The following is a 461373-nucleotide window of genomic DNA, read 5'->3' on the forward strand; positions in this document are numbered from 1 at the left end:
ATGAATTTCCCCAGTAATCTAAATATTATTCAAATATCAAATATCTTAAGTTACATTTATCAACAATGGGATACGGAGAAGTTCTTTCATTATATTGAAGACTTCTCTTTACCCAAGAATGATAAGGTTGGAAATTTTTCACGTGGGATGTCGATGAAATTATCCATCGCAGTAGCACTCTCACATAATACAAAATTACTGATGTTAGATGAGGCTACATCTGGTTTAGATCCCAAGGCTCGAAATGAAATATTAGGTGTATTTTTAGAATTTGTAAAGGATAAGAACCGGTCAATTTTACTATCTTCCCATATTACAAGTGATATTGAAAAAATTGCTGATTATCTTATTTTTATTAAAAAAGGAAAGATTATTTTGCAGACAAGTAAAAAAGAACTATTGGATAATTATGCCGTTATCCAGTGTGCATCAACAGAAGTAGGGCAAATAGACTCCCGTGTTATAGTTTCACATAGATATAAAGCAGGTTTACTGGAAATGCTTGTTTCAGATAAAAATACAATACCCGCTACATTTAAAATAGAAGATAACTCGCTAGATGAGATCACGTTACTATTAATGGAAGGGGATTGTTATGAAGGGTCTCATGCTTAATAATCTATATTCAGTGGAAAAAAGTGTAAGATCTTCCTCTTTGTTAACTGTTATTGCAGTAGTTTTTCTATTTCTAACTAATCATTCGGCAGCATTGAAGTTAGCTGCATTTTTACCATTTGTACTTATACCTGTTCATGCGTTTGAAGTATTAAAGTATGACGCTATGTCAGGGTGGAATAAATATGAACTCGTACTTCCCATATCAAGAAAAAGGGTTGTTGGGAGTAAATATTTGACTTTCTTGTTGCTGGTTATTTTTAGTTTTTTATTAGTTTTTAGTATTTCTTTTGTCGTTCATACTCTTATGTTCCCTACCATTTATTCCGTATTTTTGAATTATTCACTGCGAGGTATGGGACTAATCATATGTATAGCTGCTATAATTTATCCATTCACTTACAAGCTTGGAACAGATAAGTCAGATTCAATTATGATGGGAAGTGTTGGCTTTTCCTTAGGTATGTTTTTCGCAATAGCTTTTATAATTGATTTGATAGGTGTAGAAGGATTTGATGAAAAGTTCTCCACTTTTTTCTTCATGTTATCAATTATTTTTCTAACCATTTCTTATATAATTTCAGTAAATATATATATAAACAAAGAGTATTAAATTCATAATGATCGGAAGGAGCTAAAAGTAAATGACATTTGGTGAAAAGCTTTTTAAGTTGAGGAAAGAAAAAGGGCTTTCCCAGGAGGCTTTAGCTGAGAAATTACACACATCGAGACAGGCCATAAGTAAATGGGAGAATGGTCAAGGATATCCTGAAACAGAAAAGCTTCTGATGATTGGAAATATTTTTGGGGTCTCCATGGACTATTTATTAAAGGATTCTGCAGATCCAAGAGGAGACAAAGAGACAGGATATTATGTTAGTAAAGAAATGGCAGAGGGGTATTTAGTGTCTACACATAAAGTTTCTAAATATATGGCATTGGGAATTTTCTTAATTGCATTGTCCACAATCCCATATTTTATCTTTAAACAAGACCCATCGGTATACATTATCCCAACCATCATTTTAGCTACATTTGGTATAGGGATGTTCGTTTCTGTATCATTTATAGAAGACAGTCAATATAAAGTACTTAAGAAAGAGTCCTTGTTTTTTGATGAAAAATACCATAGCGAGTTGACAGCAAGGTACGCACTTTTGAAAAAAAAATACGGTGTTATTAATTTCATAGGTATGTGTTTATTTGTTGCAGGACTCTTAGCCTTTGGAATAGACAGAAAATATATTACCTCCGAATTTTTAGTACCATATTATCCAGTCTGTATAGGAATGATTTCGATTGGCTTGTACATTATTACACGAACTTCAATCTTTCTTGATGCATATAAACTATTGGCAAAAAATGAGGAGTATATTAATAGTTTTAGTTTTAAAATTCGCAGGAAGGTAAGAGAAAGGGTTGACAAATTATAATACCTGGATTTATGTGTTTTTTGATTTTAAATGTTTACCAGAAAGGTTGTATGATTTAATATTACTATATTCATTATATTCATCTTCAAGGTACTCGTTAGGTAGGAGAGTGTGGGTGAATATGTTCGTAGCAGTTAGCATCCTCGCCCTCTCTCACTGTTCAATAAGGTATTAATAGAACTAATACATCACCACACACGTTCCTTTTCTTTTTCGAGTTTCCCAAACCGGAATTTTGTCGGTCAAAATAAAATACATACATGGAAGCCTTTACTTTTTATTTTATGCCATTATATTGATTTTGGCAAAAGAGTTCAACTTTATTACATTCTTGTTAGGTCAATTGTTGTTTAGAAAATTCTCGGTATAAAGAGTGGGTCTTTGCCAATTCTTGGTGATTGCCACGCCCCGTTATCCGGCCTTGTTCTATGAATAGTATTTGATCTGCATGAACAATTGTTGATAATCGGTGGGCTATTACAAAGGTGGTTCTTCCTTCCATTAAACGTGTTAGTGCTTGTTGGACAATACTTTCCGATTGGCTATCAAGGCTAGCTGTTGCCTCGTCCATCATTAAAATTTTCGGATCTCGTAAAAAAGCTCTCGCTATCGCTATACGTTGCCTTTGTCCTCCAGAAAGCAGTACTCCTCTTTCCCCAACCTCTGTATCAAGACCTTCAGAAAACTCTTCAATAAATTCTTTGGCATACGCCATCTCTGCCACCTTCCAAAGATGCTCGTCTGGGATTTCCTCCCAATTACCTAATCCGTAGGATAGGTTTTCCCGAATGGTTCCTGCCATCATGGGACTATCTTGAGAAACATAGCCTATTTGCCGACGCCATGAATGAATGGAAATATCTTTAATAGGTGTTTGACCTATGTAAATCTCACCCGATTCTGGTTCATAATATCTTTCAATTAGTCCAAATATCGTTGATTTCCCTCCGCCACTTGGTCCAGCTAATGCGATTAATTGACCGGGTTCTGCGTGAAAGGACACATTTTGTAGGATTGGCTCGTTCTCAACATATGAAAAAGAAATGTTTGAAACTGTAATGGATCGATTACTAATATCAACTTCTATTCCCTCTTGTCCCTCTTCCAATGAGAGGTTCAAGATTTCAATGATCCGCTCTGTCGCTCCTTTAGCTTTTTGTAATTGTGTAAAGAACATCGCGAAGGTTGTAAACGGCATAATGATTTGGAACAGATACAATAAAAATGCAACTAGTGCGCCAGTAGACATTGTTCCACCGGCAACCCTCATTCCTCCATAGCTAATAATAATGACAATGACAATCATAATGGTAAATTGCATTAAGGGGGAAATTAAGGCGAAGATTCGTCCTTCCTTTATTCCATATTCAAGCAATTTTTGTATTCCTAATAACCCCTTTTTCTCTTCATTTTTCTCAGCAGTAGAAGCTTTCATTAATCGGATTTCACCTAATGTTTGCTGGATGTTCCCAGTGAATTGAGCTGTTTCATCTTGTAAGTTACGAGATATTTTCATCATTTGGCGGCCTACAGGCATAATGATAGCTAATGTAATAGGAACAGCAAATAGCATCATTAACGTCATTTTCCAGTCCATCAAAAGCAGCAGTACGACAGCACCAATTATGGATATAATTCCTGTGATAAATTGAGGAAAGTGGTTGGAAATTAATTCTTTGACAATACTTGTATCATTTACGACACGGCTAACTGTTTCACCACTTGATGTTCTATCAAAATAACTAACAGGTAAACGAATAAGTTTATGCCACATTTTTCCCCGTAGACTAGCGACGATCTTTTGACCTACAACTGTTAATAAATATATAGATAATCCACTTATAATAGCCTGAATGATAAAAGCAGTCCCTATTAGGATAATCAGTTTGGGGTTTATTGAATGGATGGAAAACCCATCCACTAGAGCTTTTGTGAGTAGTGGGATAACTAGTCCAGTAAGCGTTGTTATAACACTTGTTATTATTCCTAATATAAGTGCAGATTTAGGCATTTTAATTGAGAGAACGAGATTCAAAAAGGGTTTTAAACTATTTTGATTTTGAACCACCTGTCTTAACTCCTTTCAAAATATAGAATAGTCTATAAAATATTACTATTAGAATAATAACACCTTTTTGTTTATTTTGATAATATAATGACAAGAAAGATCATTAAACTAGTTAATCTTTAGTGTTAATATAATTTATTTAAAATTTTTGTAATAATTAGTAAATATATGGTATTGTTTACTTTGGGGGGGATAAATTTGGAGAAACAATTAATATATATGGCAAAATCATTTGTCGATAAAGGGTTTATGGAAGATAGTATCAAAAATAATACAAAAGATTATATCGAATATAAATTTAATCAGTCTATTGAATTTGCCAAAATTACTGCTATTCATTTTGATATCTTTAGAGATCAGAAGATTAATATACATAAAGTGAAAGCGATGACAATTATAGAATTAATTATACTTATATCAGATATAATGGACGATATGCAAGATGAAGATACGCGTCAAGATGCACCATGGAGTAAAGTGGATAATGCATTTAATTTTAATATCATTGTTGGAATATTACTTATATGCTTAAAAGAAATGAATGGAATTGGAAATTTTACAGACAAAAGTCTGATAACACAAAGGGCGAACAAGTTATTGTTACAATCCATTTCTGGTCAACAGATAGATTTAAAAAATGAATTATCGACTGAAATGGATTATTTCTATATGTGCTATCTAAAGTCAGGGTCTTTAATTGCATTAGCATGTTTATTAGGAGCAGGAAGTGTTAATAAGCAATTAAGTAAAAAGATTATTGAATATGCCAACTATCTTGGGGTAATTTTTCAATTGAGAAATGACGTTAATGATATGAAAAACGGTTTTGAGAAAAATGATCTATTATATAGGAAAAGGACATTGCCAATATTATTCTATTTAAACACAGAGGATGAGGCGTATACAAGAATCCAAAACTATTATTCAAGCAAAAATTCATCAAACCTCGATGTTTCAACGATTCATCAAGATTTGATGATTGAAGATGCACTCATATATTGCTGGATTACTGAAAAGATTTTTATTCGCAAATACGAGAGAGTAATCAGTCAATTAAACATAACAAAAAAACAAAAAACTTCATTACTAAGTATTATCTCCAGTTAGTAGGGACCGGAAGCGAGTAAGCAGTATTTCTAATATTATTTTTGATTGCTTCATTAATAAAAGATGCTTCTTCTGGTGAAAGTTGAAGATTTATGTTTAGGCGACTATCCTGGTGGTAAAACTTTGATGGGACGTTCATTGGAGTTTTGTTTAATCCTCGCTGAACAAGCTGCATTATCATTATTCACCCCTCCTTTCTAGATAAGGATAAAAAAGGAGTAGAAGATAAATGCTAAAAGTAAACAAATACAAACTAGTAAAAACAACTTTTTATCTACTGCATATTTTTTTATTAATTAATTTAATCCAGAAATATAGTAATGCTTGGAATATGCTATTTTTACCGGTTGCATTTTCAGCAATTACTTCTATCTTAACTTATATTATATACATACATAGTGATAAAAAAACCAGTAAATTCCTAATTTATTTTTTACTAGCAGGTTCTTTATCTTACTTTACCTCAATTGTACAGTCCATAGAAAACTATTTAGCTATTATTGTATTCAGTATTTCTTTCCCTTTAACGAGTTATTTTTTTAATAAATTTACTACGGAAATATTATATAATAGACGAATTATTAGAAGAGAAAAAAATAAACTTAAAAAAATAAATTTGTACTTTTTAGTAGTTGTCATAGGCCTTGATTGCTTTGCTAATATCTTTGAAGAAATGCTAGATATAAGTAAGGTTGCACTTATTCTATACTTCTTTACTAATATTTCATTACCGTTATTAAAAATTATTTATTTTTTGTTGGTTAGTAAAGGAGCAAGAGAAAGAACTTTTCTAATCTGGTTGTTAGTTATTCCCTTGGTTGCATTTGCCCCTTTTATATTTTTGCACGCTTTTCCTCAAATATTTTTCAAGGAGGGGGTTAATGCTTACGTCACTGCGTGGTCATTCTTTGTGATTCCAATTGGATACACTTATCTCATTCTAAACAAGAAGCTCTTAGATCCTCAATTTATTTTTAATCGCACCATTTATTATAGTTTTTTATCGTTGATACCTTCAATTTTTATTATTTTTTTTCTGTATTTACTATATCCTATGTTTAATATCTTCGACTTGATACAATTGTTTGTTATTGTAATTTTATTTAATACAATGTTTTTATTTGCAAAGGAACAAATTGATTATTTATTACGTAATTCACTTTTCCAAGATAAGAATAATATTGTTCAATTTGTTGAAAGATTAATAGTAGAAATAGAAAATTGTTTAACACTACAGGATTTAAAACAACTTGCAATAAAAGAGATTAAAAAAAGGTTTCATAATGTAGATGCAACTATTGTGAAATTTAATACCCGTACCAAACAATTAGAGAATGAGTATTTAATAGGGCGAAATAATTTTGAAAACATTCCATTAAATAAGATTATTAATATTAAAGGTCAAATAATCATAGACTATAAAAGCAATTTTGGAGTTTGTTTATCAAAAAGTTCGGATCGTATAGAATATCTATGTATTGGTGACCATAAAGAACGTTCACATTTTAGTATCTATGATAAATCTTGGTGCATGGTTTTTATTTCATATCTTAGACTTACCTATGAAATTATAAGAATAAGTGAAGACTCTGTAACTCAACTAATAAAGGGAGAAAAAGTTACATCCAATGCAATATCGCGTTTCCTCTTTCATTTTGCTGAAGCAGAAAGAAGGAGACTAGCTGAAGATATTCATGATACGATCTTACAAGATCAAATATATATTTATAGAGTATTAGACATACTTGCAATTGAAAACAACCAACCTGAATTAAGAAAGTTGAGAGACCATCTAAAAGAAATTATAGATAAAACCAGAAGAATATCTACACAAATGATGCCTAAAGCTTTATCGATTAAGGGCCTAGTCTATTCTTTAAATGAACTACTTGACCAATTCAAACAAAAATCCCAATTTCAGTTGAATTATGAAGTGGAGCTAACCACAGATCACTTTGACCATTATGAAAAGCCGCTATTGATTTATCGAGTAATCGAGGAGTTAATAAATAATGCTATAAAGCATTCTGATGCTGAACAAGTGTCAATAATTATTTGGGAGACGGAGGATCAAATAAATATTGATTATTTAGATGACGGTAAAGGTTTTAATTATAAAGAAACGCTTCACCAAGGTCGAATTGGACTGAATAGTTTAGTAAGACGAATTAATAATATTTATGGAACTATTGAGTTTGCTACAGATAATCCAAAGAAAGTACATATATATGTAACGATACCGAGGTGATTAGATAAATTGTTAAGAATCTTAATTGTAGATGATCACTATATTGTAGGAGAAGGAACGAAAACTATATTAACAAAAGGCGGTGATATATCAGCACATTATGTATCTTCCGGAGCTGAAGCTTTAGCGTTAAGTGAGGAATTTGATATTTATATTATAGATATTCACATGCCTGTAATGACTGGAATTGATCTATCAAGAGAACTATTAAGTATCAATGCTAGAAGAAAAATTATTTTGTATACTGGATTTACAGAACAAGAAAATCTATATATATTCACTGAAATAGGAGTAAGCGGTATTATAAGTAAAACAGCAACAAAATCAGAATTGATTGATTTGATTCAAGCAGTTGTATCAGGGTATACGATTGTACCCTTAAGCTTATTTAAGAATAAAAATAAGTTAAATTCGGAAAGTAAACAGCATGGATTAACAGAAAGAGAACTGATTATTTTGAAGGAGATATCTAAGGGGTTAAGTAATAGAGAAATTGCTGATAAATTATTCTTGTCTGATCGCACAGTAGAATATCGTTTGACCAAAATTTATAGAAAGTTAGGTGTAAAATCTAGAATCGAAGCATTAAATATTGCTTTAGATAATAAATTCTTTGAATAATTTCTCAATAATTTAATTTGATAATGTAGAAGGATCATATTCTACTGTTAACAATGTAAGATTCTTGCCATGTATTTATAATTCAAATAATTATATCCCTGCCATTTAATCTGAATAATATTAAAAATAACCACTCTGTTATGGGGAAAAAGCTACTGAATAAAAACCTTTTATAATAACTCTCTCATAGCAGGTGTAAACAAATTTGTACCCTATCTAGTTTGCGTATGAGAAAAGTATTGTGGGAAACCCTAAAATCAAATAAAAAAATTGTGGTATTCCGCATAAGAAAAAATAGGGGATTTTAACGGAATATACAGTTATTTTTTATGCTAGTATGAAGCTAGATTAATAATCAAACTATTAATCTAGTAATTTAATAAGGGGTGAAAATGAAATGGAACAGGTTCTAAATTTACAAAAGCTTCCTCAAAATGAAGCAGGAGACGTAGCTGTTGCTTGGACTCCAATTACTTTGACAACTCTATGGTCAACAAAAAGTGAGAATTGCTAATTCCCATCAAAGGTAAGACATAAGATACATCACTGGAAGACCTAGTTGGATTTATTTCTTAACTAGGTCTTCATTTACATAATACCATTAAAAAATAGCATTAAAGTTAAAAAAATCTTTCTTATTTCTTAGCTTATAATATATCAAAAAAATACTTGGGAGTGAATCTGTGATGAGCAATCTTCTTTTTGAGCACTTAAAAAAGCCTGAAGTTTTTGAGCCAAGTCCTGATGATATTTGGACAGATCCTTTAATGTCAAGCTTAGTAATGGATGAACACCTAGACCTAAATACTCCAGGAGGAAGTGCAAATGATAAATTTATAGAGAAGTGTGTAAACTTTATTGCTGAAATTGCCCCTCCGAACAGGTACGAGAAAGTTATTGATTTGGGTTGTGGACCAGGTTTATATTGTAAAAAGCTTGCAAGAAAAGGGTATGAGGTAACCGGTATAGACTTTTCAGAGAGTTCTATACGTTATGCTGAAGAACAAGCGGAAGAAGAAAATATACACATTAAATATAGAGTTGAGAATATCTTGAATTGGGAAGAGACGAATAAATATGACCTAGCACTATTAATTTATTATACTTACAGCTCATTAAATAAACAAGAAAGAGAAAAGGTATTAAAAAATATATATAATAGTTTGAATAAAGGTGGAATACTAATTATTGATGGGTTTTCTGCAAATGTTTACGAAGATTTTAAGGAAGAACAAATTTGGAGCTTTAACAAGAAACAAAGTAAGTTATCTACAGAGCCCCATCTTGGATTTATTCAAAATCTAAAATATCCAAATTTAGTTACACTAACAAAAACAACAGTTTTATTAAATAATATCCCCCCAAAAACATATAGTTATTGGTATCAATATTACTCTAAAAGTTCATTTGAGAATGAAACTAGTATTGCAGGTTTTAAAACAAAAGGAATTTATATGGATGTTTCAGGTGAAAAATACAGCAAAGATGGAAACAGTATAGCGCTTGTAGTAGAAAAATAATATAAGTTTTATACTTGCTCAAAAAGATCTATGAGAGGAAAGGGATATATTTAATGGATAGAAATTTTGCTTATTATGATTATTTAAATGAAGATTCAAATTATTTCGTTCCCATTAAACCATCATACTCTGGTGAAGAATATTCGGTAGTAAATTTACCAGACGGTTGTATTATAAGTGATGATGAAAGATCAGTATGGAAAGTCTATAACTTTAAGGAAAGTGTTTTAATAGAGCAAGGTTGGAAAATCCATATTAGTGCGACTATAAATAAAGCAAAGGAAGTATTAAGTATAGTCAGCGATCTATTAATAGATCGCAAAATAGCTTTTAAACATCTTAAATCTGAGTATGAATTTATAAACACAAATTCAAAGACTGCAAATAGAGCTAGTTCAGGAAAATTTATTACTATCTATCCACCAAGTAATGAAGAGTTTTTAAACTTATTAAATTTATTATACGATAAACTAAAATTATATGAAAAGGGGCCTTATATCTTTAGTGATAAGCGTTGGAGAGATAGTAATATTTATTATAGATATGGTGGGTTTATTGCAATCTATAACGAAGATGGTGAAATGTGTATTAAGGACGAAGAAGGGAATTTGATTGAAGATGAAAGAGTTCCTTATTATCAAGTACCAGAAATGGCAAAAGAATTTGATCAGTTTTTAGATACTCTAAACAGTAAATATACAGTAGAAAATAACAATAATAGTAAAAAATTTGCTGAATATGAATTCAAAAGTGCTATTCGTTTTACTAACGGTGGTGGAATATATGAGGCAATGAGAAAAAAAGATGAAAGAAAGGTTATTATAAAAGAGGCAAGGCCAAAAGCAGGATTAGATGGCCAAAAATATGATGCTTTAGAAAGACAAAAAATCGAATATGATGCCTTAACAAAATTATCTAAAGTAGACGGTGTAGTTAATGTATTAGACTATTTTACCTATTGGGAGCATAGTTATCTTGTAGAGGAATATGTTGAAGGTATAAGTTTAGAGCATTGGACCGCTGCTAACTACCCTTATACAGCAAACAGTGATGTTATTACTTATAAAGGGGATATAATAAATATTATTTCAAATCTGGTAGATATCGTTGATAATATGCATAAAGAGGGCATCGGTATGGGAGATTTACAACCAGCAAACATAATAGTATCTCAAGATTTAAAGGTAACCCTCATCGATTTTGAAACAGCCCGACCAAAAGATTATGAAGGTAAATCACCAATGCGAACTTATGCATATTCCCACCCAGAAAATAAAAATAACGGAGAGAGAGATTGGTATGCCATAAAGAAAATACTACGATATTGCTTTATGCCAATTGGAAATATCGAAGACATAGATCCTGGGATGTACGAATATCAATATCAATGGATAGTAAGAACTTTCGGAGAAGATTCACAGAATTTTTTACAAGGTATAATAGATAAATGTAACAAAAATTTGTCAATAAAAGAGAAACCTAACTATGCTGATAATCATATGAAAAGAGCAAATAATATACCTTCTATCATTGAAGGGATTAGAAATGGTATTCTTAAAAATTTAGTATATGGTGATAAGTTAGTACAAGGTGATATAAGACAATATATAGATAATGAAGGGAAATTAAACGTACAAAATGGTGCTGCGGGAGCAATATTAGCATTTTCGAGATCGGGTATTCTAACTGACGATGTCAATCATTGGGTAAAACAAAAGTTTATTCAAAACTTGGGTACTGTATCACAAAATGGTCTTTTTACAGGTAAGGCAGGAATCGGAGCACTCCTTTATGAAATCGGCTATAGAACAGAAGCGCTGAATATTTTTGAAGAAATTGATACAAATCTTGATCCTTTTGACATTACGCTTAGATCTGGGCTTGCAGGTATTGGTCTTATGTTAATTAGCTTATATTTAGAAGTAAAAGATGAACAATACCTTTCAGAGATAGAATCGATATCAAAATCAATAGACAATTTTATCTCGGAGAATAACGAATTAACATCTAAAGATTGGTCGGGTATTCCAATAGGTATAATCGATGGATGGTCTGGTGTATCACTTTTTTATTCGGCCTTATATTCGATCACAAAAGATGAAAGTCACTACTTTAGAGCACTTGATTTAATTAATAAGGATTTAGAAAAGACACAAGAATCAAAAATGACACTACAAACTTTAGATGATGCCAATCGATTATTACCATACCTTTCAGGCGGTTCAATAGGAATAGGGATAGCAATAGTATACTTGAATCATGTAAGCGGGAAAAGGCATTTTCAAAAAGAGCTAAGTTTAATTACTAATTTGAGTAGTGTTAAATGTACAATAAACGCAGGTTTATATGATGGGGCTGGAAGTTTCTTATTAATTCCCCCTATGCTTGGTCAGAACAACTCAAATTACATATATTCAAGGGAATATGTAATGAATTTAATTAGTTTATTCTTTATTTGTAAGAGAGACCATATCTTAATTCCAGGTTATCTTTGTTATCGTTTATCGGATGATTTTCAGACAGGAGGTTCTGGAATTATACTAGCACTTCAAGGGATTTTAAAGGATAATCCCCTGTATACGTTACCCTTAATAAATATCGATAGTTTTTATAATCGTACGAGTTTCCTAAAGGATGAATCTAAAATACATGAAGTGTATAAATAAAATAATTACAAAATGAAATAATTGCATGAGATTAAGGTTTAAAAAACAACTTCATGCGATTATTCGTTTTATAAAACATTAAGCAAATTCATGTTTTTTGATATAACGTTTCAATTATTGTGTTGCCCCTGACCGTCACTATATATAAGTAATAAGTAGTTTGCTAGTTACAAGAAAACAAGCATTGCGAATCACATCCCAATGCTTGTTTTTCGCCTCTAACTACTTAAGGCTTCCGAGCCTTTCATTCTTAAAGCCCGCTTCTCCTCCGATCTATCAATAAGAACTGCTGCGGTGGCATCACCAGTAATGTTCATGGTCGTATAAGCCATATCAAGTAATCGATAGATGGCTGCGATAGGGCCCATTAATTCAACCGGTAGATTAAGAAGGGTAAGGAATGATGCCCCGAGTACAATTCCCCCGCCTGGAATGCCGGGTGCTGCCATATTTAAAATCGTTGCGATAATAACGAGATAAATAATTTGGCCAACACCGAGTGGAATATTGTAAAAGTCGGATACAAAGACAGCAAGTAGACTAAACGATACTGCTCCGCCGGCCATATTAATGGTCGTCCCCAATGGTATAACAAAGTTAGTAATGGATTCGGAAACTTTAAAATCATTTCTGGTTACTCGCATTGTTGTTGGCATCGTTACAGCAGAACTTGTTGTGGATAGAGATACAAGCCACACTTTATAAATGCCTTTAATAAAATCAATCGGATTGAGTTTACGATATAACCAGGCAGGAATTAACATAACTAGGATAAATACGATAATACATGCGAAATATGCTGTGAAAATATATAAACCAAGTGCAGAGAAAATACTAGCACCATATTCAGCAGTGGCGAATGCCATCAGAGAAATAATTCCGATAGGGGTTAGTTCCATGATGAAATCAAGAATTTTAAAAATGACTTTGGACAAACTGTTGATAAACGTTTTGACTGGGTCCGCCTCTTTCCCAATCACCACAATGGCTACGGAGAAGATAAGCGTAAATAAAATGGTTGCCAGAATATCCCCTTCAGAAATCGCCTGGAATAGATTACTTGGTACGATATTCATAAAGAAATCGGCAAAGCTTGGTTCGGTGATTTCACCATCATATCCGACCGCATCAATATTAATTTTCTGACCAGGACGAATCAAGTAGGAAATGACTAAACTAATTGCTGCTGTGGTGATAAACATGACAACAAAGACAACAATACTCTTAAAGCCAATTCGGCCGAGATCACTGGAACTGCCAATATTAATAATACCAGTGGAGACGGCTACGAAAATAATAGGAATAATCATCATCTTAATTAAATTTAAGTAAATATCGCCGACGAATTTTGCTTGAATAGCGAGTTCGGGTAAAAGTATACCAAACAGGATTCCGAGTCCGAACCCAATCGCAATGCGGGTGAATAAGTGTTTTTTAGCTGTTAATAGTTGTTTCATTTTGTAGAGCTCCTTTGTAGGTTGGGATTTTACCTTTACGGTAACTGCCTAAAATATTGATATATGTGCAACTATCTTTTAACTCTTCTAAAGCCATCTTGAGTGATTCGTTACCAAGACCGCTATCAATATCGATAAAGAATCCATATACGAACGGTTTCGTTTGAATTGGTCGGGAAATTAAGTTGAGTAAATTAGTATCATGCTGTTTAAAAATGTTTAAAATATCGCTTAGTGAGCCAGTGCTGTGTGTTGTTTCAACGTAAATAGATGTTTTATCTTGTACTTGATTCACTAGAGCCCTTTTCTTTTTAAAGAATAAGAAACGTGTCGTATTGAATGGATTGTCGCTAATATTTTCTTGAATCACTGTCATGCCATACAATTCTGCAGCGTGGCTACCTGCTATGCTGGCGATGGTGTTATCCTTTGAATTTTTAACAAGTTTAACTGCACCGGCTGTATCCGTATATTCGAGAACCTCGATATGAGGATACCGGCTTAAATATGTATAGCATTGCTCCAGTGCTTCTGGATGTGAGTATACTTTTGTGATCTCCGACAGCTCGATTGGATGCTTTGTAATGAGTGCGTGATCAATTTTTACATAGATTTCATCTGTAGCGGCTACATCTAAATACTTCAATAAATCGATCGTTCTTGTAATAGGCCCGGTTGTTGAGTTTTCTACTGGTAGAGCAATATAATCGACTTCATCATGTAGCAATGCATCCACTAATAATCGAAAGGTACGAAACCCTCTCATCTGATAATTATTTTCTCCGCTAAACTTTTGACATGCGATCGAACTGTAACTACCTTCCACACCTTGATAACCAATTAACAATATACTCACTCCTCTAATGATGATAAGAAACCTTGGCAAGCCAATCCTGAAAGGCGCGGATTGCCTGGTTTTGCTTATACTTTATTCCTTTAAACTTTTATACTTTCTTAAAGTGTAAAAAAAAGACCATTTATGCTTCAGCCTCTGAAAAAGGAGAGAAACGTAAATGGTCTAGAAAATATAAAAAACCAGCCACTTCGATTTCTCCTGTGACTGGTTAAACATTTTTACATGCTAATCAGCCATCTTAGATATAGGTCGTCTATATCCGTGATGGCATATAGACGTTATCTAAAATAGCTAAAAAAGAACTGATTTAATTGTTGGGATGTATGCTCTAACATAATAATCACTCGAATCCTCTAATTGTTAAATAAATTCTAACGACTTGTGTGTGTGTTGTCAATAAGAATTTTTAAAATTACGCTTATAAAATAGCTGTGAATACTATCGGGAGGAATTAATATATTTATTGGACTAAAAAACTTCGCTACAATCTGTTTTTATAGCATAGGGATTTCCCTGACGATGAGTAGGAAATCTAATGAGTGAATAAAGTCATTTGTTGTAAAAAGATTCAGCTGAGATAACCGCATGCGCACTTCTCTACGTTAATTTATTTAAAAAAGCGATGGTTTTACTATTGTATGATTTGACCAGTAGAACCTTCCCCATTACTTATGATATAATAGGTAACAGAATACAACCCTTCACTAAAAGGAGATTGTTTTTATGAGTGTGCATGTTCTTAATTAATCCATAATTGGATAGCTTGAAAAGGTTCAAAAAACTAGCGATTTAGCTAGTCTATTTGTGTTGTCCTTTTCAAGGTGAATTAAGAACAGGCTACTAAGCGGATAAGTTAAGATACGGACTTAAAGCTATGGCTGTTTTTGCCATAGCTTTTTTTAATCGCGGTGAAACCGACAGTTTCCCCCTTCTAAACAGGAAGATAAGGGACGCTAACACCGTGATTGGTCCACTTACCATCAGGGGAGTTCCCGTTGATGGAAGGTTCTCTTATGTAGATGTTTCGTTAAAGGGACATCTATCTAAATCACACTAGTGAAGGGATTCTTGCAACCGTCTTAAGCATAGGCTTGAGACGGTTTTTTTATTTTCATTGAAAGCGAGGAAAAGACAATGAATCAAAATACGATCGAAAAGCTTGAATATAAGCGGATTTTAGAAGAAGTTTCACAATTTGCGTTAACAACAAAAGGGAAGCAAAAAATAATAGAAAGCCATCCGATTCAAAATAAAAAGCAATTGGAAAGAATGCAGGAGGAAATAAAGGAAGCAATCGGAGTCTTGAAGATAAGTGCCAGTGTGCCAATTCATTCACTTGATGATGTGGATATTTATTTGGAGCAAGGGCATAAGGGGCTTGCTTTAAGGGCGGAGCAGTTAGTAAACATTCAAACCTTTTTGGATCATTGTAGAAAATTAAAGCGATTCATGCGGGATAAGGAACATATTGCGCCAACGATATCAACTTATGTATGGTCGATTGAAGATCTTCAAGGAATCGAGGATGAATTAGCCCGTTGTTTGAAATATGGCCAGATTGACGACTACGCAACCCCTGAGCTTGCGAAGGTTAGAAGACTGATTAGCCAACGGGAAAGAGAAGCGAAAGAAAAAGCGGAGGCAGCTGCGAAATCCAAACGTATAGCAGACTACTTGCAGGAAAAGCATTTTGTTGAAAAGAACGGTAGTTACGTACTTCAAGTAAAAGCAGCCTATAAAAATAAAATAGACGGTCACGTCGTCGATGTATCATCATCTGGGGCAACGGTGTTTATTGCGCCAAAAGTAGTTGCTGAAATACAAGGAGAGGTAGAACTACTACGGATGACGGAGGAAAATGAGGTACAACAAATTTTATACACCCTTACAGGGATGATTCTAGAAAAGGAACAAGAAATCAAAATCGCAATGGATACGATGCTTCATTATGATGTCCTGTTTGCTAAAGCGAAGCACGGCCTATCCATTGATGGTGTCCTGCCCATCTTAAATGAAACATACGATATCCATTTAAAAAATGCTCGCCACCCCATGTTAAAGGGAAATGTGGTTCCACTGTCTGTTCATCTAGATCGATTAGCTCGTGCCCTTGTCATTACTGGTCCGAATACGGGAGGGAAGACCGTTACGCTAAAAACCGTGGGTCTATTATGTATGATGGCTCAGACTGGCTAATGATTCCAGCAGAGGAAGGGAGTTCGATTCATTTATTCGGGAAAATCTTTGTAGATATGGGGGACGGCCAAAGTATCGATGAAAACTTGAGTACCTTTAGTTCCAGATTAAAGAATATTATCAATGTCTTGGAGGAAACAAACGATTACACGCTCGTTCTATTGGACGAACTCGGCTCAGGTACGGATCCGAATGAAGGGATGGCACTAGCGCAAGTCATCATGGAGCAGCTTGTAGATAAAGGTGCAACTTTACTTTCTACTACCCATTACAGTGAATTGAAAAGCTTAGCGCAGAATAAGGAAGGCTTTATCAATGGTTCGATGGAGTTCGATTTGCATACACTTCAGCCAACATACAGACTAATTGTAGGTGAAGCTGGGAATAGCCAAGCATTCCCAATTGCGATGAAACTAGGAATGCATCCAAAATTGGTGGAGCGGGCTTTTCATCTTACCTATAAAGATAAGCAAAAGTCCTTCATTTATGAAGAAAATGAAGAATTTAAGCAAAGCTATCAAAAGCAAATCGTAGTCAACCGCTATGTAAGAGCGTTGAAGAAAGAAAAGATTCAAACGGAGATAGCTCAGTTTGACCAAGGGGATAACGTAAGGATTTCGCCAAACGGGGAGACTGGGATTGTTTATAAAGGACCTGATAGTATGGGGAATTACGTAGTTCAAATCAAAGGAGAGAAAAAAACAATCAATCATAAATTGCTGAAGCTTCATATAAAAGCTAGTGCGCTTTATCCAGAGGGATACGATTTTGATCAAATCTTTAAGTCTAAAGAGTATCGAAAGAAAAGTCGGTTAATGAATCGGAAATATGTAGAGGGATTAATGATTGAAGTGGAGAGGGAGGATGAGTAAAGAGGGGACATATGGGGGGGGGCTGCAGTAGATTTGCTAAAAGTGGCACATACGTAGTTGTGTCGCTTTTTTATAGGTTTTTGAAAATCCATTGTTTAGATAGCGAGGAAGAGGATGCGACTTGATGGTGGAACAACTGCCAATAAGAATAACGAAGAATAGTAGACAGCCTTACAGAGATGTAGGGCTGTCTTTTTTTACAATAACGGAGAGTGATACATTCTCGAGTTACTTCATATTTATAAAGATATTATCTTGTTACGCCTAAACGATGATAACAACTCATGCCGGCCTTTTTCAGGTTTGTCTAGATCTATAAAGTAGTCTTTATAGTTATTGACGAACAGTGATGTGAAGTTCTTATTCGGTAGAGTTCAATATTCAGGGAAGTAATGTACGTATTCCTTCCTAATAGACGGTTTTTTACATAGCACCTCCAAAATTCATTCCATTTTGAAAGATTTATTGAATATTATGTTAGTATGGAAAAAAAGCAACATTTTACGGAGAATAAGTGGGAGGCATATCATGACAAAACAACTCTATATTAAGCAAAAGGTATTCAGTCTAGGTGAGAAATTTAAGGTGAAGGATCAGGATGAGAACGATGTTTATTTCGTGGAGGGCAGCTTCATGAAAGTCCCTAAGACCTTCTCGATTATGAATACAGCAAGAGATGTAGTTGCTACGGTTACGAAGAAGGTATTTAGCTTTTTGCCGAAGTTTTTTGTTGAGGTGAATGGACAAGAGGTGTTAACGATTAAGAAGGAAATTTCCTTCTTCAAGGCTCGCTATACGATTGATGCAGTAGGTATTGAAATTCGAGGTAATTGGTGGGATATGAATTTCCAAGTAGAGCGTCATGGTGAGGTCGTGGGAAAAGTGAATAAGGTATGGTTCTCATGGGGGGACAGCTACAAGGTCGAGATATTGGATGAAGCGATGGAGACGATTATGATTGCCATTGTAGTTGCGATTGATTGTGTGAAAGATGACAATTCTAAGACAGCTAACTCCTCGATTACGACGAATTAATTAAGGCGGAGCCTAATCTACCATTAATTATGAAGGGGAAACAGGTGGGCATGAGGAGTTGGTCAACCAAGTTAAAGATATTGCTATGGCAAATGTAAAACAAGAAAAAATAGAAAAAAGCTTTCTTCTAAAGGCACTAACTCAACGTTTCAAGTGAAGGAAAAGTAAATGGGGTGAAATACGTTTTAGGAATTAAAAAGGACATATTCGTCAACTTTATCCTGTATATTAATATTTAGAAAAGGATAGGTAGAAAATGTATTCAGATTTGCAAATAGAAACATATATTTTAAAGAAACCAGTTTATGATATAGCTGATTTGGAAAAGGATCCGTATAGTTATCTAATTCTCCTACAACATGAAAAGGTGGAAGCAATAGAATTATTACGGGGAAAAGTAGAGAACCCATTTAATAGAGCAATAGATATAGAAGGATCTATATATATTTGTTATAAGGGAAGAGAAGTAAGTCCACTAATTTACTGGGATGAAGTAGATAGCCTCTGGGCATATTATATAAACCTGATAGAAGAATACTTAGAGAATGGAAATGCTACATGTTATTTTCCAGGACAACCAATTCCGATTATCTTGAAAAAAGGAAGTAATAATATGATGCTTTTTTCAGTAAATAATGTTGAAATTCTAGTAGCAGAAAGATATTTTTTATTAATATTATTAAATAAAGCAAAAGAATTTTTTGAGTTTTTATCGAGTATCTCTCTTAATAATTATTATGAAAATGAAAATTCTCAAATTAAATCTATACTAGCTAAAATAGGTAAAGCCTAATTCTAATACAGCTACCTCCTCGATTACGATGCCTTAATTATAGTAGTTTAGAAGGCTATGGTAGTCTAATCTAGGGAATAAGATAATCCAAATGACATGAGGATTTGGTGGGTGGAGTTCTCAATGTAATCCAATGATATAATATTGCTCCAAGACAGAAGGCACAACGGTAATCCCCGATGTCCCTTCTGTCTTTATCTATAAGCAGAAACAAGGCCCCTTTCTTATCTCGTTTTCCCCTTCTACCAAATTGTAAAAATATTTCTGCTATGCTAGAGTTGATGTAATAGTTTATAGGAAGAGGCTTTGAGAGCATGAACTATGAATATGAGCAAATTAATTATAAAAAGGATCTGCCGATTAATGTATTTACCCATACAGTGGAACACTTCCCGTATCACTGGCACGAGGATATGGAGATTTTATTTGTATTAGAAGGTGCTCTTGAAATACGGGTTGGGCAGGATAGCTACGATTTAGAAGTGGGAGATATTTTCCTTGTGAATGGTAGTGAACTGCACTTTATTAATTCTAAAACAGATTATGGAAAGACCCATGTACTCGTTTTGCAAATAAATAGTGACTATTTAAGAGAACAGCATCTGGATATCAAGCATAAAAGATTCTTTATCTATTCGAAGGGTCTAGGGAATGTCTCAAAAGACGTGATGGATGACTTAAAGTTTATCCTCGCTAATATGATGGACTTAACCATCAATCGAAAAAACTTATATGAACTGAAAGTGAAAAAGTGGTTATTAGAGCTTATCATTATTCTAATGGAGCATTTCGAAGTCCCACAGGAAGAGGATTATGACGAGCTAGCGAAGGACGAACGTCTGCTAGAAATCTTAAAGTATATGAATATGCATTCTGCTAGATCCAATTTAAGCTTGCAAGATATTGCGGAAGCGTTTTCGCTTAATCCGCAATATTTGTCTCGGTATTTTAAGGCCAAAGTCGGCGTCACGATAAAGAAAAAATTAGATGGTATGCGCCTGAACAAGTCTTTAATGGAATTGCAGACGACGGACTTAACGGTGACAGAGATAGCGCTGAAGTATGGATTTCCAGATAGTAAAGCATATTATCGGGTGTTTAAAGAAATATTAGGGATTACCCCTAGCGAGTTTCGTGAGCACTACCATTTTGAACTGGAACAACATGTATCGAAGGATTACCTAAGTATTAATAATCGTGAATCGCTAACGAACTTATTTAAATATTTACATCGAAAGAAGAGTAATCATCCAGTAGTAAAGACGGAAGCAAGAAATCTATCAGTAGACCTGACGAACACAAAGAGAAGGATAGAGCATACCTTTACTAATTTACTAACATTTGGATATGCTCCTCTTGCTTTGAGAACCGATTTTAAGGCCCAGCTTCATCAAATACAAGAGGAAATTGGCTTTCGTTATGTTCGATTCCATGATGTTTTGACAGATCGATTGCTTGTTTACAATGAAAAGTCTGATGGGTCCTATTACTTTAATTTTCATAATATCGATGTGGTTCTCGATAATTTACTAGAAGCGAACGTGAAGCCGTTTTTAAAGATTGGATTTATGCCGAAGCAGTTAGCCACGACTACGGAGACTATTTTCTTATGGGATGCCCATGTTTCCCCACCAAAGGATATGCTTCGTTGGAAGGAGCTAATCGATGCTTTTATTAGACATGTCATCAATCGTTACGGACTTGATGAAGTAAGGACATGGTATTTCGAATTTTGGAATGAGCCAGAGGTTGAATATTTCTGGAGGGGAACAAGAGAGGAATTCTTCACGTTATATGCGGAGACATATAAAACAATCAAAGCGATCGATCCGGAACTAAGGGTAGGCGGTTTTAGTAGTGTTAATTTTAGCCGTTACGAGGAATGGTTGAAAGCGTTTAACCAACTGGCGGAGAAAGAAGGAATCGGGTTAGACTTCTTTTCTGCTCATGTATACAATTTTACTAGAAAACCGGCTGAAGAAATAAAGCATACTGACAAGAAAGCCGTTATTTCCGTTGAAAGTGTGACTCAATTTTCTAGCATTATGCTGGGGGATGAACATAATCTGACTAAAAGTATCGATAGTGTTATTGAAAAGGGCAAGGAATTATCAACTACTGATGAGATATGGTTAACGGAATGGAATAGTAATAGTGATAGTAAAGATTTACTCCATGATACCTGTTATATGGCGCCCCTTATCGTGAAGACTTCGATTGAAAACTTTGAGAAGGTAAAAGGGATGGGCTACTGGACGTTTACCGATTTATTTGAAGAGTTTAGCCGGGAGATGTCACTTTTTCATGGTGGGTTTGGCTTGATGACATTTAACGGAATTAAAAAGGCAGGTTACCATGGATTTTCCTTCTTAAGTAAGCTGGGAGAGGAACTAATTGTAAAGCGAGAGGATATGATTGTTACCAAACGAGGCGAGGATTACCAAATTCTTATTTTTCACTACTTACACCCTAATCGTTTGTATCGTACCTTTGATTATTCCCAGTTGTCGGAGCATAATCGGTATACCGTTTTTGAAGAGGAAAGAGATCGGCAGTATACCATTTTGCTAAAAGGAATTCAGGGCAAATATACGGTGAAAAAGCAGTATGTGAATCGCGAAAAAGGCTCTGCATATGATGCATGGGTTGAAATGGGAGCACCAAGTACCCTGGATCGTGAAGCGCTTAGCTACCTAAAGGGACGAGCAGAGCCTGGAATTTATGTGGAGGATGTAGAGGTTAGGGGGGATTATACACTGACAACGAGTTTACAGCCTCACGAAATTCAGTTGATTGAATTGAAGAAACGGTACTAATTATATCTTTTTAAGATGGAGCCATCTGCAACTATGCGGGTGGCTCTTTTCATTGTGATGTCAAAAATCGTAATAACAATACGATGAAAATGGGAATTGGATGGTGTGTTGTTTTGGTTAAGAGTCAATAATTGGAATGCGATTTCTCTTTTATTGGAATGATGTTTATCCTTCTGCCATGTATAGTAAACGTATTGTGACATTTTATGTTATCGCTTTCATGCATTTGATTAAAACAGACATATAGGTAATAGGGGGAAAAAGAGAAATGGCTAAATCGGAATACCGACAATTAAAGAAGGGTTACAAAGAAGAAGCCAAGGAAAGATCGAAGCAAGTAACATCGGAAAAGAAAGAAATGAGGAAGCTTCCGAAAGAGGAAAAAGCCCTTAAAAAGCAAGAAATAAAGCAAAAAATCGAGTCCTGGAAAGAGGATATTAACGCGACGGAAGACAAGAAGGAAAAAAAGGCGAAGAAAAAGGGATACAAGAAATATAAGAAGATTAGAAGACGGCCTTATGTATTGGCTACATGGGCAGCAATTATTCTTTTATTAGTTGGATCGTATACGAATTTTTATATGAAGAGAACTGCTCCAATGACGGCGGAACAGGCAGAAGCGGCGGAATTTTCTAAAGCGGTTGCAGAGCAGGTGATGGCAGAAAGTATCGTTTTATTGAAAAATGAAAGCGATTTTTTACCACTTCAAGATACGAAAATAAATGTGTTTGGAGCAGGAGCAGCGAAGCCGGTATTTGGTGGAGGTGGAGCAGGAGCGATTGATAGTTCCGAGGTTGATGACCTATATTTGGCGTTCGATCAACAAAATATTGAATACAATACAACGCTATATCATCTTTACAGTAATTTCATCTATGACGGAAATGCAAGTACAGAGCCATTTGAAAAGCCTGGAAAATCATTAATGCAGAAGCTATTTCCAAATGTAATTGGGTTTATCCCACAATTTACAAAGGAAATGCCAGCAAATGAGCTTTCTGAGGATGTTATAAAAGAAGCGGTAGATTATTCCGATACGGCATTGTATGTTATTTCGCGAACTGGTTCGGAGGCAATTGATCTGAAAGTAGAGGATGTGCGCTTGAAGCAGGAGGAAAGAGATACATTAGATATTTTGGATGCAAACTTTGACCATATTATTTTGTTAGTGAATACGGTTAATGCTTTTGAATTAGGCTTTATTGAGGAATATGAAAATATTGATAGTGTTATGTGGGTTGGTGCACCTGGGAAGTACGGAACACATGCGATTGCGAAGGCGTTAATTGGTGACGTAACGCCATCTGGTAAGCTCGTAGATACGTATGCATATGACGTAGAAAGCAATCCAGCTGTCATCAATACAGGGAATTTCGAATATGTTGATGAAAACGGTGAAGGTACAGGACGTTATTTCACTAATAATCTAGAAGGTATTTATGTTGGATATCGTTATTATGAGACATTTTTAGATGATACAGAATACAGGGAAACCGTTCAATTCCCATTTGGTTATGGTCTATCTTATACCGATTTTGATTGGGAAGTGGTGGGGACAGCGTTTAACGATGAAGAAATTTCAGTAGATGTGGAAGTAACGAATACGGGAGATGTTGCAGCGAAGGACGTTGTACAAGTGTACTTCTCGGCACCATTTACAGAAGGTGGTATAGAAAAGGCTAGCATTGAGCTTGGTAGTTATGCGAAAACAAGTGAGCTAGAACCGGGTGAATCGGAGGTCGTAACGGTAACTTTTGCAACGAATGATATGGCTTCTTATGATCAGGAAATGGAAGAGGCATGGGTGTTAGAAGCGGGCGATTATCAAATTAAAGTAGCTCGTCATATCCGTGATACAGTCGAGCAGTTCACGTATAATGTGGGTGAGACGGTTGTTATGAAAGAGGATCAGGTGACCGGTACGGAAATTCATAATTTATTTGAGGATGCAGCGGGAGATTTAGTTTACTTATCTAGATCGAACCCAGAGGATACCTTCCCGAAAGCACCTACAGAAGAGGAGTACCTCATTCCGGAAGTGGTGGTAGAAACTGCTGAGTACACAGTGGAGCCATCTACGGAAGAAGCACCTACAACTGGTGCGGACAATGGGGTGAACCTTGCTGATCTAAAGGGCTTGGATTATCATGATCCACTTTGGGAGGAGTTTTTAGATCAGTTTACAGCAAAGGAAATGGTAAAACTAGTTGGTGATGGTGGGTACTGGACAGAGCCAGTAAAACGATTGGGAGTACCGGCTACAACTATGTATGATGGGCCAGCAAGTATTCGCTCATTCTTTGAAAGCTGGTCATCTGTTGCCTTCCCTGTTGGGGTCAATATGGCAAGTACATGGAATGATGAGCTGATTGAACAGATGGGTGTTGCGATGGGGCAAGAAGCAGTCGCGTATGATGTAGATGCCGTGTATGCGCCATCGATGAATATGCACCGTTCCCCATTAGGTGGAAGAAACTTTGAATATTATTCAGAGGATCCGTATATTTCTGGGAAGCTTTCTGCTGCTTATACGAGAGGGCTACAAAGCACTGGTACTGTTGCGGTATTTAAGCATTTTGCTGGAAACGATCAAGAAACGAACCGAGCCGCGAATGGTTTGTACGTTTGGGCAACAGAGCAAGCATTACGGGAAATATACTTTAAGCCATTTGAAATTGCAGTGAAGGAAGGAAATCCATATGGTGCTATGTCGGCATTTAACCGAATTGGCACGACATGGGCTGGTGGAAATCGTGCATTACTAACCGACTTACTACGAGAGGAATGGGGATTTGAAGGCTTTGTGATTACTGATGCAGGTATAGGACCACAAGGAAATCACTTCGATCCACACCAAGCCATTCGTGCGGGTAATGACTTAATGCTAGCATTCCCAATCAACTTTAGTTGGGATAATAAATTTGAAAAAGAACTGAAGCAGTATTTAGAAGAGGACGAAGCAGGTACACTACTTGGACTGAGAAACGCTGTCCACAATATTAGTTACTTTATCTTACAAACAAATAAGGTGGATTAAATGACGAATTATAAAGAGTTAATAGCAAACATGACACTAGAGGAAAAGGCATCCTTAATGTCCGGGGAAAATTTTTGGAATACGAAGCAGATTGACCGGCTTCGTATTCCATCTATCATGCTGACGGATGGGCCCCATGGATTACGCAAGCAAGGTGGAAAGGCGGATCATTTAGGCCTTAACAAAAGTATTCCGGCCACCTGTTTTCCAACGGCAGCAACACTAGCCAACAGCTGGGACTTAGATTTAATTCAGGAAGTGGGTTCGTATTTAGGGAAAGAAGCAGCTAGTGAGCAAGTGAGTGTATTACTTGGTCCTGGGTTAAATATTAAACGAAATCCGCTTTGTGGCCGGAACTTTGAATATTTCTCGGAAGATCCCTATTTAACTGGGAAGCTTGCAGCAAATATGGTAAAAGGAATTCAGTCGCACGGAATCGCTGCTTGTCCGAAGCACTATGCAGTTAATAGCCAAGAGCATATGAGGATGACGATTGATGAGGTAGTGGATGAGCGGGCATTGCGTGAGATTTACTTGGAAGGATTTCGTTATGCGGTAGAGGAAGGCAAGCCCAAAACAATCATGACCTCCTACAATAAAGTAAATGGCGAGTACGCGAATGAAAACCATCACCTTATGCAAGATATTTTGTACGGAGAGTGGGATTTTCAAGGAGTTGCGGTGACCGATTGGGGTGGAAATAATGATCGCGTCGAAGGTCTAAAAGCGGGAAATCAGCTCGAAATGCCATCTACTGGGGGAATTACGGATAAAGAGATCGTAGAAGCAGTTCAAACCGGAGAACTCCAAGTAGAAGTGTTAGATGAAGCGGTGGAGCGAATGCTTCAGCTCATCTTTGAAACGACTAATGCATTGCAGAATACGGAAAAGGTAGATTACGAGGTGCATCATCAAAAAGCAATCGAGGCGGCGAGAAAATCGATTGTCCTGTTAAAAAATGATAAGGCTACGCTGCCACTTAAAAAGGAGCAAAAAGTTGCGATCATTGGTGATTTCGCTGAAAATCCTCGATATCAAGGTGCGGGAAGCTCCTTGATTAACCCGACTAAGTTAGATAATGCATTGGATGCTTTACAAGCAACAGACTTAGCGATTATCGGGTATGAACAAGGGTTTAAACGTTTCGGTGGAAAAAGCGAGTCCCTGAAAAAACGAGCCTTAAAATTAGCCCAAGAAGCAGAGGTCGTGTTGTTATTCCTTGGTCTAGATGAAGGTAGTGAAGCAGAAGGTATTGATCGCGTTGATATGAGGCTAAGGGATAACCAGCTAGAACTGGTGAAGGAATTAGCAAACGTACATGATCATATAGTCGTTGTGTTATCCGGTGGTTCAGCAATTGAGATGCCTTTTGCAGAGGATGTGCAGGCAATTGTCCATGGGTATCTAGGTGGTCAAGGTGGCGCTACTGCTATTCGCGATGTCTTACTTGGGGATTATAATCCAAGTGGGAAGCTGGCAGAGACATATGCCCTAAAGTATGAGGATATACCGTCAGCACCATATTATCCCGGCTTAGAGGCTACTAGTGAGCATAGAGAGAGTATCTATATCGGGTATCGCTATTTTGATACGAAAAAGGTACCTGTCCTGTTCCCGTTTGGGCATGGTTTATCGTATACCGAGTTTGCTTATAGCGATTTAAGGGTTAGTGAACAATCTGCTACCTTTACGATTCGTAATATTGGCGAAGTAGCGGGTGAAGAGGTTGCACAGCTCTACATCAAGCCGACTAACGCAAGCGTGTTCCGGGCTAATAAAGAGCTAAAAGGTTTTATCAAGGTTCATTTAGAGCCAGGCGAATCAAAGGAAGTGAAAATCGAATTAGATGACCATGCATTTTCGTATTATAATTCCTTTCATCATTGCTGGTCGATAGAAACAGGCTCATATGAAATACAGGTTGGTAGTTCGATCGATGATATACGATTATCTGCTGTTGTAGAGGTGCAAGGTGATGACACGGAGCATCATTATAATAAAGAAGCGCTTAAACCGTATTATCAAGCAGATGTTCACCATATCGGTGATGAAGCATTTCATCAATTACTTGGGTGGACACCTCCAAACCCATTATGGGATCGGAAGGCTAAGCTTGGCTATAATGATACGATTGCCCAAGGAAAATACAAAAAAGGGTTTGGAAAGCTTCTTTATATCGTGGTGTTACTCGCTAAAAAGTTCCTATTTTTCATCCGCAAGCCTTTACTAGCGAATAATGTCATGTTCGTCATGAACATGCCCTTCCGCCAGATTCCTCGGTTTAGCCAAGGAAAGATTAGTGAGAAGATGGTTGATCGGGTATTAAAACTGATTAATTTCTGGTAGAAGATATACATTTACAGTTCGTGGAGATGGGTAGAATTCTAGGTAAAGTAGAATAGTATTAATAATAAAGTGCTAAGTGGAAATTAGCACTTTATTTTTGTGTTATAGCAATTATTTTTTTGTAGGAAAAGAGTGGCAGCATTGATCTTAAGAGACGATAAGTTTTATACTAATTCTTTATTCTTTTTATAGGAATTCTTTAAGGAAATATAATCCACGAAAAATAAGATTAAGCCACCTATAATCGATACGGCTATCATTTCATACCATTCACTGATACTGTTAGGAAACATAAAAACTAGGTATAAAAGGTGAAATATAATGACAAATCCACATGACTTAGTAAGAATTACTTTTAATTGCTTTTTATAAGCCTTTTCCGTAGAAATGTCTGTATACTCCATACCTGAAGTAATATATCTTAAGAAAACGTAGCCTAAAAAGATCCAGATAGCTATAAATAGCGCAAACTCTAAATCTATCTGAAAATAGGGTACATACCTGTTAATAATGAATATACCGATTAAAAATAGTAAGAGGATTACAGATCCTTCAAATAAAAAATATAAAGCTCTTTTCTCCCGATACTCATCATCTGGTAATAAAAACGATAACCAAGATTTCATTAGTTTTCTACCTCCCAGAATAAATCATCTAACGTTTTATTTAGTTCTTTTGCTATGGCAACGCAGAGTTGAAGACTAGGATTATATTCTCCTTTCTCTATAAGTCCAATCGTCTGTCTAGTTACACCAACTTTTCTTGCTAATTGCTCTTGGGTCATTGAAGTTTTCATTCGAGTTATTTTCACATTATTTCTCATTATCCTACCCTACTCAATTCAATGTAATATATATCTTGCATATGCAATTTATATATTACATTGAATGGGCCAGGAAGTCAAAACTTTTTTAATTAAGGAGTCGAGAAAAAATTTTGCTGAGAAAATATATAGAGGTTATTTACAGGTTTTTCACACTATAATTCTACAGTCATTTATATTTAAACTTATTTAATTGTCAGGTGCTAAGAATTTATGTTCAACAAAGGTTCCGAAATAGAGTCCAATGGTTTCAAAAGGTATATAAAACATACTAGATTAGTAACTTATCTCTAGTAAGAATGTTAGATGTAGTTGAAACGCCAACCCTCTATTCAACCATAAGTTGATACAAAGCATAAAGAATGTCAACTTTTACGTTATACATTATTGCAATTGAATTTATTATAATAGGGGCAACAAAAGGAATGGGGTGATCCGGTGAACGAGAATAAAATGAGTTCTGAGCTAAGTCATAATATTAGTTGGTTAAGAAAGAAATGTGGGTTAACTCAGGAGCAACTTGCAAAGCGGTTAGGTGTTAGTAATCAAGCAGTAAGCAAATGGGAGAATGGACAGTCTTTTCCAGACATGTTACTTTTACCACAGCTTTCCGATATTTTTGGAGTCTCGATTGATACGTTCTTCGGTCGAGCGGAGAGATATATTGATTTACGGAAAGACCTTGTATTGGAGTATTTGTTCGAAGGAGATGTTCAAGATAGTAGCGGGAATAATAGGCATGGACGATTAGAAGGGGCATTATTTTGTAAGGACAGATTTGGTTTAGAAGGAAGAGCACTATATTTTGATGGGGAAGATGATTATGTGGTTATCAATGCTCCCCCCGCTCTATCTGAAAAAGAATTTTCTATATCATTATGGTGTTATTACGATGCCCAAACTTCATTTGATGGATGGCACAGTGCGATCATTTCGCAAGATGGCCAAAAACAGAATAGAATTTTCCAACTGAGTACGAAGGATGAATACATGACGTTCCATCGTTTTTTACTTGATCCAGATCTGTCGATGAATAAAAAAATAATAAAAGAATATTGGTACCATGTTGTAATTACTTATAAGGATCAGCGGTTCTATAAATATGTAAATGGGGAATTGGTGGCCGAGAAAGAAGGTCAATTCACACCTCATCACCATGAACCAATTTATATAGGAAGAAAATCAACAGACGAACCGTATTTCTTTTTCCATGGCAGGATAGACGACATACGAATATATAACCGAACAATTAATAATGCTGAAGTGAATGCTCTTTTTTTAGAACAAGGATGGAAGCCTGGTCCTTTACAACAATTAGAGATGGCAGAGGAAAGAATCCCTGTCCTCGAATGTGTTGATGCTGTTCGAATGATATTGCCTAGGACAGAATTACAAAAGGCAGTAAAATGGTATAAGAGTTTACTAAACTTTAAGTCACTTGTAGAAGAGGATTATTTTGTAATACTATCTCTATATAAAGGACCTGTATTGGTAATAGATGGAGCAGATGGGGATTTGGTTGAACAAAATAGGTATGCGCCTTTTGTTTTCAAGACAAAACATGAGATGGAAGAGCTACATGCACAATTAGCTTCTGCCGGCGCGACAAATTTGCTAGTGAGAGACGAAGGATTTGCGATTTTCTTAGATTTTAAAGATCCCTTTGGACAACATTGGATGATTATGAGTGAAAATAGATAACAATTTAAGGGCATTGGATATAACTCCAGTGTCTTCTTTTTTACCTGTTAAAACACGTTGGTCTAGATCCTTTACCAATAGTGGTTACAAATAGTTTTATCGATATATTACTCATCAACCACATAGTTTCTGAGAACCGATGTGAAAGATACTAGTCATATCATAAGCCATTTAACTTACCCTAAGTCTGGATGGATGTTAATAGCGCGGGAGGAGGAATCAATTTATAGGTATGATTTACCTGCTAATTATTATGCCAGAACTGACGAACAAGAGAAGAAAAACGTCCCTTTTTTAATTTGTCTAATGGAACGACTTTTCCATCGATGGAAACTGCAGGCAGTGTTGCTATGTTATACGCTGCTACTTTTGAATCCATCGTTCTTGTGGTTTCCGGGTTACTTGCATCATAGACGAGAATGGAACAACGCGAGCAAGCATAGTTTTTCACTTGGTTTTCAAGGTCATTCGAAAAACGACTACTATCTGTAAAAATTTCGATGGTTTTGCCCATCATTATCACCCTTTTCTGATTTTATTTAAGACAGGACAATCTCGTTTACTTCTAGGAAATGGTTGGGATGCTTGTGAGGCTGCAAGTTCCAACAATGATCTGAATTGTTCTAACCTGGAAATCGTATCATTAATGTCTTTAATCTTATCCATAGCAAATGTATACATGGCATCGGTTGGGAAATAATCGTCCTGTTTGATTAGTGCTAATAAGTGTTTGATCTCGTTTAGGGTAAACCCAATTTCTTGTGCTTTTTTGATTAGTAATATATCGTCTATTACGGATTTTGAAAAAAGTCTGTAACCTGCACGGTTTCTCTCTGGTTTGGAAAGAAGCCCTCTTTTTACATAGTATTTTACGGTTTCTACATTTACATTGGCAGCTTTAGCCACCTGACTAATTTTTAACTTATCCAAATTCATCATCTCCTCCCAATCATATCGTAAACCCGGTACCATAATACCGGGTCAAGTAAAAAAGAAAAAGTAAGTACTTTAGTTTGATTTTCAAGGGTAGCAAAGCAAGTGGCTATTCTAGAAAATGTACCTTTCTAACTATAAGAAAGCCCGTTAGCTTAATGATAATTCTATCTCAGCACTAACATAATACTCAATGTTGATATTGTCATTTGGACCAATAGAAAAAGAGCAAACATCCTTTATTTAATTGTTGATCCTTTAACACAAAAAGACTAATCATGAAAAAACAGTCTTCGGTGATACTACCATTGAGGTGATACATGTGGCTTGTAAACTATTGCTTTCGTTAATTCCTATGTTTTTCTCATTTAATCTATGTATAGTAAATGCACAAAGCATGACGAATATAGAACTGTTTGATATTGAAAAGAACGAGATAATAAAAACAACTAAACCAAACCGTAAGATACAATTAGAAGTTGAGAAGATTATTAAAGAAATTGATGATATTGTAAGAAAACTGAAACCTATTCCAGACAAAGGTTATATGATCAGAATCCCATTAAAGCCGTCTATTCAATTAGAAAATCAATGGGTGTATGCTCTGATTGATGAAGTGATCATTATTATTCCAGAAGATGAAGAGCCATATTTACTCCTATTTGATGATGAAAATAAGACTCATTTTTTCACCTTTGAAGCAAAAATTGATACGTTACTAAATACTCTAAGTTTTTCCCTTTAAAAGCCTACGTGTTGGGCTTTTTATTATGTACTTCTTCCATTCTACTTCCTCAATTAATTTAAAAAAGTGGTTTACTATTCAGTTGAACTGTATTATAATGTTATAAAGTCGAACTATATAGTTGAACTGAATAGAAGGTGAAAAGTATGAAACATAGTTTATTGCCGTTGTCTGAAACCATGCATTATATTTTATTAGCTCTTCGTGAGCCGCTCCACGGCTATGCCGTAATGCAAAAGATAGAGAAGATAAGTAATGGTACGGTTATTTTAGCGGCTGGTACGTTATACGGTGCGATTGAAAACCTGCATAAACATGGTTGGATTGAAGCGGTTGGAAATTCGGGTCGGAGAAAAATTTATCAAATAACTCCAGAAGGGATCTCCATTTTGGAAATGGAACGAGAAAGGCTACTCCATATTTTATCTTTGTATGAAGGAAGTGAATCAAATGAAGAGGTTTAAAGTATTCTTTAATATTGAAAAAGAAGAGAAGTGGCTGAACGAACAATTAGAAAAAGGCTATCGCTGTACCAATATCAGTAGATCGGGAATATACACGTTCAAAAAAACCGACAAAAGATATGTGATGCGACTTGATGTTCAAGATTATTTGCCAAAGAAGAAGCTCGAGGAATACAAGGCGATATATGAAGACTTTGGTTGGAACTATATAACAGGTTCCTGGCTTGGTGGCATACGGTATTGGCAAAAAGAAGATGATGGTCAAAATGAAATCTTCTCGGACCGCCAATCAAAGGGCAGTTATTATAAACGATTAATGAATTATTCCTTAATATTGGGGATGCTGTGTTTGTTTTTCTCTTTTTCGCTATACAATGACTCGAATTTATATCACGAAGGTCTTTGGAGTATGAATGGTGCATTATTTTGGAAGGCACTGGTAATTGAAACGCCATTCGTCCTTTTGAAGCTGCTTCCTGCCTTTATGGCTGTTGCTCTTGGTATCAGCTACTATAAAAATTATCGGAAGTATTCCTTGTTAAAAGGGAAATAACGTAAGAGGGTTCATTATCAAGATCTATATTTCCACAAGATCTTAAGATTATTTTAATACTGCGGATAGGGAATCGCTATAGGGCAAGTAATTTCACTGGTGGCAGTAAAGTTGCTGGACCTAATGGAAACTACTAAATTCTAATCGTATTGCATCTACAGATACTAAAGCAAGATAATATTATTTCTTAGAAAAAAATTAGGTGAATAGATAAGACATCTTTTCACCTAATATTTATAATCTATGATGGATCTAAAACGTTGTATTTTTTAACTCTTCCTAAAGTAAATATCATTTCCTCGCCAAAGGAAAACTGATAGCAACTTTAAACATATCCCCATCTATATCTACTTTAAATATACCGCCACTCACATGTGTAAAGCTTTCTGCAATGGATAACCCTAGACCACTTCCATCTTCCGTTCTTGCTTTATCTCCTCTGTTAAATCTCTGAAGTATCTCGTCTGCTGTAAAATCTATTTCATACGAAGAAGTGTTTTTTATTGTCGCTATTCCCATACCGTTCTTTTCTTCAATTTCTATAAATATTCTCGTTCCTTTTAATGAATATTTAAATGCATTATCAAGCACGTTTTGAATTACTCTATAGAGTTTATTCCCGTCGGACACTATTTCTATAGGAGTATCTGGAGACTTCATCTTTATTTGACCCAAATCTTCAATACTATCCTCCATATCTAGTAACGTTTGTTCAATTAACATTCTCATATCAATCGTTTCTAAATTTAAATTAATATCACCACTATTACTCTTTGCTAAATCAAATAAATCAGAAACAATATTCTTCAATCTATCTGATTTTTTCGCAAGGATTTTAACGTAATCTTTTGCAGTATCTGAAAGATCTGTTTCCTTGGACAATAAATCTACATAGCTTATGATCGAGGTTAAAGGAGTCTTCAAATCATGGGATACATTGGTTATTAATTCTATCTTCATCCTTTCTGATTTCATCTGTTCCTCTAAACTCTCATTAATGCCTTTGTTGATCTCATCATATGTCTTATTATTATATTTCACATACCAATATATCAGTACAAGCTCAAGCAATGGTGGAAATATTACTAAGGGAGTATGAATGAACATGATGGTTAATAATATTAAAATTCCGCTACCTATGATGAAGGCTAATTGCCTTTTATGCAGATTCTTAGTTAGTGGATACTTTGCATATCTTCTGCCATCAAATAAACTCTTAACAAAATCCTTTGTATTCCAACAAATGACATATAATATAAAACCCTTTATAAAATTCCGCTTTTTAATCTTTCTCACTAATGCTAATAATCCTACTCCAGATAATAAAGCACATATTGTGGTTACTATTCCAACAAGATACAAGCCAGACCCCTGAATCGAAGGTGTCCGAAGTATATGAGTATAATAGTAATAGTTATCTAGAACATAAATAAACATAGCTATAATTGGCAGAATAAATAATGCTAATAAAATTTCACTATATAACTGATCTATCCAGGTTGTTTGTAATTCTTCTTTTTTTGGCTTCTTTCCTGTAACATTGATTAAAAAGATAATAAGAATTATTGCGATTACCATATAAATGGAAAACTCTATCGCTTGATCACGTAGTATATGGTTTGCATCATTCCAATCTTCCTGCTTTTCTTTCATATAACCATCGTTAAAGGCAATGTACATGGTTGTGTCCTGGCCAAACCATAATGTGAATCTTTTATTAATACTACTACTGTCAGATTCAAAATTTCCCTGATTATATTCATAGAAATAATTACTATAATGTATAAAATCCTCTCTATTAAACTCCTCTCGATTAGTTATTGTTTTCTTACCATCGTTTATATAATAGATTAGATTTTCATTCTCTATTAACGTCTCTTCATTATTATTAAAGTTCGAATATATCCTACGAAAAGTTCGTTCTAGCTCATTCGCAAATGTGTTGCTTTCTTCGTATGTCTCCACCAATAGTGGTTCTATATTATATCCTTCCCAATCTACTTGCATTAATTGAATAACAGCCATGGAAATCATAATAGCTACTATCAAAAATGCTATAAATTTTGTAAATGTATTTCTACTAAAATTTTTCAATTTTGTACCCAATACCCCACACCACCTTTAAATATTTAGGTTCTTTTGGATTTATTTCTATTTTTTCACGAATACGCCTTATGTGGACCATTACAGTATTTTCAACCCCATAAGCAGGCTCTCCCCACACTTTTTCATAGATATGTTCAGCTGAAAAAACAATCCCCGCATTGGTTAGTAAGAAATCTAATATCTTATACTCAGTAGGAGTTAATCGAGTAGGAACACCATCTACTAACAATTGTTTGGATTCTTTATTCAGTTTCAACCCTCCGACTGTAATCTGAGCATTATTTGTAATATTGCCAACATCCCCTAGCGTGATATACCTTCTCAAAAGACTTTTCACCCTAGCAATTAATTCATCTGGATTAAATGGTTTCGTTACATAATCATCTGCTCCCATAGATAATCCTAATATTTTATCACTGTCTTCAGACTTTGCAGATAAAATGATAATTGGTATATTCTTTTGCTCTCTGATCTTTAAGGTGGTTGAAAGGCCGTCTAGTTTCGGCATCATAACGTCTAAAAGAATTAATTGAATATCATTCTGTACCAAAGCATCTAATGCTTCTAAACCATTAAATGCTTGAACAACCTCATATCCTTCCAGCGTTAACAACTTATCTAGCGCATTTGCTATCTCCCTGTCATCATCTACTACCAATATTTTAGTGTCCACAATATGACGTACCTCCTGTAACCTATACATTTAGATTAACCATTAAATCTTTCAATCATCTGTATATAAACCTTACAAATTTCTTAATATTTCCATTCGAAAACAATACCATACATCAGGAGCGTGTGCGGTTCTATGATGTATCCAAGTGATTCTATAATTTTGCTAATTTAATTAACCTACCCCTATTGTATATGTTCAACAAGAAAAGTGCTTCTCCTTTATGTATTGCCTTTCATGGCGTATGAAATAATAGGAAATGGACCATTATAACCTGCTATACGGCAGCAAATCTTTCAACTATATGCTAGGGAGTTAGATGTTCAGATAAAGAATAGAGTCATTGAAATGAAGAGTCACTAGTGGAGGGTAGACTATTGATAATTGGGACGGGAGCTCCAATTGATAGAGTATTTTTAGAAGTGGGACCATTGACGATGTACTGGTATAACATCATTATTGCTGTTGGAACCTTATTAGCGGCTTATTTAGCTACAAGAGAAGCAAAAAGGGTTGGACTAGACAAGGATATCATTATAGATTTTCTTGTTTATGCTGTTCCAATAGCCACCATTTTTGCTCGAATATATTATGTGCTTTTTGAATTTGATCGGTATGCTAGTGGTCCGTTTTGGAAGGTATTTGCCATTTGGGAGGGTGGTATTGCCATTCATGGGGCAATTATTGGAGGAATTATTACTGCAATCTTCTTTACAAGGAAAAGAAAAATATCTTTCTGGAAATTTGCTGATGTATAGCATCTAGCCTAGTATTCAGATAGCTTATGTATCATTGGTGATTTACGTACTGCACAATTAGTATCTATTTTAGCGCTTGTCATTGGAGTTATTGTTATGGTCTATCGAACCAAAACAACAACTGCTCACTATATAGATACGCCAGCGATAAAAAAACGATAAAACCATACATAGAAGAAATGGTTTTCTAAATAGTACTCTGAGAGGAGTAACGAAAGTCAAGCTCTTCCACTATAGTTTTATCCTCATATAGAAGTGGGCAATCAATTGCCCACTTTATTTTTATACATTGGAATTCTTATATGATTAATTCAACGGGGAATTCGCATACCCTTCCGTATAGTCGTAGATTTTACCATTACTTGAATTAACGCCGTAGTAATAGGGTGGAAGGTCATCATCATAATCTCCTACATAAAAATAATGATAATCAACTCCATCCTTAGCTTCTGTTCCTACATATTCAATTTCAGTGTATGGTCCTAGCTGCTCCCATTCCTCCCACAATCTTTCAATTTCTTCTACTGCTTCATCTATTGTTAAATCAATGTTCATATCCTCATTCATTGTTTCTGAATGATTAGTGACAGCATCTGCTGTTGTGGTAGCTTGTGCTGCAGATAATATTTCTTCCGCTTTTTTGATTAGTGCTTCTGATCCTTCAGTCTCTTTGATGACATCCTGTGCTTTTCCCTCAGCAAGCTCAATGTCGTCCAACTCATGAGCGGTTAAAGCCTCTAGGTAATTACTTGTTTGGCTTAATAACGCCGTAGCTTTTGCATCTTGCTTTTTCTCTTCTAGTGCTAGTTCAAAAGCGCCCTCCGCTTTTTGATATTCTTCAATTGCTATGTAATCCAAGCCTTTTTGAATCGCATTATGATAACCCTCATCACTACATCCTGTTAAGATAACGATGATAAATAAACTAGTAATCAATAATTTCTTCATTCTATTTAATTCCTTTCACCTTACAACTTCACTTTCAATAGTAATATTACCTTAAGAAGCTTTATCGATTCTTAAATTATTTCACCTTGATATACGGCCTTTGCAGATCACCTTGATCGTAATTATAAACACTTCCATCAGTTGGATCTATTAAGTATAAGTCGGTCCTCCCTGGGGCTGTAGGGCTTTCCACATAAATGCCATAATAAGGTTTACCATCGAAAGCCAGAACATCTGGCTCTAACTCAAATATAGTAGATGGAGGCCAGTCTCTATCATTTTTAATCGCCTGGAATGCATCTTCAGGCGTTAAATTGACCAGTCCTTTATTGGCGCTTCTTGTCGCTGTCTCTTCTAGCTTCTCGGTCTCAACCTTTTCTTTCTCTTCTTCTTTTCCTTCAACCAGTTCTTTATTGGTTGGTTCTATCTCTACTTGTTCATCTTCTACTGCTATTTCCGCTTCTAACTCAACCTCAATTTTTTCCTTCTCGAGTAAAGCTATTTCGATATTATGTTGTAACATATCAGCATCGTTTTTTAAAGGGTGGAAGAGCAAATGATCTAAATCTGAATTCAATACTGTATCAATTGTTTCTTGCGCCTCAGGATATTTCCCCTCTTCAAAATACTGCATTGCCAAATCATAATTCTCCGTTAGGGCAGACTGTTTTGTTAGTAGATCTTCTATCGATAGCAAAAGCTCTTCTGCCTTATGGATTAATGCACTTGAACCATCTGTTAGTCTACTAACTTCTTCTGCCTTTTCTGTTGCTAGTTCGAGGTCAGCTAGTTCTAAGGCGTCTAAAGCTTCCAGGTAATTTCTTAATTGTGTTAATAGTGCTGTTGCTCCAGAGGCATCCTTTTCTCCCTCTAAAGCTAGCTCAAATGCAGCTTCTGCCTTTTTATAATCTTCACTGGCGATATAATCCAACCCCTTTTGAATCGCATTTTGATAAGCATTGTTATTACAACCAGATAAAATATATAAAAATACAAAACTACTAAACATTATCTTCCTCATGCTATTTCTCCCCCACTTCTACCCGTTACAAACAAGTTAAATTAATATTGAATTATAGCACATCGTTCCAGGTTGTCCTACGAAAGAACTGTTTTGTGACCGCCTACTAGAATAATATGCCTTACTAAGTATAGTGTTTTTTGCTAAGCACGCTATAGTTCGGGACTAATGTATCACATATTGAGCTGTTCATGGTATAGTAGTCCTAGCATAAAAGGAATTCAGAAGGAGAAGAGTAAGCGTGAAGAAAGTTCTATTTAGTAGTTTGTTTTTAGTAGTTATGTTAATGGGGTGTAATGAGGAAGCTTACAATAATGCAATTCAAAAAGGCCTCGATCACATTGGAAGCGCAGAGTATCAGAAGGCTGAAAGTGCATTTGAACTAGCGCTAGAAGAAAAGAAGGAAGATGTAAAAGCAACTGCTTTATTAGCACAAACAAGATATTATCAGGAAGCCCTCGAAGCTTATGAAGAAGCGGAACTAGAAGCTGCTGCAGAAAAAGCTGAGAAGGTTACGAAAGAAACAGAAGGGTCAGATGCATTAATTAAAAAGGCAGAGGAATTAGTCTCCTCTATAGAAGATTTACAGACAACACTAGCTGAAATAATGGAAGAGTATGAATCAGCGATGTACCAATTTGAAGAAGAGGAATATGAAGGTGCCAATAAACTAATAGAAGATATATTAAACAAGGATTTAAGTCATCCACTCTTTCAACCTGTGAAAAAGGAAATGGAAGAATTGCAGCATGATATTGAAGCGGCTGTTCTTGCTAAGGAGAAGGCAGAAAAGGAAAAAGCGGAGCAGGCTGCTGCTAAAAAAGCACAGGAACAAAAAGAACAGTCTACCAAAGTAAATCTAACGGGTGACGAAGCATTAACCATTATTAAAAATCTTAATGACTGGCCGTCAACAACCACATTTGATTTAGACCCTAATTTAATAGAATGGGGAGAAGAAAGTTATTATGGGATTTACATTGATACACATGTAGATGAAAGCAATTCTTCAACAAGTTTATTACGTGTAGATGCTAAGGATGGTTCTGTTTATGACTTCAGTCGTGGAGAGATGGTACCGGTAAATTGAGATGCAAAAACTTAAAATAGCTAAGCATTAGATACTTTACGATGAACCCATATCCTAACTAGTTAGAATCAAATGAAACCTTAAAGCGCTACTAAATCAACGCTTTTGAGGTTTCTTTTTTATACTTCAGAAATCTTTCCCTAATTTAATAATAGTGTCTGCAACTTGTTCCTTTGTGATTGTCATGGAAGCATACTCTTGTACATGATGATCACCAACACATACACTGTATTTAGCGTTTTCAAACAGGCATTGATCATTGCTGTCGTTCCCAAAGGCGATGAAGTCTGTAACATGTAATCTATTAAGTCCATGAACTTTATTAACACCCAGGGGGCTTATATCAATAGCGTTTTCTTTTTTATAAGCAGTAACACTAACAGGTAATTGGGCTATCTCTTCCAGTACCGTTTTGGTAGGGTTAAATAAAACGAGTTTACAAATCTTCTCTAAATCTGTGAATAATCGATTCCTTGCAGATGATTGGTTAATATTATGATAGATAGGGTGGTCCTGACTACCAGTATAGGAATAATCCCATTCTCCATCTGCTAAATACGTTAATTGATAGGTTTGAATAAGGTTATGTAATGGCTCTATTACATCTGGATGAAAGTAATTGGTTGTAATCTTTCCATTCTCTGAGATATAACAACCATTCCCACCAACTAATTTTCCCTTTTGAAGTTGGGTTGGGAGAACAGGTACTAAATCACGGATAGGTCTAGCAGAAGCAAAAATAATATCGTGTCCACACTTCGTTAGTTCATCCAAAGCTTCTATAATAGATGAGTCTATTGTCTTTCCATCAAAGCAAATTGTTCCGTCAATATCGAATACAAATTCCATTTTTAAATCGCCTCCATAAACGAGTATAATTAGTAGTAGTATATTGCCGAAAGGACAGGTGTCCTCAACTGTGGATGTAAAAAAATTCAAACAACTCTACGCTTATGAATTTCCGAACGAATTATTAACTCAAATCCAAAATCGTACCTATCAAACGAATGATTATATTTTAAGAACAGGTGATGAAATTGATGGGTTGTACTTTTTAATCGAAGGGAAATACTATGTATCTAGTCTTGAGATAACAGGTAAAGAATTGTTATTACGATATAGTAAAAGGTCTGGCATATTAGGGGATATCGAAATCTTGGAGCAATGTGCCATTCAATCGAATTGTATTGCTGCTGAGAGATGTGAATTTATCTATGTACCTCTAGCCGTCTATGAGAAATATTTAAAGCATGATATGGCATTTACACAAATACTGTTAAAAGAGTTGGCATATAAATTGAAGACTTGTACGACTTCCTCAAGAGTAAATGCGTTATCACCTGTGTCAGTTAGATTAGCAGCATATTATTGTACGATTGCGTCTCCCGAATCCAATAGTGACTATATAACGTCAAGTAAACTAGATGAGGTAGCTTCATTAATTGGTACTACGAAGAGACATCTTAATCGAATCTTAAAACAATGGAGTGAGGAGGGAAGTATTCATAGAGATGGTGATCATATTCAAATCCTAAATTGGGAGAGGATTAAGCAGCATTCCAATAATGTGCGTTTTGAATAAATTAGATGTAGTCAGGCGCTTTATACCTAAACTACATATAAATGAAGGTTGTCCTAGCCTATTGTAACAGCTATTGTTCAAATTTGCTCAAAGCTATTTCTTTGGCTCGGGATGGGGAACTTTAATCGGGCTGATTATATTATATTAAAAGGTATGAATTGCTTTATAATAGACTAGAAGATAAAAAAAATTCAATAATTTAAAGAAAACTATTACATGAAAGAAAGGAGTGACAACTATTGTATGACAATAAGGCACAAGACTTTATCAAGGAATTGGAAAAGCATCGGAATGAGCAGGATGTTGAGAAAATGAAACGTTTCTTTAAAAGCTCTGACCCAGATACGTTATGTCTGGGACTTCAGATGCGTACCGTTTTTCAGATTGCGAAACAGTTCATGGATATGTCCTTATCTGAGATTGAGAAGGTACTAGAAAGCCCTTATTATGAAGTAAGGATGGGGGCGGTTAGTATCATGGATTATCAAGCGAAGAAAAGGAAAATTTCTGAGGAGGAAAGAAAGTCCCTGTTTGACCTGTATCTACGCAGGCATGACCGCATTAACAATTGGGATTTTGTAGACCGATCGGCACCTTCTGTAATTGGTACGTTTTTATTGGATAAACCAAAGGACATTCTCTATACGCTAGCCCGTTCAAGCAATATGTGGGAGCGCAGAACTGCAATTGTTAGTACACATGCATTTATTAAAAAGGGAGAAATTAATCATACCTTTCGTATCGCAGAAATACTGATCCATGACCCTGAAGAGCTTATCCAAAAGGCTGTAGGCAGTTGGATTCGAGAAGCTGGTAAGCAGGATGAAACAATGCTAAAACGTTTACTGAACGAATACGCACCTACTATGCCTAGAGTTACATTGAGATATGCCGTAGAAAAGCTGAACAAGGAGACAAGGGATTTTTATTTGTCGATGGGGAAGTGAATAGAGGGTGTACTAGGCTGTGGCAGAGGGAGTATCATACCCCACTATCACAGCCTTTTTCTTATCTTCTAAACCCTACTTCGTATTCGTAAACCCGCGATTAATATGAATCCCTTTACCATTACGGTTCCTGCCCTGAAAGTAATATTTATCCTCTACTACTCTCCTCTCCTAGTAATCTAGCCTAAGTAAAAAAAGGTTCCAAAATTTGAAAAAAATGGTTACGATATGAAGGTGTATGTGGACACACAAAATACATATCAATAGCTTACATTATTATTAAACTGACGTATGAAATAGAGGAGTATAACATGAGAAAACGCGGTATCACCGTTAAATTATTCGCTGTAACAGCTTTATTCTTTTTGATATTTTACGCCATGATTTTGATATTTCAGCTATTATTCTTTGATCGTTTCTATCAGCACCATAAAACAAAAGAAGCAAGGGAACACATACATCAATTAGCAGCAGCGTATGAGAAAAATTCTTGGAGCGAGGAGGAACTGACAAAACATACGCTGTCTTATATGAAGGAGACCAAAAGTCCATTGACGATTGTGGATGCGGAAGGTTACCAGTTGGTACAGGATCCGTTTAACATCATGCTGGAAACGAGAGATGGCTACGTTGTAGAGGTATCGCTTTCCTTACTCGTCACCAATTACGGGAAACAGATTCGAGAATTACGTATTACAGAGGGAGATACATTGATGGTGCACGGGGAAGCAGATGCGGAGGTTCCGTTAGTTATTTATCCAACTGTTATTACGAAGAATGGGGCAAGTGTGGGGGAAAGTCCGTTCGAGAACGATGTGATAGTCGAAGGAAAAGTAAAAAGCATTTCGCTGCCTAAGGCTGGGATGATTGAAAGAGGATTAGGGATTCTCTATGATGCGCTACTCGAATGGTTCCCACTAAAGGACGAGCAGTTAAAGAAGCTTTCCAAAGGGGAAAGTCTGCAGCTAGATTGGGTAGAGCCATGGAGTGGAAAACATAATTTAGTACTAATTGAGCCCTTTAAGAAGGATGGCGAAATGCAATTCATGTTCTCTGTCACATCGCTTCAAGAAATCAAAGAAACCAATGAAGCACTTCAGCTATTTTATGTCTATATCGGGATAGCCGGCTTCATTCTGATCCTTTTGCTGTCGTTATTCTTCTCCCGTCTTGTTAGTCGACCGCTAATTAAGCTGAATGAAATGGCAGAAAAAATGGTGCATCTAGACTTCTCGAAGGTGAACCCGATTAAGCAGAAGGATGAGCTAGGAAGCCTTTCAAACAATATGCTTGTGATGGCGAAAAATCTGGATGTGGCACTAAATGATTTGAAACAAGCCAATGACAAGCTGAAGCAGGATATGAAAAAACGTGTGCAGATGGAAAAGGAACAGCGTGAGTTTTTTGAGCATGCATCACATGAACTGAAGACCCCGCTTAGCATTGTCAAAAGCTTTGCTGAAGGACTACAGGATGATGTTAGTCCGGATAAGCAGGACCACTATGTAGAAGTGATTATAGAAGAGTCCGCAAAGATGGAAGTGTTGATTCAGGATATGCTGGATTTAGCTAAGTTGGAAAATGGTGTAATTAAGCTAAGAAAAACATCTTTTCTACTCAGTGAAATGATTGAGGATTTAGCCGATAAACTATTCTGTATTGCGAAAGAGAAAAAGGTCGCGATTGAAATCATGCCGAAGAATGAACAGCATATTTTGGCGGATTATGAGTGGCTGGAGCGAGTCATGCAAAATCTTCTCATGAATGCGGTTCGGCACAGTGAGCCTGATTCTGTCATTGTCATTCGAATCGAATTGGATGCGGAAAATGGTGACACGGTGTTCAAAATTGAAAACAAAGGCACGCAAATCCCAGAAGAACAGCTGGATAAAATCTGGAGACGCTTCTATCGGACCGAATCCTCTCGTAGCCGGATGACGGGTGGTACAGGATTAGGGCTGGCCATTGTTCGGCAAATTCTAGATTTGCATGAATTTCAATATGGGGTGGAAAACATGCCTGACGGTGTGCGTTTCTATGTTCGTTTTCATTAATAGGACTAATTACTTATGAGGACACATAAAAGACATATCGCCTTGTTACTATATTGCTAGATTGGAAGGAAGATTCACGATGGGGAAGAAAGTGTTGCTTGTCGAGGATGAAGTGAGAATCCGAGAAGTGGTAGCTGATTATTTCAAAATGGATGGTTGGGAAGTGTATGAGACGGATAATGGCAGTAGTGCTATTGACTGGTTTAATGCCATTTATCCGGATTTAGTCATTCTTGATATTATGATGCCACAAATGGATGGATTTGCTGTTACCAAGCAGGTTCGTATGAATTCGGGTGTACCAATTATTCTGTTAACAGCAAAATCCAGTGATGATGATAAAGTTCGTGGCTTTGAACTCGGAGCCGATGAGTATGTTACAAAGCCCTTTAGTCCAAGAGTGTTAGTAGCGCGTGCTAATTCTTTAATGAAACGGGTTACCGAGCATTACCTGCCGACAGGACATATGATGAGCTTCGGTGAGGCAATGGTTAACACGAAGGCCCATCAGCTTCAGATTGCGGGCCAACAAGTCGAATTGACACCAAAGGAATATGAATTGTTGGTGTTCCTGCTTCAGCATAAGAATCAAGTCCTTTCACGCGAAACCATTTTGAATCACGTATGGGGCTTGGACTTCGATGGTGATATTCGAGTGGTGGATACACATATTAAAAAACTAAGAGCTAAATTAGGCGGCGAATCTCATCATATCCGAACGGTTATAGGGACCGGCTATAAATTTGAATAAAGGAAGAGAGAAAATGAATAGGCTCAAACAATTATATACGCGCCATGGCGTTCGTTTTGTTTTACATACTTGTTTTTATCTTGGAATCCTTATTACCTTGTTCTTGATGTACGGCTTCCATACAGCCAATACAGGTAACTATATTTACAATGATTTCTAAATGGAGAAGATAATATAATGAAACTTTTAACTAGTATTGCACAGCATGCGGAAAGAAACCCAGAACAGATAGCATTTCGAACAGGAGACCAGGTATTGACCTATGAATTGCTTTGGGACAGATCGAGGCGACTAGCAAGCTTCATACACGCTAAGCAGCTCAAAAGACAGACACCAATTGTTGTCTATGGTCATATGGACATTGATATGCCGGTATCGTTCCTTGGATGTGTACAGGCTGGACACCCTTACATACCGGTAGATACATCTATTCCAATCGAACGAGTGCGTCTAATCGTAGAAAAATCTGGTGCGGGACTGGTTCTGAATACAACTGGTAGTATGCTAGATTTTGAGGATGTCACAGTTTTAGATGTACAGACACTACAGCTGGAGCAAGAAGAGCTGATTGGTGATGACTACTGGGTGAAGCCTGATGAGGTCTTTTATATCATTTATACATCCGGCAGTACGGGAAATCCAAAAGGTGTTCAAATAACCTCATCCAACCTGCAATCTTTTACCGATTGGATGGTCGGTGACTTTCCGTTAGGTCAAGGAAAGGTGTTCTTGAATCAGGCGCCTTTTTCATTCGATTTGTCTGTGATGGACCTTTATCCGGCGCTTCAGAGTGGGGGTGCAATTCATGCCTTGGAGAAAGAAGTCATGAATAAGCCAAAGCTAATGTTTGAGAACTTGAGTCGTTCGGGATTGCAAATATGGACGTCGACACCATCCTTCGTGCAGATGTGTTTTCCAAATCCGGACTTTCATCAAACGATGCTGCCGGAGCTTGAGGTATTCCTTTTCTGTGGGGAAGTGCTACCGCTAGCGGTGGCTAAAGAGCTGAAGGAACGTTTTCCTGGGGCGAGGATTTTTAATACGTATGGGCCAACAGAAGCAACCGTTGCGGTGACATCTATTGAAATTACGGAAGCGTTGCTTGCGCAAGAGAAGGCTCTGCCGGTAGGCTATCCAAAATCGGATATGCGTATCCTCGTTGTGGATGAATCGGGTAATCCGCTACCTGAAGGTGAAAAAGGGGAGCTTATCCTTATCGGGCCAAGTGTTTCAAAAGGCTATCTCGATGAACCTTTACTAACAGAAAAGGCATTCGGCGTGATAAACGGAATGAACGCCTATCGTACTGGAGATGCCGGCTATATACAGGACGGGCTGGTGTATTGCCAAGGCAGACTGGATTATCAAATCAAGCTGCATGGTTACCGGATGGAGCTAGAGGAGATTGAGTTCCACCTTAATCAGTCTGAATATATTAAGGCAGCCATTATTATCCCGTATGTACCAAACGAAGAAATTGAATACTTGATTGCGGCAGTGGTACCAGCGGAGCATAGCTTTGAGAAGGAATACCAGCTGACAGCTGCTATTCGAAAGGATCTTGCTTTACGCTTACCGGCCTATATGATCCCGCGTAAGTTCACGTATCATACTGCTATTCCAATGACGATAAATGGGAAAGTAGACCGTAAGAAAATGAAGAAGAGGTATTCGCATGATTCCATATAGCTCTTTCCTTTTCTTTATCATTCTAGGTATCTTGCTACTGCCAACGATGATTCTCGGCATAATGGGCAAGCGCCTTCGTTATTACAATGTGTTCGTCACCATTGTTGTATTGGCGATTATATTTTCCGGAGGGGATGAAGGCTTCTTCTCGTTAGTAGTCTTCACTATCCTTCAGGTTGTTCTGGTCAAGGGCTATATTTCATATCGGCAGACAAAGAATAGCAGTCTCGTATTCTATATCATTAGCTTTTTGTCGATTCTACCTTTGATTTTATCCAAGCTGTTGCCGATATTGGCAGTGGACAACTGGGCAAGCTTTCTCGGTATCTCTTATCTGACATTCCGAGCGGTCCAAATCATTATTGAAACAAGGGATGGATTGATTAAGGAGCAGCTCTCGGTTTTTCAGCTTGTTAATTTTATGCTGTTTTATCCAACGATTTCATCAGGTCCGATTGATCGCTTCCGGCGCTTCCAAAAGGATGAAGAAAAGCGCTGGACACCGGAAGAGTACAAGGAGCTGCTTTATAAAGGGATCAATAAAATCTTCCTTGGCTTTTTGTATAAATTTATCATTGGCTATAGCATCAATACGTACTTCATTATGAATCTAGATAGTATAGCGACTAGCCAGTTTACGAATCATTTATTGTACATGTACAGCTATAGCTTGTACCTATTCTTCGACTTTGCCGGCTATACGGCGTTTGCGGTCGGAGTTAGTTATATCATGGGAATCCGGTCACCGGAGAACTTTAATATGCCATTCATCAGCCGCAACATTAAGGATTTCTGGAACAGGTGGCATATGTCACTATCGTTCTGGTTCCGTGATTATGTATTCATGCGCTTCGTCCTCTTGATGAAGAAGAAAAAATGGATACAGAATAAAATGCTCGTATCGAATTTAGGTTATATCCTGCTGTTCCTGTTGATGGGGGTATGGCATGGATTAGCGATTCAGTACATTATGTATGGAGCATATCATGCCTTGATGATGGCCGGATTTAATTTCTTCGAGTCCTGGAACAAAAAACATAAACGCTGGCCAACAGGAAGGGCCATGACAGTGGTGTCTATCGTCATCACTTTCCATGTCGTGTGTTTCGGTTTCTATCTGTTTTCCGGCAGACCATTTCAATAAAAGGGGAATATAAATATGGATTTTAAAGAGAAAGTATTAGAAGTTATTGCAGAAGTTTGTGAAGATGATGTGGTGAAAGAAGAGCATGATTTGGATATATTTGAAGCAGGATTGATTGATTCATTCGCGACCGTGGAATTACTTGTTCAATTTGAGGAGCAGCTTGCTATTAATGTACCAATTACAGAGTTCGACCGAGAGACATGGAATACACCAAATGCTATCGTTGATCGTCTGAATGAGCTGAGATAATGAAGAAGAAGTATCTGTTTGGACCGATCATTCTGGCATTGGTCCTGTTTGCCGGGGTCGTCTTCGTACCTGTATCATGGCTGGCTAAGTTAGTTCCAGCAGACCGTTTGGCGGAATCGGCTATCAGCTTGGAGCCGAATATGTTCCAGGGAACCTATTTGCAAAGTGAAATGCTCCGTAATTCAGAGTATGTTCCAATCTATGGTTCCTCTGAATTGTCGCGCTGGGATCCATTCCATCCATCGAATTATTTTGAGACGAATGATGCTGCCTTTACACCTTATTTAATAGGAAAAGGCGGAATGACCTCGATTATTCATGATTTAAACTTTGCAACACATGCCGATCAATTGAAGAACAAGAAGATGGTCATTATTGTATCGCCACAATGGTTTGTAAAGCATGGTACAGATGAGCAGCATTTTGCACCAAACTACTCCTCACTGCAAGCGTACCAGCTTCCATACAATGAGGAAGTGGACGAAGAGGTGAAGCGAAAACTGATGCAACGCCTGATGACGTATGAGGCAGTTAAGAACGACACCATACTTTATCAGCTTTATGGTGCGTATTTGAATGACAATAAGGTTATGTTTAATATCTTGTCCGTTCCTGCAGAGGCATATATATCCATACTGAAGAAAAAGGATCTATATTTCACCATTATGAAGGATAAACCAACGAATCGACATCAGTCAGATGAAGTGAAGGGGAAGACATGGGAGGAGCTGCGGGCACAAGCGGATGCTTATGGCGAGAAGCGGACACAGCATTCCCAATTTTACATTGAAGACAGCGTGTATAAGCGTAAGAAGGAGTATATCAAGGGAATGGAAGGAAAGAATAAAACCCATTCCTATGCCGAATCACTGGAGTACGATGATTTCCAACTGATGTTGGATATTCTGAAGGAAGCAGGTGCTGAACCGCTATTTGTCATTATCCCTGTAAACGGAGCATATTATGACTACACAGGATTCCCGGAAAAGGGACGGCAAGACTATTACAAGCGGATAAAGAAACAGATTCGTGATAGCGGCTTTTCTTATGCCGATTATTCCGACCATGAATATGATCCGTATTTCATGCGTGACACGATTCATATTGGTTGGAAAGGCTGGGTTTATTTAAATGAGGATATCCAGAAGTTCGTAGAAAAACACTAGTAGATGGGAGCGCTTGTGTGATGGGCAGTCACACGTTCTCAAGCATTGGGGTATTAGATAGAAAAGGGCTGTGGCAGAGGGGCATTAAAGCCCAGTGCCACAGCCCTTTTGAGTTAATCATGTAAGGCTTATTTCGTATTCGTAAATCCACCATCGATACGGATTACTTCACCATTAATATATTCTGCTTTAGAAGTAAGTAAAAAGGTAACAAGCTCAGCCACTTCTTCTGGCGTTCCTAGACGTTTCTGTGGAATTCCACCTGTAGCATTTTCCTTCATTTTCGGATTTGCTTCGTAGAACTCTTTTACCATTGGTGTTTCAGTAGGTCCTGGAGCAATAGCATTTACACGCAAGCCATCTTTTGCATATTCTGCTACCATACTCTTCGTTAGCCCAACAATTCCGTGTTTTGTAGCGGAATAGGTAACAACAGAGTCTTGTCCAATAACACCTGCACTAGAAGCGGTGTTCACAATGGAGCCTCCCCCATTTTCTAACATTGCCTTCGCTACATAATGTACACCGTATAAGGCACCCATTAAGTTAATGCCAACGATTTTATCAATTTCTTCGATAGAGGTATCTAAGAAATATTTTCCGCTACCTGATATTCCGGCATTGTTAAAGAAATAATCAATTTTACCGAAGTGTTCTAGTGTTTGATCGACATAATGTTTTACGTCTTCTTTTTTGGATACATCCGCTTTTATGAAAATAGCATCTACGTTATGTTTTTTCACTAATTCTACTGTTTCATTTCCACCTTGTTCATTAACATCTACTACCGCAATACTAATTCCTTCCTGTGCCAATCGTACAGCTGTTGATTGACCTAATCCACTACCTGCACCAGTAATAATTGCAACGTTACTCATCTATGAAAACCTCCTATATAATCAATTGGAAAACCAATTTTTCATCGGGTTCATTTCCACCGTATTACCTGTTAGCATTACCATTGTATAACCAACTATGCGTCTAGCAAGCGTATATAGTCGAAAAATGGATCCGTACTTCAAGGGTAGAACTAATATTTCTCCAGGTCAACTATAGTAAACTGTGACTTCTTTTCTGAGAATTTCTAAAAAAATCGATTTGAAGAATGGAACGGCTCAATAGATAACATTCACCAGAAGTTCGTTTCTTTAGAATATCAGCGAATTAGAGAAGGCATGTTTCCGAAAATGGTACGTATACACACTTCTCTCTCCAAACAGATAATTTGTATTCTTTAAAAGCGAGTATTATAATTTCCAACACAATGGAGTGCACTCCATTATCCAAAACTTGTTATGGAGGGAAAAATGACATGACAAGAAATACTCGATTCATGATATTGCCGGATAGGATTGAAGAATGGGAAAACGCTAGTGCGAGCACTTTCCTAAATTTGTACGCCTTTGGACGTTGTGAAGGTTTTTGCGATTCGATTGGCTAGGTGTAAGTTTTATGTGTTTTATCGGGTAATTTATCAATACTAAAGAGGAAAAGCTTGCCCGGATAAGCGGCGCAAAAAGCCAATGTATATGCTTAAGCGCTCGTTTAGGTTTTTAACGCAAGGTCAGTTTAACTAAACATAGAAGGAGAGATTCTTTTCATGAAGGATTTATTTACCCCCTATCAAATAAAGAACTTAGAATTAAAAAACCGTGTCGTCATGCCACCTATGTGTCAATATTCCGTTACGAAAAAGGATGGAATTGCGAATGATTGGCATTATATTCACTATGTTAGCCGTGCTATCGGAGGAGCAGGGGTAATCATTATTGAAATGACTGATGTGGAGCCGGATGGCCGTATTACAGATTATGATCTCGGATTATGGTCAGATGAACAAATCCCAGCCATCAAACGAATTGTTGATGCCTGTCACCAACATGGTGCTAAAGTTGCTATTCAAATTGCCCATGCGGGACGTAAAGCAGAGGATGCAGCGGTTCCTGTTGCGCCATCACCAATTCCGTTTGATGAAAATTCCAAAACTCCGAGGGAACTGACAACAGAAGAAATTAAAGAAATGGTTGAGAAATTCCGATTAGCAACAGAACGCGCGGTAAAAGCTGGTGTCGATGCGATCGAAATTCATGGGGCACATGGTTACCTAATCCACCAGTTCCAGTCCCCATTTACCAATAAACGTACTGATGAATATGGGCAAGATCTAACCAAGTTTGGTAAGGAAGTTATTCAGGCCGCGAAAAGTGTCATGCCTAGTGAGATGCCATTAATTATGCGTGTCTCTGCGGTTGAATATGTGGATAACGGCTACGGATTGAAGGAAAGTGTCGCATTCTCGAAGGTCTATCAGGAAGCTGGCGTTGATATGTTTCATGTTAGTGCTGGTGGAGAAGGACAAATTGCTGCTCATGGAAGACCAGGAACGCATGCTGCCTACCAAGTACCTTTCGCAAGAGAAATAAAAGAAAAACTAAATGTCCCGGTTATTGCGGTTGGAAGACTGGATGAACCAGCACTCGCCAACGCAGTGATTGGAAATGAGGAAGCAGATCTTGTAGCGGTAGGTAGAGGAATGTTACGTAATCCATACTGGACACTAGAAGCAGCAGCTACATTAAAGAAGAAAAACACCGTTCCTACCCAATACTCACCAGCCTTTCCATCAAGATCATAAAGGAAACGGATAGTTTTAACGAAAGAGTATATATTAATTTTGAATTATAAGGAGGAATAAAGCATGGCAAAAAAAGTATTGATGGTTGTGACAAATCATACAACTATTACAGATGATCACAAAACAGGTCTATGGCTAGAGGAATTCGCTGTACCTTACCTCGTTTTCAAAGAAAAAGGCTACGAGGTACAAGTGACCAGCATCAGTGGTGGTGAAGTTGCACTAGACCCGAACAGTATTGAAGAGAAGCCAGAGTGGAAAGATGCTGAAGCGGAACTAAAAAATACGGAAAAACTAACGAAAGACTATGCACACGGATATGACGCTATATTCCTACCAGGTGGACATGGTACGATGTTTGATTTTCCAGATAGCGAAACACTTCTTTATGTATTGCAGGAGTTTGCGGAAGAAGATAAAATCATCTCCGCTGTTTGCCACGGACCTGCGGGATTGGTCAATGCAACATACAAAGACGGTACACCAATCGTGAAAGGCAAGAAGGTTACCGCCTTTACTGATGAAGAAGAGGTTGAAATGGAGCTAGATGTTCACATGCCTTTCCTTTTAGAGACTAAATTACGAGAGAACGGTGCCGATTTCGTTGCTTCTGAAAAATGGACTGATCACTCGATCCGAGATGGCAAACTAGTGACAGGACAAAATCCGCAGTCTAGCAGAAGTACAGCGGAGAAAGTGGTAGAGGCGTTAGAGGAATAAGGTAGTGGATTAGTAAGGGGTACTTCCGAGCTTATGGCTTGGGGGTATTCTTTTTCTTTTTGTTGGTTTAAAATTGGTTTATACATAACTTTCTGCACAAACAACCCTGGGTTGTAATCTGGCATAGGTGCTTCTTTCATACTAGTTGTCTAGAAAGTCTCCCCATATTAGGAATAATAATACATGTTATAAAAAATATGATTAAATTTAAAGGAGCTACTAAGTGATGGAGAGGATATCTATAGAAATTCACTTTAAGTTAGAACCTAAAGATATTTGGTCGTATAAAAAGAACGCAAGAATTTATTCTCGTAAAGTTATCACTTCTATTCGATTGGCAAATATTATTTTTGCGGTTTTTTCATTTATTATCTTTTATGGTCCTAACTTGTTTCAGACACTAGTTAACACATTCTTTGCCTCTTTTGTAATTTTTCCTCTTGCAGAGAGATATACTTTATATGCTAGGCATAATTTGTTTTTAAAAAGAGATGCTGCTAAACTCGGGGAAAAACATTTAAAAATTAACCATGACGGCATTACATTATCTTCTACAACAAAAACTTTTTCCCAAAAGTGGAGTAGTTTTATTCGAGTAGTAAAGAATGATTCTTATTACTTTATATATGATCAAGACGAACGTTCCTATATAATACCAATAAGGGAACTATCATCTGAAAACGAACAAAAATTCCAAAACCTGCTTGTGGAACATAATAAACCCTTAATACAACAAGAAACTTCATCAAACCTAGAAAAACTTACGAAACTCCGGGTGATTTTACTTATTTTCTTTGTATCCTTAGCCATCATCAATCAAATAGAAAACGCACAGGATTCATTATCTCCTGTAAAAGAAGAAGTATATGGTTTATTTCAAAATATTGATACAGAAACTGAGATGGAAGATTTACTAAAACAGAAACTCAATATAAAAGAATCCGTAACACAAAAAGATATATAGACAAATTGTATAATAAGTTGAGTATGATTGATTCTGAGGATGCTAGTTACGATGACAAGTTTCAATTAGCCTCTTTAATAAAAAAGGCTGAGCAATTGATATATAATGGTTTACCAAATACGACTCAAGTCTATCACGGTGAAAGTACGCATTGGAAAGTAGTTGATTATAAAATACAAGCCAATCCTGTTTTGTTTCGTACCTACGCTGGAAGAATGTATATGAAGGAACAGGACGTTTTTGAAGCAGACTATTTCAACGTAGAAGTATATGTTATTTTTGATGATAATGAGGAAATACGCCTTCATAAAGAGGTATTTTTAGCTGATTATCAAGATAGAGCTAAATCAGTAGAATTGGATATATCGGAACAATCAACAGGTGAATTTGCTGCTAACCAAGAATCGTATCGAAACAAAAGTGGAAATCCTGTTAGTATTGAAGACATAAATGAGGTTTTTATTTTGGTTCAATGGAAAGGAAAGAATGAAAACGAACTAGAGGAAGAAAAAATTATATTGTCCCCAGCGAACATATAGATAAACACCACCCATATAACGCGGGGGGGGGGTTTTGCGGCTGGAAGCTTTTGACTGCCTCAACCCTAAAGGGCGGCTGATTGATTTGTCCATTTATTACGATCACTGGCCAGAACTCAAAAGTCTCCCGCTCAGCTATTTCGTCTTCTTTTTCCTTCGTTACCTGTAATTACCTAAACGTATTTCAGCTTAATTGCTCTAGCAATTCTACCAGCTCATCTATTAATCCTTCTTGTTTTGTTATATCGGGTTCAGCGGTTATCTCAAGACCTACATCATTAATTTCTTCTAGTAATCCAGTAATTCTGCTGTCACTAGTCTGGTCTAAATAATATCTAGCATATATACTCGCGCTAGAACCCATATGGGGATAATGATTTTCCTTAGTAGTGTCCTCAGGAATCTCTTTTAATGACTCTTTCGTATTCTTTACCCAATCAGACATGGAGGCATATTCAGATATTTCAATAGTTGATGTCTCAAGCGTTTGTTCGGACACTACTTCCTCTTTTTCTATTGCTTCATTCTTAGAAAACGCTTCGTCAGGTTGTGTCGCATTTCCCTTCTGATCATCATTGACGAAACTGATTATAATCATAGCGATTAAACTGATAGTGACTATCAATGCACCAAATGACAATAGATACTTTTTCAAAGTAAACTCCCCTTTAATGTTTTATGAATAAATTTATTCGTGAGTATACCTTCTGGCTCTTATTCGGTGGATTATCCCACGTTAACACATCATCCACCCTGTCCATGCTACATCTACCAGTCCCATACCGAATTGTATTATTATTACCATTATATCAACCTAGAAAATAGTTAACAAACTGTATTCATACTATTTTATAAAGTCGATAAATTATTTCTTTATAGGAATTTTGCTTATTAATTTGTTGTCGTTCGCTCTTCCTCTTTTGCTTTTCTCCATTATTTTAGACGACAGTTTTAGATAAAAGGATTCCTATTAGTAGAAACAAATCTTTATGTAAAAGAGAAAATCCATCCCCCATCACTATCAAACTCTCAATAAACACGTCATATCAATTACACCATAACAACCACCTAAGCTATAATACAAGAGTAATCCATACATACAAATATGAAAACTTCCCATGTAGGTAGGCTTAATTATGAAAAAATAGGGTATTAACAAAAGGGACCTATCACTCTATTAAATTATTTTCGTACCGTTTTCTACTATGGAGCAATCAAACTAATAAGAAAAGGAGTTTAATCATACATATGTTCATTCTAATCTTAATCAGCACACTCGTAGTATATGGAGGACTCGTTTACTACATTGGCTGGAGGGGCTATCGCTTTCTTAAACCAGAATCATCAAGCAAACGATTTAAAATCATTTATAGCCTAGTCGTAATAGTAGTAGCGAGTTCGTTTTTCTTTGGGATGATGTCTGGAATCACCTTTTTACAAATAGTTGGCGCATATTGGATGGCATGCTTCTACTTGCTGTTACTATTAGTGCCGCTTGCTCATATTACTGTTATTCTCTTGCGTCGTACGCGACTACCAAGGCATAAAACACAGAGATGGGCAGGGGTTGTGATACTCGTATTAATGGTATCCTTCTTGGGATATGGCATATTTAACGCTTATAGTCCGGTCGTAGAAAGCTATGAGATTAAGATTGATAAAGGCGATTCCTCTCTTGATAGTCTTTCGATCGCCATGGCAGCAGATACCCATTTTGGACTATTGTCAGGTAAAGGCCATGCAGAGCGCTTTGTAAAGGAAATGAACAACCTAAATGCAGACATCATCCTCTTGCCGGGCGATATCATTGATGATGACCTTCAAATCTTCCTGGATCATAACATAGATCAAATACTGTCCGAGCTCCATGCACCATATGGCGTCTATGCATCACTTGGGAATCATGACAAGCATGAGGGGACTATGCAGGAAATCATTGATGCATTAGAGAACAGTGGAATCCAAGTCCTGTATGATGAGACAGAGGGAATTCAAGGGCAATTTACGTTAATTGGACGAAAGGACAAAATCGACCCAAACAGGCTACCTTTAGAGCAATTAATGGATGGAGTAGACCCTAACTTACCAGCTATTCTAATTGATCACCAACCATATGATTTGGATATCGCACAGCAGGAAGGGATTGACCTCATGATCTCTGGCCATACACACCGAGGGCAAGTATTCCCAGGCAGCCTTATTACGGATGCCATTTATGAAAATGATTATGGCTACTTGCAGAAGGAGCAACTGCATTCTATTGTGACATCAGGCTTTGGTTTTTGGGGACCGCCAATACGTATTGGTACACGCTCAGAACTCGTGAAGATCGATATTACGTTCGAGTAGATACATATCGATATAGGATTAATTTTGATATAATATTTAGACAAATAAAAAAACAATGCCATTAGAGTGAACTGGCATATTAATGGGGGAATATACATGTTTCAATTTCCAAAGCCTAGTATCGAGAGCTTTTTCAGAACGATAAATATCGTCGATTTTGATGTGAATGCGACAGAGGATGAAATTCTTTTCTCCTCTAATTTAAATGGTTATTACAATGTATGGGCCATGAGACTTGATGAGCGGTACCCTTACCAGTTAACAACTGCCAATCAAATGAATTCCTTTGTAAAATATACACCCGGGGGTAACTACTTCTTAACTGGTTACGATACAGACGGAGATGAAAATTATCATATCTATGCAGTCAAAAGCAGTGGAGGAGAACCGGTCGCAGTGCTAAAAGCTGAGGGAGAAAAGTTTTACTATGGTGATTTGGCGGAAGATGGCCAACATCTCTATTACATAACGAGTGTAGACAATCCCAACTTTTTAAATATAGGCCGAGTAAATCTGGAGACAGGTGACAAGGAGATTTTGATAAAGGGTGAAAAAGGACCAAGTTATCTGTATTCTGTGAGTCCGGATGAATCGAGCTTTGCGTTCTCAAAAGAGCTAGGAAATACAAGCTCATTTGGCTATCTCGCTAAGGGTCAGGAGATTATCCCACTTACCCCTTCACAGAAAAAGCCGCATCGAGTTCGTCAAGTGAAATATCTAACGGATGATCAGGTGTTACTTTTAACCAATTATGAAAGTGAGTTTTACTATTTAGCTAGCTTTGAGATTAGCACGAGGACATTTACGAAGCTAGTAGCGTTCGATGGCTACGAATTATCGAATTTAACCGTTGACCGGGAGCGAAATCGTGTCTACTTTGTCGCAGAGCGTGGTGTAGAGGACCGTTTATATAGATTCGACTTAGCTACAAATGAAGCAACTTTACTAGATAAGCCATTTGATATGGTCAATAAAATAAGGATTGGAAAAAGTGGCGCCATCTATGCATTAGGTAGGTCAACAATCTTCCCAGCAAACTTATTCGAGTATACCGATACAGGCGGCTGGGAGCAGATAACCCAGCACCGTATCATAGGGGTGGATAATGAGGCATTAACAGAGCCTGAGGTGCTTACCTATAATAGCTTTGATGGATTAAAAATCGAAGCACTACACTTTTCACCAAATCCGGAGCTGGATAATGGGCATACCATCCTATGGCCCCATGGTGGACCACAGCATGCGGTAAGAAAAACCTTTACACCGCTCTTCCAATATTTATGCTCCCAAGGGTTCAGCGTGTTTGCGCCGAACTTCCGTGGTAGCACTGGCTATGGAGAGAGCTTTATGAGATTAGTAAATAAAGACTGGGGAGGCGGCCCACGCCTGGATATCATCGCCGGTATGGACTGGCTAGACCAACAAGGGAAATCTAGTTCGGATAAGTGGTTCTGTATTGGTGGAAGCTATGGAGGATATATGACCTTACTTCTTCACGGTCGCCATGCAGATCGGTTTAAGGCATTTGTTGATATCTTTGGCCCAAGTAATTTATTTACAACCATTGAGACAGCCCCAGAACATTGGAAGGAATCGGATAGAGAGTTAATTGGTGATGTCAACGAGGACCGGGAGAAATTAATAGAAGACTCGCCAATGACTTATATTGACCAGATGACCAAGCCAATGCTAGTCATTCAAGGTGCCAATGACCCACGCGTTGTGAAGGTAGAATCCGATGTAATCGTCGATGCTATGAAAAAAAGAGGCCAAGACGTCGAATATCTCGTACTCGAAGACGAGGGCCATGGCTTCTCTAAAACAGAAAATGCCTTAAAGGTTTATTCGTTGATGGTTAGCTTTTTGCGGAAGTATGTGTAGGGTTGGGGAGTGGTATTTACCACTCTAATGGCGGATGCCAACTAATTGGCAACTTCACACAGGATCAATATTTAGTGATGAATCATCTTAATTACATTAGAAGGCCTCCTTTTTAACTCTTTAACTAAGGTACAATATATTTCCTCTAGTCTAGGAAACATATTGTACCCAAATATTGTTGAAAGCGTTTTATGATAGAAAGATACTAGAGGAGGTGCTACGATGAATACTCGACAACAACATATCTTAAAAGTGCTATTAGAAGGTAAACCCATTACAGGCAATCAATTAGCACTTAAAATTCATGTAACATCTCGAACGATTCGAAATGATATTAAAGATATTAATCAACAGTTAAGTAATGCAGGTGCGCGTATTGATGAAGAGAAGTTTAAACAGTTTATTTATAACGTTTTAGATTTAGATAGGAGCTTCCCAGTTGAACCGGAAGATAGAATTCATTTCTTAGCTAAAAAGTTTCTTCTAAACCCAGATTATATAAAGGTAGAAGAATTGGCGGATGAGCTATATGTTAGTAAATCGACTCTAAAGAACCATATAAAGGATGTTAAGGTTGTCTTACAGCAGTATGATTTGCAGTTAACGCAAAGACCTAAGTATGGGTTAAAACTTATTGGTACAGAAAGTAATATAAGGTTTGCCATTTCCGAGCTATTGTTTCAACATTCTCCCCAAATGAAAGATGAATTTAGTCATCAACCATGGCTGTTATCAGCAGAAAAAATGGAATTAATACGTGAATCGGTTTTAAGAGAATTAAAGTCGTTTAAATTCAACTTATCGGATATTTCGTTACATAATTTAGTTGTACATATTGCCATAGCCTATAAACGAATAAAAAGCGGGAAATATGTGGAAAGCTTAAAAGACATTGAAGATGATATACAAAGCAAAAAAGAATATGAGGTAGCCCAAAGTATTATTAAATGTATAGAGCAAAAGTTGCATACCACTTTTCCAAAGGTAGAAATTTTGTATGTGGCGATGCATTTATTAGGTACAAGGCTTCTTTTAAATCATAAGCAGTCGGAATTAATTAGTAACTTTGATCAACGTATCTTAAAAACGGTAGAACGTTTAATAGATCAAGTTGATGAACAGTTGAATCTAGGTATTAAGCATGACAAAGAATTGTTTGCGGCAATTGCGCTTCACTTAAAACCTGCAATCCATCGCTTTAAACACAATATGAATATACGGAATCCAATGTTAGAAGCGATAATAGTAAATTACCCCATTGCATTTGATGCAGCAATTATAGCAGGGAAAGTTATTGAAAAAGATTTTGATATCGAAATAAATGAAAATGAGATAGGATACATTGCACTACATATTGGTGCAGCACTTGAGAGATCGAAGCTGAATAAAAAACCAAAGCGGTGTCTGATTGTTTGTACTACCGGTCTTGGAAGTTCACAATTATTGCTGTATAAAATGAGGGCCAAATTCGGTAATAAATTGACCATTATAGGTGCAACCGAGTTACATAACCTCCCAAATTATGAGGAAGATGCTATAGATTTTATCGTTAGTACGGTTCCCCTACCGGAGGATTTAACGATCCCTCATGTAGTAGTAAGCACGATGTTAGATGATGGTGAACTCAGCAAGCTTGAATTTGTAATTGGCGATTTTAAAGAGTCTGTTATTGATTCTTACGTAAAAGAAGAGTTAATCTATCCTAACTTAGCTTGTGAACCTTCTGAAGAAGTGATTAATTATTTAGGTAATGAGCTTATTCAAAAAGGAATGGCTGAAAAGGGAATCGTGAGCTCTGTCCTCCAACGAGAGGATGCCGCGTCAACTAGTTATGGTAATCTCGTTGCAGTACCACACCCACTAGTGGCCCAATCCCCCTATACGTTTTGGACAATAGCTACTTTAGAAAAGCCAATTGATTGGGGTAAAAACAAAGTACAATTTGTATGCCTGCTTCATGTTGCTGATGAAAATAAAGAAGAGTTAAAACCGATGTACGAGGCACTTCTTCAACTGATTGATAATCATGAGATTGTTCAAAAACTTGTTTCGGCTAAGGATTCTTCTACAATAATGAACATAATCAAGAGAATGTAGTTTAATAGCTACATTCTTTTTTAATGGTTAGAGCTCAGAAATAACAAAGGCTTAGATTTGGCAATGGTGTTCTAGGATTGCAGTATTTGGAATCGCGCTTACGGTGGTTGAGCATTAGCTTTTCACGTATATTTCCAGATGTTGATGATATTTTGTGAGCAAATTCTTTCCGTTTATTGTGGAAAAAGGTTGACTTTTAATGGAAGCGTTTCAGTTATATAGTTTAGACAAGGTATAAATTTAGCACAAGAGGGTGACGATTTGGAAAATCAAGAGGTAATCATGGGGATAATTATTCACGGTGGAAATGCTAGAAGCTCTGCTATGAGAGCAATAGCTGAGGCGAAAAATGCAAATTTTGGAGAAGCTGAGAAATTAATAGAAGAATCCAATGAGGAATTAAACAAAGCCCACCGCATACAAACAGACTTGATTCAAGCGGAATCGAGAGGCGAAAAGACAGAGATCTCTTTACTCATGGTTCATGCACAAGATCACCTCATGAATGCAATGACTGTAAGAGATTTAGCAATAGAAATTATCGATTTAACAAAGAAAACAATTAATATCTAGGAGGAATTGAAAATGAAAAATATCTTATTAGTTTGTGCAGCGGGAATGTCTACAAGCATGCTGGTGAATAAGATGGAACAAGCCGCAGTTGAAAATAATGTAGAGGTTAGTATTAGAGCGACTTCCGGTGGGGATATAAAAAAATATATTGATGAGGCTGATGTACTATTACTTGGCCCACAAGTCTCCTATTTGAAAAATGACTACAAAAAGCAATTTGAACCGCAAGGAATTCCAGTAGAAGTAATTAATAGTATTGATTATGGAACAATGAATGGTGAAAAGGTTTTAAATTGGGCGTTGGATTTAATCAATTCTAAATAAAAGTAGAATATGTAGGTTAAATCCTTTAAATTACTTTTGAAGGAATGGAGTGTCATATATGAGTACGCGTACAGATGCTATACAAGGGAATTTACAGCGTATAGCAGGAAAAATAGGAGAAAATAGATATTTAAAATCAGTATCAGAGGGATTACTTTTAGCATTACCAGTTATTATTATAGGTGCGCTTTCTATTTTAATTTCAAATATAAATTTGGAAGCATACCAAAATTTCATTACAGAAACAGGGCTGAAAACAGTATTGTCTCTACCTTCTTCTGTAACGATTTCCTTGATTGCTCTTTATGCCGTTTTTTGTATAGCATATAGACTTGCAACTCTATTTAATCAAGATGGAGTTGTTGCTGGTATTATTGCATTAATTTGTTTCCTAGTTTTAACGCCCTTTGCGACATTGGATGATGCAAGTGTGATACCTGTACAATTTCTCGGAGCTCAAGGTCTTTTTGTCGCAATTATAGTAGGATTATTATCTGCTAGAATTTATGTATTTATCGTGGAAAAGGGCTGGACTATAAAAATGCCATCTGGTGTACCACCAACCGTTGAAAAAACTTTTGGGGGATTATTACCAGGAATTATGATTGTAACGCTCTTTACAATCATTAGTGGACTGTTTACATTAACAAAGTTTGAAAGTGCCCATGAGTTTGTTTATTCATTTATTCAAACTCCATTACAAAATCTGGGTGGAGGATTCTGGTCAATGGTTATCCTTGTTATCATTATCCATACGCTTTGGCTTTTTGGGATTCACGGGACGCTAGCAATTTTACCTATCCTTTACGGAGTCTGGATACCATTAGGACTAGAAAACCTAGATGCTATTGCTGCAGGTAATCCACCTGAAAACATTGTAAACACTGGTTTTCTAGCTGTGTTAATCATTATAGGAGGAGCTGGCGCAACGCTAGCACTTACCCTACTTTTAGCGTTCTTTGCTAAAAGTAAACGATATAAAACACTAGGTAGATTAGCCTTACCTCCAGCGTTCTTTAATATTAATGAACCAGTCATATTTGGACTACCTATCGTACTAAATCCATATCTGGCTATACCATTTGTTGTAGCACCTTTAACGAATGCCATTATTTCCTATTCATTGATGAAGTTCGGCGTATTTCCACTGGTCAACGGTCTCCATATGCCGCTTGGAACACCAGTATTTGTGAACTCTATTTTAGCAGGCGCTGTGTCCTTGATCTTGCTTCAGGTAATCCTGATCATCATTGATATACTCATATATTTACCTTTCTTTAAAATACTAGACAAAAAGGCGCTAGAAGAAGAACAATCTAATGCAGCCTAGATTAATAGGTTAGCAAAGAGTCTTCTATCATAAACGACATTGGAGTGTTTACCATGACTAATAGTAGAAAATTTCCAAATGAGTTCCTCTGGGGCGGAGCCATTGCTGCCAATCAAGCTGAAGGTGGATGGGACGAAGATGGTAAAGGGGTTTCTATCGCAGATGTGGTTAGAGGTGGAATAATCTCTGGAAAAGCAGATAAAGTAATTGACCCTAATAAATATTATGCAAGCCATGAAGCGATAGATTTTTATCATCGTTATAAGGAAGATATCGCCTTGTTTAAAGAAATGGGCTTTTCGTTGTTCCGGACTTCGATTAACTGGACAAGGATTTTCCCAAATGGAGACGAAGAAGAGCCTAATGAGGCTGGCTTACAATTCTATGACAACTTATTTGATGAGCTAATTAAGAATGGTATGGAGCCTATGGTAACAATATCGCATTATGAAACACCATTACATCTTGTTGATCAATATGGTGGATGGGAGAACCGAAAATTAATAGATTTCTTTAGTAGATATTGTGAGGTTATCTTTAACCGGTATAAAGATAAGGTGAAATACTGGATGACCTTTAATGAAGTGAACAACATGCATAAAATTCCTTTCGCAGCTGGGGCATGCCGTATTGAAGAAGGACCAGACAAGCTACAAAGAGTCTATCAAGCAAGTCATCACCTGCTTGTAGCAAATGCCATGGCGGTTAAGCTAGGAAAAGAAATAATGCCTGAAAATGAAGTGGGCTGTATGTTGTCATTAAGTGCCTTCTATCCTCATACATGTCATCCAGATGATGTGTTTGGAGCATATGAATTTAGAAGAAGATCACTATTTTTCTCTGATGTCATGTTGAGAGGGAAATATCCGTCCTATACCAACAGAATATTCAAGGAATATAATATTCATATTGTTAAAGAAAAGTACGATGATGAACTTTTGAAAGATAATACTTGCTCATTTTTAGCGTTTAGTTACTATTTAACGTCGACCTATAAATCTGGCACACCTATATTTGAATCAACTGGTGGTAGTATGGGATATGAAAATCCTTACTTAGAAGTTTCTGATTTCGGATGGCCAATTGATCCAAAGGGATTAAGATATGTATGTAATGAATTATATGATAGATATGAAAAGCCATTGTTTGTAGTTGAAAATGGTTTAGGAGCGAAGGACGTTATAGCCGAAGACGGCAAGATACACGACAATTACAGAATTGAGTATATAAAGAAGCATCTAATTCAGCTTCATGAAGCCATTGAAGATGGTTGTGAAGTTCTAGGATATACGTACTGGGGTCCAATTGACATTGTTAGTGCGGGAACCGGGCAAATGCAAAAAAGATATGGTTTCATTTACGTGGACAAAGATGATGAAGGTAATGGAACATTGGACAGAATGAGAAAAGATAGCTTTTACTGGTATAAGAAAATAATAGAATCGAACGGTGAATTATTGTATCAAGATTAACCCAATAAACCCCTGTAGGTTATGCGACCTATAGGGGCTATTTTTATATACCTAGTTTGCTCTTTTTTACTTAATCTATCTTCCAAAATGGCGATGGATTTTATCAAATCCTGAAACACCCCCTCCAAATCCTGAAGAATATGTCAACTAGGCTGCCACGCTGCGGGTTCAAAAACAAAATGTTCGCACACCCCCCAAGCGTTCCTCCACCACCAATTAACGAAATCGGTTTCCTTAAAAATGAGGAGACTCCAACTATTAATTATCTAAACTTTACTACTTTTATTAAAAATTCCTAAAAAAACATATTGATTTTTAAAAAAGTAAGCACTATAATTCTTTGTAAGCGGTTACTTATTTATTTTTTTGAATTCTATAGAAACCGGTTTCCTTAGTCGTGTATAGGAGGTGTCCATTTCTAGAGTGAATCAAGAGGGTTTTACAAACTATTAAACTAATTATAGGGGGTTATATCGTTGAAAAGTTTTAAACATATTGCTGTGTTTGGATTATTAGCTTTGCTTGTGGTTTCTTTAGTGGCTTGTAGTGGTGATGGTGATAAAGAGGCAAGTGGTGATAAGAATAGTAATTCGAACGAGGAAATTACGCTAGACTTCTGGACGTTTGGTGCAACTGGTTATGAGGATTTAGCAAAAGAATACGAGGATCAAAACCCAAATATTAAAATTAAAGTGAAATCATCCGAAACTGCAGACCATCATGATGCACTCTTCACCTCATTATCTGCTGGAAGTGGTGCACCGGATATTGCGATGCTAGAAATTGATCAATTCGATCGTTTTAAGGTTGCCCAGGATCGTTTTGAGAACTTGTATGACCTTGGTGCGAATGATGTAAAGGATCAGTACTTAGATTGGAAATGGGAAAGTGGAGAGAATGTGGATAGAGATTTCTTGTTTGGCCTTCCAACAGATATCGGTCCGAAAGCATTATACTATCGAACCGATTTATTTGAGCAAGCAGGACTACCAACAGATCCAGAAGAGGTGGAAGCTTTAATTAACTCACCTAAGGCGTTTGAAGAGGCTGGGTTAAAGGTTAAAGAAGCAACGGGAATGCCATTTGTGGATAGTATTGAAATGGCCTTTAGAGCGTATTTAGATGCAGCAGAAACAGCTTATTTAACTCCAGATAATGAATTGAATCTTGGAGCAGATAGTGAAGTCAAAAAGGCATATGACTATGCGGTTCATCTGAATGACCTGGGAATAGTTGGTAAATATGAAATGTGGAGCCCAGAGTGGGCGAATGCGGTGAACAAGGGTGAATTTGCTGCGGAACTAGGTGCAGGCTGGTTGAAAGGCTGGATGGAAGGAAATGCACCGGAAGCTGTTGGTAAATGGAAGGTAGCGACATTACCTACTGAGTTCGCTGCAAATTGGGGTGGATCATATATCGCAATCCCAAGTGAAACTAAGCATGCACAAGAGGCATATGATTTTATTGAATGGCTTGTATCACCAGAAAATCAATTAAAATCATTCCAAAGCCATGGATTATTCCCTTCCGCTCATTCAGTCTATGAGATGGAAGAATTCACATCGAATGAAGATGAATTCTTTGGCTCTCAGGCAACAGCTCCAGTATTTGCTAAGGCTGCCCAAGACATTACGGGGATCGGATACAAAGGGGAAAAATACTTCCCTGTTCATAACGAAATCTTAAATGCACTGAAAAATGTGCAAAACAATAATGCAGATCCAGAGAAAGAGTGGGAAGCAGCTGTAAAACGTGCCGAGGATTTAATGAAACGTTAATCTATTAAACTCTGAAGACTAAAGGTATGATAGCGAACGAAACAAATAGTAATGGTCGGTTTACCGAGACAAGCCTTTTGCAAAACAGGGATGGAAGGAGTAAGCCGGCCACCTTTTTACAAGACCCAGAAAAAACTACGTTAGGAACGCCTAAAGGCACGGTACTATTTTGAAATGGAAAAGAGGCGTGAACATGAATTCTGCCAGTAAGAAAGAAGCTATAGGGAAAAAGAAGAAAAATAGGTCTGAAGAAAAGAAGGACATGATTTCGGGTTATTTGTATATAGCGCCTTTCTTTATTATTTTTGCACTTATTGGTCTATATCCTGCGCTTTTTAGCTTTTACTTAGCTTTTCAGAAGTGGAATGGCTTAAGTCCAATGACCTTTAATGGGTTAGCTAATTTTGAGCTCGTACTGACTGATCCGCTGTTTTGGAAATCGGTTTACAACACGATTATCATGGGGATTATGGGAACGGCTCCACAATTAGTTGTCGGACTTATTCTAGCCTATTTATTAAATTTGGCATTTCTTAAGTTTAAGAGCTTCTTCCGAGTAACGATATTTATGCCATATTTAACCTCAATGGTTGCCGTGGCACTTATATTTAGTGTGCTATTCAGTAATCATGATTCATCTTTTGCTAATTATGTGTTAACGAATCTTTTTGGACTCGACCCGGTCTCTTGGGCTGCCTCTGAATGGGGAACCAAGATTGCCATATCGCTTATGGTGTTTTGGAGATGGGTTGGATATAACACAATCATTTATTTAGCCGGGATTCAAAGTATACCGAATGACTTATATGAAGCGGCAACTGTGGATGGTGCTAATAAGTTTCAGCAGCTTTGGTATATTACGATTCCGATGATGAAGCCTTTTATTATCTTGACTGTATTTACATCAACCGTTGGCGCGATGCAGTTATTCTCTGAACCAACTGTATTCTTAGGGGCTGATGCTTTCACAAGGGATGAAGCGATGACAATTGTTATGTACTTATATCGTGATGCCTTTAGATTGCAGTCCTTTGGAACGGCATCTGCAACAGCGATTATTCTGTTAGTTATCATTACGATATTTGCTGTAATTAATCTAAGATTGACGCAAGGATTTGGAAGGAAAAAGCGAGGTGTTCATAAATGAGTAATCGCATAAACAAAAATCGCAAAAAGCTATCGTTCAGTAAACTATCCATTTACTCATTTTTATTCATTGCTTCCATCCTTTCTCTTTTTCCTTTTTATTGGATGTTTGTTATGGCGACACGACCAAGTGCTGCCTATAATTCTATTCCACCAACCCTTACACCAGGAGATATGCTAGTTGAGAACTTTAAAAAGGTATTAAATCAAATTGATTTCTTTGGTGGAATGTGGAATTCATTTGTATTGTGTGCGGTTGTTACGATTGTGGTTCTATTCATTAGCTCCCTAGCTGGCTTTGCTTTTGCCAAGTTTAAGTTCCCGGGGAAGAATTTTCTGTTTGTCGCGATCTTAGTAACGATGATTATTCCTCCACAGCTAGGGTTAATTCCGCAATACTTTCTAATTTCGAATGCAGGACTCCTTGATACCTTACCAGGGGTCATGATTTTGTTCTTTTTAAATCCGTTAGGGATATTCTTGATGCGCCAATATATTTCAGGAGCAGTTCCGGATGAACTAATCGAGGCTGCGAAATTAGATGGATGCTCGAATTTCCGCATTTACTGGAGAATTGTCCTACCGATTATCCTACCAGCATTTGCAACGCTTGGAATCATTGTCTTTACGGCGGTTTGGGGAGAATTTTTATGGCAGTTTACGATTTTAAGAGACCCAGACATGTATACGATTCAAGTGGCATTAGCACAATTAAGCAATACGAATAATGTGGACTTCGGGATGATTATGTCTGGCGTATTCTGGGCGACTGTTCCGTTACTAGTCATTTTCTTACTATTTAACCGATTATTTATTTCTAGTATTACTGAAGGATCCGTAAAATAATTTATTTTTCCTGCCTGGCTATTGTATCACTCTATGACTCTTAGTAATCTAGCAGTAGGAAATATATATCAAGGAATTAGAGGAGATTATACGATGGGGTTAACAATAAAAGACATTGCACAAATGGCAGGGGTTTCACAGGCAACTGTTTCAAAAGTAATCAATAATTATAAGGGAATAAGTGAGGAAACGAAGAATAAGGTCATGACCGTAATTAATGAAATGGGCTATGCACCTAATTTTTCAGCAAGGTCACTAGCAACGAAAAAATCAAACCTCATCGGTCTCATCTATGCCGGTAGGATTAATGTGGATATGACACACCCATATTTCAATGAAGTAATTTCAACCTTTAAGAAAAATATTGGCTTATTAGGGTATGACATCTTGATGTTTTCTAATGAGCATTTTCTACAGGATGAGGGAAGTTATTTAGCAAGGTGCAAGCATTTTAACGTAGACGGCTGTTTGATTATTGCTGGTGAGAAGGTCGAGGATGCTACGTTTGAGCTTGCGGAAAGTGGATTCCCTTGTATCGGTATAGATATCGAATTAAAAGGGCCTAATGCGAGCTATGTCATGACGGATAATGTGAGCTTATCAAGGAAAGTGGTGGAACACTTTTATTTGAATTCCCATCGGAAAATTGGTTTTATCGGTGGAATGCGTGAATCGGTCATTTCAAATTTAAGGTTAAAAGGGTTCAAGAATGCGATGCAGCAGTTCGACCTTGAGCTACGAGATGAATGGATTCAATACGGAGATTTCCAGGAAGAGAGTGGCTATCTCTCTATGAAGCGAATGCTTGAATTAGATGATGTCCCCGAAGCCGTTTTCGCTGCTTCAGACTTAATGGCATTAGGTGCATTACGGGCGGTTAAAGAGGCCGGATTACAAGTTCCAAATGACATCCGAGTTGTTGGGTGTGATGATATTCCAGCATGCCGTTATAGTAACCCGAAACTGACCACGGTAAAACAGGATAAGGAAAAGATCGGTAAATTATCAGCTTATATGTTAAATGATTTAATTGAGGGGCAATCGAAAATAAAGCCAGTGTTTACAGACTCTGAACTTATTGTCAGGGAGTCATGTGGAGCGGATAAAACCTTCTGGTAATATTACATCGATTTATTCTCGGAAAGTGTATAAAAACAATAGCAACTAGAATCTTGTATGGGGTGTTAGGAGGTTTTTTGGTGAACTATTATGCAGTTTTTGATGTGGGTGGTTCCGCAATTAAGTATTCCCTTATGGATGAGGCTGGGTCTTTTATAGAAAAATCCTCTATTCCAACACCGAAGGACGGTATAGACGCTTTTGTAAATGTTATGGATTCCGTGGTGAAGGAATTTCAGAAGAAACAGGTTCTAAGTGGTATCGCCTTAAGTATGCCAGGAGCGGTAGACGTAGAAACTGGATTCATTAAAGGGATTACGGCTCTTCCTTATATTCATGGTCCTAATATCAAACAACTCATCCAAGAACGAACAGGGCTTGTGGTTGAGCTGGAAAATGATGCGAATTGTGCCGGTTTGGCTGAAGGCTGGATTGGTGCTGCTAAAGGGATTAATGACTACATTTGTATCGTGATCGGTACGGGAATTGGTGGGGCACTTGTTTTAGATAAGAAGATTCGCCATGGTAGCAATCTTTTCGGTGGTGAATTCGGCTATATGATCCTTGAGGATTATTTGGACCAGCCGATTGGGGAAACGTGGAGCTCACTTGCTGCAACTGGGGGCTTAGTGATGCAGGTTGCAAAACGCAAAGACATCGACCCTAACACGCTTGATGGGATAGCGGTGTTTAAAATGGCGGATGAGGGTGACCTAGAAGTACAGGATGAGATCGAAAAATTCATCAAGCGCTTAGCAGTAGGAATTTATAATTTACAGTACATGATTGACCCGGAGAAAATATTAATTGGTGGAGCAATCAGTAAACGGGATGGGCTAATTGATAACATCAATGAAAAGCTTAAGGTAATGAAACCGAATGAAGAATGTTTAGATATTAGGGTGCATCCATGCCAATTTGGCAATGATTCTAATTTAATTGGGGCGCTCTATCACTTCTTACAAAGGGCTACAAAACAGTCCATTTATAGATAGTAGGGGCTGGGTATACGTTTACTTAGTCTCCATGTATAGCAAATTAGATTGAAGGAGGGAATGTGATGATACATAAGAATTTAGAAGCCTTTCCTAGTCAGTTCCTATGGGGATCGGCTTCTTCTGCTTATCAGATTGAAGGAGCATGGGATGAAGATGGGAAGGGGCCTTCCAACTGGGATCAATTTGTCCGAATTCCAGGGAAAACCTTTAAGGGTACAACTGGTGATATGGCAGTCGATCATTACCATCGTTATAAAGAGGATATTCGCTTAATGGCCGAGATGGGCTTGAAGGCATATCGCTTTTCAGTTTCATGGGCTCGAATATTTCCTAATGGGAAAGGGGAAGTCAATGAAAAGGGCATCCAATTTTATAGTAATCTAATCGATGAGTTAATTAAGCATCGTATAGAGCCGATTTTAACCATCTATCATTGGGATTTACCACAGGCACTGCAAGATGAATATGGTGGCTGGGAATCTCGAGAGATTATTCGGGACTTTACCAATTATGCGGTTACATTGTATAAGCATTTTGGTGACCGGGTGAAATATTGGGTGAGCTTGAATGAACAAAATATCTTCACCAATTTTGGATACAGAACGGCTCTACATCCCCCAGGAGTAAAGGATGAGAAGCTTTTCCATCAAGTCAATCATCATGCGAATTTGGCAAATGCCAGTGCGATTAAGGAATTCCGTAACTATGTATCAGATGGAAAGATTGGCCCTAGCTTTGCCTACTCCCCTTCGTATCCAGCATCTGCTAAGCCAGAGGACATCATTGCTGCGGAAAATGCAGAAGAGTTAAATGCACATTGGTGGATGGATGTTTATGCATGGGGAACATACCCTCAGGTGGCATGGCGTTACTTAGAAGGAAAGGGCTTGGCACCAACTATCGAAGACGGTGACCTTGAATTACTAAAAGAAGGTAAGCCGGATTTTATGGGCTTAAACTATTACCAAACGACTACCTTTGAAAGGAATCCATTAGATGGTGTATCAGAAGGGAAAATGAATACATCTGGAAAGAAAGGCTCAACCGAGGATAGTGGAGTACCAGGTCTTTATAAAACCGTGAAAAATGAACACCTGGAGCGGACAAATTGGGATTGGAACATCGACCCAACCGGACTTCGCATCGCCCTCCGCCGCATCACGAACCGATACGAATTACCAATTCTAATCAGCGAAAATGGCTTAGGGGAATACGATAAGCTTGAGGAAGGCGATATCGTAAATGATGACTATCGTATTGATTATCTACGAGTACATTTGAAGGCGACCCAAGAAGCGATTAGTGATGGTGTAGATGTTATTGGTTATTGTACATGGTCCTTTACAGATCTACTAAGCTGGCTAAACGGCTTCCAAAAGCGCTACGGATTTGTCTATGTGAATCAACATGAAGAAGGGGAGCATGACCTTCGCCGGATTAAAAAGAAAAGCTATCATTGGTATAAAGAAGTCATTGAGACAAATGGAAAAAATCTATAAGTAAGGCTTATAACAAGAGGAGTGTTGGTTATCAGACAGCCAAAAATCGGAATGGTTGGTCTAGGATCCATTGCACAAAAGGCGTATTTACCTATTTTAACAAAGGAAACCAATTGGCAATTTGTTGGTGCTTTTTCACCGAATGCAGAGAAAAGACAGCGGGTTTGCAGGCAATATCGAATCCAAGACTTTCCTAGCTTATCGGCATTAATAGAGGAAAGTGATGCAGTGTTTGTCCACAGCTCAACAGAATCCCATTTTGAAGTCGTATCCGAGCTTCTACGAAATGGAAAGGACGTTTATGTGGATAAGCCACTCGCTGCGACAGTGGCACAAGGGGAGAGGCTAGTAGCGTTGAGTGCGAAGCATAATCGAAAGCTAATGGTTGGGTTTAACCGCCGCTTTGCACCGATGTATGTCGCTGCAAAAGAGCAAGCACAGGATCCTACTGCATTTTCCTTGGAGAAACATCGTGCACTTGACATTGGTCCACACGATTACCGTTTTACCATGCTAGATGATTACATTCATCTCATTGACTTGATGAGATGGCTTCAGGCTGGAGAAAGTAAGTTGGCATACCATAAGATGGATATCAACGCTGATAAGCAGATTACGTTTGCCCAGCATGTGTGGGAAGGGGAGCATGGTAATCCATTTACACTTTCCATGCATCGACATGCGGGAACCAACTTAGAAGAATTGAAGGTGTTAACGGCCGGTGCGCTCATTCGAGTGAAGAATATGAATGTAATGGAAACAGAGCAAGACGGGAAAGTAACGATACAAACCTCCCCATCCTGGGAGACAATTTTAAAACAAAAAGGATTTGTTGACGCGGTCAAGCATTTTGTAGATTGTATCATAAACGACAGCCAACCATTCGTAGATGGAGAAGAAGGGTTGAGATCACAGCTATTAGTGGAACAGTTGTTGAGAGAGCAAGGGTGAAGCGTGGAGCCATGCTTCACCCTTTGCATTTGTATTTATGGAAACACTCTTACATCATAAGAACTTTTCACCGTAGATTACGCCTCGATGATTTATCAAGTTAAATTTCTTACCACTTCTCATAATGAATTTTCCCTCAATTCCAAAAAAAGCAACCTAGAAGAATTTACGCACTGCTTAACGTGCTAGAATAGGATAAACTTGCTGTTTCCAACTACAGCAGGAAGCCTGCTTGTAAAAAGTGGAGGGATAAAAGAATGGGAAAAACAAATCTAAAGAATCTTGTGCAAGATTATTTTAATGCGTATGAAACAAAGGAAAGGGGAATTTTAGAGGAATTGTTAAGCCATGACTTCACGTTTAATAGTCCGGTCGATGACAAAATTAACCGGGAGGCATATTTTGAAAAGTGTTGGCCAAGTTGTAAAGACATAGAAGAATATCACATCCAAAATCTTTTTACAGACGGAGATGAAGCGGTCATTCGATACGAATGCGTATTAAAGTCTGGTGCTACTTTTCAAAATATGGAACATTTTTTATTTGAGAATGGGAAAATTAACGAAATAACCGTCTATTTTGGCTTCGATTTGAAGCACGATTCTGTAAATATTGCGAAAGTACAAAGGTTAAATGAGGCATTCGTGACAGGTGATATAGATTATATCGTCGATAACATTGCTGAGGATATTGAATGGAACTTTATTGGAGACTCCGTAATGGAAGGAAAAGAAGCTGCCAGAAATAACCTTGAGCCAATGCGTGGGGTTGTAGCAAAAGAACATACGGTTGAAAAAATCATCGTACAGGGGAATAATGCGCTCGTCGAGGGTACGATGAAATTGCCAAGTAAGCATAGTGAAGGAACCACGTATGCTTTTTGCGATGTATATAAATTTGACAAAGAGAACAATAACAAAGTTAAAACATTATCATCGTATCTGATTGAATTGTCGAGTGAGGACTATGATAGGTTAACAAAGGGTAATAAAACGAGTATTGAATAAAGCATCCCGACTTATGGCAAAAACATAAAATTGTTGGAGAGGTTGTGGAAGGAGCTAGGGTAAAGGGTAGGGTGGTTCTCGTGCTTTTCCCTTTGCCACTCCTTTCCTCATTGGAATATAAAACATCCCACCGGAAGTCTGTATCCTCCAGTAAGTTATAAATATATTTATGTACCAGGCAAATAATATGGGTTGAAGGGAGGATACTAACATGGAGTTTAAAGGTGCTGGAAACAAAATTGAACAAACTGCAGAAACGCTTATAAGAAAGGGTATCCCAGAAAGAGCAGCTGCTTTTGCTGCTTCAATGGGGTATTTGCGAGAGTTAAAAAAGAAAAAGTAAGCGGATGAAGCTTGGGAGGGCGGTGTTCTAGGGTTAGGGTACCATTTCAAAAGGGGCATTACCTGGCTGATTTTATGAAATCCTGAAAAAGGTGCCTGAAATCCTGAAAGATAGCGCTCAAATCCTGAACCCCCCCCTCCAAATCCTGATGAATATGTCAACTAGACGGTTTTGCTGCGAAATAAGCGCTACTCCTAGGTATAGTTCTCTTTACTGACCAAAAAATAGTAGCTAATCCATAAATAATGAGGATTATTCTCCATACAGTTGTCCCGATAACGATATTGTGCCTCTACTAACCCCTAAATCCTGATAAAGCTCATGCCACTTTGGAGAATAACCTTGGCATTCGGTTAGGGGATTGACAATGGATAGAATTATTGTATAATTCAAAATAGGAGAAACACGGAAGGTGGAATTCGGTTTGCCAGCTTACTTGTAATGGTTAAGCAATTAAATAGTACATTTCTTTTTTGAACTGTGTGTTCATTCTACGGGAGAAGTGTGCCTATTTTTAGCCATTACGGGGAACGCGGGATAATCTGTTGTTTTAAATTCCAAGCGGGATACCTATAAGGTGTCCTGTTTTTTTATGTGGGAAATTTTCTCCCTTCAGCTATTATTAGCGTTCCTCTGGAAAATAGAGGAGCGGGTTATGAGTTTAAATTATGTAGTGAAATATGAGGTTATTGCACAGGAAAAGCCGAACGTCATACGACATTGTAGGAATTGTAAGAGAAGCACGGAATACGTTTGTAGTGATAAATTTAGGGTGAATGCAAATCAGAAAGTCGTTGATATTTGGCTTATTTATAAGTGCATGCATTGTGAAAGTACTTGGAACTACCCTATTTTATCCAGAGTACATGTAAATCGAATAGATCCAATACTACATCAAAAGTTCATGAATAATGATCAAGAGACAATTTGGTACTATGCGTTTCAAATCAACAAATTACGGAAATTATGTGATGATGTGAGTAAAAATATACGCTACGAGATTAGAAAGAAAAAGTCCGAATCAGTTCCTAATGAAATGACCATTAGGATTTGCTGTAAATATGATGTTGGTCTAAGAATAGATAAGCTCCTAGCAGAAATCTTGGGTATTTCCAGATCAAAAGTAAATACCATGGCAAAGGCTGAAAGGTTTTTGCTATACCCAAATGTTACGATGAAGGACAAAGTGATAGATAATTTACACATAACAGTCAAAGGTAATTGGATGCTTTAACTTCAAAATCTTCTATGAAGCAAGATTGTGGGGCTTTTCTTATAGGGTTTTAAGAGGGCGCTATCTGGGTGATTTTATGAAATACTGAAGAAGGTGCCTGAAATCCTGAAAGAGGTGCCCCAAATCCTGAAACACCCCCTCCAAATCCTGAAGAATATGTCAACTAGGCGGATTTGTTATAACCATATGTCATAGGACAGTTACAGATAAGAGCAATTTAAGAGAAAATACGGTTCCCCATTAAGGGAACCGTCATTTTACAATCGGTATCAAATAATCAAAGCTATCTTCGTCTATACTTGAATATCTTTCTAGCTTATAATCCGCTGGTTCGAACCCGTAACGGATGACGATTTGAATATAAGAAAAACATAGAAACGCATCATCTGCCCGACAGCCTTCCAAAACGGCAAATAACGTAGGGGGAACTCGTTCCAGACGAATGTTATCGTCTTCTTCTAAAGAAAAGTTACTGTTTACCTCAAATCCAATATCCCCAATAATACTATTCGAAGTGATTGCCTCTGTTTTTACATACACATGCTCGGAAGCTACTTGTCCATTTAACCGATCTTTAGCTTGACCAAAGTATTGCTTAAATGGATGTGGGCTACGGTCTGCTTCAACTCGTTGCCAGACAAGGATTTTCTCCTTCTCCCACTTGGATAGTAATAAGGTGTGAGTGCTGTCTGCTCTTATTCCGCCCACATATTTACGGGCTGCCAAGATGGCTTCCATTCGTTTATCTAAATCTTTTTTCCATTGTTCAAGCAACGCCTTCTTTTCTTGTTCCGTTGCATCACAATATCGCCTGATATCATTCATCGCTATATCTGCTTGCCTCAATGAATCGATCATTTTCGCAAGATGAACTTGATCTGGGGTATACGCTCGATACCCATTTTCTAGCCGGGTAGATGGCTCTAATAAACCCTTCTTATCATAATACCGAAGCTTACTGGGAGGTAAACCGGTCTTATTCGAAAATTCCTGTATAGTAAAATGCATACTTGTCTCTCCTGACGCTAGTTAGCGATATATGACCAGACGTTAATACGATTATTGTCTGGATCATAAATATGGAAACCACCCCAACCATTAATTGGGTCCCCAGCAATTTCCGATGGTTTAACCCCATTCTTAATTAATTTATTATACTCCTGAAAGAATACTTCTGGACGAATATCATAATAGGTTCTGGCTTTATTATCATTCGGTTTTTCAACTACTTTGTTCGTTTGTAGTAGCCAAATATTATCCCAGAAGCATTGGTCTAATGCATTTCTATCATAGGCGTCCTCTGTTCGAAGATGTGCATAACCATTTTCGTTATCAACTTCTACGATATCAAATCCAAGATGTTTTTCATACCAGTCAGCGGACTGCTTTGGATCAGATACATGAATAATTGTATTCACGGTTCCAAATCCAACAATTCCAGATGGCGGATATTCCGCTTCATCCTCACCTCTTGGCTCTTCAGCAATAGCTAGTTTCGTATTATCAAAGGCGAATATATCACAATATCGCTGCCCATTTGGTAATGTTTTTATTTCAGTAAACTTCACATCTTTATCCGCTAAGTAACGTAACGTTCCATCAAGGTTGTATGTAGCAAAACCAAGCCTTACATTCCCCTCTGTTTTTGGAGATTGAAAATGTTCATACTCTCCTTCAAACGATTTAATGGTCACAACCCCAGAGCGTGGCATTTTCATAAAAGCCTTTCGACCAACCCATGAAGTTATTTTGTCTAAACACTTCCAGCCTAATAGCTCTTCATACCACTCAACTGCCTTGTCAAAATGCTCCGGGTCAACCATAATAAATCCCCCATCCCAACGATACATTATAAACACTCCTTAAAAATTTATTTACAACCTAAGCATAAAGGTTAAACCTAGTCTAATGTCAATAGTACTTCGAAAATTCTATATAATAAATATTAATGACGGATAGACTTGTTAAAATTAGGACTGGGGCAAACCTATGTACCAAGATGGGAAGCGCCACTACTTGGTATAACTCTCTTTACTTGGCCATAAAATAGTAACTATTGTAACTAATCCATGAATAATCAGGATTATTCCCCATATAACGGTTGTTCCATTAACGATATCACTGTCATAAAATTGGACTAGATTGCTTAGTGGAAACGTTTCTGTGACAAACCGCTCCCCAGAAGGATTCAAGCTAAAGATATGCCAGCCCTTATAACCATCAAAAATATAGAATGCCAACTGTCCAATTCCGAAAATGATAAGGTGGAAAACCCATAAAAGTCCCTTTCTCCACGAAGGACGGGTATGATTATTTGCTTTCAATTTTTCTCCCCCTATACTTAATTTTTCTTAAAAATGACTTCAAACTCCTTCTTAACTTAAGCATAAAGGTTAAACCTAGTTTAATACCAACAATTTGTTAAATTTTGGAACACCATCTTAGAAGTTTGGAATAGATAAGTACATCATATATGCAATCTGATAAACTCTTATTAGGATTAACTCGTCTTTTGTGAAATATATTTGATTAACTTGTAAGAAATGCCATAAAACACTCGTTACTTGATTTAGAAAGAAAAAAGGAGGTGGAGGAATTGCTTTATGGAGTTGGAATTTTTGTCCCTGTTACGGATTTAACTCGCTCCAAAAAATGGTATATGGATATGCTTGGATTTGAACTTGTCCATGAAGATGAACCAGATGCCTATACGATGAAATTAGGTGATCGAAGGGTAATGATATGTTTAGTTAAATGCGAGCAGATAGAACAGCCGAGGTTCCCTAAAAATAATTATGCGGTTGATGTTTACTATAATTTTCACACGGATAATGTGGATGCAGCGTATGAGGACCTGTTAAAAAAAGGGGCAAATATAGGTGAGATTCAGAATTATGATGGCATTCGTGGCTTTGATGTAAGGGATCCAGACGGAAATCGTTTTGGCGTTGTAACATGAAAAATGATGTGGGGTATAGCACTAAAAACTAATTAAGCTAGAAGGGAGATTTAAGGATGTTTCATAAGAATAACCAACAATTCAATGTGTTAGGGAAAAAGTACACAGGAAAATTTGAAGAATATCCTATCATAATACCAAAAGCAATTGAAGACTTTAGAGAGTCTTATCGGGGAGACGATTCATTTACCAGAGTGATAGTCTATGAACCGAAAAAAAGTCCTGAACATACAGTTGGGTATTTTTATTTAGGAGCACTTGTGGAAGGAGAACCAGCGGGAGAAGTACCGGAGAAGATGAATCTCTTTCAGTATGAGGGTGAATTTGCAAGCATATCGGTTCCTTTGGATTTAACGAAAATGGGCGAATACTATGACGAGTTAATCAACTGGATTGTTAAAGAAGGGGATCAAGCTGACCCTAATTATCATTTAATCGAAGTATATCGTCCTACCAATACAGGACAAGAACAGTTGGAGATCTATATGCGCATTAACACGGTTAAAGAGTAAGTATAAGTAACATAAGGAGGTGTTCCTATGTATCCCTATTCTAAAACAATTACAACTTTGCCGTTGCGACCATTGTTGTCCTGAAGGAGAACAATCCATCTTGTGTTAGTTCCATGATTTATAATGGTGATTTCATTGGTGAAAAAAGTTAAGGGGATGGGTGTCACCTCCGCTTTATTAAAGAGAAATGGAATAAGTGTAATTTCAGAAGAGGATTTTGCTGAAACCTTTCTATAGCTTAAAATAGTAACTGTTTGTCCACAAATAACCCATGTAAAATGATCTAGAAAACTATAGTCGGTTTTCAAAGGCAAGTTTGGGAAATATTCTTCAATACGGTTACAAGGATGAAATAATCAAATTGAGAGATCTTTATTTTTTGAATAAATATTTGATATATGAATCAAAAAGTAGCGTTAAAGATTTTCCTAACGGAGTATTATAGTGGAAAAACCTTCCTGTGGGAAGATTGTTATGATATGATAGGAACAAACGTTCTTGTTGGGGGTGGTAATCATGCAAATCTCAAAAGATAACACAATAAACATCAGACTTGCAATACCTACAGATACTAGTGAGGTACTAACATTCTTTGAAGAGAACATAGAAATCTCTCATGATCATATTTATAACCGGGAATTTGTTTGTCCGGATGGGGTTAAAGCTGCTATTAGAAGAAAACAAATGTTAATTGCCAAAAAAGAGTATGGTATAGTCGGCGCTCTTAGATTTTACAAGAAAAAAACAGACGGTAGTATATCACTTTATCAATTTGCTATATGTAAAAATCATAGAAAGCAAGGTTTACTAAAGCAGATGCTTTCTAATATAAATACAGGCCCGGTTCGTGTTAAATGCCCGAAGCATTCATCAATGAACCATTATTTTGATAAAACAGGTTGGATCTTGCATGATGCAATAGGTGAACTCAATTGCTGGCAATTATAAAATGAAAAAAGGGGAATGTTGATGACTACAAAAAAAGGAAATATAAAATTAATACAAGCCGTATCTCTTTTTACCCCCAACTTGGATCAGTCAGTTGATTTTTACAAAAGTACATTTGGAGCAACGGAAATGTTCCGCTCTAATCAAACAGATGGTTCTAATATGGTGGGGTTACAATTCGCTAATGGGGAAACAGAGTTTGTTTTACATGATAGTGAAAATTTGAAGGAACCTGACATTGAAGTGTTAGTTGATGATGTGAAAGACTTCTATCATACCCATAAAAGCAACGAGAATATTCATTGGATACAACCCCCGATTGAAAAACCATTTGGCGGGCACCTTGCTGTTATGCGCACGATAGCAGATGATATTGTGTTAATAGTTGTAGGGCCATAATAAAGATATTTTTGCGAACTGCTTGTATAACACTCACGGTCTTCTGGAATAAAAGTCCCCCCTTGGTATTGAATAACCAAGAGGGAAAACGCTAGAATATATGGTTAGCCTACCAATATTCAGTCATTGCAATGGTTTTAATTTCTGAAACCTTCGCTGGCAGCCAGCCTACTAAACATCAATATTTCTCTACCGCAATAAACATATCAATCTCATTATCCGGCTGCTCCCGCTTATATCGTTCGTCCCATAGCTCGAGATCATACCCAACAGGCATATAATTATTTGCCTTTAACCATCTACCATATAAATAATCATACGATTGTTGTAGGTCACTTTCTGGTCCTTTGTGTGTGTAGGCTACATAGGTGTTCTTAGCTATAGTATGGAGGATAGCGCCATCTGGAACATCTTCATCAGCCACTTCATAGCCAATAATATTGGTAAACGTATCCTCATTCACATCGAATTGGTCCTTCATTGGATAAACTTGTATTAAATAAAAGTGATTCCCTAGCTTGTGCTGGAATAGGTCTGCATTTTCCTTCAGCTTTGACAATGTTTTGCCAACCAAATCCTGTTCCTTAACCTGTTGTAAATTTGCTTCAAATTGATATCCTGCGACTCGAAACGTGTCTTTCTCTATAACTTTCGGTTCCATTTTCAAAATCTCCCCTTTATCTGTTCTTTTCCAAGACAAGGTCCCTCTCCAGACTAAGCTTCGGCCACCCTCCCCAAATATCAATAAGATTACCATCGGGATCTTCTAATTTGAATTGAAGTGTAACTTGCCCTGAGAAGAGAAAACAAAGAAGGTGGATTGCAAGAATGAGATGACTCTGATAAAGAGTGAATTGCTTCTTTAAATAGTAACGCTACACCAACTAACTTCTCATTAAATGAATGTATCTATTAACATAAGATTGATTGAGCATTAATATAGCTTTAGTTCCATAATAATCGTAATGAGATTAGTTTTATAATATTCATTATAATGAAAAATTAGCCAAATAACTAGAGTTAAAAGGTCTAAGCTGTCATTTATTTGTTTCGTCACCATGTAGACTACTTGGAGAAAAGGCATGAGCAGCAATTATGGCTCTTACCCAATGCCCTAATCTTTTTCCAATATAACTTTTTATTATACCTTTTGATTGAATATTTGTATTTTAATTATCCGTAAATGTATATTAAACTAACATTAATACAGAAAAAGAGTTTTTATAAAGGGGGAAATTGAATATGATAACGTTAAATCCAATTGGGCTTGCTTACAATGAAAGATACGAAATGGAAGATGATTATTGGGGTGGCGTAATTAGTAAGATTATATTAGATCAAACTCTTCCAGAAGAAGCATTATACGAAATTGAATCATTTTCTCACTTAGAGATTATTTTTCACTTTCATATGGTTGATAAAAATAAAATTATTAAAGGCGCAAGGCACCCTAGAAATGACATAAATCTTCCGAAAGTTGGCATCTTTGCTCAGCGTGGGAAAAATAGACCTAATCAGTTAGGTCTTACAACTGTAAGGGTAATTAAAAGAGAAGGAAGAGAATTATTTGTATCTGGGCTGGATTGCATTAACGAAACACCGATTTTGGATATAAAGCCCGTTATGAAAGAGTTTCTACCTAAAGAGTCGATAATCCAGCCTAAATGGTCTCACGATATTATGAAAAACTACTGGAGTTAAATAGTTACCCTCTTGTATTCTCTAATAATGCAAGGATTGTGATAAAATATGCCTAAACTAACTTAGCAGGCCATTTTAACAAGAAGAAGATTAAATTGCAAACGGTATCATTAATGTAAATAATCGTAAAGAATAACCTGGGGGAGTATTTTATGACTGCTGAAATAATTTTTGCATCAAATAAATTAGGATACATAAAGGATGAACAGTTAGAATTAATGCTTACTAAATTTAATTTGGGTAAACTTATTTCATCTAAAAAAACTGACAATGGTGCAATGGGTCAAACCATGTTCGTCACATCAACGGAAGGGAATTTTGTTTTGAAGGGAAACCCACTTTATAAAGGGCAGTTGATTGAGGAACGGTTCTTTATAGAAAATCTTGAAGAAAGAACCAGTGTACCAGTCCCTACACCATATATAATTGACAATTCTGAGGATATCTTTGGCTGGAACTATTCTATTATGCCACTACTTAAGGGCGACCATATAAATTCAAATCATCTGAAGACAGTTCTTAAATTTGAAGATAAGATAAAGATAGCTGAATCGATTGCTAGAACCTTGTCATCTTTTCATAAATGGAAAGTGAATGATTTTGGTGAGCTTAACACGGAAACCTTAGAGATAACTCCTTTTAATAATTCTTATACTCAATGGCTTTTTAGGAGAATAATGTTTTGGGTAGAAGATGCAAAGAAGTACTCAGTAATAAATGATAGTGATATCGATTGGGTTAAGTCTTTATTAGATGAATCCGAAAAGGAATTTAATAACTTTTCTTCTCCCACATTTGTAATGGGAGATTTTAAGCCTGGGAACTTTTTGGTACATCTAGGAGAGAATGGCTGGGAAATAAGTGGTGTATTTGACTTTACAAATTCTTATTTTGCTGATCCGATTTCTGATGTAATAAAGATGGTTACGTATTATATAGATAACAACGAAAGAGAAATTGCAAAGCACTTAATGAATATGTACTGTAGTCAATTGGAAGAAAGAAATGCTATAAAAAAGCGTTTAAAGGTGCATATGCTTCATCAAAGAGTGTTAGATTGGGGGAGTGCAAAAGCAACTAAAATGGTTACTTGGGATGATGAACTTTCATTTTCTAAATGGACAGAAGCATACACTGATGTAATTGAAAGTCTTATAGAGTAATACAGCAAATATTAAATAGTTGAACCATTTAATCAGTAGTTATCGTGAATATGACATATTTCAAATCATCTTATAATATCTTTTAGTGTCGATAAATTTTAATGCTGGAGAGAGGGAGTGGGAAATATGGCAATCAGACCCCCTTTGTTACAAAGAGGAGATACAATTGGATTAGTTACACTTGGCAGCCCTCTTGATGCGAATATTATTAATACTAGAGTACAAGTCTTGAGAAATATGGGCTTTAATATCGTTTTTGGTAGGCATGTTTATTCTTATGATGGCATTGTAGCGGCATCAGCTCAAGAAAGAGCAGATGATTTAATGAATATGTTCAGGGATCCGAGTGTCAACATGATACTTGCCACCCGCGGAGGGACTGGAGTTCAGACCATCCTTCCTTATTTGGATTTTGATGTTATAAGACAGAATCCTAAAGTTATATCAGGTTATAGTGACATAACAGTATTATTAAATAGTTTGTATCAATTTAGTAATTTAATCACGTTCCATAGTTTAATGCTTATTGACTTTAGACCAGAAACACCTGCGTATAACTTCAATCAATTTTTTGAAGCAACGTCTACGTTAACTTCCCCTAGGATAATTCAAAATCCCCCCAATTATGCCCTAAGGAGCTTAGTACCAGGAAATGTAACTGGACCTATAGTAGGTGGAAATATGACTTCGTTAGTAAATGCACTCGGTACACCATATGAAATTAACACACAAGGAAAAATACTATTTTTAGAAGAAACTCATTCTCCAACTACAATGGTCTTTAGGTATTTAACACAACTATTAATGGCAGGTAAATTTCGAGATTGTCTTGGTATTATTATGGGAGAGTGTACTAATTGTCCGGTATCGTATCGTACAACGTATGAAGATTTAATTAATGCTCTACTAGTTCCCTTAGGAAAACCACTGATTACCAACCTTAGTTCAGGGCATGGCTTATATAAAGCTGCCATTCCAATCGGTGCCAATGTAAATATAAATTCAACAGAAAGTACCTTGACTGTGATGGAACCAACCGTTTCTTAGTGGGTGGGAGTTTTTGTTTTTTGATTTTGCCAACAAAAAACTGATAAAAATCAAATGGAGAACTTTAACGCTATACCTTGAACTGAATTATTCATCAATAATCTCTCCTTTAATTAGTTAATGTTATACAAAAGTAAACCAATAGCGGTAATACTGTTAATAAAATAAATAGTGGTATCTTATTTTTGTTGAAAATTACTAATGAAGTATTAAATAGATTGATTCCCATTAGTATTAAAACAAGTGGAGTGTATGATTGATTAATACTAGCAGGAATGAAAGTAACCCTGTATAAAAAATACAGGGTAGCTGATAATCTTGTTGGAAAAAATCATTCTGACCACGGAGAATGTAAAATACAATGACAAAAGTTCTTATTTTTATATTCCGGTTGAAAATGTTGAATAACATCTTCTTTCATATTGCCGAAAGTAGTTTCAGGCTTATGTTTAAACCCATCATAGAATGCTGGTATAATATCCTTTTTGAAATTGTTACGAGGAAACGCTTTAATTATTTCTTCACGCAATTCTTCAGGGAATAGTTCAAAGCCATCTCCCATAACATCTAAACCAACACCATGAAAGAGTAATGCTACTTCTGATTGTTTATGTTCTGCAACACCCGGAGTCGTATGTAATGCAATTGCATCCCATACAAGTTGAATAGTTTCATCTGGAATTTGATACTGTTGAAGAAAACTTCTTGCTGCATTTGCACCGTCTACCTCGAATCGTAAGTCGGCACTACTGTATTTTTTAGTTAAGCCTAAATCATGGAATAAAGCACTGACATATAATAATTCCAAGTCATAATTCTTCTTCGCCTTTTTTCCATTTACCGCGCCGAATAGAAACACTCGATTGGAGTGATTCCACAATAGATCATTCCCCTGCTCGCGTAAAATATCAGCAGCATCTTTCGCCAACCTAGAATCCGGAATACGGATACCCGCTATTGTTTGTACCATGATTAAAAACCCCTTTACAATAAATTTACTCATCGGTTATGAGTTATTTTCATTGTAAAGAGGATTCTATTATTTATCTATTCTATAATTTCTATGATAATAATAGATAAAATCTATAACAAAGAATTTTGTAAAGAAGTGATCGCACTTTTTTCCGTGTGAAATTGAAGCTTTTCGATCTCACTTACTAATAATTTTATAAATTTTCGTGCTGCGTAATTAATAAAACAATTCTTTTTCATCATGAAATAAACTGCTTTTGTCAAAGACGGCTCTTCAATATGCTGGAAGAATAAACCCTCTGTATCATAAAATTCATATAACGTTCTTGATACTACACTACTCCCAACACCACTTCGAACGAGATTTAATATAGATTCAATACTAGACGTTTCAACAATAGGCTCTATTTGCCTATCCATTTCATAGCTTGTTTTATCAAGTATTTTTCTACATTGGTGTATACTTGGGAATAGAATAAGAGGCTGAACCAGAACAGAGGATAATGAAATCTTCTGATTCCCATTACGTTGATTACTAATAAAGTAAAACTCTTCATCATACAGTTTTGTTACTTGCAACATATCATATTGATTAAGATGAAAACCAATACCAAAATCAGCTTGATTTTCTAGAACAGCCTTTTCCACCTGATCAGTGGTTACAATAAACACTTTAATGTTGGGATATAACTGGCTAAATTGAATACATAAATTAGAAACCAAATCTGTTATTTCTCCCGGTAACACAGCAATTTTTAATTCTCCAAGTTCTACTTTCGTCAATGCTTTGACTTGAGAAGTTATATTTTGAATAGAACTTCGAATATTCATAGCTTCTTGCTGTACAATTTCCCCAACCTTGGTAAGTTCAATTTTTTTGCCAATACGGTTAAAGAGTGGGTAGCCCACCTCTTGTTCAAGCATCTTAATTTGATGACTTAGTGTGGGTTGTGAAATTCCTAATCTTTCAGCTGCTTTAGTAAAATGTAATTCTTTACTAACCATTAAAAAATATTCTAAATGTCGTAATTCGATTTTTTTTACTCCTTTCTAATATAAGAGCTATCTTTAATAAGAACTTATATATCAAGCTGGACTAGCTGAAGAAATTATACCACTGATTGTACTCTTTTTCTTAATTAACTTCACGTGTTATCGCCACAATAATACTTGTATTGATGTATGGCGTCACATTACTCTTTCCCCGACTTACCCAAATGTTATTATAATTTTACACCTACATTACCCCCAACTATTACAATCCATTATTACTAGAACAATCTCTATTACATTAACACCGTTACCCTATTATATCGCAAATACTAAGTATAATTTAAAAATTATTCTGTATTTTCGGCTTGCAACATATCATCCCTCTTTACACAACTAGCCTCAGTTCAAATGTAACATATATTCATATGCTGTTAATCCGTATACTTTTTTAAAGTGCTTATTTAAATGAGTTAAATCAACAAAATCACATTCCGAAACGGCTTGGTAAATATCTTTATGTTTATCGATCAATTGCTTAGCCCGTTCAATCTTACAGTTGAGAAAGTATTGATATGGTGTGATACCAGTATGAGACTTGAACAATCGAATAAACTGAAATTTGGATAGATGAAGCTCCGTACTAATCTCTTCCAGTTTAAGTACATTCCCTAAATCAGAACGAAGCATATCTTTCGCTTTGTTAATTAGAGCATTGTCCTTCGTAATAGCCGTTGAGAGATTGGTTTGAGTAAGTGTATCGGTGAGAGATATGAATAGTTCACTACATAACGCCTCATCTTGTTCCTTTAATATCGCATTTGCTAGACTTAATACTCGTTGTTCAAGTGTATAATCATACACTACTGGGGTCTCGAAACTTATCCTATCTTTTTTCCCCGAAGCTTCTAAAAGTAATTGTGGATCAATATATAGGATGACATAATCAAGACCTGTCTCATCATGTGCCATTCCGTCATGTGCCTGTTCTGGATTAAAAAGCATTACGCCATTAGGATAGGATAATGTTAAATTGCCATCTAAGTTATAATGTTGAATACCACGTAGGGTTACACCAATTGCATACTCCATATGGCAATGCTTTTTATACTTGAAATCAGTGATACTTGCTGACAACGCGGTAATACCGGCAGCTTTTTTATAAATAAATTGATCCATTTTATTCACCTCGTTAAACATTACCTATACCCATATCATAATGGTCGCATAAACTAAGCCTAGTGCCATAATTATATTTACAATCCTTGTATACTTATGTAAAAACCTTTTGAGAATGGTACCAAAAAGAACCCATGAAAGTAATGCGATAAATCCAATGATAGTTATAGCGATCACACTTAACGTAACAGTAGGTGTATCGGTATTGTAGGATAAAACAAAGCTAGGAATAACGGTCATGGTGAATACGATTACTTTCGGATTTAAAAACTGCATAAAGAAGCCTGTAGTAAACGTGCCAGTTTTATTGTTAGTTGATTGTGATGTATCCATTTTATAGATTTGGTAAGAGAGATATAACATATAAATCGTACCGATAATCTGCATACCTATTATAATTTTAGGAACAACGGTTATCAGCACTGTATTCAACATTGCAGATATAGCTAGTAATAAACCAAAAGCAATTATCGATCCAAATGTATAATTCATGGCTTTTTTGGGCCCATAATTATGTACGGTAGATAAAATGACGATATTCGTTGGCCCTGGAGTTATAGTCACAATAAAGCAGTATAGTATAAAAGATGTCATATCCATGATGAAAACCCCTTTCAGTGTTTTCACCTAAATATACATCGAAAAAATTAATTGGATATAGTATATTATTGCAGGATTATAAGTCCCCATCCAGCCTTATTTTATTGCTAAGGCCCTTCATAACAAAAATCATCCTTTATTACTAGCTAAGTTTCCTTCAGTACCAACCTGTTAGTGAAAAAATAGGGTACTTCTCTTCTAAAAGGAAAGCCCCCATTTGTTAACCCCGATATTTTATTTTTACCTTATTTCCTAACGACAGGAATCCACATTTCACCAAACACCAAACCGTTTTGCTGTCCCATCTCTACAGTGGCATTTGGCCCACCAACATAGGCGACATCCTTTAATTCAGGTAGAACCTGACCAAATGCAAGGCCAGTAAGTGTTTGACTTAGTTCATCAGCAGTTTTCGCTTCTGCTTTAACAACTACATATTCTCCCTTTGGAAACTCAATCACTCTAGTTGCTTCAGGTAGGGTTGCATCCGTCATAACACCAGCATAATGCATCATCTTGTTATTCACCGCCTCGTTTACGGCGAAAATGTAGTCGTTTGTTGCGACAGATTTTAATGTATCCAGTATGCCATTCTCTTTGACCTCGTGCCAGAAGTCAGACTTCTCCTTTGTTATCCCAGCATAGTCTGTGTAATCACTCTTTAGCTCCGTGCCAAAACCTAGAACTGTGAAGCCTTCCTTTTCCTCTAACGTATAATTTGCCATAATCAAATCTTCCTCTCTTAATGAATTGATCAAATGATTTTTATTTTCACTTGATGGGTTTATAATAACTTTAAATCATGTCAAAAAGTGATACTGTTTTTGGAGGTTTCTATGAAAAAAGTTGAACGGATTAATACAATTATGCGGTATATTAACAACCGTGCCCACTTTACTATTTCCGAAATCATGCAGGAATTTAATATTTCTCGTTCGACAGCGATTAGAGATATTAGGGAAATTGAAGCCATGGGAATGCCTCTTATTGCTGAAGTTGGCAGAGATGGTGGGTATTTTGTTATGCAAAATTCGGTACTTCCGGATGTTCGCTTTACCGATAATGAGGTGAAAGCCCTTTTCATCGCGTTTATGGCCACAAGAAATCTACAGCTTCCGTATTTAAAGAGTCGCCTGTCCTTAGCTGAAAAGTTACTGGGCCTACTATCGGAAGACCAGCAGGATGACCTTGTTCTGTTAAATCAAATCTTGCTTTTTGAGGGCACTAACCCTAATAATCCCGACCTACTAGACCTGTCAGACCTCCCCCATCCCATGTTAGAAAAGCTTATCCAATTCCTTCTGATGGATCGCTATTTCGTGATTACTATCAATGAAGAGGAAGGTAGCAATACCTATCCAATTTACCTTATGCATCTTTACCGCGAAAAAAGTCGCTGGATGATGGAGTGCTTCGATATAAAGGAACGAAAGAAGCTTATGGTTCCTGTCGACCATCTTGGCAATATTGAACCATACTCAGCGAAGAAAAGATTAAGTAAAAAGAGTATAGAGAAACTATCTAAGCAACAAGAAGTTGAGAATCTTATACTTGAATTAGGTCCAAAAGCGATAGCCCAGTTTAAAAAGTATCATCCTATAAAAGCTTCTCTATCCTATACGAATCCCTTCCAAACGACAGCTGTTCTAAAGACTTATATTCAAGTTAGTGACGAAGAGGAATTAATGGACATGATAAATTGGCTGCTTTTTCTAGGTGAAGATATAAAAATAAGAGAAATACCGAAAGAAGTCTTAGCTGGATTACGAGGGAGATTATCCTTATATTACCCTTAAGTGATGCCGCTATTAACTAGTGCATCTTGGAAAGTTAGTGTCTATTATTTTGTAGGAGCATGGAATAGAAGCACTAAAACACAACGGAAACAAAAATAGCAGTAATATAATAGGATTTTCACCAAGCACAACCTTTATAACCAAAGCAGAGCCGATAATAGTTCAAGTATGTAAATGAATGTTCCCCCTCCTTTAGTTTCCTTAAAATAACCAACCTGCTAATGAATGAACGTTAACAAATAGGGCCTTCTCTTCTAAAAGATAAGCCCCCATTTGTTGAAAATCCGATCCCGTTATTTTAATAGCTTGTAATTAGAATGATATTTGGAATAAAACCTATATAAGAATGGAGTTATCGTAAAGGCAATAGTACTTAATACTAGAGAAACTATAAAAGATATTAAAATAGATAAAGTACTGGAAGTGTCAAAATACGTTAGTACCAAATAACCGCCAAAAAATGCAATAAAAAATACAAACCCTATGCTGATGATTTTGGATTCCATGCTTGTCATATGCTCTGTACCACATTTTCTACAATTCATCGTATTATTTTTGTTAAACGACGACTTCCATACAAATTTATATATTTCTATCCATTTGAATTTCGTATGACACTTCTCACACTTTTGCAAATGATTCTCCTCCTTTATATTCCTCTCCTGTTGGCAAATTGTGTGGTTAATCGTAATCCAACAAATTATTTCTCCTTTACCGAAACATAATAAATTATCCCCAAAACAATTGGTATCAAAAATACAAATGGTTTTAGGTTGTCAGGTAGGTATAATAATAAAAATAGCCCGACTATAAATATAGGAATCATTAAAATAATATTTCTTTTTACTCATTTTATCCCCTCCGTTAAACATAACTACCTAGTTAGTTCAACGAGAAACCTTCCTTAAAAATTTGCAAATAATCTTTTTTATTTAACTTGGAGAAACTGCAATTTCTTTTTAGCTTCTTATATTTTGTGAAACCTCATAAAAAGGGCCCCGTTAATGTTATTAACTTTCTGTATGATTTTGGATATTGACCTTGAAAAGATAAAAAGGGGGATTTCCCCTTACCATCTTTAAATACATTTTAACATAACATTCTAATAATTTACATAAAGATATACCCATTTATTACGTTGGAAAATTACTCTGTCAAAACAGATGCTGGAATGCTACATTGTTGTATTTCAACGGCATCTCGTATAAACCCATCCTAACTCCCTCTTCCCTCTTCACAAATGAATCAAGTATAAATTTAAAATTCTTCAGTTCCCAATTCTAAAAAGAACTCCCTAACATCCTCCGGTAACGCTTCTACCGCAAGAATCTTTAACCGTTCCGTCCCAGGAGAAGTCATAATCACATAGGACGTTTCACCGAACTCCATAAGTGTGAACTGTCCTACTCTATTTGCTGTATTGGCTTGAATATAGGTGAAGTCCTCTTCTGTAAAGTTATTCTCATAGCCATCTAATATAAGGCTTTGTACATCTTCAAAGCTATCAGCAAAATGTAATTCTTGATACATTTCAAGTGAGTTCTTTGGTGTGAAAAATAATACATGGAATACAGAACCCCCAACGATGATGAAGCAAAAAACGAAGAACCATATCCAATCAGCTGGTGTTTTCCTTTTGATTAACATGAAAATATCCCCCATTATTTTTTAGTAGAAATCGTGATAAATGGCTCTTGTTCACTCAGTACATCAATCATAAACTCAGATGTTATATACAAATGATGTTCAACAGAGGGATGGATATCAAATAAAACAGGATTAATCCCTTTATACCAGGATAAATAAGACGAATTCTTTACTTTATAAAAAGTTGGCTCGTAAGTTAGTTTACTTAATCCTTGTGTTTCTCTATCTTTGCCTACTCTTGAAATAAGCTTTTCAATATCTGTTCTGGCTATTTCATCAAGTATGCGAAACGTAATGACTGAATTAAGATTAGATTTATTTTTCCCGTAAGTGAAGGTATACTCCTTCGAACCATTGAATTCCTCAAATACTAGTATAAAATTCCCTTCATAATGCATGTTTACTAAGTTCATTGGATTATCAAATCTACTAAAGGGATTATTCGTAAGAGGCTCCCAAACTATAAGTTGCCCTTTTTCCAACATACAACCTCTCTCCTTTGTTTTTTGGATCCTATTTAGATATTCGACTATTACTTCTAAATTCCTTTAATCTCATCACGGGAATCAGGAAATCAATAAAAACACATCAATTATTAATAAAATTTTATTGTAAAACGATAAACAAGATGGTAAAGTAACATTGATAATAGATAAGTGAGGTGCTTTTATGGAACGAGGGAAAACGATCTTTTTAAGGATAGCTGTTTATCTTATTGGGATTATAGTACTTGCTTTGGCAATATTTTATTTGCCAAGGTTGGCAAACGATACGGCAGAAATGTATCCTGAGTTTGCTTATCTGAAGTTTCCTGTATTATTTGGTTTGTACATAACCGTGATACCATTTATATTTGCGATTTATCAGGCATTGAAGCTTTTAACTTATATTGATCATAACCATGCCTTTTCGCAAATGTCTGTAACGTCCTTAAAATATATACAATACTGTGCCATTATGATCAGCATCATATATGTAATAGGGATGATCTATTTCTTGTCCCAACATGCTTTACACCCAGGAATTGCAATTATCGGATTTACCATTATGTTTAGTTCTCTTGTTATTGCAGTCTTCGCGATGGTTCTTCAAAAATTGTTGAGAAATGCGTTAGATATAAAAGCAGAAAATGATTTAACGGTCTGAGGTGAAAACAGTGGCAATTATAATCAATCTAGATGTGATGCTAGCTAAAAGAAAAATGAGTGTAACAGAGTTATCCGAAAAAGTAGGAATTACAATGGCTAACATATCTATTTTAAAAAATGGTAAGGCCAAGGCGATTCGGTTATCAACCCTAGAATCGATTTGCAAGGTATTGGATTGTCAGCCTGGGGATATTCTGGAGTATCGACCTGACTAGACAATGAAGGTCAGAATGAAATGGGAGAATTGTTTAAAATGAAAGGAAGTGGACGTCATGGGGATTTCTCTCATATTTTTTATGGTTATAAGTATCATTTTCATTTCAACCATTACTATTCCAATAATTATCGCTGCGAGAAAGAATGAGAACAGAAGACCACCTCGAAAGATTTCTTATGTCATAGTAGGGCTGTTGCTACTTCATTGGGTATTTTTCTTAACTAGTGGTTATGCTTTACTACCAACGAATATTGCAGATGCTATATTCTTGCCTGTGTGGTTAGTTTTGTGCGGGGCAGGTGCCATTACAGCTATTTATGAATTTAAAGGTAATAAAGTTTTTGCTATTCCGGTAGCAGGCTTAACAACCATTAGTTTATTATTTAGTTTTTTCATTTACGGACTCTCCAAAATGTAAAACACTGGGGATAAAGATGAAGATGATTCATTAAGAAGAGTGATCAAATAAATACATGACTCCACCAATTTAAAAAACCCTAATCCACTCACTAGACTTTAGTAAATGGATTAGGGTTGCTTCAAAAGCCTATATTCTCCTGATCACATCAGCTGCGTGATGAACATCGTCGCAATCCCGAAGTAAATCAGTAAGGATAAAATATCATTGATCGTTGTAATTAGCGGTCCTGATGCGACGGCAGGATCGACCTTAAATTTATATAGAATTAATGGGATAATCGTTCCTGCTAATGTTCCAATAATTAACGTGATTAATAACGAACTCCCCACTACCAAGCCTAGTGTTAGACTACCTTGCCACAAATAGGCAATAATCGTAATCATGATGGCACAGATAATCCCAATCATGATACCTACCCACAACTCACGGGCGATTAGCTTGATGACTTGTTTAAAATTCAAGTCTTTTGATGCAAGTCCCCTTACGACTACTGCAAGTGATTGGGTTCCTGTATTACCGGTCATCCCTGCAATCATTGGCATAAAGAATGCGAGTGCAACTGACTTTTCTAGCGTTGCAGAAAAGCCATCAATGATACTACCTGAAATAAGCCCAATAAAGAGTAGTAAAATTAACCAAGGTAATCGCCGAGAAGCAGCTACGAGAGGCTTCGTATTGAAGTCAATCGCTTTACCAGAGGCAGATAATTTTTCAATATCTTCGTTCGCTTCTTGAATGACGACATCGATAATATCATCGACCGTAATAACCCCTACTAATTTATTCTCCTCTTCCACAACTGGAATGGAGACAAAATCGTACCGCGAAATTATCTTAGCAACTTCCTCCTGGTCTGTTAGTGCATCGACCTTCACGACTCTACTATACATAATGTCCTCAATCTTATCTTGCAAATCTGCCAGCAATAAATCTTTATACGACACAACACCGATAAGATGCTTATTCTCATCAATGACATAGAGATAGTTAAGGTATTCAGCCAGCTCTGCAAAATGCTTTAGCTTATCGACTGCCTCACGAACAGTATAGTTCCTTGGTATCCATACATAGCGGTTATTCATAATCCTACCGGCAGTCTCGGGAGGATAATTCATTAAGTTTTGGACGATTTGGTATTCTTCCTGCTTCATTTCTGATAACAGTTCTTCCATTTTTTCCGGCTCTACATTTGCTAGTAGATCCGCCAAATCATCATTTTCCATTAAATCCAGAACTTTAGTTGATTTTTCAATTCCTACTTTATGTAGCACATCTAACTGCTCTTCATTCTCTAACTCCTGGATAAAGTCTGTTAGTTGTTCAATGGACAAGTAGAGAATAAACTTATTTCGATATTTAGGAGCTAATTGAAGATATTGCTGCGCTAAATCATACGGCTGCAATTCATCAATAATTTCTTGGAATGTCTCTTTCTTTCCATCTTTTAAGGCTTGGATAATAGCCAATGTGATTTCGTTCTCTATATTTAGCGTCATCCATGTCCCCTCCTTTACGTAGGATGGCAATTGAATTAATTGTCCTTATTGAATTATTCCCATAAACTAGTCCTGTGAAAAGTAGTATAAAAAAATGTGACCAATTCCTTGGAATAAGCAATGCTATAATGATGAAACCTAATAAAAATAAGTCCTTATGTACGCATTAATTAGGATATAGACTAAATAGGGAAAAAGCAAACCCCTGCTAAATGCTTTGAGAGTAACAAAGGAAAAAAATACTAATTAAGTAGACAGCGTGAAAACCCTTATCGATAAAGGGATTAAAGTGTTCTGTTGATCTGTTATTTATGGAGTTTCTACCAATCAACTTTATTTTCTTTATCTAATCTTTACATGAAATTGATATAATTTTAATGTTTAAGTAGAATTTAGTGTTTGGGGTTTATTAAGGTTAAACAAGGATGGGTTCTATGAAAGAAACAATATTAATTGTGGAAGATGAAGATATACTAAGAGAGATTAATAAGGACTATTTTGTCGATGCGGGTTATAAGGTGTTAGAGGCAAAAAATGGGAAGGAAGCATTAACTTTATTTGGAAGTTTAGCAGTTGATCTAGTCATTCTTGATGTGATGATGCCGGAATTGGATGGATGGTCCGTATGTAAGAAAATACGTGAAAAGTCCACCGTGCCCATCATTATGCTAACAGCAAGATCAGATGAAGAGGATACTCTATTAGGATTCGAACTAGGAGCAGACGATTATGTAACAAAGCCATTTAGTCCACGAGTTCTGCTAGCAAGGGCAAAGCGCTTACTCACCTCGCAAGGTGGACATAGCGTACCCGAAAATAATGAAGTCCTGACGAGTAAGCATCTCGAAGTAGACCTCCGTTCCCATTCTGTTAAGGTTGAGGATGAGTACATTACGTTAACCCATACTGAATTTGAAATATTAACCTATCTAATGAAAAATAAAAACATCGTCGTATCCAGAGAGCAATTAATTATTAAAATTTGGGGATACGATTTTGCTGGGGATGATCGAACGATTAATACGCATATCCGTAACTTACGACACAAATTAGGGAAATGCGCCAATCAAATCAAAACCATTGTACGTGCAGGATATAAATTTGAGGAGCTAGAATGAGAAATCGCATTGTAGTGAAATTATTCTTGCTCACGTCAGGACTGTGTATATTAATATTGGCGAGTATTTTTATTGGTCAAACGATCCTATTTGAAGATTATTATGCGAACAATAAACTGAATCAGCTATCACAAGCCGTTGATTCATTCATCGTAGATTATCAAAAGCTTGATGAAGATGAAATAAGACGGCAAGAGCTAGAGCAACAATTCTATCAAGAAAACAATGCATGGATTGCTGTACTGGACAAACATGGTTATATTAACGGGACAAAAGACTATTCTGTGCAATTAGATCAAGGGTTTGTATTAGAAGACGAATTGGTTACCTATACAGATCAACAGTTTGTCATCCCTATTTCCTACCTAGAGGATACGTATAATGAAAATGACCAGCTCGATTTTTTTGATGGAAAAGAAAATCGCCTAATTGAAATTCATGGGATAGAAAAGGATGATGAGATTTATCCGTATGAACTCATTGTTAGTACAGAAGAAGTTGTGTATGAACCACAAAATCCTTTTTATCTGCTAAATGGCGGAATTGATAATGTGAGTTTTTGGAAAAATACTGCACTTGCTGCAGAAGCAGAAAAACATAAGGATTCCAAGAAAATCGTAAACCAAATAATATATGGAAGTATTGATGACATACACATACCAAGTAATAATAGTCTTTTATATGCTTCAACACTATCCAATCGACTATTTTTGGAACGAATTAAGCAATTTCAAATTGATTTGATTTTTAACCGTACTCAGGTTCCTTTATCTGATGAGCTAGAATATGAGGAAAATGGAATAAATTATCGAGTATTAATCAACGAGCAAAAAGATAGCAATGGTGAGACCATCTATTTCTTTACGATGGCATCCCTACAGCCGATTGATGAAGCTGTAGAGATGATGAAGGATTACTACATCTATATTATTCTTGGCGTCCTCGTATTAATTTTGTTAGTGGCATTTTATTATTCGAAAAAAATAGCTAGCCCATTATTAAAAATCAATAATACAGCAAAGCGGATAGCTAATTTAGATTTTAAAGAACGAGTACCAGTGAAGTCTAAGGATGAAATCGGTGAACTGGCTAAGAATATCAATTCCCTTTCGGATACGTTACATTCCTATATACGAGCATTACAGCAGGATATCGAGAAGGAAAGGCAATTAGAACTAACACGTAAAAGCTTTATCGCTGGCGTGTCGCACGAGTTAAAAACACCTTTAAGTATTATGAAAAGCTGTATCGACATCCTACAAGATGGTGTAGCGAAGGATAAAAGGGAATATTATTTCGCAGCGATGAGTCAGGAAGTTAACCGCATGGATCGCTTAATTGTTGATATGCTGGAGCTGGCTAAGTTTGAATCAGGAACATATAAAATGAAAATGGAAGTCTTTCGTATAGACGAACTGATTCATAATGTTTACCAGCAATTGCTAATTAAGGCGCATGACAAGGAGTTACATGTGCACGTGAACGTAGAGCCTATTGAGGTAGTTGCGAATGAACATTGGATCGAACAGGTAGTAACGAATTTCGTAACCAATGCGATTCGTCATACCCCTGAATCAGGGAATATAACCATCAATACAAATGAAGAGGATAGTAAAGTAAAAATAACTATAGAAAATGAAGGTAGCTCTATTGACCCAGATCAATTGGAAAAGGTATGGGATCGCTTCTACCAGGGGGATAAGAATCAACGCTCGAAGGAAGGGACAGGACTAGGACTTGCTATTTCCAAAAACATCTTACTATTACATGATGTCGAGTATGGGGTTTATAATACCGACACAGGGGTATGTTTCTACTTTTATTTAAATAAAACATAATGTTTTAGACAGTCGTCTAACCGCCCTTTCTGGTTAGGGTTAGACGACATGTTACTTGGAATCGTATTCTAGTAATCTTTAAGTTAACTTCACGCTATCTTTTTTTTATCTTTATTTCACTATACTACTCTAGCATTATGCACCAACAGTAAAGGGTAAAGTGAAAGGAAGATCATCAATATGTTAAAAAGTTACCGACCACTAATAATTTGTGTTGTACTAATTATCGTAGCTTTCGCGATTGTAACGAAATTTAGCTCGACCGCTGTTAGCTCAGAAAACAGTGAGAATAATAGCGAGCAATCGTTATCCATAGATTCAGAGGATGAAAAGGTACAAGATAAAGAGGAAGATACCGTAGAGCCGTCAGAAGATACAGTATCACCGGAAGTAGAAACGAATGAGAACGAAGAAGTAACGGAAGAACCAGTAAAATCAATAGCAGATGAGACGGGGAAAGTCGTATACTTAACATTTGACGATGGCCCAAGCTCTGTTTCAGATGAAATTTTAGATACGCTTGATCAATTCAATGCGAAAGCAACATTCTTTATGCTGGAGCCTGCGATGAAGCAATATCCAGAGGCAGTAAGACGTACGGTTAAGGACGGACATGCTGTCGGATTACATGGGGTGACCCATAATAAAGATATATTTTATAAATCCGAGCAGTCTGCTTTAGGGGAAATGAAAACAGCACAGGATACATTAGAGAGTATTTCAGGTGTCCATTCCTCCTTAATTCGTACACCGTATGGAAGCATCCCATATTTAACCGATTCATTTAGGGAAGTGTTTGATCAGAATGGATTTAAATTGTGGGATTGGAATGTAGATAGCAGTGATTGGAGTTTATCAAAGGATGAATACGTAAAGAATGTTATATCACAGGTAGAAAAATTAGAAAATGATGGGATAACCCCAGTTATATTAATGCACGATCGTGGCGAGACCGCCCATCATTTATCTACTCTGCTACAGTACTTACAAGAGCAAGGTTTCCAGACGAAGGTAATTGATGAGCATATACAAGCATATCATTTCAACTGTTATAATCGCTGTTATCGTCTTCCCTAGTAATAGGATAGGTATGGACTAGTTCTACGTTACTAGCGTATTCATGCAAGATAATACGAAAGTGAGGGAGATTACATTGGAGAACCGAAAGCAAATTAGAAAGAAAAAACGGAGAAAATTAACTTGGAAGTTTTTATTATTAATTGTCGCCGCAGTCGTAGCATATAGTATTTATTTCTTTGTAAATGTTTATGCGGCTACAAAAGAGGCTCATGAGGAGATTGACCGTCCAGATAACAAGTCGGCACTTAGAGAGGAAGAGGTTGACTTTGGTGGCGACCCGATATCGATATTATTAATGGGAGTGGATGATGGGGCAAGTGGCCAAAATGGTCGTGCTGACTCGCTAATTGTTGCTACATTAAATCCGAATACCAAGCAAGTATCCCTAACAACCGTTCCACGTGATACAAAAATGGATTTTACGGCAGATGAAGTAGACCCTGCTTATGTTGGTTACCATAAAATTAACGCAGCATACTCCTATGGTTCTATGTTTGGCTATGGTGCCAATAAACTAACTGTCGAAAAGGTAGAACAATTGTTAGATATTCCAATCGACGAATATGTTGCGGTTAATTTTGAAGGATTTAGTGAGGTAGTAGATGCACTCGGTGGCGTTACGATTGATGTCAAAGAACCGTTCTCACAAAAAAGTCACATTAAAGGTGGCGAGACCTTCTACTTTGAAAAAGGTGAGCAAAAGATGAATGGTGAGGAAGCTCTTGCCTTTGTTCGTATGAGAAAACAGGCAACGAATAACATCTATTCTCGTGAAGAAAGACAACGCCAATTTATCAAGTCAACCTTAAAGGAAGCAATTTCTACGGACACCTTGTTTAAAATAGGAGAACTGGCAAATATTATCGGATCAAATGTGAAGACTAGCCTAAGTCCTAGTGAATTATTCCAATTACAGAAGCTATATTCATCTATTGATGCTTCAGAAATCAAAACGTATGAAATAGAAGGTCAGGATGAAAAAATAGAAGGCATCTATTATTTCATCCCGTCAGAAGAAGGATTAGCTACTATTTCTAATCAATTAAAACAGGAATTGGAATTATAATTTGTAAAGTAGTCTATACTGAAATATTGGTATAGGCTACTTTTTTTATCTTTATCTCACCTTTACATCAAGGTGTTACACTGTAGATGAATAGGTGAAATAGACTTAATACTGGATAAACAATAATTGTAATAAACATACAGCTACTAGATGTGAAACAAGGAGAATTTGCGTATGAAGAAATGGATTAGATTAGTGGTTTTTAGTCTGTTAGTCGTTCTACTAATATTTACTTGGAAGGAAAATGTGGAGTTAAGTAAAGCACTAAGCCAGGCCAAAAAGGAAGAGCAATTGAGTAACCAAGATGTGGTCGTATCAAATGAACAGGAAGATAGCTCTTCAAGCCCGGTTTATAAGGTCGTAATTGATCCAGGGCATGGTGGCGATGACCCGGGGGCAATCGGTGCTAGTGGTTCTTTTGAAAAGGACTTCACATTAAGCTTGTCAAAGAAACTAGCAGCACTACTGGAACAAGAAGCAGCATTGGAAGTATATATGACTAGAGAAGAAGATGTCTTTATTTCAACGGAGACAAGAGAGAGACCGAACTTTGCGAATGACCTATCCGCAGATCTGTATGTTTCGATACATGCCAATACGTTTGATAACCCGTCTGTATCGGGTACGGAAACGTATTATTACCATGACGATGCAGAAGTATTAGCCAATACGATACATAAGCATTTGTTAAGTGCAACTGGCTACACCGATAGAGGGGTTAGAAAGGAAAATTACTTTGTCCTAACCGATACGACGATGCCTGCGGTCTTATTAGAAATAGGTTATTTGACCAATCCGGAGCAGGAGCGAGAGATGATATCGGAGGAATTTCAACAAACCGCGGCAGAGGCTATTCGTGATGGCATAAAAGAATACTTGGATCTGTAAATGGCCTTGCAATATGTAATCTCTTATCAGTATGTAACTTGAAAAGCCAGTTATTTTGTCATGAAGGAAGGGAAAAGCACGGTTACACTAGCGCCATACATCATCTACTAAAAAAACGGAATTCTCCCTTTATGGTACACCTTATAAGATTTATACTATATTATAATAAGCTAAGGTTATGGGGGAGTACATGATGCAACGTCTCAATCAAGTCATATGCGAGAGAAGAACGTATTCGAAGGAATTCCATTCACATCAACATGATTTTGGCCAATTTCTTTTCCCTTTACAGGGTACCTTAGACATACAAACAAAATGGCAAGCGGTAAACCTTACATCCGATTATTGCTTTTACCTTCCTCCAAATTGTAATCATCATTACCGATCGGTCGATAGGAATGAATTTCTAATATTAGATATCCCAATTCACTATTTGCCGGGAGATACGGACAGCATGTACATACCGTTAGATAAACAATGGAGTTCTATTCGTTATTTGCTATTGGAAGAGGCAAGGAATGAGGATAACTTATCTTCCTTAGTGGATTTGACTAGATATGTAACGAATAAGCTGCAAATCTCCCATTCACCATCCATTGATTATATTCATAAACATTATAAGGAGCCTATTAAGCTAGAAGCATTAGCATCGATTGAACACTATCATCCGGTATATTATTCAGCTTGGTTTAAGAAAAAGACTGGGAAGAGTCCGAAAGCATATATTTCCGAGCTTCGCTTGAAGGAGGCAAAGCATCTCCTGCTTGCAACCGATTGGTCTATGTCGAGGATTAGTGAGGAATTAGGCTATGAGAATTCGTCCTCATTTACGAGATGGTTTGTAGGCTGTGAGGGAATCGCTCCACAACAATATAGAAAGCTTCAAATTGGATAAAAAGGATAGTAAACTTGGTAAAGAAAATTCTTAAGAATTTTTCTATGATAAGTTTACTATTCTTTTTTTAATTGAGGTGAGCAAAATGACAGGGAAGTTACCTCCTTTTTTGATATTATTGGCTGCGATTCTGTGGGGGACAACAGGAACATCACAAGCGCTTGCCCCAGATTCCGCCCATCCGATTGCGATTGGGGCTACTCGTTTAGCGGTAGGAGGGGTATTTTTATTACTAATAGTTCTCCTAACTGGTAAATGGAATGTCAGGAACTGGCCAATTAAGCCGACACTAATAGCGGCTTTATGTATGGCCTTGTATCAACCTTTATTTTTCTCAGCTGTTACATTAACTGGGGTGGCTATAGGGACTGTAGTAGCGATTGGGAGTGCCCCTATTTTATCTGGATTTTTAGAATGGGTTTATCGTAGAAAACGTCCACCTATGATTTGGTTGTGTTCTACATTGCTCTCTATCTTCGGCTGTCTTTTGTTATTTATGAATAAAGACGCTGTTCAAGTGGACCCGGTGGGATTATTCTTGGCATTGGGTGCGGGGTTATCATTTGCAGGATATACGCTAGTAAGTAGGGAGCTAGTAGCAAAATACTCTTCTATATCTGTAGTGGCAATTGTATTTACCCTTAGTGGGATTTTGTTATCGCCATTTTTGTTTGTGTTTGATATGTCCTGGCTAGCAAGTTCTCGCGGTGTTGTAGTCAGTCTTCATCTGGGCATCGTGGCAACAGGAATAGCCTATTTATTATTTGCCAAAGGGCTTACCCATGTATCCTCCTCTACCGCTGTTACCCTATCGTTGGCCGAGCCGCTAACAGCTGCATTATTAGGCGTCTTTATCGTAGGGGAGACGTTAAGCCTTATCTCGTGGGTAGGGATGATCCTTTTACTTATTGGAATCGGGATATTAATAAGGTCGGAGAAATCGAATGGAGAAATGGAACTTAATGAGCAGAAAAGTATGAGTGGTTGAAGCATAGCTAGACATGAAGTCCCTTTACAAAATAGCGTAAGGGGGCTAATTTTTGTATTCCATAACTAATCAACCTATTACAGCAAGATTTGGTTAATCAACCAGTCTGCCAAAAAGGAGCAACATGAAAAATGAACTCTCCTAACCAATGGGTAACTTTAATAGGCGTATAAATATCAAGTTTGCGAACATCCTGAAAGCGGGACTACTCAGGGAATAATGGTGAATGACCAAGACATTATTTATAATAAGTGTAGAGGTCTATTTTTTAATAAAAATGTTTCTGTGATAAAGGTAAGTCTATTCTTACAGCCGATTTACAGGGGGTGAATTATGTATACCATTGGTCAAGTTGCTAAATTTTTGGGAGTTTCTAGGGATACATTAAAGTATTATGAGGAAAAAGGTTTGGTTAAACCGGAGCATGATGCTCATAATGGGTATAGAAAATATAATGAATATGATATTCAGGACGTTATTACAACCAATTTTTATAGAGAAATTGATATCGAGATTAAGAAAATCCAAGAGATACGGCAGAATATGAGTGTAGTCGATTTAGAAAGTATATTAGAGGAGAAGGAAGAACAAATAGTTGAGGAACTTGAATATAAGAGTCTTCTTTTAAAAAAGATTAGATCGGTGAAAGAAGCTTGTAATAAAATTAACAATCATTTAGGAAAGTATACGATTAAAGAGATGGGACCATTAGAAGTAGTGGGCAACATAACGGATTATAAAGCTTACAATGAATATGAAATGTTAAAAATTAATACAGAGGAGAAAGCTGTTACGTTAAAGAGTGCAAGACGTGTTATCTATTTTGATCAAAAGGGAATTAAAGAAGATCACTTTGTTATTGTTAGAGAGATGGGAGATCCAGAACATAATGATAACGGTGGTATCCTTTATCATCCGCAATGTATGTATATGGTAATCGAAAACGGCAGAGCGGTGGATGGTGGGGAAAGTATGGACCAAGAAGTAGGAGAAAGGCTTTTAAAGATAGCACGTGAAAATGGGTATGAATTAGCTGGTGTAACGTATATCAATATATTATTGACTACATATGTAGATGGTCTAGAGCGTGTGTTTTTAGAAGTGTACACCCCTTTAAAATAAATCGTAAATGGTCTTGAGCTGGGGGTAACCCACAGGTTTAAAATGATGATTAGTAATGGATGACTCCATTATTAACGACTTGTTTTAAAGGAGTGGCTTTATGAAAAAGAAAAAACCAGTCAAGAGACCATTGATAAGTTTTATTATCCTAAGCTATGTTATATTTTTGGTGTTTTTTATCGCTATTGGCATAAGTATGCTATTGGGGGTTCCTGATAGTATAACCAACCTTCTACAAGTTATCGCTGCATGGTCTTCAACCTTTGCTTTTATTATATTGTTTAAGAGAATTCAACAAGAAGTAAGTTTAGTAGAGTTTATAAAAAAACAATTTGCTGAAAGAATAAGGCCTTCTGTATTGATTAATGTAGTAAGTATACAAGTTTTAATCCTCTTTGTAGCTATTATAGTACTATCCAATATACAGGGTACGCTAGCGTTTTCCTTTACGAGCTTCGGACTATTGCTCATTGCTTTTATAGATAGTTTAGTAAGGGGACCTTTAGGGGAAGAGTTAGGTTGGAGAGGATATGCTATAAGTGAATTACAAAAAAAGTACTCTCCATTATTATCTGGCATCATAGTAGGAATTTTGTGGGGATTTTGGCACACCCCACTATGGTTTGCCTCGGGATATGCTGGGATCAGTTTAATCAAGTACATGGTGCTTTTTATGATTGGGATTTTATCTATTTCCATTATGATGACGTTATTCTACAATCTGAATAAGAACCTTGTGATACCAATTGTCATTCATCAATTGTTTAATTTTTCTCTAGTGGTAATTCCGGGGGATGTATTAGACGTTTTACTATATGTAATGCCTTGTTATGTTATAGTCGCATTACTATTAATTGTTATAAATCCTAGAAAGATCTTATATGGTAGGGATCTATAGGTTATTCATTAGGTTCAATTAAATATTCCTTGCTCTGTGAAGGTCGTTCTAAAGTAATGTGACTTGAGACTTAGTATTGTAGTATTCTTCCATATAAATTAATCCTTTCTCCTCATATTACTAAAAAGCCTAATATGTTACACTGTTACCAGTTTGAAATCTTGGAGGTTGGAAAATATTGGGTAGAATATCGATGGTTCTTGTCACTATGATGCTAGCATTATTTATTTTAAGTGGATGTGGAAGTGGTGAGAAAGAGACAGCTAATGATAATGAAGATGTTTCAAAGGAAGATAATGAAGAGGTTGACGACGAAGAAGTTCAAGAAGATGAACCAGAGGAAGAAGCGGAATCAGAAGAAACGAATCGAGCGGCTACTGGTGATTTTGCAGAATTAATTACTTATATGGAGGATAAAACAGAAGGAACGGCGAATGTACTTTATGAAAATAAGGAATCACAAGTACATGAATTGGACGGTGTTACGGTTTCATTGGATGCCTATACACTGGTTGAATTAAATGATTTCCACACTAATTTCGATATTCCTTTCAATGATGAGACCGATGGTGGTGTCATTATTGCACAATATACCGTGACGAATGAGCTCGATCAAGATGTATATTATATGCCTACTTTTTATCTGTCATTTACTGGTGCGGATAAGGCTTATAACAATTATAAAGAGCTGCTTCCAGAAGAAGAACAGCTACCAGAAAAATTATCACCGTCAAATGATTACACCTTAAAAGCTGGTGAATCTGTAACTGGTTATTACGCTTATCCATTCGGTAAGTCCCATTTACAACAAGCATTAGATGTAGGGACTGTGGCTATAGAAGTTCCATCTGCTGAAGCAGAAAAAGGGGACTTCGGTAATCCGATTGGAAAGGATGGCAAATTTACACTAAGCTTAAATGAAGCAGGTGCTGAGAAGGTAGCTGCCAATGAAGCTTTTTATAAGGATAAGGTAACTACTGACGATATGGGTGAGAAGAAGATGCTGAAGGAAGAGTCTGATATTGGAGAAAGTGAACAGTTAGGAGATGTAACGGTTACACTAGAAGGATATCAGATCACAGAATTCACACCAAATGAAATAGAAGCACCACGCTTTACTGATTTTAATAATGGAATCGTATTGCTGACAGCTAAGTTCGAGCTTGATAATAAAGGTTCAGAGCCTATTAATCTATCATCAATGAGTTCAAAGCTAATTGTAAACGATGGAAGTCAGTACATTCTCGACCAAGGGATGCTACTTAATTATCGGTATGGTGATTTGATTGAAGCTGGAGAGTCTGGTGAATATCTGCAAATATATACATTAGACAAAGAGCAGTATGATAAAATTTGGAAGGATAAACCTATTGAATTAGAATTTGGCCCTATTCGGGGTGAGGAAGCAAAAGATTTATCCAAAGGAAAAACAGCTACTTTTGAGTTATAATTGTTTTACTTTTTAACACGTTCATGTAAGAGTAATGGATTTATTTTAAATCTGTTACTCTTTTTTTGTCTCCTTAAAGAAAGGAATAAAGCAATTGGTAACCTAATAAAATAGAGATTGACATGTGCACAAGGAGTTGTATAATAAAGAAATCAATTGCATACCCGAACGGGAGAGGTTCCTAGCTTAAACCCTCTATAAAAAACTATGGATTGCTATGTCCATAAGGGCATAGTTTTTTCTTTTTTTAATAGATAAATGCTATGGCCTCTCTTGTGAAGTGGTAACAAACTTTACGAGGAGGTTTTTTTATGTCACCAAGAACCAATAAGGAAGGATTAGACGACTTACATTTACTAGGGAATCAAAACACGAAATATCCCTCTGATTATGCACCGGAGGTATTAGAGTCTGTAGACAATCTGCATGCTAACCGAGATTATTTCGTAAAGTTCAATTGTCCGGAATTTACTAGTCTATGCCCAATTACCGGCCAACCAGATTTCGCGACTATGTATATTTCCTATATACCAGATAAGAAGATTGTAGAGAGTAAGTCATTGAAATTATATTTGTTTAGTTTCCGAAATCATGGCGACTTCCACGAGGATTGCGTGAATATCATTATGAACGACCTAATCCAATTGCTAGATCCGCGCTATATCGAAGTGTGGGGCAAATTCACACCTCGTGGCGGTATATCCATTGATCCATGGTGTAATTATGGCAAGCCAGGTACCAAATATGAGGAAATGGCGAATTATCGTTTAATGAATCACGATCTCAATCCAGAAAAAATTGATAACCGGTAATCTTAAGAAGGGGAATAAGACATGAGAATATTTTTATATTTATTATCCATTGTCGTTGCTAATGTGATAACGGCAAAATTTGCGCCACTAGTATTTGGCGTGTTTATTATTCCAATGGGAACGTTGTTTATTGGTGCAACCTTCATTCTACGTGACCTTGTGCAAATGCGACACGGTAGAAAGAAGACGTACTTGATCATATTTACCGCATTAATTATTTCTGGAATTGCCTCCTATCTGTTAGGCGATACATTAATGATTGTAGCAGCATCTGCACTTTCATTTATCGTGGCAGAAACAGCCGATACCGAAATATATACGAGGCTGAAGCTACCAATCCCATGGCGTGTGTTCTATAGCGGGCTAGTAGGTGGATTCCTCGATTCGGTTGTATTTATCGTGATTGGATTAAGCCCAATTGGTGCGAATATTTTACCATGGGCAGCGATACCAGGTGCTATCGCTGGACAAATTATGGCAAAGACGTTGGTTCAAATGATTGGAGCGCTTCTTTTGAATCAGGTTTATCATATAAGAGGGAAAAGGCTTGTTTTAAATAAAATTAATTCATGAGGCATTATGGATAATGTCTTGTACTTCAGGCCGAGCAGGGTGGTTAAAAGTATCAATACAAGGTAAATAACATGTCGGCAAAAATCGTCTATCCTAATGGATAGGCGATTTTTTACTTTAGCTATAAAATGATAATTTTTTTATGCAAATATACTTTATTGATGTCATTAATTGTAAAAATTGTATTTTTTATCATCTATACAATTCCTATACTAATTCCTCAGAACCATACAAATTTTATGTGATATACTAACTAATTCATATATGACAATATAACCAATTTTCAGATAAATTATGTCGGTTCTTGGAACATTATGCTAATATGTGGTTAATATTTCCACTGATTGCCTCGTTCCTCCATTTTATATCGAAAGGAGATGATTTTGGTTCAAATATGATGAAAGGGATATGGGGGAAACTGCTAGTTTAATATACGGAAACTTTTTAAAAATATTGATATAAGTTAGGAGGAAGAAAAGTGAGACCTAAACGATTCCTAAATAGGAAAATGAAATCTGGATTACAGAAATCATTTATTATCTTCATGTCCATGTTAGTCATTTTAAGTGGTGCTATACCATATACGACCCCACTTGCAATGGCAGAGGGATCTGGTAGTCAGCTACCAGTTGTGTCAAAAGATGTCGATGGGGAAGAAAGTAAAGAGATAATCAAAGGTGAAGCGTACCAATATAATATAAATGTTATGTTGCCTGAGAATCTATCAAATTATGAATCTATAACGATCTCTGATGAGCTAGATCCACGATTAGATATTAAAGGAACTTCAGTGCTTATCGACAAGGAAGTTAATGATACGTATAAAGTAGATATCGATGGCCTAAAAGTTTCCTTGACATCGACTACAGAGCAACTTAGTGATCTTTCTGGAAAGGAGGTAAAACTCCAAATTACAGCTACGATAAAAGAGAATGCTACGACTGGAGAAAAAATTGACAATATCGCTCAAGTCGTGATAAATGACAGTACAGTTTTAGAAACGAACACTGCCGTTGTTATACCAGTTAATTCGGAGGAAAAGGATGTAATAAAGCAAAATGAATTAAAAGAGGAAGACGGTGAGACTGGAAACGACGAAGGCGGTTATTCAGATAAGGATAGCCGTGACCAACTCGTTAATAAAAATGATAGTTCTGTTTCTAGTGAAAACTTAGATGCATCAATAAATCAAGTTGACATATCCGCGGAGTCGATTTCCCTTAATGAAATTGATTCATATGGTAGTGCTTCTAATGGAAAAATATATCAAATAGACGGGAACGATCCAACCGTTGTAAAAGGAACCGTTACAATTACAGGTATACCGGACACGTCTCTTAATGGATTAGCTATATCGGAGAATGAAGATTTTTTGTATGCAGCTAGGGCTACAAGCCTTTATAGAATTAGTCCTGATGGCTCGGCTCAATTTGTGGATATGCTAGCTGGGGGCGCTACTAATGCGGTAATTTACAAAGATAAATATTTTCATTCGTATTTAAACAACGATGACGGGAAGTACTACCTAGGCACTTATGATTTAACCACAGGGGAAAAATCATCTAAGGAAATTAATGGTTATGATCCTGGTAGTGGTGTTGGAGGGGACCTGGTAGTTGATAGTGATGGTTATTTATGGTTTGCTGCAAATCAAGCTAATGCTCAAGATACCTATATTGCACAGATGAATCCTGAAACTGCTGAAGTTATTCGTGTTATTCCTATAACACAGGCAGATGGTACACCACTAGAGGGTGGGGTCAGAGGAATTAGCTTCTTACCTAGTGGTGAGATGCTACTTAATTCTGGTCCTACTAATACCTATTTTACATTATTCATACTTGATCCTGTAACTCTTAGTACAACTTACTTGACGTCTGTGAATGATGGAGGTCTATCTGTCGACTTAGCTTCACAAGTTACACCACAATTCGATCCATTTCCACCCGCACTAGAATCAGAGAAACAAGTGGAAATTTTCGAAAAAGCGTTAGGTAATACGGATGTGAATAATCCTGAAGAAGGAGATATCCTGACTTATACGATTCAAACGAGAAACACTCTAGAAGAATACAGCATTTTAAAGAATCTAGTTATCTCTGACACTATACCAGAAGGGTTGGAATATGTGACAGGAACACTATTGGTAGATGGAGAAGCTGTCACTGATGAAGAAGATGAAGATAAAGGACAAGTTGTTGATAATGAAATTGTTGGAGAATTAGGAGACATAATTGATAACGACTGGCATACGCTTGAGTTTCAAGTAACTGTTCAGCAAGGTCAAGCTGGTAAAACAATCGATAACATTGCAACGGTAGATGCAGCCAATACGGAACCAGATAATCCAGAGGCAGCAGTCGATATTTATCCACGCCAACCTGTTCCGGATGCTTGTGCTGTTCCAGTAGCATTGATCAATGGAGAATTTGAAGAGCCGGAGGGACCTGGTACCTATGATAACTCGGTAGCAGGAGGTGGCTATTATTATGCAGACACTGTTCCAGGATGGGAAACAACTGATGTCGGCCGTACACCAAGAGGGATCATTCAAATCATGGACCCTGACCGGCCGAGTACGATACCTCCGAATACTCCGAATCAGGAAAATCTTACGAGCAGATTTGCAGAGTTGAATGCTGATACACATAGTATGTTGTATCAAGAATTGCCAACTGTTCCAGGGCAGACAATTTATTGGCGGTTAGATCACAGATCATACACTGGTGTGGATACGATGAGTGTTAATATTGGACCGGTTACGGACGATCCATTCAACACCACGCCAGAAATAGAAAGAATTTCAACTGGGACTATATGGGAAACTTATACAGGGAGTTATACAGTTCCAGCAGGCCAAACAGTGACGCGTTTTGGATTTAAAGCCATTAGTTCATCTTCTGGATCTGTGGCTTTCGGTAATTACATTGATAATGTTTTCCTAGGAACAGAACCATGCGTAATTGCCGAAAAAACTGTCTCTCCAGAGGGAGAGGTATTCGCAGGACAGGAATTAACCTATGAAGTAACAATTAAGAATAACGGTGGCGACATCGCTGCTGATGTCGTATTCGAAGACGTTATTCCTGAAGGTACAGAGTATGTTCCAGGCTCATTGAAAATTATTGATGGACCAGGAGCAGGTGATTTAACGGATGAAGAAGGCGATGATGCCGGTCATTTTGACGGGGAAAAAGTCATCATAGAGTTAGGTGACCTGCCGAACACCAATAATTTACCTGATGGAATTACGGTTCAGTTTAAAGTAAAGGCACTGGTAGATGATACCGTAAGTGAAGTTATCAATAAAGCACAAATTAACTATGAGAATCTATTAACCAATGAAAGTAAAACAACAGAATCAAATGAGACTATAACAGATCTTACGTACCAGGATCCTGTGTTAGAGTCTCAAAAAACAGCAGAAGTCTTAGAAAAAGCGGAAGGTAATACCGACTTAGAACATCCGGAAGTAGGCGATACGCTTTTTTATACGATTCAAACTCGAAATACAGTGGAGAACAGTCTGGTTAAGAATCTCGTAATCAGCGATTTGATCCCTGATGGGTTGGAATATGTAACAGGAACACTAACAGTAGATGGTGAAGATGTTACGGATGAGGAAGACGATGATGCTGGTCATAGTGTAGACGGAGAAATCTTCGGAGCATTTGGGGATGTCACCGATACCGAATGGCATTCTGTAACCTTCCAAGTAGTAGTTGGGGAAGGACAAGCTGGAAAAGATATTGAGAACATCGCAATAGTAGATGGAGACAATATTGATGAGCCAGACGAGCCAAGCGAAGAAGTTCTAGTATATCCACGCGAACCGAAACTAGACTCCGATAAATTCTCTAGCATCGAAGAAAAAGGTGAGGGTAACACTGATACCGAGAAGTACCAAGTCGGTGACACGATTAAATACACGATCCAAGCCCGTAATACGGTCAGAGAAAGTGTAGTGGAAAACTTTGTAATTTCTGACGTGTTACCAGAAGGGCTTACTTATGTAGAAGGTAGTTTGGAAGTAAGCCATGACGGAACAGGAACGATGGAAGATGGAACCCTAACAGCGAACTTCGGCAATGTCACGGATGTCGAATGGCGAATCGTAACGTTCCTAGCGACCATTGATTCCGGTCAATCCGGTCAAACCATCCAAAACACGGCAACCGTCGATGGAGATAATATCGATGACCCAGATAGCCCAGAAAATGAATTTAAAGTCGATCCGCGTGAGCCGAAATTAGAATCAGAAAAAACCTCTAGTATTGCAGAAAAATTAGAAGGTAATACAGATACCGAACACCCAGAAGTAGGGGACGTCTTAACGTACACGATTCAAACACGTAACACGGTAGAAGATAGTCTAATAGAAAAACTTACTATACGTGACGTACTTCCGGAAGGACTGGAGTACGTGGAAGGAACACTCACTGTAGATGGTGTATCCGTCACAGATGAGGAAGATGATGATGCCGGTCATAGTGTAGACGGAGAAATCTTTGGAGCTTTTGGTGACATTATCGATACGGAATGGCACAAGGTAACCTTCCAAGTAGTAGTAGGGGAAGGCCAAGCAGGAAAAGATATTGAGAACATCGCAATAGTAGATGGAGACAATATTGATGAACCGGATGAACCTAGTGAGGAAGTTCTAGTTTATCCACGAATTCCAGTACTAGACTCGGATAAGTTCTCTAGCATCGAAGAAAAGGGCGAGGGAAATACCGACACGGAAAAATACCAAGTTGGAGATACAATTAAATACACAATTCAAGCCCGTAATACGGTCAGAGAAAGTGTCGTGGAAAACTTTGTAATTTCCGACGTGTTACCAGAAGGGCTTACTTATGTAGAAGGTAGTTTGGAAGTAAGCCATGACGGAACAGGAACCATGGAAGATGGAACCATAACGGCAAGCTTTGGCGATATCACGGATATTGAATGGCGAATCGTAACGTTCCTAGCGACGATTGATTCCGGTCAATCCGGTCAAACCATCAATAATACCGCAACGGTAGATGGAGATAATATCGATGACCCGGATAGCCCAGAAAATGAATTTAAAGTCGATCCTCGTGAGCCGAAAATAGAATCAGAAAAAACCTCTAGTATTGCAGAAAAACTAGAAGGTAATACCGATGCAGATAACCCAGAAGTAGGGGACATCTTAACGTATACGATTCAAACACGTAACACGGTAGAAGATAGTTTGGTAGAAAACCTTACCATCCGCGATATCCTTCCAGAAGGACTGGAATATGTAGGAGAATCACTAACTGTAGATGGCGTATCTGTCACTGATGAAGAAGATGGTGATGCCGGTCACAGTGTAAATGGTGAAATCTTCGGGTCATTTGGCGACATCACTGATACCGAATGGCATACAGTAACCTTCCAAGTAGTGGTAGGGGAAGGACAAGCTGGAAAAGATATTGAGAACATCGCAACAGTAGATGGAGACAATATAGATGAACCAGACGAGCCGAGCGAAGAAGTTCTTGTATACCCACGTGAACCGAAATTAGACTCGGATAAGATTTCTAGCATCGAAGAAAAAGGTGAGGGTAACACTGATACCGAGAAATACCAAGTCGGTGACACGATTAAATACACAATCCAAGCCCGTAATACGGTCAGAGAAAGTGTCATGGAAAACTTCATGATTTCCGACGTGTTACCAGAAGGCCTTACTTATGTAGAAGGTAGTTTAGAAGTAAGTCATGATGGAACAGGAACGATGGAAGATGGAACCCTAACCACGAACTTTGGTGATGTCACGGATGTTGAATGGCGAATCGTAACGTTCCTAGCGACAATTGATTCCGGTCAATCCGGTCAAACCATCAATAATACCGCAACGGTAGATGGAGATAATATCGATGACCCGGATAGCCCAGAAAATGAATTTAAAGTCGATCCTCGTAAGCCGAAATTAGAATCAGAAAAAACCTCTAGTATTGCAGAAAAACTAGAAGGTAATACCGATGCAGATAACCCAGAAGTAGGGGACATCTTAACGTATACGATTCAAACACGTAACACGGTAGAAGATAGTCTCGTAGAAAACCTGACTATCCGCGACGTACTTCCGGAAGGACTGGAGTACGTGGAAGGAACACTCACTGTAGATGGCGTATCTGTCACAGATGAGGAAGACGATGATGCTGGTCATAGTGTAGACGGAGAAATCTTCGGATCATTTGGCGATGTTACCGATACCGAATGGCATTCTGTAACCTTCCAAGTAGTAGTAGGGGAAGGACAAGCAGGAAAAGATATTGAGAACATCGCAACAGTAGATGGAGACAATGTCGATGATCCAGATAAACCAAGTGAGGAAGTTCTCGTATATCCACGTGATCCGAATTTGGAATCTGATAAGTTCTCTAGCATTGTAGAAAAAGGTGAAGGAAATACCGACACGGATAAATACCAAGTCGGTGATACGATTGAATATACGATCCAAGCCCGTAATATGGTGAAAGAAAGTCTTATCGAAAACTTCGTGATTTCTGACGTGCTACCAGAAGGGCTAACCTATGTAGAAGGTAGCTTAGAGGTAAGCCATGAAGGAGTCGGTACTTACAAAGACGGTATTATTATGGCAGTCTTTGGTGACGTAACCGATACCGAATGGCGTACGGTAACCTTCAAAGCAATCATTGATGCTGGTCAAACTAATCAGACCATCAAAAACACCGCAACGGTAGATGGGGACAATATCGATGAGCCAGATCAACCAAGTGAAGAAATTCTAGTAAATCCACGTGATCCAAAATTGGAATCCGAGAAAACAGCTAAGAATGTAGAAGAAGGCAAAGAAGTTTATGAAGTAGGCGATACGGTAGTTTACACAATTCGAGCACGCAATAAAGTAAAAGATAGTTTAGTAGAAAACCTAGTGATTTCGGATGTGTTGCCAGAAGGACTTACGTATGTAGAAGGCACACTGAAAGTAAGCCATAAAGGAATCGGCACGTACAAAGACGGTATCATTACGGCAAGCTTTGGTGATGTAACCGATAGCGAATGGCGTACCGTAACCTTCCATGTGACAGTCGATGCTGATCAATTTGGTAATACGATTAAAAACGTTGCGACTGTAGGAGCTGATAATATGGAAAATCCAGAAACGCCTACAGAAGAAATTGTCATTGGGAAGGAAAAAGCTTCTCCACCAGTGAAAGTTGAGGATAACCAACCTAAACAACCAGAGGCTACAAAACCAGTTCAATCAGTAAATGAAGGCAAAGAATTACCAAAGACAGCAACGAATCATTATAATCTCATGTTAATTGGATTCTTACTATTGTTGATTGGAACTATTATTTGGTACTGGAGAAGAAGAGAGAATGCCTGATATTAAGCCTATTAGAATGATTTTCTAATAGTAAACTAGAAACACCTCCTAAGTCGCAGTTAAAAATTCAACTCGACATTGGAGGTGTTTTTTCTTATGAATCTGGGGGTATCGTGAACGATAGATGTTGCACCACTTTTCGTAGGAGAACACTGGAAAGCTTTATAAGTCTTAAACTGAAAGGACATGAAAAAAACAGTCTAACCAAATACAAAAGAGTAGACTGTTTTTTTGTCCCAGTATGTTTACAACTTATGAAATATTTAGTTTAGCATTTTGTTCATTTAATAATTTTTTGTCAGAAGGAACAAAGGATAACACAATTGCTCCGATAATAAATAATACGATTAGGCTCAAGACACCTGCATTCGATTTTCCGGTCAACTGGGTTGTAACCCCCATTAAAACAGGACCTGTAACAGAAGCAAACTTACCAAAGATGTTATAGAAACCGAAGAATTCATTGGATTTATGCTTCGGAATTAGCTTGGCAAAGTACGATCTACTTAATGCTTGTAAGCCACCTTGTGATGTAGCAACAAGCATGGCCAGGATCCAGAAATCAAGTGCTGTTTCAAGGAAATAGCCGTATATACATACAATGATATAGATGAAAACACCAATATTTAACATAAGCTTTGCAGAAAATCGGTCAGCTAATCTACCATATAGAATGGCAAAAGGAGCTGCCACGATTTGGGTGACAAAAAGGACAACTAATAGTACCGTTGCACTCAATCCTACATCAGTTCCGTATGCTGTCGACATGGAAATAATCGTTCCGACACCATCTATGTAGAAAAAGTAAGCAATTAGAAATATCGTTAAGTGTTTATATTGTCTGATGGAAGTAACCGTTTCCTTCAGACGGCGGAAGCTTGTACGAATCGGGTTTGGTTCCCGCTTAATTCCATGTATTTGTTTAACGTTTTTAATCATTGGAATAGAAAATATCGCCCACCAGATTACGGCGATAAGAAATGCAATTTTACTAGCAGTTGTACTGGATATTGGGATAATCCCTTCTTGGGCTAACAAGATAATTGCAATACTAATTAAAAATGGAATAGCTCCACCAATATAGCCATATCCAAAGCCCCTTGCTGATACCTTATTCATCCGTTTATTTTCGGTCACATCAATTATGAAGGCATCATAAAAAAGATTTGCTCCTGTTAATCCAAGTGAAGCCAATGTGAAGAGGATAAGTAATAGTAACCATTCTCCCTCTGGTACGAAGATTAACGAAAAGGTAGAGATAAGTCCTAACAATAAAAAGCTAACAAAAAACCTCTTTTTATAACCTTCATAATCTGCTATAGTTCCTAATACTGGGCCAATCATGGCTAAAATAAACGTGAAAATGGCAATGGTATAACCCAAGTATGCTGTTGAATCTGCCGCCTCTACCCCCGCCGCTGTTGCTTGTGCTTTATAAAAAATGGGGAAAATCGCGGTAGTAATAATCATGGAAAAAGCATTACTTGCCCAATCATAATACATCCAACTCGTTTCTTGCTTCGTAAATTTTCTTTTCATCATTTCACCATCCCTTAATTCTATTTTATATAATATATTCCATAGAGTAATAGGAAAAGTATAAAAATTTACAAAAATTTTGCAATAAAGTATAGCCATGAAAAATAATATCTGGTTATGCTATAAAAAGTAAGGCATAACTGGAGACTTGAATGTGAGGTGTCGACTCTAGTACCATCAAACTATTGTTTATGTATTTGTTCAACCTTCGATGTTGGATGGAGGGTATAGGAATCGGCGTAGCTCATGTGTCTAATGTGACAATTGGGTCCTATTTGAATTGTCCTTCCTTTAATTGAATTGGCGATTGTTGAATGAAGCTTTACATCCTCGCCTACAATCGCGGAACAAATTAATTGCTTTTTATGAAATGACCATCCCCTCTTTTCTAAGCCTACTTCTATATACTTCCCTTGAAGCGTTTCAATTTTGCTTTTACTGGTTAAAGCTATGGAGACGTAGTTGGATCTTACAATAGCTGCTCTAACAACGCCTTTAGCCATAAAGTGATCTGTTGTAATCGCCTGTTTGACTGATAGCACCCCACTACTCTGGATCGTCATAGCTGTTCCTTCGTTTAACGTGAGTGAACCGATATTGGTAATCTCGTCAGCGTGTAATGAATGAAAGGTAGAGACCCCTTTTGAGTTTAGTTTGCCGACGGTTGTATGAGATAGAAATGTTGCACTACCTAAAATAAATAAACTCTCAGACTCTAGTTCCTGCTGAAATGTAACTGCCCCATTAATCCGTATCAAGGCGTAATCCAGTAAACTTTCTCTAACGACACCACTTGTTTTGGTCAATTTTTTGAAGCTGTTAGAAGCTTTGTAATCCAATAAAATCCTCCCTTTCTAATTTGGTTTAACAAGTATATATTTTAATGATTAAAATATATACTTGTTAAACATAGATGTCAATAAAAAATGCCCTTAAGATATACTTAAGAGCATGTTTAGGTAATGGTAGACATTAGTTTATTTACTTGTACTAGTGTTGTTGCTATTTTTTCTATTTCTGTTTCAGGGAATTTATTAAATAATTCTCTTATCTTCTGTTCGCCTTGGGGAGTAAGGACCATCTTTACTATACGGCGATCTTTTGGGTCCTTGGTTCGTTCAATGTATGATTGCTTCTCTAGCTTATCGCACATTGCTGTTACTGCCCCTGGTGTAACATGAAAAAATTCTGCAATATCAGTAGCCTTCATTCCATCCTGTTTCTTCAGCTGGAACAATAACACTAACTGGGATTGGGTAAGCTGTTCACCCAACGTGATTCGATTGACAAATTGTTGGGACTGCTTCTGGATATCGATTATTTCTTCTATAATATTGTGAATAAGGTCGCTGTTTTGGAGATTATCGTTTATCATGCTATCCCACCTAAATTATTTCATTTAGTAAAATATATAGGTGATATAATAAGTTGTCAATTCTTATCTTTTTATCAGCGCATGATCAGATGAGCTGTTATATCCATTATAAAAAGATCCTCTTCCTAATAAAAATTTCTGCCAAAAGTAAATTAAGAATCCAACATGACCACACTGCTATGGTATAGGAAAGGCTATACGGGATATTCATAATCGTATGCAAAATGAGTACGACTATATAAATAGTCATATTGGCAAATGTAAGAAAGAAGCTCCGAGTCATCCATGTACTGTGTAAGCTAACTTTTTTCCTTTTAATATTCCAATAGGCTAACACGGTTGTATAAAGCCATAGAGAATTCAAAATAAGAAAGCCAACCGTGCTAATCCATCCCCCAGTAGCAAAGAAAGAGACATAGATTCCTGGTATGAAGTTTAATAGAATCGATATGACATATATACGCCCATTCCACCGGTGAACCTGAATGGATGTGCGACGTATTTTCTTTAACACGCCAATAGGTCCAGTAAGAAGGGAGATAATTGCTAGGAAAATATGCATACGAATCATGAGCAGCCACAGTGATTCATTGGAAAGAATGTCATCCTTCCTAGTAAGGAACTTCTCGAACGTAGGGTCAACCATGAAATTCTTTGAAAACGTATGGAAGACCCACATGATTGGAATGATGAAAACAATAGTAAGAATGAATTTCCTCATAAATAACTCCTCCGAAATTTAAAAAATGTATGGCGATTAGTCATGATGAATATGATCTCCGGGATCATTTGGGTAACAGAGACATCCTCTCTGTTACCTTTTTTCCGTTATCCGTGATCATTTAGGTAACAGAGAAGCTCTGTCAGTGCCCTTTTTCCGTTATCCGTGATCAATTAGGTAACAGAGAAGCTCTATCAGTGCCCTTATTCCGTTATCCGTGATCAATTAGGTAACAGAGAAGCTCTATCTGTGCCCTTATTCCGTTAATCGTGATCATTTAGGTAACAGAGGGATCCTCTCTGTGCCCTTTTTCCGTTAATCGTGATCAATAGGGTAACAGAGAAGCTCTGTCAGTGCCCTTTTTCCGTTAATCGTGATCATTTAGGTAACAGAGAAGCTTTGTCAGTGCCCTTTTCCCGTCATCCGTAATCATTTGGTAACAAAGCCCTCCCCGTTCCCTTGTCTGAGACTGCACATTAGTTAGTACATAAGGAAGAGCGAAGAAAGTCCCTAAGAATAATGGTTAAGGTCCTGGATAAAATACGAGAATGGAATACATCATGTTCACCCTTCTAGGAAACAAGCTTTCCAACTAATTTAGATGATGGAAGCATTCCGGCCTTGACGATGCCACGCATTTTATTTCCCTTTACGGTAACGATAAATGTGAAGGTAAGCCGTATTGGCTTAGTCACTTTCATTGTCCATGTTAGGGAATCCCCGTCTAATGCGGGGTTATCAAGTGTTACGATTTCTTCACCTTGTTTGGCTGTACCAACTATACGGTTATTCTCCTTCTTTAAATCTAATAGGACGTTAATTTTTACCAACAGGTGTGGATATCGTTGTATCCCATAGCCCTTGAAAATCTATTCCATCTCCTGATTGTGTAGAAGATGTTTCTTTGGGTAATTCCGATTGATCTCCTTGTTGCTGTACTATTGGAGTATCTCCCTCGGCCTTCCAAACAGTTCCTCTACGTTCATACTCAAATAACTGCTCTACGGCGTGTGCTATACGTGGACCTAACTCGCCTTCTACTAAATAAAGAGCAAGATCCAATCCCGAAGTAACCCCGCCAGCTGTAATAAGGTTTTGATCGGCCACGACACGTGCTTGTATTGGAATCGCACCTGTCGCTCCTAAAAGCTTCATACCTAAATGATGGGAAACCGCGTGACGCCCTTCTAGTAAACCAGCCATTGCTAGGATAAGAGAACCGCCACAAACGGTCGCTAACACAACATTAGGGTTCTCCATCGCCCCCTCTAAAAGTCTAGGTAAATCAGTCTCAGTTGCTTGTTGTAATTTTGCCGGTATCGAATCCGTACCGGTAGTATCAAGTGTTCCAGAAGCACCGGGTACGACAATAATTCCTTTTTGATTAATATCAAGCTTAGCGCTTGCTTGAAGTACTACTTGGTTATCTCCGCTTGGGATGGTACGCTTCCCCTCAGCGGAAACAAAGGCTACCGAAATGGGCTTGTCTGTGTACAAGGCAGCAGAAGTAAAGACTTCATACGGGGCTATTGCGTCTAATAAATCAAATCCATCGAATAAAACAATTTGAACATGCATGTGTATTCCTCCTAATTTAAAGTTGTCTTTCCAAGGAGAATGATAAACTTAAAGCTTCTCAAATAATGCTACATAAGTATCACAAAACCATCACAAAACGAGGAACTAGCTTGTCGCTAATGAGAAACGTGATACACTGAATTTAGACTAGCTGTAGGGCTTTTTTAGAAAAGGCGGGATTTTAGTGAAAGAGACCTATACGGTATTAGTGGTAGATGATGATCATCATATTGTGGAGCTGTTGCGGGATTTCTTAGAGGTGGACGGATTTAATGTGAAAACGGCAAATAATGGAACACAAGCATTGGCAGTTCTAAAACAGGGAACGGTTGATTGTCTCATTCTAGATGTTATGATGCCCGGGCTAAATGGGTTTGAATTATGCAGACAAATTCGCGAAGAAAGTGATGTTCCGATTCTATTTTTGAGTGCTCGTGGTGATGACGTAGATAAAATTCGCGGCTTGTCCCTAGGTGGCGACGACTATATTGTGAAGACTGCCTCTCCAGGTGAAATTGTTGCCAGAGTAAAGGCTGTGCTGCGTAGATCTAGTCAAGGGGAAAAGAATATGAAGGTATTGGATTATGGTCGACTTACCATTCATTTATCAACAAGAGAAGTCATGATTGAAGGGAAAAAAATCTCGTTAACGCCGAAGGAATATGACCTGCTACGACTATTTGCAGAGCATCCAAAATTTGTATTTTCCTATGAGCAATTATTAGAGAAGTTTTGGGAAGGAATTGGCGATAAGCACACCGTACGGGTCCATATTAGTCGACTTCGGGAAAAAATTGAAGCCGATCCTAATCAGCCAGAATTTATCACGAATGAATGGGGCATCGGCTATCGCTTTAAAGGAGAATAACATGAAAACGATACGGATTCGGACGTTTACTATACTTTGTTGTACGTTCTTAACATTAGTGCCATGGGTGTTTTTTGTTACAGTACATGTAATGGAAACAAAATCATTTCGTTTCGACATAAAGGAAGAACAAAGGAATCAATTGGAGCAAACGATTCAGCTAGTAGAAGAAAATAAAGCGAATTGGACGAGTCCTGTATGGCAGGATCAGTTCAATCAACATTTAAAAGAAAATAAGATCGATGTATCTATCCAATCAGCATCAGACGATGTTATTTTTGAATCAAGCTCCTACCAGGACCGCTCCTCCAGGAAGTCTGAACAAGTTACGGTTATGGAGGATGGTCAGATTGTTGGAAAGTTTTACGTCTCCTATGCGAATACGCGAATGAATCAAACTATTGCCGCGGTATTGGGCTTTGTCATAGCGTTACTGCTAAGCGCGCTCGCCTTACGTAAATTTATTTTGAAACCGCTAGAAGGGATGGGCTCAGGTGCAAGACAAATTGCAGAGGGAGACTTAGATGTTGAATTGCCAAAGTCTATCGTGACAGAGATAGCAGATGTGCGCGATGGATTTAATGTTATGGTGGAAGGTTTGAAAAAATCATTTCGTAAGCAGGCAGAATTAGATGAGAATCGTCGTTTTGTCATTGCTGCAGTAGCCCATGACTTACGAACACCATTATTTGCCCTACGTGGTTATTTAGATGGACTTGAACATGGGATAGCAGATTCTCCAGAAAAAAGAGCAAAGTATCTCGCCGTATGTAAAGAAAAGTCCGCACAGCTAGACCGTTTAGTAGAGGATTTATTCACTTATACGAAGACAGAAATCAGTGAAATGGAACTTAAGAAAGACAAGGTTAACCTAGCGCAAGTAGTCGAACATGCCATTGATACGCTTACTCCAAGTGCAAAGGATAAGAATATCACCATGATGAGGACAGGGGTAGGGGGAGGTGTCGTAGTTACAGGTGATGCGCATTTGTTAGAACGAGCAATAACCAATATATTGGATAATGCAGTTCGGCACACACCTCCTCATGGCAAAATCACCATCCATCTGGAACAAGCAAATCAACAAGTAATCTTTTCTGTACGTGATACTGGAGTTGGATTTACTGAAGAGGAATTGAAGCATGCATTTGACCCGCTATTTCGTGGGGAAAAATCAAGGAATGCTTTGACTGGAGGGGCTGGACTAGGACTAACCATCTCACAGAGGATTATTAGGCTCCACGGTGGAGAACTAACCATAACCAATCATGCGACTGGCGGGGCGATTGTGAAAGGATCATTACCGTGGTATTGTGAACCCACTCTATGAGGCGTATAATAGGAAGAGTTTACAACAAGAATTAGAAGGTGCTAATAAATGAGACAGAAACTAGTTTATTTCGTATTACCGATTATGTTAATCCTAGGTATTGTGTTATTCTTCGTCTTTTCCAGTAATGACTCTGATTCAGACACATCAGAAAAACAAGGAGCGAAGGAAACTGAAACGGAACAATCCGCCTATCCTGGCGTTAATATCATAACAGAAGTGTTAGACGAGGAAGCATATCACCTTGCCATCCATTATCTCGAATTTGAAGACGAGCAGTTAAATAAGATAATGAATGATTATGTATCCAAATCAAAGCAAGAATTTCTCCAAGAAGTAGAGGATACAGAGGAGCTTTCTCAAGGTCATAGTGCCTCCTTCTATTTATCCTTTGACATTTACCCAGTGGTGGAAAACATGTATTCCATTGTATTTACAAAGGAAAGTTTTTTTGGTGGGGCAAACAGTATGCAGACATCTAAAATATTTATACCGGATATAGAGAACAACCAATTTATCGACCAAAGCAATATCATAAAGGATACGGGAGAAAGTAGAGAAGAAATTTACCAGAAGTTACTGCATGCATTTAAAATTAATGAAGCATACAGTCCGTTCTTTTTTGAAGAAGAACTACAAAAATGGATTGATGATGAAAATAATACGTTCTCTAATGTATACCTGACGGATGAGTCCATTGTCTTTAAGTTTGATAAGTATGAGGTTACGGCAGGTGCTGCGGGCACTCCGGAAATTGCTATACCATTAGTAGAAATGCAAGATTTACTGACCGATGAGTGGAAAGAACGGTTAGATGTTCCAAATCAGACAGCAGAAGATTCTGAACCAGCAAAACCAAACGAAGAGCAAGGATTAGAACAGGAAGTACCGGCTGGAAAAAAGCGAGTTGCTCTTACATTTGACGATGGACCACATCCAAGTAATACACAGGAGATTTTGAAGTTGTTAGATGAACATCAGGCAAAGGCTACCTTTTTCATGCTTGGAAATAGAGCGGTTTTCTATCCTGACATCGTCAAGGAAGTGGCTGCGAAAGGACATGAGATTGGAAATCACACATGGAGCCATAAGGATTTAACAACATTAAGCAATGAGGAGATTAGGGAGGAGTTCCAGCAGACCAATGACGCAATTCTAAGTGTACTAGGCGTTTCACCAACTGCATTTCGACCACCATATGGGGCGATTACTGACCAAGTGACTGATGTAATCGGAATTCCATCTACGTTATGGACCATTGATACATTAGATTGGAAATCACATGATCCCGATCAGGTTCTAAGCATTGTGAAGGAAAATGTACAGGATGGATCGATCATTTTAATGCATGATATTCATGCAACCACAGTAGAAGCGGTGGAACTCGTGTTAGATTTCTTAGAGGCAGAGGGCTATGCGTTTGTTACGGTTTCTGATATCAATTAACTATCTTTCTAATAAAAAATAATTCAGTAGGGTAAGTGATTTTCATCATAAGAATTCCAATTCACAAATAAGCTAAACCAAGCAGTCGTAATGGATTCTTTATTGCAGATAGTATAAAAAACTTTCCAGCCGGCATCAGAATACTGAACATATTCGCAAATCGCCTTGTGAATAAGGCTTATTAGGAGAGGGAAACGAAATGAAGAATAAAGCAATATGGGGAATTGCGGTGTTAGTCTTTGTTTTAGCTGTATTGGTAATTTGGTGGATTCAATCATCCCAGAAAGAAGTAGAGGATAACGCAGAATATGAAGAGCAAGAGCGTATTCGGAGCTTTTTCACGGAGCTTAGACAGCATAATGGCTTTCTTTATACAGGAGAAGAGGAGTCGTTTTTCCTTCAATTTGACGAGGCACTCCTAGAAGGGGAGCTGACTGGCAGTTTATTAATAATCGAGCATACAGACGATAACGCTAGTCAGGATATAGAAACGAACTATCAAATAAACGGCATAACCGATGGACATATTTTGGAGCTTTATACGACCGTGGATGGGGAGTCTGTCAAGCTAACTGGTCAATTCCATGATGGTGCAGATCGCTTTGAGTTATTCTTCTGGATGAGGGAGGATCCATTACTGTTTCGTGCAGTGACGGAAGAGGAATTCAATCAGTTTTATGAGGAATTGAACGAATGACTTTGGATTAGCATACCAATTAACATACGTATTGGTATGCTTTTTTGTTTAGGAAACAGAGTCCAAATTATTTAAGACTATGTTAAATAATGTAAACGATACAACCAATTTGTGATAAGATGGAGTTAAATATTTTGAATATTTTGTACGTTGGATAGAGTAAAGTCGTTCATAGGAAGTTAGGTAGCATAGATTACTAGCAAGGAGAATGAAGGTTGGATACATTAATTCAAAAAATCACACGATGGATTCGTCAGGCAGATGGGAAGCGGATTATAGGAATTTCTGGTCATGGAGCTGCTGGGAAGACGACTTTTGCCCATGCATTAATGGAAAAGCTAGATTGCCAGGTTACTTATCTAAACACCGATCCATACATCGTAAGCTCAGTAATAAGAAAACATGCATTAATTGATTATACACATAAAGGTACAGCCCATCGATTTAAGATGACTGCTTGTCATCCTGCTGCACATCATATCCCTTCCTTGGAAAGGGATATATGGATGCTAAAGGAAGGAATGGATTTACGTACGATAGATACCTTCTATGCAAAAAGTGAGGTACTATCCTCACATAACAAGATAACCATTGTAGAAGGCATGAGTGTAGCGTTTGCCAATCCGGAGCTATTTGATTTACTCATTTATTTTTATACCGATGGGGATACAGAATTAAAAAGGCGATCCATACGCGATATAGAAAAAAGAGGAGCAAACATGGATTATTTACTGCAATCCCATCAGCAAAGACGTATACAATACGAGGAGTTCATGCATTCGTACAGTAAAAACTTCGATATTGTCATAAAAAGCGTGGTTGATAAATTCCATATTAAGAAAAATACCGTTGATTTTTAAGACTTCTTCATGGTGATGGAAAGAGGTTGGGGGATATGAATCAGGACAAAAAACATCTATATCTTAATATGGTTGTTGGTACAATCGGAATGCTTTTAATGGGTATCTGATTATTACAATATATATCGATAAATCCACAAGGCTTTGGCCTAATGATAATAGGCTATGCATTAGCAAATAGTTATATTTTTTATCTAGAGGCAAAGGCTGGGATAAGCAATAAATTAATCTGGATTCAGTCCATCCTTGGGGTAACGGTTTTATTAGTCACAGCGTATTTTATGTACGTTTAAAGCGTCTAAGATTTTCTTATAAAGGAGGAGAGAACCATTAATAAAAATCAGACATTAACGATTGTCTTTATTCTGTTAGCTTCTTCGTTTGTAGGTCTAGGTTATGCACTACACCCATTGATCAACTATTCACCAATAATTGGGTGGTGCTTGGGAATAACGTGTCAATTACTTGCTTTAGTATTTGCTTTTAAATGGGAACGTAGGAGAACGCTGCGTAAACAAAAGGGGTGCTAGTGATGAGGAAAAGGATGTTAGTCTATGGCAGTAGCATATTAGTGGCGCGATAACGTATGTAAAACTAAATTCTTCTTTAAACATTCTTGGAGTGAGTGCCAATGCTGAATGGCAGGACCCTATTAACAGCCATTGAGCAGATATCGAGGGAATAAAATAGTACGGTCTATATGAAGTGGAAAAAAGTATAACAAATGGGGAATATAGATGATAATTTCTACTGTGATTATGGGATGGATAGGCATTTAAATTTTTTTAATTATCATATTTACTTATCAGAAATTGGCAAAAGGGAACGAGTATGCTTTTATACATTTATTAATGGCATTGATGTATGCAATGTGGCTACCTTTACCATTCGCACTAAATACATTACTACAATCAGATTCTCTACAAGTGGGCAGTATATTTGGGTTTGTCTATCTCATGATGATTGTGATCACGATGACCCTTCAAACCGGCCATATTTCGTATATAGTAAAACATAACGAGGATAAATCGATTACAGAGAAGCAGGGCCAATATATGATGGCTACATTATCCAACCCATTTGAATTATTAGCCAATATCTTCAGATGTGTTTGGTCACTATTTTTAGGCATCGCTTTTTGGAGTAGCGGACAAGTGTTAATGGCAAGTCTTTTGTTGTTATTTAGTTTATTCGTTTTTTATTTTTTCGCTATAATGCTGGATACAGCCTTAGTCAAACGCGTTACCTTTTTCTCCAAGGTAAAACCGAACCCTATTTTAGTTAATCTAGAAACATTACTGTTCTTTATTGTATTGGTTAGTTATGTAACTTTTCACTCTTAAAGGAGTGTAAAGAATTGTAATTGGTTCAAATTGCGTTTGATTACGTGCAATGGAGAAAGATTGAAAAGCAAGTATATTAATAGAATAGAACGACTGGTTTCTATCTGAATGTAAACGAGATGACAGAGGTGACCTAGTATGAAGTATTATGCGGTAGCAGAATTACCTAAAAGTAGAATAATAGACTTTTTTCAGCAACATTGGGGAAGTCCGGAGATGGTTATTTCCAGCGGTGTTTATGATTGCAGCACATTAGATGGTGTTGCTGCTTTAAATGAAGCAGATACGATGATTGGTTTAATTACGTACATTATAAAAGATCACGAATGTGAAATTATTTCATTAGATAGCACCGAGGAAGGAAGAGGAATAGGGACAGCTTTAGTTCAAGAGGTAGAAAAGCTTGCACTGGAGAAAAACTGTAAGCAGATAAAGCTCATCACAACAAATGATAATTTACTAGCGTTAAGGTTTTATCAGAAGCGAGGCTTTACCCTATCAAAAATTTTGCCGAATGCAGTGGAGCAAGCAAGAAAGCTTAAACCAGAGATCCCTTTAATAGGGAACGAAGGCATCCCTATTAAAGACGAAATTGAATTAATCAAGATATTAAACTAAAAGCTTGGGCTCCTAAGCTATTTTGAGCTTATATAGAGGGACATATTTGGCGATAACATAAAATTAAAACGAGAATATAGGCTTCGATATAGTGACCAAAGTGGGTCGCTTTTTTCTTAATAAAGGAAAGCGGGAAAGTAAGCCTCTATCCTAGGTGAGCGAGGAAAGTAGGGAAAGGAAACAGAGTTAAACCAAAATGAGAGAAGAAAGCAGGAAAAGGAAACAGAGCTAAAGTATAATAAAAACAATCAGAGTAGGAAGACTCCATCGCACATAGAGTTAGAAAAAGGGAGGAGTAAATGGTGAGCTTAAGAACTGGCTATGGTCTAGATGCTAGTGGATTTATTATAAGCGATGTTCATATCGATAAAATAGATAATGACTATATGGCTTGTATTCAGGAATCTGTTGAGCGTCTTAGGAAAAGGTTTGGTCAATGCTTACATAGTGTTTATGTCTATGGTAGTGTGGCTAGAGGTGAAGCGACTCGGGTTAAATCAGATTTAGACCTCCTTGCACTTTTTAATCGTAAATTGAATCCTGATGAATTAAACGATTTAAAGAAACTTAGTGGAGAAATGTCTCAAACGTATCGTGCTCTCGTTCGGGATGTCGGTATTGCAGTTACTGATTATGATTATACTGTAGACCCAGCTAATTATTACGAAAATGCATTTCTTAGGGAGATTTGTGTTTGTGTGTATGGAAAGGATGTAGGGGAACAATTTGGTCCATATAAACTAACCTCGGAGATAGCGATTCAATTCAATGGAGATATTTGCGAGGCGCTTAACCGGGCATTAAGTAGACTAGAAACAGCCTCCAATGAGGAAGTTAAGACATTTACACAAGGCTTCGCTCGTAAGCTTATTCGAACATACTATTCCATGGTGATGGCACGTTCTCAGATTTGGACGACAAGACTCCATGAGCAAGCAGAAGTCGTTATCCAACACTTTCCAAATAAAGAATCTGTCATTCATACCCTGCTAAATTGGATAGAGGAACCGCCGTCTGACAGGAAGCGTGTAAGTGAGTTATATAAGCGCGAAGGAGAATGGGCATGTGCAAATTTTATACGGGAAGCGAAGATGACCTCTTGAATTCCTCTCCTTTTATTACGATATATATTAAAGAATTTTTCCCAATCTAATAATAAAACGTAACCAAGGCGATGTAAGAGAATCGCCTTTTCATTTTGGAGAAACATACTATTTTTGTACTATTAAACTATAAGGTTATTCTAGAATTCTAACTAACAGTTTAAGGGAGATAGGAAATGATTATCTATGATGAAATTTATGGTGAATTTGAAGTAGATGGTGTATTAGAAGAATTGATTTTAAGTAAGCCAGTACAACGGTTAAAAGGAATTCATCAAGGTGGGGCAAGCTACTTGGTGAAGGAAGAATGGGATGAAACGCGTTTTAGTCATTCCGTAGGTGTTATGTTGTTAATTAGAAAACTTGGTGGATCGATAGAGGAGCAAATCGCAGGATTATTACATGACGTCTCCCACACCGCCTTTTCGCATGTCATTGATTTTGTTTTTGAAAATAAGGAAGAAGATTATCATGAAAAAATATATAGCTCCGTTGTGGAAAACTCTGAAATTCCCAACATTTTAATGAAACATGGCTATCATTATGAAGACCTATTGCTCGATGATACAAAGTGGACATTGTTGGAACAGCCAGCACCAGAGCTTTGTGCCGATAGGGTGGATTATACGCTTCGTGATATGTATGCATATGGAAATATCACGTTGGAAGAGGTTAATCGTTTTTTAGATAATCTAGTCGTTGTGGAAGGGAAAATGTATCTACAAAACATAGAAATTGCCGAATGGTTTGTCGAAACATATTACAAAGAAGTGATCGACTTCTTTATGGATCCGTTAAATATATATGGTTATGATATATTAGCTAAGGCACTGAAGCGATCATTAGAAAAAAACATTATTAACCTTGATGATTTCCTTGGTACGGATGAGGATGTAATCAAAAAGATAAAATTATCAGAGGATCAAGATGTACTACAATTCATGCGAAGACTTCATTTTAATGTGAAAGTCAAAGAAGATCGGCAGCACTATGACATACATCGGAAAAATAAAGTCCGCATGATTGATCCGTCCATATATATGAATGGAGAATTAATACCGTCATCAGAGTTATCCGAAAGCGTAAGAAACATGGGACGTGCAGCATACGAGAAAGCAAACAGAGGGATGTATGTCAAAATAATTTCTAATTAACTCCCCACCAAAAAGGGATGAGTTAGTTTAAACGTTATTTTGGATGTACACTAAAGTTATTGGGGGAAGAAGCATGAAAACAGAGCTGATGAAAGTCATGGAAATAATCAAGCTAGGTGAAAAGCTAAAGTATGAAATGCGACATAGCTGGCTATCTAATGGCAGACAAGAAAGTGTAGCAGAGCATACGTGGAGAGTCTCTTTAATGGCTATGTTATTAGAACCTTATTTAAAACAGAAAGTAGATGCTTCAAGACTACTAAAGATGATAATAATCCATGATTTAGTAGAGGCAGATGCAGGTGATATCCCAGCATTTGATACGATGGATAATGTTAAGGTAAAAGAGCAAAAAGCCTTAAATGAAATTAAATCCATCGAAAAAATTAGAGATACACTAGGGAATTCGTTGGGAGAGGAACTCTATCATCTCTGGTTTGAATTTGAGAATAAAGAAACATATGAAGCAAAGGTTGCTAATGCCTTAGATAAACTAGAGGCACAAATACAACATAACGAAGCTGATATAGCAACATGGATTGATATCGAACATAGAATGAGCTTTATGATGGACCGGTATGTAGCGTTTGACCAGAATCTTCAACTGTTCAAGGACATTATTGAAGAAGAAGCTATGGAGAAGTTGACTGCAGCTGGAATAGATGCTGATCGGATAAAGAAAGAGGTCTTGTCTTCTTCCTAGCGATGCACCGATACTAGGTGAAGGTGTACCTAAAACAAAGAAGGATGCGCCCACTCTGTGATAAGATGAGCCCAAAGAAAAGGAACATGTGCCCACCCCGGGATCGGATGAGCCCAAACAAAAGAAAGAAGCGCCCATCCCAGGATCAGGTACACCCAACCTAAAAAACATCAGCAAATTTTACTATAAGAGGTGAATACATGAAATATACTTGTCCTTGTTGCGGATATAAGACATTAGTTGAAGAACCACCAGGTACGTTTGATATATGTGAAATCTGTTTTTGGGAAGATGATGATTATCAATATGAATTTGTAGATGATACAGGTGCGAATGATGTATCCTTCAGAGAAGCACAACAAAATTTCATAGCATTTGGAGCTGTAAATCAAAGATGCTTGGAGTTTGTGAGGCCGCCTAAAAAAACGGATATGAGGGACCCGAATTGGAAGCGTTTAGGTGAATGAAGTGCCGAATTAAGGCTACATAGTATGGAGAAAATATGTAAGGATGGATAACTAGAGATTGGGACAATCCAAGGAAGATGAAGAACGTTACTCCCAATCTCTATACCCGTACTAAATTCTATCAATTAATCGAAACATGTTCCTTTTTACGCTCTAACCCCCGGTAAACGAAAGCTAGAACCATAGCTGGAATTGTACAAACGATCATACCGATAAAGGCGAATCTCGGTTCTACTTCGTATAAATATCCCCCGAAAATAGTAAATACGGCTGTACTCCAGCTTAGAGCTAATGCCGAATACATCCCTTGTGCATTAGGTATTTGTGCGTTCGGAATATGCTTGATTAAATATTTCATAAAAGCATAATGTCCCATCGCAAAAGAAAGGGCATGTAGCAACTGCGCAATACTAAACACGATTACATTCGGGAAAGCGAACACTAATATCCAACGTATGGTCGAACCGAATGCAGCTAAAGTCAGCAGTGATCCGACAGAATATTTCTGAAAGCCTTTGTCCGCTATCGCAAAGAATAGAATTTCTGCTAAAACAGCAATGTTAATGATAACGCCAATCAGATAAACAGGTGCACCGATATCCTGTAAAAAGATGTAGCCATAATTGTAATAAGTAGCATGTGCTGCTTGTAGTAGGATAACAATAATCAAGACGATGCTAAAGTGCTTTATACGGAACAACTGGAGCATGCCACTGCGCGAACTACTCGCTTGTGGTTTTTCTGCTAAAACGGTTGGTGTTTGCATAAAGCCTAGTCCAACAAATCCAATCATACCAAGTAATAATGCCCATAAAATGATGTCATCACCAAATTTATCGGTAAAAATAGTCAATACCATGCCGACAGACACAAATCCAATCGAACCCCATTGCCGGGCTCTACCATAATGCTGTAATTCTTTATTTTGCATCAGGACACCAGCAGCGCTATCTAATGCAGGCATCAGTGTTGGATAAAAGATATGTATGCCTATTGTGACGATTAGTAGACTAGTAAAGTCGCTTGCAGGAATATAACAGAGAATCGCAATAATCGTACTAATTCCTGTTACATGCAATAACATTTTACTGCTAATTTTCCCGGAGAAATACGGAAATGCAAATAAGGTAGACAAGCCTCTAGCCACTAGACCTAAACTCATAATCAAGCTAGCCTCTGAGACACTAATACCCTTTGTATAAATCATCCACCCTGACCAATAAGGTAGAAAAATTCCCCATGTTAGAAAAAAACTAAAAAACTGCATACTCATCCAACGTTGTGTATTCATTCTCTGTCCCCCTTGTTGATTGCATGATATCATGGAAGTATCCAGTAAGAATATGAGATATCTCTTATTATGAGGTGAGAAATGGAAATTTACAAAGGCGAGAAAAAGCGGAAATTTATAGAAGAGAACGCAATCGGTCATTTATTTTCGTTTCCGATAGAGGAGTACATGGAAGTCCATGAATACAGGCGGGATGATTGGATTATTCAAGAAGGTATGCGACCCAATTATTTATTTTATGTGATAGAGGGAAAGGCAAAGATTTACATTACCCATCAGAACGGAAAGGTTTCCTTAATTAATTTTATCAATGAAAGTGAATATATTGGTGAAATGGAATTGTTACATGACGTGTATTATACAAAGGGTATTCAAGCGACAACGAAGACGATCTGCTTTGCGCTTCCTATAACACACTATCGAAAGAAATTACTGGAAGATACGAAGTTCCTTAGAGAATTGACGAAATTCTTAAGTTTGAAGGCGACCAATATGGCGGCTAAATATTCACAGAGCCTCGCCTTTCCACTAGAAAACAGACTTGCAGATTTTATTTTGCAAACGGCAGACCGAGGGGTGTATAAAGAAAAGCATGTAACAGTTTGTGATTATTTAGGCGTGTCATACCGCCATTTATTATATATACTAAACCAATTTTGTGAAAAACGATACTTGTTAAAAGTAGGCCGTAACTATGAAATTTATCAGTATGATGCATTACACTCGCTTGCCAAGGTTATAGAGAATAAATAAGGAGTATAGTAGGCAAAGCATGGATAGGATACAAATACATTACGATAAGGGGTAGATTCTCATGACAAGATTACCAATTATTATTGATACAGATCCAGGAATTGACGATGCCATGATGCTCACTTTAGCATTTGCTAATGATGATGTATTAGATATTCGGTTAGTGACCACTTGTGCTGGTAACATTCCCCAAGCGAAAACAAATTATAATGCACGGGCATTTTTAAGTTATATTGGAGCAGATGTAGAAGTTGCACGTGGTTTAGAGCAGCCGATATTCCGAGCGTTAGAAGTAGCAGAGGATATCCATGGGGAGAGTGGCTTTGGCAATGTTTCGTTCCCTGAGCCGACATTACCAATAAGCGAGCGTCCTGCTATTAGCGCAATGCTAGATACAATTATGAATAGTAAAGAGAAAATAACGATTGTAGCAACCGGTCCATTAACGAATATCGCGGCACTTCTATTAGCACATCCAGAGGTAAAATCAAATATTCAACAAATCTCCTGGATGGGTGGGGCAGCTGTTGGGGGCAATATGTCCCCGTTTGCCGAATTCAATGCTTATGTCGATCCACATGCGGTTGAGATTGTATTTCGTTCGGGAATTCCGATCGTGATGAGTGGATTAGATGTAACCCATAAGGCATATGTCACACCAGCCGAGGCAAAGCGAATTCTAGAGATTGGAACTGTATTTGCAGAGAAATCATACCAACTCGTAACCTTTTATTTAGATGCCATCAAGAAAACGCCATTCGATGAGGAGAACTATGATCAAGTATTACACTTCCACGATGTATGTGCGGTTATGTATTTATTGAAACCAGAGTTATTTCGAGGGAAGGACTATTATGTGGAAGTGTCCTTAGAAGGGATAACATCGGGAGCGACAGTTGTAGATTACCGAAATCGGATGGAGAAGGAACCGAATGTTCATGTGTTACACTCTGTTCAAAGAGAAGCTTTTGTAGAAGCATTTATGAAGGCGGTAAAGCATATATCGGATAAACTACAGAAATAGTGTGATTCTAGCAGAAGGGACTCAAGCCTCGGTGTCCCTTCTACTACCAATCTATATGTTTTGCTCCACTAATGCTCCGTTCTTCAACATATAAGTTTTCCCATACTGTGGTAGCAATTGAATCCCTCTTTTAGGTGTTAATCGTTCTGGATGAAAGCTATGAAGCGGTATTAACACATTTGGATCTAATTCCTCCACGATATATTGTAAATGTTGTGGTAGTGCATGTCCTCCTGTTCCAACAGCAACTTTAGCCAGACCAAGATAATCTAGTATGCGTTGAAGGTTATGAAAAGCTGGATCATAATCCCCCAATGGCACACCGTCAGAATGGAAATATAGTCCCTTTTCCGTGTTGAGATCAAATAGCTCTAAAGCGTGATCGTATGAATTTTGTAATAGGTATTCATGAGGACTCTTATTAATCACTTGAGCAGAAAGGGAAGGATACGTATCGAGCAAATTTATTTGCCAGTCTTGTAATTGGTTATTTTCCCTTAAAAGTCTTAGCGATTCCGATTCATAAATGTAAAATGACGTTGTATTTAACAAATTAGCTGCGAGCTGGGCCGTGCCAATTTCGAAGACCACTTTCCGATTTAGTAATTGTCCTGCTTGTAACACACCGGCAATTCGATCTATATTTCTGTGGTAAATGTTAAAGATACCGATTCCTTGTTTGTCGTGAAGTAGCTCCGTCATTACCTTTGGTACCTTTGGTTCGGTTATTAGCTCCGCTGGGATATCCTTATTGGCAACCAGCAATTCTTCAGGAAGCTCCTCTTCACTGCTTAGCGTAGTCCCTTCTATAATGACTACATCAAAACCAAGTGTTTTTGCCTTCGTAATAAACGATTCCACTCGTTCTGGGTGAGTACCATGTAAGCGAAGATCCCCGGTATAGACAACCGAGCCATCTGGTGTTTCGATATGAAATCCACAAGCACCAGGAATGTCATGATCCACCTGAAGTGGTGTTATTTTTATTTTCCCAACGAAGAAAGGTTTGTCGTATTCACAAGATTCATAGGTTCTATCCCCATTAACTCCTTCACCAATCATTTCTAATGTTTGGTATAGGTCATGTGAATCCTTACTCATAAACACTGGAATAGATGGGTCGATGAAGCCCATGCCACCGATATGATCTAAGTGTAAATGGGAGATAAGGACAGCCGTTTTCCCTTGATATTGATTGGCTGGTATTAATGAAGAGCCTATAGGTAATGAGGTTTCATGATAGATGCCATCTATCTTTGGAATAAGCCCTAATGTTAAGTAATCACGGGTCATGGCGCTTTCTCTTACTTGTATTTGACCATCTAAAATGTTGGTTTGAGGGCTGTAAACAAGTCCAAAGTCAAAAATAACGCGGTCACTTCCATATTGTAGGGAGACAATTGTCCCGCCAATCGAACGTAACCCACCATAGAATGTTAATGTTGTTTTATTCATATATGTATCTCCTTTTAATAATAAGTGAAGGAACCTGAATATCCAGGTTCCTTTACTATAAAAGTCGTTAACTTAAATTATTGGCCAAGCTCTCTATTAGCAGCTTCTTCTGCGTTAGCTAGTCCTTCGTCAACTGTAATTTCACCAAGTAGAACGCGGTCTAGCTCTTTTGCTACAGCATTTTTTAATGCATAGGCACCTTTGATACGAGGATCATAGAAGCCAGCATCAAATTGCTGTTCCCCTACGCCATACTCTGGATTTTCAGAGACATAAGCTTTCCATTCGTCACTTTCAAGTGCAGAGTAACGAACTGGTAGATAACCAGATTCCATTGCCCAGTAAGTCGTGTTTTCAGTGTTAATTAAGAACTTCATATATTCCCAAGCGGCATATTTCTCTTCTTCTGTTGCAGAAGAGAATACGGATACGTTTGTACCTGCAAATGGTGTTGCTGCTTGCTTACCAGCAGGTAGAACGGCAGCTCCCCAGTTCAATCCGTTTTCTTCAGCTGGAGCTGCTACATAAGGAATACCAGCAGATGAACCAATGTAAAGTGCTACATCTCCGCGAGCAAATGGCTCTGACATGTAACCATCCTCACCAGCAGTACGCGCGATGCCATCTTCAATCATGCCATAAACAAATTCTAATGCTTCTTTACCTTCAGCAGAGTTCATTTCAAAGGTTCCATTTGCTTCATCAAAGTAAACACCACCAGCTTGGTGTACCCATTGGTTAAATTCTAATGTTACAGAGTTTTCTAGACCTAGACCGATAACATTTCTTCCGTCTTTTTCCCCTGTTGTCGCTTCTGCAACTTTACGAAGCTCATCCCAAGTCGTTGGAACGTCAACACCTGCTTCTTCTAAGTAATCTACATTATAGAACATAATACGTGTACTTTTATTGAAAGGTAGTCCGTAGTATTTTCCATCCCAAGTGTTCATTTCACGGAAAACTTCTACGATATCGTTTAATTCTTCTTCAGAGAAGCCAATTTCTGAATCGGTAACATATGGCGTCATATCAGCTACTAAATCATTTTCCAGATATTCTGTAATCCAGTCTTCATACGATTGTGTTAGTACTGGAAGCGTATTTGCTCTTGCCGCAGCCATGTTTTTAGTGGAAAGATCATCATAACTACCTTGATTAACTAATTTCACTGTGATATTTTCTTGTGATGCATTGAAATCGTCGGTGATTTTTTCTAATGCTTGTTCATGTCCACCACTCATAGCGTGCCAGAATTCAATTTCAATCGGCTGATCTAATGATGTCACAACACTTGAATCCGTATTGGATTCGGATGGTGTAGCATTAGTTTCTGTGTTTTCCTTGTTACCTTCGTCTTTGTTACCTTCCTCTTTGTCACCGTTATTGCCGCAAGCTACTAAAGCGATGGTTAAAAGAGAAATAAGTAAAGTTAATAGAAGCTTTTTCAACATAGTTTCCTCCTAGGATTTGTTTTATATTTCATAAGGGTTGGCCCTTGTAAAACCATAAATCGATTAGCCCTTAATTCCTGCTTTTGCAACACCTTCAATGATGTATTTTTGTAAAACAAGATAAAGGATAATCATAGGTAGAATAATCATTGTGGAAGCAGCCATTAATAATTCGTATACAGTACCAGCTTCCGTACTAAAGGAAGTTAGCCCAACAGGTAATGTTCGCATTTCTTTGGATTGGGTTACAATTAATGGCCATAAGAAAGCATTCCAGCTGCCAATTGCTTTTAATAGAACAATTGTAATGATGGCCGGCTTTGCCAATGGAACCATGATGGTCCAAAGGAAACGAAAGTCGCGACAGCCATCGATTTTGGCTGCGTAGGATAGCTCTTTCGGAATCCCAAGGAAAAACTGACGTAATAAAAAGATAGAGAAAATACTAGCTAGCCATGGGACAATTAATGCTTCATATTGATTAATCCATCCTAGATTGGCTAGTGTTACATAGTTTGGAATGAGTAGCACCTCTCCCGGAACCATCATCGTACCTAAGAGAACAGCAAATACAACATCACGTCCCCAGAAGTTAATACGGGAGAACGCATAGGCTGCGAGAATGGTGGTAAGCACTTCTCCCAATGTAGACAGAACGGTAACGATGAGACTATTCATCGTATAACGGAGAAATGGTGCTATGGCCCAAGCGTCTTGATAGTTTTCCCACTTAGGGTCATCCGGAATCCAAACGGGTGGCATTGCTGTCACTTCCCCAGATGTCTTCAATGAAGTACTTAGCATCCAGATAAAAGGTAATAACATTAAGAAACTACCAAGTATTAAGATCAAATAGATAAAACCTTTAGATAGAGCAGCTTTTTTGTACAATCTTAATTCCCCTCTCCATTAGTAATTCACCCTGCGCTTACCTATGTATAGTTGGACAAGGGTAAAGATGAAGATGATGATAAATAGTATATAAGCTGCGGCTGATGCAATCCCAAATTGCCATTCATTGTAAAACTTCTCATATATGTAATAGACAATAGTTTGGGCACTATAAGCAGGGCCGGGTTTACCACCAAATAATGCAAAGATCTCATCGAACACTTTAAAGTTATTAATAATTGCTACAATCGAAACAAAAAATGTAGTCGGAGATAATAAAGGCACGGTAATGTGAAAGAACCGTTTAAGTGGCTTGGCACCATCGATTTGAGCTGCTAAGTAATATTGCTTATCAATGTTTTGTAATCCGGCTAGGAAAATAATAATGTTATAGCCTAACCCTTTCCAAATACTCATAATAATAAGTGCAGGCATGGCCCACTCTGGATCTGTTAACCACTTGATTGGATCGACTCCAAAGATGCCAAGGAAATAGTTCATCAACCCATATTCCGTATGATAAATCCAACGCCAAACGATCGAGATCGCAACAACGGAAGTAACAAATGGAATAAAGTAGATAGAACGGAATATTCCTCGTAATCGAATGTTCGAGTTTAACATGATTGCGATGACTAATGAGATAACAATGGATGCTGGTACTACCCCGAGAACAAAAATGAACGTGTTCTTAACCGATGTCCAAAATTCATGATCCTGAAAAATGTAAGAAAAATTATCCCATCCGTACTCATAAACATCATCATTGAAATAATCATAATCGGTATAAAAGCTCATGATAAAAGACTTAATAATCGGATAGATATTGAAAACACCTAATATAACGAGTGCTGGTAATAAATATAGAAGAGCTTTTAATGTACTGGATAATGTTGGTTTTAGATTCAACAAAAGCCCTCCTTATTCATTTTTTAACCCTAAATTCGCTTCTGTCTTTGCATCAAATAGGTGGAAACGATCATTCCGAATCGTTAAATCTACTGCGTCCCCTGGCTGAATCGTAAATTCGGGGTCTACTAGGGCACGAATAGAATGTCGGCCAATCGTGGCAGATAGTAATGTATCTCGACCGATTCTTTCAACTAATTCAACAAGGGCCGTTAAGCGTATTTCTGATGTGTCTTTTGCAATGGTCCAATCTTCCGCACGTACACCTAATAATGCCTCATTAGATGAGGATAATGCTTGATTTATGGTAAGTGGGTTAGGGAAGGACTGTTCGGTATCCTTAATGGTAATACTTCCTTCATTTAACATTACGGGAATCATATTGAGAGGCGGACTCCCCATGAACTTACCTACGAATGCATTTTCAGGAAAATCATACATATCCTGAGGCGGGCTATATTGTTGATATTTCCCATCCTTCATAAGTAAGATCCTATCTGAAATACTCATCGCCTCTTCTTGGTCATGGGTTACGAAAATGGTTGTAATCCCGACCTCTTGCTGAATTCGGCGAATTTCTTCGCGCATTTCTAATCGAAGTCTAGCATCTAGGTTTGATAATGGTTCATCTAGTAATAATAGATTCGGCTTTTTAACAAGGGCACGAGCAATGGCTACGCGTTGCTGTTGGCCACCAGAAAGTTGCTTTGGCTTACGGTCTAGCAAATGTTCGATTTGGACAAGCTTGGCCATTTCAATTGCTCTTTCTTCCGCTTCTTTTTTAGGTACTTTTGCCATCTTTAATGGAAACATGATGTTTTTCAGTACAGATAGATGCGGGTAGAGGGCATAATTTTGAAATACCATGCCAATCCCGCGGTCTTCGGGCTCTATATCATTGACTAACTTGTCACCGAAATAGAGTTTCCCAGAAGATGGCTTATATAATCCTGCTAGCATAAATAATGTTGTACTTTTCCCACACCCGCTTGGGCCAAGAAGGCATACTAGCTCTCCTTCATTAATCGTGACCGTTAGATTGTCTACAGCGGTAATATCATCAAACTTCATTGAGATATTGTTTAACGCTAGTTTCAAGTTGTAACCTCCTAAAATAATACCTAAGTCGACAAATTTCATTATATAGATGTTCTACTAAGCCAATGTAAAGCGGGGGTAAGAATAATGTAAATTTATTGTTGTTTACTAGAATGATAGATTTTATAGCATAATAAAAAGCGCCTCAGAAATTCTGAAGCGCTTAGAAATTAATGCTTAATCGGCGGAATCGTAATAGAATGATCATCATATAACGAGATCTGTAATTCTAAATATTTATTAATGGAAGCAAAGAATACCTTATCCACCTCATCAATTCCTTGCTGTGATAGCTGTGTTCGTATCCAATCCTCATCAACGTTTAAATCAGCTAAAACATCCGTGTATATCGTTCCTTCTATAATGACAGGAAACGTTATGTTGGAGGTAGGGTTCATCATATTCATATCTTCTAATGTAACAGTATTTTTTAACGGCTTCTTCAAAACACTAAGCGACCCATTCGCTTCGATAATCGCTGTTTCCACATCACTGATATCAAATACATCTTTCTCTCTTAGCATTTGCAGGATATTATCTATCGAGTAACGAAGCTTTTTGAGATTTTTATGGATGAACTTGCCATTATGTATCACGATGGTAGGTTCAAAGGTAAATAATCTCCCTATTTTCCGATTAGATATTTTCCATTTGGCGACAACTTTTTGGAGAATCCCGATTCCAATAATCGCCATGGCGGTTGGGAGATGGTGAATACTAGGATCAGCAATATCGGCTCCAACTACCGCACCTAAGGTAACAATGATTAGGAAGTCAAAAACAGGTAACTCACCAATGGCTCGTTTCCCCATAAGTAAGGTAACGATGAGAAGCAAGGGTAAAATGGTAATAATTCTACCAAATATCAAGCCAACTTCTTTTAAAAACTCTATCATCTGCATACCACTTTCTATAATTAATCTTTTATAGTACCTTTTCTTCCCAAATGGAGTGGAATACATACCTAGAGGATGGAGGAATGAAAAAAACTAGATGATGCGGATACATGATATAATAGTGCGAGAGAATCGTTTTCATACTGTAGTACTGAATATGCAATGATTGAAAAGATTATCCTTTGCTTTAAGAAGAGATTTGAATAGGGTGTCCATGGGGGAGTCCTACATGATCTTAAGAAACCTTAATGCGAAATAGAAAATTTAAATTGTGAGGAGCCTGTTAACTATGAATTTACCTAATTGCCCAACGTGTAACTCAGAATATACATATGAGGACGGAACCATGCTCATTTGCCCGGAGTGCGGCTATGAATGGGTGCTTAATCAAGAGCAAGACAGTGGGGAAGAGCTAGTTATAAAAGATGCCAATGGCAATATATTACACGATGGCGATACGGTAACCGTTATAAAGGACTTGAAAGTAAAAGGCAGCTCTTCTGTGTTAAAGCAAGGAACAAAGGTGAAGGGCATTCGCTTAGTAGACGGTGACCACAATATTGATTGTAAAATCGCTGGTTTTGGCGCCATGCAGTTAAAGTCGGAGTATGTTAAGAAAGTATAGCGAAGTAAACAAAGGAGGCGCATCCCATTTAAGCGGGCGCGCCTTTTTCCTTCATTATTTACCCTTTAAATCGTTCTCCTGCAACCTTCGAACATGATCTGAATGATAAGGGGAACCTTCAACTTCATTCACCACACTAAATGGATTTCCATCCGGATCGAAAAAGTCAAAGAACTTCATCCCGCCAAAGTCGTCTACTTCAGTCGTCACAACACCATGATCATGAAAATGTTGGTGGGTAGATTCAATATCCTCCACAACAAAGTTATAATAACTGTTTTTTTGATTACCTGTTGTCGTAAACTCTGTCGGCTGTTGGGAATCTACTTTTACTAAGGCAAGTTGTGTTGAACCAATTGGTAAATAAAAACCGGCCCCATCTTCCCAACTATCAATCTTTTTCACTCCGAGAAATTTCTCATACCACGCAGTTGATTTTTCGATGTCTGTTACCGGAATAAAAATACTCCCTATTTTGAACATAATGTCCCTCCTTCATACGAAATTCCTCCTTATAACGTATATAATAGTAGAAAAGTTACCTGTTTTAAAAATATTTTTCAAATAAGGTGTAAATCATGATCGTTCCGAATTTAGAAATGCAGATTCATAAGCTATATAAATATTGCTTAAAGCTAACTGGAGACCCTTGGTTAGCGGAAGACCTTGTCCAGGAAACGATGCTCAAAGTCTTTGTGTTAAAACAAAAAGAACCCCAACGGGAATTTACCCATTCCTTTTTTTGTACAGTAGCTAGAAACCTACTAATTGATGATAGAAGGAAACAAAAGGGGGAGAGTGTTGCTTACGAGGATATATACGGTAAGGAAGACAACTTATTAGAATTGGATGGTTTAATGGAAATCGTATTAACGAGGTTGCCTCTAAAGTATACGATGCTGATTACCTTAAAGGATGTATTCGGCTATAGCTCTAAGGAGATCGCTTCCATGCTGCGAGTGAGTAATGAAGTAGTAAAAACAGCACTTCATCGTTCTAGAAAAAAGCTACAGTCAACGAAAGAGATAGGGACGGAGCGGAAACCAGAATACAATGAAATGATTTCTGGACTATTACAAGCTATCAAACAGTCAGATCCAATTAAGATATTCCATTATTATCGACAATTAGAAGCAAGTAATTTTCGAGTGAGAAGAATGCCTGGGCAGTCTGTTTTTCATGTGATTGATCCAGATGGGAATGTATTGGAGTTATTATCGTCATAGAATAAAAAAGAGAAGTGTGGCTGAGACAAAGTGTTCGCTGAGTCCCAGCCTTTGGTAGGGGAATGTTATAGTTTCCCGATATAAGTTAACGCTTTAGTATTAAGAGAATCTGCTCCACCATCTAATATCTTTCGTACATCATTTAGTGTCGTAGTGAGATCTACAGATTCACCTTCTATTCCAGAGTATTCTTTCGCTACATAAAATGGCTGTGTTAGATAGGCTTCTAGACGTTCTCCTCTATGATAAATCTCCTTATCTGCTTCTGGAATTTTATCTAGTCCACGCACCGTGACGATAGAACGTAGCTCTCGATAACGGCGTAATAATTTTCTAGCTCTTTGTTGTGTAAATAGATGATGTTGGTCTAGGTGAGCTCCCTCTAGAACAGAAGAAGTAGAAAAGATTGGATTGATAGCAGGGAAGCTATGTCTTGCTGCGAGGTCGGCATCAAAGTATAGTAATGTTTCTAAAGGTCCATATGGTAGATCCTCATCTACGACAGTTCCTTTTAAATCAAGTAGGAAAGTAGTAATAGATTTTAAATCATATGCTTGAAGCTGGTCTTGTAGCTCAAATATCTCACCAGTTAAAACATGAGAACGATCTGCTGTGAATATAATTTCTTGCTCTACTCCAATGGTAATCATTTGTTCATAAGCTTTTTCAATCGAGTCTACCACATTAACTACATCAAAGTCTGTTAAATCCTTCAACTCCGGATGGTTTCCTTCTGGTTTTAATAGAATTATGGAATATCCATCATCATGAAGCCTATAAAACAACTCTCTTAACAAAACAAGCTGCCCCATTCCTGGACGGGCTACTAAGCCAACAGTCCCACCTTTAGATATAGGTGCAAACAAATCCAATGTTTTAATTTTGGTTTCGATCATTTCCACTGACTCCCCTCTTATAATTAGCTCATCTAAACTACATTTAGCGAGTGTTGCAAGTGCAACTAAGGTCTTTACTTCAGCGCGTTCAATTGGAATTTTTCCTGTACATAGATTCGAAACAGTAGCCGGTCGTAAGCCAATTGATTTGGCCGCACTGGTTAGATTCGGTACTCTTCTACGCAATAATGAAACATTTAAACGTATCGTTTCCATCTGATTTTCACCTCCTTACTTCATATAGTAATGTAGATTACGTTTAAAGGCAATAACAAATTACTCCGAAAAGTAATTTTATTTACAAAGTGGTAGTTGACTGGAATTGACACCGTTTTACAGGGTGAGGCAATAAAAAGTAATACTAGAAAATATCGATTAATAAATACCAATTAATATATAATTCGAAAAAAATCTGCTAAACTAGTAATATGTTATAATGATTTTAGAAAATAATTTTTGTAAGGCGTGAATATTTCTAAAATTGGATGCGCCTACAATTGATTTAAGCACTTCTAGAAGATAGGGATGGGGAAAATGAGCAACAATGGAATGAAAACAGATGTTATCTTAATTGGTGCCGGCATCATGAGTGCAACATTGGGGTCATTGCTTAAAGAATTGGTACCAGATTGGAAGATTACCGTATTGGAGCAACTAAGAGAGCCAGGGGTAGAAAGCTCGAACGAATGGAATAATGCTGGAACAGGGCACTCGGCATTATGTGAGTTAAACTATACTCCTGAGAGATCAGATGGATCTATTGATATTAAGAAAGCAATCAATATCAATGAACAGTTTCAGCTTTCTAGACAATTCTGGTCTTACCTGGTGGATAAGGGGTTAATTAAACATCCAGAAGACTTTGTTATGCCACTGCCGCATATGAGCTTAGTACAAGGGGAAAAAGACGTAGAATTTTTGAAAAAAAGGTTTGAAGCGCTGTCAAAAAGTCCGCTATTTAGTGGAATGGAATTCTCCCATAATCCGGATAAGCTAAAGGAATGGATTCCAGTTATTATGGAGGGTCGTCATTCTGATGAACCGATAGCAGCTACGAAGATTGATTCTGGTACGGATGTTAACTTTGGGGCATTAACACGTACATTATTTGATCATTTACGAGAAAAAGATGTAACGATTAACTATAATCATAGTGTAAAAAATATGAAACGCACCAGTGACGGTTCCTGGGAATTGAAGGTAAAAAATCTTGAAAGCGGAACCGTAGAATATCACACTGCTAAATTTGTCTTTCTTGGTGCAGGTGGAGGTAGCTTACACTTACTGCAAAAATCTGGAATCCCAGAAGGAAAAGGTATTGGTGGATTCCCTGTAAGTGGATTATTTATGGTATGTAATAATCCAGAAGTGGTGGAAAAACACCAGGCGAAAGTATATGGAAAGGCTAAGGTTGGTGCGCCACCGATGTCTGTACCACACTTAGACACGAGATATATTGATAATAAGAAATCATTATTATTTGGACCGTTTGCAGGATTTTCTCCGAAGTTCCTAAAGACGGGTTCATACTTTGATTTAATTCGCTCAGTAAAACCACATAATGTGTTCAATATGATCGGAGCGGGCGTTAAGAATTTCTCCCTAACGAAATACTTAATCCAGCAGGTCTTATTAACGAAAGAAAAACGAATGGAAGAATTACGTGAGTTTATCCCAGAAGCTAAAAGTGAAGACTGGGATATGGTCGTGGCAGGTCAACGTGTGCAAGTAATTAAGGAGACAGAAGCAGGCGGTAAAGGAACCCTTCAATTTGGTACAGAAGTAGTTAGTGCAGCAGATGGGTCAATCGCTGCATTGCTAGGTGCTTCACCAGGAGCATCTACCGCGGTGCATGTAATGCTTGAAGTCATAGCAAAATGCTTCCCAGAACGCATGCAAGAGTGGGAACCCAAAATTAAAGAAATGATCCCATCATATGGACGTTCTTTATCTGATAATCCGGCATTAGCTAAAGAAGTATTAGAACGGACGGCAAAAACACTTGGGCTAATTAATAGTTATCAAGAAGCATAGGGACGAAAGTACGGCCCCTAAAGTTAGGCTCTGTAGAATGTAACGTCTACAGAGCTTTTTTAATAGGGCGAGATACTTTTTATAGGTCCTAGGACGGAGGATAAAATATGAAACAAATCTATGCTTTTGAAAAAGTAGAAGACTACATGAAACACCAACCCGTTATGGAATTTTTCATGAGTCGCTTATCCCTTTATCAACGGGAATTGGAAGAGCATTATGCTTTAACCGAATTACCCAAAGGAATCGTCTGGACTACAGCAGAACTAGCAACCGAGACTTTCTCCACGGTACCAATCCCTGCCTATACCAATAAAGACCTAATTTACTTCACACCAGACATTGAAGCTTGGAGAAGTCTTTTCTTAAGACAACTGGAGGGACTTGAGGACCCTGAAATAGAATCTTTCTATGAAACGATTTCCGAAAAACATATTTTCTCGATATTAGGGCATGAACTAACACATCATCTAGATCTGTTCCCAGATGAGTTTGATGAAGAACGAGAAGATAGTATTTGGTTTGAGGAAGGCATGTGTGAGTTTTTACCGCGGAAAGCGATGTTAGATGAACATGAATTTAATGAATTTACCAAGGTAGAAACAGAACTAGTTGCCATATTTAAAGAAAAGTACGGCAAGCATTCATTAGATTATTTTGGTCAAGCCAGTTACAAAGGCAGTTTAACCAGTATTATGTATGACTATTGGCGAAGCTTCCTAGCCGTAAAGTATCTAGTGGAAGAATGGGCCAATGGAGATACCATGAAAGTATTTCAGGCATATCATGACTGGCATTATAAAGGAAGAAAGCAACCACTGACAGATTACTTTGGGATCAGTAGAATGTTTGATTAATCATAGCAGAGGCAATCAAGATCAAGTGACGATTTTGATTGCTTTTTTGTGCTTTAGATAGTGGGGGCTGTGACCAGGATGAGGGAGATACGATGGGGAAGGTATCGGAGAGGGTGCGTCTGTTACCTAAACGAGGAAATAGCAGAGAAAAAGGTAACAGAGAGCGCATATCAGTGACCTAAATGCGGAAGAAGCAGGCAAAAAAGGTAATAGAGAGCGTACATCAGTGACCTAAATGCGGAAGAAGCAGCCAAAAAGGGAACGGAGAGAGTGAATCAGTGACCTAAATGCGGAAGAAACAGTGAAAAAGGTAACAGAGAGAGCACCTCAGTGACCTAAATGCGGAAGAAGCAGGCAAAAAAGGTAATAGAGAGCGTACATCAGTGACCTAAATGCGGAAGAAGTAGAGAAAAAGGTAATAGAGAGCGTACATCGGTGACCTAAATACGAAAGAAACAGCCAAAAAGGTAACAGAGAGAGCACCTCTATCCTAACCGAGGAAGTGATGGAGAAAAAAGTAATAAATCAAGCCATCTACACCCCTATAATCCAATATCAATAAACCATCATAATAAAATATCAAATTATTTTGTATATATCTATTGAACATCACGTAACGTGTTGTTTTATACTTAAGAAAATTGGGAAAGGGTGGTGTCATGTACACGATTGGTACTTTATCGAAAAATACCGGGGTAACTAGAAGAACATTAGATTATTACGATGAGATTGGTCTCGTGAAGCCTTCATCGAGAACGAGTGGTGGGCATCGGCTATATAGTGAGGATGATGTCATGCGGCTAGAGCGTGTTCTGGCATTGAAGTATATGGGATTTTCGTTGGATAAGATTAATGCTATCTTGCAAAGCTCCAAATTAAATTGGCAGGAGTCAATCCAAGAACAATTAGACATGGTGAAGCGGGAACAGGAACGTCTGAAAATGCTAGAACAAGCACTTCAAGGCGTACTATACTCGATTGAGTTTGAAGAGAAGATTAGTTGGCCAATCATTTCGCTAATCATGAAGTTCTATCACCAGGAACCTGAAGAATTAATACAGCAATATAATCATTTTATGAATGAGGAAGAAATGAGAAAGATAATTGAATGCAATGAAACGATGAGTGAGGAAGATATTCGTGAATGGATGAAGGCTGTCTATGATATCAAAAAACATCAGGACATCGACCCGCATTCTGACCTGGCTTTACAGCTTGCAGAGCGTTGGCTGAAGCAAGCTGAGAAAATGTTTGATCATGATGAACAACTGCTCGGTAACTTGTGGGAATCATTAAAAGGTCTAGAAGAAGGCGTTGTGTTCTATCCAATGGATAAAGGTGTTGTAGAATTTCTGCAAAAAGTATCTAAAGCACATGGGGAGATGGGATAATGGTACTGGAGATAAACGGTGTGACAAAGGTGTTTAAAGGGAAGGGGAAGTCAAAATTAATAGCGAATGATAATATTTCGCTTACGATGAAGGAAGGAGAAATAGTCGGCTTATTAGGGCAGAATGGTGCGGGAAAAACCACTTTAGTGAACCAAATAGTAGGTTTAGTAACGCCGGACCAAGGAGAGATTCGCCTATTTGGAAAATCAGTGACGGACAATCGTGTGTATGCACGGTCTGTTTGTTCGGTTCAGCCACAGTCCCAAGTACCTTTAGGATTTCTTACCCCTAGGCAGGCAGTTTCCATTATTGGGAAAATGCGAGCTGGAAAAAACTATAACCCGAAGCGACTTGATATGCTCTTTGAGGCATTGGATATGGAGAAATGGGCTGATAAAGAGGGGGAAAAGCTTTCTGGTGGTGCCCGTAGACTTACTGCCTTTTGTATGGCGGTCATTGCCCCTGGTAAGCTAGTCATCTTAGATGAACCAACCAATGATGTCGACCCAGTTCGTAGGCGTTATTTATGGGATGTCATTCGAAATTTAACCGATAATGGTACCTCAGTTATATTAGTTACCCATAATGTGTTGGAAGCAGAAAAAGCAGTGGACCGTGTTGCGATCATTAATCAAGGGAAAATTCTTACACAAGGAACCCCTTCCGAAGTAAAACGTTCCGTAAGTAATCAAATGCGAATCGAATTGAATCTACTAGAAAAAATGGAGGAACGATATATTCCTGAATGGGCTATTTCCTATCATCAAAGCGGATCTCGACTAATTATCAAGATGAATACGGAAAATGTTACAAATGCAGTTGCGTGGGCTGGTGAGCAGGTGGAGTTAGGGAATGTAATGGATTATTCCTTAACACCGACAACCATTGAAGATGCTTATATTGAACTAACCTCTAATAAGGTGGTGGTTTCCTCATGAAAATATATAGCCATTACAAGTATGTTTTTCAAATGCAATTCTTAAGAAACGCTGGCTTTTTAATCTTTATGGCTTTAATGCAAATCCTGATATCCATTGGAATTGTGATAGGGTTTACTTACCTAATGCCTAGTCCAGACACCCATTCCATCCTCTATTTGGCAACAGGTGCTCCGACCATTATCTTAATATTTACGGGGTTAGTCATACTTCCACAACAAGTAGGTACATCCAAAACAGATGGCTTCATGGAATTTATGCGAACATGGCCAGTGAACCGTTCCGTTATACTTAGTGCGGATACGACGATATGGTTATTGATTACGATTCCTGGTATTGTTGTTGCCTCTTTTATTGCTCATTTGCTGTATCAACCAGGATATGATATTTCATGGACAATAGTTCCAGCGCTTCTCATGATTGCACTCACTTCCATTGGAGTAGGATATGGATTATCTTATCTATTATCTCCAACGACATCTTTAGCCTTATCCCAAGTAATTGTCTTTGGAGCTCTTATGTTCTCACCAGTCAACTTTCCAATGGATCGACTACCAGAATGGCTACAAACACTTCACGAAGTACTTCCGATATATTCCATGGCAGAAGTGATGCGCGCATCACTAGCTTCATCAACATTTGATGCTTCCTTGGGCAATTACATTAATTTACTTATCTGGTGTGTGCTTGGCTATGGTGGGGCAATTTATATTTTGAATAGAAAATAAGAAGTGGGCAGGGACTGTACCACCTCCACTGGGTAGTACAGTCCCGTCATTATCAATTCTTTATTTAATAACCATTACGGAACAACTTGCTTCCTCTACTACTTTTTTACTTACACTTCCTGTGACTAACTTTTTAATTCCACTAAGGCCACGATTCCCCATAATAATGAGATCAACATCCTTCTCCTCAGCAAAGGCAATTATTTCTGCTGCTGGTTTTCCTGATAAAATCTCGTAATCTACGTTTGTGAGCTTTGATAGTCTTACAGAGGCGTTATTGAGCACTTTGTCGGCAGTATTATCTTGTAGATACGTGTGATTCAATTTACTTGGCGTTCCCTCGTTTGGTGTAGGAATTGCGCCAACATGTGTATGGTATAATCCTGCATCTCTCCCCGTTATGACTCCAGGTGTTACAGTATGGTCAAGTGATGGTTCATGGACAAATACGACTGTTAATCTTGCACCACTCCATTTGGTCAGTTGTTCTGCGGTCTGTAATGCTCGGACACTATATTTAGAACCGTCAAAAGCTAACAAGATATGGTTAAAACCTTCCATACGTTCCACTCCCTATCTAAAGTTATTTATGGTAACGGGTTTAGTATTTATATACACGTTTTTCATGACCCGCAAACGTAACAACATATTAAGTAAAGGTAACAAGCATATGACAACTAGTCATAAAAAAAACCTCCTATAAATAAAACGAGCCTTAATTGGAAAGATAAAAGAAATTACTCTTGGTAAGGTGGAAATGATGATGCAGCGATCTGATGCCATTATTATTGGTTCAGGATTATCTGGGCTAACAGCAGCATTGGAATTAAGTGAGAAGGAGAAATCGGTTATCGTACTTGAAAAAGAGAAGGTCATTGGTGGACGCACATCATCCTGGGATGAGGATGGTATGCTGGTTGAGTCCGGATTTCACCGCCACATCGGCTTTTATAAAGAACTTCCCCGGATTTTAAAAAAGGCTGGTATTTCTATTAACCAAATTGTTCAATGGGAAGAGCAGGTGGATGTTCGTGTGAAAGGGAAAAAGGATACTGCTGTATTCGGTATTTCGCCTATTTTCGGGCCGTTTGAAATGGTTCGAGGATTAATCGGGAATAATCATATTGTTTCCATGAGGGATAAATTATCATTAGTCCCGTTTTTCCTAAAAGGGTTCTTGGAGTATAAGCGAAATCCAGATAGGCTTGATCAATATAGTGTAAAGGAGTTTGCTGAAAAGCATCATGTCAGTGAGAATGCACTTCATTATTTGATTATCCCATTAAGTGCAGGTGTTTTCTTTTTACCACCTGAGCGATACTCGGCAAAAGTGTTCTTTGGGTTATTTTACCCGGCATTGCCTAGATTTTATAAGATGAGAATTGGAGCATATTTAGGTGGTATGACGGAGCTATTAGCAAATCCAATCGCAACAAGGATTGAACAAAATAAAGGGAAAGTTCGAACTGGTACGAAGGTCAAGCGCTTGATAGTAGAGAGCAGTCAGGTCACAGGTGTTATTTTAGCAAATGGGGAAGAAATAAGAGCAAGTCATGTTATACTAGCAGCAGATTTAGCTGGTGCGAAAAAGATATTAAGGGAAGATTTTGCTGAACATCCAGCTTTTCAAACACTGTTTCGGCTTCCTACGATGCCTGCAGTAACGGTGCAAATGGAATTTAGTAAACCTGTATTGCCATATGATCGTACAACTTTTGGCCCCTTAACGATTTTAGGGAGCTTTGTAGAACAATCCCGTTCAACATTTACGCATGTTCCAGGTCGTCTTTCTATCATTTTAACTCCTCCAGAGAAATTCATTCCTATGAAAGAGGAAGAAATCATAAAAGAAGTGATAGCTGAGGCATATGAATTAGGATTGGATTTGGAATCTAACTTGTTGAACTATCGAATTGTTAGTCACCCGGAGGATTTTTATAGCTTAGAACCGAATAATGATTGGATGAGACCGAATCAGAGAACCGATATCCAAGGACTAGTGTTGGCCGGAGATTATACGAGACAGCCATATTTTTCTACTATGGAAGGCGCAGTTGTTTCAGGGCTGAAGGCTTCACAGGTGATAATGGGAGAAAGTTAAGAAGAGCCATAATTCCTCAAGGGATTATGGCTCTTCCTGTTAAATCATATATTTAGCTAAATGTATTTCCACCATTTTGGTTTTGAGCAGATTGTTGGTTTTGTTGTCTAACCTCTTCTGCATCTGTTCCGGAAAAACCAGGTTGTAGGGCAGATTGAGCACCTGTTGCTGAACTGCTAACTCCAGTTGAAGCCTGGAAGCTCTGTTGGGACTGGCTTAATTGTTGGTACTGTTGGATAAGCTGTTGCATTTGCTCAAGCTGTTGTGCAGCATTTTCTTCTAGGTTTGCCATTTGTTGCTGCCCCTCTGAGCCTACTTGACCTTGCTGAAGAGTTTGGGCATTCGTTGCTTCTTGTTGTTCTAACTGTTTTGCAATTTGACTTATTTGACTTAGAATTTGATTCGCATTTTGTGTCATTGAAATTCTCCTTTCATATGAGATATAGTTAATTTGCCTTCAAATTCATGCTTTATTCTAACTTTCTTAGTATTTTTAAGTTATGCTTCTATACAATGTCTTTTTTTGAATATAAAGAGTTCCATCCTTTTGGATTTGGGCATAAAGTACGTCCGAAATAGAATTAATATTATGCTGCTTTAATTCCTTTTCTAACCAAGATTGATCAAACGTTGACCCTTCTAAATTCTCCGTTAGCAATTTTCCGTCTGAGATAACCGCTGTAGGGATGGGAATAGTAGCTGGTGCAGTTGGAATATTCATATCTTTTTTAGTAAGAGGATTGGCATTCTCTTTAAGCATTACAGACAATTTCCCATTCGTTTCAAAAATAGCATAATCTACGTCTGTTAAGGAAAAGATGTGTTGCTGTCTCAGCATAGCTGTTAAGGAATCTAAATCTAATCTAGTGGAGCGTAATGCATGGGTAAGTACTTTCCCTTCTTTAATAACAATAACGGGATTGCCAGTCACTACTTTTCGTAACGTCTTTGACTTTAAATCTATTACACCCATTATTAAAGTAAAGATTGCCCAACCTACAAGAGCCATCACACCATTTAGAATGCTAAGATTTTTGTTAACTACTAGACTTGCTGCAATAGACCCGATTGCAATAGCCGATACAAAATTAAAAAAAGTCATTTGGCTAATTTCCTTTCTACCCATGATTCTAGTCAAAGTAAAAAGAACTAGAAATCCTATTAAACTGCGTATAATTAATTCAGTTAATGTCATATAAACGCTTCCTTTACTGTTTTAGTATCAGTATGGGAGTTTTATTAGTCATTTAATCCTTACAGTGCATTAAGTGGATATCGGGAAAATATGAAAAGCTCAGAGATTACTCTGAGCGTAATGTACTGATTAATATTCAACCTAAGGCTGAAGTACTACCTTAATACAATTATCTGTCTTGGTATCAAAAATCTCATATCCATGTGTTGCATTTTCTAATGGTATCCGATGGGTAATAATATCACTTAAATTAACTTTTCCAGATTCAATTAAATCATGAATATACGGCATATAATGGATTACAGGTGCTTGACCGGTTCTTATAGTGACATTACGCTGGAAAATGTCACCGAATGGGAAGGCATTATACCGTGAAGCATAAACCCCCGTTACTTGAATATTACCGCCTTTTCTTACCGCTTGACTTGCCATTACTAAGGCGCCCATTGATCCACCGTGGAGCTTAAGTCCTGTTGCGAGAAATTCTAAATCGGTCATTTTTCCGTCCATACCAACACAATCTATCACAACGTCTGCTCCACCTTTGGTTATTTCATGTAAATAGGAACCTACATTTTTATGATCTTCAAAATTAACGACTTCCACCTGGTTTGTACGTTTTGCATGTTCTAATCGATAGCCAACATAGTCTACTGCAATAACTCTTTTTGCCCCCTTTAACCAAGCAAATTTCTGGGCAAGTAGTCCAACTGGTCCACAACCAAGGATAATGACGGTATCTCCTTCTTTCATGCCGGAGTTATCGACACTCCAGTATGCCGTTGTACCAGCATCTGAAATTAGTACTAGATTATCATCATCTACCTCGCTGTCCTCAGGTATTTTAAAAGGGGTAAAATTACCATAAGGAACACGCATATACTCTGCTTGTCCACCAGGATAGCCTCCGGTTGTGCCAGAGTAACCGAAATAAGCCCCCATTTCTCCATTATCGTTAGCGTTATCACATTGACTTTCTAGTTGATGCTGGCAGAACCAACACTCACCACAGCTAACATTAAATGGAACGACTACGCGATCGCCTTTTTTAACTTTTGTTACGTCAGGCCCTATTTCCTCTACAATCCCCATCGGTTCATGACCAATAATATAATTTTCTTGGATATTCGGTATCATCCCATGAAGGAGATGTAAATCCGAACCGCAAATAGCGGTATTGGTTAACTTAATAATGATATCGTCTGATTTTTGAATACGCGGAGCATCAACATCTTTTACTATAACTTGATTTACGCCTTGAAACGTTACTGCTTTCATCTTTTAACTCCTTTTTTAGTTTGGTGGTGTTGGGAAGAGGCCTTTACGGTTATGATCCACAGGAAATAGATTTAAATTAGCGATATCTACGGCATTTTGAGCTGCAATCAAATCGATCTTCTTTTGTTCTTCTAATTCATATGGGAGAAACCATTTCTTTCTCATCATTAGGTCTACTACCTCTTTTTGGTAATCAATAGCAGCTTCCATTTGATTCTGGATTGTTGTTCTTACTTCTGGACTGGCTGTTTCTGTTATAGCGATGGAGTAATTACGTATTAACTCTTTTACGGTAATTAATAAATCTACTGCGATAGCAGAGTCGATTTTCTCCGGCATGCCAACGGAATTTATTGGATCTAAATAATCATTCATTTTACTCACCTCACTTACTCGGTTTTTCATAGGTATAAATTCGTTGTAATTCTTTCATATCCACAATCGACATCTCGACATTTTTTTGTAGTAGGGCTCTAAGCTCCTCATCAAATACTACTCCTTGTATTAGCTTTGATTTTAATAACGCAATGGTTTTTACATTTAATAGTTCATGAGTATCCATTGTCTCATGAAAGGCCAGCTGTTCTTTTTTCACTAAAGAACCCCCTTCGTTATTCATATAGGATAATTTTCCCTTGGGCATTAATGTTATGCACCTATTAAATGTAGAATAACAATCCATAAAGTGCACAATCTATTATAAAAATAGAAGGAGTGAGGATATGGAACATAAAATGGCACTCCATGAGCGATTGGAGTTACAGGAAGTTTTATCATTTAAGAATTTGTGTTTAACGAAAGCGGCTATTATGCAAGGGTTGGTTGGATGTGAAGAATTAAAAGGTATTTTGGTGATAGATGCTGAAAAGGGGAAGGCGCATGTGGAACAATTAACAAACTTATTACAAAGTAGGGAAGTGGTATCATGACAAATATGCTTCAAAAAGTGGCTGGTATGGCTGGAATGACAGATCAAGTTATTGCAACAGACTTCTTAATTACTACAAAAACCGCAGTTAGAAATTTAACGTTTGCCTTAACAGAGTCTGTCACTCCGGATGTAAGAAGTATATTACGAGAGCAACTGCGATATGCGATTGACGCTCATGAGAAGATTAGTCACTATATGATGGAAAAAGGGTATTATCACCCTAGTAATTTAGATAAGCAATTAGAGGTAGAGTTAAAAGCGTCGAAAGCAGCTAGTAAGCTTGCTAAATAAACGATACCTAATATTAACAATATATTAAATAGTGAGGATGGATGATAAATGAAACATGTCAAAGCATTACTAATCAAATTTATTGCTTCTTTTGTTCTACTTTATATTATACTAGGTGTCATGTATACCATGACATTTGGGGAGGTATTCCTGTTATCGTTAGTTTTAGGGGTAGTGGCATATCTTATCGGGGATCTATTCATCTTACCTAGAACGAACAATCTGGTTGCTACTGTAGCGGATTTCATATTAGCATGGCCAATTATTTATTGGTTTGTAGATGGTATGACAGCTGCTGATAACCCGTTTACTGCTTCACTAATTGCCGCATTAGGAGTAGGGGTATTCGAAGTATTCTTCCACCGCTACTTAGCTAACCAGGTGTTACCAGACCAAGAACCAAACGATGGAAACCGAACTAGAAACCTACGCTATCAAACCGAATACGCTGAAGAAATCAGTGAGGATAGACGGAGGGATAAATAGTATAGATATACGTTTGACAAAGTACTCTCGATGAAGTAAAAATAAGCTCCGAAAGTTAAACGTTAAATTAAACAAGGGGCTGGCTTACTGAGCTATAAAGTTTGGGGTATTTTAACCATCCCTTGCAAGAAAAGACACTGCGGTTACGAGCAGTGTCTTTTCTGTACTGGCGGAAATAGAAGTATTTTCCGGGTTAGCTTCTGTGTACTTAACATGCACTAGAGCATAAGCGTTTTGCTAATTCTTCTTATTTCCACCAATTATCTGCAATGGTAACGGCAGGGTTTCGCTTATGTCTTGTTTTCAAAAATAATTCTTCAATTCTATTTTTACTTTTTTCTGCAACTTCTTTTCCTTCAAGATAATCATCAATCTCATCATAGGTTACGCCTAATGCAACCTCATCTGGTAATGCTGGTTTATCATCCTCTAAATCAGCTGTAGGTTTTTTCGTATATAAATGATCCGGGCATCCTAGTTCTTTTAATAGCAGCTTACCTTGACGCTTATTCAATCCATACAATGGAATTAAGTCACAAGCTCCATCACCATGCTTTGTGAAAAATCCAGTAACTGCCTCACTAGCATGATCGGTACCAAGTACTAGACAGTTATGGCTACCGCCAATGCTATATTGAACCTTCATTCTTTCTCTTGCTTTTTCGTTTCCTTTTAAGAAGTCACTAATGGAAATACCAGCTTCGTTTAGTGATGCAACACTAGCATCTACTGCTTTTTGGATATTAACAGTAAGTACTTTCGAAGGTTTAACAAAATTAACGGCATCCTGGCAATCATCTTCATCAAATTGCTTGCCATACGGTAGACGAACACCAATAAACTGATAGCGGTCTTCTCCAGCTTCTTCGTTCAGCTCATTAATCGCATTTTGGGCTAATTTAGAGGCCAACGTAGAATCTTGTCCGCCCGACATCCCAAGTACATATCCGTTAGCAAAGCTATTCTTCACCAAATATTCCTTTAGAAAATCAACACGTCGTCTAATCTCTTCCTTCGGGTCGATAGTTGGTTTAACGCCTAGCTCTGTAATAATGGTTTCTTGTAGTGTACTCATTTGCTTCCCCTCTTTCGGTATAATTTATGCTCCTGAATATAATTATAACAGCTTGTCGGCAATAAATACCGTGGTTCACCACCACGCGAAAACTCTTCTCGAATATAAGTGGAGCTAATCTCCATGGATAAGCCTTTATCTAGTAATTGGAATCTACCGTCATCATAATTGCGAAGTAGCGGTGACTGGGCAATGGTTGCTAACATATCGATATTGTCTCTTGCCATGATGATAAATTGATTGGACTGGATGAGTTCTTCATCCATCATCCATTTACCAGCTGCGATATCGACCAATAGATCAGCACCCATAATAAAGAATATTTCCGCATTAGGTAGAATTTCCTTGAAATGCTCCATCGTATAGTATGTGTAGGTTTTGCCGGCAGGAGCTGTGAACTCATACGTATCTAATAGAAACTTTGGATTATCTTTAATCGCTAATTGAACCATGGTGGAACGGTGTTTGTCCTCGGTCTGTAATTGTTTATCCCTTCGCTTCCGGGACGAAGGAAGAAAGATGATGAAGTCTAACTTTTTTCGATGTGCAACGGTTGAAGCTGTCCACAAGTGTACATTGGTAATCGGATCAAAGGATGAGCCATATATTCCAACCTTAACTCCTTGTTGAAATAATCTTGCTATATCTTTCTCTGGGTTTAATCTTTGGTAGTACTCCTGGACCTCCGTTGTCACTTATGTCAACTCCCTGATTTTATTTCGCGTACTTTCAATCTTTTTCATTTTAGTTTCCCAAGTTTTCGTACTTAAGTCAACTGGATACTCTTCTGGGTTAATGGTTCGTTTATACTCTTCCCATAATAGTTCTAACTGTTTCGATGCATAGGCCTGAATCTCTGGTAAGCTAGGAGCTTCGTAGACTAATTCCCCATTTTGGAAAATATCATGATGTAGGTTAACCGCTTTAAAGTCGGTTACAAATTTACTAATATAGGTGTGTATCGGATGGAACATTTTAATCTTTTCCGCTTGATTAGGGTCTTCATCCTCTAATGTAATGTAATCTCCTTCAGAGTGATGATTGTTTGTGTTAATGATTCGATACACTTTTTTCATCCCAGGGGTTGTGACTTTTTCAGGGTTGGCCGATATTTTAATCGTATCCTCCATTTCCCCGTTCTCATTTTCAATCGCAACGAGTTTATAGACAGCTCCTAATGCCGGTTGATCGTAAGCGGTAATTAATTTAGTTCCTACTCCATAGACATCTATTTTGGCTCCTTGGGCTTGCAGGCTAGAAATGGTCGATTCATCCAAATCACTAGATGCATAAATTTTTGTATCTTTAAAGCCGGCTTCGTCTAATAGCTGTCTAGCTTTTTTGGATAAATACGCTAAGTCTCCACTATCAAGGCGAATACCGAGGAAATTGATTTTATCCCCGAACTCCTTTGCTACCCGAATAGCATTAGGAACACCAGATTTTAACGTGTCGTACGTATCCACTAGAAAGACGCAATCCTTATGTCTTTCAGCATACTTGTGAAATGCGGTATACTCATCCTGATATGCTTGAACCATGGAGTGGGCATGGGTACCTTTAATAGGAATACCGAATAGCTTACCAGCCCTTACATTGCTGGTGGCATCAAATCCACCGATATAAGCAGCACGCGTGCCCCATAATGCAGCATCGAGCTCTTGGGCTCTTCTAGTTCCAAACTCCATTAAGGTTTGGCCATTGGCTACATGCTTAATCCGGGAAGCCTTAGTAGCAATTAACGTTTGGTAATTCACAATATTTAATAGAGCTGTCTCAAGAAGCTGAGCTTCAGCAAGGCTTGCTTCTACCCGAATCAATGGTTCATTACAGAATACTACTTCTCCTTCTTGCATCGCCTTTATCGTCCCTCGAAAACGAAGGTCCTTTAAATAGGTCAAGAAATCCTCTTGATAACCAATTTCTCGTAAATAATCTAGGTCACTATCACTAAATTGAAAGTTCTGTACATAGTTGATAACCTTTTCTAATCCAGCAAAAATAGCATAACCATTACCAAATGGAAGCTTTCGAAAATATAAATCAAATACCGCACGGCGATCGTGGACATTGTCAGCCCAATAGGTTTCTGCCATGTTAATCTGGTATAAATCTGTATGAAGCATTAAACTATCATCAGTAAAATTCATCAGAATTCCCTCCTTGGGACAACCATCTGCCCCAGTCGCATTATTAGATAACCGTTGCATTTAGGCAGCCTGTAAAATGCTCGAGTGCCCACTTGTGACCTGTTTGGTTAAAGCTAGCCACTCCTTTCTCATGGATGACAATGGAATACCCTTTTCCATAGGCATCTACTGCAGTGTGGAGTACGCAAATATCGGTACAGACACCAACGATATGAACCTCTGTAATGCCTCGCTCGCGTAGTAATAAATCTAAATTCGTTCCGACAAATGCGGAGTACCTCATTTTATCCATCCAGTGTACATGTGGCTTGGTTTTATGTTCTTCAAATACTTGATGAAGCGCACCATAAAGCTCTCTTCCTTTTGTACCAGCAATATTGTGGGGCGGGTATAGGTTTGTTTCCGGGTGGTATGGATCTTGTTCATGGTGCATATCAATTGCAAAGATGACCTCATCCCCATTATCTATAAACTTCTTCGTTACCTCGGTAATATACGTTTCCAATTCCTGACCAGGCTTTCCACAAGTTAACGCGCCATCATCTGCAATAAAATCATAGGTGTAATCGACATTAATTAAAGCTTTCTTTGACATATTGAACACCTCTCCTTTGAATTAGTAATGCCAAAATTACAAATTACAAGCGTTACATCTTATTCATAAATAGATTTGATAACTTCAACATCATTAAATCGATACAGTTGTGATGGGCGATAGGAATTTCTCTCGGTCTTTTTTAAGTTTCCCTTCTCATCATAAACCTTTTCGATGAAAGGCAGTTTAGGGACCTTGGCGAAAAACACCGATTTTGTCGTTATTCTAGGATGATTAGATACGGTCATTAAGACACTTTGTAGCTCAGATAATGTAAATTCCTCCGGGAGAAAGTTCCTCGCAACCTTCGTCTCGATCAAATCCCGTTCAATAAACGCTAAGGCATCGGTGATAATATCGCGGTGATCGAAGGCTAAGTCCAATTGAAAAACTTCATCAATAGTAAACAATTGTACTGCTTGAGCGTCATCGGAAGCTTTTCGGCTGGCCAATTGTTTCTCAGGTACGATGGCATAATGTGCATTGGCGATAATCCAGCCCCGTTTATCTCTGCCAAATTGATCATAAACACCAAAGTGCTTTAAGAATATCCCTTGAATACCGGTTTCCTCGACTAGTTCCCTCTCGGCAGCTTGTAAGGCCGTCTCTTGTTTATTCCCATCGATGAATCCCCCAGGAAGCGCCCATTTCCCACCTTCAATATTTGGCTTTCCTTCTGCATTGTAGTCAGAACGTTTAATTAGCATAATCTTGAGTTGTTTGTTCACGGTTTTTTTCGTGTTCTTCGTTCCATCATCTTCGGTGGTGATGGTAAATACGGCAATATCACTAGTATAGCCATCTGGTGTCATGTATTTACTGGAATCATATTGTTCCAGTGCTTTATCTTGATTATAGCTTCCCATCTTTTCACCTCAATAACACAAACGGGTAATTTGTAATTCCTTAATTACTATTAATTATAACTTAGATGGTATGAAAGTCAAGGCCAAGTAAACAAAGCAGCATGTATTTCAGAAAGGTCGTTTTCTGGAATACATGCTACATATCTGCCTCTATATGATATTGCGCCTACAATGGGGATGGTGGAGTTCCATGAATGTGTGGAGGAGCAGGCTGTAAAAAAGGTATTTGACCCATTGCCCGTGGCTCACTAATATATTCAAATTCTGCTTGCCCATCCATGCTTTTTCCGGAAGCCCACCGACCTTGCCTGCTTTCTTCTCCTTCAGAGAAGTTCATAAAGGAATAAGACACTTCTTGTTTTTCATATTGTTGATTAAAGGTGGCTGGGACAATTGGTTTTTGTTTCTGCTCTAATTCTTCAATCGCAGCCATCCACTGATTTTGATGCATCGTATCACGTGCGATTAAAAAAGATAGCATATCTCGTACACCTTTGTCATCTGTCATTTCGTAAAGGCGAACCACTTGCAAACGCCCCTGTGATTCCGCATTTAAATTCGCTCGAAAGTCAGCAAGAAGATTCCCACTTGCGATAGTATAGCGGGAGGTCCAAGGATAACCTTCACTATCGTCCGGTCTTGCTCCAAGGCCGGAAACAATAGCGTGCTGTGGGTTCATTCCTCCCATTACAGCACCTATGATTGGATCTTTAGCCGCGTTTTCCTGATCCTCTACAGGGGCATTATCCAATAATTGGGCAATCATCGTTGCTAGCATTTCCACATGTGCTATTTCCTCAGTTCCAATGTCTAAAAGCATATCACGATATTTTTGTTCCCCCCTACAATTCCAGCCCTGGAACAAATACTGCATCATGACGGATATTTCGCCAAATTGTCCCCCTAAAACCTCCTGTAGCTTCTTGGCATAGACAGGATCTGGACGGTCCGGCTTGGCGTTATATTGCAGTTCTTTAATATGATAGAACATTTCAATCACTCCCTAGATATATGTATAGGATTAGTATGTTCTTTTTCAAAAGGGATATTCTCTAAACTTCCTGTACAAATAATGATTGGAAAATAATTTATAAAAAATATGGGAGACATACTATATTTGCCCAGTTCTTTCATAGAATGGTTAAGAATAAATAGCATTTGAGAAAGGGTTGGTTTGATGTTTTACCACATCAAAGAGATGCAATACAATGCAAAACCAAGCTGTCCAGATCCCCAATATGCCAAGAAACTTCAAGAAATACTTGGAGGACAATTCGGCGAGATTTCGGTTATGATGCAATACTTATTCCAAGGGTGGAATTGCCGTGGAGAGGAAAAATATAGAGATATGCTTTTCGATATTGGAACAGAAGAGATGGCCCATGTGGAAATGTTAGCAACAATGATTGCTAGATTACTTGATGGCGCCCCTGTTTCAGCACAAGAAGAAGCAGCTAAAGACCCAATCCTAGAAGCGGCAATGGGAGGAATGAACCCACAGCATATTATTGTGTCAGGTCTCGGGGCAACACCAACCGACAGTGTTGGTTATCCTTGGAACTCCCGTTATACCATAGCAAGTGGAAATTTACTTGCCGATTTTCGTGCCAACTTGAATGCAGAATCACAAGGGCGACTCCAAGCGGTACGTTTATACGAACTTGCAGATGATCCAGGCGTGAAAGATATGCTTTCCTTCCTCATCGCTCGCGATACGATGCACCAAAACCAATGGTTAGCTGCAATCGCAGAATTAGAAGCACAGGATGGAAAAGTAGTTCCGGTTACCTTCCCACGCAACCTGGAGAAACGAGAATTCGCCTACAAATTTATGAACTTCTCAAGAGGAGAAGCAAGCAAATTTGGGCGTTGGGCTAGCGGCCCAAGTATGGACGGCTGCAGCACCTTCCAATACGTCGCACAACCAGAACCTCACGGTGGCTTAGTAGGCCAGCAATTAGCCCCACTATCCATCCACGACACAGTCCCAGGACCAAAGCCAAATATTTGCTAGCGAAGAAATGCACTCGCAACCTTAAGTGGTGCGAGTGTATTTTTTTTGTGTGGGAGGTTTGAGAAATCGCGCGAGAATGTCGAGAGTTCGCGCGAGGGGTCCGGGAAATCGCGCGGGGAGTCCAAGAAACGCGCGGCAATCCCGAGAAACGCGCGCGAAGTCCAAGAAATCGCGCGGGAACCGCAGAGTCTCGCGAAAAAGGCAGGAGGCCGCGCGGAAAAGCCAAGAGCGCGCGAGAAGTGGGGGAAATCGCGCGGCAATCCCGAGAGTTCGCGCGAGAAGTGGGGGAAATCGCGCGAGAATCCCGAGAAACGCGCGGGAAGTCCAAGAAATCGCGCGAGAACCGCAGAGTCGCGCGAAAAAGCCAAAAGCCCGCGCGAAATTCCCGAGACTCCGCGCGAAAAACCCAAGAATCCGCGCAAATCCGAGAACCCCCGCGCGACTTTGATCCCAAGCTTCTCACATTATCTCCCCCCCTTTAAAATACTTCATCTAATAAATCAAGCTCTATAAGATGAGCATTCCACTACGTCCAATTCATACTCAAATTCTCTTCCCATTAACAATTAAATTAATAAAGACTTAACATTTATTCTGAAACAAATTTTTCCACTATTCTTGTATAATAGAATTAATTACATAAGAGAGTTGGGGAGAACAGATGAAACAAGTTGTACGTGAAAGAAAATTAGAGGGTAGCTTTAATTTCCGTGAACTAGGTGGCTATGAAACGATGGATGGACGTCACGTTAAGTCGGGGAAGCTTTATCGTTCAGGGAATTTAAGTGCTGTAACAGAAGCTGGTATAGAGGTATTAAAGGAATTAGAAATTAGCGCCATTTTGGATTTGCGTGATGAGGACGAAATTAATAAGTATCCAGATCCAGACATTGCTGGTGTAACGTGGAATCATGTCCCGTTGATTAATGATGACAAGGTAGTAAGACAGCCGGGGGATCTTTCTCAATTTGAAAATAAGTTGCTTAACAGTAAGCCTGGGGAAATGCTAGTTAATTTGAACCGCCAGTTAGTATCCAATACTACTGGACTTCGCCAAGTCATCCAACTATTACTAGATAATCGTGGAAAACCGATCCTGTTCCATTGCATGGCTGGGAAAGATAGAACAGGAGTAGTAGCCGCGACAATCTTAAGCTTACTAGGCGTTCCTCGTGAAATAATCATAGAAGACTACTTATTGACAAATAAGGCACAGAGTGAAATTGAAGCAGGATTCGAAGCGATCGGTCATACTATGCCAGACGTTATCGATAAAGAAACAGTTAAAGCTATATTTGAAGCAAGGTTGGAATATATCCAAGAATTCTTTAAAGAAATAGAAGTACAGTATGGAACGGTAGATTCCTACCTAGTAAACGGCATTGGATTAAAAGAAGAAGAAATAGCGTTATTAAGAGATTTTTATTTAGAATAAGAAATAAAAGACAAGTTCCTTCCTACTATATATGGAGAATCAATACAAGAAGAATAGTAATTTACATGGTCACTAAACTGGCGAATAGCCCTTTCTATTCTATTACCAACTGCACCTACCTTGCCACCATCTAGCAAAAACAGGTGCAGTTTTTCAATACTTCGAAGCTGTTTTTGGAATATTATGTTAGTATTAAAGTAATATAGAGGTAGGGAATGCGCTATATACATTAATTGCAATCTTCCTTTGTGCAGGGAGCTACCTTCTTCTGTTATTAGGTATTAAGTAACGACTTGGTAGTACGCATTTCGAATAAAGTTCTCAGAAAAAATAACTCATTTAGGTGTTGAAATTATGATTGGAATAATGCTTCGGGGCATGGCGGTAGGGATTACAGAAACAGTCCCTGGAATAAGCGGTAGTACGGTCGCTATGATTTTGGGAATATATGAGCGTCTAATTTATTCGTTAAGCATGTTAACAACGAATCGAAGAAAAGAGGTATTACCTTTTCTCGTTATGTTCGGCGTTGGGATGGTTATCGGATTTGCCTTTTCTATCATTCTGCTTAACTACTTATTAAAAACCCATCGTACACCGACGCTTCTATTTTTTGGTGGAGTTATTGTAGGATTTTTACCTTATCTTTGGAAAGAAACACTCCAACACCACAAGACTAAGCTTAAAGCAAAGCATTACATAATCATTCTCTTCTTTCTTGGCATGGTGGTATGCGGGCAATTATTAGGGGAGATGACCAACATCGATTTGAATCATCTGACGTTTGTTGATTACATATTCTTTGTCCTTGTAGGTTTTATTGCTAGTACTGCTCTTGTACTCCCAGGAATAAGTGGTGCGTTAATTCTCACTATATTTGGCGTATATGAAATTGCAACAGACTCCCTATTCTCGCTAAATATGCCAGTGATCTTAACAATTGGTTCAGGTATCGTGTTAGGGGTACTACTGACGAGTAAACTCATTCGCTATTTATTAACACATTACAAAGTCGAAACCTATGCAGCAATGATTGGACTAGTAAGTGGTTCGATTTACGCTATTATAATGAATCTGGATGGTGTAGTGGATCGGTCAACCATCATACTATCTGTGATAACTTTTCTTGCGGGTGTCGCCTTGTTAAATCTATTGCAGAAAACCCAGCATTAAAAGGCGTACAACCTGGTAAAATTTATGAAATACTGAAAAAGACGCCTGAAATCCTGAAAGGTAGCGCTCAAATCCTGAAACACCCCCTCCAAATCCTGAAGAATATGTCAACTAGACGTTTTTGTACAAAAATATGCCACAACATGGTCTCTCTTTACTTGGCGAGTCGCAAAATATCAACTTGGCATTAGGAAGGGTGCTTTGACCATTAATCCATAAAAATAAACTAATCCCATCACCAATTAATTGTGATGGGGTTAGTTTACTTCGCTTAGTACCAATTGAGGTAGCCGTCTCTATTTCATTAAACTATGTCGTTTTCCATAAGCAAAATAAATGATTATACCAATCAAGAACCAAATTGCTGAAGCAACTAGCGTTTGATTTGATAGCTGCATCATTAAAAAGATGCACAGCACAAAGGATAAAATCGGAATCACCGGAAATAATGGAACCTTAAAGCCGCCGGTTGGGATAGTGTTATTTCTACGTAGGAATAACACCCCTATGGATACAATAGTAAAGGCTAACAACGTACCTAAATTCGCCATCTCCGCCAGCTTAGATAATGGAATAAATCCTGCACAAAATGCTACTAAAATAGCAAAAATCCACGTGCTAAAAACCGGCGTGTTGCGGGCGTTTAGTTTACTCATGCTTCTTGGTAATAGCTGATCACGCCCAAGTGCAAATAGAAGCCTTGTCCCACCGTAGAGCAGTACAAGAATAACGGTAATCATCCCCGCTATAGCCCCTAGTGAAACAAACCCAGCTACCCAATTTTGATTCACCATTCCCATTGCAAAACTAACTGGGTCACTAACATTCAACTCGGTATAAGATACCATGCCAGTCAACACGAGTGATACCGCAATATATAATCCTGTACAAACAAGTAAGGAGCCGATAATTCCGATTGGCATGTTCTTCTGCGGATTTTTCACTTCTTCAGCAGCTGCTGATACCGCATCAAAGCCAAGGTAGGCAAAGAATACTAATGCAGCACCAGAAAAGACACCATTCCAGCCATACGGCATAAACGGCTGCCAGTTCTCCGGACGAACGTAGAAAAATCCAACTACAATAAATAGTAAAATGACGAACACTTTGACAAATACCATTATTTTATTTAAACGAGCAGATTCCTTCATGCCATAGGTTAACAAGAAAGCCAAGGCTAGCACGATGATAATGGCAGGCAAATTAACATAAGTACCCTCCTGTGGCTGGAAAGGTCCAGTCAATGCTTGAGGAATCGTAATATGGAATCCCTCTAATAAGGAAACAAAGTATGCAGACCATCCAGTTGCAACAGAAGCTCCCGCAAGACCATATTCCAGTACAAGTGCCCAGGCTACAATCCAAGCAACAATCTCACCAAATACAGTATAGCTATACGTGTAGGCACTTCCTGTAACTGGTACAGAGGAAGCGAACTCTGAATAACACATCGCCGCAAAGGAGCACACAATAGCGGCAATAATAAAGGAATAAATAATAGCAGGACCAGAATGCAACGCAGCCACCGTACCAGGCAATATAAAAATACCAGTACCTATAATAGCCCCGACACCTAGCATGATTAAATCAAATCCACCTAATGTCCGCTTTAATTGAACGTCTTTTTTCTCTAGTAGATCATGGATGTTTTTCTTTCTAAGCCTATTCATATTAAAACCTCTTTTTCCGTTAGTAATGAACAAAATAATAACTTATATTGTATTACATAAAAGAAAGAGGTACAAATCTTTTTTTAGCTGCTAGGAAAGCATCAAAATCTTTCCCAACACTATAAGAAAAAACTAACAAATTCACTAAAGTGAATATGAGCTTTTCTAAGATTAGTACCCCTTTAAAATAGATATAACAGACATCGGGGAGTATACCGTTTTTATCTTCCCCAATAGGAGTGAATCAATGACTGATTTTGTCCTCTTGCAAAGACGTCAATCCGATTTGGTCCCCAAGAAACAGCTACAGGTGCTGAATCTAGTCTACCACCAAGGTCTTCCCAGTTTTCCCAGCGAGATCCATTCCATGATCGTTTGTATAGGCGATTACCAGTTCCGCGAACGAATACATCTAATCGGTTAGCTCGTCGAGAGGAGACAGCAGGTGCACTAGTTAAGGTGCCGCCAAGGTTTTCCCAATTGCTCCATCTCGAACCGTCCCACCACTTATGGATTAAATTGTTATTCTGCCCTCTTGCAAAGACATCAATCCGGTTCGGTCCCCAGGAAACGGCTGCAGGCTCAGAGTTTAAATTGCCACCAAGATCCTCCCACTCTTCCCAACGAGACCCATTCCATGTTCGTTTATATAGTCTATTTCCAGTACCGCGAACAAATACGTCTAACTGATTAGCTCTTCTGGAGGAAGCCGCAGGTCCGCTCGTTAGTGTCCCACCAAGGCTTTCCCAATCGCTCCACCTTGAACCATCCCACCACTTGTGGTAAAGGGCATTATCCGTTCCTCTGACAAAGACATCAATCCGATTTGGTCCCCAAGAGACCGCACCAGGTGCACTAGTTAAGACACCACCAAGGCTTTCCCAATCATTCCATCTCGAACCATCCCACCATTTATGATATAGCGCATTATCTGTACCACGAACAAATACATCTAAGCGATTGGCTTGCCAGGAAGCTACAGCAGGTGCAGAGGTAAGTGTTCCACCTAAGTCCTCCCAGCTAGACCATCCTTGCCCAGGACTAGGAGCACCACCAGCTAATTGATCTAACGTAATTTGGATGACTCTTCTCATTACCTGATCGGCAACATTTTGAGGCACATTAAATTGTCTAAATATCAGGTTAAACCAAGGTACCTGCCTTTGGAATTGATTATAGATTTGATTAGCATTTTGATTGGTGTTCGCTTGGTTGACTGTGTAGTTGATCATAAAGAAAAAGACGTAATCAACTACTTGGCGATTCATCCCAGCATTTACTAGCTGGTTGTATAGCGTATTATGTTCTGCTCGAATCGTTTGTAAAATTTGTTGAACAGTAGGCTGTTGTCTCATCTCGGTATATAATGGCTGACCATAGAACTGTACTGGTACAAACTGTGGAAAATAATACTGATAATAAAACATTCGCATTCCTCCGCTTTTTAACTAGAATATGCAGCGGGTTCATAACCTGAGAGTTAAACATAAGCCCATTTCACACGATTGTAAAAACTGTAATGATGTTATCGTTTTGGACATACATTTAATTATCAATATCTTAGGACAAGTAATATAGTGGAAGGGTGAGGATCTCTCTTGGAGCTGTTAGAGCCTTTAGTGAAAATATTAATGATTAATTTAATTCTAAGTGGTGACAATGCAATTGTTATTGCTATGGCAAGTCGCAATTTAAGACAAGATTTAAAACAGAAGGCGATTGTCTGGGGAACTCTCGGGGCTGTTATCTTTCGAATCGCATTTACGGTTATTGTCATGTATCTATTAAAGCTGCCCTTTATCCATCTAATAGGAGGTATTTTACTACTATTTGTAGCGTATAAACTTCTAGTTGATAAAGAAGCAGAAGAGAACTCAGTGAAAGTGGGCAATTCCTTAAAGGAAGCTATCGTCATTATCATTTTTGCTGATGTATTAATGAGCTTAGATAATGTGTTAGGTATTGTAGCCGTGTCAGAGGGGAATATGATGCTGGTCATTGTCGGTATTATCTTGAGTATCCCAATTATGCTATTTGCTAGTCAATTTATATTACGAATGATGGAGCATTTCCCGATTGTTGTATATTTGGGGGCGGGTTTACTTGCCTGGACTGCCGGGGAAATGATGCTAGAAGAGGAATTTATCAAACAAAATGTTATCTCAGGAACTTCTATGGAACTGGCACTGCTAATTGGAATCATTATGGCAACCTTAACTATTGGTGGGTACCAAAGGAGATACCGGTAAATACACTTTGAAAGCAGGCTCTTTCACATGCTGTGGTGGGGCCTGCTATTTTTAACAAACAAAACATGTAAAAAAACAGGAATTAGCATTTTTTTACAGAATACTAGTATATATAAGTAAATTGGACTAGTGAGAGGGGGGAGATAGAATTGGCCTTTTTAACATGTGGTAATGCTCAAATTCATTATGAAAAATTAGAATCAAGGGATCCTCGTGCTACTCAGACCATTATATTCATCCACCCTACCGGATTAGACATGTATTGCTGGAACGAGATTATCCCGTTGTTCTTAGAGAACTATCATGTGGTTCGATACGATTTAAGGGGGCATGGGGACTCTACTGTAGGAGATGGTGATTTATCGATTTCCAGGCTAGCCGATGATATTCAATGCTTAGTGAATACATTGAAGCTAGATACGTATCATATTGTCGCACAAGGATTTGGTGGTGTCAGTGCTATCGAATATGCTGCAAGAGGCTTCTCCGGATTGAAAACGTTAACACTACTTGCGGTTCCAGTTCATTTTCCAAGAGAACTTGGTAAAAAAATTGTAGCGGAACGAAAGATGCAAGTAAAGGGCCATGAGACTATGCTGCATAAGGCCCAGCTGATTATCGATAAGTTTATGCTTTATCCTACACAGGAAAGGGTGGAGCGTATTCTTCATGCATTTGAAAAAGTGACTCCACATGTTTATTTTGAGATTTTTGATGTTGATTCATTAAATCGTGCCCAACAGAATATCCAAAACGTGACTATTCCAATCTTAGTCTTATCTGGTTCAGATGATGAAACGTTTCCACCAGAACTAAACTCTGCCATCTTAAATTTTAATACAAATGCAAGGTATTATACAGTGCCCTATTCATCCTTCTTAATCCAGATGGACCAGCCAAATCTCATGGTAGAGTGGATTGGGAAATTCATTATGAAGCATCAAAATAACATGATAAATCAAGAGATAGCTAGCTATGCTCAGACGCTATATGCAGAGATGTATCGTGAAATTAGAGAAAAGATGAAGGGGAAGGCAGAAGCGACATTGCCTACATTACAAGTAAACATCATGAAAGGCTTAGACGTTTTCTTAAATGGCAAACGATTAGTAGGTGGCTGGGGGCAAAGAAAGGCAAAACAAATTCTCATGTATCTGATCATCCAGCAATCGGTAACACGAGATGAGCTATGTGACTTAGTATGGCCTGATGTTGATTTAAAAACTGCTCGTAGTCGTTTACGTGTTTCGATTCACTATTTAAACAAACTATTAAACCCAATGTCAGATCATTACTTTTTACTCGTTACAGAAAGAGAGCATATTTTTCTACAAGCGAATATTGAATCGGATATTGTTTTACATGTTGCCGCAATTAAACGAGCACATCAGGAAACGGATATCGTAAAGAAAGTAGAACTGTATAAACGCATTGTGGCTGATCGAACAGAAAATCCCTTGCCTGGTTTATATGAGACTTGGTTTATCAATTATCGTAATTGGTTAGAAAAAGAATGGGTCGATATGGTCATGTTCTTAAGTGATTATTATGAAAGCATAGGGGATATCAAGCAAGCGCTCTATTATTGTCAAATAGCCTTGGAATATTATATCGATGATTTTATGATAATCAATCGCCAGGAATATTTAAAAAGTAAATTAGAGAAAATTAAAAATAGTTAAAATGTAATGTTAGTGTAACGGGTCTGATGGTACGATATAGCTCGGAGAAGTAAGGGCGAAATAATTAGAAATAATACGTCACGTAGGTTTTCGGGAAAACCCAAGTGTAGCTCGAATACCTAGGTTAGCCTATTATAGGGGGGATACTATTTGAGCAATCATTTGGATCCAGAGTGGGTAATCTTAATATTGGAAGCGAAAAAGGCAGGTATCAGTATTGAGGAAATTCAAGCTTTTCTTAACCAAGACCAGCAGTTTAATCAGAAGCTAGCAGACATTGAGCAACAAAAGATATATAAATAGGATTTTTGTCTTTTCTAGTAAGAGAAGGCATTTTTTTTTCGTTTTTCTTTAGAGGATTTGGAAAGAACAATAAGGCTAAGAAAAGTCGTCCTAATAGCAAGTTTTAGTTGAAATGTTAGTATGAATGAAATATAGTACAAATATAAATTTGTGTAGAAGGAGAAAGCCTTATGAAATTACGTGTATCAGCGGTTCAATACCACTTAGAAATAATAAATGCTTTTGAAGAATTTGCAGAACAGGTAACACACTATGTGAGAACCGCTGCAGAATATGAATCGGAATTTGTATTATTTCCGGAGTTTTTCACTACCCAATTGCTTTCCATTTCAGATGGCACGGTGAGTCTAGTGGATGAGCTACCTAATTATACAAAACAGTATATCGAGTTGTTTAAAGGTCTAGCAAAAGAGACAGGTATGCACATTATCGGTGGTACACATGTTACTCGAAAAGAAGATAAATTGTATAATACAGCACATCTTTTTTATCCAGATGGGCGTGTAGCAGAGCAAGCGAAGCTACACATGACCCCAACGGAGAAAAAGGATTGGAATATCACACCTGGTGAATCGATTCAAATTTTTGAAACGGAAAAAGGAAAAATTGCGTTGTTAACCTGCTATGATATGGAATTTCCTGAAATAGTCCGAATGGTTCGTGGCATGGGGGCAGATGTTATCTTTGCTCCATCTTGTACGGATGATTTACATGGTTTTAATCGTGTTCGCTATACCTGTCACGCCCGTACGATTGAGAATCAGGTATATGTTGTCACAACAGGTACGGTTGGAGCATTACGCAATGTTGACTTTATGCGTGCCAATTACGGGCAAGCGGCAGTTATCACACCGAATGATATTCCATTTCCTAAAAACGGCATCCTCATGGAGGGTGAATTTAATCACGATATGATTATTACTGCAGATCTCGATCTTGATCTTTTATATAAGGTACGGGAAGAAGGATCTGTAACAACATGGAACGATAGACGCTTAGACTTATATCCAGACCTTAGTAAATAAGAAGGGACTGAAGCCTTATGCGTTACCGTAAGCAGCTCTATTTAAAAAGTGACAATGGCTTTGAGGAAGCAGTAGTTAGGAATTATACGCGGGAAGACTTTGATGAGTTGATAACGATTCAGTCGGAAAGTTTCCCTCCTCCTTTTCCACCGGAGCTTTGGTGGAATAAAGCACAATTAGAAAATCACATTACTTTATTCCCTGAAGGTGCTTTATGTGTGGAAGTAAATGGGGTACTGGCAGGTTCCATGACCGGATTAATAGTGAACTTTGATCCAGAACATCCAGAACACACATGGGAAGAGATTACCGACGATGGGTATATTCGTAATCATAATCCGAATGGTAATACCTTGTATGTCGTTGATATCTGTATTCGACCAGCCTTTCGTAAATTAGCGCTAGGGAAATTGCTCATGCAAGCTATGTACGAGGTGGTCATTTATAAGGATTTAGACCGTTTGATTGGTGGGGGAAGAATGCCTGGGTATCGGAAGCATGCAGAGCGGTTATCCGCTGAAGCGTATATAGAGGAAGTAGTTTCAGGTAAACGGAAGGATCCAGTGATTACCTTTTTATTAAATGCTGGTAGAGTACCCATCGGTGTTGTAGCGAATTATTTGGAGGATGAAGAATCCTTGAATTACGCTGCACTAATGGAGTGGAAAAACCCATTTAAATAGATTGGTTGGGGAGGGAGAAACATGTTTGAACCATTTATCCACGGTGCTCTTTTAGCATTTGGCTTAATCCTTCCTTTAGGCATTCAAAATATATTCATTTTCAATCAAGGTGCCACACAAAGTCGTTTCAGTAAAGCTTTACCAGCCGTCCATAACAGCTGCCATTTGTGATACATTACTTATCTCCTTAGCTGTTGCTGGCGTTTCAGTAGTGGTTTTACGTGTCGAGGGGATGGAGCAGCTTCTATCGTTAATTGGTTTTTTCTTTCTAATGTATATGGGATGGATCATGTGGAAAAGCAATCCACAAGATGGACAAAATGAGATTGGTCCATACTCGGCTAGACGTCAAATAACATTTGCCGCTTCGGTATCCCTATTGAACCCACATGCAATATTAGATACTATTGGTGTGATTGGCACGAGCTCGGTAGTTTATGATGCACATGAAAAAGTAGTGTTTGCTTTTGCTAGTTTTTAATATCATGGCTATGGTTTTTTGGATTGGCATTAGTGGGAAGCAGGGTGAGTCAATGGATGAAGTCAGCGAGTCTAATAAAACGATTTAACCAGGGTTCGGCCTTCATTATTTGGGGCATGGCAATCTATCTTGTATACCGGGTATTTATATAGAGCCTTCCTAGGTTAATCTAGGAAGGCTCTTGTCATTTTATTCGTTTTCACCTTCACCGTCTTCTGTTTCTTGTTGCTCTGTGCCGTTATCGTCTGTCGCTGGATCTTCGTCATCATCTGCTGCGCATCCAAATAATACCCCAGTTGAAAGCATCATGATTAATAAAGTAAGTAATAATTTTTTCAGCTTCACCTAGATCACCTCGTTTAAATTAAATATTTGTTTCATCTTTCATTGTACAGACCAATTGTTAAGGATTATTTAAGCGGATGTAAAAATATTAACTGAATATTTTGTCGATTAATAATACCTTTATACTAGTTTTGCAGATCATATAGGCGGAAATTCATGGATTTGAGGGAGGACTTTTGGCTGAGTTGGGATTTCATTACTTGCAGTGCCAGTAGTTGTGGTGGAGATGAATGATAGGAGGCATCAATTTATCTCTGGGAGTTGGATATACTAAAAAACTATTTAGACTCAATAGTATACTGACCCAAAATACAATATTCAGAGACATTTGTCCGGATATTCTAGAAGTAATCTCAGTGAAACTTCAGTTTTTTTTTAGCCTAGCCGTTTTCCGCCAGTTGGAATATATTTTTGGAATTCAGAGGCTAATAATTGATCAAAATTCCTCAAAGTATTTTTAAAGTACGGTCTTTTCAGTCTTGTAATAAAAAGGTAACTATGTGGAAACCTAAAACGAGGTGATATTATGGATAAAGGAAATTTAAAGCTCACATCATCAGAAATAGGAACATTATGGATTGAATTTGTTAATGGAACTGCGATTGATACTGTTAATAGATATATGGTATCGATTATTGAAGATGAAAAAATAAAAGCATTATTTGAAGATGCAATTAACATATTTGATTCACAAAAGAATCAAATCGTTCAGTTTATTAAAGACGAGGGGTTTCCGGTTCCAGTTGGTTTTACTGAAGCAGATCTAAATAGGGGGGCTAAAAGATTATTTTCTGACATCTTTTGCTTACACTATTTAAATATTATGACATTACATGGACTACTAGGCCATTCGACATCACTCAGTTCTTCTGTTAGGCAGGACTTAAGACATTTCTATGATTCATGCAGTAATGATGGAATGAGCATGTATCACCGAACTACTGAGTTACTACTGGAAAAAGGGCACTTTCAACGAGATCCATATTTTTTTCCAGAACAACCTCCAGAATTTGTTTCAAGCCAACAATTTGTGGATGGAGATTTTTTGTATAAGCGACCTTTAGCATCAACAGAAATTATCGCTCTATCTCTCAATATCAAAAAAAAGATAATGGAAAAATCACTTTCAATTGGATTTAGTCAGGTTACCCAATCAAAAGATATTAGAAAGTTTTTAGAGGGAGCGCAAAACGCATCCAACCAACAAATTCAATCTCTCAGTAAAATATTAAAAGGAGACAATTTACCTGTTCCGATGTCTTGGGAAACAGAAGTAACAAATTCACAGGAATCTCCTTTTTCGGATAAGTTAATGTTGTATCATATTGGATTTTTATTACAAACTGCGCAATCCTATCACGGTGCTGGGCTTGCATCTGCAATGCGGGTTGATTTAGTAACAACATACGAGAAAATAATCTTAAAAAATCTCATGATTACTAAAGAGTGGTTCAATTTAATGACTAAATATAGATGGTTAGAACAGCCACCACTCGCCCCAAATAGAAAAGAAATTACAAGAGATAAGTAATAACCTAGGTAGTAAAAGATGAAAAAGAATGCATATGAAAAGGTAATGTGGAGTATTGTACTTCCTGGTTTCGGCCAGTTATTAAATGGTAGATATTTTAAAGGTACGCTACTAATCATGCTTGAAATTATGATTAGTGTACAAACTAACTTAAATGAAGTTATCCTGCTAAGTTTTCATGGAAAAATTGTTGATGCAATAAATGTTACAAATTATAACTGGATGTTGTTTTATCCTTGTATATACTGTTTTTCTATATGGGATTCTGTAAAGGATGCTGGGGGTGTTACTAAGCGATATTCATTTCTTCCATATGTGTTCACTGCATTTTTTACAACTATCGGATTAGTTTACTCTTCAGAATTAACGATTTTTGGAGTGATATTAGGTCCCATATGGCTCCCATTAGTATTCCTTTTTCCTGGAATAGCTGTTGGCTTAATTTTGAGAAAGATTATGATAAATATTTCATAAGAATATTATCCTGTATTCTGATTTGTCCCTTAAAAGGGAGATTTCACTGTAACTTTTAGTGGGGTCCATACATTTCCGCCAGCTGGGCCCTTTATGTATGGCCAGTTTTGAACAATACATTAGTGATAAAAAACCTCATCCATAGTGAATTAAAGGGATCATTTAAGCAGTTGTTTCCCATACGCTCAACGTAAGCAAAAAGGCAATCACAATAGAAAGTACAAGAAGATTCTAATGATTCTACAAGTTTTTTATAGTAAGCTGTAAAACGCTCTTGGTCATATGGTTTAAAGTATTCTGGATAAAGATGTGCAGTAGATCATCAACATACTTGCCTAACTTGGCCATTAGCTTGTAATCTTTTGAACAACCCTAATCATTAGAAAAACGAACCTTGGCTCGCTCTTTAGTGAATGTGTGTTAGTTGACAGGGAGGGTTATATTTTCCTATCTTTTAAAAAAACGCCCTAATGAGTTAGGACGTTTTTTAGTCTAGTTGTTATTCACCTAAATCGACGTTATGGTATACCTGTTGGACATCATCAAGGTCTTCTAAAACATCAATTAATTTTTCGAATTGTGCTTTTGATTCATCATCTAATGTCACTTCATTTTGCGGAAGCATCGTTAATTCAGCTACTGTAAACTCAGTAATTCCGACGTTTTTAAATGCCTCTTGTACGGCATGGTATTGATCTGGTTCTGCATAAACAATTACGATCTCGTCTTCTTCTAACACATCACGAACATCGACATCTGCTTCCATTAATAGCTCCAACACTTCATCGGCAGACTTGCCCTCGATACCAAATACAGCTGTAGAGTCAAACATATAAGCAACAGAACCACTAACACCCATGTTACCACCGTTTTTACCAAAAGCAGCACGAACTTCCGATGCCGTTCTGTTTACATTATTGGTTAAGGTATCCACAATAATCATAGAACCATTTGGACCAAATCCTTCATAGCGAAGCTCATCATAGTTCTCCTCAGAACCACCCTTAGCCTTTTCAATCGCTTTATCAATAATATGCTTTGGAACACTGTATGTCTTGGCACGCTCCAAAACAACTTTTAGTGCTTGGTTAGACTCTGGGTCAGGCTCTCCTTGCTTAGCAGCTACATAAATTTCACGACCAAATTTAGCATAAATTCGACTCGTATTTTTATCCTTCTCTGCTTTTTTATCTTTAATGTTATTCCACTTACGTCCCACAAAGAACATCTCACTTTCTATATGAATCTGATTGAATTTTAATATAGTAGCTATGTTGTTTCAACTTTTAGACGTTACTATTATACACCATATCCAAGAGATTTTCTTGGGAAAGTTTTGGTTGAATAGTAGATTAATGGGGACGTGGAACTGTTGGGGCGAGGGAATTGGGGAGGGATGTGCCCAAAAGAGAGAAGATGCGCCCTAACCCGGAGAGGATGAGCCCGTCCCCAGTAAAGATGCACCCAAACGCAAGAAAGATGCCCCGACCCCTCAAGTAACGAATCACCCCCGACTCCAAACAGCTACACCCACCCTCCCCCACCCTGTCCTAACAAAACTAGTCGGAATCACGAAGGGTACTCGTGCATAAGCTATATAAACCGCGTCCAAGATGGAGGGAAGACAAAACATGGATATTCTGAACAAGGTGAAGAGCTATCGTGAGGAAGAGAATCGTATGAAATGGGAGGGTACGTTCGCGGAGTACCTGGAAATTGTGAAGGAGCGGCCTGAGGTTGCCCAGACAGCCCATTCCCGTGTTTATAACATGATTAAATCTGCTGGTGTAAAAGAACGAGATGGTCGTAAGATGTATGAGTTTTTCGGTGAGGAGATTTTTGGCCTGGAGGAGGCAATCGAGAGACTCGTTGAGGAATACTTTCATCCAGCTGCCAAACGACTAGATGTTAGAAAACGTATATTGTTATTAATGGGCCCGGTTAGTGGCGGTAAATCTACAATTGTAACCATGCTAAAAAGAGGGCTGGAAAAATATTCTCGTACGGATGAGGGTGCTGTGTATGCGATTAAAGGCTGTCCTATGCATGAGGACCCCTTGCATCTTATTCCCCAACATTTGCGAGAGGACTTTTTCCATGAATATGGCATTCGAATAGAAGGGAATCTGTCACCGCTTAATACGATGCGACTGGAAAAGGACTATGGTGGCCGTGTGGAGGATGTCATGGTAGAGCGCATCTTTTTATCAGAGGATAAGCGTGTTGGGATTGGAACCTTTAGTCCGTCCGATCCAAAGTCCCAGGATATTGCGGATTTAACTGGTAGTATTGATTTTTCAACGATTGCCGAGTATGGATCTGAATCTGACCCGAGGGCATATCGATTTGATGGCGAATTGAATAAAGCCAACCGTGGAATGATGGAGTTTCAGGAAATGCTGAAATGTGATGAGAAATTCTTGTGGCATTTACTATCGCTTACACAGGAAGGGAACTTTAAGGCAGGGAGATTTGCACTTATTTCAGCGGATGAATTGATTGTTTCATCATCACTACTAAAATATATGAGTGAAGAAACCCAGATATGACAAGGCAAAAGAAAAACTCCCCAAAAAGTTATTGGGAAGTTAAAGAGTTCATTATAATTTTTGGATTAATGAAAGCATTTAAATCAAATTTACCTTTACCTGTCTTTTCTAAAACAATGTAGTCAAATATACCGCGCAAGATTTCATTCTTTTCCCCTCTGCTTAAATCTCCATTCATATATAGGTCATAAAGAGTTTTAAAACCTTCTTGTATTTCCTCTACATTAATTTCAGAGATCTGCTCTCTGGTGTTTTCAGTTTGTAAAAAGGAAAGTTGTCTTTCTTTTTCTACTTTCTGTTTCAATAACTCACCACGATCTTCTTCATACTCTTCGTCCGTTATTTGTCCTTTTCGTAACATTCTTCTTAAAGCAGTCAATTCTCCATCAATAGTTTCTAATTGCTTTAGTATGATTGTAACTCTATCTGTTGGACTGACTTCATTCTTTTGTTGCAATTTATCTAAATCAATTAATTCTTCAAGTCTTTCTTTTAACAATGAGGAATCCACTTGTATGAAATCCTCCTGAAGAATACGAAGAATTTCATCTTCTATGGCTCTGTATTTCATATAAACCTTACAAGCCAGGCACTGCATAAATTCCTTATGATAAACAGATTCCGTTCCATCTTTCTTTTTATAATGTTGAGTGGAATATTGCCTTTGCATTTTGTTACCACAAGATGAACAGATAATTAGACCTGCTAAAGGTTGAGGTTCAAAGTCTAACCTTACCTTCGGTGAATTTTTATTTTCTTCCATTATTTCACCTGCAAGGTCAAATGTTTCACGGCTTACCAATGGAGGATGTGCATTTGGTGTTACAATCCAATCTTCCTCGTCTAATTTTATTTTCTTTTTATTCCTTATTATGGTTGTTTTGAATTGGACTGTTCCTATATAAACAGGATTCCTTAACATTCTCCGTATCACAATGGGTCTCCAATATGTTTTACCAGTGGGAGTAGGAATTCCTTCCTTTGTTAATTGTGTAGAAATTGCATTATATCCTAATCGGTTTGTTTGGCTGGTGTACATTTGGAATATCTTCTGAACTACCCATGCTGTATCTTCGTTAGGCTCAAGTTTTTGAGTGTTAGAATTAAATTTATAACCAAAAGGGATTCCACCTCCACCAGTCATCCACCGTCCCTGTGCTGCATAGGTATATCTGGCATCACGCATTCTTTTTGTAATCTTGCTATATTCCATATTCGCAAAGAACATATTGAACTTGATATAGTCCATATCACTGTCATTGAGTGGGTCAAATATCTGTGTAGGAGTAATCACATATAAAACTTTACTTGTAATTATTTTTTCCACGATTCCCATTTGCTCATAGTTACCACGACCGAGACGGCTTATTTCTTTAACAAAAATGGCCATTGTCCTAGGTGGAGCCGCTTCAATCTCTTTCAAGATTTGAGCAAATGTAGGCCGCTCTTCAATTGCATCTGCTCCACTACCCAATTCATCGTACATATCCCAATCATAATGATTGTAATATTTGTTTAAAAGATTAGTGAGGAGGGTTCTTTGTTCTGTTAGAGTATCCTGACCCGTTTTCTTTTCCCTTTGCATATCCTGCCTTGATCTACGAATGTAGGCATAGATGTATTTAACACTGGAAGGTAACTTGTCCATATCAGCCACCCCTTTTTTAGTAGTTGTTATATACATTATACTATCGAAACCTGAACTGTAGCACATACTAAAGCAATGTTATATAAAAAATCAGATAAAAATTGAGGGTAAACTGCTTCTAGAATCCAAGTTATAGCCATGTTCATAAGGTTGTATAGTAAAAAGGTCCTTAATTTTTCTACAATATTTTGTTACTATTTAAATAGACTTAGATTCCAAAAACAGGGAGGGGAAAAGATGTTTTTTGATAGACAGACACCCGATGAGCAAGAACATTATATTAAACTTTTACAAGTGGTAGGCTCATTGTCTAATCTGTTTTCTGAAAGTAAAACACCATATTTATATTACAGAGCAGCAGAAAATATTTTCTGTAAAGCCCTGAATGCAAATAACCTTGCACGTGGTGATATCTCCTTTGATGCATTTAAAGGAGACACAGGAATTGGTTTGAAAACATTTGTGCATGGGAATGGAAAGAAATTTGAAAAGATTGCAGAGTTTAATAAGGATATAGAAAAATTTAGACATTTAAATGAAGAAGATACTATGCGGAAAATTGCAGAACTAAGGAATAATAGGATTGCTGCTACTGAACGGGCGCACGGAACTAGTAAGATGATTTACCATTTAGTTACACGAAAAGACGGTAGATTTGAGATTCATGAAGAAGAAATGCATTACATTGATATGAATACACTTAAATTAGATAAAAAGAAAACAACGGATAAAAATATCTTTTTTAAAGATAAGTATGCACATTATAAGTTTTATATTGCTAAATCAACACTATATAAGCAGTTTATATGTAGTAATCCTATTACATCGTTCGAGGTTGATATTTTAGATAATCCTTTCAGTTTTCTTCTTTCGGACGAAAACAAGAAATACTACGTGGTTCACGAAGAAGAGCAATTCGAACAGGTGTATCTTCCATTGTATTCTGCAAGGTCCGGAAAAGTGGAAGAAAAGAGTGGCTTAAACCAATGGAATGCCGGAGGACGGGATAGACACGAAGATGAAGTTTACATTCCCATTCCTAGTTGGATACACAGACAATTTGAAGGTTTCTTCCCATATAACAGGCATACAGATGAAAAAGAACCTTTTACTTTGGTATTACCTGATGGAAAAGAATTGGATGCTAAAGTTTGCCAAAGTGGTGGTAAAGGTTTTATGACTAACCCAAATCGGGAATTAGGACATTGGATTTTAAGAACAATCTTGGAAATACCAGTCGGACAACTGGTAACATACGGAGATTTGGATCGAGTAGGTATCGATTCTGTATTAATTACAAAATTAGATGATTATCGTTTTAAAATCAACTTTGCAAGTAAAGGTTCGTATATGGACTTTGAAGAAGAATTCAAAAATTAATTAGGGGACAATAGAATGGCTTATCATTTTACTTTTTTAAAATCATATACAGATAATGAGAATAAAAAAATATACAATTTTACAAATACTTATCCTTTTAAAAGTTTAGGGAAAATAAAATATGAATATGCATTATCAAGTTTTGCTTTCGCATACAATATGAGTTTCTCAGCAGAAGGACACCATAGGGTTTATAGATCTGGTGGAACTGAGAAACGAAAAAAGGTGCAGGTATTTTGTGATACATTCATTGGAAAACTAGGAGAATTTGCTGTTTATCAATATTTTAAAGACAATGGAATCCAATTACCATATCCAGACCTAACAATTATGGGAGAAGGAGAATGGGATAGTTATGACTTTACTTTTGAAAATAGAAAAATCGGTGTAAAAACAACTAAAACAAAAGGGAATCTATTGTTACTGGAAACTAAGGATTGGAATGAAAATGCACAATATTTACCTAACTTAAAAAAAGGTAGTGCAACCTACACTGACTTTTTATTTGTCCGTGTGGACACAAACATAGTATCAAATCTAAAACAAAAGTGGCTATATAAAAACGATTATATAGATAAAAAGGTATTAGAAGAGGAGTTTCAAAAATCCTCATGCAACTTTGATATTGCTTATATACCTATTGCTCTAGTTAAACAAGCAATTCAACAAAAGGCTATTATAGAAAAGGATTCCTATTTATATACAACAAGGATAGACGCCAACAACTATTACATTCAATCCGGAGACATGATTTTTATTTCCGACCTAATTAAAGAGTTAAAATCTATTCTATGATATTGGTTAATTTTTAGGGCCGCAAATTTGGACAAACTATGATACAATATAGTATATTAGTTGCGAACACAGAACTAATGTTCGGAGGTATACTATGGTAAATAATAAATTTACAGTTGGCTCCCTTTTTGCAGGTGTTGGTGGAATCGATAAAGGTTTTGAACAAGCAGGTGCAGAAATAATTTGGGCGAACGAGATTGATAAAAATGCATGTATCACTTATAGTGAGAATTTTGAACATACTCTAATAGAAGATGATATAAGAAATTTAGATGGAAATGATATGCCAGATATCGATATATTAACAGCAGGCTGGCCATGTGTTGCATTCAGTGTAGCAGGAAATCGACATGGTATGAGTTATCAATGTCATTCCTGTGGTCATAAACATATGGTGAGTTATGAGGAATATATAAATGGAGCGTTTTGTCCAGAATGTGGAGGACACACTGAAGCGATAGATCCAAGAGGAACTCTATTCTTTGATGTTATTCGCTTTATCCGTGCTAAGAAACCAAAGGCTTTCTTCCTTGAAAATGTAAAAAACCTTAAAGGACACGATAAGGGTAATACTTTTAAGGTTGTTGAGGAAATGTTACGAGAAAGTGGTTATTATTTCGATAGTAGAGTGTTTAATACTATGGAATATGGAAACATTCCGCAAAATAGGGAGAGAATATTCATTGTAGGATTTAGAGAAGAAGAGGCATTAAAAGATTTCGTATGGCCTGAAAAAATTCCACTTACTAAAACTATTGATGATATTTTAGACCGTGATAAGAAGCAAGATGATAAATATTACTATACTGCTGATAGTCAGTATTACAACATGCTAACAGAGGCGATGACAAAAAGGGATACTGTTTATCAATTAAGAAGGGTATATGTACGGGAAAATCAGTCTAATGTTTGTCCTACTTTAACAGCCAATATGGGAACTGGAGGGCACAATGTGCCACTGATAATTGACGATTGGGGAATAAGAAAACTTACTCCTAAAGAGGCTCTTCGATTTCAAGGGTTCCCGGTGGATGACGATTATAAAATTCCGGAGGGAATGGCAAACTCTCATGTGTATAAACAAGCAGGTAATGCTGTAAGTGTCCCTGTCATTAAACGTGTAGCAACGAATTTAATCAAAACATTAGAAAATGTATATAAAAAAGATGAACAAAAAGAAGTAATAACTGCGTGAGACCCGCTTTAGGGTCTCTTTTCTTTTACATAGAGCAAAATTAATTCAATTCAGGGTTTTCATCTATTAAACGCCTTAAATCAACTGATAGTGCCAAATCAGTCCTAATAACTACAACAATTTGATAATCAACTAAATGAAAGATTATCAACTCCCTCACTGCCATTTCCTTATTACTTTTTATTTTTAACAATAATTTTATAAATATTAAAACCTTTTTCAAATATATGTACCTCTTCAGGCATTTACTTTTATAAGTATCAAGGCTTTCGTTCGTTTTTACAGTTATGTCTTTCAATGCTTTAATGGTTTTTTTATACGCGGTAATATTGAAATAAGATCGATATTAATTGATTGTAATTTGTTAAGTACGAGGTGAGGAAATGGTACGGGTAATTCCTGATTTGCCTTTCTCAGGCAAAGAGTTTGAAAAGCAAAAAGAGTATGTTCTCCAGGAGATCGCTAGATTATCAGCCAATGCGGCGGAAATTGAAAAGCAGAAAAAACTATTAAAAATAAAATATTATAAATAAAGACAAGGAATTGGTCCTTCGAAGTTTAATAGTACAAGTGGTTGCACTGAATGCATACAAATATATTATTTTCGTTTTATCTTACTTACTTTTAAGGAGCAGATAACTGCTCCTTAAAAGTTAATTGATATAACAAGAAGTTTTCAAGACGGAATATAGGCAAATAATTAAGGATATTTACAAATAGAAAACAAGAACCTTAGTTCTTTTGTGGTCAAAGGAAAAATAAATAGAAGAGAAATGGAGAGTGATATATAGTATTAAGTTAAAAATTATTACACAATTAAAAAGAATATTAAGAAGTGAGGATATGACAGAATTATTGTTTGGAAAAGCGGAAACTGAGATTTAGTAACAAGTGGATATGCAGGTGAACAAGACGGGGAAATTTTTGTAAAAATTAACCGTGTTTTTAACCATAACCTTACATACAAGCAAGTTGATGATCTTGTAGAAGTTGTTAAAGCAATTCTTAATTAAGCCATTTAGGGAAGGTTTCTCCTCCCTAAAAATTAAAACAAAGTTTCAAGAACTTTTCAAGAGAAAAGGAGATTCAATAAAGTGCATGGTTCATAGACCGTAGGGAAGGAGGCTATATATGAAACATTATGGTGTTAAAGAAAATGGAAAATATATTGAAAGCAAAAAGGTTTTTGGAATGAGTGGCCTTTTAGAAGATTTAGGTCTAGTAGATTTTATTGGGGTGGGTCAATATGACGGTCAAAGATATTACTATTTAAGAAAGGTAGTTAATGGAGAGTTTGAGTTTATTAAGACCACTTCAGAAAAGAAGAAAATGGCTTATATGAAAATAGGTTGGGAATTAATTAAAAATAAAGGTACTAATGAAGTTCCGGCCCAATTCAGTCAGGTGGAGTTGATTATAAATGATTGCTAATTAGATAATCAGCACAGCATTGCAAGCATAAAAGTGTGACTAATGACTTAATGGAGAAAATATCATAACTAATTATACTAATTCTACATAGCATCATCTACAGCCTCTTTCTCTAATACTTAGAAGGAGGAGATAAAATGAAAAAATATATTGTGTATTTAGCAAATAAAGGTTTAGCAGGTATGGAGGATATTTTCGACTCTGGTTGGGGATATTGCTTACCAAATGCACCATACAGACTATACGAAGTACTTAAAAGAACACAAGGAAATCAAAATACCGAAAGTTGGAACGGATATAAAAGAATTAGAATGCAGTCAAGATTAGACGATGCTTCAATCACAGCAAGTATTCAATTTTTATTTTTATTAAGTTTTATCACGTATAGGAGTGGTGTGAAAACACAAACAACTAACCGTTATTCTGTAACTGATTTTGTTAACATCTTGGTTCTGCAAGAAATTCCTACATTAGAACATTTGCTGAGAGTTGTTAAAAGGGTAAGACAAGCATCAACTTCAGAAAAACAAGCCCCTAAATTTACAAAGCCAATCAAAACAATGGAAGAAATAATCGGTAAATTCTCCACTGGAAAAATTGAAAAAATTCCAACCCATATAAGAGAAAAAGTATTGTCAGACGGTTCCGTAAGAATAGTTAGAGGTATTGGAGGGGATGTAGATTTCTTTGACAGATATGAAAGCACTTTAAAACAGATCGCAAATTTTTTGGAGGCCCTATATTCTGTTTTAAGAAATGGCAATAATGTTCCTACTATTGAATGTACCAACAATTGCAAGAAGGATAAATGTAAATGTGTTGAAGAAATCAATAACAAAGATAGTTTATTGAACTTTTTATTAGGTAAGCCGTCTTGCGACTCGTGTGAAGGCACATGCGAGTCGCAAGAAGGATATAGCGATTCGCATGAAGATTCTTGCGAGGTGAAAGAGAATAATAAACTAAACAATAACAATCAAAATAAAATCTATAATTTAGATGATGAGGAATTCGAAAATACCTCTTCAGAAACAGAAAGATCTCTAACAGATACCAAGAAAAAAACAAAATTGATTTCTTGTTTAAAGGAAGAGTTGGTTTTCTTTTTCGGAAAGGGAAAATCTGCTTTAGACAATTTCATTAGGGAGTATGTAACTAATCTTTCTGTTTCAGAAATTGAGGAATCTATTAGAATTGTAAAGTACCTCAAGCAAGAAGGCTATCCAATAGGAAAACCCAAAAGTTATTTTAAGGAAACATTATTAAATCCCAGTTTAGAACAAGCAAAAAGTATAGTTGGTAATTGGAAGTATGGACAAGCAAAGGCCGCACAAGAAGAAGAAAAACTAAAAATAGAAAAAGAACGCCAAGCCAAAAAGGATGCCGGTATGGCTGCTTCGAGAGATTATTATAATGATTTAACTAGAAAATCCCGATTAGAAGAGATAAAAGAGAAATTAAATGCCTTTGTTATTTCTTCTGAAGAAAAAAGTAAACTACTAACTTATTTGGAGGGAAATAATGATGATTTTTATTACGAAATGATTGTTGAGGTTTTAAGAGATTGGGATAAAAACACTAGAGCATTAAATCATAATTATGATTCATTAGATTATATGTTTTCAAATCCCTCATTCTTTTATCAATTCATTGAAAAACCAATAGTTCTAGATGTAAATGAAGACGAACTACCATATTAGTTTAATTGAAAGGGGAGATTAAATGGAAAATATAAAAGATACATATGTTAAATATCAATTTATAATAAATTATATTAGTAAGGTGGGTAAGAAAAGGATACTAGCCAAATATGGTGAAAGTCACTCTGATTTAAACCTAGCAGGTGAGACTGAACTGCTTACAATACTATTGAAGGGATATCCTATTTTTACAAAGAATGTTAACGGATATGAATTACATCTTATCTTTAGGAAAAAAGCGCATGGAGTGTACTTTAGATTATTAGAAGCAAACAAAAGCAAACTTGTTGCATATCTAAATCAGTCAACCAGGGGCAAACAAAATTTCACTGTAACATGCTCAGTTTTTTTACCTTATTTAGAAAAGGATTTTTTCCAAGAGTATCACACCTTTAATAAGACTCAATCTGCAATAGATAAAGCCACAAAAAACTTTGAAAAGTTTAGACAATGGGAAAAGGAAGAACAAAGAAGAATTAAGGAGATTGGGGAACAAGCAGAAACAAAACAGAAAACCAGAAATAAAAATAATGGTATTATTGACCCATTTGGTAAGGGTTGGTTAATAACACCAATCTAAAATTGATCAAGAGTAGATTATTACATCTATTCTTTTTTTAAAACAGGTATTGTCTCCTCTATATTTAATTGTACTCATGTAAAAAAGATTTAGATAGGGGAGGACACTCATGAAAGCAGAGGAATTATTTAGTTTCGTTAAGAAAGACGAATTTGAACCAGCATTTGTGGAGTATTACAGCGCGGATCATAATATTATTTTAACCCGTTTTGAAAGAGTATTAAAGAGAGATAAAGATAAGGACAAGGGCAAATGGATGTACTTTGTTTATATTTTCAAAAAGGATTCAGCAAAAGGGAAAAAAGACAACCTTGGAATTTCGGTTTATAATAAAATTTTCCACTCATATGAGGAATTTATGGGAAATCTGTATTATATAGTCGGAGAATATTTAGTAGATAATCATGAACTGCAAAGGTGCATGAAATTAGCAAAAAAGTTAGATCCTAATTATTTTAATGAGCAGGGGAATTAATTCCCTGCTTTTTATTTATATGGGGCTCTAAATAACTTCAACATACGTTATGATAACTTTATTAAATAACTTCATGGAGGAAGTGTTACTATGATTGTAGATTTATATTTAAAACATAACATTCCAACTGTTTTTGCGGTAAGACTGGCCTTTATGCATTTATATAAGCAAATACAATTGGAAATTGCTGATCCAGAACAGGTTGAAGAAATGATGTTTAATATCTTTAATAATGAGGAGTTATATTCGGAGTTTCAAAAGGACGATTTATTATGGGGAAGGCTTAGTTCATTTGAAAAATATATTAAAAAGTTTGTAGTATATTAAAGTGTAGAGTAGCACACTGATTAGAGCCATGGAGATTGTACCACTCCCTTCATCTTTTTTACAATTGATTGCCACAGGATTTACTACTTATCGCCAACTTGATTACCAATGGGAAAATTTCAAGAAACTACATTTACAACGATTAGGATATAGAAAGACAAAAAGGCCTAATTCCTTCGTATTTTAAGCGAGATATTAGGCTTTAATTTTCCACTACACTCCCATTTGTTTAAGTGAAACTCTTCACTTAGAAGTCAAACTACAATGAAATGCATTCGGCGCTACCGAGTGTATTTCACAGGACATAAATTCAATCAAATAATCAATCTTAAAAATTCTAATTGTCTTTATTCATTGCATCCCTCAAATTTTTGATAAAAGAATATGGTGAGTTAGCATCTCTATACGAAAGAAAAGTAAATACTAACTCTCCTGCCGAATCCAATCCAATTCTTGCCGTTGAAGTTTTTTTGCCAGAAGCAGACTTAAACCAATACTCCAATGTGTCACCATCAATTACTGCTTTCACACCTCTAAATGTATTTGAGGCTATCTCATTTAACTCACTTTGCTTGAGTCCGCCAAAAGACTTTTCTTCATTAATTGTAGCATCAGAAGCAACTTGGGCTATGTCAGAAACCGCTCTAGATAATTTCACAGGAAATTTCCCCTTTTTTACAACATATCCAAGACCAAGAACTAACGTTGCTACCGGTACTAGTGGCTTAATCACTTTTGACATTTTCATATCGATATTTACCCCAATTCTAATTTAATGAAATTTCCGTGTCATAAGAACAAATACTTCAACGTGACCTGTATACAGTTTCGAATTTCCCCTAATTTATTAACAATTATATCAAAATTTCCAATTATTACCACAAATAATATAACAGTTAATATTGAATTGAATATTCACACAGCAATCTCTCCCCTTTTTTTATTATCATATATTGTCCAAATTAAAAAGGAAATGGAATATAAATGTGTAACTAGATTCGTATAACTTACCTTTCCATGATAGCAGGCAAATCCTAAGACAGTTCAAAAAAGGAGGGGAGATAATGGAGAAAATGAGTATAAAGAATTTGATTGAGGTAAATAAAATGTATAAATCTGCAGTAGATGTTAAGGTATTAATCTGTAACGATTACATTATTATCAGATTCTATGATGAATTGGGTTTTGAAGATGACGCAACTGTTCTCACTTTTGAGGAATATGAACTTGTTAAAAAGGATTACTACATTAATTTAATCTGACTCCTATACCGGGTACATATAATAATTGTTCATAAATCGCGGGGGGATAGGCAGCGTATTTAAGGAAATATTTACTAAAGGGAGCGTGATCACGTTCCCTTTGTCTGTATTTGACAATAAAAAGAGCACTGTAAACGCAGTCTGATTTAAAATGAAAAAGCCGAAGATACGCAAGAAATGAATAAAAACTTGCATGTATTTTCGGTTTATTCATTTGGTGGATAATAAACATTAGCACACATTTCTTATAGTGTATCATTTCACGAAGTTAGAAAAGTAACTGACGTTTCTTAATGGCTTGCTATTTGTGGTATCGGGTTCATAATCATCATTAGTTCAATCGCGCTCATTGCAGGCAGTTTTTCTAAAAAGATCCTGATATCCTCTTTGGTCTGCATGGAGAAGGCTTGTAATTCGTAAATCACTTCAAAGAAGCCGTCCTCATTTAACACAAGGGAATATAGCCGTAATACATGATCTTGATTGATTTGTTGTGATAAAGCAGTTACACCTATCATGGTATCATATGGTGAAATCATTACCCCTTCTATATGCATATTTTTCAATAATTCATCTGGATAATTCACTTTTACTTCTTCATTAAGTTTAAACAACCATATTCCCCCTTTATTGTACTACTTACCAAATTACACCATCATGGAAAAAAAAGAGATGATGTTCATCACATAAAAGGTTTTTTGAAAATAAATCTGTGTAACACTTCTATACTAACAGCGCCGTCAGTTAGTTCTCACAATCTCTTGACCTTCTATAAAAGGAAGTTGTTGTCAGACCATTATTTTTGCATTGTGTCTTTTGGACTAAATAATATACTGAAAAAGGAATAAAATTGGAAAAGAGCAAATTTATTTGTCGACTAATGTGATAAAATTACTAGTATAAGATAATGAACGACTTGGGTTATGAAAGTGGTGAATAGAATGACCATTAAGAATTTAAAAGTTCTTAGTAAAAGGGGCCCCTTAGATATACCTGATTGGATTAATTTTGCATTTGAATTGGGTGCTTATATAAATGACCATGGAATTAAGTATAAAAAATCTATTAACCTCATACTATCTCTTCCTAGTGAACAGTTTTTTTCATTATTTATCGCAATGGGAATTGCAGACAAGACATACTCCAAAACCAAACAAATGAGGTCTATTAGAAAAGCAGTAATGAATTTAGAAAAAGGAAGTCGAATTATTTATAAGGACGATCAATCTGCAAGAAAGGCTTCTGTTATTTCAGTAGAACCTAGTCCAGTTTTTGAAAATGAAATGATACTGAAGATTAAAGACGGAAAGATGGATAGAGGTATTCCAGAAAGGTATTGGATTGACAGAGTTATTCTTTTAGATGAAGAATTTGATGAAATTAAACGAACACGAAAGGTAAGTAAAAAGCAAAAAGTTGGTTTGGACAATAGTAGGTTATTAAGAGTCCTCTATACATCTGGCCAATTAAATAAGGTAGAGTTTTATCCCGGGGACTCTTTTTACTTAGTAGGTAATATTGGACAAATTAATGAAAATATGAGTAAAGACATTTTTATTTATGAGGGTGTTAAGGGAACAATTAAAGACTTCCTCTATTTTGATAACAGCAATAGTTACACAAACGGAAAACTTTTTTCATCACAGATGAAAAAAATTGATGTAGATGTAAATAAGGAAGTCCCAGTAATTTATTCGGACTTGTATAGTTTTATTAAACAAGATAAGCATTTTACTACAAACCCTAAAATTATTTTATCAAGCAGAACTGATCATGAAAATAGACTACATGAGGTGAAGGAAGAATTAAAAAGAGAGTTATTGCAAGATGATCATAAAGTAGTTACTGAGGAAATAATAAACTATTTGAAATCCACTGATACTCAAATACCTCTTGGGGTTGAGTTCCTTGCTTGGAGGTAATGTTTATGAATTTTAATAATTTATTGGACCTATATAGTTTGAGAGATAGGACTGTTCTGTTTAAGCATATAGAAAGTACTGATTTATTGCCATTTGCCAATAGTATAGAACAGTTAAGATTAGAAATACAAAATAGATATGAGAATGATGACCATTTGATAGAAGTTCTGAATTTGCTAAAGAAAGCGTTTTTTAAAATAGCAGGTAGTTTACTTCCTTATAATAAGGTAATTAGCAAGGATACTGATGATCAAATACTTTCAAAATTTATTCAGATTAAAAAGAGTTATCCTGAACTATTCACAAAGGTTGTAATTACAATAGCAAAAACGTATAAGCAAGTGATAGAGGGTACAAATAATAACTTGTATGAATACTTATGTAATTATATTAATAGCAAGGCGGAAGCCGGCTTAAAGGTAGCAATTGTTTCAAAAAGGGCAATGACAATTGAGGAAAGATTGTTAATTCAAAATGAGTTGAAATCATTCTTAAAGGTAAGTTATTTTACTGAAAACAGTTTTAGGAAAGATATAGAAATCTTTGACGAAGTTGTTTATATCGGTAATCCTTCGTATTTCGGTGAGTATGTTAAAAATACTTTTAAAGGTAAGATTGTGACTTTTATTTCCTATGATATTTTTACTAATTCAATAAGCCCCAACAGAATATTTGAGGATATAGATAATAAAGGTGTACACAGTACAATATTCGATAATGTTTCTTTTGGAGAGCCAATACAAAAGAAAAGTAACATTACTATAGAACAAGCAGATTTGTTAGATACTGCAGTAAGCAAGTTCCTTGAGGAACAGAAAAATACATTAGAAGTAAACTCTCAAGATGCTGTTGAAGCGTCTATAGTTTATTTGGAAAATGAACGTTTCTTATTTGCACCAAAGGATTCCAAAGTACGTGTTTATTCACCTAATGAAAAAGGAAACTTTATAAAACAACTTAATTTTAAAGACGTTGAAGAAGACGACTATATTGTAATTAGAAATGATAGAGATACCAAATTAATTGCAGAAGTTGCTGACCATGATGTTCTTAAGAAAAGTGCTGAGAAATACCGTCTTCTTCAAAGTGAATGGAAGAATAAGTTGCGTTTTAACGTAGAGAGAAAAGGAATAAGAAAAGTAAGTGAAATATTGTTAAATAAATATCATATTAGCACTGCTTCCATGGCATCATTAAGGTCATGGTGTAATGAAGATTCAATTTGTCCAACAGAACTTCCTAAGATTTTAAAGGCATTAAAGTATGATGAGGATAAGATAAGGGATACTTATGAAACTATGAAAAAAATTCAACTTGCCCATAGGAAGGCTGGGAGGATAATATCTGATAAATTAATGAGTGAACTATCCAATGACATCTTGAAAGAATTACAAGAAAAAGGGTACTACACATTTATGTCAAGGGAGTTTAATGGGGCTTCTTTTAATATTGAAAGAATTGTATCAATAGATCGTTCAAGACATTTAATTGCACCATATAACCTTATGAAGCCAATGAATATAGATTAAAAGGGGAGGGTAATTGGTATGGCTATCACATTAGATAAATCGCTAATTAATCGTCAAAAAGTAATGGATAATGTCAAAGAAGAAATAATTGGACCCGGTCAAATTAGAGATCACTATATAAAATTTAACCCTATTGGTACTACGATATTTGATTCAAAAGACGAATTGTACAAACCTTATTATTGGGAAGTTGGTGGAATTAAAGAGGAGATTCTACAAAGAGAAACACCGACTCAAAGATATGTCAGCGGCCATTTGTTTCCATTAGGTACAAATGAAAGTGAGGAAGTTGCCCTTGAAACTCCAATTGGTGAAGAACCTAGTGAAATACAAGAAGACGATAAAATCGATAAAATGTTTGAGCGTAAAGAAGGCATAGAAACGACTGAAGACGATGGTGAAGTAGAATTATTCCCTCAAAAAAATGACTTTATGCCTTCAACTATGGGGCTAACATTTTGTGTTAATAAAGATCTTCCTGAATTAAAGATTAAATTAGAAGGTGGGACATATACACCACACAATGTGAAAGTTAAGAATGAGAGTAATAGTATTCAATGGTGGCTAAGGGAGACTGTAGAAGGAATATGGGATTTACCTTTAAGTGAACTTATTACCAACAGACAAATGGAAAAGCAAATTGAAATGAAAAATAAAAAAGGAGAGAAAATCTCCCATTATCATTTTCAATTTCAGGCTCGTCTTCGTGAAGTTAAGGATAAATATATTATCACCATAAGTGTTACAAACCGTTCTTCGGTTCCAAAGTTTAATAGACAACAATTAATATTGTTTCAAGCAACAATGACTATTAGTACGCCAGACAAGTACTCATTTTCTGTTTATCCCAAACAGTATGAAATGAAAAAGTTGTTGAGTGACGAGGAGGCTTCCACTGAACTTCTTTATAGAAACGAGGGAGTATTTGCTTTTGGTCATGGATGCGCTGCAGACTGGGATCAAAATTCCAAGAACGTTCAGCAATTGGCGACCACTTTTATGCCTGAATATGAAGCATTAAGTATGACTCCAAACGTTTCTGTCAATCAAGATGGTAAAAAGGTCGAACTGGAAATTAAAATGAGTGATCTTGCTGGTCTTTCTAGTAATGAACCTCCTGAAAAAATCCTAAAGCCTTTAATTGAAGGATATAGGGAATGGATAAAATTAAAATCAACAAAGGTTGAGGAAGTCCCCGAGTTATTACAACCGGTTGCTGAAAAGCATTTAGAACTATGTAGAGAGAGTCTGGGTAGAATGGAAAAGGGTCTAAAATTGCTTAAGGACCCACAAATTTTAGAAGCATTTCGTTTAGCGAATACTGCAATACTTCTTCAGCAAGTTAATGGTAAAGATAGACGTTTTGGTCGTGTTGAGGATAAACAGATTATTTTTAATAGATCTTTTAAAGAAAGTGTTAATGATGAAATTAAACTTCAGAATGCTGATAATACTTGGAGAGCATTCCAGATTGCTTTTATATTAATGTCAATTGAGTCATTAGTTGACGAAAAGTGTGATTCAAGAGAAATTGTTGATTTAATTTGGTTTCCAACTGGCGGAGGTAAAACGGAAGCGTACTTAGGTGTTGCAGCCTTTCAAATGATTCTAAGACGCTTGAAAAATAAAATAGATGCTGGTGTAGACGTTATGATGCGATACACACTTAGACTTCTAACTGCTGACCAGTTCCAAAGATCATCTAGGCTTATTTGCGCTTTAGAATACCTAAGAATAAAAAATAATTCAAAATTAGGAGATATACCGTTTTCAATTGGAATTTGGGTGGGTTCAAATACAACTCCAAATAGTAATAAGGCAGCAAAAACTGCACTAAATAAACTTCAAAAAAATGAGAAAAATGCGCAACAGTTTATTGTTAATAGTTGCCCATGGTGTGGGGCAAATTTGGGCTATTATGATGAAAAAGGAAGCAAAAAAAAGTACTATTTCGGATACAAAACTAACAATGATAAATTAGTGATTCATTGTCCAGATAAAAATTGCCACTTTCATGAAGAATTACCAATTTATATTGTAGATGAAACTATATATGAGAAACGACCTACTTTCTTAATTGGAACAGTTGATAAGTTTGTCCAATTAGTTTGGCAACCGAAGGCTAGGGCGTTATTTGGAATAGATTCAAATGGAGATAGGTTTATTAGTCCTCCATCGTTAATAGTGCAAGATGAGTTGCATTTAATATCTGGGCCACTTGGAACGCTAACAGGTCTTTTTGAGACATTAATTGAAGAATTATGTTTGAAAAATGTCGATGGAAAAGTAGTCAAACCAAAAATAATTGCAGCGACAGCAACAATTAAACAATTTGAGGAACAAGCCCTTGCTTTATTTGGAAGGGAAAATTCAAGGTTGTTTCCTAGTCCGGGCCTTGAAAACGAAGATTCATTCTTTGCAACCCCAGCAATTAATAAGGAAACAGGCATGCCAATGCCGGGGCGGAAATATGTGGGCGTATATACTACAACTGTTCGTATTATGATGTCTCAAGTTATGGCATTTTCATCTATTCTTCAATCGACGGCTGAAATTAATGAACAGGATAGAGATCCATACTGGACCTTACTTTCATTCTATAATACTTTACGGGAATTAGGTGGAGGTCTGACATTAACTCAAACAGACATACCTCAATATTCAAATTCAATGGCAATGAGAAAGGGACTTCAAAAGGATATAAGGTATATAAATAATGTTCTTGAATTAACATCTAGAAAGCAAAGTCATGAAATCTCAAAGACTATTGATGATTTGAAACTAGAATATAGACCAAATAAAAATCAAAAAGATATGAATTCTACTATTGATTTATGTCTTGCATCTAACATTATTGAGGTTGGAGTAGATATAGATCGTTTATCGGTAATGGCAATAGTAGGACAACCAAAAATGACAGCGCAATATATTCAGGTTAGTGGTCGTGTTGGACGTCGCTGGTGGGAGAGACCGGGATTAATATTTACTTTATATTCAAATACAAAATCAAGAGATAAATCCCATTTTGAACATTTTAGGGAATACCATCAAAAATTATATGCTCAAGTAGAACCTACAAGTGTTACTCCCTTTTCTGATTCATGTTTAGATAGAGGTTTACATGCGGTTGTGATTGGATTCTTGAGACAAGCATTAAATGATGATATTGCTAGAGTACCTGATTGGAAAGAAATTCAGAAGAACCTAAATAAAAAAATTGTCCCGTTTTATAATCGTTTAATAGAAAGAGCAGAACTTGTTGATCCAGAGCAAGTTGAAGAATTAAAAAGCAGGTTTATGGAGATATTGAAACGGCTTGAAAAGGGAAATTATACAGCATGGAGAGTAGACCCAAAGGTAAATGGTTATATGTATTCGGCAGGTACAACTATTCCTCATGCATTAAAAGTAAATGCAGAGTCAATGATTAATTCAATGAGGAATGTAGATTCGGAGTGTAGGGGTCTTATTGCGACAATATATAACTCTAGTAACGATGAGAATAGCGAAAGTGAAAGTGGTTGGGAGGCTTTGTTTTCATGAAAGATTTACCTTTAAGAAGAGGACAACTTGTGACAACATTTGGACCTGGTGCTCTTGTTATTAGCCCTGAAGGGGAATCAGCAATGATTGGTGCCCTTGATAAATGGTATCATGACAAAAATGAATATCGTATTGAAACTTTTGATGAATATGAAATACAAGAACCTAGATTAAGATCACTATTAAAGGTAAAACAATTACTAATGCCTCCAGACTTTAGACCAAGTTATCAATACAAGAATGCTGGTGGAGCGATAACTCAAACGAATACCGATCTGTATATCCCATTATTACGTTTTCCTACTTGGCACTATTGTCCAAAATGTAAAACATTGCATAAAACTTCAATGTCATCGAGGACTAGTTGGTTAGATTGTAAAGAATGTAAAAAACAAATGAAGATGATTCAGGTCCCATTTGTAATGGTTTGTAGCCAAGGACACATATCTGATTTCCCGTGGAGAGAGTGGGTTCACGGAGATGAAAATACTTCTTGCGATGGGCAAATGAAACTTCTTTCAACAGGTGGAGCAACTCTCGATTCCCTTAAAGTTAAGTGCTCTTGTAATAAAGAAAGATCCCTTAAAGGAATAATGTCCAGAAGAAATACCTCTGAATTGGATGAGGATAGAGTAAGTGAATTAAGTAAAATGTTAAACAAAAATGAAAAAAAGTTATACCAATGTCCCGGCCATAAACCATGGTACGGTTCTGAAAATGATAAGGAAAGTTGCTCTTCTTATCCAATTGCAGTTTTAAAAAATTCTATAAATGTGTATTATCCAAATACGATAAGTGCAATTCATTTACCGGGGGAAAATCCGGAAGTTGAAAAACTTATAGATATGTTTGAAAAAAATGGGGTTACCTCATCTTGGCTGGAAATGACCGATAATATGGATGGGAAAATTAAGACAGTGAAAAAGTTATGCCCGCCTGAAATACAAGAGTACAATGAGTCAGATATTGAACTTGCTATTTTGTATATTGAGGGAGGGATAGAAGAAGAGGAAACTCCTGAAAAGGTGAGTACTAGGAATGCTGAAAAGGAATTAAGAAAGAAGGAATTTGAAACACTAACCCAAGAAATTGATACAAAAAATCTAAAAGTAAAGAAAGAATGGACCTGTAATGAAGTAAATCATGAAGATATAAATACTTTCTTTAGCATGATAAATAGAGTAACAAAATTAAAAGAGACAATTGTTTTAACTGGATTTAATAGACTAACAACCAATGATGATGAGGTTGCAAAAAACCAAATTTCTAAAGGTAAACATTTATTATTTAAAGACCCAAACTTACCTGAAAATAACTGGTTGCCGGCTTATAAGGTATATGGAGAAGGTATTTTCTTTACTGTTAATTTTGAAAAACTGCAGTCATGGGAGCAAAGAGATGATGTCCAGCATTATTTTAATAAGTTGCTTACCCGTGCTGAGAAAAGAAGTACAAATGTTGATGAGGACATTTTAAAGCCAAGAAATGTTCTGCTTCATACACTGTCACACATTATTATTGATGAGTTGGCTTTAACATGCGGATATAATTCTGCTTCTATCCGTGAACGGCTATATCTAAATGAAGAGCAATGCGGAATATTAATCTATACGTCTTCAGGTGATATAGATGGTACGTTTGGTGGTCTAGTAAGAATGGGGAGACAAGAAAATTTCTTCCCGGTGGTCTATAAAGCAATTGATAAAGCACGCTGGTGCAGTTCTGACCCTGTTTGTTCGGAAATTGGAAAATCCTCAGGTCAAGGTGTTAACAATCTTAATGGTGCTGCATGCCATAGTTGTTCGTATCTACCTGAAACCTCATGCGAATTAGGTAATTTATTTTTAGATAGAACTTTGTTAATTGACCCAAAGTTAGGTTTTTTTAATATCGATTAGAATTTACGAAAAATGTTCGGCTACTATTATTTAGTACCGAACATTTTTGATTACTCATTAAGGTTTTATAATCGTTTTGATAAAACAGATGCTCTTTTGTTTGCACGGAAAGGAGAATTTGCTGCTATTTCTTCCCCTTTTCTAACAATGTCTGTAATGCTCACTTCATTAATATTTTCAAGGTTTAATTTTAATGAAATTGCTGTTCCGCGATGATTAATACTTCGCTTCCTTCTAACTTCGGGAGTTATACGTAAATAACTTTCTCCAGAGGCTATTAAGAATTCACCGTGATTACTACATATTTCACTTGTAACATAAAGACCATAACCTGAATTGTCGGGATATCCATAATCCGGTGCGGTTGTCCCTTTTCTTTCAAAAGCAACACCAGAAAGCCCGGGTAACATTGCATACTTAATTGCTTGTAGATCATTATTAATATGCTCTCGAAGATGAATGTTTTTAGTAATAGTATTTTTAATACCTACGCCATTATCAAGAATGACCACCTCAACGGTGTTATTTCTTTGCCAATACTGACCTGAACACCATATTTCATTGGCAGTACTATGTTCAAGTACATTTCTAAAAATTTCTCTTAGTGAATAGGTTAGAACTTCCTGTGTTTTTGCATTTGAGTTCCTATTGTGTAAAAGAAATTGTGCCATTTGAGAGGCAAAATGTGTTACAGCATCAGCCATATCAATACCATTTTCAAATTCATATTCACGAATTTCCTTTTTAGTTAAAGAGTGTATTCTAATGTATGTTCTACCATCATACTCTAAGTCAGATGATCTTGATATTGAGCCTTCTAAAGTGTCAAAGAACCCCATAAAGTCAGCATAATCACATGCATTTGTCATTATACTTCTTTCATACTCAAAAGTAATACCCGATTCTCTCAACCGATGCACAAATGCTAAAAAATATACCATAGCAAAGGGCTCGAAGAAATTAGTATTTTTGAAGTTTAACAAAAAACTAGTTTCCCCATCCTCTATGTATTCCTCTATCGTGTCACAATATCCAAACATTTTTTCTTTATTCAGTTTCCTAATATTAATTTCTTGCATTTAAGATCATGCCTCCTATCAAAATGAACACTTCTTGACTTCTTTTATAAATTTTAAAGTCGTAAACTGTGCAGGCGTTTAGCAAAAGGTGCAACGGTTTCCTCTGGGGATTTTTGTGTGTTCTTCTTTTAGGCACTATACCAGCCCCAACCTATTTATCATATCAATTTGTAATATAACAAAACAGCCTTAGATTCGATTTATTTTTGCTCTATTTACGGTACTAATAACTTTTTCGATCGTTAAGTCAAAGTTCTGCTTAATCTCATGTTCCCATATCCTAAGAATATACCAATTATTTTTAATATAAAAAGAACTAATTTCTTCGTCCCGTTCTTTATTCCTGTTAAGTTTTTTTTCCCAATACTCAATATTACTTTTAGGTAAATTTCCATGAATTGGACAACAATGCCAAAAGCAAGAATCGATAAATATTACTATTTTGTATTTCTTTATTGAAATATCTGGTTTTCCGGCCAAGGATTTATCATTTCTTCTATATCTAATTCCTCTATTCCATAGTGCCTTTGCAACCCTATCTTCTAGTTTTGACTTTGATTTTATAGCCTGCATGTTTTTTCTTCTTTGTTCCACTGTAAGGTTATCAGTCATAAAAAGTCTCCTAAAATCTTACTTGATTCCCATGATAATGGTTAAACGTTTTTGGACCTGTTTAATAATGGAATATACGTTAAACTAAATGTATTCCAATCTTATTATGAGAAAAAAGAAGGGATAAAATGAATTATATAAGCCGAATAAATAATAACTTTCCGTTCATTGGTGTTTTAATTTTTATGTTTAGTATTTTGGTCTTAATGTCATTGCTTATTTTTTTTCCCGTGTATGTTTTAGTGTTAGACATGACTTTTATAGGCTATATTAAGTTCATAACGGGAATATATTATTCCTCAGGAATTATCTTTCACATATACATTAGCATAATATTTAAAATTATTTCTAAAACTGATAAAACCCTAACTAGGAAGAGAGAAAGTTTTCTGGATTTCATTTCAATGGTTTCCTTCAATGTTACAATAAGTCCAATTGCAGGAATTATTTTTTATCAAATTACAAATGATGTTTTGCTTTCCGTTTTTACTTTTGTATTATTTTTTATTGCTGCGAAAGGGTGGCTTCATACTATAAATGAATTACGTGCTGTAATGAAAGAAAAAGATAATAAATTAAATAAGTGGGTTGACGAGGAAGGTAATACTCATTTTAAGTTCAATAACATTTATAAATAAAAATCCACTAGTAAAAGTTATATCGGGAACGCTCATAATTTATTATTCTGTTATAAATATTATGGATGGCTGTGTGTTATTAAATTGTTAGCGCAAAAGTCAGAGAAATGTATTTAATAAATTCTTTGCCGGCACTCTGAAGGTTACAAATAATGGTATAATTTAATAAATATTACTTTAAGGTGGGGAAGGGTATGAAAGTTACAATTGAATGTGAGCAATGTGGAAACAAAGCCGAATTAACTCCAGAAACAGTTGGAAATCATGCGTATGTTATTCCAAAAATTAACGGGAATAATTTAACTGTTTTTGAGACTGCTTTTGAAAAAGAAGTAAGACTAAGCGCATATTCAGAATTTATAGATCACCTAGCAAAAGCAAAAACGAAAGAAGAGGTAGAAACCTATCTTGAGGATGAAATTAATTATAATACAGAAGCAGAAGTTAAAATTTCTGAGTTAAGAATAGACTGTAAATCTTGTGGGGATTACATAGTTCTTACTAGATTTGAAGATTAAATAAAGAATTTTAGAGACCCTGATAGGTCTCTTTTCCGTTTTACCTGCTATTCTAACTATAAAGGCATTCTGCAAAAAGAGGTTCTTTATTGCTATCTATTGCAAGTTTATAAGTTGGTTAAATGTGGGAAATGTTTTATTCAATATTAATCACTAGTAATAAATATAATTATTATAATCAATATAAATAATATTAATGAATTAATTCATTATAACGATTAATAATGAATTATAATTGTTTTTACCCATTATAGATCTGATTAGTGAATAGAAATGAACACCATAAAATAGAGTTATTGCAGTTAGAACGCACATAGAAGTGAAAGATTGGTAATAAACAAAATACCAAAAAACATTGAAATTAATAGAAAAAATTCATGAAAAAAATCATTTATAAGTGAAATCGAACATATTTAGACCATGAAAAAAATACCTAAAAGAGGTAGTTTAATATACTTGTCATATGAAAAAAATGAATAAATAAGTAAACGAGAGATTTTCAACGACACTTAATTCATTTTGGTCAAAATAAAATAATACAATCGAATTTGAAGAGATATGGAGAATTCTATAAAAATTATTAAAATCCACAATTCTAGGTTTTAATGATCAAACAATTGACTGTAATTGCTATTAGGCTCTGGCAAACTAAATACTTGTAGATGATTAGATTCGCGTTATTATTATGTACAAGTAAAGAATGTGGGGGCGAATAAATATGTCTATTTTGAAATACTTGGGTATATGTACGAATTTTGGTGACTATCCTTACATAACTGATATGTTAGTTGATTGGGCAGAGTTTGATGAAAAGAAAATTGATTGTTTTTTACTTGATGATATTGGCATGCTGGATTTCTTATTAAAATTTATTGATCGTACTACGTTTAGCAGAGTGTTAGTGTATGATATTGAAGAAATAGATAGTTTGAAGAACCTTAAGAGTTTCTCAAACATTTGCAGAAAGTATAACCTCGAATGGTCAATAATTCGTCAGGATTTACATTCAGACGTTGCCGTGGAACCAGATTATTTATTGAAGGTTGTTTAAATTTATTTATCTACAAAAATACCTTAGTGTTTATTTCGTAGATAAACGGATATTAGTAGTAAAGTAACAAATGCGGTTATGGAGTGATTGAAATGTTTGAGCCTAAAGAGGTTTTTATAACAAAAAGAGTAAAAAGTAAAATAATGCCCGAAATTATAAAAGGTATGATGGACTCCATTATGGAAATGAAAAAGGGAGTTCACGTCGATTATTTACAGGTATTTAATATTTCTTTATCAAAAGGCGGAAGAACTACTTATATAGATCATTCGCAAGAAGAACCACTATATCAAAAGAAACTTATGCTCACAAATACAAATAATAAGTTTTCTGGTAAGGTTTTTATTATTGATGATGGGAAATGTATTACAGTAATGTTGGCTGAAGAATATTAGGAATGGGGTTATTAATATGATTTGTGAATGTGGTGGAATACTTGATGTAATTCGTGTTGAAGATTACCCAAAGAATACAAAGGATAAATTATCATATAACAGAATATGTGACGTACAGTGTTTATCCTGCGGAAAAATTTTGTATAGCCAACCATATGATAATGGTACAAAGTTGAATGTAGTTAAAGATTTAACAAAACGGTAAAAATGGTGCTTTACATGCAAATTATTTCGTGATATCATAACAATATATTATTTTATATACTTTTTAGATTTTTTATATCTGCTTTTTATACTTTGATTATTATACTTTTGAATACAGATCTCTTTCTATTTATGTTAAAAGATACACTTCAACCTTATAGGAGAATACTACACTTTTCTAGAGAGTGTTTTATTTGTTGATGTGTCTCTTTATAAAAACATATTTAGGAGGAGATTTTTTATGTCAACTAACAAGTATCCAAAAACAATGTATTTTCAATTTATATCAGGTGGTAAGTTTCACAATTGTTCTGGTGTTGTTAATAATATTTTTGAGGAACAAAAGGTATTAAATGAAATTAACATTTTAAGAGGTAATCGAGTTAAAATAACTAAAGAGAATACTGAAACATTTTGCAAATTATTTCCAATGATCACTAATTTTAGTATCAAGGAGGTAATTTAAAGTGGAAACAAAAAAAGAAAAAGTAATGAAAGAAATAGGAATGAAGTTTAGGAGAATGAGGGAGTATCAAGAACTCATATATGAAGTATCTGAAAAGTTAGGTGGAGATTTTAATAATTTCTATTATTATGTTTTTCAACCTGAAATTGTAACTACATTACCTAATGGAGATATTAAAGTGGATATTCCAAAAGGAATTGAAATTTTAAAACAGATTTCAAAGTAACAAAAATCAAAGGACTACTGTGCAAGAAGTCACTAATCAGAACATATCATCAGAATACTAATTATAGCAGTACATAGTCCTCCAAAATGGAGGAATGTATATGCTACAAGTTACGGAAAGATTACAGGAAAGTCCCACTCCCCAAGGACATATATTGTCTTCAAGGGGAGGGGTTGTTGTGCAGGTTGAATACAATCCTAAAGAAGAACATATTGAAGAACTGCCACCTGTAAAGATAAAAGAGATAGAAGGTAAATGTGGAACAATCACAGTAATGAAACCTTCCCGTGAAGTCAAAGAAACAGACGAAGATATCCACTCACTTATTGCTAAAGTATTATTAATGAAACAGAAAAGACTTCAAGCCACTGGAGAATAATCTAGTGGTATTTTTTATGGTTTTTATTGATAAAAGTATTGACAATTGGATAAAATGGTCTCATATATACCTATTTTTATATTTTAGTAGATATCAGGATACTATGGGTGAGCTTATTGTAGCGCATACGAATGAATCGGAATATCGTTCCTTTATTTCCAATAAGAAGAATGAAGCACTGCATTCAAGAATTATTGTGATGCCAATCCCGTATAATTTACGGGTTAGTGAAGAAGAACGAATCTATGAAAAAATGATTAATCAAAGTGATATGGCACATGTCCACATCGCTCCACATGCTTTACGAGTAGCGGCTATTTTCTCGGTTTTAACGAGATTAAAAGAATCCAAGAAACAAGGGATGGATTTACTCAAGAAAATGCGATTATATGATGGTGAGAATGTGGAAGGCTTTAATCAGCTAGATGTAGAGGAGCTTAAGAAGGAATTCCCTACGGAGGGGATGGAAGGGATTGACCCTCGTTATGTGATAAACCGAATATCTTCTGCTATCATACGAAAAGAAGTGCCTTCAATCAATGCGCTGGATGTACTACGCTCTTTAAAAGAAGGCCTCGATCAACATCCATCTATTTCAGATGAAGATAAAGAGAAATATATGAATTATATTTCGGTAGCTAGAAGAGAATATGATGAAATTGCGAAGAAGGAAGTTCAAAAGGCATTTGTGTATTCGTATGAAGAATCGGCTAAATCGTTAATGAATAATTATTTAGATAATGTGGAGGCATATTGTAATAAAAATAAACTTCGTGATCCATTAACCGGAGAAGAAATGAATCCAGATGAAAAGCTGATGCGTTCTATTGAGGAGCAAATTGGTATTTCAGAAAATGCAAAGCGCTCCTTCCGTGAAGAAATTTTAATCCGAATTTCTGCTTTTGCACGAAAAGGAAAACGATTTGATTACAATTCACACGAACGATTACGCGAAGCCATTCAAAAGAAATTGTTTGCTGATTTAAAGGATGTTGTCAAAATAACGACATCGTCCAAGACACCGGATGAATCACAGTTGAAGAAAATTAATGAAGTAATTGCTAGATTAATAGATGAATATGGCTATAATTCTGTTTCTGCTAATGAGCTTTTACGCTATGTGGGAAGCTTGTTAAACCGATAGTCATACAATGGAGAAAGGTAACAAGACTTGCAAACGGGCTAGTCTTGTTACCTTTTTGTAAACCATTTTTTAAAATAGAATGCAATAATATGCGACAAGTTGCATAGTATAGAGAAAAGTATCGTAATCTTCTAAAAGAGGAGCACGATACTTTTTACTAAACAGAATGGGAGGGGATGTTGTGCAGGAAGGTAAACATAACTTTGTCATCTCTGAGGAAAACTGGTCCCTCCATCGCAAAGGCTTTCAAGATCAACAGCGTCATATGGATAAAGTTAAGGAAGCCATTAAGAATAATTTACCCGATTTAATTAGTGAAGAAGCAATCGTAATGTCCAATGGCCGAGAAGTAATCAAAATACCGATTCGTTCATTAGACGAGTATAAAATCAGGTACAATTACAATAAGTCAAAGCATGTAGGGCAAGGGGATGGAGATAGCAAAGTAGGAGATGTAGTAGCAAAAGATCCTAATGCGAAAGGACAACAAAAGCAAGGTCCTGGCGATGGAAAGAAAGCAGGCGATCAGCCTGGAAGTGACTACTATGAAGCTGAGGTATCGTTAGAGAAGCTAGAGGAGGCCCTATTTAAAGAGTTAGAGCTACCCAATTTGCAAGAGAAGGAAAAGGCTGAGATTGTAACCGAAAAGATAGAATTTAATGATATCCGAAAGAAAGGTTTAATGGGAAATATTGATAAGAAACGAACCATTCTAACCGCATTAAAACGAAATGCTAGAGAAGGAAATCCAGGTATTACCCCAATCTATAATGACGACTTGCGATTCAAAACTTGGAATGAAGAAGTGAAAAAAGAGTCCAAAGCAGTTGTTTTAGCAATGATGGATACGAGTGCCTCGATGGGGTCCTTTGAGAAGTATATGGCCAGAAGCTTCTTTTTCTGGATGAACCGATTCCTTAAAACTAAATATGAGCAAGTTGATATCGCCTTTATTGCTCATCATACAGAGGCAAAGGAAGTTTCCGAAGAAGAATTTTTTACAAAAGGTGAAAGTGGTGGAACGATATGTTCTTCCGCCTATACGAAAGCCCTTGAATTGATTGAAGATCGCTATAATCCTTCGAGCTATAATATTTATCCTTTTCATTTTTCCGACGGTGAGAATATTACCTCTGACAATCCCAAATGTATCCGGCTTGTGAATGAAATTATGGATGTGTCCAATATGTTCGGTTATGCAGAGGTTAATATATATAATCGTCACTCCACCTTAATGCGGGCTTATAATAGCATTGAGAACCAGAAATTCCGCCATTATATTTTAAAAGAAAAACGTGATGTGTACCATGCAATGAAAAGCTTCTTCCAACAAGAGGCTGTAACCGTATAAATGATAGGATCCCTCAAGGTTTAACAATCTTGAGGGTTTTTTTGCAATGTAAAAATACAAAGTAGTAAACATAAAAGATAGTCTCAGTCAATGAATCTGGGGTTATTTTTATGGATAATTTTTACAAATGTTTGATAAGAACACAAAATTTTCAATAAATTGGTTAATTTTAACCATCTTAATCAATGCTAATTGTCCATTTTTTGTATAGGAAATTGTTGTAAAATATCTTTAAATGTCTAAATATATGCACTATTGTTGTACTTTTGTGCTTTACGTTAAAAAAGAGGGGGGTAAGTGGATGAGGATTAATAGAAAAGTAAGGGAAGGTATGCATCAAGTTTCTATTTGCTTGTTAATATTACTAGTAATGCTTTATAGTATTTTTCCATCGATAGCTCCTTTAGTTCAAGCGGAAGGTGGAGCAGCAGAAGATGTGACAGCGACTGCAACAGATAGTAAATGGTTAACATATAAATTTGATGAATTTTCCAATGACAAATTTAATCAGTTATTTACTGTAAATGGTGCGGCAGAAGTTCCTAATGGGGCAGAATTTATCCGTTTGACCCCAGCAGAAACAATACAAAGTGGAGCGGTTTTTAATAACAATAAGCTTTGTCCTGTAAACAATTACTCTTTCAGTACTGCCTTTTCATTTATGATGAGTAATCAAAGTGCAGCAGGTCCAAGTGATGGTTTGACGTTCACACTCCAGACAGGTACAACTAGTTTAGAAGTACCAGGTGGTAGCGTGGGATACTACGGACTATCACCTAGTTTTACGATTAAGTACGATACATTTAAAAATGATGTTTATCAAGATCCCTCTGATAACTACATTGGACTCGCAACAAATGGGGAGTTAGTCAATCAGCCTGGTTGGTTTACTGATTTGAACCAATATAATGCGAGTAATGGTACCAGCTTTGTTTTATCTAATGGGACTATGTATTACACGTGGATCGATTATGATAGTGTAGCTCAAACTGTTCAGGTGCTTCTAGCCACTACCCCAGACAGGGCTAGTGCAAATAAAGTATTGGATGTAGATGGCATTGACCTTAGCAATATATTTGGTGGTCAGCCATTTCACGCTGGTTTTACGGCTGCTACAGGATCCCCTAATTATGAGACTCATGATATTCATAGCTGGTATTTTGTAAATGACTATGCACCGATTACGACACTTAATCCACAAAATGATTACAAAATAGCACCAAGCAATGTGGAATTAGTTACGGAGTCGGCAAGCAGTCCGGGTGTACATAATGTTACAGTGACTTTAACAGACCCTTCAGGTAATCCGGTTGCCGGTGCAGTTCCGGATTCTTTTACGACTACTAGTGGGGAGTTAACCGGGCCGAATGGAGAGCCTTTAACTGAATTAGTGTCTGATACAGAAGGGAAAATCCATGCTTTATTGGTTAATGCTGATCATTCTACGGAAGTGACGGTTTCAGCCAATGTCAATTGTATAGAGGTTTCTGATACGATTCCAGCTACAGAACAGCCACCGGATATGGAGGAGCCACCAGTAGGGGCGTGTCCAGTACCGGTAGCATTGATTAATGGTAGTTTTGAGGAACCTACTGCTAGAATGCCAGGGGATACAGGTTCACCAGGAGCAGAGCATGCTTGGCAGTATTTCTACGAACACGAAGTTCCAGGTTGGCAAACAACTGCTTCGGATAAATTTATTCAGATTATGAAATCCGAATATCTTTTAGCAGGGATGGAAATCAATCCCCCACATGGGAATCAATATGCTGAATTAAATGCGGATCAAGTATCGGCGTTGTACCAAGATGTTGAAACGACACCAGGTCAAACCATATATTGGAGAGTAGCTCACAGGGGACTTTTAGGTGAAGATACTATGGCTGTACAAATAGGTTCAGTCGATACCCCAGCAGATGAGCTGCCAGTAATACAGGAAATAAGTACAGGAAATACTGGTTGGGAATATTATTCTGGATCCTATACAGTACCAGCTGGGCAAGCAACAACAAGATTTGCTTTTAACTCCATAGACGCAGCTGGTGGAGATCAACGTTGGGGGAATTTATTAGATGATGTTTTTCTTGGAACAAAACCATGTGTCGTTGCAGAGAAAACCGTTTCCCCAGAGGGAGAGGTTTTTGCTGGGCAAGAATTAACCTATGAAGTAACTGTTAAGAATAACGGTGGTGATATTGCAGCCGATGCAGTATTCGAAGATGCTATTCCTGAAGGTACAGAGTATGTTCCAGGTTCTTTAAAAATTATCGATGGACCAGGAGCGGGAAATCTAACGGATATAGAAGGTGATGATGCCGGTCATTTTGACGGGAAAAAAGTCATCGTAGAGTTAGGCGACTTGCCAAACACCAATAACTTACCAGATGGGATTACGGTTCAGTTTAAAGTAAAGGCGCTGGACACGGATGCTGAAAGAGAAGTTATCAACAAGGCTTTTATCAACTATAACAATCTATTAATAAATGAAAGAGAAACAACCGAAACAAATGAAACAACGAATACAATCCTACCAAGAGAGGGAATTGACGCTTGTGCGGCACCGGTAGCGTTGATTAATGGTAGTTTTGAAGAGCCGTCTTATTCTTCAGAATACCCTACCGGACCTGGATACTATGTTTTAGATGCTTCGCTAATGCCGGGATGGAAGACAACAGATTCCAGTCAGGTTTTTGAGGTGTTTAATAAGTTCCTTATGGATCAACTTGAGCCAGGTTCTATACATGATGAACAAGGTTTAATAAATGATGTCCCTGATGGGGAACAGATGGTGGAATTAAATAGTCGTGAAGCGGCTCAGTTATACCAAGATGTGGAGACAACACCAGGGCAAATAATTTATTGGAGACTTGCGCATAAAGGTAGGCTAGGTGAGGATACAATGGCGGTAAAGATAGGTTCAGCAAGTACGGAACCTCAAAGCCTCCCAACCATTCAGGAAGTAACAACAGGAAGAGATGAGTGGAAATATTATTCTGGCACATATACGGTTCCAGCTGGACAAACGGTTACACGCTTTGGTTTCGAGGCAATTTCTTCTGCCGGTGGTGATAAGGCAGTTGGAAACTTCCTAGACGACATCTTCCTAGGAACAGAGCCATGTGTGGTTGCAGAGAAAACTGTTTCTCCAGAGGGGGAAGTTTATGCAGGTGATGAATTAACCTATGAAGTAACCGTTAAGAACAACGGTGGAGATATTGCAGCAAATGCAGTATTCGAAGACGCTATTCCTGCCGGTACCAAATATGTTCCTGGTTCCTTAAAAATAATCGATGGACCAGGTACAGGGGATTTAACGGACCAAAAAGGTGACGATGCAGGTAGGTACGATGAAGAAAGTAATAACGTGATCATAGAATTAGGAGATTTACCTAATACAAACGATCTACCGAATGGCGTTACCGTACAATTTAAAGTAAAAGCACTGGTAGATGATACCGTAAGTGAAATTATCAATAAAGCAAAAGTTAACTATGACAATCTATTAACCAATGAGAGTAAAACAACAGAATCAAATGAGACGACAACGGAACTCGCGTATCAGAAGCCTGTATTAGAATCTCAAAAAGCCGCAGAAGTCTTTGAAAAAGCGGATGGTAATACAGACCTAGAACATCCAGAAGTAGGGGACATCTTAACCTACACGATTCAAACACGTAACACGGTAGAAGATAGTCTCGTCAAAAACCTTATTATCCGCGACGAACTTCCAGAAGGACTGGAATACGTGACGGGCACACTCAGTGTAGATGGCGTATCGGTCACAGATGAGGAAGATGATGACGCCGGTCATAGTCTAAACGGAGAAATCTTCGGAGCATTTGGGGACATCACCGATACGGAGTGGCATTCTATAACCTTCCAAGTGGAAGTAGGTCCAGGACAAGCTGGTCAAGATATTAAAAACATCGCAACAGTAGATGGTGACAATATCGATGAACCAGACGAGCCAAGTGAGGAAGTTCTAGTCTATCCTCGTAATCCTAATTTAGAATCCGATAAGTTCTCTAGCATCGAAGAAAAAGGCGAAGGTAACAATGATGCCGATAAATACCAAGTCGGTGACACGATTAAATACACGATCCAAGCCCGTAATACGGTCAGAGAAAGTGTAGTGGAAAACTTTGTAATTTCCGACGTATTACCAGAAGGCCTAACTTATTTAGAAGGTAGCTTAGAAGCGAGTCACGAAGGATCGACTAATTTCACTAATGGAGCTATCACTGCTAATTTCGGTGAAGTTACAGACGATGAATGGCGAATCGTAACATTCCTAGCAACCATTGACGCTGGTCAATCCGGTCAAACCATCCAAAACACGGCAACCGTGGATGGAGACAATGTTGAGGAACCAGATGAGCCAAGTGAAGAGTTTCAGGTTGATCCACGTGAACCGAGATTAGAATCGGAAAAGACCTATGATATTGCAGAAAAATTTGAAGGTAATACAGATGCAGAACACCCAGAAGTGGGAGATATCTTAACCTACACGATTCAAACACGTAACATGGTAGAAGATAGTCTCGTCAAAAACCTTACCATTCGAGACGTACTTCCGGAGGGGCTGGAATATGTAGCAGAATCATTAACTGTAGACGGAGTCGCTGTCACAGATGAAGAAGACAATGATGCAGGTCACAGTGTAAATGGCGAAATCTTCGGGTCATTTGGCGACATCACCGATACCGAATGGCACAAAGTGACCTTCCAAGTGGTAGTTGGGGAAGGACAAGCTGGTCAAGATATTAAAAATATCGCAACTGTAGATGGAGACAATATCGATGAACCGGATGAGCCGAGTGAGGAAGTTCTTGTATACCCACGTGAACCGAAAGTGGAATCGGAAAAAATGGCTGAAAATGTAGAAGAAGGTAAAGAAGTTTATGAAGTAGGCGATACGATTAAGTACACGATCCAAGCTCGAAATACGGTGAAGGAAAGTGTAGTGGAAAACTTTGCTATTTCCGATGTTCTACCAGAAGGCCTTTCCTACGTAGAAGATAGCTTAGAATTAAGCCATGATGGAAGCGGCAACTTCGAAGACGGAACTATAACGGCAGCGTTTGGAGATGTCACCGATATCGAATGGCGAATCGTAACGTTCCTAGCGACGATTGATTCCGGTCAATCCGGTCAAACCATCAATAATACCGCAACGGTAGATGGAGATAATTTCGACGAGCCGGACAAACCAGCAAAAGAAATTACAGTCGATCCAAAAGAACCGAAGTTAGATTCGGAAAAATCAGCTAGTATTGCCGAAAAATTGGAAGGTAACACAGATACAGAACATGCAGAAGTAGGGGACATCTTAACCTATACGATTCAAACACGCAACACAATAGAAGATAGTCTGGTAGAAAGCCTTACTATTCGCGACACCATTCCAGAAGGCTTGGAATATGTAGTGGGGTCGCTAACTGTGGATGGCGTTTCCGTCACAGATGAAGCAGATGATGACGCCGGTCATAGTGTAGACGGAGAAATCCTCGGAGCATTTGGTGATATCACGGATACCGAATGGCACACGTTAACCTTCCAGGTAGTAGTTGGGGCTGGTCAAGCCGGTCAAGATATTATCAACATTGCATTAGTTGATGGAGAAAATGTCGATACACCGGAGGAACCAAAGCACGAGCTGCTTGTCTATCCAAGAATTCCGGTACTTGAATCCGAGAAAAGCTCTAGTATTGTGGAAAAAGGAGAAGGCAATTCGAACAATAAGGCCTACCAAGTAGGAGATACAATTGAATATACTATTCAAGCTCGCAATACTGTAAAAGAAAGTCTAGTGACTAACTTTGAAATTACGGATGTATTGCCAGAAGGACTTACCTTTATAGAAGGAAGCCTTGAAGCAAGTCATGAAGGAGTCGCTGATTTCCGTAACGGAATAATTACAGCAAAATTTGGCGATGTGTCAGATACAGAATGGCGTACTGTCACCTTCCAAGCTACGATTGATTCTGGCCAAGTTGGAAAAACACTTCAAAATATCGCGACAGTTGACGGTGGTAATATAGAAGTTCCAGATAAACCCGAAAATGAAATTACGGTTAATCCTAGAGATCCTGAACTAGAGTCAGAAAAAACGTCAGCTATTACAGAAAAAGCGGAAGGCAATTCTAACAAGGATTATGCAGAGGTTGGGGATATTCTAACCTATACCATCCAGACCCGTAATACCGTACCAGATAGTCTGGTATCCAATCTAATAATCGCTGACACAATCCCAGATGGATTGGAATATTTAACAGGTACTTTAACTGTAGATGGAAATTCTGTAACTGATGCTGAAGATGATGATGCTGGTGAGAGTATTAATGGGGAAATATTAGCTGAATTTGGCGATATTACAGATACCGAATGGCATTCTATAATCTTCCAGGTGAAAGTTAAAGAAGGACAAGCAGGTAAGGATATCACCAATATCGCAGTGGTAGAAGGTGACAATGTTACCTCATCAGATAAACCAGAAAATGAAGTAAGAATCTATCCTCGTAATCCGGAAGTTGAATCGGAGAAGACAGCAGTTAATGCTAAAGAGGGCAAGAATATTTATGAAGTAGGCGACAGGGTCATTTACACCATAAAAGCTAGAAATACAGTGCAAGATAGTGTCATTGAAGACCTTGTAATCTCGGACGCTCTACCGAAAGGACTTTCCTTTGTAGAAGGAACTATTGAGGTAAGCCATGATGGGAATGGTAGCTACAAAGATGGGACCATTACTGCAAGCTTTGGTGATGTTGCTGATACGGAGTGGAGAACCATTACCTTCCATGCCTTAATCGATTCGAAACAAACCGGTGATACAATTGAAAATATTGCAACCGTAGATGGAGGCAACATCGATAATCCAGAAACACCAATAGAAGCGATTACGATTGAAAAAGAAGTAACGAATCCTCCGGTAAAGCCAAGCCCAGAAGATGAGGATCAAAATGGTGGACCTAATCCAACAAATAATAAGGATGGAAATAGGGAAGCTCCTGTAAGTGGCAAGGAACTGCCAAAAACAGCAACTAATCACTATAATTTCCTTCTTATAGGTGCAGCATTATTTCTATTAGGTTTAGTGGTATGGATTTCAAGGAGGAAAGTAGCAAGAGACTAAAGTATTGGTAAAAGGAGATAGTCATACCAGTTAGAACAGCTGGGAGACTATCTTTCTTTTTTCACTGTTCTATACCAAAGCGCTTTTTTGTAAATATTACTTAAAATAGGATACTTTATCTATTAACATATACCCAAGAAGCAGTTATGATAAGAGTAGTTAGAATCGCGCGAAAGTTAGGTGATGAAATAGCATGGTAAAAAAGATATTTTCCTTTGTTACTGTATTATTAATTGCAGCTGGTGTTACCTTGACTGGATATTCCATATTTAATATATGGAATTCAGCCCAACAGCAGGATAAATTATTGGTAGAAGCTAAAGGGCTAATCTCAGAATCTCCACCGCAAGAAGAGGAAGAGATAGATATCCCCGATTTTCAAATAGGGGATGCAATCGGTATATTAGAAGTGCCTAAAATCGATGAGGAGCTACCAATAGTAGAGGGCACAGATAGTGAACAGCTTCGTAAAGGTGTTGGTCACTATATAGGGACTGCTTTACCTAATCAAAATGACCAAATCGTGTTATCCGGACATCGTGACACGGTATTTAAAAAATTTGACCAAATAGGTATTGGCGATCAGTTTATTGTTAAATTACAATATGGAGAATTTACCTACGAGATTGTGGATACAAAAATTGTAGATGCTGATGATCTTACGGTTATTAAGCCTACTGCGCCCGAAGAAATATTAACTGTTACAACGTGTTATCCTTTTGGCTATATTGGAGATGCACCAGAGCGTTTTATTTTTACAGCAAAAAGAGTCGACTAAACAGCCTATTTCATTTAAATACAACCGATATTATTTTAAATAGCTAGTCATAACCGTTGATGAGATTTAATCATGATTATCAACGGTTTTTTAATTTTATAAAATACTTTTATTACGTAGCTCCATGTTTTGGTTACTTTAGTAGGACTACCTGGTATTGTCTGCCTTAAATGTATAATTATCACTTGTTATAGTAGATAAAAACTTTACGAATTACCTTTTCTTCGTATCTATATTTTGGTAGTTATCCTTTAAATTATCAAGGCCGTGTTGTATGATTATCAATGAATTCTTAAATTTATAAATCCATAGTACTGTTGAATGAAAGTGTACGTTATACTAATTTATTTACATCATTGAATTGGCGAAGGGAGAGAGTGAATCAATGAAAGTGATTCTAATCGACGATGAGCATCTAGCATTAACGAGACTTGAGCATCTGTTTGCGGAATACATCGACGAAATAGAAGTGGTTGGGGCATATCAGAATGCATCACAGGCACTAAAGGAAATAGAAGTAATCTCTCCTGATGTAGTATTTTTAGATATTGAAATGCCGGGAATGAATGGTCTCGAATTAGCAGGAAAAATTCAGGAGATAAATCATCATATAGAAATCGTTTTTGTAACTGGCTATAATGAGTATGCGATAGAGGCCTTTGAATTATTTGCGTTTGATTACATATTAAAGCCTATCTTGGGAAATCGCTTGAGAAAGTCTCTAACACAATTACAGCGCCGCATTAGTAACAGTCCCTTACCTAGTACGGAGGGGGGAATGGATAAGGCTTGGATTCAATGCTTTAATCAAATTAAAGTAAAAGGACCAGATTATAAGGAAGAAGCCTTAAAGTGGCGAACATCAAAGGCGCAGGAGCTTTTCGCGTACTTGTTCCATAACAGAGGGAAAATGATTAATAAGGAGATACTGGTCGACCTACTTTGGCCATCCACTAATAATACCCAACAGCTTTATACAACTATCTATCACATTCGAAGAACCCTTAAACAGTATGGCTTAGAATCGTTGTCTATTCAAAGTGGTAACGGTGGATATACTTTAACTGTTGATAATATCAAAATTGATACCGAGGAATGGGAACAACATTTAAACCAATTAGAACCGATATCGGATAAGAACTATATGGAATATGAGCATGTATTTTATGAATATAAAGGGGACTATCTGGGGGAATTTGGATATTTATGGGCAGAGGCAGAGAAAGAGCGGTTTAAACAGCTGTGGTTGAACCATAGTATAAATTTAATAAATTTTTATCAAGGTAAAGGAAACCATGAAGATGCTATTAAGATCTGCCAGAGGATACAGCAAATGTATCCTGATGTAGAAGAGAGTTACTTTGAACTGATGAAAATATATGCTACCATGAATAAACTAATAGCGGTGGAAGAGCAATATCGAAGGTTAACTAGTCTATTGACAAGAGAGCTAGGTGTAGAACCTAGTCGGATGATAAGGAATTGGTACAAGAATTGGAAGCGTAAAAAAGTATAACTCACATATAGGTTTTTTATAATAAAGAGCTTACACATGATAGGTGAGGAATATAAGTGGAATATCCTAACGCAATGGAATTTTATCTAAAAGGGTGGTAATCATGCCATGCGAATTCTGTCGTAAAACACGAGAGAGGCTTTTTTGTGCAAAGAAAAAAGGGCCATTAAATTGGCCCCTATCACACTTAAGCCAACTCTACCTTATAAACCCCACGCTCTGTCGTAATAAAAAATTTTTCCCCATCAAATTCATACATGGTACTGTCCTGTAGCGGTATTTCGTAAGAAGGAGAAGGAAGGGGCTGTGTACTCATCGTTGCCAATGTTTGAATCTGACCTTCCCCATTTAACTGTAGACTGTGCATGGGCACATAATCATCTATTCTACGCGTATTACGGTCGTACGATACACTTTCTAAATGAAGCACGATTTGGTCAACATCGTCCATTTCGTGCTTCGTTATTTTAACTTGTCTTCCGCTCCACTGTTGAATAAGCTCGTTAAATGCTTCAACAGATAAAAATTGATGTTCCATAACCATCCCTCCTGCTTATAAATTCTCCTAAACCGTATAGAAATATGCGAAATCTATCCTTACCAATTGACACCTTTTCATAAAATATGGTATTTATGTGGTAGTGATTAGCACTCTCGGCTGTAGAGTGCTAAAAATAATCTAATCGAAACTATTTATCATGAGGAGTGTTGAGCATGGGGAAAAGGAAATTTAAAGCAGAATCGAAGCGGTTATTAGAGTTAATGATTAACTCTATTTATTCACAGCGTGAGGTATTCTTGCGTGAGCTAATTTCAAATGCGAGTGATGCAATCGATAAGATTTACTACAAAGCATTAACCGATGAGAATTTAACCTTTAATCAAAGTGATTACTATATAAAGATTGAAGCGGATAAAGAGGCAAGAACATTAAAAATTACCGATACTGGTATTGGAATGACCCAAGAAGAGCTAGAGAAAAACTTAGGTACTATTGCTAAAAGTGGTTCCTTAAGCTTTAAAAATGAAAATGAAATTAAAGATGGTCATGACATTATCGGACAATTTGGTGTTGGATTCTATGCAGCGTTTATGGTTGCAGATGTTGTAACGGTAGTAAGTAGAGCATTAGGAAGTGAGAAAGCGTTCAAGTGGGAGTCCAAAGGTACAGATGGCTATACGCTAGAAGCTGCGTCAAAAGATTCAGTTGGAACAGAAATTACATTAAAGCTAAAAGCAAACACAGAAGATGAGAATTATGATGAATACTTAGAAGAATATCGTCTGAAAGAGATTGTGAAGAAGTATTCCGATTTCATTCGTTATCCTATTAAGATGGAAGTAACGAAAAGCAAGAAGGATGACGATAGCGATGAATATATCGACTATAAAGAGGAAGAAACCATCAACAGCATGGTTCCAATCTGGAAAAAGAATAAAAGCGAGCTATCTGATGAGGACTATGAGAACTTCTATCGTGAGAAGCGATATGGTTTTGATAAACCATTAAAACATATTCATTTAAGTGTCGACGGTACCATTCGTTATAATGCGCTTCTTTTTATTCCGGAAAACCGTCCATTTGATTACTACTCGCAGGATTATGAAAAGGGATTAGAGCTATATTCCAATGGTGTACTAATTATGGAGAAGTGTGGAGACTTGATTCCAGACCACTTTAGCTTTGTAAAGGGACTTGTCGATTCAGAGGACCTATCCCTGAACATTTCCCGAGAAATGCTACAGCATGATAGACAATTAAAGCTTATTGCAAAAAATATTAATAAGAAAATTAAACAACAGCTGATCAATCTGCAACGAGATGATCGAGAAAAATATGAGAAATTCTTCCAAGCATTTGGTCGTCAGTTGAAATTTGGTGTGTATAACGAATTTGGAGCGAATAAAGATACACTAAAAGATCTACTACTATTCTACTCCTCTAAAGAGAAGAAGCTGGTGACCTTGGCAGAGTATGTATCCAGAATGCCAGAGGATCAAAAGTATATTTACTATGCAACAGGTGATTCTATTGACCGTATAGACAAGCTTCCACAAACAGAGCTTGTAGCGGATAAAGGCTATGAAATTCTATACTTTACAGAAGAAATCGATGAATTCGCTATCCGCATGCTTTTGAGCTATGAGGAAAAAGAATTCAAATCTGTTTCTAGCCAAGACTTAGGCATTGACTCAGAAGACGATAAGACAACAGAAGAAGAAACAACGGAATACAAAGAGCTTTTCGAATACATGAAGGAAAAGCTAGCTGGAAAGGTAAAAGAAGTTCGACTATCCAAGCGTTTACGTTCTCATCCAGTATGCTTAACTGCAGATGGAGAAATCTCAATTGAGATGGAAAAGGTTATTAATGCGATGCCAGATAATAACCAGCATGTAAAAGCGGAGAAGGTACTAGAAATTAATCCAAACCATGAAGTCTTCCAAACATTAAAGGATGCATTTGAGAAGGATAAAGAAAGATTAGATCTATTCACTAACATTCTGTTCAATCAAGCACTACTAATTGAAGGCCTACCAGTAGAGGATCCAGTTGAATTTACGAATAATATATGTAAAGTCATGGTTACGGCTTAATAATCGTTAACAATAGTAGTGGGAAATTCTAAAATTTTATTGAGAAATATATAGTGCTATCTCATCCTGGGGATAGCACTATTTTTTTGTGGTTAAAAATGGAATTGGTTGTGTATTAGGTGTGTTAAAATCCTGTTATATTGTAATTGAATGTAGAGCTTAAAAATTTTAGTCAAAGAGGAACTTTTCAAGGTGTTATACGGTCTGTATATATACAGGGGGTGTTTGGGATTAGTGGGCTAAATGAAGCAGCAATATATGAAGTCTATTTCGAGAAAGTGTATAAAACTGCCTTTTATATCTTGAAAAATGAGGAGCTAGCCAAAGATGCGACACATGATACCTTTATAAAGGTATTTAAAAATTGGGGGAAAATGAAGCAGCAATCCAAACTTAATGCTTGGATTACTACTATTGCAACACGTACGGCTATTGATATTTATAATAAAAATAAGAAACAACTAGCATATGAATTAAAAGAAGAACATATTGCCATCTCAGATGAATTTAATTATAAGAAAGATGAGTTAGAAAATTATCTAGATGCTATTCCACCAGACCAAAAACAAGTATTGATTTTGAAATATATAGAAGATTTAACAGAGAAAGAAATTGCAAGCCTACTTTCGATTAAATTAGGAACCGTTAAATCAAGAATATATCGTGCAAAACAGAAATTATATGATCAGTATCAATTGGGAGGTGATAATGGTGTTGAATCATAATCTAAAAGAAGAGAACATAAAAGAACACATAACCAAGGAGACGGATTCAATTAAGGTGCCAGAGGGATTAAAAGAAGAATTGTGGGCTAAGGTTAAGCCTATTCCTAGGAAAAGAAAGATAACTTCCAAAGTTCTTCCTTATATAGCGGCTATTGCTTGTCTAGCTATTTTTGTTCCACTTGTGTTAAGCATATTACCTTTTGGCTCTACGCCTAGCGATGATTTATCTGGTCAAACCTTCAGACTTGCTCATCCATATATGCCACTAGAGGGTGGACCGATGAAATATGATTCTATTATGACAATAGAATTTAAAGGTGGAAATGGATTTACAAGTAATAGGTATGGTGACGGGAAGTATGAACTACATGATGATCTGCTTGTCCTTCAATTTGAAAATGAAAATGAGTTTTTAGAAATAAAATTAACCCTTCATGAAAGTGATGAGGATTTCAGTAAGTATTCTGCAAGCATTAGTGATGTTAATTTTGAAATGAAGGATAAGGATGAAATAAGTCACTTTAAGAATTTCTACCTTTCATTAAATCAAGATAGGCAAGTCGAATTTCTAATAGAATAGCTAGAGACGACAAAGCTTAAATATCCTATTTTTGGATAAATGTGCGGTATAGCGGGTACGTTAAATACAATAACAAGATGAAGCAAGCTTGGAATGAGGGTCAAACCCATTTCCAAGCTTTCTTGTAGTTTATTATAGTTGTTCACTACTGTTTTCAGATGTAAAGTGTTATCGTAATGCTTTATCTAATGTTTCCAAGTTTCGCTCCATTAAACTGAAGTAATCTTCTCCACTTTCGATATCCTCATCTGTCAGTGTGGATAAATTATGCAAATACAGGGCTTCCGCACCAATCTCGTCTTGAATAACTTTTGCAACTTTAGGGGTTATATTTTGTTCAAAGATAACGTATTTTAAATCCTTTTCTTTTGCAACTTGGATTAGCTTTGTTAATTCACTTTGAGACGGCTCTTGGCTAGAAGATAGACCGGCAATTGGGATGGACTTAATGCCGTAGCTTTTCTCCCAATAACCATAGGCAGCGTGTGAGACAATCATCTCCGGATTTTCCTTGGAATCTACTAATTGATGGAATTCCTCATCTAATGCTTCCAAGTCTTGTTTCAATGTTTCAAAGTTTTCCTCGAACTCTTCACGTGCATCAGGCTTTAGATCAACGAGTGTATTTTTAATATTTTCAGCGAGAACGATCGCCTGATATGGGTCAATCCATACATGAGGGTCTTGATCCCCATGGTGATGACCGTCATCATGTTCTGAATCCTGGTGGTCATCGCCGTCGTGATCATGACTAGCTTCTTCGCCATGATGCTCATGATCATGTGGAATAGCTTCAATACCTTCTGCTGCCTCCACGAATACCACATCTTCTTTCTTCAGTGTTTCCTTTACTTTTTCCGCGTACGACTCCATACCAAGTCCATTAAAGATAAAGGCATCTGCCTTGGCAATATCTAAGATATCCTTAGAGGTAGGTTCAAACGTATGGCTGTCTGCTCCTGGTGGGATAAGGGTATTTACTTGTACATGCTCTCCACCGATTTTTTTTGCAAAATCTTCTAATGGATAGATAGAAGTGAAAATCGTTAGTGTATCGTCTGTATTTTGAACACCAGCAGCTGATGATGCATTTTCATCATTCGTGTTGCATGCTGCTAATAGTAATAGTAATCCTATAAAACTAGTTAATAACCAGATATTTTTCAAATGACAACTCTCCCTTAAATCGTTCAGAAATGATTATATCGGAACGGTTACGTTTTGTAAATAGTAGTTGTTACGATTTAAGCTGATTTCGTAAGTTGTCATAATTGATGTAACAATGAGCGAATTGAAATTCAAATGCCGTCAGAATAACGAATTTGTATAGGAATCCTTTATTTATAGCCTTTCGTTGCTAAGCCTTAAGTGGAAAAACTTTCTATCTCTTCTAAATGGGGTGTCACATTATTCCTTTATGTGGTTCATCATTCCTTTACTCCCTCATAAACTATAAAAAGCATATTTTGGAGGGATCATCATTGACCGATGCAAAAGAGCTGCATAAAGCAATTGAGGAAATTACAGAAATTGCAGAAGGGTTTGGGTTAGATTTTTATCCGATGCGTTATGAAATATGTCCAGCCGATATCATTTATACGTTTGGTGCCTATGGTATGCCAACACGCTTTTCTCATTGGAGCTTTGGAAAACAATTCCACCGGATGAAGCTACAATATGATTTAGGCTTAAGTCAAATATACGAGCTAGTCATTAATTCCGATCCATGCTATGCCTTCTTATTAAATACGAATAGTCTGATTCAGAATAAATTAATCATTGCTCATGTTCTAGCTCATTGTGATTTCTTTAAAAATAATGTTCGTTTCTCCAATACGAGAAGGGATATGGTCGAAAGCATGACAGCAACCGCAGAACGTATTGCCCACTATGAGCTTCTGCATGGTAGAGATGAAGTGGAGAAATTCTTAGATGCCGTACTTGCTATTCAAGAACATATCGACCCTTCCATCGTGCGCCCTAAGCTTGCGGAGTATGCTTGGGATGAGGAGGAGTCCCCAATTAAGAAGGCCACTTCCCCATATGATGATTTATGGGGATTAGATGAAAAAGAAAAAGAGGAGAAGCCAAGTGTAAAGAAGCGGAAGAAATTCCCGCCAAAGCCGGAAAAGGATTTGCTCCTCTTTATTGAGCATTACAGCCGAGAATTAGAGGATTGGCAACGCGATATTCTGACAATGATGCGTGAGGAAATGCTTTATTTTTGGCCACAGTTGGAGACAAAAATCATGAATGAGGGCTGGGCTTCGTATTCTAATAATGTTTTATATACCTGAGCGGGATAGGTAAATAAAGAGCTTATTGAAATGATTAAATATTCATTTCAATAAGCTCTTTTAATTTATTCTCAACTTATATTTTGCTAATCACTAAACATTTAGAAAAACACTACTGTTTTTGCTATTATATATATGGAGGTGTTAAAATATGGCAGGATTCTCAGCCCAAGGACCTATGCTTGGTTATCTTTATCAAGCTAGATACGCATTGTATAAGATATTACAAAGAGAAGAGAATTACTCCGTGAAAATTGAGGGGTTAGATGATATTACTTTTGAATCTAATGGTAAACCAAAGGAACTGTTACAAACAAAGCATAGAGCAAAGGGAGCTTCGTTATCCAATACATCTGTTGACCTTTGGAAAACAATAAGAATTTGGAGTGAATATATTATAAATGGCAAAATTACAGAAGATGATAAAGTGTTGTTGGTACTAATTACCACAGCTGATATAAAGCCTAATAACACACTTGCAGAGGCATTATTGCCTAAAGAGTCTAAGAAGAGAAATGTAACAACGGCTGTAACTATAATGGATCAAGTATCTAAAAGTAATAGTAATAAAAGTAACAAGACTAGTTATGAACGCTATCGCAAATTAAATGCTAAGCAGAAAAAGTTATTAGCAAATTCAATTACTATAGTAAACTCAGAAACTAGAATCGAGGATTTAGATAATAAATTAAAACAAATCCTTTTACTTACTTCGAGACAAGAATTTGTTGATGATGTCCTTGAAAGAATAGAGGGATGGTGGTTTAATCATACAATTCTTCACCTAAATAATGGTTCAAACCTACCAATTTCTAAAGAAATGATACTTAATAAACTCCACGACATTAGAGATGAATATAATAAAGATAATTTACCAATTTATGATTATGAATTTGATTTTGATTCACATGAGATTGATAGTGATCAACGCCCATTTGTTGAGCAATTAAGGTTAATTTCACTTAATAATAGAAATATTCTTAAGGCGGTTAATGATTATATGAACGCTTATTATCATAGATCACAGTGGGTTAGAAAAGATCTAATATTTGATGATGATATTAGGAAATATGAGGATAGATTAATTGAAGAGTGGGAAAGGCTCTTTGACAATATGGTTGAAGACATTGATTTGATTGGAAAGAAGACAAATCTTACATATATAGAATCGGGTAGAACACTGTATCGAACTGTACAAAGTTTAGATATACATATAAGGAAACGTGCAGATGACCCTTTTATTATGAGAGGTAGTTATCAAATTCTAGCAAATGAACTTAGGGTTGGGTGGCATTTAGAATTTGAAGAAAGATTAAAAAGCATAATCACTAAAGCAGTAGGAGAATAAATATGTTGCAGAATCAGCCAGTTGAAGTTAGAAATTTGTTAAACTCTGCATTTTGTGGAGAAGTAATTAGAAGGTGTATTAAAAGTTATGAAAAAAACACAGGTGCTTTGTTCCCGTACAGTATAGTATATTTCATTTTACCGTTAGTGTTGCATGAGGAAACTAGAATATCTATATCTAATAATTCTAGAAAGCATCTACATGTTTGGCTAGATACTGAGGTGCAACTTAAAATAAAATCCGCCAATAGAATTAAGAGTATGGTCCCAATAACTAATGAAGCGTTAATTTTCCTGCTTTCTAATGGTTATATAAGTGTAAATAAGAATAAAATCCTTGTTAAAAATTACCGCAGAAAAAATAAGCAGTTTGAAAATACTGAGGTTCAGGAATGTTTTAATGCTGCTGAAATACTCGGAAGATGGTTTGGTAAAGCAGGAAAAGAAACTACAATCTTCTCGATGTTTGGAGTGAAACCGTAAATGCAAATCAAAAAAATTGTACTATATAATTCAAAGGGGCAAAGAAGAATTGTTCCATTAGAACTTGATAAAGTAAACATTATCACTGGAGCTTCCAAAAAAGGTAAGTCAGCAATAATTGACATTATTGACTATTGTTTGGGAAGTGATGAATGTAATGTGGCTGAAGGAATTATTAGAAAGTCTGTAGATTGGTTTGCACTTCTTTTATCTTTCAATAAGGATGAAGAAGTTTTCATAGCCAGAAGAAATCCCAAACCCCAGTTCAATTCCTCGAATGAGGTATATTTTGAAGTGGGACAAAGTGTATCTTTGCCAAATATTATCCTAGAAGGGAATACTACAATAAAGGCTATGATTTCTCTTTTATCAAATAAACTGGGTATTGAAGATAACTTACATATTCCTTCCCAAAACAGTACAAGGTTGCCAAGTGAAGCAAATTTAAGACACGCTCTAACTTTTTGTTTTCAAGGTCAAGACGAGATAGCATCTAAAAGTATACTATTTCATAGGCAAAATGACCCTTTTAAAATGTTAAGTATAAAGGATACATTACAATACTTCTTGGGAGTTGTTAATGAGAATGAGATTAAGATTAGAAATCAATTAACTACTGCAAAAAGAGAGCTAAAACGTATTAATAAAAGAATAAATGAGGAGGAATTGATCAAGGGTGATAATTCAAGTAAGGCATATTCATTAATTACTGAGGCTATTGAAGTCGGACTAATAGATAAAGATGAAGTAGAGGGTATGGAAGAGAATTTAAATGAAGTTATAAATTTATTAGCCGTAAAGGTCGACAGTTGGACTCCTAATTATGATCCTAGTATAGGAGAGAGCCAAATTGATGGTTTACAGGATAAATTGTATAACTTACAGAAGCAATACTTTGATAAGCAACAAGAATATGCTTTAACTGAAAAGTATTTGAAGGATGTTGATAACTATGAATATGAATTATTTGAACAAAAAACAAGGCTAACTTCTCTAGATTTATTTAGTAATCCGAAGCACAATATTTCAGAGTGTCCACTTTGCCAAAGTAAATTGAGCTCTACAAGGACGCCGGTTTCCGATATTAATCAAAGTTTAAACCAAATTTCACAAGAATTGGGAACAAGTAAAAATGAAATTCCGAAGGTTAGAAAATACTTGGAATCTTTGAATGATGAGATTAATGCTATTAAAAACTCCATTATATTGATAAAAGATCAGATTAATAGTATTCATAGCCTTGAACAAAGCTCCAATGGCATTCGGAATCATAGTTTTTCCCAAAGCAGAGTTGTTGGGAGAATAAGTTTATTCCTAGATAGTGTAAAACTAAGTAATGAAATTGAGGACTTAAAAGTTAAGCAACATGAGATGGAAGAGCTAATTGGGGAACTTGAATATCAATTGAGTGAAGATGAAATAAAAAACAGATTAGAGTCAGTGAATTTTAAAATTAATATGGATATGACATCAAGATCTAATTCATTACAACTGGAACATAGTAATAAACCTATAAGGCTAGACTTTAACAAATTAACTGTGGTAGTCGATGACGATGAAAAGTCTATACCACTATACAAGATAGGGAGTGGGGAGAATTGGGTTTCACTTCATGTTCTAGCTCATTTAGCACTACATAAATATTTTGTCACTAATTCAAGACCTGTGCCAAAGTTTTTAGTTATAGATCAGCCTACACAAGTTTATTTTCCAAATACAAAAAAGGAAGATCTTAAAGAAGATATTAAATCTTTAAAAGATGAGGACTTAAAGGCGGTAAATCGTTTGTTTGATTTAATGTTTAAATTTGTAGAAGAAGTTTCATCTTTTCAAATCATAGTATTAGACCATGCTGATTTAGAAAATAAGAAATTTCAATCTGCAGTTTCACAGAGGTGGAGAGGAGATAAAGCATTAATTCCATTAGAGTGGGAAAAGGTTTAATAAATGAAGGGAATTCAAGTCTTGTCATAAAGATGATAATGACAGGATAATAACATTGATGAATAATGTAAAATGTACGCAAAATGAGGCTGGGACAAAACCCCAGTAATTAAAAAACAGGTACTATCCAAAAAATGGATAGTACCTGTTTTTTTGCACACAAAAAGGACACCATTTGATAAAATTAAAGTAACCACACCATAACTTTATCGGAGGTATCCTTATGTTTAAATATTATAACATGAATCAAGTAGTTTTGCCGCTAGATTTGGAAATCAAATTAAAAGAAAAGGATATTGCGTTTGCGATCCATGATCTTGTCGAATCCATACCTGATGAAGCTTTCGATGAATTCCTACGTCAAACAGGGCGTCCTGCCTATCATCCTCGTATGATGTTGAAGATTATTTTGTGTGGCTATACCCAATCTGCATTTTCTGGTCGTAAAATAGAAGCATTACTAGGAGACTGTATTCGTATGATGTGGTTGGCTCAAGGTGATGAACCAAGCACCATCAATCGTTTTCGTTCCAATCCACTCATTGAAAATCTCTTGCGTGAATGCTTTGTGCAATTTCGGAACCAGCTCGTAGAAAAAGAATTGATTTAGGAAGAAGCAATTTTTATTGATGGAACGAAGATTGAGGCAAACGCAAATAAGTTTACCTTTGTCTGGCGCAAATCCGTTGAAAAATATAGTGACAAGTTAATAGAAAAGTCCAATCAACTTTATGATGAATTATTGGAAAAGGAAATTATCCCAGCTATGGAACTCGAGAATGAGGAAGAGCTCTCCGTTGAGGAAATGAAAGAGATAGTGGAAAAGTTAGACGAAAAGATAGGAGAATACGATGAAAAAATCGAAACTTGTGAGGTTGGGAGTGAACGTAAAAAAATCCGTTCAGAGCGCAAACTATCCAAACAGGCCCGTAAGCAGTTAATAGATTTTATCACACGTAAACAAAAATACCAAAGCGACATGGAGCTATTTGGGGAACGGAATAGTTATTCGAAAACCGATCCAGATGCGACATTTATGCGAATGAAAGATGATTATATGAAGAACGGGCAACTGAAAGCTGGTTACAATGTACAATTAGCTACAGAGGGTCAGTATGCACTCGCTTACGATGTCTTTCCAAATCCAACCGATACACGAACCTTGATTCCATTTCTTAATACAATAGAAGAATCCTTTTTTAAACTGCCAGATTACATTGTGGCGGATGCAGGATATGGCAGTGAACAGAATTATGAAGATATCATCCAAAAACGAAATCGAACTCCACTCATTACATACAATCAATATCGAAAAGAGAAGAAAAAGAAGCACAAAAACAACGCCTTTCATGTGGACAATTGGGAGTACAACGAGGAAGAGGACTTCTATCAATGTCCGAATGGCCGCAACGTATCGTTTCGTTATTATTCCAAACGAAAAGACAGATATGGGTTTACAAGAGAATTTAAAGTGTATGAATGCGAAGACTGTTTAGGTTGCCCACTCCGTCATCTGTGCACCAAAGCGAAAGAAGGGAACAATCGAAAGATCTACATCAATGAAAAGTGGGAATCACAAAAAGAATATGTACGTACAAAGCTTTCAGACGAGAAGACTGGTGAGATTTATGGGAAACGTAAAATCGATGTGGAACCAGCGTTCGGTTTTCTGAAGGCTAATTTGGGTTTCACCCGTTTTTCCGTAAGGGGAAAAGAGAAAGTGAAAAATGAATTAGGATTTGCGTTCATGGCGGTAAACCTAAGAAAATATACCGCTATGAACATAATTCAAACACATGAATACAGAAATAATCCAAAGAAAAATGGTTCCAATCATCTATTTTTAGTGATTGGAACCATTTTTCACTTATTTTGGCTGGTTATGTCCCAGCCTCTTGTTAATTGTATAGGATTTAGCCCAGTGGGATGTCCAATACGATTTCAATATTCTCTTCATCAAAAACGATTAACTTCTCAACCAAGGTCTGAACCAGGGACTTAGCTTCAACGATAGGAAGAGTGTCTAACGCATCCAACACAGATGTTAGTTTACGATTAATCTCATTTTCAAGTTTTTTGATATTAACTGGATTACTATCACGAAAACTATCTAATTCAGATATTCGGTTGTCCAAACGCTTTTTTTCTTCCTGTAAATCCTCTAACTCAATTAATCCAGCAGTATATGCTTCTACTTTTCTTTGATATCGTTTTTTTACTATCTGAATTTGCTTAGATACTTCTTCTCTTTGTGTACCCAAAACCTGATGTTCTAACTCAATAGAGTAAGATGTACCAATGGATCTAGTTAGTTGTAATAATCCTTGTTTAAACCACGCTTCTACATCATTCGCTACATAATATTTACTAGTACAAGTCCCTTTGTTCTTATTAGCTGAACAGCGATATACTCGCTTTCTATTATTCTTTGAGCCATGCCAGGAAATACTCATACCGGATCCGCATTTTCCACATTTTAAGATTCCCCCTAGAAGATGAGGACTGGTTTTAGATCGAGGATGAATGTTTGGTTTTGCTAGTTTCTTTTGTACAGCTTCCCAAGTGGTCGTATCGATGATTGCTGGATGAGAATGGGGTACCGTTATCCACTTCTCCTCATCCTTCAGGGTTTTCCGTTTGTTTCCTCTATCCGTACGGTTCCAAACAAGGGTACCAATATAAGCTGGATTAGAAAGCATCAGTTTAACAGAGCGAATCGACCATTCTTTCTTTTGTTTGGAAGGAATCCCTTGCTCATTTAACTGTTTAGCAATACTGTAAAACCCAAGTCCTTTGTTCAAATACATATCAAATACTTTTTTCACAACATCGGCTTCTTGGTTATTTACCACAAGCTCCTTATCTACTAAATCATAACCATAGGGACTTTGAGTAAGCCATTTTCCTTTGCTAGCGGCATGGTGCATATTATCGATAACACGTTCCCGAATTCTCTCTCTTTCGAACTCCGCAACCGCTCCTAATACTTGTAATGTCAATCTTCCGGATGGGGTATTCGTATCAAAGGACTCACTAATCGAAATAAAGGAGACTTCATGTTCTTGAAATAAGTCGATTATTTCTAGTAGGTCCTTTAATTTTCTACTTATCCGGTCCAGTTTTGTGATCAACACTTTTGATATATGACCACTAGTAACTTCATTTATTAATTTTTTGAGTTGTGGACGTTCTAGGCTTTTAGCGGAATAACCATCATCGATAAATAAAATCGGTTCTTCATTCCATCCCATCGCCGTACAATATGCTTTCAGGCGTTCCTGTTGTTCAGCAAGGGAAACACCATCTCTAGCCTGCTCATCTGTTGAAACACGGCAATATAGAGCGATAGACTTTTCTGGTTGTAAGGGATGAAATTTCATTGAACTGCCTCCAATGCCATTTGTTCATATATATGAAGAAACAAACTAAAAAATGAGAGTATTAATACTCACAACTCCCTGCATACACATGAACAAGGGGGGAGTTTTATGGGAAAACTAAATGTTAGTTACAGAATAGGTAACCTTAGCTTTACTGCATTAGATAAGCTAGAAGATGAGCATAATCGTTTGGTTAGCCAATATCTTCGAGAATGGGGGAGAAAAATGTATAACAATGCAACAGATCATTTGCTACATCATGAATATAAGTTAGATACCGATATAGTGAAAATAAAGATTACAATAAATAAAGGAGATTCCAACATTTAGTGGTTAGAATCTCCTTTATTTTGCTGTGGTTCCGGTACAGGAGCTTGTGATTCATTGATAAAGAAGTATTTTTAAAAGCTCAGCGGATCATTGAAGAACGTAAAAAGACAAGGAAGAAGAAAAAATATCAATTTCTTCTGGCGGACTTAATAATTTGCATGAAGTGGAAACAAGAGTTAAAGCAGCAGGAAATGGAAGAACAGGAAGCAATAGAAAAAGTCAATCCAATATTAATCTAACACGAAAGAACTAAAAGTGGAGAGAAATATGCGACCTATGAATGTAAAAAACATCAAGTAATCTATAGTCAGGAAGAAATTGAAGTGCATGTATATCAAAGAACTAAAGAGTTCTTTAGTAGGTTGTTAGAAACGAACTTTAAAAGAGTTATATGAAGTTCATCTAAAAAAAGAATTAAAACAAATAGGCATTCAAGAGATAGGAACTCCCAACTCACGAAATTCTCCCCAATTTTTCATGTGTTGGGTGATCTGACGAGCGAGTCTATCAGACTTATAGACTAATAAACAATTGATTTAGAACAAGAGGGAATAACTAAGATCGGTCATTAAAATCTTTCATGATAAATAGAAGCTTGGATTCCAAGGTCCTTTAATTTGCGTTAATAGCTTAACTCTTGTTTAACTAACGCTACCCGCGGGTAAAAGAAAAGCCTCTTAAAACTCACAACATATAATTTTTTCACCATCTATTTCTAATCCATCTACCTTTTGGTTTATCCCAATTATCAATTTCAACTTGATTGTATAGCTTTTCTTTTTCACTATAAGTTTGGAGCCAACTTTTTTCGAACCTATGTAATTGTGAATTATTGCAATAAGTTAATATCTTAAATACAAAGCTTTCCTTTCCGTGCTTTTTAAAATCCTCGTTTATCTCTTGATAACTATGTTTTCCTGATTTCATAGAGGATGCATGGGATTTTAACCTGCCAAAGATATGATGTGAACTACCTACATAAAATCGATTAGTTTTAATGTTTTGAAATACGTATATACCTATTAAATCTTGCGTATCTAATCTATATTTTTCTTTTCCTAATTCCCATACATCATCGAATGATAAAGGTTGATTTAAGTGCTTTATCTCCCATTCAGTAAAATTTTTCCTTGTTGTTTTCATCCCCATTTTGCCCACTCCTTTTTCTAACTCTTAATAATGTCATAGTATATCTTACTTTAAACTGCTCATTAGTTAGGTGTATTTCTTCAGTAAACTAAATGTATTATAGTATGAAAGATAAGGCTTTTACACTTAAATTGTAATCTGTAAAGTAGTTATTAAAGACTTTTATGAGATGGAATTTAGGTATTCTTGTAAAATATTAATTACCCTAATAATGTTATTAGAATATCAATAAACTATAGTGAACCTGTCCATATATAGCTAACGGTTTGGCGTAGGGATAGGAGTAGGATAGGACTTAATTTTCATTGGGCGGCAAAGGAATTCCAGCACTATCCCTATCCCTTTGTCGTACTAAAATTCACATAGTAATGGATTGTCCCTATTACTTTCCAGGGCTTACCGACTAGTTGTCACCATTGGTTTTGTTAATGCTAACAATTCGGTACGGTGGAAGGGTAGTGAACAAATAGATTTGGTTCGGTTTAAGGATAGTTACTATAGTAACTTTATAAATGTAATTTATATCCCTTTTGAATATTTAGTTAAGTCTCTTTCTATTATTAGAAGAAAGCCCAATCAAACTTTGACAATTAATTAGATTAATATTTGGAAATTTATTGGCATATAAGCTTCAATAATTTATAATAATTACTATCTGATTTCAAATAATTAAAAATAGGGTGACAAAATGAATGGATATTTCCTTAAAATAAAAATTGATACAGGACTACAAATTTACCTTAAAAGTATAGATAAAATCAAAGAAATATTTACATCTGAGTATAATATCTTTTTGGTTGGAGCATCGACTGAAAATAAAACTAGTATCAGGGCTCAATTATTTGAAATGCTAAGAGATAAGAAGAAAATAAATGTTAGATTTCCGGAAGATATTTTTGATGAGCAAATATACCAGGACAATTATGATTTATTATCTTTAGAAAATTTATTAGCTAATAGCGTTGATGCGGTCGTTATGTGCGTTGAAAGTTCTGGTTCAATAGCAGAATTAGGAGCATTTTCAAATCACAATGGGTTAAATAATAAATTGATAATTTATATGGATAAACAGTATCAAAAATCAGAGAGTTTTATAAATTTAGGTCCAATAAAATTTTTAAGGAATAAAACAAGATCGAATGTTTTTTGGATTGATTACGATAAGGAGATAAAAAAATATGAAGAGGATTTTTATTACAATTTATTGAAATCTTTAAGGAAAATTAAGAAAGAAAATTCAAATTTAACTATCGATCTCACTAATCCATTTGTTACAATGCGCTACATATTATCGTTACTGTATACATTGGAAAGTTGTACTAGAAAGGAATTTGTCGAAATAGTAAAACATGTAGGGGTTAAAATTAATATTCATAAAGATGTCATTGAGGAGTATATTACATTAGTTGACTCTGCAATCGGTATTCTTATCTCAAATGAGGAAATTTATAAGGATTTCGATAATTATTTTATAACTTTAAAAGGTAAAGCGCGTTTAGAAGATGAATTAGGTTCTAAATATATTCATAGTTTCCTAGACAATCTTCGACTAAAAATGCTAAACTTACAATTAAGAAAATATTGGAATTAGGAAGTGGCTTAGTTAATATTATTTTTCTTTTTACATATTACAATTTAGAAGGAAAATAATAGGAGTAGTGATTCGCTATTCTTTAATTAAACTTCAGGTTTAGCTTTTAAACAAATATGCGGCTATATTTTCCAAATATCCCCTCACATTTGTTTAAAATGTCCTTAGGGTAAGCCACTTCTTTTCCTTATAAAAAGGTGAAATCATGAGCAATTTATTTGGAATACCCAATATTGAAGGTATAAATGACTTTTCTAATAAAACAAATATTAGTAGCTACACTTTATTTAAAATGTCATCTAAACCTGATTTAAATTATAAAAAAGTATTAATTCCCAAAAATCTAGGGAGAGGGACAAGGGTATTAGCGTGTCCATCGTATAAACTTAAAGCGATTCAGGCTTGGATTCTAAGAAATATACTAGATAATATCCAATCACACAGAAATGCTACAGCCTATAATGGAAAATCACTAGATGTTAATTTAAAAGGACACGTTGGAAATAAATTTCTAATTTGTATAGATATTGTTAATTTTTTCCCATCTACCAAACGGGAAAGAGTATATGACTTATTTAAGTCGTTAGGGTATAATGAACAATCTGCTATTATGTTAACGAAATTCTGTACTTTTGAAGGCGGCCTTCCGCAAGGCGGAGTTACATCTCCAGCTTTATCTAATCTTATTAATAAGGACTTAGATGATGAGATTTCGAAATATTGTAACGCGAAATCTATAGCATATACTAGATATGCGGATGATATAACTATTTCTTCCAATAACAAAAATAAACTAGATGAGGCTCTGAAATATATAGAAAAAGTTATACAGGGTCATGGTTACCAGATCAACAGGGATAAAACGCGACATTTGCATCCTGGTAAACAAAGGAAAATAACAGGACTTGTATATAGTAACGATCAGAAAGTTGGCATTGGTAGAAGGAAAAGGCGTATTTTAAGATCTAAAATATATAATTACGAAAATAAGGAAAAATTTTCAAGTGAAAGTACTATGATATATAATCAAATCATTGGTTGGTTGTCTTTTTTAAAAAGTGTAGACTCCGAATCATATAAATACTTGAAAACATACTGGAAAACATTACGAAACAACGATTTAGAAACAGAAGTTGCTGCAACTAAACAAGATAAATAAAATATGTACCATTTAAGGCATGCTAGTAATTTAGCTTGCCTTTTTTTGTGTGCCAATAGAATTTGTTTGCCATTATTAGAGGGTAATTAGGTATTATATAAATTTATAGGTAGAGTCCTGGCAATAGTAAATAAGACTCAAAAATAATTGAGTTAAGAGGTATTTGATATAGTTTTAATGCCAATAAAACAATGATAGAATATTGTTATAATTGTATTATGTTTTAAAAAGTAGTTTCAAAACTTAAACAGGGATTAAGCGGGATAGGTATATATTACCTCGTTTGACCAAGAATCACAGAGTGCTCGTAGGATTGCGGCATATGTTGTATTACTTAATTGGCGTTTGTAAAAAGTTATAGTGATTTTAAGATTTTATTAGATATAGAGAAACATAATCCCTTTTCAGATTATTTATTATATATTTTACTGACTATTTTTATGGTAGTGGATAGACTAGTTGAAAGTGTTCTCGATGATATAAATGAATATAAAAGGAAACATGCTAATTAAGCATATTCTTATTCGTTATCATGCTCCATTAGATAGAACTTATTACGATTTTTCAAAGTGTTCTTTTTTAGGAGGGTTAGTGGTTAGTATGGCTATAATTAATATTTTTTCCAAAAGGAAACAGCAGAAAATTGAATCCGTTTTTACAAACGATCAGTTTTCAAGAAATTTTAGGATTCAAGTAATTCATATTTGGAAGGACGCAATAGGGACTGCTAGTTATAATTCGTCATTTCCCGACCAATTATGGGATATGATTCATAACTCTCTATGCAGGGAGTATGGTGTGTTCACTTTAAGCACTAGAGGAAGAAATAACTTTGAAAAATGTCAGGATTTTATATTAGAGGAAAAGTCACCGGAAAAAATTCTCGATATTATTGAACTTTCTTTTCGAGTGATTGACAAAATTGTTAGGGAAAACAAATATGAGTGGCGAGATATGAATGTTAAACAAGAACCTGATAGTGCAATAGAGGAATTGAATCATCGATTTAGGGAACATGGTTTAGGATATCAATTCTTGGGAGGAAGTATAGTTAGAGTCGATGCAGATTTTATACATAGGGAGGCTGTTGAGCCAGCAGTGAATTTACTATTTCAAGAGGAATTTGAGGGTGCCTCAGAAGAATTCATGAGAGCTCATGAACATTTTCGTAAAGCTAATGATAAAGAGGCAATTTCAGAGGCGTTAAAAGCTTTCGAAAGTGTTATGAAAACCATTTGTAAAAGAAAAGGATGGAAGGTCGATGATAAAGCAACCGCAGCGGTATTAATTAAAACAATATTTGAAAATGAATTATTACCAAATAATCTACAATCTCATTTGACTTCAGTTCGAACGTCCTTGGAAGGACTTGCAACAGTTAGAAATAAAAATACAGGTCATGGACAAGGAGAAAGACGTGTCAAGGTTCCCCGTCATCTGGTTGCTTATGCACTACATTTATGCGCGACTAATATTGTGTTTTTAATTGATTCATACAAAGAAAACAATTAACACCTATACGAAACGAAGGCTGGGCTTCCTACTGGCACCAACGCATCTTACGTGAACTAGACTTAACATCCGATGAAACCGTCGAATTTGCTAAACTAAACTCTGCTGTCGTACAGCCGTCCAAACAACAAATCAACCCATACTATTTAGGTTTAAAAATATTTGAAGACATCGAAGAACGCTACAACAACCCGACAGAGGAAATGAAGGAAAGAGGAATAAAACCAGGATCAGGTCGGGAAAAGATTTTCGAAGTACGGGAAATTGAATCCGACATCTCCTTCATCCGTAACTATCTGACAAAGGAATTAGTGGAGCGAGAGGACCTGTATCTATTCGAAAAGCAAGGTGCCTACTACCGCATTTCGGATAAGGATTATGAAAATATCCGTGACCAACTAGTGTCTATGCGCGTGAATGGTGGATTTCCATACATTCGTGTTGTGGATGGGGACTATTTACGCAATGGCGAGCTCTATTTGGTGCATGGCTACGAAGGTACCGAGCTTGATCTACATTATTTAGAAAATGTCCTGCCTTATATATACCAGCTATGGGGTAGGAAGGTGTATATGGAGACATATGTGGATGATAAGCTTGCGGTTTATAGTTATGATGGGGACCGGGTGTTTAAGAGGTAGTGTTGCATGATTAGAGAAATAATACTGTAATACTAGATTGGTTTATAAATTGTTTGACGTTTAAATGTACCTATGAGATTTATTCATGGGTACATTTTATATTGGAAAAAATCCTCCTCTTTTCGTATTGAAAAACTAGAAACAAGCGCATTCTATGAAAGAAATCCATAAAATTATTTACTTTACAAAACCAACTGAAAGGAGTATAGTAAATACAAAGTTTACCTAGGGAAACATTTTTACACGAAGGACATTTTTCGATGGGAGTGCAAAATAAGTTGGTTCTTTTCGAGATTTGACTTCTTTCGTAAATAGATGATGACACAATGCAGGGGTGATACACATGTTAGCAGTAAAAGACCTTTCCATTAGCTATGATGGCAGAACCAATGTAGTGGAAAATGTTAGCTTCCAAATAGAGAAGCCGTCTATAGTTGGTATACTTGGTCCGAATGGAGCAGGGAAATCAACACTTATAAAAGGAATTCTTCGATTAATACCAAGTAGTGGGGAAACCTATTATAACGGAACCATGTTAAAAAATGTGCAAAGAAAAGTTGCTTATGTAGAGCAGAAGAGCGCTATTGATTATACATTTCCGATTACGGTTAGAGAATGTGTATCATTAGGCTTATATCCTTCAGGGAAGTTATTTAAACGAATTACAGCACAAGATTGGAAGCGTGTAGAGGATGCTTTGAAGAAGGTGCACATGCACGAGTATCAAAATAAACAAATTGGGGCTTTGTCTGGTGGGCAATTCCAACGCGTTCTAATTGCTAGGACATTAGTACAAGAAGCAGATTTGGTTTTCCTTGATGAGCCCTTTGTGGGAATTGATACGGTGAGTGAAAAGATTATCATGGATTTGCTAGTTGAATTTCGAAACCAAGGAAAGACGATTCTCATCGTTCACCATGATCTTGGGAAAGTAAAGGAATACTTTGACCAGCTCATTCTAATGAATAAGCAATTAATTGCCTATGGAGATACAAAAAAAGTATTTGTAGAGGATAATCTGATTAAAACATATGGAGATTCCATTGTAGTGAAAGGCGGTGAGGGATAATGCTAGGGAACTTTATCCATGACTTTTTTGACTATCATTTCTTACAGAATGCATTTGTTACAGCGACAGCAATTGGTATTGTTGCTGGTGCCGTTGGGTGTTTCATCATTCTTAGAGGGATGTCGCTAATGGGCGATGCTATCTCCCATGCCGTACTACCTGGGGTTGCGATTTCCTTCTTATTAGGTGTTAACTACCTAGTTGGAGCAATAGCGCTAGGATTATTAGCTTCCTTTATTATTACGTATATCTCCAATAACAGTAAAATAAAAAACGATGCCGCCATTGGAATAACGTTCAGCTCGTTCCTGGCATTAGGGGTTATATTAATTGGAGTCGCCAATAGCTCAACCGACCTTTTCCATATTCTCTTTGGGAATGTATTAGCGGTACAGGATTTTGATAAATGGCTTACGGTTTCGATCTTATTTATCGTCCTTATTATTTTAGTTATTTTCTTTAAGCCGTTACTGATTACATCCTTTGATCCTAATATGGCAAAAGCATTTGGAATGAACGTCAACCGTTATCACTACTTATTAATGATTCTTTTAACCGTGGTGTCCGTTACAGCGATGCAAAGTGTTGGTACTATTTTAATTGTGTCTATGCTGATAACACCAGCTTCTACAGCCTATTTGTTCACCAACCGATTAAGCTCGATGATGATTCTCTCCTCTATTCTTGGAGGTGCATCATCCATCATTGGTCTAGTAATTGGATATACGTTTAATATTGCTGTTGGTTCTTGTATTGTACTCACTTCCGCCATTCTATTTGCGGTTAGCTTCTTCTTATCACCAAAGCAAAACGTCTTTAGAAAGAGGGTAGTAAGAGCATGAACATAACGAAAAAGGCTACTATATTTCTAACCATTGTAGTAGGAAGTCTATTGTTATTAGTTGGATGTGGAACGGATAATAGCTCCTATGATAATGATAAATTGAATGTCGTGACAACCAACTCCATTATTTGGGATATAACGGAGAATATTGCAGGTGATAAGGTCAACTTGCATAGTATCGTTCCGGTAGGGAAAGACCCACATGAATATGAACCACTACCAGATGACATTGTAAAAGCAACTAATGCGGATATCGTATTTTATAACGGTTTAAATCTGGAGACAGGTGGAAATGCCTGGTTTACGAAACTCATGCAAAATGCTAACAAAGAAGAAAATAAGGATTACTTTGCTGTTAGTGAAGGTGTAACACCATTGTATTTGGAAGGAAAAGAAGAAGCAGGAAAAGAAGATCCACATGCTTGGTTAAACCTCGAAAATGGTATTATCTATGCACAAAATATTGAAAAGCAATTATCAGAAAAGGATCCGGAGAATAAAGCATACTATCAGGAGAACTTAGCGAATTATGTGGATAGATTAAAGGAATTAGATGAGGAAGCAAAAGGTAAATTCGACTCTATTCCGGCAAATAAGAAATGGATTGTAACGAGTGAAGGGTGCTTTAAATATTTTTCAGAAGCTTATAACATTCCTTCCGCCTATATTTGGGAAATAAACACGGAAGAAGAAGGGACTCCAAATCAAATTAAAAATCTGGTAGATAAGCTCCGGGATACCGAAGTACAATCCTTGTTTGTCGAATCAAGTGTAGATGATCGTCCTATGAAAACTATATCTCAAGAAACCGGAATTGAGATATTCTCCAAAGTCTTCACCGATTCTATAGCAGAAGAAGGCGAAGAGGGAGATAGTTACTACGCGATGATGAAATGGAATTTGGACCGAATTTATGAAGGCTTAACGAATGAATCCTAATGGAAATAGATTTATATAAACATTGTGATCCAATGAAGTATCATGATGTATTGTTTGGCTGGTTTATCGTTCTGTATTTCAAAGAACGTAAACCAGCCAAATTTACTTAGTTCACTTTTATTTGCAAATAATGAATAGCATGGCCGTTAGAGTAGACACCATCTATTTCATACGTATAATATCCGGACTTTGCCGGTGCCTGAAAGCTGGGCAGTTCAAGCTCTTTTCCCTCTCCTCGCTCATGATGATCTAGTTGATAGATAGTGAGCTTTTCAGGATAGTTATAGATGAATTCTAATGTAATAGTACCATTAGGCTCTATTAGAAGGGTCTCCATGTTTATATCATGCTCGAAACGGTCTCCCATTATCATGCGACCTTCTTCACTATCCAATTGACTACTTCCAATAGATACCTTGACAGCATTATTCTTTGTCCTAGCATTAACACATACGATAGCAGTATCTACACATGCTTCTTCCGTGTATAAGTCATGAGGTTTTTCTTTATCATATAGATTAAGGGTCAGCTTCGTAATCAATTGCTTCTCAGGCTCAGCATATTCCGTTTGGTCTTGTAAATCTAATACAATAAAGGAGCTTAGTATATATTCGCCTGTGTCAGCTGGCACAATATCTTCTGTTTCCTGGATAAATAATGCTTTATTCCACTGAAACTTCTGTTCAATCGTTTCATTTGCTCCTAATGTTACTTGGACATAATCATCGAATACGCGCCCATTAATATTTGGCAGGTCAAGATTAGTTTTTGGGTCTAAGAATTGGACTGCTGTTTCGTTTCGTTTTTCTATCATGACAGCCGCAATGCCCTCTTCTTCCTCAACTGAAGTAGGTACATAGATTACTCTTTCTTTATTCGTATGATTGGTTAGGGTGACATTAGCGATAAGGTCCTCATATAAGGAATAGTGTTTTTTATCTACTGTTATTTCTAATTCAATCCCGTCCAGTTGATTGGAGTTGGATGCGTTTCGGAATGAATCATGTTCTGGACTCATTCCACTGTATATAAACCACCCTATGATAGTTATTACGAATAAGGTAGAAGTGGTAACAAAAGCTCGGGTTACATATAGACGTCTATTTGCTTGCTTGTTTGTTTTACTAATTCTAATTCTATTCATGATTGTCTGAAATGCTTCTGTGGATTCCTCTTCTGTTAAGGAAAATTGGCTTAGACCTTTTAGCTCATTCTCTAGGTTATGCTGTTTTTCACTATTTCGATTCATGGACAAAACCCTCCTTCTCCAATAAAATGGCGAATTAGAAAAGAGACCCCATGAAATCAGTAGGACAAAAAGCGATTTCATGGGGCCTTTAACATTTTCTAGGTCTTAAATCAACATCAAATCTTTCTTACTCTAACCATCTCTACCTGATGATTTTGATTCTTCTCCATAATAATGTCAGCCCGAAACTTGGTTGGTAGAATATTTTCTTCTAAATTAACCTTGTTAATTCGATTCCAAATATCTGTTGCAAATTCCTCTGCTTCCGTGTCGGTTAAGGTTGCATAGCGGTGGAAATAAGATTCCGGTTTTGTAAAGGCCGTTTCCTTTAACAGCTTAAACCTTTCCAAATACCACTGACGTATATGATGTTCATTTGCGTCGACATAAATGGATATATCAAAGAAATCGGATACGAACTTACTCGGAATACTATCCCCTACCGGTTTAGGTGTTTGCAAAACATTAATTCCTTCTATAATCACAATATCAGGCTGACAAATATCATAGTATTCGTCCGATATGATGTCATAGTGTAAGTGAGAATAAACAGGAGCCTGAACACATGGATTTCCTGATTTAATTTCCGTTAGAAAATCAAGCAGTGCTTTTAAGTCATAACTCTCTGGAAACCCTTTTCGATCGGATAGTCCTTTTTCCTTTAGAACAGCATTAGAGTATAAAAATCCATCTGTCGTCACAAGATCTACTTTTGGTTGATCAGGTAAGTTGGAAAGTAAGGATTGAATGATACGTGATGTCGTACTTTTTCCAACTGCGACACTACCAGCAACTCCAATTATAAATGGTAGCTTCTTTGTATCCATCTTAAAAAAATCATTTCTCGCCTTATGCAAGCGATTAGTAGCCTGAATATGAACAGATAAGTATTGTATAAGTGGAAGATACACACTATAAATTTCATCTTTGGTTAAGGTTCCTACTATCCCTTGCAAGTTCTTGATTTCAATTTGGGATAGGTCAATAGGAGGGCTAGTATATAGACTAGACCATTCTTCTCTAGATAATGAAATATAGGTAGAATGTGGATTGGTTTTCATGAAATTCCTACTATCCTCAGTTATTATGCTCATTGATATATTTCCTTCCCCGTATAGTCCATAAATGTTATGTTACATCTATTCCTGTTATTAGGATTACCTATTTTAATTTTCGAATGAGATAAAGATAAAGTGAAACGATTTCATTCTTACTTTCGTTAGTTTAACATTGTTACTCGAAGTTGAACATATAAAAGAGGATAGAATTTAGGTAACTTATAAGAAAAGGGCATAGAGGAATACCCTAAAAGTCCTTAATAACAATCTTTTCGATTAGGATGCCAGTTGTTTTCGGGTCTCTACTAATTATCAAATACTTCCGTTTTCTCACCATCAATAACGAGTACCCACGTTCCTTTCTCTGGAAACGATAGACTGCCACTATAGAGGTAAATGGGATTATTAGTTGCGGAATCAATATTTGTTGCATTCTGCAAGAAATTATCTGAGTCAACTTCTATTCCGTTTTCATCTAATAAGGTCACCTCAATTTCTTCTTTGTCTTTCCAGGAACTTTCAATGGATATTTCCGTTTTTTGACCAATTTCTATTTCTAGTGGTGAATCTATTAATGTATAATGTTCTGTCTTTGGAAATGCCGGCAATACCTCTAGTGTAAAAGCTCCGTGTATTTCATCTTCTACTAAAAAGGATAGCTGCCACGTTCCTTCAGTCGGAAAAGGCGAAAAGCTAGTTAATGTATGAGCATCCTCTTGATAAAGTGGGGAATTTAGGCTGCCTTCTGATAGGGTAAGTTGTTGTCCATAGGAATTGATTGCCTCCACTCGATAATTCTTTTCAATTAATTCAGATGGATTGCCCCAATAAAAGATCATTAATTTAGCAACTCTTCTTGTGTCTTCGGCAACAAAGTGATCAAACACATTTAATAGTGCTACATTATCTTCAATCCCGATCAGTTCTTGCCCAGAACTAGGCATTATAAAGGTTTTTCCTTCCATGGCATGAAGTTCTAATGGGGAATGTGCTGTTTGAGGAAGGGAGTTATTATCATTAAATTCGTAAATAACAAGAATCATAAAGAAGGCGATGGAAATTATCATAGCTAAAATTGGTAATCGTATTACTTTTCTCGTTACGGGTCTTACCCCGGCTTTTAAATGTAATAAAATTCGTTGTTTTTGTTCCTTATTTAAGGAATGTGTTGGAAGGTTACATAGGTCTTCCTGAATAGATTGGTTATCCTTCATAACTAAAGCCCTCCTTTTCCAATATCATTTTTAATTTCTTTAACGAGCGATGGAACATTACATTTACTTTGTTTGGACTACATTGTAAGATAAAACTCGCTTCTTTTGAGGAGAGTTCCATAATGCCCCTGAGGATGACTACTTCTCGATAAGCAGGGGATAATTGCTGAATTGCCCTGTTCAACTCATTATGTTCTAGTTTTTGCATGAAATGGATCTCAGTAACGTTCTGGCTTGTATATTCAGTTGATAGAACATGTTTTAATCTTTCCCATACCATTTTTCTTCGATAACGATCTATTACTTGATTTCTAGCTATAGAAATTAGCCATGTTTTTGGGTGTGAACTGGCATTAAAGCTTGAAAATTGCCTTAAAGCAATTAGAAAAGTATCTTGTACATAATCTTCAACATCCAAGGATCCTGTAAAATAGACTAAAAAACTAGTTACATCTTTCTCATAGCTATGAAACCATTCTTCTATGGTGTGCTCCTTCATACTATTCCCCCTCCCTATTTATTTGACGAATAACCACGTCAACTATTACAGAAAATTTATAAGAAATCTCTGCAATAAAAAGCCTGTATACCTAAATTCTAAAGAGATAGGCATACAGGCTTTTAGTTATTCATCCATTACTGCTAACGGTTGCTACTATAATCTCTTTTCTCCGATAAACACTAAGGGCTAGTCCTAGAATCGCAGCATTAAACAATAACATATTTCCTCCATAACTAATAAATGGTAAGGAGAATTCGATTATTGGTACAATGCCAAACATCATCAGGAGATTCCAAAGCGTTGGGATCGTTAGTAAGGTTGCTCCACCGGTTATGAGTATTCTGCCAAAGCTTTCTTTCGTTTTTATGCCATTTTTCCAAACTCGAGCGATAAGCATGAGTAACAATACACATAGGATAACCCCGAATAGCCAGCCAAATGAATAGACTAGATATGGGAAGGCCATGTCTGTATGGTTTCCAGGTAATGATACGATGAGAGAATCATGATCCAATCCGTTACCGAACCACCCAGCTTGGGAGAAAATGTTTCCTAGGATCTGATAAATATGTCCCTCTCTAGTAGAATCCAGATCTGGATGTAAAAAAGGGAATGCTCCTGTACTATTCTGAAATGTTAATAGGGTTGTCGTAATGAGCACAACGCTGCTAAGAAATAGGAGTGAACCTACTCTGACGACAATTCTCTTTAGTCCTTGAGAAAAAGCGAGCATCACACATATGGACAAAGCATACAAGATACTTAACGTATAGTTTGGCAGCGTTAAATAGAGCAAAATAGGGACCCAGAAAAGAACCAGCAGGAGTGCCTGCTTGAACAATGTATTAAATCGATTAATCTGATTGGTAATACTGGCCCATGCTAAGAAGAATAGAAATAAAGTTAGTGGCCTTGGGTCGATGCTAAAGGTAAAGAAACGTATCCAGCTTATGGAATCATTTAGTACATAACCTGCGAAATAGGTATATATAAGGATAGCTACTCCGGCTAAGTAAAAATAGCCCCAATAATTTTGTAGCCTACGATAATCAAATACAATTAAAGCGATTATGACAAGTAGAGCAAGGCTTAACCAATAGCTTTGGAGTTTTACAAAATAAGAAACAGGTTCCCTTAATATGTCATATAATCCACCGATTAATGGGAGGAAACTAAGTGCGGCTACAATACACAATATCCCGACTAATAACCAGTCCACTTTTGGTTTATGGAGGCGATTTAGATTTTCACCAAGCGTAGAGGGGTCCCCCATTTCTTGAATAGCCTTTTCGTTCGCTTCTGTTTCAGGGAAGCCTCTCATTTGGAAGGATTGACTAAGTTCATTTAGATGATAATGAAGCTCCTTCGTTATCAATTCACGAGCCTCTTTCGATTTCACCTTAGAGGTTACCGTCGTTAAATATTCCTCAAAATGGGAGTGGCTCACTGTGATACCTCCTCAACCAATGAATGAAGAGCTAGACGGTGTTTCACGTTTCCTTGACTGAATCTAGATAACCACTTTCTCCCTTTAAGCGATAAGGAATAGTATTTTTGATCCTTTTCCCAATGGGATTCGAGGAGCTCCTTATTCTCAAGTAAGTGTAACAATGTATATAATTGACCTTCATTCTGTTGAAAGCTAAGCTCATTATGTTGTAGCAATTGATTAGAAATATCAAAGCCCTTCTTTGGTTCATGTTGAAGTAGCAGCAATATGGAATGAACCGTTTCTTCCTTCCATGATGAAAGCTCTGTTTGAGGATGCTGAGCGCGAATCGCCTCTTTTACCGCTTCTTTTTGTTCTTTAGAAAACGTTACGTCCTTAAATACCGTGTTCTTCATTGCTCTGTTTAAATTTTGAAAAGGATTGTTCATCATGACAACTCCTCCATTTTTTTCTTTAATAGTTCTTTAGCTCGCTTCAATCTTGTTTTTAACGTATTGATATTAACGCCAGTAATAGTACTAATCTCCGCTAAGGATAACTCTTTGTAGTAATGAAGAAAAACAACCTCTCTGTATTTAACCGGTATACTCATCACAGCATTTGCTAAACGATTATCCTCGCTTTTCGTAATGACGACATCTTCAACTTGCTTTGATTTAGAGGGGATGTAGTCTAAGACCTTCTCATTGAGAATCACTTTCCTATAATGCCAGCTTCTTAAGTAATCCTTGCAATGGTTACTGGCAACTCGAAAGGCCCATGTTTTGATAGAGGATTGTTGTTTGAATTGATCCAGCTTCTCATAGCATTTAATAAATATTTCTTGTGTTAAATCCTCGGCTATTGTTCGGTCTTTAACATATGTATAGACAAGGTGGAGGATGTCGTCACCATGATGATGCATTAGGTCATCAATTATTTGTTCGCGATCTTCGACAGTATCTTCTATAGAAAAAGCACGCTCGAGCCCATTCATGTATTTTCACCTCACTTACTATTATAGACGACACAGCATTCTGTTAGGTTTGGGGAAATATAAAAATAATACATGTGATTTCACTTCATACAGTAAAAAAGTTGTACCATGTGGCACAACTTTATTTAAATAATTTCAAGAAATCCATGAATTAGAGCCTAATTCTAACTAACAGGAAACCATTAACAGAAATTGACTAATCTCTCCATTGTTCACGGAATCATTCATTTCCCTCTCTGTAACACAAAAGCTACTATGTAAGCTTCTTATATCCTTTGTAAAGACCCCGACCAATCCAAATTAAGAAAATAACTAGCAATAATCCGACGGTGATTCGATTAAACAAATTCGGTTCACCAAAAATAAGCTCTAATACATCCGCAAACGAATAAGTGAACCCTAACCACTCTAAAAAGGCGGGTAAAATAAAAATTCCAATGATAAAACCAGATACAAAGTACGCAATGTAACGCTTTTTACTCATGTGAATTCCCTCCTTAAGTATTACTATATTTGCTTTCTATATAATTCCATTCCTTCACGCCCCCAGGTTTTGTAAAGATTATCCATGGTATTAATTTGCCACGGATTGAAAAGTGTTTGTCCATGCTTATTAAAGAAATATCCATCTTCCAAATGGTAACAGGCATGAATAACATGATTGTGATGATCTCTCCAAAGGAGTACATCTTGAGGTTGTAATTCTCTTTCAATAAAAGGTTGTTTACTATACTTCTTTGTTTTTAGTGCAAATAATAGCGTGCTTTCAAACACCCATTGTGAGATAATCCAATCTGTTTCAGCCCCTTGCTCGGAAATTCCGGCAAGCGTTGCTGCAAGACAATTAGCTCCATTAACAGTAGCAAACGAATTGAAGTATGGTGCAAGATGTGGATATAGCTCTCTTAACCTTGCTAATTTGTTATCATCTATGGAAACATCATCTATGAACTGTTGAGCAAAATAAGATAGAAATGCGTATTTTGTTTCCTGATCGAAATGATTCCATAGAGAGCGATGCATACTAAACCATTGTTTCGAATCTTCTTCGAAAGTATATCTATCCATTAATTGGTTTATCTCTGTATGCTGACTAGCTTCTACTAGCTGACTTACTGTACTTCTTTCAATAGCTAACCCGCTACTAAGATGTCGCTGAATCGTTAAAATCTCTGTTAGGGTCTCTTTTTCTAATCTTGGTAAGACAGTAGGATGGACCACACATACATATGAAATAAGCTCTTTCTTAATCCCCCATAATTGATAGCTATTAATAACATCAATGGTATTAATGCTACTGTCTTGAAAAAAATCCTTTGGAGTGAAAACTAATATATCCGGTCCTAATGGGGGAATAAGTGATTCGCTATCCTTAGAAAAGAAGAGTAAATCAAAGTTTGGTAAAAGCTTCTCGTCCCAAATATTTAATATATCGGTAGAAATCTGTATCGTTTTCATAGACATTTTAACCTCCAAGCGAATCTGTCTTTATTATTGTACCATAATTTGGAAAATTACAGTTATAGTCATGAGGAGGGATACCTATTCTGAATCCATAATAGTGTTAGTCAATAATAAAAGGGGAAAGTGCAATGTTGAGACCGGCACATCCTTGCTCACATTACACCCCCCTATATTATTTTACAGCAGTCTGCTTCTCAAAAGTGGTCACCAGAGGTGTTGTGATTCTTTTGTTTAAATACAAGTAACCTATAATAGCCGTTATGCAGATAATGCTACCTATAACCAAATACAAGGTACGAATACTTACATAAGGAGAAATTAAGGTTGCAAACAAGATTCCTAAAGGCACCATTGTACGCATAATCAGTAATCTGACAGAGGTAACCTTCCCCATCAGATGGTTCGGAATGGTCTGTTGGATTAATGTAATGTTATAGATATTGAAGATTGCAATTACGATTCCAGCAATTAATTCGGTTCCGACTGCCAGTGCATACCAAGGGGTAAAGCCTAGAGCAAGATAGGTACATCCGCCAATAAAGAGAGCGCTAAAAAGAATTCCGAGCCCCTTTACATTCACAAAACGGCGATTAATGATAGCTCCGATCGTATAACCAATTGGGAAACCCGCCATAAATATTCCATATGCGGAGTAAGGTTGATCAAGAATGGATGTAATATAAGGAAGCGTTGTGACTATCGTTACACCAACTCCAAACTGAACAAACCCGAAAAATACACCAAGCCAGACGATTAATTTATGTTCAAAGTAAGAGGCAAGCCCTTCTTGGAATTCCTTGATCCAAGGTTTTCGTACACTTGATTTTTGATAGTTTTCCTTCACTAACAGTAATAGTAAAGTACTTATTGCAAATGCGATAGCAATGATGAGTAATACCCATTCTACCGCGAGATAGTCTACGAATAGCCCCGCAATAAGTGGCCCTACCATGACCACCACTTGGCGGGTGCTATCTAGAGAAGCGTTAGCACTAGCTAATTGTTCCTGCTTCATGACAGTTGGAAGTATAGCCTGATTAGCAGGGATAAAAATTGGCATAATTAAGCCAACAATCACCTGAACGATAAAAATATAGGTAATAGTAAATGCATTATTTATCAGGAGAACAAGAAGTAGAGTAGCTAGTATCATTCGAATTAACTGGCAATGAATCATAATCCACTTACGACTAAAACGGTCTATATAGGGGCCAATAAATAGCTGCATAAAGAAGGAGGTAATATAGTAAATTAACCAAACCGAACCCAGTGCAGCAGTAGATCCTGTTAATTGAAAAACTATTATAGAATTACACGCCGTAAACAATGCCCCACCTAACTCAGAAGTAGCATTTCCTAACCAAATAGAACGAAAACTCGTTAATCCAAACACATCAGGACTCCCTATCTAAAAGTATATTCTATATTTTCTGGCAGATATAAAAGTAAACGTCCGAGATTCTTCTAAGTAATCAAGCGGGGTAAAAGGATTAAGAAATAAGGAACTGGTATCATACATCCAGTCCCCTTCCTTCATGTCCATACTTGATCTAACTTATCTGCATAAAAACGGATTGCCTGTTCATAATTTTTAATGTCTGTATTGGTGGTAGTATCTAATAAGCAGGTAAGTAAATACCCCATTGCCTGATCATGTTGGTTTAAGTTGTATAGTGTCATGGCAAAAAACACATCAAATGCTCGGTTGTTCGGAAAAAGTTCCTTTCCTTTTTCAAAGACTCGCTTTGATTGATAGTAGTTACCTAGTGTACGGTAAGTACTTCCTAAGCCTAGCAAAGCGCCCTCTAAATTTTTTCCAGATAAGCCTAGCTCAATAGCTTTCTCGTAATAAGGAACAGCTTTAGATTCTTCTCCTAATACATCAAAACTCCAGGCACATTGGTAATTAATTTCTGGGTCGTTTCGATTTTCTTCCCATATTTCAAGTAATAGTTGATTGGATTCACGATATTTCTCTTGTTTTCTTAATGCAATAGCATGAGTGAGTTTATTCAATTTTTTCCACTACTTTCATCTTAAACAATATTACAGTGTCATAGGTTTCGATCATCTGCTTAATCTCATGTTCGTCTTGTAAGTTGTACCCTGCTCGTAATGTATTATTTGAGGTATCACGATAAGCACCGATGATTTTCGTTTCGCCTAGTTCCATCGTTAACTTTTCTTGAAAAGCTTCATCCCATGCACTGGCCATAACATTTTTGAAGTTTTCTAACGTAATTTTCTGAGGGCCTTGTTTAATACTCCCAGTATATAGCATGATAAAGGCTTCATCGTCCGTTTCGATGATGCCAAATCCAAGTGGTTCCTTAACAACATCTTCATTTGGTTCTCGTCCGTAATTCAATTCTGCCAAATTAGGCTCTACCTTTACACCGTCTTGATAAGCTTCGGCCCACATTTTAATCCAAGTTTCTTTTGCTTGTTTCCATTCATACTCATATTCATATAAAGTCCCTAAATGTAGTTCTTTAATGGCTTCCATATTGTTAGCGTTTGAACTTTTTTTAATTGTAACCATTGCTTCATTAGAATTCTCATTACAAGCGGCTAAAAGTACCATGAAGAAGGTAATAATAATCATTCTTACTATGTATTTCATGCCTTTCCTCCTACTGTTCTATTTCGATAAACTCTCGCAGTAATTTCCATTCCTTATTCTCTCGCTCCCAGATATACATACATTGTGCACGATGGGGAGTCCCGTCTATGTAGCTCGTTTCTAGACCAACTATCACATAGTTCTCTCCGTTTCTTCTTTCCATAGTGGATATGATCTCAAATTCTTTTCTAGTTTGGTCATTGTATTGATTTAACACAGCTTTAATATCGTAGTTGTAATGATATTCTTCAGGCATTTCTATCGATGAATAGCCGAAAATACCAACAAATCGTTCAGACATATAGCTTCTTATTTTGGCGTCATCCTTTGATGAGAAACCTTCGTTCCAGCTATTGTAATAGTTGGTTAATGTATTTTCTAATGACATCATATTTGTTCTCCTATTCGTATTTTTATTTAGCTTATCATAAATATTCTGATAAATGAATATGGAGAGAACAAATGTTTTTATGAAATGATTGGGGGATATAGTTGGTGAGGGCTGTAGACAGATAAAGAGGTAAGATGTATAATAATAGCCAAATTAGCATAATATGAACCGAGGATGTTACCGATCATCCCCGGCCCGCACATGGTTAAGAAGTTTCGGGGGGAGTTCCCTCTGAACATCTAACAATTGAAAAAATGAACAAAAGAACCCTCACCCTAAAGTGATTTAGCCGTCACGGGTGGGGGTTCACTTATTGTTAATCTTGTCGTCAATCAACCGCCTTATAAACTCCAGCAACGATATCAAAAAAGACCCCGCTGCGATGAGTAACATCAATATAGATATTACGATATCCAAAGGCATCCCCCCTTTCACCGATAAAATGGATCCAGAGGGAAGTGAAGGTCCCACCCTAACGACTCACCATGCTTATATTTATTGTAGCCTAAACAATGCAATTGGTAATCATCCGATAGTCATAAGGATAGGAATAGTTATAATGACCTATTTTTCTAATTTGGATTGAAGTGCGTCTACTTTTTCTGCAAGTTGATTTAGTTGCTTCTTACGCTTTCTGGAAGAACGAAAAAAAATAATAAGTACCATCGAGGTAAGTATAATGAAAGCAATAAAGGCTAATTGAAAAATCATATCCCCTATATGGAAGCCATCCATGATTATTCCTCCTTGCATTGATTTCCTATCTTTATTGTATCATTTCTTTTTTTCAAAGATTGTATCAGGCTTGATAATGTCCTTACGAAGGAAAGTAGAATTAGTTTCGAAAAAATTTTTATTTTCTTAATTATTATAGTTTGGTATGCTTTTATCTACAAGCATTAAAAAGGGAGATGAGGGGTATGAAAACGGAAGAAATATTACAGTTAAATAAAACAGGTTGGGAGCAATCGGCTGAGCGTTTTTTTGGCCGAACTGCACTACCGGAATTAGGCCCATTTGCACCAACCGAGAATGATTTACATCTGTTTGGAGAGGTTGCCAATAAGAAAGTGCTTGATATTGGCTGTGGAAGCGGACATTCTCTGCAGTATATGGGGAATAATGGGGCTAAGGAGTTATGGGGATTAGATCTAACGAAGAAGCAAATTGAAACTGCTCAAGAATTACTCCAAGAACAGCGAGCGTTAGTAAAGTTATATGAATCCCCTATGGAAGAAAATCCCGGACTACCTCAGGATTACTTTGATATAGCGTATTCTATCTATGCTTTAGGGTGGACGGTTGAATTAGAGAAAACATTGACACATATCCATCGATATTTAAAGCCTGGTGGAATATTCATTTTTAGCTGGGAGCATCCGATGCATGACCGAATAAAACGAGTAGACGATTCATTTATACTAGATAAGTCTTACTTACAAGAGGGTCCCGAGTACAATGAAGCATGGAATAATACGGTAATCATACCACATCGAAAGTTAAGTACTTACATAAATTCACTTGTTACGGTTGGGTTTGAAATAGAGAAAGTAATCGATGATGTCGTATTACCCAATGTAGCAACGGAAGGTAATGATCACCGGTGGTATTCGGTCGACAAGGCGAAGCTAATTCCAGCGACGTTTATAATCAAGGCTAGGAAGAAATAGTTTGGGATAAACGAAATAATACAAATCAGATCAAAAAAAGGTGCCACGATACGTTCGTGACACCTTTTAACTATTTTGTTATAAACATCTGTGTCCAGTGGTTTCCATTCTGTTCATAGCCAACACCGATGTGGGTAAAGTTAGCGTTTAAAATGTTCTCGCGATGGCCTTGGCTGTTCATCCATGCTTGGACTACTTCTTCTGGTGACGTTTGACCTTTGGCTATATTTTCACCTGCAGAACGATACGTAATACCGAAGTCACGCATCATATCAAACGGGGAGCCATAAGTAGGACTAGTATGCGAGAAATAATTTTGTTGCTGCATGTCAGTCGACTTCTGACGAGCAACTTGACTTAGACTTGTATCAATCTTTAAGGCATTTAACCCAGCTTGTCTTCTTTCTCTATTCGTTAAAGCGACAACATCGCTTTCAAATTTACTTAACCCATGATTCTCCGTTGTTTGCTGCTCTGGTGCTTGTTGCCCCTCTTGTCGTTGTTCTTGACCACGCTGTGGCTGTTGATTCTGTTGCGGTGCTTGCTGGAATTCTTGCCTGTCTTGTGGTTGTTGTGGTCCCTGTGGAGCTGGAGTTCTCGCTGTTATATTGTTTGTATTCGGAACTTGGTCTCCATCTGGTAAGTTTTGATCTTGTTGTGGTGCTTCGCGAGCCTCATACTTTGCATCTTGTGTTTTGATTGGTTGTGTATGTGGATACTCACTACTAGTTTGATCGGTGCTTATACTAGAGATATTAGGATTTTCATGGTTTTCATTATTGGCGTTATCAGTATTACATGCAGCAAGCACGAACAGTATTAGGATTCCAATCAAAAGTTTAACTAAGTTTCCTTTCATAATATATCACTCCTTTTTCATGTTTCTCATAGTATTAGTCATCTATGGAAAAATATTGATACGAATTTGGCTTTTTTTGAACGTGTTGGAGATTTACGGTACCTATTACTGGTGCTAAACTAAAAATAGTAAATACTATAGGAAGTGAATACTAGATGAATACGATTCTTGTTGTGGATGACGATGCACATATTCGAAAATTAATTCGATTATATTTGGAAAATAGTAGTTATGGTGTAGTGGAAGCAGAGGATGGAGAAGAAGCCATTAACTTGTTAGGGAAGCATAAAATTGACTTAGCTATTGTCGATGTTATGATGCCTAAGGTGGATGGGTATGAACTTACAGAAGACATTCGTTCTTATTTAGACATTCCTATCCTGATGGTGACAGCAAAAGGAGAATCACAGGATAAAGTAAAAGGCTTTCGTGCAGGAACCGATGATTACTTAGTGAAGCCATTTGATCCAGTCGAATTAATCCTGCGAATAGAAGCCTTATTAAAGCGTTATAATCTAACCAATGAAAATATTGTTAAAGTAGGGAACACCCTTATTGATAAAGAGAAATTAGTCGTTCAAACGGAAGAAGAGACGGTTACTTTAAAAAGAAAAGAATGCGAATTATTAGCGGTCCTAGCTAGTTCTCCAGGAAAGATTTTCACTAGAAATCAATTAATTGAGAAAATCTGGGGCTTTGATTATGAGGGGGATGAAAGAACCGTTGATGTTCATATTAAACGGTTAAGAGAGCAACTAGAACACTTTCAAGATATCACGATAACCACCGTAAGAGGTCTTGGCTATCGTTTGGAGGCAATTCATGGTTAGGAGCTTGTATCTAAAGATCGTTGGTACATTTATATCTGTTGTGATTGTTAGTATTTGTCTGTCCTATGTGCTAACACCATATTCCTTAAATCAAGAAGTCATCTTTAAAGAAGAATTGTCCAAAATATCTATCGGTCTAGCCGAAGTTATTCAAATGACTGGGCCAGAGAGTATCCCAGAATTAATGGATAAATTTGATGACATCGAATTTGAAGTCTTAATTACCAATGGGGAGGATATCTTTTTTAAGAAGGAAGAAGGATACTCCATTCCGGTTCGTATGGAGGACGTAGAGGAAATTTTAAGGCATTCCTTTGATGACCCAGTAGTATTACTCGATAAGAACAATAAGTCTGCGAGGATTGTCGGTGTTCCGATATATGTTTCAGGAGAACCCTACGCACTAATTACCAGAATTGATTATGAAGATGAATTTGAGGATATGAAGCAGGGAATTTTTATATCGCTATTATTAGTGTTATTGGTCGGAAGTTTATTAATATTCCTAGCTTCGAGATATTTGGTTAATCCAATTCGTAAATTAACCATTGCTGCTCGACAAATTGCTAAGGGTGACTTTTCTGTACGAGTAGATAAAAAGCGGGGTAAGCATCAAGATGAGGTTGGCGAGCTAATTGATAGCTTTAATCACATGACTGGAGAGCTAGAAAAAATCGATACGATGCGAGCTGATTTTGTAAGCAATGTATCACATGAAATCCAATCTCCACTAACATCTATAAAAGGGTTCACCAAAGCAATAATGGATGATGTGGTACCACAGGAAAATCAAAAAGAATATTTAACGATTATTTACCAAGAAATCGAAAGGATGTCTCGCTTAAGTGATAATCTCTTACGAATTGCATCTTTAGATTCCGAGCACCATCCTTATAACCCTGTTTCCTATCGCTTAGATGAGCAAATACGAAACTCGGTACTAACGACAGAACCGCAATGGACGAAGAAATATATTGATATCCAATTAGATTTAGAGCCGGTGGAAATTTTTGCTGATAAAGACTTAATGGAACAAGTGTGGCTTAATTTGATTACCAATGCGATTAAATATACGGATGAAAACGGCGTAATCCAAATTGCTATACAGATTATTGGTGGCAAAATAACGGTTAGGGTAAGAGATTATGGTATTGGAATACCAAAAGAAGCCATCCCGAATCTGTTTGCTCGCTTTTACAAGGTGGACCGTTCAAGAAATCGGTCGGTAGAGGGGAATGGATTAGGCTTATCCATCGTAAAGAAAATTTTATCCATCCATAAGTTCAGTATCAGTGTGAAGAGTGAAGAAGGAAAAGGATCTACTTTTACCGTACACATCCCAATAAGTCATTAGAATAAGGCATAAGAAATGGTTCCATTCCAAACATCTGTTTAGAATGGAACCATCTTTTACAGTTATAATACTCTATAGTTTCTCTACGGAAGACGGAATGTTAGCTGCTTGGGTAATGGCAGAAATAACGGCCACTCCATCAGCGCCAGCCTCCATAACATAGGCAGCAGTGTCTATCTGGATTCCGCCAATCCCAACTATAGGAAGGTCAGGATATTGATGACGTATCGCTTTAATCCATGCAACACCAACTGCAGCTTTGGCATCTGTTTTTGTTGAAGTAGGATATATTGGCCCAGCCCCAATATAATCCACTAAATGAATAGGGCTATTATTTAGTTCATTCCAATTAGAAACCGAAAGGCCAATAAGTAAATGCGGAAATTCTTCTCGAACCTTCTCTACAGGCTGATCATCTTGACCAACATGTATTCCATCGACATCTAGAGCATTTGCCAATTCTATATCGTCATTGATAAAGAATGGGATATGAAATCTTTTGCAAACTGCTCTTAATTTTTTCCCAAGCTCTAACTTTTCCTTTCCTTTTAACGAACCGTACCCCTTTTCCCGATATTGAAAAGCCGTAATACCACTTTCTGCTGCTATTTCTAGGATTTCTACAGGGTCTCTAGTACAATCTTGACTACCCATTATAAAATATTTTCGCAAGATCTGTTTATTCATAGTAGGCATTACAGTGATTCTCCTTTAAGCGCTGTGACATCCATCGATAACGCATCAATAAAATGAGGAATGAAGGTTCCAGATGCTTTCACCTGTTCTTGCGATGCAGTGTATTCCGCTGCTAATCCATAAAAGGCTACTGCAGTTTCTGCTTGCTCGTAAGGAGAGTCATCTGTTGTTAAACAGGCAGCTATAATCGAACCTAATAAGCAGCCTGCTCCGGTTACTTTCGCTAGTAATGGGTGCCCGGTTTCATTTATGGTAATCGATTCTTCTGTACTAATGACATCGCGTTTCCCAGTTAGTACAGCCGTTGTCTGATATGTTTTGGCAACCTTTTTCGCTATTTCCTCTATGTTTCCGTCACCAAACGAATCGACACCTTTTGTCTGCCAAGAGACATTAACTAGATGAGCAAGCTCCCCAGCGTTTCCTTTAATAACAGTTGGCTGCACTTCTTCCAATAGTTGTTTTACTGCATTAGAACGATAAGGAGTTGCAGCTACTCCAACTGGATCAAGTACGACGGGAACCCCTTTTTGATTAGCTGCTTTTCCAGCAGCAATCATGGCCTGTAAATCATTTGCAGAAAGTGTCCCGATATTCAATAACACACCATCAGCAAGCGTAGCCATTGCAGCGGCTTCTTCTTCAGCCTTTGCCATGATTGGTGCCCCACCAAATGACAATAGTCCATTGGCAGTGAAATTCATTACGACTTGATTTGTTAGATGGTGAATTAAAGGTGTATTTTTTCTTACAGTATCAATTATTTGCATGTTCATGGCGGCTTTTCTCCTCTCGTATGCCCCAGTGATTAGTAGGACCAATACCAGCTCCTAGATTAGATGCGTGCTTGATAGCTAGCGTGACAAATTGTTTTGCTTTTTCAACCGCAGTAACTAAGGAATCCCCTTTGCTTAAATAGGCAGTAATGGCTGCCGAATACGTACACCCTGTGCCATGCGTGTTTTTGCTAGGTATTCGGTCTACAGCAAAGGAATAGAAACGCTCTCCATCGTGCAGAAAATCAATTGCTTCCTCTTGTAAATGCCCACCTTTTATTAATGCGGCTTTAGCACCTAACTCATGAACAATAATTGTAGCGGCTTTTTTCATGTCTTCTAGAGAAGTAATTTTCTCTCCAGTTAAATATTCTGCCTCTGGTATATTTGGTGTGACGACAGATGTTAATGGTAGTAGTTGTTCTCTTAAAAAATCTCGTGCAGTGCTTTCAATTAGAGTATCTCCACTTGTTGCAACCATAACAGGATCCATAACATAAGGAGCATCGAGGTTGCTAATTTGATTGGCAATGATTCTCATCATATCGACAGTAGCAAGCATACCAGTCTTAAAGGCGTGAATAGGCATATCAGATATCACAGATTCGAGCTGTTGTTCAATCATATCCAATGGAATATGGTGGATCGCTTGCACGCCAGTTGTGTTTTGGGCAACAACCGAGGTAATGACGGACATTCCATAGCTCTGCAGTTCTTGAAATGTTTTCAAATCAGCATGGATACCTGCACCCCCACTTGGATCGGTTCCTGCGATAGTTAGTGCACATGGGACTTGGGTCATATCCGCTTCACTACCTTTCCTGATGGCCATTCTTCGCATGTATAAGCCATTTCCCAAAACGCTAATTCAAGTTCACAGCTTTTACGAAAGGCATCACGTATGCGGTTCTTTTCAGAAGGAGACGCCTCTTTGGCAAGGTTATCTAATCGTTCACGCATTTCTGTTGTGGTACTCCTCGTACGAGCATCACTATAAAAGGTAATCCATTGATAAAAAGGATGATCTGGTGTTGGCTGATACCTCTTCATTAATTCGTCGCCAATTTCTAAATAGGTCCATGGGCAAGGTAGTAAGGCCCCTAATATTTCGCCCATAGAACCGGTATGTGCATGGTACAGCATATGTTTTATATAATGGTCGGCAGTCGGTGGTAGTGGGTGTCCTTGGAGAGACTCATAAGGAACACCAATGTACTCACAAAAATTATGATGCGGATGAATCTCATCCTTTAATATAAACTCCATTTTATTGAAGAAATATCGTATATCATCCCTGCTAGAGGATTTAGACGCAGCTAACCCATAAATTTTCATGAATGCATTAAGGTACTCGAAGTCTGCCTTAATATAATGAGCGATTGCTTCCTTTGAGATATCGCCCTCTCCAATTCCTTTAACAAAGGGATGGTCAAAAATAAGTTGAAATATATCATTGTTTTCTTCTCGTAATGATTCTGTGAATAACATGGATAAACTCCTCCTTAGAATGTGAAAGCTACTAGGAGAGTACCGTAGATATGTGAGGGATATATGCGGCCTCAACTACTTCCCTTCGCTAGCATTACCTAGATCAGGTTATTAAGGGACAAAGGATATACCTTATCTCAGCAAAAGCGCCCCTAGTAGTTTTCAGTGTTTAGTTAATTTACCTTTTCAAATGAATAGAGCCTACATTTTCTAGCTTAGTAATGTGAGATACAACGAACCAACCGAGTATAGCCCCTGGTAAACTACTTACAAGAAACGCGGGCATAAAGGCAAAAGCGCCAGTAGCATTTCCCATAAATAGGTAGGCTAAAGGGACGGAAGCCAATGCTCCGATTACCCCACTTCCGACTCCTTCCCCGATAACTGCCAAGCCTATTCTTCCTGACCTTTTATATAAGTAGCCAGCTAAAAAGGCACCAATCATACCACCTGGAAAGGCGAGTATGGTACCGAGTCCGAGAACATTACGAAGCAGGCCAATCATAAAAGCGACAATCACTGCTGGACCTGGTCCAAGAAGGACACCTGTAAGAACATTTATTGCATGCTGCATAGGGTAGGCTCGTGCTACCCCTGCTGGAAACCAAATAAGCTGAGCAGTAACGGTCCCAATAGCTATCAAGACAGCCATCGTTGTAATGAGACGAGTTTTATTCATCGTTCCTCCTTTCTGCAAGGGACACAAAAAAAGCCAGACCCATAGAAGGACCTAGCTTAATTGATTGAGATTAATAGATTGACTAATTGTCGTACTACTTCCCTCCGCTGGTACTAACCAGATCAGGTCCATAAGGGTCGGAAAAATCTATTCCTCTCAGCCCACATTAGAGCGCCCCTAGTAGTTTTACTATTCATTTGTCATGAATCACTATTATCATATCAAATGAAAAAGCATTTGTCACTGTGGTACTTGTTTTTAGGTGTAGAGAAGATGGAGTTAAACGATGGAGCATGCAAGGTATAACTACTGTAGTAGCGGGAGGTTATCGTTTTGGTGAAAGAGAGTAAAAGTCTAACAGAGGGAGGCTATCGCTGCCCTTTTTTGGTAGAAGAAGCTGGAAAAGGTGACAGAGGGAGGCTATCGGCGCCCTTTTTTAGCAGAAGGAGAAGGAAAAGGTAAACAGAGGGAAGGTGTCAGCGCCCTTTTTTGGCAGAAGAAGCTGGAAAAGGTGACAGATGGAGATTATCGCTGCCCTTTTCCAGCTGAACGAGAATAAAAAGGTAATAGAGAAAGGCTATATTACCCTTATCAGGTTAAACCATCCGAAAAAGGTAACGGAGAAAGTGTATCGAAATTATAGGATTAAATAATTTTTTTTAGTTCATATTCAGTTCATATTTGTTTTTTATACTAATGATACACCCAGAAGAAATAAATTTTTTCTTATTTGTGCAACAAAACACAAACTTATTTCGTATATATATTGAAAAACAATTCTAATAAGTATAAATCTGGGATGATATTGGCAAGTCTTATAGAAAAAAGAGACACATCTAGGGGGAATTGTCGTGTTTTTATTTCATCCAATGGATTTTCTAATACTCATTGCATTTGGGCTTGCGCTATGGGCGCAATCTAGTGTACAAGGAAATTTTAAAAAGGGTTCCAAAATAAAGGCCTCCTCTAACATGACAGGTGTAGAGGTTGCGAGAAGAATACTAGACAGTGAGGGGCTTTCTGATGTAAGAATAGAACTCTCTAAACGAGGAACACTTTCCGATCACTATGATCCAACTGCTAAAGTAATTCGATTATCGGAACCGGTTTATCGAGGGAATTCAATTGCATCCCTTTCTGTTGCCGCACATGAAGTCGGTCACGCAATTCAACATGCGAATCATTATTCGATGTTAGTACTGCGACATAAACTTGTCCCGTTTGCAAATATAGGGTCACAGCTTGCACCATTTCTTTTAATTGCTGGGTTTATATTTACCCAGGGTAGTATGTTGATAGGAATTGGGATTATCCTATTCTCAGCAGCTGTACTATTTCAGATTGTTACATTACCAGTAGAATTTGATGCCTCAAGGCGTGCTAAGAATAAACTAATAGAATTAGGTATGATTGCGAATCAAGAGGAACGAGGCGTTAGTAAAGTGTTGAACGCTGCTGCATTAACGTATGTAGCAAGTACCTTGATTGCTGTCTTAGAGCTTATAAAATACATCATGATTTTTAGAGGAAGACAAAATTAATGAAAAGGTGGGATTTTTAATGAACTTACCTGTAACAGATATGCCGAGCTTTATAAAAAAAGAAGTGGATAAATTAAACGAAACGATTTCTCCTTTCATCAAGAAAGTATCGAAATATTCATTTTGGGCATTTCCTCTCATTGTATTTTCGCTAATTAATTTATTCTTTTTGCTAGTGGTTATGCCGGAAACGAGAACAACCGTATCACTTATTTTGTATGCGGTAATGGGAGCATTCGGTTTTGCCCTATCAAAAGAAGCGAAGCATCAGAGGAAAGAAATTTTAAAAGTGAGTGAGGATTATATCATTAAGCGTATCAATAAAAGTGATGTAATAGCAAGTGCTGTTAAGGATCGCTATATTCGCAGAGTCAAGGAGCAGCCGGCCTTTGCGATGAATCATTTTATAAAGTTTTTAGAAGAAGAAAATCGTTTAATGGAGTAGTAAGTATGATATACCCTGGAGGGATTTCGTGACATTATTAGCGGAACAAGAGTATTTTAAGATTGAACGAAAGGTAGACCGTATAACACAAGTTGATGTGGAGCATAAACGCTATCTGAAGCTATATACGGACAAAATCCAGAGTAAACATCGCGAGTTTCCAATTAAGGACGTATTAGATATTTCTTACCGAGAAATAGGAGGTGAAGGAGCTGGCCTTCTTTACTTACATACAACTCGTGGTGTATTTTCATATACATTGAAATCATCTCCAAGGCATTTTATTGAAATCTTTAAACAACACATTAAAAAGTAAGACAAAGTTTTCAAAAATAGTAGAAATGGGGAATGGTAAATGACTGTCATGATTTATGGTGCAGCATGTTCATCAACCAGAAAAGCAAAAGAATGGTTTAGGAAAAATAATATTAATTATATTGAACGAAATATATTAAAGGATCCATTAACGGTTCCAGAATTACAGCAAATATTAAGCAGAACGGTAGAAGGAACGGAAGAAATTATCTCAACACGATCTAAAGTTTATAAAGAACTCGATGTGGATATTGATTCCCTTCCACTTCAAGAATTACTAACTCTGATTCATAAACATCCTAGACTGCTTAGAAGTCCTATCATGTTAGATGAAAAGAGACTTCAAGTAGGATTCCATATCGATGACATTAGACAATTCTTACCAAGAAAAACTAGAGAACGTCAATGGCTTCAATGGAGAATGAATTACCTTCCAATGACAGAAATTGTGAAATAATAAATAAATGGAACGAAGAGGTTGAGACTTTACTATATGTTTTAGTAAAAATCCGATAGAGTCACTATATTATTTAGGAATATACGTAGAAGTTAGCGGGTCACAGACAGATCTCCTTGAATAGATTACTGTCCTCCCGGTGCTGAAAGTGAAGACATCGTATTTTTCTGAAGCTAGTAAGTGGTGCGAACGAGGATGCGGATTATGTTTTGCTTGAAACGGTTGTCACAACCTCTTTTTTCTCGTTCACAATAAATTTATTTCAAATTTTTAGCAAACTAGTTTATTATTAATTTTATATAGATATATAAAGGAAGGTACTTTATGTCAGAAGATAATATATCACGTTTAGAGATAAATGGAAAAGAGATTATTCTGATTGGTACAGCACATGTATCCAAAACAAGCGCAGAACAAGTTAAACAAGTTATCGAACTAGAACAACCAGATTCCGTCTGTGTGGAACTTGACGAACAACGTTATAAGTCCATTACAGAAGGGAATAAATGGAAAGAAACAGATATTTTTCAAATTATTAAAGATAGAAAAACAACACTACTATTGATGAACCTTGCTATTTCCTCTTTTCAAAAACGGATGGCTAGCCAATTTGGTATAAATCCTGGACAAGAAATGATTCAAGGTATTGAATCGGCAAAAGAGATAAATGCTAATCTTGTATTAGCAGATCGAAATATCCAAACGACATTCTCACGGATTTGGCGTGGCATTGGGTTAAAAGGAAAGCTGATGCTTTTAACACAAGTCATTGCTAGTATCTTTACGAGAGAGACCATATCGGAAGAAGAGCTGGAGAAGATGAAGTCACAGGATATGATCGATTCGATGCTACAGGAATTTACCGAGAGCTTTCCGAGATTAAAAAAGCCTCTCATAGATGAGCGTGACCAGTATCTTGCTCAAAAGATTAAGGAAGCGCCAGGAGATAAAATTGTTGCGGTACTAGGTGCGGCACACGTACCTGGGATAAAGGAGCAAATCAAGCAGGACCATGACCTTAAAACGTTATCGCAGCTACCTCCTAAATCGAAAATTCCCAAAATAATCGGATGGACAATTCCATTACTTATCATTACGCTTATTGTTCTTACGTTTATGACAGATCAACAAGCTGGATGGGTGCAAATTGTAAGCTGGATCCTGTGGAACGGTTCCTTATCTGCACTTGGAACACTAATTGCGTTTGGGCATCCACTCGCTGTTCTCACGGCATTTATTGCAGCTCCAATTACCTCGTTAGAGCCATTTCTAGCGGCAGGCTGGTTTGCTGGATTTGTCCAAGCATATTTTAAAAGACCTAATGTGCAGGATTTCGAAAATCTATCGAATGATGTCCATAGTTTAAAGGGATTTTGGAATAATAAAGTAACACGTGTCCTTTTAGTGGTCATCTTTGCAAACATTGGAAGTTCAATCGGAACATTTATAGGAGGAGCAGATGTCATTCGATTGTTTATAGAAAATCTATAGACACTTTTCTTCTAACATTGTTCTAAATAGATTAAAGTATAAGTAACCATAATATATAGTTATTGTAAATTTTTAAGGGGGAACGATCTAGTGATCATTGCGATCATCGTATTATTGTTTGTATCCTTTTTCTTTTCAGGGAGTGAGACTGCCCTTACTGCAACAAATAAAATGAAGCTACAAACAAAAGCAAGCAATAATGATAAAAAGTCTGAGAAATTATTGAATTTAGTTTCAAAACCGAGTGAATTTATTACGACGATTTTAATTGGGAATAACATCGCTAACATTCTTTTGCCTACTTTAGTAACGATGGTGGCATTAGAATACGGAGTTAATGTGGGCTTAGCGTCGGCTATTTTGACGATTACGATCATTATATTTTCAGAAGTAATACCAAAGTCGGTAGCTGCTACATTCCCAGACCGAATCGCATATATCGTGTATCCGGTTATTCGTTTTTTCACCATCGTGTTCAAGCCATTCACGACTCTATTAAATAGCCTTACCGGATTAATTATAAAGTCATTGTCTAAGGGGAATGAAGACAACGTCTCCATTTCCAAGGAAGAGTTAAGGGCGATGGTTGATATTGCAGGAACGGAAGGTACATTTAAACAGGAAGAGTCTTATCGTATTAAAGGTGTGCTTGATTTCCAAGACTTAAATGTGAAGGACGTCATGAAAACCCCTCGTATAGATATTGTCGCTGTACCGATTGATGCGACTTATGAAGAAGTACGGGATATTGTTATCGAAAATCAGTTCACACGATACCCAGTGTATGATGGTGAAATAGATAATATTGTTGGTGTATTCCATTCGAAATATTTATTAACCTGGTCGATAGAGCCGGGGAATACGTTAGAATCCTATTGTGATATGAATCCAATGGTATTCTTTGAGTTCCATTCAATTGAAATGGTATTTCGCCAAATGACAAGAGAGAGAAAGCATCTAGCCATTGTATTGGATGAATATGGTGGAACAGAAGGTATCGTAACCCATGAAGATATTATCGAGGCGATGATAGGACTGGAAATTGAGGATGAGATGGACTTAGAAAGTGAGAAGCTAATCGAGAAGCTTACTGATAAAGAGATTATATGTGATGGTAAAATAACGCTACATCGCTTAAACTCCATTTTCAATACGGATATTCCTGAGGAAGAGGACGTATTATCCGGCTATTTACTGACAGAGTTCAATCAATTTCCTAAGCAAGGTGATATTTTAGAAAAAGATCAGCTTATTTTTAAAATATTAGAAGTAGATGGAAGGACATTAAAGCAAATCCAAATCGTAAAAAATGACTTCGTTGAGGTAGAGGAAGGGTAATTCTCGTCCCTACTAATTGTGAATAAGAAAGTAGAATAAGATGTGCCTTTATTCCATCTATTCTTGTAGTAAGATAATAAAGTTCCGAATCAACTCATGATTCGGGACTTTTCGTTGTAATAGGCGATAGGAACAAGTATCAATCTATTACGGAGAGTGCGGATAGTTAATTTATGTATTAGCAGTAAAGTGATTAGCCTATCATAAGCTATTACCAATTAGGGCATACTAAATAAAAAATAGGAAAAAGGAGAGTCGATATGGAAGACACATCCACATTTGTAGCCAAATTTAATGAACGGAAGCGAAAAGATGAATTAAACAGGAAAAGACAAGGCGGGGGTACTCGTTCCGACCGTTTACCTAGTAAACGTCATTAAAATAACTAGAAACATAAAAAAGAGCCGTGGATTGATAATTTTACTTACCGCCACGGCTCTTTTAGTTAAATTAACATTTAACGTAATGTTTTTAATGCACGGCTCCAAGCAATAACTTGGTCTAACATGCCATTAGCATTGTCTGCATGATAATCTGCTGGTTTGAATACAGAGAAGTTTTCAAAGTCAGAAAGTAGTGAGAATGTAACAGCTGTACGAACGTCAGCCACTTGAAGCTCACCTAAGATTAGACGTAGGTTTTCATGGGCACGAGTACCCCCAAGGCTACCATATCCAACAAATCCTGCAGCTTTATTGTTTACTTCAGGGTTTAAGTAATCAAGAGCGTTCTTTAATGCACCACCAACAGAATGGTTGTATTCAGGTGCAATAAATACGTAACCATCAAAAGAAGCCATTTTCTCAGACCAAGCTTTTGCAGCAGCTTGAGCTTCTTCTTTTTGTGCAGCTTTAGAGCCTAGGAAAGCTAGATCATAATCAGCTAGATCAACTAACTCATATTCTACACCTTCATCATTACGATTTTTAGCGAAGTCTAGTGTCCAGTCTGCAACTACTTGTCCGTTACGACCTTCACGAACACTACCAAGTACAATACCGATTTTTAACATAATTAGTTCCTCCTCTGAGTTGTGTTTATAGGTTGAATTAACGATAATAGAAAACTATTTATCTTTAATTCAATATATTTGAATTAAACATTAATAATCTTATCACGTCTATTTATCGATTGCAACTATAAAGAATAATAATTTGATATTTAGTTACAAAAAGTAATTATAATTACAGTTAAAGAGGTTGGGGATAAAGTGTTTATACTATATCCCAACCTCTAAATTAAATCTTAAATTTATTAATCGTCATTTGGGAGTCATCTGCAATATCGGAAAGATTAGCTATCGATTGATTGACTTGTTTCATCAGATCCACTTGCTCTTCCGTTTTTGCGGATACCTCTTGGGAATTTACTGCTGCTGCTTCTGAAATCTCCGTAATATGGTTCATGGAATCAACTATTTCTTGAGCACCAATTGTCATTTGTTGTACAGCTTGGGATACATCCTGAATTTTTGTGCTAACGTCTTGAATGTAGCTGTTCATTTGCTCGAATGAATTTCCTACATCTGTAACAACGCCTATACCAGTTTCCACTTCATTAGAAGCCATTTTCATCGTGTTAACGGCTGTACTCGTCTCTACTTGTATCGTATTAATTAATTGAGAGATCTGTAATGAAGAGTCGGCTGATTGCTCTGCTAATTTCTTCACTTCATTTGCAACAACTGCAAAACCTTGTCCATGTTCACCTGCTCTTGCTGCCTCTATGGATGCATTTAAGGATAATAGATTTGTTTGCTCGGCAATATCAGTAATAACCTCGATAATGTGGTTTATTTCCTTGGAGCGCTCTCCTAGACCTTTAATAACTTCAGACAATCCATTTACAGTATGCTTAATTTCATTCATTTGTTTAATGGCTACAGAGATAGACTCTTGCCCTCTAGTTGCATTTTCTGTAGCTTCTTGGGCAGTATTAGAAACATTATGTGCGCTTGTAGCGATTTGCTGTATACCACTAGACATTTCTTGGATGGTGCCGGATGTTTCTTCGATAGTCTGTACTTGTGTATCGACACCAGCTGATAATTCTTCCATTGTAGCTGCAATTTCTTCTGAAGCTTCATTTGTTTGTTCAACATGTCCTACCAGTGATTTAGCGGAAGTCGCAACATGTTTTGCACTAGTATTAAATTCCATAATCACTTGTCTTAGGTCGTCAGCCATTTGGTTCAATGTTTCAGCTAAAAGCCCAATCTCATCTTTATTTTTCACCCGTAGCTTTTCAACGGTTAAATCACCTGCAGCTATCTGTTTAGCATATTCGATTAGTGAAGTGATCGGCTTTGTTTTTCTACCGATAATAAAAATCGTGAAAATGCACGCAATCAACAATGGAATAAGACCAAGTAAAATACTAGATTTTACAGAGTCTAACGTACGCTCCGAAACAATACTCGCATTGAAATCAATAGCATTCAAGGCAATAATTTCTTTATTCGGGTCATGGTCTTTAAAGATTGGTGCATAGCCAGTTAATCGTTTCATTCCTCCAGCTTGATAGATTTCAGAATATGCTGGTTGCTTCGTGTCTAGTATGGTTTGTACTACTTGTTCATCTAGATAAAAGCTATCCCCAGCATGGAATCCTTGTTTCTCAAAATGTTTATCAGCGACTAAAATGGTTCCATCTAGTGAAATAATATATTGGTTTTCGAAAATATGTTTATGATCGACTGTCCAATTGATGGATTCTTGTAAATCGATTTCCTTATTACTATTTCCATTCAGAATATCCTCCACATCATTCGTGTTAATGAGACCTGTGGTGATATTCGCACACCCTATTGCTTCAATTCCCGCAGCTTCATACGTATGTTGATAGGTTACCCAATAGTTTGATATAGAAGTAATAATAAGGGAAATCAAAAATACGCCAATAATAATTACTCCAAGTTGTCTCGTTATCCCTTTTTTCATCTAATTACGCCCCCGGTTTAGTATGTCTCTGTCTCTATCTTTGTCTATGTCTATACCCTTACTTTTAATATCGACAGTGGTACTGTTAAATTTAGTAAATTGGCCAAAAAGGAACAAAAAAGCTACATATTAGACTTAGTGAAGTCTATAATATGTAGCTTGGTATTCCTATTCGTGATTTGCTAATTCGGTTGCGATGGCATCCTCAATGGCTGTTATAGTACTGGAGGAACCTAAATAGTTATTTACCATAATCGAGAATATTAATTTCTGGCCGTCTTTCGCTGTGACATAGCCAGATAAACTAGACACTCCTGTTAAGGAACCTGTCTTTGCTTTGACATTGTTCGTTGCTGGTCCATCGGTCATCCGATAACGAAGTGTACCACCAACGAATCGTTCTGAATTACCAGCAACCGGTAATGACCGTTCAAAGGATGTATACCAATCTTCCTCTTGCACTGCATAAAGTAATTGGGATAGCTCGTTTGCAGGGATTAAGTTTTTATGGGACATACCGGACCCATCACGTAAAAGGATAGTATCAGGGTTAAGGCCATATTGTATTAATACCTCTTCCATGACAGAAAGCCCTTTATCCCAACTACCTTCATTATGAACTACTTTACCCATTTCCTTCGTCAAGGTTTCACCATGGCCGTTATTACTTAGCTTCATAAAGGGAATTAGTAAGTCTTCTAAAGTCATCGACTCTTTTGATGTAAGCAATGTAGCATCCTCTGGTGTTGTTCCAGTTGTCGTTTGAGCATTCCCGACGAACGAAATCCCGTTCTCTTCTAATGCTTTCTTGAAAACATCGACTGCATAACCAGTAGGCTCCCAAACCGATACCCAGGACCTAGCCATGGATCCATCAATCGGAATGACGCCATTAATGACAATGTTATTGGTTCCGTGTTCTCGTTCGATGGAGATAGCTCTACTATGATCTGAACTTACCGTTTTCGCATTGTTGATGATGTTGACGTAGTCTGTATGGGGTGTTAGTTTTACGATGGGCTTTCCATCTACTTCTTCAGCAGGATAGACCTCTACAATTACGGTCGATGCATCATAATCTTCATTAGGAGATAATGTCAGGGCGGATATTTGTGCACCTGTATAGAAAGGTTCATCAGACCAGTTCAGATCTTGAGATAGTCTTACATCATCATACCAAGTGTCATCTCCGATTAGGTTGCCCTTAATATTCTTGATTCCTTTCGCTTTTAAATCAGCAGCAAATTGATCTAAATCGTGTTTGAGTAAGGTAGGGTCCCCTTTTCCCTTTAAGTAAAGATTCCCTTGAAGTACGGCTCCTTTAATAGATCCGTCTGTTAATACTTCTGTTGTAAATCGATAATCTGGTCCAAGGGTTTCTAGTGCGGCAATGGTGGTAAGAATTTTCATATTAGATGCAGGGTGTAAGCGGTGATCTCCGTAGTAAGAAAATAATAGCTCTCCCGAATCTGCATTTCGAATGCTTACCCCTGTTGTCGTTCCATCTAATGCTGGATTACTCAAAATCTGATTTAGTTTATCTGGTAAAGATACTTCTTCGGTAGTCTCATTATTAGCTGATGGTGTTTGATTTTGTATTACAAAGAGAGTACTTACCATGCATACTACTAAAAAACTTAGAAGTATTCGCTTACAAAGCTTTGTTTGATTCATTTCCCCACTCCTTTGTTCATTTTTAAATATATATGAAATAATGGATAGGCTTATCCTAGGTCTAAAGTATACTTATAAGTATTTCCAAAGGAGGTGGAGGTTAACTATGCATGATGAATCTAGGAAATTTTATTGATTGCTACACAAATATCAACATTGGAATCATTTTGACCTTTCCAAACTTCCATATCATATCCTAATGGAATGAATCGATTCTGCTGTAGCCAATTATTGTAGAGGAAATCATACGTTTTATAAACATCTGTTTTCGTACCTGTATGCTTACAATTAACATACATATTTTCTTCCATGGTGTAAAGCGTTGTATCATCTGGCGCCTCATCCATATGCTGAACCTCATACCCTATGATGAGGCGTTCCTTATTTAGAAAAGGATTAAACTGCTCCATCAAAGGATAAATATGAATGACGTATACATCATCACGTACTTTATTTGGTATTTTGTCGGAAATAGATTGAAGGCGTGAGACGGTATGTTGAATTGCTTTTCTTTCCTCTTCGTCGCTAAGTTGAGTTGGTAGGCAATATCCAATCAGTTGAAATGATTTTTTCTTAATTATTTTTGGCCCCAAATCGGTACACCTCCATATATTTATCCACCATTCATATTCTGACGACCCTCTAAATATGCATAAAAAGCTCGTCCTATTTGGAATGATACGCTCTTTCGTGACATAGAAATGAATAAAAGTCTATGTTAGGGGGTTATAAGATGGAAGAGGTACTAACGATTACGGAAGAGGATATGAAACGATATTATGATCTTAACCAGAAGAAAAAAGAGATTGAAAACGAGATGAATGGCTTAAAGAAAAAGTTTCATGGCGTACTTGATGCATCCTATGGAAAACAAACAAAAGGTGAGATACAGCGAGGGAATTATAAATTGCAGCGTCAAATTAGAACGGCAACCAGTTATGACGATAATGGTACGATTGAGAAGTTAGAAGAGCTGAATTTACAAGAATTTATTATAGAAACAAAGGTACCTGATACGGATAAGCTTGACTCCGCGATTAAACTAGGGCTCGTCGAGGAAGCAGACTTTAAAGAACACAAGAAAACACGAATCACCCAAACAATTGTTGTTAAAGAGACGTTTTCAAGTGAACAATAATGACTTAATAACTAGCTAGTAGAGATACTGGCTAGTTTTTATTTGCGTTCCGTTTGTTCAAAATTTGAAGCTGAACCATGTATAGCACCGGGTTAAAATTTACGGAAAATTCATTTTTAGTTAGCAATTACTTAATCTTACTACTTTACACTTGAGGTGAAGTTACTCAATTGATGGGAGTGAGACGATGAAGTTACTTATCAAGGTATTTGTTTCTCTTTCTGCAATCTTAGTTTATATTACTTATTAATTCTGAAGGTGGGTTATTGGTGGTGAAATACTTTTCCCAAATGTATGCATTAGATTGTAAATCATTTCATTATATCAATCAGTACTTCGATTATAAGCGTCTTAATACTATATTTCGTAAAATAACCCATATGGGTGGTGCAACGTTCACAATTTTAACCGTATTGTTACTGATCTTATTTACATCAGGTGTTGAACAAATGACGGCTATTGCTAGTGCTTTATCATTAACAATTAGTCACATTCCGGTTGCGCTTGTGAAAAAGCTGTGTCCACGTAAAAGGCCTTATTTAGTTCTTCAAAATAGTCGTGTGTTGGAAAATCCTTTAACAGACTGTTCATTTCCATCAGGCCATACAACAGCAATATTTTCTATTATAACTCCATTTATTCTACTGTTTCCGCTCTTTTCTATAGCTTTAATTCCAATAGCTTTTCTAGTAGCTATATCACGTGTATACCTTGGTTTACATTACCCTTCTGATGTCCTAGTAGGAAGTTTACTTGGCATAAGTTCCGGAGTGATCTGTTTTAACTTGTTGGTAACGAGTATAACTACTTTATAGAAATGGGGAGGATAAAGCATGAAAATCGCAATTTTTACGGATACTTTTGCACCAGATGTGAACGGTGTGGCAAAGACATTAAAACGGTTTACTGACTTTTTAAGTGACAAAGGGCTGGAATATAAGGTGTTTGCCCCCAAAAGTGCGAGTCAAAGTATGTATTCTAGTGATATTTATCGATTTAAAAGCCTCCCGCTTTTTCTTTATCCTGAATGTCGATTTGCGTTCCCGAATATGCTTCATGTGCGTGAAGAACTTATCCAATTCAAACCCGATATTATTCATGTTGCCACACCTTTTAATGTTGGGTTATGTGGCTTACATTACGCCAAAAAGTTAAATATCCCTCTAGTGGGATCCTATCATACTGATTTTGATAAGTACCTGGAATATTACGATTTGCAGTTTTTAACGAAGGTTTTATGGCGTTATATGCGCTGGTTTCATCGACCAATGCGTAAAATTTATGTACCATCTGTTGATACGATGGAAAACCTAAAAAAACACGGCTTTATGAATTTAGATATTTGGGCAAGAGGCATTGATTGTTCTACATTTCATCCTAATTTTGACCGGGAAGCTATGCGAAGGAAATATGGTATTAAAGAGAAGCATGTCCTTTTATATGTCGGTAGGATTGCACCAGAGAAGGATGTTATGCTTCTTCCGGAAATATATAATTCATTACCTGAACGAGTAAGAGAGGATGTGCACTGGCTAGTAGTAGGTGATGGCCCGAACCAAGAGGAATTAAGAAAAAAGTCCCCTGAGAAGATGACGTTTACCGGATTTTTATCTGGTCAGGTGCTTGCTCATGTTTATGCTGCCAGTGATTTGTTTGTTTTTCCTTCACCAACTGAAACATTTGGTAATGTTGTGCTAGAAGCGATAGCTAGTGGGACGCCAGCAATTGTGGCTAATGCGGGTGGTGTTCGGACGATTGTCAAGCATCAGAGAACAGGCATGTTATGTGAAGAAAAAGATATAGAGGGATTTGCTAAGGCTATTACAGAGCTGTTACTAGACAGGAAAAAAAGAAGAGAAATGGGTTTGAATGGCAGAGAGTATGCATTAACGCAAACGTGGGATAGTATATTTGAAGCACTATTAAAAGGTTATGAAGAAGCTATTGATGAAAAGCAATTGGCCGTTTTAGCGTAAAAGAGTATATAGTAGTCATTAATGGTCGCTTAATTTAGTAGCAATGGAATTATTATCTATCATCATTTCGGACGAGCGGATTTCTATTTTGGGAATAGCGCTCGTCTATTTATTATGTGCTGATTCTTTCATGTAAATACGTGTTAACTCTGATATAGATCAAGAGAAAGTGGCTCCAAAGCTTTATATAATTTTTCGGTATATACGGAACTGGAAAAATGTATCAAATCAACCCAATAAATCCTCGAATAGTACATGTTTTAAACGTTAAAAATAAATGACAAAGGAGCTATAGGAGGAGAGGCAGTTGGATAATGAGCGAGCAGAAAAAATTATTCAATCTGATGTATTTGTAAATGTGAATTATCATGGCATTCCCGTTTATATTCAGGAAGTGAATCATGATAAAGCGAAAGTTTTTCCACTTGATGCGCTTCATCATGAGCAAGAGGTTGATCTGGCGGGACTAAACGAATCTGGTCCTATTATACTGGAGGTGGATTAAGATGCACCGGATGAGAGCAGCTGATATTGCACAATCACCAGATATGAAGCGTGTGTGGTATAACGGCCAACAGGTGTATATTCAGCAGGTCAATGAAAATAATACAGCACGAATATTTCCACTTGATGATCCACAGAACGAGATGGATGTACAACTGACTAATTTGTATGAGTTGCCATAAGATGTAAAATAAAAAACCTCCTACATCTAGGAGGTTTTACCTTATGACATCCACTTTGGTGGAGTGTTTTTATCCCAATATATTTCACCTAATAGATGATGTGCTTCAAAATTATCATCTTTTAAGTGGTAGTGGAAGTTAAACCAGTACCCATCTTGTGGTCTGTTGTCACGTCTTACGTGGAATTTCGCGACATCTTCCTTAGTTAATTCATTGTATACATTAAAAATTCTTTCTCCATAGCCTTGTGATGGCTGTTCTGTAATGGAAAGATAGGATGCATCTTCATTTGCAAGAATAGTCTCTAATGCTTGTTCCATCTTAGGTAAAATGATCTGCGTGAATTCATCTTCTACTTTTTGGGAAATTTTAGGTCCAAATTTTACAAAACTTTGTTCTTTAGCCTTTTCCGTTAAGGAGCTAATGACATCTGTTTCTTCTTCAATTTCCGTGCGAATCTCAGTAGGAATGGCACTGCCATCATTCTCTTTTGGACGAACAACTTCATTATTGTCTTCGTCCGCAATTAAATAAGTAGGCGTATATAAACCAAATGTTACGATTGCGATTAATGCGACGGCTATTTTTCTCATCCACAGATTCATCTTTATTCCCCTCTTTTCTCCCTTACTTAAAAGTTTAGCATGATATTTTCATAGCTGTCTACTGAATAAAAGGTGCAATACTAAAAAATAGGAAAATAGACTTAAAATTTAATCTATTTCTAAGTGATAGGAATTTACAAACGATTTACATTTACAACATATCCACTTAATATTTGTCTCTTATACTTAAGTCTGTGAGAGGGGATAACCCTTAAATAAATATAAATTGCACTTTGGGGAGGACAATTTAGATGAAATTCAAAAAGTACTTGATGTTCCTATTTGTGGCTGCATTAGCAGTAATGCTAGTAGCTTGTGGGAATAACAATGATGAAGACAATTCTGACGACGACAAAGGTTCTGAAGAAACACCTGCAGAAAACGCAGATAACGGAACTGATACTGAATCAGAAGGCGATGAAGGTTCAAACGAGTTAGAAGGTAGTGTAGTAATTGACGGATCTGGTACAGTTTATCCGTTAATGTCAGAAATTGCTCTTGAATATATGACAAACGAACAACCAAATGTTTCTGTTGAAGTAAGCCGTGCGGGAACAAGTGCAGGATTTGAAAAATTCTTACAAGAGAATGGTACAGATTTTAACGATGCATCTCGCTACATTAAAGATGAAGAAAAAGCAAAAGCAGAAGAGTTAGGTATTGAAGTATTAGAAATGAAAGTTGCTCTTGATGGCTTAACAATCGTAGTTAACCCAGAAAACGACTTTGCTACTGAATTAACACCTGACCAAGTAATTTCAATCTTTACTGGTGAGTATGTAAATTGGTCTGATGTAAATCCGGACTGGCCAAATGAAAAAATTCAAACATATGGTCCGAACGAAAACCACGGAACTTATGAGTTCTTCTATGAAACAATCCTTGAAGAACAAGATTTAGCAAGTGATATTAATCTTCAACAAGAATATTCAACTCTAGTAACGCTAGTTTCTGAAGATGTAAATGCTATTGGATTCTTCGGCTTTGGTTACTACGACAGCAATAAAGATAATTTAAATGCTGTGTCAATTGATTTTGGTGATGGCCCTGTAGCTCCATCTCTAGATACAATTGCAGAAGATGGTGACTATGCAGATTACACTCGTCCAGTATTCACATATTTGAACGTTAACAATGCTAAAGAAAAGGCACAAGTTCTAGACTATGCTATCTATGTAATGGAAAACAACAATAGATTAGCTGGTAAAACTGGATTTGCACCAATTCCTGATGAGGAAGCACAAGCACTTGTTGATCAGCTGAAAGAATTACAATAATTGAATATTAACTAATCTAGATAACTTGTAAATATATACCATAAGATGAGGGCACCATATGCTCTCATCTTATTGTGACTTTTAGATTTGGAAGGAGAGCTGCAAAGAGATGGCAGCAAACAGTAAGCTTAAGCGCGATGATGCGATAGATGTAAAACGTATGATAGAGCAAAACAAGCAGTCCAAGAGCTTATCGGCAGTAACAGAAAGAGCTATTCCGATACTGTTATTCCTGTTTGCGATTATTACTGTTTTGACTACGGTTGGGATTGTATTGACACTGCTCTCTGAGACGATTGAATTTTTTAAGTTGGTTCCAATCTGGGAATTCTTTACTGGAACAGTGTTAAAACCGATTAGTCAAAATCCGGAATTTGGTGTGTTACCACTTATTAATGGGACTATTATTTCTTCCTTAATTGCCATGCTAGTGGCAGGACCTATCGGATTAATGGCTGCTATATATTTAAGTGAATATGCCTCTGATCGTGTAAGAAGAGTATTAAAGCCAATGCTAGAAATACTAGCAGGGATTCCTACCATTGTATACGGATTTTTTGCCTTCACATTTGTAACACCACTAATCCGCTCCATTTGGCCGGAAGTAGGGGCTACAAATATATTAAGCCCAGGTATTGTAATGGGAATCATGATTATTCCGATGATTGCTTCTTTGTCTGAAGATGCTATGTCATCTGTTCCTAATTCCATCCGCGAAGGTGCCTTAGGACTTGGGGCAACAAAGTTAGAAACGACATTTAAGGTCGTTATGCCAGCAGCACTGTCAGGAATTATTGCATCATTTGTACTTGGTATTTCACGTGCTATTGGCGAGACAATGATTGTTACAATCGCCAGTGGTAGTTCGAAAAACTTCACCTTTGATATTACCCAATCTATGCAGACGATGACGGCATATATAGTGGAGGTTTCTGGTGGAGAAGCCGCTGCAGGTACTACCGTTTACTACAGCCTTTATGCAGTAGCAATGACACTATTTGTCTTTACACTCATTATGAATTTACTTGCAAGATACGTCTCTCGTAAGTTTAGGGAGGAATATTAAGATGAAATATATGGATGCAGATAAAGTATCAAAGCGAATGGGTCCAAGAATCCTGAAGAATAATTTATTGAAAGGCCTTTTCCTATTAGCAACACTCTTTGGACTATTGGTATTAGCAATCTTAATATATCGCGTGGTAGTGGATAGTGTTGGTTGGATAGATTGGGACTTTTTAACGGGTAAATTATCAACAGACGCAGAACGTGCAGGAATTATGGGAGCTATTCTTGGTACTGTTTGGATGATGGCTGTGGTGGCACCAGTTACCTTGATTTTAGGAATTGGAACAGCTATTTACTTGGAGCTATATGCAAGAAAAGGGCGCTTTCAATCTATCATTCAAACAAATATTGCCAACCTTGCCGGTGTACCGTCAATCGTTTATGGAATCTTAGGATTAACTATTTTTGTACGTGCAATGGAGATGGGTAATATCGTGTTAGCTGGTGGATTAACGCTATCTTTATTAATCTTACCGATTGTCATTGTGGCAGCACAAGAAGCAATTCGTGCAGTTCCAGGCTATTTAAGTGAAGCATCATATGGAATGGGTGCAACCAAATGGCAAACTATCAAGAATGTAATCTTACCAGCGGCCTTACCTGGAATATTAACGGGTGCGATATTAGCGCTTTCCCGTGCAATTGGAGAGACCGCTCCACTTACTGTAATTGGAATACCTGCATTGATTTTACCGTTCCCAGGAGGAATCTTTGATAAGTTCACAGCACTTCCAATGCAAATTTACTATTGGACATTAGATTCATCCTTGGTAGCAGAATATGCAAACTTAGCAGCAGCAACTATAGTCGTTTTATTACTGCTATTGTTTGTATTGAATTCGGCAGCAATCTTTATCCGAAATAAGTTCCAACAACGTTTCTAAGTTAAGGAGGATATAGTCTTGAGTCTTTTAACAGTTAAGGAGAATAGTAGTATGTTAAATAATAGTGAAACCGTTGTGTTATCTCCTAGTCTTGCGAATAAAAATGTTGTGTTTGACACAAAGGAGTTAAACCTTTGGTATGGTGAGACACATGCTTTAAAAGATATTAATCTTACTATTAATGAAAAAGAGGTAACAGCCATTATTGGTCCATCTGGCTGTGGTAAATCGACCTATTTAAAAACATTAAATCGTATGGTGGAATTAGTTCCAACCGTCCGCACAACAGGTGAAATCAATTACAAAGGTAGAAGTATTCTAGATAAGTCATTCAAAGTAGAAGATTTAAGAACTCATGTTGGTATGGTATTCCAAAAACCAAATCCATTTCCAAAATCAATCTATGATAATATTGCCTATGGTCCAAGAATTCATGGAATCCGTAATAAAAAGATTCTAGATGAAATCGTGGAGAAAAGTCTTCGTGGTGCTTATATTTGGGATGAAGTGAAGGATCGATTAAAGGAAAATGCTTACGGACTTTCCGGTGGGCAGCAACAACGTTTATGTATAGCTCGTACACTAGCAATCGAACCAGATGTTATCCTAATGGATGAGCCTACCTCAGCGCTAGATCCAAAGTCTACATTAAAGATTGAGGACCTTGTTCAAGAGCTGAAAAAGGATTACTCCATTATCATCGTAACGCATAATATGCAACAAGCAGCCCGTATTTCTGATCGTACTGCCTTTTTCTTAAATGGAGAAGTAGTAGAGATGGACGAAACAGATACTATTTTTACAAAACCAAAAGATAATCGCACAGAAGATTATATTTCTGGACGTTTTGGATAAACTATATAATGAATTTCATCTTCCCCCTTTGATGAATATAGAAAAGACCGGCCAAAGTGCCGGTCTTTTTGTATGTATTCTAATATTTATAAAGTAAAAGCCTCAGGTCGTAAATCGTTTAGGATAATGTCTTTTCATAAAAATAATGCGGAATACATGATAAAACCTCTTATTATGTATTCCGCAGTTTAGTTCATCAAGATTATGATAGAGTTAACTACCCACTACTGTATAGTAAATTGCTTCGTGCTTTCTGTCAGTGATTTCGATATGTCGGTAAGCTTTAATCCGACCTCATGTGTATGTTCCATCTGCTTTATTTGACCTTCACTACTTGCAAGCATTTCTTCTGCGCTTGCCAGTGTCTCTTGTGACACCGATAGGAAGCCAAATGTTTCTTTTTCTAATGACGGTAATAGCTGCTCTAGTTCCTTTAATTCCCCTTGAACACCTTGAAGCTCTGTACTTACTTCAAATATTTCTTGCATCATTTCATCTATCGAAAACTTGGCTTCGTTAGACTTGATTAGTGTATTGGTTGTCTTGACTAACATATTTTCAAATTCATTTGTCGCGGTCTCGGTGACCTGCTCCATGTTAGAAATGGATTCGGTGATCTGTTCGGCAGCATTTGACGATTGTTCAGCGAGTTTGCCCACTTCATTTGCGACTACAGCGAAGCCTTTACCAGCATCTCCTGCGCGGGCAGCCTCAATGGACGCATTTAAAGATAGTAATTTAGTTTGTTCTGCAATGCCTTGAATCAGCCCAACTAGCTTATTAATGGACTTTGAATAGGATTGGACATGTTGGATTGTCTTAGTTAAGTGTTCGAACTCTTGCTTAAATGTATTGACCGTGTTAATTAACTCTGTCATATTCTTTTCACCATGTTGTGCGGAGTGATTCATTTGATTTGCACTGGAAAAGATTTCTCCCATGCTTTCAATCATTTGTTCAATTTTATCCTTCATAATTTTAAAGGACTCAGAACTTCCCTCTGAGCTACTTGCGGTTTGCTCTGCTCCTACTTTTACGGTCTGTATGGCATCGATTAAATCTTGACTAGATGCAAGTGTATTTTCGGACGATTGCTGTAACTCTGTACCAGTTTGTTCAAGGTTAGTGGTTGTATCTTTAATTTGATGGAGCATGGAACGCATATGATTAATCATAGCATTGTAGCTTTTATCTAAAGAGGATATTTCTGGGATGCTCGTATTTATTTCAGTGGAATCCTCTCGTAAATCACCATTTCTCACTTTCTTCATTTTTTCTCTTAAGATGGAAAGTGGCTTTGATATCTTATTGGTAAAAATAGTAATGACGAATGAGGATATTAGAATACCGATAAGAATAATACTAATCATAATGATAGCGAGTTGGTTAACTGGCTTCATATAGGTAGCGGTCGGTACGACTAATACATATTTTCCCTCAAGGTTACTAATCGCTTTAATACTTAATGTGAAGTCCTGTCCGTCAATTGAAGTATGTAGGATACCATCCTCTGCATTTAGTATGGTTTCTAGCAAGGAATCGGATATCGGCGGAAGGGTGTTATCACTAACTTTAAATGGAATGAGTTCATCATCTATCGTATAAAAATAATCGGAGACGATTTCATCATTGGTTAGCTTTGTTTGCTGGTCACGTACACTGATGTTAACCTGCTGCATGAAGTAATCATATTGATCGTCACTAGGATAGACAAATTTTAAATTGTCCACCAGATACTCCATTAATTCGGCTTCACGTACGAGTCTATTTTCAATTGCTTCCATTGTGGTAGTACGCGAAATCGTGTACGCACTTACACCTACTGCAACGACTGTGAGGGTTAAAAGAATAATGAATATCGTTAGGATACGACTTCGTAGGCTTCTTTCCCGTTTGTTTCGGCTTTTATTCTTATCAGAGCTGTTCAATGTAAAACCTCCACATTAGCATTCTAGTATATAGTAAATTATACCAACGTAATGTAAAGCCAATGTTAAATTCATGTGAATTTATAGTTCTTTAGACATAGGAATCAATTACCCGATGGTTAGGCGTGTGCGAATTGTAAATTGAAATTATTAACTCACGGATTAAAAATATTAATCAAAATGATAAATAATCTTAAAATAATTCATTTAATGTTTACAAAAATGCTGGGATTGTATATAATAAAATCAAAATAAGGAAAGGGATTATCATGACACATCCATTAATTACGCAATGTCCAGTTTGTAGCAATACATTAACCGTAACGAAACTTCAATGTAACCACTGTCATACGACAATTGAAAATGACTTTTCACTTTCCAAATTTAACCTTTTATCCAAGGAACAGCTAGACTTTATTGAAACCTTTATTGTTGCGAGAGGGAATATTAAAGAAGTTGAAAAGGAGCTAGGAATTTCATATCCAACTGTTAGAGGAAAATTAAGTGATATTATTCAAGCATTAGGATATGAAACTAGACAAAAGACCGTCCTAGATGAACGTGCAATTCTTGGTATGCTGGAAAAAGGGGAAATTACACCTGACGAAGCAATTAAAATGTTAAAAGAATAAGGAGGAGAATAAAGTGAAGGAAGAAATTTCAAAAATATTGAAGATGATGGAAGAAGGAAAGATTGATGCAGATAAAGCGGGTGAGTTAATAGCTGTATTAAAGGATAAAGAAGAGAAAGGGAAGTCTTCCAATTATCTCAATAAAACGTTAAAGGTTAGAATTCAATCCAATGAAAGTGATATCGTTAATGTTAACTTGCCAATAAGACTATGTCAGGCAGTATTGAAGGCTGGCCTCGGCATAGCAGCTAATATTCCAGAGGCAGAGAAATATGTAAAGGATATAGATATTAATCTTATTTTAGAAGCAATTGATCAAGAAGTAGAAGGTCAAATCGTCGATATCGTATCAGGAGATGGCGATAAAGTCGCTATATTCGTAGAGTAAGAGAATGATTAAAGTAACGATAAGAACGAGTAAGAATAGAGGATTTACCATTCCAGTACCCTACTTTGTATTACATCTTGGAACCAACATAATTTGTACGAATATGGTTTGGAAAAGGATTATAAGACGAACCAATAACTCCTATGACAATCATTCCACAACATTGACTCCTATTCATAAACAATTGATCAAACCACTTCTCAAACAAGTAATCAAAGAAGCACAAAATTACCGAGGCGAAACAATTGTGGAATTACGACAATCAGGTAAGGAAGAAATAACGATTAGACTATAAGGGAGATCGCCCATAACTGAGGGCAATCTCTCTTCGTTATTCCTCAAACTATTCTTCTTCTGTAGATTTCAATCGACGAAATACAACAAAGAAGTAAACCGATCCAATTAGATACAATCCTGCCGTTATCGTAAAGATATGTGCATACCCCCAATAGGAGCCGTACATCATCACTATCGAAGTAGATACCGGTCCCATAAACGCCCAACCAAGTTGAAATACCATTTGGTTAATCGAGTTCGCTAATCCCTTCACAGAATCATCGACTTTAGACATCATAAGTGATGACTGAATCGGGTTACCAGCATTCATAAGTGCCTGCCTGAATAAGAATCCAAGGCTAGCTAAGAGTAGATTTTCCGTATAGGCTGTTAACAATAGAAACGGAAGAGAGGAAAGCTGTAAATAAACAACGGCCCGAACTTCTCCAACCTTCTTTACTACAACTGGACCAATAAACATGGCAACCGCTGTAGCGGCCTGACCTAATGAAATGATTAGTCCAATCATGGAATTAGATGCAGCAAACCGGTCAGCGAAATATAGGTTTAAATAGGGAATGACAAGCCCACTACCAAACCCGATTAATAGCTGTGCTACTGCAAATAAAGCAATGACCTTAAAACCAGTTTTATTTACCTTTAAAAACTCTCTAAATGGTACTCTATCAACTTTCTCCACTTTAGGTTTCGGCTTCTCAACCATTTTAATAATGGGGAAGAATGCTACTAAATAAAAGATACTCCCAATCATTAATGTAAAACGAATAGCACTTAAATCACTGGTAAACAGTGAAAAGAAGTCCGTTAACGTACCACCAAGTAAACTGCCAACGACATTAGCCGCCGTCATAATAGCAGCGTGCAGACTAAAGAGATGAACACGTTGCTTTGGGTTCGAGTTCTCTGCGAGCCAGGGAATCGAAGAAACCTGAAGGAACGCTGTGAAGACCCCGGTAGCAAACCCTGTTATTAATAGAAGTGATTGCAGTTCTACTAAACTACGTAAAATAAGAATTAGTCCGGTAAGTAGCACGCCAAATGCCATAACTCGCTTTCTACCTAGCTTATCACTCATTATCCCAGCTGGAACAAGAATAATAGCCGTGGCTAGAGCAGTTAATGCAATGACTTGACCATTAACATCATGGCTAAGTCCAAGCTCTTGGATATAAATATTATAAATGACCATAAACATACCCATCCCGATTTGGGAGAAGATGTTGGCCCATATTGCTAGTTTAATATTTTGGTTGTAGGTCTTTAGCTGTTCAGACCATTCTTTAAGGAATATCGCCATTGTTATGTCGCCTCTCCTGGTATTTCGTGTCCCTAAGTAATATACAATCAATTGCGTGAAAAGTAAACGGAAGTGATGAGAATTTAATGAAAAAAATAAAAAAACCTATTGCCAATTTTCGCAAATTACGATAAATTATATATCATAAAGATATATATCAAGAAGATAGGTGTTAATATGGCGAAAACAAATCATACAAAATATGCAATATTAGGCTTACTAACAACAGGCTGTAGAACAGGTTATCAAATGAAGCAAATGATGGATACGAGCTTGAATCACTTTTGGAAAATAAGCTACGGACAAATTTATCCAACGCTGAAGCAAATAGTGGAGGAGGGGCTAGCAACTGTACAAGATATACCTCAGGATGGAAAACCAGATATAAAAGAGTACTTACTTACCGAAGCAGGGGAGAAGGAACTTCGTCAATGGCTCTCCTCACCATTAGAAAATATCCCAGTGGCAAAGAATGAAGTACTCCTAAAGCTATTCTTTAGTCGACATCAACCTAAGGAAACTACTATCGAGTATTTAGTGCATTATCAAGAAATTCTACAAGCACGACTTCACACATATGAGGGAATAGAGGAATTAATTCAGATTCATTCTATAGAGAAGGCGGATGCACAATATTGGCTGTTTACGCTAGATTACGGTAAGCAAATAACGGCCGCTGAAATTATGTGGTGTAAGGATACAATAAATAAATTAAGTTAAGGGGGAGTATTATGGGGCAGAAAGTATATCCGGGTAGATACACAACAGAAAATAATGAGGATGTCGTTGTATTTATTATTGGAATGAGGATTAATAAACGATGGGCATTTCGTAAATGGTTTCCTGTGTTTAAAGCTATGCCTGGCATGATCAGGGAGTTATATGAGAATAAAGACGAATTAGGCTTTCTTTCCATGGAAAGCTTCTATGGATTGCGTACAACTATTATGATTTCCTATTGGCGGTCAACAGATGATTTACTAGCCTATGCTAGGGGTGCTAAACATTTAGCTGCCTGGAGAGAATTTAATCAGAAGGTCGGGGATAATGATGCGGTCGGTATCTATCATGAAACCTATTCCGTTCCAAAAGGAAGCTATGAATCGGTGTATGGTAATATGCCATTATTTGGTCTAGCAAAGGCAAAAAAAAATCGGCTCATTACACCTGAGATCAGAACAGCTAAAAAACGATTATCAGCGGTAAAGACAAATTCTTCAAACTGATGATTTTGCTGGTAAGAAGGGATATCATAAACTTCCGCAAGATGTTTATAACTAGCTAGGATAAAAGGGATTAGCTCCCAATATAAGGAGCTAATCCCTTTTATATGAATTCCTAATTCTTCATCTTCGGATCAAGTGCATCCCTTAACCCATCTCCAACAAGGTTAAATCCTAATACGACTAACATAATCGATACACCTGGGAAAATTAATGTCCATGGTGCTAATTGGATAAAGTCACGAGAGCTTGCTAGCATTGCTCCCCATTCTGGATCAGGTGGCTGAGCGCCAAGCCCTAGGAACCCAAGTGCTGCTGCTTCTAAAATAGCGGTACCAAAGCTTAATGTTGCTTGAACGATTATCGGGGCAACACTATTTGGTAGTATGTGATGAAAAATAATTCTTCCATTCTTCATCCCTTGGGCCCTTGCTGCCATAATAAATTCTTCTTCTCGTAAACTAATTACTTTAGATCGTATTAGTCTACCAAATATCGGGATATTAACAATAGCAATAGCGATTAATGCATTTTGTAGTGATGCCCCTAAGATTGCTACAATTGCAATGGCAAGGAGAATACTAGGAAAGGCTAGTAAAATATCAAACATACGTGAAATGATCATGTCAATCCATCTTCCATAATACCCAGCAATAACGCCAAGCAACGTACCGAAAAGAAGAGCGCCTGTAACAGCGAAAAATCCAACCTGTAGGGATATCCGTGCCCCATAAGCGATTCTAGTAAAAATATCTCTCCCAACATCATCAGTACCAAACCAATGCTCACCAGATGGCGGTTGTAGGCGGTTAACTGGATTAATCTTATCGTATGGATAGGATGTAATCAAAGGAGCAAAGAGAGCAATTAAAATGAAAAATAGAATAATGATCATACCGGCTATTGCGAAATGATTTTTACGCAGCTGACGTAAGGAATCCTTCCATGGTGATATGGCTTTTATGTCTTCTTGTTCTGGTTGAATGGTATCGCTCAAATGATTATGTTGTGTGGATGTTTCATTCTTGTCTTGTAATTTCATGACCCGCCCCCCTTAGTAATTAATCCTTGGATCAATAAATTTATAGAGTAGGTCTACAACCAGATTAATGATCACAAATAAAAATGCAATAACTAAGATGCCGGACTGTATAACCGGGTAGTCCCGATACGTAATAGCCTCGTAGATATAACGTCCAACACCTGGCCAACTAAATATCGTTTCGGTTAATATCGCGCCACCTAAGAGAACTCCAGTTTGAAGGCCGATGACGGTTAGGACAGGGATTAAGGCATTTTTAAGCGCATGCTTATAAATGATTAAGAACTGGCCAGATCCTTTAGCTCGTACAGTTCTAATGTAATCTGACTTCATGACCTCTAGCATGCTGGAACGAGTCATCCTAGCGATAATGGCCATAGGAATGGTTCCTAAGGCGATACTTGGTAATACTAAGTGCTTTAATATGGTCACGGTCCTAGAAAAATCACCATGTAATATCGAATCCAGTACATAAAAATATGTAATTGGTTCCATTGGATCTCGATTATCTTGTCTTCCGCTCGAAGGAAACCAGCTTAGTTCTTGAGCAAAAATCCATTGCTCCATTAATGCTAGCCAGAACACGGGAATCGATACGCCAATTAGAGCAACTAACATGGCGAGAAAGTCAAACCACGAATTTTGCTTCCATGCACTAATAATTCCTGCATTCACACCGATAATGATTGCGAACGCCATCGCAAATAAGGTTAATTCAAATGTAGCTGCAATATAAGGCCATATTTCCTCAGAGATAGGCGTCTTTGTTTTTAATGATGTTCCTAAATCACCCTGAAGTAGATCAGATATATAAATGGTATATTGTACGGCATATGGTTCGTTTAGTCCCATGCTTTCTTCCAAGTCCCTTATGGCTGTTTCGCTTGCTGTTTCTCCTAAGATGACTTGTGCAGGGTTACCTGGTATTAGATGGACAATAGAAAATGTAATGAGTGTCATCCCGATTAAGACGGGAATGAGCATTAGTAAACGACGGACGGTATAGGAGAACATTCTTTCACCTCAGTCTTTTGGGAAATCCGAGTCTATAAAAGGGAAGGGTAGTAGAAAGTGCTACTACCCTTATCTCTGTTACATTAATTCTCAATTTCGACTTCTGCTAAGGATTCGCTTGTTGATGGGTGTGGTACATAATTCTTTACTTGTGATGTTGTTGCTAATACAGGTCTAGAGTGCACTAACGGAACCATTGGGGCGTCTTCTGCTATTAGGGCTTGTGCCTGTTTATACAGCTCAGCACGTTCATCTTGGTCTATAGCTACTTTAGCTGCATCAAGTAATTTATCCACTTCTGGATTAGCATAGAATTCACGGTTACTTGTTCCAACATTGCTACCGTGAAGTAAGCTACTTAAGAAATAATCAGGATCCCCATTCGTACCTGACCATCCCAGCATATACATTTGATGTTCCCCGTTCATTGTTTTCTCAAGATATGGGGCCCATTCTTCTCTGACAATCTTAGCCGTAATACCGATGTCAGCTAAATTACTTTGAATAATAACCGCAACAGTTTCTGGATCTGGCATATATGGACGAGCAACAGGCATTGTCCATAATTCGATTTCCAGTCCATCTGCATAACCAGCTTCGGCTAATAGCTCCTTCGCTTTGTCGACATCATATGGGTAGCCTTCTAATTCATCGTTATACCCCATATAGCTTGGAGGTAATGGGTTCTTAGCTGGTACAGCATACCCGGCATACAAGGCGTCTGCAATTGCTTGACGGTCGATAGCATAACTGATTGCTTGACGTAGTGTTTTATTTGTAAATGGTTCCTTTTCAACATTAAAGCCAACATAACCAAAGTTATTCTCTGCACGTTCGTGAAGAATTAGATTTTCATCTGTTTCAACACCGGCAGCATCATCTGGATTTAATCCATCCATAATGTCAATTTCTCCAGAACGAAGTGCGATAAGTCGCGCCGCGTTATCCGGAATAACCGTAAATACGACACGGTCTAATTTTGGCTGCCCCTCGACACGATAGTCTTCAAATTTCTCTAAAACTATGGAATCATCCTTACTCCAGCTGACAAATTTAAAAGGCCCAGTACCCACCGGATTTTCATTAATTCTTGAACCAAATTCCTCAAGAGCAGCTGGTGATGTAATAGCAAAGTAGGACATCGCCATATTCTGTAAGAAGAATCCTAAAGGTCGATTTAGGACAAATTCAATTTCATGATCATTGATGACGTTAATTTCTTTAATGACATGCCCCTCGTCTCCTTTGTACCCGCCAAACATCGTTCCGTACATGGAGTATACGTAGCCATCATCTGAAAAGGAATAATCGTGATCTGGATCTGACCAACGTTCAAAGTTAACCTTAACGGCCTCCGCATTAAACTCTGTTCCGTCATGGAATGTTACCCCTTCTTCTAAATAAAAGGTATAGGTTAACCCGTCTTCAGAAACTTCCCAGTCATGGGCTAACGATGGAACTACCTCAAAAGATTCCTTATCAAAATCAAGTAAACCTTCTAATACCTGCTTCGTTACCCTAGAGGATTCCCCATCTGTCGTACTACCAGGGTCAAGACTTTCTGAATCACCACCACGTGCAAAGATTAGAACTTGATCCCCGCCACCAGCTGCTGCTTCTTCGGTATCGTTTTCCTTATCATCTGTTTCGGTAGAGTCAGTATCTGCTGGATTGTCTGTTTCCTCTGGCTCATTACCACCACTACATGCAGCCAATAATAAAAGAAAAGCTAGAAATAGTGTGATAAACAGTGATTGCTTAAACTTCACATAAATTCCCCCTATTAACATTTTAATATTGTAATATTTCATTGCGCTGTCTCATTGTATAAATGACAGGCAACAAAATGATTAACCTCAACTGGTTCAAACTCAGGCCTTACCTGTTTGCAAATCTCCATCGCCACCGGGCATCTGGTGTGAAATGCGCAGCCAGAAGGTGGATTAGATGGACTTGGAACATCACCTTGCAATATAATTCTTTCCTTTTCCACATCCGGGTCAGGTACTGGTACAGCGGATAGAAGTGCTTTTGTATATGGATGTTTTGGTTCATCGTAGAGTTTATCTTTTTCCGTTAGTTCTACCAATCTACCTAAATACATAACACCTACACGGTCACTGATATGCTTAACTACACTTAGATCATGGGCGATAAAGACATAGGTTAAGTTAAATTGATTGCGTAAGTTTTCCATTAAGTTTAGAATTTGTGATTGTACGGAAACATCAAGTGCTGACACAGGCTCATCACAGATAATGAGTTTTGGGTTATTCGCTAGTGCTCTTGCAATACCTATCCGCTGTCTTTGTCCCCCACTGAATTGATGTGGGTAACGGGAAGCGTGATAGCTGCTGAGCCCAACAACCTCTAACAATTCCTTCACACGAGCTTTGCGTTCTAATTTGCTCATGCCATGAACTAAGAGAGGCTCGCTAATAATCTTTTCTACGGTATGCCTCGGGTTTAAAGAAGCATATGGATCTTGGAAAATGATTTGCATGTCTCGGCGTAGCTTTCTCATCGATTCGGCGTTCAGCTTCGTTACGTCCTGCCCTTCAAATTTTACTTCTCCATCAGTAGGTTCAATCAGGCGGAGTATGCTTTTTCCAGTTGTAGATTTACCACATCCGGACTCTCCAACGATTCCTAATATTTCTCCGGGGTTAACGGTAAATGAAATATCATCTACTGCCTTTACCTCGCCCACCTTTTTTCCAAGCACCCCACCACGGATGTCAAAGTATTTCTTTAAATGATTAACTTCTAATATCGGATTGTGCATCATGTACTACCTTCCTTTCTCCATCGTTTAATAAAAAGCACCGGCTGGAACGATTGTTAGCTAAGGAAAATAGTTCGGGAGTTTCTGTACTGCAACGCTCAAAGGCGAATTCACATCGATCTTTGAACCTGCAGCCGTTCATCCCCATCTTGGGTTTTGGAACCGTACCAGGGATGGAGTATAGTTTTTGATTTTTTTCATGGAGTTTTGGAATGGAGCGGATTAGCCCTTTCGTATAGGGATGTGTTGGATCTTTTAATATCTCTCGGGTGGTTCCTTCTTCTACTACTTGACCAGAATACATAACCACTACTCGGTCACAGATTTCAGCTACGACACCGAGGTCATGTGTAATCAATAAAATAGCAGTATCCTTCTCTTTATTTAACTTCTTCATGAGGTCTAGAATCTGGGCTTGTATCGTCACATCTAATGCGGTTGTTGGTTCATCGGCAATCAATATCTCTGGATCACAAGACATTGCGATGGCAATCATTACCCGCTGTCGCATACCACCGGATAATTGATGCGGATATTCGTTCATGACTTCTTCCGCACGTGGTATTCCTACTAGCTTAAGCATCTCAATCGACTTTTGGTTAGCTTTATTTTTAGACACCTTTTGATGGATTCGAATTGCCTCGCGTAACTGATTACCAATTGTGAATAATGGGTCTAACGAGGTCATTGGTTCTTGGAATATCATGGATATTTCATTACCTCGTATATCTTTGATTCTTTTCTTTGATGCTTTTAGAAGATCTTCATCTTTAAAATAGATAGACCCTCCTACGATTTTTCCGGGAGGACTGGGTACCAATTGCATAATCGATAGAGAGGTAACACTTTTTCCACAGCCTGATTCACCGACAATGCCAACTACTTCTCCCTTATGTACAGTAATACTTACACCATCTACAGCAGGAATTTCTCCTTGATCGGTAAAGAAGTGTGTATGTAGGTCTACAATTTTTAGAACTTCATCTGACACACAAGTAACCCCCTTTGGTAGTTGCTTTTCTAGACCTTTTTAAGTAGCATATTGAATTTTTGCTTGTGATATTACTAGGTGAGTAAAATTAGCTATAAAAAGAAAGGAAAGCATCATCGTCATGCTAATGCTTTAGCAATACTTATTCCACATAATAAAACAAAAACCCTTCTAAATGTCGAAAGATTACAATAATTCTTAAAAATGGACAGCGGTCGACATCGATGTGTCGAAAGGGGGATGTTGAGGGGATAAAAGAAGGACAAATGCCATTGGGCGCCATAAAGGGAAAGTAACAGTGATGTAATAGAGCTTATAAAAAGACCGCCTAAATGGGCGGTCTTAAGAAGGGTTCCGATATAGCTTTAAAAATTCCGGAATATATAAGATGAACGATAACGCTAGAAATACTCCTGTAATCAACATCAGGAGTGAGGCGTAGTGTGGGCTGATTTCAGGAAAAGCAATAAGGATAAATGCTGCAGCGTAAAATATAGCTGTAGAAACTTTTCCGAACCACATGGCCCCATCTAACTTTTTACCTTTTTTCAGAAGGATTAGTCCGTTTATACCCATGAACAATTCTTTCACAACTAGTAATAAGACTAGTATCCACATGTAGTCATACCGAAACATCAAGCACCCAACAATAGCTGCCTGCGTTAACTTGTCTGCAATAGGATCTATTGTTTTACCGAGTTCGGTTATTTGATTAAACTTCCGGGCGATGAGCCCATCGAACATATCTGTTAGTCCTGATAATAAAATGATAAGTGCTGCTACGTAATAATCGGACGTACTGTTTGCGGTTATGTAAATATAAACGAAAATCGGAATTAAAAGCAGTCTTATGTAAGATAGAATATTCGGTATGGACCATATTTCTTTTGCTGTAAGCTTCATATAATTTCCTCCTAGGAGCAGCTTAACTTAGATAGTAATTTGTCCCTATTGGTATTGTAATGGTTATGGATAATATTGGGAAGTAGAAGGTAACAAAAAAGTAGCATTGGAATGAAAGAATCCAAATGGTAAGGTTTTCATGATAAAGTAATAGTAGTAATTGGTTAGTGTATGACGAAATGGAATATAAAAGAATCATGTAGAAAAGGGTTATGCTTTAGTAAAGAAATATACGTGAAGTAGGATGGGTCCCGAAAGAATGTCTGTAGAGGGAAATGGCTTTGGATGGAGACCAATAAAAATGAATTTACATGAGTAAATAAAATAAAACACTTATTCTGCATAATTTACAAACCTTTTTGGGCATACTTTCCAATGTGGCTTTTTCTTGTGTTATAATTAATATATTAATTATCACTGAGTAAAGAAAGTAAGGTTGACAGTGCAGATTAGCTGTAATAAAATTATATTGAATTAAAGATATTTATAAGGATAACTATATCAGTTTTTTATATGGGCAAAGCCTAGTCTTTCAAAGATTGAACCATAGGAAATACATCTGTGGATGAGTTTTTGTTAAATCTCTTATAGAGAGAAAGGAAGTAATTACATGGTAACACTTTACGTTACACCAAGTTGTACATCCTGCAGAAAGGCAAAAGCATGGTTTCAAGAAAACAATATACCATACAAAGAAAGAAATATCTTTTCGGAACCGTTAACATTCGAAGAAATAAAAGGGATTTTACGCCTAACTGAAGACGGTACCGAGGAAATTATTTCAGAACGGTCAAAAGTTTTCAAGGAGATTGATGTAGACATTGAGCAATTACCAATGAAGGAGCTATATCAATTAATCCAAGAAAATCCAGGATTATTAAGAAGACCGATTATTATTGACGAGAAGCGTCTTCAAGTAGGCTATAACGAAGATGAAATTCGTCGTTTCTTACCAAGATCAGTTCGTACATTCCAGCTACACCAACTTCAAAAGATGGTGGACTAGATTAAATAGGGTGAGCACTTTTAAACAGTGCTCACCTTTTTTTTAAAGATAAGAAAAAAATTCCGCTTTGCCACAGTGTTTCTAGCTGTGGTATTTTTATGCGGATGGGATGGAGGCGGACAGTTGGTGCCCTATTTCGGTTGGGTGAGGAGAAAAGGGTAACAGAGGGAAAGTGTCAGTGCCCTATTTCGGTTGGGCGAGGAGAAAAAGGTAACAGAGGGAAAGTGTCAGTGCCTTAATTCGGTAGGGCGAGGAGAAAAAGGTAACAGAGAGATAGTGTCAGTGCCCTTATTCGGTTGAGCGAGGAGAAAAAGGTAACAGAGGGGAAGTATCAGTGCCCTAATTCGGTAGGGCGAGGAGAAAAAGGTAACAGAGGGGTAGTATCAGTGCCTTAATTCGGTAGGGCGAGGAGAAAAAGGTAACAGAGAGATAGTGTCAGTGCCCTTATTCGGTTGAGCGAGGAGAAAAAGGTAACAGAGGGAAAGTGTCAGTGCCCTTATTTGGTTGAGCGAGGAGAAAAAGGTAACAGAGGGGTAGTATCAGTGCCCTAATTCGGTAGGGTGAGGATAAAAAGGTAACAGAGGAGTAGTATCAGTGCCCTAATTCGGTAGGGAAAGGATAAAAAGGTAACAGAGGAGTAGTATCAGTGCCCATTTTCAGTTGAGCGAGTCAAAAAAGGTAACAGAGGAGTAGTATCAGTGCCCTTTTTCAGTTGGGCAAGGAGAAAAAGGTAACAGAGGGGAAGTATCAGTGCCCTAATTCGGTTGAGCGAGTCAAAAAAGGTAACAGAGGAGTAGTATCAATGCCCTAATTCGGTTAAGCGAGGATAAAAAGGTAACAGAGGAAAGTGTCAATGCCCTAATTCGGTTAAGCGAGGAGAAAAAGGTAACAGAGGAAAGTGTCAGTGCCCTAATTCGGTTGAGTGAGGATAAAAAGGTAACAGAGGGGAAGTATCAGTGCCCTAATTCGGTAGGGCGAGGATAAAAAGGTAACAGAGGGGAAGTATCAGTGCCTTAATTCGGTTGGTTGAGGAGAAGAGGGTAACAGGGGGAAGTATCAATATCTTTTCGGCAGCATAGAAAAACGAACACATTCTGTAATGACAAGAATGTGTTCGTTTTTTTTTAGTATACTTTGTCACCATTAAAAATAGAGTTTTTAACGATTACATAATCCACATTACGAATAGCATCGAGCGTTTTGCCACCAGCATAGGAAATAGAAGATTGAAGATCTTGCTCCATTTCAATGAGTGTATCCTTTAGTGAGCCTCTATGCTCCACTAGCATTTTCTTACCTTCTACATTCTTTCTTTCACCCTTTTGGAATTCAGAAGCGGAACCAAAGTATTCCTTATATAGCTTGCCATCTCTCTCAACAGTCTCACCAGGTGATTCCTCGTGCCCAGCAAATAGAGAACCAATCATGACCATGCTAGCGCCAAAACGGACAGACTTCGCAATATCACCGTGTGTACGAATGCCACCGTCAGCAATGATAGGTTTACTTGCTGCTTTTGCACACCAACGAAGTGCAGCTAATTGCCATCCGCCAGTACCAAAGCCAGTTTTAATTTTTGTTATACATACTTTACCAGGTCCAATTCCTACCTTAGTAGCGTCAGCACCAGCATTTTCTAATTCTCTTACAGCTTCTGGTGTTCCGACATTACCAGCAATAACAAAGCTTCCTGGTAGTGTCTTTTTAATATGTTGAATCATTTCGATTACTGCGTTGGAATGACCATGTGCAATATCGATTGTAATATATTCTGGTGTTAAATTATTAGTAGCTAATTCTTCAATAAAGCGATATTCCTCTTCTTTTACGCCAACACTAATGGATGCGTATAATCCGCGTTCTTGCATATCCTTAACGAAGTCTAAACGCTTCTCTGGTTGGAAGCGATGCATGATATAGAAATAGCCTTCCTCAGCTAATTTCAAGGCAATCGTTTCATCTATAATGGTTTGCATATTAGCAGGTACTACAGGTAATTTAAATTTGCGACCACCGAATGTAATAGATGTATCACATTCCGAACGGCTAGTTACAACACATTTTGCGGGAATTAACTGGATATCTTCGTAATCAAATACGTTTTCCATAATTAGCACTCCTAAATACGAATATTTTATCGTATGATAATAATAATTGTTCGCCATTAGCTAATTTACTACATTTTCTTTTGTGTGTCAAATTTCATTTATAGGCTATGCTAATTGGTGCAATTTAATCCATTATAAAACACCCCCGAAAGTTAGGGATTTACTCTAATTTCGGAGGTGTTTCTAGTTAAAGCTGTGATTATTTCTTGTTTTGACGGAATAAATCAATCGTCTTATACCCTTGAGATAATACCTCTACCATTTGTTCAACTCGTTTATCTCGGGTTTTTTGCTGTTTGGCAGAAAAGATGAATCGTGCCCAGTCTCTTCTATAACCAGGGGTTAGACTCTGATAGAATGAAAATTCACTTGGATGATCGATTAACATTGCTTCCACGTCCTTAACATTAACCTCATAATCGGCTACAGATTGACTAGAGGGAGACGTTTTTTTCTCCTTTTTCTTTTCACGCTTAAGTCCTACAACGGTAAATACATCATCCATACTAACCATTCGAGCAAATTTAATATCACTATCGTAGACATATCCATCTTCATCAACCTTTAGCGCAGGGAAAATTTCATCGCGATGGACATGTGTATCGTATCGTTTGTTTCCTTTTTTAGGGTAGGCGAAAAAGAGGTAGCCCTTTTCCTGCAATAATTCATTACCCTCGATAACTTTGATTGTGTGTTTTACCATTTCCTCAATCGTTTCAATAAAAATAAAAATGGCATCATGATTCTTTATCAATTCTGTAGCAAAGTTGTCGAATATTATATAGTCTTCAGGTTTATTCAATACTACGAGGTTATGATATTTTGATAACTTTAATTTCTCTATAATAGACATCTTAGAATACTCCTTTTCCCATGAAACTAATTATTATATTGAACATATCTCTCTTTACGGGTGGTGTCAATGTAGTTAAATGGGTAAACTGACTAATAATAATATTGGAAGGTGATATCATGCAAGAGGCAGTTTTTTTAGATAGAGATGGGGTCATTAATGAGGTATTGTCCCATCGGGTGAGATTTGTTAATAAGGCTAGTGACTTTTATTTACTAGAAGGGGTTGGAGAAGCCGTTAAGTCATTAAATAATATGGGGTTTAAAGTGTTTGTGGTCACTAATCAAGGTGGTGTTGGATTGGGATATATGACGGAATCAGCGCTTGAGGAGGTCCACCAAAAAATGCGTGATGATTTAGCAGCATTCGGAGCAAGAATTGATGATATTGCATATTGTCCACATAAGCCACGAGCCAGCTGCGCATGCAGAAAACCAGGTGCTCAAATGTTACTTGATTTAGCAGAAAAACATGGGGTGAATTTAAGGAAGAGCTATATGGTTGGCGATCGTGACCAGGATATTGAAGCTGGGAAGAGAGCTGGAACCAAAACAGTGTTGGTTGGAACTCGAGAAGAAACGAAGAGTGAAGCAGATATGAAGTTTAAAGATTTGTTAACTTTTACAAAATGGCTAATAGATGGTGCCCCAGATTAAGGGGCACCTAATATTGATTGTTAATACTAGAAAATCAAGTAAGATCTATCTGTGGTCAGATATTCTCCACCATATAAAAGTAGTGGTTAATCCAATAATACTAATCAATATTACTAGTGTAAAGCTTAGTAAACCGATACTTTCACTTGTACCATCAATGCCACTATAAAGAGCAGGTATTGCCCATGGGAAGTATGCCCCATACCCTATTGTAGCGAGGATTTGTGAGAAGACTACCATTAAGATTACAAAACCCAAAGGAGCTAAGTACCCTCGACCTAAACAAGCAAATAAAGCTACTGGTGTACTTAACAAAACTGTTAAAAGTGTTGTGACAATTAATGTATAAAGACCTTCTACCAGAGTTGTAATAGACCAATCAGGTAGAATAATGATAAGTCCTAGGATAATGCCAAATGCGATAATATATAACGCCAATGCCATATTAGCTACAAATGCAGTGAAAAACTTTGCTAGAATAATGGTTCTTCTTGGGAAGGGAAGAGCAATTAGGTCTTTTATTGTTCTATCCGAATATTCCCTCCCAAATATCCAACTTGTTACAAATCCGAATATGACTATTCCTCCAATTGCTAATATTTGTGATAGTAAATTGAGGTAAGATGGCCAGCTAGCTTCCCCTATGATCTTGGCTTTAGCTCCGATTAGACCATTGTTTTGTGCAAGGATTGGATCCTTAAGGATAATCATAAAGAGTCCTCCCATTAAGGGTGCGAATGAAAAAGCTCCTAAGGTTATCCAGAACATTTTTGATTTGCGTAATTTAAATAACTCTGTTTGAATTGCTCCTAATGCAGGATTCATGTAAATGGTCTCCTTTCTCTTGAATAATACGCAGAAAATAGCTTTCTAGGTCTTCTTGTTCAACCGATAATTTAGTGAGTAAATGACCGCCTTGAACTAGAATTTGGGCAACTTGTTCGGGTGAGGTGATTGCCTTTTGCTGATGCAATTCTATTGTCCCTGCTTGCGATACATGGGGATCATACCCATGTTGCAGTAATAGATCCACAGTAGATGATAGGTTTTTTGTTTGAATATGTAGTCGTTGATTCAATAATTGTGGTAGTTCTTTAGATGATAGCTCTTGATGTAAATTCCCATTATGAATAATCCCTATTTTTGTCGCAGTTCTAGCAACTTCACTAAGAAGATGGCTGGAAATAAAGATAGTTACTCCGTGATTATGAGCTAAATCCTGTAGTAGTTCTCTAATTTCTACTATTCCAGCGGGATCAAGTCCGTTAACAGGCTCATCCATTATTAATATTTGAGGGTGATGTAATAATGCCTTTGCAATGCCTAAACGCTGTGCATTTCCTAGGGAAAGGTGTTTGGCCTTTTTATTGGCGTATCTTGTCAAGTTTAGCCGCTCCAAAATATTTGTTACGGACTGTGGGTCCAGAATGCCATATAGTCGACGAAATATATTAAGGTTTTCTTTAACGGTTAGTTCCGGGTAGGCATATGGAGTTTCTACTATATAGCCCACATCCTGCCAAATAGGGTAGTTAGATAGATTTACATGTTTCCCATTAATAAAGCAAGCCCCTTCACTAGGGTTTATCATACCAAGCATCATTCTTATCATGGTTGTTTTTCCTGCTCCGTTTAAGCCAATAAATCCATAAATCTCTCCTCTGTTTACTTGAAGCGATACCTGATTGACAGCCTGAAATCCTCTATAGTTTTTTGAAAGGCTCTCTGTTTGAATCACAGCTTGCACGACTTATTCCTCCTTTATAAGTCCATTAACTGTATGGTTAATGAGAAACTCTATTGTTTTTGGATATTCCAATTCACCAATTTTTTCCTTTTGGAATGAAAGAAATACCAACGATCGTAATATGCTAGCTATCATCTTTGGTGATTCTGTAAACTGTAACCCTTGTTTTTCCCACTTTTGAATTAATATGGATGAAAAGTCAGAGTCTTTATCGAAGTGACTTTCTAGTTTCTCCGGTGGTAGCTTTCTAAATAAGTACTCCAAATTGTTCTCTAAGTACAGCTGCTGAATAATTGTAGATTTTTCTATACTAGTAATCATTCTTAGAAGCGTTATCTTAACAGTTTGTTTAGGGTTATCTCCGAGTTCAAGCTGTAATAGCTCATTCTTTATTTGCGCTTCTTCTTGTTCGAGAACCTCAAAATAAAGTTCTTCTTTTGATTGATAGAATTTATAAAAGCTACCAGCAGCAATACCTACTTTCGATGTAATATCTTGAATACTAGTTTTTTGTAGACCATGTATCGAAAATAGTTGTTTCCCTTGTTCGATTAACGCTTCCTTGATGACCTTCTTTTCATGATTGTTGAACCCTTTTGGCATATCGTTAGATCCTTTCTTTTGAATATATGAATAAAATATTTTTTTATTCACATAAAGCATAGCATCTTTTTCTGAATAATTCCAGAACAAATTTTCAATTTTTTTAAAAGGAAGCTAGTGTGCGTAGAATGGCTACAGCTTGAATGATTATGATAACCATGGATAGCTAAGGTCTTTTAAGATTATGTTTAATTGTATAGAATTTGTTAAATTTTATATCAATTTAATGATTTTAGCAGGATTCATCGATGTCCCGATAGAATATAGTATTTAGGATTGATTAACAAAAAAAGAGGAGGAATTATCATGTCCAAGAAAGTATTGATTCTTGCTGGTGATGCAGTAGAGGCGTTAGAAATTTACTATCCATATTTCCGTTGCCTAGAGGAAGGGTTTGAAACGACTATTGCTGCATCATCACCAAAGAAGTTGCATACTGTTGTTCATGACTTCATCGGTTGGGAAACATACACAGAGAAAGAAGGATACTTAATCGAGGCGACAGCGAGCTTTGAAGCAATTAAACCAGAGGAATATGATGGGTTGATTATTCCAGGAGGTCGTGCACCGGAATTTATGCGTCTGAATGAGCATGTACCAGCTATTGTAAGACACTTTTTTGAAGCGGATAAGCCGATTGCAGCGGTTTGTCATGCTGCTCAGGTACTAACGACAGTACGTGAGCATATGAAGGGAAGAGAGCTAACGGCCTATATTGCGTGTAAGCCGGAAGTAGAAGCGTTAGGCTCAACATATGTTAGTGAGCCAAACCATGTGGATGGGAATTTAATCTCTGGTCATGCTTGGCCGGATTTGCCTGGGTTGATGAAGGAGTTCGTGAAACAAGTAAATGGTGTAGGAGTAGAGGCGTAATCTAGCAAGAACATCGAAAGAAATTTCTTCATGTAAGCCATAAAGAGTAAATTTCAAAGAAAAGAAATAATTGCCCTATTACTTGTTAGGGCAATTATTTTGTTTTGGTTTAAGGTATATCATGTTATGGTATGAGACAACGTGCTGAACGGAAAATTGTAACGAACAACCATAAGATAATCCTAAACAATACAGCATATGGAGGCTAACTATGAACAATGATCAATGGTTTACCACTATTCCAACATTAGAGACGGAAAGATACATACTTAGAGGAATTCAGCTAGAGGATGCTAGCCGTTTATTTCCATTTTTACGTGATAAGGAGACAATGAAAAACATTACTGCCCATCCAGTTCAGAGTGAGGAAGAGGTGCGGCAAGGAATTATCGACTCATTAGCGAAATTTGATAAACAACAGGAAATTCCATGGGTAATTATCCATAAAAAGAACAATGACTTAGTAGGGCAATTCCGACTACATAAACTTAGCTTATGGCATCAGAAGGCAGAGATGGGTGCCGTTATTCGCGAGGATTATCAGAATAAAGGCGTAATGACAGAAATAATAAAAGTTCTCCTACCATTTGTGTTTGACACCCTTCGACTTCATCGGCTTGTAGGGGATATTTTTGCAAGAAACGATGGTTCTAGGAAGCTATTAGAAAAATTCGGGTTTACGAAAGAAGGCGTTCTGCGTGACACCGACTATGATGGAGTGAAGTTCCATGATACCGTAGTATACTCCATGCTGCGTGAGGAATATGAATGGAAAAAGAATAACGCATGATGGAGGTACAAGTTTGGCTGATACGCGGGGTAATTTACAAAATTGTTAGAAAAATATACAATGTAACTATATTTAGTTAGATATGAGGTGTAATAATGAAACTAGTTAGTTACCGATTAATAAACGAGGAAACTCCCTTACGTGTAGGAATAGTACTGGAAAATGGCGATATAGTGGATGCTCAACAAGTCTATGAAATGTACCAGCAGAAGGAATCACAAAGCAAACTGGAAACGTCATTACCATCGGATCCAACCATATTTTTTAAGCAAGGGCTACCTCTTATCGAAAAGGTAAAGGAAGCATATGGATATGCAAAGGATAATCGGTTCGAGAAGGTAAAGCGATACGAGAGAAGGGAAGTGTATTTAGGACCGGTAATTTCAGAACCATCGAAGATTATTTGTGTCGGTCGAAACTATGTAGAGCATGCTCAAGAAATGAAAAGTGAGATACCGGAATACCCAGTACTATTTGCGAAATTTGCCAATTCGTTAATCGGAGCGGATGATGCAATCGAAAAAACCTCTTTTACAGATAAGCTAGATTATGAAGTAGAGTTAACCGTCGTTATTGGAAAAGAGGCCGCTAAAGTAAAAAGAGAAGATGCTCTTGACTATATTGCAGGGTATACAATAGGAAATGATGTGTCAGCCAGGGACTTACAGAAACGTACACCTCAATGGTTACAAGGCAAGACAGTGGATAGAAGTACACCAATTGGTCCGTGGATCGTAACTCCAGATGAAGTAGGGGATCCTGGGAAACTGGATATTACATGCTATGTCAATGGAGAAGTACGTCAATCATCAAACACGGAGAAATTCATTTTTGATATTCCGTATTTAATTGAATTTATCTCTCATCTGATTACTTTAAATCCGGGAGACATCATCATGACTGGTACACCAGACGGGGTAGCTTTTGGCATGGAAACTCCTAAATTCTTACAAGACGGAGATATTGTTCGTTTGGAGATTTCCAAGATTGGTCACATGGAGAATCGTGTCAAACAAGCTGACTAGTGCAATAACCCATCATATTCTGATGGATGAAACGTAAGCTGTTAGTATAGGTTTATCTCGTATGAAACAGGTATTATGAGTTCCTATGGAATAAAGTTTAACTTTCACAAGAAGGAGTGATCACATGAGTGAAAAGGTTGTCATCAAGGTGAATGATAATGGTTCATACCGAGTTACTGGTGATGTGGAATTAGTTGATGCTGAGGGTAATGTTTTTGAAACGAAAAAGAGTTTTTCCTTATGTCGTTGTGGGCACTCAGCGTTAAAGCCATTCTGTGATGGTACTCATCGAAAAATCGGGTTTGAAAGTACACCTAGGGCAAAAAAAGAAAATCCGTAATCCTTTCAATCGGGTTACGGATTTTTTTATCTTAATCGTTGGATGACATAAAAGCATCCTTGCCCACGCCGAAATCTCGAATCGTTGAATAGAATAAGATAGTATTCCTTATTCATCCATAATCGTTAAATAAATTTCTGATCCATCTGGTGAATAGTGGTAGCTCACTTCGGATACCTCTAATGTGATAATGGAATGGTTCTGACTATCTTTATATTGGTTAGCTAATTCTTCATTAGTAAAGTAAAATTTCACATTACCGTGTGCATCTCGATCAGCCAGTGGTAACCAGTTTGGAGGTAAATGGCCTTCTGGGATAAAGCTTAATGGTTCATCGTTTGTGAATTGTCCAGAAATCATTTGGATTTCATGATTACGAAATGTGATGATAGTTTCCTCGCCCTGATGCTCCACCTCTTTCACCTTCATATTTCCTAACCACATATCCGGTTCAATTGTGTCGGGATTAAATAATAGAGAATCTGCTTCTTCATTCCTATTACTCGCTTCCTGATCAAACGTAGATGCATGATCCTCCATCGATTCTTCCATTGCCATTCCTGCTTCTACTTCTGATTCATCACTATCGAAGCTAGCCATTTCATTCTGTGCGCCATTCGTATCATTGCTACTTATCATCATACCCATTTGATTTTGAACAACGACAATCAATAATAGTGCGACAGCGGTAATGGCTGAAGCAGTAATCCAGACTGGAAAGGCCGGTTTAGACTTTCGAATAGGCTCATTGGTAAGCTCTGCTATTTTATTTCGTACCGCTTGTTTATCGTTCTCTGTAAACGATGTGGGAATTTGGTTAAATTCATTTTTTAGATCTTTAAATTGCTTATCCATGGCTGACACCACCTTTTTCAGATGATAAGCATTCCTTTAATTTAATCCGGCCACGATTAAGACGTGTTCGTACAGTAGCCTCATTCATAGCTAACACCTTTGCGATTTCTTTCGTTGAAAGGTCTTTAAAGTAGAAAAGAATGATGACTTCTCGGTATTTAATGGGTAGATCCATTACTTTTTGAAAAAGTTCGCTGGAGTTATCCTTTTGGAGTGTCATTTCTTCTGGCGTCAATTCTACTGTTTTCATTGATTGTGAGGAAGAAATGAGCTTCTCCTTTAAGCGTTTATTCCTTGATTGCCAGCTTCTTAAATGATCCTTACATTTATTAATTGCAATGGAATATATCCAGCTTCTTAAGGAAGAGTTCCCTTGAAACGTATTTAATTTTTGATAGATCGTGACAAATACTTCCTGTGTCACATCGTCCGTATCTGCTGAATTTTTCATATATGCAAATACTAAGCGCTTTATTTCATCACCGTACGTATCCATAATTGTTTCAATGGCAAGGGTTGGATTGGACTGCAGTTCCTTAATGCCCTCATTATCGTACGTCGGATGGAATGCTTTCGAGTGGCCCACTCTAATTCCTCCTAACTTCCTAATCTCTTATAAGACGCAATCACTTCGTATTATGTTTCATTTAACGTAAAGTTTCTTGTTAGTTGTAGTCTACCATATTTGCATTTTAAATATTCTAAAATTTAATTATAAGTAGGCAATTTTAGGGACAAACATGTTGAGAATTTGGTATTTATTACTGTTTTGAGTAGAGGAGAATGATTAATGCACCATTAAATAGCAGTTCTAAAGCTTATTTTGATATGTGTATAAGTTTATCCACTAATCCTAACACTAATTTTCATACGGGAAGGGAGGCGAAATGATGGTCAATAAGGAAAAGGAGTTCAATAATATGTTCAAGGAAAACAGAAATCATGGCGAGCACCGTAACGGGAGGAAGAGTCAGTACAAAAATAGCTCTGCCCATGGCGGAGACCAGCCAGACGAGTACTTAAACCGAAAAGATTAATGGGTAAAGGCATTCGCTAATAATTTAGTGAATGCCTTTTATATCTAAATTCTGCTATAGCAACGTATTACCTACCGCATTCTCAATTGTTTTAATTAGTTTTTTGTCCCGTGTTTTTCCGTATGCGCATAGGATAAAGTAGTGGAAATGGAATAGTAAGGGAGAGGGCATTGTGAGTCTTTTCATGAATACACAAACACATCCGAATTTATTTAAGAATAGTAACCAAATAGAAGAACCGAATCAGTCTTATTATAAAAGCGATTATGTAAAGGAACTACTGGCTGAGCAAGAGGAAAGGAATAATTCCTTTCAGAAAGCGATGAGAGACATACGTCGATCCTTCCAAAGTCACTGGTTACTTGAGGAGAAACGATGGGGAGAAGTGTCAGAGGATCTTAAAGACTTGAAGGAAAAGGATAAGCAGCATCAAGTATTTGAAAAACAGACGAGGGAGTGGATCATGATGTTAGAGCGTAACAGTCAGGAACTTCATCGTATTGTGGAGAAGAACAGTACTATTAATGAAGATATTTTAAAGGAGATTAATCGGATTCATCAATCCAATGAAGCTATGATAGAGCAGCTGGTGAAGTTCTACGAAGCAAATCAACAATTCACTCATAAAATGGATGCGATTAGTGAGCAGCAGCAAGTGATGGCGGAGCAAGTAACCAAGCAGCAAGATAAGCAAGATAAAGTAATTGGTCAGTTAGAAAACCAAGAAGCATTAATGGAGAAGTCTTACCGCCAATTAAGTACCTTACGATCGATATTGTTCGAACGAACCAGTTTTGTGGTAGAAAAGATAGAGGAAAGCTATCAGCTTACATCATCTGTTTTGTATCAGTATTTAACAGGGAATGACAAACCATTAACACTAATGATAAGGGATCAAAGTAAGGAAAATAATAAAAATGGGTAATGGAAGGGGCGAAATCGATATAGGTATCGTCTTTCTCTTAATGGGGAAATACCATATCTCTTAAGGTTAGCACATAATGTATGTAAAGCGGAATAATGGATCACCAGCTCCGGAAATATAGGTTGGATTGTACGTATATTTCCGGTAGCAGGTAAGATGGATAGATGAAATTTTTTCTTCAAGCTAGTTCTAGTGACGTTTATTCAACCATAATACGCCAGATTTTACTAATCGAGGAACAATACCAGTCATTGGCTGCTTCATCATATTACCAAATCCATCACTTTTACCTAATGATCCTAATGTTCCTTTTAAGCGAATATCTTTTGGTTTTTTCGGTTCTTTATTTTTCAAGACACAATTTAATACGGCTGCTGTTTGTTCGCCTTGAATACCAGCTAGCTGTGCACTTGGTGAGTGTATGGAAGATGCACAATCACCGATAACATATACGTTTGGTTGCTCCGGTACCTGGAAGAAGTCATTAACGACGATTTTTTCATGCTGGTCCTTTTGGAAAGGTAATTCTCGGACAACCTTGTTCGGGCGTACCCCAGCAGTCCAAATCGTTACATCATTCACATAACAGACACCGTTATTACAAACACCGTCTTTTTCTACGTATTCCACATTGGCATGATGCAGTACCTCGACATCGTTTTTATTAAACCAGTCTGCCACATATCCTTGAATCCTTGGATCGAACGCTCTAAGAACAGAGCCGCCGCGATCTAGAAGACGAATGTTAAGGTCTTCTCTGCTTTCACGTATTTCAGAAGCTACTTCAATACCACTTAAGCCCGCACCAACAATCGTTACTTTACCATAGGCTTTTAGGTTTCCTACTGCAAGACCCGCTCTTCGTGATCCAGCAAAAGATTGCACACTTTCTGTATAAATATCTGCCCCTTCAATACCGTGATAATTATCTTCACATCCCAGTGCGACAACTAAATAATCATATGAAACTACTTCACTACGATCTTGAAAAACGATTTGCTTATGTTCTGCATCAATCTTTTCTACTTCTGCAAACACATACTGGATTCGGTCATCCTTTGGAAAGTCTACTCGTACTTCGCGATCAGCAACAGTACCAGCAACAATCGTATAAAATTCTGTCTTTAATGATTGGTATGGATTGCGATCTACTATGGTTAGATTTACGTCTTCTGGTAAGCCTTTATCCAGTAAACCTAGTGCAACCTTAATCCCTCCATAGCCACCGCCTAGTATTACTAAATTTCTCATATCTTTTACCCCCATCCCCTGCTAGAAATCAGAATGCTAGTATTTTGGGATATTTTTTATCCGGAAACGCTTTCCACTTTTAAGAGTATCAAAGAAATGCTTGTTAGACTAGTAGAAATCATAAAGACTTTAAAAAAATATAGTAAAAATTTCCCAACTTTTATTCATGAATTTTCATTATTTGGAAATAGTAACGAATGAAATGGTGGAAATATCAATCATAACGAAAGGAAGATTACAGATGAAGAATAAGCTTTTCCTATTATTAGCGGCTATTATCGTTGCTGGATCCTGGCAGCTTTCTAGTGTGTTCGCTGAAAAACAAGATGAAGTTTGGTTTGACTTCTTCCAAAAGGATGGGGAGAAAAAAGAGAAAGAGGAATTTCGACACGAACATAAGGGAATTCAACATGAAGCCTGGATAAAATATAAGGCGAAGGAATTAGGGATTGAAACAGAAGGAAAAAATCTCCATACATTAGCAAAGGAAGTAAAAGAAGCAAAGCTATTAAAAAAAGCTGAGGAACTAGGTATCGAAATTGAAGGCAAGGATATAAAAGAACTTGCAAGAGAAATCCATCATACGAAGGTAGTAAACGAGGCAGAAGAGCTTGGTATTGAAACAGAAGGGAAGGAACCGGAAGCAATTGCCCAAGAAGTAATGGATGTAAAGCTTAAGCAAAAGGCACAAGAGTTAGGAATCGATATGGATGGGAAGGAGACAGAGGAGCTACTAAAGGAAGTGAAGGCAGTTATTCTAGAAAAGGAAGCAGAGGCCTACCATATTGACACGGACGGGAAAAAGCACCATGAGATTGTAATGGAAATCCATGAGGCTAAAATTTATGACACAGCAGAAAAGCTAGGTATGGAAACGGAAGGTAAGAACCCACAAGATATCTTAAATGAAATTTTCGAAGAACATGCTGATAAAGCGAAAGAATTAAAACTATTTCCTTTTGAGGATAATAAGGATAAATTTTACTTAGAACACCATAGAGAAGACATGGATTAATCAAGAGGGAAATGTTCCCTCTTGATTTTTTGAGCTGGAATTAACCGAAATAAAGAAGCAGAATGAGATATTATTTAGTAATGAAAGGTTGCCTCTACGAATGCTGTAATTTGATTTTGTCCGGCTTCAATTGGGGTTGTCACGGCACTATCAGTTGCAACGCCTAGTACATATGGGCGAGGAGTTTCTGGTGCATGGCTAGTTAGTTCTTTTAATTGGGTAGGGGTTTGAGGAATGGAAACGCCGAGCGTCTCTGCGATTGTGGCAGCTTTTTCTTGAGCATTTCGAATGGCGCTTGCCAGTGCTTGTTGATAATAACGTTGCTCATTGCCAACACGTAGCGCTATATTTCGTACCGTATTCGCACCATTTTCCATCGCTATATCGACTATTTCCCCTACTCTTTCTATATGTTCTATTTTTATGGTAAGCAAATTACTCACGCGGTAGCCTCGGAATACTTGAGTACCGTCTTGGTAGTCATATTGAATGTCTACTCGAAAATCAGATGTTTGAATGTTTTCCCGAGAAATCCCAGCATTAACGAGAGCGTTGATGACATTGGTTGTCCTTTGCGCATTGGCTTGCTGTGCTTCTTGTAACTGCTCATCCTCCGTAATGACACCAAGTAAGATAGTGGCATGATCTGGTGTAGCGAACACACTACCTTCTCCGACGACCTTTACTTTGTTTTCAGTTTGTCTTGTCGGAATCGTACCACGGTTTTGGTAGTTCGTATGATAATACATGTTTATTCACCTCTTATAGGTTAAATATATGATAGTTGACTGATATAGGTGTAAGAAATAGTGGTAAAAGTTAATATTTACAAGTTGTAGTAATGAAATAGGAATAAAAATGTTCAAAACCAGAAGGGTATAAAAAGGAATGACTAGCGATAAAATCATATAAACAAGCCATCCCGTACTGTTTTATAAAGGTACTGGATGGCTTGTTATATTTATTGGCTTATGCTAAACGCTTAATACGCTCATCTAAATCTGGATGTGTAGAAAATATGGATGATTTACGTTTGTTATTAATTTTTAATGTTGCAATGGATGTATCGTCTTCACCTTTAATACGGCTAGTGTATGCTTTTAGGCTTTCTAGCGCATGGCGCATTTTATCCTTACCAGCTAAGTCAGCTCCACCACGGTCTGCGTGGTATTCGCGATGTCTTGAGTACGCAAATACGACAATACTTCCTAGGATTGAGAAGACAATCTGGAATACGATAATCGCGATGAAATGGACAATTGGTGCAAGCTCTTCCTTAACAAAGCGAGAAACAGCAAATGCAACGATTCGGGATAGGAATACGACAAATGTATTCACGATTCCTTGTAGTAATGTCATGGTTACCATATCGCCATTCGCAATATGTGCAACCTCATGAGCGATAACGCCTTCAACTGCATCATCATCCATTTCTTGTAATAAACCAGTTGAAACGGCTACTAATGAACGTTTCTTGGATGGCCCAGTTGCAAAAGCGTTAACCTCAGGAGAATGATAGATTCCAACCTCAGGCATATGCATTAATCCAGCAGCTCTGGATAAGCGATGTACTTTTTCCACAACAGCTCTTTCATATTCGTTCATCGGTCCATTAGGATCAATAACCTTTACACCCATCATTTTCTTAGCCATCCAGCGGGACATGCCAAGTGATATGAATGATCCAGTGAAACCAATCACAGCACTGAAAATGAGGAGGGTACCAAATTGAATTTGCCCATCATTACCAATATAATTTCCGATAGGTAAAATACTAAAGATTATACCAATAGTTAATAAAACAAGTACGTTAGTTAGTAGGAAGTAAAAAATTCTTTTTCCCATACTCTCACCTTTCTATTTAAAATTTTTAAAATTGTATTCACAACGTTAATACGTATATTATAAAGGCAAATACAATTGTTGTCATCTCTGGTATCAATATATGAACAAAAGGGACAAGATATTCAAAAAAGAGCGATAAAATGAGAGGAAAAGTGGTACATGCAATTCAAGATGAATATGCAGAAGACTATTCATGGTGTTACGGATGTGGCCGATTAAATGAACAGGGGCTTCATTTACGAACAGGATGGGATGGAGATAGGACGGTTACCTACTATGCCCCTCGTGCAGAACAGATGGCTGTTCCTGGATTTGTTTATGGAGGGCTTATTGCTTCTCTTATTGATTGCCATGGAACAGGTTCAGCTTCCCTAGCAGTACATCGTAAAAACGGTTATGAACCAGGAAGTAAGGCTCCTGAACCGCCTAGGTTTGTTACAGCATCTCTTAAGGTAGACTTTGTAAAGCCCACTCCACATGGTGTACCATTAAAAGCAATTGGTGTGACCGAAGAGATTCATCCAAAGAAGTGGAAGGTATCTATTGAAGTATTTGCGGATGATACATGCTGTGCTATGGGTGAAGTGATAGCGGTTGTGATGCCAAAAACATTTCAGAATAAATGACAAAGGGTGAGCAAAATGGGAAAAACAGTAGCATTAAATGAGTTAACGATTGATGCAGACGAAGTGGAATTATCAAAAGCTGAAGTAGGTGGACAAAGTCGATATCAATTAAAACTAGCGTTCAAAGTGACCCATAAGGATTATCATGATGTAACTGTTGAATTATATAAAAATGACTTCCTAGTCAAAGTAGAAGGCGCTGAATTTCATGCTGAAATTCAACACTATGCTACGTCTGTTACCAACTTGTATGAGGAAGGTGCAGTAGGAGATTTTAGCTTAACATTAATAGAAAAATCGAACTAAATGATGTCAGGCTTACCTCTAGCAGGATAGTAGCATTCCTTCCTAAAAAATGCATTTGGTTGCGTCTGACTAGTAGAGAGTTTATTGATGTAAACCAAGTTAGAATAACCGTTATTCTATCTTTATCCAACAGGAACGTGTGAATATAAGGTGGGAGATTAAATATGAAGATTTTAGATATTATTGGTGAACTATTTTCAGATGAAATATCGATTGCAGTTTCTAATGGAGGGGAATACGTTTATTATCGACCTAGTAAGCGGATAGACCTTAAAATCAGTCCTGGAGATCCGGTGAAAGAAGGGAGCATTGCACATAAGGCATTTATGACCAATCAAAAGGTATCTGAATTTATTGATCGTAATGTGTTTGGGGTGCCTTATCATGGTATGGCGGTTCCTTTCCATGAGAATGGGCAGGTAGCAGGCTGTGTATTAGCGATTTTCCCAACTTATACAGACGGCAAATCGGTTATTACGTTAAAGACCAATGATGGATGGAAGCCTATTCCATTTCATGATGTATATTATTTAGAAGTAAAAGAAAGAAAAACACATGTCTATGCGAAGGCAATGTGTGGGACACATAAAAATACATTACAAGAGTTTGAATATAATCTACCCCGGGATGTGTTTATTCGTTGTCATCGTTCTTATATTGTGAATGTCCATTATATCAAGGAAATCTTTCCTGATACACATTCTACATTTTTATTAGAAATGGTAAATGGGGATAGTATTCCAGTTAGCCAATCCTATTCTAGTCATTTCAGGAAAATGTTGGGATTCTAAAATCTTCTGTTTTAGTTTTCGTTTATTCTAGGTTAAACAAAAATCCAGTCATTCCATCAAAATTCCCCAAATTCAGAATTTGATGCGTTAAACTAATTGAAAACGCTTTTATGGGGGTTGGCTATGGAAGTTTTTCAAAATCGAATAAAGAATCCTCGCTTACTTGACCGTGTAGTCTCTGCAGAAGAAGCGGCATCCTGGATACAGGATGGTATGACATTAGGGTTAAGTGGATTTACTCGTGCTGGGGATGTAAAAGCAGTACCAATGGCACTAGTGAAACGTGCTGAAGCGGGAGAGAAGTTTAAGGTTAATGTATTTACTGGGGCTTCACTTGGGTCTGATGTAGATAAGATGTTTGCCGAGGTTGGCATTATTCATAAGCGTCTACCTTTCCAGGCAGATCCAACCATGAGGAAGAAGATAAATGCTGGGGAGCATTTGTTTGTTGATCATCATTTATCACATACAGCAGAATTACTTCGAGCAAATGTGGTGGAACGAGTTGATTATGCGATTTTAGAAGCGATTTCCATTACGGAAGATGGCATGCTCATTCCGACAACTTCTATCGGTAATTCGGTGGCTTTTGCTGAAAATGCAGAATCCATTATTGTGGAGATAAATCTGGCGCAATCTGAATTGTTAGAGGGTCTACATGATGTATATAGCCCGGGTAAACAAGGGGAACGTGATCCAATTCCATTAACCAAGGCAAATGATCGAATTGGAACACTAGGAATACCTGTAGACGAAAGTAAGATTAAAGGGATCGTCTTTACCAATCAAGTAGATTCCCCATCGACGATAGTACCACCAGATGAAGAAACACAAATCATGGCTAATCACTTACTAGATTTTCTTCGTAAAGAGATTGCTAAAGGCCGGTTAACTGAAAAACTAGCACCATTGCAATCGGGGATAGGTTCAGTCGCCAATGCTGTATTACATGGCATGATAGAATCCGAGTTTACAAACTTAGAAGTGTACTCGGAAGTATTACAGGATGCGGTATTCGATTTAATGGATGCAGGAAAAGTGGATGTGGCATCTTGCTGCTCTATTACATTATCAGAGGAAAAGATGAATCAAGTCTATCGTAATTTTGAGAAATACCGTGATAAGTTAATCATGCGTCCACAGGAGATTTCCAATCATCCTGAAATTATTAGACGTCTCGGACTAATTTCGATTAATACGGCGTTAGAGTTTGATATTTATGGAAATGTGAACTCGACACATGTGTCCGGTACAAGGATGATGAATGGAATTGGTGGCTCTGGTGACTTTGCTCGTAATGCAAGGCTAGCTATCTTTGTTACTAAATCTATAGCAAAAGGCGGAGCTATTTCCAGTATCGTTCCATTTGTATCTCACGTGGACCATACCGAACATGATGTGGATGTGGTAGTAACAGAGCAAGGTTATGCAGATTTACGTGGGCTTGCACCACGTGAGCGAGTACCTTTGATCATCGAAAATTGTGCACATCCAACATACCGACCGCAGCTGTGGAAATATTACGAGGAAGCACTAGAACGGGGTGGGCAGACCCCACATGTGCTGGAAAAGGCATTTTCATGGCATGGAAATTTTGCGAAATATGGTTCCATGCTAGAGGCGGAAACGGTGACGAAATAGCTTTTTAAAGAAAAAGGGGGCAGATGGATTGGCTACCGAGTAGATAGTCAATTCCATGATAACGGTAATCTTGGGGCAGCTTGATTACTGACGATAAAAGGGTTTTGTTTTATATAGAACGAAAAAACCGATTAGCTTTCTGGGGAGGGAGCTAATCGGTTTTTAAATTTATTCTAGACTATTACATGCTGTTCATTACTACTTTCCTACTAATGCTTCTTTTGCTTTTGGTCTACTCTCTTTATCACTTAATACATACACGGTGTCACCTTTTTGAATTACCGTTTCTCCTGTCGGTGTGATGAGCTTGTTGTTCCGGGTTACACCAATAATTAATGTATCCTTAGGTAAATCCAGCGTATTAAGGGAGAGCCCATTGGCAGGACTTCCTTTTACAATCGTCATTTTCATTATCTCAGACTCTGTCGTTCCAAGATTGATTAATTCAATACTTGGTGCTGTTTCATCTTGGTCATTATCCAGTCCTAGCTTTTTAGCGAGCCAAGGTAAAGATCCCCCTTGGACGAGAGCGGAGAAGAAGACAACGAAGAACACCGCATTGAAAATCAATTCACTATTTTCTACCCCAGCAATAATTGGGTAGGTACCAAGAACAATCGGTACGGCTCCCTTTAACCCTGCCCATGATATAAAAACTTTTTCTTTTAGATTATATTTCATGAACATCATACTGATAAAGATCGCAACAGGACGGGCAATAAACATTAAGATTATCGCTAATAGAATTCCTTGCCAGATGACATCGACAAGATGGCTTGGGAAAACTAATAGACCTAGTAGGATGAACATTACAATCTGCATCATCCAGGCGAAACCTTCATTAAAGCGGGTAATGGTAAAGCGATAGGTTAGATCACTATTGCCCACAAATACAGCCATGACATAAACCGCTAGTAGTCCACTTCCACCTACAAAATCGGTGAAGGCATAGGTGAAGATTGCAGCACCCATTGCTAGAACAGGATAGAGTCCCGATGTATCTAATTTAATATTATTGATGATAGCAACTGTTATTTTACCAAAGAGTAAACCGAGCAATAATCCTAATCCCATTTGAAGGAAGAAGCTACCAATCGCCATCCAAATAGAAGCATCTGGTGATTGAATCAATTCAATTAGTGCTACTGTTAAAAATACTGCCATTGGATCATTTGACCCTGATTCTGCTTCTAGTGTAGCAGTGAGTCGCTTTTTGAAATTCGTGTTTCCTAATACGGAGAATACTGCAGCGGCATCTGTGGAACCAACAATTGCTCCAAAGAGCATCCCTTCTAATAACGAGAGGTTAAAGATATACATAGCGGCTAAACCAGTAATAACCGTTGTTAATAGCACGCCTAGCGTTGCTAAAACACCAGCTGGTCCAATAATTGGTCTGATGCTGGTCCACTTGGTTTGCGTACCACCATCAAATAGGATGACGATTAATGCCATAATTCCAATTAATTGGGTTAATTTAACATCATCAAAATAAATATAGCCATTCATAAGCATTCCGGCTAATAAAAACAGAATAAGTGCAGGTAGACCGAGTCGAGAAGAGAATTTGGTGGCTAGAACACCGATGATTAACATAGCGGAAAATAGAAAAATTAGTGTTTCTATGCTTAGGTTCATATGATTCCTCCGATGCAAAAAGATACTATCTTAATGATAAACTAAAATTGCTAAAAAACAAAATGTAAGCAACTTTTTTGATGGAAAATCTTTTAAATACGAATACTTCTCTACTACATGGTACAATATGATTCATGATAAATCGTAAAGAGGGAATAAACAATGACGAAAATAAATGCCTTACCATTTACCGTATCGAAGACGGAAAACTTCTTTGACCGACTAGGTGATTATGTTGGAGATGTTTTCTATGATATTTTACCGGAACAAGGATACGAATTACGTGATGAACAAATCTATATGGCTTTTCAATTGGAGCAAGCTTTTAAGAATAAACGAACAATCTTTGCGGAGGCAGGAGTTGGTACAGGAAAGACGTTTGTTTATTTGATTTATGCAATATGCTATGCACGTTATATAGGCAAGCCAGCAATTATCTCCTGTGCTGATGAAACTCTTATTGAACAGCTTGTCAAACAAGGTGGAGATATAGAGAAACTAGAAAAGGCACTTGGGATTGAAGTTGATGTCAGGCTTGCTAAGGCGAGAGAGAATTATGTTTGTGCACGAAAGCTGGACCGGGTTGCGGAAATTACAGATAACGAGGATATCATAAGAGTACATGATGAAATTCCGGACTTTGTTTATGATTATAGTTCTGCTAAGAAGATTTTTGAACGATATGGAGACAGGAAAGAATATCCGTGGGTTTCGGATGAAACATGGGAGAAAATTGCATGGGATCCTCTGCAGCAATGTTCTACCTGTGAACTAAGACATCGCAGTGGGCAAACATTAAACAGGGAATATTATCGTCATGCCAAGGATTTAATCATCTGTTCCCATGATTTTTATATGGAGCATGTTTGGACGAAGGAATCTCGTAAGCGTGAAGGTCAGATTCCATTACTACCAGAGGCAAGTGCGGTTATCTTTGACGAAGGACATCTATTAGAATTTGCTGCGCAAAAGGGATTAACGTATCGTTTTCATTCGGAAACATTACATAATGTTCTTACAGGATACATGGGCCAGGACGTTCGTGAGGAATCGCTTTATTTGATTGAAGATATCCTAACCTTACATGAGGATTGGTTTGATCTGCTAGGTAGTGTGGCAATAGATGTAGTAGGCTCTAACCGGAAAGAAATTGAATTATCAGATCGTATGCTAGCTATCGCTTCTAGCTTATTTGAAAAAGTGGAAAAACTTCTCGATCAGCTAGTATTTGATTCGGAGATGTTTACGATAGATGGCTACCATCTAAAGATTATTGAAGAATACTTGGAGTTCTATCATTATGGTTTATCCATTTTCTTAAAAGAAGATGAGGGTATCTTCTGGTTGGAAGAAACACGTGATACGACAACATTAGTCATGATGCCTAGATTGGTAGAAGATGTGTTGAAAAAGGAAGTATTTTCCAAGGGCATTCCATTTGTCTTTTCATCTGCCACCCTTTCTCAAGGTGGAGATTTCTCCTATCTGGCAAACAGTTTAGGAATAGATACGTATGATTCGTTTTCTGTTGATTCACCATTTGATTATGAACAGCAAATGAAGATGAATGCCTATATGGAGAATACAAAAGAAGATAAATGGCTCACTATACAAAAGCAAATGGAGCAAAATAATGGAAGTACACTTCTCTTATTTTCAACCGTAGAAGAAATGGATGATTTCCGCATATGGTCGAACCAGAAATCATGGGTGCAACCTATTTATTTCGAAGGCGATCAAGAAATAAGTGAGACCGTACGAAGATTCCAAGAAAATCCAGAATCCGTGCTATGTGCGTATCATTTATGGGAAGGCTTAGATATTCCGGGCGAGGCATTAACACAGGTTATTATCGCTTCCTTACCATTCCCGCCAAAAGATCCAGTGTTTAAAGCAAAACGGAAACATGCAATCGACCCAGAACGAGAAGTAGATGCACCTTATATGCTATTGCGATTACGCCAAGGAATTGGCCGACTAATTCGAACAAGCACCGATTATGGAATAGTTCACCTATGGATGAGAAAAGAAGAACGAGATACCTATAAAGAAGTAATCGATGAAATTGCCCCAGTTACGATAACCTGGGATTAAAATAGTCATCACATTAGACCCCCCGGCCTTGGCATGGGGGTTTTTACCATGACATTATTCAGGGATTCTTGTCCGTTGAGGTTATAGGGGAGGGTAATTAGTGCCTTTTATGGGAAAGCTAGCATGAAAAGGTAACAGAGGGGAGTGATCAATGCTCATAATGGGAGATGTAAGCGTGAAAAGGTAGCAGAGGAGAGTTATCAGTGCCCATAATGGGAGACCACAGTATGGAAAGGTAACAGAGGGAGGTTGTCAATGCCCTTAAAGGGAGGCCCCAGTATGAAAAAGGTACAGAGGAGCGAACTCTGTTCCCCTTTTCAAGGCTACGCGCAAGAAATGGTAACAGAGGCCCGCATCCCAGCGCAATAATCGAACAGAATAGCTCACTCTGCACTCTTATCCAGAGTTTCACCCCTAAAGTCCTCACCGTCAAGTCGTCCACCTAAAGCCACAAACATTATTCTTCACGACAGTCCGCTACATATAAAAAATGATTTAGTATCTTTGCTGTTAGTCCCCAAATTACTTTATCTTGATAACGATAAAATAATTCTTCAAAATGCCGTGTCTGCCAGTTGTATTTTTCGCCACCTACGATTAGATCAAAGGGGAAGTTTTCTTCTGGAATCACTTCTACGTTAACTTTATACGATTCCGGTTTTGTTTGTTTGAGGTATGAGATTGGAACATAGAATACTTCGCCAACTTCAGACTCATTCGGTGCGATTTGGTTTATGTTCGTAATTCTTCCCACGTATGGATAGATGATTCTCCCCATATCCGCTACGACATAATCAATTGGGGTCACATCCGTTATTTGATCATAGTGGATTCCTAGCTCTTCAGTAGTTTCTCTTATTGCACAGTCCATCGGGGATGCGTCTTCTGGGTCCATCCTCCCGCCAGGAAAGCAAATATCCCCGGGTTGTCTCCTTAATTGCATAGATCGGACCTCAAATAAGATATGTGCTTCACCTTCTATTTCAACAAGTGGAATGAGAACAGCGGATTGCTTAAAATTCTCCCTGCCCATAATACCGGGTTCCCTAGTAGCTAAATGCTTCAAAATCGTTTCGATGTTCACGATTCCCCCTCCAGTACGTGGTTGTTATTATATTCATTATACTATGTAAACCAATATTATTCATTTTCCATAAAGGGGTTAAAGTGTAAAAGAAAGTAAATAATTTATGTTTTATTTTCTTAGAAATAGACAATCTAAGGATGTGCGAATTAGAAAGGTGGCACAATGAATGAACTTTATAAGGAGGATGGCAATGGGAATCCTAAGTGGAAATCCACAAGATGAACCGATGCATTATGGTGAGGTATTTGGAGCTTGGACAGCTGTTGCTGCTGGAAAAGCTATGATTGCAGCGTACCAAACCTTGCTAAATCACGCAGGGGACGAAGATTTAAAGAAATTAATACAAGAAGCCATTGATCTCGGAAAACAGGAAGTGTCCGATATTGAAATGCTGCTAAAAAATAATGGAATTGGTTTACCGCCTACCCCACCTGAACGTCCAAATGCGGACTTGGAGTCCATTCCAACTGGTGCACGTTTTATGGATAACGAAATTGCTGCTAAAATGTCAGCTGATGTTGCTGCAGGGTTAATAGCGGCTAGTGAAATGATTGGACAATCAGTTCGTGAGGATATTGCAACACTATTCGGTACGATTCATAATCAAAAGGCAGCTTTAGGTACAAAGATTCTTCGTTTGAATAAAGATAAAGGATGGCTTGTCCCGCCACCGTTACACCTATCTAATGTGGATGAAAAATAATAGAGAAATTTTTTATGGTGGTGATGAAAATCATCACCTTTTATCATGTAGTCCGATACTCTGAGCGTTTTACAAAACAGATCGCGGGCTCTCAATATGACATTTGTCATATGAAGAAACTGACGAATGTGACTTAAAACGGACAACCTCTCCGATTATTATTAAAGATAATATATGAATGAAATAGGGGGAACAAGATGAGTAAAGAAAAGCAGGCACAATTAAGAAAAAGTGTAACACCATATGCAAAGTCAAACACTAAAGCCAGTATTATTCAGATCTTGAATACAATCATTCCGTTTATTCTCCTTTGGTTTCTCGCCTATCAAAGCCTTTCCATATCGATTTGGTTAACGATAGCTCTATCCATTATCGCTGCAGGTTTTGTTGTGCGAACGTTTATTATTTTCCATGACTGTACCCATATGTCCTTTTTCAAAAATAAAAAGGCCAATCGAATTGTTGGTACGATTACGGGAATTATCACCCATTTTGCATTTGAAAAGTGGAAATGGAGTCATTCTATCCATCATGCAACAAGCAGCAATTTAGACAAACGCGGAATCGGTGATGTCTGGGTAATGACGGTTGATGAGTATGTAGAAGCCTCTACATGGAAAAGGATAGTTTATCGTCTTTACCGAAATCCAATCGTCATGTTCGGGCTAGGTCCTCTTTATTTATTTTTAATCTCGAATCGATTTAATCGTAAAGGGGCAAAGCGAAAAGAGCGGTTCAATACGTATTTAATCAATTTATTCATTGCAGCTATTTATGCCCTTTTGATTTGGGCGATAGGCTGGCAGGCATTTTTAATTATTCAAGTCCCTATTTTATTTATTGCAGGTGCGGCAGGCATTTGGTTGTTTTATGTTCAACATCAGTTCGAGGATTCCTACTTTGAGAATGAAGAGGAATGGGATTATGTGAAGGCTGCTGTTGATGGGAGCTCTTATTACAAGCTTCCTAAGATTATCGAATGGTTAACAGGTAGTATTGGGTATCATCATGTACACCACTTAAGCCCAAGAGTGCCAAATTATAACCTAGAAAAGGCACATGAATCCACACCACCATTGCAAAAGGCGACAACAATCACTTTAGCAACAAGCTTAAAATCGATTCATTTCCGATTGTATGATGAAGCTAGTAAAACCTTTGTCAGTTTTAAGGAAATAAAGGATCAAGTGAAAGCGCAAAAGAACGACCTGCAGTTATCAACGAGAAGAGCTAGTATAGAAGATAAATAGTGAATTCAAAAGCCCTTTTATTATCGATGAAAGGGTTTTTGTGTGACTGGTTATCTGCTATACTCAGGAGAAATAGAACTTAGGAGGGAAAAACAGATGCAAAAATGGTATCAAATTATCTACAAGAATACAGGACTTAGCATTTATTTGTGGATTGTATTTTGTATTTTACCCTTCTATTTCATTATTCGTTACTTTACGCCAATCGAAATTTTAGTTGGCATTTTGATGGTTGTATTGTTTTTTACCACATATCGATTATCGTTTATCAAAAAAGGCTGGACGGTTTATTTGTCTGTTGGAATAGAAATAGCAATTAGCATTGGAATGACGATTTACTTTGGATTTGTATATTTTTCTCTTTTTCTTGCCTTCTATATGGGGAATATCCAAAATAAGGCAGGGTTTATCACATTATATGTCGTTAATTTAGTTACCACTATTTCTGCAACTATTCTTGGTTTCTTTACGCAAAGCCAAATCTTCTTTTCTCAATTACCATTCATTGTAATTAGTGTTATTGGCGTAATACTTATTCCTGTTAATATATTCTACCGTATAAACAAAGAAAAGCTGGAGGACCAATTAGAGGATGCCAATAATCGAATCTCCCAATTAATGATTTTAGAAGAAAGGCAACGGATCGCTCGGGATTTACATGATACATTGGGACAAAAGCTTTCTTTAATTGGATTGAAAAGTGATTTAGCTGCAAGATTGCTTCAAAAGCATCCGGAAAAGGTCCAAAAAGAGATTCTTGATATTCATCAAACAGCAAGAACAGCATTAAAAGAAGTACGGGAAATGGTTTCCGATATGCGTACGACAAGATTAGAGGATGAAGTAATTCATGTTCAACAGGTTCTAGAGGCTGCGGAAATGGAATACGTGTTAGAAGGTAACCCGAAGCTTGAGCGTACGCCGTTATTTGTAGAAGGTGTACTCAGTATGTGTCTAAAGGAAGCTGTAACCAATATCGTAAAGCATAGCAAGGCTACATCCTGTCGAATTGTCATTCAGCAAACACCTAGTGAGATCTGTATCCAAGTACAAGATGATGGTGTTGGAATCGGAGAAATTACAGATAAAAAAGGGAATGGGCTACGTGGTATGAGAGAACGTTTAGACTTTGTTAACGGAATTTTACATATGGAAAGTGGGAATGGTACCCTACTTTCGATAAGCGTTCCAAATATTGTTCAACCATTGCCGGAGGAGAGGTTGTCATGATTCGAATTGTGATTGCAGAGGACCAACGGATGCTACTCGGAGCACTTGGTTCATTGCTAGATTTAGAGGATGATATGGAGGTTGTCGGAAAAGCCCAAGATGGAATCGAAGCCTTAGAAATGGTTAAGCTCCATCAACCGGATATTTGTATAATGGACATTGAAATGCCTTTAAAGAGTGGCTTAGATGTAGCGGAAGAATTAAAGAATGAGGCATGTAAAATCATTATATTAACAACATTTGCTAGAGCAGGTTATTTTGAACGTGCAAGGGATGCTAATGTAAGTGGATATCTATTAAAAGACAGTCCAAGTGAAGAATTGGCAAATTCAATCCGCATTATTATGGAAGGAAGAAAAATCTATGCACCTGAATTAATCGATATAGCGTTCAATAAAGAGCAAAACCCACTTTCCGATCGGGAAGAGCAGGTTATTCATTTGATTGCGGAAGGAAAGAATACAGAAGAAATAGCAAACCAGCTATACCTTACTAAGGGCACAGTGCGGAATTATGTATCGATAATCCTAGATAAATTGGAGGCTAGCAATCGAATCGAAGCTATCTCACGTTTTAAGGAAAAGGGTTGGTTTAAATAATCATCATGCTTGTTTGTTAGACCTCGCTTCTGTAGGAAGCGAGGTCTTTTATACAGGTTCTTCATCGAAAAGAGAAGCTAAAGCCTTTTTAATGCATATTTTTCTTACATAAAACAATTGACTTTATCAAATAAACATACTAACATTATAAACATAAGTTTATAATATAAACAAAAGTTTGGTTGGGTGGCGTAATATGAATTTCTCACTTAATGAAAATGAACAAAAAGTCTTTAATTTAATTAAGAAAAACCCTTTTATTTCACAGCAGGAACTGGCAAAGGAGATGAATCTATCCAGACCTTCCGTTGCGAACCTTATTTCAGGTCTAGTGAAAAAAGGTTATATTCATGGCAAAGCCTATATTGTAGGGGACGACAAACAAATTGTCTGCATAGGTGGCGCGAATGTTGACCGGAAATTTTACATAAAGGGTAAGCTTCAGCATGGGACTTCTAATCCTATTAGGTCCGTACAAAGTGCAGGTGGAGTGGCTAGAAATGTCGCAGAGAATTTAGGACGGTTAGGGAAAAATGTATCGCTACTCACGGCCAACGGAATTGACGCGGAATGGCATTTTATTGAAGAGGCTTCCTCTAGCTATATGAGCCTAACCCATACAATTCCATTAGTAAAAGAAGCGACAGGGTCTTATTCAGCTGTGATTGATCAATCGGGTGAGTTAGTATTGGCTTTAGCTGATATGGATATTTATGATTCCATTACACCGGAAGTACTACAACCAAAGCTTTCTAAGTTCTCCCTGGCAAGATGTTTCGTAGTTGATTTGAACTTGCCTATGGATACGTTAGCTTCTATCAAACAGTTTGCCTTAAGTAGAAATATTCCACTAGTATTTATTGCGGTATCTGCCCCGAAGATGGACAGACTACCGAAAGACTTACAAGGACTAACCTGGTTAATTACGAACTGTGATGAAACCGAGGCCTTTTTCAATATCGCTATTAAGACTAAGGCAGACTGGCAAGAAGCAGCTCATAAATGGTTGCAATTAGGAATTGAAAATATTGTGGTAACCAATGGGAAAGAAGGAGCGCTAATCGGGAATTTAGAAGAAGGAATTCATCATATGCCAGCAATAGATGTGGCGAATGTCCATGATGTTACAGGGGCAGGAGATGCTTTTTCTGCAGGGGTAATCTATGCATGGCTGGAAGGGGAAAGTCTTCCTACTATTGCGAAGGCAGCTGCCGTTAATTCTTGTAAAACAATCCAGACCAACTATACCGTAAGACAAGATTTAACACCTCAACAACTTAAATTAGATATGGAGGAAGTAGAATGAAACATTATGTAGAACTATCAGCAGAAGTAAAACAAGCGAAGGAACAAGGAAAACCGGTAGTTGCATTGGAATCAACTATCATCTCTCATGGGATGCCATATCCACAAAACGTGCAAACAGCTCGTGAAGTAGAACAAATCATTCGTGACAATGGTGCTGTACCTGCTACGATAGCATTGATTGATGGGAAAATTAAAATAGGTTTAACAGATGAGGAATTAGAGCAATTTGGCAATAGTCAAGGTGTTGCGAAGGTTTCCCGTCGTGACCTTCCATATATTTTAGCTACGAAGCAATTAGGAGCAACTACAGTAGCTGCTACGATGATTTGTGCAGAGCTTGCTGATATTAATATATTTGTTACGGGAGGTATTGGTGGTGTACACCGAGGAGCAGAAACGACAATGGATATTTCAGCAGATTTAGAAGAGCTTGCACAAACGAATGTAGCAGTAGTATGTGCTGGAGCTAAATCCATTCTCGATTTAGGACTAACAATGGAATACCTAGAAACAAAAGGGGTTCCAGTAATCGGTTACCAGACAGAAGTTTTACCAGCATTTTATACGAGAACAAGCGAATATCCGGTAAACTTCTCAGCGGAGAACGTAGATGTCATGGCGAAGACATTAAAATCAAAATGGGATTTAAAGCTTCAAGGTGGAGCAGTTATTGCTAACCCAATCCCGGAAGAGCATGCAATGCCTGAAGAAGTAATTAATCATGCCATTGCTTCAGCCGTAAAGGAAGCAGATGAAAAAGGGATAACTGGAAAGGACACAACTCCATTCCTACTTGGAAAGATTAAAGAAATTACAGGCGGAAAGAGTTTAGATTCTAATATTGCACTTGTTAAAAATAATGCAGTATTAGGTGCGAAATTAGCCGTAGAGCTAAATTCACTAGTCTAATCTATGGAAGTAGTGCAGACATAACGATAAGATAGAGACCCGAATGAAGCACAACGTTATACTGACATATCCTCTCATGAAAAGTTAAGGATATGTTAGTGTGATATTGTAGAGTCATTCGGGTTTTTTAACGTGGATAAGCCCATGCTGTTTTTACTCACCTTCCCCTTGACCTTCAAGTTACTTTAAGGTTTATCTTAAATGTAGGAGGGAATGAGATGCTATCTATACAAGAATTTTCCAAAAGAAGTGGAATACCGAAAAGCACGCTACGTTTCTATGAAGAAAAGGGCTTACTGATGCCCAATAGAAAGGAAGGGAACGGTTATCGGGTATATCAAGAAGAACAAATAGACCTTGCTAGATTAATTGTAAGTTTGCGCTTAGCAAATGTGCCGATAAGTGACATTCAAACATATCTCTTAGCCACTGAGCCTGCTCAGGAGCAAATGAAACAATCATGGATTCGTCTATTAAACCAGCAAAAAGCATTACTGGATGTGCAAATTAAGTTCTTAGAGAGTAACAGTTCCATAAAGGAATTCTTTTTATATGAACGAAAACGGGAGAGAGTGGTCTGGTTTTTGGCTGAAGGTCATCAGGGGGAATTCGGAGCAGCGTTATTAAGGGGAATAGAAGAGCTAAATAAGTATAATGTGGCGGTTCGAAATTCTTACTTACAATATGCGTCTGGAACGGAAACGGTAAAAGCATGGATAGGCTTTGGAATCGATAATTCCAGTGACATTTCGAGCAGTACCTTATTTGAAAAAGAAGAAATGATCAATGAAGCTCTATGTGTAGCGACAACCTTTCAAGGAGACTTTTCCAACATTGGTAGTGTTTATCGTAGTCTTATGAAATATGTTAGTGACAATGGTTATATTTCTACTGGCTCCTTGATGGAAAAGTATCACGGAGATAACTTAAAGCAAGTCACGATGATGATACCAGTAATGAAATTAGGGGGAGAATAAATGAGAAAGAAACTATTTGTACATGTAGTGGAATTAGAGGGGACCAATTATGAAATTGGCCGTTTACAGGCAGAGCATATAGAATTCGGTCATCGGTTTGATGAGCTTCAGGCTACTTCTTCTAAGACAGACGCAGAAGAAATCTATACTTTATTAAAGCGGGATTTTTCAAGTTTTTTAGAAGAGTTGCAGGGCCTAGCAGCTGGGTTAGAGCTGGATTTTTATACGATATTACGAATGTACAGTGGATACAATCTATCATTACCCTCCATGGGATGTACAGCCTTCTCACAGGGGAGCTACTATGTTCGCAATTATGATTTTACCCCAGAACTATATGACGGCCGTTTGGTTTTCCATAAGCCAGAAAAGGGCTATGCAAGTATCGGGTTTAGCCAACAAATGGTCGGTAGACTAGATGGAATGAATGAGCATGGGCTAGTTGTTGGATTACACTTAGTAAACGAACGCCATACCGGTATTGGTTTTATCGCGACAACCATTGTCCGACTAGTTTTAGAGCATTGTAAAAACGTGATAGAAGCAGCAGACTTTATAACGAAGCTTCCACATGGCTATTGTTATAACTATTCATTGACCGATCGTTCTGGAAAGAATTGTCTAATAGAGGCTACGCCAAATGAACAATTGGTACAATATCCATCCGATTTAATGTGTACGAACCACTTCAATACAGAACAATTAACCGGCAAAAACAGGTCCTATATTGCATCCTCTGTACACCGTCAGCATATCCTCCAAGGATTTAAAGCTGAACCCCTATCACCAGAAGAAGCGTTTCGAAGGTTTAACAACGAAGATTCTCCACTCTTTTACAAAGACTATCATCATTTCTTTGGTACGTTACACACCGTAGTTTACATGCCTGAAAAATTAGAGGTTATAGTTGGAATAGGCGGAAATGCTAAACCAACTAGATTTTCCTTAGCGAAATGGCTTAGTGGTAGGTTAAATGTAGGAAAGACGCTACTAGGCGAAATAGATTATCAACAAAATCATACTAGTCATGATTAAATGAATCAATTGGTAAATAATACAAGCGTAACGATGATGAAAAGGAGAATGAATATGGTAAAACTAGCGGTGATTTATTACAGTTCTACAGGTATTAACTATCAGCTTGCAAAATGGGCAGAAGAAGCGGGAAAAGAAGCAGGTGCTGAGGTGAAAGTGGTAAAAGTACCAGAGCTTGCACCAGAAGCAGCTATTGCATCTAACCCTGCATGGAAGGAACATTACGAAGCAACAAAGGATGTACCAGAAGCAACTAGTGATGACATTGAATGGGCCGATGCGATTATCTTTAGCGCGCCAACTCGCTTTGGTAATGTTCCGTCTCAAATGAAGCAATTCATTGATACACAAGGTGGTCTTTGGGCGTCTGGGAAAACGGTAAATAAAGTAGTTAGTGCAATGACATCAGCACAAAACCCTCACGGCGGTCATGAAGCAACCATCCTGGCACTATATACATCGATGATGCATTGGGGTGCAATCATCGTACCTCCTGGATATACCGACCAGGTACTATTTCAAGCAGGTGGCAATCCGTATGGAACCAGTGTATCTCAGGGTCAAGATGGAAAAATGGTGGAAGATGTTCAAGGTGCAGTCAAACATCAAGTGAAACGAACACTAGAAATTGCTCAAAAGGTAGCAGGCAGCTGAAAAGTTTGAGAAAGGTGGTATAGAGCTTAATAGCTTTATACCATCTTTTTTGTAGATAGGAAAATAAATTCTTTCTCGCTAGTAGTAGAAAAAGCTAATACATTAGCTATGAGCGAATGTGTTGGCTTTTTTATTTTCTACCAGCAATTGATTCATAAATAATGATTCCTAACAATTAATAGATGACAGAATTGCCTGTGTTCCGTAAAATGTTATGAGAGGAGGAGCGTCTACAAATGAATCCATTAAGAAAAGCATGTGCTAGAATTTCAGAACATCCTGTTTTCACGAATACGATAATTGTATTAATTATGATAAATGCTATATTAGTAGGGTTAGAGACTTACGCAGGTATAGCGAGCAAATACCACGATTGGATCTATTTAGGTGACAAGCTGTTATTATGGATATTTACAATCGAAATTATTATCCGTCTAATCGGAAGGAAATCGATAAAGGGATTTTTAAAGGATCCATGGAACATATTTGATTTTGTTATTGTGACATTAGGTCATGTCCTAGTTGGTAGTCATTATGTAACAGTACTTCGTATTATCCGAGTACTAAGGGTGCTTCGTGCAGTGTCTGTTATACCTTCGCTCCGAAAAATGGTTAATGCATTAATTTTAACCATCCCTTCTATGGGTACGATTGTATTGTTATTAAGTATATTCTTTTATATTTATGGCGTTATTGGTACGATGTTATTCAACGAAATTGCACCTGAGTATTTTGGAACGTTGCATGACTCTCTGCTCTCCCTTTTCCAGGTCATTACACTGGAATCCTGGGCAAGTGGTGTCATGAGGCCAATACTAGCGGAGGATCCTTCCTCATGGTGGTATTTTGTTACATTCATTATGATTGGCTCGTTTGTTATTGTAAATTTATTTATTGGTGTTATTGTCAATAATGTCGAAGAGGCAAATCGTGAAGAAAGCCCTTCTCCAACTGATATTAAGCTTGCTGAAGTACAGAAAGAGCTAGCGGAGATTAAAGAACTTCTAAACAAGAAAAACTAACTAAAAGTCCCTCTATGTGATCACATAAGAGGGAGATTTTTTTGAGAAGATAGGAAAGTATAAAGTCTTTCTCGATTGTGTAAAAAAACGAATTTTACTAATGATAGTTTCGTAATAAAGGAGGATATGATGGGGCAAGAAATGAAAATTAATCGGCCAAAATTACCAGCAGATTTACCAATCACAGCTTTTCAGCCTTCGGAAGATGGATATTATGATAATTGCATGTTCAAAGATTGCTTGATTTCGAGTGAGGATATCGATAGGGCGCGTTTTGATCAAGTTGTATTTGATCATGTTACCTTGGAAGGGGATTTTTCCCATATTGAATTAACCGATTGTCTCTTTATTCAATGTGATCTTTCCAATGTTGATTTTACGAAATCCAGTATCCATCGGGTTGAGTTCAAGCAGTCCAAATTAATTGGGATTGGATTGGCGGAATCAAGCCTAGGGAATGTTGTTTTTGAAAGCTGCCAGTTAAATTTTAGTGCATATGGATACGCTAAATTAAAACAAGTACGTTTTCTCGATTGTACAATGAAAAATAGCGATTTTTACGAATGTAAATTTGAAAAGGTCGACTTACAGTATTCCGATATTGAAGATGCGAATTTTTCCAATACTAGGCTAAAAGGTGTCGACCTATCCACTTGTAAATTTGAAAGATTACAAGTCTCATTAGAAAGTATGCAAGGCTGTAAAGTCTCCACCGAACAAGCTCTTGGCTTTGTGAGACTATTAGGTTTAGAGATTAAGGAATAGATATTGGAACGCGAAGCTATCAACAAGATAAATCCTTAGGAAGAAAAAAGAACACAGAACGCTCTCTGTGCCCTAAATGAGGAAAGAAAGCCGAAAAAGGTAATAGAGAGCGCCTCTCTGTGCCCTAAATGAGGAAGGAAAGCGAAAAAAGGTAACGGTGAAGCTTAATCCGTTACCTTTCTTCTTTTCTCACTACCTTCATTCACTTCATCAAATTCCCGACAATCTCAAAGGAGCGTAGACGGTCCTCAAGATGGAAAATTTGCGATCCGATGATTAATTCATCGGCTTGTGTTTCTTCGATAAAGCTCTCTATTCCTTTTCGTACGGTGTCAGGGCTTCCGACAATGGTTGTTTTTGGATCAAGGGTTTCCGAAACTGCTGCAATTTCTCCTGGTGAATACAGATCTTCCAGATTCTTCACTGGTGGCTGCAGTTTTCCGGGATTACCACGACGTAGATTTAAGAATTGTTGCTGTTGAGATGTGGCAATAAACTGAGCCTTTTCATCTGTATCTGCAGCTATTACATTTATACCTAGCATAACATATGGCTTTTCCAGTACCTTAGATGGCTGGAAGTTATCGCGATATAACTTTAGTGCTTGGAATAAATATGCAGGTGCAAAATGACTAGCAAAGGAGAAAGGTAATCCTTTGTGTGCCGCAAGTTGTGCACTAAAACCACTAGACCCAAGTAACCAAAGCGGAACGTTCGCACCTTGGCCAGGTATGGCTTTCACTCGTGAAACTGGCTCATCAGAGAAGTAATCCTGCAATTCATTAACTTGCATAGGAAAATCCTCTACACTCGCATTTAAGGTTCTCCGTAATGCATAGGCAGTTGCTTGGTCACTACCAGGTGCTCTTCCTAGGCCGAGATCAATTCTTCCAGGGTATAAGGCTTCCAATGTCCCAAATTGTTCAGCGATTACTAGTGTCGCATGATTTGGAAGCATGACTCCCCCTGCTCCGACACGAATGTGCTTAGTTGCCCCAGCAATATGGCCAATGACAACAGAAGTAGCAGAGCTAGCAATACCAGGCATATTATGATGTTCGGCTAGCCAATAACGATTAAACCCCCATTTTTCTGCATGCTGTGCTAATTCTACACTATTTTTAAAGGACTCACTAGCATTACTTCCTTCTGTAATGGGTGCAAGATCTAAAACAGAAAGTGGTATATGATGAAAAGTTTTTGCATGATTTGATATCAAATTCATTCACTCCTTTTATGCGCTCTTCGTAAGCAATAATAAATATATTAAAGGCTATAGTCCAATTTAACGCTTGAAAACTAACGTGTTACTATGTTAACGTTTACAACCATTGATATAAAAAGGTTTGCATAAATATAACTTTCTGAATATTGTGTATTAACTGGAATTGTGCTATAATATGAATTACTGTTTGATTGTGAAAAAAAGGTTATCCAGAAAGGAGCAAGGTTATGACGAAACGTAACTACCCTAGAGCACAGGGTTTATATAACCCAGTTTTTGAACATGAAGCATGTGGTATAGGTATGATTGCGAATATAAATGGAAATCGAACACATAGTATTGTTCAAAACGCGATTAATATGCTTTGTAATATGGAGCATAGGGGAGGACAATCTGCTGATATAAGCACTGGTGACGGTGCAGGGATTTTAACGCAGATACCAGATCGGTTCTTTCAGAAGCAATGCGCAAAAGAAGGTGTACGATTACCCCGAGCAGGGGAATATGCCATTGCGATGATTTTTCTACCTAATGAATTAGAAACTAGGGTAGAATGTAAGCGAATTATTGAGTCGATCGTAGAAGAAGAAGGACAGACCTTCCTTGGGTGGAGACCAGTTCCACTGAATGATTCCTTTATCGGGTCGCTTGCCGCTAAAACAAAACCAACAATTAGACAAGGTTTTATCCAAAAATCTCCAGATATTACAGATAGTAAAAGCTTTGAACGAAAGCTTTATATAATCCGAAAACGCATTGAGCATGTCATGAATCAGAATCCCGCTTATTACGACACTTACATATCCAGCCTATCATCTAGAACCATCGTATATAAAGGGATGTTAATTCCAGAACAATTAGACTCCTTCTACATTGATTTAAACCACCCTGAATTTAAATCCGCATTGGCATTAGTACATTCCCGTTTCAGCACCAACACATTCCCGAGTTGGAATCGAGCACATCCAAACCGGTATACAATCCATAATGGTGAATTTAATACGATACGTGGAAATGTCAATTGGATGAAAGCACGAGAGAGATTATGTACATCTAGTTTTTTTGAAGCGGAGGATTTAGAAAAAATACTACCGATCATCGATGCAGATGGAAGTGATTCTTCGATATTTGATAATACGTTTGAATTCTTACACCTATCAGGCTATTCATTAGCACATGCTGCCATGATGATGATACCCGAGCCTTGGGCAAATAATCCTCATATGACAGAGGAGAAAAGAGATTTTTACGAGTTTCATAGTACATTTATGGAGCCGTGGGATGGACCGAGTGCCATTGTATACACGGACGGGGTTCAGGTTGGAGCCACACTCGATCGAAATGGCTTACGGCCTGCTCGCTATTATGTAACGAAGAATGGGATGATTGTTCTTGGCTCAGAAGTAGGTGCCCTCGATATATTCGCTGATGATATTTTGTATAAGAAACGTCTAGAGCCTGGAAAGATGCTTCTAGTCGATTTAGAAAAGGGAATAATCATACCAGATGAAACGATAAAACTACAAGTTGCTACAGAAAAGCCGTATAAGGAATGGTTGATGGAGCTGGAGGATATCGATACTATTCCCAATACAGCTACATCTCAACCAACCTATCGAGGCAAGAAATTGTTGGAAAATCAAGTTGCCTTTGGTTATACCCGTGAGGAATTAGAGAAAATTATGAAACCATTAGTATCAGGTGGAAAGGATCCAATTGGGTCTATGGGATATGATGCTCCATTAGCTGTCTTATCGAAGAAGCCGAGGCTTTTATTTGACTATTTTAAGCAATTATTTGCCCAGGTAACCAATCCTCCAATTGACGCGATACGGGAAAAAATGATCACGATGACAACGACCACGATTGGTCCTGTGGGGAATATCGTGGCTCCCAATGCAGATAGCTGCAAAAAAATTCGATTAAATACACCGCTCCTAACGAAACAACAACTAGAGAAGCTACGCCATAATAGAATGCACGGCTACCGTTCAAAGACGATTTCTACCTTATTTGGCATACACAATGAAATGGAACAAGCATTGCATAATATGCTCGAACAAGCGGTTCAAGCAATAGAACAAGGGGCAACGTTTATTATCCTTTCTGATCATGGGCTTTCCGAGTCAAAAGCTGCGATTCCATCTTTACTTGCAGTAAGTGGGCTACACCACCACTTGATTCGCTTAGGATTACGTACACAAGTCAGCATAATTGTAGAGTCAGGGGAACCGAGAGAGGTTCACCATTTTGCAACCCTAATTGGCTATGGAGCAGAGGGGATCACACCGTATCTCGCCTTTGATACAATCGAAGCCCTTTTGCAGAACGATGAAATTAATGCTAAATCCGTAGAAGAAGCTATCAATCAATATATTCATGCTATAACAGATGGGATTGTCAAAGTTTTATCTAAAATGGGAATTTCTACGATTCAAAGTTACCTTGGGGCACAGATATTTGAGGCTGTTGGAATCGCCAATCAGGTGATAGAACAATACTTCACAGGTACATCTTCTCGTATCGGTGGTATTGGACTAGAAATAATACAACAGGAAGTTCTCATGCGCCATAAAAAGGCGTATAAGCCGAAACGTGGAACTACGCTTGCTTTGGAGGACGGTGATGATTATCAATATCGTTCGAATGGCGAGGATCATCAATATAATCCGAAAACAATCTATACTTTACAACATGCCGTACGTTCAGGGGATTACGAATTATTCAAAACTTATTCTAGCATGATTACGAATGAAAAGGAGAACTTACAATCATTAAGAGGGTTATTACAATTTAAAAAACGCAAGCCAATTCCGATTGATGAAGTGGAATCTGTGGATGAAATATGTGCCCGTTTTCGAACAGGTGCCATGTCTTTTGGGGCATTAAGTAAGGAAGCGCATGAGTCATTGGCTATTGCTATGAACCGTCTTGGAGGAAGAAGTAACTCTGGTGAAGGTGGAGAATCTGTTGATCGAAATCAAACCGATGCTAATGGTGATTTGCGTAAAAGTGCTATTAAACAGGTGGCCTCTGGTAGGTTCGGGGTTACAAGTAATTATTTAGTCCATGCAGAGGAGATTCAGATAAAAGTAGCACAAGGTGCCAAGCCGGGTGAGGGAGGACATCTCCCAGGAAACAAAGTATATCCATGGGTTGCCGAGGTACGGAACTCAACACCAGGTGTTGAGCTCATATCACCACCACCACATCATGATATCTATTCAATTGAAGACTTAGCAGAATTAATTTTTAACTTAAAGAATACGAATCCGAATGCACGAATTAGCGTGAAATTAGTTTCTGCTGTCGGTGTTGGGACCATTGCAGCAGGAGTAGCGAAGGGGCGCGCAGATCACATTCTAATTAGTGGCTATGATGGTGGTACGGGTGCTGCACCATACACGAGCTTAAAGCATGCGGGGCTACCTTGGGAAATAGGCTTAGCTGAAGTCCATCAAACTTTACTGTTAAATGGGCTACGTGACCGTGTTGCAGTGGAAGCAGATGGAAAGCTGATGACAGGAAGAGATGTTGTTATTGCTGCCTTACTAGGGGCAGAGGAGTTTGGCTTCTCGACTGCACCGTTAGTAGCGTTAGGGTGCGTAATGATGCGAGTTTGTCATTTAGACACTTGTCCAGTTGGAATCGCCACACAAAATCCGGAGCTACGTAGAAAGTTTTCCGGAAAGCCGGAGCATGTCGTTAATTTCATGCGCTTTATTGCTATGGAAACACGAGAGATCATGGCAGCGTTAGGTTTTAGAACGATAGAGGAAATGGTTGGCTGTACAGATGTATTAGAGGTTAACGACGAGATTGAACATTGGAAGGCGAAGAAGATTGACTTGGCAAGTCTACTCTTTCAGCCGAAGCCAGCTTCTGGTATGATAGCACGTTATAAACAAATCGAGCAGGACCACGGGATTACTTCTACGTTGGATTATCAGGAACTGATCCCTAATTGTAAACGTGCATTTAAAGAAGGAAAGCAAGTAGAATTTACAACCGCTATTCGGAATATTCACCGAGCAACAGGGACATTATTAGGTAGCGAGATTTCGAAAAGATATGGCGAATTAGGTTTGCCGGAAGACACGATTAAATTGAACTTTAGTGGTTCTGCTGGTCAGAGCTTTGGCGCGTTCATTCCAAAGGGGATCACCTTACGATTAATTGGAGATGCCAATGACTTTGTCGGAAAGGGACTTTCTGGAGGGAAAATTATTGTTCATCCAGACCCTGTTGTGACCTTCCAACCGGAGGAAAACATTATTGTTGGTAATGTTGCCTTTTATGGGGCAACCTCTGGTGAAGCCTTCATACGGGGGATCGCTGGAGAGCGTTTCGCAGTGCGCAATAGTGGAGCCAATATCGTCGTAGAAGGTGTTGGTGACCATGGATGTGAATATATGACCGGAGGAAGAGTTGTTGTTTTAGGTCTAACAGGGAAGAACTTTGCTGCTGGGATGTCTGGTGGTGTTGCCTATATTTATGATGTAGATGGAAGATTCCGTGAACGAGTAAATCCAGATAGGCTTCATATTCAAGGTCTCGAGGATTTGTCCGAAGTCGATGAGCTATACAGCTTAATCGAAAAACATGTTCACTATACCAATAGTATATATGCGGAACGAATTTTAGCATACTGGGAAACCAATTCTGCAAAATTTCTCCGTGTTATCCCTAAGGCATATGCCAAAATACAAGAGCGGATAAAGGCATTAATGACGCTTGGGTTAAATAAGAATGAGGCAGAAATGCAAGCCTTTCAAGAGATCCATGGGCAACGTGACCATCATAAGGAAAAGCAAATAATAGGTAATCATCGAAAGAAATCTGAAATGCTTCCTAGCTTTTAATCGAAAGGAGGATTTTATGGGAAATCATACCGGTTTTATGCAGTATGAACGACAAACACAACCCGAAAGAGGGCCAACGGAAAGAATTAAGGATTGGAGAGACTATACAGCTTCATTTACAGCCCAGGATATACAGATACAAGGTGCCCGTTGCATGGGGTGTGGTGTTCCAACTTGTCATGTTGGCATGGAAATTAATGGGGTTACAACGGGGTGCCCATTAAATCATTTAATACCGGAATGGAATCATCTCGTTTATGAAGGAAAATGGCAAGAGGCGCTTCATCGTGCCCATGCTAAAAATAATTTTCCGGAATTTACGGGAATTGCATGCCCTGCTCCATGTGAGGGGGCATGTGTTCTCGGCATTAATGAGCCACCAGTAGCCATCAGATCTATTGAACGGGCAATTGTAGAAAAAGGTTTTGAAGAGGGCTGGATAACAGCAAATCCCCCCGAAAAAAGAACCGGAAGACGGGTAGCGGTAGTCGGCTCCGGGCCAGCTGGCTTAGCTGCAGCGGCACAATTGAACCAAGCAGGACATGAGGTTACGGTCTTTGAGAGAGAGGATCGTATTGGTGGGCTATTAACATATGGAATTCCAGAGATGAAGCTTTCCTATCAGGTGGTGAAAAGAAGAGTAGACATTTTAGAACAAGAAGGGGTTCACTTTATTACGAATACAGAAGTTGGCAAGGACATCCCAGTAGAAAAGCTCAGGTCCGAATATGATGCGATCATTCTAGCTACTGGTGCAACGGTGCATCGAACTATGCCAGTAGAAGGAAATAATCTAAAGGGAATTCACTATGCAATGGACTTTCTCCATCAGAATACGAAGAGCCTACTGGACTCAGGGCTAGAAGACAATAACTATATCTCCGCAAAAGATAAGAATGTTATTGTCATCGGTGGAGGTGATACGGGGACGGATTGTTTGGCGACTGCCGTACGTCATAATTGCAAATCACTAACCCAATTTGATATTTATGAAAAGAAAGGCACAGAGCGTGATGCTGCTTCCAATCCATGGCCACAATACCCTATTATCCACCGGGTTGAATATGGTCATAAGGAAGCGGCAGGTAAATTGGGAAGGGACCCACGTGCATTTGCTGTCATGACAACGAAATTTGTAGGAGATGAAACCGGACATATTAAAGAAGTTCATACGATTAATGTGCGTAACAAAATAGAAAACGGCCAGAGAATCCGTGAAGAAATAAAAGGAACCGAGCAAATATGGCCTGCCGATTTAGTATTAATTGCCATCGGATTTACTGGCCCAGAACAGGGCTTACTCGATCAATTAAATCTTGAACGTAATCCCAATACTACAGTGAAAGCAACGTATGGAGACTATCAAACGAATGTAGAAGGTGTCTTTTCTGCAGGGGATATGCGAAGGGGTCAGAGTCTAATTGTATGGGCTATCCATGAAGGAAGAGAGGTTGCACGGGAATGTGATCGCTATCTCATGGGAGAAACGGACTTACCTTAATATAAAAAGGCTGTAAAAGCTAGATACTAAAAGGGAAATTTAATTTGATTCCGGTCACTATATCAAGTATGATTAGAAAGTGATTTAGCGAATACGATTACTAGTTATAGTACGATATAGTTATTTGGAGATGAGGATATATTATGAAATTAAGATCCATTTATGGATTAACAATGGAACAATTAACAGAATGGTTAATAGAAAAAGGACAAAAAAGATTCCGTGCTGAACAAGTTTGGGATTGGTTATATAAGAAACGGGTCCGTCATTTTACAGAAATGAAAAATGTAAATAAAGAAACGATTGAACTATTACAAGAGAATTTTGTTATTGAAACATTGGAAGAGGAAATCGAACAAGTCTCTAAAGATGGGACAGTTAAATTTCTGTTCAAATTAGCAGATGGAAATTTAATTGAAACGGTGTTGATGCGTTTTAATTATGGTCTTTCTGTATGTGTCACAACACAGGTCGGGTGTAATATTGGTTGTACCTTCTGTGCTAGTGGTCTACTTAGAAAGAGCAGAGATTTAGATAGTGGCGAAATTGTAGAGCAGATTATGAAGGTGCAAAAGCATCTGGATGAACAAGGAAAAGATGAACGGGTTAGCCATATTGTCGTAATGGGAATTGGTGAGCCGTTTGATAACTTTACGAACTTAATTGATTTCATTAAAGTCGTAAATGATGAGAATGGCCTTAAAATTGGTCAGCGTCATATTACTGTATCAACTAGTGGCTTAGCTCACAAAATTTATGAATTTGCTGATACCGGTTTACAAGTAAACCTAGCTATTTCCTTACACGCACCGAACAATGAACTAAGAACTAGCATTATGAAGATAAACCGAGCATTTCCTATTGAAAAGCTGATGAAGGCTGTAGATTATTACTTAGAGAATTCTAATCGTAGAATAACGTATGAGTATATTATGCTTAAGGATGTCAATGATCACGAGGAAGAAGCGATACAGCTTGCCAAATTACTACGTAGCAAACGCCATCTTTCCTATGTGAACCTCATCCCTTACAATTCTGTTGAGGAGCATGGCCAGTATCAACGAAGTGAGACACATGTCATCCAAGCATTCCACGAAGTATTGAAGAAAAATGGTATTAATAGTGGAGTTCGCTGGGAAAATGGAGCTGACATAGATGCAGCATGTGGGCAATTACGAAGCAAACAAATTAAAAAGCAAAAGATTGTATAAGCGGAAACGAAAAGACCGACTCATCATAATTTTGAGTCAGTCTTTTTTTGTTTGAATATAATATTGCAAAAGATACGTTTACTATACGAAAAGGGGAAATTAGTGTGTCTGGATTTGTTGGTTTACTCACATCTAAAAGATTTAAGCAAGATAGCAAACCGACGCAAGAGGCAAATTTAACTGAGCTTGAGAATGAGGAAATGCATGATGAAATGGAAACTATGGAGCAAGCTGATTTTCTGGTTATGAAACTCACCGATTATCGTAATGTTCGACCCTTTATATTCAATAATGAACGATATGGACTAGTTTTCGATGGAACCATTTATAATGAGGGAGACTTACGTAAAAGGCTAGAGAAGAAAGGCTATATGCTTAACTTGGATACAGCAGAAGAAGTCCTTGGTAACCTATTTCTAGAATGCGGTGTTAAGGGATTCCAACTGTTAAGGGGCACATTTGCATTGGTAATATGGGATTATCAAGAAAAGATTCTCTATGCTGCTAGAGATCCCTTTGGAATTAAACCGCTTTACATGATGGATACAGAAGAGGAGGTTCTTTTTTCTACAGAAATACAAGCTATAACTAGGCTAAGGAAAGATCTAACATTCCATTATCAAGCATTACAACACTACTTTTCATTTCAATATATTCCCCCACCACTCACCTTGAAAAAAGAAATTACTAGCTTAAAACCAGGTCACTACTTAATCAAAAAAGCCTATCAACCTCTGGAAACCTATGCTTATTTTAAAGCAGCATTCCATCCCGTAAACGGCAACGAGAACCAAATTATTAATCGGATCCAAGAGATTTTAGTAGACTCAGTAAAGGTGCATATACAAGAAGAAAAGTTCTTGGGAGCATTATTATCAGGTGGTATTGATTCAAGCCTTCTTGTTGGGATAGCCAAGCAGTTTAACCCTAGTATAAAAACTTTCTCTGTTGGATTTGATGTAGAAGGATATTCTGAAATTCCCATTGCACAGCAAACCGCAGAAGAGCTAGGAGTAGAGAATATCTCGTATCTAATTAGTCCGGCAGAATTTGTAGCCAGCCTACCAACTATTATTCACTTGCTAGAAGAACCGTTAGCAGATCCATCATGTGTTCCATTATATTTTGCTGCCCGAAAAGCAAGTGGCCATACGAAAATAGTGCTATCAGGTGAGGGGGCTGATGAATTATTTGGAGGCTATAACATCTATCATGAATTTCATTCGTTAAAAGTATTTCAATATCTGCCGGATACAATAAGAAAATGGCTGAGAACATTATCCCGAATTGTTCCTGATGGGATAATAGGAAGGGGCTTTCTAGAACGTGGTACCACCCCACTCCATGAGCGGTATATTGGAAATGCTAAGATCTTTGAAGAAGAGGAAAAAAGTCGCTTTATGAGAACGTATGATGAATTAACTAATTACAAGCACATGACAGCCGACTTATTTGCCATGGTGAAAGAGGCCCATCCAGCTCATCAAATGCAATATGTAGATATGCATACTTGGTTACCTGGGGATATATTAAGAAAGGCAGACCGAATGACGAAAGCACATTCCATTGAGCTTAGGACACCATTTTTAGATAAAGAAGTCTTTGATGTTGCAAGCAAAATACCAGTAGCTTATAAAATTACCAATAAACAAACCAAAGCAATATTACGTAAAGCTGCCATCGGTTTCATTCCAGAGCACGTTACCAATCGGAAAAAGCTAGGCTTTCCTGTACCATTAAAAAACTGGTTAAGAAATGAACTGTATGATTGGGCAACCGAAATCATTCAAGAAAGTAACACCGATCACATTCTGGATAAAACCTATTGCATGAAGCTCTTAAAGAGTCATTACAAAGGGTATCACAATAACGCAAGAAAACTATGGACCATCCTTGTCTTTATGATGTGGCATCAATTATTTATCGAGTCGTAAATGTACTATCATGGTTTACACAGAGACATAGAAATGAATTTAATCGTAAATCGAATGAAACATAAATACTAGCCCCGCAACTATAGATAGACTTGAGCGAAGGGGCTTACCTTATCACCCGTGGAAGGCGGTGAGGCCTGCTACTAGATTGGGATATGCTATTCATTCGGTTTTTTTCTTTACCACTTATGTCCAAGCTTCTATCTGCTTTCTTTATAGATAAACATCGTTCATTCACTTATATAGACTTATTGAAGTTAACTTTGTACACAGGTATAATGAGGTGTATAATGTAATGAACAATCATGAAAAAGTCTATGATATTTAATAAAAATACAATATTATGAATAGGATAGTAACACCCTAATAGGAGTAATCGATATGAATCATAAAGCAGTGATTTTAGGTAATAATTATTATATAGGATTAAGTGCGATTAGAAGTCTAGGTAAAGAAGGCGTTCATACAGTTGCGGTAGATTATTCAGAAGATGATCGCTATGGTGCGGCTTCGAAATATTGCTCAGAAAAAATAATAGTGCCACATTACAAAGAAGAGACGGAAGAATTTATTCAAGCATTAATTGATTATGCAAAGAAGCAAGATAAAAAGCCAGTGTTGATTCCATGTCATGATACATATTTGGAGGTTATCGACGCGCATTTACATCGGATTAAGGAATATTACTTAATCCCTCAAACAGAGCAAGGCTTAGCAACACGTGTAATAAATAAAGATACATTACACGCACTAGCGATAGAGCATGGTGTACGAGTACCGGAGACAGTTAGGGTAAAGGAACCGAATTTTAAAGAACGAGTAGAACAGGAAATAAAGTTTCCTTGTTTAGTAAAACCGTTCGATTCCCCTAGCTTTGTTGCTACCTTTAGAAAGAAAATCTTTAAAGTTCATAACATGGAAGAACTAGAAGAAGCATTGGAAAAGGCGAAATCCGCCAATCAAGAAGTGTTCGTTCAACGGATTATTCCGGGTTTTGACGACCATATGTACACATTCGATGCTTATTTGAACCAAGATTCTAAGGTGACCCATTGGACCACTTGCCAAAAGCTTCGCCAATACCCTATTAATTTTGGAGCATCGGTATACACAATCCAAAAATACACCCCCGAATTATTTGAGCTTGGTTCGAAGTTTCTAGAGGGGATTCAATATAAAGGCTTTGCTGAGATTGAATTTAAAAAAGACGAAGAGACTGGCGAGTTCTATTTAATTGAAATCAACGCAAGAATTACCAATTTTAATCATTTATTATATAAAGTTGGCTTGAATTTCCCATACATCACATACCGGGAAATGATCGGTGATCCATTAGAGCCAAAAGCAGTGACCGAAACGACAAACCGTGCTTTCTGGTATGGATATGAAGATTTACTAGCAGTAAAGGATTATGTCAAAACAGGTCAGTTAAAATCTTCAGAGGTCGTAAAATCGTTATTTCGACCAAAGGCATATGCAATCTGGAGCTTGAGCGACCCTAAACCTGCGTTTGTATTTATGAAAACGAGAATTGGTAAATTGTTTGGCCAAAGGAAAGGATAGGAGGAATTTTGTATGCAATTAAAACAATTATTACAAGCTATTGAAGTAACCAATGGTAGGGAAGTAGAGCCGTTAGAAATTCGTAATGTCTCCTATCATTCCCAAAAGGTTCAAGAAGGAGATTTATTTGTCTGTGTAAAAGGTTATAAAACGGATGGTCATCAGTACTTGGCAGATGCAGTAAAGCGTGGCGCTGTGGCTGCGGTAGTAGAGGACTTCCAAGATGGGATTGATATTCCACAATATGTTGTAAAAGATAGTCGTATTGCATTAGCGAGACTAGGGGCATGCTTTTATCAAGATCCATCATCCAAGTTGAACATGATTGGGATTACAGCAACAAATGGTAAAACAACAACTACGTACATGACGAATGCTATTTTAGAAAACGAAGGGCGTCGCACAGGTCTAATTGGAACTGTCATTATCAAAAATGGTGACGAGTCAATCCCTGCTGAACTGACAACCCCTGAGTCCCTAGATTTACAACGCTATTTAAATGAAATGGTTCAGAATGATGTGACCCATGTCACGATGGAGGTGTCCTCAGCTGCACTAGAATTACACCGTGTAGAAGGGGTCAACTATGATATTGTGTCTTTAAACAATATGAGTAAAGAGCATATGGAGATGCATGGCACCTTCGAACGCTATTTTGAAGCAAAATCGAGCTTAATTCGGAATGCATCTGAGAATAGCTTTGCGATTTTAAATTTAGATGATCAATATTCTGCTTCATTAGTGGATAAAACAAAAGCAAAGGTTATTTCATTTGGAATCGACAGTAAAGATGGCTATGTCCATTGCAAAAACTTGGATTTAACTACTGGTAGAGGTAAGTTTACCGTTGAGATTTTAAAGTCATTTGAAGCAAATGGTATTTCATATGAGCCAAGTGAATTCGATGTTGAATTAGCTGTACCAGGACTTCACTCTGTGTATAATGCGATGGTTGCGATCATTGCTTCACTTATTAGCGGAGTTCGAATAAGCACGATTCAAGAGACGCTAAAAGAATTTTCTGGAGTACCTCGTCGTTTTGAATTCATCTATGAAAATGAAATTAAAGTAGTAGATGACCATTTTGCAAACCCAGGAAATATAAATGTTACCTTACAAACATTAGACTTTATGGATTTCGAGCAATTACAGCTTGTCTATGCTGTTCGTGGACAGCGTGGGGCAACCATTAACCGTGAAAATGCGGAAGTCATTGTGGAATGGGCAGATAAGCTTGATATTAAGGAAGTTATTGCAACTCGAAGCGTATCCCATACTACCTCGAAAGACGAAGTGACAGATGATGAAGTCAAGGCATTTTTAGATGTGATGGAAAAAGCTAATATTAAAGTTAACTTATATAATGAATTACCAGATGCGATACATGAAGCATTATCAAAAGCGAATAAAGGTGATTTAGTACTACTTGCTGGATGTCAAGGTATGGATTATGGTGCAGGTATCGCCTTAGAAGCGTTAAACAAAGAAAATGCGGAAGTCAAATAGTGTCTATGCACAGTATGATATAAAGCAGGTGGATTGATTGAAACAGAAAAAGCTAGGAGTTTTAGGTGGGATGGGACCTGCTGCTACATCGTTATTTTTTGATCGAGTTATTGAAAATACGGTAGCCAATAAGGACCAAGACCACATTGATATGGTTATTCTTAACCATGCTACGATTCCGGATCGGACAAGAGCAATTCTTGAAGATAATAAAGAACCGTTTTTACAAGCGGTTAAAAAAGATTTTGAGATTTTTGAAGCTGCTGGAATAGATAACATTGCCATTCCATGCAATACGTCCCATTATTTCTTCCGTGAAATGCAGGAAATGACTTCGATAAACATAATTAATATGATCGAAGAAACGGTAACCCATATTCGAAATACGTTTGGTAGTACGGCTAAAGTGGGGATTTTAGCAACGGATGGGACAATTAATACAGGTATATATCAGGCTGAGTGTCATAAATATAATATGAAGGCTCCTATCCCAAATGTGCATGACCAACAAAAAGTGATGCAAACAATATATAATTTCAAAGCAGACCAACCTGTTGATGTTCACGGGTTCGAGCAAATTATTGCAAAGCTGATAGAGGATGAGAACTGTGATTGTGTCATTTTAGGATGTACAGAGCTTTCTTGTATTGAAATCTCAGAGCATTGGAAGCAGTATTGTGTAGATGCAATGCAGGTGTTAGTAAATGAGTCCATCATTCGCTCAGGCAAAGAATTAAAAAAGCGAGTAGTGGTCTCTAACCTACCTATTTAGTTCAGCCATAATAGGGATTTTATAATGACTAACGTATAAGAATAGCTACCGCATGAAAACTTTGTGAATGTTATTTCTCTAAGTGTAAGGAGGGAAGTTCGTGTTATCAGATAAAGAAGCATTTGATGAATTCTTACTCGAATCCTTCAAGGACGGTAGAAGTGTACGTGAATTGAGGCTTTCAGAGGAGGAAGCTAATTACATTAAAGTTAAAATACCTAAAGCAAAGTTTCGAAAAATAGCAGAATGCTGTAACGCATCTGTTAAAGAATGGTATGAAGTAGATACTCGTGGTATGAAATAATGAATGTTAGGATGTTTCAGGAAGTTTAATTCTGAAGCATCCTTTTTTAATAGATGAAAAAGGATGAGGTATAGCCCCTAGTCTTATAGAGTGGAGTTATTGGATTAGGCGATTTCAACATGGTTTTAGCGCGAAGTTACGTTGGATTCGCGCGGGAGTTATCGGAAAACGCGCAGGAAGCTCCAGAAAACGCGCGAGAGTCATAGAAAATCGCGCGAGCACCACAGAGTCGCGCGATTTTTATATAAGGTCGCGCGAAACAAAACCAAGCCCGCGCGAAATACCCAAACCCTTGCGCGAATTGCTTTGCTTACCGAATGCGAGCTTATCTTAAACGATAAGAAAGAATAAACAAACGTGTCTACGTATTCCTCATTAGGATGAAGAAAACAGGTGTGTACTATGGACACTTAATTTAGCCTTTGGATCCAAATAGGCTTTTGCGTGATTGATAGCGATAGTTGCTTCCCCAAATCCAGTAGCAATAAGCTTTGGCTTCCCTTCATACGAGCAAATATCTCCACAAGCATAGATTCCGGGAATGTTAGTCTCCATTTTACCATTCACGAAAACAGCATTTTTAGTCGTTTCTAGTCCCCAAGATTTTATCGGACCAATATTTGTGATAAAGCCATAATTGACGATGACCTCATCGACCGTGACCGTCTTCCTGTCTTGTTCTTTCACCTTCTGGAGTGTGACATGATGTATTTCATGCTCCTTTCCAATTAATTCGGTAACTTCATATGGGGTGAGGATAGTTACGGACGAATGTTTAAGCTGTGTGAGACTATGCTCATGCGCCCTAAATGCGTCTCTCCGATGGACAAGCGTAACATCCTCTGCAATATCTACTAGTGCAAGCGCCCAGTCCACAGCTGAATCCCCGCCGCCACATACTAATACCCTTTTGTTACGAAACCTTTCTAACTCCTTAATAAAGTAGTGTAAGGTATGCTCTTCGAATTGAGCTATATTAGCTAGTTTTAATTTTCTAGGTTCAAAAGCGCCTGCACCTGCTGAAATGAGAATGCTTTTCGAATAATGAACGGTTTTAGTTGTATAAATTTCAAACGTACCGTTCTCTAGACGGATAATATCTAGTACTTGCTCATTCAGACAGATGCTAGGAGAAAAGGTTAGTGCCTGCTTATGTAGCTCCTTTACGAGATCCTTTGCCTTAACTCCCGGAAATCCTGCCACATCATAAATGTACTTTTCTGGATATAAGGCCGCTAACTGCCCACCAACCTCTGGCATACTATCAATCACTTTCACACTTGCTTCCCGCATACCTGCGTAAAATGCACTGAACAAACCAATCGGTCCAGCACCGATAATCGTTATATCCACCATCTCTTTCATGTGTTAGTCTCCTTTTTACTATTTTCAAGCACATTAAATAACAAAAATTCATATAACGTGTAAAATACGAACGAATATATTTTGATACATAAATAATAAGAATATTATAAATAAAAGTCAATCATTATTCTGAAATTTTAAATATGAAGGTCTCTTCTCCTACATTTTAATGGGAAATTACTCTTGGAATCGTTTTATATTCAAGTTTAACCTTTATTGTTAGAATACACATTTAGTTGACTTAATTTGGATTATATTGACAACTAGTAGGGTAATATTTAAACTGAAATAAACGTATTTTAAACGGACTAAGAATTTAAGTTTTATTTTAGTAAACATGTAATTTGAGGAGTGGAGAATTTGAGATATTCTATTTCTGATTTGCAAAAAGTTGTATCAGATGGATTAACCCCGCCACCTTGTGATGTAACGATGCAAATAAAGGTGGACGATGCAAATGATGGCATAGCCAATGGGATTTGGACGGTAGATGATAAATATATTAATGGTTTAGGAGTCGTCATGGGGGGGTTTTTATCATCGGCAGCCGATATTTTAATGGCCTATGCAGTTGCTTCTAAACTGACAGAAAATCAGGGCTTTGTGTCGATTGATCTAGATACAACTTTTCATCGACCAGGTGTAAAGGGGGAAATAGAGGTAACCGCTAGAGTCGAGAAGATGGGAAGGACCTTAGCATATGTGGTGGCGGATCTAGTGCAGAATGGGAAGAAGATTGCTACTTGTGTATCGTCTGTACTAATTCAGTCACAGTAATCGAAAGTATAAAACATGATGAACTGGAGTATCGATGTCATGATATAAAAAATATGGGGTTAACGAAAGAAAGTATTATATAGTGAAGAGGGGTTGCAATGATTAAAGAAATGGTCATGGCAAATAGGAGCAACGCAGAAGAGGTATTAACCTTGCAACTAGCATCATACAAGGTCGAGGCGGAAATAATTGGCTCCTATGAAATTCCACCATTAAAGGATACCGTTTCTACTTTACAATATTGTGGAGAAACCTTCTTTGGGTATTATGAAGCGGATAAATTATGTGGAGCAATCTCTTTCAAGCTAGACAATGGGGAGATGGACATCCATAGGTTAATCGTACATCCAAGCCATTTTAGACGAGGAATCGCACAAGTGCTTTTCACGTTTATTGAAAATGCGTTTGAAGTGGAAACGATAAAGGTAGCAACAGGCTCTAAAAATACACCAGCAATTCAGTTTTATAAGAAAAATGGATTTCAATTTATGAACGAAATAACGGTGAATGAATTATTGTCTTTATCTTTTTTTCAAAAGAAGGCTTAAACGTAACGGACAATGGTAGCACAATTGGTAGTAAACTCTACTCTACGTAACAAAAAACGCCAATTGGCGTTTTTTGTACATATTATGTAAGGAGTTGATTTATTCTTTCAGGCTCTCCTGGAACCTTTGGATATCGCCCTGCTCGTAGACATTCTTGAAAAATCGTCTTGCTGGCTCAATTAACATATTATAGTAGTCCGTGAACAAGGAAGCAGCAGAGTCACCAAGCCATCTTGTTGGTAAAAGCTCCTGCGGTAGGTTTGGGTCAATGAATAAAAACTTCCGATATTGATGGACTAAAAGCGCTGACTTCACAAAGCAACTACCATCCGTTAATTCCCCTTTTTCAATTTTATTTTTGTCTATAACGTATTTTTGACTATATTCTTGAATGAATAATTGATACTTGTCGTTCACATCATCAAGATTCCAGCATTTTTGAACTAGATCTTCCTCATTATTCATCCCAATATAAGAGGCATCGAAGAACGAAACATACTCATGGATATCGTATTTCTCCATTAACAAATTTACTTGCTCTTCTAATGGATTTGGGGTAATCCAGCAGCTATTTGATAATAAGCCAAATCCACTCCACACCAGCTCTTTTCTTAATTCATCTCGTAAATGGCGTTTATTCTCAGGAATGGTGTATACAAGAATTCGCCACTGTCCATCCCAAGATGGGTGCTCGGTTTTATAGATACGCTTCGATGCTTCTTCCATCCTTGCTTTCCCTCGGTCAGTCAATGAATAAAAGCTCTTGTTGCCAATCTTTTCTGACTGTACCCAGCCCTGTTTACTCATTCTGGAAATAGCTGCTCGAACCGATTGTTCGTTATGACCAAATTCCTCTAATAATCGAATTAAGCTTCCAATCCATATCACATTATCATAATGCCTAATATAATCTCCAAATAACGTGAAGATCATTGACCTCGTATTAAATTGCTTTTCCACCTGAAACGTCCTCTCTTATGTCCATCCGGTTATGTAATTTTTATATGTTCAAATTTTAACAAAAAATCTGTGAGCTGAACAGTAATTGCCTTGCTTTTTCCATTCTTATCATAATAACAGAAATAAAACGTTTTATATCTAACTGTCATATAGATTTGATTTCTAGTCCTTATAACTAGATTGGCAGAACCCATTATAGCATAAAATGTCGATTAAATTTGAGAAAATTTAAAATTATTATATTGTCATATATATGACACTTTGTTATCATTGCGTTAAAGAAACGTTATGAAGGGGTGGTAGAATGTATAACTATGTGGAGGACGGGGATTCCAAAACAACCGCATATGTTGAACACGATCCAGAGAAATATGATGCATTTATGGCCCGAATTAATTCTGGGGAAAAAATTGAAGCAGATGACTGGATGCCTGCCGATTATCGTATGGCCCTGATCAAGCTAATTTCCATGCATGGAATAAGTGAAATAATGGGAGCACTTCCTGAAAAAGAATGGGTGCCAAAAGCTCCAACCTTGAGAAGAAAGCTAGGCATAATGGCAAAGGTGCAAGATGAAATGGGCCATGGTCAATTATTACTTCGGGTCGCAGAAGACCTTATGAAGCCTTTTGGGAAGACGAGAGAAAATCTGATAGAGGATTTATTAAATGGAGATTTAAAGTTTCATAATGTCTTTCATATGCCAACCAAAACATGGGCAGATGCCGGTATGGTTGGTTGGCTAGTTGATGGCGCGGCAATTATGTCACAAACCAATATGCTAGATGCGTCCTATGGTCCATACCAACGGGCATTACAACGAATTTGCCAGGAGGAAGTTTTTCACGCCCAACATGGCGAGTCCATCATTATGGCATTAGCGGAAGGAAATGCGTACCAACGTGACATTTTACAGGAATCACTGAATCGTTGGTGGCCGGCACTACTCATGTTCTTTGGGCCTGCTTCAGCTGAAACGACTGGATCCTCGAAGCAAGACATTATGATTAAATACAAAATTCGAAAGAGTACCAATGAAGAATTGCGCCAAACATTCTTATCAAAGTATTTGCCTAGAGTATTTTCACTCGGACTAACCGTTCCAGACGATACGATTCGTTATGATGAAAAAGAAGAAAAATGGATTTACAAGCAACCTGATTGGGATGAATTCAAACAAATTATTAGAAATAAAGGGCCAAAATCAAAGGAGCGTTTACGATTAAGAGAGATTGCGTATAGCCATAACCGTTGGGTACGCCAAGCGCTTGCTGAGGATATAGTCACGGTGTAATGAGAGGAGGGAGAGACAAATGACGAAGGAAACCGATTTTTATCAGGTCTATGAGGTGTTCAGCAGAAGGGGTAACAAAGCGCCAATGCAGCATCAATTTAGTTTGCTAGCACCGAACCAAGAGATGGCCATGATCATGGCACAGGAAAATTTTATGCGCCGGGAAGACGTAGTGGATGTATGGGTTGTAAAGCAAAGTGATATTCGAAAGATGAATAGCGAGGAAAGACAGGTCTGGACTAAGCGCTTGGATAATAAAGAGTATCGGACAACTAAAGGATATGGGTATTTACGACAAAAGTGGAAGGAGAAAGAGCAGGGCATGCTTGATGAAAAAGAAATCATGTCTTGGAAAGAGGTGAAGAGAAAATGAGCGAGATAATCGAAACACCAGATCAAGCAAAGCAAGACCCTACGTATTTTCAAGCGTTAAAGGAGCTCTTATTTCAGTTAGCGGATGACGATTTATTGATAGCATTTAGAGGCTCCGAATGGTTAGGGTTAGCTCCTCATATTGAAGAGGATGTGGCTTACTCTTCTATTACCCAAAATACAATGGGTCATGCGGTAATGTACTACAACCTTTTAGAGGCGTTAGGGGTAGGAAAGGCAGATATATTGGCACATGATCGAAAGCCAAGTGAACGACGGAATGGCAGCTACTTGGAAAAACGCAATGGTGAGGGAACGTATTTAGAAGAACCATATTACGACTGGGCATTAGCAGTAGTGAGAAACTATTTCTATGAAACGTTTAAAAAGATTAAATTGGAAGCGATTGCAAATAGCTCTTATCAACCGTTAGCTCACGTTGCTAGAAAGGTATTAATGGAGCATCCGTATCACTTGGCTCATTGGAGGATTTGGATGAGACAGCTTCAAGGCGCTACCGAAGAGGCGAAGAAACGGATACAAGATCGCGTCGAGGAAGCATGGAATGAATTTGCTGATGTATTAGAACTTGGCGCATTGGAAGCAGATATGAGGAAGCATCAATTAATTATGATCAGTGCAGAGGAACTAAAGGCTAAATGGCTAGAGGAAGTGAACAATGTGTTACGAGAGACACCACAAAGCCCACTTCAACAGAAATATGGTAATGGTAGAAACGGAGAGCATACTGGTGATTTAGAACAGGCGCTGGATACTTTAGCGGAAGTATATAACAGTGATAAAACAGCAGCATGGTAAACGAATCATCTTAATGTGTCATGTTACAGGAGAGGAGGAGAGACATTGGAGGAGATTACGAATTTAGAAGCGATTTATGCTGTCTTAAGGACTGTCGATGACCCGGAGCTCCCTTCTGTTAGTGTCTATGATTTAGGTATGGTACATGAAGTCGCTATCGACGGAAATCAGGTGGAGATCAAAATGGTTCCAACGTTTGCAGGCTGCCCTGCGTTAGACTTTATCGGGGTAAATGTGCAAAAGGCTGTTGAAACATTAGAGTGGGTTACTAGTTGCCAGGTGAAATTTACGATGGAGCATCAATGGTCAACCGATACCATAACTGAAAAAGGGAAACAGGAGCTAAAGAAACATGGTATTGCACCGCCACCAGAAAATTATCAACCAGGGGATGAGTGGACGGTGAATTGTCCATATTGTGACTCGGATTACACTTCGATGGAAAATGTTTTTGGACCAACTGCATGCCGTAGTATCTTGTATTGCCGTGCCTGCAGGAATCCATTTGAAGCAATGAAACCAGTGGTAAAACCACTTCATACCAATTATTAGGAGGAGAAAGTATGGTAAAACTTATTGCGTTATACAAGCAACCAGCAGATAAGGAAAATTTTGATGAGCATTATTTTAACACCCATGCACCAATTACAAGCAAGATTCCAGGATTACGAAAGATGGAGGTTACTAGAATTGTAGGTTCACCAATGGGAGAGAGTGAATTCTATCTATTGTGTGAGATGTACTATGACGATCATGAATCCTTACAAAAGGCGATGAGAACAGATGAAGGGAAGGCATCTGGGAGAGATGTTATGAAATTTGCGGGCGATATTGTCACGCTCATGATTGGTGAAGAGGTAAATGACTAGATTCATTAAAGTCTACTCGGAAGACGGTGTTGGTGTCATTCAGTTCGATCGCCCAAAAGTGCTTAATGCCTTGAACCGAGAAATGGTCGATGAAATTGTGACACAGCTTGAAGCCTTTGATCTGAATGAGTCCATCCGGGTCATTGTGTTAAAAGGGAGTGAAAAGGCCTTTGCAGCTGGTGCTGATATTGAAGAAATGATGGAAGAAACGTCACTCTCATTAGAGCTCCTAAATCCTTTTGCACAGTGGGATAGAATTAGTCTAATTAAAAAGCCACTACTAGCAGCGGTAAATGGTTTTGCACTTGGTGGCGGATTTGAGTTAGCGCTTCACTGTGATCTTATTATTGCAAGCGAAGATGCTAAGTTTGGTTTTCCAGAAGTAAAGCTCGGTATATTACCCGGGGCAGGTGGAACCCAGTTTCTTACGAAAGTGATGGGAGTTAGAAGGGCGTTAGAGTGGATTTGGCTAGGAGAACAAATGACAGCAAGGGAAGCTCTTCACTACGGGGTCATTAATCGGAGTGTAGCACCGGAGCTAGTGGAGGAGGAAACAATGAGGCTAGCCCACCAACTATCCAAACAAGCTCCAATATCATTACGGTTAATTAAGGAGGCCGTTCATGCAGCAGCTGACTTATCTCTACTTGAGGGGAAAATGCTAGAGAGGAAGAATTTTTATCTTGCTTTTTCCTCGGAAGATCAAAAAGAGGGAATGCGTGCATTCACAGAAAAGCGAACACCTTCGTTTAGGGGGAAGTAGTGATATGGACTATGGAACTATTTTTTATGAGAAAAATGAAAATATCGCCACTATCGTATTAAATCGGCCTGCTGCCTATAATGCATTTACAGAACAGATGAATTTAGAGATAGGAAAAGCATTGAAACAGGCAACGAAGGATGAAGCAGTGACATGTATTGTCATAACGGGGAATGGGAAAGCCTTTTGCTCAGGACAGGATTTAGCGGATGTCGAAGAACATACAAACCATGCTGAATTCCTAAAGAATCGATATCATCCGATGTTAAAGCAGCTTAAGGAAACGCCGAAGCCTGTTATTGCTGCTATTAATGGAATTGCTGCCGGGGCTGGAATGAGCTTAGCACTAGCCTGTGACTTCCGTGTAATGAAGAACACAGCGAAATTCGTTAGTGCCTTTATGAATATTGGATTGGTTCCAGACTCTGGATTTCTTTATCAGCTTCCACGTATGGTTGGCTATGCCAAGGCATTAGAGATTGCAACATTAGGGAAACCAATCTTAGCGGAAGAGGCTCTAGAAATTGGATTAGTCACAGCAGTTTTAGATGAAGAAGAGTGGGAATCACAAATAGGAGAATTTGCTTCACATATTGCAAGTCTACCAACAAAATCATTCTCCCTTATCAAGCGTTATATGCTTGATAGTATGCACACGAGCTATGAAACCTTTTTAGAGCAAGAGGCCTTTGCTCAGAGAATCGCAGGATTATCACAAGACCACCAAGAAGGACTCCAAGCATTTATGGAAAAACGCAAACCAAATTTTGTTGGGAAATAAGGAGGAGAAATAATGGAACAAGTGGTATCCGATAAAATCACATCGGTTGGAGAAATGAAGCGTAGTCACTACGGGATGATTATTAATGGTGAGCGAGTAGAAAGTGTTTCAGGCGAAGTGTTTGAAACGTTTAATCCGGCAAAAGGAGAAGTTATTGCGACGATTGCGAAGGCTCAAATAGAAGATGCAGAAAGAGCGGTTCAAGCTGCAAGAAATTCCTTTGACAATGGAAAGTGGCGTAAATATCCAGTAGGAAAGCGTGCCCGTGTGTTAAATAAAATTGCGGAGATAATGCGTAGTCGCTTTCAGGAGCTTGTTGAGCTTGAGGTATTAAATAGTGGGAAATCTCTTGGTGCTGCACAAGTGCAAATTAATCAAGCCATCGAAGACTTTGAATTTTACGCTGGTGCAATTGTTGGACATAGAGGAACGGTAAATAACATGCCGAATGGATTTTTCAATTACACACATAAAGAGCCTGTTGGCGTTTGTGCACAGATTATTCCTTGGAATTATCCGATGATGATGGCTGCGTGGAAGATCGCCCCTGCTATTGCTGCTGGTTGTTCGGTTGTTGTAAAACCAGCAAGCTTAACACCAATAACGGCCCTTCTATTAAATGAGATTTGTCATGAAGCAGGCGTACCAGAAGGTGTAGTAAATACCATTCCTGGTGCCGGCCAAGTTGTGGGAGATTATTTAGTAACCCATAAGGACGTCAATAAGGTGGCATTCACCGGTTCAACACCTACTGGTCGAGACATTATGGAGAAGGCTGCTAGTACGTTAAAGCGTTTAACACTTGAACTAGGTGGGAAATCACCGAGCATTGTTTTTGAAGATGCGGATTTAGAAGCGGCAGTTGCAGGCTCTCTATTCGGAATCTTCTTTAATACCGGTCAGTCCTGTGAGGCAAGATCACGCTTATTCGTTCATGAAGCTATCTATGATGAATTTATGGAGCAGTTCGTTACAAGAACACAGAAATTAAAGCTGGGCGACCCATTTGATAAGTCTACCCATATAGGTTCCATCATAAGTCGTAGCCAGTTGGAAAAGATTGATTCCTATGTGCAATCTGCCCGTGAAGAGGGGGCAACCATTGTAACTGGTGGAAAAGAGATGGAGATAGAGGGCTTTGAAAATGGCTACTGGTATGAGCCAACTATTATTACGAATGTAACACCAGATATGAAGGTCGTTCGTGAAGAAATATTTGGCCCTGTCGTGGTGGTAGAGACATTCTCTGATGAGCGTGACGTAATAAGGAGAGCGAACGATACAGAGTATGGACTAGGCTCTGCTGTTTGGACGACGAATCAAGCGAGAGCAACTAGGGTAGCCCATCAAATTCAAGCGGGGATTGTCATGATTAACAGCCCGTTCTCCGCCTTCCCAGGAACACCATTTGGCGGGTACAAACAATCTGGATATGGAAGAGAATTAACCGTTGAAACACTTGATTTATATATGGAGGATAAAAGTGTCCTATCTTATTACGGACCAAAGCCGATAAATCCATTTGGTGTGTAAGAATAGCTAATGATACGCCTTTGCTCGATTACATGTTACTTATTATAGAGAAAGCATGATGTCTGTTGGCGTTTTCTTTTACCGATAGCGAATAAGCTAGGTTTCCATCGGGGGAATTTGCCAATACCTTGCTACAGGAGGTTACGCGCACGTAGCTAGAGGGAATAAATAGGGTCACCTATCCTCCCTCTGGTTTCTTCTGTGTATTTGGTCTACTAAGGGAATGACCACTATTTAATCACTAGGCAATAATGTTAATGATTCTAATAGAAAGGAATGCTTACACATGACGATAGAAAACATTACGGTCGTAGGAGCAGGTGTGATGGGAAGAGGTATAGCCTATGTCTCAGCACATGCAGGCATACGCACGACACTAGTTGACATATCCGAGGAACAATTAAGGAGTGCCCTAAACGAATTATCCCGTCTTGCAGAAAAAGCAGTCACCTTAAATAAACTATCCGAATCAGCAGCTAACGAACTATTTTCCAAGCTACATACGTCATTAGACCTCGTCAACGCCGTAAGTGATACAGATTTGGTCATTGAAGCAGTTCCGGAAAAACGAGCGTTAAAAAAGCATGTGTTAGAAACCGTTGATCAGCATGCACCGAGCGATATCGTAATCGCTTCGAATACCTCAACCATCAGCCCAACAGAATTAGGCTCTTATACCAAAAGACCAGAGAAAGTGGCAGCTATGCACTTTTTTAATCCGGTTCATCGAATGAAGCTAGTTGAAATCGTAAAGGGACTAGAAACAAGCAGGGAAACGGTCCAAATTATTCGGGAAGTTGCAGAACGAATGAATAAGGAAACCGTTGAAGTGAATGAATTTCCGGGCTTTGTTACGAGCAGGATTAGTGCGATGGTTGGAAATGAAGCCTTCTATATGCTTCAAGAAGGTGTTGCTAGTGCAGAAGATATCGATAAAGCGATAAAACTAGGATTGAATTATCCAATGGGTCCACTGGAGCTTGGCGATCTAGTTGGATTGGACACACGACTCAATAACTTAAAGTATCTTCATGAAACATTAGGGGAAAAATTTCGACCAGCACCATTATTAGAGCAATATGTGAAGGCCGGTAGACTGGGGCGCAAGACTGGTAGAGGAGTCTACGACTATTCTACGGATGGTGAGGTGGTGAAAAAGTGAGAGAAGTTGTAATTGTGGATGCAGTTAGAACGCCGATTGGACGGTATAAGGGAGCGTTAAAGGATATCCGACCAGATGATTTAGCTGCTGTAGTGATTAAGGCACTAGTGGAGAGAAATCCAAATTTGCCTGCTGCGGATATTGAAGAGGTTGTTTTGGGAAATGCTAACCAAGCTGGGGAGGATAATCGTAATGTTGCCAGAATGTCTGCTTTGCTTGCAGGTCTTCCAGTAGAAGTTGGTGGTACCACGATTAATCGTCTTTGTGGTTCTGGATTAGATGCTGTTATGTATGCGGCTAGAGCAATAGCGGTAGGTGAAGGTGATTGTTTCATTGCTGGTGGTACGGAAAGTATGACCCGTGCACCACTTGTTATGGCAAAGCCAGAAAAAGATTTTCCAAGGGGGAATATGGAGCTTTATGATACGACCATAGGGTGGCGTTTCATCAATTCTAAGCTGGATAAATTATATGGTACCGATTCCATGCCACAAACCGCTGAAAATGTAGCCAAACGCTATGGAATTAGTCGAAAGGAACAAGATCAATTTGCCTTTCAAAGTCAAATGCGTGCTAAAAAAGCAGTAGAAGAAAAGCGATTTTCTCGTGAATTAGTTCCTGTCGTCTATCACGATAGGAAAGGGAATGAGATTCGCATTGAACAAGATGAGCATCCCCGCCCAGATACATCCTTGGAGAAGCTAGCAAAGCTAAAGCCTATATTTGAAAGTGGTACGATCACAGCCGGAAATGCTTCTGGGGTTAACGACGGAGCCTCTGCACTTTTATTAATGAGTGTAAGTAAAGCAAAGGAATTAGGCCTTAACTTCTTAGCCCGTTATGTAACGGGTGCAACAGCAGGTCTTGAGCCGGCGGTGATGGGACTTGGCCCAATTCATGCTACGAGAAAAGCGTTGGCACGTGCCAACTTAACCGTACAGGATATTGGATTAGTAGAATTAAACGAAGCATTTGCCTCGCAATCTATTGCCTGCATTCATCAGTTAGAACTAGATTCTGAATTGGTAAATGTTAATGGTGGAGCTATAGCGTATGGTCACCCGCTTGGTGCAAGTGGTGCCCGTATATTAACTACACTAGTACATGAAATGGGAAGACGGAGAAATGTTCACTATGGGTTAGCGACGATGTGTATTGGTGTAGGGCAGGGTATCTCGGTAATTGTAGAAGGAGTATAAGCATGCAAAAAACAAACATGGTATGAATGGAATCCTCCACTAATCATCCAAATATAAATAGAATAGCACCACTCGAAAGGAGAAACCAATGGAAACAATACTTTTCCAAAAAAACAACCAAATCGCCTACATTACGTTAAACCGCCCAAATGCCTTAAATGCTTTTAATTACCAAATGCTAACAGAACTAAAGACGATCGTAAGCCAAATCCATCTGGATCATGAAATTAGAGCGGTTATTATTACCGGTGCCGGTGATAAAGCATTTAGTTCGGGTGCCGATTTGAGAGAACGAAAATCGTTATCAGAACAAGAAGTTAGACGAAATGTGAAAGCGATTCGTGATTGCTTTGAGCGAACTGCTAATCTCCCACAGCCAACTATTGCTGCGATAAATGGTTATTGCTTTGGCGGTGGATTTGAGCTTATGCTCGCTTGCGACTTTGCGATTGCGGCACGTGAGGTGAAAATGGGTCTTACGGAAACAAGCTGGGCAATCATTCCTGGTGCCGGTGGAACACAGCGATTACCTAGATTAATTGGGGAGATGAGAGCCAAGGAGCTAATTCTTACTGCAAGGAAGATTACAGCCGATGAGGCAAAGGAACTTGGCATTTTGCTAAAAGTGGTATCGAAGGATTCCTTGTTAGATGAATGTAATGAGCTAGCCAATTGCATGCTTCAAAACGGGCCGATTGCCGTAACACAAGCAAAATATGCGATAACGGTTGGCATGAATACAGACTTGAAAACGGGCATCGATATTGAGGCAAAAGCATATGAGCTCACGATACCGACAGAGGATAGAATAGAAGCATTACAAGCATTTAGTGAAAAGAGAGCACCTAAGTTCCAGGGGAAGTAGGAGGTCTAGTGATGAACAATGTAACCGAGCTTTTAACTATTTCCTATCCGATTATCCAGGGGGGCATGGGAAATATTTCGAATGCACAGCTCACCGCTGCGGTATCGAATGCAGGGGGACTAGGGACGATTGGTTGTGGCACGATGCCTCCAGAACAAGTAGAAAACATAATCCTCGATACGAAGCGATTAACCAATAAGCCATTTGCCCTTAATATAGCACTGCAAGTATCGCCATTTGTTGACGAATTAATAACGCTAAGTATTCAACATGATATACCGGTGATTTCCCTTTCAGCTGGAAATCCAGCGCCCTATATACCGAAGCTTCATGAACATGGAAAAGTCGTTATAGCAATTGTCGCCTCCGTAAAGCATGCCCAAAAAGCGGAAGCAGCAGGTGCAGATATTCTAGTAGCAGAAGGATTTGAAGCAGCTGGAATTAACTCGGCACTCGAGCTTACTACCTTTACATTGGTTCCACAAGTCGTCCAAAAGGTTACAATACCAGTCATCGCAGCAGGAGGAATTGGTGATGGAAAAGGGTTGGCAGCAGCTCTAATGTTAGGGGCAGAAGGGGTTCAAATTGGCACACGCTTTATTGCTACTAAGGAAGCGCCTTTCCATGAAAACTATAAAGCCCAATTGCTTCAAGCAAATGGTACGGATGCGATTATTATTGGACGAAGCTTTAATAGATTAAGACGTGTAATCGGTACATCCTATGTCAGAAGTCTACTAGAAAAAGAGAAAAACGGTATTGGCTTGCAGGAGTTTGCCTGCCTAACAAGTGAAGCACACCATGTGATCGGTGCGCTCGATGGTGATTTGGATCGGGGATTTATTAATGGTGGTCAAGTAGCAGGATTAATAGAAGATATCCCAAGTGTAAAAGCATTAATAGAGACCATGATGGAAGAGGCGAAAGATCAGCTAAAGTCTGGACTGAAGCAGTTGGAATCGGTTAGTAAGATAGAGTAGTTTGAAAAATTTATATTTTATAATAATTAATTGACCGAAATATTACATAATGATAAAATTACGTTAAAATAACGTTATACTTTTAATTAACATGTATGTAACCCTGGTTCTACTAGACTAGTATTGGAGGTTATTGGATGGAGAACGCTTATCCATTAAAGCAAGTAATCGATGACCAAGGCAATTTGCTCGATGTTACTAGTAAATCCTTGATACAGGAGGAGCTTGTTCAGAAGGCGTATTACCATATGTATCGAATTCGCACATTTGATAAAAAGGCCAAAAGCTTGCAAAGACAAGGGAGAATTGGAACATATCCCCCCTTTGAAGGTCAAGAAGCGGCACAGGTGGGAAGTGCACTAGCATTGCGAGAAAATGATTGGTTATTTCCTACATATCGAGATCATGGGGCGATGTTAACCTTTGGGGCGGACATGACACGGACATTTTTATATTGGAATGGAAGGTTGGAAGGCTGTGTCCCACCAGAAGGGAAACATATCTTTCCAGCAGCTGTCCCAATAGCAACACAACTGCTCCATGCGGTTGGTGCATCGTGGGCTGAGAAGCGGAAAGGGACACAGCATATCGCGATTGCTTATTTTGGTGATGGAGCAACGTCAGAAGGAGACTTTCATGAGGGATTGAATTTCGCTAGTGTCTTTCAAACACCAACGATATTTTTCAACCAGAATAATGGCTATGCCATTTCTGTGCCCTTTGAGCGACAAATGAATTCCAAAACAATTGCCCAAAAGGGAGTAGCTTATGAGATTCCGAGTGTACGGGTAGATGGAAATGACTTTTTTGCAGTTTATTTTGAGATGCAACGTGCCACAGAGCGAGCTAGAAATGGTGGCGGTCCAACCTTGATTGAAGCTGTAACCTGGAGAACAGGAGCACATACCACTGCAGACGATCCAACGAAATATCGTCCAGAGGGGCAGGGAGCAGAAATTGTCGATCCGATTGTCCGACTGGAACGGTTTATGAAAAATGAGGGGTTTTGGCAGGATGCTTATATCCAATCCACTCAAGCAAAGATAGAAGAGGAAATTGAAGAAGCAGTTAAAGCAATGGAAACGTATCCGAAGCCTAAAGTGGAGGATTTGTTTGATCATGTATTTGCAGAGCTTCCTAGTTCACTGGCTACACAAAGAGCTTCCTATCTTCAGCTGTTAAGGGGTGAATAAAATGACAACAGATTTTACAGAAGCGAAAAAAACAGCAACGAAAAGCATGACAATGATTCAGGCCATAAACGAAGGGATGAGGGTAGTATTAGAGCAAGATGAAATGTGCTTGATCTTGGGTGAAGATGTTGGTAAGAATGGTGGAGTGTTTCGTGCTACCGATGGATTGCAGGAAGCGTTTGGTATAGATCGTGTTATCGATACCCCTTTATCGGAATCTGGCATTATCGGAACATCTGTCGGATTAGCCGTAAATGGATTTAAACCGATAGCAGAGATTCAATTCATGGGCTTTATCTACCCAGCTTATGATCAAATTATGACCCATGTATCGCGGATTCGCTCGCGTACAATGGGAAGATATTCCGTTCCGATGGTCATTCGTGCCCCTTATGGTGCTGGAGTAAGAGCACCGGAGATTCATTCGGATAGTACGGAAAGTTTATTTACTCATATGCCTGGGCTAAAAGTAGTTTGTCCGGCAACACCGTATGATGCAAAGGGATTATTAATAGCAGCGGTAGAGGATCCGGATCCGGTGCTTTACATGGAACCAATGCATAGTTATCGTTCCTTCCGGGAAGAGGTACCAGTAGCTTCATATACAGTTGAGATAGGTAAAGGGAAAAAGCGTATCGAGGGTAATGACGTTACCTTGATTACATGGGGTGCTATGGTCCCTTTAGTTGAAAAGGTTGTAAAACAAGTAGGGGGAGATGGAATTAGCTGTGAAGTGCTTGATCTTCGTACACTTTACCCATTAGATGAGGCACTAATTGCTGAATCTGTGCAAAAGACCGGGCGAGCAGTAGTAATACATGAAGCACCAAGAACAGGTGGACTTGGCAATGATATCGTTTCGATTATCAATGATACAGCTTTCCTGTATTTAAAGGCACCTGTGGAGAGAGTTACAGGTTTTGATGTCCCAGTCCCGTTTTTTAGCTTAGAGAACCATTATTTACCAACACCTGAGCGAATCACAAAAGCTATTGAAAAAGTAATTCATTTCTAAGGGGGGATAAGGGAACGTAGCGAATTTTCCCCTAAATAGTAAGCGGTTACAAGTTGGGCGAATTATCAAAAAAATAGGGTTGACTAAAGTTTTCAGTATGTTATAATTTCTCAAATTATACTTTAAGTTTAGAAGAGTTAAGGGGGAGTAGAGAGTGAAAAGAGGACTTCAGTTAATCGTTTTAGCGTGGATTAGTGTAGTAGTTTTAGCTGCATGTGGTACAAGTGGAGGCGGCGATACATACAAAATTGGTGCATCGCAAATAGTGGAGCATCCATCGTTGGATAGAGCCTATGAAGGCTTCCAGGCAGCGCTAGAGGAAGCCGGGTTAGAAGTGGAGTATGACTTTCGGAGTGCCCAAGGAGATCAAAATAATTTAAAGCCAATTTCAGATGGCTTTGTTGCAGATGATGTGGATTTAATTTTTGCAAATTCAACACCTGCAGCATTATCAGCGCTGGAAGCAACAAAAGATGCACGGGATATTCCAATTGTTTTCACATCTGTTACAGATGCGGTAGAGTCAGGATTAGTGGAGGCGATGGATGAACCAGGGGAAAATATTACTGGGGTAACCGATTTACATCCCGAAGCAATCCAAGAGACAGTGAAATTTATTGACCAATACTTCCCAGACTCAACAGTCGGACTGATTTACAATGCAGGGGAATCAAACTCTGTGACACAAATTAACGCAGTCCAAGCGGCTGGGGAGGGAACTTCTTTAAACTTTGTAGAACGTACGGTTGCGAACTCATCTGAAGTTCAACAAGCAGCAACATCATTAGTAAATGACGTTGACTTATTCTATATTGTGACCGACAACACGGTCGTATCTGCTCTGGAAAGTGTAGTAGCGGTTGCCAATGAACAAGATATTCCTTTAGTAGTAGGGGAACCAGATTCCTTAGAAAAGGGTGGATTTGCTACATTTGGAATTGATTATTATACAATTGGTAAGCGGGCAGGGGAAATGGCTGTTGAAATTTTGAAGGACGGTAAGTCTACAAAAGACATCCCAGCCGAGTATCCGCCAGAAATTCAATTATTTATTAATAAAGATGCTGCTGAGGAGCAAGGTGTTGAGTGGAATGCGGAATGGGATGCAACTGCTCAATTTAAAGAGACACAGTAATCATTTGGTTAGCAATGAACCCGATAATGAGACCGATTTGGAAGCAGGCTGTTGGCCTGCTTCTCTATTCTAATGCGTGAGTTATTTCCACTTTATGTAAGTAGGTGGAAAAGGAGGTAAAGGAATCGTGGCTATATCGATATTTGGTGCTGTTGAGTCTGGGATTATTTATGCCATTATGGCTTTAGGGGTATATTTAACCTTCCGGGTATTAGATTTTCCTGATTTAACAGTAGACGGTAGTTTTGTAACTGGTGCAGGTGTTGCTGCCATTTCGATTGTAAACGGCGTATCACCAATCGTGGCTACTTTACTTGCAATCATTGCTGGTTTTATCGCTGGTTGTTTAACAGGCCTTTTGCATACGAAGGGGAAAATAAACGCTTTATTATCCGGTATTTTGATGATGATTGCCTTGTATTCTATTAACCTACGAATTATGGGGCAGCCGACAGTATCCTTGCATAATCAGCCAACTATATTTTCGCAGCTTCGAGATATTTGGCCAGCTAGTATGGATAGCTTTTTTAATGGAATATGGACAGCCATTATGTCAGGACGTGCACCAGCAACATGGGTCATTGTACTAGTAATGATCATAGTAACGTTAGTAATAAAATTATTGACGGATGCCTTTTTAAAAACGGAAGTAGGATTAGCATTACGAGCAACTGGAGACAACAAACGGATGATTAGAAGTCTATCAGCTAATACCGATAATTTAATCGTGTTAGGGGTCGGCATTTCCAATGCCATGGTTGCACTTAGTGGAGCATTAATTGCACAAATTGGTGGCTTTGCCGATGTTTCGATGGGGATTGGGATGATTGTCATTGGTCTTGCCTCGGTTATTATCGGGGAGGCGCTATTTGGTAAGAAGACTATTGCAATTGCAACAATCGCCGTAATCGGTGGTGCAATTGTGTACCGAATCGTGGTTGCTTTAGCACTTCGCGTAGACTTTTTAGATACCGGTGATATGAAATTGATTACGGCATTTATTGTCATCGTTGCATTAATTACGCCGAAAATACTCCAAGCTCATAAGGAAAAGAAGCGGCGAATCAAAAAACGTGCCGCCATAAGTGGTTTAAAGGAGGGGGCCTAATATGTTACATGTAAAAGAAGTCGCGATAACATTTAATGAAGGTACCCCCGATGAGAAGAAAGCATTACAACGAATTAATTTAACATTAGAAGAGGGAGATTTTGTCACTGTAATCGGCAGTAATGGTGCTGGAAAATCCACCTTAATGAATGTGATTTCAGGTAATCTCATGCCAGATATCGGGGAAGTGGTCATTGGGAATAATGATGTAACACTACTTCCTGAATATAAACGGTCGGCATATATTGGGCGCGTGTTCCAAGATCCTATGGCAGGTACGGCACCTTCTATGACGATTGAAGAAAACTTAGCGATGGCCTACTCGAGAATTCGGAAAAGAAAACTAAGACGGGGAGTAACCAAAAAGCGTAGAGAAGACTTTAAAGAGCATCTAAAAACATTAAACCTAGGATTAGAAGACCGCTTAAATGCGAAAGTTGGGCTATTATCAGGGGGAGAACGCCAAGCATTATCCTTATTAATGGCCACCTTTACAAATCCAAATATTTTATTACTTGATGAGCATACAGCTGCCCTCGATCCATCACGAGCACAACTAATCACAACCTTAACGAAGGAAGTCGTAGAAGAACATGGGCTCACCACCTTAATGGTTACCCATAATATGCAGCAGGCACTTGATTTAGGGAACCGATTAATCATGATGGATAAAGGACAAATAATCTTAGACATTAACAATGAAAAGAAACAGAACCTAACAATTGAAGATTTATTAAGGGAATTCCAACGAATACGCGGAGCACAGTTTGAAAGTGACCGCGCCGTTTTAGGGTAATTCAAGTAGAACAGGAGCATCATTCGATCCTGTTCTTTTTGCTGTTAGAATAGTTGTATGAAGAGATGAGCAATTCGCGCGTCTTTGGGTGCAGAACGCGCGAGCTCCGGAAGAATTCGCGCGACCAAGGGAGAGAACCGCGCGAGCCCTGGAAATATTCGCGCGACAGGGGGAATCTCTCGTGAATCAGGAAGCCCCCCGAGCGAGCCAGGAATACCCCCACCCCCCTCCTACAACCGCTCTTCCACCTCAACTAAAAATTCCCGAATACTCTTATCCCGGACAATATAATCAGCATAATGATCCATTGGAGTTGGCTCACGATTCACAATAACTAGCTTTGCACCGTGCTCTTTTGCAATCATGGGGAACATATTAGCAGGGCTTACTGTTAGTGAGGAGCCTAAAACAATAAATAAATCGGCTTTACTTGTTTCTATCTCCGCCTTGTAGAAAACATCCTCTGGAAGCATTTCACCAAAAAGGACAATTCCCGGTCGAACGGGACCATTACAGTACTCACAATGATGCTCCCCATTGATATACCGCTCTCTGTCCTGCTCTCGTTTACATTGATTACAGAAAAACTTCCGAAATGTTCCATGAAGCTCCATCACATTATGACTCCCAGCATCATGGTGAAAGCCATCGACATTCTGTGTGATGATGCCACTAACAAGTCCTTGCTGCTCCCAGCGGCCTAAAATATGATGCCCTTCATGTGGCTTGTATTTTGTTATCTCTCGAAGGCGGAATTGGTAGAATTCCGTAAATTCCTGAAAGTTATGCACTAATGCTTGGACATTCGCTAGTTCATCTGGATTAAATTTGGACCATAATCCTCTATCCTTTGAGCGGAAATCAGGTAGTCCGCTTTCAGTGGACATGCCAGCACCAGTAAAAAAGAGTGTATAAGAAGCAGAGCGAATTAAATTAACTATGTTATCCATCGGTTCACCACCCTCACTTATTTATTATTATTTTACTGAATAATGCCACCAACTTCCAATTCTATTGGGATAATCTGGGACTACGTTGTATACTTTTAATTAGTTTAGAAACGATGGAAAAGAGGAGGGGAAATCTGTTATGTACAAAATTTTAATTGTAGAAGATGATATGACAATCGCTCGTTCAATGAAAAAGCATTTAACATCTTGGGGATATGAAGTAGAATATATAACCGACTTTCATGATGTCATGGCATCATTTATTTCAATAGATCCGCAATTAATTTTACTAGATATTTCACTACCATCATTTAATGGCTTTCATTGGTGCAGTGAGATTCGCAAAGTATCCAAAGTACCAATCATTTTTATTTCTTCTGCATCTGACAATATGAATATTGTCATGGCTATGAATATGGGGGGGGATGATTTTATCTCCAAACCATTTGACTTAAACGTCCTAACCTCCAAAGTGCAAGCAATGTTGAGAAGAACGTATGACTTTACTGGGCAAACGAATCTGCTTCAGCATAAAGGTGCTATCGTTAATGTAAGTGATGGGACGCTGACCTATGACAATCAAAAAGTAGACCTGACTAAAAACGAGTTAAAAATACTACAGTTTTTATTAGAGAGTAAGGGGAAAACCATTTCTAGGGATGCCTTGATGACAAGACTTTGGGAGACGGATAGCTTTATCGACGATAATACACTTACCGTAAATGTTACGAGACTACGAAAGAAGTTAGAACGTGTAGGTCTCATCGACTTTATCATAACAAAAAAAGGGATAGGATATTTGGTGGAATAAGATGAATCAATCTAAAATTAAATTGTTTCTTCAGTACATAAAGTTTAAAAAGTTTTATATCGTCCTATTTTTACTCATTACCCTTATTTTCTCCTTTGTAATTTATTTATATAACCAATCATTGGAACCGATAATCTATTCTGCCGTACTTTGTTTCTATATCGGAATCGTTGTCTTGGTCATTGGTTTTGCCAAGTTTTATAAACATTATCACAAGCTTCAGGAACTGCAAAACACTATCACGGTAAAATTGGAACAGCTACCAACACCTCAAGATACGTTGGAGGCAACATACCAGGAGATCATCCAACTTCTCTATCAAGAAAATATTGATAGTAAGCTTAGAGCGGATAGTAGCCATACCGATTTAATTGAGTATTTTACCCAATGGACCCATCAAATTAAAACACCAATTGCGGCCATGCGGCTTATCTTACAGACAGAGGAAATGGAGCATCACCAAGAATTATCAATGGAGCTAGTTAAAATAGAACAATATGTGGAATTTGTATTACAATACCTCCGCTTGGATACAATGTCCTCTGATTTAGAGCTGAGAGAATATAGCTTGGATGATATCGTAAAGCAGGCCGTTCGGAAAAATGCAAAGCTGTTTATTCGAAAGAAGATTAGCTTACACTTCGATGACCTGAACTGTCACGTTCTAACAGATGAAAAGTGGCTTCTCTTTGTCATTGAGCAAATTCTATCGAATGCCCTGAAGTATACTAAGGAAGGTTCTGTTTCCATTTATATGGATCCTAACGAAGAAAAAACGCTCGTAATACAAGATACTGGAATTGGGATTCGGGCAGAGGACCTACCGCGAGTGTTTGATAGAGGCTTTACCGGCTTCAATGGTAGGATGTTTAAGAAGTCTACGGGACTTGGACTATACATGTGTAAGCAAATTACAAGCAAACTCTCCCACCAAATGAAAATGGAGTCAGAAATTGGACAAGGTACCAAAGTGTCCATAGATTTAAAAACCACTAATATTGAAATAGAATAGTAACCTTACATTATCGTAAGGTTACTACCAGAATTGTAAGCAAAAGCGATGTCTAACGCGGTTTGATGGTTGGTATACTGAACATGAAATAAGACGTGGAGGTAATAAGAAATGACGATACTTGAAGTGAATAATGTAAAGAAAGTGTATACGACACGTTTCGGTGGTAATCATGTTCAGGCACTAACAGATGTATCCTTTTCCGTTGAGGAGGGGGAATATGTGGCAATCATGGGGGAGTCAGGATCAGGAAAAACGACCCTATTAAATATCCTGGCTGCTTTAGATAAGCCGACAAGCGGGAATGTGCTATTAGAAGGCAAAAGCATTCTTACTATCAAAGATAAACAACTATCCTCATTTAGACGAGGGAATCTTGGTTTTGTGTTTCAAGATTTTAATCTACTGGATACATTCACCATACAAGACAATATATTCTTACCTTTAGTCTTGTCTGGTAAATCATATAAGGAGATGCGCAGTCGTATAGCACCACTTGCTCAAAAGCTTCGGATCACCAAAATATTAGAAAAGTATCCATATGAAGTGTCTGGAGGGCAAAAGCAACGAGCAGCAGTAGCCAGAGCTTTAATTACCAATCCAAAGCTAATCTTAGCCGATGAGCCAACAGGGGCACTCGATTCACGTGCATCGGATGATTTACTGAAAATGTTTACTACTATTAATGATGAAGGACAAACTGTGCTTATGGTAACCCATAGTACGAAAGCGGCAAGTCATGCAAAACGAGTTCTTTTTATAAAAGATGGTACCGTATTTCACCAAATTTATAAAGGGTCGTTAACGAACGAGGAAATGTATCAAAAAATATCAGATGCCCTCCATGTTATCACTACAGGCGGTGTGGAATATGAGTAGATTTTTCTATCCAACGTTAGCATGGAATAATTTGAAGAAGAATAGAAAAACATATATTCCGTATATCCTAACCTGTATTGGCACTATTGCGATGTTTTACATGATGGTTTTTATAAGTGGGAACCAGGGGTTAGAAGAAATACCGGGAGTAGAGGTTCTCCAATTATTGCTCACTTTAGGTAGTTATATTATTGGCATATTCTCGGTGACTTTTCTATTTTATACAAATAGCTTTATTACGAAACAACGACAAAAAGAGTTTGGCCTCTATAATATTCTAGGGATGGAGAAAAAACATATTGCAAAAATGATTACTTGGGAGGCTTTCTATGTAGCTATATTAAGTCTAGTAGTAGGTTTAATAACAGGAATTGTGGTCAGCAGATTAATGTTTTTATTACTTATGAAGCTATTAACCTTTGAAATACCGTTTACCACAGTAATCTCTATGCAACCATTACTTATTACGGTCATTCTTTTTAGTGTGATATTTTTGCTAACCTTGTTAAACAACTTAAGGCATATTCACTTGTCTAAGCCAATTGAGCTACTTAAGGGAGGAGAAGTTGGCGAGAAAGAGCCAAAGACAAAGTGGTTAATCGTACTAATAGGCATTATCGCACTATCAACTGGATACTATATTGCTTTAGCGACCGAGTCACCTTTAGCTGCTCTTAACAAATTCTTTCTAGCTGTATTACTCGTTATTATTGCAACGTATGCTTTATTTACTGCAGGTACTATAGCATTATTCAAAATGCTTCGGAAGAACAAGTCGTTCTATTACAAGACAAACCACTTTATTAGTGTTTCTGGAATGATTTATCGAATGAAACAAAATGCGGTTGGACTGGCAAACATTTGCGTACTATCTACGATGGTTCTTGTTATGTTATCGTCAACGGTTTGCCTATATATCGGGATGGAGGAGTTAATTAAAAATCGTTATCCAAAAGAAATTGCGGTTACCGCGTATGATGTTCAACCAGAAGATTTAGCAGTAATGGAAGAACTCATTCAGGAAGGGGCAAATGATCTTGCACTAACAATTGAAAAACCACATTACTATTACTATAAGGAACTTCAAGTAATCAAAAATGGTAATGAATTCGTAAGTGGGGCTGGAATGGGTTACGGTGCTGACATAGGCATGATAGTCCTCATTCCCTTAAGTGAGTATAATCGGATGGAAAATCGTTCAGAGCAATTAGCTGAAGATGAAGTGCTTTTATACACCTTTAGAGGTGAAGAAATCCAAGATTCGATTACGATGTTTGACCAAACGTTTACCATAAAAGAGCAGTTACCTGATCTACAGGTAGATGGAATTGCTTCAGCCATGATTTTGGATAGCTTTAATTTCGTCATTGTTCCTGATGAAGAAACCATTCGAGAACTCGATCCTACTGATGCTGAAGGCTACAACGTATACTATGGGTTCGATGTAGATGGCGACGTAGATAATGAAATTGCCTTACCAGGTCAATTGACTGAGAAATTAAAAGCTGCAAAAATGGTTGGGCACGCAGAAGGTGCCGAGGAAAGTAAAGAGATATTTTACTCGCTATATGGCGGACTATTTTTCTTAGGGATATTCTTAGGTACCCTATTTATCATGGCGACTGTATTAATAATTTACTATAAGCAAATCTCGGAAGGATACCAGGATAAGAACCGTTTTGAAATCATGCAAAAAGTTGGCTTAAGCAAGGATGAAATTAAGAAATCGATTCGCAGTCAAGTATTATTAGTGTTTTTCCTACCGCTAATTGCTGCAGTAGTCCATATTTTATTTGCTTTCAATGTCATTACGAAATTACTAGAAGCTCTAAATTTAACGAACGTTGGATTATTTGCTATGTGTACAGCTGGTGTTATTATTATTTTTGCTGTATTTTATTTACTTGTCTATCTGTTAACGGCAAGAGAATATTATCGCATTGTAAGTAATAATTAAAAATTTTACATGCTTGATACCCTATGGATTAGAAGGTTCATAGGGTATTTTGGTTATATGATTTCTAGAAATCTAGCAAGAATAGGATTGCAAAAATTATTAAACTATGATAGGGTAATAATACAATATATTGTGATGGTTATGTCAAGTAATACCATATATAGTGTCGTGAGTGATGGTGACACACATGTCTTAATAGGGAATCTAGTGAAAGTCTAGAGCTGTCCCCGCAACTGTAAGTGCCGACGAACAAGATATCCACTATATCGATTCATGGAAAGATATGGGAAGGACTTTAGTAGAATGAAGCGCAAGCCAGGAGACCTGCCATTAACTTATAGTTTCATTTTCTTCGGGTTGAAAGAGCATGAGACGATGGATTAAATACATCAATTTGTATGGATTCTGTCGTTTTTTCTATGCCGTTCATCCCTTGGGTGAGCGGTTTTTATTTGATTTATAGGAGGATTATTATGATAACAGTAGAACCAAGTAGTAAAGTGAATCTAGAGCAAGTGGTAGACTTTGCTACAAAACGTTTAAAAATCAACATATCTGAATTCGATGTAACCGTTCCTGATGACTATTCGGCTGATAAAGCGATGGATGTACTCATCAGAAGAGCGTTAGAAAATATTGATGAAGCCAATCCGGATTGGACTTTTGTAGCTAGTAGACTATACTTACAAAAGTTATACTACAATGCAGCTAAAAACCGTCAATATAGTCCTTCCTTAAAATATGGAGATTTTTATCAACTCCTAGAAATGCTGATACAAGAAGGAATCTATACACCGAGCTTACTGGAAAAGTATACGAAAGATGAAATTATTACATTAGCCGGGAATATAGATTACGAAAAAGACTTACAATTTACGTATTTAGGTTTATATACACTTGCAAATCGTTACTTAGCAACAGATCATGATAAGAATACATATGAATTACCACAAGAGCGTTGGATGGTAATCGCGATGCATTTGATGCAGGATGAAGATAAAAGTAAACGCTTGGATCTTGTACTGGAAGCATATTGGGCATTAAGTAATTTATATATGACGGTTGCTACGCCAACTCTTGCGAATGCTGGTAAAACACACGGGCAATTATCAAGCTGTTTTATTGATACGGTTGATGATAGTCTGCAATCGATTTACGACAGTAATACCGATATTGCCAAGCTTTCCAAAAATGGTGGCGGAATCGGTGTATATATGGGGAAAATCCGTGCTAGAGGAAGCTCGATTAAAGGGTTTAAAGGAATGTCTAGTGGTGTTGTCCCATGGATAAAGCAATTAAATAATACCGCAGTGAGTGTGGATCAGCTTGGTACGCGAAAAGGAGCTATCGCTGTCTACCTAGATGTTTGGCATATGGATATTGAGGCGTTCTTAGATCTGAAATTAAACAACGGGGACGACCGCATGCGGGCACATGATATTTTCACTGGTGTTTGTTTACCTGATTTATTCATGGAGCAGGTAGAAGCACGTGGGGACTGGTATTTATTTGATCCACACGAGGTTCGGGAGGTAATGGGATATTCCTTAGAAGATTTCTATGACGAGGAAAAAGGTAATGGTACATGGCGAACAAAATATGAAGAATGTGTTCAAAATGATCAGCTTACCAAAAAGAAAGTACCTGCAATCTCGATTATGAAGCGAATTATGATGGTTCAGCTAGAATCAGGCACACCATTTATGTTTTACCGTGATGAAGTAAATCGTCAAAACAGCAATAATCATAATGGTATCATTTATTGTTCTAATCTATGTACGGAAATTACGCAAAACCAATCACCAACAGAATTTCTAGAAGAATTTACCGATGAGAATGGCTATTTAATCAAGCGTTATCGACCAGGTGATTTTGTTGTATGTAATTTAAGTTCAATCAACTTAGGGAAGGCCGTCCCGGATCAAGTACTAGAGCGACTTATTAAAATTCAAGTACGGATGCTTGATAACGTTATTGACATTAATACATTGCCGCTTCTACAGACACAAGCAACAAATCAGAAGTATCGTGCTATAGGTCTAGGGACCTTTGGTTGGCATCACCTATTAGCGAAAAAGCATATTGCCTGGGAATCCGAGGAAGCAGTACAGCTAGCTGATGAACTTTATGAACAAATTGCTTTCTTAACGATTAGAAGCAGTATGGAATTAAGTGAGGAAAAAGGAAGTTATCCTGCATATGCTGGTAGTAAATGGAGTACAGGAGCTTATTTTGATGAAAAAGGCTATGTGAGCGAAGAATGGCAGGAATTAAAATCTTCTGTCATGAAAAATGGTATTCGTAATGGTTATCTCATGGCAGTCGCACCGAACTCTACGACCGCATTAATTGCTGGGTCTACAGCAAGCATCGACCCAATTTTTAAGCCATTTTATTATGAGGAGAAAAAGGACTTTAAAATACCGATGACGGCACCGGAATTAGATCATCGCACATATGATGTGTACCGTCGTTCCGCTTATATCGTTGACCAACGTTGGTCTGTTAAGCAAAATGCTGCACGTCAGAAGCATATAGATCAAAGTATCTCCTTTAATCTATATGTTCCAAATACTATCCGTGCTAGTATACTACTTGATTTACATCTTCAAGCATGGAGAGAAGGATTAAAGACGACCTATTATGTTAGATCGACATCCAATGATGTGGAAGAATGTGAGTGGTGTTCAAGTTGAGAATGTTAATAGCATACTTATCCTATAGTGGTAACACAGAAGAAACAGCAGAATTGATTCAGAAGAAGCTTATAGCTAAGGGAGCATCGGTGGAAATGCATCGGATTGGCATTGATCCACCGATCAACCCAAGTCACTATGATGTCATGTTTATGGGGACCTTCACTTGGGATAATGGGAGTACGCCAGATGAGGTAAAAGACTTTGTGTTAGAAATAGGCTATAAACCGGATAATATGGCGGTGTTTGGAACAGGCGATACACAGTTTCCGTTCTTCTGCCAAGCTGTTGATAGACTAACACGATTTTACGAAAGCAAGTGGCAAGGGTTAAAAATAGAGCAATCACCTAGAGGTTCACAGGAAATCAAAATTGACCGTTGGCTGGAAGGAGTTTTACAGTATGTCAGACGTATTGCTTGAGAAAGCAAAAACAATGGAGCCGCGTAATCCGAATAAGGCGACCAAAGTATTCGGTGGCAAATCCAGTGGCATCCTCAATTGGAATGATATTAAGTATCCACATTGGTATAAAATGTACAAGCGGTTAGTAGGGAATTACTGGCAAGCAGATGAAATTAATATGTTTTCTGATGTAAAGCAATTTCCGATGTTAACAGAAGCAGAACAAGATGCTTACTTAAAAGTAATTGGTCTGTTATCTACCTTGGATGCCCCGCAAACAAGGACAGCATTGTTATTATCCTTATATGCAACAGATCCATCTGTACAGTCCATTTTAGCTGTGATTTCACAGCAAGAAGCGGTTCATAATGAAAGCTATTCTTATGTGCTTTCTTCGGTTGTGACACTGAAAGAACAGAATGAAGCATTCGAATTAGGAAGAAAGAATCCAATTTTATTAAAACGAAATGAACGGTTAATTACAGGCTATAATGAATTTGTAGAGAATCCAACTGTGGAAAATATATTGAAGACATTAGTGTACACATCGCTCTTAGAGGGATTATTCTTCTACTCAGGCTTTGCCTTTTTCTATCATCTTGCAAGGGAGAATAAGATGGTAGGAACGTCGACGATGATTAGCTATATAAATCGAGACGAGCTAGAACATGGCAAATTTATCTCGGAGCTTTTCCGGGCAACACTAGCGGAGTACCCAGAGCATAATAATAAAGACTTCATTGATTGGGTATATCAAGAATTTAAAGTCGCAGTGGATATGGAAATGGAATGGTCGAACTATGTCCTTTCCGATGTGGATGGCATGGACTTGAATCAAATGCAAGGCTATATCCAATACCGTGCCAATAAGATGCTACGACTACTTGGGTTAAGCGAAATATATCCAGATAATGTGGAAAACCCAATGAAGTGGATTCGTGCATATGTAGATAATATTGATGGGACAAAAACCGATTTCTTTGAGCAGAAATCAAGACAGTACACGAAAACAAGTGATTTAAATGGGTTTGATGATCTGTAAAGGTGAAGGCTTGTTACGTTCCATACAAAAACTCGTACCATGAATGAAGTGGTACGAGTTTTTTAAATTTAATGGTATTGTGTGGGTGTTATCCACGCTTTTAACCTCGAGAAATGATAATAATTAAGCTTCAGTAGATACTTCTTTATCCTTATTACCTTTTTTACCGGATACAAACCATCCAATTACAGCTACTGCTAATAGTACTCCCCAAAACACAAGAGTCCATGCTGTGCTATGTGGGAAATCGTGTGGTAGGATGTGTACTTTATCATGACTTAATGTAATGACAGCAAGTTTCACCCCAACCCAAGCTACAATTAGATATGCGACCGTTTCTAGACCTGGTCGTTTATCCAATAGTTGGACAAACCAACCAGCTGCGAACTTAATCAATACTAATCCGGCAATACCTGCCACTACGACAATAAGGAATTGACCAGTATCCATTCCACCGAAATGACCTAGGCCTGTTTCTGGTAAAACAATCGCTAACGCAACAGCAGCAAGAATCGAGTCGATAGCAAATGCTAAGTCAGCTAAACCGATTTTACCTACAGTCGGCCAAAAACCTTTTCCAACCGATTCCTTCTCCAGATCCTTCTTATCCCCTTTAGGTTTAACGAAATGATCTTGAATCACATGTTTTAAACCTAAATAAATCAAATAAGCGGCACCGATTGCTTGCACTTGCCATACATTAGCTATAAAGGATATAGCAAATAATGCAGCAAATCGGAATATGAATGCCATTAAAATACCGTAGTTAATAGCTTTCTTTTTCTGATCTTCTGGTAAATGTTTTGCGATAACAGCTAATACGAGTGCGTTGTCAGCAGACAAGATCCCTTCTAACCCAATCAAGATTAACAGGGTCCAGGCATACTCTAACCAAATTGACTCCATGTTAGTTTTCTCCCTTCCAACATAAAAAATAGAGGCTCAATACCACCTGAAATGGTAAAGGCCTCTAAAAAGAATAGACCTTTACCAAATCGGCAAAGGTCTTGCTAACAACACCGAGTTGCCAGAAATGCCGAGAGTATTCAAGATACTCTGAAATGACGACATAACTGTTAAAGCTACTCCCCTTTGAAATTATAAGTTAATTTAATCATTAATTCGAATATATGTCAATACATTATCTAACCATCGGGTGAGTGGCCCTTACCTAACATTAGTTTGAAACGATTACATGCTTTTATTCCAAGATGATATTCCTAAATGATGTAAATTATGGAAGGTGTGTTGAGCTTGGATTCGGCGGGGGACGCCCTTCTTCCCTTTGGAAGCTGTATGTTTTGTTTCCTATTTGGGGGGGAGCCGTGAAAGAAGGTGACAGAGAAACGTCATCAGTGCCCTTTTTGGGTAGAAGTAGCCAAAGAAGGTAACAGAGAAACGTCATCAGTGCCCTTTATGAGGGGGAAGAGCTGAAGAAGGTAATAGAGGATCGTCGTCCGTGCCCTTTTCGAGTAGGAGTAGCCAAAGAAGGTAACAGAGAAACGTCATCAGTGCCCTTTATGAGGGGGGAGAGCTGAAGAAGGTAATAGAGGATCGTCGTCCGTGCCCTTTTCGAGTAGGAGTAGCCAAAGAAGGTAACAGTGAAACGTCATCAGTGCTCTTTTTGGGTAGAAGTAGCCAAAGAAGGTAACAGAGAAACGTCATCAGTGCCCTTTATGAGGGGGAAGAGCTGAAGAAGGTAATAGAGGATCGTCGTCCGTGCCCTTTTTGAGTAGAAGTAGCCAAAGAAGGTAACAGAGAACCATGGTCTACACCCTTTATAAAAAGAAGAAGCCCACTAAGATAACAGAGAAACGTTGCCCCTTCCCATTCGGTAGGTCATCAGCAAATAAAAGTAGCCGATTCCCCCACTCCTACTCCCAGTCAAATAAAAAAATAAAAGGCCTCCTACATTAAGAAGGCCCACAAATCCGCTAAGAGATTAAATCCCTTAAAACTGGCTAATCGGTACTATTTCTCCAGTAGTGCCAATGACAACGACTTCACAATCAAGTCTTCCACATAGGTGATATGAATCCGAATTAGGATCTTTTACATAAACAGGAGTTAATTCCACGTGTTCGATTATTTTGCCGAATGCTTCATCAAGTGGAATGGTAGCCTCTTCAGCTTTTGCATAGGATTCGAACACTTCAAATAAAAGCTTGCTATCCCAGTAATTAGCTGTTTGTAAGCTATCTCTTGAGATAATTACTTTTAATTTTCTATCTAATGGTGTGCTTGCTGCCAGCTTTAATTCTGCAATGATATAGTTACCTTCTGGGTACATGCCAGTCAGTGTCCACTTACCAGAATCGTCCGGATAAAGATTGCTCAAAAAGTCTTTCGTTTCCTCAATTGTGGATTGAATTTCATCTTCTGTTAATGGGTTCACCCTTATTTTCGCCATTGCATCTTCGTAAGAGACTTCTGTAGAGAAATCGATATCTTTTGGTGTGAAATCTCTCTGGCTAGTGCTATCCCATTCCAATAGTACGTTTAACTCCTTATAAGTATCTAATTGATAAAGGGATGCAGGTATAATGATGTTGGTTTTATCATTGCGAATAAAAATTGTATCCATTGTCCAAACCTTTAGCCACTTTTCTTCTTCCTCAATAGGTGTTTCTATCAATTTGAGCTGTTGCTTGATGTTGTCCATTAAATCCTCTTTCATTAAGGAGAATGGCTCCCAATCGATATCTTTTTCGGAAGGAAAAACGCCATCTATTGAAAACTGTGTTAGCTGATTGTTTTCATTGAAGGTAATATCGATATTACCAGAAGGTGCTACGGCAATGTTGTCTACTGTAGCTTGGAAGCTAAATGCCGTCCCGTCTTCATAATCAAGCTGAAATTGTCTGCCGAACATCATCCCGGTCTCTTCCTCCACCCATTCAATGACCGACTCTAATTCCGGAGCAGGGAAAATACCTTCTGTCGCATAGGATACATCGTTTACGAAAATTAGCTGTTTAAGTTCGTTCGTATGAAGGTTGACCTCTAATACTGCAGTTCCCTCTGGATTATATTCTTCATTTTCTTCAGATTGATGAACTGGAAACCACTCTAAAGAGAGTATGTAATTCGTCTGATTATCCTGTGTTGTTTCCGAGAAGATATGCTCACGTTTTAAAACATACTGCTCCAAGCCATATTCTTGCTGAAGTTTATTCGCTATTTCTTTTACATGCTCGTTCATCGTATTACCTCACTTTCGGGTTCGCTAACATTATAACAGAGGTTTTGCATTATTTTAAAAAAGTTCTTTACCTTCCCCTTAGGGTAACGTTTATAGTGGAATAAAGAAGGGGGTTTTATGATGCAAATAAAGGAAGCCGCAATGTATTTAAATACGACACCAAAGGCGATTCGCTTCTATGAAACAAAGGGGTTAATTACACCAAGAAAGGATGAGGGAAATCAGTATCGTTACTTTTCGGAAAGTGACCTTTATAGATTAAGTACGATTCTAGCATTACGAGAGATAGGAGTGGCTGTGCAAGATATCAAAACGATATTAGAGGATCCTAATCTAAGTATTAGACAATATCTTGACATTCAACGAACGGCTCTTTTTGAACAGTGGTTAGAGATGAGGGATATGATAGAGACGATTGATAAAATGCTGGAGCAAAATTGGAAGAATGATTCGATTGAAGCGATTCATCAGCTAGCAGCTCATTTAAAGAATATGAAGGAAATCCGAGGTAAATGGCAAGACCGATGGGATTTTAACGAGCAAGCTAAAGATTATGATAACCATATTAAGAGGGAAGGACATGTATTTAATGTACATGAGGGCTATGATGAAGGACTTCAAGCTGTAGTCGAGAAAGTGAAGCTAGGTTCTTGTAGTGTGGTGGCTGATATCGGAATTGGTACAGGGAATTTAGGAGCAAAATTTCTTCCTAACCACAAGGTGATAGGGGTAGATCAGTCAGAGAAAATGCTGGAGAAATGTAAGGAAAAACATCCAACGATTGAGACTCGTAACGGACACTTTCTCGCTTTACCATTATTGGATCAGTCGGTGGATGCTATCGTTTCTAGCTATGCTTTACACCATCTTCCAGATGAAGAAAAGCTGTTAGCCCTTAAAGAAATGAAACGAGTGCTAAAATCTAATGGCCAAATCGGTATTGTTGATTTGATGTTTCAAGATGAAATACATCGAAAAAATGTTTTAAATCAATTCCGAAAGGCTGGCAATCAAATTGCGGTGGATTCAATTGAAGATGAATATTATGCGAATCAATCACTACTGGTAGAATGGCTAAAACAAAACGGCTATAAAGTAGAAGCGATACAGATTAACCGTATATTGGGTCTGATTTACGCTTATAGTTGAAATTTTCTTAATATAACTTTATGATAAAGGGAAATACAGGATATGGAGGGATTGGATGGGGATTTTTGTTACAGAGTTAGAAGCTTTTACGGCGGTTGGTGTGTGTTGGAAGGGGACTTTTAAACAAGCTCAAGCGGGAGAGATTAGAACCTTTATGCAGGAATTCCGTGAACGATTAGGAGAGCTTCCTCAAGATGCGGATAAATCGGAAATAATAGGACTTTCATATGATGTCACTTCAGAGGGCTTTACCTATTACTTATGTTGTAAAGTGCCAGATTCAAATGGGCAGCTACCGGAAGGGATGGAGCAAATAACGGTTCCTGCCTTAACTTATGCGTCCTATGAGCATACAGCAGAAGAAGAGGTGAATGAATCATACACGAACATATATGGTTGGATCGAATCAAATGGATATCGTGCAAATGATGAAATTAATATGGAGCATGTCGAAATCTACCCCTCAGATTATCATCCCATTAACGAACGACCAAGGCTAACCATCCATATTCCAATTAAACGGTAATAAAAAGATGTCTCATATGGGCATGATTTCCCCCTATGAGACATTCTTTGTTCAGCGATGAAAAAGTACTTGACTTTATCAAGTTTGTATACCACAACAGTTGTGTCTAGTACCCAAATAATCTGCCCTCTCCTAGATTACTTTTTCTTCATTGGCAGGTAATCAATAATCAAAACCTTCTCGGAACTATAGTGCGACCTCCCCTATTCCTTTCACCTTGAAAAGCAGTAACCGTATTGTCACGCGCTAGCCTTCGGCAAATTCAGCTTATCACTGTAATTAACAACAACTTAACTAAAATTAAACACTCGAAAAAATAACGTATAATGGTAAAATAAGAAGTATATGTAAATATTTTCGCAATTCAAATATAGGAGGGCGCGTATGGAGGAACATTTTTCACGACCGAAGAGCTTTGGTACAGTACTAGACCAAACGTTTAGAATAAGTAAAAATAACTTTTCGACTTTTTTTCTGGTCTTCCTCATTATGGTAGGTCCACTGATTCTTTTAGATGCACTACTTTCATTAGTATCAGGAACGAGCTTCTTTCGTGATATGGTAAGTGGCTCCACCTTTTTAGACCAGCTAGTTAATACGGTAGATGAGGCATTATATGGTACCACTACTGTATTTGACGATTTACGTACGATTATTATTGGTCTTGGAGGACTAGTATTATACCCGTTAGCGACTGCCGCTGTCATACTCGCGATAGATGCACAAAGAAGACAAGAAGAATTTACTGCCGGATCGCTTCTTAAAGAATCAGTTACCAGATTTTGGCCTATTGTTGGTAGCTCACTCTTATTCGGTGTTATCGGGTTTGGACTGATTTTCGTCCCTACTTTCATTATTGTAATGGTCGCAACAGTAGGTTTAATCATTGATCCGATTATCGGGATATTTATGGGGGTAGTGTTATTTCTAGCTGCAGCAGTAGTTGGTGCTTTTCTACTAACTAGATGGGGCCTTTATCTACCTGCTGTTGTATTGGAACCGTGCGCCCCTGGATTAGGTAGAAGCTGGCAATTAACGAGAAAGAACTTTTGGAGAACCTTTGGTTTACTTGTTGTAATTGCTCTTATTGCGATGATAATAAGTTCCGTATTTGAAGTTATCTTGACACTGCTTTTAGGCTATAGTGTGCTGTACAGTATACTTATCGATATCATTTCAATCATTACCATGATGTTCTTCTCTGTAGGCTATGGGTTAATCTATTTTGACTTAAAGCTACGAAACGACGGGGATGACTTAATGGACATGATTGATAACTATGAAACTACTAAACAATAATCCCTAACCTTAAGGTGATAAAAAATGACCGATTTGGATCAAGCAAGAGAGAAAATAGAAGAAATAGTAAATACCGAAGAATACTTGAAGTATTATGAGGATAATCGTGGGTTCCTAGAACGATGGTGGGATTCAGTAGTGGAATGGTTCAACGAGCTACTATCCAGAGTATTTGGATCCATATCAGCGTCTAATGGGTTTGCTACGGGTTTAGTAATTGTTATAGCGATACTTGTAATCATGTTAGTTCTCCTTGCTATTTACTTCTTACTTAGGCATTACCGGAGAAAACTCCATTATCGGGATCGTCAGCTCTATAGTAAGCAGGAGAAGGACTGGTCCTATGTAGAACATTTATCGGAAGCGGAAAAACAAGAGGCAAATGGCAACCTTCAAGTAGCAACTAGACATTTATTCTTAGCATTATTACTAAATTTTCATGAAAGAGGCTATGTTGAAGCAAGAATTTCAAAGACAAACTGGGAATATTTTGAGGAAATCAAACAGTTAGAGAAGGGGCGAGCTGAAAGCTTTTATAAGCTGGCCCGGATTTTTGATGACGTTGTATATGGAGAGCAGCCAGTAGATAGCGCATCCTATCAATCCTATAAATCGTCCGTGTTGCGTTGGGTTTTAACATCGGAACAGAAACAAGAAGAAGGCTAAGGGAGGCACTCAATATTGCAAAAATCAATAACTAAGGCATGGGGCTGGCTCTTTGTACTCTTAATTATTTTTATCGCCATTAGTCTTGTTTTCGGTTCTAATAAATTGGAGGAATATCCGCCCTATTTATCGACATCACCATCTCCAACTGGGGTAAAAGGTTTTTATACCTATTTAAATGAAAAAATCGATTCAGTTGAACGGTGGGAAGAATCACCAAGTCAACTAGTGGAGGAAGAAAACCAGCTTCTCCTCATGGTGGAGCCAACCTTAATTTCAGAACAAGCTGTCATGAATGAGTATGTTTCATTTATGGAAGCGGGAAATACCATTCTTCTTTTTAAGAATAATTTGGAGGGTATGTTTGGAATAAGTACAACCTATGGAATGGTTGAGGGAGAAACGGTGATAATGGAAGATGCTTCTGGTTCAGAATATGAAGCTACCATGAACACACAAACACGGATATTACCGGAAAGTAACGATGAAATACTATTACAGGATGATCTAGGAGTCATCGCAATAAAACGTTCATATGGTAATGGAAAATTAATAGCAGTAAATTCACCGGACTGGCTGACAAACCACTATATTTTAGAAGCGAATAATCTTGATGTTGTATTAAACCTATTAGGTGAAGAGAAGTGGGATGAGATTCGTTTTGATGAATACACCCATCGATCATTAAAATCTCAGGCGATGCACGACATTTATCCAATATGGCTACTTGTAGCAGCTTTCCAGCTTATTTTCTTTACACTATTGTGGCTTCTTTATAAAGGGAAACGATTTGGGCCAATTCGGACACCGAGGGAGGAATATGTTCGCTTTAGTGATGAACATACTACAGCACTAGCTGCCTGGTATAAAAGAGGAAAGGCATATATGGAATCCTTGAATAGCCAAGCGGATTATTTACGCTTATTACTTCGAGAAAAATGGGGAATTTCCTACCAAAAGGAATGGAAGGACTTAGAGGAAGTATTAGCTGTCAAGCTACCTTTGGTAAAAGATGATGAATGGACCTCCTTTTTTAGTGAGATAGAGGCAGTTCTTCATAGAAAGAATATAACAAAGCAAGAATACTTATTATGGTCAAAACGAATGGATCGTTTACGGAAAGAGGTGGAGGCAGAATGAGAAATGAATTAACAACCTTAATAGAAAACTATGAAAAACGTATTTTAGGACAATCTACGAATCTACGCCTACTATTATCTGCCATATTATCAGGAGGTCATGTACTTCTCGAGGGGGTACCAGGAACAGGTAAAACACAAATGGTAAAAACACTTGCAAACCTTTTGGGCGGAGAATTTAATCGAATTCAATTTACACCAGATTTACTACCAAGCGATATTACAGGTAGTACGATCTACAATATGAAGGATAGTACATTTCAAACGTTAAAGGGGCCAATCTTTGCTAATGTGTTATTAGCGGATGAAATTAATCGTACCCCGGCTAAGACACAGGCAGCACTGTTAGAAGCAATGGAGGAAAAGCAGGTTACCATTCAGGGAGAGACATATCCATTGCCGGAGGTCTTCTTTGTAGTGGCTACGCAAAATCCAATTGAATTTGAAGGAACTTATCCACTTCCAGAAGCTCAGCAGGATCGTTTTCTATTAAAACTATTTATTCAATTTCCTTCTTTAGAAGAAGAAACGAATGTTTTATTAAATGTACTTGAAAATAAAACCTTTATCGATGAGGTTCAATCTATTATGGATATGGATATATTTCTCGCCATTCGTAAGGAGATTGAAGCTGTTACATTAAGTGATGACGTATTATCCTATATCATGCAAATTGTTCGTCGTACAAGAGATACGGAATCGATTCGGTTTGGAGCAAGTACTCGTGCTGCAATTGCACTAGGTAAGGTTGCAAGGGCTTGGGCTTATTTATCAGAACGAGATTATGTGACACCAGACGATGTCAAAATAATTGCTAAACCTACATTAAGACACCGAATTCAGCTATCTCCTCATGTGGAATTGGAGGGAGTGAACATTGACCAAGTTATTGAAGAACTTGTGGGCTCGGTTCCTGTTCCAAGATAGAGGGATTGTACCGACAAGAAGGTTCTTAGTCGGATATGCCATCCTTTCCCTAATCATTACCTTGTTAACACTTGTCGGTCTATCCTGGACTACTGTGATTCTACTGAATGTATTCGTATTACTAGCTAGTTTACTGGATTTACGTTTTACACCAAAACGAAGCCAACTAAAATTTAGAAGACTCATTTCACAGCAATTAGAAAGAGGCCTTCCTTATAAGGTAGCAATCGAAGTGAGAAACGAGTCTGATTTAAGCTGTAATATGAAATTGATTGATGGGACACCACAATCCTTTCAAGTCGATCTTCCGCTAGAGGGAGAAGTAACCGGAACAGGGACGACAACCTTAACATATGACGTAATCGCCCCTGTACGCGGTTTTTACCAGTTGAAAAAAATCTATGTTCGCTATTATAGCGCCTATGGACTATGGCAGAAGCAAACCGCTCAGGAGATCATAGACGAGGTTAAAGTCATCCCGGATTTGACGGAAACGAAGAAGTATTTGGAGGATGCCCAGCACTATCTGATGCATGAAGGAATGAAAATTCGCAAAAGGAAAAGTGGTGTAGGGGAATTTTCTCAAATACGTAATTATGTCGTAGGTGATGACCCGAGAAAGATTAATTGGCGCCAGACAGCTAAATTACAGGCTGTCATGACAAATGAATTGGAGCCAGAGCATGGAAAACATGTAATGTTACTTATTGATTGTGGACGGATGATGGGGGCAGAACTGAAAAGTGCGAATCGGCTGGAAAGGGCATTAGAAGCTTCCATTACGGTTGCTGCAGCTGCACTTGGTAATGGAGATTATGTTGGCGTGATTGCTTTCTCCAAAGATGTTTCCGTCTTTGTACCACCAGATAAAGGGATGGCCCAATTACAAAAAATACTTCATGCAATCTATGATTTGAAGGTGGATGCTGTTGAATCGAATTATGTTCAAGCATTAAACTATTTACAAGCAGTACAGAAAAAGCGAAGTTTAATTCTCTTGTTTAGTGATATGCAAACATTTCTTCAAGAAGACCGTACGTTAGGCTATTTTGAAGGAATTAAAAGACGTCATTTATTCCTTTTAGTTACAATACAAGATGAGTTGTTAGTAAAGCGGGCAAAAGAAGATCCGAATGATGTAAATCAAGCCATGATCAAAGGTGTCGCCCAGCAGCAGATTCTATATAAGAAACGTCAAAAGGTTAAATGGGAGAAACGAGGATTTTTGATGGTGGAAGCAAAGGAAGAACGGCTAGCAACAGATGCCGTCTCCCATTACATCCAGATTATGAATCAAGGCCTACTTTAGGCTTTGGATGAAGTAGAACTTTTCCTAGGGCAATGTAAGCAATCATACCAACTACGGTGATTCCAGCTACGATGTATTTTGCTTCGAGTGAAATAGCAGCGGGTGTGATAAAGCCTTCAATAATACCAGCAATTATGAACAGCGGAACGGTCCCTAGGAAAAGCTGTACGGACCGTTTTCCGTGATATTTTAACTGGTAGACCCTTGAATATGCACCAGGAGCAAAGAGCTTATACCCCATAAGGAGACCGGCACCACCTGCAATAAAGATAGCGGTTAATTCGACCATACCATGTGGTACGATATAAGCCCAGAACTCATAGGACATATCATAATGCCAATACAGTCCAGCCAATGCACCAACAAGAAGGCCGTTATAAACCATTAAATATACAGTTAATAGACCAAATGTAATTCCGCTGGCGAATGCGAGAATGGCAACCTGTATATTATTGGTCATGATTTCCGCTGACATCAGGGAAGAATCAACAGAATCATGCCCCTCACCTAAACGTTCCGGATCCACACTTTGTGAGACCTCTGCTGGAAGAACAGAATATAAATGTAGTGGATCATCAGCAATTGCAAGAAAGCCAGCAAGCCCACCAGCGAAGAATAATAGGGCGGCAACTATGATGAATTTCCATTGCTCATATAACAGTCCGACAAACTTTTTGGAAAAAAAGTCGCGAATCTGTTTTCCGCTGGTCACTTGGTTTTTATATAATAGGTTATGAGATTTACCGACTAGCTCATTAATGTAAAAGGTAATTTCCTCATTTGGGAAATAGGTCTGACTATACGATAAATGCTGACTAACCTTTTGATAAAGACTATCAAACTCGGTAATCGTCTTGCTCGTCACATTTTTTCTTCCTTTACTTAATAGGGTGATATATTGTTCAAGCTGTCTCCATTCCTCACGATGGAGCTTAATAAATTGTTTTATATCCAAAGAGAGAACCTTCTTTCTGAACGGTTGTTGGTTACGTTATGTACAAAGATAATAGAATTAATGCTCTGTCACAATCACGGGAGGCTGTGATGTATCCATTAATTAGATTATTTCCTTTGTTTATAATTATAATTTAAAGAATAGTGAAACATCAACAGGAGGATTAAGATGAATCAAGGACAAGTCGAAATAAAAACACCTCAATTTGTTTCCCTTCAATATCAGATTGCGGGACTGGGTAGTCGTGCAGCTGCAATGTTAATTGACCAGGCGCTCATCATGGTTACTAATCTTCTCATCTATCTTATCTTCATCACCGCTAACCTATCCGATATGTTTTACTTTTCGGATTCTTGGCTACCGATTGCAATCGCAATTACCATCGTATTTGTTATTAACTGGGGTTACTTCTTTTTTGCGGAATATTTCTTTAGTGGGAAAACACTTGGTAAAAAGTGGCTAGGAATTCGTGCCATCCAAGAAAATGGTCATAGTCTAACACTTTTATCTAGTTTAATTAGAAATCTCCTTCGTATCATTGATATGCTACCTACTGGCTATTTTGTAGGAATGATGTTTGTATTTTTTCATTCAAAACATAAGCGGCTTGGTGATATTGTGGCTGGTACGATTGTAGTACATGAGCGAGGTGTAAAAAAAGAAAGAACCTCAAGAATAGATAAGGAAATTGCCAGACGTGGCCTAACTAAGGATAGCTTGCAACTTGAGGACTGGGCATTGCGTGCGATAGGAAATAAAGAATGGGAATTATTACGAGCTTACAGTAGAAAATTCCTGAATGTAAGTGTAGTGCAAAGAGCACAACTTACCAATCATCTTGCAGAGAAGCTACTTCCGAGATTAGGGATAGCCATTGATGGTAAGCCTATTACCGAGCGGGAGAATATTCTTCTAACCCTTTATGTGATTGCTAGAGAAGAGTGGGAATATGAGCTGTCATGAATAGATATATTATCAATACGATGAGCTAGTAGAACTTAAAAGCGAAATTCTTGAGAATCTATATGATCTATCTGTACGTGATAAAAGGTTTTATTAAACTAAAAAAGGCCAGACCCTATTTAATAAGGTCTGGCCTCTTCATATGTGAATTAAGAACGAATCCACTTCCAAATCTCGCCAGGTGTAGCATTTTTACCATACATTAAAATTCCAACTTTAAAGATCTTACCAGCAAGCTTCATAAATACGAAGATGCTAATTAGCAGAACAGCTAAAGCAATTAGGATTTCAATCCATGGCCATTCCTCTAATACGGTTAGGCGCATAATAAGAACACCTGGGGAGGTGAATGGAATATATGATGCGACCTTAGCAACTAAGCCACTTGGATCAGAAAGGACTGGTGCAATTAACACGAATGATAGGAATGGAAGCATCATGACTAGCCCTTGGAAATTACCACTTGTAGACATATCAGCCATTGTCGCACCAATCCCAACGAAAATGGATGCGAATAGTAGATAACCTAGAATTGCGATTAACACTAATAGCAAGGTTTCCGGAACTAATAAGTACTCCATTACGGGCTCATCTATTTTGAATGCTGCAAATGGTACAACAAATAGAAGCAATACCACTACTTGAATAATACCAAGAACAAAATAACCAATAATCTTACCATTCATTAATTCACTAGGTGTCACGGATGAAAGAATAATCTCCGCAATTTTATCCTTTTTCTCCTGAGAAGCACTTTGGAAAATCATCATACCAGTGATTACGATGGAGAATAGTATGATTCCTGCAAAGAGACCCGGAACAATTTTTTCTAACGGATTCTCTTCCAGCACAGATTCCTGCCCATCTTCCGTCATGATTTCATCAACAGCTACTTCTTCAAACAGTACACTAGTTGAAATGATTGCTAATTCCTCATCTGTTAAGTCTAACTGGGAAATTCTCTGCTGTTGTAATGGTCCCGCTAAAAGATTTACCTCGCTACTAAAGCTTGAAGGTATATCTTCTGTAGTATAGACAGGGATTGCGCCCGACTCTAAGCTTTCCGAGTTAAGAAAGATGTAAGCAGTATTCTCACCATTTTTTAGCTCTTCTTGAATCTCGTTTTCGGTTAAATTGGTTTGGTGTAATATCCAATCTAATTCATACTGGTCAGCTGTTTCTTCCATTAAATCAAATACATTCAGCTGATCATTAACGAAGATAGTTACCTCTGTTGATTCACTATCAGAACCAAATAGGCTTCCTAGAAATCCGAACGCTAGAATTAATAGTGGTGTAAGGAATAAACCAATGACAAATGATTTATTTTTTAAATTACGCTTGATTTCCCATTTTGCTACTTTCATTGAATTACGCATCTAGATCACCTGCTTCCTGAATTAACTTCCTGTTGGTCGCAATATCGATGAAGATTTCATGTAAAGAAATGCGATTGATTTTTAATTCATATACATTTAAATCAGACGGCAAGTTTTTAAGCCAGCTGGTAGGCTCGACATCTGAATCAAGATATAGAATGGTTGTTTCGTCTTTCTCCTCTACACGTTGAACAGAGGGGATACCTTCTAAATCCTGGCGAGCATTTTTCCCACGGATTGTACATTTAAAGTTAGCATATTTCGTTTTCACTTCATCTAATGTTCCATAGATTACCTTCTGACCGTTTTGAATCATAAAGAGACGGTCACACATTTCTTCGACTAGATTCATCTGGTGGGAAGATAATAGAATTGCTGTCCCTCTATCTGCAAGACTACGAATCTCTTCTTTAAACAGCTCTTGACTAACAGGATCTAGACCAGAAAAAGGCTCATCTAATATTAAGAGTTCCGGTTCATGGAGAATAGCACCGATAAATTGTACCTTTTGCCCCATTCCTTTAGATAGCTCTTCCATTGAAACCTTTTCTTTTCCTTCTAAATCAAATTTCTTCAAATACATGAGAATACGTTCTTTTGCTTTATCTAGTGGATAATCTTTTAAATCGGCTAAGTACAGTAAAATATCCATGACTTTCACATTCTTGTATAACCCGCGTTCTTCTGGCAAATAGCCTATCTTGTTACGTGGGATTTCTTTTCCTTGATGGTTATGAAACGTAATCGATCCTTCATCGGGATACATAATCCCCATAATATTTCTAATCGTGGTGGATTTACCAGCACCATTAGGACCTAAGATGGCCATGATCTCGCCTTTCCTTACTTCAAAGGAAATCCCCTTTAAAGCTTGTTTGTCTTTGAAGGATTTCTTTAACCCTTCGACGGTCAGCATTACTTCCATGTTATTCCTCCTATAGTTCTTTTTTTGTTAGTAATAGGGTAATAATGTCTTCCATTTCAAGTGAACTACGGTTATTCCATTTCACGTTATTTATTTCTAGAAAGTGTTCTGTTTCCGATGGGTTATCTGAAATCAAAACATTTCCCTCACGTGATATGGCACCAGGAATTGGGGTTTCTGGAACGGCACCAGCTAGCCAATAACGGGCATAATGTTCCATTAGTTCCTCTTTTTCAAAGTTACCAATTACTTCCCCATTATGTAATACGAATAAGTAATCGGAAAGTTTCCTAATATCATCAATTTGATGACTTGCAATGATAATGGAACGATTACCAGGTTCCATCCAATCTACTAATAAATCTATTAATATTTTCTTAGATGGGATATCCATAAAATTGGTAGGCTCATCTAAAATAAGTAGTGGTGCGTTTCTAGGGATAGTTAGAGCAAGGTTTAATTTTTGCTGTACACCCTGTGAAAGTTTACCAAACCTTTTATCGACAGGAACATGAAATAATTCAATCATTTTCTGGAATAAAAGCTCATCCCAATTTGGATAAAGTGGGGCAATTAAATCCTTTAACATCGTACCAGTAAATGAGTCCCATCCAATAATGGTTTGGGGCTGGTAGGCAATAAGCTGTTTCCAATTCTCGTTATCACCATGCACTAACATATTATTAACTTTGATATTTCCCATTTGGGGCTGTACTAAATTCATAATTAGCTTTAGAAGTGTACTTTTACCAGAGCCATTATTTCCGACTAGTGCAGTAATCGTACCGGCTTCAATTGTTAAATCAACCGGACCAAGATGGAAATCGTCTATATTTTTTTCAAGATTTTCGATATATAGTAGAGAATTATTCATGGCTAAATATCTCCTTTCTCTTTTGATTTCAATATTTCGAGAAAAATTGTTTTAACTTGTTCAAGACTATAATCATAGCTGAGTGCGGTATCAACGGCATTTTCTAAGATGTTATAGACAGAGGTTACCTTGACCTCTTGCTTTAAATCCTCAGATATATCGGCGACAAATGTCCCTTTCCCTTGAGAGGTTTTAATGAAGCCTTGTACCTCAAGGTCTTGATAGGCTCTTCGTGTTGTAATAATACTAATTTCTAAATCCTTTGATAAGACTCTGATAGAAGGAAGTGGTGTGCCAGCAGATAGGTGGCCACCAGCAATAAGAGCCTTAAATTGGTTCACGATTTGGTGATAAATAGGCTCTCTTGAATCCTTTGAAATCCGGATAGGAAGTTCCATGATATACACTCCTTTCTATTAGAGAAAATCAACCTGTTTAAATTGTTTGACCATTTTGTTCTTCCAATAGATAAATCCAATAACGGCAGCCATAATGGATAGAATCGCAGAAAGAAGTGTCCACTTTTTGGCAATAATAATGGTCCATTCTACTATCCCGTAAGTAAAAAAAGTGGGAAAAGATAGGATTAATATAACAACACCTAGTAAAAGTATTACAGATAGGACAGTTGTAAGTTTCGATACATTATTATTAGTTCCAAAATCCATCACAAGTGCACTAAAGCCTATATAAATCCCGAATGATAGCCAAATAATGGCAAATGAAATATAGGCGTCTAGTTCCATCATGCTTCTTATTTCTGGACTAACTAGATAAAGCGCGAAGAACATATAAAGTTGAAATGGAAATGAACTTAAAAAGTAGTGAATAATAGATTTTAATACAATAGTTTGTTTCTTAATTGGTAAGCATAAGCCCATAACAACTGTTGGTGATACCCATGTATGGCCACTGATTCGTTGAAATTGTAATCCTTTATGTCTCGACCACATTGGACCGAAAATAAATAATAGCAAGTAAAACAAATCAAAACCTACAAATCTATTCTCTTGAGTGTGTAAAACTGTTAAAAATAAGATGATGAATATGGAAAAAAATAAAAATAGCCCAATATAGCTTTTCCATGATATTTTTAGTTCTGGTTTGACTAACTGAATAGCAGACTTTAAATTTTCTTTTAACATGTCATAACCCCCTCATCTTTACCCATAACGAAGCGTCTTTAAAGCTATCCGCATGGCTCTTATCCATGTGTGATATCCAATAACAGCTACTATGATGGAAATCCCCGCTGAAAGGAGAGGAAAGTCATTGGCGAATATAATGGACCAGTATACGATACCATGACCAGAAAATGCATGAATTAATGTTAATATCCCAAAAGTTAACAGAGTAAATAAGGGAATTACAATTAGAGATCCTGGGTTGGTTACTGCAAATCCTCCCGCACCGATATTAAATTTAGGAATAACATAACCGATACCGATGGAAATGGATAACCAAATCATGCAAAAGGATATAAAAGAACCAATGGACAACAAATTAGTTAATGATGTTGAAAGGTAAATTAATATAAGAGCAACAAGCTGTATGGGAAATGTATACAGAATGTGCATAATTAATCTACTAGTTATAATGACTTCATCTCTAATAGGTAATTGCTTTTGCAAATAGACGATAGGTGAAGCGAAAAGTCCATTTTGCAATTGCTGTACCTCAAAATTCTTTGGTTTAGGGAATAGTGGTGATGAAGTAAATACCAATAAGAATATTAAGTCAAATAAGATTGTTCCATTTTCTATGTAGGATGAAAATTCCTTTATGAAAAAGAGTGTAAACATAATCGTAACAAGATAAGCTAACATGATATTAATGGCTGATTTCTTTATCTCCCATTTATTAAGTTGAAATGCGGTCTTCCAACTTTTCATGGTATTTCCTCCTTTTTAAAGTGGGTGTTATACTGTATATATCTATATGCACAGTATAACTCTAGTTTGTGATTCTGTCAACAGGAGGAATGGAATAGTATGAATGGTCTCCTTCTTTATAGTCAAATCAATCCTTGAGCTTTGCTACCCGCGTATACCATGTCTATCTAAAAAGCTCACATTATGCACGTTCACACTTTTGTAAAATATATTGTGAAATAATGCACAAAATGATATTTACATAAATTAATTCACGTGTTATTATCAAGGTGTAATAAGGAAACACACTTACAATATATTGTGAAATGTTGAGCAATCACTTAAACAAGATAAAAAAGGAGATGGATTAAATGTTGAATTTTATTCGGGAAAATAAAGTAGCAGCGGGGATTCTAGCAATTATTCGTATTTACATTGGTTATGCATGGTTAACAGCTGGTATTGGGAAATTAACTGGTGGAACATTTGATGCAAGTGGATTTCTACAAGGTGCAATTGCAAGTGCTGGAGGAGATCATCCGGCAGTACAAGGATGGTGGGCAACATTTCTAGAAACAGTAGCTCTTCCAAACGCTGATCTATTTAGCTTTATGGTTATGTGGGGAGAGATATTAGTAGGTATTGCACTCATCCTAGGAATTTTCACTAACTTCGCAGCATTAATGGGCTTAACAATGAATTTTGCATTCCTATTCAGTGGAACAGTAAGCACAAATGCACAAATGGTTCTATTAACCGTGTTCCTAGTAGTAGCAGGATTTAATGCCGGAAGATATGGACTAGACAGATGGGTAATGCCTTTCTTAAAAGCACATATGCCAATTCGTAAGCATAGAGAAAAAGTTGCAGTGGCATAATTATAGGAACAATAGGCCGGGACAAAACAATTTCTAACATAGGATAAACCGAACATGAAAGTTAGCGCATCAAATCCGCCCCGGAAATATACTACGCTTTCCGGGGCGGCTGGTGAGCCTCCTCAGAGCTAAAGCTCTTCCGGGGTCTCACCGATGCCTTTCCTCCCACAAGAGTCTCCGTATATTTCCGGGGCTAATGTGATTGTTCGTCTTTTATTACCTATGTTTCAGTTATGTCCCAACCTCATACATTCACCATAAAATATAGGTTCTAAAAGGAAACATTAAATAAGATAAATTATGGTACGCCACCTTTTTCAATTAATATTCGTCTTTTGTTCGTAACGTTATGTAAATCTCTTTTAAGCTTGCCCCACTGTTATGTTAATTGAAATAATTTCCTCAACTCATTTTCAATTGATTGTTGCTCAATTTCTGAGACATTTACCATTAACCCATCAAAGATTCCAAAGACACTTCCCCCAACTATAGAATAAATCCTATTTATTGTATGTTTAGCCATTTCTATTCATGTGAATAATGTAAATAATTAACATTCAGTTGGAGGGAAAAGCATGATTAGAAAATGGGTCATTATTGTATCAACCATAGGGCTATTATTAGCTTTGGCTTTAACAGTCCTCAACCATGATATCGGTCAAGAGGACAATCCGAGTATCGAGACAACCGGTACATTGAAGGAGGTATCGGATTCACTTCTAGTAAGCCTGATAAATAATAAGGGTGAACAAATTGGTCATGCCAAGCTAACGGAGACATCAGAGGGAGTGAGCATTAGCCTTGATGCCTCTAATTTACCACCAGGTCCACATGGATTTCATATTCATGAGAAGGGGGTCTGTGAAACACCAACATTTGAGTCAGCAGGTGCACACTTTAATCCGACTAATGCCAAGCATGGCTTCGATCACCCGGAGGGACCACATGCAGGTGACTTACCCAATCTGGAAGTGAAGGCTTATGGTTCAGTGTCCACAACGGTGGTAGCCAATATGGTGACATTGGAAAAGGGGAAAGATCATTCACTATTACGCGAGGGTGGAACAGCATTAGTCATCCATGCTAATCCGGATGATTATAAATCGCAGCCTTCTGGTAATGCGGGTGACCGAATTGCTTGTGGCGTAATTGCAGAATAAACAATAGCAGGACTCCGAGTAAACCAACTTGGAGTCTTTTATTTGTGGTAGGGAATTTTGTAATGCTATTTGAAGCGGTAATCTCTCTTTTTTTACGTGATGATAAGTTACCATATAAATGTTCATTTTAAACAAATTTTGAAAAAAAGTAACATTTATTGTTGACATATTTGTGAATATGGAACATAATAACGTTAGTTACTAACATTACAATGTTAAAAGATAACAAAGAAGGACTGATGAGATGCAACCATCAGAACGAAGACAATGGGTCTTAGAAAAGATAGAACTTGAAGGTAAAGTGGAGATTGATTCACTTTCCAATGAATTAAATGTATCTCCGATGACAATTAGACGTGATTTAGATCAGTTAGAGGAAGAAGGTCGCGTTATTCGAGTTCATGGAGGTGCAGTCGCGGCACGTTCCCTTATTGCGGAAACGCCTTTCCTTACAAAAGAAGGCCGACACACAGAAGAAAAGAGACAAATTGCTAAGAAAGCATTATCCCTTGTGAGAGACGGTCAAATTATCCTTTTGGATTCAGGAACGACAACATTAGAGATTGCTAGATTGTTAAAGGTTAAACAAGATTTAACCGTCATAACAAATGATATAAAAATAGCAGCAGAATTAGTTGATAGTAAATTGAAAGTTATCGTTACAGGTGGAGAATTACAAAATGATGTTGGAGCATTATTTGGTCCACAGACACATCACTTTTTAAAAAACATCCATGCGGATTTATTTTTCCTAGGTGCACATGCCATTGATTTACAAGCGGGTATTATGTCACCAACATTTGAGAAATCATTAGTAAAACAATTAATGATGGAAGCGGCAGAAAGCACATGGTTAGTAGCCGATTCTAGCAAAATTGGTGAACGTGCATTGTCCAAGGTATGTGATTTACAAAGTTTAACAGGGTTTATAACCAATGAACATATTTCTGAAGAAGTAAAAGACCAGCTCTCAGAAATTATGCCGATTATATAACAACTGAGGTGATACATCATGAAGGTTGGTGTTGTTGCAGACGATTTAACGGGCGCAAATGCAACCGGTGTCAAATTAAGTAAACAAGGCTTTACAGCGGCGACTGTTGTATTTAATGATGAAATTCCAGAAATGGATGAATTAGATGCTGTTTGTATTGATACAGATTCACGATATGCATCTGATCGGATTGTCATTAATCGAGTGAAAAATGCAACAGAAAAATTCCGCACTTGGGGTGCTCAAGTAATTTGTAAACGGATTGATAGCACTGTTCGAGGGAAGATTGGCTTGGAAATTGATACGATTTTAGATGAAGTTGGAGATGATAGTGTTGCTGTTGTCGTTCCATCGTTTCCAGACTCAGGAAGAGTGTGCTCAGGTGGCTACTTACTAGTAAATGGTGCCCCAGTACAAGAAACAGATGTAGCGAAAGACCCAGTTATGCCAATCAAACAGTCTTACGTGCCAGCTATTATTGAAGAACAAAGCAAATTTGAAGTTGCCCATATCGGATTAGATACTGTCTTAACGGATTCAGCGAAAATCAAAGCAGCCTTTGATTCCCATATCCAAGACGGGAAGCGAATCATTGTAGTTGATGCGGTGACAGATGAAGATATTGAAGAAATTGCTGAGGCAATGGTGCAAATTCAAGGAGTACATCTTATTCCTACTGACCCAGGCCCATTAACAGCATCTTATGCAAGGGCATATTCACATCAACATGTTGAACAAAGTAAGGTTATTGTGACAGTTGGTAGTGTAACAAGTTTAACAGGTCAGCAGTTACATTATTTAAAGGATAAAACTAATTCTACACCTGTTTATGTAGCAGCAGAAAAACTAGCTACTATGCAGGATTCCTGGGAAGTAGAAGTGGATCGTGCCGTGAAGGAAGCATTAGAACGGATCCATCAGGATGATGTCCTTATTATTACAACACACAAGGAGCAAAACGATTTAATAGATTTCCAATCGATTGCCGCTAAGGAAAATGCTACCCAAGATGCCTTAGCAAAACGTATAACCGATGGCCTAGCAAAGATAACGAGGCTAGTAATGGAACAAACAAATTACGCTATTCAAGGTTGTTTTACAAGTGGTGGAGATGTAACCGCATCCCTTTGTGCGTTAAGCATGGCTTCAGGTATCAAGCTAGAGGATGAGGTATTACCTCTTGCAGCGTATGGAACACTGATAGGTGGACATTTCCCTGGGCTGCCTATCGTCACAAAAGGTGGTATGGTCGGGGATAAAAAGTCTATTTTTGCATGTGTAAAATATTTAAAAACAAAAAGGAGTGCAGCACGATGACACAAATAAGAGAAATTATTGCTATACCAATGGGAGATCCAGCAGGAATTGGACCAGAGATTACGGCGAAAGCACTAGCTAACCAAGAGATTTATGATATGTGTAAACCGGTTGTTGTTGGAGATGCGAATGTCTTTAAGAAAGCAATCGAAATTGTCGAAAAGGATTTAACAGTGAATGTAATTACCTCCCCAGAAGAAGGTCAATATGAGTATGGTACGGTTGATCTAATTGATTTAAATAATATTGATATGACAGAGCTAGAGTATGGAGTTGTTCAGGCACAATGTGGAAAAGCGGCATTTGAGTATATTGAGACCTCTGTCAATCTAGCAAAAGCAGGTAAAGTAAAAGCTTTAGCTACAACACCAATCAATAAAGAGTCCCTTAAAGCTGCCGGTGTTCCTTACATTGGACATACGGAAATGCTTGAATCATTGACCAATACAAAAGATCCATTAACCATGTTTGAAGTAAGAAATATGCGTATCTTCTTCTTAACACGCCATCTTTCACTTAAAGATGCCATTGCACAAATGACAAAAGAGCGTGTTCGTGATTATTTAAACCGTTGTGATAAAGCACTTCAACGTCTCGGGATTGAAAACCGTAAAATTGCAGTTGCAGGCTTAAATCCACATAGTGGCGAAGGTGGACTATTTGGAATGGAAGAAGTAGAAGAAATTCGTCCAGGTATTGAAGCTGCTATTGAAGATGGAATTGATGCTGTAGGACCTGTACCAGCTGACTCTGTTTTCCACCATGCATTGAATGGGAAATTTGATGCGGTGCTATCGTTATACCATGACCAAGGACATATTGCTGCCAAGATGACAGACTTCCACAGAACGATTTCTATTACCAATGGTCTACCGTTCTTAAGAACATCTGTTGACCACGGTACTGCCTTTGATATTGCTGGTAAAAACATCGCTGCAAGCTTAAGCATGGAAGAATGCATCAAGCTCGCGGCACAATACGCGCCAAAATTTACAGCAGACACAATGGAATAAAGGATAAAAATTACTGAGGATGCCAGTCATCCTCAGTTTAAAACTGGTGAAATGAAAGCCATTACACTGTTATGGGGGAATAGAAATGGAAGTATCAGGAGTTCAAATGATAATTGGATTAATTATCGGTATTGCATTACTAATTTTCTTTGTATTAAAAACAAAAATTCATGCATTTTTAGCATTATTAATAGCCGCATCTATAACCGGTATCATCGGAGGAATGAGACCTACTGATGTAGTATCTACGATTACTAGTGGATTTGGAAGTACGTTAGCTTCCATCGGTATTATTATCGGTCTTGGGGTTATGATGGGACGAATATTAGAAGTTTCAGGAGCAGCGGAAAAGCTTGCCTACACATTAGTAAAGAAGCTCGGTAAGAAAAAAGAAGAATGGGCTATGGCTGTAGCAGGGTATATTGTTGCAATCCCTATATTTGTTGACTCAGCATTTGTTATTTTACAACCTTTAGTAAAAGCGCTTTCGAAGAAGACTGGTAAATCAGTTGTTGCATTAGGTGTAGCATTAGCTGTTGGATTAGCGGCGACACACCATACGGTTCCACCGACACCAGGTCCATTAGGAGTAGCAGGAATATTTGGTGCAGATGTTGGACTGATGATTTTAACTGGATTATTATTTTCTGTTCCAATCATTATTGTCGGTGTTTTCTATGCAAAATGGATTGGTAATAAAATATATCAACTTCCTGAAGCAGAAGGGGAAGGCTTTGTAAGACCAGACGAAAAAGAAGTATATAAAGAATTTCTAGAGGCGGTGGAAGAAAGAGAACAGAATCTTCCTTCCTTTACGAAAGCAATTATGCCAATTCTTATTCCAATTATTTTAATCTTCCTAAATACTACCTTGGGTGCACTTCAGGATTCAGGGATAGTCGCAATGAATGAAACATTTCTCGATTATGTAAAATTCTTTGGTAATCCTGTAATAGCTGTTGCACTAGGATTAATATTTGCTATTTATACGCTAGCAAACAAGCTCCGCCAAGCTGAAGCATTAGATCGTATGGAAGAAGGTATCAAAACAGCTGGTATTATTTTATTAGTTACTGGTGCTGGTGGAGCACTTGGGGAAGTTCTTCGTGTAAGTGGTACTGGTGACTTTATTGCAGAGCAAGTTGCTACTTGGTCTATTCCAGCTATTTTAGTACCATTCTTTATTGCGACATTTGTACGTTTAGTACAAGGTAGTGGAACAGTTGCAATGGTTACGGCTGCTTCTATTTCAGCACCAATTGTAGCTACATTAGATGTAAATCTTGTACTAGCAGCACAAGCAGCGGCATTAGGTGCTATGGTATTCTCTTACTTTAACGATAGTTTATTCTGGGTAGTAAACCGAATGCTCGGTATTAAGAATGTGAAAGAGCAAATTCTAGTTTGGTCTGTACCAACCACTATTGCATGGGGCGTAGCGTTGGTAATGCTAGTAGCTGCAGATTTCGTTGTTCGTATGTTTTAATCAAAAACTCTCAAGCATCACGATGCTTGGGAGTTTTTTCGTTACAATCTGTGCTGTAGGTGAAAAAGAAACAGCTTAATCGATATAAATAATCCGCTTATGGAATGTGTGCGAATATATGTTCGTGTTTTTGTCAAAGCTATGCTATAATCGGGACAAGATAATGTTCCATAGGTGTTCGGCTTCATCTTATTATTGGAGGTGATGCTACTGAGAATATATGAGGTCATGATGGTGCTTGGAAACTTCGGGACATTGCTGTTAACACTTCTTGCTTTTGTTTACAGCATGATTAACAGAAATTAAAATAGGCCCACCATAACGGAGGACCTACACGAATCATTAGTAGCCGAACCTAAAGGAACCGCTTATCACAGAGTCCAGTGGCAGCTGGACTCTTCTATTATTATGTTTAGTATACCATAACCTGTATCAAATATAGGTAAATATTCACGGTTTCGAAAGGACTTTTATATTTTTTACCCCATTCCTATTCTAGTCATACTCATGTATAATGTATTTCGAGCATCGAAAGAAAGGAGATAAGAATGGGCGCACAACTGGAAGTACAACAAAATGAAGAAATAAAAGAAAAAATTTGGACGCGAGACTTCATTTTAATATGTCTGGCTAATTTTTTTATCTTTTTTGGGTTTCAGATGACATTACCAACACTTCCAATCTTTGTAAAGGAGTTGGGAGGAAGTGATCAGTTAGTTGGTATTATAGTCGGCATTTTTACGTTTTCAGCATTACTCTTAAGACCTTATGCTGGTCACGCATTGGAAACTAAAGGGAGACAATTTATTTATATGATTGGGTTAGGGATTTTTGTCATCTCAATCGGTTCCTTTGCTTTTATTGCAAGTATTACGTTTCTTATTATTATGCGGATTGTTCAAGGTGTAGGTTGGGGTCTATCAACAACTGCGACCGGAACGATAGCGACGGATATCGTTCCTGCTAGCAGGCGTGGTGAGGGGCTTGGTTACTTTGGGCTTTCTGGTAATATCGCGTTAGCTTTCGGTCCAGGACTAGGACTGGCATTAGTAGGGAAGATTTCATTTGCAACTTTATTTCTAATTTGTGCTGCATTAGGTTTAGTGGCGCTACTTCTTTCTTCAAGAGTCCGGTATAAGAAGGTAGAACAAATCCCTGACAAAGCTGTTACTCCAAGATTTGATGTGTTTGAAAAATCGGCGATTCAGCCTTCTATCTTAGTATTATTTATTACCTTTACATTTGGAGGAATTGCAACCTTCTTACCATTACATGCTATGGATCATGATGTAGCTGGTATTGAATTATATTTCTTTATTTATGCTGCATTCCTATTTATTTCCCGCACCTTTGCTGGAAAAATCTATGATAAAAAAGGGCATGTATACGTATACTTGCCAGGTACCTTCATGATACTAGTCGCCATGATTCTACTAGCCTGGTTACCTAGCACCTTTGTTCTATTAGTTGCAGGGGGACTATATGGGTTAGGATTTGGAACGGTTCAGCCGGCATTACAAGCGTGGGCAGTTGAAAAAGCGGCAAATAATCGGAAAGGAATGGCCAATGCCACCTTCTTCTCATTCTTTGATTTAGGAATTGGATTCGGAGCATTAACCTTTGGTCAAATTGCTTATCTGTTTAATTATAGTACGATTTATCTAACTGGGGCGGTTTCTATCTTCATTTCCATGCTAGTCTATGGATTAATGGTTATAAAAACGAAAAAGGAGCATACAATTAGACAAACGAAGCAAAGTTAATTAAATTGCTTCGTTTTTTTTAGTATAATCTAATCGTTTTTTCGCTATCCTATTTAATAGAATAAGAAGGTTTAAAATTATGTAAATCTCCTTTACAATATAAGTAAAGCATTGTTTTATTAAAGGCAGGTTAATAGAATTTGAAAAAACTTAGTGATATAAATATCCAAAGGCTTTTCCCATCTTTAATCTATAAGCGTGGATTAGAATATTATAACCGTGGACACGTCACGGATTTAGCCTATGACATCAATTATAATGTGTGGACGGCGAGGGTACAAGGTTCGGAAGATTATTTTGTCGAAATCAATATGAAGGACTTAGAGAAGGGTTCAGTAGATACCTATTGTGATTGCCCAGCTTTTGCATCCTACGGGTCTTGTAAACATATTGTTGCCACCCTAATAGCGATTGTCAATAAAGAGGAACCAGAGTCTCAAGCGTTTTCGAATTACGACTATGAGTTGACCAATCGCTTTATTCGTGCGCTTAGTAATATGAGTGATTCATCGGAAGTTACAGATATTCTACCAAAAAGGGCACCGCTTCATCTTGAGTATATAATAAAGTGGTCCTATGATAAAAATTTATTAATCGAATTGAAAGCGGGAACTAATCGAGCTTATGTAGTAAAGGATATTCAGGAATTCATACGTGATGTGCTTGACGGGAATGAGCATTTCTTTACCAAAATGTTTACTTACTCGCCGAGTCAACACGATATACTTCCGGAAGACAGAGAGATATTGGAGATTCTTGGATCGGTCCAAAAAAATGAGAAAATCTATGATGGGTATCATGTATACCATTACCGCGGTAATGTTAGCGATAAACGCTCCCTTATTATCCCTCCTTTAGTTGCGGAAAAGCTACTAGAGAAATTAGTAGAGCGTGATTTTATAGTAGAAGGAACCAATAAATCTTTTACGAATATTTCAATGGAGAAGGGAAAATTACCATATCACTTTGCCTTAAATAAAAATGAACGGAATGACTTGTTATTAACGATGCATGAAGTCGAGGATAGTGTATATTTCAAGAACTATGAAATTTTATTCTATCAAGGCGTTTTTTATTTTCCTTTAAAAGAGCAGATTCCAATTCTTGAGCTTGTAAGTACCTTTGGAAAAATCGATCAGCAATTACCGATTTCAAAAAAACAGGCAGATACGTTCTTGTCAGAGGTACTCCCATCCTTAAAGAAGGTGGGAGAAGTAGAAATTTCAGAACAGGTATCTTCTGAGATTATTCAACTCCCATTACGGGCTAAGCTTTACTTGGAGGCGAAAGATGACTGGATAACCGGTAGATTGGAATATCATTACGGAGAACATGTCATTGATCCATTTAGTGGACGTGAGGAGCATGAAGTTATTATTATCCGTGATGTAGATAAAGAAAAACAGATTATGCAGCTTATTGAGTATGCGAACTTTCATTATAATGGTAGAGAGTTATTTATCGATGCTGACGAAGAAGAATTATATGATTTTCTCTACAAAGTACTCCCAGTGCTAGATGAGTATGTTGAGCTATTTTTAACATCAGAGGTCCGTAATTTTATTATGGAGAATGACCCGATTCCGAGAACGAGTGTTAAAATGGAAGGTTCTAATAATTTGTTAGAAATTGGTTTTGACATAGATGGATTAGATGATCAAGAGATTAATAAAATTTTAGACGCTGTGATTGAGAAAAAGCGTTATTATCGTCTGCAGAGTGGGGAAATGCTTTCTCTTGAAGGGGAAGAATTTATTTCCATTCAGAACTTTTTCCGTGATTTAGATATAAGTAAACAGGATGTACAGGACGGGAAAATCCATATGCCTGTATATAGGGGGACGCAAATTGATGAATTAATTGATACGAAGAAAAGCTATGATCCGGCATTCAGGCAATTATTGCATCAATTAAAGGAACCGGAGGAGCAGCACTATGAGCTTCCGGATAAGCTAAATGCATCATTACGATCTTATCAAAACACAGGATTTCAATGGTTTAAGTCTCTTAGCCAATACCGTTTAGGTGGGATTCTTGCTGATGATATGGGGTTAGGCAAGACATTGCAAAGCATTGCCTTTTTAGCATCAGAGCTTGGGGAACACCCGCATCTAATCGTTGTCCCCTCATCTGTCGTATATAACTGGAAAAATGAGTTTGAAAAATTTGCGCCATCCTTACAGGTTACGATCATGACAGGTAATCCACAGGAGCGCCATGAAAGAATGAATCAAAATAAAGATGCCGACGTGTGGATTACATCCTATGCCACATTAAGACAGGATATCACGCTATACCGGGAATTAAGCTTTCAAACGTTAATCCTTGATGAGGCACAATATATTAAAAACTATGCGACGAAAACATCGAAAGCGATTCGTGAAATTAATGCAAGCAGGCGATTCGCGTTAAGTGGTACACCAATTGAAAACTCTATTGATGAACTATGGGCGATTTTCCAAGTGGTTTTACCTGGCTTAATGCCAAATCAAAAGTCCTTTAAGCAGCTCCCACACGATAAAATTGCAACAATAACAAAACCGTTTATTTTACGTCGCTTAAAAAAGGATGTTCTAAAGGAATTGCCTGATAAGATAGAATCGGTTAGTGTATCGGAGCTTACGGCTCAACAAAAAGAGCTGTATGTTGGCTATTTAAGACAGCTTCAGCAGGAAACCGTTCAATCCTTACAACAAAGTGGCTTCCAGCAAAATAGAATGAAAATCTTAGCTGGATTAACCAGACTAAGACAAATTTGCTGCCATCCTTCTTTATTTATTGAGAATTACGAAGGTCAGTCAGGGAAGCTAGAATTATTAATGGAAACAGTCCGGAATGCGATAGCAAATGGAAAACGTATGTTAATATTCTCCCAGTTTACCAGTATGCATGAAATCATTATCGAGAAGTTAACGGAAGCGGGTATTGATTATTTCTATTTAAGTGGTCAAACTCCATCAAGTGAACGATTAGAGATGAGTGAACGCTTTAATAATGGAGAAAAGAGTGTATTTCTAATCTCGCTAAAAGCGGGTGGAACGGGCTTAAACCTTACTGGAGCAGACACTGTTATCCTATATGACCTATGGTGGAATCCAGCAGTTGAAGACCAAGCAACAGGCCGTGCACACCGATTTGGGCAAAAAAATGTTGTTCAAGTAATCCGTCTCATTACAGAAGGTACTATTGAAGAAAAAATATATGAACTACAACAAAAGAAACGAGAACTCATCGACAAAGTCATCCAACCAGGAGAAACCATGCTATCTTCCCTAAGTGAAGAAGACGTCAGAGAGTTGTTGAGTATATAATGAAATCCCCCTGAAAAGTGCAATTTTCAGGGGGATTTTGATAAGAATGGTAACGTAGATAATTCAATAAAAAAATGACCATAGCCTTGTGTTAGAAACCAACATAGAAAGAATGTACTTTACATTGGGAAGAAATCACCTTTTATATATTTATTTGAAATAACTTTCTAGGGCGCCCTTTAACATAAGGCTTTTCCTCGCCGACAATCTTAATAACATTACCATTCAACAATTTATTCACGGTACGTTCTGCACTTCTCTTCGTAACACGATAATAATTCGCTATATCATTCGAAGAAAATGGTTCATTGTTACGAAGCTGTACAAAATCGATAAAATTATACGAAAGCTCATTATTCAACTTTGCCTTATGAATTAGTGCCTGATACAGCCTGGAAGTATCAAAATGCTTCTTCACTCCAAGCGGACCAATGGTTTCCTGTCTATCATTCACAATATAACAGCTACTATTTGTGTTATGTGTACAAGCATCTAGTGCAAGCTTCGCATGATCCTCAGCTTGCTTGGCAGTTAACCCTAGTCCGAATCCGATTTCAATTGGTGTATTTAAAGCATTTTCTATTTCTTTTATAAGTGGAAAATCTCGATAATGATTAGTAATATGATCGAGCACACCTCTAGTTCCAAAAACAACATAGTGATTTTCGTTATTGGTTAGAACTGATGCATACGTTTTATGTCCGAATTTAAGTAAGATTTGATATAGCTGTAGTTGTAATTCTTTAAGATATAATTCTCCCTTTTCCGCTTTTATTTTATCCATATTCTTAATTCGAATATAACCAGCAACAATTTGCGCGCTCTTCCTCATGTTTAAAATAGTGATATTTTTACATTCCTCTATAGCATTGTCTATATTTCTTTTTGGGGTTGCCATCGGATAACATGGCACTCCTTGTTCCTGTAAGATTTGTTCTACTTCGTATAAGGAAGTAAGTACATAGTCAATTTTTCCTTCTTCAAAAAGCTGTTTATGGTAGCGTGCAATCTGCTCCACATTGACTTCCACGTTTTGTTGATAGCTATATGTATAAATGCTCGTACCTGAAATGTTTAATTCAGATAAAACCTCCGTCACAGAAGCTTCATCAAGCACATCAATGGATAATCGGTGGAGTTGCTGATGATATTTATTTTTTAAATGATAGAACGATGTCAATATCATATACGCATCTAAGTTCACTTGAACAGAAGGTAAACGCTTCTTTTTAATTTTGCTTGCAGCATATAAAAATGGAAGGTTTTCTAAGAATAAATAAACATCACACATAAATGCTTTTTCAACAAGTTCAGTAGTCTCGCTTGCGTTTTGATAAACAAAGGGAATTGCTTCTATTTCCTCGCGATTGGCAAGGTAACTCTGAAATCGATTTATTAAATCATCTCTTCCAAATACAGCAACCTTTATCTTCACCATTATCCCTCCCAAATCGTATTAGGGGTGTAAGTATGCAGGATTCACTTAAGTTAAAGAAAATTCTGTCATTTTACCCCATAAAAAAATAATTAGCGAAATAATTAACGACGGTTTCGTTAATTTATCTTATTCTAAGGAATTTTCATAATATTGTCAAGTTAATAAGCGGTGGAAGTTTGCAGGAAAATTCATAGGAATCTCAACGAATAGACTCCTATGAATCGATATCTATTACCCTTGAGGACTATACCTTGCTTTCACTTGTTCACGGAGTTCTCGTTTAAGGAACTTTCCAACAGATGATTTAGGTATTTCCTCAAAGAATAGAACATCGTCTGGTAACCACCATTTTGGAAACTGTGGTGTTATAAATTCGATAATATCTTCTTTTTTTATCTTATTCTCATATCCCTCATGGAGGACAACACATGCAATCGGTCTTTCTTGCCATTTTTCATCTGGCATCGCTACAACACTAGCTTCGAATACGGCATCATGCGCAATGATAGCGTTTTCAATTTCAACCGAAGAAATCCATTCTCCGCCACTTTTTATTAAATCCTTTGTACGGTCTACGACTTTAATAGTTCCTTCTTCATCGACCGTAACAACATCTCCCGTATGGAACCAACCATCCTTAAAAGCTTCGCCACTCCTAGTGTCTTTATAATATTCGTCTGCAATCCATGGCCCTCGTAAGAGTAGTTCGCCCATTTCTTTTCCATTCCATTCAATCTCACCCTCTCCACCTACGACCTTCATTTGAAGTCCAGGAACAAGAATTCCTTGTCTGGCACGCTCTTTAAATTTATCTTCTGGTGAGAGATTCTGTTGATAGCTTTTAAGACGTGAAACTGTAGCTAGAGGAGTAGTCTCTGTTGCTCCATAGGCATGGTAAAAAGGAATTTGATATTTTTCCTCAAATGCTTTTATTAAGCCTAGAGGTGCTGCAGATCCTCCGCATAATACTGCTCGTAGGCTTGATGTTTCATAGCTTCCTTGTTCTAGCTCTTTGAGTAATCCGAGCCAAATGGTTGGTACACCTGCTGTAATCGTAACATGAAACCGTTCAATAAATTCTGCTAATCGTTTTGGAGTAAAGCGAGGTCCGGGCATTACTTGTGTGGTGCCGAACCATGTACTAGCAAATGGGAGTCCCCATGCATTGACGTGAAACTGTGGTACAACAGGCATCGCAACATCGGATTCTGAGATTGCTGCAGTATCAGCAAGTCCTAACGCAAAGCTATGCAAAACAATAGCACGATGAGAATACACAACTCCCTTTGGCTTTCCGGTAGTAGCGGATGTATAGCACATTCCTGCGGGTTGATTTTCATCAATATCTTTTGTGAATTCATAGGCTGGATCACCAGTTGATAGAAGTTCTTCGTAGGAGTAGAGTGGTTGAATAGTAGAATTAGGGAGCTCGGCTTTATCGGTCATGACAACAAAAGCTTCTACAGTAGTCAAATGTGTGTAAATATGTTCAATAAGAGGTAGTATATCTTCATCAACAAATAATATTTTATCCTCTGCATGATTAATGATATAAATGATATCTTCCGGGGATAACCGAATATTAATCGTATGTAAGACAGCCCCCATTCCTGGTGCAGCGAAGTAAATTTCTAAATGTCGGTGGTGATTCCATGCCAGTGTCCCAACACGATCTCCATCTTGAATACCTATCTCATGAAGTGCGCTCATTAACCTTCTAGTACGTTGACCAATTTCACCATAGTTTAGTCGATGTAGCTTGTCATGGGTCTGAGAGATTACTTCTTTCTTTGGGAAAAAATTCTCAGCATGCTCTAATAATGAGCCTACCGATAATGAAACTTGCATCATACGTATCATCTCCTTTAATATAATATAGGGATATGTCTATATAATATCATATTATTTTGATAATTTGTAATAAAATTAATATTTGACTGTAATCCTTGTCGTACTTCAGTTCGTCCTTGTTGAAACGGCTTTCACTTTTACCAATAGTTTGACAATATTAGGTATTATTAAGTAAAATATGATTTAGGAATTTATTAAGGGGGAGATTTACATGAAAAAGAAGTATATTCTATCGTTAGCTGTCTTACTAGTTCTATCATTAGCACTAGCTGCATGTGGTGGAAGTAAACAGTTAACTATGTTAACTGGCGGTACTGGTGGTACATACTACCCACTAGGAGGACAACTTGCTAGTATTATTTCAGATAATACGGATTTAACAGTTACGGCATCAGCTTCAAACGCATCGGCGGATAACATTTCTGACCTTGCTTCTGGAGACGCAGACCTTGCATTTACACAAACAGACGTCATGGCAAATGCGGTAGAGGGCGTTAACTTATTCGAAGGAAGTGCAGTTGATAACGTATTAGCAATTGGTTCTTTATATCCAGAAACAATTCAAATCGTAACAACAGCTAACTCTGGTATTACATCTGTAGAAGATTTAGCAGGTAAGCGAGTATCTGTTGGTGCACCAGGATCTGGTACGTATGTTAATGCACAACAAATTCTAGAAATTCACGGATTAGATATCGAAACAGATATTCAACCACAAAACTTAAGTTTTGATGAATCTACTGATGGAATTCAAGATGGAAATATTGATGCAGCATTTATTACGGCTGGTACTCCTACTGGTAGTGTAGAAGGGTTAGCAGCAACAACTGATATTTCGATTGTTCCAATCGCCCAAGACAAAATCGATGCTTTAATTGCTGATCACCCATATTATGCAGTAGATACCATTCCTGCTGATACGTATACTGGTGTATCTGATGAAATAACTACTGTTGCGGTTCTGGCAATGCTTGCAGTTGCAGACACATTATCAGATGATGAAGTTTACGAAATTACGAAAGCTATCTACGATAATGCAGGCGATATCACACATGATAAAGGGAAGTTAGTAACGAAAGATACTGCACTAGATGGAATTGGAGTTGACTTCCATCCAGGAGCAGAAAAATACTTCAAAGAAGAAGGATTACTAGACTAATTAGATAAAAATATAGTAAGATGGAATAGCCGGCTTTTTGCCTGAATAGGGCTTTATAGCCGGCTGTCCATTTTTAGGTTGTGATTTATTGGCAAAGTATTTTAAGAAGCAATACATTATTGGTTATCTCCTACTGTTAGTCCTATCATTGATACTTTTTGTTCCTTTCCGAACTGCCTTAGTATTCTATAAACAGAATACAAGCCAAGTTGAGGCATACCTTCCTATTGAAGAAGGGGACTCATTTCAAATTATTTTTACACATTCCATTCACTTAACAGATGTAGTCGAACTTTATGAGGTTTTACCAGATGATTCGATTAGGCAAAATGAAATCATTTATGAGCATTATGGGATTGGCATGCCTGCGAATGATAGTGATGGTGGAACTTTCGTATATGAGGATGGAAAAATACATATAAAAGACATGAATCGTGTGTTTCCATCTATCCAAATGCGAAATGGTAAAGTAGTACCAAGACATCGATTAGTATGGGGTGAGGAAGCCGAGCGTATGGTTTGGTTAAAAGACTACTTCGAACCAGGTGCTAGGTTTACCTTGAAAGTCGATAAGCTTTCATTATGGCAACTATTGAAAGGAGTGAAAATTCATGAGTGAAAAAAATGTACACACAAAAGATGAATTAACACCAGAAGAGCAAGAAGCCCTATTACAAAAATATGATCAAGAATCAAATACACGTCGATTAACAGGCATTGCCGCCATTATTGTATTTGTTCTATTGTTATCATTTTCGTTGTTCCAGCTATATACAGGATACTTTGGTGCATACACAGCTTATATTCAACGAACTATCCACTTAGGTTTTGCACTAGTCCTCATTTTTCTATTGTTTCCATCTAAGAAAAGTGGGAATAAGAGAAAGATAGCTTGGTATGATTATATATTAGCTTTATTATCGTTTATCGTATGTTTATATTGGCCGTTATTCTATGATGAAATCGTTCAGAGTATTGGATCCATATCTACTGCTCAAATGATAGTTGGTGGGATTGCAATCCTACTTACATTGGAGGCAACTAGACGTGCAGTTGGACTTCCAATAACCATTATTGCTGGTGCGGCTTTATTATATGCATTATTAGGTCCATATATGCCAGGAATGTTAGCGCATAGAGGACTAAGCTTAAACCAATTAATTAATACGATGTTCTTTACAACAGAGGGTATCCTTGGTACACCGTTGAAAGTGTCATCTACGTATATTTTCTTATTCCTATTATTCGGTGCATTTCTTGTGAAGACGGGAGTTGGAACATACTTTAATGATTTAGCAATCTCCCTAGCTGGTAGAAGAACTGGAGGACCGGCTAAAGTAGCGATTTTCTCTAGTGCCCTTAATGGTACGATCTCTGGTAGTTCTGTAGCCAACACCGTGACAACAGGTGCATATACGATTCCATTAATGAAACGCCTCGGCTACCGTAAAGAATTTGCCGGAGCGGTAGAAGCTGCTTCTTCAACCGGTGGACAAATTATGCCACCGATTATGGGGGCTGCTGCTTTCTTAATGATTGAATTTGCGGGTGTTCCTTATTGGGATATTGCCAAGGCGGCTTTAATTCCTGCGATTCTTTATTTTGCTGGAATTTGGATTATGACTCACTTAGAGGCAAAGAAAATCGGGTTAACCGGACTACCTGAAAGTGAAATTCCAAATAAATTAGAAGTTCTGAAGAAAATTCACTTGTTGCTTCCCATCTTAATAATCATTGTATTTTTATTTATGGGATATTCAATTAATAGAACAGCATTATTAGGTATTCTAGCTGCGATTATCGTAAGCATGTTCTTAAAAGAAACACGAATGACACCTAGGAAGTTTGTGGATGCTTTAACATCCGGTGCTCGTACAGCGTTAGGTGTTGCTGCTGCTACTGCAAGTGCAGGTATTATTGTTGGGGTTGTGACGAAGACAGGCTTAGGTTTAAAGCTTGGTAATGGAATTGTTGATATTGCAGGTGCACTAACGTCCAATATCAATGTTCAATTATTATTAACCCTATTCTTTACTATGATCGCTTCCATTATCTTAGGTATGGGTTCACCTACTACGGCGAACTATATTATTACCTCAACAATAGCTTTACCAGCTATTTTAGCAGTTAGTAATCAACTTGAGTTTGCGATACCAGTATTAGCTGCTCATATGTTTGTATTTTACTTCGGTATTGTGGCAGATATTACTCCGCCTGTGGCATTGGCTGCTTTTGCAGCATCCGGAATATCGGGTGGGGAACCGATTAGAACTGGTTTTAATGCTTCGAAGCTGGCAATTGCAGCCTTTATAATTCCGTATATGTTCGTATTAAATCCAGAGATGCTCATGATAGACACTACTATTGGTGGTGTTATTTGGATTCTAATTACAGCATTAACGGGAATGATTGCGATAGGTGCTGGTCTAATCGGCTACTGGTATAAACGTTTAAATAAAGTGGAAAGAATTATATCTGTATTAACAGGTCTAATGCTTATGTACCCAGAAGGTCATACTGATATTATTGGGTTAGTCATATTTGTAGCCTTACTTGCATATCAGTTTATCTTTAGAGGTAACCGAGGTTCAGGTGAACAAGAACAAGTACAGGTAGAAAGCAAGTAATATAGGAAGGGGAGGTTTCTCGAAGCGAGAAATCTTCCCTTTTGCTATTCAAATGGTACAATAAATGAGTAATTAGAATATGAAAGGTTGTTTTCAAGTGAAAACACAACATGATTTTACGGAAGGCAATATATGGCGGCAATTGATGGTTTTTTCTGGACCGATTATGCTTGCCAACTTGCTTCAAACATCTTATCAATTAGTCGATAGTCTGTGGGTTGGTAATTTACTAGGTGCGGATGCGCTAGGAGCTATAGCGGTTTCTGGTACGATTATATTTACTGTTTTAGCTTTTATTATTGGACTCAATAATGCTGCTCTTACGATTCTCTCCCAACAAAAAGGAAAGAAAAATACAGACGGTTTAAAACGATACTTAAATGCATTCGTTGTATTACTTTCCATTATGTCTATTTCGTTGGGATTAATCGGATTTATCTTTGCAGAAGGGTTATTAACCTTATTAGGTACGCCAAGCGAGATATTAAATCTTGCAACCACTTATTTACAGATTAATTTCCTAGGGATGCTATTCCTGTTTGGTTATAATTTTATTAGTACAGTATTACGAGCATTGGGAGATAGTAAAACACCACTCCGATTTGTCATGATAGCCGTCCTATTAAATTTATTCATGGACCCACTATTCATCGCAGTATTTGATCTTGGGGTAAAAGGTGCTGCTATTGCAACCATTGTTTCTCAAGGCTTTGCATTCCTTTATGGAATTATTCATGTGTTACGGAAAAAGCTAGCACCATTTACATTACCTACAATCCCGCATTGGGGAGAAATTAAACTCATCTTACATCTCGGTATTCCGTCCGGATTGCAAATGTCTGTCATCTCAGCTGGTTCAGCGGCCATTATGAGCGTTGTCACGACGTTTGGCTCCTCTGTTGTTGGTGGATTTGGAGCAGCCCAGCGATTAGATAGCATTATTATGCTTCCAGCACATGCTCTAGGGACCGCTGTAGGTAGTATGGCGGGACAGAATATTGGAGTGAAGAATTGGGAGCGGGTTAATAAAATTGCTAGATATGGTGTAGTGTATAACTTCGCTGTTATGGTTGCTGTTGGGTTGCTTGTTGTCCTGTTTGCGGAATATGCGGTGCGATTATTTATTCAAGAGGAAGATGCGGTTCAATTCGCTACTCAGTACTTAAAAATCATTGCATTATGCTATCCGTTCTTGGGGATAAACTTTATTCTAAATGGTGTAGTGCGAGCAGCGGGTGCCATGTATCCCGTATTAGTACTTAATGTGCTTTCATTCTGGGTACTCAGATATCCACTAACATTCTTGTTCTCCAAGCTTATTGGAGATACCGGTATAGCGGTTGGTATGGGAGTTAGCTTTATAATCAGTAGTGTGTTTGCTTACCTTTACTTTAGATTTGGGAAATGGAGAGAAAAGGTGTTGTTTAAACAGAGAAAACGAGGCTAGTTATGCACAAAATGTGGATAGCCTATGGATAAACGCAATATTTTGTATCGATAATAGACAAAAAACACGATATATTGACAGAGGAGGTCAATGTAGTTGTGGATAACTATATTACTTTATATGGGTTGATGGAGAAGAATGAGAAAGCAAACAAAAAAGGCAATCAAACAGACAATATATGTTGTTGCTATACTAGTTACGATATTTATACTACTTTCGGTATTCACAGCGAAACCAGAGCCGAGAGTGAGTAATGATGTACTGCAATACAAGCCATTAGTTGAAAAGTATGCGGAAGAATATCAAGTCGCCTCTTATGTGAATGTTATGTTAGCCATGATGATGCAGGAATCCGGAGGTAGGGGCACAGACCCAATGCAATCTTCGGAGAGCTACTGTGGCCAAAGAGGTTGTATTGATGATCCGGAGCTTTCTGTTAAGCAAGGGGTATACTATTTCTCGGAAACATTGAAAGCAGCAGATTTTGATGTTGAACTTGCGGTTCAGTCCTACAATTTTGGTAAAGGTTTTATTCAATATGTCCACAACACCACCGGAGCATATTCATTGGAGGCGGCTATTGCATTCTCGCAAGAAATGTATGAAAACGCACCAGATAAGTCAATCTATACATGTTTAAGGGAAGAAGCAAAACAATATAACGCATGCTATGGGGATATTTATTATGTAAGATCTGTTATGGGCTATTTAGAGGAACTAAATGTTTCTTCGTGACGAATTAGGAATAAACCAAATAGTTGTTTTAAAGGAAGGGACCTTATAAAATTAGATTAGTAAGTCTAGAAACGAGTTTCCCCTACTATATGTCGACTTTAGTAGTTGGGCAATTAGTAATGAAAAAGAAGGAGGAGTGCTAATGGTTAAGGAAATATTTACAGAAAAAGCACCAGCAGCGATTGGACCATATTCTCAAGCTATTGATGCTGGAAATCTACTATTTGTATCCGGCCAAATTGGAATAAATCCAGCAACTGGTGAGGTTGTATCTGGCATAGAAGCACAAACTAAGCAAGTTATGGAAAATTTAAAGCATATACTTGCTGAAGCTGAGACTGATTTTTCACAGGTCGCCAAGTTTACTATTTATTTAACTTCGATGGATGACTTTGCTACCGTCAATGATATTTATGGTAGTTACCTACAAAAGCCTTATCCAGCACGTGCTACTATTGAAGTAAGTCGCCTACCAAAGGATGTGCTAGTTGAAATAGATGCAATCGTAGTGAAATCATAAGGAGGACATGCTAATGGATAATTTTTTATATTATAATCCAACTAAATTAATCTTTGGAAAAGGGCAGCTAAATGCGCTTCCAGAGCAAGTAAAACAATATGGTACTAAAGTGTTAATCGTATATGGTGGAGGAAGCATTAAACGTAATGGTGTTTACGATAATGTGGTAGCAAAATTAGCTGAAATAAACGCAGAAGTATTTGAACTGGCAGGAGTAGAACCGAATCCTAGAATATCAACAGTTCGTAAAGGAGTAGAAATTTGTAAGCAAGAGGGGATAGATTTCTTACTTGCAGTTGGTGGCGGAAGTACGATTGATTGTACGAAAGCGATAGCAGTTGGTGCGAAAACAGATATTGATATGTGGGATATTGTTACGAAGAAAGCTTCAGCGACAGATGCACTGCCATTTGGAACTGTATTAACTCTTTCTGCAACAGGCTCAGAAATGAATAGTGGCTCGGTTATTACGAATTGGGAAACGAATGAAAAGCATGGTTGGGGAGCAGCACCATACACCTATCCTAAATTCTCTATTCTAGATCCAGTACATACTTTCTCTGTACCAAAGGATCAGACTATTTATGGTATTGTTGATATGATGTCCCATGTATTGGAGCATTATTTCCATCAGGAAACGAATACTCTCATACAGGACCGTTTCTGTGAGTCTATTCTCATCACAGTGATGGAAACTGCACCGAAGCTATTAGAAGACCTTGAAAACTATGAGTATAGAGAAACCATTATGCTAGCAGGTACTCTAGCTCTTAATAATATGTTAAACATGGGATTTCGCGGAGATTGGGCAACCCATAATCTAGAGCATGCAGTAAGTGCAGTACATGATATCCCACACGGTGGAGGATTAGCCATCCTATTCCCGAACTGGATGAAGCATGTATTAGATGATAGTAATGTATTACGCTTTAAACAACTTGCTGAAAGAGTATTCCAAGTTGATGCAGAAGGAAAAACAGATCGTGAAGTAGCAATAGAAGGTATTAATAAACTTCGTGAATTCTGGAATAGCATCGGTGCCCCATCCAAACTTACGGATTATGATATTGATGAAAGCACTGTTGAATTGATGGCTGAAAAAACAGTGGTAGCAAATCCAGCGTATGGGAATTTTAAAAAGTTAACGAAACAAGATTCGATAGAAATTTTCAAAGCAAGCTTATAAAATACAAAAAAGTGACATATTATTTCCCAGGTAATAAATAATGTCGAATTTAAAAAGAAGAACTAGCCTATTGATAGATGGCTAGTTCTTCTTTAATAGCTGCACGAATTTTATCTAAGCATTCTTCTGGTGTTTTTCCGAAGATGCGTCTGTTGTTAACTAATGCGTACGGTTTTACTCGGCATAAACCGCAAAAAGATAGACAGTCAGAGGTTAGAACAGCAACCTCAGGGAACTCTTTTTCTAATATTTCTTCTAAATTTAGTGTGGTAATAGCATTACCATCACAGATTTCGACAACAACTATACCCATTACATATCACTTTCTTTCAAGAGATTAAAAGGAATGATTGAATGATAGCATTGCCAATTCATCATTTCAATATTCGTGCTCATCATTAGGAATTAGTCTTGTCAACGAAGCTCATTCTAACCCAGTTTCTTTGTTTCCAACGTCGTAGCATTAGGACTCCGCGTAACCATTCATCAGCAATAAATCCAATCCATATTCCAATTAGTCCAAGACCTAAGAAAATACCGAAGAACCATGCAAAGGTAACACTAATGCCCCACATTACTAGTATTCCGATATACACAGGAAATTTAACATCACCTGCTGAACGTAAAGAACTGATCATGATTAAATTAAATGCTCTACCTGGTTCCAGTACAACCGTCATTAACAGCAATACCGTACCTGCTTCAATGATGGAGCCATTATCGGTAAAGATGCCTAAGAATGGTTTAGCTACAAGGTATATAACACCTGCAGTTGCTAGTGAAATAAAGATGGAAATTCTTAAGCTCTTTAGGGCCCGTACATAGGCATCCTCAATTTTCCCTGCTCCAATCATATGACCAATAAGTATTTGGGTGCCTTGGCCAATGGCAACGGAAAATAGAAAGATAAACATCATAATATTTTGCGTGTACACTTTCGTTGTAATTGCAATTGTTCCTAACTGGGCAACAAAGTAGGTGATTACCATTTGGCTTGCATTATAAGACAATTGCTCTCCAGCAGAGGGGACGCCGATTTTCAATAGGCTCTTAACATGATTTTTTTCGTAACGGAATAAATTTGCAAAGTTTAAATCCCCACGCGTACGTTTAACTAAGAGGATGACGAGTGCAATAAATCCAATAAATCGACTGATAGCTGTTGAATAGGCAACCCCTTCAACACCTAGTATTGGAAACCCAAACGGGCCAAAGATAACAAAGTAGTTCCCAATCACATTAATGATGTTCATGATGATGGTAACAACCATGGTATCCTTCGTATAGCCATAGCTTCGTAAAATAGCTCCGGTAGTCATAATTAACGCTTGAACGAAAATTAATCCACCGACAATTTGCATATAGGCTAAGCCTTCATCCATTAGTTCATGTGGTAGGTCCATTAAGGCTAATATAGGTTCTGCCCATATGAATAAGGCAATACTTAATACTAATGAAAATATTAGGTTCATACTTAAGGCATTTAGAGCAATTTGACCAGCTGTTTTAGGCTTTTCTGCTCCTATATTTTGGGCGATTAGAACTGCTGCCCCTTGTGCTACAAAGCCAAACATTACGATCACAACTGATAAAATTTGGTTTCCAACCCCAACAGCAGCTACCGCATTATCGGAGTATTGACTTAGCATTAAAGTATCTGCATTCCCCATTAACATATGGAGGAGTAATTCAATGAAGATTGGCCAAGTAATCGCAAATAACGTTAAATTTTTTGTGTTTTGTTTATCCAAGCTGTACCCTTCCTTCTAATCAATAGAAATAGTTTACAATGAATCTTTACAAATAGGAAGATATTTTTGATTATTTGTTAGAAAGAAAAAATTGCCCTCCAGTATTCTGGAGAGCAATGGATTATCATTAGATTAACGCGCATTTGTTGGCTGCATGAGCCCTGTACCGATTTCTTCTAAGTAATGACAAGCGGCCTGGTGGCCATTCTCACCTTGCCCTGTATCGCGTAGCTCGGGTATTTCTTTTGCGCATCTTTCTGTCGCGAAAGGACATCTCGTATGGAATCTGCATCCAGTAGGTGGATTAATAGGGGAGGGAACATCACCAGTTAGGATAACTCGCTCCCGCTTTTTATCAGGATCAATACTTGGTATGGCAGATAATAATGATTTTGTATAGGGATGCTGTGGATTAGTGAACAGAGACTTTTTATCAGCGATTTCTACAATTTTGCCTAAATACATGACGATAATACGATCGGATATATGTCTTACAACCCCTAAATCATGAGAAATAAATAAGTACGTAAGGTTAAATTCTCGTTGCAGCTTTTTCAATAGATTAATAACTTGAGCTTGAATGGATACGTCTAAAGCGGAGACTGCCTCATCACATATAATCAATTGAGGCTCTACTGCTAGTGCACGAGCAATACCAATTCGTTGACGTTGCCCACCGCTGAATTCATGTGGGAATCGATCGATTTGATGTTTTCCAAGTCCGACGATTTCCATTAACTCAAGTATTCGTTTGTTTTGTTTTTCTTTAGGAACAGTACGTTGAATGGACATGGCTTCCCTTAAAATCTCTCTTACAGTTTGCCTTGGATTAAGGGACGCATACGGATCTTGAAAGATTACTTGTATATTTTTTCTTTCTTTACGCATTTCGCTTTTACGCAATGCTAATAGGTCCTTACCATCAAATTCGACATGCCCACTGGTAGGTTCATCTAAACGCAAGATAGCTCTTCCTGTAGTAGATTTACCACATCCAGATTCCCCAACGATACTTACGGTCTCTCCTTCATAGACGGAAAATGACACACCATCGACAGCCTTAACATGGTTAATAGTTCTTCCGAATATTCCACCCTTGATTGGAAAATGCTGCTTCAAATCCTTTACTTTAAGAATTTCTTTCCGCATGCCTCTTCACCTCCGTAGTTCCTTCCCATTCATCTGAATAAATCCAGCAGCGTGCTTGATGATTATGTTCATCTACGATTAATTCAGGTAAGCTATTACACATTTCTGTTGCATACGGACAGCGCGGTGCGAAGCGACATCCAGATGGAAGCTCTGTGGGGCTGGGGACGGTACCTTTAATAATTGGTAAATCGCCTTCAATATCCTCATCATGTGATGGTAGTGAGTTGATTAGCCCAACAGTGTATGGATGCTTCGGTTCTTTGAATAATGTTTTCACATCAGCATATTCCACTACTTTTCCGCAATACATGACTGCTACATAATCACAAGTTTCGGCTACTACGCCTAAATCGTGAGTGATGAGCAGGACAGACATATTTAATCTTTTTTGTAAGTCCTTTATCAATTCTAGTATTTGTGCTTGTATCGTTACATCTAATGCAGTGGTAGGTTCATCTGCTATAAGTAAGTCTGGATTGCAAGCGAGCGCAATGGCAATCATAACACGTTGCCTCATACCACCGGAAAGCTCATGAGGGTATTGGTTAATGCGCTTTTCTGGAGATGGAATCCCTACAAGCTTAAGCATTTCAATCGATTTTTTTCGAGCTTCCGCTTTGTTTAGTCTTTCATGAATTTTATAAGCTTCACTTATTTGCTGACCAATTGTATAAGTTGGATTTAAAGATGTCATAGGCTCTTGGAAAATCATCGATATTTCGTTACCGCGGATTTTTCTCATTTCGTTATTCGATTTTTCCAATAGGTTTTCTCCCTTAAAGATAATTTCACCGCCGACTATTTTTCCTGGACTATCAATTAAACGAAGAATAGATAGGGATGTAATACTCTTACCCGATCCTGACTCTCCAACAATCCCAAGTGTTTTTCCTTTTGGCAGGCTAAACGATACTCCGTCGACAGCTTTTACTTCTACCTCCTCCGTGAAAAAGGATGTTTGGAGATTGTTTATTTCTAATATATTCTCATATACAGATTGAACGGTCATTCCTGTCACACCTTTCTAAGCTAATAAAACTACGGTTAATTTAAGTCAATACGTTTATTGAGATAACGATAGGTAATATCGACAATTAGATTTACTAGTACAAAGAGTAAAGCAGCAACTAATACGGTACCTTGAACGAGTGGAAAGTCCCGTGCTTGGATAGAATCAATGACTAATTTCCCCATTCCATTAATAGCAAAGACGGTCTCTGTTAAAACAGTTCCACCTAATAGGGATCCAAATTGAAGACCAACAACAGTAACGACAGGGATTAAAGCATTTTTAAGTGCATGTCGATAAATGACGACTCGTTCTTTTGCGCCTTTTGCACGTGCAGTTCGGATATAATCTTGATCAATAACTTCTAGCATACTTGATCTCGTCATTCGAGCGATAATGGCTGCTCCACCGGTTCCTAATGTAATGACTGGCAGGACTACTTGTTCAAAGCTTCCCCAGCCGGATGGCTTAAACCATGCCGTGTTATCGAAAAATGGTACCCAACTCGGTAAGTCTAAACCAATAGCGAACCATTGTATTAACATTAACCCTAACCAGAAATTTGGCATGGATAGACCAAATAGAGCAATAATCATTAAGGAAACATCCCGGATAGAATATTGCTTAACAGCGGAAACAATCCCGGCAATCAATCCTAAGAAGATGCTAAGTACAATACTATAAAAAGCTAGTTCTACTGTAACCAAAATACGCACACTGATTTCAGATGTTACATCTCGACCAGTTCGAATTGAATTTCCTAAATCCCCTTGTAGAAGATTAGATAAATAATTCCAATATTGTACATGATACGGATCGTTAAGACCTAACCGTTCACGAATATTTTCTACTTGTTCTTTTGGTGCACTTTCACCCGCCATAATTTGTGCCGGGTCCCCAGGTACAAGATGTAATAGGCTAAATACGATTAATGTTACACCTAATAATACTGGGATTGTTTGAAGTACACGTCGAATAATAAATACGAACAATCTACTGCACCCTCTCTATTTTTTTGATTTTGGATCAAATGCATCTCTTAACCCATCTCCTAGGATATTAAAGGCTATAACGACGATGACAATAGCGATTCCCGGAAAGAAAGAGACATGTGGCGCACTATACAAATAGTTACGTCCATCACTTAACATTGCTCCCCATTCTGGGATTGGAGGTTTTGCCCCGAGTCCTAAGAACGATAAGCCGGTAGCAGTTAAGATTGCAGTAGCAATACTTAATGTTATTTGAACAATAAGAGGTGACAAGGTATTCGGTAAGATGTGTTTAAAGATAATTCGTAAGTCACTTGCTCCAAGTGCTTTTACAGCATCAATGTACTCCAGCTTTTTCACTGCTAACGTTGAGCCTCTAACAATTCTTGCAAATACAGGAATCGAAAATATAGCGATAGCAATAATAACATTTTGTATGCTTCCACCTAGTACACTAACAATTGCTAAGGCTAGCAGTATACCTGGAAATGCTAGTAGAACATCCATACAACGCATAATAATTGAATCTACACGTCCTCCATAATATCCGGATATAATTCCTATTACGGTTCCAACAATCGCTCCTAATATAACGGAAGAAAAGCCGACTCTTAATGTAATAGACATTCCTTCGATAATCCGACTGAAAATATCTCTACCATGGTGATCGGTTCCAAACCAGTGGTCGGCGGAAGGGGGAGCTAATTTGTTTACAAGATCACCTGAATCTTCGGGATAAGGTACAAAATAAGGCCCGATAAGGGAAACTAAAATAAAAAAGAAGAGGAGAATTCCTCCAATTACAGCGGCTTTGTTTTTCCTAAATTTCTTTAGGAAGGTTTTCATACGATGAACTTGCACATTTCGATGTTGTTCATAAATAGAAGGTTGATTTTGTAATGGTTGTCCCATAATGCAATTTACACCCTTTCTAGAGAGATAAGAAGTATAAACAGAGATGCCTAGCTCCGGGCACCTGAGACTAGCAGACTTCCTTCACCTCGGTACGATAAGTCAACATCGACTCTCTACAGTCGTCGTGTTTCCTTCATTTCCTAAGGCTTAGTCCCTTCTGTATGTCTAATGCGAGTGCCCTGCGCCTTTCTATCAAGTTATAATTATCTGTTTATTCCATTGATTTATACTATTATATCATCATAGTTTATTATGACAATAAATAATTAAAAAAATAGTCTTGTAATTTGTACTACTATCATATATATTAATATGTATCTGCAATATTCAGACACTTTATATTTCTATGAGTGTCTACTAAAACGAAATGGGGGTATAAACAAGTGAATTTGTCAAAAAGATTACTCGTTTTTCTTGCAACAGTGCTAATGCTGAGTTTTGTACTTGTAGCATGTGCAAGCGAACCAAATGAAAATGGTTCACCAACAGATGATGGTGATACAGAGGAACCAGCTGACAACGGCGAGGATACAACAGACAGTGGTGAAACCGATGGTCAAAGTGGTGGTAATGACTTAGTTATTGCAAACTCTTCTGATGCTGTTTCATTAGACCCTGCTGGATCTAACGATGTACCTTCCAGTAATGTTGCTGCTAATATTTATGAATCTTTAGTTAAACAGGATCAAAATATGGAATTGCAGCCAAGTCTAGCTGAAAGCTGGGAACTTGTAGAAGATAATGTATGGGAGTTTAAGCTTCGTGAGGGAGTTAAGTTCCATGATGGATCAGACTTTAATGCGGAAGTAGTAAAAATGAATATCGAAAGAGTACTTGATGAAGATGTCGCATCGCCACGTTCTTTCTTATATAGTATGGTTACAGATATTGAAGTGGTGGATGACTATACGGTTCGATTTACGACAGAATTTCCATTCTCTCCACTTCCAGCCCACTTAGCACATAATGGTGGAGCAATGGTGTCCCCTAAATTAATTGAGGAAGACTATGCTGCAATGGAAGCAGGGGAAGAACCAGGTAGTGTGATTAATGAAAACCCAGTGGGCACAGGCTTCTTTAAATTTGAAGAATGGGTACCTGGTCAGCATATTAAGTTAGTTCGGAATGATGATTATTGGGGAGAACCGGCAAAATTAGATTCTGTTACCTTTAAAGTTGTTTCTGAAGATTTAACAAGAGTAGCAGAGCTAAGAACAGGAGATTCTCATATTTCTGACCCGTTAAGTCCTTCAGATGTAGCAGAAATTGAAAATACAGATGGATTACATGTTAATACACAAGGAAGTGTAAGTTTATCTTATGTTGGATTTAATATGGAAAAAGAACCATTTAATGACCCTCGGGTCCGCCAAGCAATAAATATGGCGATTGACAGGTCGCAAATCATTGATGGTATTTATAATGGTGTAGGAATTCCTGCCATTGGACCATTAGCACCGGACGTATTTGGATATGATCCAAATGTACCTGGTTTGGAATATGATCCAGAAAAGGCAAAAGAGCTCCTTGCTGAAGCAGGCTTTGAAGACGGGTTCTCGACTACACTTTGGACTAATGATAACCGTGAACGTATGGACATGGCTACCAATGTTCAAGCACAATTAAAAGAATTTGGTATTGAGGTTCAGATAGAAGTTATGGAGTGGGGGGCATACTTGGATCAAACAGCTAATGGAGAGCATGATATGTTCATTCTTGGTTGGTCGACCGTTACAGGTGACGCGGACTACGGACTATATGCTTTGCTACACTCTGACAATGTCGGTGAACCTGGTAACCGTACTTTCACAAAAGACCCAGAGTTAGATGCATTACTTGATGAGGCTCGTCAAACATCTGATGCGGAAGAAAGAGCAGAGCTATATAGACAAATTCAAGAAATGCTTGTCGATATAGCACCAATGCTATATATCCATCACCAAGAATACTTATTAGGTGTTAGCGATAAGGTACAGGGATTAATTCAAGATCCGACTGGTATCCTTCGTTTGCAAAATGTTACATTAACTGAATAGTAATATAATAGTAGAAAGACGGTATTCTTATTAAAGAATACCGTCCTTTTTTAAAAAAAAGTATGAATGCTTCTAGTTGAGATGATGATCTTCTATTGAACTGTCGTTTCTACTGTGATAACGAATGAGTTTTCTCTACTGTGTACTCGTAACGATACCAAGCGAATAGAAGAAATCCTCCACTTAAAATTAATAGTCCACTAGTTACATAGAAAACAGTGGATATGCCATTAAACGCAGCAATTAATCCTCCGAGTGCGGGACCAATTATATTGCCGAGGAACCGGAGACTTGTATTGTATCCTAATACTTCCCCTTGCATGGATAACGGTGCCTCTTGGCGGATATAAGCCATTCTTAAAGGAATAATTCCTCCGATAGAAACGCCCAATAAGAAACGAACTATGACAAGTTGCCAAATAGATGTGACAAACGCTCCCGGTATATAAACAATACCCGCCATGAAAAGAAGGGCGATTAATATTTTTATATACCCATGTTGATCTCCTAATTTGCCCCATTTTCTGGACATCAGTAAATTACCTAGTCCGGCTGCAGAGAATGCAATACCCGAGAAAAATGCTATATTAGCGGGACCATGAATTTCTTCCACGTACAACGAGAGAATCGGTTGTACAGAGAAGTGCGCAATTTGTACTAAAGCAGAAATGAGCATGACAACTAATAAAATTGGATGTCTTATTATATGCAAAATAACTTCCTTCCTGGAATATGCTTTATGTTCTTTGTCGGTAGCAAATTCGAAACGTTCTTCCCTAATACCGAATAAAACAATAAGTCCGGAAAGAATAATGGTAATAGCGACCCATTTAAATGTAGCCGAATAACCGAATGCATCTGCTAATGCTCCGCCTAAAAGTGGGCCCATCAGTGTTCCAGTTATACTACCAGTTTGTAATGTGCCAAGTACCTTTCCTGCTATGTTCTTAGGAGTTTGCGTAGCAATAAGGGCTTGTGACATCGGAATAAAACCGGTGAAAATTCCCATGAAAAGACGGAGTATAAATAATTGCCAAACATTTGTAGCGAATCCCATTAAAAATACAGATAATCCTATCCCACTTGCAAAGAAGATTAATAGTTTTTTTCTTCCATATTTATCCCCAACTCTACCCCAGATTGGTGCAAAAATAAATGCAGCGATAAAGGTAACGAGAAATACCCAGCCAGACCAATTCTGAACATAGACATCAGAGAAATTTCCAAATGAATCTATATACAAGGAAAGAAAGGGGATTACCATTGTGGTACTTCCGGCAATAAAGAAGTTGGCAAACCACATGATTACTAAATTACGTGTTGCATTGGAGTTTTCCGTACTAATTGGTTTTTGCCTTCTTTCTGTATAATTATTTCGATAACCTAAATATACCGGAAACCGAAATAAATTTAAAGTATTAATTCTTACATAGGCAGATAAGGAAGAATGAAAATTTTTCCATATAGTATTAGTTTTTCAGTTAAAATAGTGATATTTTTGTTATATTGGGTATAATCAATGTAAGAGAATAATATTTTTTAAGACAAGCATTCTAATAAGCTAGAAAGGGGTATACGAATGAAACGATTTATGAAGCTAACAGTATTGTATACATTAATTGTGAGTTTATTTGCAGCCTTTGTCATTCCTGTGAGTGCGGATGAGGCAATAAATGAAAAGCTTGGCGTGCCGATTGTTGTTTATGGAGGTAATTTAACAGACGAACAAAAAGCACAGACGGAGGACCTGTTAGAAGTAACGAACCCTGATATGGTTGATATTTTCACTGTAACAGGGGAAGACTTGGCTAAATATATCGGAGGAAATCCGAATTCTCGAATGTTCTCCTCGGCGAAAATAACAATAGAAGAAGAGGGAGTGGGGCTCAATGTATCCATTATCACTCCTGATAATATTACAGAAGTAACAAGTGAAATGTACGCAAATGCACTGCTAACAGCTGGAGTTGAGAATGCGACGGTTGTTGTTGCATCCCCTGTCAAAGTTACTGGCCATTCTGCCTTGACTGGTATATATAAGGCTTACGATGTCGGAGGGGTAGAGCTCGATAAAGAACGTATGGAGCTTGCTAATGAGGAGTTAAATGTCGCAACAGACCTTGTGAAAGACGCAGGACTAACATCTGAACAAGTAAGTGATTTAATTACGCAAATCAAGCAAGCTATTGCGGAACAAAACCCAGCATCTATAGAAGATATCGAAAGAATCGTACAAGAGCAGTTGAGTAAATTGGAAATAAAATTAAGTGATGAAGACCGTCAGTTATTAATTAATTTGTTTGAGAAAATGCGTAATTTAGATATTAATTTTGATCAAGTGAAGAATCAGCTAAACGATATTGCATCAAAAGTCCAAGGTAAAATAGAGGATATTTTAGCAGATGAAGGATTTTGGGACAATGTAGGAAGCTTCTTCAAAAAACTATTTGAAGCTATAGGGCAGTTTTTCTCTGGATTATTTGGATAATACCAATATGGGAAGCGTGAAAGGAGTACATTCCATTGAGGATGTGCTCCTTTTTTGTACGTTAGAAAGTTAAAATGATTAGTACTATACTAAATAATCAATTATTTAACGACACTAAATATTTAGAAGATTTAATCATAATACAAATAGACTACAAGGTTGTTAAAAAATATGAAGAAATTTGTCGAAATAAAAATAGCCTTAAAACCGTTGATATACATAGGTTTTTGGGAGTTTTACAAAATATTACCGTGAAAGTTTTTTTAATCTTTTTTTAAATTTGACGTGCAATCTAAAAAGTTTGGTAGTATAATAGTTTTCATCACGTAATTCCAATAACACTAAATTATCAGAATAATTTAAACAATATTAAGATTAGCCTATATCATAAATACTGTGAAAAAGTACACCCTAAAAAGGCATAATGTCTTGGGCCTACAATTATAAATAGGGGGATAAAAAATGTCAGAAAAACTTCTAGAAATCAAAAATTTAAAAACTTCATTCCGTATCAAAGACGATTACCATGCTGCGGTGGATAATTTATCTTTAACTGTTAATAAGAATGAAGTTCTTGCCATTGTTGGAGAATCTGGTTGTGGTAAAAGTGCTTTAGCATTCTCCATAATGGGTCTTCATACTCGTGCGAAGATTGAAGGAGAAATCTTATATAAAGGCAAGAACATTGCCAAAATGACTCCTTCAGAATTAAACAAGGTACGCGGTAAAGATTTAGGTATGATATTTCAGGATCCACTAACTTCATTGAACCCATTAATGGAGGTTGGCGAGCAGATTGGAGAAACCTTATTTCTACACAATAAGAATATGTCCAAGAATGAACGTAGAGCAAAAGTATTAGATTTATTGAATAAGGTTGGTATCCCTCGTGCGGAACATGTTATTAATCAGTTCCCACATGAATTGTCAGGTGGTATGCGTCAACGTGTCATGATAGCAATGGCAATCGCAAATGAGCCCGAACTACTAATTGCAGATGAGCCAACAACAGCACTAGACGTTACGATCCAATCACAAATTTTAGATTTGATCAATAAGCTTAAAGATGAAATGGATTCAGGTATTATTCTTATCACCCATGATCTAGGGGTAGTTGCTGAGATGGCAGACCGAGTAGCAGTAATGTATGCTGGACAAGTTGTTGAAATTGCAGATGTACAAACACTATTTGAAAATCCATTACATCCATACACAAGATCATTATTGAATTCCGTACCGAATGGTAATACAAAACAGGATCAATTACATGTTATTCAAGGGATTGTACCTTCCCTTCAGAATCTGCCAAGAGAAGGTTGTCGTTTCAGTGCTCGAATACCTTGGGTAGATGAATCAGCACATGAAAAAAATCCGGAACTAAAAGAAGTAACACCAGGGCACCATGTTCGTTGTACATGCTACAAGCACTTTAGCTTCCCTGATGAAAGCAAGGAGGAACAACATGTCTTATCTTGAGGTAAATGATTTAAAAGTTCACTTTCCAATAAAGGGTGGTATTTTCGGTAGAACAGTGGGACATATAAAGGCTGTTGATGGGGTATCATTCACTTTAGAAAAAGGAAAGACATATGGTTTAGTAGGAGAATCTGGTTCTGGTAAAACAACTACTGGTAGATCCATTATCGGTTTAAATACGATTACATCCGGAAAAGTTATGTTTGATGGTCAGGATATAACGAATATTGCACGTGGCCGTTCCGAAGCGCGTAAAAATATTCAAATGATTTTTCAAGACCCATATTCATCATTAAACCCGAAAAAACGTGTGGTAGACATCGTATCTGAACCGCTACGTAACTTTGAAAATTTAACTCGTAAAGAAGAGCGTAAGAGAGTACAAGAATTATTGGAGCTAGTCGGATTAAGTCCTGAAAGTATTTTAAAATATCCCCATGAATTCTCAGGTGGGCAACGTCAACGTATTGGTATCGCTAGAGCAATCGCATTAAAACCAAAACTTATTATTGCGGACGAGCCAGTTTCAGCACTAGATGTTTCGGTGCAAGCTCAAGTATTAAACTTTATGAAAGAGATTCAAAAGGAACTTGATTTAACATATCTGTTTATTAGCCATGACTTAGGAGTAATCAAGCACATGTGTGATGATATCGGAATTATGTACAAAGGTCGCTATGTGGAAGCAGGTACTGCAGAGGACATCTTTAACAATCCTCAGCATATTTATACGAAGCGCTTAGTGGCGGCAATTCCGGATATTGATCCTAAAAAACGTGAGGAAAAACGTCAATTCCGTGAAGAAGTAAAAATGGAATACGAACAATCCTACAATGATTACTTTGATGAGGAAGGTTTAGCCTATAAATTACAGCCAGTGTCTGACACGCATTTAGTGGCTTTACCTGAGAAAGGTTGATAATATGTGGAAATTTACATTACGTCGTACATTAATTATGATTCCTCAATTAATTGTTCTTAGTATTTTAATTTTCGTACTAGCACAATTAATGCCAGGGGATGCACTATCAGGGCAAATTGACCCGAATGTTGATCCAAAAAGACTGGAAGAGATTCGTGAAAATTTGGGTTGGAATGACCCATGGCATGAACAGTACGTAAGATGGATGGGAGGCGTGCTTCAGGGTGATTTAGGACAATCGTTCCGTTTTAAAATGCCTGTTACAGAACTAATTGGGCAACGTATTGTCAATACATTCTGGTTATCGGTAGCAACATTACTCTTCACCTATCTGATCGCTATTCCACTAGGTATTGTTAGTGGCCGATACAATGATACATGGCGTGATCAATTGATTACTGGTTATACGTATGTTGGCTTTGCTACACCATTATTCATTTTTGCACTTGTAATGCTTTGGTTATTCGGTTTCCAATTAGGTTGGTTCCCAACTAGTGGTAGTGTAACACCGGGGCTTGAACCTGGAACGTTTGACTACTTTATGAGCAAACTTTATCACTTGTTACTACCAGCATTGTCCATGGCACTAATTACAACATATAGTACGATTCAATATTTACGTAATGAAATTGTTGATACGAAGCACAAAGACTTCATTTTAACAGCTAGAGCAAAAGGGGCTTCTGAGAGACGAGTCTATAATCGCCATATTTTAAGAAACTCACTTTTACCGATTGCGGCATTCTTTGGATTTGAGATTACGGGGTTAATTGGTGGCTCTATTTTCATTGAGAACATTTTTGGATATCCGGGAATGGGTCAATTATTAGTAGAATCCATTAGCTTACGTGATTACACGGTATTAACTGCAACTACATTATTATTCGGTGTTGCATCGATTGTTGGGGCATTATTATCTGACATTATCTTAAGTATTGTAGATCCAAGAATTCGTATTAAATAAGAATAGGTAATCGTGAGGTGAAATAAATGGAAAACAATAAAGCAGAAGAATTGAAAACGAAGGAACCGATAAAAAGTCCTTCTGGTATGAGTATAATCTGGCGTGAGCTAGTTCGAGATAAGCTAGCATTAATCTCTTTAATCTTCTTAATCTTAATTATGGCATTTGTATATGGTACATCCCTTATATTAGACCAAGATGAAATTGTAACAGTAGACTTGTTATCCATCTATGAGCCGCCGGGTGAAGATTTTATCTTAGGTACTGATTACGGTGGTCGTGACATCTTTGGACAATTAATTATTGGGACAAAGAATTCCTTATCGATTGCATTACTTGTAACAGCTATGACGGGAATTATTGGGATAGCCTATGGTTTAATCGCTGGTTACTTTGGTGGTCATATTGATAATATCATGATGCGTATTTTGGATTTCTTCTTAATCCTACCGTTTACGATGATTGTCATTGCATTCGTTGCAATTGTACCAAAGTATAGTGTATGGACCTTCTCTCTCATTATGACGGCATTTCTCTGGATGGGAATTGCCCGTTTGATCAGATCGAAGGCTTTACAGGAAAAGGAATTAGATTATATCCAAGCATCGAAAACACTTGGTAGCTCTAATTTCAAAATTATCTTTACACAATTACTACCAAACTGTAGCTCACTTATTATTGTAACGATGACATTAAACTTAGCTGCTAATATTGGTCTAGAATCAGGTCTATCATTCTTAGGATTTGGTTTCCCAGAGAGCACGCCTAGTTTAGGTACATTATTAAGCTATGCAACCAATCCACAAACATTAGAATATAGATGGTGGATTTGGGTGCCTGCTTCGGTATTAATTTTACTTCTAATGTTGTCTATTAATAATGTTGGACAAGCATTAAAACGTGCAACAGACGCAAGACAAAGAAGAGGATAAAAAATCTGTACTTGTTACTCCTTGGCCGCGCCAACGGGATGGCCAAGGAAAACTATATCTATAAAAATAGGGAGGCAACTATGATGAGAAAGACAAGCAAATGGCTTTTAGCTCTTATGCTGGTATTATTGCTTGCACTTGCTGCATGTGGTGGCGGTAGTGACAATGAGTCTTCTGAGGACAAAGGGGATAATGGTTCAGAAGATAACAAAAGCACGGAAGCAAATGAAGATGGTATCTTCCATATTGACGATTTCAATATGACTGCTTCAAACAATGGTGAAGAACTTGAAAATGGTTCACTAACTTATGGTATCGTGTCAGATACGGTACTAGAAGGTACATTTAACTTCAACTTCTATTCAGGTAATCCTGACTATGAAGTAATTGCATGGTTTGATGAGCCTTTATTTGACTCAGATGCTAGCTATACTTACACACAAGATGGTGCTGCCACTTGGGAAGTGGATGACACTGGTAAAGTGTACACTTTACAAATTAAAGACGGTGTTAACTGGCATGATGGTGAACCTGTGACTGCTGAGGATTGGGAATTTGTTCACTATGTTATTGGTCATCCGGACTATGATGGTATCCGTTATGGATCTGACTTTGAAAACATTGAAGGAATGAAAGAGTATCATGATGGTGAAACAGATACCATTTCTGGTATTAAGGTAATTGATGATAAGACTTTACAAATTACCTTTAAAGAAGGTGGTCCTTCTCTTATTACTGGAGGAATTTGGCCATATGCATTACCAAAACATGTCTTCGGTGATATGGATGTAAAAGAAATGGAAGAATCTGATGCGGTTCGTAAAAATCCGATCGGAATGGGACCATATAAAGTAGAATCAATTGTACCTGGTGAGTCTGTTGTATTAAAAAGAAATGAAGACTACTGGAGAGGTACACCTGCTTTAGAAGAAGTTACAGTGAAAGTGGTATCTCCTTCTACAGTAGTTCAAGAATTAAAAACTGGTGGCGTTGACATGGTCAATAGCTTTCCAACAGATCAATTCCTAGATAATGCAAACATGTCTAATGTTGAATTCTTAGGATCTATTGATAATGCATACACATACATTGGTTTTAAATTAGGTAAATGGGATGCTGAAGAAGGTCAAGTAGAGGTTGACCCTAATGCTAAAATGGCGGACGTAAACCTACGCCGTGCAATGTGGTATGCTGTAGATAATAATGCAGTTGGTGACAACTTCTATAATGGGTTACGTTGGAATGCAACATCATTAATCATTCCATTCTTCCCAGAATATCATAATCCTGATATTGAAACACCAACACACGATCCAGATGAAGCAAATCGTATTCTAGATGAAGCTGGATATGAAGATGTTGATGGTGATGGATTCCGTGAAACTCCAGACGGTGAAAAATTAGTTATTAACTTTGCATCAATGTCTGGTGGAGATACTGCTGAGCCACTAGCTCAATACTACATCCAATCATGGGGTGCAGTAGGTCTAAATGTACAATTAGTTGATGGTCGTTTATTAGAATTCAACTCATTCTATGATCGTATAAAAGAAGATGATCCAGAAATTGATATTTTCCAAGGTGCTTGGGGTACTGGTACTGATGTAAACCCTGCTGGTATTTTTGCTGGGAACTCAAATGCTAACTACCCACGTTGGACTAATGAAGAAAATGATCAGCTATTAGCTGAAGGTTCTTCTATGAAAGCAATGGACACAGAATATCGTAAAGAAGTATATGACAAGTGGCAACAACTAATGGTTGATAACATTCCGTTGTTCCCAACTCTATATCGTGCAAAAATTGTTCCAGTAAATAACCGTGTAACGAACTATACACTTGATCCTGAATCAGATCTTCAACGTTACCAAATTGGTGTAACAGAAGAAAAAGCTGAAGCAGCTGAATAATAATAGCGAAAAAGAAGTCACTTAGTGGCTTCTTTTTTGGTAGAGAGGAAGGGTTAAAAAACTTTCCCGCTAGCATAAGAAAAACTTCCATTCGTAGAAAGATGAGCGAATGGGAGTTTTTTATTTTTACTTGAAGGAGCATGCGACTGAAATTTGGTGAGATAGGCCCACGTGGGGCGGAGATGGGCCCAAATAGCGGGAGGATGCGTCCGTCTTGTGAAGAGATGAGCCCAAACAGAAGAGATGAACCCACCCCGAGAGGAGATGAGCCAAACAGGAGAAAGATGATTCCGCCCTGGTAGGAGATGCCCCCACCCGGGCTTTTTTAGTTATATTCTTCTCCGTATAAATCCCTATAATTATCAACAATGTAACGGCTTTTAGCTATAAGTAATAGAACTAATTATCTAAAAACTTTTAATAAAATGTTAAAAAAAAGCTTGTTAAAACTCAGAAAATAATATATACTTTAAAAAAATAAATAATATGTTACAGTTTTATTACGAAAGTAGCGAAATGGCATATCTACTGTGATAGATAATGACTTAAATTTTTGGAAAATTAATACTATAAATAATGGGGCAGACACTACTAGACGCTATACAACATGAATATCTGCTCTTTAATATGTTAATAAAACATTTATATATTAAATTTTTGCAATTTTTAGTTAGGGGGATTAAGGTTGGCAGAGAAGTTATTGGAAATCAGAGATTTGAAGACATCTTTCCGGATTAAGGACGATTATTATGCAGCGGTGGATAATGTTTCACTTACGGTAAATAAAAACGAAGTGCTAGCCATTGTTGGGGAATCTGGCTGTGGTAAGAGTGCATTAGCCTTCTCTATTATGGGATTACATAATCGTGCAAAGATGGAGGGAGAGATTTTATTCAAAGGAGAAAACATAGTCGGAATGACTGCGTCAAAGCTGAATAAGCTACGCGGGAATGATATGGGTATGATTTTCCAGGATCCATTAACTGCCCTTAATCCATTAATGAATATCGGTAATCAAATAGGAGAAACATTACTCCTTCATAAAAAAGACCTTACCAAGAATCAGCGTAAAGAAAAGGTAATTGATCTACTAAGTAAAGTTGGAATTCCACGTCCAGAACATGTGTATGAGCAATTCCCGCATGAGTTATCTGGGGGGATGAGGCAAAGGGTAGTTATCGCAACTGCTATAGCAAATGATCCGGAATTACTCATTGCGGATGAGCCAACAACTGCTCTAGATGTTACGATACAATCTCAGATATTAGACTTAATTAAAGATTTAAAGGATGATTTGGATTCTGGTATAGTTCTTATTACCCATGATCTAGGGGTAGTTGCTGAAATGGCAGACAGGGTGGCAGTGATGTATGCCGGGCAAATCGTTGAAATTGCAGACGTCATGACTCTGTTTGAAGAACCATTACATCCATATACGAGATCATTATTTAACTCTGTTCCAAATACACAAGAAGGACAAGATAAATTGCATGTTATTCAAGGTATTGTACCTTCATTACAAAAATTGCCACGTGAAGGTTGTCGCTTTGCTCCAAGGATTCCTTGGGTGGCAGAAACAGCGCATGAAGCAAATCCAGAATTACATGAAGTAAAGCCAGGGCATTTCGTTCGTTGTAGCTGCTATAAACATTTTGACTTCCCAGCAGAGAGTAAGGAGGAAGCGCAACATGGGGTTTCTTAAAGTAGAAGATTTAAAAGTACATTTTCCTATAAAAGGTGGCGTATTCGGAAGAACAGTTGGGCACGTAAAAGCTGTAGATGGTGTATCCTTCACACTAGAAAAAGGGAAAACATATGGTCTAGTTGGTGAATCAGGATCTGGTAAGTCAACTACTGGTAGAGCCATTATTGGATTAAATCATATTACCTCTGGAAAAGTGCTTTTTGAGGACAAAGATATAACAGGAGTAAGAAGAGCGAAAACAGAAATAAGAAAAGATATTCAAATGATATTCCAGGATCCATATTCTTCATTAAATCCGAAAAAACGGGTTGTCGATATTGTAGCGGAACCACTTCGAAACTTTGAAAATTTAAGTAGAAAAGAAGAGAGAATTCGCGTACAAGAGTTACTTGAATTAGTTGGTCTTAGTCCAGAAAGCATCTTGAAGTACCCACATGAATTCTCTGGTGGACAACGACAACGAATTGGTATTGCAAGAGCAATCGCGTTGAAGCCAAAATTAATCATTGCCGATGAACCTGTTTCTGCATTGGATGTTTCGGTTCAAGCACAGGTCTTGAACTTTATGAAAGAAATTCAAGATGAGTTAGATTTAACTTACTTGTTCATAAGTCATGACCTAGGTGTCATTAAACATATGTGTAATCATATTGGCATTATGTATAAAGGACGCTTTGTGGAAGAAGGAACCGCAGAAGAGATCTTTAATGATCCACAGCATATTTATACGAAAAGACTGGTAGCAGCAATACCAGATATCGATCCGAAAAAACGGGAAGAAATGAAAAGATTCCGTGAAGAGGTCAATACAGAATATGAACAAGCCTATAATGATTACTTTGATGAGGAAGGTTTAGCCTACGGGTTAAAACCGATAAATGAAACTCACTTAGTGGCTTTACCAGAGAAAGGTTGATATTATGTGGAAATTTTCTTTACGCCGTATTTTAATAATGATTCCTCAACTCGTCCTGTTAAGTATACTAATATTTGTTCTAGCAAAAATGATGCCAGGGGATGCACTCTCAGGGCAAATTGACCCGAATGTTGATCCTGCGCGTTTAGAAGAACTTCGAATTCAGCTGGGTTGGTATGATCCGTGGCATGAGCAATATGCTAGATGGGTCGGAGGAGTGTTACAAGGTGATTTTGGTCAGTCCTTCCGTTTTAAAATGCCCGTTACCGAATTAATTGGACAGCGAATTGTTAATTCATTCTGGTTATCGGTAGCAACGTTAATTTTTACCTATTTAATTGCGATACCACTAGGGATTACAAGTGGAAGATATAATGATACGTTTAGGGATCAGCTAATTACTGGTTATTCATATGTTGGGTTTGCAACGCCACTGTTTATCTTTGCACTAGTAATGCTTTGGATATTCGGGTTCCAGTTGCAATGGTTCCCAACTAGTGGAAGTGTCACCCCAGGTCTAGAACCTGGAACGTTCGATTATTTTATGAGTAAATTATATCATTTGTTATTACCAGCATTATCAATGGCACTTATTACAACATACAGTACGATTCAATATCTACGAAATGAGATAGTTGATACGAAACAAAAGGATTTTATTTTACTTGCAAGAGCTAAAGGTGCTTCTGAACAACGAGTTTATAATCGCCATATTTTGCGAAACTCACTATTACCAATAGCAGCATTTTTCGGATTTGAAATTACTGGACTAATTGGTGGCTCTATCTTTATTGAAAATATCTTTGGATATCCTGGGATGGGGCAATTGTTAATAGAATCGATTAGCCTAAGGGATTACAGTGTCGTGACAGCTACGACTTTATTATTCGGTGTAGCTTCTGTCATGGGTGCTTTACTTTCAGATATTATCTTGAGTCTAATTGATCCGAGAATTCGTATTAAATAAATTTTAGAGGTATATAGTGAGGTGAAAAATGTGGAAGCAAATGCAGCAAATGTAGAAGTGAAATCAAAGGAAGTAATCAAGAGTCCATCAGGTTTTAGCATAATTTGGAGAGAATTGGTCAGAGATAAGCTGGCATTAATTTCTTTAATATTCTTAGTAGGTATTACCGTATTTGTTTACGGAGTATCCATTGTACTGGATCAAGACGAAATTGTAAAGGTTGATTTATTTGCAATATATGAACCACCTGGAGAAGATTTTATACTAGGAACTGATTATGGTGGTCGAGATGTATTTGGACAGTTAATTATCGGTACACGAAATTCACTTTCGATTGCAATCATTGTAACAGTGTTAACAGGACTTATTGGAGTTATATTTGGATTAGCTTCTGGTTATTTTGGCGGGCATATCGATAACGTCATGATGCGTATCCTAGATTTCTTCTTAATCTTACCATTTACCATGATTGTAATTACATTCGTTGCAATTGTACCGAAATATAGTATTGTTACATTTTCACTTATCATGACGGCCTTTCTATGGATGGGAATCGCCCGATTAATTAGATCAAAAGCATTGCAGGAGAAGGAATTAGATTATATTCAAGCAGCGAAAACACTAGGTACATCAAATGTAAAAATTATATTTAAGCATTTGCTACCAAACTGTAGCTCTTTGATTATTGTAACCATGACATTAAATTTAGCTTCTAATATTGGATTAGAATCTGGTCTTTCCTTCTTAGGATTTGGTTTTCCAGAAAACACACCTAGTTTAGGAACATTACTAAGTTATGCAAGAAACCCACAAACATTGGAATTTAGGTGGTGGATATGGGTACCAGCTTCTGTAATGATTCTCCTATTAATGTTATGTGTTAATAACGTTGGTCAGGCATTGAAACGTGCAACAGATGCACGTCAAAGAAGAGGATAATTTATAGTTGAAGCTTTACTTAAACGAGTCATCATGTCAGCACATTATAGGGGGGTGAGGCTTAGAAGATTGGTAGGGTAAAAAACTAATGATTGTTACCTACATTAACACAAAGGTTGTGTTAATGTTGAGTATAAATTGTCGAAATATTCGACAAATAAAAGGGTTTAAAAAAAGGGAGGGTATTTAGCATGAGCAAGACAAACTTAACAAAGTGGCTATTTGCACTAATGCTTTCTTTACTATTAGTATTAGCTGCATGTAGTGGCAACACAGCTAATGAAGATCCGAAAGATGATCCAGATACTTCTAAAGATGAGGGTCAAGATGGTGACAAAGATGATGAGGAACCTGCAGAGGACGATGGGTTGTTCAACATCGAGGATTTCGCTTTAACGAAAACCAATGAAGGGGAAGCCATTCAAGGTGGAACACTTAATTATGGTTTAGTATCTGATACAGTATTTGAAGGTACTTTAAACTATAATTTCTATTCAGGTAACCCTGATTCTGTTGTAATTAGTTGGTTTGACGAGCCGTTACTATCAATAGACGATACCTTTACTTACACTAATGATGGGGCTGCAACATTCGAAACAGAGCCTTATGAAACCGATGAATACCCGAATGGGGTAACGTTTACATTTGAGATTCGTGACAATGTTAATTGGCATGATGGTGAGCCTGTAAAAGCGGAAGACTGGGCATATTCATTTGAAGTCATTGGTCACCCGGATTATCCAGGTGTTCGTTACGGCCCAGACTTCTCTGGTATTATCGGTATGGATGAGTACAATGCTGGTGAAGCAGATACAATCTCAGGTATCGAAATTGTTGATGAAAAAACATTAAAGATTACGTATAAAGAGTCTCAACCATCCTTACTAACAGGTGGTGTATGGCCTTACGCAATGCCTAAACATTTATTTAAAGATATTCCTGTAGCAGAAATGGAAGAACATGATTTAGTTCGTAAAAACCCAATAGGTATGGGACCATTTAAAGTGAAGAGTATCGTGCCTGGTGAATCAGTAGTGTATGAAAAGTTTGAAGATTACTGGCGTGGAGAACCAAACTTAGATCAAGTAGTATTAAAGGTTGTAAATCCAGATACAGTTGTTCAGGCATTAAAAACTGGCGATGTAGATATGGTTAATAGCTTTCCATCTGATCAATTTGTAGATAACGCTAATTTGACTAACATTGAATGGTTAGGCCGAACAGAGTTATCGTATACGTATATTGGATTCAAGCTAGGACATTGGGATAAAGAAGAGAAGAAAGTTGTTATGGATCCCGATAAGAAAATGGCAGATGTAAACTTACGACGTGCAATGTGGTATGCCGTTGATAATGATGCAGTAGGTAAACAATTCTATAATGGATTACGTTGGAATGCAACGACACTAATCATTCCTCCATTCGGCGATTACCATGATTCAACTATTGAAACACCAACATTTGATCCAGACGAAGCTAACCGAATTTTAGATGAGGCTGGATATGAGGATGTTAATGGAGATGGATTCCGTGAAACTCCAGATGGTGAGGAGCTAGTAATTAACTTTGCTTCAATGTCAGGTGGAGATGTTGCGGAACCACTATCACAATACTATATCCAATCTTGGAAAAATGTTGGTCTAAATGTTCAATTAATTGACGGTCGTCTTCTAGAATTCAACTCTTTCTATGAGCGTGTAGGTGAAAAAGGAGATGACGACCCTGAAATTGATATTTATCAAGGTGCTTGGGGAACTGGTACAGATGTAAACCCTTATGGATTATACGGACCAGACCAAATCTTTAACTTCCCACGCTATGAAAGTGAGAAGAGTACAGAATTACTTTTAGAGGGTAATTCATTAAACGCCTTTGATGTTGAATATCGTCAGGACATTTACAAGCAATGGCAAGAACTAATGGTAGAGGATATCCCAGTATTCCCTACACTATACCGTGCTGAGTTAGTCCCTGTTAACAACCGTGTTCAAAACTATACAATTGAACGTGGTAGCACAATGGGACTTCATGAACTAGCTGTTACACAAGAAGAGCCATTCAAAGATGGTAACTAATAATTTATAAGAAGACGAAGAAGCTTAAGTGCTTCTTCGTTTTTCTATGTAATTTTTACGTAATATAGACCGTACTAAAGTACTAATCTAGTAATATTGACTTAAATCTATAACTTTTGTAATAAAACATAGTAGTTTTGGCAATCCTTGTAACAGACTTTTAAAAGTCTTGTAACGGCATAGTCTACTAACCTGTGTTAGGATAGGCTTTGTCCGAAAAATAAGGAGGGACTACTATGAAGACGATTGTAGCAACTATAGCTGCAGGATTAATGTTTGCATCTCCACTAAGCACTTCGGCACTTGAGTATGAAGTAGTAGAAGGTGATACACTATGGGGAATTGCAAATGAATATGAAACAACCGTAGAATCATTATATGAACTGAACGAACTAGAATCTGATATAATCTATCCAAAACAACAAATAGCAATCTATAAGAAATATTTAGTAGAAAAGGGAGATACACTCTTTGGAATCTCGGAGGAAAATAGTGTATCTGTGGAAGAGTTGAAAGAATGGAATAAGCTTACTTCAGATTTAATATTAGTTGGACAAGAACTAATATTAAAGCAGGCTGAAGAGGAAGAAGATGAGAAAGCAGAAGAGAAGGAAGTTGCTGCTGCTAATTCTATTCAACCAACTGAAGTGAAATCAAGTACAGCAAGTGAAGAAGAAAGTAATACGAATGATGACCAGCCGGAAGGTAAAACATTAAGCGTAGTAGCTACTGCATATACCGCTGAATGTGACGGGTGTACAGGTATTACTTATACCGGGATTAACTTAAATGAGGATAGAAATGCAAAAGTAATTGCAGTAGATCCGGATGTGATTCCGTTAGGGTCTAAAGTGTATGTTGAAGGATACGGATACGCAATTGCTGGTGACATCGGTAGTGCAATTAAAGGAAATCGAATCGATATTCATCTCCCAACTAAAGAAGAAGCCTTGGATTGGGGAGTCAGAGAAGTAAATGTAACAATTGTGGAATAAATAAAGAAGAGTAACAACTAATGGAAGCATTATAATCGATGCTTCCATTTTTTTATTTCAAGATTGTGTTTGAATAGAATTTGGGTTATTGGTTTGAATCATTTCTTCAGGCTCTATTAATTGCTGGTTAATACCTACAATACCAAACCCAATTACGATCATAAGAAATAGGGCAACTAATATCTTTCTCACAGCTGATTCCTCCATCATGTTATGTCCCATAATGCTAGTATAATAGATAGTCTATGGGATAGACAATGACAATTTATATTTAATCTCCGGTAAATATTGCAAATGAGTGTATTAATAGGAAAGAAAGGAAAAAAGCTTGAAAAATTTCTATAAGATAGCCCATTTAAAAAGGCTACATTACTTATATTTAAGTGTTTTTCTTAACAACGTTTTTGAATGTGTATCTTCCTAAACATTTAAAGCATCTTATGATAAACTTAATATGATTAACTATATGGTAACGCTTACAAAAAATGATTTTCTATAAATAGGAGGTATTTCCAAATGAGTAGTAAAATATTAGATAGATTTTTAAATGAAAACTTATCTGATCTAAAAGCAAATGGACTTTACAATGAAATAGATCCAGTACAAGGTGCTAACGGACCGGTTATTACGATTAATGGGAAAAGCTTAATCAATCTTTCTTCTAACAACTATCTAGGGCTAGCAACTGATGAGAGGCTGAAGAAAGTAGCTCAAGAGGCAGTAGAATCCCATGGTGTAGGTGCTGGTGCCGTTCGTACAATCAATGGTACTTTGGACTTGCATATAGAACTAGAGAAGAAATTAGCTGAATTTAAAGGTACTGAAGCTGTTATTTCGTATCAATCTGGTTTTAACTGTAATATGGCTGCTATTTCAGCTGTAATGGATAAACATGATGCCATCCTTTCTGATGAATTAAACCATGCATCTATCATTGATGGATGTCGTCTATCTAGAGCCAAAATTATTCGCTTTGGACATTCCGATATGGATGATTTACGTCAGAAGGCGAAAGCAGCGGTTGAATCTGGTCAATATAATAAAATAATGGTAATTACCGACGGCGTATTCTCAATGGATGGGGATGTAGCCAAGCTTCCGGAAATCGTAGAGATTGCGGAAGAATTTGATTTAATTACGTATGTCGATGATGCACACGGATCTGGTGTACTAGGAAAAGGTGCAGGTACAGTGAAGCATTTTGGATTACAAGATAAAGTGGATTTCCAAATGGGTACGCTCTCCAAAGCCATTGGTGTTATCGGAGGATATGTTGCTGGTAAGGCAAATCTAATTGATTGGTTAAAAGTACGTTCTCGTCCATTTTTATTCTCCACTGCTGTATCTCCAGCAGATGCTGCAGCAAGTAAAAAGGCTGTTGAGATTCTAATGGAAAGTACAGAATTACATGACAAGCTGTGGGAAAATGGAAATTATTTAAAAGCTGGTCTGAAAAAATTAGGCTTTGATATTGGGGATAGTGAAACTCCGATTACTCCTTGTATCATTGGCGAAGAAAAAGCAGCGCAAGAGTTTAGTAAACGATTATTCGAAGCAGGAGTTTATGCTAAGTCAATCGTATTCCCAACGGTACCTAGAGGGACTGGGCGTGTACGCAATATGCCAACTGCAGCACATACGAAGGAAATGCTCGATGAGGCTATTAGCGCCTATGAAAAAGTAGGAAAAGATATGGGATTAATATAATTTGCATCTTTTAGATTTTTGAATAGAGGAGAAACCGATGAAAAAGATACTTGTTACAGGTGCTCGAGGACAAATTGGCTCAGAGCTGGTTACGAAGCTAAGAAGTATATATGGGGTCGCAAATGTAGTTTCAACAGACATTCGTTATTCAGAAGAAGAAAGCGAAAAAGGTCCATTTGAAGTAGTAGATGTAACGGATGAGAAGCGTATATATGAGGTAGCAAAGGACTACCAGGTAGACACAATCATGCATCTGGCAGCACTTTTATCAGCAACCGCTGAGAAAATGCCGAAAGTTGCATGGGATATTAATATGGGTGGACTTGTGAATGCCTTGGAAGTTTCCCGAGAGATTAATTTACAGTTCTTTACACCAAGTTCAATTGGCGCATTCGGACCTACAACACCGAAGGACAGTACCCCACAGGACACCTTACAAAGACCTACAACAATGTATGGTGTAAACAAAGTAGCAGGAGAGCTACTTTGCGATTATTATTTTGAACGTTATGGTGTCGATACACGGGGAGTACGCTTTCCAGGATTAATTTCGTATGTAGCCCCTCCTGGCGGTGGTACAACCGATTACGCAGTGGAAATTTATTATGAAGCGATTAAACAAAAAGCATACACGTCGTATATAGCAGAAGGCACCTACATGGACATGATGTTTATGCCAGATGCCCTTGATGCCATTGTTCAATTAATGGAAGCTGATCCTACTAAGCTAGTACATCGTAATGCATTTAATATTTCTGCTATTTCAGCGGAACCGATGGATTTTGCCAAAGCAATACAAAAGCATATTCCAGAATTCCAATTAACCTTTGATGTAGACCCTGTCAGACAAAAAATTGCCGACAGCTGGCCAAACAGCATCGATTCCTCAGCAGCAGAAGCGGAATGGGGATTCAAAGCAAAATATGATATAGACAATATGACAAAGGAAATGCTAGAGAAAGTGGAAGAAAAGTTAAAATAATACAATGGAGCGCCCTCACGGATGTGGGGGCGCTTTTTTGGGGGGAGATGAGCCCGAGAGGTAGGAAGATGGGTCCAAAGGAGAAGGAGATGAGCCCGAGAGGTAGGAAGATGAGCCCAAGCAAGAGAAAGATACGCCCAAAGAAGTCACACATACGCCCAAGTCACCATTAGATGCACCTAGAAAAACGGAGGCAAACATATAAAAAGCCCCCTACAACAACGCAGGGGGCTCGGTTCATTAACTATCTATTAACTTGCATACATCTCTTTAATGCGTTTCTGTAATTCTTTATCTTGTACGTATTCATCGTAGCTCATTTCTTTATCGATAATTCCGTTAGGGGTAATATCGATTAGGCGATTAGCAATACTATCGATGAACTGATGGTCATGAGAAGTGAATAGGATTGAACCTTTAAACTTAATTAGACCATTGTTTAATGCTTGGATAGACTCTAAGTCTAGGTGGTTAGTTGGATCATCTAATAATAATACATTCGCTTTAGATAGCATCATTTTTGATAGCATACAACGCACTTTTTCCCCTCCGGAAAGCACGTTTGCCTTCTTCAGTGCTTCTTCACCGGAGAATAGCATTCTTCCTAAGAACCCACGTAGGAATGTTTCGGTTTCGTCCTCAGGTGAGAACTGGCGCAACCAATCAACAAGGGTCAAATCACCATTTTGGAAATACTCACTGTTATCTTTCGGGAAATAGGATTGGGATGTGGTAACGCCCCATTTATACGTACCTGCGTCTGGCTCCATTTCTCCTGCCAAAATTTTAAATAGCGTTGTTTTAGCAATATCATTTTTACCGACTAGGGCAATCTTGTCGTCCTTGTTCATGATAAAGCTAACGTTATCTAATACCTTTTCTCCATTAATGGTTTTGGTTAAACCTTCGACACGAAGTAGGTCATTTCCGATTTCTCGCTCTGGTGTGAAGGCAATATAAGGGTATTTTCTAGATGATGGCTTAATATCGTCTAACGTGATATTATCAAGCATTTTCTTACGGGATGTTGCTTGCCTAGACTTAGAAGCGTTAGCACTAAATCGTGCAATGAAGGCTTGTAGTTCTTTAATTTTTTCTTCCTTCTTCTTGTTTGCTTCCTGTGCCATTCTGCTAGCTAATTGGCTGGACTCATACCAGAAATCATAGTTTCCGATATATATTTGGATCTTTCCATAGTCAACATCTGCAATGTGCGTACATACTTTATTTAAAAAGTGTCTATCGTGTGATACGACAATAACCGTATTCTCGAAGTTTATTAAAAATTCTTCTAACCATTGAATTGCTTGAATATCTAATCCGTTTGTAGGCTCATCTAATAAAAGAATATCAGGGTTGCCGAATAACGCTTGTGCTAGTAAAACTTTAACTTTTTGTTCTTCCGTTAAATCGGACATTAACTTACTATGAAGCTCCTCTTCAATACCAAGTCCCTTAAGAAGAATTGCAGCATCCGATTCAGCTTCCCAACCGTTCATTTCAGCAAATTCGCCTTCAAGTTCAGCAGCACGCATGCCGTCTTCTTCTGTGAATTCAGCTTTCATATAAATTTGGTCTTTTTCTTGCTTTACGGCATATAGTTTTTCATGTCCCATTAATACAGTTTCTAATACAGGATGATCTTCATAAGCGAAGTGATCCTGTTTTAGTACAGCTAAACGTTCACCAGGAGACATGGATACATTTCCGGTCTGGGGCTCAATTTCACCGGAGAGGATCTTTAGAAATGTAGATTTTCCTGCACCGTTAGCGCCAATTACGCCATAGCAATTGCCAGGTGTAAATTTTAAGTTAACATCTTCAAACAACTTTTTATCGCCATATCGTAAACTTACATTCGTTACAGTTATCATGTATAAGTTTTCCTCCAATAATATTACTATCGTAAGCTTACGAAATTTAAAGGCGTTAGTCAATGCAAAACCTTGATTTATCTACTATTTACCAGTATTCAATAAATTAAATTGTAAATTTGTCTTGTATATTTGTTGTTTTTTCGGTAAAGTTTTGGTATATCCGTTTTTTGAGTGGTTGGTATGAGAAAAAAGCTCGGTGAAAGTCCTGAGTGGAGGGGAAAACATGAGAGAAAGGACTATCTACTTTATCTTTACAGATACTGGGACATACCTTTCAAGAATGATTAACTTATATACAAATAAGTCGTTAAATCATGTGTCAATTGGTTTTGATCATGAGTTAAAAGAAGTATATAGCTTCGGACGTGTTAATCCAAAGAATCCGTTTAGTGGTGGCTTTGTTCGGGAAGATATTAGAGGTGAATTTTTAAAACACGCTAATAGTGCGATCTATGCATTAAATGTAACTGAACTAGAATATGTGCAAATACGCCATCATATAAAAGAGATTGAAAAGCGTTCCGCAGACTATAAATATAACTTTATTGGGTTATTAGGTATTGCCTTTAAAATTGAGATTCGTAGAAAGAATGCGTTTTTCTGTTCCCAATTCGTTGCAACCGTTATGCAGGATACCGATTCTTTTAAGCTATCGAAGCCAACCAACTTGGTGACACCATCTGATATAAGAGAAAATACGGAATTAAAGTTACTATATCAAGGTAGATTAGGAGACTATCCGAAGTATCAGCTTAGAGAGGAAGTACTAGATTTACCGAAGCAATCACTAATTCATTTGGTTTCTAAAAAAGTAAAGCAATTAGTCTTTAGTAGATAAATATAAAGGGCCAATTTCCCTACTGTGTTAGGGAAATTGGCCCTTTCTGTCTATTTACTTAAAAAGGTCTCTATGCCTAGAGTTTCGTATGGTACTTTTAGTTTAAATGAGAGGTTATTTGCTTCTAAATCCATCTGTTCGACACTGACATGGAAGTTGCTCTTAATATCCATTTGAGTAACGGCTACATATATCTCTTCATCGTCCGGGTTAATCGTGACCCAATTTGGCATGGGCAAGTATTTACTCATATACTCCATGACCTTCTTATTTGGAAGCTCCAGCAAGCCTAATGAAATCGACTTTTGCTTTAAAACAACATCCCCATTATCTTGCACAAATGGTTCTAGGCGGATAGAGAGTGGAACTGTCGTAGAGAATACGGGTAATTCCCCAACTAATTGCACATCCTCCTCTAAAGAAACACTATACTTATGCTTGGAGTCTTTCATATACTCATACATATACGCATTAATGAGCTCATTTAAGTTCTTCTTGGTTGTTCTTATGATAAACTCAGAACTGTTTTGGGTTGTTTGATGCTCTCCGGCTGGAACTTTTGATCGTTCAACTGGCCAAAAAATCAATAAGGCAATAATGACTAGCACGGAAAAATTCAACAGGAGTAGAGCTATAAAGGAGCTTTTCCATAAATTTTTATTCGGTTTTTCTTGTTCCATACTGCTCCACCTTCTAACAAGCTATTCTATAACTAAATAGTTTAATATTCTTTCTGCTATCAGTTTATATCCGAAATCATTCGGGTGAAAATGATCGTCTGCAAATAAATTAACTTCTGTACTGATGAAAATGTCCTTTGTAGGGATAAAGGTTGCACCAGCTTCCTTCGCAACTTGTTCACTTGTATGGTTCCAATCATCAACAATCATATCCAGCTCTTTGATATGCTCGAAATATTGTTGAAACGGGTTATAAAAACCAACGAGATAAACTGATGCATTTGGATTTAGCTCCTCGAGCTTTGCAAATATTTGGTGTAAACGTTTTTCATAATTAACTCTTTCTTTAGAAAAGGCTTCATAGGTGATATTCGTAAAATTTTCCTTTAATACTTGCATAATATCATTTGCACCAATCGTCATAATCACAATGTCAGCACGTTTAAGTGATTTTACTATTTCGGGCTCATCTATACGTTTAAGCAATTGATCTGTTCGGTTACCCCGTTTCCCATAGTTGTCAAAAGTTACAAGATTAGCATCAGCATTTAGTTGACTATCTAAAATGCCAACATATCCACCTTGCTTGGTACTATCCCCAACTCCTTGTGTTAAGGAATCACCAATCGCAACAATATGGCTTTCTTGGTTGGAAAAGAATTTAATCGTGCTTTGAATCGCAGCTTTAAATTCTTTACTAAATTCAGTAAAAGGAGTATGGGATGCTTTATTAGGGATATCCTCTGTTGCTTCTGGTTCTGATGTTTCCTGATTGGTCACGTCCGCATTTTCTGCACGATCTACAGGAGAGGCAGGGGAGGATAGCTGCTCACGATATAGTCCTAACACGCAAGCTAAGACAAATATAGAAGCAAGTGTAATAATCATGATGATTGTCTTTTTTTTCATGTAAACACACCTATATTAGTTCTATTTTGTATACAATTTGCTTTTACTTTAATGTATGAAAGCCTAAAATACAAATCTACTGATTTTATTATATATACCCATTTTTTCATTGTTTTAAAAGTGAAAGAGAAAATTGTCAAAATTAATCAATCGACATTTGCCAAGCTTGTTACAAAAATGTACATCTTTTGTCCGGGAAGAATTTTTTTATCTCCATTTATCGTATAAAATTAGGAAACCATCATGTCCTACATAGAAGACATGATGGTAAATATAATACGTTATCGTTTTGAATAGCTCTTAATTAATCATTACTTGTTTTTTGCCATAACAAAGCTACGGAACGTATGCATTCTATTGATTTGCATCTTGTATTAGCGGCACAGAAAGGCTATGTCAATGGACATTTCAACGATCACGCATTTTCATTTTTCGCATTGGGAATCGGTAAATGGATCCTAGATAGATAACTAATGCGAGCCAGATGAAACTAAAGGCAATAAGATGCTCCCTGGTAAATGTTTCATGATAGATAAATACGCCAATCAACAACATTAAGGTTGGTGCGATATACTGAAGGATACCGACCATTGCTAATGGTATCCGTTTAGCACCACTGGCAAACAATAGCAGTGGAATAGCGGTCATTGCACCAGCACCGATTAAAAGGAGATTTTTCATAGAGGTAATATCCTGCACAGAAAAGGAATTCTCCGGTATAAGAAATAGATATATAAGCGCAATAGGTGTAATAATCAACGTTTCAATGGTTAGCCCATACATGGCAGGAATATCAACCATTTTCTTAAATAAACCATATAATGCAAAACTAACGGCCAAGAATAAGGATACCCAAGGAAAGACACCATAGCTCACGGTCAGGTATAAAACGCCTACTCCCGCTAAGATAACAGATACGGTTTGACTTTTAGTTAGCTTTTCCTTTAGTACGATAATCGCTAGTAAAATACTAACCAATGGATTAATATAGTATCCTAGACTTGCTTGTAGCATATGGTCACTATTAACGGCCCAAATATAGACGAGCCAGTTCAAGCTAATGACAACAGAAGCTAAGGTAATACTAATGAGTTTTTTCTTATCTTTTACTATCCGTTTCCATTCTGTCCCAAGCCCCTGCCATTTTCGCATAGAAAGAACAACAACTATCATAAAAACAAAGGACCAAACAATCCGGTGTGCCAAAATTTCCCCTGCTGGCACCTCCTCAATTAACTTCCAATAAATCGGAAGAAGTCCCCAAACTACATATGCAAACACTGCATATAGCATGCCAATTTTATCAGATTTCTGCTCCATGTTAACCCTTCTTTTCTTCAAATAATTACTAATGTTAGAACTGATTTTATAAAAAGGCAATTAAAAGGCTTAGGGGAAACAAAAGAAAACGCTTTCATAATTTAGGGTAATAGAATATGATAGTAGTAGATTCCGTATTAAGTTAAAGTTGAGGAGGAGAAGTATGACACGTTCGTATAAACATATGGAAACGTCTGTTATTCATGAGGGCTATGATACAAAAGAGATGTTAGGAAGCCTTACGCCACCATTATTTCAAACCTCGACCTACACATTTGAATCGGCAGAGCAAGGGGAAAGACGCTTTGCGGGTGAAGAGGATGGGTACATTTATTCTCGACTAGGAAATCCAACCGTAACCATATTAGAAGAAAGAATTGCTGCGCTTGAAAACGGGGAGCGAGGACTGGCATTTAGCTCAGGAATGGCCGCGATATCGGCTGTTTTAATTGCCTTAACGAAGGCAAATGATCATGTCCTTTGTTCTTCTGGACTGTATGGATGTACATTTGGATTATTAACGATGATGAAAGAAAAATATAATATTACACATGATTTTTCCAGCATGGGGACAGAGGAGGCGATTCGTTCTAAGATTAAGCCTGAAACAGTCTGTATCTATGTGGAGACACCTATTAATCCGACAATGAGGCTGATTGACTTAGAGATGGTAGCAAGAGTTGCAAAAGAAAATGACATAGTAGTTGTTGTAGACAATACGTTTGCATCACCTTATTTACAAAATCCATTAGATTTAGGCTGTGATATTGTGCTTCATAGCGCAACGAAATATATAGGAGGGCACGGAGATGTCATTGCAGGTCTAGCAGTAGGAAAGAAGGATTTATTAGATGAGATCGCAATGACTACGTTAAAGGATATCGGTGGTGTTATAGCACCATTTGATGCGTGGTTATTGTTAAGGGGGTTAAAAACATTACCTGTTCGGATGGAACGTCATTGTACGAATGCTGAGGAAATAGTGAAGCGTTTAAAGGCGCACCCTAATGTTTCAACCGTGTATTATCCAAATGATGAGTCTCACCCAGATTATCCTATTATGAAAAAACAGATGAGGCGTGGCGGGGGAGTCATTTCATTTTCATTAAAAGGGACAAAGAAAGATGCGCAAGCCTTTCTAAACCATCTATCTTTCTTAAAGATTGCCGTTTCCCTTGGCGATACCGAAACATTAATTGAGCATCCCGCAACGATGACCCATGCCGTTGTACCAGAAGAATCTAGAGAAAAGATGGGAATTACCGATCAATTAATACGCTTGTCAGTTGGATTAGAAGCCTGGCAGGACATCTGGGCGGATTTGGAGCAAGCACTTAACCAAATCAAGATTAACTCGGACGCTTACTCCAAGGCTTAAGGGTCCCGATGACAGTTTCTCGATAATCGTGCTTAATCACTTTGATGACACCACTTGCGATCTCCTCATGTGTGAGCCATCTGGAATTTCTATTTTCTAATACGAAGCCTAAATAAACACGTCTGTATTCACAATTATCAGGTACAGTCGTGTTTTCTTTTACAAAGAAAGAAGAGCTTCCTTGTACGTGAATTAATTTCCAAGGTTTCTTTCTCTCCTTTACTACCTTTAAAATCGTTGGTAATGCATGGGGAGCGGAATTATGAATCCAGCTAACGATTAGATCGGGATACCCACCTTTTAGTTGGATCGCTTCTTGTATCTTTTTTTGAAGTGCAGCTTCATCATGGTAATCAACTGAGATGGAATAAAGCTTATGGGGAAAGAGGCATCTTCCTTGCATAGCTTGAAACTTATTTTTATTTCGATGCACGACATACACATCATAACCTTCTTCTGCGAGAAAGTGACAAACTCTCTCTAACATTCCTGTTCCACCGATAACAATAGCAAATGAATTTTTAGTCATGCTTTTATCCCCCTTCTGTTATATTATTATATAATGAATGGTTCTGTATAAACGAACATACAAGAAGTATGCTATAGTTACTTATGTTCATTAGTTTGGTGAATCGGATTAATTTTATTTAGATAGAGGGGTAATTGGTATGGAATTCATGCCATATTTATTATTTGCGATTATATTGTTTAACATTGCACTAGGAATATCAATTGTATTCCTAGAGCGTAAAGATGCTACGGCCACATGGGCATGGCTCATGGTATTGCTTTTCATACCAATTGCTGGGTTCTTCTTGTACTTGATTTTTGGTAGACGATTAAGCGGAAAGCGTATCTTCACATGGGATGCAAAATCTAAGCTTGGTGTGAAGAAGACGGTTCAGTCCCAGCTAAGAGCGATTGAAAATAATCAATTTGTTTTTAATGAATTAGAAGAGTATAAGGACTTGTACTATTTACATTTACGAAATGATGATGCGATATTAACTCAAAATAATGCCATCGACATATTTGTGGATGGAAAAGAGAAGTTCAAGTCATTACTTGATGATATGGAACGCGCAAAAGACCATATTCATCTATTATATTACATTATTCGTCATGATGAATTAGGTTTACAAATTGCCAATATGCTTCTCAAAAAGGCGAAAGAAGGCGTAGAAGTTAGGGTGCTATATGATGCTCTTGGTACTCGTTCTTTAAGACCAAAATATATGAAAGTTCTCAGAAAAGCTGGGGTACAATTAGAGGCATTTTTCCCATCATTGATTCCGAAAATTAATTTCAAGCTCAATTATCGCAATCACAGAAAGCTAGCTATTATTGATGGGAAAGTAGGTTACATCGGTGGATTTAATATTGGCGATGAGTATTTGGGCAAGAGTAAGAAGTTTGGTTATTGGCGTGACACGCATCTTAGAATTATCGGTGATGCAGTTCAAAGTATGCAGACTCGTTTTATTCTAGACTGGAACCAGGCTTCGAAGCAGGATATTCATTATGATAAACGATACTATGCTTCTGTACCAAAGGGTAAAGCAGGTGTTCAAATTGTTTCCAGTGGTCCAGATTCGAACTGGGAGCAGATCAAAAATGGTTATATAAAAATGATTTTGTCCGCTAAAGAATACGTCTATATACAGACTCCTTACTTTATCCCGGATGAGAGCTTAAGAGATGCGATTCGAATAGCAGCCTTATCTGGTGTTAAAGTGAAAATTATGATTCCGAATAAGCCAGACCACCCATTTGTATATTGGGCAACGCTTTCCTATGTAGGAGACATGTTACAAGCAGGTGCAGAGGTTTATATTTATCAAAAAGGCTTTCTACATTCAAAAACAATTGTGGTAGATGGTAAAATTGCTTCTGTTGGAACGGCGAATATTGACGTGAGAAGCTTCCGTTTGAATTTCGAAGTGAATGCTTTTCTGTATGACCGTACCCTTGCAGCAAAGCTAGTCGAAGCCTTTCATGAGGATGTAGGGAACTCCACACAAATGACGAGTAAACTCTACAACAAACGTTCGTTTGGAATACGAATAAAAGAATCGGTATCAAGATTACTCTCACCAATACTATAGGAGAAGTAATCGTACGATTATGATTTGCTTATTAAACGTAAAAAGGTGGCTAGAATCAGCAAGGGGTCCTATCTGGTTTCCTATTATCGTTCGCAAGGGTCTGACTGAGGACGTTTTACCGCTTATTTAATAGAAAAGGGTTCTCTTATATTCGTTAACTAACTTTTGGAGTGATGTTCAATTGGAAAAAAAACCATGTTCAAGTTCATTAGCAGTTAAAACATCTCATGTATTACCACCAGATACCAATTATCACGGCACATTATTCGGTGGTACGTTAATGGCTCATATTGATGATGTCGCAGCAATTGCAGCGGTTCGCCATTGCCGTAAAGCGGTAGTTACAGCTTCTACGGACTCTGTTGACTTTTTAGAGCCTGTAAAGCAAGGTAACTCTATTTGTGTGGAAGCATTTGTCACTTGGACACGTAATACATCGATGGAAGTATTCGTAAAAGCAGTAACAGAAGACCTGCTTACAGGGAAGCGTAAAGTATGTGCAACGGCCTTTTTAACCTTTGTAGCGGTGGATGAAAATCTACGCCCTGTTCCCGTACCAGAGGTTTACCCAGAGACTGAATCAGAGAAGCTGTTACATGAAGGTGCACCTTTACGTGCAGAGCGCCGTAAAGAGCGAAGAAAGTATTCCAGAGAATTCGCCGACAAGTTTGGAACATCATATCCGTGGAATAATTAGACATCTTACAGTAAAATTATAAGATGTGTGTTTCTAGGCAAATAGGAAAGTGTAATAATCTTTCCTGCATAGCATTAGAAAAGGAGCCTATTTTTATAGGGCTTCTTTCTTTATTGTGAGGGAAATTCTCATAATTGGTTATCCTAAGCATATGAATGTAGCTAAGACAGAAGAGAAAGGGGTTACATGATGACGTTTATTGAAAATTTAGTTGGTGAAGCTAATGATATTTTATGGTCATATGTACTTATTATTGTATTAATTGGATTAGGCTTGTATTTTACAATACGAACGAAACTTGTTCAATTCATTAACATTCCAGAAATGTTCCGGGTTATCTTTGACAAGCGAAGTATTAATGCCTCGGGTAAGAAAGGTACGTCTTCATTCCAGGCATTTGCAATTAGTGCAGCATCTAGAGTTGGAACCGGTAACCTCGCTGGGGTAGCATCAGCTGTTGCCATTGGTGGCCCTGGTGCAATATTTTGGATGTGGGTAATTGCCTTATTAGGAGCGGCATCGGGCTTTGTAGAAAGTACGTTAGCTCAAGTATATAAGGTTCCAGAAAAGAGCCAATATCGTGGTGGACCTGCTTACTATATGGAAAAAGGCCTCAAAAGCCGTTGGTTAGGGATCATATTTGCGATTACGATAACATTTACATATGGGCTCGTATTCAACTCTGTGCAATCGAATACGATTAGCCTTGCGTTTGATGATCAGTTTCATATTTCAGGATCTACAATGGCAATTATATTATTAGTCCTAGTAGCATTAGTTATTTTTGGCGGTTTAAAAAGTATAGCGAATGTGTCGCAAGTAATCGTTCCAGTTATGGCTACCATCTATTTACTGATTGCCTTTTATGTTGTGCTAATCAATATTGGTGCAATCCCTGAAATCATATCACTTATATTTGCTAATGCATTTGGTTTACGAGAGGTTGCTGGTGGTGGATTTGGTGCAGCAATCATGATGGGAATTAAACGTGGATTATTCTCGAATGAGGCAGGTATGGGGAGTGCACCTAATGCTGCCGCGACAGCAGAAGTGTCTCACCCGGTAAAACAAGGATTAATCCAAGCATTAGGAGTATTCTTTGATACGTTATTAATTTGTACAGCAACAGGATTTATCATTATAACTGCAGGTAATTATGCTGGCAGTGATTTAGATGGAATCCAATTAACACAGAACGCCTTTACGCAGCATGTTGGTGATTGGTCAGGAATCTTTATTGCGATTGCGATATTCCTCTTTGCTTATAGCTCTATATTAGGGAATTACTATTATGGTGAAAGTAATATTGGCTATATTAAAGATAGCCCAGGATGGTTATTTGTGTATCGTCTGGCAGTATTAGCAATGGTTGCTTTTGGTGCATTAGCGAGCTTTGACTTTGTTTGGGCACTAGCAGATTTAACGATGGCGATTATGGCATTAATCAACCTGTATGCAATCACGAAGCTCTATAAAATTGTGCATGTTGTATTACGGGATTACCGTGAGCAGCGTCGTGCAGGGAAGGATCCTGTATTTAATCGCGAAATATTGGATGATCCAAGTGGAGTTGAATTTTGGGAACCTGGACAGGTGAAAGGAAAAGAATAGCGTAATAGGATAGACATTCGTCATGAGGCGGATGTCTATTTTTTTGCTTAATAATTGGGAAATTACTCCTAAACAATATATTGCAATAGCTAATGAAAGCGTTTAAAATAAAGAAAAGTAAGAAAATTGTAAATGGGGTATGGTAATGAAATCAGTCCATCCATTATATATAGTAATTGTCCATAATCAAGGAGGTTAGGTAATATACCTAGCCTCCTTTTACTTTGTTCACTTTAACTTAGTAACGTGATGCTATAAAGGGGTGTCGTAATGATTGTATTAACAGGAAAATCCTTAACGTTAGATGATGTTGGCAGGATTGTTTTCCAAAATGAACAAGTCGTTTTATGTGATCGTCAACGAGAGAAACTAAAACAGAATCGCGAAATCGTAGAGGAAATGCTCCAGGATAAAAAAGTGATGTATGGAATCAATACGGGCTTTGGCAAGTTAAGTGACCATCGAATTAGTGATGAAGACTTAGAAGCACTGCAACTAAACTTAATTCACTCCCATGCTTGTGGTGTAGGCGAACCCTTCGATGAAAAAATTAGTAAAACAATGGTACTACTTCGAGCAAATGCACTTGCCCAAGGATATTCTGGTGTTCGGGTTGAACTAGTTCAATCATTAATAAATCTAGTCAATGCTAACATTTGTCCGGTCATTCCCCAGCAGGGCTCTCTTGGTGCAAGTGGTGACTTGGCTCCATTATCCCATCTTGCTCTAGTAGTGATGGGTGAGGGAGAAGTGTTTTATCAAGGAAAGCGGATGCCAAGCATGGACGCATTACAAGGTAATGGGCTAACACCTTTAATCTTAAAAGCAAAAGAAGGTTTAGCATTAATTAATGGAACCCAGGCGATGACCGCAACCGGGGTTGTGGCGTATTTAGAGATGGAAAAGTTGTTACATCAAGGTGAGTTAACAGCTTGCATGACAATGGAAGGGTTACGTGGCATTAGAGAAGCATTGGATGCAGATTTGCACCGTGTAAGAGGACATCAAGAGCAAATAGATGTAGCAAAACGAATGCGACATAGTTTACAGGATAGCAAGCTAATAAGTTCACAAGGGGAATTTCGAGTACAGGATGCCTATTCATTACGGTGTATCCCACAGGTTCTCGGAGCCTCTTGGCAAACACTTCACTATGCCAAAGAAAAATTAACTACAGAGATGAATGCAGTAACAGATAATCCATTAATTTTCTCAGAGGATTGGAAGGTTATATCTGGTGGTAATTTTCATGGTCAACCTATTGCCTTTACGATGGATTTTTTAAAGCTTGGCATTGCGGAACTAGCTAATATTGCCGAGCGAAGAATTGAACGCCTTGTAAATCCTCAGCTAAATGATTTACCGGCATTCCTAAGTCCGAATCCAGGGTTAGAATCGGGAGCGATGATTATGCAATATAGTGCAGCGGCGCTCGTTTCGGAAAATAAAACCTTGGCCCATCCTGCTAGTGTCGATTCGATTCCTTCTTCAGCTAATCAAGAGGATCATGTCAGTATGGGAACGATTGCTGCAAGGCATGCACTAGCCATGTTGCAAAATACAAGAAGGGTAATTGCAATTGAACTCATTTGTGCGATGCAGGCGGTGGAATATCGAGGCGTTGAAAAAATGGCCACGAGTACGAGAGAGTTCTACAACAAAGCTCGAAAGGTAGTTGCAAGTATTCGAAAGGATCGCGTGTTTTCAACAGATATAGAAAGGCTAACAGCTTGGCTGAAGGAATCAGATGCAAGTCAGGTTATGAATCAAATTGGAGAGGTGGAAAATGTATGAAAAGAAAAGAGGTACGTGCTAAAAAGGGGTTGGAATTAGCGTGTAAAGGTTGGGAGCAGGAAGCAGCTCTGAGAATGCTGTATAACAACTTAGATCCGGAGGTGGCAGAGAATCCACAAGAGCTTGTTGTGTATGGAGGTATTGGGAAAGCAGCACGAAATTGGGATGCATTTGATGTGATTGTACGCACCTTACGAACTTTGGAAAACGATGAAACAATGCTGATTCAATCTGGTAAGCCTGTTGGAGTCTTTAAAACTCATAAACACGCGCCAAGAGTGTTACTGTCTAATTCGGTATTAGTACCGAAATGGGCTAACTGGGAGCACTTTCATGAACTCGATCAGAAAGGACTAATGATGTATGGGCAAATGACAGCGGGAAGCTGGATCTATATCGGAACGCAAGGGATATTACAAGGAACGTATGAGACATTCTCTGCAGTTGCGAAAAAGCACTTTGGTGGGACTTTAAAAGGGACCATTACATTAACTGCTGGTCTTGGTGGAATGGGTGGAGCGCAACCTTTAGCGGTAACCATGAACGAAGGAATTGTCATAGCAGTTGAAGTAGATAGAGACCGTATTGAAAAACGCTTAAAGACGAAATATTGCGATGTGATGACAGATAGTATCGATGAAGCCATCCGATGGGCTAAGGAAGCCAAAGCACAGGGAAAGGCATTATCCATTGCATTACTTGGCAATGCAGCAGAGGTTCATCAAGCTCTCTTACAGCAGGATATTAAGATCGATATCGTGACAGATCAAACTTCCGCACATGACCCGTTAAATGGTTATATTCCGATAGGTTACTCGGTCGAAGAAGCGGTAGCACTCCGTAAAGCGGACCCTGACAAGTATATGGCACTAGCAAAGCAAAGTATGGCGAAACATGTTGATACGATGTTGACCTATCTGGAACAAGGTTCGATAGTATTTGATTATGGGAACAATATTCGACAAGTTGCCAAGGATGAGGGGGTTGAAAAAGCATTTAGCTTTCCTGGCTTTGTACCAGCTTATATTCGACCATTGTTCTGTGAAGGGAAAGGTCCATTCCGTTGGGCTGCGTTATCTGGTGATCCAGAGGATATTTATCGTACGGATGCATTAATTAAAGAGCTATTTCCAGAAAATAAACCCCTTATTCGCTGGATTGATATAGCAAAGGAAAAAGTTGCTTTTCAAGGTCTACCATCTCGAATCTGTTGGTTAGGCTATGGGGAACGGGTAAAAATGGGGTTAGCAATCAATGAGTTAGTTCGTAACGGAGAGTTGAAGGCACCAATCGTCATTGGTCGTGATCATTTAGACTGTGGATCTGTTGCTTCACCAAATCGTGAAACAGAAGGAATGAAAGATGGCAGTGATGCAATTGGGGACTGGGCAGTATTAAATGCATTGATTAATACAGCTGCTGGTGGTTCTTGGATTTCTTTCCACCATGGGGGAGGAGTTGGAATGGGCTACTCACTACATGCTGGAATGGTCGCTGTAGCAGATGGTACAGACTTAGCGAAGGAAAGATTGGAAAGGGTTTTAACAACAGACCCAGGGATGGGGATCATTCGCCATGCTGATGCTGGATACGAAAAAGCGCAGGAATTTGCAGATAAACATCATATCACAATACCGATGAGGGGGTAATTTAGGTGCAAGTTGATTTACTTATTACAAATATTGGCGAGCTTTTACCGATGGATAAAAAAGGCCCAGTAAAAGGTACCGATATGAACGCATTAACGATATGGCATGATGCAGCAATCGGAATTAGGGATGGGGTAGTAGTTTGGATAGGATCCTCGGAAGAAGCTACTATACTAGAAACCACTCAAACAATTAATGCAAATGGTAGATTAGTAACACCTGGGCTTGTAGAGCCACACACCCATTTAGTGTTTGGCGGTTCTCGTGAAAAGGAACTAGCTCTGAAGCAACAAGGCGTGCCATATCTAGATATTTTAAAACAAGGTGGTGGAATATTATCTACCGTAAGGGCAACACAAGAAGCCTCATATGAAAGTCTTCTAGAGAAGGCGTTATTCCATTTGGATCGAATGGCTACATATGGGATTACTACTTTGGAAGCAAAAAGTGGCTATGGTCTGGATCGTGATACGGAACTGAAACAGCTACGCGTTGTTAAAGCATTAAATGAGCAGCATCCGTTAGATATTGTTTCTACGTTTCTAGGTGCCCATGCCATTCCGGTCCATTACAAGGGTGACCCGGAGGCATTTCTTCTTGAGATGAGTGAGATGTTTGATGAAATCAAACAAGAAAACCTTGCAGAATTTGTAGATATTTTTACTGAAACAGGTGTCTTCACTGTTCCCCAGTCAAGGCGTTATTTAAAGAAGGCGAAGGAAAAGGGATTTGGCTTAAAGATCCATGCCGATGAAATTGACCCATTAGGTGGAACAGAGCTGGCGGTAGAACTTGGCGCTATTAGTGGTGATCATCTTGCTGTAACGTCTTATGAAGGAATAGAAAAATTGGCAAATTCGAATACGATTGGTGTTATTTTACCGGGTACTAGCTTTTATCTAGGGAAGGATGATTATGCTAGAGCACGTGAGATGATTGATGCCGGAGCAGCCATTGCCATCTCAACAGACTTTAACCCGGGAAGCTCTGTTACAGAAAATCTACAATTAATCATGTCAATCGCTGCTCTTAAGTTAAAATTATCACCCGAAGAGATATGGCATGCTGTAACGGTTAATGCTGCCCATGCAATTGGCAGAGGAGATGTTGCAGGCTCTATTACAGTTGGAAGAAAGGCGGATATTGTTGTTTGGGATGCACCGAACTATCTCTATATCCCATATCATTATGGTGTCAATCATACGAATACAGTGATTAAAAACGGCAAGGTAATTTATGAAAGGCAGGGGCTACGATGATAGAATTTCGTTATCTGAAGCCAGCTGGCCAAGCTATATTTAAAGATCGATATACGAAAAAGGCAAAGGAGTTATTAACAACCTGGACTAAAGGGAAAACTATTTCTTATGGGATTGTTGGGCTACCATTATCCAAGGCATCTATTAGTCATTCAGGGGCAGCATTTGCTCCTACTGCGATACGGGAAGCGCTGCAGAGTTATACCGTATATTCCGGTGAACAAACGTTTGATTTACACGAGGAAATAGTAGACTTCGGTGATATTGAGATGCATCCAACTGATATTAACGATAGTCAGAAAAGGATTCGTATAGGGCTTTCCGATATATTTAAACAGGAGGATGTAAAGAACTGGTTTCTACTTGGTGGGGATCATTCGGTAAGTTATTCCGCTATTAAGGCTTTTAGAGAACAATATGGGGAAGTTGGTGTCATTCAATTCGATGCCCACCATGATTTACGTAATACAGAGGATGGTGGACCGACAAATGGGACCCCGTTTAGAAGATTACTAGAGGATAAAGTTATTTCAGGGGAAAACCTAGTGCAAATTGGAATCCGAGACTTCACCAATGCTAAAGCCTATCATACGTATGCAATGGATCATGGGGTAACTGTCTATACTATGAAACAAGTACGAGATCAAAGCCTCTCCAATATACTCACGAATGAAATTATAACATTAGCGAAACGAGTGGATGCTATTTATTTATCAGTGGATATGGATGTATTGGATCAAGCCTTTGCACCAGGCTGTCCAGCAATTGGCCCCGGAGGAATGGACAGTGTAACACTGTTACAAGGTATTTATGACGCTGCTCAACATGATTTAGTAAAAGCACTGGATATAGTAGAAATCGACCCTACCCTTGATTTTCGAAATATGACAAGTAGAGTAGCTGCCTATGTATTATTGGAGTTTATGAAGGGGAAAAGTATCGGGAATAAAAGTGTCTACATTACTTAATATCATTTAACTGTATAGCCTACCTGTAACAAATACTAATAAATGAAACCCGAATAAGTTCTTGCAATAGAATTCATTCGGGTTTTCATATAGTATATTTCCCTCTAGTTAACTTCTTCTTCTGCAATCCAATCATTAGCCCAATTTTGAATATCTTGAATAACAGGGCGTAATGACTCACCCTTTTTGGATAGTGAGTATTCAATACGAACAGGAAACTCAGAATATATATGACGTATTACAATGCCCTCTTTTTCAAGCATTTTAAGTCTATCAGAAAGCAATCTTCCACTTATCGGTAAATTCGATTCCATTTCGGAAAAACGTTTTGGTCCATCTAATAATTCGAAAAGAATTAATCCAACCCAACGTTTGCTTATAATCTGCATAGCTTTTTCGAAGCGTGGACATAATTCACTCATAGGATCACCTCACTCTTATGGAATCGAAACAATTCATTAGCTTACAAAAAGTAACTAAATAAATTGTATCACAACCTTTTCAACGTGTAAAATTCGTTTTCTTATACATGCAGATACTATCTTTGTCTCTACTAACTTCCAGAAAAATCCTACCCGAATATAAACTCATGTAGTTGGCTATTTTCTTAATTTGTGAAATAATAGCATTATCTCAATAATTACTAATTGGAGGTTATTACATGGTATCACAACAAATACAAGAAAAATACGCAGAGTTAGCATTACGTACTGGCGTTAATTTACAAAAAGGACAAGCCTTAATGATTAATGCGCCACTTGAAGGGGTAGACTTCACTAAATTGGTTGTCCGTAAAGCATATGAACTAGGCGCAAAAGATGTACATATTAACTGGGTAGACGATGAACTAACCTTATTGAAATTTGAAAATGCACCAGATGAAGTAATCGCGGATTATCCGGAGTGGAAAGTGAAGCTCCATGATTCATTTGCAGAAGACGGTGCGGCGGTGTTAAACATCCGTTCGACTAATCCAGATTTGCTCAAAGATGTTGATCCAACCCGTGTAGCAAAGGCAAATAAAGCTGCTGCACAAGCAATGTCTAATTTCCGTAAATATACCATGAATGATAAGATTACATGGACAATTATCTCGATACCTACAGGGGATTGGGCACAAAAAATCTTCCCTGATAAATCAAAAGAAGATGCAATAGAAAGTCTATGGGAAGCTATTGTGAAAATCGTGCGTGTGGATCAAGAAGACCCAATCGCAGCATGGGATGCACATAATGAAACATTAAAAACAGCTCGAGAAATTTTAAATGAGAAGAATTACAAGAAGCTTATTTTCAAAGCACCGGGTACTAACCTAGAAATGGAGCTTCCTGAAGGGCATATTTGGAAAGGTGGATCCGCGGTTTCTGAAAAAGGAATTACGTTCAATCCGAACATGCCTACAGAAGAAGTATTCTCCATGCCGCATAAATATGGTGTTAATGGAACTATTTCTAGTACAATGCCTTTAAACTATGGTGGAAGTTTAATTGATAACTTTACATTGACTTTCAAAGATGGTAAAGTAGTTGATTTTAAAGCAGAGCAAGGGGAAGATACCCTGAAACATTTATTAGATACAGACGAAGGTGCAAGCCGATTAGGGGAAATTGCATTAGTACCGCATGAATCACCTGTATCACAATCTGGATTACTTTTCTATAACACATTATTTGATGAAAATGCATCCTGTCATGTCGCTTTAGGTAAAGCTTATCCAACGAATATTGAAGGTGGATCAGCTATGTCTGAAGAAGAACTGGATAAGCATGGTGTTAACGATAGTTTGACACATGTTGACTTTATGTTTGGCTCTAAAGAGTTAGATATCGATGGCGTTAAATTCGATGGTACAACGGAGCCAGTATTCCGTGGTGGTACTTGGGCATTAGATATGAAAGGTAACTAAATAGCTTATCAAACTGTTACACGAGGTGTAGCAGTTTTTTTTTGTTGTTTTATAATGATTGAGTGAATTTTTGTAAAATTGAAACCTTTATGTGTGATATTCGTATGAAAAGGAGGTCGTAAATTCTTCGTATAAAAGGGGTCAATAAGATGAAGCAATATAAACGATATATGATGATGTTGTTAATCATTGTAGTCGTAGTGGTAACGATCATATTTTTCTTCCCTGTTAATGGTAGTAAAAAGGTGGTTAATGTAACGGGTCTATTTACCGGAATGGAATTCTTACATGCTGATCATACATATAGTTGGGATTCAACCTGACATATTCGTGGAAAGAACCATAAATAAATGAAGCATACCTTTCTAAAGCAAGTGAGTTCATTAAAAAGGAGACGAACAAATGGATATTTTAAATCAGAACAGTATGGCCTGGGATAAGAAAGTGGAGGATGGCGTTACCTATACAATGCCAGTGAGTAAAGAGATTATAGAAAAAAGTAAGAATGGAGAAGTTGAAATCTATTTAACGACAACTAAAAGGGTACCACGCCATTGGTTCCCTGAGTCACTGCATGGATTAAAGGTTTTATGCTTAGCTTCTGGTGGTGGACAACAGGGACCGGTTTTAGCGGCAGCTGGGGCTGACGTAACTGTAGTCGATTTATCAGAGAAACAGCTAGAACAGGATAGAAAAGTGGCAAAGCGTGACGGGCTTAAGCTAACTACCATACAAGGGAGCATGTTAGATCTCCACTTTTTGGCGGATGAGACGTTTGATATGATTGTACATCCTGTTTCGAATGTGTTTGTCGATGATATTTTACCGGTTTGGCAGGAAGCCTATCGAGTGTTGAAGAATAACGGCGTTCTAATCGCTGGAATTACCAATCCTTTGCTTTATATTTTCGATGAAGAGGAGGAAGACAAGGGGAATCTAGTAGTCCGTCACAAAATTCCATACTCTGATTTGGAGGTTTTATCAGATGAAAAACTCGCAGAATATCGTGCAACTAAACGTGCACTAGAATTTGGTCATACATTAGAAGATCAAATTCAAGGACAGATAGATGCTGGATTTGTCATCACAGGCTTTTATGAAGACGACTTTGGTGGTCGAAGAATGCTAGATAATTATATTAAGACCTTTATTGCAACGAGGGCCGTTAAGATAAAAGAATTTTAGCGAAGTAGGACAAAATGTTGTCTATTTTAAACTGGATGAGCGAATACAAGTAATCCCGTATCACCATTTTACGTGATACGGGATAATTGATTTTAGGCTATATTCTACATAGCCATTATGTTAACTTTTACGAAAAGTATCCATAAAGGCTTGGAAAATTTCAGTACCTTGGTAAGACAATAACATTACCGCAGTAAATGAAAAGATTCCCATCATAATGAAACGTGCGACCATCATCGCTTTCACCCTCCTTTGAAAATAACTTAGCTGATTTTCAAAGAAGTAGAGATTAAATAATTAGATTGATAAAAAATAGGACATAATACTGTTCGTCTTTTAACGAATTGAACAAGTCGATTAAACGAGAATACAAAGATAAAGGTTACTACTAGGATAGTCCCCAGGAACAGGAACGTAATCTTTAGTTTTCCATCCCCAGTTACTGGGAAAAAATTATCTAAAGTAGAAGATGTTGGGGTATCGTATTCTTGGACTAGAATCGGGTTCTCGTGTTTAAAAACTGCATGAGCATAATAAAATTGACCCATTACGGTTAACAGGACGAACAGGGCAATATACCTTTTCACAGAACCACCCCTTTAAAGTAATTTCTATATTATACATCTAATCGTTGAAAATTAGAAGTGGGTTGTTCGTTAGATGAAAGAAAATGGATTAGAAAATAATTTGAAAATTCATTGTTTTATGGAAGGTTATAGTATATAATACAAGTAACTTAAAGCGGAAGGGGTGAGGTCGATGTTTGCTAAATTCAATAAGTTTGGTCTTTCTTCGTCCTTACCTCTTAATGATAAGTAATAGTTTGCCCTTAGGACGGAAAAGATTTGAGGGGCTTTTCACAAGGAAATGGAAAAGAATCAAGGAGAGCCATATTTTAAGTTGGTTCTCCTTTTCATTTTCGTAATTCCCTATAAGCTTGTTGAATATTGTTGTCAATATTCTATGGAAGGGAAGTATTTTTATGATGAAACTTAGCAGTATGATGAAAGTTGTCGAAACCGTGGACAGTGAATGGAGAAGTCCATTGGCAGAGGAAATCTTAACAAGATGGCATTATGATGAAGGAACGGTATATTTTTTACGGGCCAGTGCAAATTTCATTTTTATATTCCAAAGAGAAGGTAAGCCATATTTTTTAAGGTTCAATGATTCCTCAGAAAGAGATATTAAAGTAATTGAGGCAGAACTGAAAATTGTTGCATATTTAAAGGAACACACATTAAACGTTGTTCAGCCAATGTTATCTAGAAATGAAAAGTATATTGAAGTTGTCGAAACAAAATGGGGAACCTTTCATTGCGTTGTGTTTGAAGGACTTAAAGGACAGCATTACGAACTAGAAGAATTGACGGATGTCCAGATTTATAAATGGGGCCAAGCATTAGGTGAGCTTCATGCTACTTTGAAAAATATGCCTGATCACCTGCTGGAAAATCGTCCAAGTTGGAGAGATCGATTTCAAGTCGCAGAGGAGGTTATTCCTGCAAGTGAACTATCAGCCCATCAAGAGCTAGAACGATTACAAAGTTGGGCAGAGAGGTTACCATTGGCGAAAGAAAATGTTGGTCTCATTCATTATGACTTTGAATTGGATAATATTCTTTTTGATAATGAAAAGATGAATATGCTCGATTTCGATGACAGTACGAGTCATTGGTTTATCGCAGATATTATTTATGCCCTTAGGGATGTAGGGGAATTTGATAGTAATTCTCCTATTATAAGAGAATTTATTCGTGGATATAAAAGTAAGACAGAATTAGATGAAAACATTCTGAAGGAAGCGGATAAATTTGAAAGAATGCACCACATAAACAGTTTTGCCATACTGATTAGATCCGTGGACATTATAGAATCACAAGGTTATCCAGAGTGGCTCTTGAATCTAAGGAATAAATTAGCAGGCTATATCGAGGATTACAGACAATCTTTTGAAGCGATTGAAGTAAATATCGATAAGGATTAGTAATAGGAGGAGTTAATATTTATCAGAAGTATTAACTCCTTTGAAAATAATAATGGCTTTTTCGAAATCCATTTAAATAGGGGTGTAGATTAATTTCTTTAAAAATCCGTTATAAAGGAAGTGGAAAGATGAGACAAGTAATAGCTCTTGGAGGTGGAGGATTTTCGATGGAGCCAGATAATCCTTTGCTAGATTTATATATCCTTCATCAGTCAGGTAAAACAACCCCTAAAATTTGTTTTATTCCCACAGCTAGTGGGGATTCAGATAATTATATAGCAAGGTTTTATAGCTTCTTTGAAAAGCAAAACTGTAAAGCCTCTCACCTTTCCCTATTTAAACCGCAAACCAGAGATTTGCAAAGTTATTTACTAGAAAAAGATATCATTTATGTTGGGGGAGGAAACACCAAGAATATGCTTGTATTATGGAAAGAATGGGGAATTGATACTATATTACAAACGGCTTGGGAGCAAGGTATAGTTTTAGCTGGTGTCAGTGCAGGTTCTATTTGCTGGTTTGAAGAAGGGGTGACCGATTCCTATGGTGGTAAACTGGAACAAATAAATTGTTTAGGTTTCCTTAGTGGAAGTAATTGCCCACATTATGATGGAGAAACAAATCGTAGACCTTCATACCAACAGCTTGTAGGCAAAGGGGAAATGAAAGCTGGTATTGCTACGGATGATGGTGTAGCGCTTCATTTTATCAATCAAGAATTAAGAGAAATTGTAAGTTCAAGACCTAATGCAAAGGCTTATAATGTTTATCTGGATAAGACAGTGAAAGAGCTTGAATTGGATGTAAGATATTTAGGACAAGCTGATTAAGAATTATAAAGGAGAAAGTATTGCAATGAGATGCGATGATGTTATACAAGCGATTCAAAAATTATCGTTAGAAAATATACCGAAAAACCATATTTCAAAAATTGGTGAAGGTGCTTGGCATGATGTATATAAAGTAGAAAGGGCACTAGCAGCAGATATTGTATTAAGAATCAAAAAGAAGGAAGCATATGGGGCCGTACAAGATTATGAAGAGAATGCATTGATTTCTGAATACGAATCTACGAAAATTTACTATCAGAATGCTAATGCGTGTTGTGATGGGATTTGTCCATCGTTTTTTGATTACTTTTTAGACGAATCTATCGTATTTACAGTCGAATCTTATATGGGAAAAGGAGTGCCACTTCAAAGATTACGTCATCATGATGCTTTTTCAGTAGGGGAAAAGTTAGGAGATTTCTTTCGGTCGATGCACAGTAAAACTACGGGTTTAGAGGGATTTGGTGCGTTGCAGTGGAATGGGGAAAAACTGGAAGGTAAAGTACAACAGGATGTCAATCAAATTTGGCAAGATGATAACGACCAGTATATAAGTGTATTGGAGAAGCTGACTAGAGCAGATTTACAATTCGATCAGATCAATGTTGTGGATAAGGTGATAGACATCATTAAAGACCGTCGTAATCATCAGCAGAAGATAGCATTAGTAAATCAAGATATAACACCAGAAAATATGATAGTACATTCAGACAATGTTTCGATAATTGACCCATTTCCAAGGTTAGATTTCGACTTGAAATATGCAGGTTATGTTGTTTTTTGTTATAAATTTCTTCTTCCAGCTTATTCGACTGCCCCGAGGTATCGGAGTAGTGGATATCTGCAAAACGCAAGTACAATGAGATATATTGGAGACGGTTTTATAAAGGGATACACAAGCGGTGATACTTGGTTGATTCGGTCGATAAAGTATGAATATATTTTATGGGTTTTATTAGAGACGTATGAGCACTACGAAATCTTGAATGGGAACGATTTAAACTATAAAATACGCCAACAAATGGGGGATAAGGACATGATTAACAATAGGTTAAGCATATGTTTAGACGAACTAGAAAAATCTTGCTTAGCTTTATAATAGGAACCTTCTCAATATAAATATAAGCACTATTGGCTGAACATGATCTAGGGTGTTAAAGAAGATGCAATGAAAAGGATGTAGTGGAAAACCGAGTGGCGTACAATCTCCTTATGAAAAAGGACGCCCCCTATGATACTTCTATGTCTGCTAGTAGCACTACTGAATGACCATCCCTGGTACAGGTCTATAAAGCTCGTTCAGTAGTAGTTTGATTGCTAATAACCGTACATATTATGTGGAGCGATGGTGTCTAGCCATTCGATTTTCCTTTTGATTGAAACGGTTTTTGTCTTATCCTTAAAAGATGTTTACATAAGTCCATTCTTTACCAAAGCAGCCTTTATTTTTGTATAATCATAGCCATCAGGCAATGCTTCTTTTAAAGGTTTGAGTTTTGGCTCTTCGATTTCTTCTCTTTTTGCTAGAATTGTTGCTTCTTCTTCTGCATTGAAAAATATATTCCAAGCAATCGGATAGCCTTCTTGAAAGGCCTTAAATAAATGGTTTTCAACGGTCATCGTTGTCATTTCACGAATCGTTGCGATATCTTTAATAGATTTTCCAGATTGGAATAGTTTGTAGCTAACTAAATGACTTGGGCCTTCTTCTTCTTTTTTCTTTGGTTTAGGTGAAGGAGAAGCACCAGAAATCTTCACTCTAGTTTTCGCTTCGGGATGGTGAATACGCCACTTTTGAATGACTGACAAGAAGGCATCACCATATTGTTCATACTTTTTCTCACCAATACCTTTAATTTCAAGCATATCTTCCTTTGTATCTGGGAAATACCTGCTCAGCTCTTTTAACGTAGCATCAGAAAATAGCACATAAGGTGGGACATTGAGCTCGTCTGCCATCTCTTTTCTGAGAGCACGTAGCTCCTCGAATAAGTCCTTGTAATAATCATCTTCTTCACCAGTAGGGATTGGCGCAGTATACATCTCCACGGTTCTTTGGCCTTTTAATACTTCCACTGAATGTTGGTTTAGTTTTAAAGTTGGAAATTTCCCCTGTTCAGTTGATAGTAACTGCTCTGCTACTAGGAAGTGAATTCGTTCCGTAATTTCTTTCTCTGTATAAGCGGATAATAATCCATAAGTGGATAATGACTGTAATCTAAATTCGCGAAGCTTTTTGTCATTAGATCCTTTTAATACCTTTGCAGTCATACTAACCCCAAAACGTTCACCCATTCGTTTTACACAGGAGAGAATCATTTGTGCCTCCTCTGTTATATCAGTCTTTTCTAGTTTTTCTACACAGTTACTGCATCTGCCGCAGTTTTTATGTGGGGATTTGTCTTTGAAATAACCCAATATATAACTGCTTAGACAAACTTGGGTGTGGCAGTAGTTGACCATTGCTTGAAGTTTTGTATATTCATTTTGCTTCGCAGCATCATCCATTAAGGAACGCTCAATTAAGAATTTTTGCAGTTGGATATCTTGCGGTGAAAAGAGCAAGATACAGTCGCTTGCTTCACCATCTCTACCAGCTCTGCCGGCCTCTTGATAATAGGATTCAATATTCATTGGCATCGAATAATGGATAACGTAGCGAACATTGGATTTATCAATCCCCATTCCAAAAGCATTAGTGGCAATCATAATCGGTTTTTCGTCATGAATAAAGGCAGCTTGTGCTTGCTTCCTAGCATGTTCTGACATACCTGCGTGATATTTTGCTACTTCTATTCCACGGCTTGAAAGCTGATCATACAGTGTGTCTGCTTGCTTCCGTGTCGCAGTGTAGATGATGCCAGACTCATCTTGATGTTCTTCTAAGAAGGCACGAATATAGCTTGTACGGTCCTTTCCTTTGACGATATGAAAGGCTAAATTATCACGGGCAAATCCAGTGTTAATTACGTTCTGATTGTCTATATGTAATAGTTCCTGAATATCAGAAATTACTTCCTCCGTTGCCGTTGCTGTTAGTGCCATGTAAACAGGGATATTCCTGATTTGTTTTAAGGTAGGAACGATTGAGCGATAGCTTGGACGGAAATCATGTCCCCACTGGGAGATACAATGGGCTTCATCAAACGCAACAAGTGAAATTTTTATCCTTCTAATGACATGGATAAAACCATTGGATTCGAACCGTTCTGGTGCAACATATATAAATTTATACCGTCCATCGGCAATTTCATTCATACGGCTTTCCTGTTCTTCCGTTGATAATGAACTGTTAATAAAGGTTGCGGGAATACCTAGCGCTAGGAGAGAATCTACTTGATCTTTCATTAGTGAAATTAACGGGGAGATGATAATAGCTGTACCGTCAAGCGCTAGGCCAGGGACTTGATAACAAATTGACTTACCACCACCAGTTGGCATAACAGCAAGCGTGTTCGTCGTATTGGTTACTCGCTCGATTACTTCCCCTTGACCAGGTCTAAAGGATTCATAACCAAAATATGTTTTGAGAATCTTTTCTTGCTCTAGTATCATATTTTTCCTCCTCATCATCATTTATCCTAACATAAATTGATAAGGTAATCGAATTGGTAAATACTAATTCTAGTAGGTTATTATTACGAATAAGTGATGTTTTCATAACTGAAAAGGAGAAAAGTTACATATGTGTTACGTTGGAGTCTGGTATTATGAATAAATTATTTTCTCGAAGAGTTCTGCATTCTATTTCTCTAATTCAAAATAATATATAATAGTTTACTTTTATTTATAGGGAATATAGAATGACCTTATATTTTAAAATAGGGGGCATCGAATGGTACCATCATTATTATTTGAAGTTATGTTAATCTTCTTTCTAGGTATTGGCTCGCAATGGGTGGCATGGCGTTTTCGGATGCCAGCAATTGTAGTCATGGCCGTTACGGGACTTCTCATTGGCCCGGTATTTGGTTTTATAAATCCGGAAGAAGATTTTGGTAGTCTTTATAGTCCGATCATATCTGTTGCTGTTGCCATCATTCTATTTGAAGGTAGTTTAAATTTAAGCTTTAAAGAGTTACGGGGATTAGGGAAACCAGTTTTTAGAATATCCACTGTCGGGGCCTTTATTGCGTGGATTCTTGGATCGTTAACAGCACATTATATAGCCGGTTTATCCTGGGCTGTTGCCTTTGTAATTGGTGGTTTATTCATTGTTACGGGACCAACCGTTATAATGCCTCTGCTTCGTCAAGCAAAATTAAAACCGAGACCAGCGAAGATTTTGAAATGGGAAGGAATTATTGTTGATCCAATTGGGGCATTACTCGCTGTTTTTGCTTTCGAGATAATTGTTTATCTAACTGCGAATGACCCGGATGGAACAGCGTTAATTATGTTCTTTGCGGCTTCTATGTTTGCTGCGGTTTTCGGTTGGCTTTGCGGACGGGCAATTGGCTTTATATTTGAAAGAGGGCATATACCAGA

435 protein-coding genes, 8 pseudogenes and 4 riboswitches (2 of these 447 only partly in view) are annotated in these 461373 nt (G+C 37.6%); of the genes and pseudogenes, 295 read left to right on the forward strand and 148 right to left on the reverse strand.

From position 1 onward, the window contains the following. The 3 genes in view from KGF86_RS00875 to KGF86_RS00885 are tightly spaced (at most 31 nt apart) and all read left to right on the forward strand, a layout consistent with a single transcriptional unit that may run on beyond the window. Positions 1-615, forward strand: partial view of an ABC transporter ATP-binding protein gene (locus tag KGF86_RS00875; protein WP_211740860.1) — the 3' portion only. 258 nt of this gene lie to the left of the window's left edge; only the last 615 of its 873 coding nucleotides appear in the window; the start codon falls outside the window, past its left edge; the stop codon is at positions 613-615. Positions 616-628: 13 nt separating this feature from the next. Then, on the forward strand, positions 629-1228 hold the full coding sequence (locus KGF86_RS00880) for an ABC-2 transporter permease (protein WP_211740861.1): 600 nt from the start codon (positions 629-631) through the stop codon (positions 1226-1228). Positions 1229-1259: 31 nt separating this feature from the next. Further along, positions 1260-2048: a helix-turn-helix domain-containing protein gene (locus KGF86_RS00885; protein ID WP_211740862.1), complete on the forward strand. Its 789-nt coding sequence runs from the start codon at positions 1260-1262 to the stop codon at positions 2046-2048. 334 nt (positions 2049-2382) lie between these two features. Here KGF86_RS00885 and KGF86_RS00890 read toward each other — a convergent pair whose 3' ends face one another. Further along, positions 2383-4059 (reverse strand): ABC transporter ATP-binding protein, encoded by a 1677-nt coding sequence (locus tag KGF86_RS00890; RefSeq protein WP_211741195.1) that lies wholly within the window; start codon positions 4057-4059, stop codon positions 2383-2385. A 255-nt stretch (positions 4060-4314) separates the two neighbouring features. Between KGF86_RS00890 and KGF86_RS00895 the strand changes: the two genes are divergently transcribed. Continuing rightward, a complete protein-coding gene (locus KGF86_RS00895) occupies positions 4315-5223 on the forward strand; it encodes a polyprenyl synthetase family protein (RefSeq protein WP_211740863.1) in 909 nt (302 codons plus the stop codon). Here the strand turns inward: KGF86_RS00895 and KGF86_RS00900 are convergent. Continuing rightward, complete coding sequence (locus KGF86_RS00900) at positions 5210-5404, reverse strand: hypothetical protein (RefSeq protein ID WP_211740864.1); 195 nt, start codon at positions 5402-5404, stop codon at positions 5210-5212. The two genes, KGF86_RS00895 and KGF86_RS00900, sit on opposite strands and share 14 nt — an antisense overlap. 48 nt (positions 5405-5452) lie before the next feature. Between KGF86_RS00900 and KGF86_RS00905 the strand changes: the two genes are divergently transcribed. From KGF86_RS00905 to lanKC, 5 genes are all read left to right on the forward strand, one after another. Further along, the gene (locus tag KGF86_RS00905) at positions 5453-7471 is read left to right on the forward strand and encodes a sensor histidine kinase (protein WP_211740865.1); all 2019 of its coding nucleotides are present in this window, start codon (positions 5453-5455) and stop codon (positions 7469-7471) included. 9 nt (positions 7472-7480) lie between these two features. Next, positions 7481-8092: a response regulator transcription factor gene (locus tag KGF86_RS00910; RefSeq protein WP_211740866.1), complete on the forward strand. Its 612-nt coding sequence runs from the start codon at positions 7481-7483 to the stop codon at positions 8090-8092. Positions 8093-8489: 397 nt separating this feature from the next. After that, complete coding sequence (locus KGF86_RS00915) at positions 8490-8606, forward strand: class III lanthipeptide (protein ID WP_211740867.1); 117 nt, start codon at positions 8490-8492, stop codon at positions 8604-8606. Between the two features lie 172 nt (positions 8607-8778). Beyond that, positions 8779-9612, forward strand: a complete 834-nt coding sequence (locus KGF86_RS00920) for a class I SAM-dependent methyltransferase (RefSeq protein WP_211740868.1) — start codon at positions 8779-8781, stop codon at positions 9610-9612. 53 nt (positions 9613-9665) lie between these two features. Beyond that, entirely contained in the window at positions 9666-12278 is a 2613-nt protein-coding gene (gene lanKC, locus KGF86_RS00925; RefSeq protein ID WP_211740869.1) for a class III lanthionine synthetase LanKC, read from the forward strand. 218 nt (positions 12279-12496) lie between these two features. Here lanKC and KGF86_RS00930 read toward each other — a convergent pair whose 3' ends face one another. Continuing rightward, positions 12497-13735, reverse strand: coding sequence for a dicarboxylate/amino acid:cation symporter (locus KGF86_RS00930; RefSeq protein WP_211740870.1), 1239 nt, complete (start codon positions 13733-13735; stop codon positions 12497-12499). Then, a complete protein-coding gene (locus KGF86_RS00935) occupies positions 13713-14621 on the reverse strand; it encodes a prephenate dehydratase (protein WP_246521247.1) in 909 nt (302 codons plus the stop codon). Before KGF86_RS00935 ends, KGF86_RS00930 begins: the two co-directional genes overlap by 23 nt. A gap of 1104 nt (positions 14622-15725) precedes the next feature. Here KGF86_RS00935 and KGF86_RS19630 point away from each other — a divergent pair. The 4 genes and pseudogenes from KGF86_RS19630 to KGF86_RS00955 all read left to right on the forward strand — a co-directional run bounded on the left by KGF86_RS19630 (position 15726) and on the right by KGF86_RS00955 (position 22303). After that, a pseudogene (locus KGF86_RS19630) lies at positions 15726-17659 on the forward strand (endonuclease MutS2). A 528-nt stretch (positions 17660-18187) separates the two neighbouring features. Next, positions 18188-18694, forward strand: coding sequence for an LURP-one-related/scramblase family protein (locus tag KGF86_RS00945; RefSeq protein WP_211740871.1), 507 nt, complete (start codon positions 18188-18190; stop codon positions 18692-18694). A 256-nt stretch (positions 18695-18950) separates the two neighbouring features. Continuing rightward, positions 18951-19487, forward strand: a complete 537-nt coding sequence (locus tag KGF86_RS00950; protein WP_211740872.1) for a hypothetical protein — start codon at positions 18951-18953, stop codon at positions 19485-19487. Between the two features lie 314 nt (positions 19488-19801). After that, positions 19802-22303 carry a GH39 family glycosyl hydrolase gene (locus KGF86_RS00955; protein ID WP_211740873.1) on the forward strand — a complete coding sequence of 834 codons (2502 nt, stop codon included), beginning with the start codon at positions 19802-19804 and terminating at the stop codon, positions 22301-22303. Here KGF86_RS00955 and KGF86_RS00960 read toward each other — a convergent pair. Next, positions 22300-22506, reverse strand: coding sequence for a hypothetical protein (locus KGF86_RS00960; protein ID WP_211740874.1), 207 nt, complete (start codon positions 22504-22506; stop codon positions 22300-22302). The two genes, KGF86_RS00955 and KGF86_RS00960, sit on opposite strands and share 4 nt — an antisense overlap. Positions 22507-22571: 65 nt before the next feature. On the opposite strand from KGF86_RS00960, the gene KGF86_RS00965 reads away from it, so the two are divergent. After that, positions 22572-25340, forward strand: a complete 2769-nt coding sequence (locus KGF86_RS00965) for a beta-glucosidase (RefSeq protein ID WP_211740875.1) — start codon at positions 22572-22574, stop codon at positions 25338-25340. Beyond that, the gene (locus KGF86_RS00970) at positions 25341-27686 is read left to right on the forward strand and encodes a beta-glucosidase (RefSeq protein WP_211740876.1); all 2346 of its coding nucleotides are present in this window, start codon (positions 25341-25343) and stop codon (positions 27684-27686) included. It begins immediately after the preceding gene. A gap of 164 nt (positions 27687-27850) precedes the next feature. Here KGF86_RS00970 and KGF86_RS00975 read toward each other — a convergent pair whose 3' ends face one another. Both KGF86_RS00975 and KGF86_RS00980 read right to left on the reverse strand, forming a co-directional pair. Next, positions 27851-28312, reverse strand: coding sequence for a DUF3278 domain-containing protein (locus KGF86_RS00975; RefSeq protein ID WP_186867932.1), 462 nt, complete (start codon positions 28310-28312; stop codon positions 27851-27853). Beyond that, positions 28312-28509, reverse strand: coding sequence for a helix-turn-helix transcriptional regulator (locus KGF86_RS00980; RefSeq protein ID WP_186867933.1), 198 nt, complete (start codon positions 28507-28509; stop codon positions 28312-28314). Before KGF86_RS00980 ends, KGF86_RS00975 begins: the two co-directional genes overlap by 1 nt. Positions 28510-28947: 438 nt before the next feature. Here KGF86_RS00980 and KGF86_RS00985 point away from each other — a divergent pair, with 438 nt between their 5' ends. After that, the gene (locus KGF86_RS00985; RefSeq protein WP_343221398.1) at positions 28948-30210 is read left to right on the forward strand and encodes a LamG-like jellyroll fold domain-containing protein; all 1263 of its coding nucleotides are present in this window, start codon (positions 28948-28950) and stop codon (positions 30208-30210) included. Positions 30211-30454: 244 nt separating this feature from the next. Here KGF86_RS00985 and KGF86_RS00990 read toward each other — a convergent pair whose 3' ends face one another. Continuing rightward, on the reverse strand, positions 30455-30724 hold the full coding sequence (locus tag KGF86_RS00990; RefSeq protein ID WP_186867934.1) for a hypothetical protein: 270 nt from the start codon (positions 30722-30724) through the stop codon (positions 30455-30457). A 5-nt stretch (positions 30725-30729) separates the two neighbouring features. Continuing rightward, positions 30730-31146, reverse strand: coding sequence for a MerR family transcriptional regulator (locus tag KGF86_RS00995; protein ID WP_246521249.1), 417 nt, complete (start codon positions 31144-31146; stop codon positions 30730-30732). A gap of 394 nt (positions 31147-31540) precedes the next feature. On the opposite strand from KGF86_RS00995, the gene KGF86_RS01000 reads away from it, so the two are divergent. The 3 genes from KGF86_RS01000 to KGF86_RS01010 all read left to right on the forward strand — a co-directional run bounded on the left by KGF86_RS01000 (position 31541) and on the right by KGF86_RS01010 (position 32905). Beyond that, a complete protein-coding gene (locus KGF86_RS01000; RefSeq protein ID WP_246521250.1) occupies positions 31541-31888 on the forward strand; it encodes a hypothetical protein in 348 nt (115 codons plus the stop codon). Between the two features lie 146 nt (positions 31889-32034). Then, positions 32035-32352, forward strand: a complete 318-nt coding sequence (locus KGF86_RS01005) for a PadR family transcriptional regulator (protein ID WP_186867936.1) — start codon at positions 32035-32037, stop codon at positions 32350-32352. Continuing rightward, positions 32339-32905 (forward strand): DUF2812 domain-containing protein, encoded by a 567-nt coding sequence (locus KGF86_RS01010; protein ID WP_186867937.1) that lies wholly within the window; start codon positions 32339-32341, stop codon positions 32903-32905. The genes KGF86_RS01005 and KGF86_RS01010 overlap by 14 nt, the downstream gene beginning before the upstream one ends. Before the next feature lie 291 nt (positions 32906-33196). On the opposite strand, the gene KGF86_RS01015 is transcribed toward KGF86_RS01010, so the two are convergent. Together KGF86_RS01015 and KGF86_RS01020 are read right to left on the reverse strand one after the other, a co-directional pair. Beyond that, positions 33197-35011, reverse strand: a complete 1815-nt coding sequence (locus tag KGF86_RS01015) for a sensor histidine kinase (protein ID WP_211740879.1) — start codon at positions 35009-35011, stop codon at positions 33197-33199. Then, the gene (locus KGF86_RS01020; RefSeq protein ID WP_211741197.1) at positions 34986-35687 is read right to left on the reverse strand and encodes a response regulator transcription factor; all 702 of its coding nucleotides are present in this window, start codon (positions 35685-35687) and stop codon (positions 34986-34988) included. The genes KGF86_RS01015 and KGF86_RS01020 overlap by 26 nt, the downstream gene beginning before the upstream one ends. Before the next feature lie 374 nt (positions 35688-36061). Here KGF86_RS01020 and KGF86_RS01025 point away from each other — a divergent pair, with 374 nt between their 5' ends. Further along, positions 36062-36442, forward strand: a complete 381-nt coding sequence (locus KGF86_RS01025; RefSeq protein ID WP_246521252.1) for a prolipoprotein diacylglyceryl transferase family protein — start codon at positions 36062-36064, stop codon at positions 36440-36442. Between the two features lie 306 nt (positions 36443-36748). On the opposite strand, the gene KGF86_RS01030 is transcribed toward KGF86_RS01025, so the two are convergent. Together KGF86_RS01030 and KGF86_RS01035 are read right to left on the reverse strand one after the other, a co-directional pair. Further along, on the reverse strand, positions 36749-37390 hold the full coding sequence (locus tag KGF86_RS01030) for a hypothetical protein (protein WP_211740880.1): 642 nt from the start codon (positions 37388-37390) through the stop codon (positions 36749-36751). A 76-nt stretch (positions 37391-37466) separates the two neighbouring features. Then, positions 37467-38411 carry a tetratricopeptide repeat protein gene (locus tag KGF86_RS01035; protein ID WP_211740881.1) on the reverse strand — a complete coding sequence of 315 codons (945 nt, stop codon included), beginning with the start codon at positions 38409-38411 and terminating at the stop codon, positions 37467-37469. 241 nt (positions 38412-38652) lie between these two features. Here KGF86_RS01035 and KGF86_RS01040 point away from each other — a divergent pair, with 241 nt between their 5' ends. After that, positions 38653-39501 (forward strand): hypothetical protein, encoded by an 849-nt coding sequence (locus KGF86_RS01040; protein ID WP_211740882.1) that lies wholly within the window; start codon positions 38653-38655, stop codon positions 39499-39501. A gap of 126 nt (positions 39502-39627) precedes the next feature. Here the strand turns inward: KGF86_RS01040 and KGF86_RS01045 are convergent, their stop codons facing one another. Next, entirely contained in the window at positions 39628-40350 is a 723-nt protein-coding gene (locus KGF86_RS01045) for an HAD-IIB family hydrolase (protein WP_211740883.1), read from the reverse strand. A gap of 70 nt (positions 40351-40420) precedes the next feature. On the opposite strand from KGF86_RS01045, the gene KGF86_RS01050 reads away from it, so the two are divergent. From KGF86_RS01050 to dltD, 9 genes are all read left to right on the forward strand, one after another. Continuing rightward, positions 40421-41083: a cyclic nucleotide-binding domain-containing protein gene (locus KGF86_RS01050; RefSeq protein ID WP_186867943.1), complete on the forward strand. Its 663-nt coding sequence runs from the start codon at positions 40421-40423 to the stop codon at positions 41081-41083. 239 nt (positions 41084-41322) lie between these two features. Beyond that, entirely contained in the window at positions 41323-42030 is a 708-nt protein-coding gene (locus tag KGF86_RS01055; RefSeq protein WP_211740884.1) for a DNA alkylation repair protein, read from the forward strand. A gap of 311 nt (positions 42031-42341) precedes the next feature. Then, a complete protein-coding gene (locus KGF86_RS01060; protein ID WP_211740885.1) occupies positions 42342-44084 on the forward strand; it encodes a sensor histidine kinase in 1743 nt (580 codons plus the stop codon). 79 nt (positions 44085-44163) lie between these two features. Further along, positions 44164-44835 (forward strand): response regulator transcription factor, encoded by a 672-nt coding sequence (locus tag KGF86_RS01065; protein ID WP_186867946.1) that lies wholly within the window; start codon positions 44164-44166, stop codon positions 44833-44835. Between the two features lie 13 nt (positions 44836-44848). Further along, a complete protein-coding gene (locus KGF86_RS01070; protein WP_186867947.1) occupies positions 44849-44995 on the forward strand; it encodes a teichoic acid D-Ala incorporation-associated protein DltX in 147 nt (48 codons plus the stop codon). A 17-nt stretch (positions 44996-45012) separates the two neighbouring features. Then, positions 45013-46524: a D-alanine--poly(phosphoribitol) ligase subunit DltA gene (dltA, locus tag KGF86_RS01075; RefSeq protein WP_211740886.1), complete on the forward strand. Its 1512-nt coding sequence runs from the start codon at positions 45013-45015 to the stop codon at positions 46522-46524. Then, on the forward strand, positions 46511-47668 hold the full coding sequence (dltB, locus tag KGF86_RS01080) for a D-alanyl-lipoteichoic acid biosynthesis protein DltB (protein ID WP_211740887.1): 1158 nt from the start codon (positions 46511-46513) through the stop codon (positions 47666-47668). Before dltA ends, dltB begins: the two co-directional genes overlap by 14 nt. Before the next feature lie 15 nt (positions 47669-47683). Further along, positions 47684-47920, forward strand: a complete 237-nt coding sequence (gene dltC / locus KGF86_RS01085) for a D-alanine--poly(phosphoribitol) ligase subunit DltC (RefSeq protein WP_186867950.1) — start codon at positions 47684-47686, stop codon at positions 47918-47920. Then, positions 47920-49086: a D-alanyl-lipoteichoic acid biosynthesis protein DltD gene (dltD, locus tag KGF86_RS01090; protein ID WP_211740888.1), complete on the forward strand. Its 1167-nt coding sequence runs from the start codon at positions 47920-47922 to the stop codon at positions 49084-49086. Before dltC ends, dltD begins: the two co-directional genes overlap by 1 nt. 128 nt (positions 49087-49214) lie before the next feature. On the opposite strand, the gene KGF86_RS01095 is transcribed toward dltD, so the two are convergent. Continuing rightward, the gene (locus tag KGF86_RS01095) at positions 49215-49964 is read right to left on the reverse strand and encodes an SDR family NAD(P)-dependent oxidoreductase (RefSeq protein ID WP_186867952.1); all 750 of its coding nucleotides are present in this window, start codon (positions 49962-49964) and stop codon (positions 49215-49217) included. A gap of 722 nt (positions 49965-50686) precedes the next feature. Between KGF86_RS01095 and KGF86_RS01100 the strand changes: the two genes are divergently transcribed. The 4 genes from KGF86_RS01100 to KGF86_RS01115 all read left to right on the forward strand — a co-directional run bounded on the left by KGF86_RS01100 (position 50687) and on the right by KGF86_RS01115 (position 53944). Continuing rightward, positions 50687-51721, forward strand: coding sequence for an NADH:flavin oxidoreductase/NADH oxidase (locus tag KGF86_RS01100; RefSeq protein ID WP_211740889.1), 1035 nt, complete (start codon positions 50687-50689; stop codon positions 51719-51721). 63 nt (positions 51722-51784) lie between these two features. After that, positions 51785-52441 carry a type 1 glutamine amidotransferase domain-containing protein gene (locus KGF86_RS01105; protein ID WP_211740890.1) on the forward strand — a complete coding sequence of 219 codons (657 nt, stop codon included), beginning with the start codon at positions 51785-51787 and terminating at the stop codon, positions 52439-52441. 226 nt (positions 52442-52667) lie between these two features. Then, positions 52668-53405, forward strand: coding sequence for a YcxB family protein (locus tag KGF86_RS01110; protein WP_211740891.1), 738 nt, complete (start codon positions 52668-52670; stop codon positions 53403-53405). A 17-nt stretch (positions 53406-53422) separates the two neighbouring features. Next, positions 53423-53944 (forward strand): hypothetical protein, encoded by a 522-nt coding sequence (locus KGF86_RS01115; protein WP_211740892.1) that lies wholly within the window; start codon positions 53423-53425, stop codon positions 53942-53944. A 184-nt stretch (positions 53945-54128) separates the two neighbouring features. Here the strand turns inward: KGF86_RS01115 and KGF86_RS01120 are convergent, their stop codons facing one another. Then, on the reverse strand, positions 54129-54599 hold the full coding sequence (locus KGF86_RS01120; RefSeq protein ID WP_186867956.1) for a hypothetical protein: 471 nt from the start codon (positions 54597-54599) through the stop codon (positions 54129-54131). A gap of 23 nt (positions 54600-54622) precedes the next feature. Between KGF86_RS01120 and KGF86_RS01125 the strand changes: the two genes are divergently transcribed. The 18 genes from KGF86_RS01125 (at position 54623) to KGF86_RS01205 (ending at position 74891) form a co-directional block, all read left to right on the forward strand. Further along, a complete protein-coding gene (locus KGF86_RS01125; RefSeq protein WP_211740893.1) occupies positions 54623-54769 on the forward strand; it encodes a hypothetical protein in 147 nt (48 codons plus the stop codon). A 423-nt stretch (positions 54770-55192) separates the two neighbouring features. After that, entirely contained in the window at positions 55193-56293 is a 1101-nt protein-coding gene (locus KGF86_RS01130) for a metallophosphoesterase (protein ID WP_211740894.1), read from the forward strand. Positions 56294-56389: 96 nt separating this feature from the next. Beyond that, the gene (locus KGF86_RS01135; RefSeq protein ID WP_211740895.1) at positions 56390-58174 is read left to right on the forward strand and encodes a S9 family peptidase; all 1785 of its coding nucleotides are present in this window, start codon (positions 56390-56392) and stop codon (positions 58172-58174) included. Between the two features lie 222 nt (positions 58175-58396). After that, positions 58397-60271 (forward strand): BglG family transcription antiterminator, encoded by a 1875-nt coding sequence (locus KGF86_RS01140; RefSeq protein WP_211740896.1) that lies wholly within the window; start codon positions 58397-58399, stop codon positions 60269-60271. Between the two features lie 282 nt (positions 60272-60553). Further along, a complete protein-coding gene (locus KGF86_RS01145; protein ID WP_211741198.1) occupies positions 60554-60844 on the forward strand; it encodes a PTS lactose/cellobiose transporter subunit IIA in 291 nt (96 codons plus the stop codon). 12 nt (positions 60845-60856) lie between these two features. Then, the gene (locus KGF86_RS01150; protein ID WP_211740897.1) at positions 60857-61168 is read left to right on the forward strand and encodes a PTS sugar transporter subunit IIB; all 312 of its coding nucleotides are present in this window, start codon (positions 60857-60859) and stop codon (positions 61166-61168) included. A gap of 58 nt (positions 61169-61226) precedes the next feature. Further along, entirely contained in the window at positions 61227-62498 is a 1272-nt protein-coding gene (locus KGF86_RS01155) for a PTS sugar transporter subunit IIC (protein WP_211740898.1), read from the forward strand. A gap of 53 nt (positions 62499-62551) precedes the next feature. Next, positions 62552-63970 carry a glycoside hydrolase family 1 protein gene (locus KGF86_RS01160; RefSeq protein WP_211740899.1) on the forward strand — a complete coding sequence of 473 codons (1419 nt, stop codon included), beginning with the start codon at positions 62552-62554 and terminating at the stop codon, positions 63968-63970. Between the two features lie 476 nt (positions 63971-64446). Then, complete coding sequence (locus KGF86_RS01165) at positions 64447-65748, forward strand: ABC transporter substrate-binding protein (RefSeq protein ID WP_211740900.1); 1302 nt, start codon at positions 64447-64449, stop codon at positions 65746-65748. Positions 65749-65941: 193 nt separating this feature from the next. Further along, positions 65942-66895 carry a carbohydrate ABC transporter permease gene (locus KGF86_RS01170; RefSeq protein WP_211740901.1) on the forward strand — a complete coding sequence of 318 codons (954 nt, stop codon included), beginning with the start codon at positions 65942-65944 and terminating at the stop codon, positions 66893-66895. After that, complete coding sequence (locus KGF86_RS01175; RefSeq protein ID WP_211740902.1) at positions 66892-67740, forward strand: carbohydrate ABC transporter permease; 849 nt, start codon at positions 66892-66894, stop codon at positions 67738-67740. The genes KGF86_RS01170 and KGF86_RS01175 overlap by 4 nt, the downstream gene beginning before the upstream one ends. A 93-nt stretch (positions 67741-67833) precedes the next feature. Next, positions 67834-68859: a LacI family DNA-binding transcriptional regulator gene (locus tag KGF86_RS01180; protein WP_211740903.1), complete on the forward strand. Its 1026-nt coding sequence runs from the start codon at positions 67834-67836 to the stop codon at positions 68857-68859. Positions 68860-68939: 80 nt separating this feature from the next. Then, positions 68940-69854 (forward strand): ROK family protein, encoded by a 915-nt coding sequence (locus KGF86_RS01185; protein WP_186867964.1) that lies wholly within the window; start codon positions 68940-68942, stop codon positions 69852-69854. Between the two features lie 65 nt (positions 69855-69919). Beyond that, the gene (locus KGF86_RS01190) at positions 69920-71356 is read left to right on the forward strand and encodes a glycoside hydrolase family 1 protein (RefSeq protein ID WP_211740904.1); all 1437 of its coding nucleotides are present in this window, start codon (positions 69920-69922) and stop codon (positions 71354-71356) included. 30 nt (positions 71357-71386) lie between these two features. After that, a complete protein-coding gene (locus KGF86_RS01195; RefSeq protein ID WP_211741199.1) occupies positions 71387-72307 on the forward strand; it encodes a Gfo/Idh/MocA family protein in 921 nt (306 codons plus the stop codon). Between the two features lie 257 nt (positions 72308-72564). Continuing rightward, positions 72565-73314 (forward strand): nuclear transport factor 2 family protein, encoded by a 750-nt coding sequence (locus KGF86_RS01200; protein ID WP_211740905.1) that lies wholly within the window; start codon positions 72565-72567, stop codon positions 73312-73314. Between the two features lie 211 nt (positions 73315-73525). After that, positions 73526-73657, forward strand: coding sequence for a hypothetical protein (locus tag KGF86_RS19450; RefSeq protein ID WP_255488041.1), 132 nt, complete (start codon positions 73526-73528; stop codon positions 73655-73657). Between the two features lie 655 nt (positions 73658-74312). Next, a complete protein-coding gene (locus KGF86_RS01205; protein ID WP_211740906.1) occupies positions 74313-74891 on the forward strand; it encodes a DUF1062 domain-containing protein in 579 nt (192 codons plus the stop codon). 252 nt (positions 74892-75143) lie between these two features. Here the strand turns inward: KGF86_RS01205 and KGF86_RS01210 are convergent, their stop codons facing one another. The 3 genes from KGF86_RS01210 to KGF86_RS01220 form a co-directional block, all read right to left on the reverse strand. Then, positions 75144-75899, reverse strand: coding sequence for a MerR family transcriptional regulator (locus KGF86_RS01210; RefSeq protein WP_186867968.1), 756 nt, complete (start codon positions 75897-75899; stop codon positions 75144-75146). Positions 75900-75916: 17 nt separating this feature from the next. Further along, positions 75917-76741, reverse strand: a complete 825-nt coding sequence (locus tag KGF86_RS01215; protein WP_186867969.1) for a VOC family protein — start codon at positions 76739-76741, stop codon at positions 75917-75919. A gap of 162 nt (positions 76742-76903) precedes the next feature. Further along, positions 76904-77215, reverse strand: coding sequence for a hypothetical protein (locus tag KGF86_RS01220; protein WP_211740907.1), 312 nt, complete (start codon positions 77213-77215; stop codon positions 76904-76906). Positions 77216-77478: 263 nt separating this feature from the next. Between KGF86_RS01220 and KGF86_RS01225 the strand changes: the two genes are divergently transcribed. The 5 genes and pseudogenes from KGF86_RS01225 (at position 77479) to KGF86_RS01245 (ending at position 79709) form a co-directional block, all read left to right on the forward strand. Further along, entirely contained in the window at positions 77479-77850 is a 372-nt protein-coding gene (locus KGF86_RS01225) for a VOC family protein (RefSeq protein WP_343221399.1), read from the forward strand. 56 nt (positions 77851-77906) lie between these two features. After that, entirely contained in the window at positions 77907-78362 is a 456-nt protein-coding gene (locus tag KGF86_RS01230; protein WP_211740908.1) for an effector binding domain-containing protein, read from the forward strand. 65 nt (positions 78363-78427) lie between these two features. Next, positions 78428-78599: pseudogene (locus KGF86_RS01235) on the forward strand (2-thiouracil desulfurase family protein); the annotation flags it as partial. Between the two features lie 279 nt (positions 78600-78878). Then, complete coding sequence (locus tag KGF86_RS01240) at positions 78879-79310, forward strand: N-acetyltransferase (RefSeq protein WP_222618939.1); 432 nt, start codon at positions 78879-78881, stop codon at positions 79308-79310. Between the two features lie 21 nt (positions 79311-79331). Then, entirely contained in the window at positions 79332-79709 is a 378-nt protein-coding gene (locus KGF86_RS01245; RefSeq protein WP_186867972.1) for a VOC family protein, read from the forward strand. 178 nt (positions 79710-79887) lie between these two features. Here KGF86_RS01245 and KGF86_RS01250 read toward each other — a convergent pair whose 3' ends face one another. Continuing rightward, the gene (locus KGF86_RS01250) at positions 79888-80370 is read right to left on the reverse strand and encodes a GyrI-like domain-containing protein (RefSeq protein WP_186867973.1); all 483 of its coding nucleotides are present in this window, start codon (positions 80368-80370) and stop codon (positions 79888-79890) included. 581 nt (positions 80371-80951) lie between these two features. Between KGF86_RS01250 and KGF86_RS01255 the strand changes: the two genes are divergently transcribed. The 3 genes from KGF86_RS01255 (at position 80952) to KGF86_RS01265 (ending at position 83620) form a co-directional block, all read left to right on the forward strand. Next, positions 80952-81410, forward strand: a complete 459-nt coding sequence (locus KGF86_RS01255; RefSeq protein WP_186867977.1) for an SAM-dependent methyltransferase — start codon at positions 80952-80954, stop codon at positions 81408-81410. Between the two features lie 152 nt (positions 81411-81562). Continuing rightward, positions 81563-82573, forward strand: coding sequence for a phosphotransferase family protein (locus KGF86_RS01260; RefSeq protein WP_186867978.1), 1011 nt, complete (start codon positions 81563-81565; stop codon positions 82571-82573). A 126-nt stretch (positions 82574-82699) separates the two neighbouring features. Further along, positions 82700-83620, forward strand: coding sequence for a S66 peptidase family protein (locus tag KGF86_RS01265; RefSeq protein ID WP_211740909.1), 921 nt, complete (start codon positions 82700-82702; stop codon positions 83618-83620). Positions 83621-83951: 331 nt separating this feature from the next. On the opposite strand, the gene KGF86_RS01270 is transcribed toward KGF86_RS01265, so the two are convergent. From KGF86_RS01270 to KGF86_RS01290, 5 genes are all read right to left on the reverse strand, one after another. Next, entirely contained in the window at positions 83952-84590 is a 639-nt protein-coding gene (locus KGF86_RS01270) for an HD domain-containing protein (RefSeq protein ID WP_186867980.1), read from the reverse strand. 113 nt (positions 84591-84703) lie between these two features. Then, complete coding sequence (locus KGF86_RS01275; protein ID WP_343221418.1) at positions 84704-85627, reverse strand: LysR family transcriptional regulator; 924 nt, start codon at positions 85625-85627, stop codon at positions 84704-84706. A gap of 357 nt (positions 85628-85984) precedes the next feature. Further along, a complete protein-coding gene (locus KGF86_RS01280) occupies positions 85985-86761 on the reverse strand; it encodes a helix-turn-helix domain-containing protein (RefSeq protein WP_186867982.1) in 777 nt (258 codons plus the stop codon). Positions 86762-86785: 24 nt separating this feature from the next. After that, positions 86786-87361, reverse strand: coding sequence for a LysE family translocator (locus KGF86_RS01285; protein WP_186867983.1), 576 nt, complete (start codon positions 87359-87361; stop codon positions 86786-86788). Positions 87362-87606: 245 nt separating this feature from the next. After that, complete coding sequence (locus KGF86_RS01290; protein WP_211740910.1) at positions 87607-88086, reverse strand: GyrI-like domain-containing protein; 480 nt, start codon at positions 88084-88086, stop codon at positions 87607-87609. 111 nt (positions 88087-88197) lie between these two features. Here KGF86_RS01290 and KGF86_RS01295 point away from each other — a divergent pair, with 111 nt between their 5' ends. Continuing rightward, a complete protein-coding gene (locus tag KGF86_RS01295) occupies positions 88198-89157 on the forward strand; it encodes a helix-turn-helix transcriptional regulator (protein ID WP_211740911.1) in 960 nt (319 codons plus the stop codon). 293 nt (positions 89158-89450) lie between these two features. Here KGF86_RS01295 and KGF86_RS19635 read toward each other — a convergent pair whose 3' ends face one another. The 3 genes from KGF86_RS19635 to KGF86_RS01310 all read right to left on the reverse strand — a co-directional run bounded on the left by KGF86_RS19635 (position 89451) and on the right by KGF86_RS01310 (position 91289). Next, positions 89451-89792 (reverse strand): TIGR04104 family putative zinc finger protein, encoded by a 342-nt coding sequence (locus KGF86_RS19635; protein WP_186867986.1) that lies wholly within the window; start codon positions 89790-89792, stop codon positions 89451-89453. Positions 89793-90414: 622 nt separating this feature from the next. Beyond that, positions 90415-90804: a hypothetical protein gene (locus KGF86_RS01305; protein WP_211740912.1), complete on the reverse strand. Its 390-nt coding sequence runs from the start codon at positions 90802-90804 to the stop codon at positions 90415-90417. 14 nt (positions 90805-90818) lie between these two features. Continuing rightward, the gene (locus KGF86_RS01310; protein ID WP_186867988.1) at positions 90819-91289 is read right to left on the reverse strand and encodes a hypothetical protein; all 471 of its coding nucleotides are present in this window, start codon (positions 91287-91289) and stop codon (positions 90819-90821) included. 184 nt (positions 91290-91473) lie between these two features. Here KGF86_RS01310 and KGF86_RS01315 point away from each other — a divergent pair, with 184 nt between their 5' ends. From KGF86_RS01315 to KGF86_RS01325, 3 genes are read left to right on the forward strand one after another with little or no spacing between them, the layout of a single operon-like run. After that, positions 91474-91950 carry a DUF2975 domain-containing protein gene (locus KGF86_RS01315; RefSeq protein ID WP_186867989.1) on the forward strand — a complete coding sequence of 159 codons (477 nt, stop codon included), beginning with the start codon at positions 91474-91476 and terminating at the stop codon, positions 91948-91950. A gap of 10 nt (positions 91951-91960) precedes the next feature. Beyond that, positions 91961-92167, forward strand: a complete 207-nt coding sequence (locus tag KGF86_RS01320; protein ID WP_186867990.1) for a helix-turn-helix domain-containing protein — start codon at positions 91961-91963, stop codon at positions 92165-92167. A gap of 57 nt (positions 92168-92224) precedes the next feature. After that, positions 92225-92587, forward strand: coding sequence for a hypothetical protein (locus KGF86_RS01325; RefSeq protein WP_211740913.1), 363 nt, complete (start codon positions 92225-92227; stop codon positions 92585-92587). A gap of 143 nt (positions 92588-92730) precedes the next feature. Here KGF86_RS01325 and mgtE read toward each other — a convergent pair whose 3' ends face one another. Continuing rightward, positions 92731-94086 carry a magnesium transporter gene (gene mgtE / locus KGF86_RS01330; RefSeq protein WP_186867992.1) on the reverse strand — a complete coding sequence of 452 codons (1356 nt, stop codon included), beginning with the start codon at positions 94084-94086 and terminating at the stop codon, positions 92731-92733. Between the two features lie 434 nt (positions 94087-94520). On the opposite strand from mgtE, the gene KGF86_RS01335 reads away from it, so the two are divergent. The 13 genes from KGF86_RS01335 (at position 94521) to KGF86_RS01395 (ending at position 114183) form a co-directional block, all read left to right on the forward strand. Continuing rightward, on the forward strand, positions 94521-95204 hold the full coding sequence (locus tag KGF86_RS01335; RefSeq protein WP_211740914.1) for a response regulator transcription factor: 684 nt from the start codon (positions 94521-94523) through the stop codon (positions 95202-95204). Beyond that, positions 95201-97042 (forward strand): sensor histidine kinase, encoded by a 1842-nt coding sequence (locus KGF86_RS01340; RefSeq protein WP_186867994.1) that lies wholly within the window; start codon positions 95201-95203, stop codon positions 97040-97042. The genes KGF86_RS01335 and KGF86_RS01340 overlap by 4 nt, the downstream gene beginning before the upstream one ends. A 180-nt stretch (positions 97043-97222) precedes the next feature. Further along, positions 97223-98119, forward strand: coding sequence for a polysaccharide deacetylase family protein (locus KGF86_RS01345; protein ID WP_186867995.1), 897 nt, complete (start codon positions 97223-97225; stop codon positions 98117-98119). 76 nt (positions 98120-98195) lie between these two features. Further along, on the forward strand, positions 98196-99188 hold the full coding sequence (locus tag KGF86_RS01350; RefSeq protein ID WP_246521254.1) for an LCP family protein: 993 nt from the start codon (positions 98196-98198) through the stop codon (positions 99186-99188). Positions 99189-99362: 174 nt separating this feature from the next. After that, positions 99363-100076 (forward strand): N-acetylmuramoyl-L-alanine amidase family protein, encoded by a 714-nt coding sequence (locus KGF86_RS01355; RefSeq protein ID WP_211740916.1) that lies wholly within the window; start codon positions 99363-99365, stop codon positions 100074-100076. Positions 100077-100266: 190 nt separating this feature from the next. Further along, positions 100267-100971 carry a helix-turn-helix transcriptional regulator gene (locus KGF86_RS01360; RefSeq protein WP_246521256.1) on the forward strand — a complete coding sequence of 235 codons (705 nt, stop codon included), beginning with the start codon at positions 100267-100269 and terminating at the stop codon, positions 100969-100971. Positions 100972-101056: 85 nt separating this feature from the next. Next, complete coding sequence (locus tag KGF86_RS01365) at positions 101057-101959, forward strand: EamA family transporter (protein ID WP_211740917.1); 903 nt, start codon at positions 101057-101059, stop codon at positions 101957-101959. 333 nt (positions 101960-102292) lie between these two features. Then, positions 102293-103081, forward strand: a complete 789-nt coding sequence (locus KGF86_RS01370) for a MerR family transcriptional regulator (RefSeq protein WP_186867999.1) — start codon at positions 102293-102295, stop codon at positions 103079-103081. Between the two features lie 100 nt (positions 103082-103181). Then, the gene (locus KGF86_RS01375) at positions 103182-103979 is read left to right on the forward strand and encodes a CPBP family intramembrane glutamic endopeptidase (RefSeq protein WP_211740918.1); all 798 of its coding nucleotides are present in this window, start codon (positions 103182-103184) and stop codon (positions 103977-103979) included. Between the two features lie 193 nt (positions 103980-104172). Next, positions 104173-105429 (forward strand): DUF5068 domain-containing protein, encoded by a 1257-nt coding sequence (locus KGF86_RS01380; protein WP_211741201.1) that lies wholly within the window; start codon positions 104173-104175, stop codon positions 105427-105429. A 168-nt stretch (positions 105430-105597) separates the two neighbouring features. Further along, positions 105598-105644, forward strand: a riboswitch (PreQ1 riboswitch). Between the two features lie 96 nt (positions 105645-105740). Beyond that, the gene (queF, locus tag KGF86_RS01385; RefSeq protein WP_211740919.1) at positions 105741-106241 is read left to right on the forward strand and encodes a preQ(1) synthase; all 501 of its coding nucleotides are present in this window, start codon (positions 105741-105743) and stop codon (positions 106239-106241) included. Positions 106242-106262: 21 nt separating this feature from the next. After that, positions 106263-106814 (forward strand): VUT family protein, encoded by a 552-nt coding sequence (locus tag KGF86_RS01390; RefSeq protein WP_211740920.1) that lies wholly within the window; start codon positions 106263-106265, stop codon positions 106812-106814. A gap of 478 nt (positions 106815-107292) precedes the next feature. Then, entirely contained in the window at positions 107293-114183 is a 6891-nt protein-coding gene (locus tag KGF86_RS01395; protein ID WP_211740921.1) for an isopeptide-forming domain-containing fimbrial protein, read from the forward strand. Between the two features lie 252 nt (positions 114184-114435). On the opposite strand, the gene KGF86_RS01400 is transcribed toward KGF86_RS01395, so the two are convergent. The 6 genes from KGF86_RS01400 to KGF86_RS01420 all read right to left on the reverse strand — a co-directional run bounded on the left by KGF86_RS01400 (position 114436) and on the right by KGF86_RS01420 (position 119396). Further along, the gene (locus tag KGF86_RS01400) at positions 114436-115725 is read right to left on the reverse strand and encodes an MFS transporter (RefSeq protein WP_211740922.1); all 1290 of its coding nucleotides are present in this window, start codon (positions 115723-115725) and stop codon (positions 114436-114438) included. A 179-nt stretch (positions 115726-115904) separates the two neighbouring features. Beyond that, on the reverse strand, positions 115905-116561 hold the full coding sequence (locus KGF86_RS01405) for a hypothetical protein (RefSeq protein WP_211740923.1): 657 nt from the start codon (positions 116559-116561) through the stop codon (positions 115905-115907). 116 nt (positions 116562-116677) lie between these two features. Next, positions 116678-117097, reverse strand: a complete 420-nt coding sequence (locus KGF86_RS01410) for a MarR family winged helix-turn-helix transcriptional regulator (RefSeq protein WP_211740924.1) — start codon at positions 117095-117097, stop codon at positions 116678-116680. Between the two features lie 106 nt (positions 117098-117203). Beyond that, entirely contained in the window at positions 117204-117818 is a 615-nt protein-coding gene (locus KGF86_RS01415; RefSeq protein WP_211740925.1) for a DUF2306 domain-containing protein, read from the reverse strand. A 572-nt stretch (positions 117819-118390) separates the two neighbouring features. Continuing rightward, complete coding sequence (locus tag KGF86_RS19560) at positions 118391-118648, reverse strand: hypothetical protein (RefSeq protein WP_343221400.1); 258 nt, start codon at positions 118646-118648, stop codon at positions 118391-118393. After that, positions 118635-119396 carry a DJ-1/PfpI family protein gene (locus KGF86_RS01420; protein ID WP_343221401.1) on the reverse strand — a complete coding sequence of 254 codons (762 nt, stop codon included), beginning with the start codon at positions 119394-119396 and terminating at the stop codon, positions 118635-118637. The genes KGF86_RS19560 and KGF86_RS01420 overlap by 14 nt, the downstream gene beginning before the upstream one ends. A gap of 184 nt (positions 119397-119580) precedes the next feature. Between KGF86_RS01420 and KGF86_RS01425 the strand changes: the two genes are divergently transcribed. From KGF86_RS01425 to KGF86_RS01480, 12 genes are all read left to right on the forward strand, one after another. After that, positions 119581-120264, forward strand: coding sequence for a response regulator transcription factor (locus KGF86_RS01425; RefSeq protein WP_211740926.1), 684 nt, complete (start codon positions 119581-119583; stop codon positions 120262-120264). Position 120265: 1 nt separating this feature from the next. Further along, positions 120266-121594, forward strand: coding sequence for a sensor histidine kinase (locus KGF86_RS01430; RefSeq protein ID WP_211740927.1), 1329 nt, complete (start codon positions 120266-120268; stop codon positions 121592-121594). A 48-nt stretch (positions 121595-121642) separates the two neighbouring features. Next, positions 121643-123040, forward strand: a complete 1398-nt coding sequence (locus KGF86_RS01435) for a polysaccharide deacetylase family protein (protein ID WP_211740928.1) — start codon at positions 121643-121645, stop codon at positions 123038-123040. A gap of 199 nt (positions 123041-123239) precedes the next feature. Next, positions 123240-123737 (forward strand): hypothetical protein, encoded by a 498-nt coding sequence (locus KGF86_RS01440; protein WP_211740929.1) that lies wholly within the window; start codon positions 123240-123242, stop codon positions 123735-123737. A gap of 215 nt (positions 123738-123952) precedes the next feature. Next, positions 123953-124597, forward strand: a complete 645-nt coding sequence (locus KGF86_RS01445) for a uridine kinase family protein (protein ID WP_211740930.1) — start codon at positions 123953-123955, stop codon at positions 124595-124597. Between the two features lie 152 nt (positions 124598-124749). Beyond that, entirely contained in the window at positions 124750-124890 is a 141-nt protein-coding gene (locus KGF86_RS01450; protein WP_211740931.1) for a hypothetical protein, read from the forward strand. A 558-nt stretch (positions 124891-125448) separates the two neighbouring features. After that, positions 125449-125940: a hypothetical protein gene (locus KGF86_RS01455; protein ID WP_246521258.1), complete on the forward strand. Its 492-nt coding sequence runs from the start codon at positions 125449-125451 to the stop codon at positions 125938-125940. A gap of 138 nt (positions 125941-126078) precedes the next feature. Beyond that, positions 126079-126558 (forward strand): GNAT family N-acetyltransferase, encoded by a 480-nt coding sequence (locus tag KGF86_RS01460; RefSeq protein ID WP_211740932.1) that lies wholly within the window; start codon positions 126079-126081, stop codon positions 126556-126558. A 299-nt stretch (positions 126559-126857) separates the two neighbouring features. Further along, positions 126858-127661 carry a nucleotidyltransferase family protein gene (locus KGF86_RS01465; RefSeq protein ID WP_186868015.1) on the forward strand — a complete coding sequence of 268 codons (804 nt, stop codon included), beginning with the start codon at positions 126858-126860 and terminating at the stop codon, positions 127659-127661. A gap of 176 nt (positions 127662-127837) precedes the next feature. Beyond that, entirely contained in the window at positions 127838-128815 is a 978-nt protein-coding gene (locus tag KGF86_RS01470) for an HD domain-containing protein (RefSeq protein WP_211740933.1), read from the forward strand. A gap of 73 nt (positions 128816-128888) precedes the next feature. Further along, complete coding sequence (locus KGF86_RS01475) at positions 128889-129518, forward strand: HD domain-containing protein (RefSeq protein WP_425516465.1); 630 nt, start codon at positions 128889-128891, stop codon at positions 129516-129518. Positions 129519-129718: 200 nt separating this feature from the next. After that, positions 129719-129985: a CPCC family cysteine-rich protein gene (locus KGF86_RS01480; protein WP_211740934.1), complete on the forward strand. Its 267-nt coding sequence runs from the start codon at positions 129719-129721 to the stop codon at positions 129983-129985. Between the two features lie 121 nt (positions 129986-130106). Here KGF86_RS01480 and KGF86_RS01485 read toward each other — a convergent pair whose 3' ends face one another. Next, positions 130107-131276: an MFS transporter gene (locus KGF86_RS01485; RefSeq protein WP_211740935.1), complete on the reverse strand. Its 1170-nt coding sequence runs from the start codon at positions 131274-131276 to the stop codon at positions 130107-130109. 81 nt (positions 131277-131357) lie between these two features. Here KGF86_RS01485 and yeiL point away from each other — a divergent pair, with 81 nt between their 5' ends. Both yeiL and KGF86_RS01495 read left to right on the forward strand, forming a co-directional pair. Next, complete coding sequence (yeiL, locus tag KGF86_RS01490; protein ID WP_211740936.1) at positions 131358-132029, forward strand: transcriptional regulator YeiL; 672 nt, start codon at positions 131358-131360, stop codon at positions 132027-132029. 61 nt (positions 132030-132090) lie between these two features. Beyond that, complete coding sequence (locus tag KGF86_RS01495) at positions 132091-133053, forward strand: nucleoside hydrolase (RefSeq protein ID WP_211740937.1); 963 nt, start codon at positions 132091-132093, stop codon at positions 133051-133053. 51 nt (positions 133054-133104) lie between these two features. Here the strand turns inward: KGF86_RS01495 and KGF86_RS01500 are convergent, their stop codons facing one another. The 6 genes from KGF86_RS01500 to KGF86_RS01525 form a co-directional block, all read right to left on the reverse strand. Continuing rightward, the gene (locus KGF86_RS01500; RefSeq protein ID WP_211740938.1) at positions 133105-134508 is read right to left on the reverse strand and encodes an MBL fold metallo-hydrolase; all 1404 of its coding nucleotides are present in this window, start codon (positions 134506-134508) and stop codon (positions 133105-133107) included. Between the two features lie 77 nt (positions 134509-134585). After that, positions 134586-135956 (reverse strand): ABC transporter substrate-binding protein, encoded by a 1371-nt coding sequence (locus KGF86_RS01505; protein WP_211740939.1) that lies wholly within the window; start codon positions 135954-135956, stop codon positions 134586-134588. 66 nt (positions 135957-136022) lie between these two features. Beyond that, the gene (locus tag KGF86_RS01510; RefSeq protein WP_186868023.1) at positions 136023-136850 is read right to left on the reverse strand and encodes a carbohydrate ABC transporter permease; all 828 of its coding nucleotides are present in this window, start codon (positions 136848-136850) and stop codon (positions 136023-136025) included. Positions 136851-136868: 18 nt separating this feature from the next. Then, positions 136869-137759 carry a carbohydrate ABC transporter permease gene (locus KGF86_RS01515; RefSeq protein WP_211740940.1) on the reverse strand — a complete coding sequence of 297 codons (891 nt, stop codon included), beginning with the start codon at positions 137757-137759 and terminating at the stop codon, positions 136869-136871. Between the two features lie 12 nt (positions 137760-137771). Continuing rightward, positions 137772-138857, reverse strand: coding sequence for an ABC transporter ATP-binding protein (locus KGF86_RS01520; protein ID WP_211740941.1), 1086 nt, complete (start codon positions 138855-138857; stop codon positions 137772-137774). Positions 138858-139027: 170 nt separating this feature from the next. Then, positions 139028-139753 carry a DUF421 domain-containing protein gene (locus KGF86_RS01525; RefSeq protein WP_186868026.1) on the reverse strand — a complete coding sequence of 242 codons (726 nt, stop codon included), beginning with the start codon at positions 139751-139753 and terminating at the stop codon, positions 139028-139030. Positions 139754-140042: 289 nt separating this feature from the next. On the opposite strand from KGF86_RS01525, the gene KGF86_RS01530 reads away from it, so the two are divergent. Next, positions 140043-140378: a zinc ribbon domain-containing protein YjdM gene (locus tag KGF86_RS01530; protein WP_211740942.1), complete on the forward strand. Its 336-nt coding sequence runs from the start codon at positions 140043-140045 to the stop codon at positions 140376-140378. Positions 140379-140432: 54 nt separating this feature from the next. Here the strand turns inward: KGF86_RS01530 and KGF86_RS01535 are convergent, their stop codons facing one another. Further along, positions 140433-140861: a VOC family protein gene (locus KGF86_RS01535; RefSeq protein WP_211740943.1), complete on the reverse strand. Its 429-nt coding sequence runs from the start codon at positions 140859-140861 to the stop codon at positions 140433-140435. A 95-nt stretch (positions 140862-140956) separates the two neighbouring features. On the opposite strand from KGF86_RS01535, the gene KGF86_RS01540 reads away from it, so the two are divergent. Beyond that, entirely contained in the window at positions 140957-141604 is a 648-nt protein-coding gene (locus KGF86_RS01540) for an RNA polymerase sigma factor (protein WP_186868029.1), read from the forward strand. Between the two features lie 65 nt (positions 141605-141669). Here KGF86_RS01540 and KGF86_RS01545 read toward each other — a convergent pair whose 3' ends face one another. After that, complete coding sequence (locus tag KGF86_RS01545; RefSeq protein WP_186868030.1) at positions 141670-142716, reverse strand: ATP synthase beta subunit C-terminal domain-containing protein; 1047 nt, start codon at positions 142714-142716, stop codon at positions 141670-141672. Between the two features lie 318 nt (positions 142717-143034). Between KGF86_RS01545 and KGF86_RS01550 the strand changes: the two genes are divergently transcribed. The 5 genes from KGF86_RS01550 (at position 143035) to KGF86_RS01570 (ending at position 148448) form a co-directional block, all read left to right on the forward strand. Next, positions 143035-144534, forward strand: coding sequence for a malate:quinone oxidoreductase (locus KGF86_RS01550; RefSeq protein WP_211740944.1), 1500 nt, complete (start codon positions 143035-143037; stop codon positions 144532-144534). Between the two features lie 107 nt (positions 144535-144641). After that, complete coding sequence (locus tag KGF86_RS01555; protein WP_186868032.1) at positions 144642-145391, forward strand: collagenase; 750 nt, start codon at positions 144642-144644, stop codon at positions 145389-145391. Between the two features lie 659 nt (positions 145392-146050). Next, positions 146051-146782, forward strand: coding sequence for a MerR family transcriptional regulator (locus KGF86_RS01560; RefSeq protein WP_186868033.1), 732 nt, complete (start codon positions 146051-146053; stop codon positions 146780-146782). Continuing rightward, the gene (locus KGF86_RS01565; RefSeq protein WP_211740945.1) at positions 146782-147720 is read left to right on the forward strand and encodes an ABC transporter ATP-binding protein; all 939 of its coding nucleotides are present in this window, start codon (positions 146782-146784) and stop codon (positions 147718-147720) included. Before KGF86_RS01560 ends, KGF86_RS01565 begins: the two co-directional genes overlap by 1 nt. Further along, positions 147717-148448: an ABC transporter permease gene (locus KGF86_RS01570; protein ID WP_211740946.1), complete on the forward strand. Its 732-nt coding sequence runs from the start codon at positions 147717-147719 to the stop codon at positions 148446-148448. The genes KGF86_RS01565 and KGF86_RS01570 overlap by 4 nt, the downstream gene beginning before the upstream one ends. Positions 148449-148508: 60 nt before the next feature. Here KGF86_RS01570 and KGF86_RS01575 read toward each other — a convergent pair whose 3' ends face one another. Next, positions 148509-149009 (reverse strand): universal stress protein, encoded by a 501-nt coding sequence (locus KGF86_RS01575; protein ID WP_211740947.1) that lies wholly within the window; start codon positions 149007-149009, stop codon positions 148509-148511. Positions 149010-149211: 202 nt separating this feature from the next. Between KGF86_RS01575 and KGF86_RS01580 the strand changes: the two genes are divergently transcribed. Next, the gene (locus tag KGF86_RS01580) at positions 149212-150549 is read left to right on the forward strand and encodes a hydroxysqualene dehydroxylase (protein ID WP_246521259.1); all 1338 of its coding nucleotides are present in this window, start codon (positions 149212-149214) and stop codon (positions 150547-150549) included. 52 nt (positions 150550-150601) lie between these two features. On the opposite strand, the gene KGF86_RS01585 is transcribed toward KGF86_RS01580, so the two are convergent. The 5 genes from KGF86_RS01585 to KGF86_RS01605 form a co-directional block, all read right to left on the reverse strand. Continuing rightward, positions 150602-150967, reverse strand: coding sequence for a hypothetical protein (locus KGF86_RS01585; protein ID WP_186868038.1), 366 nt, complete (start codon positions 150965-150967; stop codon positions 150602-150604). Between the two features lie 75 nt (positions 150968-151042). Next, positions 151043-151744: a YetF domain-containing protein gene (locus tag KGF86_RS01590; protein WP_211740949.1), complete on the reverse strand. Its 702-nt coding sequence runs from the start codon at positions 151742-151744 to the stop codon at positions 151043-151045. A gap of 141 nt (positions 151745-151885) precedes the next feature. Then, complete coding sequence (locus KGF86_RS01595; protein WP_211740950.1) at positions 151886-153022, reverse strand: zinc-dependent alcohol dehydrogenase; 1137 nt, start codon at positions 153020-153022, stop codon at positions 151886-151888. Positions 153023-153037: 15 nt separating this feature from the next. Beyond that, complete coding sequence (locus KGF86_RS01600) at positions 153038-153397, reverse strand: spore coat protein (RefSeq protein WP_211740951.1); 360 nt, start codon at positions 153395-153397, stop codon at positions 153038-153040. A gap of 10 nt (positions 153398-153407) precedes the next feature. Then, positions 153408-153617, reverse strand: a complete 210-nt coding sequence (locus KGF86_RS01605; RefSeq protein ID WP_211740952.1) for a spore coat protein — start codon at positions 153615-153617, stop codon at positions 153408-153410. A gap of 127 nt (positions 153618-153744) precedes the next feature. Here KGF86_RS01605 and KGF86_RS01610 point away from each other — a divergent pair, with 127 nt between their 5' ends. The 3 genes from KGF86_RS01610 to KGF86_RS01620 are packed head-to-tail and all read left to right on the forward strand — an operon-like array spanning position 153745 to position 154730. Next, on the forward strand, positions 153745-153951 hold the full coding sequence (locus KGF86_RS01610) for a hypothetical protein (protein WP_211740953.1): 207 nt from the start codon (positions 153745-153747) through the stop codon (positions 153949-153951). Continuing rightward, positions 153948-154244: a spore coat protein gene (locus KGF86_RS01615; protein WP_211740954.1), complete on the forward strand. Its 297-nt coding sequence runs from the start codon at positions 153948-153950 to the stop codon at positions 154242-154244. The genes KGF86_RS01610 and KGF86_RS01615 overlap by 4 nt, the downstream gene beginning before the upstream one ends. Positions 154245-154292: 48 nt before the next feature. After that, positions 154293-154730, forward strand: a complete 438-nt coding sequence (locus KGF86_RS01620; RefSeq protein ID WP_186868039.1) for a YndM family protein — start codon at positions 154293-154295, stop codon at positions 154728-154730. A 247-nt stretch (positions 154731-154977) separates the two neighbouring features. Here KGF86_RS01620 and nadE read toward each other — a convergent pair whose 3' ends face one another. From nadE to KGF86_RS01650, 6 genes are all read right to left on the reverse strand, one after another. Further along, positions 154978-155805, reverse strand: coding sequence for an ammonia-dependent NAD(+) synthetase (gene nadE / locus KGF86_RS01625; RefSeq protein WP_186868040.1), 828 nt, complete (start codon positions 155803-155805; stop codon positions 154978-154980). Next, the gene (nadD, locus tag KGF86_RS01630) at positions 155802-156449 is read right to left on the reverse strand and encodes a nicotinate (nicotinamide) nucleotide adenylyltransferase (protein WP_425516469.1); all 648 of its coding nucleotides are present in this window, start codon (positions 156447-156449) and stop codon (positions 155802-155804) included. Before nadD ends, nadE begins: the two co-directional genes overlap by 4 nt. Before the next feature lie 51 nt (positions 156450-156500). Further along, positions 156501-157955 (reverse strand): nicotinate phosphoribosyltransferase, encoded by a 1455-nt coding sequence (locus KGF86_RS01635; protein ID WP_211740956.1) that lies wholly within the window; start codon positions 157953-157955, stop codon positions 156501-156503. A 43-nt stretch (positions 157956-157998) separates the two neighbouring features. Beyond that, positions 157999-158550, reverse strand: a complete 552-nt coding sequence (locus KGF86_RS01640; RefSeq protein ID WP_211740957.1) for a cysteine hydrolase family protein — start codon at positions 158548-158550, stop codon at positions 157999-158001. Positions 158551-158609: 59 nt separating this feature from the next. Next, entirely contained in the window at positions 158610-159416 is an 807-nt protein-coding gene (locus tag KGF86_RS01645; RefSeq protein WP_211740958.1) for an NUDIX domain-containing protein, read from the reverse strand. A gap of 166 nt (positions 159417-159582) precedes the next feature. Then, on the reverse strand, positions 159583-160407 hold the full coding sequence (locus KGF86_RS01650) for a manganese catalase (RefSeq protein WP_186868045.1): 825 nt from the start codon (positions 160405-160407) through the stop codon (positions 159583-159585). A gap of 186 nt (positions 160408-160593) precedes the next feature. Here KGF86_RS01650 and KGF86_RS01655 point away from each other — a divergent pair, with 186 nt between their 5' ends. The 3 genes from KGF86_RS01655 to KGF86_RS01665 all read left to right on the forward strand — a co-directional run bounded on the left by KGF86_RS01655 (position 160594) and on the right by KGF86_RS01665 (position 164038). Next, positions 160594-161430: a manganese catalase gene (locus KGF86_RS01655; protein ID WP_186868046.1), complete on the forward strand. Its 837-nt coding sequence runs from the start codon at positions 160594-160596 to the stop codon at positions 161428-161430. A gap of 661 nt (positions 161431-162091) precedes the next feature. Further along, positions 162092-162865, forward strand: a complete 774-nt coding sequence (locus tag KGF86_RS01660; RefSeq protein WP_186868047.1) for a tyrosine-protein phosphatase — start codon at positions 162092-162094, stop codon at positions 162863-162865. A gap of 354 nt (positions 162866-163219) precedes the next feature. Next, positions 163220-164038 carry a DUF368 domain-containing protein gene (locus KGF86_RS01665; RefSeq protein ID WP_211740959.1) on the forward strand — a complete coding sequence of 273 codons (819 nt, stop codon included), beginning with the start codon at positions 163220-163222 and terminating at the stop codon, positions 164036-164038. Between the two features lie 296 nt (positions 164039-164334). Here the strand turns inward: KGF86_RS01665 and KGF86_RS01670 are convergent, their stop codons facing one another. Together KGF86_RS01670 and KGF86_RS01675 are read right to left on the reverse strand one after the other, a co-directional pair. Beyond that, entirely contained in the window at positions 164335-165708 is a 1374-nt protein-coding gene (locus tag KGF86_RS01670; protein ID WP_211740960.1) for an amino acid permease, read from the reverse strand. A 221-nt stretch (positions 165709-165929) separates the two neighbouring features. Next, complete coding sequence (locus tag KGF86_RS01675; RefSeq protein ID WP_211740961.1) at positions 165930-167135, reverse strand: PLL family lectin; 1206 nt, start codon at positions 167133-167135, stop codon at positions 165930-165932. Between the two features lie 171 nt (positions 167136-167306). Between KGF86_RS01675 and KGF86_RS01680 the strand changes: the two genes are divergently transcribed. The 6 genes and pseudogenes from KGF86_RS01680 to KGF86_RS01705 all read left to right on the forward strand — a co-directional run bounded on the left by KGF86_RS01680 (position 167307) and on the right by KGF86_RS01705 (position 172283). Beyond that, positions 167307-167957, forward strand: a complete 651-nt coding sequence (locus KGF86_RS01680; protein WP_211740962.1) for a TerC family protein — start codon at positions 167307-167309, stop codon at positions 167955-167957. A gap of 149 nt (positions 167958-168106) precedes the next feature. Next, positions 168107-169639, forward strand: coding sequence for an alpha/beta hydrolase (locus KGF86_RS01685; protein ID WP_211740963.1), 1533 nt, complete (start codon positions 168107-168109; stop codon positions 169637-169639). A gap of 150 nt (positions 169640-169789) precedes the next feature. Beyond that, positions 169790-169942 (forward strand): anti-repressor SinI family protein, encoded by a 153-nt coding sequence (locus KGF86_RS01690; RefSeq protein WP_211740964.1) that lies wholly within the window; start codon positions 169790-169792, stop codon positions 169940-169942. A gap of 170 nt (positions 169943-170112) precedes the next feature. Continuing rightward, the gene (locus tag KGF86_RS01695; protein ID WP_211740965.1) at positions 170113-170967 is read left to right on the forward strand and encodes a carbon-nitrogen hydrolase family protein; all 855 of its coding nucleotides are present in this window, start codon (positions 170113-170115) and stop codon (positions 170965-170967) included. A gap of 17 nt (positions 170968-170984) precedes the next feature. Next, entirely contained in the window at positions 170985-171650 is a 666-nt protein-coding gene (locus KGF86_RS01700) for a GNAT family N-acetyltransferase (protein ID WP_211740966.1), read from the forward strand. Between the two features lie 21 nt (positions 171651-171671). Beyond that, a pseudogene (locus KGF86_RS01705) lies at positions 171672-172283 on the forward strand (LysE/ArgO family amino acid transporter). Positions 172284-172320: 37 nt separating this feature from the next. On the opposite strand, the gene KGF86_RS01710 reads toward KGF86_RS01705, so the two are convergent. Then, positions 172321-172476, reverse strand: coding sequence for a hypothetical protein (locus KGF86_RS01710; RefSeq protein ID WP_211740967.1), 156 nt, complete (start codon positions 172474-172476; stop codon positions 172321-172323). A gap of 526 nt (positions 172477-173002) precedes the next feature. Here KGF86_RS01710 and KGF86_RS01715 point away from each other — a divergent pair. Both KGF86_RS01715 and KGF86_RS01720 read left to right on the forward strand, forming a co-directional pair. Next, positions 173003-174007, forward strand: a complete 1005-nt coding sequence (locus tag KGF86_RS01715; protein ID WP_186868057.1) for a DUF3231 family protein — start codon at positions 173003-173005, stop codon at positions 174005-174007. Between the two features lie 18 nt (positions 174008-174025). Continuing rightward, positions 174026-174481: a hypothetical protein gene (locus tag KGF86_RS01720; protein WP_186868058.1), complete on the forward strand. Its 456-nt coding sequence runs from the start codon at positions 174026-174028 to the stop codon at positions 174479-174481. A gap of 499 nt (positions 174482-174980) precedes the next feature. Here the strand turns inward: KGF86_RS01720 and KGF86_RS01725 are convergent, their stop codons facing one another. Next, a complete protein-coding gene (locus KGF86_RS01725) occupies positions 174981-175700 on the reverse strand; it encodes a YebC/PmpR family DNA-binding transcriptional regulator (RefSeq protein WP_186868059.1) in 720 nt (239 codons plus the stop codon). A 412-nt stretch (positions 175701-176112) separates the two neighbouring features. On the opposite strand from KGF86_RS01725, the pseudogene KGF86_RS01730 reads away from it, so the two are divergent. Continuing rightward, a pseudogene (locus KGF86_RS01730) lies at positions 176113-176988 on the forward strand (protein prkA); the annotation flags it as partial. A gap of 70 nt (positions 176989-177058) precedes the next feature. Here the strand turns inward: KGF86_RS01730 and KGF86_RS01735 are convergent. Then, positions 177059-178714, reverse strand: a complete 1656-nt coding sequence (locus KGF86_RS01735) for a recombinase family protein (RefSeq protein WP_246521261.1) — start codon at positions 178712-178714, stop codon at positions 177059-177061. Positions 178715-178915: 201 nt separating this feature from the next. Here KGF86_RS01735 and KGF86_RS01740 point away from each other — a divergent pair, with 201 nt between their 5' ends. The 3 genes from KGF86_RS01740 to KGF86_RS01750 all read left to right on the forward strand — a co-directional run bounded on the left by KGF86_RS01740 (position 178916) and on the right by KGF86_RS01750 (position 182048). Then, positions 178916-180058: a phospholipase D-like domain-containing protein gene (locus KGF86_RS01740; protein WP_211740968.1), complete on the forward strand. Its 1143-nt coding sequence runs from the start codon at positions 178916-178918 to the stop codon at positions 180056-180058. A gap of 15 nt (positions 180059-180073) precedes the next feature. Continuing rightward, positions 180074-180853, forward strand: coding sequence for a hypothetical protein (locus tag KGF86_RS01745; RefSeq protein ID WP_211740969.1), 780 nt, complete (start codon positions 180074-180076; stop codon positions 180851-180853). Between the two features lie 94 nt (positions 180854-180947). Continuing rightward, positions 180948-182048, forward strand: a complete 1101-nt coding sequence (locus tag KGF86_RS01750; RefSeq protein WP_211740970.1) for a DNA cytosine methyltransferase — start codon at positions 180948-180950, stop codon at positions 182046-182048. Positions 182049-182088: 40 nt separating this feature from the next. Here the strand turns inward: KGF86_RS01750 and KGF86_RS01755 are convergent, their stop codons facing one another. Further along, positions 182089-182271: a hypothetical protein gene (locus KGF86_RS01755; protein ID WP_211740971.1), complete on the reverse strand. Its 183-nt coding sequence runs from the start codon at positions 182269-182271 to the stop codon at positions 182089-182091. Positions 182272-182431: 160 nt separating this feature from the next. On the opposite strand from KGF86_RS01755, the gene KGF86_RS01760 reads away from it, so the two are divergent. The 6 genes from KGF86_RS01760 (at position 182432) to KGF86_RS01785 (ending at position 186561) form a co-directional block, all read left to right on the forward strand. Beyond that, entirely contained in the window at positions 182432-182581 is a 150-nt protein-coding gene (locus tag KGF86_RS01760) for a hypothetical protein (protein ID WP_211740972.1), read from the forward strand. A gap of 598 nt (positions 182582-183179) precedes the next feature. Further along, on the forward strand, positions 183180-183479 hold the full coding sequence (locus KGF86_RS01765; protein ID WP_211740973.1) for a hypothetical protein: 300 nt from the start codon (positions 183180-183182) through the stop codon (positions 183477-183479). A 137-nt stretch (positions 183480-183616) separates the two neighbouring features. Next, positions 183617-185179, forward strand: coding sequence for a hypothetical protein (locus KGF86_RS01770; protein WP_211740974.1), 1563 nt, complete (start codon positions 183617-183619; stop codon positions 185177-185179). Between the two features lie 22 nt (positions 185180-185201). Further along, entirely contained in the window at positions 185202-185759 is a 558-nt protein-coding gene (locus tag KGF86_RS01775) for a hypothetical protein (protein ID WP_211740975.1), read from the forward strand. Between the two features lie 109 nt (positions 185760-185868). Further along, positions 185869-186234 (forward strand): hypothetical protein, encoded by a 366-nt coding sequence (locus tag KGF86_RS01780; RefSeq protein ID WP_211740976.1) that lies wholly within the window; start codon positions 185869-185871, stop codon positions 186232-186234. Positions 186235-186324: 90 nt separating this feature from the next. Continuing rightward, entirely contained in the window at positions 186325-186561 is a 237-nt protein-coding gene (locus tag KGF86_RS01785; protein ID WP_211740977.1) for a hypothetical protein, read from the forward strand. 337 nt (positions 186562-186898) lie between these two features. Here KGF86_RS01785 and KGF86_RS01790 read toward each other — a convergent pair whose 3' ends face one another. Next, entirely contained in the window at positions 186899-187303 is a 405-nt protein-coding gene (locus tag KGF86_RS01790) for a hypothetical protein (RefSeq protein ID WP_211740978.1), read from the reverse strand. Positions 187304-187625: 322 nt separating this feature from the next. Here KGF86_RS01790 and KGF86_RS01795 point away from each other — a divergent pair, with 322 nt between their 5' ends. Further along, entirely contained in the window at positions 187626-187823 is a 198-nt protein-coding gene (locus tag KGF86_RS01795) for a hypothetical protein (protein ID WP_211740979.1), read from the forward strand. Positions 187824-188113: 290 nt separating this feature from the next. Here the strand turns inward: KGF86_RS01795 and KGF86_RS01800 are convergent, their stop codons facing one another. Next, positions 188114-188437, reverse strand: coding sequence for a hypothetical protein (locus KGF86_RS01800; RefSeq protein ID WP_211740980.1), 324 nt, complete (start codon positions 188435-188437; stop codon positions 188114-188116). Positions 188438-188764: 327 nt separating this feature from the next. On the opposite strand from KGF86_RS01800, the gene KGF86_RS01805 reads away from it, so the two are divergent. Genes KGF86_RS01805 through drmB form a run of 4 tightly spaced genes read left to right on the forward strand, consistent with a single transcriptional unit; the run spans position 188765 to position 196715 of the window. Then, positions 188765-189745, forward strand: a complete 981-nt coding sequence (locus KGF86_RS01805; RefSeq protein WP_211740981.1) for a hypothetical protein — start codon at positions 188765-188767, stop codon at positions 189743-189745. A gap of 5 nt (positions 189746-189750) precedes the next feature. Next, positions 189751-191274 carry a DISARM anti-phage system protein DrmE domain-containing protein gene (locus KGF86_RS01810; protein WP_211740982.1) on the forward strand — a complete coding sequence of 508 codons (1524 nt, stop codon included), beginning with the start codon at positions 189751-189753 and terminating at the stop codon, positions 191272-191274. 18 nt (positions 191275-191292) lie between these two features. After that, entirely contained in the window at positions 191293-194817 is a 3525-nt protein-coding gene (locus KGF86_RS01815; protein ID WP_211740983.1) for a helicase-related protein, read from the forward strand. Continuing rightward, positions 194814-196715, forward strand: coding sequence for a DUF1998 domain-containing protein (drmB, locus tag KGF86_RS01820; protein WP_211740984.1), 1902 nt, complete (start codon positions 194814-194816; stop codon positions 196713-196715). Before KGF86_RS01815 ends, drmB begins: the two co-directional genes overlap by 4 nt. A 65-nt stretch (positions 196716-196780) precedes the next feature. Here drmB and KGF86_RS01825 read toward each other — a convergent pair whose 3' ends face one another. Continuing rightward, positions 196781-197794 carry an ATP-binding protein gene (locus KGF86_RS01825; protein WP_211740985.1) on the reverse strand — a complete coding sequence of 338 codons (1014 nt, stop codon included), beginning with the start codon at positions 197792-197794 and terminating at the stop codon, positions 196781-196783. A gap of 189 nt (positions 197795-197983) precedes the next feature. Then, a complete protein-coding gene (locus KGF86_RS01830) occupies positions 197984-198406 on the reverse strand; it encodes a very short patch repair endonuclease (RefSeq protein WP_211740986.1) in 423 nt (140 codons plus the stop codon). Between the two features lie 404 nt (positions 198407-198810). Here KGF86_RS01830 and KGF86_RS01835 point away from each other — a divergent pair, with 404 nt between their 5' ends. The 12 genes and pseudogenes from KGF86_RS01835 to KGF86_RS01890 all read left to right on the forward strand — a co-directional run bounded on the left by KGF86_RS01835 (position 198811) and on the right by KGF86_RS01890 (position 214207). Then, entirely contained in the window at positions 198811-199044 is a 234-nt protein-coding gene (locus KGF86_RS01835; protein WP_211740987.1) for a hypothetical protein, read from the forward strand. Positions 199045-199238: 194 nt separating this feature from the next. Next, positions 199239-199562 (forward strand): hypothetical protein, encoded by a 324-nt coding sequence (locus KGF86_RS01840; protein ID WP_211740988.1) that lies wholly within the window; start codon positions 199239-199241, stop codon positions 199560-199562. 718 nt (positions 199563-200280) lie between these two features. After that, entirely contained in the window at positions 200281-200613 is a 333-nt protein-coding gene (locus KGF86_RS01845) for a hypothetical protein (RefSeq protein ID WP_211740989.1), read from the forward strand. A gap of 92 nt (positions 200614-200705) precedes the next feature. Next, a complete protein-coding gene (locus tag KGF86_RS01850) occupies positions 200706-201008 on the forward strand; it encodes a DUF960 family protein (protein ID WP_211740990.1) in 303 nt (100 codons plus the stop codon). 445 nt (positions 201009-201453) lie between these two features. Further along, positions 201454-201678, forward strand: a complete 225-nt coding sequence (locus tag KGF86_RS01855) for a hypothetical protein (RefSeq protein WP_211740991.1) — start codon at positions 201454-201456, stop codon at positions 201676-201678. A 1-nt stretch (position 201679) separates the two neighbouring features. Beyond that, on the forward strand, positions 201680-201904 hold the full coding sequence (locus KGF86_RS01860; protein WP_211740992.1) for a hypothetical protein: 225 nt from the start codon (positions 201680-201682) through the stop codon (positions 201902-201904). A 100-nt stretch (positions 201905-202004) separates the two neighbouring features. Then, positions 202005-202283 (forward strand): hypothetical protein, encoded by a 279-nt coding sequence (locus KGF86_RS01865; RefSeq protein ID WP_211740993.1) that lies wholly within the window; start codon positions 202005-202007, stop codon positions 202281-202283. 109 nt (positions 202284-202392) lie between these two features. After that, positions 202393-203427: pseudogene (locus KGF86_RS01870) on the forward strand (protein prkA); the annotation flags it as partial. Between the two features lie 166 nt (positions 203428-203593). Continuing rightward, positions 203594-204778, forward strand: a complete 1185-nt coding sequence (gene yhbH / locus KGF86_RS01875; RefSeq protein WP_186868061.1) for a sporulation protein YhbH — start codon at positions 203594-203596, stop codon at positions 204776-204778. 301 nt (positions 204779-205079) lie between these two features. After that, positions 205080-211913: an isopeptide-forming domain-containing fimbrial protein gene (locus KGF86_RS01880; protein ID WP_211740994.1), complete on the forward strand. Its 6834-nt coding sequence runs from the start codon at positions 205080-205082 to the stop codon at positions 211911-211913. A 193-nt stretch (positions 211914-212106) separates the two neighbouring features. Next, positions 212107-212691 carry a class D sortase gene (locus KGF86_RS01885; protein ID WP_211740995.1) on the forward strand — a complete coding sequence of 195 codons (585 nt, stop codon included), beginning with the start codon at positions 212107-212109 and terminating at the stop codon, positions 212689-212691. 385 nt (positions 212692-213076) lie between these two features. Next, positions 213077-214207 (forward strand): response regulator, encoded by a 1131-nt coding sequence (locus KGF86_RS01890; RefSeq protein ID WP_211740996.1) that lies wholly within the window; start codon positions 213077-213079, stop codon positions 214205-214207. Positions 214208-214394: 187 nt separating this feature from the next. Here the strand turns inward: KGF86_RS01890 and ymzB are convergent, their stop codons facing one another. After that, positions 214395-214745 carry a protein YmzB gene (ymzB, locus tag KGF86_RS01895; protein ID WP_211740997.1) on the reverse strand — a complete coding sequence of 117 codons (351 nt, stop codon included), beginning with the start codon at positions 214743-214745 and terminating at the stop codon, positions 214395-214397. Positions 214746-214921: 176 nt separating this feature from the next. On the opposite strand from ymzB, the gene htpG reads away from it, so the two are divergent. From htpG to KGF86_RS01910, 3 genes are all read left to right on the forward strand, one after another. Continuing rightward, a complete protein-coding gene (htpG, locus tag KGF86_RS01900; RefSeq protein ID WP_211740998.1) occupies positions 214922-216805 on the forward strand; it encodes a molecular chaperone HtpG in 1884 nt (627 codons plus the stop codon). A gap of 146 nt (positions 216806-216951) precedes the next feature. Further along, positions 216952-217530 carry an RNA polymerase sigma factor gene (locus tag KGF86_RS01905; protein ID WP_246521262.1) on the forward strand — a complete coding sequence of 193 codons (579 nt, stop codon included), beginning with the start codon at positions 216952-216954 and terminating at the stop codon, positions 217528-217530. After that, positions 217517-218110 (forward strand): hypothetical protein, encoded by a 594-nt coding sequence (locus KGF86_RS01910; protein ID WP_211740999.1) that lies wholly within the window; start codon positions 217517-217519, stop codon positions 218108-218110. The genes KGF86_RS01905 and KGF86_RS01910 overlap by 14 nt, the downstream gene beginning before the upstream one ends. 168 nt (positions 218111-218278) lie before the next feature. On the opposite strand, the gene KGF86_RS01915 is transcribed toward KGF86_RS01910, so the two are convergent. Continuing rightward, complete coding sequence (locus tag KGF86_RS01915; RefSeq protein ID WP_246521264.1) at positions 218279-219277, reverse strand: metal ABC transporter solute-binding protein, Zn/Mn family; 999 nt, start codon at positions 219275-219277, stop codon at positions 218279-218281. Between the two features lie 314 nt (positions 219278-219591). Here KGF86_RS01915 and KGF86_RS01920 point away from each other — a divergent pair. From KGF86_RS01920 to KGF86_RS01940, 5 genes and pseudogenes are all read left to right on the forward strand, one after another. Beyond that, positions 219592-220383 (forward strand): annotated as a pseudogene (locus KGF86_RS01920) (SpoVR family protein); the annotation flags it as partial. 175 nt (positions 220384-220558) lie between these two features. Continuing rightward, the gene (locus KGF86_RS01925; RefSeq protein WP_211741000.1) at positions 220559-221755 is read left to right on the forward strand and encodes an ABC-three component system protein; all 1197 of its coding nucleotides are present in this window, start codon (positions 220559-220561) and stop codon (positions 221753-221755) included. A gap of 2 nt (positions 221756-221757) precedes the next feature. Next, positions 221758-222237 (forward strand): three component ABC system middle component, encoded by a 480-nt coding sequence (locus tag KGF86_RS01930; RefSeq protein WP_211741001.1) that lies wholly within the window; start codon positions 221758-221760, stop codon positions 222235-222237. Then, a complete protein-coding gene (locus tag KGF86_RS01935) occupies positions 222238-224181 on the forward strand; it encodes a DUF3732 domain-containing protein (protein WP_211741002.1) in 1944 nt (647 codons plus the stop codon). It begins immediately after the preceding gene. A gap of 223 nt (positions 224182-224404) precedes the next feature. Further along, positions 224405-226183, forward strand: a pseudogene (locus KGF86_RS01940) (IS1182 family transposase). On the opposite strand, the gene KGF86_RS01945 reads toward KGF86_RS01940, so the two are convergent. Next, complete coding sequence (locus tag KGF86_RS01945) at positions 226095-227561, reverse strand: recombinase family protein (RefSeq protein WP_211741003.1); 1467 nt, start codon at positions 227559-227561, stop codon at positions 226095-226097. The pseudogene KGF86_RS01940 and the gene KGF86_RS01945 sit on opposite strands and share 89 nt — an antisense overlap. 108 nt (positions 227562-227669) lie before the next feature. On the opposite strand from KGF86_RS01945, the gene KGF86_RS01950 reads away from it, so the two are divergent. Continuing rightward, entirely contained in the window at positions 227670-227891 is a 222-nt protein-coding gene (locus KGF86_RS01950; protein ID WP_211741004.1) for a hypothetical protein, read from the forward strand. Positions 227892-228593: 702 nt separating this feature from the next. Here KGF86_RS01950 and KGF86_RS01955 read toward each other — a convergent pair. Continuing rightward, complete coding sequence (locus tag KGF86_RS01955) at positions 228594-229040, reverse strand: GIY-YIG nuclease family protein (protein WP_211741005.1); 447 nt, start codon at positions 229038-229040, stop codon at positions 228594-228596. 688 nt (positions 229041-229728) lie between these two features. On the opposite strand from KGF86_RS01955, the gene KGF86_RS01960 reads away from it, so the two are divergent. From KGF86_RS01960 to KGF86_RS01990, 7 genes and pseudogenes are all read left to right on the forward strand, one after another. Further along, positions 229729-230631, forward strand: coding sequence for a retron St85 family effector protein (locus KGF86_RS01960; RefSeq protein WP_211741006.1), 903 nt, complete (start codon positions 229729-229731; stop codon positions 230629-230631). Positions 230632-230836: 205 nt separating this feature from the next. Continuing rightward, the gene (locus KGF86_RS01965; RefSeq protein ID WP_211741007.1) at positions 230837-231790 is read left to right on the forward strand and encodes a retron St85 family RNA-directed DNA polymerase; all 954 of its coding nucleotides are present in this window, start codon (positions 230837-230839) and stop codon (positions 231788-231790) included. Between the two features lie 483 nt (positions 231791-232273). After that, the gene (locus tag KGF86_RS01970) at positions 232274-233302 is read left to right on the forward strand and encodes an STM4504/CBY_0614 family protein (protein WP_211741008.1); all 1029 of its coding nucleotides are present in this window, start codon (positions 232274-232276) and stop codon (positions 233300-233302) included. After that, positions 233302-233943 (forward strand): annotated as a pseudogene (locus tag KGF86_RS01975) (SpoVR family protein); the annotation flags it as partial. The gene KGF86_RS01970 and the pseudogene KGF86_RS01975, both read left to right, overlap by 1 nt. A gap of 343 nt (positions 233944-234286) precedes the next feature. Further along, complete coding sequence (locus KGF86_RS01980; RefSeq protein WP_211741009.1) at positions 234287-235012, forward strand: metal ABC transporter ATP-binding protein; 726 nt, start codon at positions 234287-234289, stop codon at positions 235010-235012. Beyond that, complete coding sequence (locus KGF86_RS01985) at positions 235012-235854, forward strand: metal ABC transporter permease (protein WP_211741010.1); 843 nt, start codon at positions 235012-235014, stop codon at positions 235852-235854. Before KGF86_RS01980 ends, KGF86_RS01985 begins: the two co-directional genes overlap by 1 nt. Continuing rightward, positions 235851-236795, forward strand: coding sequence for a metal ABC transporter substrate-binding protein (locus KGF86_RS01990; RefSeq protein WP_211741011.1), 945 nt, complete (start codon positions 235851-235853; stop codon positions 236793-236795). Before KGF86_RS01985 ends, KGF86_RS01990 begins: the two co-directional genes overlap by 4 nt. A 106-nt stretch (positions 236796-236901) precedes the next feature. Here the strand turns inward: KGF86_RS01990 and KGF86_RS01995 are convergent, their stop codons facing one another. The 15 genes from KGF86_RS01995 to KGF86_RS02060 form a co-directional block, all read right to left on the reverse strand. Then, a complete protein-coding gene (locus KGF86_RS01995) occupies positions 236902-238044 on the reverse strand; it encodes a hypothetical protein (RefSeq protein ID WP_211741012.1) in 1143 nt (380 codons plus the stop codon). 116 nt (positions 238045-238160) lie between these two features. Beyond that, positions 238161-239138, reverse strand: coding sequence for a type I pantothenate kinase (gene coaA, locus KGF86_RS02000; RefSeq protein WP_211741013.1), 978 nt, complete (start codon positions 239136-239138; stop codon positions 238161-238163). Between the two features lie 269 nt (positions 239139-239407). Next, on the reverse strand, positions 239408-240316 hold the full coding sequence (locus tag KGF86_RS02005; RefSeq protein WP_211741014.1) for a hypothetical protein: 909 nt from the start codon (positions 240314-240316) through the stop codon (positions 239408-239410). Beyond that, on the reverse strand, positions 240306-240815 hold the full coding sequence (locus KGF86_RS02010; RefSeq protein WP_211741015.1) for an RNA polymerase sigma factor: 510 nt from the start codon (positions 240813-240815) through the stop codon (positions 240306-240308). The genes KGF86_RS02005 and KGF86_RS02010 overlap by 11 nt, the downstream gene beginning before the upstream one ends. Before the next feature lie 130 nt (positions 240816-240945). Then, on the reverse strand, positions 240946-242265 hold the full coding sequence (locus KGF86_RS02015; protein ID WP_211741016.1) for an FtsW/RodA/SpoVE family cell cycle protein: 1320 nt from the start codon (positions 242263-242265) through the stop codon (positions 240946-240948). After that, positions 242262-242699, reverse strand: coding sequence for a PadR family transcriptional regulator (locus KGF86_RS02020; protein WP_246521265.1), 438 nt, complete (start codon positions 242697-242699; stop codon positions 242262-242264). Before KGF86_RS02020 ends, KGF86_RS02015 begins: the two co-directional genes overlap by 4 nt. Then, positions 242696-243244 (reverse strand): sigma-70 family RNA polymerase sigma factor, encoded by a 549-nt coding sequence (locus KGF86_RS02025; protein ID WP_211741017.1) that lies wholly within the window; start codon positions 243242-243244, stop codon positions 242696-242698. Before KGF86_RS02025 ends, KGF86_RS02020 begins: the two co-directional genes overlap by 4 nt. Positions 243245-243497: 253 nt before the next feature. Beyond that, positions 243498-243728 (reverse strand): hypothetical protein, encoded by a 231-nt coding sequence (locus KGF86_RS02030; RefSeq protein WP_211741018.1) that lies wholly within the window; start codon positions 243726-243728, stop codon positions 243498-243500. A 23-nt stretch (positions 243729-243751) separates the two neighbouring features. Beyond that, the gene (locus tag KGF86_RS02035) at positions 243752-244702 is read right to left on the reverse strand and encodes a hypothetical protein (RefSeq protein WP_211741019.1); all 951 of its coding nucleotides are present in this window, start codon (positions 244700-244702) and stop codon (positions 243752-243754) included. Positions 244703-244880: 178 nt separating this feature from the next. Next, a complete protein-coding gene (locus KGF86_RS02040; RefSeq protein WP_211741020.1) occupies positions 244881-246101 on the reverse strand; it encodes an MFS transporter in 1221 nt (406 codons plus the stop codon). Positions 246102-246241: 140 nt separating this feature from the next. Next, the gene (locus KGF86_RS02045) at positions 246242-246724 is read right to left on the reverse strand and encodes a tetratricopeptide repeat protein (RefSeq protein WP_211741021.1); all 483 of its coding nucleotides are present in this window, start codon (positions 246722-246724) and stop codon (positions 246242-246244) included. After that, complete coding sequence (locus KGF86_RS02050) at positions 246717-247331, reverse strand: hypothetical protein (RefSeq protein WP_211741022.1); 615 nt, start codon at positions 247329-247331, stop codon at positions 246717-246719. The genes KGF86_RS02045 and KGF86_RS02050 overlap by 8 nt, the downstream gene beginning before the upstream one ends. Before the next feature lie 10 nt (positions 247332-247341). Next, entirely contained in the window at positions 247342-247719 is a 378-nt protein-coding gene (locus tag KGF86_RS02055; protein WP_211741023.1) for a nuclear transport factor 2 family protein, read from the reverse strand. A gap of 309 nt (positions 247720-248028) precedes the next feature. Continuing rightward, positions 248029-248145 carry a putative holin-like toxin gene (locus tag KGF86_RS19640; RefSeq protein ID WP_366480634.1) on the reverse strand — a complete coding sequence of 39 codons (117 nt, stop codon included), beginning with the start codon at positions 248143-248145 and terminating at the stop codon, positions 248029-248031. A gap of 141 nt (positions 248146-248286) precedes the next feature. Then, complete coding sequence (locus KGF86_RS02060) at positions 248287-248457, reverse strand: DUF4083 domain-containing protein (protein WP_211741024.1); 171 nt, start codon at positions 248455-248457, stop codon at positions 248287-248289. A gap of 185 nt (positions 248458-248642) precedes the next feature. On the opposite strand from KGF86_RS02060, the gene KGF86_RS02065 reads away from it, so the two are divergent. Then, positions 248643-249392, forward strand: coding sequence for a class I SAM-dependent methyltransferase (locus KGF86_RS02065; protein ID WP_211741025.1), 750 nt, complete (start codon positions 248643-248645; stop codon positions 249390-249392). Positions 249393-249462: 70 nt separating this feature from the next. Here the strand turns inward: KGF86_RS02065 and KGF86_RS02070 are convergent, their stop codons facing one another. Then, positions 249463-250251: a CAP domain-containing protein gene (locus KGF86_RS02070; protein ID WP_211741026.1), complete on the reverse strand. Its 789-nt coding sequence runs from the start codon at positions 250249-250251 to the stop codon at positions 249463-249465. Positions 250252-250406: 155 nt separating this feature from the next. Here KGF86_RS02070 and KGF86_RS02075 point away from each other — a divergent pair, with 155 nt between their 5' ends. Then, a complete protein-coding gene (locus KGF86_RS02075) occupies positions 250407-251081 on the forward strand; it encodes a response regulator transcription factor (RefSeq protein WP_211741027.1) in 675 nt (224 codons plus the stop codon). Beyond that, entirely contained in the window at positions 251074-252435 is a 1362-nt protein-coding gene (locus KGF86_RS02080; RefSeq protein WP_211741028.1) for a sensor histidine kinase, read from the forward strand. The genes KGF86_RS02075 and KGF86_RS02080 overlap by 8 nt, the downstream gene beginning before the upstream one ends. 72 nt (positions 252436-252507) lie before the next feature. On the opposite strand, the gene thiE is transcribed toward KGF86_RS02080, so the two are convergent. The 5 genes from thiE to thiW all read right to left on the reverse strand — a co-directional run bounded on the left by thiE (position 252508) and on the right by thiW (position 256074). Continuing rightward, positions 252508-253131, reverse strand: coding sequence for a thiamine phosphate synthase (gene thiE / locus KGF86_RS02085; protein ID WP_211741029.1), 624 nt, complete (start codon positions 253129-253131; stop codon positions 252508-252510). Further along, positions 253131-253907, reverse strand: coding sequence for a hydroxyethylthiazole kinase (thiM, locus tag KGF86_RS02090; RefSeq protein WP_211741030.1), 777 nt, complete (start codon positions 253905-253907; stop codon positions 253131-253133). The genes thiE and thiM overlap by 1 nt, the downstream gene beginning before the upstream one ends. Further along, on the reverse strand, positions 253888-254709 hold the full coding sequence (thiD, locus tag KGF86_RS02095) for a bifunctional hydroxymethylpyrimidine kinase/phosphomethylpyrimidine kinase (RefSeq protein ID WP_211741206.1): 822 nt from the start codon (positions 254707-254709) through the stop codon (positions 253888-253890). The genes thiM and thiD overlap by 20 nt, the downstream gene beginning before the upstream one ends. Then, a complete protein-coding gene (tenA, locus tag KGF86_RS02100) occupies positions 254706-255395 on the reverse strand; it encodes a thiaminase II (protein ID WP_186868093.1) in 690 nt (229 codons plus the stop codon). Before tenA ends, thiD begins: the two co-directional genes overlap by 4 nt. Before the next feature lie 63 nt (positions 255396-255458). Further along, positions 255459-255559: riboswitch (TPP riboswitch) on the reverse strand. A 14-nt stretch (positions 255560-255573) separates the two neighbouring features. Then, positions 255574-256074, reverse strand: a complete 501-nt coding sequence (gene thiW, locus KGF86_RS02105; protein ID WP_186868094.1) for an energy coupling factor transporter S component ThiW — start codon at positions 256072-256074, stop codon at positions 255574-255576. An 82-nt stretch (positions 256075-256156) separates the two neighbouring features. Then, positions 256157-256263: riboswitch (TPP riboswitch) on the reverse strand. A 217-nt stretch (positions 256264-256480) separates the two neighbouring features. Between thiW and KGF86_RS02110 the strand changes: the two genes are divergently transcribed. The 8 genes from KGF86_RS02110 (at position 256481) to KGF86_RS02145 (ending at position 262041) form a co-directional block, all read left to right on the forward strand. Next, the gene (locus KGF86_RS02110) at positions 256481-256633 is read left to right on the forward strand and encodes a hypothetical protein (RefSeq protein WP_211741031.1); all 153 of its coding nucleotides are present in this window, start codon (positions 256481-256483) and stop codon (positions 256631-256633) included. A 310-nt stretch (positions 256634-256943) separates the two neighbouring features. After that, a complete protein-coding gene (locus tag KGF86_RS02115; protein ID WP_186868465.1) occupies positions 256944-257615 on the forward strand; it encodes a zinc metallopeptidase in 672 nt (223 codons plus the stop codon). A gap of 19 nt (positions 257616-257634) precedes the next feature. Further along, positions 257635-258060 carry a YwnF family protein gene (locus tag KGF86_RS02120; protein WP_186868095.1) on the forward strand — a complete coding sequence of 142 codons (426 nt, stop codon included), beginning with the start codon at positions 257635-257637 and terminating at the stop codon, positions 258058-258060. 28 nt (positions 258061-258088) lie between these two features. After that, entirely contained in the window at positions 258089-258376 is a 288-nt protein-coding gene (locus tag KGF86_RS02125) for a hypothetical protein (RefSeq protein ID WP_186868096.1), read from the forward strand. Positions 258377-258415: 39 nt separating this feature from the next. Then, positions 258416-258832, forward strand: coding sequence for a Spx/MgsR family RNA polymerase-binding regulatory protein (locus KGF86_RS02130; protein WP_186868097.1), 417 nt, complete (start codon positions 258416-258418; stop codon positions 258830-258832). Positions 258833-259156: 324 nt separating this feature from the next. After that, positions 259157-260323, forward strand: coding sequence for a TraB/GumN family protein (locus KGF86_RS02135; RefSeq protein WP_186868098.1), 1167 nt, complete (start codon positions 259157-259159; stop codon positions 260321-260323). Positions 260324-260413: 90 nt separating this feature from the next. Then, complete coding sequence (locus KGF86_RS02140; protein WP_211741032.1) at positions 260414-261661, forward strand: hemolysin family protein; 1248 nt, start codon at positions 260414-260416, stop codon at positions 261659-261661. Between the two features lie 260 nt (positions 261662-261921). Next, complete coding sequence (locus KGF86_RS02145) at positions 261922-262041, forward strand: DUF4023 domain-containing protein (protein ID WP_186868100.1); 120 nt, start codon at positions 261922-261924, stop codon at positions 262039-262041. A gap of 77 nt (positions 262042-262118) precedes the next feature. Here KGF86_RS02145 and KGF86_RS02150 read toward each other — a convergent pair whose 3' ends face one another. From KGF86_RS02150 to KGF86_RS02165, 4 genes are all read right to left on the reverse strand, one after another. Then, complete coding sequence (locus tag KGF86_RS02150; protein ID WP_211741033.1) at positions 262119-262673, reverse strand: NADPH-dependent FMN reductase; 555 nt, start codon at positions 262671-262673, stop codon at positions 262119-262121. Positions 262674-262899: 226 nt separating this feature from the next. After that, positions 262900-264600: a methyl-accepting chemotaxis protein gene (locus KGF86_RS02155; protein ID WP_211741034.1), complete on the reverse strand. Its 1701-nt coding sequence runs from the start codon at positions 264598-264600 to the stop codon at positions 262900-262902. A gap of 168 nt (positions 264601-264768) precedes the next feature. Further along, a complete protein-coding gene (gene dacB, locus KGF86_RS02160) occupies positions 264769-266274 on the reverse strand; it encodes a D-alanyl-D-alanine carboxypeptidase/D-alanyl-D-alanine endopeptidase (protein ID WP_211741035.1) in 1506 nt (501 codons plus the stop codon). A gap of 119 nt (positions 266275-266393) precedes the next feature. Further along, positions 266394-266867, reverse strand: coding sequence for a GyrI-like domain-containing protein (locus KGF86_RS02165; RefSeq protein WP_186868104.1), 474 nt, complete (start codon positions 266865-266867; stop codon positions 266394-266396). Between the two features lie 140 nt (positions 266868-267007). On the opposite strand from KGF86_RS02165, the gene KGF86_RS02170 reads away from it, so the two are divergent. The 5 genes from KGF86_RS02170 (at position 267008) to KGF86_RS02190 (ending at position 270074) form a co-directional block, all read left to right on the forward strand. Then, the gene (locus tag KGF86_RS02170; RefSeq protein WP_186868105.1) at positions 267008-267412 is read left to right on the forward strand and encodes a hypothetical protein; all 405 of its coding nucleotides are present in this window, start codon (positions 267008-267010) and stop codon (positions 267410-267412) included. Between the two features lie 266 nt (positions 267413-267678). Further along, positions 267679-268227, forward strand: coding sequence for a phosphatase PAP2 family protein (locus KGF86_RS02175; RefSeq protein ID WP_425516466.1), 549 nt, complete (start codon positions 267679-267681; stop codon positions 268225-268227). A gap of 18 nt (positions 268228-268245) precedes the next feature. Next, the gene (locus KGF86_RS02180; protein ID WP_211741036.1) at positions 268246-269388 is read left to right on the forward strand and encodes a glycosyltransferase family 4 protein; all 1143 of its coding nucleotides are present in this window, start codon (positions 268246-268248) and stop codon (positions 269386-269388) included. Between the two features lie 307 nt (positions 269389-269695). Further along, positions 269696-269893: a small, acid-soluble spore protein, H family gene (locus tag KGF86_RS02185; RefSeq protein WP_211741037.1), complete on the forward strand. Its 198-nt coding sequence runs from the start codon at positions 269696-269698 to the stop codon at positions 269891-269893. Position 269894: 1 nt separating this feature from the next. Further along, positions 269895-270074: an H-type small acid-soluble spore protein gene (locus KGF86_RS02190; protein WP_211741038.1), complete on the forward strand. Its 180-nt coding sequence runs from the start codon at positions 269895-269897 to the stop codon at positions 270072-270074. 41 nt (positions 270075-270115) lie between these two features. Here KGF86_RS02190 and KGF86_RS02195 read toward each other — a convergent pair whose 3' ends face one another. Continuing rightward, positions 270116-270679 carry a YpjP family protein gene (locus tag KGF86_RS02195; protein WP_211741039.1) on the reverse strand — a complete coding sequence of 188 codons (564 nt, stop codon included), beginning with the start codon at positions 270677-270679 and terminating at the stop codon, positions 270116-270118. A gap of 251 nt (positions 270680-270930) precedes the next feature. Here KGF86_RS02195 and KGF86_RS02200 point away from each other — a divergent pair, with 251 nt between their 5' ends. From KGF86_RS02200 to pstB, 4 genes are all read left to right on the forward strand, one after another. After that, complete coding sequence (locus tag KGF86_RS02200; protein ID WP_186868110.1) at positions 270931-271956, forward strand: PstS family phosphate ABC transporter substrate-binding protein; 1026 nt, start codon at positions 270931-270933, stop codon at positions 271954-271956. A gap of 109 nt (positions 271957-272065) precedes the next feature. Beyond that, positions 272066-273022 (forward strand): phosphate ABC transporter permease subunit PstC, encoded by a 957-nt coding sequence (gene pstC / locus KGF86_RS02205; RefSeq protein WP_186868111.1) that lies wholly within the window; start codon positions 272066-272068, stop codon positions 273020-273022. Position 273023: 1 nt separating this feature from the next. Continuing rightward, positions 273024-273908, forward strand: a complete 885-nt coding sequence (gene pstA / locus KGF86_RS02210; protein WP_186868112.1) for a phosphate ABC transporter permease PstA — start codon at positions 273024-273026, stop codon at positions 273906-273908. Between the two features lie 51 nt (positions 273909-273959). Further along, entirely contained in the window at positions 273960-274763 is an 804-nt protein-coding gene (gene pstB, locus KGF86_RS02215; RefSeq protein WP_246521300.1) for a phosphate ABC transporter ATP-binding protein PstB, read from the forward strand. A gap of 224 nt (positions 274764-274987) precedes the next feature. Here pstB and KGF86_RS02220 read toward each other — a convergent pair whose 3' ends face one another. Continuing rightward, positions 274988-276691, reverse strand: coding sequence for a methyl-accepting chemotaxis protein (locus KGF86_RS02220; protein WP_211741041.1), 1704 nt, complete (start codon positions 276689-276691; stop codon positions 274988-274990). Positions 276692-276960: 269 nt separating this feature from the next. Between KGF86_RS02220 and KGF86_RS02225 the strand changes: the two genes are divergently transcribed. The 3 genes from KGF86_RS02225 to KGF86_RS02235 are packed head-to-tail and all read left to right on the forward strand — an operon-like array spanning position 276961 to position 278006. Then, the gene (locus KGF86_RS02225; RefSeq protein ID WP_211741042.1) at positions 276961-277323 is read left to right on the forward strand and encodes a DUF2089 domain-containing protein; all 363 of its coding nucleotides are present in this window, start codon (positions 276961-276963) and stop codon (positions 277321-277323) included. 13 nt (positions 277324-277336) lie between these two features. Next, complete coding sequence (locus KGF86_RS02230) at positions 277337-277711, forward strand: SHOCT-like domain-containing protein (protein WP_211741043.1); 375 nt, start codon at positions 277337-277339, stop codon at positions 277709-277711. A gap of 4 nt (positions 277712-277715) precedes the next feature. Beyond that, positions 277716-278006, forward strand: a complete 291-nt coding sequence (locus tag KGF86_RS02235) for a hypothetical protein (RefSeq protein ID WP_186868116.1) — start codon at positions 277716-277718, stop codon at positions 278004-278006. Between the two features lie 48 nt (positions 278007-278054). Here the strand turns inward: KGF86_RS02235 and KGF86_RS02240 are convergent, their stop codons facing one another. Next, positions 278055-279305, reverse strand: coding sequence for an MFS transporter (locus KGF86_RS02240; RefSeq protein ID WP_186868117.1), 1251 nt, complete (start codon positions 279303-279305; stop codon positions 278055-278057). A 177-nt stretch (positions 279306-279482) separates the two neighbouring features. Between KGF86_RS02240 and KGF86_RS02245 the strand changes: the two genes are divergently transcribed. After that, the gene (locus tag KGF86_RS02245) at positions 279483-280025 is read left to right on the forward strand and encodes a PadR family transcriptional regulator (RefSeq protein ID WP_211741044.1); all 543 of its coding nucleotides are present in this window, start codon (positions 279483-279485) and stop codon (positions 280023-280025) included. A gap of 11 nt (positions 280026-280036) precedes the next feature. After that, positions 280037-280531 carry a DUF4188 domain-containing protein gene (locus KGF86_RS02250; protein ID WP_186868119.1) on the forward strand — a complete coding sequence of 165 codons (495 nt, stop codon included), beginning with the start codon at positions 280037-280039 and terminating at the stop codon, positions 280529-280531. A 112-nt stretch (positions 280532-280643) separates the two neighbouring features. On the opposite strand, the gene KGF86_RS02255 is transcribed toward KGF86_RS02250, so the two are convergent. The 6 genes from KGF86_RS02255 to KGF86_RS02280 all read right to left on the reverse strand — a co-directional run bounded on the left by KGF86_RS02255 (position 280644) and on the right by KGF86_RS02280 (position 287263). Then, positions 280644-281570, reverse strand: coding sequence for an ABC transporter permease (locus KGF86_RS02255; protein WP_186868120.1), 927 nt, complete (start codon positions 281568-281570; stop codon positions 280644-280646). A gap of 12 nt (positions 281571-281582) precedes the next feature. Beyond that, the gene (locus KGF86_RS02260; RefSeq protein WP_186868121.1) at positions 281583-282584 is read right to left on the reverse strand and encodes an ABC transporter permease; all 1002 of its coding nucleotides are present in this window, start codon (positions 282582-282584) and stop codon (positions 281583-281585) included. Between the two features lie 83 nt (positions 282585-282667). Further along, positions 282668-284353: an ABC transporter substrate-binding protein gene (locus KGF86_RS02265; RefSeq protein WP_343221404.1), complete on the reverse strand. Its 1686-nt coding sequence runs from the start codon at positions 284351-284353 to the stop codon at positions 282668-282670. A gap of 38 nt (positions 284354-284391) precedes the next feature. After that, complete coding sequence (locus tag KGF86_RS02270) at positions 284392-285369, reverse strand: ABC transporter ATP-binding protein (protein WP_211741207.1); 978 nt, start codon at positions 285367-285369, stop codon at positions 284392-284394. Beyond that, positions 285344-286360 (reverse strand): ABC transporter ATP-binding protein, encoded by a 1017-nt coding sequence (locus tag KGF86_RS02275; protein ID WP_211741045.1) that lies wholly within the window; start codon positions 286358-286360, stop codon positions 285344-285346. Before KGF86_RS02275 ends, KGF86_RS02270 begins: the two co-directional genes overlap by 26 nt. A 342-nt stretch (positions 286361-286702) precedes the next feature. After that, positions 286703-287263: a CDP-alcohol phosphatidyltransferase family protein gene (locus tag KGF86_RS02280; RefSeq protein WP_186868123.1), complete on the reverse strand. Its 561-nt coding sequence runs from the start codon at positions 287261-287263 to the stop codon at positions 286703-286705. 610 nt (positions 287264-287873) lie between these two features. On the opposite strand from KGF86_RS02280, the gene spxA reads away from it, so the two are divergent. Next, positions 287874-288269 (forward strand): transcriptional regulator SpxA, encoded by a 396-nt coding sequence (spxA, locus tag KGF86_RS02285; RefSeq protein WP_186868124.1) that lies wholly within the window; start codon positions 287874-287876, stop codon positions 288267-288269. A 1124-nt stretch (positions 288270-289393) separates the two neighbouring features. On the opposite strand, the gene guaC is transcribed toward spxA, so the two are convergent. Further along, complete coding sequence (gene guaC, locus KGF86_RS02290; protein WP_211741046.1) at positions 289394-290377, reverse strand: GMP reductase; 984 nt, start codon at positions 290375-290377, stop codon at positions 289394-289396. 199 nt (positions 290378-290576) lie between these two features. Continuing rightward, a complete protein-coding gene (locus KGF86_RS02295) occupies positions 290577-291230 on the reverse strand; it encodes a YdeI/OmpD-associated family protein (protein ID WP_211741047.1) in 654 nt (217 codons plus the stop codon). 119 nt (positions 291231-291349) lie between these two features. Here KGF86_RS02295 and KGF86_RS02300 point away from each other — a divergent pair, with 119 nt between their 5' ends. Then, positions 291350-291886 (forward strand): D-glycero-alpha-D-manno-heptose-1,7-bisphosphate 7-phosphatase, encoded by a 537-nt coding sequence (locus KGF86_RS02300; RefSeq protein ID WP_186868127.1) that lies wholly within the window; start codon positions 291350-291352, stop codon positions 291884-291886. 45 nt (positions 291887-291931) lie between these two features. Here KGF86_RS02300 and KGF86_RS02305 read toward each other — a convergent pair whose 3' ends face one another. From KGF86_RS02305 to KGF86_RS02315, 3 genes are read right to left on the reverse strand one after another with little or no spacing between them, the layout of a single operon-like run. Continuing rightward, a complete protein-coding gene (locus tag KGF86_RS02305) occupies positions 291932-292711 on the reverse strand; it encodes an ABC transporter permease (protein WP_211741048.1) in 780 nt (259 codons plus the stop codon). Then, positions 292671-293633, reverse strand: a complete 963-nt coding sequence (locus KGF86_RS02310) for an ATP-binding cassette domain-containing protein (protein ID WP_186868129.1) — start codon at positions 293631-293633, stop codon at positions 292671-292673. Before KGF86_RS02310 ends, KGF86_RS02305 begins: the two co-directional genes overlap by 41 nt. 3 nt (positions 293634-293636) lie before the next feature. Further along, positions 293637-294287: a TetR/AcrR family transcriptional regulator gene (locus tag KGF86_RS02315; RefSeq protein ID WP_211741049.1), complete on the reverse strand. Its 651-nt coding sequence runs from the start codon at positions 294285-294287 to the stop codon at positions 293637-293639. A gap of 255 nt (positions 294288-294542) precedes the next feature. On the opposite strand from KGF86_RS02315, the gene KGF86_RS02320 reads away from it, so the two are divergent. The 4 genes from KGF86_RS02320 to KGF86_RS02335 all read left to right on the forward strand — a co-directional run bounded on the left by KGF86_RS02320 (position 294543) and on the right by KGF86_RS02335 (position 297264). Further along, complete coding sequence (locus KGF86_RS02320) at positions 294543-295109, forward strand: DJ-1/PfpI family protein (RefSeq protein ID WP_186868131.1); 567 nt, start codon at positions 294543-294545, stop codon at positions 295107-295109. A 211-nt stretch (positions 295110-295320) separates the two neighbouring features. Then, a complete protein-coding gene (locus tag KGF86_RS02325) occupies positions 295321-295899 on the forward strand; it encodes a GNAT family N-acetyltransferase (protein WP_211741050.1) in 579 nt (192 codons plus the stop codon). A gap of 95 nt (positions 295900-295994) precedes the next feature. Further along, positions 295995-296924: a fumarylacetoacetate hydrolase family protein gene (locus tag KGF86_RS02330; protein ID WP_211741051.1), complete on the forward strand. Its 930-nt coding sequence runs from the start codon at positions 295995-295997 to the stop codon at positions 296922-296924. 124 nt (positions 296925-297048) lie between these two features. Beyond that, positions 297049-297264 (forward strand): CDGSH iron-sulfur domain-containing protein, encoded by a 216-nt coding sequence (locus KGF86_RS02335; RefSeq protein ID WP_211741052.1) that lies wholly within the window; start codon positions 297049-297051, stop codon positions 297262-297264. Between the two features lie 108 nt (positions 297265-297372). On the opposite strand, the gene KGF86_RS02340 is transcribed toward KGF86_RS02335, so the two are convergent. Both KGF86_RS02340 and KGF86_RS02345 read right to left on the reverse strand, forming a co-directional pair. Further along, the gene (locus KGF86_RS02340; protein WP_211741053.1) at positions 297373-298119 is read right to left on the reverse strand and encodes a hypothetical protein; all 747 of its coding nucleotides are present in this window, start codon (positions 298117-298119) and stop codon (positions 297373-297375) included. Continuing rightward, positions 298112-298705 (reverse strand): sigma-70 family RNA polymerase sigma factor, encoded by a 594-nt coding sequence (locus KGF86_RS02345; protein ID WP_211741054.1) that lies wholly within the window; start codon positions 298703-298705, stop codon positions 298112-298114. Before KGF86_RS02345 ends, KGF86_RS02340 begins: the two co-directional genes overlap by 8 nt. A gap of 304 nt (positions 298706-299009) precedes the next feature. Between KGF86_RS02345 and KGF86_RS02350 the strand changes: the two genes are divergently transcribed. Together KGF86_RS02350 and KGF86_RS02355 are read left to right on the forward strand one after the other, a co-directional pair. Further along, positions 299010-299156, forward strand: a complete 147-nt coding sequence (locus KGF86_RS02350; protein WP_186868137.1) for a hypothetical protein — start codon at positions 299010-299012, stop codon at positions 299154-299156. A 184-nt stretch (positions 299157-299340) separates the two neighbouring features. Continuing rightward, positions 299341-300081 (forward strand): hypothetical protein, encoded by a 741-nt coding sequence (locus KGF86_RS02355; protein WP_211741055.1) that lies wholly within the window; start codon positions 299341-299343, stop codon positions 300079-300081. 189 nt (positions 300082-300270) lie between these two features. Here KGF86_RS02355 and KGF86_RS02360 read toward each other — a convergent pair whose 3' ends face one another. Further along, positions 300271-301332, reverse strand: coding sequence for an NAD(P)/FAD-dependent oxidoreductase (locus KGF86_RS02360; protein WP_211741056.1), 1062 nt, complete (start codon positions 301330-301332; stop codon positions 300271-300273). Between the two features lie 166 nt (positions 301333-301498). Here KGF86_RS02360 and KGF86_RS02365 point away from each other — a divergent pair, with 166 nt between their 5' ends. Then, positions 301499-302347: a hypothetical protein gene (locus tag KGF86_RS02365; RefSeq protein ID WP_211741057.1), complete on the forward strand. Its 849-nt coding sequence runs from the start codon at positions 301499-301501 to the stop codon at positions 302345-302347. A 74-nt stretch (positions 302348-302421) separates the two neighbouring features. Here KGF86_RS02365 and KGF86_RS02370 read toward each other — a convergent pair whose 3' ends face one another. Both KGF86_RS02370 and htpX read right to left on the reverse strand, forming a co-directional pair. Then, positions 302422-303096: an SIMPL domain-containing protein gene (locus KGF86_RS02370; protein ID WP_186868141.1), complete on the reverse strand. Its 675-nt coding sequence runs from the start codon at positions 303094-303096 to the stop codon at positions 302422-302424. Between the two features lie 220 nt (positions 303097-303316). After that, a complete protein-coding gene (gene htpX / locus KGF86_RS02375; protein ID WP_186868142.1) occupies positions 303317-304192 on the reverse strand; it encodes a protease HtpX in 876 nt (291 codons plus the stop codon). A 140-nt stretch (positions 304193-304332) separates the two neighbouring features. Here htpX and KGF86_RS02380 point away from each other — a divergent pair, with 140 nt between their 5' ends. The 4 genes from KGF86_RS02380 (at position 304333) to scpC (ending at position 307556) form a co-directional block, all read left to right on the forward strand. Beyond that, positions 304333-304818 (forward strand): PaaI family thioesterase, encoded by a 486-nt coding sequence (locus KGF86_RS02380; protein WP_211741058.1) that lies wholly within the window; start codon positions 304333-304335, stop codon positions 304816-304818. Positions 304819-304833: 15 nt separating this feature from the next. Then, complete coding sequence (locus KGF86_RS02385; protein WP_186868144.1) at positions 304834-305124, forward strand: DUF3219 family protein; 291 nt, start codon at positions 304834-304836, stop codon at positions 305122-305124. Between the two features lie 164 nt (positions 305125-305288). Continuing rightward, positions 305289-305915, forward strand: coding sequence for a LytTR family DNA-binding domain-containing protein (locus tag KGF86_RS02390; RefSeq protein WP_211741059.1), 627 nt, complete (start codon positions 305289-305291; stop codon positions 305913-305915). A gap of 123 nt (positions 305916-306038) precedes the next feature. Then, complete coding sequence (gene scpC, locus KGF86_RS02395; RefSeq protein WP_211741060.1) at positions 306039-307556, forward strand: succinyl-CoA:acetate CoA-transferase ScpC; 1518 nt, start codon at positions 306039-306041, stop codon at positions 307554-307556. Between the two features lie 198 nt (positions 307557-307754). Here the strand turns inward: scpC and KGF86_RS02400 are convergent, their stop codons facing one another. Beyond that, positions 307755-309194, reverse strand: a complete 1440-nt coding sequence (locus tag KGF86_RS02400; RefSeq protein ID WP_186868147.1) for a potassium/proton antiporter — start codon at positions 309192-309194, stop codon at positions 307755-307757. Positions 309195-309356: 162 nt separating this feature from the next. On the opposite strand from KGF86_RS02400, the gene KGF86_RS02405 reads away from it, so the two are divergent. Further along, positions 309357-311288, forward strand: coding sequence for an ATP-dependent DNA helicase (locus KGF86_RS02405; protein ID WP_211741061.1), 1932 nt, complete (start codon positions 309357-309359; stop codon positions 311286-311288). A 457-nt stretch (positions 311289-311745) separates the two neighbouring features. Here the strand turns inward: KGF86_RS02405 and KGF86_RS02410 are convergent, their stop codons facing one another. Then, positions 311746-312372, reverse strand: coding sequence for an NUDIX domain-containing protein (locus tag KGF86_RS02410; protein ID WP_186868149.1), 627 nt, complete (start codon positions 312370-312372; stop codon positions 311746-311748). A 193-nt stretch (positions 312373-312565) separates the two neighbouring features. Here KGF86_RS02410 and KGF86_RS02415 point away from each other — a divergent pair, with 193 nt between their 5' ends. The 11 genes from KGF86_RS02415 to KGF86_RS02465 all read left to right on the forward strand — a co-directional run bounded on the left by KGF86_RS02415 (position 312566) and on the right by KGF86_RS02465 (position 322827). Further along, positions 312566-313078, forward strand: coding sequence for a DUF3231 family protein (locus tag KGF86_RS02415; RefSeq protein WP_211741062.1), 513 nt, complete (start codon positions 312566-312568; stop codon positions 313076-313078). Between the two features lie 197 nt (positions 313079-313275). Next, complete coding sequence (desA, locus tag KGF86_RS02420) at positions 313276-314328, forward strand: Delta(5) desaturase DesA (protein WP_211741063.1); 1053 nt, start codon at positions 313276-313278, stop codon at positions 314326-314328. A gap of 96 nt (positions 314329-314424) precedes the next feature. After that, complete coding sequence (locus tag KGF86_RS02425; protein WP_211741064.1) at positions 314425-315558, forward strand: sensor histidine kinase; 1134 nt, start codon at positions 314425-314427, stop codon at positions 315556-315558. After that, positions 315555-316157, forward strand: a complete 603-nt coding sequence (locus tag KGF86_RS02430) for a response regulator transcription factor (RefSeq protein WP_211741065.1) — start codon at positions 315555-315557, stop codon at positions 316155-316157. The genes KGF86_RS02425 and KGF86_RS02430 overlap by 4 nt, the downstream gene beginning before the upstream one ends. A gap of 196 nt (positions 316158-316353) precedes the next feature. Further along, on the forward strand, positions 316354-317463 hold the full coding sequence (locus KGF86_RS02435) for a carbohydrate kinase (protein WP_211741066.1): 1110 nt from the start codon (positions 316354-316356) through the stop codon (positions 317461-317463). After that, positions 317460-318374 (forward strand): pseudouridine-5'-phosphate glycosidase, encoded by a 915-nt coding sequence (locus KGF86_RS02440; protein ID WP_211741067.1) that lies wholly within the window; start codon positions 317460-317462, stop codon positions 318372-318374. The genes KGF86_RS02435 and KGF86_RS02440 overlap by 4 nt, the downstream gene beginning before the upstream one ends. A 218-nt stretch (positions 318375-318592) precedes the next feature. Beyond that, entirely contained in the window at positions 318593-319351 is a 759-nt protein-coding gene (locus KGF86_RS02445; protein WP_186868155.1) for a helix-turn-helix domain-containing protein, read from the forward strand. After that, complete coding sequence (locus KGF86_RS02450) at positions 319352-320386, forward strand: C45 family autoproteolytic acyltransferase/hydrolase (RefSeq protein ID WP_211741068.1); 1035 nt, start codon at positions 319352-319354, stop codon at positions 320384-320386. Positions 320387-320434: 48 nt separating this feature from the next. After that, a complete protein-coding gene (wrbA, locus tag KGF86_RS02455; RefSeq protein WP_186868157.1) occupies positions 320435-321040 on the forward strand; it encodes an NAD(P)H:quinone oxidoreductase in 606 nt (201 codons plus the stop codon). 236 nt (positions 321041-321276) lie between these two features. Continuing rightward, positions 321277-322062 (forward strand): ion transporter, encoded by a 786-nt coding sequence (locus tag KGF86_RS02460; RefSeq protein ID WP_186868158.1) that lies wholly within the window; start codon positions 321277-321279, stop codon positions 322060-322062. Between the two features lie 129 nt (positions 322063-322191). After that, positions 322192-322827: a pentapeptide repeat-containing protein gene (locus KGF86_RS02465; RefSeq protein WP_211741069.1), complete on the forward strand. Its 636-nt coding sequence runs from the start codon at positions 322192-322194 to the stop codon at positions 322825-322827. A 202-nt stretch (positions 322828-323029) separates the two neighbouring features. On the opposite strand, the gene KGF86_RS02470 is transcribed toward KGF86_RS02465, so the two are convergent. Next, on the reverse strand, positions 323030-324052 hold the full coding sequence (locus KGF86_RS02470; RefSeq protein WP_211741070.1) for an LLM class flavin-dependent oxidoreductase: 1023 nt from the start codon (positions 324050-324052) through the stop codon (positions 323030-323032). A gap of 227 nt (positions 324053-324279) precedes the next feature. Between KGF86_RS02470 and gltB the strand changes: the two genes are divergently transcribed. The 8 genes from gltB to KGF86_RS02510 all read left to right on the forward strand — a co-directional run bounded on the left by gltB (position 324280) and on the right by KGF86_RS02510 (position 337705). Then, positions 324280-328914: a glutamate synthase large subunit gene (gene gltB, locus KGF86_RS02475; RefSeq protein ID WP_211741071.1), complete on the forward strand. Its 4635-nt coding sequence runs from the start codon at positions 324280-324282 to the stop codon at positions 328912-328914. Between the two features lie 16 nt (positions 328915-328930). Continuing rightward, positions 328931-330415, forward strand: a complete 1485-nt coding sequence (locus KGF86_RS02480; protein WP_211741072.1) for a glutamate synthase subunit beta — start codon at positions 328931-328933, stop codon at positions 330413-330415. Positions 330416-330558: 143 nt separating this feature from the next. Then, positions 330559-331626: a dual-specificity RNA methyltransferase RlmN gene (gene rlmN / locus KGF86_RS02485; protein ID WP_186868163.1), complete on the forward strand. Its 1068-nt coding sequence runs from the start codon at positions 330559-330561 to the stop codon at positions 331624-331626. A 47-nt stretch (positions 331627-331673) separates the two neighbouring features. Then, the gene (gene asnB, locus KGF86_RS02490) at positions 331674-333560 is read left to right on the forward strand and encodes an asparagine synthase (glutamine-hydrolyzing) (protein ID WP_211741073.1); all 1887 of its coding nucleotides are present in this window, start codon (positions 331674-331676) and stop codon (positions 333558-333560) included. Between the two features lie 381 nt (positions 333561-333941). Further along, positions 333942-335123: a carboxylate--amine ligase gene (locus KGF86_RS02495; RefSeq protein WP_211741074.1), complete on the forward strand. Its 1182-nt coding sequence runs from the start codon at positions 333942-333944 to the stop codon at positions 335121-335123. Between the two features lie 12 nt (positions 335124-335135). Further along, positions 335136-336629, forward strand: a complete 1494-nt coding sequence (locus tag KGF86_RS02500) for a Mur ligase family protein (RefSeq protein ID WP_186868166.1) — start codon at positions 335136-335138, stop codon at positions 336627-336629. A gap of 37 nt (positions 336630-336666) precedes the next feature. Further along, the gene (cuyB, locus tag KGF86_RS02505) at positions 336667-337401 is read left to right on the forward strand and encodes a cysteate racemase (protein WP_186868167.1); all 735 of its coding nucleotides are present in this window, start codon (positions 336667-336669) and stop codon (positions 337399-337401) included. A 100-nt stretch (positions 337402-337501) separates the two neighbouring features. Next, entirely contained in the window at positions 337502-337705 is a 204-nt protein-coding gene (locus tag KGF86_RS02510) for a hypothetical protein (RefSeq protein WP_186868168.1), read from the forward strand. A gap of 375 nt (positions 337706-338080) precedes the next feature. On the opposite strand, the gene KGF86_RS02515 is transcribed toward KGF86_RS02510, so the two are convergent. Further along, complete coding sequence (locus KGF86_RS02515; protein WP_211741075.1) at positions 338081-339070, reverse strand: NAD(P)/FAD-dependent oxidoreductase; 990 nt, start codon at positions 339068-339070, stop codon at positions 338081-338083. A gap of 360 nt (positions 339071-339430) precedes the next feature. Here KGF86_RS02515 and KGF86_RS02520 point away from each other — a divergent pair, with 360 nt between their 5' ends. Both KGF86_RS02520 and KGF86_RS02525 read left to right on the forward strand, forming a co-directional pair. Next, positions 339431-339847, forward strand: coding sequence for a PaaI family thioesterase (locus KGF86_RS02520; protein WP_246521266.1), 417 nt, complete (start codon positions 339431-339433; stop codon positions 339845-339847). A gap of 98 nt (positions 339848-339945) precedes the next feature. Continuing rightward, positions 339946-340395, forward strand: coding sequence for a GNAT family N-acetyltransferase (locus KGF86_RS02525; protein WP_186868170.1), 450 nt, complete (start codon positions 339946-339948; stop codon positions 340393-340395). A 99-nt stretch (positions 340396-340494) separates the two neighbouring features. On the opposite strand, the gene paaX is transcribed toward KGF86_RS02525, so the two are convergent. Continuing rightward, entirely contained in the window at positions 340495-341328 is an 834-nt protein-coding gene (gene paaX, locus KGF86_RS02530) for a phenylacetic acid degradation operon negative regulatory protein PaaX (protein ID WP_186868471.1), read from the reverse strand. A gap of 331 nt (positions 341329-341659) precedes the next feature. Here paaX and paaA point away from each other — a divergent pair, with 331 nt between their 5' ends. The 17 genes from paaA (at position 341660) to KGF86_RS02615 (ending at position 357239) form a co-directional block, all read left to right on the forward strand. Beyond that, entirely contained in the window at positions 341660-342649 is a 990-nt protein-coding gene (gene paaA / locus KGF86_RS02535) for a 1,2-phenylacetyl-CoA epoxidase subunit PaaA (protein ID WP_211741076.1), read from the forward strand. Positions 342650-342668: 19 nt separating this feature from the next. Further along, positions 342669-343022 (forward strand): 1,2-phenylacetyl-CoA epoxidase subunit PaaB, encoded by a 354-nt coding sequence (gene paaB, locus KGF86_RS02540; RefSeq protein WP_186868172.1) that lies wholly within the window; start codon positions 342669-342671, stop codon positions 343020-343022. After that, positions 343019-343840, forward strand: a complete 822-nt coding sequence (gene paaC / locus KGF86_RS02545; RefSeq protein ID WP_186868173.1) for a 1,2-phenylacetyl-CoA epoxidase subunit PaaC — start codon at positions 343019-343021, stop codon at positions 343838-343840. Before paaB ends, paaC begins: the two co-directional genes overlap by 4 nt. A 45-nt stretch (positions 343841-343885) precedes the next feature. Beyond that, the gene (gene paaD, locus KGF86_RS02550; RefSeq protein WP_186868174.1) at positions 343886-344392 is read left to right on the forward strand and encodes a 1,2-phenylacetyl-CoA epoxidase subunit PaaD; all 507 of its coding nucleotides are present in this window, start codon (positions 343886-343888) and stop codon (positions 344390-344392) included. Between the two features lie 11 nt (positions 344393-344403). Then, on the forward strand, positions 344404-344709 hold the full coding sequence (locus tag KGF86_RS02555) for an EthD family reductase (RefSeq protein WP_186868175.1): 306 nt from the start codon (positions 344404-344406) through the stop codon (positions 344707-344709). Further along, the gene (locus KGF86_RS02560) at positions 344702-345472 is read left to right on the forward strand and encodes an enoyl-CoA hydratase/isomerase family protein (RefSeq protein WP_211741077.1); all 771 of its coding nucleotides are present in this window, start codon (positions 344702-344704) and stop codon (positions 345470-345472) included. The genes KGF86_RS02555 and KGF86_RS02560 overlap by 8 nt, the downstream gene beginning before the upstream one ends. A gap of 4 nt (positions 345473-345476) precedes the next feature. Further along, complete coding sequence (locus tag KGF86_RS02565; protein ID WP_211741078.1) at positions 345477-346253, forward strand: enoyl-CoA hydratase-related protein; 777 nt, start codon at positions 345477-345479, stop codon at positions 346251-346253. A 12-nt stretch (positions 346254-346265) separates the two neighbouring features. Next, entirely contained in the window at positions 346266-347786 is a 1521-nt protein-coding gene (locus tag KGF86_RS02570) for an aldehyde dehydrogenase family protein (protein ID WP_186868178.1), read from the forward strand. A gap of 286 nt (positions 347787-348072) precedes the next feature. Continuing rightward, positions 348073-348948, forward strand: coding sequence for a 3-hydroxyacyl-CoA dehydrogenase (locus KGF86_RS02575; protein WP_211741079.1), 876 nt, complete (start codon positions 348073-348075; stop codon positions 348946-348948). Then, positions 348945-350147 (forward strand): acetyl-CoA C-acyltransferase, encoded by a 1203-nt coding sequence (locus KGF86_RS02580; protein ID WP_186868180.1) that lies wholly within the window; start codon positions 348945-348947, stop codon positions 350145-350147. The genes KGF86_RS02575 and KGF86_RS02580 overlap by 4 nt, the downstream gene beginning before the upstream one ends. A gap of 88 nt (positions 350148-350235) precedes the next feature. Continuing rightward, positions 350236-351012, forward strand: a complete 777-nt coding sequence (locus KGF86_RS02585) for an enoyl-CoA hydratase-related protein (RefSeq protein WP_186868181.1) — start codon at positions 350236-350238, stop codon at positions 351010-351012. 11 nt (positions 351013-351023) lie between these two features. Beyond that, positions 351024-351992: an NAD(P)H-dependent flavin oxidoreductase gene (locus KGF86_RS02590; RefSeq protein WP_186868182.1), complete on the forward strand. Its 969-nt coding sequence runs from the start codon at positions 351024-351026 to the stop codon at positions 351990-351992. A gap of 137 nt (positions 351993-352129) precedes the next feature. Continuing rightward, positions 352130-353185, forward strand: coding sequence for a pyruvate dehydrogenase (acetyl-transferring) E1 component subunit alpha (gene pdhA, locus KGF86_RS02595; protein ID WP_211741080.1), 1056 nt, complete (start codon positions 352130-352132; stop codon positions 353183-353185). A gap of 1 nt (position 353186) precedes the next feature. Continuing rightward, positions 353187-354200 carry an alpha-ketoacid dehydrogenase subunit beta gene (locus KGF86_RS02600; RefSeq protein WP_211741081.1) on the forward strand — a complete coding sequence of 338 codons (1014 nt, stop codon included), beginning with the start codon at positions 353187-353189 and terminating at the stop codon, positions 354198-354200. 154 nt (positions 354201-354354) lie between these two features. Next, positions 354355-355335, forward strand: coding sequence for an ABC transporter substrate-binding protein (locus KGF86_RS02605; protein ID WP_211741082.1), 981 nt, complete (start codon positions 354355-354357; stop codon positions 355333-355335). A 127-nt stretch (positions 355336-355462) separates the two neighbouring features. Further along, a complete protein-coding gene (locus KGF86_RS02610) occupies positions 355463-356443 on the forward strand; it encodes an ABC transporter permease (protein WP_211741083.1) in 981 nt (326 codons plus the stop codon). A 1-nt stretch (position 356444) separates the two neighbouring features. Continuing rightward, positions 356445-357239, forward strand: coding sequence for an ABC transporter ATP-binding protein (locus KGF86_RS02615; protein ID WP_186868187.1), 795 nt, complete (start codon positions 356445-356447; stop codon positions 357237-357239). Between the two features lie 230 nt (positions 357240-357469). On the opposite strand, the gene KGF86_RS02620 is transcribed toward KGF86_RS02615, so the two are convergent. Further along, a complete protein-coding gene (locus KGF86_RS02620; protein ID WP_186868188.1) occupies positions 357470-358189 on the reverse strand; it encodes an NAD-dependent deacylase in 720 nt (239 codons plus the stop codon). 139 nt (positions 358190-358328) lie between these two features. Here KGF86_RS02620 and KGF86_RS02625 point away from each other — a divergent pair, with 139 nt between their 5' ends. From KGF86_RS02625 to KGF86_RS02655, 7 genes are all read left to right on the forward strand, one after another. Continuing rightward, positions 358329-359000 carry a response regulator transcription factor gene (locus KGF86_RS02625; RefSeq protein WP_211741084.1) on the forward strand — a complete coding sequence of 224 codons (672 nt, stop codon included), beginning with the start codon at positions 358329-358331 and terminating at the stop codon, positions 358998-359000. Between the two features lies 1 nt (position 359001). Then, a complete protein-coding gene (locus tag KGF86_RS02630) occupies positions 359002-360012 on the forward strand; it encodes a sensor histidine kinase (protein WP_186868190.1) in 1011 nt (336 codons plus the stop codon). Between the two features lie 111 nt (positions 360013-360123). Further along, positions 360124-360891, forward strand: coding sequence for an ABC transporter ATP-binding protein (locus KGF86_RS02635; RefSeq protein WP_211741085.1), 768 nt, complete (start codon positions 360124-360126; stop codon positions 360889-360891). Then, positions 360884-362848 carry an ABC transporter permease gene (locus KGF86_RS02640; RefSeq protein WP_211741086.1) on the forward strand — a complete coding sequence of 655 codons (1965 nt, stop codon included), beginning with the start codon at positions 360884-360886 and terminating at the stop codon, positions 362846-362848. Before KGF86_RS02635 ends, KGF86_RS02640 begins: the two co-directional genes overlap by 8 nt. Positions 362849-363007: 159 nt before the next feature. Next, positions 363008-363195: riboswitch (cobalamin riboswitch) on the forward strand. A gap of 126 nt (positions 363196-363321) precedes the next feature. Further along, positions 363322-365544, forward strand: a complete 2223-nt coding sequence (locus tag KGF86_RS02645) for a ribonucleoside-diphosphate reductase subunit alpha (protein WP_186868193.1) — start codon at positions 363322-363324, stop codon at positions 365542-365544. Between the two features lie 2 nt (positions 365545-365546). Further along, the gene (locus KGF86_RS02650; protein ID WP_186868194.1) at positions 365547-365966 is read left to right on the forward strand and encodes a flavodoxin; all 420 of its coding nucleotides are present in this window, start codon (positions 365547-365549) and stop codon (positions 365964-365966) included. Continuing rightward, positions 365947-366990, forward strand: coding sequence for a ribonucleotide-diphosphate reductase subunit beta (locus KGF86_RS02655; RefSeq protein ID WP_186868195.1), 1044 nt, complete (start codon positions 365947-365949; stop codon positions 366988-366990). The genes KGF86_RS02650 and KGF86_RS02655 overlap by 20 nt, the downstream gene beginning before the upstream one ends. A 123-nt stretch (positions 366991-367113) precedes the next feature. On the opposite strand, the gene KGF86_RS02660 is transcribed toward KGF86_RS02655, so the two are convergent. Together KGF86_RS02660 and KGF86_RS02665 are read right to left on the reverse strand one after the other, a co-directional pair. Then, entirely contained in the window at positions 367114-367896 is a 783-nt protein-coding gene (locus KGF86_RS02660) for a TerC family protein (protein WP_186868196.1), read from the reverse strand. A gap of 1045 nt (positions 367897-368941) precedes the next feature. Further along, positions 368942-370192: a hypothetical protein gene (locus KGF86_RS02665; protein WP_211741087.1), complete on the reverse strand. Its 1251-nt coding sequence runs from the start codon at positions 370190-370192 to the stop codon at positions 368942-368944. Positions 370193-370312: 120 nt separating this feature from the next. Here KGF86_RS02665 and KGF86_RS02670 point away from each other — a divergent pair, with 120 nt between their 5' ends. The 7 genes from KGF86_RS02670 to KGF86_RS02700 all read left to right on the forward strand — a co-directional run bounded on the left by KGF86_RS02670 (position 370313) and on the right by KGF86_RS02700 (position 377207). Further along, positions 370313-371341, forward strand: a complete 1029-nt coding sequence (locus KGF86_RS02670; protein ID WP_211741088.1) for a MerR family transcriptional regulator — start codon at positions 370313-370315, stop codon at positions 371339-371341. A 55-nt stretch (positions 371342-371396) separates the two neighbouring features. Further along, positions 371397-371867 (forward strand): GyrI-like domain-containing protein, encoded by a 471-nt coding sequence (locus KGF86_RS02675; protein WP_186868199.1) that lies wholly within the window; start codon positions 371397-371399, stop codon positions 371865-371867. A 384-nt stretch (positions 371868-372251) separates the two neighbouring features. Beyond that, a complete protein-coding gene (locus tag KGF86_RS02680; protein WP_211741089.1) occupies positions 372252-373166 on the forward strand; it encodes a hypothetical protein in 915 nt (304 codons plus the stop codon). A gap of 24 nt (positions 373167-373190) precedes the next feature. Continuing rightward, the gene (locus KGF86_RS02685; protein WP_211741090.1) at positions 373191-373832 is read left to right on the forward strand and encodes a DUF4129 domain-containing protein; all 642 of its coding nucleotides are present in this window, start codon (positions 373191-373193) and stop codon (positions 373830-373832) included. Between the two features lie 15 nt (positions 373833-373847). Beyond that, on the forward strand, positions 373848-374972 hold the full coding sequence (locus KGF86_RS02690; protein WP_211741091.1) for a DUF4350 domain-containing protein: 1125 nt from the start codon (positions 373848-373850) through the stop codon (positions 374970-374972). Then, on the forward strand, positions 374969-375898 hold the full coding sequence (locus KGF86_RS02695) for an AAA family ATPase (RefSeq protein ID WP_186868203.1): 930 nt from the start codon (positions 374969-374971) through the stop codon (positions 375896-375898). Before KGF86_RS02690 ends, KGF86_RS02695 begins: the two co-directional genes overlap by 4 nt. Then, entirely contained in the window at positions 375849-377207 is a 1359-nt protein-coding gene (locus KGF86_RS02700; protein WP_186868204.1) for a DUF58 domain-containing protein, read from the forward strand. Before KGF86_RS02695 ends, KGF86_RS02700 begins: the two co-directional genes overlap by 50 nt. Here the strand turns inward: KGF86_RS02700 and KGF86_RS02705 are convergent. Continuing rightward, on the reverse strand, positions 377185-378162 hold the full coding sequence (locus KGF86_RS02705) for a stage II sporulation protein M (RefSeq protein ID WP_211741092.1): 978 nt from the start codon (positions 378160-378162) through the stop codon (positions 377185-377187). The two genes, KGF86_RS02700 and KGF86_RS02705, sit on opposite strands and share 23 nt — an antisense overlap. Positions 378163-378330: 168 nt before the next feature. Here KGF86_RS02705 and KGF86_RS02710 point away from each other — a divergent pair, with 168 nt between their 5' ends. After that, a complete protein-coding gene (locus KGF86_RS02710; protein WP_211741093.1) occupies positions 378331-379125 on the forward strand; it encodes an RDD family protein in 795 nt (264 codons plus the stop codon). Between the two features lie 149 nt (positions 379126-379274). Here KGF86_RS02710 and KGF86_RS02715 read toward each other — a convergent pair whose 3' ends face one another. Genes KGF86_RS02715 through KGF86_RS02740 form a run of 6 tightly spaced genes read right to left on the reverse strand, consistent with a single transcriptional unit; the run spans position 379275 to position 384195 of the window. Then, a complete protein-coding gene (locus tag KGF86_RS02715; protein ID WP_211741094.1) occupies positions 379275-380504 on the reverse strand; it encodes an ABC transporter permease in 1230 nt (409 codons plus the stop codon). Further along, positions 380497-381429, reverse strand: a complete 933-nt coding sequence (locus tag KGF86_RS02720; protein ID WP_211741095.1) for an ABC transporter ATP-binding protein — start codon at positions 381427-381429, stop codon at positions 380497-380499. The genes KGF86_RS02715 and KGF86_RS02720 overlap by 8 nt, the downstream gene beginning before the upstream one ends. Before the next feature lie 10 nt (positions 381430-381439). Beyond that, on the reverse strand, positions 381440-382303 hold the full coding sequence (locus tag KGF86_RS02725; RefSeq protein ID WP_211741096.1) for an ATP-binding cassette domain-containing protein: 864 nt from the start codon (positions 382301-382303) through the stop codon (positions 381440-381442). 2 nt (positions 382304-382305) lie between these two features. Further along, positions 382306-382701, reverse strand: a complete 396-nt coding sequence (locus KGF86_RS02730) for a GntR family transcriptional regulator (protein WP_211741097.1) — start codon at positions 382699-382701, stop codon at positions 382306-382308. An 18-nt stretch (positions 382702-382719) separates the two neighbouring features. After that, the gene (locus tag KGF86_RS02735) at positions 382720-383448 is read right to left on the reverse strand and encodes a hypothetical protein (RefSeq protein WP_211741098.1); all 729 of its coding nucleotides are present in this window, start codon (positions 383446-383448) and stop codon (positions 382720-382722) included. 18 nt (positions 383449-383466) lie between these two features. Next, positions 383467-384195 (reverse strand): hypothetical protein, encoded by a 729-nt coding sequence (locus tag KGF86_RS02740; RefSeq protein WP_211741099.1) that lies wholly within the window; start codon positions 384193-384195, stop codon positions 383467-383469. Between the two features lie 350 nt (positions 384196-384545). Between KGF86_RS02740 and KGF86_RS02745 the strand changes: the two genes are divergently transcribed. Then, a complete protein-coding gene (locus tag KGF86_RS02745; RefSeq protein WP_211741100.1) occupies positions 384546-385052 on the forward strand; it encodes a DoxX family protein in 507 nt (168 codons plus the stop codon). Between the two features lie 379 nt (positions 385053-385431). On the opposite strand, the gene KGF86_RS02750 is transcribed toward KGF86_RS02745, so the two are convergent. Next, on the reverse strand, positions 385432-385575 hold the full coding sequence (locus KGF86_RS02750; RefSeq protein ID WP_211741101.1) for a hypothetical protein: 144 nt from the start codon (positions 385573-385575) through the stop codon (positions 385432-385434). Positions 385576-385627: 52 nt separating this feature from the next. Here KGF86_RS02750 and KGF86_RS02755 point away from each other — a divergent pair, with 52 nt between their 5' ends. The 8 genes from KGF86_RS02755 (at position 385628) to KGF86_RS02785 (ending at position 396096) form a co-directional block, all read left to right on the forward strand. Further along, positions 385628-386212, forward strand: a complete 585-nt coding sequence (locus tag KGF86_RS02755; RefSeq protein WP_186868214.1) for a superoxide dismutase family protein — start codon at positions 385628-385630, stop codon at positions 386210-386212. A 244-nt stretch (positions 386213-386456) separates the two neighbouring features. Beyond that, on the forward strand, positions 386457-387206 hold the full coding sequence (locus KGF86_RS02760; protein WP_186868215.1) for a DeoR/GlpR family DNA-binding transcription regulator: 750 nt from the start codon (positions 386457-386459) through the stop codon (positions 387204-387206). A gap of 18 nt (positions 387207-387224) precedes the next feature. Continuing rightward, positions 387225-388523, forward strand: a complete 1299-nt coding sequence (locus KGF86_RS02765; protein WP_211741102.1) for a four-carbon acid sugar kinase family protein — start codon at positions 387225-387227, stop codon at positions 388521-388523. Next, the gene (gene pdxA, locus KGF86_RS02770) at positions 388520-389536 is read left to right on the forward strand and encodes a 4-hydroxythreonine-4-phosphate dehydrogenase PdxA (protein WP_186868217.1); all 1017 of its coding nucleotides are present in this window, start codon (positions 388520-388522) and stop codon (positions 389534-389536) included. The genes KGF86_RS02765 and pdxA overlap by 4 nt, the downstream gene beginning before the upstream one ends. A gap of 85 nt (positions 389537-389621) precedes the next feature. Further along, the gene (locus KGF86_RS02775; RefSeq protein WP_186868218.1) at positions 389622-391022 is read left to right on the forward strand and encodes a GntP family permease; all 1401 of its coding nucleotides are present in this window, start codon (positions 389622-389624) and stop codon (positions 391020-391022) included. 228 nt (positions 391023-391250) lie between these two features. Next, positions 391251-391328: a hypothetical protein gene (locus tag KGF86_RS19645; protein ID WP_425516470.1), complete on the forward strand. Its 78-nt coding sequence runs from the start codon at positions 391251-391253 to the stop codon at positions 391326-391328. Between the two features lie 242 nt (positions 391329-391570). Further along, positions 391571-392785 (forward strand): MFS transporter, encoded by a 1215-nt coding sequence (locus KGF86_RS02780; protein ID WP_211741103.1) that lies wholly within the window; start codon positions 391571-391573, stop codon positions 392783-392785. A 140-nt stretch (positions 392786-392925) separates the two neighbouring features. Beyond that, positions 392926-396096, forward strand: coding sequence for a DEAD/DEAH box helicase (locus KGF86_RS02785; protein WP_211741104.1), 3171 nt, complete (start codon positions 392926-392928; stop codon positions 396094-396096). Between the two features lie 142 nt (positions 396097-396238). Here the strand turns inward: KGF86_RS02785 and KGF86_RS02790 are convergent, their stop codons facing one another. After that, complete coding sequence (locus KGF86_RS02790; RefSeq protein ID WP_211741105.1) at positions 396239-397531, reverse strand: hypothetical protein; 1293 nt, start codon at positions 397529-397531, stop codon at positions 396239-396241. A gap of 234 nt (positions 397532-397765) precedes the next feature. Further along, positions 397766-399385, reverse strand: coding sequence for a long-chain fatty acid--CoA ligase (locus KGF86_RS02795; protein ID WP_211741106.1), 1620 nt, complete (start codon positions 399383-399385; stop codon positions 397766-397768). A gap of 211 nt (positions 399386-399596) precedes the next feature. Here KGF86_RS02795 and KGF86_RS02800 point away from each other — a divergent pair, with 211 nt between their 5' ends. The 7 genes from KGF86_RS02800 to KGF86_RS02830 all read left to right on the forward strand — a co-directional run bounded on the left by KGF86_RS02800 (position 399597) and on the right by KGF86_RS02830 (position 407059). Then, the gene (locus KGF86_RS02800) at positions 399597-400544 is read left to right on the forward strand and encodes a TAXI family TRAP transporter solute-binding subunit (RefSeq protein WP_211741107.1); all 948 of its coding nucleotides are present in this window, start codon (positions 399597-399599) and stop codon (positions 400542-400544) included. 88 nt (positions 400545-400632) lie between these two features. Next, a complete protein-coding gene (locus KGF86_RS02805; protein WP_186868223.1) occupies positions 400633-401163 on the forward strand; it encodes a DUF1850 domain-containing protein in 531 nt (176 codons plus the stop codon). Then, positions 401156-403171 (forward strand): TRAP transporter permease, encoded by a 2016-nt coding sequence (locus KGF86_RS02810; protein ID WP_186868224.1) that lies wholly within the window; start codon positions 401156-401158, stop codon positions 403169-403171. Before KGF86_RS02805 ends, KGF86_RS02810 begins: the two co-directional genes overlap by 8 nt. 97 nt (positions 403172-403268) lie before the next feature. Continuing rightward, positions 403269-404618, forward strand: coding sequence for an MATE family efflux transporter (locus tag KGF86_RS02815; protein ID WP_343221408.1), 1350 nt, complete (start codon positions 403269-403271; stop codon positions 404616-404618). Positions 404619-404756: 138 nt separating this feature from the next. Continuing rightward, the gene (locus KGF86_RS02820; protein WP_186868226.1) at positions 404757-405353 is read left to right on the forward strand and encodes a lysozyme family protein; all 597 of its coding nucleotides are present in this window, start codon (positions 404757-404759) and stop codon (positions 405351-405353) included. Positions 405354-405495: 142 nt separating this feature from the next. Then, positions 405496-405873 carry a RidA family protein gene (locus KGF86_RS02825; protein WP_186868227.1) on the forward strand — a complete coding sequence of 126 codons (378 nt, stop codon included), beginning with the start codon at positions 405496-405498 and terminating at the stop codon, positions 405871-405873. Positions 405874-405886: 13 nt separating this feature from the next. Beyond that, positions 405887-407059, forward strand: a complete 1173-nt coding sequence (locus KGF86_RS02830; protein WP_186868228.1) for an iron-containing alcohol dehydrogenase — start codon at positions 405887-405889, stop codon at positions 407057-407059. A gap of 67 nt (positions 407060-407126) precedes the next feature. Here KGF86_RS02830 and KGF86_RS02835 read toward each other — a convergent pair whose 3' ends face one another. The 6 genes from KGF86_RS02835 to KGF86_RS02860 form a co-directional block, all read right to left on the reverse strand. Further along, on the reverse strand, positions 407127-407372 hold the full coding sequence (locus tag KGF86_RS02835; protein WP_186868229.1) for a YuzB family protein: 246 nt from the start codon (positions 407370-407372) through the stop codon (positions 407127-407129). 85 nt (positions 407373-407457) lie between these two features. Further along, the gene (locus tag KGF86_RS02840) at positions 407458-408810 is read right to left on the reverse strand and encodes an MATE family efflux transporter (protein WP_186868230.1); all 1353 of its coding nucleotides are present in this window, start codon (positions 408808-408810) and stop codon (positions 407458-407460) included. A gap of 132 nt (positions 408811-408942) precedes the next feature. Continuing rightward, positions 408943-409959, reverse strand: a complete 1017-nt coding sequence (locus KGF86_RS02845; RefSeq protein ID WP_186868231.1) for an ABC transporter ATP-binding protein — start codon at positions 409957-409959, stop codon at positions 408943-408945. Then, a complete protein-coding gene (locus tag KGF86_RS02850) occupies positions 409940-410971 on the reverse strand; it encodes an ABC transporter ATP-binding protein (RefSeq protein WP_186868232.1) in 1032 nt (343 codons plus the stop codon). The genes KGF86_RS02845 and KGF86_RS02850 overlap by 20 nt, the downstream gene beginning before the upstream one ends. Positions 410972-411006: 35 nt before the next feature. Further along, positions 411007-411963 carry an ABC transporter permease gene (locus tag KGF86_RS02855; RefSeq protein ID WP_186868233.1) on the reverse strand — a complete coding sequence of 319 codons (957 nt, stop codon included), beginning with the start codon at positions 411961-411963 and terminating at the stop codon, positions 411007-411009. Between the two features lie 15 nt (positions 411964-411978). Next, positions 411979-412875, reverse strand: coding sequence for an ABC transporter permease (locus tag KGF86_RS02860; protein WP_186868234.1), 897 nt, complete (start codon positions 412873-412875; stop codon positions 411979-411981). A gap of 386 nt (positions 412876-413261) precedes the next feature. On the opposite strand from KGF86_RS02860, the gene KGF86_RS02865 reads away from it, so the two are divergent. Beyond that, on the forward strand, positions 413262-414914 hold the full coding sequence (locus tag KGF86_RS02865; RefSeq protein ID WP_186868235.1) for an ABC transporter substrate-binding protein: 1653 nt from the start codon (positions 413262-413264) through the stop codon (positions 414912-414914). A gap of 109 nt (positions 414915-415023) precedes the next feature. Here the strand turns inward: KGF86_RS02865 and KGF86_RS02870 are convergent, their stop codons facing one another. Beyond that, positions 415024-416217, reverse strand: coding sequence for an MFS transporter (locus KGF86_RS02870; protein WP_186868236.1), 1194 nt, complete (start codon positions 416215-416217; stop codon positions 415024-415026). Between the two features lie 276 nt (positions 416218-416493). On the opposite strand from KGF86_RS02870, the gene KGF86_RS02875 reads away from it, so the two are divergent. The 12 genes from KGF86_RS02875 (at position 416494) to KGF86_RS02930 (ending at position 431203) form a co-directional block, all read left to right on the forward strand. Continuing rightward, positions 416494-417402, forward strand: coding sequence for a DUF1002 domain-containing protein (locus KGF86_RS02875; RefSeq protein ID WP_186868237.1), 909 nt, complete (start codon positions 416494-416496; stop codon positions 417400-417402). A 462-nt stretch (positions 417403-417864) separates the two neighbouring features. After that, positions 417865-418878 (forward strand): ABC transporter ATP-binding protein, encoded by a 1014-nt coding sequence (locus KGF86_RS02880; RefSeq protein WP_186868238.1) that lies wholly within the window; start codon positions 417865-417867, stop codon positions 418876-418878. Continuing rightward, the gene (locus KGF86_RS02885) at positions 418865-419797 is read left to right on the forward strand and encodes an ABC transporter ATP-binding protein (protein ID WP_186868239.1); all 933 of its coding nucleotides are present in this window, start codon (positions 418865-418867) and stop codon (positions 419795-419797) included. Before KGF86_RS02880 ends, KGF86_RS02885 begins: the two co-directional genes overlap by 14 nt. A 4-nt stretch (positions 419798-419801) precedes the next feature. After that, positions 419802-420764 (forward strand): oligopeptide ABC transporter permease, encoded by a 963-nt coding sequence (gene opp4B / locus KGF86_RS02890; RefSeq protein WP_186868240.1) that lies wholly within the window; start codon positions 419802-419804, stop codon positions 420762-420764. Positions 420765-420790: 26 nt separating this feature from the next. Then, complete coding sequence (locus KGF86_RS02895) at positions 420791-421696, forward strand: ABC transporter permease (RefSeq protein ID WP_186868241.1); 906 nt, start codon at positions 420791-420793, stop codon at positions 421694-421696. Positions 421697-421779: 83 nt separating this feature from the next. Next, positions 421780-423606, forward strand: a complete 1827-nt coding sequence (gene opp4A, locus KGF86_RS02900) for an oligopeptide ABC transporter substrate-binding protein (RefSeq protein ID WP_186868242.1) — start codon at positions 421780-421782, stop codon at positions 423604-423606. A 685-nt stretch (positions 423607-424291) separates the two neighbouring features. Further along, complete coding sequence (locus KGF86_RS02905; RefSeq protein WP_186868243.1) at positions 424292-425308, forward strand: ABC transporter ATP-binding protein; 1017 nt, start codon at positions 424292-424294, stop codon at positions 425306-425308. Continuing rightward, on the forward strand, positions 425295-426227 hold the full coding sequence (locus KGF86_RS02910; RefSeq protein WP_186868244.1) for an ABC transporter ATP-binding protein: 933 nt from the start codon (positions 425295-425297) through the stop codon (positions 426225-426227). The genes KGF86_RS02905 and KGF86_RS02910 overlap by 14 nt, the downstream gene beginning before the upstream one ends. A gap of 4 nt (positions 426228-426231) precedes the next feature. Next, positions 426232-427194 (forward strand): oligopeptide ABC transporter permease, encoded by a 963-nt coding sequence (opp4B, locus tag KGF86_RS02915; protein ID WP_186868245.1) that lies wholly within the window; start codon positions 426232-426234, stop codon positions 427192-427194. A 30-nt stretch (positions 427195-427224) separates the two neighbouring features. Beyond that, positions 427225-428133 (forward strand): ABC transporter permease subunit, encoded by a 909-nt coding sequence (locus KGF86_RS02920; protein WP_186868246.1) that lies wholly within the window; start codon positions 427225-427227, stop codon positions 428131-428133. Between the two features lie 191 nt (positions 428134-428324). Further along, positions 428325-430208 carry an oligopeptide ABC transporter substrate-binding protein gene (opp4A, locus tag KGF86_RS02925; RefSeq protein ID WP_211741108.1) on the forward strand — a complete coding sequence of 628 codons (1884 nt, stop codon included), beginning with the start codon at positions 428325-428327 and terminating at the stop codon, positions 430206-430208. Between the two features lie 236 nt (positions 430209-430444). Beyond that, on the forward strand, positions 430445-431203 hold the full coding sequence (locus tag KGF86_RS02930) for a 3D domain-containing protein (protein WP_211741109.1): 759 nt from the start codon (positions 430445-430447) through the stop codon (positions 431201-431203). Positions 431204-431260: 57 nt separating this feature from the next. Here KGF86_RS02930 and KGF86_RS19460 read toward each other — a convergent pair whose 3' ends face one another. Next, complete coding sequence (locus KGF86_RS19460; RefSeq protein WP_255488067.1) at positions 431261-431395, reverse strand: hypothetical protein; 135 nt, start codon at positions 431393-431395, stop codon at positions 431261-431263. A 324-nt stretch (positions 431396-431719) separates the two neighbouring features. Between KGF86_RS19460 and KGF86_RS02935 the strand changes: the two genes are divergently transcribed. Both KGF86_RS02935 and KGF86_RS02940 read left to right on the forward strand, forming a co-directional pair. Next, a complete protein-coding gene (locus tag KGF86_RS02935) occupies positions 431720-432910 on the forward strand; it encodes a glycine C-acetyltransferase (protein WP_186868249.1) in 1191 nt (396 codons plus the stop codon). Between the two features lie 37 nt (positions 432911-432947). Beyond that, positions 432948-433892, forward strand: coding sequence for an NAD-dependent epimerase/dehydratase family protein (locus tag KGF86_RS02940; protein WP_211741110.1), 945 nt, complete (start codon positions 432948-432950; stop codon positions 433890-433892). A gap of 251 nt (positions 433893-434143) precedes the next feature. On the opposite strand, the gene KGF86_RS02945 is transcribed toward KGF86_RS02940, so the two are convergent. Then, positions 434144-435766, reverse strand: coding sequence for an ABC-F family ATP-binding cassette domain-containing protein (locus KGF86_RS02945; RefSeq protein WP_211741111.1), 1623 nt, complete (start codon positions 435764-435766; stop codon positions 434144-434146). 226 nt (positions 435767-435992) lie between these two features. Here KGF86_RS02945 and KGF86_RS02950 point away from each other — a divergent pair, with 226 nt between their 5' ends. Next, a complete protein-coding gene (locus KGF86_RS02950; RefSeq protein WP_186868252.1) occupies positions 435993-436607 on the forward strand; it encodes a hypothetical protein in 615 nt (204 codons plus the stop codon). A gap of 50 nt (positions 436608-436657) precedes the next feature. Here KGF86_RS02950 and KGF86_RS02955 read toward each other — a convergent pair whose 3' ends face one another. The 3 genes from KGF86_RS02955 to rarD all read right to left on the reverse strand — a co-directional run bounded on the left by KGF86_RS02955 (position 436658) and on the right by rarD (position 439516). Further along, a complete protein-coding gene (locus tag KGF86_RS02955; protein ID WP_186868253.1) occupies positions 436658-437287 on the reverse strand; it encodes a YpmS family protein in 630 nt (209 codons plus the stop codon). A 21-nt stretch (positions 437288-437308) separates the two neighbouring features. Continuing rightward, positions 437309-438196 (reverse strand): SGNH/GDSL hydrolase family protein, encoded by an 888-nt coding sequence (locus tag KGF86_RS02960; RefSeq protein ID WP_186868254.1) that lies wholly within the window; start codon positions 438194-438196, stop codon positions 437309-437311. A 408-nt stretch (positions 438197-438604) separates the two neighbouring features. Beyond that, a complete protein-coding gene (rarD, locus tag KGF86_RS02965) occupies positions 438605-439516 on the reverse strand; it encodes an EamA family transporter RarD (RefSeq protein WP_186868255.1) in 912 nt (303 codons plus the stop codon). Positions 439517-439679: 163 nt separating this feature from the next. Here rarD and megL point away from each other — a divergent pair, with 163 nt between their 5' ends. Continuing rightward, positions 439680-440894, forward strand: coding sequence for a methionine gamma-lyase (gene megL, locus KGF86_RS02970; RefSeq protein ID WP_186868256.1), 1215 nt, complete (start codon positions 439680-439682; stop codon positions 440892-440894). Here the strand turns inward: megL and KGF86_RS02975 are convergent. After that, entirely contained in the window at positions 440866-441423 is a 558-nt protein-coding gene (locus KGF86_RS02975) for a Rossmann-fold NAD(P)-binding domain-containing protein (RefSeq protein WP_186868257.1), read from the reverse strand. The genes megL and KGF86_RS02975 overlap by 29 nt on opposite strands. A gap of 139 nt (positions 441424-441562) precedes the next feature. On the opposite strand from KGF86_RS02975, the gene cls reads away from it, so the two are divergent. The 7 genes from cls to hutG all read left to right on the forward strand — a co-directional run bounded on the left by cls (position 441563) and on the right by hutG (position 450977). Further along, positions 441563-442999, forward strand: coding sequence for a cardiolipin synthase (gene cls / locus KGF86_RS02980; protein ID WP_186868258.1), 1437 nt, complete (start codon positions 441563-441565; stop codon positions 442997-442999). 181 nt (positions 443000-443180) lie between these two features. Further along, on the forward strand, positions 443181-443696 hold the full coding sequence (locus tag KGF86_RS02985; RefSeq protein WP_186868259.1) for an acyl-CoA thioesterase: 516 nt from the start codon (positions 443181-443183) through the stop codon (positions 443694-443696). 189 nt (positions 443697-443885) lie between these two features. Then, the gene (locus tag KGF86_RS02990) at positions 443886-445307 is read left to right on the forward strand and encodes an alanine/glycine:cation symporter family protein (protein ID WP_186868260.1); all 1422 of its coding nucleotides are present in this window, start codon (positions 443886-443888) and stop codon (positions 445305-445307) included. Positions 445308-445577: 270 nt separating this feature from the next. Further along, positions 445578-447101: a histidine ammonia-lyase gene (gene hutH / locus KGF86_RS02995; RefSeq protein WP_186868261.1), complete on the forward strand. Its 1524-nt coding sequence runs from the start codon at positions 445578-445580 to the stop codon at positions 447099-447101. Next, positions 447098-448750 (forward strand): urocanate hydratase, encoded by a 1653-nt coding sequence (gene hutU / locus KGF86_RS03000; RefSeq protein ID WP_186868262.1) that lies wholly within the window; start codon positions 447098-447100, stop codon positions 448748-448750. The genes hutH and hutU overlap by 4 nt, the downstream gene beginning before the upstream one ends. 50 nt (positions 448751-448800) lie before the next feature. Continuing rightward, positions 448801-450009 (forward strand): imidazolonepropionase, encoded by a 1209-nt coding sequence (gene hutI / locus KGF86_RS03005; RefSeq protein WP_211741208.1) that lies wholly within the window; start codon positions 448801-448803, stop codon positions 450007-450009. Next, positions 450006-450977 carry a formimidoylglutamase gene (hutG, locus tag KGF86_RS03010; RefSeq protein WP_186868263.1) on the forward strand — a complete coding sequence of 324 codons (972 nt, stop codon included), beginning with the start codon at positions 450006-450008 and terminating at the stop codon, positions 450975-450977. Before hutI ends, hutG begins: the two co-directional genes overlap by 4 nt. Before the next feature lie 104 nt (positions 450978-451081). Here hutG and KGF86_RS03015 read toward each other — a convergent pair whose 3' ends face one another. Then, positions 451082-451399 carry a winged helix-turn-helix transcriptional regulator gene (locus KGF86_RS03015; RefSeq protein ID WP_186868264.1) on the reverse strand — a complete coding sequence of 106 codons (318 nt, stop codon included), beginning with the start codon at positions 451397-451399 and terminating at the stop codon, positions 451082-451084. Between the two features lie 239 nt (positions 451400-451638). Here KGF86_RS03015 and KGF86_RS03020 point away from each other — a divergent pair, with 239 nt between their 5' ends. The 3 genes from KGF86_RS03020 to KGF86_RS03030 all read left to right on the forward strand — a co-directional run bounded on the left by KGF86_RS03020 (position 451639) and on the right by KGF86_RS03030 (position 454068). Further along, positions 451639-452883, forward strand: coding sequence for an aminopeptidase (locus KGF86_RS03020; protein ID WP_186868265.1), 1245 nt, complete (start codon positions 451639-451641; stop codon positions 452881-452883). Positions 452884-453032: 149 nt separating this feature from the next. Continuing rightward, complete coding sequence (locus KGF86_RS03025) at positions 453033-453206, forward strand: hypothetical protein (RefSeq protein ID WP_186868266.1); 174 nt, start codon at positions 453033-453035, stop codon at positions 453204-453206. A gap of 79 nt (positions 453207-453285) precedes the next feature. Next, on the forward strand, positions 453286-454068 hold the full coding sequence (locus KGF86_RS03030; RefSeq protein WP_211741112.1) for a class I SAM-dependent methyltransferase: 783 nt from the start codon (positions 453286-453288) through the stop codon (positions 454066-454068). A 263-nt stretch (positions 454069-454331) separates the two neighbouring features. Here the strand turns inward: KGF86_RS03030 and KGF86_RS03035 are convergent, their stop codons facing one another. After that, entirely contained in the window at positions 454332-454655 is a 324-nt protein-coding gene (locus KGF86_RS03035; RefSeq protein ID WP_186868268.1) for a hypothetical protein, read from the reverse strand. Positions 454656-455050: 395 nt separating this feature from the next. Between KGF86_RS03035 and KGF86_RS03040 the strand changes: the two genes are divergently transcribed. From KGF86_RS03040 to KGF86_RS03050, 3 genes are all read left to right on the forward strand, one after another. Beyond that, positions 455051-456055 carry a phosphotransferase enzyme family protein gene (locus tag KGF86_RS03040; RefSeq protein WP_186868269.1) on the forward strand — a complete coding sequence of 335 codons (1005 nt, stop codon included), beginning with the start codon at positions 455051-455053 and terminating at the stop codon, positions 456053-456055. A gap of 128 nt (positions 456056-456183) precedes the next feature. Beyond that, positions 456184-456885: a Type 1 glutamine amidotransferase-like domain-containing protein gene (locus KGF86_RS03045; RefSeq protein ID WP_186868270.1), complete on the forward strand. Its 702-nt coding sequence runs from the start codon at positions 456184-456186 to the stop codon at positions 456883-456885. Positions 456886-456910: 25 nt separating this feature from the next. Continuing rightward, complete coding sequence (locus KGF86_RS03050) at positions 456911-457984, forward strand: aminoglycoside phosphotransferase family protein (RefSeq protein ID WP_211741113.1); 1074 nt, start codon at positions 456911-456913, stop codon at positions 457982-457984. A 311-nt stretch (positions 457985-458295) separates the two neighbouring features. Here the strand turns inward: KGF86_RS03050 and recQ are convergent, their stop codons facing one another. Next, positions 458296-460440 (reverse strand): DNA helicase RecQ, encoded by a 2145-nt coding sequence (gene recQ, locus KGF86_RS03055; RefSeq protein WP_211741114.1) that lies wholly within the window; start codon positions 460438-460440, stop codon positions 458296-458298. A 280-nt stretch (positions 460441-460720) separates the two neighbouring features. On the opposite strand from recQ, the gene KGF86_RS03060 reads away from it, so the two are divergent. Then, positions 460721-461373 carry the 5' portion of a cation:proton antiporter gene (locus KGF86_RS03060; protein WP_186868273.1) on the forward strand. 1180 nt of this gene lie beyond the right edge of the window, so only the first 653 of its 1833 coding nucleotides appear in the window; the start codon lies at positions 460721-460723; its stop codon lies off the right edge, out of view.

Source organism: Ornithinibacillus massiliensis, from assembly GCF_018310345.1.
In the GTDB taxonomy this organism is placed as follows: Bacteria; Bacillota; Bacilli; order Bacillales; family Amphibacillaceae; genus Ornithinibacillus; species Ornithinibacillus massiliensis.

Excerpts from the sequence above, each read along its gene's own strand:
- KGF86_RS02080 (WP_211741028.1), top strand. The coding sequence starts at position 251,074 with ATGGTTAGGAGCTTGTATCTAAAGATCGTTGGTACATTTATATCTGTT.
- KGF86_RS02655 (WP_186868195.1), top strand. The coding sequence starts at position 365,947 with ATGTCAGACGTATTGCTTGAGAAAGCAAAAACAATGGAGCCGCGTAAT.
- paaC (WP_186868173.1), top strand. The coding sequence starts at position 343,019 with ATGAGCGAGATAATCGAAACACCAGATCAAGCAAAGCAAGACCCTACG.
- lanKC (WP_211740869.1), top strand. The coding sequence starts at position 9,666 with ATGGATAGAAATTTTGCTTATTATGATTATTTAAATGAAGATTCAAAT.
- KGF86_RS01365 (WP_211740917.1), top strand. The coding sequence starts at position 101,057 with ATGACAGGGAAGTTACCTCCTTTTTTGATATTATTGGCTGCGATTCTG.
- KGF86_RS03040 (WP_186868269.1), top strand. The coding sequence starts at position 455,051 with ATGATGAAACTTAGCAGTATGATGAAAGTTGTCGAAACCGTGGACAGT.
- KGF86_RS02355 (WP_211741055.1), top strand. The coding sequence starts at position 299,341 with ATGAATACACAAACACATCCGAATTTATTTAAGAATAGTAACCAAATA.
- KGF86_RS02945 (WP_211741111.1), bottom strand. The coding sequence starts at position 435,766 with ATGATAACTGTAACGAATGTAAGTTTACGATATGGCGATAAAAAGTTG.
- KGF86_RS02385 (WP_186868144.1), top strand. The coding sequence starts at position 304,834 with ATGGGAAAAACAGTAGCATTAAATGAGTTAACGATTGATGCAGACGAA.
- KGF86_RS01205 (WP_211740906.1), top strand. The coding sequence starts at position 74,313 with ATGAGTTTAAATTATGTAGTGAAATATGAGGTTATTGCACAGGAAAAG.
- KGF86_RS02860 (WP_186868234.1), bottom strand. The coding sequence starts at position 412,875 with ATGGGACAACCATTACAAAATCAACCTTCTATTTATGAACAACATCGA.
- gltB (WP_211741071.1), top strand. The coding sequence starts at position 324,280 with ATGACGAAACGTAACTACCCTAGAGCACAGGGTTTATATAACCCAGTT.
- KGF86_RS01450 (WP_211740931.1), top strand. The coding sequence starts at position 124,750 with ATGATAATAGGCTATGCATTAGCAAATAGTTATATTTTTTATCTAGAG.
- KGF86_RS02130 (WP_186868097.1), top strand. The coding sequence starts at position 258,416 with ATGACTGTCATGATTTATGGTGCAGCATGTTCATCAACCAGAAAAGCA.
- yhbH (WP_186868061.1), top strand. The coding sequence starts at position 203,594 with ATGGGAGGGGATGTTGTGCAGGAAGGTAAACATAACTTTGTCATCTCT.
- thiW (WP_186868094.1), bottom strand. The coding sequence starts at position 256,074 with ATGAATAAAACTCGTCTCATTACAACGATGGCTGTCTTGATAGCTATT.
- KGF86_RS00915 (WP_211740867.1), top strand. The coding sequence starts at position 8,490 with ATGGAACAGGTTCTAAATTTACAAAAGCTTCCTCAAAATGAAGCAGGA.
- rarD (WP_186868255.1), bottom strand. The coding sequence starts at position 439,516 with ATGGAGCAGAAATCTGATAAAATTGGCATGCTATATGCAGTGTTTGCA.
- htpG (WP_211740998.1), top strand. The coding sequence starts at position 214,922 with ATGGGGAAAAGGAAATTTAAAGCAGAATCGAAGCGGTTATTAGAGTTA.
- KGF86_RS01240 (WP_222618939.1), top strand. The coding sequence starts at position 78,879 with ATGCAAATCTCAAAAGATAACACAATAAACATCAGACTTGCAATACCT.
- wrbA (WP_186868157.1), top strand. The coding sequence starts at position 320,435 with ATGAATATGGTAAAACTAGCGGTGATTTATTACAGTTCTACAGGTATT.
- KGF86_RS01545 (WP_186868030.1), bottom strand. The coding sequence starts at position 142,716 with ATGGAAACGATACGTTTAAATGTTTCATTATTGCGTAGAAGAGTACCG.
- hutU (WP_186868262.1), top strand. The coding sequence starts at position 447,098 with ATGAAAAGAAAAGAGGTACGTGCTAAAAAGGGGTTGGAATTAGCGTGT.
- KGF86_RS02255 (WP_186868120.1), bottom strand. The coding sequence starts at position 281,570 with ATGAAATTACAAGACAAGAATGAAACATCCACACAACATAATCATTTG.
- KGF86_RS03045 (WP_186868270.1), top strand. The coding sequence starts at position 456,184 with ATGAGACAAGTAATAGCTCTTGGAGGTGGAGGATTTTCGATGGAGCCA.
- KGF86_RS02270 (WP_211741207.1), bottom strand. The coding sequence starts at position 285,369 with ATGCACAATCCGATATTAGAAGTTAATCATTTAAAGAAATACTTTGAC.
- KGF86_RS01575 (WP_211740947.1), bottom strand. The coding sequence starts at position 149,009 with ATGGAAGGTTTTAACCATATCTTGTTAGCTTTTGACGGTTCTAAATAT.
- thiE (WP_211741029.1), bottom strand. The coding sequence starts at position 253,131 with ATGCCTACTATGAATAAACAGATCTTGCGAAAATATTTTATAATGGGT.
- KGF86_RS01760 (WP_211740972.1), top strand. The coding sequence starts at position 182,432 with ATGGTACGGGTAATTCCTGATTTGCCTTTCTCAGGCAAAGAGTTTGAA.
- KGF86_RS02320 (WP_186868131.1), top strand. The coding sequence starts at position 294,543 with ATGTCCAAGAAAGTATTGATTCTTGCTGGTGATGCAGTAGAGGCGTTA.
- KGF86_RS00980 (WP_186867933.1), bottom strand. The coding sequence starts at position 28,509 with ATGAGAAATAATGTGAAAATAACTCGAATGAAAACTTCAATGACCCAA.
- megL (WP_186868256.1), top strand. The coding sequence starts at position 439,680 with ATGACACGTTCGTATAAACATATGGAAACGTCTGTTATTCATGAGGGC.
- KGF86_RS01255 (WP_186867977.1), top strand. The coding sequence starts at position 80,952 with ATGATAACGTTAAATCCAATTGGGCTTGCTTACAATGAAAGATACGAA.
- KGF86_RS01655 (WP_186868046.1), top strand. The coding sequence starts at position 160,594 with ATGTTTTACCACATCAAAGAGATGCAATACAATGCAAAACCAAGCTGT.
- KGF86_RS02025 (WP_211741017.1), bottom strand. The coding sequence starts at position 243,244 with ATGAATGGGCTCGAGCGTGCTTTTTCTATAGAAGATACTGTCGAAGAT.
- KGF86_RS02575 (WP_211741079.1), top strand. The coding sequence starts at position 348,073 with ATGACGATAGAAAACATTACGGTCGTAGGAGCAGGTGTGATGGGAAGA.
- KGF86_RS01250 (WP_186867973.1), bottom strand. The coding sequence starts at position 80,370 with ATGGAACCGAAAGTTATAGAGAAAGACACGTTTCGAGTCGCAGGATAT.
- dltB (WP_211740887.1), top strand. The coding sequence starts at position 46,511 with ATGATTCCATATAGCTCTTTCCTTTTCTTTATCATTCTAGGTATCTTG.
- guaC (WP_211741046.1), bottom strand. The coding sequence starts at position 290,377 with ATGGAAAACGTATTTGATTACGAAGATATCCAGTTAATTCCCGCAAAA.
- KGF86_RS01130 (WP_211740894.1), top strand. The coding sequence starts at position 55,193 with ATGTTCATTCTAATCTTAATCAGCACACTCGTAGTATATGGAGGACTC.
- hutI (WP_211741208.1), top strand. The coding sequence starts at position 448,801 with ATGGATAAAAAAGGCCCAGTAAAAGGTACCGATATGAACGCATTAACG.
- KGF86_RS01540 (WP_186868029.1), top strand. The coding sequence starts at position 140,957 with ATGATCGTTCCGAATTTAGAAATGCAGATTCATAAGCTATATAAATAT.
- KGF86_RS01360 (WP_246521256.1), top strand. The coding sequence starts at position 100,267 with ATGATGCAACGTCTCAATCAAGTCATATGCGAGAGAAGAACGTATTCG.
- KGF86_RS01370 (WP_186867999.1), top strand. The coding sequence starts at position 102,293 with ATGTATACCATTGGTCAAGTTGCTAAATTTTTGGGAGTTTCTAGGGAT.
- KGF86_RS02135 (WP_186868098.1), top strand. The coding sequence starts at position 259,157 with ATGTCAGAAGATAATATATCACGTTTAGAGATAAATGGAAAAGAGATT.
- KGF86_RS01500 (WP_211740938.1), bottom strand. The coding sequence starts at position 134,508 with ATGAATAAAACAACATTAACATTCTATGGTGGGTTACGTTCGATTGGC.
- KGF86_RS01400 (WP_211740922.1), bottom strand. The coding sequence starts at position 115,725 with ATGATGAAAAGAAAATTTACGAAGCAAGAAACGAGTTGGATGTATTAT.
- KGF86_RS01440 (WP_211740929.1), top strand. The coding sequence starts at position 123,240 with ATGAAGAATAAAGCAATATGGGGAATTGCGGTGTTAGTCTTTGTTTTA.
- KGF86_RS01645 (WP_211740958.1), bottom strand. The coding sequence starts at position 159,416 with ATGGGAAGCTATAATCAAGATAAAGCACTGGAACAATATGATTCCAGT.
- KGF86_RS01880 (WP_211740994.1), top strand. The coding sequence starts at position 205,080 with ATGAGGATTAATAGAAAAGTAAGGGAAGGTATGCATCAAGTTTCTATT.
- KGF86_RS02070 (WP_211741026.1), bottom strand. The coding sequence starts at position 250,251 with ATGAAAGGAAACTTAGTTAAACTTTTGATTGGAATCCTAATACTGTTC.
- KGF86_RS01070 (WP_186867947.1), top strand. The coding sequence starts at position 44,849 with ATGAATAGGCTCAAACAATTATATACGCGCCATGGCGTTCGTTTTGTT.
- KGF86_RS01570 (WP_211740946.1), top strand. The coding sequence starts at position 147,717 with ATGAAAATATATAGCCATTACAAGTATGTTTTTCAAATGCAATTCTTA.
- KGF86_RS02405 (WP_211741061.1), top strand. The coding sequence starts at position 309,357 with ATGACGAAAATAAATGCCTTACCATTTACCGTATCGAAGACGGAAAAC.
- KGF86_RS02585 (WP_186868181.1), top strand. The coding sequence starts at position 350,236 with ATGGAAACAATACTTTTCCAAAAAAACAACCAAATCGCCTACATTACG.
- KGF86_RS01355 (WP_211740916.1), top strand. The coding sequence starts at position 99,363 with ATGAAGAAATGGATTAGATTAGTGGTTTTTAGTCTGTTAGTCGTTCTA.
- KGF86_RS02065 (WP_211741025.1), top strand. The coding sequence starts at position 248,643 with ATGAAAACGGAAGAAATATTACAGTTAAATAAAACAGGTTGGGAGCAA.
- KGF86_RS02180 (WP_211741036.1), top strand. The coding sequence starts at position 268,246 with ATGAAAATCGCAATTTTTACGGATACTTTTGCACCAGATGTGAACGGT.
- KGF86_RS02225 (WP_211741042.1), top strand. The coding sequence starts at position 276,961 with ATGACACATCCATTAATTACGCAATGTCCAGTTTGTAGCAATACATTA.
- tenA (WP_186868093.1), bottom strand. The coding sequence starts at position 255,395 with ATGTTATTCACAGAATCATTACGAGAAGAAAACAATGATATATTTCAA.
- KGF86_RS01660 (WP_186868047.1), top strand. The coding sequence starts at position 162,092 with ATGAAACAAGTTGTACGTGAAAGAAAATTAGAGGGTAGCTTTAATTTC.
- pstA (WP_186868112.1), top strand. The coding sequence starts at position 273,024 with ATGAAATATATGGATGCAGATAAAGTATCAAAGCGAATGGGTCCAAGA.
- KGF86_RS01765 (WP_211740973.1), top strand. The coding sequence starts at position 183,180 with ATGAAACATTATGGTGTTAAAGAAAATGGAAAATATATTGAAAGCAAA.
- KGF86_RS01455 (WP_246521258.1), top strand. The coding sequence starts at position 125,449 with ATGGCATTGATGTATGCAATGTGGCTACCTTTACCATTCGCACTAAAT.
- KGF86_RS01065 (WP_186867946.1), top strand. The coding sequence starts at position 44,164 with ATGGGGAAGAAAGTGTTGCTTGTCGAGGATGAAGTGAGAATCCGAGAA.
- yeiL (WP_211740936.1), top strand. The coding sequence starts at position 131,358 with ATGGAAATTTACAAAGGCGAGAAAAAGCGGAAATTTATAGAAGAGAAC.
- KGF86_RS02425 (WP_211741064.1), top strand. The coding sequence starts at position 314,425 with ATGCAAAAATGGTATCAAATTATCTACAAGAATACAGGACTTAGCATT.
- KGF86_RS01990 (WP_211741011.1), top strand. The coding sequence starts at position 235,851 with ATGAACATAACGAAAAAGGCTACTATATTTCTAACCATTGTAGTAGGA.
- KGF86_RS01720 (WP_186868058.1), top strand. The coding sequence starts at position 174,026 with ATGAAAAAGAATGCATATGAAAAGGTAATGTGGAGTATTGTACTTCCT.
- KGF86_RS01485 (WP_211740935.1), bottom strand. The coding sequence starts at position 131,276 with ATGAATACACAACGTTGGATGAGTATGCAGTTTTTTAGTTTTTTTCTA.
- KGF86_RS02685 (WP_211741090.1), top strand. The coding sequence starts at position 373,191 with ATGACCGATTTGGATCAAGCAAGAGAGAAAATAGAAGAAATAGTAAAT.
- KGF86_RS01010 (WP_186867937.1), top strand. The coding sequence starts at position 32,339 with ATGAAGAGGTTTAAAGTATTCTTTAATATTGAAAAAGAAGAGAAGTGG.
- KGF86_RS02075 (WP_211741027.1), top strand. The coding sequence starts at position 250,407 with ATGAATACGATTCTTGTTGTGGATGACGATGCACATATTCGAAAATTA.
- KGF86_RS01345 (WP_186867995.1), top strand. The coding sequence starts at position 97,223 with ATGTTAAAAAGTTACCGACCACTAATAATTTGTGTTGTACTAATTATC.
- KGF86_RS02825 (WP_186868227.1), top strand. The coding sequence starts at position 405,496 with ATGGTTAAGGAAATATTTACAGAAAAAGCACCAGCAGCGATTGGACCA.
- pstB (WP_246521300.1), top strand. The coding sequence starts at position 273,960 with ATGTTAAATAATAGTGAAACCGTTGTGTTATCTCCTAGTCTTGCGAAT.
- KGF86_RS01290 (WP_211740910.1), bottom strand. The coding sequence starts at position 88,086 with ATGGCAAATTATACGTTAGAGGAAAAGGAAGGCTTCACAGTTCTAGGT.
- KGF86_RS01670 (WP_211740960.1), bottom strand. The coding sequence starts at position 165,708 with ATGAATAGGCTTAGAAAGAAAAACATCCATGATCTACTAGAGAAAAAA.
- KGF86_RS02300 (WP_186868127.1), top strand. The coding sequence starts at position 291,350 with ATGCAAGAGGCAGTTTTTTTAGATAGAGATGGGGTCATTAATGAGGTA.
- paaB (WP_186868172.1), top strand. The coding sequence starts at position 342,669 with ATGACGAAGGAAACCGATTTTTATCAGGTCTATGAGGTGTTCAGCAGA.
- KGF86_RS01750 (WP_211740970.1), top strand. The coding sequence starts at position 180,948 with ATGGTAAATAATAAATTTACAGTTGGCTCCCTTTTTGCAGGTGTTGGT.
- KGF86_RS01145 (WP_211741198.1), top strand. The coding sequence starts at position 60,554 with ATGGGGATAATTATTCACGGTGGAAATGCTAGAAGCTCTGCTATGAGA.
- KGF86_RS02750 (WP_211741101.1), bottom strand. The coding sequence starts at position 385,575 with ATGGCTAAACATACAATAAATAGGATTTATTCTATAGTTGGGGGAAGT.
- KGF86_RS02640 (WP_211741086.1), top strand. The coding sequence starts at position 360,884 with ATGAGTAGATTTTTCTATCCAACGTTAGCATGGAATAATTTGAAGAAG.
- KGF86_RS01995 (WP_211741012.1), bottom strand. The coding sequence starts at position 238,044 with ATGAATCGAAATAGTGAAAAACAGCATAACCTAGAGAATGAGCTAAAA.
- KGF86_RS02525 (WP_186868170.1), top strand. The coding sequence starts at position 339,946 with ATGATTAAAGAAATGGTCATGGCAAATAGGAGCAACGCAGAAGAGGTA.
- KGF86_RS02305 (WP_211741048.1), bottom strand. The coding sequence starts at position 292,711 with ATGAATCCTGCATTAGGAGCAATTCAAACAGAGTTATTTAAATTACGC.
- KGF86_RS01470 (WP_211740933.1), top strand. The coding sequence starts at position 127,838 with ATGATTATCTATGATGAAATTTATGGTGAATTTGAAGTAGATGGTGTA.
- KGF86_RS02055 (WP_211741023.1), bottom strand. The coding sequence starts at position 247,719 with ATGTCATTAGAAAATACATTAACCAACTATTACAATAGCTGGAACGAA.
- KGF86_RS01845 (WP_211740989.1), top strand. The coding sequence starts at position 200,281 with ATGTCTATTTTGAAATACTTGGGTATATGTACGAATTTTGGTGACTAT.
- KGF86_RS01985 (WP_211741010.1), top strand. The coding sequence starts at position 235,012 with ATGCTAGGGAACTTTATCCATGACTTTTTTGACTATCATTTCTTACAG.
- KGF86_RS01650 (WP_186868045.1), bottom strand. The coding sequence starts at position 160,407 with ATGTTCTATCATATTAAAGAACTGCAATATAACGCCAAGCCGGACCGT.
- KGF86_RS02500 (WP_186868166.1), top strand. The coding sequence starts at position 335,136 with ATGCAATTAAAACAATTATTACAAGCTATTGAAGTAACCAATGGTAGG.
- KGF86_RS02665 (WP_211741087.1), bottom strand. The coding sequence starts at position 370,192 with ATGAACGAGCATGTAAAAGAAATAGCGAATAAACTTCAGCAAGAATAT.
- KGF86_RS02675 (WP_186868199.1), top strand. The coding sequence starts at position 371,397 with ATGGGGATTTTTGTTACAGAGTTAGAAGCTTTTACGGCGGTTGGTGTG.
- KGF86_RS00930 (WP_211740870.1), bottom strand. The coding sequence starts at position 13,735 with ATGAAACAACTATTAACAGCTAAAAAACACTTATTCACCCGCATTGCG.
- hutG (WP_186868263.1), top strand. The coding sequence starts at position 450,006 with ATGATAGAATTTCGTTATCTGAAGCCAGCTGGCCAAGCTATATTTAAA.
- rlmN (WP_186868163.1), top strand. The coding sequence starts at position 330,559 with ATGAAATTAAGATCCATTTATGGATTAACAATGGAACAATTAACAGAA.
- KGF86_RS02795 (WP_211741106.1), bottom strand. The coding sequence starts at position 399,385 with ATGATGCAAGTTTCATTATCGGTAGGCTCATTATTAGAGCATGCTGAG.
- KGF86_RS02625 (WP_211741084.1), top strand. The coding sequence starts at position 358,329 with ATGTACAAAATTTTAATTGTAGAAGATGATATGACAATCGCTCGTTCA.
- KGF86_RS02235 (WP_186868116.1), top strand. The coding sequence starts at position 277,716 with ATGATTAAAGTAACGATAAGAACGAGTAAGAATAGAGGATTTACCATT.
- KGF86_RS02340 (WP_211741053.1), bottom strand. The coding sequence starts at position 298,119 with ATGGATAAGCAATTTAAAGATCTAAAAAATGAATTTAACCAAATTCCC.
- KGF86_RS19640 (WP_366480634.1), bottom strand. The coding sequence starts at position 248,145 with ATGCCTTTGGATATCGTAATATCTATATTGATGTTACTCATCGCAGCG.
- KGF86_RS01215 (WP_186867969.1), bottom strand. The coding sequence starts at position 76,741 with ATGTATCGTTGGGATGGGGGATTTATTATGGTTGACCCGGAGCATTTT.
- KGF86_RS01310 (WP_186867988.1), bottom strand. The coding sequence starts at position 91,289 with ATGTTGGAAAAAGGGCAACTTATAGTTTGGGAGCCTCTTACGAATAAT.
- KGF86_RS02715 (WP_211741094.1), bottom strand. The coding sequence starts at position 380,504 with ATGCGTAATTCAATGAAAGTAGCAAAATGGGAAATCAAGCGTAATTTA.
- KGF86_RS02450 (WP_211741068.1), top strand. The coding sequence starts at position 319,352 with ATGAGAAAGAAACTATTTGTACATGTAGTGGAATTAGAGGGGACCAAT.
- desA (WP_211741063.1), top strand. The coding sequence starts at position 313,276 with ATGAGTAAAGAAAAGCAGGCACAATTAAGAAAAAGTGTAACACCATAT.
- KGF86_RS02590 (WP_186868182.1), top strand. The coding sequence starts at position 351,024 with ATGAACAATGTAACCGAGCTTTTAACTATTTCCTATCCGATTATCCAG.
- KGF86_RS02800 (WP_211741107.1), top strand. The coding sequence starts at position 399,597 with ATGAAAAAGAAGTATATTCTATCGTTAGCTGTCTTACTAGTTCTATCA.
- KGF86_RS02720 (WP_211741095.1), bottom strand. The coding sequence starts at position 381,429 with ATGGAAGTAATGCTGACCGTCGAAGGGTTAAAGAAATCCTTCAAAGAC.
- KGF86_RS02030 (WP_211741018.1), bottom strand. The coding sequence starts at position 243,728 with ATGAGTAAAAAGCGTTACATTGCGTACTTTGTATCTGGTTTTATCATT.
- opp4B (WP_186868240.1), top strand. The coding sequence starts at position 419,802 with ATGTGGAAATTTACATTACGTCGTACATTAATTATGATTCCTCAATTA.
- KGF86_RS01480 (WP_211740934.1), top strand. The coding sequence starts at position 129,719 with ATGAAATATACTTGTCCTTGTTGCGGATATAAGACATTAGTTGAAGAA.
- KGF86_RS02295 (WP_211741047.1), bottom strand. The coding sequence starts at position 291,230 with ATGTCTATTATAGAGAAATTAAAGTTATCAAAATATCATAACCTCGTA.
- KGF86_RS01795 (WP_211740979.1), top strand. The coding sequence starts at position 187,626 with ATGGAGAAAATGAGTATAAAGAATTTGATTGAGGTAAATAAAATGTAT.
- KGF86_RS00950 (WP_211740872.1), top strand. The coding sequence starts at position 18,951 with ATGTATTCAGATTTGCAAATAGAAACATATATTTTAAAGAAACCAGTT.
- KGF86_RS02670 (WP_211741088.1), top strand. The coding sequence starts at position 370,313 with ATGCAAATAAAGGAAGCCGCAATGTATTTAAATACGACACCAAAGGCG.
- KGF86_RS01340 (WP_186867994.1), top strand. The coding sequence starts at position 95,201 with ATGAGAAATCGCATTGTAGTGAAATTATTCTTGCTCACGTCAGGACTG.
- KGF86_RS02480 (WP_211741072.1), top strand. The coding sequence starts at position 328,931 with ATGGGAAATCATACCGGTTTTATGCAGTATGAACGACAAACACAACCC.
- KGF86_RS01700 (WP_211740966.1), top strand. The coding sequence starts at position 170,985 with ATGCGTTACCGTAAGCAGCTCTATTTAAAAAGTGACAATGGCTTTGAG.
- KGF86_RS01550 (WP_211740944.1), top strand. The coding sequence starts at position 143,035 with ATGAGCAACAATGGAATGAAAACAGATGTTATCTTAATTGGTGCCGGC.
- KGF86_RS02495 (WP_211741074.1), top strand. The coding sequence starts at position 333,942 with ATGAATCATAAAGCAGTGATTTTAGGTAATAATTATTATATAGGATTA.
- KGF86_RS01885 (WP_211740995.1), top strand. The coding sequence starts at position 212,107 with ATGGTAAAAAAGATATTTTCCTTTGTTACTGTATTATTAATTGCAGCT.
- KGF86_RS00990 (WP_186867934.1), bottom strand. The coding sequence starts at position 30,724 with ATGGGCAAAACCATCGAAATTTTTACAGATAGTAGTCGTTTTTCGAAT.
- KGF86_RS02325 (WP_211741050.1), top strand. The coding sequence starts at position 295,321 with ATGAACAATGATCAATGGTTTACCACTATTCCAACATTAGAGACGGAA.
- KGF86_RS02990 (WP_186868260.1), top strand. The coding sequence starts at position 443,886 with ATGACGTTTATTGAAAATTTAGTTGGTGAAGCTAATGATATTTTATGG.
- KGF86_RS02880 (WP_186868238.1), top strand. The coding sequence starts at position 417,865 with ATGTCAGAAAAACTTCTAGAAATCAAAAATTTAAAAACTTCATTCCGT.
- KGF86_RS00995 (WP_246521249.1), bottom strand. The coding sequence starts at position 31,146 with ATGAATTTGGATAAGTTAAAAATTAGTCAGGTGGCTAAAGCTGCCAAT.
- KGF86_RS02380 (WP_211741058.1), top strand. The coding sequence starts at position 304,333 with ATGAGAGGAAAAGTGGTACATGCAATTCAAGATGAATATGCAGAAGAC.
- KGF86_RS02755 (WP_186868214.1), top strand. The coding sequence starts at position 385,628 with ATGATTAGAAAATGGGTCATTATTGTATCAACCATAGGGCTATTATTA.
- KGF86_RS03030 (WP_211741112.1), top strand. The coding sequence starts at position 453,286 with ATGGATATTTTAAATCAGAACAGTATGGCCTGGGATAAGAAAGTGGAG.
- KGF86_RS02730 (WP_211741097.1), bottom strand. The coding sequence starts at position 382,701 with ATGGAACTTCCTATCCGGATTTCAAAGGATTCAAGAGAGCCTATTTAT.
- KGF86_RS01525 (WP_186868026.1), bottom strand. The coding sequence starts at position 139,753 with ATGATAGAGTTTTTAAAAGAAGTTGGCTTGATATTTGGTAGAATTATT.
- KGF86_RS02775 (WP_186868218.1), top strand. The coding sequence starts at position 389,622 with ATGGAAGTATCAGGAGTTCAAATGATAATTGGATTAATTATCGGTATT.
- KGF86_RS02435 (WP_211741066.1), top strand. The coding sequence starts at position 316,354 with ATGAATTTCTCACTTAATGAAAATGAACAAAAAGTCTTTAATTTAATT.
- KGF86_RS00965 (WP_211740875.1), top strand. The coding sequence starts at position 22,572 with ATGGCTAAATCGGAATACCGACAATTAAAGAAGGGTTACAAAGAAGAA.
- KGF86_RS02680 (WP_211741089.1), top strand. The coding sequence starts at position 372,252 with ATGGAGGAACATTTTTCACGACCGAAGAGCTTTGGTACAGTACTAGAC.
- KGF86_RS01415 (WP_211740925.1), bottom strand. The coding sequence starts at position 117,818 with ATGAGGAAATTCATTCTTACTATTGTTTTCATCATTCCAATCATGTGG.
- KGF86_RS01770 (WP_211740974.1), top strand. The coding sequence starts at position 183,617 with ATGAAAAAATATATTGTGTATTTAGCAAATAAAGGTTTAGCAGGTATG.
- KGF86_RS01005 (WP_186867936.1), top strand. The coding sequence starts at position 32,035 with ATGAAACATAGTTTATTGCCGTTGTCTGAAACCATGCATTATATTTTA.
- KGF86_RS00900 (WP_211740864.1), bottom strand. The coding sequence starts at position 5,404 with ATGATAATGCAGCTTGTTCAGCGAGGATTAAACAAAACTCCAATGAAC.
- KGF86_RS01950 (WP_211741004.1), top strand. The coding sequence starts at position 227,670 with ATGGGAAAACTAAATGTTAGTTACAGAATAGGTAACCTTAGCTTTACT.
- KGF86_RS01790 (WP_211740978.1), bottom strand. The coding sequence starts at position 187,303 with ATGTCAAAAGTGATTAAGCCACTAGTACCGGTAGCAACGTTAGTTCTT.
- KGF86_RS02195 (WP_211741039.1), bottom strand. The coding sequence starts at position 270,679 with ATGAATCTGTGGATGAGAAAAATAGCCGTCGCATTAATCGCAATCGTA.
- KGF86_RS01960 (WP_211741006.1), top strand. The coding sequence starts at position 229,729 with ATGAATGGATATTTCCTTAAAATAAAAATTGATACAGGACTACAAATT.
- KGF86_RS02725 (WP_211741096.1), bottom strand. The coding sequence starts at position 382,303 with ATGAATAATTCTCTACTATATATCGAAAATCTTGAAAAAAATATAGAC.
- KGF86_RS01935 (WP_211741002.1), top strand. The coding sequence starts at position 222,238 with ATGCAAATCAAAAAAATTGTACTATATAATTCAAAGGGGCAAAGAAGA.
- KGF86_RS00920 (WP_211740868.1), top strand. The coding sequence starts at position 8,779 with ATGAGCAATCTTCTTTTTGAGCACTTAAAAAAGCCTGAAGTTTTTGAG.
- KGF86_RS01110 (WP_211740891.1), top strand. The coding sequence starts at position 52,668 with ATGGAGAGGATATCTATAGAAATTCACTTTAAGTTAGAACCTAAAGAT.
- pdhA (WP_211741080.1), top strand. The coding sequence starts at position 352,130 with ATGGAGAACGCTTATCCATTAAAGCAAGTAATCGATGACCAAGGCAAT.
- KGF86_RS02415 (WP_211741062.1), top strand. The coding sequence starts at position 312,566 with ATGGGAATCCTAAGTGGAAATCCACAAGATGAACCGATGCATTATGGT.
- KGF86_RS19450 (WP_255488041.1), top strand. The coding sequence starts at position 73,526 with ATGGAGTTTAAAGGTGCTGGAAACAAAATTGAACAAACTGCAGAAACG.
- KGF86_RS01175 (WP_211740902.1), top strand. The coding sequence starts at position 66,892 with ATGAGTAATCGCATAAACAAAAATCGCAAAAAGCTATCGTTCAGTAAA.
- KGF86_RS01865 (WP_211740993.1), top strand. The coding sequence starts at position 202,005 with ATGCTACAAGTTACGGAAAGATTACAGGAAAGTCCCACTCCCCAAGGA.
- KGF86_RS02400 (WP_186868147.1), bottom strand. The coding sequence starts at position 309,194 with ATGAACCTAAGCATAGAAACACTAATTTTTCTATTTTCCGCTATGTTA.
- KGF86_RS01835 (WP_211740987.1), top strand. The coding sequence starts at position 198,811 with ATGGTTTCCTTCAATGTTACAATAAGTCCAATTGCAGGAATTATTTTT.
- KGF86_RS01825 (WP_211740985.1), bottom strand. The coding sequence starts at position 197,794 with ATGCAAGAAATTAATATTAGGAAACTGAATAAAGAAAAAATGTTTGGA.
- KGF86_RS01830 (WP_211740986.1), bottom strand. The coding sequence starts at position 198,406 with ATGACTGATAACCTTACAGTGGAACAAAGAAGAAAAAACATGCAGGCT.
- KGF86_RS01135 (WP_211740895.1), top strand. The coding sequence starts at position 56,390 with ATGTTTCAATTTCCAAAGCCTAGTATCGAGAGCTTTTTCAGAACGATA.
- KGF86_RS02460 (WP_186868158.1), top strand. The coding sequence starts at position 321,277 with ATGAATCCATTAAGAAAAGCATGTGCTAGAATTTCAGAACATCCTGTT.
- KGF86_RS02330 (WP_211741051.1), top strand. The coding sequence starts at position 295,995 with ATGAAACTAGTTAGTTACCGATTAATAAACGAGGAAACTCCCTTACGT.
- KGF86_RS02975 (WP_186868257.1), bottom strand. The coding sequence starts at position 441,423 with ATGACTAAAAATTCATTTGCTATTGTTATCGGTGGAACAGGAATGTTA.
- KGF86_RS01335 (WP_211740914.1), top strand. The coding sequence starts at position 94,521 with ATGAAAGAAACAATATTAATTGTGGAAGATGAAGATATACTAAGAGAG.
- KGF86_RS02020 (WP_246521265.1), bottom strand. The coding sequence starts at position 242,699 with ATGATGAACAATCCTTTTCAAAATTTAAACAGAGCAATGAAGAACACG.
- KGF86_RS02600 (WP_211741081.1), top strand. The coding sequence starts at position 353,187 with ATGACAACAGATTTTACAGAAGCGAAAAAAACAGCAACGAAAAGCATG.
- KGF86_RS01390 (WP_211740920.1), top strand. The coding sequence starts at position 106,263 with ATGAGAATATTTTTATATTTATTATCCATTGTCGTTGCTAATGTGATA.
- KGF86_RS02850 (WP_186868232.1), bottom strand. The coding sequence starts at position 410,971 with ATGACCGTTCAATCTGTATATGAGAATATATTAGAAATAAACAATCTC.
- opp4A (WP_211741108.1), top strand. The coding sequence starts at position 428,325 with ATGAGCAAGACAAACTTAACAAAGTGGCTATTTGCACTAATGCTTTCT.
- KGF86_RS03025 (WP_186868266.1), top strand. The coding sequence starts at position 453,033 with ATGAAGCAATATAAACGATATATGATGATGTTGTTAATCATTGTAGTC.
- KGF86_RS01640 (WP_211740957.1), bottom strand. The coding sequence starts at position 158,550 with ATGTCAAAGAAAGCTTTAATTAATGTCGATTACACCTATGATTTTATT.
- KGF86_RS01060 (WP_211740885.1), top strand. The coding sequence starts at position 42,342 with ATGAGAAAACGCGGTATCACCGTTAAATTATTCGCTGTAACAGCTTTA.
- KGF86_RS02760 (WP_186868215.1), top strand. The coding sequence starts at position 386,457 with ATGCAACCATCAGAACGAAGACAATGGGTCTTAGAAAAGATAGAACTT.
- KGF86_RS02845 (WP_186868231.1), bottom strand. The coding sequence starts at position 409,959 with ATGCGGAAAGAAATTCTTAAAGTAAAGGATTTGAAGCAGCATTTTCCA.
- KGF86_RS01840 (WP_211740988.1), top strand. The coding sequence starts at position 199,239 with ATGAAAGTTACAATTGAATGTGAGCAATGTGGAAACAAAGCCGAATTA.
- KGF86_RS01780 (WP_211740976.1), top strand. The coding sequence starts at position 185,869 with ATGAAAGCAGAGGAATTATTTAGTTTCGTTAAGAAAGACGAATTTGAA.
- KGF86_RS01465 (WP_186868015.1), top strand. The coding sequence starts at position 126,858 with ATGGTGAGCTTAAGAACTGGCTATGGTCTAGATGCTAGTGGATTTATT.
- KGF86_RS02620 (WP_186868188.1), bottom strand. The coding sequence starts at position 358,189 with ATGGATAACATAGTTAATTTAATTCGCTCTGCTTCTTATACACTCTTT.
- KGF86_RS02635 (WP_211741085.1), top strand. The coding sequence starts at position 360,124 with ATGACGATACTTGAAGTGAATAATGTAAAGAAAGTGTATACGACACGT.
- KGF86_RS01675 (WP_211740961.1), bottom strand. The coding sequence starts at position 167,135 with ATGTTTTATTATCAGTATTATTTTCCACAGTTTGTACCAGTACAGTTC.
- KGF86_RS01000 (WP_246521250.1), top strand. The coding sequence starts at position 31,541 with ATGACGAATATAGAACTGTTTGATATTGAAAAGAACGAGATAATAAAA.
- KGF86_RS01140 (WP_211740896.1), top strand. The coding sequence starts at position 58,397 with ATGAATACTCGACAACAACATATCTTAAAAGTGCTATTAGAAGGTAAA.
- KGF86_RS01095 (WP_186867952.1), bottom strand. The coding sequence starts at position 49,964 with ATGAGTAACGTTGCAATTATTACTGGTGCAGGTAGTGGATTAGGTCAA.
- KGF86_RS01170 (WP_211740901.1), top strand. The coding sequence starts at position 65,942 with ATGAATTCTGCCAGTAAGAAAGAAGCTATAGGGAAAAAGAAGAAAAAT.
- KGF86_RS02445 (WP_186868155.1), top strand. The coding sequence starts at position 318,593 with ATGCTATCTATACAAGAATTTTCCAAAAGAAGTGGAATACCGAAAAGC.
- KGF86_RS02155 (WP_211741034.1), bottom strand. The coding sequence starts at position 264,600 with ATGAAAAAAGGGATAACGAGACAACTTGGAGTAATTATTATTGGCGTA.
- dltA (WP_211740886.1), top strand. The coding sequence starts at position 45,013 with ATGAAACTTTTAACTAGTATTGCACAGCATGCGGAAAGAAACCCAGAA.
- KGF86_RS01855 (WP_211740991.1), top strand. The coding sequence starts at position 201,454 with ATGTCAACTAACAAGTATCCAAAAACAATGTATTTTCAATTTATATCA.
- KGF86_RS01890 (WP_211740996.1), top strand. The coding sequence starts at position 213,077 with ATGAAAGTGATTCTAATCGACGATGAGCATCTAGCATTAACGAGACTT.
- KGF86_RS02150 (WP_211741033.1), bottom strand. The coding sequence starts at position 262,673 with ATGTTAAAAATCGGTATTGTACTTGGTAGTGTTCGTGAAGGTCGTAAC.
- KGF86_RS02645 (WP_186868193.1), top strand. The coding sequence starts at position 363,322 with ATGATAACAGTAGAACCAAGTAGTAAAGTGAATCTAGAGCAAGTGGTA.
- KGF86_RS01180 (WP_211740903.1), top strand. The coding sequence starts at position 67,834 with ATGGGGTTAACAATAAAAGACATTGCACAAATGGCAGGGGTTTCACAG.
- KGF86_RS02470 (WP_211741070.1), bottom strand. The coding sequence starts at position 324,052 with ATGAATTTGATATCAAATCATGCAAAAACTTTTCATCATATACCACTT.
- KGF86_RS01620 (WP_186868039.1), top strand. The coding sequence starts at position 154,293 with ATGAAACATGTCAAAGCATTACTAATCAAATTTATTGCTTCTTTTGTT.
- KGF86_RS01810 (WP_211740982.1), top strand. The coding sequence starts at position 189,751 with ATGAATTTTAATAATTTATTGGACCTATATAGTTTGAGAGATAGGACT.
- coaA (WP_211741013.1), bottom strand. The coding sequence starts at position 239,138 with ATGAGCATAATAACTGAGGATAGTAGGAATTTCATGAAAACCAATCCA.
- KGF86_RS01745 (WP_211740969.1), top strand. The coding sequence starts at position 180,074 with ATGGCTTATCATTTTACTTTTTTAAAATCATATACAGATAATGAGAAT.
- KGF86_RS02280 (WP_186868123.1), bottom strand. The coding sequence starts at position 287,263 with ATGAAGCTTACAGCAAAAGAAATATGGTCCATACCGAATATTCTATCT.
- KGF86_RS02465 (WP_211741069.1), top strand. The coding sequence starts at position 322,192 with ATGGGGCAAGAAATGAAAATTAATCGGCCAAAATTACCAGCAGATTTA.
- KGF86_RS02630 (WP_186868190.1), top strand. The coding sequence starts at position 359,002 with ATGAATCAATCTAAAATTAAATTGTTTCTTCAGTACATAAAGTTTAAA.
- KGF86_RS02035 (WP_211741019.1), bottom strand. The coding sequence starts at position 244,702 with ATGAAAACGATACAGATTTCTACCGATATATTAAATATTTGGGACGAG.
- KGF86_RS02390 (WP_211741059.1), top strand. The coding sequence starts at position 305,289 with ATGAAGATTTTAGATATTATTGGTGAACTATTTTCAGATGAAATATCG.
- mgtE (WP_186867992.1), bottom strand. The coding sequence starts at position 94,086 with ATGACGCTAAATATAGAGAACGAAATCACATTGGCTATTATCCAAGCC.
- KGF86_RS01200 (WP_211740905.1), top strand. The coding sequence starts at position 72,565 with ATGGGAAAAACAAATCTAAAGAATCTTGTGCAAGATTATTTTAATGCG.
- KGF86_RS01380 (WP_211741201.1), top strand. The coding sequence starts at position 104,173 with ATGGTTCTTGTCACTATGATGCTAGCATTATTTATTTTAAGTGGATGT.
- ymzB (WP_211740997.1), bottom strand. The coding sequence starts at position 214,745 with ATGGAACATCAATTTTTATCTGTTGAAGCATTTAACGAGCTTATTCAA.
- KGF86_RS02935 (WP_186868249.1), top strand. The coding sequence starts at position 431,720 with ATGAGTAGTAAAATATTAGATAGATTTTTAAATGAAAACTTATCTGAT.
- KGF86_RS00970 (WP_211740876.1), top strand. The coding sequence starts at position 25,341 with ATGACGAATTATAAAGAGTTAATAGCAAACATGACACTAGAGGAAAAG.
- KGF86_RS19645 (WP_425516470.1), top strand. The coding sequence starts at position 391,251 with ATGATGGTGCTTGGAAACTTCGGGACATTGCTGTTAACACTTCTTGCT.
- KGF86_RS02885 (WP_186868239.1), top strand. The coding sequence starts at position 418,865 with ATGTCTTATCTTGAGGTAAATGATTTAAAAGTTCACTTTCCAATAAAG.
- KGF86_RS01665 (WP_211740959.1), top strand. The coding sequence starts at position 163,220 with ATGATTGGAATAATGCTTCGGGGCATGGCGGTAGGGATTACAGAAACA.
- KGF86_RS00890 (WP_211741195.1), bottom strand. The coding sequence starts at position 4,059 with ATGCCTAAATCTGCACTTATATTAGGAATAATAACAAGTGTTATAACA.
- KGF86_RS01530 (WP_211740942.1), top strand. The coding sequence starts at position 140,043 with ATGAATTTACCTAATTGCCCAACGTGTAACTCAGAATATACATATGAG.
- KGF86_RS01590 (WP_211740949.1), bottom strand. The coding sequence starts at position 151,744 with ATGACATTAACTGAATTAATTATACGCAGTTTAATAGGATTTCTAGTT.
- KGF86_RS01965 (WP_211741007.1), top strand. The coding sequence starts at position 230,837 with ATGAGCAATTTATTTGGAATACCCAATATTGAAGGTATAAATGACTTT.
- KGF86_RS02565 (WP_211741078.1), top strand. The coding sequence starts at position 345,477 with ATGGACTATGGAACTATTTTTTATGAGAAAAATGAAAATATCGCCACT.
- KGF86_RS01420 (WP_343221401.1), bottom strand. The coding sequence starts at position 119,396 with ATGCATGTTCAAATTGTTTTATTCGATGGATTTGATTTATTAGACGCA.
- KGF86_RS02360 (WP_211741056.1), bottom strand. The coding sequence starts at position 301,332 with ATGAGAAATTTAGTAATACTAGGCGGTGGCTATGGAGGGATTAAGGTT.
- KGF86_RS01925 (WP_211741000.1), top strand. The coding sequence starts at position 220,559 with ATGGCAGGATTCTCAGCCCAAGGACCTATGCTTGGTTATCTTTATCAA.
- KGF86_RS02695 (WP_186868203.1), top strand. The coding sequence starts at position 374,969 with ATGAGAAATGAATTAACAACCTTAATAGAAAACTATGAAAAACGTATT.
- KGF86_RS01615 (WP_211740954.1), top strand. The coding sequence starts at position 153,948 with ATGACAAATATGCTTCAAAAAGTGGCTGGTATGGCTGGAATGACAGAT.
- dltD (WP_211740888.1), top strand. The coding sequence starts at position 47,920 with ATGAAGAAGAAGTATCTGTTTGGACCGATCATTCTGGCATTGGTCCTG.
- KGF86_RS02060 (WP_211741024.1), bottom strand. The coding sequence starts at position 248,457 with ATGGATGGCTTCCATATAGGGGATATGATTTTTCAATTAGCCTTTATT.
- drmB (WP_211740984.1), top strand. The coding sequence starts at position 194,814 with ATGAAAGATTTACCTTTAAGAAGAGGACAACTTGTGACAACATTTGGA.
- KGF86_RS00975 (WP_186867932.1), bottom strand. The coding sequence starts at position 28,312 with ATGAAATCTTGGTTATCGTTTTTATTACCAGATGATGAGTATCGGGAG.
- KGF86_RS02170 (WP_186868105.1), top strand. The coding sequence starts at position 267,008 with ATGGAAGAGGTACTAACGATTACGGAAGAGGATATGAAACGATATTAT.
- KGF86_RS02930 (WP_211741109.1), top strand. The coding sequence starts at position 430,445 with ATGAAGACGATTGTAGCAACTATAGCTGCAGGATTAATGTTTGCATCT.
- KGF86_RS02710 (WP_211741093.1), top strand. The coding sequence starts at position 378,331 with ATGAATCAAGGACAAGTCGAAATAAAAACACCTCAATTTGTTTCCCTT.
- KGF86_RS02810 (WP_186868224.1), top strand. The coding sequence starts at position 401,156 with ATGAGTGAAAAAAATGTACACACAAAAGATGAATTAACACCAGAAGAG.
- KGF86_RS02050 (WP_211741022.1), bottom strand. The coding sequence starts at position 247,331 with ATGAAATACATAGTAAGAATGATTATTATTACCTTCTTCATGGTACTT.
- KGF86_RS02560 (WP_211741077.1), top strand. The coding sequence starts at position 344,702 with ATGACTAGATTCATTAAAGTCTACTCGGAAGACGGTGTTGGTGTCATT.
- KGF86_RS01970 (WP_211741008.1), top strand. The coding sequence starts at position 232,274 with ATGAATATAAAAGGAAACATGCTAATTAAGCATATTCTTATTCGTTAT.
- KGF86_RS01305 (WP_211740912.1), bottom strand. The coding sequence starts at position 90,804 with ATGTTAATCAAAAGGAAAACACCAGCTGATTGGATATGGTTCTTCGTT.
- KGF86_RS02870 (WP_186868236.1), bottom strand. The coding sequence starts at position 416,217 with ATGTGGTTTGCCAACTTCTTTATTGCCGGAAGTACCACAATGGTAATC.
- KGF86_RS01850 (WP_211740990.1), top strand. The coding sequence starts at position 200,706 with ATGTTTGAGCCTAAAGAGGTTTTTATAACAAAAAGAGTAAAAAGTAAA.
- KGF86_RS01160 (WP_211740899.1), top strand. The coding sequence starts at position 62,552 with ATGACTAATAGTAGAAAATTTCCAAATGAGTTCCTCTGGGGCGGAGCC.
- queF (WP_211740919.1), top strand. The coding sequence starts at position 105,741 with ATGTCACCAAGAACCAATAAGGAAGGATTAGACGACTTACATTTACTA.
- KGF86_RS02115 (WP_186868465.1), top strand. The coding sequence starts at position 256,944 with ATGGATTTTCTAATACTCATTGCATTTGGGCTTGCGCTATGGGCGCAA.
- KGF86_RS01045 (WP_211740883.1), bottom strand. The coding sequence starts at position 40,350 with ATGGAATTTGTATTCGATATTGACGGAACAATTTGCTTTGATGGAAAG.
- KGF86_RS01535 (WP_211740943.1), bottom strand. The coding sequence starts at position 140,861 with ATGTTCAAAATAGGGAGTATTTTTATTCCGGTAACAGACATCGAAAAA.
- KGF86_RS02950 (WP_186868252.1), top strand. The coding sequence starts at position 435,993 with ATGAGAGAAAGGACTATCTACTTTATCTTTACAGATACTGGGACATAC.
- KGF86_RS01495 (WP_211740937.1), top strand. The coding sequence starts at position 132,091 with ATGACAAGATTACCAATTATTATTGATACAGATCCAGGAATTGACGAT.
- KGF86_RS02650 (WP_186868194.1), top strand. The coding sequence starts at position 365,547 with ATGTTAATAGCATACTTATCCTATAGTGGTAACACAGAAGAAACAGCA.
- KGF86_RS01285 (WP_186867983.1), bottom strand. The coding sequence starts at position 87,361 with ATGGATATGACATCTTTTATACTATACTGCTTTATTGTGACTATAACT.
- KGF86_RS01600 (WP_211740951.1), bottom strand. The coding sequence starts at position 153,397 with ATGAATGATTATTTAGATCCAATAAATTCCGTTGGCATGCCGGAGAAA.
- dltC (WP_186867950.1), top strand. The coding sequence starts at position 47,684 with ATGGATTTTAAAGAGAAAGTATTAGAAGTTATTGCAGAAGTTTGTGAA.
- KGF86_RS01955 (WP_211741005.1), bottom strand. The coding sequence starts at position 229,040 with ATGGGGATGAAAACAACAAGGAAAAATTTTACTGAATGGGAGATAAAG.
- htpX (WP_186868142.1), bottom strand. The coding sequence starts at position 304,192 with ATGGGAAAAAGAATTTTTTACTTCCTACTAACTAACGTACTTGTTTTA.
- dacB (WP_211741035.1), bottom strand. The coding sequence starts at position 266,274 with ATGAATCAAACAAAGCTTTGTAAGCGAATACTTCTAAGTTTTTTAGTA.
- KGF86_RS02350 (WP_186868137.1), top strand. The coding sequence starts at position 299,010 with ATGGTCAATAAGGAAAAGGAGTTCAATAATATGTTCAAGGAAAACAGA.
- paaX (WP_186868471.1), bottom strand. The coding sequence starts at position 341,328 with ATGATCTTCACGTTATTTGGAGATTATATTAGGCATTATGATAATGTG.
- KGF86_RS00955 (WP_211740873.1), top strand. The coding sequence starts at position 19,802 with ATGAACTATGAATATGAGCAAATTAATTATAAAAAGGATCTGCCGATT.
- KGF86_RS02190 (WP_211741038.1), top strand. The coding sequence starts at position 269,895 with ATGCACCGGATGAGAGCAGCTGATATTGCACAATCACCAGATATGAAG.
- KGF86_RS01210 (WP_186867968.1), bottom strand. The coding sequence starts at position 75,899 with ATGCATTTTACTATACAGGAATTTTCGAATAAGACCGGTTTACCTCCC.
- KGF86_RS02200 (WP_186868110.1), top strand. The coding sequence starts at position 270,931 with ATGAAATTCAAAAAGTACTTGATGTTCCTATTTGTGGCTGCATTAGCA.
- KGF86_RS02120 (WP_186868095.1), top strand. The coding sequence starts at position 257,635 with ATGAACTTACCTGTAACAGATATGCCGAGCTTTATAAAAAAAGAAGTG.
- KGF86_RS00945 (WP_211740871.1), top strand. The coding sequence starts at position 18,188 with ATGACAAAACAACTCTATATTAAGCAAAAGGTATTCAGTCTAGGTGAG.
- KGF86_RS02960 (WP_186868254.1), bottom strand. The coding sequence starts at position 438,196 with ATGAAAAAAAAGACAATCATCATGATTATTACACTTGCTTCTATATTT.
- KGF86_RS02940 (WP_211741110.1), top strand. The coding sequence starts at position 432,948 with ATGAAAAAGATACTTGTTACAGGTGCTCGAGGACAAATTGGCTCAGAG.
- KGF86_RS01475 (WP_425516465.1), top strand. The coding sequence starts at position 128,889 with ATGAAAACAGAGCTGATGAAAGTCATGGAAATAATCAAGCTAGGTGAA.
- KGF86_RS00960 (WP_211740874.1), bottom strand. The coding sequence starts at position 22,506 with ATGTCACAATACGTTTACTATACATGGCAGAAGGATAAACATCATTCC.
- KGF86_RS01295 (WP_211740911.1), top strand. The coding sequence starts at position 88,198 with ATGAAAAAAGTTGAACGGATTAATACAATTATGCGGTATATTAACAAC.
- KGF86_RS01035 (WP_211740881.1), bottom strand. The coding sequence starts at position 38,411 with ATGAGGAAGATAATGTTTAGTAGTTTTGTATTTTTATATATTTTATCT.
- KGF86_RS01375 (WP_211740918.1), top strand. The coding sequence starts at position 103,182 with ATGAAAAAGAAAAAACCAGTCAAGAGACCATTGATAAGTTTTATTATC.
- KGF86_RS01410 (WP_211740924.1), bottom strand. The coding sequence starts at position 117,097 with ATGATAAACGATAATCTCCAAAACAGCGACCTTATTCACAATATTATA.
- KGF86_RS02245 (WP_211741044.1), top strand. The coding sequence starts at position 279,483 with ATGGCGAAAACAAATCATACAAAATATGCAATATTAGGCTTACTAACA.
- KGF86_RS01460 (WP_211740932.1), top strand. The coding sequence starts at position 126,079 with ATGAAGTATTATGCGGTAGCAGAATTACCTAAAAGTAGAATAATAGAC.
- KGF86_RS01430 (WP_211740927.1), top strand. The coding sequence starts at position 120,266 with ATGAAAACGATACGGATTCGGACGTTTACTATACTTTGTTGTACGTTC.
- nadE (WP_186868040.1), bottom strand. The coding sequence starts at position 155,805 with ATGAGTACACTACAAGAAACCATTATTACAGAGCTAGGCGTTAAACCA.
- KGF86_RS01805 (WP_211740981.1), top strand. The coding sequence starts at position 188,765 with ATGACCATTAAGAATTTAAAAGTTCTTAGTAAAAGGGGCCCCTTAGAT.
- KGF86_RS02745 (WP_211741100.1), top strand. The coding sequence starts at position 384,546 with ATGTTGAATTTTATTCGGGAAAATAAAGTAGCAGCGGGGATTCTAGCA.
- KGF86_RS02780 (WP_211741103.1), top strand. The coding sequence starts at position 391,571 with ATGGGCGCACAACTGGAAGTACAACAAAATGAAGAAATAAAAGAAAAA.
- KGF86_RS01815 (WP_211740983.1), top strand. The coding sequence starts at position 191,293 with ATGGCTATCACATTAGATAAATCGCTAATTAATCGTCAAAAAGTAATG.
- KGF86_RS02615 (WP_186868187.1), top strand. The coding sequence starts at position 356,445 with ATGTTACATGTAAAAGAAGTCGCGATAACATTTAATGAAGGTACCCCC.
- KGF86_RS02515 (WP_211741075.1), bottom strand. The coding sequence starts at position 339,070 with ATGAAAGAGATGGTGGATATAACGATTATCGGTGCTGGACCGATTGGT.
- KGF86_RS01635 (WP_211740956.1), bottom strand. The coding sequence starts at position 157,955 with ATGAATTTTACTGATGATAGTTTAATGCTTCATACAGATTTATACCAG.
- KGF86_RS02440 (WP_211741067.1), top strand. The coding sequence starts at position 317,460 with ATGAAACATTATGTAGAACTATCAGCAGAAGTAAAACAAGCGAAGGAA.
- KGF86_RS01595 (WP_211740950.1), bottom strand. The coding sequence starts at position 153,022 with ATGAAAGCAGTAACGTTTCAAGGCGTAAATCAAGTTATAGTAAAAGAT.
- KGF86_RS02765 (WP_211741102.1), top strand. The coding sequence starts at position 387,225 with ATGAAGGTTGGTGTTGTTGCAGACGATTTAACGGGCGCAAATGCAACC.
- KGF86_RS01190 (WP_211740904.1), top strand. The coding sequence starts at position 69,920 with ATGATACATAAGAATTTAGAAGCCTTTCCTAGTCAGTTCCTATGGGGA.
- KGF86_RS01555 (WP_186868032.1), top strand. The coding sequence starts at position 144,642 with ATGAAACAAATCTATGCTTTTGAAAAAGTAGAAGACTACATGAAACAC.
- KGF86_RS01270 (WP_186867980.1), bottom strand. The coding sequence starts at position 84,590 with ATGGTACAAACAATAGCGGGTATCCGTATTCCGGATTCTAGGTTGGCG.
- KGF86_RS01230 (WP_211740908.1), top strand. The coding sequence starts at position 77,907 with ATGTTTCATAAGAATAACCAACAATTCAATGTGTTAGGGAAAAAGTAC.
- opp4B (WP_186868245.1), top strand. The coding sequence starts at position 426,232 with ATGTGGAAATTTTCTTTACGCCGTATTTTAATAATGATTCCTCAACTC.
- KGF86_RS03050 (WP_211741113.1), top strand. The coding sequence starts at position 456,911 with ATGAGATGCGATGATGTTATACAAGCGATTCAAAAATTATCGTTAGAA.
- KGF86_RS02735 (WP_211741098.1), bottom strand. The coding sequence starts at position 383,448 with ATGTTAAAAGAAAATTTAAAGTCTGCTATTCAGTTAGTCAAACCAGAA.
- KGF86_RS02830 (WP_186868228.1), top strand. The coding sequence starts at position 405,887 with ATGGATAATTTTTTATATTATAATCCAACTAAATTAATCTTTGGAAAA.
- KGF86_RS01030 (WP_211740880.1), bottom strand. The coding sequence starts at position 37,390 with ATGAAGAAATTATTGATTACTAGTTTATTTATCATCGTTATCTTAACA.
- KGF86_RS01775 (WP_211740975.1), top strand. The coding sequence starts at position 185,202 with ATGGAAAATATAAAAGATACATATGTTAAATATCAATTTATAATAAAT.
- KGF86_RS02260 (WP_186868121.1), bottom strand. The coding sequence starts at position 282,584 with ATGTTCTCCTATACCGTCCGTCGTTTACTAATGCTCATTCCCGTCTTA.
- pstC (WP_186868111.1), top strand. The coding sequence starts at position 272,066 with ATGGCAGCAAACAGTAAGCTTAAGCGCGATGATGCGATAGATGTAAAA.
- KGF86_RS01325 (WP_211740913.1), top strand. The coding sequence starts at position 92,225 with ATGGGGATTTCTCTCATATTTTTTATGGTTATAAGTATCATTTTCATT.
- KGF86_RS01155 (WP_211740898.1), top strand. The coding sequence starts at position 61,227 with ATGAGTACGCGTACAGATGCTATACAAGGGAATTTACAGCGTATAGCA.
- KGF86_RS01100 (WP_211740889.1), top strand. The coding sequence starts at position 50,687 with ATGAAGGATTTATTTACCCCCTATCAAATAAAGAACTTAGAATTAAAA.
- KGF86_RS02820 (WP_186868226.1), top strand. The coding sequence starts at position 404,757 with ATGAGAAAGCAAACAAAAAAGGCAATCAAACAGACAATATATGTTGTT.
- recQ (WP_211741114.1), bottom strand. The coding sequence starts at position 460,440 with ATGATACTAGAGCAAGAAAAGATTCTCAAAACATATTTTGGTTATGAA.
- KGF86_RS01150 (WP_211740897.1), top strand. The coding sequence starts at position 60,857 with ATGAAAAATATCTTATTAGTTTGTGCAGCGGGAATGTCTACAAGCATG.
- KGF86_RS01610 (WP_211740953.1), top strand. The coding sequence starts at position 153,745 with ATGGAACATAAAATGGCACTCCATGAGCGATTGGAGTTACAGGAAGTT.
- spxA (WP_186868124.1), top strand. The coding sequence starts at position 287,874 with ATGGTAACACTTTACGTTACACCAAGTTGTACATCCTGCAGAAAGGCA.
- KGF86_RS02430 (WP_211741065.1), top strand. The coding sequence starts at position 315,555 with ATGATTCGAATTGTGATTGCAGAGGACCAACGGATGCTACTCGGAGCA.
- thiM (WP_211741030.1), bottom strand. The coding sequence starts at position 253,907 with ATGAACATGCAAATAATTGATACTGTAAGAAAAAATACACCTTTAATT.
- KGF86_RS01580 (WP_246521259.1), top strand. The coding sequence starts at position 149,212 with ATGCAGCGATCTGATGCCATTATTATTGGTTCAGGATTATCTGGGCTA.
- KGF86_RS02875 (WP_186868237.1), top strand. The coding sequence starts at position 416,494 with ATGAAACGATTTATGAAGCTAACAGTATTGTATACATTAATTGTGAGT.
- KGF86_RS02240 (WP_186868117.1), bottom strand. The coding sequence starts at position 279,305 with ATGGCGATATTCCTTAAAGAATGGTCTGAACAGCTAAAGACCTACAAC.
- pdxA (WP_186868217.1), top strand. The coding sequence starts at position 388,520 with ATGACACAAATAAGAGAAATTATTGCTATACCAATGGGAGATCCAGCA.
- KGF86_RS01945 (WP_211741003.1), bottom strand. The coding sequence starts at position 227,561 with ATGAAATTTCATCCCTTACAACCAGAAAAGTCTATCGCTCTATATTGC.
- KGF86_RS01740 (WP_211740968.1), top strand. The coding sequence starts at position 178,916 with ATGTTTTTTGATAGACAGACACCCGATGAGCAAGAACATTATATTAAA.
- KGF86_RS02250 (WP_186868119.1), top strand. The coding sequence starts at position 280,037 with ATGGGGCAGAAAGTATATCCGGGTAGATACACAACAGAAAATAATGAG.
- KGF86_RS01930 (WP_211741001.1), top strand. The coding sequence starts at position 221,758 with ATGTTGCAGAATCAGCCAGTTGAAGTTAGAAATTTGTTAAACTCTGCA.
- KGF86_RS02910 (WP_186868244.1), top strand. The coding sequence starts at position 425,295 with ATGGGGTTTCTTAAAGTAGAAGATTTAAAAGTACATTTTCCTATAAAA.
- KGF86_RS01695 (WP_211740965.1), top strand. The coding sequence starts at position 170,113 with ATGAAATTACGTGTATCAGCGGTTCAATACCACTTAGAAATAATAAAT.
- KGF86_RS01560 (WP_186868033.1), top strand. The coding sequence starts at position 146,051 with ATGTACACGATTGGTACTTTATCGAAAAATACCGGGGTAACTAGAAGA.
- cls (WP_186868258.1), top strand. The coding sequence starts at position 441,563 with ATGGAATTCATGCCATATTTATTATTTGCGATTATATTGTTTAACATT.
- KGF86_RS01105 (WP_211740890.1), top strand. The coding sequence starts at position 51,785 with ATGGCAAAAAAAGTATTGATGGTTGTGACAAATCATACAACTATTACA.
- KGF86_RS01715 (WP_186868057.1), top strand. The coding sequence starts at position 173,003 with ATGGATAAAGGAAATTTAAAGCTCACATCATCAGAAATAGGAACATTA.
- KGF86_RS03015 (WP_186868264.1), bottom strand. The coding sequence starts at position 451,399 with ATGAGTGAATTATGTCCACGCTTCGAAAAAGCTATGCAGATTATAAGC.
- KGF86_RS00885 (WP_211740862.1), top strand. The coding sequence starts at position 1,260 with ATGACATTTGGTGAAAAGCTTTTTAAGTTGAGGAAAGAAAAAGGGCTT.
- KGF86_RS01435 (WP_211740928.1), top strand. The coding sequence starts at position 121,643 with ATGAGACAGAAACTAGTTTATTTCGTATTACCGATTATGTTAATCCTA.
- KGF86_RS01785 (WP_211740977.1), top strand. The coding sequence starts at position 186,325 with ATGATTGTAGATTTATATTTAAAACATAACATTCCAACTGTTTTTGCG.
- KGF86_RS03020 (WP_186868265.1), top strand. The coding sequence starts at position 451,639 with ATGGTATCACAACAAATACAAGAAAAATACGCAGAGTTAGCATTACGT.
- hutH (WP_186868261.1), top strand. The coding sequence starts at position 445,578 with ATGATTGTATTAACAGGAAAATCCTTAACGTTAGATGATGTTGGCAGG.
- KGF86_RS02660 (WP_186868196.1), bottom strand. The coding sequence starts at position 367,896 with ATGGAGTCAATTTGGTTAGAGTATGCCTGGACCCTGTTAATCTTGATT.
- KGF86_RS02955 (WP_186868253.1), bottom strand. The coding sequence starts at position 437,287 with ATGGAACAAGAAAAACCGAATAAAAATTTATGGAAAAGCTCCTTTATA.
- KGF86_RS02005 (WP_211741014.1), bottom strand. The coding sequence starts at position 240,316 with ATGAAGGATAACCAATCTATTCAGGAAGACCTATGTAACCTTCCAACA.
- KGF86_RS01125 (WP_211740893.1), top strand. The coding sequence starts at position 54,623 with ATGAATAAATTTATTCGTGAGTATACCTTCTGGCTCTTATTCGGTGGA.
- KGF86_RS01585 (WP_186868038.1), bottom strand. The coding sequence starts at position 150,967 with ATGACACAAAATGCGAATCAAATTCTAAGTCAAATAAGTCAAATTGCA.
- KGF86_RS02555 (WP_186868175.1), top strand. The coding sequence starts at position 344,404 with ATGGTAAAACTTATTGCGTTATACAAGCAACCAGCAGATAAGGAAAAT.
- KGF86_RS02835 (WP_186868229.1), bottom strand. The coding sequence starts at position 407,372 with ATGGGTATAGTTGTTGTCGAAATCTGTGATGGTAATGCTATTACCACA.
- KGF86_RS02370 (WP_186868141.1), bottom strand. The coding sequence starts at position 303,096 with ATGTATTATCATACGAACTACCAAAACCGTGGTACGATTCCGACAAGA.
- KGF86_RS01735 (WP_246521261.1), bottom strand. The coding sequence starts at position 178,714 with ATGTATATAACAACTACTAAAAAAGGGGTGGCTGATATGGACAAGTTA.
- KGF86_RS01565 (WP_211740945.1), top strand. The coding sequence starts at position 146,782 with ATGGTACTGGAGATAAACGGTGTGACAAAGGTGTTTAAAGGGAAGGGG.
- paaA (WP_211741076.1), top strand. The coding sequence starts at position 341,660 with ATGTATAACTATGTGGAGGACGGGGATTCCAAAACAACCGCATATGTT.
- KGF86_RS01265 (WP_211740909.1), top strand. The coding sequence starts at position 82,700 with ATGGCAATCAGACCCCCTTTGTTACAAAGAGGAGATACAATTGGATTA.
- KGF86_RS00905 (WP_211740865.1), top strand. The coding sequence starts at position 5,453 with ATGCTAAAAGTAAACAAATACAAACTAGTAAAAACAACTTTTTATCTA.
- KGF86_RS02740 (WP_211741099.1), bottom strand. The coding sequence starts at position 384,195 with ATGAAAAGTTGGAAGACCGCATTTCAACTTAATAAATGGGAGATAAAG.
- KGF86_RS01260 (WP_186867978.1), top strand. The coding sequence starts at position 81,563 with ATGACTGCTGAAATAATTTTTGCATCAAATAAATTAGGATACATAAAG.
- KGF86_RS02895 (WP_186868241.1), top strand. The coding sequence starts at position 420,791 with ATGGAAAACAATAAAGCAGAAGAATTGAAAACGAAGGAACCGATAAAA.
- KGF86_RS01980 (WP_211741009.1), top strand. The coding sequence starts at position 234,287 with ATGTTAGCAGTAAAAGACCTTTCCATTAGCTATGATGGCAGAACCAAT.
- KGF86_RS01245 (WP_186867972.1), top strand. The coding sequence starts at position 79,332 with ATGACTACAAAAAAAGGAAATATAAAATTAATACAAGCCGTATCTCTT.
- KGF86_RS01315 (WP_186867989.1), top strand. The coding sequence starts at position 91,474 with ATGGAACGAGGGAAAACGATCTTTTTAAGGATAGCTGTTTATCTTATT.
- thiD (WP_211741206.1), bottom strand. The coding sequence starts at position 254,709 with ATGACCCAAGTCCCATGTGCACTAACTATCGCAGGAACCGATCCAAGT.
- KGF86_RS01280 (WP_186867982.1), bottom strand. The coding sequence starts at position 86,761 with ATGGATCAATTTATTTATAAAAAAGCTGCCGGTATTACCGCGTTGTCA.
- scpC (WP_211741060.1), top strand. The coding sequence starts at position 306,039 with ATGGAAGTTTTTCAAAATCGAATAAAGAATCCTCGCTTACTTGACCGT.
- KGF86_RS02010 (WP_211741015.1), bottom strand. The coding sequence starts at position 240,815 with ATGAAGGAGCACACCATAGAAGAATGGTTTCATAGCTATGAGAAAGAT.
- opp4A (WP_186868242.1), top strand. The coding sequence starts at position 421,780 with ATGAGAAAGACAAGCAAATGGCTTTTAGCTCTTATGCTGGTATTATTG.
- KGF86_RS02365 (WP_211741057.1), top strand. The coding sequence starts at position 301,499 with ATGAATTTTCATTATTTGGAAATAGTAACGAATGAAATGGTGGAAATA.
- KGF86_RS02335 (WP_211741052.1), top strand. The coding sequence starts at position 297,049 with ATGAGTGAAAAGGTTGTCATCAAGGTGAATGATAATGGTTCATACCGA.
- KGF86_RS02145 (WP_186868100.1), top strand. The coding sequence starts at position 261,922 with ATGGAAGACACATCCACATTTGTAGCCAAATTTAATGAACGGAAGCGA.
- KGF86_RS02570 (WP_186868178.1), top strand. The coding sequence starts at position 346,266 with ATGGAACAAGTGGTATCCGATAAAATCACATCGGTTGGAGAAATGAAG.